Source organism: Viridibacillus arenosi, from assembly GCF_001955655.1.
GTDB classification, from domain to species: Bacteria; Bacillota; Bacilli; order Bacillales_A; family Planococcaceae; genus Viridibacillus; species Viridibacillus arenosi.
Genome location: NZ_MSPW01000004.1, coordinates 57672 through 426475, shown reverse-complemented (window position 1 = coordinate 426475; position 368804 = coordinate 57672). Strand labels below are relative to the sequence as shown.

Genomic DNA, 368804 nt, shown 5'->3' with positions numbered 1-368804 from the left:
GGGTGGCGCTACTCGGGTGGGGTTTAGCGCTACTCGGGCGGGCTTTGGCGCTACTCACGGTCTTTGGCGCTGCTCGGGCGGGCTTTGGCGCTGCTCACTCGGGCTTTGGCGCTACTCACATGGGATTTAGCGCTGCTCGGGCGGGTTTTGGCGCTACTCGCGCAGGATTTAGCGCTACTCGGGCGGGCTTTGGCGCTGCTCACGGGCTTTGGCGCTACTCACGCAGAATTTAGCGCTACTCGCTCGGGCTTTGGCGCTGCTCGCGCAGGATTTAGCGCTACTCGCTCGGACTTTGGCGCTGCTCGCACAGAATTTAGCGCTACTCGCGGGCTTTGGCGCTACTCGCTCGGGTTTTGGCTCTACTCGCGCAGGATTTAGCGCTACTCGCGGGCTTTGGCGCTGCTCAGGTTCTTTTTTGCCAAATGAAAAAAGCGAGGAGAAAATATTGTATTTTCTCCTCGCTTTTTATTTGTTTGGTGTTATTTTTTGAATACTTCTTTGACTACGCGTTCTGAGGCTTTGCCGTCTTCCCATTCGCAGAAGCGTTCTGCGAAGCGGTCGAATTGTTCTTTTGAGTGGTGGCCTTCAGTTAGGGCACGACCGATTTCAGTAAATAGCTCGTCCTGTTCTTTGACGATTAGTCCTGGTGCATCTGCTTCGATGTCGATGTAGAAGCCACGTAAGCGGTCGCGATAATCTTCAAGATCGTACATGTAGAAGATAATTGGGCGATCTAGGATAGCATAGTCAAAGAATACAGATGAGTAGTCAGTGATTAAAAGGTCGCTCACTAAGTATAAATCTGCAATGTCATAGTAGTTGGAAACATCTTTGATGAAATCGCCGTACTGTGCGAAGTCAAAGCTTTCTGATACTAAGTAGTGCATGCGAGCAAGTAGGACGAAATCGTCTCCGTATTGCTCTTTTAGTTTTTGAATGTCGAATTGGAATTCAAATTTGTATTTCCCTTTTTTGAAGAATTGGTCATCACGCCATGTTGGTGCGTATAGGACGATTTTCTTACCTTCAGGGATGTTTAATGACTTACGGATTTTCTCAATCTTGTTTGGATCTGTGTTTTGTAATGCATCATTTCGTGGATATCCTGACTCAATTACTTTGCCTTTAAAGTGGAATGCACGTGCTAAAATTTCTCCTGAGTATGCATTTGGCGCTATTAAGTAGTTCCAATTTTTTGACTCAGCAATAATGTTTTTACGATATTTGTTTGTTTTTGTGCCCGGCATATATACTTCTTCAATGTCCGTACCTAGTTTTTTCAGCGGTGTACCATGCCAAGTTTGTAGATACGCCGTTTCTTTCGGTCTTGGCATCCACTTTGGTAAGCGAACGTTATTGACCCAGTATTCGGCGCGCGGGAAATTCAGTAACCATCTTAATGAAAAGCGTCTCATGTACGGAACGCCCATTTCTTCAAATAGAGGTATGCTTTCCTTAGCTACACTCCAGATCAGTGTGTATTCTGGATTATTTTCTTTCATGTATTCATAAATGGCACGCGGATTATCGCTATAACGTTTTCCGTGGAAACTTTCAAATACGACTAAATTTTTCTTTCTAGGTGTTCTAGATAATAACCTGAATGTTTTTGTAATGAGCTTTTTAGTGTATTTACTTTTCTTTATCTTCTTTAACAACTGAATCCACTCTTTCTATTCAAATTTATATTCGTGTTTTTTAAGTTCATTTGGCCCATTTTATATTTTAGCATTAAGCATTACAAGAAAAAAACATTAAAGTTTTTATTTTTTGCTATAAAAAAAAAAGCGTTCTTCCCGCACATTGTACATCGGTAGAAACGCTTTTCATCAATTTAATGGTTCTTGAATACTTTTTTTACGATTTTCTCTGTTGCTTTTCCGGATTCCCAGCTACAAATTTTATCATAGAAAACGTCGTATTTTTCTTTATATTCAATTGTTACTTTATCAATATTAAGTACGGCATCAATGATTTCATCAGTTGTTTTGACTAGTGGCCCTGGTACTTCGTTTTCGATATCGATATAGAAGCCTCTCAGTTGATCACGATACTTTTCGAGATCATAAGTGTAGAACAAAATCGGTCTTCGTAAGTTCGAGTAATCAAAGAATACAGATGAGTAATCTGTAATAAGAATGTCTGAGATCAGATATAGTTCCGCGATGTCGTCATATTTGGACATATTATAGACAAAACCTTCGTAACCATTAATATTGAGATCATCTGCTATGAAGTAGTGCATTCTTAGTAAGATGACATATTCTTCACCAAATTTTTCTTGCATTTTTTGCAAATCGAATTTTAGATTAAACTTGTATTTTCCAGGTTCATAAAATTCGTCATCACGCCATGTAGGAGCGTAAAGAATGACTTTTTTATCTAACGGGATGTTTAATTTAGTTTTCATCTTCGTAATGTAATCTGAATTGTTGTTAATGTACAACGTATCATTACGTGGGTAGCCATCTTCCAGCATGACTTTATCAAATTTAAATGCGCTTTTGAAAATATCCGATGAGTACGAATTTGCTGCAATTAAATAATCCCATAATCGTGATTGCTCATAAAATTGTTGTTTGTATTTAGGATTGGCTGAATAGACTTCATCCATATCGAATACTAGTTTTTTCAGCGGTGTACCATGCCAAGTTTGTAAAAATACATTCCCTTCACGTTTTTGAAGGTGAAGTGGTTGACGCATGTTACTTACCCAATACTTTGCCGTTGCCATGTGATAGTAATACGCAAGGCTTAGACGCTTCACTTGCTTCGCATTTCCTGGAATATCATGGTTTGTTTCATTAAACGACCAGACAAATTCGTACTCTGGGTAGTGTTTAACCATATATTCATAAATATACTTCGGACTATCCGCGTAGTTTTTTCCAAGGAAACTTTCGAAAACTATTTTTTTCTCATTAAGAGGTCGTTTTTGGAGTATATCTTTATAAATTTGTCGAGTCAGTTTTGTTTTGCTTGTAAAATTTTGTTTTGATTCTCTTCCAAAATGGTGAATGCTAACTGCTCTTTTGTAACTTTTCAATTTGTGATTACGTAGTGCTTTCAGTTCACCACGAACTAATAAGTTTTGATTTTTATATTGCGCTGGAGAAACTTTTTCCATTGCAGTTGCTAGTTGTTCAAAGTTTCGATCGATTTGAGTTGCATCTCTCATTATTAGGATAAATTTTGAGCGATAAAAATGAATAAGTAATTTATCTAGGAGTTTTTGTTCTTTGTTATTTCCCTTTAGCTCTGCTTTAAGCTGATTATAAACTGTTAAGAAATCCTTTAATATCTTCTCTCTATCTTGCTGCATTAGCGATGGGTTAGTAATCGGATCATTTCGAAGGCGACGGAAATATACGCTTTCTTTTACTTGATAAATTACTGAACGATTTTTATATAAAGGCAGTAAGAATGCTATTTCGGTGTAACAATCTGTTTCTTCTGAGAAACGAAGATTGTATTTACGAATGATTTCCATAGAAAACAAACTATTGAGCACACTTAAATTTTGTAGCACTTTAAATACCTTGTTACGTTTTCTTATTGTCACTTCATGTTCATCAATATCGATATTGCTATCTTCTTTATTCGTTAGTTTCTTAGTGCGGCCCATAATATAAGTTTTGTTACCAAGACCTTGTACTAATTTATCAAGCGCATGTTCATTGATAAAATCGTCACTATCTACAAAATATACAAAATCCCCAGAAGCTTGTTCGATTCCAAGATTTCTTGCAAAACCTACACCTTTATTTTCAGTTAAATTGATACTATGGCAACGAGAATCTGCAGTTGTATACTGCTCAATAATCTCTGATGAATTATCTGTCGAGCCGTCGTTTACTATAATTATTTCTATATTTTTGTATACTTGGTTCGTTATAGATGTTAAACATTCTTCTAAAAATTCAGCTGTATTATATACAGTTACGATAATTGTTACTAATTTATCCATTCTTACACCTCTTTATTAAGTTCATGCATTATCATAAAATCATTAATTGTTATGTATTCTATATTCCTCTTAATGATGATTTTTGTAAATATTCCATCTTATTTTATTATTTTTTTGATTTATATGCCTCATCGATAATACCACAAGACAATATTAATCAGTATAATTATTCTTAAAATTTTCTTTGTTATATAACTATTATTTCAGTTATACTAATAGCAGTTATTGTATGTAATTCCTAAATTACAATACCTCTCACAATGTGGTAATTAAACATAAAATTGAATTTTTTTCGAATATTTCGATTTTTTTAGCGATTATCCAACGAAATGTAGAAAAATAGGTGAATGAATGTTAAAGGAATTTATAATATATATTTATTTGTCGGTAAATAGGTTGGTATTTGGGCTTTTTAAGTTTTTGCCACAAAAGAATAAAATCGTTTTTTTATGTGACTTTGGGGATAATGCGAAGTTTGTTATACGAGAGTTGCAATCACGCGGGTTTGAAGAGATTTATGTTCTGAAGACTAGCAAATGCAAAGATGATTTTTCTGATTTAGGCTTAAATGCTAAACATATAGTGGATTTTCGCGCATCCAATATTGGTGGCTATTTGAAAGGTTTATATCATTTGGCAACGGGTAGTAAGGTATTGATCGACAATTATTTTGCCATTTTAAGTGCAACGTCGTTTCGCGAGGGTGTCGAGTGTATACAGTTATGGCATGCAGCTGGCGCGATTAAGAAGTTTGCATTGCAAGATCCAAGTATCATGTTCCGTTCTCCTTCTGCTGTTAAGCGATTTGAGAAGGTTTATGGACGGATGACGAAAGTAATCATTGGCTCTGATGAGATGGTACCGATTTTCATGTCAGCATTTGGCATGCGCAAAGATCAATTTTTGCGTTTTGGGATTCCACGTACTGACTTTTACTTTCGACAAAAAGAAGAAGTTAATGCTCGTAGTGAAATTCTCGAGTTGTATCCTCAATTAGCTGGGAAAAAGGTAATTTTATATGCACCAACTTTCCGCGATCAGCAACTGTTAGAACAGAAGATTCCTTTGAATTTTGTAGAAATCATGGATTCACTTGGAGAAGATTTTGCAATGGTGATCAAGTTACACCCTGCTGTGGCTCATAATGCTGAGTTGATTGCTCATCCTGCAATTGTTTCCGTTGCAAATGATGTACCTGTTTCCAAATTACTGTTTGTAACGGATTATTTAATCAGTGATTATTCTTCGATTCCATTTGAATTTGCACTACTTGGAAAACCGCAGATTTTTTATCCTTATGATTTAGAAGCATATGAGATGGAGCGAGGTTTTTGGAAGGGTTATGAACAGTTAGTTCCCGGTCCGGTTGTTTCAAATGATGAAGAACTAGTTTATGTTCTGTTGCATCATGAATTTAATCAGGAGCAAATGGAGACTTTTTCTAAAGATTGGAATACCTATTCTGATGGGCATGCTAGTGAAAGATTGGCAGCGTATTTGATGGATTAGATAAATGGTTCAGAGCTTGATCTTGGGAACCTTGCATGAGTTCTCGGCGTTCCTTATTCTATTAAGACCTTTTATAGAGATTATCTACAGAAATGAATTTGGCATTTCTAGTTAAATATAATATAATACCATTTAGTATTATGTATGGAGGCACACTATGAAAAAAGTAATTACGTATGGTACATTTGATTTACTTCATGTGGGACATGTTAATATTCTTCGACGTGCAAAAGCTTTAGGCGATTACCTTGTTGTTGCTATTTCCTCTGATGAATTTAATGCTTTAAAAGGGAAAAAAGCTTACTATAGTTTTGAAGACCGTAAGACAATTCTTGAAGCAATCAAGTATGTAGACGAAGTAATACCGGAAGATAATTGGGAACAAAAAGTTCTAGACGTGAAAGAACATAATATCGACACATTTGTTATGGGCCACGACTGGGAAGGTAAATTCGATTTCCTAAATGATCATTGCGAAGTAATTTACTTACCTCGTACTGAAGGTATTTCTACAACAAAGATTAAAAAAGATTTAAATACCCAAGTATCTAAATAAGCGTTTCGCTTTAACTAACCACCTGCTCCTATATTGGAGAGGTGGTTTTTTATTTTGTTTAGAAATGACAAACAAAAAAAAGGTCGCCTAAGCGACCTTTTAATCTTGTGATGTGACTTTATTCAAAAGACTGTTCCATAATTCGTATTGAAGTTCAGGAGAGTATTTCTTTTGTGCGGTACGGTATGCATTTTCTCCCATTCTTTTTGCCTCGTCTTCATTTTCTAGCATGTAGATGATCTTTTCTGCTAATTGCTCACGATCCTTATTTGGAACAGCATAACCATTCTGTCCTGCTGGTTCAAATTCGTCTATATAGTAGTTGTTGTCGTATAAAATGACCGGTGTTTTATTAGCAAATGATTCTAACGCTATTAAGCTAAAGCCTTCGTATTTTGATGTTAGGACTGTTACGGTAGCTTTTGCTAATACTTCGTCTACTTTGTTTGTGTAGCCTTTTAATTCGACATTTTTTCTCAATTTTAATTTCCGAATAAGCGATGTTAGCGCACGTTTTCTAGGCCCTGCACCGTAAATGTGAAGTTTAGCATCAGGAACGTCTTGAATAACTTTAGCAAATGCACGAACAGCTTCACCAATTGCTTTACCTTCATCTAATCTTGCTACAACTGTAACAAGAAGTGGATCTTTTTTAGTCATATCCACATTATTCACTTCGATTGTATTTGGAATGACATAAATGTTGTCGTGATCACCAAATTGCTTGATGATATCCTCTTTTTGCTTTTCTGTTAGGACAATAATAGGGTCGCCATTCTCTAAATTTTCTAGCATGCCTCTGTGATGTTCTTTGAGCTCACTACCGTAAGTGTAAGGTGCTTCAAAATGATTTGTATGAATAGTATAGATACGGTGTGCCAAGCCGGATTCCATACTCCGAACTTTACTTGCTGTACCTGCTCCGTCGCAGATGATAATTGGCTTTTCCGGCTCGTTTTTGCATAATTCGTTAAACCAATTGACATGAAATTCTTTGTTATTAGCAAAACTTAAGACTTTTTTTGACTCGGGATGAAATAGATAAATTTTCTGTTGCTTCCCCGTTTTATGGTTGTACCATTTCGAAAGATAACAAAAGCCGTCTGGTGTATAGTGTAGCTCTTGGTTTAGCTCATTGTTAGACAAATGATAATAAAGCGTACGATTAATATAACCATCGTTATGGAATTCTTCACGTTTAATGAGAATTTGTTCGGGTGTGTAATAGTCGATATATCTCAATTTTTGATGCTTGTCCCAAGCTTTGCATTTTACATATGTACCATTTTGGAAGTAGTGCGTTTGTTCTCCGCTTTCTTCTACTTGATATTCGGGTTCAAATTTTTCGCTGGCTAATCGGTAGCTTTCAATACTTTCAGCTGTTGGTTCACTTTTTGTGTAGCTTTTTTTATAGTAGTCATAAATGTTCGTGATTTTGACGTTTTCGGAAAGTCTACCTTCTTTTTTTAACTTTAATTCTATTTCAGAATAATTATCTTTATAGTCTAGTGTGATTAGTTCAGTGCAATAATTAGCGTTATTTAATAAGCCTGCCCTCTTATACATGACACTATTAACGCCATATTTATCTACGTCAATGTCCCAAACGACCATGAATATTTTTTTCATTATTTCACTACTTTCTTTTTGGGTGTGTTTGTTAAGGTCTACTATACTCTGTTTTCAACTCTGAATTCAATTATTTTCAAGTTAGCCGTATATTTTGCATGACTCATGATAAATGCCAAGTGAGATAGTTTCACTTGGCATTTTGGGTATATTTTTTAATTTATAGTGTTTGAATAAAGGCTTCAAGACGATCAAGGCCTTCTTTTAATGTTGCTGGTGCATACGCGTAAGTAATGCGAATATAGCCTTCACCATATGGAGTGAAAACAGATCCTGGGATAGCACCAACGCCTCCCTCTTTCATAAGACGGATTGCAAATTCTTGAGATGATAATCCAAACTTTTTGATAGATGGGAAAATGTAAAATGCACCATTTGGTCTTTGAACTTCAATACCCATTGCAACAAGGCGATCGAAAACATAATCACGACGGACAATATATTGTTTGTTCATCTCAGATGGAATGTCTTTACAGTTTGTAAGTGCTTCGATAGCAGCATATTGGCTAGGAAGTGCAGCACATATTGCATTGTACGCGTGAATTTTCACGACTTCTGCCAAAAGCTTAGCAGATGACATAAGAAACCCTATACGCCAGCCTGTCATTGAGTGTGATTTTGATAAACCGTGAATTAAGAACAATTTATCTTTTAGCTCAGGATACGCACCGAATGAGCGATGTTCACCTTCGAATGTGTTTTCACTATAGATTTCGTCTGAAATGATATAGACATCTTGTTTTGTTAGTACTTTTGCTAACGCGTCCATTTGTTCATGGGAGATTGTAGCTCCTGTTGGATTAGATGGGAAGTTAAATAGTACGGCTTTCGTTTTAGGTGTGATTAGTTGTTCTAGACGTTCCGCTGAAGGTTGGAAGTTTGTATCTGTCGTATCTAAGTAAACTACTTTTGCACCGCAAAATTGGATAATTGGTTCGTATCCTGAGTAAATTGGTGCTGGGAGGATGATTTCATCCCCTTCTTCGAAGATTGTACGGAATACAGAATCAATAGCCTGACTTGCTCCGTTTGTGACGATAATTTCGTCTACAGCATTATAATGGCAATCATATTTTTCTTTAAAGAACGCTACAGCCGCTTCTCGAAGTTCGATGAGACCAGCGTTATGAGAGTATGTTGTAAGGTTTTGTTCGATTGAACGGATACCTGCTTGTTTGATTGGTTCAGGAGTTGGGAAGTCTGGTTGGCCAATCGTTAAGTTGATGGCATCAGGGTAGTTGATCAGTTGATTTGCGAATTGGCGTATACCAGGTAAACCACCCTTTAGAGCTTTCGGGTTAAGGGATAAAGACATTTGGTGTTCCTTCTTTCATTTGATTAGCATTTTTGTTTCTTGCTATTTATTATACCCTCATATTCTGAAAACTTAAATATTTTATTTCATATTTTGGAGATTTTTTGATTTTATGGTGAGGTTGCTCGGGTGGGGCTTGGCGATGCTCCCTTCGGCTTTAGCTCTTTTTTCTGGATTTAGCGTTGCTCGCTCTGGCTTTGGCTCTACTCGCTCAGGGTTTAGCGCTTCTCACTCTGGCTTTGGCTCTACTCGCTGGCTTTAGCGCTACTCACTTCAGCTTTGGCTCTACTCGGCCAGGCTTTGGCGCTGCTCGCTCCGGCTTTGGCTCTACTCGCTGGCTTTAGCGCTTCTCACTTCGGCTTTGGCTCTACTCGCTCAGCATTTGGCGCTTCTCATTCTGGCTTTGGCTCTACTCACTTCAGCTTTGGCTCTACTCGCTCAGCATTTAGCGCTTCTCACTCCGGCTTTGGCTCTACTCACTGGCTTTAGCGCTTCTCACTTCAGCTTTGGCTCTACTCGCTCAGCATTTAGCGCTTCTCACTCTGGCTTTAGCGCTTCTCGCTTCAGCTTTGGCGCTACTCACTTCGGCTTTGGCTCTACTCGCTCAGCATTTAGCGCTTCTCACTCTGGCTTTGGCTCTACTCGCTGGCTTTAGCGCTTCTCACTTCGGCTTTGGCTCTACTCGCTCAGCGTTTAGCGCTTCTCATTCTGACTTTGGCTCTACTCGCTGGCTTTGGCGATGCTCGCTTGGGCTTCGGCTCTTCTCGCTCAGGGTTTAGCGCTTCTCATTCCGGCTTTGGCTCTACTCAAAATCTATCTTTATTTAAAAACTATTCTTGATTGTTACTTAGACAGATTCTCTTTAAACAATGGCTTTCTATAATCATAGTGGTATGTTCGTGATCTAGTATGGCCGGTGGGGGTTAGGGTCATTTGTTTTAGTAGTTTTGTTATTCGGTTTTTGTTGTTAATTTGTAGGTATTGACTACATTCTTTATGGGTTATGGTTGATTTGAAGAGCCAGAACCAGTCTAGCATTGCTAGTTTGATTGCGTTGTCGATATTTTTCCCACAGGTTTGGCATGTCCATGTACGTTGGGAGTAACGTCTGCCTTGTCCCCCACAGCAACAGATGATGCCAGTTTTAAGTTGTTCTAAAGGAATACTGTGTTTTTTTGTTAATGGAAAGACGTTGTATGGTATGTTGCTATTTTTTATTTTATTAATAATATGTTGAAATTGATTTGTTGTGATAATGGCTGGGTATTTATTTAATTCTTGTAGATATAGTGGTACTTCTTTTGATCCTAGTAATTTAATTTGTGTTGGTGGGATCTCGATGTGTGTGCGTTTGTTTGGCAATACGATTGCTTTGAAAATTGGTAATTGCATGCCGACTTCGTGTTGCAACCAGTATTCTAAACTGTCGACTGTTCGTAAAATTTGTTGTTGAGGACATACGTATGTTGTGTTGGTGCCATCAATTGATTGGATTAGTTGGTAGGGGTTTTCTAAGAATTTTAATGTTCCTCTTAGATGTTTTACTTCAAGAATGCAAATATAGCTTGGTGTGATTATTAATGAATCGATTTGAATGAGTCTGTTTGGGGATGCTTGAATTTCAACATTTGGGAGAGTTTGAAATGGGAGAGTAAAATGCGTTTCTTGAATTAATTGATCGACTCTACATTCTCCATTGTATCCTGCTTGAATGTTGATCAATTCTTTTTGCAATTCAATGTTTTTTGAGAATGTTGGGGAGAGCCTCATTAGTAGTCTTGGATATGCTGACAATATTATTGGTTTTGGTCTTGGTTCGAAAATTATTATTACTCCTTTCCATCATAATTTTACATACTATTATATCTTTTTTTGTAATTTATTACAATTATATAATGAGCACAAAAAAGCCAGCTGCTTATGCGGCTGGCTCTTTTTTAGTGATTTAAGACAACAGATAGGAAGTCTTGTGCACGTTTTGAGTCTGGATTTGTGAAGAATTTTTCTGGTGGTGCGACTTCGACGATTTTACCATCGGCCATGAAGACAATTTGGTCGCAGATTTCTTTAGCGAAGCCCATTTCATGGGTAACGACTACCATTGTCATGCCGTCGTTCGCAAGCTTACGGATGGCGTCGAGTACTTCTTTAACCATTTCTGGGTCTAGGGCTGATGTTGGTTCGTCAAAAAGCATGACTTGAGGATCCATTGCAAGCGCGCGTGCGATCGCTACACGTTGTTGTTGACCACCCGATAGGCGCCCTGGATATGCATCGAATTTGTCACCTAAACCTAGAGATGTCAGTAGTTCTTTGCCTCGTTTTTCTGCCTCAGCTTTCGATAGACCTTTTACTTTAATTGGGGCGATTGTGACATTTTCAAGTGCTGATAAGAACGGATATAGGTTAAAGCTTTGGAATACGAAGCCGATGTTCGTGCGAGCTTTGTTAATATCCGTTTTTTTGTCATGAATAGAAATACCGTCCACGACTATTTCACCCTTGTCGATTTCTTCTAGTGCATTTATGGTACGGATTAGAGTTGATTTACCTGCTCCACTCGGTCCGATTAGTGCGACAACATTTGATTTTGGTACTTCTAGGTCTATGTCAGTTAATACATGATGATTACCGAAACTTTTATTAACATTTTTGATAGAAATCATAATTCGCATTCCCCTTCTTATTGTTCATTTTTCAGCATACGTTTTTCGATTTGACGAATGATTAAAGATAAGCTGAATGTCATGATGAAATAAACGAGCGCAACGAATGTCCAAATTTCTATATAACGGAATGATGTTGCTGCTAAATTTTTTGCTTTTAACGTTAAATCTACACCTGCGATAACCGAAATTAACGATGAATCTTTGATAAGAATGATAAATTGTGATGCCATTGGCGGTAAGATTCTTCTGAATGCTTGAGGTAATATGATGTAGCGCATTGCTTGGAAATTTGACATACCTGCTGAACGCGCTGCTTCCATTTGACCTTTAGGAACAGCTTGGATACCAGAGCGAACAATTTCTGCAAGGAATGCCCCTGAGAATGTTGCTAGACCAACGATTGAACCCCAATAAGATCCTAATGAGAAAAATTGACCTAATCCGAAGTAAATCCACATTAACAATACTAGTAATGGTACGCCACGCATGATTTCTACGTAAGCACTTGATATAAATCGAATAATAGGGTTACCTGAAATACGCCCGATTCCGAAAATGACTCCTAATGGAATACTTAATAATAGTGAGATCGCTGAAATTTCTAATGTTAGTAAGGCGCCTTGGATAAAGACGTCCATATTATTTGGAATGACGCTCCAGTCTAGTTGAATGTCCATGTAAATGTCCTCCTCGATCATTTCTGTGATCGGTTTTTATTCGATGAAAGACTACAACGACGTCAGCAAACATAGTGGAGTAGTCCTCCCTTTATGTTTAGCTACGCCGTTTGTAATGTTTCAAAGTACAGCTTGTTCTATTATTCTTTAACTGTTTTTAACCAATCGCTATTTTCGAACCATTTTGCACGTGATTGTAATTCAGCCGGGCTATCGATATATGAGTGTAAAAATGAGTTTAACCATTGTACTGATTCGAAATCATTCTTCTGTACTGCAAGACCTAAGTTATCTGCAGAGATGACACCTTCAAGTTTCTTCACTTTTCCTACATGTTGTAGGTTGTAAACTTGGATAGCTGGTTCGTCATAGATTACTGCATCAACTTGTCCAGATTGTAGTGCTAATGCTGCTGCTGGGAAGTCTTCATAATCTTTAATTTCTGCATTTTTGAACATGTCTTTTGAAATTAATGAACCTGTTGTTGCAATTTGAGCTGCAATTTTAGTGCCTTTTTTATCTAGGTCTTCATATGATTTTATAGTGTTGTTTTTTGATTGAAGCATGATACCTTGTCCTGTTTTGTAGTAAGGATTTGCAAAACTGACTGCTAATGCACGTTCACCTGTGATAGACATACCTGCGAAGATCATGTCGATTTCACCCGTTTGTAGAGCCGGAACCAGTCCGTCAAATCCGTATTGTTTTACTTCTAATTTAACACCTAAGTTATCTGCAATTGCTTGTGCAACATCGATATCATAACCGATGAATTTTCCTTTTGAATCTACCATTTCAAACGGGAAGTAACCAGGGTTTGTACCAATTACTAGTTTTTTTGCTTTGATTACTTTTTGGATAGTTGAGTTACTATTGCTCTTTCCTGCAGATGAATTTGAATCTCCACCATTGCCGCATCCAGCAACTACTAGCATGGTAATCATTAATAATGCCGCTAACCATTTCTTCATAATATATACCTCACTTCATTTAATTTTTAGAATAAGTTGATAAATTGAAGTATAGTTTATTTTTATTCATATGTCTACATAAAAATTAATATATTATAAGTTTTTCAGAGATTTTATACATATATTAATAGGTTTTTCGTGTTTTTATTCATTTTTATGCAAAGTGTATGTATATTAATTTATACAATAATTACTGGGGATTGTGATAACTTTGACGCTGCTGGAGGTGTTTTAGCGCTACTCGGGCTTCCTTTAGCGTTACTCGACTCCCTTTGGCTCTACTCACGCTTCATTTATCACTACTCGAGCTCTCTTTAGCGCTACTCGAGCCACTTTTGGCCCTACTCAGGCTTTCTTTGGCGCTACTCGACTCCCTTTGGCTCTACTCACGACTCCTTTTGCGCTACTCAAGACTCCTCTATCACTACTCACCGCCATTCTCCCTAAAATAAAAAAGCCCGCTGTTTTGGCGGGCTTTAGCGTTTTGGATTTGGTGGGCGTAGAAGCTCTAAGATGGATTGGGCTCGTTGGTTGTGTAGGCTTAAGGCATATTGGGCTGCTTGTTGAAGTATGTTAGCTTTGACAAAGTTCATCATTTCTTTGGCCATGTCTGTATCACGGATGCGGGATTCGGCAGCGGTTAAGTTCTCTGCCATGTTGACTGAGTTGTTGTAGGCATGTTCGAGACGATTTTGGTAAGCTCCTAGGCGCGAGCGTTCGCTGGAGACTTTATTGATAGCTGCGTCAAGTTTTGAGAGGGCTGATTCGGCATTCTCTCTGGTATCAATAGATAGTCCGTCGATGTCGAGGCTTGCGCCGCTCATATCATTAATGGATACGTCGATCGTCTGACCTGCGTTTGCACCTGCTTGAATTTTCAAAGGATCTTTTGATGCACTGCCGTTGAGAAGTTTTTTTGTATTGAATTCGGTGTCTGTTGATGTTCTTGTAATTTCTTTTTTTAGTTCTTGGAATTCTAGGTTTAGTTGACGACGATCTTCGTCAGTTAATGTATCATTTGATGCTTGAGTCGAGAGTTCTCGCATACGCTGAAGCATGGCATGTGTTTCATTGAGTGCCCCTTCAGCTGTTTGGATCATTCCGATACCGTCTTGAATATTCTTGCTGGCCATATTGAGTCCCCGAATTTGTGCACGCATTTTCTCTGAAATGGCTAGCCCTGCAGGATCGTCACCAGCTCGGTTAATACGATAGCCCGTTGAGAGGCGTTCTAGTGCTTTACTCGCCATATTCCAGTTGTTATTCATACTTTTTAATATAGAGAGTCCTTGTGAATACCAATCTCCTATCCTCATACCCTCAGTCCTTTTGTGTTTTTCATTTATATCGGCCTTTACATTAATTCCTTTATTAGGAAAATCATATTCTAGTTCATGTGTTTAAAGTTTAAGTGATTTGTCAAAGCTTTATATAAATATTCTCGGTATTCATCGAAAGGGGCTATATTGAAATGGAATCAAAAAAAAATGTAAAATTGGATTTCTATGATTTTGTAATTAATGCATTTGGAGTTTTTATAGCACTTTTAATTATTTTTGTATATGTGTTAACACATTGAGGGCATGTTAAAAGCACCTATCGTTTTATAAATGATAGGTGCTTTCTATGTGGTTTGGTTATTCAATTGAAAATCCTCCGTTAGTACGATGCTATAGTTTGTTTGTTAGTGTGAAAAATAGATGCTCATCTCGAACCGCGAGTGCTTGATCGATAAGGCGAAGTTTGTTGTTCTTTTCAAGTTGAGTGATTAGGTCTACTACTTCCTTGTTTGTACTAATGAATTGCACTGTTTTGCCTTTTTCCTTCCCAAGCTCTAAGGAGTCATAAATTAGTTGCAGATGATCATGGATGTTAGATATAGTTAGCAATTGATACAACGGTAAGCGTATGAAACGACTACCTTTTTGGAAAACAAATACTTCAGATAAGTTTTCAATTTGTAGATTATTGAGATTGATAATGATTTCCTTGCCCTCTACTGGGACAAAATGATATAGCTCATCTTCTTTTGTAATGGAAAAATATTGATAAGCAAATACTAGCTTTAGTCGATTACCCTCTTTCTTAGTATAAAAAGGTTCCATTCTTCGTACATGTAACATGCAAGTCACTCCTTTTTATAGAATTTTCAGATTATTTATATGGTACCATTATATGCTCATTTAGTGCAGATAAAAAGCAAAAGAACAAATTTCTTTTGCTTTCTAGAATTTATCTCTTTTTCTTCCTTCCATATGTAAAAAAATAAAAAGTATTCGGCTCAGCGATTACATAAATAGTGGTTAATAAAGCTTTTAAATTTTCCTCGCTTTGCTCGTATGGCATTCTTCGTTGATGTAAAAAAATATGATTCCGGGTTAAGTCTACACTGACTGTATCGAAAAAGTGATTATCAATATAAACGTCGTGGCGTTCTTCATAACTTCCCTCAGAAGAAATGATGACCTTTTTGGAACGGTTTTTAGGCGCATAAACTAAATACCATTTAAAGGATTTAACTGAATGTATGGATGATCTAAAATCAGGAATTCGAATCATATAGCGTGCCAATCAATCACCACCCTAATATTATTATTTATTCCAATATTTAGTTATATACATTCTCACATTATTCTCTTAAGAATTCAATAACATAATGAAAAAGTACCCTGTTTTATTGATTTTCTTCATGTTTTAGATGTGCTTTTGTAATAAAATCAGACTTTCTTCACTATTTATCAATTCATACTGTATGCTTATAGCCGCTTATTTTCAGTAAAAATAATATTATTCTTGTTTGATTGCAAATATAATAAAATAAAGACTGTCCTTATGCATTTACGGATGACCTGAAATAGCCGTATAATGAAAGGAACGACTTTTTTCAGGAGCGGAATGTATGAATACAAATATTTCAGAAATTGCCAAAAAGTATGAAGATGCTATTCGCAATAATATGGCTGCAATTGAATTAGAGCTGAATTCATCAGTTCCCGAGGATGAAGAGCTTGTCAGAAGAGCAGCTTTTTTAGCACGCCATAACTATGTGAAAATTTCTTCATATAGTGAAGTACTTAATATACTTCATTTTGTTGTGCAGGATGCTACTCCTGCTACGGCAACGTTATATATAAACGATGATTTATTTACATGTGATTGTCGTAATAAAAAATGGTGCCGCCATAAATTAGCGGCGATGTTCGTGTTATATCAATATGTTGATTCACTGTCTGGTTGGCTCGAGAATTTCCGTTCTCAGAAGTTAAATCAGCTTTCTTTATTTAAAGATGAGCGTACGCCTGAAAGTTGGCTAAAGCTTGTGGAGAATATTTATAAAGTAAATTTATATAATCAACAATCATTAAACCCTTATTTAATAGAGAGCATTTTCGCTGATATGCAGTCTCAGATTGCAAAACATACGCCTTTAGAACGTGAATGGCGCAGTTTATATCAATTATTTACGCATATGGCACTTCTATCTCATACTTGGAAGCACCTCCATCCAGCTAATGAGTCGGCGCGCTCCTATATGATCAATTTTATCGAGCAAGAGAGCCAGGCATTAAAAGATTATATTCGCTTAACAGCTAGTAAATCTCGTCTTTTTGCGACGGATCCGTTTTATGATACATTGCAACAAATGACGCATTATTTCCTTGTAAAACAGGAAGGTTATTTTGAAGAGCGATTGTACATTTATACATTGTTTTGGGAGTCTATGTTTAATGAGAAAAAACGACGTGAGCTTGAACTTGATATGCTTCGTGCAGAAAAAGACTTTTCGAGTGATGTAAATATAGAAAGCATCCGAGCTATGTTCTTCCTTATGCTTAAAAAGTATGATGATTTACAACAATCATTGACACAGATTAAAGTCGATGAGTTATTAGTATGGCTCGACCTAGCTCATTTTGCGGACCGTAACGAAGATTCAGAAGCGCTACAAATGATTTTGCGTTCTATGCTTCCACTGTTAGATGAATTCATCAATAGTTGGTTAGCAACGAGGTATCGTTCAAATTTCGTCAATACTTTCAATCGTCTTTGTTCAAAAATAGATTTAACTGATGAAGAGGCAGAGTTACTCTTTACAGCTTCCGGTATGTATGGCATGCAACCTTTTTCACATTATTTAATTGAAAAGGAACGTTATTTGGAATGGGCTGCTCTGCATCATCGCTTCCCTTCTTCACTAGCTTATTTGGAGTTATGTGGTGTGAAGGATGTGTTGGAGTATAAACCTGAAGTTCTACTTCCTCTGTATCATGCACTTGCATTAGAAGAAGTGTCTCAAAAATCGAGACAGCATTATAAACAAGCAGTCCGAGTTTGGAAAAAAATGAAAGCTGCAGCGAAGAAAAGTGCAAAAAACGAATATTGGAATCAATATGTCGAAACACTTCGCCAACAATATAAACGATTACGAGCTTTACAAGAAGAAATCGAGAAAGGAAACCTGAAGCTATGACAACTATTTCAAACGTGCCATCTACTTTCATGAAATCCATCACGCTTGGCATTCAAACCGAGTCCAATCAATCGTTCACGTTGCAAGCTTTTAAATCCGATGGACAACCAATGTATACACATGAATGGCTTCCTTTTCTCTTCTTCCACTACGAGGCTACTTTTTATGGTTTAACGGCTAATCATTCGGAGGAATTTGTTACGTTAACTCCCCTTGAAATGGTTGAATTATTTTCTCAAAAAGAGCAACATCCTTTTGTTCAATACGAAGGTATCGACATGGCATCAGCCAAGTGGCTGACTGCGGCAAATGAAGCCTCTAGCTTCTGGTATTCTCCTCGTCTATGGGATTCTATTTCACTTGACGAAGAACAACAAAAGTTGGATCTAAAGGTTCCATTAGATGAAACAGCTGCAAATTTACTAGAAAATGCATTAATGCAAAAAATGGTGGAGGCTGGTTTGCTTTTTTCAGATTTACCGCCATTATTACCTTTCTTCCGAAATGGTGGATGGCCAATTACAACCAAAAATGTTCATGATGAAATTTTCGTTGCATTGAGGTTGCGTGAACCAGAGGAATTGTCTGAGGATTGGTTATTAGAGACCGTTATTCGTGGGAAAAAAAGTGCGACTTATTGGGCTCCACCTATGCGCAAGCGCGCTTTGAAAATCGAAAACGCGCTGCCTGATAAGTGGAAGCAACATGCTGACGGAATAGAAAAGCTACAAGGTCAAATGTCTAATTTATTGCATATGCATGATTACATGGATAATGCTGATACCAGTTTATTCTTGTCATTAACTTTATCGGATGCAGATGTTAGACAGTTTTTACGTGCAGATTTTATCCGTCTACAAGCACTAGGATTTGAAATTATTTTACCAGCTTGGTTAAAAGACATAAAAGATTCTCGTGTGAAAGTACGAGCTAGTGCTAGCACTGCTTCAAATTATAAATCAGCTGCTGGTTTACAAGAGATTCTAACGTTTAATTGGAAATTATCCTTAAACGGTCAAGAACTAACCATGGAGCAATTTCAACAAATGGTCAATGATAATCGTGAATTTATACGTGCTGGTACAGAATGGGTACGGGTGGATGCGGCTTGGATGCAAGAGATCCGTAAACTAATGGATAAAGCCGAAAATGAAAATTGGACCGTTCGTGATCTGCTATTCCAGGAGTTGCCTGAAGAACTTGTTGTACCAGTGGAAGAGGATGAGGATGATTCTGCGGATGATCCATTCTTCCAATTTGAAATTCAGAAGTCATTGAAGGACTATGTGAAAAAGCTACAAGATAAAAAAGGTTTGCCATCTGTACCTGTATCAGACAAGCTACAGGCTTCTTTACGTCCTTATCAGCAGGAAGGTTATGAATGGCTGACATTCATGCGTGACCAGCAGTTTGGAGCTTGTTTGGCTGATGATATGGGACTTGGCAAAACAGTTCAGCTTATCTCTTATTTATGTCATGTCTATGAAGAAGAAAAGCCACCGACTCTAATTATTTGCCCAACTTCTGTTTTAGGCAACTGGCAAAAAGAACTTGAACGATTTGCCCCTTCTTTAGAGGTTTACTTACATTATGGCGCAGGTCGTTTGAAAGAAGAATCTTTAGTTAGTTACTTAAAAGAGCAATCCCCTCAAGTTGTGTTGACAACGTACGGAACTGTTACACAAGATGCAGATAGCCTTGAAAAGTTAAATTGGGCTTGTATTGCGCTTGATGAAGCTCAAAATATAAAAAATATGCAAACAAAGCAATCTAGAGCGATTCGTAAGTTGCATGGCGAGCATCATATTGCATTAACAGGGACACCTGTTGAAAACCGCTTGTCCGAACTATGGGCTATTTTCGACTTTATATACAAAGGTTACTTAGGAAGCATTCGTCGCTTCCAAGAAGATTATATCGCTCCGATTGAGCGTGATGATTCTGAAGCTCATAAGCAAAAATTACGAAAAAAAATTCAACCATTCCTATTACGTAGAACGAAGCAGGATCCTGCACTTATGCTGAACTTACCTGATAAACTTGAACAGCTTGAATACTGTCCATTAACACAAGAACAAGCTGTACTTTACGAGAGCTTTATCCAAGAAACTATGCATAAGCTCGAAACATTAACTGGCTTTGAACGTAAAGGTTTGATTTTGAAAATGCTTAGTAAGTTAAAGCAACTATGTAATCACCCCGCTCTGTATTTAAAAGAACCCTTTGATAATGCAGCCGATATGCTACCGCGTTCAGAAAAGTTAGATCGCCTTGTAACACTTGGATCTGAAATTGCCAGTAATAATGAACAATGCTTAATTTTCACTCAGTATATTGGTATGGGCCACTTACTACAACATTGTTTCTCCGAACTTTATGATATCGATGTGCCGTTTTTAACAGGTAGTATGCCTAAGCAACAACGTGATCATTTCGTTGAATCTTTCCAAAAAGGTGATTTCCCTATTTTCATCTTGTCTTTAAAAGCAGGTGGAACCGGACTAAACTTAACAGCAGCCAATCACGTTCTACATGCTGACCGCTGGTGGAATCCTGCGGTGGAAAACCAAGCGACAGACCGTGCATACCGTATTGGTCAAACTCAATTTGTACATGTTCATAAGTTCATCACGACAGGAACTATTGAAGAGAAAATCGATACACTATTAACTGAAAAACAAGCATTATCAGAGGATCTCATCCAATCAAGTCAGTGGATTACTGAACTAAAAGACGAAGAAATCCTTGATCTATTATCTTTCAATTTTAACTAAATGATTATCGATAAAATCCGGCTATCATGATAGCCGGATTTTTTTGATCTCTCCCGTTAGATCTTATTCACATACAATCGTTATTTCTACTTCTTACTTCCCCTACTCAGATAGACAAAATTTCAAGAAATGATTTATCATTACTTTTACTGCTTCATCCATGTTTGAGTCTAATTGCTTGGTCCGATGTTAATACCATAATCTATGAAACATTCTCCATGTAAAGTGGTAGATTATTTGGTAATTCTTTAAAGGAAATTATGTGCCTATTGGTGCGGTCTTCCAATAGCGATATGGATTAAACAATCGGTAATTTTTCTTTTTCAGTATTTGGCAGATGGAATTCTTTTGTGAATTCTGCTGCTACAGATGCTTGTTGTTTCGTTAGTCTTGCATCTGTAGCGACTTTTTCATGTATACCTTCCCTGTCTTTCAAAACGAGAAAACGGACGTCCTCTCCAATGACTTCCGTTATATAGATTCGTTTGCCATCCTCCTTTTGATAAGAGCGTGATTGTAAGCGGCCACTAACCCCTATTAGTGATCCTTTGCCACAATACTTCACAACATTATCAGCCAGCCTTCCCCATGCTGTACAGAAGACGAAATCAGCTTCTATTTCTCCGTTTTGATTTTTATAGTTTCGATTTACAGCTAGTATAAAGTTAGTTTGAACCCTCCCTTCTTGTAACTTTCGTAGTTCAGGATCCTTTGTAATCCTTCCTACTAAAGAAACTTGATTCAATGTATCACCTCCTTTTGCTTGAATGTAAGTCCATCATATTCGGGAAAGAATATTTGTGCAAAGTCTTAAAAATAGATTTTGGTCTATTTCTGATATGTATAATTAGCTTTTTTAACGTGTCAATTTAAGTTCTTTCCTGTAAACTGTTGTCTTATATAGGTTTTCTTTTTTAGATTGACTGTCCAAATGTTAAATTTGGAACATTTAGGAATATGTTATAATGGACATAATACATTACATAAAGGATGGTGGTTGGTTTTAGTGAAAACGTTTAAAATGCTCTCTTTGGAATTGTTACAGGATAATCAGTTAAAATCTTACCCTTTAATAGATGGCATCATTATCAATCAAGAGAATAGCCATAAATCATGGGTTTTGGAAATGTATATGGATCACCAATATAAAACTGTATTTGAACCTTATTTAGGAACCGACGAAATTTTAGAAGTGCGAGCAGTTATTTCTTATCCAGACAATGAACCAGCAGCCTTTAGGGTTGTAGTAAATGCTGTGAAGGAAATAGACAATCAAGTTTCCGTATTGCTGAAGGGAACACTTAAAACGATACGTCGGCAATATGCAGAGCAATTACTGTCTAAGTTAATTGAAGAAGGTCTTGAAGGTGAAGATCTTTTAACTCAATTTAAAACAGATATGAAAAATAGACCTCGATTAAGTCCTTAGTAAACGATAAAAACTCGGCATATTAATCTTATGCCGAGTTTTTTGATAATCATTTTTATTTATTGTCTTTATTATCTTTATTAAGGTTATCCTCGACGACATCATCATTCGTTGTTGTGTTTTCGTCTATGATTTCCTTCTCTGTTGTTGTGTTTTCATCTATGACTTCATTGTCACCAGGTACTGTTTGATCCACCTTTTCATCATGCACGTCTGGTGTCATATCATCCACCCCTTCACGCACATCATCCTCAACACGTTCCATCGGTGTTTCATCTTTTGCTGGCTCGTTTGCTTTATCATTATTACAGCCTACGAGTAGAAGTGATCCTAGCATAAGTACTGCGGCAGGTTTAATCCACATAAAAAAGTTCCCTCCTTTCTGCAATGTCATATCCATCACACACTATCCGTGCGATATAACATATCTTGCCCCGAAAGAAGGAAACTATCCTTAAAAACTCTTTGTTTTATTTATGCATTTTGTACTGGTCCAATTGCAAATAAAATGTCTGCTTCGCAAACTAGCTCACCATCAACTGTTGCTTTGGCATGTCCCTTACCCATTACACCACGTAATTTAGTAAACTCTACTTCTAGACGAAGTTGATCGCCAGGAATTACTTGACGTTTGAAACGCGCATTATCAATTCCTGTTAAGAAAGCTAATCTTCCTTTAAACTCTTCAGATTTCAATAGTGCTACTCCACCAACTTGTGCAAGTGCTTCAATAATTAAAACACCTGGCATCACAGGATATCCTGGGAAATGCCCATTGAAAAATTGTTCATTAATTGAAACGTTTTTTAAACCTACCGCTCTTTTTCCTTCTTCAAGTTCAAGAATACGGTCTACAAGTAAAAATGGATAACGATGAGGTAAAATCGCTTGAATTTGATCTGCAGTTAACATTTTAGTCCTCCTAATATGAAAGGTTCTGTAGAAATAATGATTATTTGTCCACTACGCCGTTCATAATATCAAATATATGGCGCCATGTAGAGACTTTCAGTGTATCTAATGCATCGCCTTCACCAATAACACTATAACCAATCATTGCACCTGACACAGCCGCTATGACAAGCAAAATGAGTACGACAAGGATTCGCATCCCGATTGGGAGGAGTCGTAAATTTGACCACCATTTCATATTAACTTCTTCTTTAACCTCTCTCTCGATTTTTGCTTCTTTACGAGTCATTGGCTTTGAAGTATTAGGCACAGTCACGTTTTTTTTCAAATTGTTTGTCATAACTTGTTTTTCTCCTCTGTTCAGATTGCTTTATCGAATGCCGTTAACAAGACCTAACATTTGATCTGATAAAGTAATCGTTCTAGCATTAAATTGATAAGATCTTTGCGTATTAATAAGCTCAGTCATCTCTTTAGACGTATCTACGTTCGACATTTCTAAAGAACCGTTTTGCAAACCTATCTCAGCTCGGTCTGCACCTTGTAAATTACGAAGGACATCAGCTTCTGTCACACCTAATTCATTTAAGTTTGTAGGAAGACCGATGTATGTACCCGAAATATGTTCCATTAGTTGGGGACGTTGAAGCTCCGTAACAGCAAGTTCTACTGTACGTTGTGAACCGTCATCAAAAGTAATATTCAGCTCACCATTGTCTTTCATACCAAATTCCTTTACGTTTTCAGGGAAAATAATTGGATTTCCATCAGCTCCAGCAACTGGATAACCATCTGCATTTACGAGCATGGCATTGTTATAATCATCGGTTGATATATATAAATCCCCTTGGCGTGTATAGACTGTACGGTCGCCATTTTCACCATCTGGCATGATGATATTCAAGTATTGCTTCGGCTTTGTGAATGAAAAGTCGAGAGAACGTTCTGTCGTTTGAATATTCCCCTGCTTCCAAACCGTTTGTGCTTGGGCCAGTTGTGCCCCAACACCAATACGAATTCCTATTGGAGATTGGCGCTCTGTCTTATCAGACTTGTCATTGTTAAATTGTTGATATAATAATTCGCCAAACTTTGCTTCCTTAGCTTTGAAACCATGCGTATTACTATTCGCTAAGTTATTTCCAATCGTATCAAGCTGTTGTTGCAATTGAGTCATCGTGTTGGAAGCGGAAATCATTGTACGTAGCATATCATAGCCCTCCTATGTATTTCAAAAATACTGTTTCTGTTACACTTTTCCAATTTCGTTAACGGCTTTATCCATACTACGGTCATAGGCTTGTAATACCTTTTGATTTGCTTCGAATGCACGGTAAGCTGTCAGCATTTCTGTCATCGTTTTACTAGCATCAACATTTGAGCGTTCAATATAACCTTGTTTTAAATTAAAGCTGACACCATTTACAGTGTATGCAGATGGTAAATCTTCACCGTTGTATGTACGATATAGTCCGTTATCTTGCTTTTGAAGTGTATCTGGCTGTGCTGCGTATGATACGCCGATACGTGCTACTTCTTGCTCTCCAGCGCCGATAATACGACCATCATCCATAATTTGATAATCATCATTTTGTAACTGTATACGTCGACCACTATCTGATAACACATAAAGACCTTGTGCGTTTGTTAAGTAACCTTGTGGATCTAAAGTGAAATTACCGTTACGTGTATACGTTTCGCCTTCTGTAGGATGTTCTAAACGGAAGAATATTGCACCTTTAGCGCCAGTTTCTGCATCCGTCGGTAATTGGTTATCAACTAAAGCAACATCAGTTGTTAAATCAGTAGCTGTAATTTGACCTTGTGAGTAGTCTGGTAATGTTTCTTGCATGTATACACCTGCATTTAATGCACCAATCTGATTGTTGGCTGTTGTGTTTAATCCACTCTCTAAATTCGTACCTGACTTCGTCATACGCGACATAAGCATATCTGGGAATGAACGAATTGTAGATTGGTCTGCTTTATAACCTGGTGTGTTGGCATTGGTAATATTATTTGACAGTAATTCAGTACGTCGCTGTTGTGCAATCATACCTGTAGCTACTGTATAAAACCCACGAAACATTGCAATCACCCTTTCATCAATAAATTAAAGTATATGCGATTTCTATACTTTCCTTATTTCGGCTACAAATCAAATATGTTTTGATACTTTGTCCATATTGTTGAGCATAATGCCTGTTCCTTCAGCAACGCAGTTCATCGGATTCTCTGCAGAGATTACTGGTACTTTTAACTCGTCCGTTAATAATTGGTCAAGTCCATGCAATAATGCCCCACCACCAGTAATTATAATACCGCGGTCAATAATATCTGCTGATAGTTCAGGAGGTGTTTTTTCTAATACATTTTTAGCTGCTTGTACAATCATTGAAATGGATTCTCGTAAAGACTTTTCAATTTCAGCAGAACCAATTGTAATTGTTCTTGGTAAGCCTGTCACCATGTCTCGTCCTCGAATGTCCATCTCATCTTCTCGGCTACCAGCATACACAGTACCGATTGTCATTTTGATTGATTCGGCTGTACGTTCCCCAATTAGTAATTTATATTCTTTTTTAATATATTGTAAGATATCATTATCGAATACATCTCCTGCAACCTTAATGGATTCAGAAGTAACGATATCTCCCATTGATAGTACGGCAACATCTGTAGTGCCTCCACCAATATCAACAACCATATTCCCACTTGGTTGGAAAATATCCATTCCTGCTCCAATAGCAGCTACTTTGGGTTCTTCTTCTAAGTAGACATTACGACCACCAGATTTCTCTGCTGCTTCACGAATAGCCTTTTGTTCTACACTTGTAATATTTGTTGGACAACAAACTAAAATACGAGGCTTTGAGAGAAACCCTTTAACGTCTAATTTACTTATAAAGTGTCTTAACATCGCTTCTGTTATATCAAAATCAGCAATTACACCGTCTTTTAATGGTCGAATCGCAATAATATTGCCTGGTGTTCTTCCTACCATCTTACGTGCTTCTTCTCCAACAGCAAGCACTCTATTTGTATTTTTATCTATCGCAACAACGGATGGTTCATTTAAAACGATTCCTTTACCTTTAACATGGATTAATACATTAGCAGTTCCTAAATCAATCCCAATATCCTTAGAAAACATGGAACTTTCCCCTTCCTTCACATAACAGCATTTATCGTACGTTTTATATATGTAATTATCTAGAATATTTTATCATATCAAGGTGGAAATTACATCTACATATTTTATGGAGATAGCTTATATGAACGGCTTGTTAAAGGTTTTCTTTCAATCTAAATCCGCGTTTTCATTTTCCTAATAACGTAAAAAGACATCGAAGCAGATTGCCTACTTCGATGCCTTCTCCATAGTCGATTGTCGGGCTAACCATTTTTTCCTTGTAGCCTCTCCACCTCGTATGTGACGTACCGATTTATGGTACGCAAGAATTTCACTAACTTCCTTGGCCAACTCTTCATTTACTTCATTGAGACGTTCTGTTAAGTCTTTATGAATAGTGCTTTTTGAATAGCCTGTAATTTGTGCCATCGCTCTTACGGTTTGCCTCGTTTCTTTCAACATAAACCCAAGTTTCAAACAGCGGTTGCGAATATGTTCGTGCACATTCTCTTCCTTTCCACAATGTACGAACGTTTCTTCAACTTATGTTTGCTTGGAGCTTTTAAGAACTAAGCATTCCTTATTTCGTTGATAAATGACATTATTCAGCTAAATTTAAAAAGCTAAGAGTTTTTTAGGGTTAACATTAACCCCTTCTTCCATAACTTCGAAGTATAAGTGGTTACCCGCTGTTGGATTCCACTCGTTTTCGATTGTTTTACCAAGTACTTGTCCTTGTGAAACTTTGTCACCTTTTTTAACTTTGATATCGCCTACTGAGCTATATTTCGTCGTTGTACCGTTTGGATGTGCAATAACGATTTCGTTACCGATGAATGGATCCATCTTCACTTCCTCAACATTACCGCTCATCACTGACAATACTTCAAATGGTTTCCCATCAACTGAAAGTGAAATACCGTTGCTCGTTGTGAAAGTTTGATTGAACACAAGCAATGCGCCTTCTCTCGTTTTTTCATCTGCTTCGACATCGTAAAAGTCTTGTACGATTGCTACTTCATCTAAAAGATCCTGTTGGAATGGGTATTTCATAGACTCTGCCTTAGCATTTGTTTCAACTGATGCGCCTGTCTCGCCTTTACTTGCTAAATTCGTAGCGTTGTTATTGTCTGAGTTTGTATAAGCACTATATCCCCAAACAAGTCCTACTAACAGAATTGAAAAGCTTGCATAAATAGTAGGCCAAAACCAACGCTTTGTTGTGACACTACCTTTTTTCGGAGAAGGGTTTGGTCTGTTTTCTTCCCTCATTGTCATCACCTCAACGTCATTCTAGACAATAACGCTTCAGTTTAAACATATGTTTTTATTATTTTTTATGGAGGTAATAGAAGCTTTCTTATAAAAGTGCTTTAAGATGTCCTTTGCATGGACCCCCTCCCTCGCTAAAGCCTCCGCACCGTATTGGCTCATGCCTACTCCGTGGCCGTACCCTACTGTTGTGACAGTGACTTTATTTTGAGCTGGTTTCCAATTGATTGTGAAGTCCGTAGAAGGGATATTAAGCTTTTCTCGGATTTCCCTGCCTGTCCAACTATAACTCCCCACTTGCATCGTTTGAACACGATTAGAGCTGTTTCTAGTTAGGTTAATAGCGTTTAGTTGTTCAGCTGACCATTGGAAATTGAAGATGGTATTCCACTGTGTTAATGCGAAATCTGTGTTTTGAATGTAATTTGGAGACAATTCCTTTTCGCCTTCTACAGTAACTGTTTGTAAATACGGAATATCTTGTCCACTGTATTCTTCTGCGCTTTCTGTTTTTCCATTGCTTGTAGAAAAGAACATAGCCGTGATTAATTCACCGTTATAAGTGAGAATTTCACCTGCTGTAGTAGCTACAGCTTTTTGTAATTTTTTCTCGTTCTTATTGAAATTCGCTCCCCATTTTTTCTTTCTTTGTTGTTTTGACTCAAAGACTTGATGGAGGACACTCGGTTTTATCGCTTTCTGGCCATTCTCCGTGACTTTAAGGGCAAATGTGCGTGAAGCTACAGCTTGTGCTTTAAGCGCCTCTACATGAAAGCTAGAGGGCATTTCAGCTGCAATTACTCCAGCGATATATTGTTCTAGAGGTAGGGGGTCTTTAATTCCTTCCACAGTAATGTAAACTTCACAAGGTGGCTCAGTTTCTTGTTGTTTCTTCTGAGTCTGTTGCGTAGTAGATACGTTTGTGAAATTTTTAGGATAAAAATGCATACTAACAATTGGTAGCACAAACAAAAGGATGACGATAAAAAGGCTGATAGGTATTAGTAGAATTTTTTTCATATGCCATACTATGCTGGAGCATTCGTCGTTATACGAAAAAAACGTTCAAGAGCAACTAAGCTCTTAAACGTTTTAGTATTATGCTAGATTAATTTGTTTGAAATTCTACAGATGCTTTTTCAATCGTCGATACTCTTTCAATATCAGCGCCTAAAGCAGCTAGTTTTTTATGGAAGTTAACATATCCACGATCTAAGTGATGCAATTCAGAAACACGCGTAATTCCTTCAGCTACTAATCCTGCAAGAATTAGTGCTGCTGCTGCTCGCAAATCTGTCGCTGCAACTTCAGCACCTTGTAAATCACATGGGCCATCAATAATAACAGAACGACCATCAATTTTCGCAGAAGCATTCATACGTCTGAACTCTTCAACGTGCATAAAGCGATTTTCAAATACTGTTTCAGTAATAACACCAGTACCAGTTGTTTTCAACATTAAAGCCATCAATTGAGATTGCATATCTGTTGGGAACCCTGGATGTGGCATTGTTTTAATATCTACAGCTTTTAAAGATCCGTTTGAACGAATACGTAAACCTTCGCCTTCTTCTGTAATTTCAACACCCATTTCACGCATTTTCGCGACAAGTGCTGTCATATGTTCAGCAATGGCATTTTCAATTAGTACATCTCCACCTGTAATCGCCGCTGCTACCATAAATGTACCAGCTTCAATACGATCAGGAATAATATAATGAGTTGTACCATATAGTTCTTTAACGCCCTCTACACGGATTGTGTCAGTACCAGCGCCAACAACTTTACCACCCATCTCATTAATAAAGTTAGCTAAGTCTACTATTTCTGGCTCTTTAGCAGCATTTTCGATAAATGTAGTACCATCTGCTAAAGCTGCAGCAGTTAAGATATTCTCAGTTGCACCTACACTTGGGAAGTCTAAGTAAATTTTAGCTCCGTGTAAGCGTCCTTCAGTTGTTGCTTCGACATAGCCGTGTCCCATTGAAATCTTCGCACCCATTAGTTCAAAGCCTTTTAGATGTTGATCAATTGGACGTGATCCGATTGCACAACCACCCGGCATAGCTACGCGTGCAAAACCATTACGTGCTAATAATGGTCCCATTACTAATATTGAAGCTCTCATTTTACGTACATATTCAAATTGTGCTTCAGATGATAATTGTTTAGTTGCATCAATTTCTACTGTATTTGTTTCAGGTGAAAATGATAATTCCACATTTAAACTTTTTAATACTTCATCAATTGTATACACATCGGCCAAATTTGGCACATTTTTAATAATATTTTTTCCTTTTGACGCAAGTAATGTAGCCGCCAATATAGGTAATACGGCATTTTTTGCCCCTTCAACTCTAACGTTACCAGTTAAGGTATTACCGCCTTTAACAATGATTTTCTCCACCATTTGTCCCTCCGAACCCATGTATCCATTTATTATATATTTCAGTCGATAAATTTCTATTGTATGATGTCAATAATTAGTAAACAAAGCATTTAACATGTTACCTTTTTTTTTGCCTAATGGCAAGTATCCAACAAACTATTTAATTAAGTGATAACAATTAACTATAGACATTATACTTTACGCAAAGTTTGCGCAAATGGTGTCTGATTTTAGAAAACTGGACGCCCATTTTATATACCCAATTACTATTAAAATAAAACAAATTTCCACAAAATATTTCCTGGGTAATTATTATTCTATATGGAAAAATAATAATATGCTCTCACAAATTCAACCATAACAAATATCTAGCAATAATGAAAGCGTTCCCTCTGTAAGAGTTCAAAAATTTTAGCTAATCTTGTCAAAATGACGGATAAACTAAAAAATATTATATTATAATTGGTTTTTACATATAAAACAAGTTACTCAAAGAGATATGGAAGCTGACTTGACCATCCAGAAAATGTTAGGAAAAAATTCGAAACAGTTGACCCAATTGCGATACTTAATAAAATAAATAGCAACTGTATTTGAAAAACATGATTTTTTTTAAATACTTTTTCAAACATAATTGCTTGTAAAGCATAGAATGAGATCCCTATAAAAAATATATGTGAAATAATGCTAATTAGTGCATTTTGACCAATTGATGCTGTTATATCCACATTTCTCATCTCCTTTTAAATAAATCTTAAAAAAGCGGGCAGAAAAATTCTGCCCGCAATTCTATTTATAAAGCTTAGATGTTACCCTCTTTAACGTTGATACGGTTCATAGCGCGTTTAAGTGCAAGTTCAGCGCGCTTGAAATCAATGCCGTCTTGTTTACTTTGTAGTCGCTGTTCAGCACGATTTAACGCTTCTTTTGCACGAGCAAGATCGATTGAGCTTGCTGTTTCAGCTGAAGGAGTTAAAATCGTTACTTTATCAGGACGAATTTCAACAAAACCGCCGCTAACTGCTACTAATTCAGTATGCTTGTCTGAGTCCAGACGTACAGCACCTACTACTAGTGGCGCAACTGTAGGGATGTGACCAGGCAAAATACCCATCTCACCCGTTACAGTTTTAGCAATCACCATGTTGACTTCTGAATCGTATACTGGGCCGTCGGGAGTGACAATGTTGACTGTTATGGTCTTCATATTTTTTCCTCCTCGTCCCTAGTATTAAAGTTCAATACCCATACTTTTCGCTTTTTCGATAACTTCTTCAATACGACCAACTAGACGGAATGCATCTTCTGGTAATTTGTCATATTTACCTTCAAGAATTTCACGGAAACCTTTAACAGTTTCTTTAACAGGTACATAAGAACCCTTTTGACCAGTGAATTGTTCCGCTACGTGGAAGTTTTGAGATAAGAAGAATTGAATACGACGAGCGCGGTCAACTGTTAATTTATCTTCATCAGATAATTCATCCATACCTAGGATAGCGATGATATCTTGTAATTCGTTGTAACGTTGTAAAGTTTGTTGAACTTGACGAGCAACTTCATAGTGTTCAACACCTACGATATCTGGTGATAGTGCACGAGAAGTTGAAGCCAATGGATCAACCGCTGGGTAGATACCCATTTCAGAAAGTTTACGCTCAAGGTTAGTAGTTGCATCTAAGTGGGCGAAAGTTGTAGCCGGAGCCGGGTCAGTATAGTCATCGGCTGGTACATAGATCGCTTGGATAGAAGTTACAGAACCTTTGTTTGTTGACGTAATACGTTCTTGTAAACGACCCATTTCAGTAGCAAGAGTTGGTTGGTAACCTACGGCAGAAGGCATACGACCTAATAGCGCAGAAACCTCAGAACCTGCTTGAGTGAAACGGAAAATGTTATCGATGAATAGAAGTACGTCTTGACCTTGTTCATCACGGAAATATTCAGCCATAGTAAGACCAGATAAAGCTACACGCATACGTGCGCCTGGTGGCTCGTTCATTTGACCGAATACCATTGCTGTTTTCTTAATAACGCCTGAGTCGCTCATTTCGAAGAATAAATCGTTACCCTCACGAGTACGTTCACCTACACCGGCGAATACAGAGATACCACCGTGTCCTTGAGCGATGTTGTTAATAAGTTCTTGGATTAGTACCGTTTTACCTACACCGGCACCACCGAACAGACCGATTTTACCACCTTTAATATATGGTGCTAATAAGTCTACTACTTTGATACCTGTTTCAAGGATTTCAACTTGAGTTGAAAGGTTTTCAAATGTTGGTGCTTCGCGGTGAATTGGGTCACGGCGTTCAGTTGTTGGAATTTCTTCCGCTAAATCGATTGTTTCACCAAGTACGTTGAATACACGTCCAAGAGTGATGTCACCAACTGGAACTGAGATTGGAGCACCAAGGTCTGTTACTACTGCGCCACGTTGTAAGCCATCTGAAGATGACATAGCAATCGTGCGGACAGCATTGTCTCCTAGGTGAAGTGCTACTTCAAGAGTAAGTGTTTGAGGCTCTTCACCAGGGCGTTTAATTTCTACAGTAAGCGCGTTGTAAATTTCTGGTAATGATGAGTTGTCGAATTGAACGTCAACAACGGCACCCATTACTTGAAGAACGTGTCCTGTTTTCATACTTTTCCCCTCCTATCGTACTTGCATTACAGAAGCTGGAGAGCGCCTATTCTAAGGCTGCAGCTCCACCAACGATTTCTGTAATTTCTTGTGTAATTGCCGCTTGTCGTGCACGGTTATATACAAGTGTTAATGAACTAATAAGTTCGTTTGCATTATCGGTTGCGCTCTTCATTGCTGTCATACGTGAAGCATGTTCACTAGCTTTACCGTCGAGCAACGCACCATATATTAAGCTCTCTGCGTATTGTGGTAACAATACTTCAAGAATTGCTTCACCAGATGGATCGAATTCATAAGATGCAGTTGTGCTTGATGCTGCGATGTCTGTAATTGGCAGTACCTTTTTCTCAGTTGGTTCATGTTGAATGGCACTGACAAAGTGGCTGTAGTACATATAAAGTTCATCATATGTACCATCAGTGAACATACCAACAGCCTTACGAGCGATTTGTTTAATGTCAGCAAATAAAGGTTGGTCAGGTAGACCAATTTCTTCATCTACTACGTTATATCCACGTTTCGCAAAGAATTCACTTGCCATACGGCCGATAGCGATGATAACAAACTCATCTTTAGAGTTGTGTCGTTCATCCATAGCGTTTTTAGCAGTACGAATTACGTTACTGTTATAACCACCTGCAAGACCACGGTCAGAAGTAATAACTAAATAAGCCGTTTTCTTAACTGGACGAGATACTAACATCGGGTGTGACCCGTCTGGAGTACCTGCTGCAATTGCAGCTACAACATCCTGAATTTTCTCCATATATGGAACGTAAGCTTTAGCGTTTGCTTCAGCACGTGTCATTTTAGAAGAAGAAACCATCTGCATCGCTTTCGTGATTTGACTTGTGCTTTTAGTCGATGTGATACGTTTTTTTATGTCGCGTAATGATGCCACTGGTATTTCACCACCTTACCGTTTATTTTATATTGACGTAAAACTATCAGATCTTATTCTGATTTAGCAAAAGTTTTTTTGAAAGCATTTAAAGTTTCTGCCATGTCTTCATCAGATGGAAGTCCTTGAGTAGTACGGATATGATTTAAAACGTTTTTGTGGCTTTCGTCATTTGCATCTAACCAAGCGTATAATTCGTTTTCGAAACGAACGATATCTTGTACAGGAATATCATCTAAGAATCCTTTTGTTAGTGCATATAGAATTGTAACTTGTTTTTCAACTTTAATAGGTTTGTGAAGATCTTGTTTTAGAACTTCTACAGTACGTTTACCACGTTCTAATTTAGCTGAAGTAGCTTTATCTAGGTCAGAACCAAATTGAGCGAATGATTCAAGCTCACGGAATGCAGCTAAGTCAAGACGTAGTGTACCCGCAACTTTTTTCATTGCTTTAATTTGAGCTGAACCACCTACACGTGATACAGAAAGACCTGCGTTAATCGCTGGACGTACACCTGAGTGGAATAGGTCAGATTGTAAGAAAATTTGTCCATCCGTAATAGAAATTACGTTTGTTGGAATATAAGCTGAGATATCCCCTGCTTGTGTTTCAACGAATGGAAGTGCTGTGATTGAACCACAGTCATATTTTTCGTTCAACTTAGCAGCACGTTCTAATAAGCGGCTGTGTAAGTAGAATACATCCCCTGGATATGCTTCACGACCTGGCGGACGGCGAAGAAGTAATGAAAGTTCACGATAAGCAGATGCTTGCTTAGATAAATCATCATATACGATTAATACATGTTTACCTTGTAACATGAACTCTTCTGCCATTGAGATACCAGCATAAGGAGCTAGGTATAATAATGGTGATGGTTGAGATGCAGATGCAGTTACAACGATTGAGTAATCTAGTGCACCGTGTTGACGAAGTGTTTCAACTACGCCACGTACAGTAGATTCTTTTTGACCGATAGCAACATAGATACAAATCATATCTTGGTCTGCTTGGTTTAAAATTGTATCGATTGCAACAGCAGTTTTACCAGTTTGACGGTCACCGATGATTAACTCACGTTGACCACGACCGATTGGAACTAATGCGTCAATCGCTTTAATACCTGTTTGTAATGGTTCATGTACTGATTTACGATCCATTACTCCGAAAGCAGGGCTTTCGATTGGACGAGATTTTGTAGTGTTGATTGGTCCTAAACCATCAACAGGAAGACCTAGTGAATTGACAACACGACCGATCAATTCTTCACCAACTGGTACTTCCATAATACGGCCAGTACGACGCACTTCATCGCCTTCATTGATGCCTTTAGTTGGTCCAAGGATAACGATACCTACGTTGTTCGCTTCCAAGTTTTGTGCCATACCAAGTACACCAGTAGAGAACTCAAGCAATTCTCCAGCCATGACGTTGTCGAGGCCATGAGCACGAGCGATACCGTCACCAACTGTGATAACTGTACCTACCTCGCTAACTTCCATTGCAGATTGGTAATTCTCCATCTGCTGCTTAATAAGTCCACTGATTTCTTCAGCTTTGATGCCCATGTTTCTCACCTCTCAAATTCTTTATAATTAACCGATTAACGCACGTTTTAAGCCAGCTAGTTTGTGTGAAATACTACTGTCAAAAATTTGGTTACCGATTTGAAGTCGAACCCCACCAATTAAAGATGGATCGATTTCGTTTGTAATATTAAGTGTATTTTTACCCACTTTACGAGCGAATGCCGTAGAAATGCGTTGTGTTTCATCTTCTGTAAGAGGCTGAGTAGTGTATACGATTGCATCTGCTACGCCTTGCGTATCATTAGCAAAACGGATGAACTCTTCAATCACACTTACTACTTCATGAATACGTTTTTTATCAATTAAGACTTTAATTGCATTCACAATGATTGGTTGAACAGAAGCAAATACTTTAGAAACAAGTTCTTTCTTTTCTTTGTCTTCTAATTTTGGAGAATCTAAAAGTTGGAATAACTCTTTGTTCTCCTCGAAAACAACTTTCACTTCACGTAAGTCAGAACTTACTTCAGTTAGTAATTGTTTTTCTTGTGCCAATTGGAACAATGCTTTGGCATAGCGACTCGCTGCAGTCGATTGACTCATAGAGTTTCCCCTGCCTTCGCAATCGTTTCTTCAATTAGAGCACGATTCTCTTCTACTGAGACTTGTTTTTCAAGAACTTTAGATGCAGCAAGTACAGATAGTGAAACCACTTCTCCACGAACAGCAGCAATAGCTTTCTCTTTTTCAGTCTCGATATCACGCACAGCTGATTCTTTCAAACGCAATGCTTCAGCGCGAGCAGCAGAAATAATTTCTTCTTTTTGCAAGTCGCCTTGTTTCTTCGCGTTTTCAACAATCGTTTGTGCTTCTACACGCGCTTCTTTAAGAAGGCTACGTTGATCTTCTAAAAGTTGTTGTGATTCTTGACGGCTCTTTTCAGCTGACTCGATTTCACTAGCAACTAATTCTTCACGTTGTTGCATGATTCCCATCAATGGACCCCACGCCACTTTTTTCAAAGCGAACATTAGGATAATGAAAACTGCTAACGTTACAAGGATATCTCCACCATTAATAAATTCAGCAGAATTTCCTAGTACTAGATAGTCTAAAAACACGATTGTTTCACTCCCTTCAAGAGCTTAGAGTTCAAATCTTATATGATTGAATCTTAGTAAGATGTATTGTCTAAAGGAATATTATGCCTTAAAGACATAAAGGAATGGCGAAGTTTTCCTTTATCGAAAAGTCTCTTCGCCATTTTTTTATAAAACAATTAAAGACGATTATTTGTTCATTACGATGAAAGCTACTACTACAGCGATGATCGGTAGGGCCTCAACTAATGCTACCCCGATGAACATTGTTGTTTGAAGAACGCCACGTGCTTCTGGTTGGCGAGCGATACCTTCTACTGTTTTTGAAACGATCATACCATTACCAATACCTGCACCAAGTGCACCTAAACCGATTGCGATTGCTGCTGCTAATAAACCAACTGAACCTACCATTGAAATTTTTCCTCCTTGGAAATATAAAGTTTTTTGTGTGTCAGCTACTTAACTTATTAAATTAAGTATTTTATACTTAATGGTCTTCGCTCACTTTGTGAGACATGTAAACCATTGTTAACATAACGAAAATAAATGATTGGATTGCACCGATAAAGATCGAGAAACCTTGCCAAATCATTGTTGGAACTACTGCTGCGAAGAAACCTAATCCTCCCCAAAGCGTCCCCATACTTGCAAGTAATCCTAAAAGGATCTCACCTGCGTAGATGTTACCGTAAAGACGTAGACCAAGAGTTAACGTATTTGCGAACTCTTCAATAATCTTCAATGGGAATAAGAAAGCCATCGGTTGAGCGAAACTTCCAAGATACCCTTTGAATCCTTTCGCTTTAACACCATAGTAGTTAGATAATACAATTATCATAACGGCAAGTGTCATAGTAACGATTGGATCTGCTGTTGGTGATTTCCACCATAATTCTCCATGAATTATGACTGAGAACGGAAGACCAAGCATATTCGCAACGAAGATGAACATAATCAGCGTGATTCCAAGTATATGGAACTTACCACCTGTTTTCCAGTCCATGTTGCTGCCAATAATATTCTTTACGAAGTCCATAACCCACTCCATAAAGTTTTGCATGCCTGTTGGTTTCAATTTTAAGTTTCGTGTCGAAATGAAAGCTATTAAGAAAACTATTAACGCTGCTACCACTAACATTAAAATATTACCTGGGTTAAATCCTAGTCCCCACAATTCAAAATGTGGATTTTCATGTTGCACTTTGCATTCACCTCTCTTTCAAATGCGCTTATTGGTATTTTACATGAAATACGATCCTGTCTACTAAAAGCAGAACGTACGGAATCATTAGCCCAATGACCGTGCTAATTAAATGAAAATACTTTGGCAACATGGTAGCAACCGCTACTGCAGCAATACCTGATGCAAAGCGAAAAGCCGAACCTAGTGATGCCACTTTCTTTCCTTCGCTAATAGAGCGATCAAATCGTTCCATTCTTCGGACTAGAATCCAAAAGTTATAATGACCAAAAAGCGCACCTAATGCGAGACCAGCGAATACTGTTTGATATGGCGTAAAAGCCCATCCTAACGCACAAAATGCGAGCAAAAAAAATAGCATTCTTTTCTGCTTAGCAAAAATCTGATGCAATTCTAGCATTGGTCTTTGATCTCCTGAATCTTATTTTCGAATGACGGAAGTAATAGCTGACCACCGGTTGGATGCCGGATAAGTAGTCATTTAAAACTACTTGCGGGGCGGAAGCCGTAATCTACTCTCATAAAGAGATGAATCGGAATCCATATTAAATGTGAGAGATAAGCTTTTAATGGAGAACCACCGCATATAAGGACACCAAAATTGATGCACAATACCGTACAAATTTACAAATTATGCCCAAACTGTAAATCTAGTAGAAACTTGATAACTCAAGTAATTGTAGATTGTTTACAGTTAAGGAACCCTTATCATTCTTACCCTTAGTTAGCATACAATAGTGAATATTTCATGTCAATTGGTTAGAGTGAAAAACTTCACAAAGGTGGTAACCTTGTCAAATTGTCGACAAATTTACAACAATATTGCCTTAAGTTAGTTTTTCATCTATTTATAGACAGAAATAGAACTACCTTACAAATTACTTATAACAAATCATAAGGTAGTTTCTATTCATTAAATTATTGATTTCACTTTTCCAAATAGGTCAGTAAAGCTTCGACAATTCTTTTTGAGGCAAATCCGTCACCATATGGATTTGAAGCTTGAGCCATAGCATTATACGTATTCTCTTCTATTAAAAGCTCTTTTGCTAAGCTATAAATAGTTTCCTCTTCCGTACCTGCTAATTTCAAAGTACCTGCTTCAATTCCTTCGGGACGTTCTGTCGTATTACGAAGAACCAGAACTGGCTTCCCTAGAGAAGGCGCTTCTTCTTGTACGCCACCTGAGTCTGTTAAAATCATGTATGATTTAGCAGCAAAATTATGGAAATCAAAAACCTCAAGTGGTTCGATCAAATGAACTTTCGCTTCGTCTCCAAGTATTTCATTGGCAATTTCGCGTACAGCTGGGTTCATATGAACGGGGTAAACAACCTGTATATCACTATGCTCTACTAAAAGTCTTTTTATAGCCTTAAACATATGGCGCATTGGTTCGCCTAAATTTTCTCTGCGATGTGCAGTTAGTAAAATCATACGATCTTGTCCAATTTGTTCAAGCACTGGATGACTGTAAGATGTGTTAACAGTTGTTTTTAATGCATCAATTGCAGTATTACCTGTAACTACAATCGTGCTATTCGCTTTATTTTCTTTCAATAGGTTTTGTTTAGACTGCTCTGTTGGTGCAAAATGAATATCTGCCATAATACCAGTAAGCTGACGATTCATTTCTTCTGGATATGGGGAATATTTGTCACCTGTTCGTAGTCCAGCTTCAACGTGACCTATTGCAATCTGGTTATAAAAGGCTGCGAGGCTTGCGATAAATGTTGTGGTCGTATCCCCATGAACTAATACGATGTCCGGTTTAGCTTGTTTCATCACTCGGTCTAAACCTTCTAACCCTCTAGTTGTGACATCGACAAGTGTCTGGCGATCTTTCATGATGTTCAAATCATAATCTGGCGTAATTTTGAATGTATCCAGCACTTGATCGAGCATTTGTCGATGTTGAGCTGTCACTGTCACAATTGTTTCGATTTGATCTGAATGTTTTTGTAATTCTAAAACTAGGGGAGCCATTTTAATGGCCTCTGGTCTTGTTCCAAAAATAGTCATCACTTTCCATTTTTTACGCAATGACCTTGCACCACCTTCGCATTATTTTGTACCGAATAAACGGTCTCCAGCATCACCTAAACCAGGAATAATATAACCATGGTCATTTAACTTTTCGTCAAGTGCAGCGATATAAATATCGATTTCTGGATGCTCATCATGAATCGCTTTCACACCTTCTGGAGCTGCGATTAGGCACATGAATTTAATACTTTTAGCACCACGTTTTTTCAAAGAGTTAATTGCTTCAATTGCAGAACCACCTGTTGCTAACATCGGATCTACGATGATGAAGTCCCGTTCTTCTACATCAGCAGGAAGTTTCGCATAATACTCGACTGGCTTTAAAGTTTGTGGATCACGATATAATCCGATATGACCTACTTTTGCAGCAGGGATTAGTTTTAATACTCCGTCTACCATACCGATACCAGCACGTAAGATTGGAACAATAGCTATCTTCTTACCTGATAATACTTTTGTTTTAGCTGTTGTTACTGGTGTATCAATTTCAATTTCTTCTAATGGTAAATCACGAGTGATTTCAAATGCCATAAGAGTTGCCACTTCGTCTACAAGCTCACGGAATTCTTTCGTTCCTGTATTTTTGTCGCGAATGTATGTTAGCTTATGTTGAATTAATGGATGGTCAAATACGTATACTTTACCCAAAGTGTTCCTCTCCCTACTTTTATTTATCTTGACTATTATACCAGAAAAACGCAGTTTGACTATGAGTCCGTTGCGTTTTTTTAATTTGTTATATTTTGCCGAGTAATTCGTCAACTTGTTCTAGTGTTAATGGCTTATTAAAATAGTAACCCTGTCCAATTATACAACCTAAACTAATAAAACCACTATTCTTTGAAATGTTTCAACCCCTTCTGATACCGATAACATGAGGAGATTATTAGCTAATTAAATAATCATACGGATAATTGCAAAAGTACTAGGTACATATATTATCAATAATGCTTCAACATATTTCACTTTTCTTGAATGTCGAATTCTTTAAATAGTTTCATGATCAAAAGCCAACTAAATAATCATCAAGGATGTTTCAAAGCTGTATGATTTTAGCTCTATCATAATTGCTTAAACTATTTTAAAATCTTCTCATCTTAAAAAAGTGATTTCTACTTTTTTAAGATCGAATATTAAAAAAGCTACTTTTGAATGAACAAAAGTAGCTTCGACTATTATTATAGTTTATTAAACTATTAAATTATGCGTATAGTGGGTGTTTAGTAGTTAATGCCGCAACACGCTTTTGTGCTTCTGCTTTAATCGCTACATCTTCTGGGTTTTTAAGAACAGATGCAATGATTGAAGCAACTTCTTTCATATCATCTTCTTTGAAACCACGAGAAGTAACTGCAGCTGTACCAACACGAACTCCTGAAGTTACGAATGGGCTTTCTGTTTCGAAAGGAATTGTATTTTTGTTTGCTGTAATTTGTACTTCATCAAGTAATGCTTCTGCAACTTTACCAGTTAACCCCATAGAACGAACATCTAATAATAGTAAATGGTTATCTGTTCCACCTGATACTAAATTAATGCCTTCAGCTTGAAGTGCTTCACCGAATACTTTTGCGTTTTTCACAACTTGTCCAATGTATTCTTTGAATTCTGGTTGTTGTGCTTCACCGAACGCTACCGCTTTACCAGCGATGACATGCATTAATGGACCACCTTGGATTCCTGGGAAGATCGATTTGTCGATTTTTTTGCCAAACTCTTCTTTACAAAGAATAAGTCCCCCACGAGGTCCACGCAAAGTTTTGTGTGTTGTAGACGTTACGAAATCAGCATATGGTACTGGGTTTGGATGTTCACCAGCAGCAACTAGACCTGCGATGTGCGCCATGTCTACCATGAAGTATGCACCTACTTCGTCAGCGATTTCACGGAATTTAGCAAAGTCTATTTGACGAGGGTATGCAGATGCACCTGCAACGATTAATTTTGGTTTATGCTCAAGCGCTTTTTGACGAACATCTTCATAGTCAATTACATTTGTATCTTCTGTTACGCCATACTCTACGAAGTTGTATTGTACGCCTGAGAAGTTTACAGGGCTACCATGAGTTAAATGACCACCATGAGATAAGTTCATACCTAATACGGTATCGCCTTGTTCAAGGATTGTGAAATATACGGCCATGTTCGCTTGTGCACCTGAGTGTGGTTGAACGTTAGCATATTCTGCGCCAAAAATTTCTTTTAGACGGTCACGTGCGATGTTTTCAACAACATCCACGTGTTCACATCCACCGTAATAACGTTTGCCAGGATAGCCTTCAGCGTATTTGTTTGTTAATACTGAACCTTGTGCTTCCATCACTGCTTCTGAAACGATGTTTTCTGATGCAATCAATTCAATATTGGCTTGTTGACGTGCTTTTTCCGCTTCCATTGCTTCAAATACCGCTGTGTCTAGTGCTGCAAGTTTGATCATTATACATATTCCCCCTGTAATCTAGTCTTTTTTATAAACTGCTCTTTCGCCACCAATTAATTTGGGGCGTGTTATCGCAACTGTCACAACTGCCTCACCTATATGGGTTATGGAAGTACGAACAGGAACTGCCACTCTTTTTAAATGCATGCCAATTAATGTTTGACCGATATCTATACCAGCATGTGCTTGTATCTCTTCTACAACGACAGGATCTGTAAGCTGATTATATACGTAAGTCGACATAGAGCCCCCTGCTGTTTGGGCAGGAATAACTGAAACCGGCTCAAGTCGGTAGTCTTCCGCTACTTTACGTTCTAAAGTTAAAGCACGGTTGAGGTGCTCGCAACCTTGGAATGCTAAAGATAATTCGTGATTTTCTGCAAATGCATGTAATGGTTTGTACAGTGCTTCTGCTATTTCTAAACCACCAGATGTACCGATTTTTTGTCCTTTGACTTCTGAAGTTGAACAACCAACAACAAAGAGTTGCCCTTTACGGAACGTTGCTTGTTGCTCTAACTCAGTTAGAAGCTGTTGTAGTTGATCTGTTATTTGTTGTAAGTTCATAATTTATGACCTTCTTAGTCGTTTTCAATCTCTGCAAGTTTTTCAACGCGTCGTTCGTGACGTCCGCCTTCAAATTCTGTAGATAACCAAGTTCGCACAATTTCAAGTGCAAGTCCTGGGCCAATTACACGTTCTCCCATTGCTAACACGTTTGAATTGTTATGGCATCTAGTTGCTTTTGCACTGAATAAATCATGAACTAATGCACATCGAATACCTTTCACTTTGTTAGCTGCGATAGACATACCTATGCCTGTTCCACAAATTAAAATACCTCGATCATACTTTCCACTTGCTACACCTTCTGCAACTGGTAGTGCATAGTCAGGATAATCAACTGAATCAGAGGATTGTGGTCCAAAATCGTCGTAGTTTATGCCTAGCTCTTCTAGCAGTGTCATAATCTCTTTTCGTAAATTGTTGCCACCATGGTCTGATGAAATCGCAATTTTCAATGGGTTCCCTCTTTTCGATAATTTTATTCAACAATAGTTTACCACTTCTAGCTATAGAAAGACATATTTTTCACAGTATTTAAATAAAAGTTTTAAATAAAAACACGAATATTATTCTTTCAACAGTGTATATCACAGATATTAATGTTCAATTACCGAATATAAATCATCATTTCTAAGTATTTAATTCGGATTTCAATGAATTTCTCATTGAAATCATTTTGTTATACAATTATCTGCAAATTCGTGCAAGCTATTATTGAGCTTTAAGATAGTAAGTGTTATTTCTAACTAAAATATACCTTCTTTAAAAGTAAAAAAACTATCACAATAGCCACATAAGGGCTTTCATGATAGTCATTATGTACAGATTATTGATTAGGAGCGGTCAAATTGCAGTATCATTTTATACAACTCTTCTGATTGCATTTTCAAATGCTTCGATAATTGATCAATTTCTTCGATTGACCTAGCTTGCTCCTCCGTTACACTTCGAACTTCTTGTGCACCAGCAGATGTTTGTTGAGCTATGGCAGCTACTTCTTGAGATTGATGAGCAGTTGTTTCAATATTATGCAATTGTTTTTCCACGAATTGGGATATTTCAACAACGGAATCTGCCATTTCATGAACGATTGAAGTCATTCCTTCTACTGCGTTTGTTGTTTCTGATACTCTCTCTACCTCTTTGACTGCAAAAGCTACTTGAGAAGTCATTTGCTCTACAACATTATGCACATCTGATTGCATCGTTTGGATTAATCCTGTAATACCTTGTACAGCTTCTGCACTTTGGTCTGCTAATTGCCGTACTTCTTCAGCAACAACCGCAAAGCCTTTACCATGCTCTCCAGCACGGGCAGCTTCAATTGACGCATTTAATGCTAATAAATTTGTTTGTGCAGCAATATCTCCAACCAATTGGATAATGCGTTCAACTTGTTTCGCATTACTTTCGAGTTGATGGATATTTCCAAGTGCATCTTTGTTACCTGAGACAATTTGTTTTATGCCTGTTACAAGATCTTCAATTTTTTTTGTTGTAAATGTTAGTTCTCTCATCATGCGCTCAGAATGTTTCGAGGATAATTCTGCACGCCCGTTAACTTCCTTAGCTATCACTTGAATATCTTCAAGTGCCTCTGCTGTTTGCTGAATAGATACTGCTGAGCTTTCAGCGCCTTCAGAAATATGTGCAATTGTAAGAGAGACTGCCTCTGCTTGACTAGCTGCATTTTCAGTTTCCTTTGATAAACTTAACACCGTTTCGTTAGTCGATTGGAAATTTTGTTCAATACTATCTACCATTTTGCGGAGATTTTCGAGCATAGACTGAAATGCTACTGCCAGCGCTCTTATCTCGTCATTTGATCTTGGTAAATCTACATCTTCTCCTATGTAGCCTTCTGCTGCACGATTTGTAGCAGCCTCTAGATTTTGCAATGGCTTAATAATAAATGAGCTAAATGCTGCTGCTAAAATACCAGACCATATAATACCTAATGCATAAGTAATAATTTCAAATATTACTCGATTAATATTTGGGAAAAATTGTGGTTGAATATATTCGATAAAAATCAAACTGGTTGAATAAGTGATGATTGCTAAAATTGATACAAATAATACGAGTTGCTTTCTCAATCCAAAAGAATGCTTCACACTTCGTTTATTCATCGTTAGCCCTCCGATAATTTCGTTTCGAGTGCATCAATTAATTTATTTAACTCCTGGAACGTTTGACGATACAAATGGACATCTCCTCCAAATGGATCTGAAACATCATAAGAGCCATATGGCGCAATGTATTCCTTCAATGTAAATGTTTTATCAGAGATAGATGGGTAAGCCTGCAAAATCATTTCTTTATGAGCTGATGTCATCGTCAAAATAAGATTAGCCCACTGTAAATCCTCTGCTTCAATTTGTTTTGAAACATGTTCTGTAAAAATATTCGCCTCTGATAACACCACTTTAGCATTCTCTGAAATTTCACCACCAGGCATTGCGAAAATACCTGCTGAACGAACTTCCAAATCATCTAATTTCTTTGCTTTTAAAATAGCTTCTGCCATTGGACTTCTACAAGTGTTTCCAGTACATATAAAATAAATATTCATTACACACCCTCATTCCTCATTATATATCATAGTAGTAATAATGTTCCATATAATTATTAAATAATAGATAATATCCCCATTAAAAGTAATGCAACACCCGCTATCACCTGTAACATTATACCTAAATTAACTGGTGTTTTTCTTTTTATTGATAAAGCGATGTAAGAAAAGATAAAAGTTGTTATACCCGTACTCATAATAAATAAACTCTTCTGTAGTTGAAGCATACCAAAAGATACACTAACTGAAAAGGTATCAAGACTTGCAGTAACAGCTAATAATATAGGAGAGAGATTGGGTGGCTCTTTAACTCTAGCTGATAATAGGAGTTGTAGACCTATCAAACTGAGTAATGCACCGGAGAGCATCTTGGCAATTGTAATTAAATATTGGGCAGCCCATTCCCCTACATAAAAACCGATTAGTGGAAATATAACATGGAGACCGGCTGTCCAACAGGAAAGGGCAAATCGAAAACGAACTTTCGGTAAAATAAGAAATAGGGCGAGTACATCTAACGCTGTAATAACACCTGCTATTATTTCCTGCACGCTGTTCCCCCTTGCTTTTGGATATCTCTTTACGATATGCAAGGGATGTTCGGCTTTATGCTAGCTTTCTAATGTGTTGCTTCACGTTTAAAGTGTAATTATGTCCCAAGATGAAATTACGTATATCTCTTTTTCTCTTTAATCTATATACAAAAAAACTGTTCTCTCTTTTATATAGAAAGAACAGCTTAGTATCAGAAATTAATTAATGGCTTCCACTAGATAAATTCACCCTCAGTTAAAGCTGAATATCTGCTGAATACCATTTACCACCTGCGGACTTCTCGAGGCGATTCATAATTGCTGCACCGACACCTTCTGTTGAAGTAGTTGTAGCAAGAACAAGATCTGCTGTCGTTGCATTGCACGAACGTAAAGCATGATATAGATTAACTGCCATCTCTTCATTTGTATCCTTTTGACCAAAAGTAAAAAACCAATCAGCTTCTAGATGGCTTAAATTTTCTGGTGCTAGTAACGCCACTTTAAGCCCTTTTTCATGTAAAGTCTCAAGAGCATTAGCAATTGTTTTTTCTTCTTTTTCTATCAAATAAACGGGAGCATTTGGGGCGTAGTGAGTATACTTCATACCTGGTGCTTTTGGCGCCTGGCCACTATTTTGTTCTGTATGTGACGGTTGAGAAACAGGGCCAATAACAACTTCTAGCATTTCTTTTGTGACACCACCTGGACGTAAGATAACAGGTGTGTCCAATGTTAGATCTAGTACAGTGGACTCAACACCAATACCTGTAGTGCCTCCATCCAAAATCATGGGGATACTTCCATTTAAATCTTCTTCAACATGGATACCTTCTGTCGGACTAGGCTTACCACTTCTATTCGCGCTTGGAGCGGCTACTGGTTTCCCTAATTGTCGGAGTAAATGTAATGCAACTGCATGATTAGGCATACGAATCCCCACTGTATCCAAGTTAGCTGTAACACTAGTAGCAAGTACATTTGGTTTCGCTTTGAAAATCATTGTTAGAGGGCCTGGCCAAAACGCTTCCATACAAAGTTTTGCTTTTTGCGAAATATGGTCGACGTAATTTTCTAGTTCTTCGAAAGTACCTATATGAACGATAAGTGGATTGTCGGAAGGACGACCTTTTGCTGCAAAGATTTTCTTTACAGCTGCTTCATCCGTAGCAACTGCACCTAAACCATATACAGTTTCCGTGGGGAAAGCGACTACCTCTCCATTATTTAACAAATCCACAGCTTGTGCATAACTTTTTCCATTATCCACATTCATGTCCACATTTAGACGTTTAGTTTCCATCTCTGTATCTCCCTTCACTCAAGAGTTTTCAGAAAGTTATACACAATTTGTTGATAACTTTGTGTATATTGTGGACAATTTTACAAATATTGTGCATAACCTATTATGAGAAGATATCTTTTAACCATTCCCATATGAAAAACTTCTGAGTTTCCTCTTTTGTTTCTTCTGGTTTTTTTGGTTCTTCTTCGCGATAACATACTTTTGGGAATAACGCGCACCACCAATTATCCCCCTTACCACTACCAATTGTCACGACAAGTGCATCATAGTAGTTTTGTGGATATAAAAATCCTTCATACCTTTTAGCCGGGAATAATTCTTGTTTCCTAGAAACCTGTATCGATTGCTGACTGAATTTTGTGGATAATTTATTTTGAATTTCGTGTTCCACAACTGCTAGATTCTGTTCCATTCCCGTTCCATTTGTTTGGAAAGCTAGCTGTTTAATAATAGGTTCTATTTCTTTTAACATATCTTGTTTAATAAGCTGATCTTGTGTTGAGTTGCTATTTGCAACAATACGGAATCTCATTTGATCAGCATCTGCAATTGGTGAAGTATCCTGCGTAAACCACTGTGGTAGTAAAAATAAAAGTGTTTGTATAAAAAGCAGGGCTGCAATAAATTGTAGCACTGGCATCATTTTTGTTTTTGTTATTGTTTTTGTTTCTTGTTTTGGCATTTCGATATTCTTGTAATCTGGTATCATCTTAATCCCTCCCTGTCACAAGGATAGACAGGGTTCAGATGTTTTATTCACTAATCTCGCAAAAAATCATTCTATCTTTTTGATTAATATCTTTTACTATTTCTACTTTGGCCTGTGGAAATTTTTCTTTGAAAAACCCCGCTACTGCTTTCCCTTGTTTATAACCAATCTCTACGCCAATAAAACTTGGTGTTTTCATAAGAGGTGGCAAATCTTCAGCAAGCTTCCGATATAAAGCTAGTCCACTTTCTTCTGCAAATAATGCACTATGCGGCTCATGTTCTAAAACGATATCAGACATTTCCTTTGCTTCATCAAAAGCTATATAAGGGGGATTAGATAACACAACATCCCATTGTTCATGTACTAGAGGTGCTGTTAAATCTCCCTCTCTGAAAGTTATTTTCGCATCTAATTGATTAGCGTTATTCTCGGCTGTGGTAAGTGCTGCTAGAGAAATATCTGTTGCGATTACAGTCGCTTGAGGTACTTCTTTTTTCATCGTTATTGCAATTGCGCCACTACCTGTTCCGATATCTGCTATTTGAATGGATGATGTAGGTGAAAATAGTTTCTTAATGCGTTTTAGTGCTTCTACGATTAACTCTTCTGTTTCTGGACGAGGAATTAGGACTGATTCATCTACTTTAAAAGTTCGACCGTAAAACTCTTCTGAGCCCGTAATATACTGAATAGGGCGACCACTCTTATGTTCCTCAATCATGTTAAAATAGTTTTCCCACTGTGCCTCCGTCATTTCATCTCGCATGATGATCATTAATCCTGTATAGGATGTATTTAATGCATGCTGTAAAAGTAATCGTGCAGCTCCTTCTTCTCGACCGTTTTCTTGTAAAAAAGAAGAAGCCCGGTTGAGGGCCTCAAATACTTGTCTCGTCATATTAATCGTTTAGGCTTTCAAGTTTGTTTGCTTGTTCTTCTAAGATTAATGCATCGAAGATTTCATCTATCTTACCTTCAATAATTTGATCAAGCTTTTGAATTGTTAAACCGATACGGTGATCAGTAACTCGGTTTTGTGGGAAATTATAAGTACGGATACGCTCTGAACGGTCACCTGTACCAACTGCAGATTTACGTTCTGCATTATATTCATCTTGTGCTTCTTGTTGTAATTTATCATATACACGCGCACGTAATACTTTCATCGCTTTATCACGGTTTTTTAATTGAGAACGCTCATCTTGCATTGCAACAACTACGCCTGTTGGAATATGTGTCATACGAACAGCAGATGCCGTTTTATTGACGTGCTGTCCACCCGCACCACTTGCGTGATAAATATCTACTCGGATATCTTTATCAGCTATGTCTAACTCTACTTCTTCGGCTTCTGGCATTACTACTACAGTTGATGTTGAAGTATGCACACGACCTTGTGATTCTGTTTCTGGTACACGTTGTACACGATGTGCGCCACTTTCGAATTTGAATTTTGAGTATGCGCCTTGTCCGTTAATCATGAAGACAATTTCTTTATAGCCACCAAGTTCTGTTGGGTTGGCGTTCATGACTTCAATTTTCCAACCTTGTGCTTCAGCATATCGACTATACATACGGAATAATGTATTGGCGAATAGAGCGGCTTCATCACCGCCAGCAGCACCGCGGATTTCCATAATAACGTTTTTATTGTCATTAGGATCTTTCGGAATTAATAAAAGACGTAGGTGGTCTTCTAATTTTGTAATTTGCTCTTCTAATTCATTTACTTCTTCTTTTACTAGCTCACGCATTTCAGGGTCTAGTTTATCCTCAAACATTTCTTTTGCTTCTTGATACTGTTGTTTCACTTCTTTATATTCTCGATAAACTTCTACTGTTTCACTGATATCAGACTGTTCTTTTGAAAACTTCGCTAGTTTTTTTGAGTCGTTGACTATCTCAGGGTCGCTAAGTAATTCATTTAATCGATCGTAACGATCTTCAACGGCTTGTAGGCGATCAAACATTTTTTCACCTTGACCTTTCTTTTGGAAATTTATTTAAATCAACTTGTGATTAGCTATTTGCCGAAATATGCTCCTTCAATAGTATAATGAAAAAGAGCTGCTATCGCTACTCTTTTGAGAATTGATCGTTATTTTTTCTTTATATATTGATCAATACCATCAGCTATACTATTAGTCAGGCTTTTTATATATAATGGATCTGCTAACTTTTTGTCCTCCTCCTTATTTGTCATGTAACCCAATTCAATCAACACTCCAGGTACCTTCGACCAATTTGCTCCTGATAGGTTATCCCGATAAATAATTCCTTTTATATCTTTAATTTTTTTATTTTTTTCTATCTTTTGTATAATTTCATTTGAAATTACTAGACTCTTTTTATTAATACTTTTTGATATGTATGGATTTTTTGATGATGGCGTTAAAATCGAAAAACCTTTTTCTTTTTTATCAATGGACCCATCTGCATGTATACGTAAAAAGATGTCCGCTTTGCTTTTATTAGCAATATTGGCACGTTCACGATTACTTATGTTCACATTTTGTTTTGTACGTGTATAAATTACTTTATAGCCACGCTTTTTTAATGTATTGCCTAGCATTTTAGATGCTTCTAAAGTAAGGTTGGATTCTTTTTTGTTTGTATAGGGACTATGCGTACCATCTGTCACTTTATACTTCGTTTTAAGTGCACCCGGCCCAATTTGTTCAACATCAATATTGGCATATTGCTGATGGCCAGGGTCGATAACTATTATTTTCTTGCTAGATTTCTTTATTGCCGATTTTGCAGTTACTGGAACTGTTGAGAAAATAGCGATTAAAGCGATAAACGAAAACAATATTAGTATAACATTCTTCATATGTTCCCCTTTTAAAAATAGATTTACTATATTTAATACTAGCATACCTCAATATAACAAAATCCAATTTAGGGTAAAATGATTATTTATGTAAATTAAAACCTCCATTTTAAACGTAAAAAAAGAGCAGCCTTCAAGCTACTCTTACTGAGAAATTGATTTTCCTACTGGCACTACATGGTGATGTCTACAGCGAGGTTCATACGCCTCCGAAGCACCTACTAATATAACCGGGTCATCGATTCCTGCAGGTTGTCCATTAATTAAGCGCTGTGTACGACTCGATGGTGATCCACATACACTACATACTGCTTGTAATTTTGTTACTAACTCTGCGATTGCCATTAACTTAGGCATCGGACCGAACGGAACTCCTTTGAAATCCTGATCAAGTCCAGCTAATATTACACGGAAACCGTGATTAGCTAATTGTTGAACGATTTCTACAATATCATCTTCAAAAAATTGTGCTTCATCAATTGCAATTACATCGAAATCATCTGAAATGTGATCCCATATATCTTTGGGAGATTTGATAGGTCTTGCTAATACTGTTGTGCCATTATGACTTACAACTGCCTCTTCACTATAACGATTATCAATTTCAGGTTTAAAAACTGCAATTTTCTGCTTTGCAAATTGAGATCTACGAACACGGCGAATTAGTTCTTCCGATTTCCCTGAAAACATACTTCCGCATATTACTTCAATCCAACCATTTTGAGTCATTACGTACATGAATTAGACTCCTTTCAACACTTATATCCAACATCATAACGAAAAAATAGAGAGAATACTTCTCTTTTTTTTATATAAAAACTATGTTATGTAATCCACTTACACAGCTTTTTATTTTAAACGAACGAGCTTTATACTACACGAAAAAGCATTTTGGCGCAAGAAAAATACCTGCCTAGCAATTACTTGCCGGGCAGGTATTTTGTATATACGGGTTAAATTATTTAATACCGTATTTTTTGTTGAAACGATCAACACGTCCGTCAGCAGACGCGAATTTTTGACGGCCAGTATAGAATGGGTGACATTCGTTGCAGAATTCTACTACGATTTTTTCTTTTACTGAACCAGTTTTGAAAGTGTTACCACAAGAGCAGATTACTGTTGCTTCTTTATGGTCTGGATGAATACCTTGTTTCATGTGTATGATCTCCTTTCGCCCTGAACCATCTGGAACAGAGTTTATCGAACTGTTGCCTTACACGACCCAGATTAGTTTGCCGCATATGCAACACGTTTATTGCAATACTGTATGAATTATATCAAAAACTATACAGTGTTGCAAGCAAATAAATTATATGAATTTATAATTTAGTAGAAAATAACTTTGTTTTTACAGTAATCCTTTACCGTTTCGAGCAGCCTTCATGTCTGAATTTAGCTGTTCAAAAAACTCATCATTCGTTTTTGTTTGACGTAATTTTTTTAGGAATCGCTCCGCAAAATCTGATGAATCTGAGAATGTTTTACGAATCGCCCACAGTTTATCTAGTTGGTCTTTTGGAATTAGTAGTTCTTCTTTACGAGTTCCTGAACGGCGAATATCAATAGCTGGGAAGATTCGACGTTCTGCTAGACTACGATCTAAATGAAGCTCTAAGTTACCTGTCCCTTTGAACTCTTCGTAAATTACTTCATCCATACGAGAGCCTGTATCGATTAATGCAGTAGCTAATATTGTTAAACTACCACCTTCTTCAATATTACGTGCAGCACCGAAGAAGCGTTTCGGACGATGGAATGCAGCAGGGTCAATACCACCAGATAAAGTTCGTCCACTTGGAGGAATAACAAGGTTATATGCACGCGCAAGTCGAGTAATAGAGTCCATTAAGATAATAACATCTCGCTTATGTTCTACTAATCGCATAGCTCGTTCTAACACTAACTCTGCTACTTTAACGTGATTTTCTGGCAATTCATCGAATGTTGAGCTAACTACGTCCGCTGCTACTGAGCGCTCAATATCCGTTACTTCCTCAGGCCGTTCATCTATTAATAGTACAATAAGTTCAGATTCAGGATATTTCTCTGTAATTGCATTTGCAATTTCTTTTAAAAGTAATGTTTTACCCGCTTTTGGAGGAGCCACAATAAGTCCACGTTGACCAAAACCTACTGGTGCTACTAAATCCATAATACGTGTAGATAACTTTGCAGGAGTTGTTTCAAGTTTAATATGACGATCCGGGTATAGCGGTGTCAATGCTGGGAAATGTACTCGTTCTTTTGCAGTTTCAGGGTCTTCCCCATTTACCGCTTCTACATGTAACAAACCATAATAGCGCTCATTTTCTTTTGGCGGGCGCACTTTCCCCGTTACTTTATCACCATTACGTAAACTAAATCGACGGATTTGAGATGCTGAGATATAAATATCCTCAGAGCTTGGTGAATAATTTATAGGTCTTAAGAAACCAAAGCCCTCTTGTTGAATAATCTCAAGGACACCTTCCATGAAGAAGTAGCCTTCTTGTTCTGCTCTTGATTTTAAAATCGCAAAAATTAATTCTTTTTTTGTCAGCTTACTATAGTATGAAATTTTATAATCTCTCGCAAGCGCATACAAATCTTTCAGTTTCATATCTTCAAGCTGAGAAATTGTCATTGTCGTCATAGACATAGCACCACTCTTATATAAGTTTTTTGTATAGATGAATTTGGTCAACATAGATGTGTGAGAATTGCGAGTAAATGAATGAAATGTACTTTAAGAAGATGCCCGGCAAATGCCGGGCAATTAATATTGAAGTTTAATATTCCATAAATAGATTTGGTTTTTTAGTTAGGCTATGGCGTCCTTCGATGAAACGAACAGTACCAGATTTAGCACGCATAACAACTGATTCAGTTGTACAGTGCCCACCTTTAAATTGAACACCTTTTAGTAACTCTCCATCTGTAACACCTGTTGCGGCGAAGATTGCATCGTCACCTTTAACAAGGTCATCCATATATAATACTTTATTAACTTCGATACCCATCTTTTTGCAACGTTCAATCTCTTCATCATTCGACGGAATTAATTTACCTTGGAATTCTCCACCAAGACATTTTAATGCTACTGCGGCAATTACACCTTCAGGAGCTCCACCCATTCCGAATAGAATATCTACGCCTGTTTCATCAAAAGCTGTGTTAATTGCTGCTGCTACATCTCCATCAGAGATAAATTTAATACGAGCACCAGCATCACGAATTTGATCAACAATATGTTGGTGACGATCACGATTTAATAGAGTCGCTACTACGTCTTCAATATCTTTGTTTTTTGCTTTAGCTACTGCACGTAAGTTATCAATTACTGGTGCATTAATATCAATTTTCCCTGCTGCTTCTGGACCTACTGCAATCTTTTCCATGTACATATCAGGTGCATGAAGTAAGTTTCCGCGATCAGCGATTGCTAATACAGTTAGTGCGTTACCACTACCAGCTGCTACGATATTCGTCCCTTCTAGAGGATCTACGGCGATATCGACATGAGGTCCATTTTCATCATGACCTAATTGTTCACCAATATATAACATTGGTGCTTCGTCCATTTCACCTTCACCGATTACGACTGTTCCTTGCATAGGAATAGAATCAAATACTTGACGCATGGCTGTTGTTGCTGCGTCATCTGCTTCCATTTTCAATCCTCGGCCCATCCATCTTGCTGAGGCAATTGCTGCTGCTTCTGTAACACGTACTACTTCCATTGATAAACTGCGTTTCATTTTTAACTTATCCTCCCGCTTTCCAACTCATTAAATGGTTGGAATCCTTTAAAACTAAATCTATTGTAGCACACAGATAATTCTGTGCGACTTTTTTTCAGTTTTATCTATTTGTGGCTTTGTTTTCTTGTTCTGAAGGTAGCGATTCACGGCGAATATCTGCACCAAGCGCACGTAGCTTCGGAACCAATGAACTATAGCCTCTTTCTATGTGGAAAATGTCATGGATTTCTGTTTCGCCCTTAGCTAATAAGCCTGCAATAACCAGTGCTGCACCTGCTCTTAAATCTGTAGCAGTAACTGTAGCAGCTTCTAGCTTAGTCGAACCATTAATAATGGCTGTACGTCCTTCTACTTTACCATTTGCTCCCATGCGGGCTATTTCATCAATATGTTTAAAACGGGCAGAATAGATTGTATCTGTCACGACTGATGAACCTTGAGATTGTGTTAATAATACAGTAAAGGGTTGTTGTAAATCCGTAGGGAAACCTGGATATACAAGAGTTTTCACATCAACAGCCTGAAGTTTTTCAACTTTAGGAATGATGATTCTCTCTTCTTCCTCAATGATTTTGACGCCCATTTCTCGTAGTTTCGCTGTAACAGCTTCTACGTGTAAAGGAATTACATTATCGATTATAATACCATCACCAATTGCTGCGGCCATTATCATAAATGTACCAGCTTCTATTCTGTCTGGAATAATTGTATGATTTGTACCGTGTAACTCTTCAACGCCATCAATACGAATAACGTTCGTACCTGCACCTTTAATCTTAGCTCCCATATTCGTTAGTAACGTGGCAACATCAATAATCTCGGGTTCTTTTGCAGCATTTTCAATGACTGTGCGTCCTTTTGCTTTAACTGCAGCAAGCATGATGTTAATAGTGGCCCCTACACTGCTAACATCTAAATAGATTTTAGCACCTACTAATTCATCAGCTCGTAAATAGATTGCACCATGCTCATTTGTTACTTTAGCGCCTAATGCTTCAAAGCCTTTAATATGTTGATCAATCGGGCGTGGTCCTAAATGACAACCACCAGGTAATCCAATAACAGCCTTTTTAAATCGTCCTAACATCGCTCCCATCATATAGTACGAAGCGCGAAGTTTTTTGACATTGCCATTTGGTAAAGGCATATCAACCATTCCTCGAGGATCAATAACCATATGACCGTCAGAAAATTGTACTTCTCCACCAATTTCTTCAAGTAAGGCTTTCAATGTTGTAACGTCTAGAATTTCTGGTAAGCCTTCGATCGTGACGGGTGAATTAGCCAATATGGATGCTGGAATTAAGGCCACAGCACTATTTTTAGCGCCGTTTACTTTGATTGTACCTTGCAAACGCTTGTCGCCGTTAATTTTATAAACGTCCATGTAAATCTCCTTCATCTTCGGATATTTCTATTATTATTAACCGTTTTTCTTATTCCAATCCGCTAAGAAACCTTCAATTCCTTTATCAGTTAAAGGATGTTTGAATAATTGAGCTAAAACTTTAAATGGAGTTGTGGAAATATGTGCACCAGCAAGAGCCGCTTCTGTAATATGTTGTGGGTGACGAATAGAAGCTGCAATAATTTGCGTAGGGATTTCATGAATAGCGAAGATTTCAGCGATTTGGCGTACTAACTCAATGCCATCTTGGCCAAGATCATCTAAACGACCTAAGAATGGAGATACGTAAGTTGCTCCCGCACGAGCTGCTAATAGTGCTTGGTTTGCACTAAAGATTAATGTAACGTTTGTCTTAATGCCTTTTTTTGATAGTGTAGAACAAGCTGTTAAACCAGCTGGTGTCATTGGTAGTTTCACAGTAATATTCGGTGCAATTGCAGCAAGTTCAAGACCTTCTTTAATCATGCCTTCTGCATCTAGTGAAATTACTTCTCCACTAATAGAACCATCTACTAATTCCGCAATTTCACGTAGACGATCGTGGAATGAGATATTTTGTTCTTTTGCTACTAATGATGGATTTGTTGTTACACCTGAGATAATTCCCCAAGAATGCGCTTCTTTGATTTCTTCAAAGTTAGCTGTATCGATAAAAAATTTCATTATAATATCCCCCTGGATGATGGAAAATAGGAGAAGGGCCGATTAATTTAACCGAACACTTCTCCTCATTTCACCTAATTAATTATGCTTTTTGAGCACTTCCGAATTCGCGTATTTTGCCAATAACTGTCGCTTTAATAGCATCACGAGCTGGAATTAAATATTTACGTGGATCATAAACTTTAGTGTCATTTGCTAATACTTCACGAACTGCTTTTGTAGCAGCAATTTGGTTTTCAGTATTAACGTTTATTTTAGCTGTTCCTAAAGAGATTGAACGTTGAATATCTTTTAAAGGAATACCAGTACCACCATGTAATACTAATGGTAAGTCAGCTAAGTTTGAGATTTCTTCCATTTCTTTAAAACCTAAGTTTGGCTCACCTTGATAAGGACCATGAACTGAACCTAATGCAGGTGCAAGGCAATCAATATTTGTAGCTTCTACAAGTTTTTTACATTCTTGTGGATCTGCATACATGATGCCACCAATTACTCCATCTTCATCGCCACCAACTGTGCCGAGTTCTGCTTCCACAGAAACACCTCTAGCGTGTGCATATTCAACCACCTTAGAAGTGATTTCAACATTCTCTTCGAACGAATGGTGTGAAGCATCAATCATAACTGATGTAAAACCAGCATCAATTGCTTCTTTACATTTTTCGAAGCTTGAACCGTGGTCTAAGTGAATTGCTACTGGAACTGTAATCTTGTAGCTTTCGATCAGGCCTTTTACCATGTGGACTACGGCAATAAATCCTCCCATGTATTTCCCCGCACCTTCAGAAACACCTAAAATTACTGGTGATTTTTCTTCTTCTGCAGCAAGTAAAATAGCTTGAGTGAATTCAAGGTTATTGATGTTGAATTGACCAACTGCATAACCTTCTTTTTTACCTTTAATCAACATTTCTTTCATGGAAACCAAAGCCATTACAAATTCCTCCTCTAGTATGAATCGTGGTATTAAGGTTACTTAATATCATAACTCATAATATCAAAAACATACGTCGTTGACCACTGCTCACCATCAATCTTTCAATATTTTATTGACCACGTCTCGCACTTCGTAGATGTCGAATGGTTTTGTAAAGTAATGCTTAGCACCAAGCGCCTCTGCTTCTTTAATCAAATCCAATTCGCCATAAGCTGTCATCATAAGTACAGGCAGGTCAGGCAATTGTTTATTTATACGTTTTAGTATTTCAATTCCATCCATACCAGGAATTTTCATATCTAACAAGACACAATCCATCATTATTTTATCTATATATTGCAAAGCTTCAAGACCGTTAGCCGCTAGATATGTTTCATAGCCTTCTTTCTTGAACACCTCATTGAGTAGTAAGCGAATTCCTTGTTGATCATCTACTATAAGTATTTTTTTCACCTTTACCATACTCCCTTTTTTTATTCCCCCGTACGTATTATTCGATAATATACCTCATTTTCCCTTTTAATACATTAAAATAATTCATTTTGCATTTAAAATGAACAATTATTATAATAAAAGCCGTGAGGTGAATATTATGTTGAAAATGTTGTCGACACAGCTTGGCGGTCTCTTACAAAGAATTTCGACTAGTCAAGAAGAAGCAATAGAAGAAACTGCTCGATTATTAGCGCAAGCCGGTATCGCTGAAGGAACTGTATATTTTGCTTGTTTTGATGAAATGCAAGCAATTGAAGATAATGCTTTGCACAGTGCAGAACCTTTTACAAAATTAAACCCTTGGTCTAAAAATACAAAATTAGTATCAACAGACCGTGTATGTATTTTCACTCGTCACGCAAACGATCCACAGGCTCTCGAATTGGCACATTCATTATACGATTTATTTATTCCATTTGCTGTAGTTGCAAGTGAAAAAGCTGAAGATAGTGGCGAGATGGCTGATTTAGCTTATACCTATGTATCATTAGGCATCAAAAAAGGGTTATTGCCAAATGATACCGGTGAACGAATTGTACTGCCATATAGTTTCGCTGCACTGTTTGTATACGAAGCTGTTAAAATGTCTTATGACGAAATGCTATCTAATGATTAGTAATAATCCAACTTTTTCTGGCCACTCTATAAATTCTTGGAGTGGTTTTTTTGTGTTTTTTAGTTATTTGAATGATTATGATTACTGTTATAGTATGGTCTAATTTATTTATTTTCCACAAAAAAAGAGACTACTCTTCATTTAAACATGTGGAGTAGTCTCTTTGTATAAATCTTTTGTTTTTCTAGCTAACAAACTTTGTATGCCCTTTGTATGCTAGTTACTCAATTGAATCTGAAAAACCATTTTGAACTCGAGCCATATAAAGATATTCAAGTCTTGTAACGCAAAAACAGAATTTATTTAACTGCTGCTGCGATGAATTCTCTAAATAATGGTTGTGGACGGTTCGGACGTGAGATAAATTCTGGGTGGAATTGAGATGCCACGAAGAATTTGTTCTCTGGTAATTCAACAATTTCAACTAAACGGCCGTCTGGGCTTGTACCTGAGAAGACGAATCCTGCTGCTTCAAATGCTTCACGGTACTCGTTATTAAACTCATAACGATGACGGTGACGTTCATAGACTATTTCTTCACCATATGCTTCCATAGCTTTAGAATCTGATTTTAATTTACATGGATAAAGACCTAGACGAAGTGTTCCACCTAAATCCTCCACGTCTTTTTGTTCTGGTAAAAGATCGATGATAGGGTATTTAGTGTCCGCATCTAGTTCTGATGAGTGCGCGCCTTCTAAGTTTAGAACATTACGTGCAAATTCAACAGTTGCTAATTGCATACCTAGGCAAATACCTAAGAACGGCACGTCATTTTCACGTGCATATTGAGTTGCAATGATTTTACCTTCAACACCACGGTCACCAAAGCCACCTGGTACAAGGATACCATCTGCATTTTTCAATAATTCTTCAACATTTTCAGCTGTAACATCTTCAGAATTGATCCAGTCTACATCAATATCTGCATCTACTGGATATCCAGCGTGTTTTAACGCTTCAACTACTGATAGATAAGCATCTTGTAATTCAACGTATTTACCAACAAGTGCAATTTTCACTGTTTTAGATAAGTTTAATACGCGATCTACTAATGACGTCCATTCAACCATGTCTGCTTGTGGTGCAGAGATACCAAAGTGTTCAAGAACGATATCATCCATACCTTGTGCTTGTAGGTTTAATGGTACTTCATATAAATGTTTTGCATCTTGACATTCGATAACGTTACTTGCTTTTACGTCACAGAATAGTGCTAATTTTTCTTTCATTTCTTGTGGTACTTCTTGTTCTGTACGTACTACAAGAAGAGTTGGTTGAATACCTAAAGAACGTAATTCTTTTACAGAGTGTTGTGTTGGTTTTGTTTTTAATTCACCAGCTGCTTTGATGTAAGGGATTAAAGTACAGTGAATGTACATTACGTTTTCCCCACCAAGGTCTGATTTCATTTGACGAATAGCTTCTAGGAATGGTAGTGATTCGATATCACCTACTGTACCACCTACTTCTGTAATAACCACATCTGCGCTTGTTTCACGACCTGCACGTTGGATACGTTCTTTAATTTCGTTTGTAATATGTGGAATAACTTGTACAGTTCCACCGTTATAATCTCCACGACGTTCTTTTCTCAAAACAGAAGAGTAAACACGTCCAGAAGTTACTGTACTGTGTTTCCCTAAGTTAATATCGATGAAACGTTCATAGTGACCTAAATCTAAGTCTGCCTCTGCGCCATCATCTGTTACGAAAACTTCCCCGTGTTGGTACGGACTCATTGTACCTGGGTCAAGATTGATGTATGGGTCAAATTTTTGGATTGTTACTTCTAATCCTCGGTTCTTCAGTAAACGTCCAAGTGATGCAGCTGTAATACCTTTACCAAGTGATGATACAACCCCACCTGTTACGAAAATATATTTAGTCAAAGCCAATTCCTCCTTTAAATTAAACACTAAAAAAATAAAAAACGCTCCTCCCGCATAATATGCAGGGGGAGCGTATAAATTATACGGTCATTCTCCTTTTAAGGAGCCCAAGTAAAAGATTATATGGAACTCAGCTAGAAGTCAAGAAATTATTCTTCTTCCTCTTCTTCTAACTCATCATCTTCTTCATCAATTTCGAATTCATCTTCTTCTTCAAGCAAGTCTTCATCAAGGTCTTCATCGATATCATCGATTGTAACATCTTCGAATTCTTCCTCTTCTTCTTCTTCATCTTCTTCGGTTGGATCTTCAACGAATTCATCGAAGTTTTCATCGAAGTCTAATTCTTCTTCTTCAAGTTCAAGTTCATCTTCATCGTCAATTACTGCTTTAGCTTTTTTCTTGCGGACTTTTACTGTTGGCGCTGTTTCTTCTTCGATTTGTTCAATTGCATACCACTCGCGAAGTCCCCAACGGTTTTCACCTAGTACAATAAAACGACCCTCAATGTTAAGATCTGTATAAAATTGTTGCAAGCGCTCTTTTACTTCTGCATCATCACAACCTTTTATTGCTTGGATTTCTTTCATCAGTTCTGGGAAAGTTAATGGTTGTTTTTTTGAATCTAAAATTCCGTATGCTAAATCGATAAACGATTCTTCTGATAGTTGTTCTTTTGTCATTTCACGAAAGTTCAAATCGTGCACGTCCCTTCTTAATACATAAACATAATATCCATTATATACAATCTTTCTTTGATTACGCCACAATCAATTATTCTTTTTTTGATTTCTCAATTGTCGAAACCCATAAACAAAAAGATATATGGAAAAAATAAGGATGGGGATGGCCCCTAATTGCTTGTTATACAAAAAGAATATAAGTACCAGGCAAATTATGATAAATAGACAATGTAGTAAGCTTTTCATATAAACAAGAACTCCTTAAAATTTGTTTTACTCCCTATTATACAAAAAATAAAAATGAAGGGGCTAATGAAATGATTAGTTCCTTCATTTTTTATTTTCCACTAATTTTTATCTCTTGATAGTATTGTACATTTCCATTACTTTTATGGGCATCGAAAGTGGCGTTTTAGCTAGTGTTTATTTGTACAATTCTTGTGAATGTCCTGGAGCAACAGGATGTGGATCAGTTAGCTATCACTATAGGAAACGGCTAATTTAGGTTATCTTCCACTAAACGAGTGCATTCAGCATTTAGTTACATATTCAGCTTCTGGCGCTAGCTACTCAGGTCGTTTCGGTCGGGCACTCAAAGTCAAAAAGCGACTTTGGCTTCCGCCCTCCAACGTCCTCATAGCTTAACGAGCGCCTTGGGCTAACAGGATGTTAGTCATGCAACCGTTGCGACAGGACGTCGCGTACTTAGGTTGCCTTCCTAAAGTGATGTATCCAGCTTCAGCGGCCAGCCCCTCGAGGTCACTTCAGTCTCTCGGACAAAAGCTTAAGTAATGCTTTTGTTTCGAGCCTTCCAGTGCTTGTCGGAGGCCCACAGGATGTGGGTCAGATAGCCGTTGCCACAGGACGTGGCGTACTTAGGCTATCTTCCTCTCAACGAGGGCCGTTTCAGCATTTAGTTACATATTCCGTCTGTATTGCCCTCCTACTTGGTATAGGGCATTGGTGATTTGACCTAGACTTGCGTATTTTACGGTTTCCATTAGTTCTGCAAAGATGTTGCCTCCTGTTACCGCTACTTCTTTTAGTTTTTGAATAGCGACTTCAACTTCATTGGCATGTTTTGTTTGGAATTTTTGTAGATTTTGAATTTGTGTTTCCTTTTCTTCTTGTGATGCTCTGGCAATTTCCATACTATCGATTGCTTCTGATGAAGGTGGATTTGGATTCAAGTATGTGTTAACACCGATGATTGGTAGTTCACCTGAGTGTTTCAGCATTTCATAGTACATTGATTCCTCTTGAATCTTGCCACGTTGGTATTGGGTTTCCATCGCTCCAAGAACTCCACCTCTATCATTAATACGATCGAACTCTTCCAATACTGCATTTTCTACAAGATCAGTTAGTTCTTCGATTATGAATGCACCTTGTAATGGGTTTTCATTTTTTGTTAACCCGTGTTCTTTTGTAATGATCATTTGGATAGCCATTGCGCGTCGAACAGATTCTTCTGTTGGTGTTGTAATCGCTTCGTCATATGCATTCGTGTGTAATGAATTACAGTTATCATGCAATGCCATCAATGCTTGTAATGTTGTACGAATATCATTGAAGTCGATTTCTTGTGCATGTAAGCTACGACCAGAAGTTTGGATATGGTATTTTAGCTTCTGACTACGTTCATTTGCACCGTATTTGTCACGCATAACAATCGACCAAATACGACGAGCTACTCGACCGATTACTGTATATTCTGGATCTAAGCCATTGGAGAAGAAGAAAGATAGGTTTGGTGCGAAATCATCAATATTCATGCCACGACTTAAATAGTATTCCACATAAGTGAAACCATTAGCCAAAGTAAATGCTAGCTGTGAAATTGGGTTCGCACCTGCTTCTGCAATATGATATCCAGAAATTGATACAGAATAATAGTTACGTACTTTTTGGTCGATGAAATATTGTTGAATGTCCCCCATCATACGTAATGCGAATTCTGTAGAGAAAATACATGTATTCTGTCCTTGATCTTCTTTTAAAATGTCAGCCTGCACTGTCCCCCGCACAACTTGAAGCGTTTTTTCACGAACGTCAGTGAATTCTTCAACAGTTAAGCATCGTCCTAATTTACTTTCTTTTATTTTCACTTGTTGATCGACAGCTGTGTTCATGAACATTGCTAAAATAATTGGAGCTGGTCCATTGATTGTCATGGACACAGATGTAGACGGTGCACATAGATCAAAGCCATCATAAAGCTTCTTCATATCTTCTAGTGTACAAATGCTAACCCCTGATTCGCCAACTTTACCGTAAATATCCGGACGGTAATCTGGATCTTCACCGTACAACGTTACAGAGTCAAATGCTGTTGATAAGCGTTTTGCATCATCATCTTTAGATAAGTAATGGAAGCGTCTATTTGTACGTTCTGGTGTCCCTTCACCTGCAAATTGACGTTTCGGATCTTCTCCTTCACGTTTAAAAGGGAAAACTCCAGCTGTATAAGGGAATGAGCCCGGTACATTTTCTTTATATACCCAACGTAATATTTCTCCGTAATCTACGAATTTTGGTAACACAACTTTTGGGATTTTTAAACCTGCTAGACTAGTAGTTGTCAATATTGTACGGATTTCTTTGTCACGCACTTTTGTAACAAATTCATCTCCCGAGTATGCTTCCTTAAGCATTTTCCAATTCGCTAAAATGTTCTTGGATTCTGCTGTTAATTGATTTTTGATATCCTCAGCTAATGAAATGAGTGATGCAATTAATGCATCATCTGGCGCTTTCTCTTGAACAGTTGTAATTGCCCCTTCTAATTGGAATAGCTTTCGGGCAAATTCAACTTGCTGTTCGGATTTTTTATGATAGTTACGAATTGCGTCTGTAATTTCACGTAAGTAGTAACGGCGATCATTTGGAATGATGACATCTTGCTTTTGCGTTTTCACAAAATGCTCGTAAGATGTTACCCAATCAAGACCACATTTTTCGTTAATAACCTGAACAAGCTCTGCAAATAAAGAATTTGTCCCTTTATCATTAAACTGGCTAGCAATTGTACCAAATACCGGCATTTCATCTAGGTTTTTTGTCCATAGCTCATGGCTACGTTGATATTGCTTCTGTACTTGTCTAAGCGCATCTTCTGACCCTTTACGTTCGAATTTGTTAATGACAATTAGATCAGCAAAATCAATCATATCAATTTTTTCTAGCTGTGTCGGTGCACCAAATTCACTTGTCATAACGTACATGGACAAATCAGAAATTTTTGTAATAGCAGCATCACCTTGACCAATACCGCTTGTTTCAACAACGATTAGATCATATCCTGCTACCTTCACAACATCTAATACGTCAGCAATTGCATCCGAAAGCTCAGAGTGCGATCCCCGTGTTGCAAGACTACGCATATAAACACGATTATTAAAGATAGCATTCATACGAATACGGTCTCCAAGTAGTGCCCCACCAGTCTTTTGCTTCGTCGGATCAATTGATAGGATAGCAACTTTTTTATCCGGGAATTCCTGTAAAAATCGACGAATCAATTCATCAGTTAAAGAACTTTTCCCTGCCCCTCCTGTACCAGTAATACCAAGTACAGGTGTGTTTTTTGATAAACTCCGTGCTTTTTCTAGGAAGTCTGTTAACTCACCATCTTTTGCTTCTTCGGCTGCAGTGATAAGTTGCGCTAGTACTTCAGGTTGTTCCGTTGATAATGTATCTAACTTACTAATTAAGTTCTCTTTAATCGTAGTGAAGTCACTTTTTTCAATCATTTTATTAATCATGCCTTGTAATCCCAGTTCACGACCATCTTCAGGCGAAAATAACCCCGCAATACCATATTCATGTAGTTCCTTAATTTCACGAGGTAAGATTACACCACCTCCACCGCCGAAAATACCTATGTGTGGAGCTCCTTTTTCTCTAAATAAATCTTGCATATATTTAAAATACTCAACGTGACCACCTTGATAAGAAGAAATTGCTACCCCTTGTGCATCTTCTTGGATTGCTGCGTTGACTACTTCTTCAACTGAGCGGTTATGTCCGAGATGAATTACTTCGACGCCACTCGATTGCAAAATACGACGCATAATATTAACCGATGCATCATGGCCATCAAAAAGACTAGAAGCCGTGACAAATCTTACGTGATTTTTTGGACGATACACTGTTGCTTGAACCATATATAAGCTCCCCCTTGTTATGAACAAAAAACTAAGTTGTTTTTCTTACCATTCCCCTGAAATCATTGGAACAAAAAATGTGCAAGGTTATAGAAACTAAAACTATATGAAAAGTTTGAGTTTTCCTACCTTGCACAAAGCGAAGAGTTACTTCTTCAAAATACCATTTAAGAAAATAGTCGTTTGCATATCGATATAATCATCAATTGTATAATTTCTTTTGAAAGCCCATCGTCTAAATGCCCACGTTTGACCTTGCACCACGATATCATTTGCGATAAGATTGATTTCTTTTTCTGATAGAGACAGTTCCCCAGACTGTACGCAACCAGCTAATAGATTTTCAAATAACCCAACCATCTCAAGTTCCTTTGTTAAAACGTAACGCAATGCATCTTTTGGTAAAGATTTAGACTCCTGGTACATGACTAGAATTTCATCTGACATGGAATCTATAAGCAAAAAATACTGGCGTATAGATGCCTTTAATCCTGCTATTGTACCTTCTTCCGTCGGTAAATTGGCTAACCTTAAACTTACTTCACGATAAATATTGTCACAAACTAGATACAGAACATCTTCTTTCGTTCGAATATATTCATAAAGCGTTCCTATACTAAAGCCAGCTTCTTTAGCGATTTCTCGAGTCGTCGTACGGTGAAAGCCCTTTTGTTTAAATAATTTAACCGCTCCATGAATCATCTCATTCCTACGCTTTTCTATCAGGCTTTCATCTTTAACAGACGATTCTACTTGTCTCTTATTTTGTCTTTTTACCATATATTATTTCGTTAACATACGAGAAATCACTAGACGTTGAATCTCTTGTGTTCCTTCGTATATTTGAGTGATTTTCGCATCACGCATATATCGTTCAACTGGATAATCTTTTGTATAGCCATAGCCTCCAAATACTTGCACCGCCTCAGTTGTTACATTCATCGCTGTATCTCCAGCCATCAATTTCGCCATAGCCGATGCTTTACCGTAAGGAAGATTGTTCGACTCTAACCATGCAGCTTGATATGTCAATAATCTTGAAGCTTCAATTGATGTAGCCATATCTGCTAGTTTAAAAGATACACCTTGATTTGCTGTAATTGGTTTGCCAAATTGAACGCGCTCTTTTGCATATGCAACAGACGCATCCAATGCACCTTGTGCAATACCAACTGCTTGAGCAGCAATACCATTCCGACCACCATCTAATGTTTTCATGGCAATTTTAAAACCATCGCCTTCCGCACCTAACAAGTTTTCTTTTGGTACACGGCAATTATCAAAAATAATTTCAGTTGTTGGTGATGAGCGAATTCCTAGTTTCTTTTCTTTTTTACCAACCGAAAAACCTTCAAAATCAGATTCTACTATGAATGCACTTGTTCCGTTCTTAACTGTTGGATCTGTAACAGCAAATACAACATAAATTTCAGCAATACCACCGTTTGTGATGAAGATTTTTGAGCCATTTAAAATGTAATCATCACCATCTAATTTTGCTGTAGTTTTCATACCACCTGCATCTGAGCCTGAGCTCGGCTCCGTTAAGCCATATCCGCCAATTTTTGTACCTTCAGCCATTGGTCGTAAGTATTTTTGTTTTTGTTCTTCATTACCAAATTTATAAATCGGCCATCCTGCTAAAGATGTATGTGCTGAAAGAGTTACTCCAGTCGAAGCACAAACACGAGATAATTCTTCAACTGCAATACAATAAGCTAAAAAGTCAGAACCGATACCACCATATTCTTCTGGCCACGGAATACCTGTTAAGCCCAACTCTGCCATTTTATTGAATATTGCACGATCGAAAGTTTCTGTTTCGTCGCGTTCTGCAGCTGTTGGCGCTACTTCATTTTCAGCGAAATCACGTACCATTTTACGAATCATTTCATGTTCTTCTGATAATTGAAAGTTCATCTCTTTTTCCACCTTTGTTTTAGTTTTTTTACCCCTATTTGTTTAAGTGTTTGCTTATAACAAGTCGTTGAATTTCGCTAGTACCCTCGTAAATTTCCGTTACTTTGGCATCTCGGAAAAAACGTTCAACCGGATAGTCCATCGTATAGCCATATCCTCCAAATACCTGAATTGCCTCTGTTGTTACTTCTACAGCAGTTTTAGAAGCGAAAAGTTTTGCCATAGATGCTTCCTTACCACAAGCTAATCCTTTGGCACGTAAATCTGCTGCACGGTAAACGAGTAACCTAGTAGCTTCGACCGATGTTGCCATATCAGCTAATTTAAAACCTACACCCTGATTACTAGAGATAGGTTTCCCAAATTGGTGACGTTGTTGCGCATAGATAATTGATTCTTCTAAAGCGGCTTCAGCAATACCAAGAGCCTGTGAAGCTATGCCTATTCGACCGACATCTAAGTTCGCCATAGCTATTTTAAAGCCTTCCCCCACTTGGCCAAGTAGATTTTCTGCAGGGACAATCATATTATCGAAATTTAGTTGAACTGTACGTGAGCCATGTAAACCCATTTTATGTTCATCCTTACCAATCACTAAGCCTTCAGTTCCTTTTTCGACAAGAAAGGCGGAAATTCCTTTTGAACCGAGCGATGGATCTGTTGAAGCAAAAACGATATATACATCTGCCTCTCCACCATTAGTGATAAATACCTTTGAACCATTGATAATGTAATTATTGCCGTCCTTCACTGCTTTAGATTTTAATGAACCTGCGTCAGATCCTGCGGACGGTTCTGTTAAACAAAAAGCACCTAAATATTCTCCCGATGCGAGCATTGGCACATACTTTTGTTTTTGTTCTTCATTACCAAAATAAAGAATAAGATTTGTCACAACCGACGTATGGACAGATAAAATCACGCCTATTGTCGCGCTTACTCTCGATAACTCATTTATTGCTATGATGTAGGATGTAAAATCCATATTTGCTCCACCGTACTGTTCTGGTGTTGTAATGCCCATTAGTCCTAGCTCTCCCATTTTAGCTAGTATGTCGCGTGGAAATTCCCCATTTTCCATACTCTCAACTTTTGGTGCAATTTCTGTTTGCGCAAAATCTCGTACCATTTTGCGCATCATTAGTTGTTCTTCTGTGAACATCAATTCCATAGTGGAACACCCCTTTTAAGATTCGTAAATGTAGAAGCCACGTCCCGATTTCTTACCTAACCAACCTGCTTTCACGTATTTACGTAATAGTGGGCATGGTCGGTACTTGCTATCGCCAAAGCCTTCATATAATGTTTCCATAATATAGAGACAAGTATCTAAACCGATAAAATCTGCTAATGTTAACGGTCCCATTGGATGATTCATACCAAGTTTCATGACATCGTCAATAGCTTCCTTCGTCGCTACACCTTCATAAAGTGTATAGATGGCTTCGTTGATCATCGGCATTAATATACGATTTGCAACAAACCCCGGGAAATCATTTACTTCTACTGGTACTTTTTCAAGTTTTTTCGTCATGTCTTCGATTGTTTGATAGACATCATCTGCAGTAGCTAAGCCGCGAATAATTTCAACGAGCTTCATCACTGGTACAGGATTCATAAAATGCATCCCAATAACTTGCTCTGGACGATTAGTCACAGCTGCTAACTCTGTAATTGGTAATGATGAAGTGTTAGTAGCTAAAATAGCATGTGCTGGTGCAATAGTATCCAGCTGTTTGAAAATAGATTGTTTAATTTCCATATTTTCAACAGCTGCTTCAATGACTAAATCAACATCATTTGCATCATTAATATCGAGCGATTTTGTTAGACGACCTAGAATGGCTTCTTTTTCACTCTCCGTCATGCGCCCTTTATCAACATTACGAGAAAGATTTTTTGTAATCGTTCCTAAACCTCTTGCAAAAAACTCTTCTTTCATATCATTTAGTTTGACGTCGAATCCTGCTTGTGCGCATACTTGTGCGATACCAGAGCCCATTTGGCCAGCTCCAATAACCATTATTTTTTGAATACTCATTACTCGAATCCCCCCGTTTTTGGTACTTCAATCATGATGGCATCTCCTTGGCCTCCGCCAGAACAAATAGCCGCAATACCAATACCTCCGCCACGACGTTTTAATTCATAAGCTAACGTCAGAATAATTCGTGCACCTGATGCCCCAATTGGATGCCCTAATGCTACTGCCCCACCATTGACATTAACTTTCTCTGCATCTAGGTCTGCAATTTGATTACTTGCTAGCGCAACAGCTGCAAATGCTTCGTTAATTTCAAACAAATCGATTTCTTGTAACGCTTTCCCTGTCTTTTCTAAAATTTTGTTGATGACTAAACCTGGTGTTTGTGGGAAGTGCTGCGGTTCAACACCAATTTCTGCATGCCCTAAAATGTATGCAAGTGGTGTATGGTTTTCTGCTTTAGCACGTTCTTCATTCATAAGAACTACTGCACAAGCACCATCATTAATACCAGGTGCATTTCCCGCTGTAATCGTACCCTCAGTCGTAAACGCTGCTCTAAGCTTTGCTAAAGATTGAAGTGATGTATCTCTTCTTGGTGCTTCATCCGTATCTATTTCTAACGGACTCCCTTTACGCTGTGGAATCGTCACGGACACAATTTCTTTTGCAAATTTACCAGTGTCTATCGCATCTAGTGCTCTTTTGTGACTTCGATACGCCCATTCGTCTTGTACTTCTCTTGAGAATGAAAATTCTTTTGCTGTGCTGTCTCCGTATGTCCCCATATGTACATGTTGTGGATCGAATGCACAAGATAAGCCGTCATATACCATGCCGTCTACCATAGTTGCATCTCCCATGCGTAAGCCAAATCTACCTTTTGGTAAATAGTAAGGTGCATTTGACATTGACTCCATGCCACCTGCTACGATAACTTCCTCGTCCCCTAAACGAATCAGTTGATCAGCTAATGTCACACTGCGTAATCCCGAAGCGCAAACCTTATTTACCGTTTCTGTTTTCACTGACCACGGAATTCCAGCTTTTGAAGCAGCTTGGCGAGATGGTATTTGCCCTTGCCCCGCTTGTAATACACTCCCCATAATAACTTCATCTACTTGATGTGGTAGGACGTTTGCTCTTTGCAAAGCTGCTTGAATAGCAACTCCTCCTAGATCGCTGGCAGTAAGAGTACTCAATGCTCCTCCAAATTTCCCAAATGCTGTTCGCGCACCATCTAAAATCACTGTTTTCGCCAAATCAGACACCCCTTGTCTTTATTTTGCATACGCTTACATTATTCTTTTTAAAGTAAACGAGAATTCATTTATTTTCTCGACTGAACGCTCGCTCAACAAAATTTTAGAAAAAAAGAGAGCGTCTAGCACTCTCTTTTCACTTAGTAATATTGTACATAATTACCAATTTCAATGCAATTAATTACTGAGTAATTGGTTCTTCAACAACTTCTTCTACAGGTGGTTTATATTCTCCACATACTGATTTCTCTAGTAATTCAGCAATATCATATGTGCCTACCTGTTCTTCAACTTCTTTAGCTTTTGTACCATCTGAAAGCATCGTTAAGCAATACGGACAACCTGATGAAATCATCGTCGGATTCACTGCAAGTGCTTGCTCAGTTCTAGCTACATTCACTCGGTTCCCAACATGCTCTTCCATCCACATTAAGCCTCCACCAGCTCCACAACACATACCTGTTTCACGATTACGCTCCATTTCAACTAACTTCACACCTGGAATGGCTTTTAAGATTTCACGCGGTGGATCATAAACATCGTTGTATCGGCCTAAGTAGCATGAATCATGGAACGTTATAGTTTCTTCAATTGCAAATTGCGGTTTAAGACGCCCTTGTTTTACTAAGTCATAAAGTAATTCTGTATGGTGATACACTTCACCCGTCCATCCAAAGTCACTATATTCATTTTTAAAAATATTATATGCATGAGGATCAATCGTTACTAATTTTGTAACATCTGTTTTTTCAAATTCACTAATATTAGCTGTTGCTAACTCTTGGAATAAAAATTCATTCCCTAGACGACGCGGTGTATCTCCTGAATTCTTTTCTTTGTTACCTAAAATCGCAAATTTCACACCCGCTTCGTTCATCAACTTAGCAAAAGATAATGCAATTTTTTGTGAACGGTTATCAAATGACCCCATTGAACCAACCCAGAATAAGTACTCGAACTCTTCGCCAGCTTTTGATACTTCTTTCACAGTTGGAATATGAACATCCGGGCGAGCATCGCGCCAGTTTTCTTTTTCTTTACGATTAATTCCCCACGGATTTCCTTGTCTTTCAATGTTAGTCATTGCGCGTTGTGCGTCTGGATTTACACGTCCTTCTGTCATTGTTAAATATCGACGAAGGTCAATAATTTTATCAACGTGCTCATTCATTACTGGACATTGGTCTTCACAGTTACGGCAAGTTGTACAAGCCCAGATTTCCTCTTCCGTGATGACATCTCCGATTAATGATGGACTATAGATATCTTCAATAACAGCACCTTCTGCTCCAGCTGCAAGTGCTAATTGATTTCCTTTTGCATTGTTGAACATGAATGATGGTACCCATGGTTGTTGACGTGTTGCAACGGCACCTGTAAACGTTAAGTGATCACGTAGTTTAGTAATTAAGTCCATTGGAGACAACATTTTTCCTGTACCACTTGCTGGACACATATTCGTACAACGGCCACATTCTACACAAGCATATAAATCAATTAGTTGTAGTTGTGTAAAATCCGTAATTTTCCCCACACCGAACGATGGAATTTCTTCTTCTCCATCTTCCCCTTCTTCTTCCATCTCTTCAAAGTTAATAGGCGTTAGCTTACCAACATGATCTAAACGGTTGAAGTAAACATTTACTGGTCCAGCAATTAGATGCGCGTGCTTTGATTGTGGTACATACACTAAGAAAGTTAAAAGAATTAATAAATGAATCCACCACATAACAAAGAACACTACAGTTGCAGCTGTAGGTGGCAAAAATCCAAATACTGTAGCAATAGATGATGCAATTGGCTCTGACCAAGTAGCAGCATGATCATGCCAAATCATCCCCATACCATTACCTGCTAGAACTGTAACCATCAAGCCACCGATGAAAATCAATACTAGTCCTGATTTAAAGCCACGCTTTAAGCGGACAAGCTTCTCAATATAGCGGCGGTAAAACGCCCAAACAACAGCGACTAAAATTACTAACGACACAATTTCCTGCATGAATGTGAAATACGGATATACGGGTCCTAAAGGTAAATGAGATCCCGGTTTTAATCCTTTCCAGATGAAGTCAATTGCGCCTAATTGGACTAGTATGAAGCCATAGAAAAACATAACGTGGATAATTCCACTTTTTTTATCTTTTAATAACTTCTTCTGTCCAAATACATACACCCAAATTTTGTGTAAACGTGCTTTAACATCATTGTCAAATTCTACTTGTTTCCCCATTTTGACGAATTCATAACGCGTCTTTAACAAGTAACCGAATAAAAATAAACCATAAGTCACTACTACTAAAAATAGTATCCAGTTTGCAATTAACAATGGATTCATAACATTTCCCCCTCTGTGATGCTCGATATACGATTGTGACATTTCGCTAAAACGTACGCTTAGTGTTTTACCATGAAATGTGTATGTTGTAATCATTGTAAAATATGAATGAGCATTCAGTCAACAATATTTGTAGAATTCATAATTTTAAGTTTCTCAATGATTTCGTATAAAATTACCGATGTCTTGTTGTTTATACATATTTCTCAAAGTTTATTAAAAATTCTAGCATATTTTCGAATGAATTACATGTGAATTCAGAATTTTCCTTTAGATGACTTTTATATTATTTAATTTACTAATAATTTTATAGATAAACTCACCACCTATTTCTTCTAAAATGCTCTAAAAAAAAGACTAACCAATTACTAAATTAGTAATTGGTTAGTCTTCGATTTATTTAAAAACTATAGGTTCTAATAATGTACCAAAATGTTGTTCTGCAGATTTTACTTGTTCTTCAGCAATACCTAGTAAAATTACCGTCGCTGGACCAGCCGTTTTTTTACAGTCTAATGAGTTTGAAAAAGAAACGTCTCCGAGCATGCTTCTAATTTCAGAGTCGATTCCCTTTGACCCGACAGGCCAAATACGCCCTATAATATTAGAATCGAGCGCTTTTTTCACTAATAATAGATTTGCAATATATTCGGGATGCTTTAGTAATTCAATCCCTACTAACGGTTTACCATATGTAAACCAATGAAGCTTTTTGACATCCGTTAAAGGTCGAACCGGAGCTCCTATCATTGTGATGGCAACACCAGATTGTAAAGTAGGCATATTCGTTTCAGAACTACCTTTAATCGGTGGCACTGGTAGACTTAACTCATCAAATAATTGCTTAATACCTTTCACATAACGTCCCCAGCTCGCTTCACTACTGAAATTATGCATAACTATTGCTTCAGGTTCTGCACCCGCAGCCCATTGTTCTAGTAAAGTCACTCTAGCAGAATAATAACTTGTTACATCATCTGGCACTTGAACAACATCTCGCTCTTTTTCTCCAATTGCTCCAGAATTATCTGTTGTAACGATAAAGCCATTCGATAATTGCATAGCATTTCTCATTTTTTAATGCGCCTCTTTTCGTTGAAAGGCACGAGATAATACGGGAATTACAACAGCTGCAATTACTACGTTTAAAAGCGTTGTCATTAATAGTACCGGTACCATCGAAAAGAAAAACTCTGGTGAATTCAGCCAATAGAATGGTAGCGGAGCTAAAATCCCGTTAGCGATAATAGCAAAAATCCATTTCGAATATTTTTTTCCCGCATTATGAAACTTAGCAAAGCCCCATAATATGATGAACATCTCTACAGCAATAAAGATATGCAATGGACCAAGGAAAGAACCACCCGTCATTGCCGATATAAGATGACCAATCGCTGCTGCTGCACCTGCGGCTACTGGTGGTAAAAAGACTGCACCTAGAAAAGCAGGAGCCGAATCGAGTGCCATAGAACCCAAACCACCCGGCACTTTAATCATTGCCCCTACTGCACATAGAGCTGCAATCATAGCTGTTAAAGTTAAGGTTTTAAGTTTCATAATTAATCATTCATTCCTTTGCTTTTTTTGAACGTCCACCATCTTTAAATACCTTGGCACTTCGAACGTATTCAGTATCTGGCACATTTAAGCGAGCGTTTACTACGCGTGCTGCTGCAAATAAATAATCAGATAAACGGTTTAAATAACGTTGTACAACTAATGGTACATCACCCTCTTCGGATTCTTTTAGTAATGTGACCATTTGGCGCTCTGCTCGACGTGTAATTGTACGTGCAATGTGTAAAGTAGCAGCTGCTGGTGAGCCCCCAGGTAAGATAAATCTTTCAAGTAATGGTGGTTCATCCATTAGTACATCAATTCGTTTTTCCATAATTTCTATCGGCCCATCTGTCATTTTGTAATGACGTTCTTTCATGACATTAGCAAGATCCCCACCACAATCGAATAATTCGTTTTGCATTGCTTCTAAGTCTTCTAATATATCTTTAAAAATAGCAGGATCTAGTTCCGTCATTGCTTTACCGATAAATGAATTTAATTCATCGATTGTGCCATAAGTTTCAACGCGTTGACTATCTTTATCAACTCGCGCTCCGATAATACTTGTTTTCCCTTTATCACCTGTACGTGTATATAGGTTCATCTCTCATCCTTCTTTCCTGATTCATTTTATTGTTTCAGCTATACCATACCAAATACGCGTTATTTGTGGGCTAATTTTAAATAATTGCTGATAAAATCTTCCACAAATGTCACGGAGCTTGCGCGTATTAGCATCAATTGGGACAACACCTCTACCCATCTCTGTCACAATAACAATAAGTTCTCTTTCTTTATCTAATGCTTGAAGTTGCTGTAGTAGTTGAGAAGCTAACGTATCCTCATCTTTATCTAAATATTCTGCCACTACATTTTCAAGACCTGAGACAACAATTGTCGAAGCTTCAGGTACAGTCATTGGTAACTCACTTTCTAGCCAAGCAACATCTTTTTTCCTTTGCTCTTCTAGCCAGTATCTTACATAGTCCCTTTTACCATTATAGGCTCCACCGATAAAAACGTGCATCGTTGTCCCTCCTCGAACTGTTTCTTCGTTGACCAGTGTAATAGATAACGCTCATTATGAGAAACTTGCCACTCCCAAAAAGTTTTTTCCTCTGGTGCGAATTGCATTAACAACGCTCTAATTGAACCTCCATGCGCGACTATCCTGTAATTCAGCATATCTTTTGGCAAAGATTTAACCACTTCTGTAACGCGAAACATAACTTGTTGTAATGTCTCGCCATTCGGTGGTGCAATTTCATATGGATCGTCTATCCAATTACGATACGCTTGTATATCTTTTAACTGTTCATAGGTTTTGCATTCAAAATCACCGAAATGACTTTCGCGTAATCCTTTTATATTCATGTATGTAGCATTCGGAAAATAATAAGCAGCCGTTTCCTTACAACGTATTAAATCACTTCCGAAAACGACAGTAGCTAACTCATCGATAGTCGGCAAACTTTGATTAGGAATAATAGACTCATCAGTCCAGCCAAGATACTTCCTTTCAACATTACTTTTAGTTTTAGCATGGCGTATTAACTCAATAGTAATAGCGTAATCCATAAAATGGCCTCCATTCCTTCAATAAAAGCACCGAGTAAATCACCTGAGCTACCGTGAAAATTACGTACAGTCCAAATCTTATACAGACCTGATGCAACAACTACAATCACTAGTAATATAAGAGGTACGATGAAATCTCCATTCCACCAAATTATAAGAATCAAGCCAATAAGCATTGATACACATGTCACGACAAGAAATTGTGGTACATATAGTTTTTCTTTAAAAAAGTATGCTAGCCCTTTTTCTTTTGAGCATTTTGTCTGGATAAAATATAAGGACATTCCTAGCCGAGCTAAAAATGGTACCGCGACAATCCACATAATCGACAGTTCGCCTTTTTCAATCAATTCAGCTAGAAAGAAAATCTTCGTTAGTACTAAGAACAATAAAGACATCGCACCAAAAGCACCAATACGGGGGTCATCTAAAATCTCTAGTCGCTTCTCGGTATCACGATATGAAAAAAATGCATCTCCCATGTCAACCCAGCCATCTAAATGCAAACCACCTGTACAAATGATAAATCCAACAACAAGTAAAAAGGCCGTTAATAATGAACTGATATCCGTCCACTGTTGCAAACTATAAAAAACAGTAGCCATTACTGCACCCATACATGCACCTAGCCAAGGTAGAAACGAGAACATTCCCGTTATTGTCGGCTTTGTAAGTGGTAATTCTCTTTGAACTGGCACGACGGTAAAAAATTGAAATGCAAGTAAAATACTATGAACAATCGTACGCAAAAGAATACCCCCCTTCTAAAACTGAATTATTTCCATTGATGCATCTGTCCATATTCCATTTCAATTGCAGTAGTTGCTTCAGCTACAAACCATTGATGAATACGACCTAACCATTTTTGATAAAGTCTTACTTCAAAACTAGTAGAAAGCGGCTCATCTAGCACTTCGTTGGAAACGACAACAATCGGTATATTTCTATCACGTAATGCATAAATCGTATTTTGCATCGCTATAAATTTCCGTTCAATACAGCCTTCTTTTTGAAAACAGCTCACACCAGTTTCATAACCATCATAAAATTCATTCGTTAGCCAAGTGGTCACGCAATCCCATAATATCGCGTCACCTTCTTTTATTTTTGAGAGGAGCTTAGAAAAGTCAGTTGGTTGCTCAATTGTCGTCCACTTTTGCCCTGCTCGATCGTTTTGATGTCGGATGATTCTTTGCTTCATTTCTTCATCAAACGGTACACCTGTCGCAACATAAACAAGTCGCTTCATAGGCGATGTCGCTGCTAAATTTACAAGGCACTTTTCTGCAAATGCACTTTTTCCACTCCGCACTCCACCTGTTATAAAGACGAGTTCGCTTGAAACCAATGCATCATCTCCTCTTCTAAACGATTCATCGCTTCAGGTGCCTTCATACCAACTCGGAACCATGCACCTTCCATTCCAATGAAATTTTCTGTATGTCGAAGCACCATACCCTTCTCAAGCATATAAGTAAAGAAATTCTGTGACTGTTCAGTATTTGGTAATTGAAAGCTCACATAATTTGTGACACTGTTCGTAACAAGACAATGATTTTGTCGTAAAAATACTTGAAAACGCGTACGCATTTGCCCAGCATAATCACAAGCCTTTTGACGGAAAGCATCTACTTCCTTACTTAAACAACGTGCTCCGATTACTGCTGCTATTCCATTAATATGCCAATGAGGGGTAAGCTTCCGTATTGCACTTGCTACCTCAGGTGCGGCTACCATATAACCGAGCCTTATACCTGCAATTGCGTACATTTTCGTCATTGATCGTACAATAATCACTTGATGATTTTCTTTTACTGATTTTATAAATGATGCACTTTCATCAACAAAATCTATAAAAGCTTCGTCTAAAACAATACTGCAATTCGATTCTTTTGCAGATTCAATAAGCTGTTTAAGTTCTTCTTTCGAAGGTAATACACCTGTCGGATTATTAGGGGTACATAGATATAGGACATCTGCATTTTGCATTGCTTGTTGAAGTTCGTCTAATGGTAACTTCCAATTAACGATATCTTCACATACTACACGCTGTATTTCTACATCATTTTCTCTTAATGTCGCTTCATACTCTGAAAAAGTCGGATGTAAAATAATTGCATTATTTCCCCGGAAATATGTCGCAAGTAATGAGAAAATTTCCGCCGCACCATTTCCTAATACGATGTTTTCTGTAGAAATGTCGTGATATTTAGCGACAGCAGATAGAAATGGCTCACCTTCTGGGTCCGGATAATGTTGCAATAATTGCAAATAATCTTTCCAATCATTTTTGATAAAATCTGGTGCACCTGCTGGATTTACATTTTCGCTAAAGTCTAATATATCAGCTGGTAGTTGGATGCCCAGCTGTGTATATAAACGATATGGATTTGCCCCGTGATTAGGTAATGACAACGAAAAACCCTCCTAAAATGACCATTAGTAGCCAAAATAATATGGTTACAATTTGCATCTGTTTAATAGAACGTATAATATGCTGAGGCCCTAGCTCATAATGGCACTCACCCATTTTCGCACGATTCGAGATAATCCCCTTATACCTATTCACACCACCAAGCTGAATGCCTAATTGATATGCTGTAGCCGCTTCAAGCCATCCACTATTTGGACTTGGATGTTTTTTTGCATCACGCAGCCACCCTTTCATGCGATAGGCGACTGGTTTTCCACTTTCATTTTTTGTACCTAGCATAAGTAATAAACCTGTCATTCTACTTGGCACATAATTTAATACATCATCCACATGTGCAGCAACGTATCCAAAATCTACGAAGCGATCATTTTTGTAAGCGACCATTGAATCAAGCGTATTAACTGCCTTATACATCCATAGACCAGCGCCGCCAAATAAAAACGCCCAAAAGAGTGGAGCTGTTACACCATCACTCGTATTTTCAGACACGGTTTCAACTACACCTCGCGTCACTTCAGGTACCGATAAATAATCTGTATCACGCCCTACAATCCAAGATAACTTCACACGAGCTTCCTGCAAATCTCCTGATACAAGTGGATTGTAAACTTCAAGTGCTGCTTGTTTTAGACTTTTCCCTGCTAAACCTACAGCTATTAATATTGATTCTACAAAAATACCTAGAATAACATTGATAGAATATGCAAAATAAATTACTGCAAAAGTAATTGTAGTTGTTAAACCAACAACAATTAGGACAAGTAAAAGTCCTTTTAATTTACGATGCTTACCTTTATTCAAACGCTCTGTTAGTTTGGCAATCAATGTGCCAATCCAACGTACGGGATGCGGCATTTTGGGCGGGTCACCTATTAACCAATCTAAAGCTACCCCAATGGTACAAGCAATTATATGTGCTAACATTTTATAACCTTCCCTTGGCACGTTTGTAATCTTGTAGTGCTGTTACTGTCGTTTCATACACCCCGTAACCAATCAATTTCCCAATATCTGTTATAGGTCCGGCGTATTCCATAAATGTCCCATTTTGTGTCGCGGCAATTAATAGGCTATCTGTTGATGTACCTGTTGCAATCGTATTGGATATTGGATCCATGATTTCTTCTTGGTGCATTGCTTTTACTTTAGCTTCAGTTGCCGTTATCATGGCTTGCATAAAGGATTCTTCCGTTAGTTTCCCGTTAATAATGACCCAAGTATTAATCGTTCCTATATACGGTTTACTGACTCTTTCATGTGCCCTTGAAACATCTACTGCATTTCCAACACCAGCTGTAACTGCAACAATAATACTTCCGTTTGCATTTGAAAATTCCCTTATAACAACATGCTTCGCTGCAACTGCAGTCATCATGGCCACCGTATTAGATGGCATAAAGTCATGTTTTTTAAGATAACCTTTTAATTCCTCATGTGCATCTTCGCACATATAATTCAAATCAACTGCACGATTGACAAATGACTGGAACCACCCAAAACCAGCATTGTGAACAGCTGAGGAAACGGTTTTCAAAGGAATTTCCGTACGAAGCTCAACAAATTCATCTCTTATATTGAATTGTTCTTTTGTCACTACATATGATTCACGTTCATCAATAGCTGTTGGCATCAGTGTTACTTGTGGCTTTGGCAATTCAGGATGCGGATAACTTGAAACGCGCGTATTATATACCTCTAAAATTTGCTGTTCTTTCAACACTTCATGCGGTTCTCCAATAGCTTTTACATGTCCCATTTCCATTAACAATAGGCGATCACAATAAAGTGAAGCTAAATTCATATCGTGAAAAACAGAAATAACTGTTAAACCATTTTGCACTGCTTCTAGACGAATCATATCTAGCAGTTGTCGTTGATGTGCAATATCTAAATGATTCGTAGGTTCATCTAAAAGTAAGATATCAGCTTGCTGAGCAAGTGCTTGTGCTACAAATGTTCGTTGTTGCTCCCCACCTGATAAAAATTCGAGGTTTGTATGTTCATAGCTATCTACACCCGTTTGCTTCATAGCTTTTTTCACTGCATTTTCATCTTGTTCTGACCATGTCGAAAACCAACTATTTTGATGTGGGTAGCGACCTAAGGCTACCGTCTCACGTACTGAATGCGAAAAGGCATGGGCATGAAGCTGTGGTAAAACAGCCATTTTGCGCGCAAATTCCTTCGGTGAGAAATGTTTTATATTTTGTTCTTCGATAAGTACTTGACCAGTTGTTGATGGCAGGATACCACTAATCACTTTTAATAATGTGGATTTGCCGCTACCATTTGGTCCTAAAACGCCAAGAATTTCGCCTTTTTTCACTGTAAACGAAACATCTTGTACTATTGGCCTGGTGGCATCATAGCCACCAGTAATATTTTCTACAGTAAGCATACTTACGCACCTTTCGTTCTTCTTTGTCGGAAAAAGATATATGAAAATACTGGCGCCCCAATAAGTGCAGTAATGACACCGATTGGTAACTCTGTTGGGGAAATTATCGTACGAGCAAATAAATCACAAACAATTAGTAATGATGCTCCATTTAAAAACGATAAAGGCAGCAAGTGACGATGATCTGCCCCAAATAAAAGTCGTGTCATATGCGGTACAACAAGTCCCACAAAGCCAATTGTTCCAGACACTGCAACTGCAGCACCTGTTAACATAGATCCGCCTATTAATATCAGAATTTTACTTTTCTTCACGTCAACGCCAAGATACTTGGCACGCTCTTCTCCAAATAACATCGCATTTAATTCACGACGGTTTAACCATAATAAAAATGAACCGATGAGTACAAAAGGCCACACCATCTTGACATATGGCCATCCACGCATTGAAACGCTCCCCATCAGCCACCCAATGATTTGCCTTAACTCATCACCTGTTAACGCAATTAACAATGAAATTAATGCACCTAAAAATGAACTAACGATAATCCCTGTTAAAATCAGCGTTTCCATTTTCATAGTTCGATCAACTAATCGTGCAAAAGCCATTACACCCATCATCGCCAATAAGGCCCCTAGCATGCTGAAGGCTGGTAATGTGTATATACCAAAAATAGGGGTCGAAATGCCGAAAAAGAGCGTCACCACAGCACCTACCGAGGCACCAGATGACACTCCTAACGTATACGGATCGGCGAGAGGATTTTTCAGCAATCCTTGGAAAGCAGCGCCCGCAATGGCCAGTGAGGCTCCTACTAACCCTGCAAGCACAACACGCGGCATGCGTATTTTCCACAATATATTCGTCGCTGTTGGATCCGCTGCCGTATTCCATAACGTACTAATTGGTACTTTTACAGATCCAATTGATACACCTAGCCAAATGCTAACAATTAAAATCACAAAGGCTATGGTGTACCCTAAAATGGTTTTCCTCACTCAAAAGCCTCTGGATATACTGCTTTTGCAATGACCTCTAATCCTTCAGCAAGACGAGGACCTGTACGGCTTGTTAAGTTCGCATCAACTTGAACAACTGCATCATTTTTAACAGCTGTGATACTATCAAATCCTTGGCGTTTTTTCACCTTCTCGACAATATTTTTCACATGGTTGTATTTCACAATAATTGTATCTGGATTACGTTTCACAATTTCCTCAGAGTCAATTTGGAACCAGCCTGTTTGATCTGCTGTGACGTTTTTAATATTAGCTAGATCAAACATTTCTTGCATAAATGTATCTTTACCCGCAGTGTAAATATTAGGTTCGTCTGTTGTTTCGACGAATGCTGATTTTTGTTTTACATCTTTCACTTTAACTTGTACTTCTTTTACTTTTGCTTTCATATCATCAGTAATCTTCTTAGCCTCATCTGCTTTACCTGTAATGTGGCCTATTTGTTCAATTGTTTTATACGTTTCATCAAAATTCTCAGCATTTTTTACAACGAAAACTTTCAATCCTGCATCACGTAATTGTTGGAGACCTGCTTCAGAAGTACCTAAAAGTGTTTCGTGTGCAAAAACAACTTCTGGATTTAAGCTAATAATTTTCTCGGCGTTAAATTCCATCCCACCGATTTTTTCTTTTTTCGTTGCCGCTTTAGGATAATCATCATTATCCGATACAGCAATAATTTCTTTTTCTAATCCTAACGCGAAAAGAATTTCTGTGTTACTTGGTACCAATGTAATAATGCTCTTTGGTGCTTCTGTAAATTTCACATCATTGCCAAGTGCATCAGTCTCTGTTAATGGATACCCTGCTACCTGTTGCTCTGTCGCTGATTCACTATTTTCCTTTTTCTTCGTATCTTCCGTTTGGCCACAGCCTACTAATACGCCTAGTGCTAAAACAAACACTAAACAAAATTGCCATATTTTCTTCATTTACATTTCCTCCTTGTTCATAAAAAAATCTCTCGTTTTACGACGAGAGATACGATGACAGTGAATATATACATAGCTGTACTAAAATGCACTTTTACTGACACCATTTCTATCCGCGTAGTTCTAATTGGTGGTCTCCATGTTGGTAGGTCTCCTGGCTCGTGATCACAGCTTGCCGCGCCTTCCCAAAGTGTTATACTTTAGTGACAAATTACGACTTACTCACACATACAGTGGCGGGACCGCGTCGGATTTACACCGACTTCCCTTTTCTCTTTACTGAATCAAAGTAAAGAACCATCATGTTTCACAATATACAATTGTTATTACATCGTGTTCAATTATACAGAAAATTAAATACTTGTCCAAGTTGTTACTAGGCTTGGTGGAACTATTAGCAATAACACATTGTGACATGAATCGATGAAGTCTAGCTATTTTATCTTTAACTAGCGCAATTTTTTTCTTTCATTTGTTCTTTATAAAAACCAAAAGACTATTCCACACTTATTCAGTGAGAAATAGTCTTTTTATAAGTACCTCTTAGATTCACAAGCTTATTCAACCTCAGTAGCTAAAAGGGTATTTCTGTCATTACATTTTCTCAGGTGCTGATACGCCAATAAGTTTTAGTGCGTTGGCGATTGTAGTACGAACTGCTGTAATTAGAGATAAACGTGCTTCTGAGCGATCTTTGTTATCAGCATCTAATACTTTTTCAGCATTGTAGAAGCTGTGGAAAGTTGCTGCTAGTTCTTGAATGTAGTTAGTAATACGGTGTGGTGTGCGATTCTTCGCAGCATCCGCAACAACTTGTGGGAAGTCCCCTACTTTTTTCAAGACATCAATTTCTTTCTCTGCATTAAGAAGATTTAAATGTTCTTCAGATGCTGCTAATCCTTGTTCTTTTGCTTGGCGCAAGATTGAAGAAATACGAGCATGTGCATATTGTGCATAGTAAACAGGGTTTTCATTTGATTGCTTAACAGCTAGGTCAAGGTCAAAGTCCATATGTGAATCACCTGCACGCATTGCAAAGTTATAACGTACTGCGTCTAAGCCAACTTCTTCAACAAGTTCGCGTAAAGTAACCGCGTTACCTGTACGTTTACTCATTTTCACTTTTTCGCCGTCTTTCATTAAGTTCACCATTTGAATGATTTCAACTTCTAATGTGTCACGATCATAACCAAGTGCTTCGATTGCTGCTTTCATACGCGGGATATAGCCATGGTGGTCAGCTCCCCAAATGTTGATAAGTTTAGTGAATCCACGTTGAATTTTATCTTCATGGTATGAAATATCTGGTGTTAAATATGTGTAAGAGCCATCATTTTTTATAAGTACGCGATCTTTATCGTCGCCAAATGTTGTCGAGCGGAACCAAGTAGCGCCTTCTTCTTCAAATACATGACCATTCGCACGAAGTTTTTCTAGAGCCGTTTCAACTTTACCTGATTTATAAAGTGATGTCTCAGAATACCAAACGTCAAAGTCTACACGGAAGTTTGCTAAGTCTTTTTGTAATTTACCAAGCTCTAATTTCAAGCCATGCTCACGGAAAAATTCAAAGCGCTCTTCATCTGATTTACTTAGAATCGAATCACCAAACTCAGCAGCTAATTTACCTGCGATATCGATAATATCTTGACCATGATAACCGTCTTCAGGCATAGAAGCATCTAAGCCTAACGATTGTTTGTAGCGAGCTTCTAAAGATGCTGCTAAATTATTGATTTGATTACCTGCATCATTGATGTAGTATTCACGTGAGACATCATATCCTGCAAAGTCTAGAACGTTACATAATGAATCCCCTACAGATGCTCCTCGGGCATGTCCTAAATGAAGGTCACCAGTTGGGTTAGCTGATACAAATTCAACTTGTACTTTTTCATTAGCGCCAGCTTGTGAACGTCCATATTCTGTACCTTGCGCTAAAACAGTTGTGATTACTTCTGCCAAATAGTCTTTGCGTAGCACAATATTCATAAAACCAGGACCTGCGATGTCGATCTTCTCAATAGCAGTACCTGTAGTATCAAGGTTTTCAATAATAGATTCAGCGATTGCACGAGGTGGTTTTTTCGCTAATTTTGTAAGTTGCATAGCAATATTAGTTGCATAGTCGCCATTCGTCTTATCCTTTGGTGTTTCTAAGTGTATATTCAATGTTGATGTATCTTCTAAAAGACCTGCTTTTGATACTGCTGCAAGAAGCGCTTCTTTAATCGCGTGTTGCACTTGTTCTACTGCGTTCATTATTTTCCCTCCGAGTAATTAATTTCTAAAGTATAATCGCCTACTGATTGTCCACCAATGATTAAATCATAGTTTAAATAAAATCGTCCGCTCATTTTACTGTCATGCGGCTCGAATAGCATGTCCTTCGTATACGTCACGATTGGTAATGCACCGAATTCACTATCATAATGGCCGTTTTGTTCATGATTAAGTAAAAATGGCATACGCATTTTCACATCACCATTTCGAAGAATAACTGCCTCATTATTACCGAATTTTAAAGTTGAACGAATATGTTTATCTTCTTGAACTTCTTCATATTGTAAGTACGTTTGGTCCCTTTTTTGAACTATCGTACCTTCTGACCAAAGCTCATAAGTTTCAGCTGCTTCTGCTTCAGATTGTCGAATTGTCGTTTTTAACTTTAATTTTACGGGTGCTTTAAGTTCACTAGTCATACTTATGGGCCTCCGTTCCATTCTTTATATAACCTTCTTATTATAGGTTAGATTCGCTTGTTTTTTCAAGGTGTAAGTAAATTTAGGACAAACAGTGAATTCTTTAAAATCACACGCTCGAACTACCTTTTGTCGTTTTATAGCGAATGCATAATTATTTTCATTTTCCTTGTAAAATTGGATGTTATAATGGAGGGATAAAATGGTAGGAGAGAATCTATATGTTGCTCGAATTAGTCATTAATTTTTCGATATTATTTACTTTTGTTATATTTTCATATTGGTTATACGAGTCTTTAGAACCTTATCAAGATAGTTTTATTGAGCTGCAACCTTGGATTGTCGGTCTTGTAGCTGGACTTACCGGTTTACTTTTGATGGGCACGGCTGTACATTACCAAAATGATATTATTAGTGATGGTCGTTTTATTAGTATCTTACTCAGTGGATTGCTCGGAGGTCCAATTGCTATCGCTCTGTCCTCTCTCATCATTGGGATTTTTCGAATTTATGTGTTTGGATTGTCAGAAACATCTATTTTTGCAGGATTAAATATTTTAGTAATTGGTGGCGTTATCACATTTATTTCAATAAAAAAACCAATTACATTCCGCAATATCTATTTCTATTTCACTTATATCGTTTTCCAAGTTTGCATTGTTTTCTATATTCTTTCAGATACTTGGACACATGGCTTACAAAATGTTATTCAAACTGCACTTTTTTATATTTTGTCATTTTACATAACTTTACTTGTATTAAAATCAATTCGAAATCAATTTAATCGTATGCGAGAAACTGAAAAAATGGCAGAAACAGATTATTTAACTGGACTGCCGAATAACCGACGCTTCCAGCAAATAATAGATGATTTACTCTCTAATAATGTCCCCTTTTCATTGATATTAATTGATATTGACTCTTTTAAAAAAGTTAATAAAACGTATGGTCATCCTGTTGGTGATGAAATCTTACAACAAATTGGTACACAGTTAAAAAACTATGTGAAAACGATTGATGCAGAAGCTGCTAGAATTAGTGGTGAAGAATTTTATATTGTTTGCAAAGATGCTCCGCCTGCTTATGGAATACATTATGCAAATTTAATTCAATCACAAATTGCCAAAACGCCACTCGTTGTGTCCTCTGGTCATGTAATTCCTATTACGGTTTCCATCGGTATTTGTTCATATCCTGACAATGGTAATACGTCAAAGGATCTCGCATTTTCGGCAGATAAAGCCATCATGCAAGCTATAGAAAGAGGTTCAAATCAACTCGTTCACTTTAATCAATTAAATAATTAGAAATATTTTTAAAAAACGCTAAGAGAATTCACCATTATCTTAGCGTTTTTTGTTGCTGTCAAATAATTACCAAATTCATCCTTTTTAATTTTTTTCGTCCGTTTATTTTACATATAATCATCACATACTATCGCTAAATTGGTGGAACGGAGCTGTTCTTATGAATCGAGCAGACTATTGGCGAAAAAGAAGGGTGAATAAGCGATGGAAACGTACTCTTATGTGGAGTGTCGTAGGTATTTCAGCTGTTTTAACAGTATTGCTGTCACTCAGAATATACGCACAAATTGCGGGTGCGCCTTCTCTCGCTGTTCCGAAGGCAACCGTTTTTTTAGATACGGATGGACATCGAGCTGGCGATAAATTTTCTATGGAACGTCGCTACTGGGTAAACCTAGATGAAATTTCACCTTTTGTTGCACAAGCACTTATTGCAACGGAGGACAAAGATTTCTATTCGCATAACGGTTTTGATTACACCCGTATTGCAGGTGCATTATTGAAAGATGTTAAGGCAATGCGCAAAGTTGAAGGAGCGAGTACAATTACGCAGCAGTATGCTCGTAATTTGTATTTAACGCATGAGAAATCATGGTTAAGGAAAGCAAATGAGGCACTCTATGCATACCGTTTAGAAGTCTTTTATGATAAGGATAAGATTTTGGAAGGCTATTTAAATACTGTTTACTTTGGACATGGTATGTACGGTATAGAAGCTGCAAGTAGATTTTATTTTGGGAAATCAGCAAAAGATTTAACACTTTCTGAAGCTGCTTTACTAGTTGGAATTCCAAAAGGACCAGGCATTTATTCCCCTGCAGTAAATAAGGAAAAATCAATAGGTCGTCAACAATTAATATTAAGTTTGATGTCTAACCAAAATGTTATTTCTGAAGAACAATCAGAACGAGCTAAGAAGGAGACTCTTGATTTTAAATATGAGGAATGGGAAAATTCGAAATCACTAGCACCATACTTTTTAGATACAGCTTGGCAGGAAGCAAAAGATATACTGACTGAGAAAGGTCGTCGCTTTGAAGAAGGTGGTTGGGTAATCAAAACAACATTGAATACTTCCCATCAAAAAGCTGCTGAGGAAGCTGTTGAAAAATCGTTACCAAATAATGAACTAGAAGTTGGCTTCGTTAGTATGGATCCTTCTACAGGTTATGTTACTGCTCTAGTTGGAGGACGACATTATTTAACAAGTACATTCAATAGGGTAACACAAGCAAAAAGGCAACCTGGATCTGCTATTAAGCCATTTTTGTATAGTGCTGCACTAGAAAAAGGTTATACTCCTTTAACGTTTATGGATACTAGCCCTACCATTTTCACTTATGATGATGGACGCTCTAAGTACGAACCCAAAAATGTAAACGGCGAATTCGCGGATCATCCAATGTCATTGGCACAGGCAATTGCTATATCGGATAATATCTACGCAGTCAAGACGTTTGAAACAATCGGCTATAAGGCATTCAGCAGTGTACTGGAGCGATTTAATATTCAAAGTAAATTACAAAATTCACCAGCAGTAGCTCTTGGTACTTCTGAAGTAAGCTTAATGAATTTAACTTCCGCATATAATACATTAGCGGCAAAAGGTGTTCAAAAGAAACCAACGACTATTATTTCGATTACAGATGCAAACGGGAAAGTTATTTATAAAGCAGAAAAGAAACAAAAAAAGAAACAAGTAATTAATTCAGATGACGCATTTTTAATCACACAGTTGATGACTGGTATGTTCGATCCAGTCTTTAATGATTACGCACCGGCAACCGGGATTTCAATTCGCAACAAACAAACCAGACCTTATGCAGCAAAATCCGGTACAACTTTAACCGATCAAATGATGGTTGGTTTTACCCCTTCTTTAACTGCTGGTGTTTGGAACGGTTATGATAAAGGAAAACAAATGACAAGTGCAGAAGATTCACGTGCTACAAAACAAATTTGGATTGATTTTATGGAAAAAGTACATGAAGGACTTCCTAGTGAGCCATTTATGGCACCCGATAATATTGAAGGCGTAATTGTCGATGTTAAAACAGGCGGTATCGCAACATCAAGTTGTGATAAACAACGACTTGTCTATATGAAAAAGAAGGATGTTCCAAAAAAGCTATGTACTGATCCAAGCATTGTTAGTGATTTAACGAAAAAGGACGAAACATCTTGGAGTCTGTTTCCTTTTTCATTATTTGAATAAATAAAAAAGCTTCATCTTCTAAGGAGTCCGTTATCCTTAGGAAGATGAAGCTTTTTGGTTCTCGAAAATATGAGTTACATGGGGCATTCGGCTTGGGTTTGTCAAAATGCCACTTGTCACTCATTTGAAATCGGTTACCAGATGTCCTAGCTTACTTTCGTAAGTTGTAGTTAAAGTGTACTTCCTTTCAATGACAGTTTCAACCATGTATTGAAACCGCTTTACAAATGTCACATTTTGTTCAATTATTTTCAAAATTTTAGAAGGCCAATTCTTTACGTAATTGTTCTGAACTTAAAGACCACATTTTCTCGTTAAAGCCGTGTAAAAACTCACCTAGCACTCGTTTTGACTCTGCATCCATATGCTCTATAATGATATGACGCTTCATCGATTTATCCATTTTATTGACATGGTCTGCTAAAATTTTATAACCACGACGTTTTTCCCTATTGACAACCATTTCACAAGCCGTTATACCAGCGAAGTAAGCTCCGCCTTCTTTGTGATCGATAGTCACCCATACTAACCAATATGGCTTACCGCCTGCTGAATCTTCTCGATTCGTTGTAAATTTAATACCTCTTTCAACATCACTACGTGCATGCATAGCCCCTACTTCTACAGTGGCTTTTTTTTCTTCAATATCGATGATGACTGGTGATACATTCTCAAGCGTTAAAGAACCTACGCCAAATCCTTTATGTCCGTCTGTTGGATCGTTTTTAATAATCGTAAAGCCTAATTTTTGTTTTGGTTTTTCTTCATTATTCATTCGCAAAATCCCTCCGTTCTGTTATTATAACGAATATACACTATATTTTATATGAGGAGGACTCTTTATGCCTATAGTAACAATAAAAATGATTGAAGGTCGCACAGACGATCAAAAACGTGATTTGGTTGAAAAGGTAACAGCTGCAATTTCCGAATCTGTAGATGCACCAAAAGAAAACATTTCAATTATCATCGAAGAAATGCAAAAATCACACTTCGCTATTGGTGGCGTACGTAAGAGCGACCTTTAATAATATACTTTTTTCAAATAGAGCCGTCTCTTTCTAGGGATGGCTTTTTTATATAAAAAATCCCCACTATTGGGGATTTTCTTACTGAATCGATACTGTTGAAAGTTGTGCTATAAATTCAAAGGCATCTGTCAGCTCTTCTTCTGTAAAGTTCAACTTCCCTTTTACCACATGTACCTTTTCAATTTGCTCTTCTTTTGTGAGTTCATCAAAATATAGTAACGTTGAAACAAGCTCTAGAAAACGTGCACTTCTATCATTCATCATATTGATCACTTCTGGTAACTTGTCATGTTGCTTACCTAGCATGGTAGAAAAACTTGTCCCTTCAGCAGTAACCGCATATCGGTATTGTACATATGATCCCTTATCCTCTTTTTCTTCTGTTAAAAAACCCATATTACAAAGCTCTTCAATTCGTAAAGTTAGCTCTTCTGAGTAAGGGCCATATATATGAAATTGGTATTTTTCTTGGAATGGAAACCGCATTTTCTTTGCTATATAGACCATCTTTTGTAATTTTTTACGACCAGTGACTTGACCTGCTAATGACACAAATTGTACGACTTTTGCGTGTTCTTCTAGCACTTTTAAATCTCCTTCCGGGAGGTTATTAACCTTTTAATATTTCTAATATTTGTTTTCTGAGTATTTTTTTCTTACCGTTCTCTAGTAAAATATCTTCTGGAAAGTATAATTTATGATCCGTTCGGCGTTTTCCGGATATGGCATCTACAATATCAGATGATCTAGATAATTCACGGATTTCGTCATTTGGCATTAATAGATGAATCGGTAACCTTTCCTCTTCTTCACCCGGACGATAAAAATCATATGGTAAATCTGAAGATGAATCTAAAACTAAGTAGTACTGCGGATCAATACCAGCTTTGCGGAATAGATTCTCAAGTTCACGCAGTTTTTGATAATCTTTGGCAGGGTCAATCTCCACATAATTAAACAATTTTCGGTTCACAAAACGTCTGCTTAAATCGCTTAAAATAGGATCCGCCTCACGCATCCATAGTTGGAAATATGTCAACAAAATACTTTCATCCAAAGCTAGATAATCTTCAAGTTCAATATTTCTATCGAAAAATGCTTGAAAATGCGTAGGTTCATGTAAGAATGAATAACCTGTTTCACTTAATGCTTTCGCACGATGTAGAATTTTTGTCAAAATTACTTCCGCACTCCGTGATACAGGATGAAAATAAACCTGCCAATACATTTGATAACGACTCATAATATAATCTTCTACTGCATGCATACCACTTGATTTGATGACCACTTGATCCTCTCGTGGACGCATCACGCGCAATATACGTTCCATATCAAAGTGACCATAACTGACCCCAGTATAATAAGCATCTCGTTGTAAGTAATCCATACGATCAGCATCGATTTGACTTGAAATCATACTGACAACTTGTTTATTTCCATACGTTTTTGCAATAACATTCGATACTTTTAATGGGAAATCAGACGCAACGCGACTGAGTACTTGATTGACTTCAGTATCTCCCATAATAATATGGCGTGTGAATTCCTCATGGTCCAAGTCAAAAACATGTTCAAAAGCATGTGAAAAAGGTCCATGTCCCAAGTCGTGCAATAATGCAGCACAAAGTACGACAAGCCGTTCACTTTCATCCCATTCTGGTCTACCCTTGAACACATCATCGACCATCCGGCGGACAATTTCATAAACACCAAGCGAATGATTAAATCGACTATGCTCTGCACCATGGAACACTAAATAAGTCGTACCGAGTTGCTTAATACGGCGTAATCTCTGAAATTCTCTTGTTCCAATTAAATCCCAAATCACCTGATCTCGCACATGTACATAGCGATGGACTGGGTCCTTAAATACTTTTTCTTCTTCTAACTTTGCTGTTGCGTAACTCATAAGGCACCCCACTTCCGCTGTTTGTATTGATTTGTTGAAAATGTATAACGAATTATTAAAAACTAATTGAAATAATTACAGGAACTCTATTGATGACCATCAAACTTATTAATTAGCAGCTACTTGGGTTATAAAAACAAAGTATACTTGCTTATACATAAAATACTTGTAGTAAAGTACACTCAAATCATTATTGAATTCACCATTCTACTACAACTTTAATTACAAGTATAAATGAAAAAACCACCTTTCGGAAAGGCGGCTAAAGTCTGACTTCAAGCTAGGAACTTAGTAAGTTTATGAACTAACTTCTTCTTTAATCAGCCTAAAGTTTGTTGCTCTAATTACTATAATGATTGTCATATCAACATACTAATCGTCTTTTATAGACGATTTTGTGATTTTAATTTGGCGCGTACTTTTTCCATTAATTCCTCTTCCGTTAATGCAGCACAAGGACGATTATTTACGAATGCGAATGTTTTCTTTCGTCCAGGACCACAATATGACTGACATGCGATATCGACTGAAGCATCAGCATCGATTTCTTTTAATTTCGGGATTAATGTTTTTAAATTAACGGCCTGACATTCATCGCAAACTCGGAATTCGTTTGCCATCTGTCTACAACCCTTTCTATATTTGAATCTGAAGTCTAACAGTCATTGTATCGTATTTATAGCCGTTCCTTCAAGCTTATAATAGGCCATTGTCTCATAGCATTCTCTTTTCTTTTCGTTACAAAAGCCTTTATCACAACATCTAGCATAATATTTTGCAAGTTTGTGAATAAAAAATAGAGAAAGTGACCACGCTGAGACTATCAACATTATAGGAGGTTATAAAATGGTAAAAGTGAGACAAGATGCTTGGTTAAAAGAAAACGATGAATTATTAGCAGAAGCAGTTATTCGACATGTTAAAGAAGGAAGTACACAATTAAATGCCTTTGAAGAAGCGGGAGATGCCCTAAATCGTACTGCAGCAGCATGTGGATTCCGTTGGAATGCGGTCGTTCGCAAAATCTATGAAAATGAATTAGCAGGAGCTAAAAAGGAGCGCAAGGAGCGGATGCGTGTATTCGGACAAACCGTGCGTCGCCGAAATACAGGAATCTACGTCCTACCTACTAGTGGAAATAGTGAGAGTAATGGTGTCACTGAGCAACAACGTTCTATTCCACTATCATCGCTATCACTTGATGTTGTCATAGCTTATTTAATGCGCTTACAACATATGGGTAGTGGCAATGATTCTGAGACTACAAGATGGCGTCATTTGGCTAATGTGGCTAATGATAAGGTATCTCGCTTAGAAGCTGAACTTAACAAGCTAGAGAAGGAGAATCGCCACATGCGCAAAGATTATGAGCAATTTGCTCAAATTATGAATCGCGCTCGTCGAATGATAACACTAGATGAAGAGGAAGAGCATATCGCTCCCGTCTTCACTATGGAACGCAACGGGAATTTAGTTGTTAAAGAACCGCCTACAAATTAATAGGGTTAATGAGAGGGTAGTATTTCACTAAGAGATTTTATCGCTACTCTTCTACTTCCTATACTCATCTTTTTTAATCCAATACTAAAACCCGGCCCGCTTGCGAGTCGGGTTAATTTTTTCTCTGTTATTCACTTAACATCTTTTTATTACGTTCAAACACGCGATTCAAATAGAAACTATAAAGTTCCATTTCTTCTTGCTGTAATGAACCTATTTTTAGTTCATCACTAAGTTCCATTAATAATTTTTGTAAATCTATAACGGTTTGTTGAACTGTCAACTTTTCATTTAAAAGTTCGGATAAGGAAGCCATAACTTCTGGACGTATTTGTGGATATTCAAATTTTGTCTGCTCATCCTGCAGGCCTATTTTATAAAAATCTCTTATTAAACTGGCACGCTCTGCTCCATTGCCTTCTATGCATAGATAGATTTGGACGGCGATACCTTGACGCAATCTACGTTGTGAGATGCCTGCGAACTTCTTTCCACCTATACTTAAATCATAAGAACCTGGGCAGTATGAACCGATGATTTCATACGCTTCAATATGTTCTGCAGCTTTTGGAAATAATGCTTTGATGAGTTCTAACATCACTTCATAACCTGTATTAATATCGATTTTTGAATGCTGTTCAGACAGCACGATGGAAATATTCAAAACACCTGAATCTAACACAACTGCAAGCCCACCTGAGTTACGAACAATTGGTGTGAAACCTTTTACCTCCAAAAAATTCATACCTTCTGCAATATGTGGCAAACGATGGTCCTGAATGCCAAGTACAACTGAACGATCATGCACCCAGGTGCGGACTGTTGCTGGTGAGATGTCTTGGCCAACTAAATGGCACAATGTATCATCAGCGGCAAATGATTCTAATGGTGAGTGTCCAATACCACTCACGGATTGATCCCAAAAACGCCATGTTTTTTGCTGTAAGTATGTTAACATTTTTATTCTCCTGGACTATAATGTTTTCTTCACTAGCATACACGAATCGGTCAATTTTCTCATGTCAAATTCGTGACTTTCAAACAATAGAGAGACTTATTTTCTTTATTTATGCTAAACTAATGCAGAATGATTCTCACTAAAAGGAGTGTCCATACACAATGATTGAAGCAGCACAAACATTAGATGGTTGGTACGTATTACATGATTTCCGCTCAATTGACTGGGCTTCTTGGAAACTAGTTTCTGAAGAAGAGCGTCAAGCAGCGGTTGAAGAATTCATTAAATATCTAGAAAAAATTAACGAAGCTGACATTGCGAAAACAGGGAGCCATGCTTTCTACTCAATCGTAGGTCAAAAAGCAGATTTCGTACTTATGACATTACGCGAAACAATGGAAGAATTACAAGAGATTGAAACCGAATTCAACAAGTTAGCAATTGCTGATTTCACAATTCCTTCTTTCTCTTATGTTTCAGTAGTTGAGCTTTCAAACTACCTTGCTGGAAAAGACTCTGACGAAGATCCGTACCAAAATCCACATGTACGCTCTCGTTTATATCCTGAATTACCTCGTTGGAATCATATTTGTTTCTATCCAATGGATAAACGACGTCAAAAAGGCGCTAACTGGTATATGCTACCAATGGACGAGCGTAAAGAATTAATGCGCAGTCACGGTTTAATCGGCCGTAGCTATGCAGGTAAAGTTAAACAAATCATCTCAGGTTCTGTCGGTTTTGACGATCATGAATGGGGCGTTACTCTATTTGCTGAAGACGTATTGCAATTCAAAAAACTAATTTATGAGATGCGTTTTGATGAAGTAAGTGCTCGTTATGCAGAGTTCGGCGCATTCTTCGTTGGTAATATTTTGGACAACGAAAAATTAGTGAAATTCCTAACAGTTTAATTTTTTATCTTTAAATGAAAGCTCTTTATTTTATTGAGCTTTCTTTTTTTACGTTCATATGTGTCTTTTCACTTGAAACCTTTAAATGTACACTTTATTAAAACCTAAAATTTGGTGGATACGATATGCTGAGCTATAGATAATATGGATTGTTGAATTAACATAATTTGGCAGGAATGACTGGAGTATGCTTGTCATGTGAATTGCATTCTTATTCTAGTCATTGGACCAAAATGTCGAATGGCCAACAGTCTTCCACAGTAGAACAAATAAAACAGCAAGCTCTTTAAATTGAATCGAAAGAGTTTGCTGTTTTGTGTGTCTCTTTACTTAATAGACATTATTTTTTCAGAAAACGTTTTATGCATATCGAACATTAAATTCTGCTAATTTCTCAATAATTTGCTGTTCAACATTAACATCATTTGTAATAGCTTCATCAGAATATGGAGCGAGTATCTCATGATGGCCTATCATAACAGCATGATGGGCATGTTCGAACATAGAGATATCATTAGTATCATTCCCAAATGCAATATAACTACCAGAAGAAATATTCAGTTGCTTCAAGGCACTCCATTTATGAATACCTGTTGGACTAATATCCAATATCCCCTCATCTCTATGTAAATGAATGATAACATCTAGTTGTTTCAAATCTTCATGAAGGGCTTCCATATTACACGAGGTCAGAATAAGTATTTTAATAATCGAACTTAGTTTTTCAAGCGGTTTCTTTTCTGCTAAATTATGAGGATTAAGATTATTTAATATCGGGTGATCTGCAGGTCCTGTATAAGCATAATCCCAGTCGCCATCAATTAAATACGTAGCTTGATATTTTTCTAATAATGCCTTTAACTTAACTAATATTGTTGGGCTAAATCGAGCTACTTGTTTAATATTTCCATTCTGACATATAAGTGAGCCATTCCCACCTATCATTTTATACCCATGAAATCTTTTATGCAGTACAGGCAATAAATCGCGTATCGGGCGTGCGGATGCAAAAACGACTTCATGTCCACTTGCTGTAAGTTGCTCTAAGCTTTGAAGTATAGGTTCTGTGACTGGTTGGCCTTTAAAACAAATCGTCCCATCCAAATCGAAAACAAAATGCATGTATGACACTTCTTTCTGTGAGGTTTCGTGAGTTTTGCCCTCTTATTATTTAACTGCGACAATTTTGCCGCCGGTGAGCTGTAAGAGTTCATCTGCAGTTAGCTGGAACACAGCCTTTGGATGACCCGCTGCTGCCCAAATTGTATCATATTGAAAAAGGTCCTCATCAATTAAAGTTAGAATTTCTGATACATGTCCGATGGGAGATACTCCCCCTATTACAAATCCTGTATGTTCACGAACAAATTCTGCATCAGCTTTACCAAGCTTGTCTTCTACAACTTTGGCAATATGCTTCTCATTTATACGATTAATACCACTTGCTACAACTAAAAGTGGAGTATTAGTATTTTTCATACGAAAAATGATCGATTTAGCAATTTGCGCAACCTTACATCCAATGGCATCTGCCGCTTCTTGTGCTGTACGTGCGCTATCAGGTAACTCTACTACTTCATTATCGAAACCTAACGATTGTAATTTTGTCTGAATCGCAAGTGCACTTTCCTTCATGAAATACATCTCCTAAATAGATATTTTTTTCATTATACACGAATAGGCGGTCTTAATTTCTTAATATTGCATATATTTTAATGAGGAGGTTTTGCGATGCCTGTTATACAATCGACAGAAAAACAACTAGAGTTACTAGCAAGGTTGATGCGAGCCGAGGCAGAAGGTGACGGTGAACTTGGAATGCTAATGGTTGGCAATGTCGGTGTAAATAGGGTACTTGCTAGCTGTCTCGACTTTACTGATATTCGAACAATTGAACAAATGGTTTTTCAAAGTCCAGGTGGATTTGAAGCAACGCAGAAAGGGTATTTTTATCAACGGGCACGCGAACAAGATAAACGTTTAGCGCGTAGAGTAATTAACGGCGAAAGATTCCACCCAGCAACGCGCTCGCTATGGTTTTTCATGCCTGAGGGTGGCTGTCCTGCTCAATGGTATGGTCAATGGAATACTGGGCGTTTTAAGTCGCATTGCTTCTTCGCACCAAGTGAAAGTGATTGTCCGCAAATTTAACTGTTAGAAAGGATGAATGAATGGTCCAGTATTATTGGACACCTAGCTATCAACAACAAATGACTCCTCCCCCAGTGACAATTCCGAGTGGTAGACCACCAGGTTTTCCACAGCGTGAGGAATCTTATATTGAAAACATTTTACGACTAAATCGTGGGAAGCCGGGGAATTTTCACTTTTCGTTTGAGCATGCAGTAGAAGCTGGCAAAAATACGATTAACGTACGCGGTGTCGTGGAGGCGGCTGGGCGCGATCATGTCATTTTACGTGATCTCAGAACGAATCACCGATATCTCTTCCCAATGATCTACTTTGATTATGCAGAATTCGATGAGGAATTAGCTTATTTTAATCAATCTCAGTAAATAGCAAAACCCTTCCATATAAGTCGGAAGGGTTTTTGGCTTTTTATTCATTAATTAAACGCTGTTGCAATGCTTGTTTGAATGCTATTGGGTCATCAAGACGAATAGCGACTCGTGTATATTGCTTTTTAAAACCGATTAACAAAGATGCCGTACATGGTTTTTTTAATTCTAAAATCATATGTGGGTGCACTTCTTCAAAGTCTCTTGCAACAAATTCAATCGTTGTTTTAGCATTAAGCTTTTTCTCGAGTTCTTCTTGATCAGTTATGATTGACTTAATATCGTCTAATGAAAGTTCCATTTGTTTTACAAGACCTAATGACAAATATAATTTCTGCTCTTTTAGACGTACTGGATTCAAACGTACTGCTTGTATATCTCCAAGAAAGAAAATAACGCTATATACGTTCAATATGAGTAGGATAATGGAAAGAATCATTGATTTTTCATGAAGCCACCAATGGATGCCTAATGTTTCGATTACTATCGCATGTATTAGCATAATTTGAAAGGCAAGTAGACTAGATTTTTTGTGTAAAGTGAAGGTGTTAGATGTTACTGGAATAGGCTTTTTCCATGAAGCAAAGGCATAATAAAACATAAGTAAATCTGAGATAATCATTTGTACAATTCGTTGCTTAGATACCTTTTTTTGAACAGCTTTTGGAAAGGCAAACAATAAACTTTCATCATAGGTTCGTACTTCTCGAATGACAGCAGGCATGAGGAAAAATAGTAATCCAATCAAACTGAGCTCAAGTAAAATTATAGAGCCTTCTATTGCAAAACCTACATAAGAGAACCCGACAAATGGCGCAAGATGATGGGCTGGTATTAATAGCTTTGCGAAAATTAATCCGCCTGCCATTAACATTATGAAACGTTTAATAGTAAATTTATTTTTTCGATCGATTGCGATGATTAATAACGGTGTGACAATTGCAAAATCAAAAAGACTCCCTAGAATAACACTTTTTGTTTCCTCTGATAAAAAAATTTCTGACAATGGCGTCCGATATAATGCAAAGTTCGTTGCAAGAACAAGTAAAAGTAACGCCATCCAAATATAGCTTTTTATATCTCTTTGGCTTACTACCATTTCATCACCTCATCTTCTATATTTTATTAAAAAAATAATACGTATTTTTAATAAAGTACCGACCTTTACTAAAAAATCCTACCTGATAAATTAGCAAGTAGGATTTCTTTCAAAATTAAACATGTTTAAGAGTTGCTAGAATAACCATTACCCAAGCAGCTAAGAATAGAACTCCACCAATTGGTGTAATAGCCCCTAAAACGCCAACACCTGTTAAGCACAGAACATATAAGCTACCTGCAAAAAATACGATCCCTGCAAGCATTAAATAACCTGCACGTGAAAGTTGTGTAACTGGTCCTATTAATGACGAACTCATTAATATGCCGATTGCGATTAATCCTAATGCATGGAACATTTGATACTGTACAGCTGTATCCCATACGGCTGCATAATGATCGGATAATTTCCCCTCAAGTGCATGTGCTCCAAAAGCACCTAGTGCCACTGCGATGAATGCGTTCACAGCTCCTGAAATAATAAAAAATCTCATTTTCTTTTGACACTTCCTTTTCTAAAAATCAAAAATCGAGTCACCATTTGCATCCTCTTCATGAAGCTTGTTTGTAGTAATGGAAGCCGGTATCTGGGTCTGCATCATCTGTTGTGATGGTTGTATATTCTGTGATTGAATTACTTGGCTAGTTTGCATGTCAAGTGGTCTTGATGGTCTTGCTATAGTTTCTGAAGATTTAGCTAGCACTACATCGCATAACGCTCGAACCGCAGAAAGCGCTTCACGAATTTCCTGCTCATTTTGAGCATGCTTTGCCTGCAATAAATGTTTGTCAATTTCAGTAACAATTAATTCATGAGAAATCATTAGATGTTCCCTCCCTGCTTCAGCTCAAATTTCAAACACTCAAGACCCGAGGACCTTTTTACAATTACAGAAGGTAGCTCCTTACTTTTGAATTGGTATGCTCGACAACCTCTAGGACTTCTTTGATCCCAAGTCACATAGAAATGCCTACATTTAAAACAACTCTCTTGCATGACGCTCCCCCTCTTCATACTTCACTTTACCATGATTATATCAAACCATAAAGTGACGTGTTTTTGACTTTAATGCTGAAGACGTTCATTAAAAGTAGGAAGACAGTTAGTGAGGGTGATTGTTGCTCTAAGTTAGTTGTTTGTTGCAGTAACTCCGACCTTTGTTGCACTGACTCTGCTGTTTGTTGCGCTAACTAGCACCTTTGTTATTTAGCTGAATATTCACGTCTTCAAAACCTTAATTCTCCACTTTTTATATCAACTCTAGTACTAGTAATTCACCTGCATTTCTCAAACCCTATACTCAAAAATAAAAACCGTTCTCCACAAAAAGAACGGTTTTTCATATGGTTATTTCGTTAAATCAAAATCTATTGGTGATACTCCCCACTCTCGGAGCTGTGCATTGATTTTGGAATACGGTTTACTACCGAAAAATCCTCGATATGAACTAAGCGGACTTGGATGAGGTGCTTCGATAATAGCATGGCGGCTTGTATCAATCAGTCGTTTTTTTTGTTGTGCTGGTTTACCCCAAAGGACGAATATAATAGGTTGTTCACGGTCTGATAGTTTTTGAATAACTGTGTCTGTAAACTGCTCCCAGCCTTGCTTTTTATGTGAATGAGCTTGTCCTTCACGCACCGTTAAAACGGTGTTTAACATAAGCACGCCTTGCTCTGCCCATTTAGTTAATGTCCCGTCTAATGGAATCGGAAAGCCTAAATCCGACTCCATTTCCTTTAGCATATTTTTTAAACTTGGTGGATGCTTCACACCTCGTTTCACTGAAAAGCTCAATCCATGTGCTTGCCCTGCTCCGTGATAAGGATCTTGCCCTAATATGACAACTTTCACATCATTGTATGGTGTATAACGAAAAGCGTTCCATATCTCCGCTTTGGGAGGGTAATTCGTTCGTGTCGCATATTCATTTTCTAAAAAATCCTGAAGCTGTAAAAAATAAGGCTGATTAAATTCTGTACTGAGTACTCGCTGCCAATCGTTGTCTAAAATTTGCTTTGTCATCTTTTCTACTCCTTAAATTCCACTGTCACATCATATCCGACAAGTGCAAACATATCAGCGACAGAACTTTGCGCATTACTTTTTGCTGTATCAATAACCCCTTGAGTGGTTGCTTCTTCAATCATTAGTTTCTTTGCTTCTTTAGCAAGTTCATATGCTTCGCTAATATCTGCTTTTTCTCGGAACAGGCCTTCACTTGAAAAGACTTGAACATGATCAAAGTCTATTTGAGGCTCCCCTAGTATTTTTGCACTTGGCAATGTAATCGTAGCTATTTTCTTCTCTTCATTTAATTCAATATCTTTTTCGGTAATCTTTGAAAAGTCTACACCTGCTTTAACGCCACCAGGTATAACAACTAATAATTCTCTTTTAGTTCCAGGTAAGTTTAAGCCAATCTCTTTACCGAAAAGTTTATTGTCAGAACGTTCAATCATAATCTTTGTATATGCCTCTGCTGTTGTTAGTTCATTTAAATTTTGAATTCGTTCCATGATTGAACCTTTATTTTCTGTGAATGTACTTCCTTTAATAATGTTCATAGTTGCAATCGGAATGATAATTAATAGCGCTAGGACAATTATAGTTGCCCATACATACCATTGCATAAAGAACTTAGGTATAAAAAATTTCCGAATAAAACCCTTTTTTCTATCTTTCCTATAGTAAAGAGACTCTGAAGAATCAAGAATTGTGGCAGATTGTTCTTCTGACTTTAACTCTTTTAACATCTTCTCAAGCTCTCGTATTTTCTTATTTGAAGTCACCTTAATCCCTCTCTTCTATTAATCTAAAAAGGAATTTACTATTCCTGATATTCAATTCGACATTATTCTACTATGTTCACTCCTATTATAAAAGTTTCTGCGCTATTAATACAGTCGATTGAATTTGGTGATTAACGGAAATATTATTTAAAACCGTTTTAGAGTAATATAATGGAAAGGAGTTGGTGGAATGGCTGATTTACAATGGCGAGAAAAGGTGAAAAGAATTACGAATGTAGCTGAAAGTGGCCAGCACGTGCCGGAGCAGGCAAAATCGTTTGGCATGGGTTGTTTTTATATATTCTTTGCTATTATTATTTTACTTTTTATATTTTTATTAATTGGATTTATACAAAAGGGTCATTACATAGCAGCTACCATTGTAGGTTTACTTTGTTTAGGTGGGATTATTATTATACGAAGAATTATAAATGCAGATCGGTTACCTAAATAGAAATCCAAACTGACCTTATTAAAAAGTTGGTTTTTGACCATTTCATTCTAGCCAGTTAATTCGTTATAATAGGACTATTCAATTACATTTTTTATATTCGGAAAGTTTAATAAAATAAGTTTTTTCATAAAAGGAGTCTTTTTCTATGTCACTAAAAAAAACACTAACAATTGCCGGCACCGATGCTTCTGGTGGTGCAGGTTTACAAGCTGATTTAAAAACTTTCCAAGAGCATGGCACATACGGTATGTGTGCAGTGACTGTTGTTGCTACAATGGATCCAGACAATAACTGGTCTCATGGTGTATATACATTACCAATCGATGTTCTTAAGGCTCAGCTAAAAACAACTCTTTCTACAGGCGTTGATGCAGTAAAAACAGGGATGATTTCTACTGAAGAAGCTATTCAAGTAGCTGGTGAAGCAATTGCAAACTCTGGCACATCAAACGTTGTTATTGATCCAGTAATGGTATGTAAAGGTGAAGATGAGGTTTTAAATCCAGGAAACGTTGAAGCTATGATTAAATACCTTATTCCACAAGCACTTGTTACAACACCAAATCTTTTTGAAGCTGGACAATTGGCTGGAACAGGTACACCAAAAACAATTGAAGAAATGAAAGTCGCAGCACAAAAAATCCATGAACTTGGTGCTAAAAACGTTATCATCAAAGGCGGTAAAGCGTTGCAACATGAAAAAGCTATCGACCTATTCTCAGATGGTGAAAAATTCATCCTTCTTGAAGCCGATAAAGTAGATACTACTTATAACCATGGTGCTGGTTGTACTTTTGCTGCTGCTATTACAGCTAACCTAGCAAACGGTTTATCTGTAAAAGAAGCTGTTTTCGAATCAAAAGCTTTCGTTGCTGCTGCAATTGAACATGGCTGGAAATTAAATCAATTCGTTGGCCCTGTTATGCATGGTGCAAAAGGTGTTTACGGTACTCCGAAAATCACTACTACTGAAGTTTAATATCGAATAATAGATCCTTCGCAATTTCATTAATTGCGGAGGTTTTTTATGTATATCTTTTCAGATTTAAACGATGTCTAAGAATTTATGATGGGACAACAGTTCTTTATGCAAAAAAAGCAGTACTTTTTATATAAACAGGTTGTCCTTATTTAAAAGAACATAATAATAAACCATACACTTTTAGATAAAGAAACAATTTTTCCTTACCCTACTTCTATAGATACAACTTTCAGCTTAATTCTTACAAAGCATATAAAGAAAATATAATTTTTGAGCTTTCGAATCGCATTCGTAGGAATTTTTCTCTATACTAGAGAATAGATTGCTAGCTGTTGGAAGGAGAATTTAAATGGAAATAGTACAAATAGAAAAGCTTCAACAACTTCTTAATTCCTTTGCGAATAAAGATGTTTATATACATTTAGAGACAACCAACGGGGCTTATGCCTCTCATTTCAATGAAAAAGTATTCAACGCTGGTGCATTTATCCGTAACGTTAAACTTCAATATGAATTGGGTAAAGTTACAGCAGATGTTCCTCACCGTGTTGGTTTGAAAATGGCTCATGGCTGGGTTTATGCTCAAGGTATTACTCACTTTGAAATAGATGAACAAAATCGTCTGTTAATGGCTGGACATGACTATGACGGTAAATTAGCAGTAGCACTTGAAATTAGCGAAACACCATTTACTTATTAATTAAGGAGAGATTCAGATGACACTACAACCTGAGCGACACGTACTTGTCGTATTCCCCCATCCTGATGATGAAGCATTTGGTGTTTCTGGCACCATCTCAACTTATGTCAATCAAGGTACCCCTGTCACATATGCATGTTTAACACTTGGCGAAATGGGACGTAATCTTGGAAATCCCCCATTCGCGACACGTGAGACTTTACCTTTAGTCCGTAAAAAAGAATTAATCGCTTCATGCGAAGCAATGGGCGTTACAGATTTACGTATGATGGGCTTACGTGATAAAACAGTAGAATTTGAAGATGATGAAAAAATGGTACAAATGATGACTGGTTTAATCGATGAATTGAATCCATCATTAATTATCACATTCTATCCAAATTACGCTGTTCACCCTGATCATGAAGCAACTGCTCGTGCTGTTGTGCGAGCTGTACGTCGTATGCCTGTTGAACAACGTCCGAAGTTACATGCTGTAGCATTTGCAAATAATACCGGCGAAGGTCTTGGAGAACCGGATATTGTCAATAATATTCGTGACGTACGCGAGCAAAAACTTGGCTCAATGCGCGCTCATATTTCTCAAACTGCTTGGATGCTTGAAGAAAATGAAAAGCGTCTAGAAGCAGGTGAACCAGAAGCTGAGAACTGGTTAACTTATGAACGTTTCTTCAGCTATCGCTGGCATGAAGATTTTGAAGATCAATTTTAAACGAATAACTCCACCCCTGTCCGGCAAAAAATGGACAGGGGCTTTTTTATTTTTCATAAGTAAATAAAAGGATTCACATTTGTTATTGTCTGAAAAGTACGTCTTTTACCTAAACTATTTACATCTGAATGTAAACTCTTTATGATGAATAAATATTCAACTATAAAACGAGGTATTTAATATAAAATGAAAAAATTCCCTATATCTACTTGGCTATTATTTATAATCCCGTCACTGATTGGCGTATTCTTATTTATGACGCCACTTAAGACAGCTGACGGCTGGAAGGTTCCTATTGCGATTTTGGCCAATTTACTTGCTGGATCTTTAGTTTCATTCATTTCCTGGTTCACAGTTATCGTATTTTTCATCGCAGCATTAGGCTCAGTTGCATATCACTTTATTCCGCAAAAGAATCCTGAGAAACCTACAATGTTTGATGGAATATTCCGTGTAAATTGGTTTTGGACAATCGCACGTGTACTTGGTTTTGTCTTTGCATTAATGGTTGTACAAGATTTCGGTCCGAGCGCAATCCGTAATGAAAACACAGGTGGACTGTTAATGGATCCAGACGGTGGTCTTGTGACTTTCCTATTCACGATTTTCTTATTCGCAGGCCTACTGCTTCCATTTTTAACTGAATTCGGTTTACTTGAATTCTTCGGTACAATGATGGTTAAAATTATGCGACCATTATTCAAAATTCCTGGACGTTCTTCTATTGATGCATTAGCTTCTTGGATAGGCGATGGTACAATTGGTGTCCTTTTAACTAGTCGTCAATATGAAGAAGGCAACTATACACAAAAGGAATCAGCGATTATCGCGACTTCATTTTCAATTGTATCAATCACATTTTGTATAGTTGTAATTGATACCGTACATTTAGGTGAATACTTCATTCCATTTTACGGTGCGGTTGTTCTTTGTGGTTTAGTATTAGCATTAATCATGCCACGTATATACCCCCTTTCTAAGAAAAAGAACACGTATATCAATGGAAAACCACTTGACCTTGAGCGCGAGAAATTGCCAGAAGGTTATAATATGATTACACATGGTTTAGAAAATGCATTAAATACAGCTGAACGTAATCGTAATTTCAGTAAATTTTTCGTAGATGGTTTTAAAAACGTTTTAGATATGTGGTTTGGTGTTGCACCGATCGTTATGGCATTTGGTACTGTAGCGTTAATACTTGCCGAGTTCACTGGAATATTCACTTTCTTAGGGAAGCCATTCGAACCGATTTTAACAGTGCTAGGTTTACCTGAAGCTGCTGAAGCAGCACAAACTATGGTTGTTGGTTTTGCAGATATGTTTTTACCTACTATTCTTGGTTCTGGTATTGAGTCAGACTTAACACGCTTTGTCATAGCAGGTGTTTCTGTTTCACAGTTAATTTACATGTCAGAGGTTGGTGGCTTAATTCTTGGTACGAAGATTCCTCTTAACTTTTTCGAGTTAATGATTATTTTCTTATTACGTACTTTGATTTCTCTACCAATTATTGCTGGTATCGGACATTTAATTTTTTAATCATAAAAGCAGGACCATCTTATTTAAAAGACGGTCCTGCTTATTTATTTAACTACCGTTTTATATATTAAGTAACCGATAGTCAATCTTTTCCGCATTCGTAAAGCACTTTATTTTTAGATAATTTATTTTTAAAACCAATTACTAATTTTAAAAATAAGTTGATAAAATTTTCTATTTTGGAAGCCACAAATAGATACCTGTTATTCTATATTACAAAGAAACCCTTGTTTCAAGCATATATCGATCATAAATTTTTTATAACCTACAGATTCAAATTCAACACCAATAGCTTGTCCACTTAACTCTCGTATTTCTCCTTTACCAAAAACATGATGCTCTACATAACTATTCAATTGCAAATCTTCTTTTTTAGTAATGGCATTTACGGGAATATCTCTAGAAGGTTTACTTTTTAGATAACCAACCTCCTTTTTCACTAACTCTTTTCCTTTTACTAAACGCCGTACTTGTTTTAAAAACTGAGACTCCTCTACATGTTCGTCGTCTTTTAAATGATAAGTAAGCAATTCTAAATGCTTGCGTGCACGAGTCATCCCAACGTAGAAGAGACGGGCAGCTTCTTCTATTGGTTCGCTATTATCTTCGTCCTGTTGTTTTAAATCATCTTTTGAAGGAATAATACCATCAACTAGATCAATCATATACACGTTGTCATACTCAAGCCCCTTTGCACTATGCAAAGTAGATAAAGTAACTACATCACGCCCTTTGTTTGACCAAGACGTTTTCATAATTTCCTCTAACTCTTTTAAGCGTCTTGCGAATGCTTCAAGATTTGGTATACCTACCGCAATATGCTCTAGTTGATTTAGAATACCTAATAATCCTTCCTCATTGAAGCCAAGGTGCTCAGCCGTGTTACGAATCGATTTTTCATATCCTAGATTTTTACGGATGATTTTAATCGCTTCTTCTGGATCTAGTATATTTATCTTTTTAATTAACTTCTTCGTTTTATTCAATGCCTGCTCCTGATAATCTGCGTGTCGAACCGTTTGGAGCTGATCAAAAACTGAAGTTTTGTCATTATTATTTTTTAAATACATCATTTGTTTTTTCGTAATATATGCATTCATCTTCGTATGGACTTTCTCAAGAATGTCTACACGTGAATCATTATAGGAAAGGCGCATGAAATTGATAATATCTTCTACAATCCAATGTCGGAAAAATTTCAAATCTACGTCTTTCATATAGAATGGCAAACCTGCTTTATTTAACTTATCCACTAATCGGATGGCCGAAGAATTATTACGGTATAAGATGGCCGTTTCTTTCGGATTACTACTTTTCTCAATTTCTTGAATGATGTAGTTCAGTTGTAACTCATAGCGCTGCATATTGTGGATTTCAATTGATTCACCAGATGGATTTTCCGTGAACATTTCCTTCGTATAACGCTTTGGATTTCTTTTGATGAAGTCATTTGCTATTTTCACGATTTCTGGTGTGGAGCGATAGTTTTGAGTCATTGTTAAAATCTTTGCTTGAGGATAATTCTTTTCAAATTCTAATAACTTTTGGACATCCGATCCACGCCACATGAAAATAGATTGGTCATCATCAGCGACAACGCAAAGATTATTTTGTGGTTTTGCTAAAATCGTAATAATTTCATGCTGAATAACGGAATTATCCTGACTTTCATCCGTTAAAATATATTCAAAACGGCGCTGATATTTCGTTCGAATTTGCTCATCGTCTTGTAAAATACGTAAACAGTACGTGAGCATATCGTCAAAATCTAAGAGTGGATATTGCGGGTTTTGAGTTTTGAATTGTTCATACGCTTTATACATATCGGCTATGCCTGAGATGGAGGATTTTACGGTACTTAGCTGCTTACTTGAAAGCATACGATTCTTTACATAGCTGATATAAGTAAGGAGCTCATCCATTTCATCTTCAGTTGGATTTGTATCCTTTATCTCCGTAAATATATTTCGAAGAATTATTTTTTTATGAAGTGGGACGTCATTGCCCCCCTCCACTAGTTGAAAATTTATGCGTTGCTTTGCAAAGTATTCTCGTACTACTTGAAAAGCAAAGCTATGAATAGTAGAGAAATGAACCTTTTCATGCGTCAGTTTGCCAAAGAATTGGTCGAAGCGCTGTGCCATATCTTGTGCGGAGGCTTTACTAAACGTAATGGCTAAAATCGCACGTGCTGGTATTTTCTTTACTAATAATAGATAGCCAATTTTCATATTCAAAGTTGTCGTTTTTCCTGAACCGGGTGATGCTAACAATAGCAATGGACCATCAGAATATCGAACTGCCTGTTTTTGTACATCATTTAAAGAAACACCCGTATGTTGTTGCATTTTATCAAAGAAATTCATTTGTACTCGTAATCCTTTCCGTTCATTCATACTGTTCTTTCTATTATAACTGAAAGCTAGTTGGAAACGCTTTTTTGCCCGCTCAAACGATAAGTAACGAAACATTTAGAATTAACTTAATATTTAGTCCATTCAGCTTGAATAATATGTTAAAATGAATAAATGCATTTTAAGGAATCGGAGGTTAGACGAATAATTATGACAGTATCAGATGTGAAGACCGTTCAGGTGGAAAATGTACTAATTGCTTATCAATTTTTAAAAGATGTTGTTGCACACACACCATTACAAAAAAATGAATATTTATCTGAAAAGTATGGTTGTACCGTTTATTTAAAACGTGAAGACTTGCAACATGTACGTTCTTTTAAACTACGAGGTGCCTATTATAAAATTAAAAGTATCGAGAATGATGCAAGAGAAAAAGGTGTTGTTTGTGCAAGTGCAGGCAACCACGCGCAAGGCGTTGCATATGCGTGTGCAAATTTAGGAATCCGTGGGCACATTTTCATGCCAACAACTACTCCTTCTCAAAAAATAGAACAAGTGAAAATGTTTGGACGTGAATTTGTAGAGGTTATTTTGTCAGGCGATACTTTTGATGATTCTGCTAGAAGTGCGCAGGCATTTTCAAAGGCTGAAGAACATATTTTCATTCACCCATTCGATGATATAGATGTAATCTCGGGACAAGGCACCGTTGCCGTAGAAGTGATGAATGATATTGAAGAGCCGATTGACTATGTATTTGGTAGTATTGGTGGAGGCGGCTTAATTGCCGGTGTATCTGCCTATATTAAAAACCTTTCCCCTCAAACTAAAATTATCGGGGTTGAGCCCGGTGGTGCTGCGAGTATGAAAGCAGCTTTTGCTAACGGTGGTCCTGTTGCCTTAGATTATATCGAAAAATTTGTTGATGGTGCTGCTGTACAACGTGTTGGCGACACTACATATGCACTTTGCAAAAAGTATGTCGATGATATTATTGCCGTTCCTGAAGGTAAAGTGTGTACGACCATTTTAAGCTTGTACAATAAGCATGCAATTATTGCTGAACCAGCGGGCGCTTTACCAGTTGCGGCACTGGATGCTTATCAAAACCAGATTAAAGGGAAATCCGTAGTCTGTATTATTAGCGGTGGTAACAATGATATCGGTCGTATGCAAGAAATTAAAGAGAAATCCTTAATCCATGAAGGTCTGTTATACTATTTCATCGTCAATTTCCCACAACGTGCAGGTGCACTTCGTCAGTTCCTTGGTGAAGTACTTGGTCCAGATGATGATATTACAACATTTGAATATACGAAGAAAAACAATAAAGAAAGTGGTCCAGCACTTGTAGGCATCGAGTTAAAACGTCCTGAAGATTATGCTGGTTTACTTGGCCGTATGAAACTTAACGGTTTCTCATTTAAAGAAGTGAACAATGATAGTACGTTATTTGCTCTATTAGTTTAATATCCATAAAAAATGGAATCTTCTGAGTGTAGAAGACTCCATTTTTTTATTCTCTGCTTTCCAAGGAAGGCAATCATTAGTTCTTCATTTATAAATAAACCATACTGCTCTTACTTGAAGCTAAGAAACGGTTTTATACTATGGATTTATTTTATATATCAAGCTATCTATGCTATCAGATTTTACGATTTAGGTAAACAAAAAGCAGGCACCCTTAGACAGGGTTCCTGCTTTGCAATTTCTACTTACTATACACTTAGTAGAGTTCGGTCTGATACAAGCTTTTCACCGCGAATACGTTGGAATGCATCCATTAAATCGGCGATTGTTAAATCTTTTTTCGCTTCTGGGTCAACCTCTAAAATGATTTGGCCTTTATCCATCATTATGAGGCGGTTACCTAAATCAAGCGCTTGTTGCATATTGTGGGTAACCATTAATGTTGTCAGATTATCTTTTTCAACTAACTGCTTTGTTAAATTCGTAATAAGCTCTGCACGTGAAGGATCAAGTGCAGCTGTATGCTCATCTAATAATAAAATTGATGGCTTTGTAAATGTTGCCATTAGTAGAGATAATGCTTGTCGTTCTCCACCCGATAGTAAGCCTACTTTCGCTGTTAAACGGTTTTCCAAATTGAGATGTAATGCTTCCAATGATTCACGGAAAAACTCACGTCTCTTTTTATCGACTCCTATACGTAAGCCACGACGTTTATTGCGAGAATATGCAATCGCCAAGTTCTCTTCTACGGTCATTGTTGGTGCTGTACCTGCCATTGGGTCTTGGAAGACACGGCCAATTAAATGAGAGCGTTTATATTCGGGATATTTGGTTACGTTTTTTCCGTCTATTTCAACAGTACCAAAATCAGGTGATAAAGCTCCCGAAATCATATTCATCATTGTAGATTTCCCAGCACCGTTACTACCAATTACAGTGACAAAATCACCTGTTTTTAAATCTAGATTAATATTATCTAAGGCAATTTTTTCATCTGGCGTTGCTTCGTTGAAGATTTTGTTGATCCCCTCTAGTTTAAGCAAGATGTTTCGCCTCCTGTTCACTAGTAACCGTACGTTCTCCTCGACGTTTTGCTTTGCGTGCACGCTCTTTACGTTTTTCAAAGAATTTAGGCAATATCAACGCCACGACCACAATTAATGCTGTGATAAGCTTCATATCACCGGTATCTAAAAATTCAACGCGAAGGGCGATAGCAATTACAATTCGGTAGATAATCGCACCGACAATCACAGCTAAAGTTGTACGGACAATTGTTTTCGTCCCTAAAATCGCTTCCCCGATAATAACAGAAGCTAAACCGATAACAATCATCCCTATACCCATACTCACATCTGCAAATTTCGTATACTGCGCAATAAGGGCACCTGATAATGCAACCAAAGCATTTGAAATACCCAGCCCTAAAATGATTAATGTATCTGTATTCGCAGAAAAGCTACGAATCATTTTGTCGTTATCACCGGTTGCACGAATAGCTAAACCAACTTCGGTTTTTAAAAACCTATCGAAAATAATTTTAATCGCAAAAGTTACGATGATCATAATGAAAAATGTACCCCATGTTTTTGGAACATTTTCGATGCCGATGCTGCTTAAAGTGTTATTTATTGCTGTATCAATACCTAAATTACCCCACCAGCCAAAGAAAATGGTGAACAGTGAATCGACGTTCGAAAGCGGTACGTTTGGACGCCCAATTGCGGTTTCTGTAGTTGCCCCCATAATACGTAAATTGATGGAATAAAGAGCAATCATCATTAATATCCCAGATAACAAAGGATTGATTTTCGCCTTCGTATGAAGTATTCCTGTCATACATCCTGCTAAAAAACCTGCGACAATCGCCGCTGCTGTTGCCAATGCTGGGTGGTAACCAAGTACAATTAAAGTCGCTGCTGTTGCAGCACCTGTCACAAAACTACCATCCACTGTTAAATCAGGAAAATCTAAAACTCGGAATGTAAGATACACTCCGAGCGCCATAATTGCATAGATGATTCCTTGCTCAACAGAGCCAAAGATTGCTGTAAACATGTAGAATCATCTCCTATCTATTCGACTACTTCTGCTTTCCATTCGTCTTTAATGTCTAAGCCAAGTTGTTCAGCTGCTTTCTTGTTGATCTCGAATTTTAAGTTTTTAGGATATGCCACTGGGATATTTGCTGGTTTTACACCATCTTTTAAGATTTTCACTGCCATTTCACCAGCTTCATAACCAATATCCGAATACGCAAAGCCGTAAGCACCTAGACCTCCACGTTTAACTGAGTCTAATTCTCCAACCATTACAGGAATTTTCTTATCAGTTGCCACATCCAACACTGATTCAAGTGCTGTTACAACTGTGTTATCAGTAATGATATAGATTGAATCTACTTTTCCTACTAATGATTCAGTTGCCTGTTTTACTTCTGCAGATGTTGAAACAGATGCTTCTACAATTGTTACACCTAATTTTTTAGCTTCTTCTTTTACCATATCCACTTGTACACGCGAGTTTTGCTCTCCTGAGTTGAAAACCATTCCTATCTTTTTAGCTTTTAGTTCTTCAGCTAAAAACTTCACTGTACTTGGAATAGCTTCTGGATGTGTATCAAGAGTTCCTGTTACATTTCCACCTGGAGCTTCCATTGATTTTACAAGCTCTGCTCCTACTGCATCTGTTACAGATGTAAAAAGAACCGGAATATCAGATGTTGCAGCTGCAACTGCTTGAGCACTTGGCGTTGCATTAGCAAATATTAAATCCATACCGTCACCAACTAAATTATTTGCTGCAGTTGTATTAATACTCGAATCCCCTTGTGCGTTTTCAATTTTGAATTCTACTTTAAGACCGCTATCTTCAATTGCTTTTTTGAATCCTTCAGTAGCTTCATTTAAAGATGGATGTTCAACGTATTGAGAAATCCCGATTTTATATGTTTTCTCATCTGATTTTTCAGATCCTGAATCGCCTGATCCTCCAGAGTCAGATTTATCTTTGGTTCCACATGCTGCTAATACTAGCATTGCTGCAAATAATAAAAATGCTAACTTTTTGTAACCCTTCTTCATATGAAATCCCCCCTATTTGAATCGTAACCACTTCTATTAATCTAGCGTGACTATAATTAGTGTTATATTACAGGGGGAAAAGTCAATCGTCAACAACATTATGAATCTTTCGACAATTCAAAATATGACATCTTCGCCACTTTAACGCGTTGAATGGCTGAACATCAACGTTTTGATGTATCCCTTTAAAATGTGAACATTTTGTGAATTTTTATAACTAATGGAAATGAAATTAATTTTATCCTATTTCAAAATTAAGCCTCTCATAAATGCATTAAATTAGAATGAAAAAAAATACCTTTAAAATTAAAGAAACACTAGGCTCCAAAACAAAAAATTGTTTCAAAGTCTAGTGTTACTTAAATACATTGGTAAAAAACGCTTATATTTATAGTTAATTTTTCGCTAAGTATAAATGTTTCACTAATTCCTTATTCTTTTCTTTGAAAATATCATTATGAGATGACACCATTCCATACTCATATGCATCTGGTATTACGTATTGCTTTGCTTTATTTACTGCATTTGCTGCATCCTGAAATGCACCTGCAATTAAATGTAACTTTCCTTCATGATTCAAAATATCACCTGCAGCATATAGACCTTCTACAGACGTTTCACTTAAAGGACTTCCTGCAATACTATATTCATTTGCCATTTCAATATTTAATCCACTATTTGATGTCAGCTCTTTATCTCTATCATAACCGTGATTAATAATAACTTCATCAACAGGTAGTTGAATAATATTGCCATCTTCAATACTCAACAACTCGACTTTTTCAATACGTTCGTGATCATTTGAGGCAATTAGTTTTTCAATTGATGTATTTAGTAAACACTCAATTGAACTATTAAATAGACGTGATACCTCTGCCTCATGCCCTTTTAACATATCTTTTCGGTAGGTTAAGTAAACTTTTTTGGCAATGGGCTCCAATTCATTCGCCCAATCTATTGCAGCATTTCCGCCACCTGAAATCAATACAGTTTTGTTTTTAAAGCGTTCTAGAGATTTGACAGTATAATGTAAATTTGAAATTTCAAACCGTTCAGCGCCCTCGATATCTAGTTTTGTTGGATTTATAATACCGCCCCCAACAGCTAAAATAACTGTTTTTGAAAAGTGTTTATTGTTCGCTGATGTTGAAATAATAAAGTTCCCATCTTCGCCTTTATTAATTGACGTAACTTTTTCTCCTAATACTAACTTAGGATTGAAAGTCATTCCCTGCTGAATCAATTGTTCTATCAGTCGTTCACCTGTAACAGGTGTCAGTCCACCAATATCCCAGATCATTTTCTCTGGATACACATGCACTTTTCCTCCCAAAAAAGGTTGGAATTCGATAATTTTTGTTTTCATTTCTCTTAAGCCACTATAGAAAGCTGAAAAAAGTCCTGCTGGGCCACCGCCAATAATTGTTACATCATACAATTCTTCTGAATTCATCTTGAATCCTCCTATTAAACTTATTATTTTTTAATATTCAAAATTCACACTCTATGCTTTTGACCTTGCAAGTAGATATAAGAAATAGGGTGCTCCAATAACTGCAACGACAATACCAGCTGGAATTTCAGATGGTTGTAATATCCATCTACCTATCGTGTCCGCAGTTATTAACAAAAGGCTACCTATTAAAGCAGCTGTCGGTAAGAGATACTGATGTTTTGCACCCACTAGTTGTCGTGCTAAATGTGGTGCAATTAAACCAATAAAGCCAATTCCCCCACTTACAGATACGCTTGCACCAGCTAAGCCAACTGCAATTGCTAGTAAAATTAATCGCTCTTTTTCTATAGCTAGCCCAAGGCCCGTAGCAGGTATCTCTCCAAGATTAAATGTATTTAAGACACGAGCCTTCGAATAAGCGATTGGTAATAAAATAAGAATCCAAGGCAATAATGCCAATACAAAGCTCCAGTTAGAACCCCAAATACTACCTGCCATCCAAATAGCAACAAATTGGTAGTTTTCAGGTGATAATCTCAATGTCAATACAATCATTGCCGCACTAATACCCGCCGCTACTGCAACACCTGTTAGCAATAGCCTTGTAGGCGAAATTCCTTCACCACGTTTATATGCAAGTACATAGATCAGAATAGCTGTGGCTGCTGCACCTACAAACGCTAATATAGGAAGAAAAAAAACCGGTGCTGCTGTTGTAGTTGGAAAGAACGAAATAAATAACATGACTGCTAAACCTGCTCCTGAATTTATACCTAAAATTCCTGGATCAGCTAATGCGTTCCCTGAAACTCCTTGTAATATGCTCCCCGATACAGCTAATGCCATCCCTACTAAAATGGAGATAACGATTCGTGGTAATCTGAAATCAAACAAGATTATATTCTGTTTATCCGTCCCCATTCCAAATAATGTTCGAACTAATTCAATTGGGGTAAGCCTTATAAAACCTGTACCCATACTTATCATGAACATTATAATGATGAGTAGACAAATAGTGAGAATAAGCAAGATATTCTTCCGATGTTTTTTTTGTTGATAAGCAGATATGTAATTTTCCTCAGTCACAACTCTTTTCCTCCTTTACGAGCAAGGTAAAGAAAGAATGGAACGCCAATCAAAGCAATCAATGCTCCTATAGGTGTTTCATAAGGTGGATTTATCATCCTCGCAGCAAAATCAGCTAATATAACTAATAGACTACCTAAAATTGCTGAACAAGGTACAATCCAACGATAATCGCTTCCTACAAGAAAACGCGTTAAGTGAGGAACAATTAATCCAACAAATCCAACGGCACCTACAACTGAAACGGCTGCACCTGCCAACACTAATACGACAACTGATCCAAAGAATTTTATCCTCCCTGTTCGTTGTCCAAGTCCAATCGCCACTTCGTCTCCTAGACTAAGCAAAGTGATTGATTTTGACAGCATGATTGCACCAATAATTGCTGCTATTATCCAAGGAGACATAACTTTAAGATGCTCCCACTTTGTACCCGAAACACCACCTGCATACCAAAACGCCAAATCTTGACCAATGCGATAATAAATTGCAATTCCTTCACTAAGCGCTCCGAGCAAAGCACTGACTGCTGCTCCTGCTAATACAAGACGCATAGGTGTTAAACCACCCTTTGCTAAAGAACCCACTCCATAAACAATGCCAGCACCTAAAGCTGCTCCAAAAAATGAAAATAAAATAATATACATATAAGGTAAGCCAGGAAAGAAAGCAAAGCAGATAGCAAGCATGAAAGCAGCACCTGCATTTAATCCCAATAGACCTGAGTCAGCCAATGGGTTTCGTGTCATTCCTTGCATAATAGAACCTGCTACAGCAAAACACGCTCCTACTAAACCTGCCCCAAGAACTCTTGGTAGTCTTATATCTTGAATAATTTGGTGTGTAGTTAAATTGGGGTTAAATTGAAAAACAGCAGACCAAACAGTTCCAAAATCAATATCTGCTGCACCAAATGATACTGATAATCCTATAGCGAATAAAAGGCCTATCGTTCCACCCAGTAATATGACAGTTGCAATAATTGGACGTGAGCCCTTATATACTTTCTTTAAATCTATTGATTCTTCTACTGAATCTGACATCTTCTTTCTCCTTACTTTTATTCAACAGTTTGCAATAAGCATTCCGTTTCTTTATTCAATTGATAAGATAAGCAAATTGGATTCTGGCTAAAAGGACATGTCATTAATATTGCATTAATATCAAAAACTGCTTTTAAATTTTCACTTTTCATTACTTTTTCCGGTTTTCCCTCTGTAATAATCTTACCGTCCTTCATCGCAATCATATAATGCGAGAAACGTGATGCATGATTCAAATCATGCAGTACCATTACAATCGTTTTCCCTTCCTCTTCGTTTAACTTTTTAAGCAATAAGAGAATATCAAGTTGATGGGCTAAGTCCAAATACGTTGTTGGTTCATCCAATATTAAAATTTCCGTATCTTGTGCAAGGGCCATTGCAATCCATACGCGCTGTCGTTGTCCTCCTGATAACGCTTCTACGGGGCGATCTCTTAGCTCACCTAGTCCAGTGACCTCAATTGCCCAATGAATATGTTGTAAATCTTCTTTTCTTAATGTACCAAAGCCTCTTTGGTGTGGAAATCGGCCGTATGAGACTAATTCAAATATTGTAAGTCCTGATGGTGCTTCGGCGCTTTGTGGCAAGATTGCCATTTTCTTTGCAATTTCTTTTGTGGAAACTTGTTGAATTGCACGCCCATCTAGAAAAATTGCACCCTTTTGTGTCTTTAAAACCCTTGCAATTGCTTTTAAGAGCGTTGATTTACCACATCCATTTGGACCAATAATGGTCGTAATTTTTTTTTCAGGAATTGCGGCACTTAACTCTTCTATAATTACAGTGTTTGTATACCCAACTGCCACATGATCAACAGTAAGAACTGACATATTTTTTTATCATCCTTCCTTTGCCTTATGACAATTCAATTGATAATGATTATCATTGTCATTTATTTCAGTATAAAGTATGTTGAAAATATTTACAACATTTTTCCGTTAGCTTAAACATTCCTGTCGAACTACTACTGAATAATGATCAATTTAAAAGTTTTCTATAAAAAGAAAGATGTTCCCTCACCATTAAGTAGGCAGGGACCACCCTTTTCTATTGTTTAAGATTAGTAAGCCAATTAGTCAGTTCTTGAACTTGTGCAAGTGTTGCAATGGGATCATAATACCAAGAGCGTTCTTCTGGCCAAATATATAGACGGTCGTTCTTAACCGCTTCCAAACTGCCCCAAATTGGATCTTTCTTAAAATCTTCAACTGTTCGACCGTTGGAAGTCATGATAATATAGTCACCAGCGTATTCTGGTATCATTTCCTCTGAAAGCTCTGCCCATTGCTTCTTCATAATTTCTTCAGCAATACTCTTTGGAGGTTTCCTTCCAAAAGCTTGATAGACTGCCTGGCCGCCACGACCAAAATTGTCACCGTACACATATGTCACCTTTCCTGCGTCTTCCATAATTGAGAAGCTGCTATCTTCTTTAATAGCTGCGTCTACCTTGGCTTTAGCATCTGCAATCTGTTGGTCGTATTTTTCTAACCAAACTTTTGCTTCATCTTCCTTATTTAATAGCTCCCCAAAATAAGTTAACTCCTCGTGAGCATTTTTTAAATCACCATAAGGAATAACAATTGTAGGGGCAATTTTGCTTAAAATCTTGTAGCTTTCATTGTTCCCGGTAATAATTAGATCAGGATTCATTGCTAGTATGTTTTCTGCAGATGGTTTCCCATAAACTCCTGTATCAGAAACACCTTTTAATTTATCTTTGAAATAATAGTTTTTAAGTGTCAATTCGGGTGCTCCAACAGGAATAACATCTAGAGCGATTAAACTACCTAAATATTCTTCTGCCACAATGCGTTTTGGTTGTGTAGGAATCTCTATTTCTCCATTTATTGTACTTATTGTTTTTGTTGTTTTACTCTCTTTAACATCTGAACTCTTAGTTGTATCTTCTACTGTTTTATCATTATTTGTACTACTACAAGCAGATAGGGCTAAAACCATTAATACAAATAGGGTTACTACTATTCCTAATTTCCAATTTCGATTGCGGTATTGTTGTATATACAAATTAATATCCCCTTGTCTATTACATCCTGTTAGTTACTTAATAATGCAAACTCTATCAAACACTAAATTCTAGCGATATAAAATATAATTTTCTTTTTATAATTGAGATTATTTACTACTACACTATTTTTTTTCCTTAGTTAATTTCTCAATTTTAGTTGCTAAATCTTCAGCTTGGTGCAGTACTGAAACGGGATCAGAAGCGAAATAATATTCGGGCGCTAAACTAATTACTTCTCCCTTTTTAACTGCATCAAGATTTGTCCATGTCGCTGGTAATGAACCGCCCTTATTAAAGTAGTTCATCTCTATTACATAATCTCCTACATAGTCATTTACAACTTCATATGATATTTCGTAACGGCTGCCATCCGCTTCTTTCGTATCAAACAACTCTTTTACTTTTGGTGGAGGTGTCATTCCTAATGTTTCATATAATGCTCGTCCTCCAACAACACCGTTCGGAGCAATAACTGAAAGGTTCTTTTTCCCTAAATCGAAAATAGTAAAGGTAGAATCTTTGCTGATTACTTTGTTAATTTTTTCTTTAGCTACTGCAATACGTTTATCAAAATCTCCAAGAAATTGCTCCGCTTTATCTGTACGTCCAAGGTATTCCCCCATTGCTTTGATTTCTTCGTGAATAGATTTATAATTAGTATCTGAAAAAACAATTGTTGGAGCTATTTTTTCGTATTTTTCAACTGCTTCTTTATCCCATGTAATAATTAAATCAGGATTTAATTCCATAACTTTTTCTAAAGACGCTTCACCATCACCAATATTTTCAATTGCATCTTCTTTATAATAGTCTTTCAAATATGCTGCATAATCCAGGTTTGCCATAACAGCTCCTACTGGCATGACATCAAGTGCTAGCAATTGTCCTAAATACCAATCCGTCACTATTCGTTCAGGCTTATTTGGCACTTCAACTTTACGACCGATATCGTCAGTAATCGTACGAGTTCCCGTTTCAGCTTGTACGTTTTCATTTTTTTGTTCTTCTTGTGCTTTATTACTCTTAGTCGCTCCACATCCTGTTAAAATAAGCATCAAACTAAGTACCATCAGCAAAATTACCTTTAAGTTCAATTTATTGAACATTATAATATTCCCCTCTATCCGCGTAATTCTAAGTTTGTATTTACTATATCGCCTACATATTATTTCAATTTTAATAGCCAAATTGTGCTTCATGGAGTCTGCTGTATGCACCTTTCATCTCCAATAATTCACTATGATTCCCTTGTTCCTTGATACCCTCTTCCGTTACAACAATAATACGATCAGCATTTTTTATCGTTGCTAGACGATGGGCAATAACAAGCGTTGTACGTCCTTTCGATAGATTGGCTAGAGCTTTCTGAATAGCGATTTCTGTCTCTGTATCAAGTGCAGAAGTGGCTTCATCCAAAATAAGAATAGATGGATTTTTCAGAAACATACGAGCAATTGAAAGACGTTGCTTTTGCCCTCCAGATAGCTTGGCCCCTCTTTCACCAATCATTGTGTCTAGTCCATTTGATTGGGAAAGGATAATATCTTCAAGCTGTGCTTTTTTGGCCGCCTCCCAAATTTCCTCTTCTGAAGCTCCTAATTTACCATAGGCAATATTTTCACGAATCGTTCCATCAAAAAGGAAAACATCTTGCTGAACTACCCCTATATGCGATCGAAGAGATTCTAAAGTCATTTTCTTCGTATCAATGTCATCAATCGTAATTTTGCCGTTTTTGACATCGTAAAAACGAGGTAGTAAGCTACAAATCGTTGTTTTACCTGCACCAGATGGACCTACAAGTGCTACCGTTTCACCTGCACGGATTGATAAATTAATCTTCTCTAGCACATTTTCTTTATTTTCATAACCAAATGATACATTTTGATAGTTAATATTCCCTTGTAGTTGTGTGACATCTTCTGCTTCTGAAGCATCTGCAATCTCCGGTTCTGTTTCAAGTAAATCTAAGTAACGTCTAAAACCAGCAATACCCTTTGGATACATTTCAATTACTGAATTTATTTGTTGAATCGGCTGAAGAAATACATTTGACAGAAGTACAAAGGCGATAAACTCTCCATATGACATATTCCCTTGTATAACAAACCAAGTTCCACATAATAGAACAAAAATGGAAACAACTTTCATAAGAATGTAACTAATAGATGAATTCCAAGCCATTATTCTATAAGCAATCAATTTTGTATTACGAAAGCGACTGTTATTTTCTGTGAACTGAGCAATTTCATGATCTTCATTTGTAAAAGCCTGTACCACTCGCATACCACTCACATTATTTTCTACTCTTGCATTGAAGTCAGCTATATCAGCAAACATTCGATCGAATGCCCGAGACATTTTCCGGCTAAAGTACAATGATAAATAGATGATCAGTGGAATGATGATAAATGTCAGAATAGCTAATTTCCAATTAATTGATAGCATTAAACCAAACGCACCCGTTAATGTCATCAGTGCTATAAACAAATCTTCTGGCCCATGATGGGCAATTTCTCCGATATCCATTAAATCATTTGTCATCCGTGAAACTAAATGACCTGTTTTATTGTTATCAAAAAATCTAAATGGTTGCTTTTGAATATGTGTAAATAACTCCTTACGCATATCTGTTTCAATATTCACACCAAGCTTATGTCCCCAGTAAGTAACTACATAGTGAAGGGCTGAACTGACGATATAAATTGCAAATAATCCGACACACGCCCATAAGATAAACGCCAAATTTCCTGATGGCAATAAATCATCTACTACGCGATTTACGGCTAATGGAAAAGCAAGCTCCAATAACGCTGCAATGATTGCGCAAGAAAAATCCAATATAAACAAACCTTTATACGGTTTATAATAGGAAAAAAATCGCTTTAACATTGTTAAATACACCCCTACTCAGCAATATTTTTCTTTATGCCAAATCCATATATTGTTCAATGGATATGATAACGAACACGAAAATTCAAATGAACTCTTATTAGCTATTGAGATAAAAAGAGAGACTCCACTATATCAAACTGCTCCAGGCAAAGCCTCTCATCAATGGAAATAAAATTAATATTGTCTTACTTTTCCTGATTCTTCGATACTAGTAAATCAGCTATTTCTTCAGACTGAGCTAATACTGAGATAGGGTCATATGGCCAAAATCTCTTAGGATCAAGATCAAAAACTCGGTCGTTTTTTACTGCATCCATTGAATTCCACATACTATTTTTCTTGTCCAATTTGCCACCATATGATTGATCCAAAAAGATATAGTCACCTGCATAATCATTTAAAGCCTCAAACGATATTTGTTTAAATGTATCGCCTGTATCGATCAGTTCTTTTTTTATTTTTTCAGGTGGTGTGAGTTGAAGTTGCTTGTATATTGCCTGTCCACCCCTATAAATACCATCTCCGTATATGTAGAAGTCCTTATTATAAGCACCAAAGATTGAAACAGTTTCATTGGCACTTATTACTTTTTTAATTTTCTCTCGCTGTTCTTCAATTTTTGTATCAAATGAAGCAAGCCATTCTTGTGCTTGCTTTTCCTTTCCAAGCATTTCTCCAAATGCTGTTACTTCCTCATGAGCATCTTTGTAAGTTTCATAAGGAATTATTATTGTAGGTGCTATCTTCGAAAAATCTTCAAACGCGCTATTTTCAGAGTTGGCACTTATTATTAAATCTGGATTCAACTCTAATATTTTTTCTTTAGAGTTTTCCCCGATACTGTCAATTCCGGTGACTAAATTTTGAATATGGATATTTTCAAGATCCGAATCAGTTGCTCCTACTGGTTTTTCATCTAATAAAAGCAAGGTTGGTAAATAGCCATCTACAACGATTCTTTTTGGTTTGGATGGTATTTCAATATCTCCATGTATAGTTTTTACAACCCTTGTTACCTTTTCCTCTTTATTCTCATTATTTTGTTGTTTACTTGTACTATCTTCGGTTTTGTTACACGCAACCATAACAATTGAAAACATGATTAATAGTAAACAAAACAAGAAAATTGATTTATTTTTTAACATCTTTATCCTCCTGTTAATGATTATCATTCTCATTTAGGATATCAGTTTACATATTTATAGTCGATGTCAATAAGTCAGTATTTTCATATGTTAGATAGTCAGTCCTCTTTTTCCTTTAACAAGTGTCTCACTTGAATCTCTAATTGTTTTTCCAATGCATATGCTTCACAAAATCTAAATTCTTCTTGCTTCAAAAAATAAATCTGCTGTTTTTGAACAGCAGGGATTGAACTCCAAATGGGGTGATTTTCTATTGTTTTTTTCACTCTATGCAAATATCCACTTTTTTCACATGCAATGATAAACATATGATCTGCTGCATATTCTGGTAAACGATCCTCTGGAATCACTAAATGGTTTTGAGCATCCAACACTTCTCTCTGAACTCGTTCTGGTGCTGCTAATTCAAGCATGTCGTACAAATTATAGGCCGCTCTAGCTGTTCGATCCCATATTCTTATGTATTGATCGTCCCAAAACTCATATAATGCTACTGTTTCATTTTGTTTTTTTACCTGTTCAATTCTTCGTTTAGACTGCTGCACCTTTTCTTTAAATGCTATTATCCAATCCTCTGCCTGTTTCTCTCTCCCAAGAAGCTCTCCAAAAAAACGTAACTCCTTTAGTAAATCACTGTTTCCCCAATTAACCATCAAAACAGGTGCAATTTTCTCCATTTGCCCTATCCTTTCCGGGTTAGCATAATAGTAATAAGTTGGGACAATGATTAAATCTGCAGCGAGTTCATCTAAAGGGACTTTTCCTACATCAATAACACCGTTTAACTCAGCTTGTAGAAGTTGCGAATCATTTAAGACTTCAGCTGTAGATGCTATTGGTTTAATTCCTAACGCAAGCATATCTCCTAAAAATTGTAACGCTATAATTCTCTCTGGCTTACGTTTTAATCGAAAATCACTTGGTGACATGCCTACCAAACTTTTAAATTTTTTACTAAGCGAACTACCATCAGCATATCCAACTTTATAAGCAATATCGTTTAAGGGCGAATCGCTAGTAAGTAAATATTCCTTTGCTTTATTCACCCTTACGTATGCCAAATAATCAGAAAAATTCCAACCCATTTGTTTTTTGAAAAATGCCGAAAAATAGCGTGGATTATAACCAATCATTTCAGCTATAAAAGTACGCGTTATCTTTTCATGAAAATGCTCGTCTATATAAGCACAAGTAGAGCTAAATACTGTACTCGGATATCTAGTATCTGTAGAAAAGTAGAGCTCTAAGAATTCTTTTAATAAATAATGAATTCGATCATCCTCTTCCATTGACGAAAAACAATCCATTAATTCTTTCATAATCATAAAAGCTCTATGAGGGAGTTTTTCTGTTAGAAATCCATTTTGAGGTAGATTATTATATTGAAGATGATATTTTAATTCACTGTCCAAAATACTGGTCAATTCATATTGCTCTAGTGTCATTTGATAATATTCAAAAACATCATCAGATAAACTATTTTTTAAACGTAGAAGAGATCCAGGATGTATGCTAATAAGATTCCCCTCCACTATTGAAGACTGTAACTCATTTAAGTTTGCTTCAGCTTCTCCTTTTACTACTAAAATGAGAGTAGGTGACTTAATAGTATTAAATATCAATACATTCTTAGGCTTTATTTCTGTTATTTTTATATCTTTTAGAACATTGATTAACTTTATGTATTTTCCACTTTTGATCAACAAACTGTTCCTCCTATGCTTTACTAGTAAAAGAAAACTTACCTATTTCCTTCATTAACAACTTACATGACAATGATGATAATGATTATCAATATCACCACTACTATACTATAGAATAGTAGGATATAAAAGGAAGATACATCCACCCTTTTCATTCTTTCATCATAATTTTTGGGTATTATAGATGTTGAAGTGGCCAATAATAAGTAATGGCATAAAACTTAAAATACATAATAAACGACTTTGAATTTTCCATTTAGCCATGTCATTGTGGAGAACGTCTCTTTAAAATCCCCATTGTTTTTAGAGGGTTATAAACAATTTACATCTTGATTCATGAAAAAAATTCTACAATAGGTATCCGAAAAATATGGAATCTATTGTTTTTTTTATTGATTTACTTAGCTTAAATTTGAATATAAAAGTTGTAGTGAAAGGTTAATTTATACATGTACAATTTAAATTCGCTATGATAGGGTGTAGTGTAGACTTTTTATAACGTGGTTCGTAACCATCCCACGAAAAAAAACTAGGGGGAAATGAATAATGAAAGTAAAATCTTTGGCTACTAGCGGAATTATCGCAGCGCTTTATATAGCTGTGTCTATGCTAATTGCCCCACTCGCATTCGGTGCTATACAGTTCCGTATTGCTGAAGTGTTCAATCATCTTGTTGTCTTCAACAAGAAATTTTTTGTAGGTATCGTGATCGGTGTATTGATTACAAATCTATTTTCACCACTTGGTATGTATGATTTAATCTTTGGCCTTGGTCAATCTGTCTTAGCCTTAAGCATCACAATCTTTGCGAAACGTTTTATTAAAGGACATGTTAAGCAAATGATTTTCGGTACACTTGTATTTACATTTACGATGTTCTTAATTGCCATCGAATTGAATCTCGCATTCCAGCTACCGTTTCTATATACTTGGCTAACAGTTGCTGTCGGTGAATTAGTTGTGATGGGACTTGGTATTCCGATTATGCTAGCACTGAACAAGCGTATTAACTTTAGTAAGCTAATTGAAGATTAATATTATAACCACCTAGTCGCATTTTTGCGGATGGGTGGTTTTTTGTTTTACGCTCACAATAAAATTTTTCAGACCAAAACAAAGAGAGAGTCCCTAATGAAGACTCTCTCTTTGTTTTTATAATTGGTAATCCTTCACTTCATCACGCAATTTTGCCTTTAAGAATTTGCCGACGGATGTTTTTGGGATTTCTTTTAAAAAGACAACATGATCTGGTACCCACCACTTTGCAAATTGCCCTTCTAAATACGAAAGAAGCTCTTCCTTCGTTGCACTACTACCTTCTTTCAAGACAACACAAGCTAGTGGACGTTCTTGCCACTTTTCGTCTGGAACTGCGATTACAGCCGCTTCAAATACAGCCTCATGTGTCATGAGTGCATTTTCTAAATCTACAGATGAAATCCACTCTCCACCGCTCTTAATTAAATCTTTTGTTCGGTCTGTAATTTTGAGATACCCCTCTGGTGTTATGACAGCAATATCACCTGTGTATAGCCAACCGCCTTTAAACGCTTCTTCCGTGCGGTCATCCTTATAATATTCATCTGCAATCCAGGGGCCTCGAACAGTTAACTCACCCATAGTCTTACCATCCCAAGGCACTTCTCCATTTTCGTTGACAACACGTGTTTCAACAAGAGTTGTCGTCAATCCTTGTGTTGCACGAATATTAAGTTTCTCTTCTGCAGACCAGTTCTCCATTTCCTTTGTGTACGTGGAAAGACTTACAATCGGCGTAGTTTCAGTCATACCGTAACCAACGATAAATGGTACTTTGTATTTTTCTTCGAAAGCACGGATTAGACCTTTTGGTGAAGCTGATCCACCACAAACTATGGCACGTAATGACGATAAATCTCGTGGATTTTGCTCTTGTTCGTTTAACACACCAAGCCAAATTGTCGGTACACCTGCTGTTAATGTCACTTTTTCTTGTTCGATTAAATCGAGTAAGAGCTGTGGGTTGAACATTGGGCCTGGCAATACTTGTGTTGTGCCAAAATTTACTGCTGCAAATGGCATACCCCAGGCATTTACATGAAACATCGGTACGACTGGCATAGCTACATCGCTCTCGCGAATACCAAGTGAATCTGCTAAACCAAGTGCTAAGCTGTGTAGTACTAAACTACGGTGCGTGTAAACAACACCTTTTGGGAAGCCTGTTGTGGCACTTGTGTAACACATTCCGGCCGGCATATTTTCATCTAAATCATCAGGGAATTCATAGGAATCTGATGCCTCTTCTAGCAGTTTTTCATAAGAATGAACGTTTTCTAAGTTAGTTTCAGGTAAGTCTGTTCCATCTTGCATAACAACGAAATGTTTCACCGTTTTTAGTAAAGGTGCAGCTTGAGCAATTAACGGGAAAATATCGCTATCTACAAGTAAAATTTCATCTTCAGCATGGTTAATAATATATACTATATGCTCTGGTGATAGGCGAATATTGATCATATGGAGTACTGCTCCTGCACATGGTACACCGAAGTATGCTTCTAAATGGCGGTGATGATTCCACGCTAATGAGCCTACTTTTGTACCTTTTTTCATCCCCAATTTCGTTAATGCTTCAGATAATTTTCGTGTCCGCTGTCCAAACTCTTTATAAGTAATACGGTGAATCATCGTTTCACTCGTTCTAGAAATGATTAATTTTTTCGGAAAATATCTCTCTGCACGTTTCACAAAATCAGTTAGTACTAATGGCGTTTGCATCATACTCATCCAACTCCCCTTTAATTAAGTAATATGATTTTATTTAAAAACAAATGCTTATAAACCGAGATTCTTTGCAATAATCATTTTCATGACTTCATTTGTATCTGCGTAAATAGATGCTACTATGGCTGTCTCGGAAGCTTTTATCAACCTTATTACTTCCATATAACATAGCCACCTGTATCCTAGAAGCATTGCGGGGTAACACTTGTGTGTATAAAACTTTCTTCAGAACCTTATTTGCCGCTAACCTCTTACTATTGCTATTGAAGCTTTAATACATTTGCTCACTTAAAGTTCGATTATCCTTTGACTCGATAATACCTAAGGCGATTCCCTCATTTTTTATCTGACAAGTCAATTTTTGTAGCATCCAAAATTTCATGATGCTATTTAATACTAATAGAATAGTCAAATCTATAGATTATCTTTTCAAAACATAAATATTCAAACTTTTCCAATAAATACATTTTACACAATTATACATGTAAGCGCTATTATGAAACTATTAAAATGGAATATTTTTGAGAAAAATATTAATTAAAAGAGAATATTCTTAAATCTATCATCTCATTACAATATGCAGTTCTATCTATTAAAATACTTATCTTCTCCAATAAAAAAACCGTACCTTCAATTAAGAAGGTACGGCTCTATTAATGCCTATCCATTAAGCAGTTTTAGTTTCTTTCTCTTTTAACTTTTTTAACATATCTGCTGTCATTGCATCTAAGTCATATTTTGCTTTAAAGCCCCATTCTTCTTTTGCAGCACTTGCATCAATAGAATTTGGCCAACTATCTGCAATGGCTTGACGTACTGGGTCCACTTCATAAGCCATTTTAAAATTAGGGATATGTTTGCGGATTGATGCCGCAATTTCTTCAGGTTCAAAACTCATAGCTGTCACATTGAACGCATTGCGATGTATCAACTTCGTAGGATCTGCTTCCATCAAATCTACAATAGCTTGCAACGCGTCTGGCATATACATCATATCCATGTATGAGCCCTGTGCGATATATGAAGTATACTTCCCTTCAGAAATCGCTTTATAGTATATATCAACCGCATAATCTGTTGTACCACCACCAGGAGGAGTTGCGTAAGAAATTAATCCTGGGAAACGTACTCCACGAGTATCTACACCAAAGCGTTGGTAATAGTAATCACATAATAGTTCACCCGCTACTTTGTTTACACCATACATCGTAGTAGGGCGTTGCAACGTATCTTGTGGTGTATTATTTTTGGGCGTAGAAGGTCCAAATGCACCGATTGAACTCGGTGTGAAAAACTGCAGATTTTGTTCACGCGCAACTTCTAAAGCATTAACAAGTCCACCCATATTCAAATTCCAAGCAAATAACGGTTTAGATTCTGCAGTTGCTGATAATAATGCAGCCATGTGCATTAAAGTATCTGCTCCAAAATCCTTCGCCATATCATTCATGCGACCAGCATCCATAACATCCAGTGTTTCAAAAGGTCCCTTTTGTGTATCCGGTTTGCGAATATCTGTTGCTAAAACATTTTCCGTTCCATATGTTTCGCGCAGCTTAGATACTAACTCTGACCCTATTTGACCGCACGCACCGGTTATCATAATTTTTTTCATTTAAAAATCCTCCTCACCCAATAAACATTTGTATTTACAGAAAACACATTCTCCCGAGTGTTACAAATGTATTTCTAGAAAATACAAATAACAACAATAATACGTTGATTTATCAATGTTTTTAATAATTAGATTATACAATGTATGTTTCTAAAACACAATAATCGTTTTCACACAAAGGACAGTTTGTTTACAATACAATTATTCATTGTTTATTTTATAATAAACAAAAGGAGTGGAATCGATGCATTTATTTAAACTAACTTTTATTTATTTGGTCGCCATCATCAGCTGCACATTCCTACTTATAATGGACTTACCTATAGTCGTAGTATTTCTCTTACTATTTATGTATGTCTTCGCTCTCACAATGTTCCCATACCTCAACACTTTGTTTTGGTCTAACAACATTAGTAAAATGGATCGCTTTATAACAAAGCATAAAACAAAACCCGTATTTGCCTACCCATACGCGGTTGCACATGAAACAGTAACCGAGCAAAAAATAAGCGTACAAAAAATACTAAGCAGTTATAAAAAACAAGATGTTCAACACAACTACCGTTCTTTGCTAGCTACTCTGGACAAAGATTTCGAACTTGCTTTAGTAGAAGCGAAGCAACTTCAAAAAGAACCTATTCGTAGCTACACTATCGCACATATTGAAACTTTACTCGGCAACTTCGAGGCAGCAAAATCGCTCATCCCAAACCTAAAAAAAGAATGGATGCCACACGCCATTGAGGGTTTGATCGCCTATGAACAGCATGATTTCCAGACATTCGAAAAAGAAGCACATGCAGCCACCGCAAAAGTAAGAGGATTACAAAAACATTTATTGTTTTATTCTTTCAAAGAAATGAAGGCAAGATTAGAGGCAAAATAAAAAACCACCCGGGGGAGGGTGGTTTTTTAAGGATGGAATTTTTACATTCCAATGGGGAGTTGGTATAGTATTAGGCATTTCGGGTGGGTTTTATACATTACTTTAAAAATTCATTTATTTTAGTTAAGATTACCTCATTAATTAGTATAAACTTTATCTTTTTCTCACGACTTTAAGATTTCAAATCAGCTAGCTCTTACGTTTACCTGCCTAACAATTTTATAAAGTCACTCAATCCCACACCACTTTTCACCAACTAGTAGTAAATCTTCTGTTGTATTATTTATCAATCTTCCTAGCATCAATCACATAAGTGTTTGCAACCAAATCATGCAAGGCACGCTTTTGCGGGTGGAATGCGGCGATTATGTAACCAAGTCCGAGGAGAAGTCCACTAAAGATTCGAGCGACATTCCGAATGACGCTTCGGAAAATAGAGATTGTATCACCGTTCTTATCAACAATTTCTATGCCTAGCACTTTTTTCCCGACGGTACCTCTCCATGGCGTTGCCGGTAGTCCGATGAAATATAATATACCTACGATAATGAGAATCCAGCTATATAAAGGGTAAGTTGTTAGATATAGTTCATCACCAAATATCATTTCAGATATGACCCCTTTTGGAACTTTTAAAACGCCCCCAATTAGCGCTGTTGCCACAGCCACCACAGCAGCATCAATAATTGACGCTAAGAAACGGATCCAAAACCCTCCATAATTCACTTCTACTTTCTCCTTTCCCTTCTATTAATTTACGTCGTCATCATTAGTGTATGATACATAACTTTGCATTTTGAGCATTTGTTCTTCAATAGATAATACGTGAAATTTCAGTGTAATAAATTAATTCCCCTCGTTGCACAAAATACCTATTATAACTCTATATTTAGGTGATTTATACGAGCTCTAAAATAGAATCATTCGATGAATTAATGCCCCACCTGTAACGCTGTGAGGAGTGATAGTAGTTTATCCCTGTTCAATATTACACAGCAACGATTATTGTCGTAATTGTCACGAAAAGTGATTTTCAGAAAACATTATTGATTTCATTGTTTTTTATATAACAATAAAGACCTCTATACATTGGTATAGGGGCCATCTAATGTAATTGATTTTTATTTTAAAGATTAATCACAATAGTTATTTTCTAATTGCGCTCTATAAACAGCATCCAATGGTATACGCCGAATGATTGTATCCATTTCTAATGATAGCTCACGAGTGGATGCCTTAAGATCCGTAATAATACCTGTATAGTGACTTAAATTATGATCAACCATAATTTTAAGCGTAACAATTAACTTTTGGTCATACGCGAGTTGAATAACCTGTTGCAGTTCTTCTAATTCCCATTCAGTCAATTCATTCGGTAATTCTTCTTCTGATTCATGTTTCCACACTCTAATTTGCTGCACATGTTCTGGTAACATCATCGAAACCCATTTAACATTACCTCTGTCACGAATCATCTTAAAACACCTGCTTTTCCATTATATTTTGTATGACATGATATAAAAGAACATACTAAAACATACTTTAAATTAATTTCTTCGCATTCAATATTACGTCAGTCTTTTTATGCGAACTGCTTCAACCTGTGTATTTAGTGCATAAGTTGTGCATAACTAGACCTATTTGCAACTAACACTTAGTTATCCACATGTCCGCAAGACATTACCACCCTGCCGTGTCATACAACTATTATTCAAATAGTGTATATCAATTAAATGGATATTGAATAAATATACATTACTTTATTTTTTGTGACCTCCTAATAATTTTGAACGTGAGACAGCGGTGCCAGCTTCTGTATAAGAGACCGCACGTAAAAGTGCAGTAGGGCCGTAACGAGAGCGTAGTTGATCCATGGTAGCTCCGAGCTTACGACGACGAAAGCGGTCAGTATCGAACAAACTAAGCTGCATTGAACGTTCAGATTCAAGCTTTGTAATACTAATCGTCAGCTGGCGTACCGGTCTATCTTCTATATAGTGTTCATCAAGCAACTGCTGGCAGACCTGATAAATTTTCATCGTTTCATTTGTTGGCTCATCGATTGTGCGTGAACGATGAAAGCCTCCACCAAATGCATTTTTACTGTAGGAGAGTCCTAGTGAAATGGTACGCCCTACTTTAAATGCTTCACGCGCACGCCTTGCGATGTCTTCACACATCTCTAAAACAACTGCAAGCACTTCTTCTTTTTTGTTATAATCGCGCATTAAAATTTGTCCTTTACCATAACTGATTTGCCCTTCAATTATCGGTGAACCGAGCTCAGAAAGATCAATTCCCCACGCATGATGATAAAGCTGATTACCCATAATACCAAAACGAGCTTCTAGTGTTTTTAAATCTGCTTTCGCTAAATCTCCTACTGAAAAAATCCCCATATGATTAAGCGTGCGTTCTGTCCGACACCCAATACCCCACATCTTAGAGAGTGGTGATGTAGGCCATAACTTTTCTTCCACATCTTCATATACCCATTTAGCAAAGCCCGTTTTTTTCGCTTCTAAATCAAGCGCTAGCTTTGATAACAACATATTAGGCCCCATGCCGACGGCACTTGGAATTCCAAACTGATTGTAAATATCTCGTTGTATCTTCTTCGCGGTTTGTTCAACTGGTCCCCATAATTTTTCTGTTCCTGTTAAATCAACGAAACTTTCGTCAACACTATAAATATGGATAGCTTCCTTTGGGACATAACTGTTGAGTAAGCGTGTAATTTCCATTGAAACGCGGATGAAGAAGTCCATTTTAGGTTCAAATAGGCGAATATCCGGATGCTTCGGAATTTCATAGAGGCGTGTGCCCGTTTTTACTTGGAAACGTTTTTTCATCATCGGCGATGCCGCTAGCACGATACTTCCCTTTTGATTGAAGTTACCAACTACCGCAATCGGCGTTTTCATCACATCTAAATGCTCCAATGTTGCAATACAACTCGCATAGAAGCAACGCATATCGATACACATAATTGATCGCCTTGGCATGTTTTCGTACATACACCTATCCTCCAATAGAGAACGTTTGTTCTTATTTTAAATTGAGATGAGTGAGATGGCAAGTGGGAATATCAGGTATTGTGAATGAGTAGTGAGTATAAGTTTTACTAGGAGGACTTCATAATAAAAAGAGACTACTGCACACTTAAAAGTGTGCAGTAGTCTCTTTAGAAAAATGCTCGAAACATTTACTCGAGATATCCAGCTTCAGCAGTCAGACTCTCGAGATCACTTCCACCTTCTCGGTTGAAAACTGAAAGTACGTTTTCAATTCGAAGGTTCCAGCGCTTGTCGAGTCTAGGCGGACCGCTTCAGCATTTACTCGAGATATCCAGCTTCAGCGGTCAGACTCTCGAGGTCACTTCCACCTTCTCGGTTGAAAACTGAAAGTACGTTTTCAATTCGAAGGTTCCAGCGCTTGTCGAGTCTAGGCGGACCGCTTCAACATTTACTTCATCCAGTCAGGTTTGCCGAAACCTTTAAATTCTTCATCGATGATTTTTTCAAATTCTTCCGATTTAACGATTTCTAGTATATCTTTTGCTAGTTGTGAATCTTTGTTTTCTTCCTTAACCGCAATAACATTACGGAATTTATCAGGCATGTTTTCTAAGAAGAGTGCATCTTGTAGATTCAGTCCCGCCGCAAGTGCAAAGTTTCCTGGGACACCAACAAGGTCAGCGCTATCGATTGCACGAGGCAGCCCCGCCGCTTCTATTGGTTGGAACACTAAGTTTTTAGGATTTTCAACAACGTCTTTTTCAGATGCTTTTAGTTCTTCGATGTTCGGGTCAATTTTGATAAGACCTTGTTCTTGTAACGCTAATAATGTACGTGCCGCATTTGATGGATCATTAGCAATTGCTACTTTTGCGCCGTCTTTAATACCATCAATTGATTTAAAATCTTTTGCAAAGAAGCCCATTGGTGCAGTTGGTACGTTAATTAGACCAGTTAATTTCATTTTATTTTGTTCATTAAAGTTTTCAAGATAAATTGAATGTTGGAAAAGGTTTGCATCAATATCACCAGAATCTAATGCTTTGTTTGGTTGTACGTAGTCACTGAATTCAACTGTTTTTACTTTATACCCTTTTTTCTCTAATTGCGGGATGATTGCTTTATTTAACATGTCACTATACGGCCCTGCAGTTGCGCCAATTTTAATGTCTTTTGAATCTTTTGGTTTGCTTTCATCTTTGTTACCACATGCAACTAAAACTGTTGCTAATACGAATAATAACGCTGCTAGTAAAAACTTTTTCATTTTCAAATCTCCCCTTTATCGTTTATCAATTGCTTTTGAAATGGCATCGCCTGAAAGTTGAATAATTTGGACAATAACAATTAAAATGACAACTGTCGCAATCATAATTGTGTTGTCATAGCGGTAGTAACCAAAGCGAATAGCTAGGTCGCCAATTCCACCGCCGCCGACAATACCAGCCATTGCGGAATATGCGACTAAACTAATAATCGTCATTGTCACACCTTGGATAATACCCGATTTCGCTTCAGGTAATAGCACATCTCGTATAATCATCCACGGTGTTGCACCGACAGCTATTGATGCCTCGATGACACCTTTATCAACTTCACGCATAGACGTTTCTACAAGTCTCGCAAAGAACGGAATGGCTGCTACAGATAATGAAACACTTGCCGCTACGGGACCAATTGTATCTCCAACCAGTATTTTTGTTAGCGGGAACAACGCTACTAATAGAATGATATACGGAACGGAACGAACTAGATTGACGATAAACCCTAAAATTCCGTTAAAAAAACGATTACGTAAAAATAAACCTTTGCTTGTAACAAATAGTATAATTCCAAGTGGTAAACCAATAATTAGTGAAATGCTAAGTGAAATACCAATCATCAGTAACGTTTCACCAAATGCTTTCCAAATGTCTGGAAGCATACTAATAAAGTGCTCGAAATCAAATAGCATTGTTAATCACCTCCACAAACGCACCGCGTCCTTCCATATAAGAAATAGCTCTCCCTACATTATCCGGTTGACCTTGTAGCTCCATTAAGAAAATGCCAAGAGGTTTTTCTTGAATATATTCAATTGTGCCGTGCAAGAAATTACCACGTACTTCAAAGTTTTGAATCATATCTGAAATGACGCCCTCTCCAGCTACATCTCCTTTGAATAGTACTTTCACAATTTCCCCTGTCACACCTTTAAGAATCGTTGGTGGCAGTTCAAATGATACAACGCTGCTAATAAATTCTTGTGTTAATGGCTCAACCGGATTTGCAAAAACGTCGTAAACTGCCCCTTCTTCAATGACTCTTCCATCTTGCATAATAACCATTCGATCACAAATTTCTTTCACAACATCCATTTCGTGCGTGATAAGGATGATTGTAATATTTAGCTCACGATTGATCTTTTTTAGTAAGCGTAAAATGGAAACCGTTGTTTTTGGGTCAAGTGCTGATGTCGCTTCATCACAAAGTAGTACGGATGGATTATTTGCAAGTGCGCGGGCAATGCCGACACGTTGCTTTTGACCACCACTTAATTGTGCTGGGTAAACGTCTATTTTCTCAGATAAACCTACCATTTCAAGCAATTCTTTTACACGAGCATTAATCAGCTTCGGTGGTGTAGCCGCTGCTTTTAAAGCAAATTCAATATTTTCGCCAACCGTTTTTTGACTGATTAAGTAAAAATGTTGGAATATCATTCCGATTTTCAAACGCGCTTTACGAAGTTGTTCACCTTTTAATTTTGTTAAATCTTGACCATTTACTACGATACTGCCACTTGTTGGTCGCTCTAATAAATTGATACAACGTAGAAGCGAGCTTTTTCCTGCGCCAGAATAGCCAACAATACCGAAAACTTCACCTTCATCGATTGTCAACGATACGTTGTCTACACCCGTTACCGTACCCTTCTTGGTTTTATATACTTTTGTAAGATTCTGAATCTCGAGCATATTGTATCCCCTCAAATCTGTTTAAATTATGTAACTTCTATAGAAATACTTGGAATTTGCTGTATTAAAAAACGCTTCTTTCGGTTATCTGAAAGAAGCATCGTAAGTGTAAATTGGCGATTTATCTTCCAGAATGTACTCATTCTGTAGGAATTGGCACCTTCCCTTTGGCAGGGGGTTGCCGGACGTCATAGGGCCTATCCCTCGGTCTCTCTAGATAAAATTCAATATTCGTTTGTAAGTTATGAACTAAATATTACTGTGAAATAATGTAGATGTCAAACACTTTTTTGAAACTTTGAATTATTTCAAAATATCTTTATATAATTCAGGACGACGATCATCATATACCGGGATTCGTTGGCGAATTTCATCCACTATAGAGAAATCGACATCGATAATCGCCATTTCTTCATCTTCTCCACCAGTCCATAACACTTCACCCCAAGGTTCAATAACCATCGATTGACCGTTGAAATTTTGTTTTTTATGGCTAATTCTATTTACTGCAATAACAAAACACTGGCTTTCAATTGCACGTGCTTGTAATAACGTTTTCCAATGATCAATACGTGGCGTTGGCCATTGTGCAGAAACGAAAATTACTTTCGCTCCGTTCAATGCATGAAGACGTAACCACTCTGGAAAACGAATATCGTAGCAGATAACACCAGCTGCTGGAATATCACCCAGTTCAAAGTTATTTTGCTTATCGCCAGCTGATAAATACAAATGCTCGTCCATTAGACGGAAAAGATGCGCTTTATCATATTCGCTGACAAGCTCCCCTTTGTTGTTATATACGTACATCGTATTATAGAATTTACCATCTTTTTTCGTTGATACCGAGCCACCAACAATATGAATTTGTAATTCTTCTGAAAGCTTTTGTAGAAAATTCTTTGTGCGTTCCCCGTTCGGATCTGCAAGGTCTTCTAATTTCTCTAAAGCATAGCTAGAATTCCACATTTCGGGAAGAATTGCGAGTTCCGCCCCCTTATCAGCGGCCTCCCTGATAAACTTTTCGACGTTTGTAAAATTTTTTTCGATGTCCCCGAAGGCAACATTTAATTGTATACATGCAATTTTCATAACTCCACCACCTGTAGACATTTTCTTAAAAAGGTTATAATATTTCTCTTATTATTGCGACTATTTTATACATACGTCTATTTTATCCACAAAGTAGTTGTTGTGTATAGCGTTTTTATAAGAAAGATTTTGTGGATAACAAGTTATTAAAGAAAATAATTCAAGGGGGTTTGTTCGAAGATGGAATTTTCAACGAGATTACAACAGTTGCCGAAGCAGTTTTTCGCAACTTTAGTACAAAAAGTAGGTGCCGCAGTTGCGGAAGGTAGAGATGTCATCAATTTAGGCCAAGGAAATCCAGACCAACCAACGCCTCCTCATATTATAAAAGCTATGCAGGAAGCTGTTATTAATCCGCAAACTCATAAATACTCTCCATTCCGTGGCTTGCCAAAATTCAAGGAAGCCATTGCTGAATTTTATGCGCGAGAATACGGCGTTGAAATTGATACAGATACGGAAGTAGCCATACTTTTCGGCACAAAAATTGGTGTAGTTGAATTACCTTTAGCTATTATGAACCCTGGTGATTCAATGCTACTCCCAGACCCTGGTTATCCGGACTATTGGTCAGGCGTAGCACTAGCGGATGTCAAGTTCGATACACTTCCATTACTAGCGGAAAACAACTTCCTACCTGATTACACAACTGTGTCAGATGAGGTAAAAGCTCGTGCGAAATTAATGTATTTAAATTACCCAAACAACCCAACTGGTGCTGTTGCTAATTTATCATTTTTCGATGAAACTGTGCAGTTTGCGAAAGATCACGATATTGCAGTAATGCATGACTTTGCATATGGAGCAATTGGATTTGATAGTGAAAAACCAGTGAGCTTTTTACAAGCTGAAGGTGCTAAAGATGTCGGGGTTGAGTTGTATACTTTATCGAAAACGTATAATATGGCCGGTTGGCGGGTCGGCTTTGCCGTTGGTAACGCAAAGTTAATTGAAGCATTAAATTTAGTACAAGACCATTTATTTGTCAGCCTATTTCCTGCTGTGCAAGAGGCTGGTATTGCAGCACTTTCTAGTTCACAAGATTGTGTAACTGAGTTAGTGGCTATGTATGAAAGCCGCCGGAACGCATTAAAAGTCGCTTGCGATCGTATTGGCTGGGCAGTGACAGCTCCAAAAGGATCATTCTTTGCATGGCTTCCTGTACCAAAAGGATATACGAGTGAAACATTTGCTGATTTATTGCTAGAACAGGCTGATGTAGCAGTTGCTGCGGGTAATGGTTTTGGTGAATATGGAGAAGGGTACGTACGTGTTGGCTTACTTGTTGATGAGGACAGGCTTCATGAAGCAATAACTCGTATCTCAAAACTAAATTTATTTTAAGTATTTATAAACTGAAAAGCTAACTTATTTCATAAGTTAGCTTTTCAGTGCATGGGTTTAATAAATATATCAATAAAACAGTCACATAATCACAGATGGTTATAGATTTAACAAAGAAAATTTCCTAATAAAATGCCCAGCACACATAGCGCTGAGCATTTTTTATATTAAAAAATTACGCCTAGCTCTTTACCTACTTTTTCATAAGTCGCTAAAGCTTCGTCTAGCATTTCTTTTGTATGTGCGGCAGTTGGCATATTACGTACGCGTCCAGTGCCTTTTGGTACAGTTGGGAAGACGATTGATTTAGCGTATACGCCTTCTTCAAAGAGACGAGCAGAAAAGGCTTGAGTTAGTTTTTCGTCACCAATGATACACGGTGTAATCGGTGTTTCAGATGCGCCGATGTTAAAACCAAGTTTTTTCAGACCCGCTTTTAAATAATCGCCATTTTCCCACAGTTTATCGCAAAGTTCTGTTGAATCAATTAACATTTGAACAGCTGCAGTGATTGCAGCAACATCACCTGGTGGTAAAGCTGTTGAAAATAAAAATGGACGAGAACGTACTTTTAACCAATCAATTAAATTCTTCTTACCAGCTACGTAACCACCTACTACACCAATTGCTTTAGACAGTGTACCGATTTGGAAGTCGATCTCTTTTTCTAAACCGAAGTGCTTCACAGTACCTTTCCCTTTACCTGTTACACCTGATCCATGAGCATCATCCACATATGTAATAAGGTCAAATTCTTTCGCAATTTCTACGATTTCAGGAAGTTTTGCGATATCTCCATCCATTGAAAACACACCGTCAGTGATGACCATTACTTTATTGTATAAGCCTGATTCAGTTGCTGCTTTTGCTTTGGCACGTAAATCGTCCATGTCAGAGTGATTAAAAGCAATAATTTTTGCTTTTGATAAGCGACAACCATCTATAATAGATGCGTGATTTAGTTGATCAGAAAGGATAGCATCATTTTTATCCATAACAGCCGAAATGGCTGCCATATTACAGTTGAATCCTGATTGATATGAAATGGCTGCTTCTGTACCTTTAAATTCTGCTAGTTTCTCTTCTAATTTAACGTGAAGATCGAGTGTACCATTGATTGTGCGGACTGCTCCAGCACCTACGCCGTATTTTTCGATTGCTTCTTGAGCAATTTTCTTTAATTTATCATTTGTTGCTAAGCCAAGATAGTTATTTGAAGATAGGTTGACCAAATTTTTGCCACGCACTTGAATAACTGAACCGTTCGGGCCTTCTACTGGATCTATTTCGTTGTATAAGCCTTGGTCGCGCAGTTGTTGCAAGTTGTCGTCTACGAATGTGTTCAGTACGTTTGACAAGAATATCATCCTTTCAATTTTCGATAAAAATATTGTAGCATACTTTCATCGTTATTTGTACATCTGAAAAGAACTATTACCAACAGCGATATGAAATTCATTGCAATAACTAGACATACTGTCCTTACAAGAAACACAGTTGTACACTCAGAAAAATTAGAATACTTACTTTTCTAGATTATTTTGATGGAAACAGTACATTCTATTAAGTAATTCATCATTCATAACCTCTTCTAAATTTCTCTGTTATGACTCACTCATCTTATTCTAGAGTATTAAAAAAGTGAGTAGACAATTATCTACTCACTTTCTACTTATTTCGTTAACTCTGAAAATGTTACTTGTTCTTCGCCAATACATTTCAATAATAATTTGCGGCTATACGCAAGCGAAAATTGAACAATAGGACCAAGACCAAATGCCATAAGGACAGTACCAAGACCTACAGGACCACCAAGTAACCATCCTGCTACAGCAACTGCAATTTCCATAATTGTACGGGCTTTAGTAATACTTAAACCCAGCTTGTCTACAGCTAAAAGCATCAAGCTATCACGAGGACCTGCCCCAAGATTTGCTGAGATGTACATTCCGCCACCTAAACCTATTAAAATAATACCGATTACGAAGCTAAGAAATTGTAGTGCTAAATGATCAACATCAGGCAATAACCAATTGAAGAAATCAATAAAAATACCGATACACACCATATTGATAAAGGTCCCTATCTTAGGCAATTGACGAGTACCAATTGCTGTAATACCAATAATAATTATGCCAGTAATAATTGACCAACTACCAATGGAAAAACCGAAGTTTTTGAATAGACCTATATGCAGTACATCCCATGAGCCTACCCCAAAGGTTTGCCCTTTAATTGTTAACGAAACACCGAGCGCAATGACGATAAGTCCCGTCATAAAAAATCCCCAGCGCCAACTATTTATTTTATTCACTAGAATCCTTCTTTCTACAGAAAAATGAAAAGCCCTCTACGCAACAAGCATAAAGTGGCTTTTCAATGATAACTAAACTATTATAACAAAATTCGTTCCTATTTAAAATAATACTGTCCTAGATTTATATAATAGCTGCGAATTTCGCATCGATGATTTTTGCTAAAACGGCCGGTTGGATACATATTTGCATGCCTATTTTCCCTGCACTAACAAAGATACGGTCAATCGTTTTTGCTGATTCATCTATGAAGGTTGGGAATAACTTTTTCATACCAATAGGCGAACAGCCACCTCTAATATACCCTGTAGTTGGCAATAAATCTTTGACAGGTAGCATCTCTATCTTCTTTTCCCCAACAGCCTTTGCAGCAGCCTTTAGATTAAGCTCTGCTGCTACCGGAATGACGAAAACGTAAAATCTCCCTTTACTAGCTGTAGAAATGAGCGTTTTATAAACACTCTCGACAGGTTGCCCAATTTTACCTGCAACTGAAATACCATCGACTTGACCGTCTGTGATTTCATATTCTGTCAATGAGTATGGGACTTTTTTTTGGTCCAATAAGCGCACTGCATTTGTTTTTTGTACTTTTGCATTTTTAGCCAAAACATTCACTTCTCCTAAGCAATACGATAAAAGCTAGGCTGCGTCACTCTAAATCCTGATTTCGCCATCTGCACATGATATGAATAGCGAGAAATTGCTCGATCAAATAGACGCTGTTTAAGCTTTTGCTCTAAAGTTTGTGTTGAATTTGTTACTTGCCCAAATTGATTAGTAGAATCTTCTGTTGTAACTGGTTGTTTTACTTTGGTGATTTGATCACGAGTTTGCTGGATTATCTCATTTTCGTCTTCAGTACGTACATCTTGTCTCATTGGTTCTAATGCTGAATGGTGAACTCTCTCTAACACTCCAGTTGTTTTTTCGAGCGTAGCACTAGTAGAGGAACGCATTTTCTCAATAACCTGACTAACTGCAACTGAGGTCTCAACTAATGGTGATGTCTGTTCCATGTTATCTTTTGCTTTAGCACGGAATTCATGGTCCTTTTGTTGAAGCTCACGAATAGCAGCTTGGACTTGCGGCTGATGTTGTTTTTCCTTTTTACCCGTTAGCAAATCCATTAGCTCTTCCAAAGCTGGATTCGACTTTGGTTGAAAATACTGAGCTGTTTTACGATAAGCATCACCTGCATTCTTTTGCCTAAGAGCTCGCTTACGATTTTCAATGTCTGTATACTGATTGTTTAATCGAGCAGCTAATTTCATGCAAATCACCTCTTTTCTAATACCATTATAGTTAAAACCTATTTTAACACCGTTATCTGAAAATTCAAAAGGTCGTTGTTCTCAAATGTTCATAAAATTTTATTGGTAAAAAATACCCATTTATTCATCTTTTGTTCCTAAAAGTTTCTTCAGTGCCTCTGCCATTGCATTGTTTTGTGGTTGATCATCTTGTTTTTTCATATATTTTTGGACTTCTTTTTTAGAAACCTTTGTATTACCAGTTTCCTTCTTACGTTTCTCAAATACCGATAATTTTTCACGATGGCCACATGAGCAAACGAAAATGCGTCCTTCTCCTTCACCACGAAGTTCCAATTTCTTATGACAAACTGGACAGCGCGCATTCGTCACCATTGATACTTTTTTCTTGTGACCACAAGCTCGATCTTGGCAGACAAGCATTTTACCACGTTTACCATTCACCTCAAGTAATAATTTCCCACAATCTGGACATCTTTTCCCTGTAACATTATCATGCTTGAATTTTTGATCGCTCTTCTTAATATCACTAACAGCTTTTTCAGAAAAATTAACCATATCATTAATGAAATCCGATTTTTTTGCTGAACCTTTTGCAATTTTCGTTAATTGTTGTTCCCACTCTGCAGTTAAAGCAGGTGATTTTAAATCTGTCGGTACTAATTCTAAAAGCTGACGACCTTTAGAAGTAGCATGTAGGTCCTTACCTTTTTTCTCAATTAAAAATGAATTAAATAGCTTCTCAATAATATCTGCACGTGTTGCTACAGTGCCAATACCACCTGTTTCACTTAACGTTTTGATTAAGTCCTTCGACTCACCACTCATAAATTGTGCTGGATTTTCCATCGCAGCTAGTAATGTTCCTTCGTTGAAATAGGCTGGTGGCTTTGTATCACCTTGTGTCATTGCAATGGCGCGGATAGCGATTTTATCACCTTTATTGTAGCTCGGTAGTGAACGCTCATCTGTGTCGTCATCATCATCTTGTTGATATACACGTTTCCAGCCCTCATCACGAATTGTACGGCCTTTTACTTTAAATACTTCATTACCCACAGCTAACGTAACCGTTGTTTGATCATATTGGAACGGGCCAAAGAAAACAGCTAAAAACCGTTTGACAATTAAATCGTATAAGCGACGTTCTTTATCAGACAAATCTTGTAAAATAGCCACTTCTTCAGTTGGAATGATCGCATGGTGGTCAGATACTTTTGCATTATCAATAACACCCTTTTGTGGTTGTACTGAATTGTTACGAAGTAAAAGGTTCGCTGCAGCTCGATTATCCCCAACAGCCGATGCTTTAATACGTTCCTTTAATGTGCTCTTCATATCATCCGTTAAATGCTTTGAATCTGTACGCGGATAAGTAACTACTTTATGACGCTCATAAAGATTTTGAAGCGTTGAAAGTGTTTCTTTTGCAGACCAGCTCCAACGCTTATGTGCCTCTTTTTGTAGCTCAGTCAAATCAAATAATGCTGGGGCAGATTGACGTTTTGGGGACGTTTGAATATCTTGAATAACCCCTTCAGTTACAGAGTCTAATTTTTTTAATAACTGTTCAATTTTTTCCTTTTGGAAAGACTGAGATTGATTATTTTGACGGTCAAACCAAGTGAATTTTGTTTCGTTTGTATGTGCTTGTAAGCCATAATACGTTTTTGGTTTAAAGTTTTTAATTTGTTGTTCACGTTCTGCAATCATTGCAAGAGTAGGTGTTTGTACACGGCCAGTGGATAATTGCGCATTATATTTAACTGTCAAAGCACGTGTGGCATTAATGCCAACAACCCAGTCAGCTTCTGCACGTGCTACAGCTGCCTCATATAAATGTTCATAAGAACGGCCATCTTTTAAGTTTTTGAAGCCATCTTTAATAGCTTTATCCGTCACCGACGAAATCCATAAACGTTTAACAGGTTTACGGCATTTCGCTTTTTCTAATATCCAGCGAGCTACTAGCTCCCCTTCACGCCCTGCATCTGTTGCTATAATAATCTGATTGACGTCTTGACGTATTAATTGTGCTTTCACTGCATTGTATTGTTTTGTTGTTTGACGAATAGGTACTAGTTTGAAAGGATTCGGTAATATCGGTAAATCTTCCATCTTCCACTCTTTAAACTTCTGATCGTACTGTTCTGGATCAGCATGAGTAACTAAATGGCCGAGTGCCCAAGTAACAATATATTGAGGCCCCTCTAGAAAGCCATTACCTTTTTTTGTACACCCTAAAACACGTGCTATATCGCGTGCTACAGATGGTTTTTCTGCTAAAACTAAGCTTTTTCCCATATAAATTCTTATCTCCTTATTTTAACGTTTGTAAATGTTCATGTAATACATGCTTAATGATTTCAGGCGTAAATTTATCTGGCAGCATGATGCAATGATAGGACATCCCTTCAAGGAGGGCATATAATCGAATGACTTCTACATCAATATCCAAATCTTCTCTTGCCTCTTTTAAGAATATTAGTAATTCAAGTATCGTTCTCAAAATTTGATAGGAGTTTTCTAAAAGCTCCTGACATTTTGCCCGAATGGCTTCATCCACTAATGCTTTAGATGAAAACGATAGCCAAACCTCCATTTCTAATTTTCTTTCTAAATCTAACGGCAAAAACTGACGTAAGACTTCTAGTATATCTTCTATTGAAGGACCGTTGCCAAATAAACGCATCGCTTCAATTCGTTCATCCGATTTTTTTCGAATTAGTTCCATTGAATAAACTAGTAGATCACTTTGTGTTGAAAAATAGTGCCTTAAAGAGCCAACAGAAAGATTTGCTTCTTGTGCAACGTTGCGCACACTTGCATTTTCCAGTCCCTCTCTTCGAATAACTGCCCAAGTTGCTCGAACAATTTTTTCTCTTTGTACTTCAAATTTATTTATCTTTTCCATTACCCAATCATAACACATTGAACGTTTTTAATACAGTTGTGCTACTTTATTAGTACAGTTGTATTAATTTTGTGTGCAAGAAAATTTAAAAATACTTATTACAACAATTGAAGAAGTGATAACTGTAGTAGAGGGGGTAATTGTAACTTCCAAAAATATTGGTCGTGATATTCTTGGCTCTTTAAGAGGCACTATGAGTGGGGAAAATAAATCGTATACTGAAATGACAAAACAGCACTTGAAGATACAAAGAATCGAATGATTGTGGTGGCAAAAGAAAAAGAGGCAGATGCTGTCATAGGTGTTCTGTATACATCTGAGTTTATGAAAGATGCAACGGTTAATGTGTGTGCATATGGCACAGCAGTAAAATTTATACAAACTAAAAAGGAGTGGCAAAAGCCACTCCTTTTAATGTTGGTCGATTGGTTCCTTCGGAAGATCATTACTTAGTTCGCAGTACTTCCCGAATACTCGTACTAATTCTTGTAATCGTTCAAGAACATTTTCATCTATGATGTTGTTGTCTTTATCAAAGTGACTAGCATGTGTGTATACGTAGTTTGGAGTTACGAGTGCACGGAAGTAGTCGAGGATTGGTTTTAGTTGGTTTTCTACAACTAGGTGATGTTGTTGTGTACCACCATTAGCTACAATTGAAACCGGTTTGTAGCGCAAAGCTTTAGGGTGTAGGAAATCAAATGCATTTTTTAATACGCCTGGAATTGATCCTTGGAATATAGGTGTAGCTAAAATATAACCGTCTGCTTCCTCGAATTTTTTCACAAGTGTTTTCATATCAGTATTATATTGATCAAATGGACGACCATCGACAAATTGATGTTCGAAGTCTGCTAGATGTAATAATTCTAGTTCTAAGCTATCATCAAATTCTTTAATATATGTCTCTATTTGTTTTAAAATTGCACCAGTTTTTCTTCCGATAATTGTACCGTCTACAAGTAAGATCTTCATAGATGTTACCTCCAATTCAAAATTCCTATCGTTATTGTAACAAATGCAGATTCTTTATATAAGGTGACAAGCACAATTTCGACATAATTTCAGTCTTTAGACGGAACAGAAAACTACATTTTTCGCCAAACAAAGTAAACCACCCTACTTAAACAAGGTGGTTTACTTTGAAAATTATTTTTTGACAAAATTATTAACTATCTTCAACAGTTTTTGAATATTACTGTTTATCATTTAACGGTTTGTCTATTTTTTCTTCTTCAAGTATTTCCTTTTCAATGAAAATATCTTGACGTTTCTCCCAATTAAAGATAAGTTCTTCGTCAATTATTTCCTCATGATCATCAACTAATGGGTCTATCTTTCCAATCATTGAAATTTCTGCAGATTCTAATACCCTGACTTTTTGTTTTGTATTTTTTATAGCTACACTATACATAGCTTTTGCTAATGTATTGGCAGCGATAGCACGGTACTTTTTAAGTGGACCACTGAATATAGGATTCAAGATATTCATTACAGCTCCACTAATTTTCTCTGCTGGGCGTACTTCCTCACGATTTCCCAACAGTAACGATGGTCTAAAAATCGATAATTGAGGTAATTCCAGTGCCATTAAATTTTGTTCCATTTTCCCTTTTACTTGATTGTAATAGAAATTAGAATTTTTATTTGCACCCATAGCTGAAATAACAAGTATATGCGGGATACCACATTTTTTTGCTATCGATGCGATATTCACTGGATATTCAAGGTCAACTTTTTCAAACATAGCCTTTGAGCCTGCCTTTTTACGTGTAGTACCTAGGCAGCAATAAAGTTCATGGGAAAATTTGAAATCTATTTCTTCCAATTGATCGAACTGACGAATTTTCACAATAAGTTTTGGATGTTCAAAATTCAAGGCACGGCGAGCAATTACTGTAATCTCCGCGTACTCTTCACTCTCACAAAGGACTTTGACAAGCTCCTGTCCAGTCAAGCCAGTTGCTCCAACGACAATTGCTGAACGCATCAACATAACTGTTCACGCCCCTTCCTATTCTATATACCGTCCAAAATGAAGGATAGTTTAGCCTATGTATCTTACATTCTAGTGATTTTACAGACATAATCATTAATTTTCCACCATAAAGTAGATAGATAAGTTGAAAGGATGGGATTTAAATGACTAATAACCAAACAGAAAATCATTCTAAAAAAACGATTGCATTTGCGGTTGAAGTTTCATCACATAATGACCTATACCCTGTTGAAAGAATCGCAACACTTGTTAAGATGTTCAGCGATGAAAAAATTCTCATTTTCATTAAGCAACCTTCTGAGTTAGCCTTGAAAAAGCTAGCAGCGACAGGAATAGAGCCTATTTCTTACCGCGATCAAAAACAGTTGCTTCAATATATATCGAAACTAAAGCCTGATTTACTTGTACGTGATGGCATAAATACAGAACTCGAAGATACGGAGAAATTAAAAGAAATTGTCCCTGCTCTCGTTCATTTTGATGATTTTGGCGAGGGAGGTAAAGCAGCTGATTGCGTGTTGCATACACTTTATAGAGAAATTCGAGAAAAGGTAGACCCTCATTACTTAACTGGCCCATCTTCATTTGTTGTACCTGAAAAAATTGCAGCCATTACTTCTACTGAAGATGAAGGAGAAAGACCTCATATTGTCGTCGTATATGAAGGTAGTGATTCGGAAAATTTAACGTATCGAACAATGCGCCACTTAATGCAACTGCAAATTCCTGTACGTATCTCTGTATTAGTAGATCCTTCATACGCACATGATATAGATGAATTGAATATGATGGCTTTAAGTCGTAGGAATATTACTGTTATACAAGCTGCTGATATGCTTGAAACTCTACTTTCCCAAGCCCAAATCGTCATTTGTGCAGCAAGTTATACCCCTTACAAAGTTGCTGTTGTAGGCATCCCATGTATCGTCATCTCTCAAAATGAAACAGAAATCATGCACGCATTCCCTCGTGATCAAAATGGTTTTATTCAACTTGGAAGTGGTCGCAAATTAAAACAATCTCACTTGCAAAATGCTGTTATGGAACTACTTTTACACGAAGCACGTCGCGACCGCGCCATTCGAAACCAAAAAAAGCTCGATCTACAAAGTAACAACCATTACATCTATTCCATGCTCATTAATTTTGCGCACAGAACACCAAAAACACAGGCTTTTTTAGTACAAGATCACACCAAGAAAACGCCACGTATGATACAATAATAAAAAAGCTGTGTTGAAATTAGTCGCAGTTCCAGAATTAGACATTACAATAGTCGAAATCTATATAAAGGAGTATTTTCATGCCTACTAAAGCCGAAATAGAATACCAAATATTAGAACTAAAAAGCGACTACATCCGTCATCAAGGTGACATCGAAAAACTCGATTCAATAGGTAACGGATCAGCTGTCGAACAGGCCGAACAGCGCCTAAAAGACATGGAGCAACAACTAGCCGAATTGAACAAACAACTCGCAGCGTTGTCATAACTGCGGGTTTTTTTTATTGTAAAAGCTGATGGCGCTCGTTCAGCTGCGAGGTCGTTGGAAGACGGAAGCCAAAGTCGCTCTTTGACTTTGAGCGCCCGACTGAAACGACCCAAGCAGCTAGCGCCTGAAGCTGGATATCTCATCTAAATGCAAAACCGCCTTTTAAAGGAAAGCAACCTAAGTTTGCGACGTCCTGTCGCAACGGTTGCATGATCAACGTCATGTTGACCTAAAATCGAACTACTAACTATAACAAAAAATACGAATTGCTTCGTTTGCAATCATGCGTTTGGAAATGAATATTTTTTTATAAAGTGCAACTATCGTATTTTATATGGAGGACAAAATAATGAGTATCTTAACAGTTGAAAATCTTGGCCATACATTCGGCGACCGTACACTTTTTAAAGATGTATCGTTCCGTATCGTAGAAGGCGAACATGTTGGTCTTGTTGGGGCTAATGGTGTAGGAAAGTCCACATTAATGAGTATCATCACGGGACAATTAATCCATGACCAAGGCAAAGTTGAATGGTTACCGAACACACATTACGGTTACTTGGATCAGCATACTGTGTTAACACCAGGTAAAACGATGCGTGAAACTTTACGCGATGCCTTTTTACCGCTTTACCAAAAAGAATCTGAGATGAACGAAATTACAGGCAAAATGGCTGAAGCAACACCTGAAGAGCTAGAAGAATTATTAGAACAGATGGCTGAAATTCAAGATGCTTTAGATGCTGGAGATTTTTATACATTAGATATGAAAATTGAGGAAGTTGCACGTGGACTTGGTTTAGATGCAATCGGGCTTGAGCGTGATGTAACAGCACTTTCTGGTGGTCAACGTACAAAATTATTACTTGCGAAGCTTCTATTAGAAAAACCAAAAGTTTTATTACTTGATGAGCCTACCAACTACTTGGATGAAGAGCATGTAACTTGGCTTTCAAATTATTTAAAAGGTTACCCACATGCATTCTTCTTAATTTCACATGATACAGAATTTATGAATGGCGTTGTCGATGTTATTTTCCAATTAGAATTTTCAAAACTAACTCGCTACACTGCCACTTACGAAAAGTTTTTAGAACTAGCTGAAATTAACAAGCGTCAACATATCGATGCTTATGAAAAGCAACAAGAGTTTATTAAAAAACAAGAAGGCTTTATCGCAAAAAATAAAGCACGATATTCTACTACTGGACGAGCTAAGTCGCGCCAAAAACAATTGGATCGCATGGAACGTATTGACCGTCCAGAAACAGCAGCAAAACCTAAGTTTAACTTTAAAGAATCACGTAGCTCGGGTCGTTACGTCGTAGAAGCTGAAAATTTGTTAATTGGCTACGACAAGGACAAACCACTATTACCACCACTTACTTTCGAAATTGAACGTGGTGAAAAAATTGCCCTTGTAGGTATGAATGGTGTTGGTAAATCAACACTACTTAAAACAATGCTTGGCAAAGTTCAGCCTCTTGGTGGTAAAGTAACGCGTGGTGACTTCCTCTTCCCTTCTTATTTTGAACAAGAAGTTAAAGCCGGTAACATCACACCAATTGAAGACGTTTGGAATGCATATCCAAGTTTGGAGCAAAGCCAAGTACGTGCCATTCTAGCATCTACTGGTTTGAAAAACGAGCACATCTCACGTCCATTAAGCCAACTTAGCGGTGGAGAACAAGCAAAAGTTCGTATTTGTAAATTAATGATGGATGAAAGTAACTGGATGCTATTCGATGAACCGACAAACCACTTAGACGTTCATGCAAAAGAAGAATTAAAACGAGCTATGAGAGAATACAAAGGCACAATCATCCTAGTCAGCCATGAACCTGAATTTTACGAAGGTCTAGTTACAAAAGTATGGGACGTAGCAGAATGGTTCTCAACTGGACATCAATAACTAAATGCTGAAGCGGCCCGCTCAGCCCCGACAAGCACTGGAACTTTCGAATCGAAAATATCTTTTCAATTTTCGACCGAGAAAGTGGAAGTGACCTCGAGGGGTTGGCCCCTGAAGCTGGATATCTATCTAAATGCTGATGGTGCTCGTTCAGCTGCGAGGTCGTTGGAAGACGGAAGCCAAAGTCGCTCTTTGACTTTGAGTGCCCGACTGAAACGACCCGAGCCGCTAACGCCTGAAGCTGGATATCTATCTAAATGCTAAAGGCGCTCATTCAGCTGCGAGGTTGTTGGAAGGCGGAAGCCAAAGTCGCTCTTTGACTTTGAGTGCCCGACTGAAACGACCCGAGCCGCTAGCGCCTGAAGCTGGATATCTATCTAAATGCTGATGGCGCTCGTTTAGACTCGATTGGCGTTGGAGGGCTCGAACACAAGACGCTTTTTGTCTTGTGCCGAGAGACCGAAACGCTCTGAGAGTCTAGCGCCTGAAGCTAGATATCTATCTAAATGCTAAAGGCGCTCGTTCAGCTGCGAGGTCGTTGGAAGGCGGAAGCCAAAGTCGCTATTTGACTTTGAGCGCCCGACTGAAGTTGGAGAACGAATATCCGCAAGCTAATAGCATCTAAAGTTAATTATTTCTCTAAAAACTAAAACTCCGCTTTTGCGGAGTTTTTTCAAATCCTATACATTTACCATGGTTTCATAGATATCCCTTGAAATCAGCAACATATCGTGTAAAAATTATTATAAGGAAGGTGTTTTTATGGATTCAGACAAGAAAGCTAAAATAGTACAAAGAAAAAAAAATAAACTTAAGAAATATGCAATAAAACTCTTCTTCTTAACAATAGGAGCACTTATCATGGCTGTTGGGTTGGAAATGGTACTCATCCCAAACAACTTGATTGATGGTGGCGTTACCGGTATTGCCATTATGGCCTCTCACCTTACAAATCTTTCACTAGGGTTATTCCTATTCCTCTTTAACTTACCATTTCTATATTTAGGCTATAAACAAATTGGTCGAACATTTGCCTTTTCAGTCGCTTATGGTATCGTCGTTTTATCAATAGCGACTTCATTTATGCATAATTCATCAGCATTTACAAATGATACTCTATTAGCTACGGTTTTAGGCGGTATATTACTAGGTATTGGTGTTGGGATTGCAATTAGAGCTGGCGGTTGCTTAGATGGTAGTGAAACATTAGCCATTTTATTCAATAAAAAGTTGCCCTTCTCTGTAGGACAAATTATTTTATTCATGAACTTATTTATTTTAGGTAGTGCAGGATTCGTATTCGGTTTTGACCGCGCTATGTATTCGCTTATTTCATATTTCATTGCATTCAAAACAATTGACCTTGTTTCTGAAGGCTTGAATCAAACAAAATCCATCTGGATTATTAGTGATGAAGCAGATGAAATTGGAGATCAGATTATGTCTCGCTTAGGTCGCGGTATTACTTACTTAAATGGACAAGGCGGCTATTCAAAAGATGATAAACAAGTGATTTTCTGTGTTATCAGCCGTTTAGAAGAAGCTAAGTTAAAAAACATTGTAGAAGACGTCGATCCTTCTGCATTCCTTGCTTTCAGTAATATGACTGAAATTCAAGGCGGAAACTTTAAGAAAAAAGATGTTCACTAAATAACTCATACTTTCAAAATCCACTGGGCATAATTAGTACAGTGGATTTTTTTTATTTATCAGCTACTATTTTTGTCGAAAATTCAAACTTTCTGCTTTAGATGTTAATTTAACTTGTTTTTCATATCAAAACCATTGACTTATATATATCTTACTTGTAAGATATAAGTATAATAATCAGTAGAGAAAGCGGGATAAATAGATGGCTGTTACAATTTTTACTCAAACGAGCTGTACATCATCAAAAAAGGCTTTACAGTGGCTAAAGGAAAATAACATTTCTTTCACTGAAAAGAGAATTACCTCTGATCAGTTAACATTGTCTGAATTCAAATTGATTTTAAGCATGACTGAAGATGGTACAGACGAAATTATTTCTACAAACTCTAAAGACTTCAAAAACTTAAATTGCGATATAAATCAACTTTCTATTCAAGAACTATATGATATTGTAAAGGATCATCCAAAAATGCTACGTAGCCCGATTTTGGTCGATGAAAAACGCCTACAAGTTGGCTATAATGATATGGATATTCGTCGTTTCATCCCACGCAAGGTGCGTGCTTATGAGCTTTATGAAATGCAACGCCTTTCACTAGAAGGCTGAATGAAACATTTTGGAGATGAGTAATATGAATGATGCTAGAAGAGAAAGCATTTCTTCATTATTTGAAGTAGTTGCTACTTTAGAGCGCAAATGGGCAAATGAATGGAATAGCCAGAACAGTCTAGGCTTTTCTAAAACGCATATTTTAATACTAGATCTTCTAAATAACGAAGGTCCAAAACGTCCTTCAGCTATCGCTGAAAAACTTCAAGTGACAACAGGTGGAGTAACTGTTCTAACTAGCAAACTAATAAAAACTGGCCTTGTTAAAAAGACGCAAAATGAAACAGATCGTCGTGCATCACAACTTGAAATTACAGATACTGGTAGAGAACTCCTATCAAAGGCACATCGCCATGTAAATGAAATTATCGAAAAAATGTTTGGCATGCTCAGCGAAGAAGAAATTCATACGCTCAGTAAGATTTTCTCTAAATGCTTATTTGGTTCATAACAACCGCTAACATGAAATTATTGTGTTAGCGGTTTTATTTTGAACAAAATTTTGGCCAAATCCTATAGTTGGAATATCATACTTCCTACCATACCAAAATAGCTACCCACATTTGGGTAGCTATTTTCTTATATATTTACCGTTTTTCAAGGCGGCGATCTCTGTATAGATTGCCCGACTTTTGATTAACGGACAACTATAGATTAAGCAGGCATGATTGCCTCAACTGAAGATTGATCGGCCATCATCATTTCTTTTAGACGTTGTTTCGCACGGAATAAACGAGATTTAACTGTACCGATTGAAACATTCATTAATTCTGCAATCTCAACAAGTGAGTATTGATTTACATAGAAATATACTAATGTATTGCGATATATAGCATCTAATTTACCAATTTTATCTTGCACAATTTGAGCGATTGCATCTTGCTCAATAACTTCCTCAGTAGATAGTTCATTATTGGGAACCAAATCTAGTACAGGAACGTCTAAAGTATCAGGTTGGTTCATCATGTATTTACTACGACGAACATTTTTGCGATAACGGTCGCGGAAAGTGTTCATACAAATTGTAGTTAACCAAGCTTTGACGTGATCTACGTCTGCTACATAAGATTCATAACGTACAACTTTCACCCAAACTTCTTGCATTAAATCCTCTGCCTCTGCTTTATTGCGAGTTAGTTTTAGACATAAATGATATATATAACGATTATATTCCTCATAAACTGTTTCTAGTGTTGTATTTGTATTTGTATTTGTATTTGTTTTCATTTTCATTACCTCCGATTCGCGTCTTGCTTTGTTAACCCTATTGTCGCAAAAACAAACCTTTCACTCTATCGGATTCTCTTTCAATTTTATTACATTCATGTAAGGTTAATATATAAATCATGTAATCTAGATTCTAAAACGTTGGTATATCAACTATCTAAAGTGAAAGCTTACATTACAAAAGAAAAATCCTACCCAAAATTTTGGATAGGATTTTATTTATTTTCGATTACTCTTCCTCTTTATCAGATTCGATTGGCTTTTTTGTAATAGTTAACTTAGCAATACGGTTATCATCCATTTCATTTACTACTACATGAAGATTCTCAAAATCAAATGATTCATTTTCTTCTGGAACATGTACGCATTGTTCAAGGACAAAACCGCCTAACGTATCATGGAGCTGTGGAATATTTACTTCAAAAATGCGATTAGCTTCCACAATTTCAAGACGACCATGACAAACAAGTTTAGTTTCAGTCACTTCATAAATGAGCGACTCCTCTTCCTCATCCGATTCATCCTCGATTTCTTGTCCAATCATTTCTTCTATTATATCTTCATGAGAAATAATCCCAAGCGTCCCTCCATATTCATCTAAAACTATAGCTAAATGCTTTTTCTTAGCCAGCATTAATTTAAATACTTTTTCTACATTGATATTCGAAACTACAAAAAGTGGTTCGCGATCTATGAAATCACCTAGCGTTTTCGAAGGATCTAATGTCCATTCAATAAATTTCTTTGAATAGAACATACCGACAATATCATCCATACTTTCATCATAAACCGGATAACGGGTAAACGAGTATTCCAAAATGGTATCGCGCACCTCTTCAAACGTTGAATGAATAGATAGTCCAATAACCTCTGTTCTGTGCGTACCGAGAACATCTGATACATCTTTATTTGGAAAATCCATAACACCTTTAAGGCGTTCTGATTCATCAAAAGCAAATGTTCCTTCTGTTGATGCAATGTCCACCATAGTTCGAAGTTCTTCTTTCGTCAGTATTGCTTCTTTCACTGCTCCATTTGAAATGATTTGGATAAAAATATTGGTAAAACTTTGGATAATCCAAGTAATTGGGCGCAAAATTTGCACTAATAATGCAATGATTGGAGCGACCATATAAGCAATACGATCCGCAAAAGTTACAGCGATTGTTTTTGGAAGTACTTCTCCGAATATAATGATAATTACTGTCAAAATTGTAGTAGCTACCGAAAGTGGCCACCCATGTCTAAGTGCAATGATGGTTAAGAACGTTGGCAAAAGTATATTCGCAATATTATTTCCAATTAAAATTGTTGTAATCATGCGGTCCGGATGCGAAATGAGCAAAAACAATTTTTCAGACATGCGATCTCCTTGCTCAGCACGCAACTGGACCTTCATCCTATTGATAGCTGTTAAAGCTGTTTCACTGCCTGAAAAGAAAAATGACGCCACCAAACATATGATTAAACCTATAAACTCCAACTAAACTTCCTCCTGTTAATAAACGAATTCAGAACATTTTCATATAGACAATATACCATATTATTGATAATCCACCTCTTTTTCATGTGTACCTTTCAAATTATTTAAAGGGATATGCTATACTTATTTTATTATCGAATATTTCGAAATGGGGGATAATTATGAATAGTATAGACCAATATTTCACTACCAAACGTGAGGAACATTTGGAAGAATTAAAGCAGTTTTTATCTATTCCAAGTATCAGTTCTTTATCTGAACATAAAGAAGACATGAAAACTGCCGCTGCTTTTTTAGGCGATGCTATGAAAAAAGTCGGATTAGAAAACATCACAATTAATGAAACTGGGGGCCATCCCGCTGTTACTGCAGATTGGTTACACGCTGAAGGCAAACCAACCATTTTAGTATATGGTCACTATGATGTACAACCTGTTGATCCTTTAAACTTATGGGATAGCGAACCGTTTAAGCCTGAGATTCGTGACAATATTTTATATGCACGTGGTTCAAGTGACGATAAAGGTCAAGTGTTCATGCATATTAAAGTCATTGAAGCTTTAATGCAACTAAAAGGTGAGCTACCCGTTAACGTGAAATTTTTAATCGAAGGTGAAGAAGAAATCGGTAGTAAAAACTTACCGGCATTCGTTGAGGAACATAAAGACTATCTAGCTGCAGATTTAGTTTTAATTTCAGATACAGGTCTTTATGCACCTGGGAAACCTGCTGTTTGCTATGCTTTACGTGGTTTAACAGGCGTACAAATAGATATTCGTGGAGCGAAAGGTGACCTTCATTCAGGACTTTATGGTGGTGGTGTACAAAATCCAATACATGCTTTAGCTGATATTTTAACATCCTTCCATAATGAGCACGGCACTATCACAGTGGATGGCTTTTATGATAACGTTGTTCCTCTTACTGACGAAGAACGTTCAGCATTTCGCGCTTTAAACTTTGACGAGGAAGGTATCAAAGAGGAAATTGGTGTGAAAGAGTTATTCGGTGAAAAGGGTTACACTTACCTTGAACATACATGGGCGCGCCCAACACTTGAAGTAAACGGCGTATTCGGTGGTTTCTCTGGCGAAGGTATTAAAACAGTTTTACCTGCTGAAGCTGGTGCAAAAATAACTTGTCGCCTTGTTCCTAATCAAGATCCTGAAGAAATTGTAGAAAAGCTACGCGCACATATCGCAGCTCACAAGCCAACTGGCGTTGAAATTACAGTTACTGACTTTGATAAAGGTAAACCATTCATTACACCAATGAACCATCCACTAATCCAAGCTGCTGGACGTTCTTACGAAAAAATATATAACACTCCAACAGCATATATTCGTGGTGGTGGTTCAATTCCTATCGTCGCAGCATTTGATGAAATTCTAGGAACTCCAGTAATCTTAATGGGCTTCGGACTTTCAAGTGAAAACTTCCATGCACCAAACGAACACTTCCATCTAGAAAACTACGACAAAGGACTCCGTGTTATCAGCGACTACTACTACGAAGTAGCAGCAGTTGATAAGGATGCCCTATAAATAAAATACGCTCCTTTTAAAAAAGGAGCGTTTTTTATTTGCAAAATTAATTTAATCAGAGATTTAGTACTTTATTCATATTACTCGAACTCCTTTTTTTGCATTGCTTGAGGCCGCATTTAACCTACTCATCTTTTCTTTTGCTACTTAGGCTTCCATTTATCCTACTCGCCTACTCTTTTACTTCACTCAAGCTCTCTTTATCATCCCCTCCCCTCAAAATCAAAGAAATCCCGCATACGTTTGGTTAACGCATGCAGGATTTCTAATACCATAGAAGTACTATGGTTAGTGTATATTTCTATTCACCAAAAATCGTTACAATTTCACTTGCTGATTTACGTGGTTTTTCTTTTGGTACAAGATCATAGTAGCCGAATTGTAACATGCCGATAATGCGTTCACCTGATTTTACACCCATTGGTTCACGGAATTTTGGATTATCTAGCCAAGCAGGAGTTTTCCAGCATGCACCGATTCCTTTATCCCAAGCAAGCAGCTGCATATTTTGTATAAAGCTACTTGCTGCGGCGAAGTCTTCTAAACGTTCTTTTTGTCGAGCATCTTCTGGAATGACTACAAATGCATATGCACCTGGTAATGAGAATTTACTCATCTTGCTTTGAAGCTCATCTTCTGAAAGTTCTTTCCAATTTGGTACAGCAAATTCACGAATAAGGTCTTTTAATGGTTCTAATTCAGGACCGCATGCCACTACTAATCGCCAAGGTTGACGGTTACCGTGATTAGGTGCCCATACTGCATCGTCAATTATCGACATTAAATCTTCACGATCAATCGGCTGACCATTGAACATTTTAATGGAACGGCGTTGTTTAATTGCTTCTATTACTGTTAATGATTGTTCCTTCATTTCCATCACTCCTACTCTGCAAATTTTTACAATTTGGCAGTAAGTTTCATCATACGAGTTATGTATGCATCACTATCCACCATACCATATTCCTAAAAAAAAACAAAAAATGACGAAAGTAATCCTTATCATTTTTATTATAAAAAGTTTGTTTGATTGCGGCCGCTATTTTTTGACTGATAAAGTGCTTGATCAGCTGCTTCGATAAAATCACTTACTGATTCAAATGAATGCATAAATGTCGTAGTGCCACCAATGCTAATAGTTGCAAATTGTATATCACTTCTACCTTTATGTTCAAATTTAGCATTTTCAACTGAACTGCGTATTTTCTCAGCAAGTATCCTTGCCTCACCCTCGCCCATATCTCGAATAACGATTGCGAATTCTTCTCCACCATAACGAGAAATTACGCCTCGGTCAGCTACGATATCCTTCATTATATTCACAGTATGACAAATAAGATCGTCACCTTTTAGATGACCATATGTATCGTTATATTTTTTGAATTCATCAATATCAATCATGAGTATTGTTAGAGGCCACTTGTCTTTGTAACTTTTTCGGAAACAGATTGGTAGTCGATCTTCAAAATAGCGTCGATTATTAATGCCTGTTAAGCCATCTAATTCTGTCAGTTGCTTCAATCGCTCATTTTTCAACTGTAATTCATATGTTCTTTCATGAATCTTTTTGTCAAGTGATGTATTTAACGTCATTAATTCCTTGCTAAGTAATTCAGATTCATGGAAATTTTTTGCGTAATTGCGACTTAAATTGAATGCTTGCAAAATGACGTAGAAGAAAAATCCGTAAATTGAAAGCATGAGTGTATCTATTAAACCCTTTGCAAACAAATAATCGTTCACCACCGTTATAAAAAACAATAAATTCGCTATTAAGTTCATTAGAGCAGTAGGTCTTTTGTTAACAAAAGCCTTTACTAATATAATCGTTATGAAAATCATAAGTATAAAAGCAAGAGGAAAAATGTCAAAGAAAAGAGATTTAAAAAAGCTCGGTGGTGTTACCCACGTTAGCAATAATAGAGGCATAATTATTGCTATTACTATATAAACTATCTTCTTACCAGCTTCTCTAGGGAATAGTCGAGAAATAAAACCTATATATACTAAGACTGATCCGTAAATTAATGTGTGCTCTATTCGCTTTAGTAAAAACCAAGACAAATGTGAGAACTGCATTTGCAAAAGCATTGGCCCTACGAAAAGTGAGCGCACCGCTATGAATAGACTCAACAAGCCAAAATAAAGGAAAGGTCGTTCAGTTTTCCTATATAAAAAAATAATTATATGGTATATCCCTATAATAATTATACTGCCATTCATAAATAACAGAGCTGCTTGCCGATCTGAATGATAATTGACTATAGCATTTGCTCGTCCAAATAAAATCTCTTCACTTGGCCCACCAACGTTGTCTTCAAAATTAGACACTTGCAAAACGACTAAAATCTTATCAGAGTTAGGAACGAAATAGCCAATTTTAGGTGTCATTGAAGGAGCTGATGTATCTTTAGAAGTACCAACAGAACCACTCGTTGAAATGGGCATTCCATCAACAAGCAAGGTATAGGCGCTTGATTGGAAACGAGTAGAAAGCGCAAATGTATGACCAATTTGCTCTTTAGGAATTTTCAAATAGAGAGCAAATGTTGCATAGTCTGTTATATTCCTTAAAGAGTCATTCCAAGTTCTTGGCAAATATTCTTTATCAACATTAGATGTTATAATCCTCTTCTCTATCTCTCTATTAGATAGTAGTTCATGAGTAAAAAATAACCATTCACCTCGTAATGGAATGATAGAACTCTCTGCTATATCTGTTTGATTGATTACTAATAAGCCGTATTTGATTTGGGAATTAGTTTCATAATCGACTAATGTACAGCCACTGAGGATGAATACAAATAGTATTAATGCACTGATCTTTCTCAATTGTACTCCTCCAAATATTTGATAATCGATTAAAAAAGGGTTGTTTTCATAGTTGTTTTTCCTACATACTGTAAAAAAGAGTCTGGAGGATTTTGTATGTCTTATTTGACGATTTGTTATTGGCTAGTAAGTTACTTCGTCGGTACATTCATGACTGCATGGTGGGTTGGTAAATGGCGAAATATCGATTTACGTGAGCATCGCAGCGGGAATTTAGGCGCTAGAAATGCTGGAGCAGTTATTGGTAAATCCGCATTTTTCCTAACTTCAATTGGTGATGGTAGCAAAGGATTACTCATTGTTCTACTCGGCTACTTGCTGAACGAAACGGAATTTTCAATCGCAGTTGCTGGTGCCCTTGTCATTATCGGCCATTTATTTCCTTTTTGGTTAAAAGGCAAAGGTGGTAAAGGTATTGCAACCTTTGTCGGAGTTACACTTGCTTTTAATCCGTTATTATTTTTAGCTTTTGTCGTTGGTTTTTTAATTCCAATTCCTTTCCTGAAAAGCGCAACACTAAGTATGCTTTTTGGTTATGTATGTTATATAGGATCAATTATTTACAGCGGATGTTTACCAGTTGCGTGGCCAATCATTCTTATTATTTTAATCATTGTTTACAAACATCGCTTCGACATTATCGAGTCCTATCAAGAAAAAGCTTGGAAATCAAAAAAATAATGAAAAAACCAATATTATAATAGCCTACTTTTTTTGAAAACACAGCAAACCCGACCTATTATCCATTGAATAGGTCGGGTACTTTATTATATTGGTAATATAACATCTTCTATGTGAAAAAAGTAGTATTTCATATTCGGCGTATAAGCAGTTGAGTCTAAATATTCCCATGGTCGATGAAAGCTATTGGATGTGTGGGCATTCACAAGAGGTTCACCATCTTGAAAACTTGTAACGATGACAGAATGATCTATTCTTCCGTTATCTTGGAAATCGTAAAAAATAACATCTCCTAGTTCTAAGTCATAGGCAGATGCAACTCGCTTTCCCCTCAGTCCCTTCTTTGAAGTTTCTAAATACCAACGCAATGAATGCGGTGTACTCCAACTAAAACTCCAATTACCTCCTTTTAGCCACCATCCCCCCGATCGGTTTGGCGCTCCCCACATTGGTGCGCCTCCTGCAAAAAGACATTGCGATATATAATTCGTACAATCCACATCAAATCGCGGAAATGCTGGATTGTAGCTGTCCCACCATTTATCGGCGTAAGCGACAGCTGCTTGTCGATTGTAAACTGCTCCATCACACCTCCTTACTCATGTATATGTATTGCCCTGATTGAATATTTCTATTATTGTAAAGGATTTTTATAAAGTAGTTATTTTGTCATTAAAAGTCTTTTTAACGAAATTTATCTATTTATAAAGAACCTCAAACTATTACTCATGTTATTACATTTCCATGATATTTGTCAGTGTCTTTACATTTATACAACAATTTCAATATTCCTTATTTGAATTGCCCAATATAAGTCAAAAATTTGGTACAATAAAAACAACTAATTTGTTTCTCCTACTTTACGTTTGAAAGGGTGTTCGAAATTGACACAGCACGCAGAAAAAGAAATTGTTGAGTCGACATTATTATGTGACAAGAAGGGTAATCTAAATCCCGCTGCCATAGGATTCGCTCGAAAACCAATTATCAATAGTAATTTGAAAGGCCATTTCATGCGTAAAAAGAAATGGAATTATTGGTGTGTTTTCGGAGATGAAATTATGTTCTCTGCTACAATTAGCCATTTAGATTATGCTGCTGTTTGTTTCGTCTACTTCTTAGATTACGAAACTCAACGTTACTTTGAAAAAACAATCACTATTCCCTTGGGCAATAAAGTTAAAATGCCTACAAGCGTATTAGAAACTATAAGTTTCAATCACGATGATATGAAAATCCAACTGCTATATGCGCAAAATGAAACACAAATGACTGTCACTATCCCTGATTTTGATGGCGATTTACTGCATGCTGACTTAACAATCAAACACCCTGTAAACGACGACTCTCTCAATGTCGTCATCCCTTGGAATCGTCAAACCTTCCAATTTACTGGAAAACATCATTCATTACCAACTAACGGTTACGTTAAAATAGGAGAAAAACGTTATAATTTTCAAGAAGAAGAGTGCTACGCAGTGCTTGACTATGGTCGTGGCGTTTGGCCACGTGAAGCAACTTGGAACTGGGCTATGGCTTCCCAAAGATGTAGAGGACACCGAATCGGTCTAAACTTAGGTGGACAATGGACAGATGGTACCGGCATGACGGAAAATGCAATATTTCTAGATGGCAAGATGACTAAAATCCATGAAGATGTTATTTTCGAATACAATACAAAAGATTTTATGCAACCTTGGCATATTAAATCTAAATTCACGGATGATGTTCAACTTACATTCACACCTTTCTTTGAACGTATCGCTACTACAAACGCCAAAGTTATCAAATCCGAAGTACATCAAATGGTAGGCTATTTCAACGGCCGCGTCCGATTAGACAGCGGTTGTTACCTACCTATCCAACAACTACTCGGCACCGCCGAAGAACATTTAGCTAAATGGTAAAAAGGACAGCCTCTGATTTGATTGAGAGGCTGTCCTTTTATCTTGGCAGTTGTTAAAAATGCGTTCGTTGAGTAAGATTAGTTTTTTTGAGTAGCTATGGTCTCCTTGAGTAGTGATAATCTATTCTCCAGTAGTGATACTTCTCCCCTGAGTAGTGATACTTTCTTCTCGAGTAGCGCTAATCTCGCTCTGAGTATCGATAATTCCCTTCCCAGTAGCGATTATCTCTTCTCGACTAGCACTGATTCCTTCCCAATAGCGAGCACCAATCCTTTATTTATTCCCATGCATATAGAGTTTCTCCGGATAATCTGTAAACACAGCTTCGACTCCAAGCTTTTTCATCAAATCATAATCTTCTATTGTATTCACAGTATAGACGCGCACTATATTTCCTCGTTCAATCGCCGTTTTAACGGCTTCTCGTTTAGCCGCTACTAATGAAACATGCAGTGCATCCGTACCTATCATTACACCGTACTCATGTAGATTTACTAATATCTTCATGAATAATGCCCCTACTTCATTTTGCGGTGCTTTTTTTAATACTCGCTCCACCATTTCATGATCAAATGATGAAAAAACAACTCTGTCTAACATGTCATTTTCTACTAGCAAAGCTATTACTTCATCTTCTATCCCCTGATATGAAAAGACATCCGTTTTCAATTCAATATTAATCATATGATGAGTCGCTTTGAAAAGCTCTAATACCTCTTGCAGAGTTGGGATTTTCTCGCCTGCAAATTGTTCACCTTTCCATGACCCAAAATCATATGAACGTAATTCTTCAAACGTCATATCACGGATATAGCCTTCTCCGTTTGAAGTACGATTGATACGTTCATCATGGTTGATAACGAGAACACCATCTTTTGTACGTTGGACATCTAATTCAATACCGTAAATAGGTAATCTTGCGGCTTCACGAAAAGAACAAAGTGTATTTTCAGGGAAATCACCTGAAGCCCCACGATGTGCAAATATTTTCATTTATTATTTCCTCCAAAGGTTTATTCGTTAACTATATGCTACACTTTCTAGATTTTCCAGACAATTGAAAACTTTTACTTGTACTCTCTGAATTCATGTAGTAATATTTATCATTGCTATCAAAACCCCAACATCTTCAACAGGACGCAAAATTGCCAAATTGGAGGACTGTAAATGACACAGAAGCATCCCGATTTTGAACAAGAAGCTCAGCGCCTGGCTTACACAAAACATTATATGCGAAAACTCTTAGAAGAATCCAAACGTGACGTTCAATCAGCACAGGACAGTATTCGAAAATCGATGGCTGATTTAGAATACCTAGATTCAAGTTTAAGCTACCTCAATATTTTAACGAATGCTCGTTTTTTTGAAATGGCACGTGATCAAAAAGAAGGCCTTGAAGCAGTTCAACAAAAACCTTATTTTGCACGTATACATTTTCAAAAAGAAGGCGAACCAGCGGAAAAACTATATATTGGTAAGACCTCTCTATTTGACCGTGAAACACAAGAACCCATCATAGTTGACTGGCGCTCTCCTGTCGCTAACGTATACTACGACGGACGACTTGGAGATCTTACTTATAAAGTACATGACGAAGAATACAATGGGCACCTCTTTTCAAAACGGCAATATAAAATTGAAGAAGGCAAACTATTAGACGTCCAAGATATTGACCTGACAACAAATGATGAGCTATTACAAGATGCACTGGCAGGTAAAGCTGATGTACGACTTACTGAAATCGTCTCAACGATTCAAGCTGAACAAAACGATGTTATACGTGCTCACTTAAAACAACCGATACTCGTACAAGGTGCAGCTGGTTCAGGAAAGACAACTATTGCACTCCATAGAATCTCTTATTTCCTTTATACAATGGGCGAGCATTTCAACGCAAAAGAACTGATGATTTTAGCACCTAATCAGCTATTCATAGACTATATTGGCGACGTATTACCTGAGCTTGGTGTTGATCAAATTTGCCAAACAACTTACTCAGATTATGTGCAACACGCAACTGATATTAAGCTGAAAATCCAAAATCCAAATGAACAGCTTGAAAAACTCGTGAGCGAAGACACTACCGATGAAACAGTGCTTTGGCTGACCAAAATGAAAGGTTCATTAGAATACCGAGATGTTATGGATCGCTATTTAAAAAGGATTGAATCCCAAATAGCTGATCAATTCGAAGACGTTTATATCGAAAAATATCGCATTTTAACAGGCTCTCATTTAAGAAAACTCTTCTTAAAAGATTTTGCCTATATGCCCATTGAAAAGCGAATTGAACGAATTAAAGCTGTGCTACAAAATTATGTACGACAAAAGAAAAAGCAAATACTACTTTCTTTAAATAAAAGATATGATGAAATGTTGGATAAGGCATTGTTCGGTATTCAAGATGCAGCTAAGCGTAAACAAACAGTTACAAAATGGATTGATGAACGTGATGTTCGAATTCCAGCTGTTGAAAAGATGGCTAAATCTACCTGTTCAAGTTATATGAAGCGTTTTAAGAAGCATAAAATCAAATCCTTATATCGTGAGTTTTTGACGAATTATGATTTACAAAGAGAGTTATCTCCCAAATGGTCTGAAGAAGAGCATGCGCAATTTTTCAACGCTCATATAAAAGAAACTTGGGCCTTAGAAGATTTGGCTGCAATCTTCTATTTGCATGCCAAAATCAAAGGGGTCAACGAAGAATGGAAAATGCGCGTTGTTTTCATCGATGAGGTGCAAGATTATAGCTTATTCCAGTTAGCTGCTTTAAAAGAAGGTCTAGAAACTGATATGTTCACTATGGTAGGCGACTTGGCCCAAGGTATACATAGTTACCGCTCCTTAACGGACTGGACGCCCGTACGCGAGTTATTCCCTCGCGCTACTTATAAAACTTTACAAAAAAGCTATCGTACTACAATAGAAATTATGGCTGTTGCAAATGAAATCTTATCGAAAATGGGCGAAGATTTACCACTTGTAGAGCCAGTTGTCCGTCATGGAGATGAACCAACCTTCCATGAGATGGGAATAATTGACCCCACAGCGATTGAAGATATTCATCAACAAATTAGAGCAAAAGGGCACCGCTCCATCGCACTCATTTGTAAAACCTCTGATGAAGCAATGGACTATACGAAAGTATTACAAAATGCTGGTGTAATGGCACAGACTTTATCTGAATCATCCGAGATTGATCAGGGTGCACTTCTCGTCATACCAAGTCATTTAGCAAAGGGGCTTGAATTCGATGCAGTTATTGTAACAGCCATCGAAAAGCCTTTCCGTGATACAGCACTTGATCGAAAGCTTTTATATGTAGCTGTCACCCGTGCCATGCATGAGCTACATTTAGTAGGCTCTTCACGCAATGCGTTTTTATTAGCAGAATAAAAATAAAGAGGCATTCCAAAAGTCGTTTGCAAGCCGACAATTGGAAGCCTCTTTTTATTTCCTCGCAGAGAGAGGATAATAATTTTGTTTTTTAGAGAATATATTCATTATCTTTCGGCGGATGCCCTTTTTCTCTTTTACTAATTGCTTTTCGTTTTTTTCATCGACTTTTCCTAGTGCAGGTAATCTCATTGTAGATCTCCCCTTTGCGATGGTTTTTGTATTCCTTTAACATTACCATTAGTTTATGAATATTATCGACTAAATATGTATATTTTTAGTAAAAATTATTATTGATTTCAAATTTTTATTTTGAATTTTATAAAATAAATGATTTATGATATCCAGATTATTATCGCACTACAACTATCCTTAAATGACTTATGATTTTAAACACCTCTTAAAATGATTTAGTAAATTAAAAATACCAAGCAATTTATTATTTGCTTGGTATTCTTCGGATTATTTAAAGATGCTCCAAATTCTTTTGAAAAAACCCACTTTACTCACATCTTCCATTTTATTTAATTCTACTATTATCGCGTCTGATAACATTTCGTAACCAGCTTCTCCGAAGTGTAACCCATCGTTTTTTATACCGACCAAAAGCTCCTTGTAGTTTGCCCTACTGTAGAGAATGTCAAAAAAATCAATGACATGACATCCTGTTTCTTCCGCGACATCTTTGACTGCTTGGCCGTATTTCTTTAGCCTTTGATTTTTACGATTTGGTTGTAATGCTTCATCGACTGGCGGAGATGTAATAAGAATAGTTCGATCAGCTCCAATTTGCTGAACAAAGTAGCGAATATTAGATTTAAACGTGCCTATCGGTATTAATTTATGCTTTGCAGAATCGTTTCCACCAAATAATACTGTTACAACATCAGGATTTTTTGAAAGTACATCTTTCTGAAAACGAACTCTAGCTTGCTCCGTTGTATTACCAGATACTCCAGCATTAATAAATTGATGCTGTTTCATTTTCAACTTTAGCATGGATGTTAACACTGGTTTTGGATAGTTTTCTTTTCGTGCTGTAATACTATCTCCAAAACATATGATTTTCATCTAATAATCCCCTTCTGCTCTTTTCTTTTCTAGTGATTATTTTTTCGCAAAATAATCTACTTGCTGTATTTTCGAAAATCCAGCTCTTTCATAAACAGATAGCGCTTGTTCATTTTCAATCTCAACATCAAGTAATACTGTCGATTGCCCTTTTTTAGAAGCAACATTTTTGACCCATGCTAAAAGTGCAGCTCCTATTCCTTGACGTTGGAAATCAGGATGTACTGCTAAAGCAGTTACCCACTGGACATCATTCTCTTCAACTGAAGTCACAGTACCAACAACTACACCCGCTTTTTCCGCAACCCATAACACGCGTCCCTCTGTTGTCGTATTCGTAGAGATTAGATGATCTGTATCTTCTGGAGTATCATCAAATGCAGATCCAAAAATAGGAACAAGTGCATCGCGTTCTCCATTATATAAGCGAATTGTTAAGTCTCTAAGAACGTCTGTATATTCAGCAGCTGCCTGTAGTGTTGCTTCTGAAAAACTATATTCATAGCCTTGCTCTTCGATGAATTTACGACCTTCGTCACCGTTTAATGTAAGAGCTAATTCTCCAACAGTATTACGTTCATTAAATCCAGTTGCAATGCTCCCAACTAGTAGCTTACCAATTCCCATCCCACGATACATAGGAGCTACAACTGCGGACCATTCAAAAGTATTGAACCCCATCGTATCAACTGCACTAGCTACACCAACAAGTTCGTCCTTGTCATCATCATAAGCCAGCACTAGAAAGCCATATGCCTCTGGGTTGCACCAGCTACTTTCGTTCATCACCACTTTGTAATTTAGTTTATCTTCAAGTTCAGCTTTTCTCAATAATTGTAAAACTTCTTGATAAGTTTCACCATCAATAGGATATGTTGCTTTCATTATAAAAATATTCAAATTGAAACCACCTTGTTGTAATTGTTTTGTCATCTAAATGATAACAAATTATTAAATTAAGCGACTATCATTTGGCTTTTTAGGGGTATAGAATATCGAGATGGAGGTTTTACAATGACAAAACAACGCTTAACTTGGGTTGATGTGACAAAGGGATTTTTAATGATATTAGTAGTAATAGGTCATTTTCCTGGCGACTTGGATTACCCTCTTTTACAATATATTTATTGGTTCCACATGCCCGCTTTCTTTGTACTGAGTGGATTATTTTTCAAACCGTTATCAAAGGACGAGCCTATTCGTAAAGCTGTTAAAAAACGATTTATGCAATTGATGGTTCCCTATTTCTTTTTCCTATTGGTTATTACATGCATTCGTTATATATTGGCATTCGCTTATGGAAATACCGATATTTCATGGTATATGGAGGATTTAAGTACGCTCATTATTGGTGGACGTTATGCACGCGGATCTTACGGTGTATTTTGGTTTACAACAGTCTTATTCTTTACTTACTTATTATTCTTATTACTAACAAAATATTTAAACCGATTCTATCAATTTCTTGTACTTGCAATTTGCTATATTATCGCGCATATCCAAAGTTACTATGTAATAGATATTATTGGCGGCTCTTCAGCTGAAGCTGCACAAACAATTCCTATACTATGGAATTTAGATGTTACGCTCATAACTTTGGTCTACTTCGCCATTGGCTATTATGCAAAGGATTTGTTCTTACACATACGTTTGCCCTTATGGACAGTTTGTACAGTTAGTTCTCTCTTGGTAATGCGTCTAGCTTGGATAGATCAATTTGACTATCATTTAAGCTTGAAGTTTATTCGTTACAATCACGCCTTATTGGACCTTATCATCCCTTTCATCTTTATCATTACCATTTTCGGTATATTCCAATTTATTACGCGCTTCACACCATTGAAATCGTTGAATTTTATCGAAATGCAGTCAATCACTATCATGTATATGCATATTTCGGTAGATAAACAGATGAATAATTTCTTTGACTACGATCTCGTTGGATATACTGTTCTATGTCTGGGAGTATCTATTATAGGCTCTTTAGTTATAAAGAAATTCATCCCTTACGGATTATTCTTTATCGGAGATATTCGTGCAAAACGCCCACTTCTTTTTAAGGGCAAGCTATTTACCACATAAACAAAAAAGGCATTCGTCCATTTGAAATGGATGAATGCCTTTTCTATCTACCAAACAGTTATGCATTTGATTCTTCTAACATTTTATAATAAATCCCTTGTTTTTCAGTTAACTCTTGCTGGGTACCTGCTTCAACAAGCTCGCCTTGTTGCATGACAAAGACGATGTCAGCTTGGCGTACTGTATTCAATCGATGAGCAATTACAAAGCTTGTGCGCCCTTTCATTAAACGTTCTAGAGCTTCTTGAATTTTCAACTCTGTTACAGTATCAATGCTACTCGTTGCCTCATCTAACAATAGGATTACAGGGTCTGCAACAAGCGCTCTTGCTATAGACAATAACTGCTTTTGACCTTGGCTTATTTCAGCACCATCAGCAGTCAGAAATGTATCGTAACCATTCTTCAATTTCATAATGAAATCATGAGCATTAGCCTTACGTGCGGCTTCCTCCACTTCTTCATCTGTTGCATTTAATTGACCATATCGAATATTTTCTCTAACTGTTTCTTCAAATAAAAACGGATCTTGTAAAACAAATGCCATTTGACTGCGCAAATTTTGACGTGATATTGCTTGAATAGGTGTATCGTCAATAGTAATTTCACCATTATTTACTTCATAGTAACGTGCGAGTAACTGTAAAATAGTTGTTTTACCAGCCCCCGTAGCACCGACTAAAGCAGCTGTTTGTCCTGCCTCTACGTGAAAACTAACATTTTTTATCGTATGCGTTGCATCTGTTTGTTCATATTTGAAAGAGACGTTGTTGAACTTTACATCACCTTGTAGTTGATGGATTACTTTATCTGAGGCTAAATCCTTCTCTTCCTCTTCGTTCATAATCCCAAAAACGCGTTCTGCTCCTGCAATTGCAGACAAAACATTATTAAACTGATTCGCCAAATCGTTTAGAGGACGTGTAAACTGACGCGCATATTCTGAAAATATCACAATCGTCCCAATTGTAACTTGACCCTTCAACGCTAATAAACCACCGACTCCCGCAACAATGGCAAAGCTTGCATTATTTAATAGGTTCATGACCTTTGGAATGCCACCTGAGTATACGTTAGACCAAAAGCCAATTTGTCGTAACTTAGTGCTTTTCTCTGCAAACTCTTCAATCATACGCGGCTCTTGAGAAAAAGCCTTAACAATTCGTTGTCCTGAAATCGACTCCTCAATCATCCCATTTAATGCCCCTAATGCACGCTGCTGTTCTTTAAATAATTTGCCAGTACGGCGTGTAATCCATCTTGTAGCTACGAACATTACTGGAATAATGATCATCGTCAAAAGTGTTAATAATGGACTCATTGACAACATAACAACTAATGTCCCAACTAATGTTAAAACACTTGAAAATACTTGAATAAATGTACTATTCAAGGTCGAACTAACATTCTCAATATCATTTGTCATACGACTCATTAACTCGCCATGTTGGCGCTTATCAAAAAAGGAAATTGGTAACTTCTGCAGCTTAGTGAATAGACCTGTACGCATGCGATAAATCGTTTGTTGTGCAATACCAATCATCCAATAGTTTTGGAGAAACAATGATAATGACAAACCTATATAAATGGCTATCAAACCAAATATTAGCTTAGACAAACCTGCAAACTGAGCCTTCATAATGTGGTTATCAATAATTTTCCCAATCAAATAAGGACCTAGTAATGAGAATACCGAGCTCGCTACTACCATGAATAGAACAATAATTAATAGCGCACGTTGTTCATCCACAATACGCCAAATATGTCCTAGCGTTGAACCCCAATTTGTTGCACGATCCACCTTTTTATTGCGCTTCTTTTGTATATCTTCTTTCGTCAAAATATTTTTATAGCCAAAAGGTTCTCGAATTGCTTTAAGCATTATCATCCACCCCCTGCTCTTGTTGTGAAGTCGCAATTTTCCGATATAATATAGAACTTTCCATCAATTCTTCATGAGTACCAAATGCTGAAACTAATCCGTCTTCTAGAAGCAAAATTCGGTCTGCTCCTTTTGCTGTGCGAATTTTCTGTGTCACCACTAGCATTGTTGCATCTTCACCCTCTAGAGCACTCCATAATGCCGATTCTGTTTTGACATCTAGTGCACTCGTACTATCATCTAAAATCAAAAATTCTGGTTTACGTATTAATGCCCTAGCAATTGATAATCGTTGTTTTTGACCACCTGATAAGTTTACTCCCTTTTGACCAACTCTAGTTTCGTAGTCATTTGGAAAATGCTGAATTGAATCATGGATTTGTGCCTGTATTGTTGCCTCTTGCACTTGTTCAATTGAAGCAGCTGTATTGCCCCATGTTACGTTATCGTGGATAGAACCTGTGAATAACAATGCCCGCTGTGGTACATAACCAATCTCTTCACGCAACTTTTCTAAAGACCAGTTTTTCACATTCTCTCCATCCACAAAGATATCCCCAGACGTCGTATCGTAAAAACGAGGTAATAGCTGTAGCAATGTCGATTTACCTGAGCCAGTCGCACCCATAATAGCTAACTTTTCACCTTGCTCACATTTAAAAGAGATATTACGCAACACGAAATCATCTGTCTGTGGATATTTAAAAGAAACGTTGTCAAAACGTAGAGTCCCACGTTGTCGAACTTCCAGTAATCCTTTATCCATCTCATCATCTTCTAAGCCTTCTTCAATTAACAATACTTCCTCCATGCGATCCGCTGATGCTTTCGCTCGTGAAATAAATACGATAATAAATGAAAACATTGAAAATGCCCCTGTCATACGTAATGCATAGTTGACTATCGCTACAAGCTCACCGATCTGTGTTTCTCCTTGCTCAATTTTTCCCGCTCCAAACCAAAGAACCACAAGCAAGCTAACGTTCATAACAAACAGCAATATGGGCTGAATATACTCCATCGTTCGTAATGCTTTAGAGGTATCTACCTTCAAAGCATTCGCTACTTTTTCAAACCTACTCGCTTCGTACATACCACGCAAATAGGCTTTTACTAAACGCATCGCTTGTAAATTCTCTTGAATAACACGATTGACTCGGTCAACACGCTTTTGAACGGATGAGAAATATGTAATACCTTTCCGAACCATTAATAATAAGAAAATAGCTAAAAACGGTGCACCTATTACAAGATATACGGCTAATGATGGCTTCACATAAAACGCCATTATTAAACTACCAATCACAACAAGAGGCGTACGTAGCATGACTCTTAGACTCATAAATAAGACCTGTTGTACTTGAGATACATCACTTGTTAAGCGCGTAATAAGTCCAGCCGTTGGAAACCTCAAAAACGTCGTCATTGTAAATGATTGTACTTTTTTAAACAATGCATTTCGCAAATCAAAGGCAAAGCTTTGTGATGCATGTGCTGAAAAAAATGAATTCGTAATACCTGCAATAAAGCCAAGGAAAGCTATCAACATCATTATGCTACCCCATAACCAAACAGTTGCAGAATCTTGTAAAACGATTCCATCATCAATAATTTTCTTGATAATTAATGGTTGCATTAATTCAACAGCAAGCTCTACAAGCATGAGCGAAATAGCAATAACAGCGAACCATTTGTATGGTTTTATGTATGAAAACATTGTCTTCATGGTATAACCCCCACATTCATTTCGTCTCTCGAAATTTATTTAATTATTCCTTATTATGCCACAAAATAGACATAACTTGTGCTATAAAAACTCGAAATATTTTGAATGATAATATGATAAATTTTTTTTACTCATAAATATCTAAAAAAAACCCCTTCACTCCAAAAGTGAAAGAGGCAATTTATAAGTAATGAGCTTCGAAATAGATAATACAATTTTTCACACTAATTTAGTATCTAATAAAAAACCTCTTTAAAAACACAGTGGTATTTATTTTTTATCCAAATTTATTCATCTGCTTGTTGCTTATCCCCTTCAATGGAAAGCCATGTCACACAAACAAGCATAATTACGATTCCTACAATTTGCCATATTGCTAGTGTTCTTCCTAACCAAATAACAGAAATGATCATAGCTGTTAATGGTTCCATACTCGACAACACACTTGTTTCTACAGCTGTTATATATTTCATACTACTTAAAAACAATACAAAGGCAGCTGTTCCAAAGAAAATAATAGCAGTTAGCATTAATGCAATTTTCGGGTCTAACAATAGGCTCCATTCATCTGAACTCCAGACTCGCGAAATTACACCTAGTACAATACCACCGATTAGCATTCCCCATCCTACTACAATAAGTACACCCCATTCCTTCATAATAGCTGCAGGATATAAAGTATAAAAAGCAAATGTTAACCCAACCACAACTCCCCATAAAAGAGCTTCAGAACTTACGAGCAATGTCTCAAAGGAAGCATTCGTGAGTAATAAAAACAAACCAACAAGCGTCCCTAGAATACCTAATACTTGGTATTTTGGTGGCCATTTGCGATATGAGATTGAAACAAAAATAATAATGAAAATAGGTGCCAAAAATTGTAGTAATGTGGCTACAACTGCATTACTAGCATCAATAGCTGCTACGAATGAATATTGCACTCCAAGCATTCCTAAAACGCCAAATATGACTAATTTCCTCCACCAAACAGGATATCTCCAAATACTTGTTACATCTTTTTTAGTTATCAATAAAAAGGACAATAGTATTATACCTGCCAAAACGAGGCGGACTGTTAGCATAAACGGTACAGTTAACTCACTATTAGATAATACCCACTCCATAAGCGGCCCAGTAGCACCCCAAAGCATCGCTCCAGAAATAATCAGAATTATCCCTCTTAATCTATGTGACTGATGATTCATTACCAAACCCCTCAATAGTAATTATATTTTACTGTATTTTGAATATTTTTTTGCATATTTCTACCCATTTTATCCTTTATATATCACTAATATTAATATATAATTCTGAATTTCTTTTATATACATTACCTATTACTAATGACGGATGACAATCTTTTCACTATAATGATAGATATAGTAATTTCAAGGAGTCGTCGCATGCATGAATGAAACTCAAACAATTTTTAGTACAGCCAATTCAGTTTTGAACCAAATGCCATTTCCAATGATGATTGTTAATCATGAAGGAATCGTAGCAGCATGGAATCGCCAAGCCGAAAAAACTTTCGGCTATTCTGCGGATGAAGTCCTTGGTAAATTTACCCCCTTCATTGAAGCAGAGAAATCAGGCCTACATAAAGAAGGATGGACAAAGCTTTTACGTTCTCCTGAACCTTTCCATTTCGATAAAATGGCATTCATAGCAAAAAATAAAGAAGCTATCTTTTCGTCTGCTTTAGCAAAAGCATTTACTATCGAAAACGAGCGTTATGTATTTTTCCATTTTGAAATGACAGATGAGATTCAAAAAGACCCATCACCTTATCAAGAATTAATTAGCTTGAAATCAGGATTGGAATCCTCCTTTATGATGTTAACGATGGATCAAGAAGGTTTAATCAATTTCGCAAACAACAATTTCTTAAAACGGAGCAAATGGACACCAAAACGAATTATAGGCAAAACATTTTGGCAAATGTTCCCTCAAACAGATGACGGAACTGCTGATGCAAATAACATTTGGACATCCCTTAAAAACGGCAAGGCTTGGAAGGGCGAAGTTGAAAAAATGTCGAAAGACGGTTTATCCTATTGGGTCGATTTAACGGCTATCCCGATTTTCGTGACATGCAAAAACCCTTCCTACTTTATACTGCTCGAAAATGATATTACAGAAAAAAAATTGCTACAAAACCGCTTAGAAAAAATCGCTTATATCGATCAAGAAACTGGTTTAATGAATCGCTATCGTTTAGAACAAATTGTCACTGACATGATTCAAGAAAAGAATCACTTTACATTTGTTTACCTAAGCATTGATAAATTTTACTCTTTGAAGGAAATTTATGATGAACAAACAGAAATCGTCCTTTTACAGGAATTCACAAACCGTATGAAGATATATTTCCAAGATAGCACAATGGCTCGAGTCGGTATAGATGAATTTGTCGTATTAACTCCACTTGGTGAATGGTTTATCCAAGGTTTCCTTGCCTATCTAAAACAACACCCTATTTATGTAAACAATCGTGCACTACCACTTTCAATTAGCGGAGGTATTACAAAATACCCTGAAGATCAGTCATCATTCTCACATTTAGTGAAAGCTTCACATGCAGCAATTTCTAAAGTGCGTTCTGATGGTGGGGGCAATATTATTAGTTTAACAAAAGCTGATCATAAAGCACTTAGTACAAAGGCCATTATTGAAAAGCGCCTACTAATTGCTCTGGATAAAAAGAACTTAAAAGTACTCTATCAACCCCAGTTAAATTTAGAGACAGGTAATATTACTGGTGTAGAAGCCCTCGTACGTTGGGAAGACGAGGAAATTGGTATCGTTACACCAGATGTCTTAATCCCAATCGCCGAAGAAACTGGTTTGATTAATGATATTGGCGCTTTTATGCTTGAACAAGCTTGTTTACAAGCAGTAGCTTGGCACAAAAAAGGCTTAGATTTAAAAGTAAGTATTAACTCATCTGTACGAGAATTCCGTGATAAAAACATGGTACAACATATTAGAAAAGTATTAGAGAAAACAAATTGTCCTGCTAAACTATTGCAAATTGAAATTACAGAAAAATTTGCTTTAGAAGCTGAAGCCGAAACTTCTATAATTCAACAGATGAAGCAATTAGAAGCTGACGGTATTGTCTTCGTCCTTGATGACTTTGGTACAGGATATGCATCTTTCCGATTCATGCAACTCTTACCATTAGCTGAAATTAAAATTGACCAAACATTTATTTCAACACTTCAATATCAGAAGAAAGCGCAAAAATTAATACAAGGTATGATCCAATTTGGAAAATCTATCAATATGCGTGTTTTAGCTGAGGGGGTTGAAACAGCAGAGCAACTCGAATTACTTACATCATTTGGCTGTGATGCAGCACAAGGCTATCATATTAGCCATCCTATTACACCTAAAGAGGTTGAAAACCTTTTAAAATAATTTCTTATATTTATTTCAATAAATACAGTTCGTAAATAAAAGATGGCCATCGCTCAAATTAGCGATGGCCATTTATCTCTTTAAATTTCATTTTGTAACGCTTTTGCCTTACGTTTGCGTATTACATTGAAAATGAGTTGCATAAACACCTCTGCGAAGACAAGCCCCATAACAATGGCACCTGTAATAATGAATGCCCTTGCTGCATATTGAATGCTTTCAAGATATTCATTTTCAACGACATGTCTCATTGCATTGTAAGCCATTCCCCCAGGTACGAGAGGAATAATACCAGCAACGCTAAAGATAATCATCGGCATTTTAAAACGTCTTGCCAACATATGTGCCACAATCGAAATAACAAACGAACCCGCAAATGAAGCTAATACAGCATCCATACCATGCTTCAATAGAGAATAGTATATTAGCCATCCGATGGCTCCCACTAACCCACAATGGAATAGAGTTTTTTTAGGTGCATTAAAAATAATTCCAAAACCAGCTGTTGCTAAAAAACTAAGAACTCCTTGGGTGACCCAAAACATAGTATTCCTCCTAAAATGACAATACTAGTGCAACACCCGCACCGATCGCAAATGCCGTTAAAAAAGCTTCCGTTCCTTTAGCTACTCCGGATACAAAATGTCCTGCCATCAAGTCCCGCACTGCATTTGCAATAAGTAAGCCTGGTACTAACGGCATCACAGAAGCAATAATAATTTTATCTATTTGGATACCTATTCCCAATTTTACTGTTATAAACGCTGTAATACCTACAAACAATGCAGCTGTGAATTCTGCAAAAAACTTTACCTTTGTTAACTCATGCATTAAAACAAAAAGCAAAAAACCAATTCCGCCAGCTAAAATCGCTGCAGGAACATCCTTCCAAACACCTTCAAATAATATCAAAAAACATCCACTTGCAATAGCCGAAGCGACTATTTGAAGCCATGTCGGGAAATATAAATTTGAACGATCTATTCGTTGTAATTCCTCAAACGCCTCTGACAAAGTAATTTGCTCTGCAGTTAATCGACGTGATACACCATTTACAAGCGCAATTTTCTCTAAATCTGTCGAGCGTCTTGGTATTTGAACAATTCTTGTTGGCCTTTTATGACCAGCTGAAAATATTATTCCTGTAGGTGTCACAAAACTCTGCGCGGATGTTAATCCTTGGGAATTCGCCATACGTAACATCGTATCTTCAGCACGATACGTTTCTGCTCCACTTTGCATAAGTAATCTTCCAGCTAGAAGAAAACAATCTATCGCAAGTTCCTCTTCTTCCATTTCAATCACGGCTTTCTCCTGCCCTTCATAAACAAAATTCACCAAAAATACGTTATGTAAGACCAATTATTAGTAAAAAAATGTAATATCTTGCATGGCAAAATGCCTCTTTTGCGTCATTTTTACTTATTTTTCAACAAAAGATGATTTTTTAACATAAATTCAAAACTTTTCGCGCCACTTCGCCGTCTAATCGTATAGAATAGAACACATAATAGTTTTAAAGGAGGTCTTGGGGAAATGACCACATCACGCCCTAAAAAAAGAGGGCTTTGGATTGACACAATATTAATTTGTAGTGTTTTAGCACTATCTGCTGTTTTGCTTTTCTTTTTTTTAGTACCAAAAAACGACAAAGAATCTTCAGTAACAAATGGGGTCGCTTTAGCAGCACCACCTGAGCATCAAACAAAGGATTCGAAATATACCGGTATAAAAATTGCCTCTATTATTTCAGAAGACCATCGTATGCCCTATTCAATTGAATATCCTCAAACTGAAGATAAAGAATTCAACAAAGTTATGAAAGATGCCGTTTATAAGACGCGCGATACCTACTTAGCTAGCATGGAGGAAGTACTCCAAAATGATGCAAATAAAGTTGGTAAGTTAACAATAACATTTAAAACTTTGTATCATAAAAAGAATTACTACTCGTTTGTTTTAACTCAAAATACATATAAAGGCACAGGAAGTAAAGAAAAAACAATCCAAACCTTTATGTATGATAAAAAAAATAAGAAACAGTTGTTTTTAAACAACGTTATTAAAAACGAAAATAATCTGTCAAAACTTATACCTTTTGTTGAAAAACAGATAAAAAGTGATGACCAGTTTAAAACATATATCAATACAACAAAGTTAAAAAATGCTATAGCACCTACGTATTCAAATTATAAGCATTTTTCTTTAACTGATAGCTCTTTATACATTTATTTTGACGGAGCGAAACTGTCCGATAATAGTAATGCTATCTCTAAGATTAAGATACCACTTTCTTCTGTAAATAGTATACTGGCTAAACCGTTCAAAATGGCAGGAATAAATCCAGATGGTACAAGAAAGAAACAAATTGCATTAACATTTGATGATGGGCCTAACGCAAAAGTAACACCGAAAATCTTAAAAACGCTTAAGAAATACAATGCAAAGGCAACGTTCTTCATGCTTGGAAGCCAAGCAATGTACAATCAAAAGCTTGCTAAAAAAGTTGCGAGTGCTGGACATGAAATTGGCAATCACTCATTTTCACATACAAATTTAGTCACTCTTTCAAATAAGAAGATTAAAGCTGAAATCAACCGCACCAATGAGGAAATTAAAAGAGCTACGGGAGAAAAACCAACGTTATTCCGTCCACCTTATGGTTCAATCAACGAGAGAGTGCGTTCACAAAATAAACTACCAGTTATCTTATGGGATGTTGATACACTTGATTGGAAACATCGTAATCCTAAAACACTATTGACTATGGTCAAACAGTATAGTCATGATGGCGCTATTATTTTAATGCATGATATTCAACCTACAACAGCTCAAGGTTTAGACTCTGTTTTAGCTTACTTACAAAAACAAGGTTATGAATTTGTAACCATATCTGAGTTAAGAAGATAATTGTATAGCCCAAGACTAATGATTTTAGCCCTCGATTACATTATGTAATCAAGGGCTATTTTTATGCTCATTCTAATTCTTCCATCCATTGCTCCAATAAAACTTCTAGTTGCTGCTCTGCTCTTTCTTTCTCAGCTATTAGTTGTTCATATAAACTCCAATCCTGCTCTTGATGAATTTTCTGATTCAGTTGTTTTATAGTAGCTTCAATCTTTGCAATTTCTTGTTCTTTATTTGTATCATTTTTTATTACTTTTACTTTTGGAGATGTTTTTTTCTCTTGTTTTATAGACTGTGGTGAGTTAAGAGCTTGTTTCTCATTAAACTTTTGTCGTGCCCAGTCGTACGGACCCTCATATGTTATTAACTTCCGATTCTCAAGCCACACTGTTCTTGTAAACAATTTATTTAAAAAGAAGCGATCATGAGAAATAGCTAAAATAGTACCTTTAAAGTCTTCTAACGCGTCTTCTAGTACTTCCCTTGATTCTATATCTAAATGATTTGTCGGTTCATCTAAGATCAGTAAATTGACGTCTTGATGCATGAGCTGTGCCAATCTAAGTCGCATACGTTCACCACCACTTAAATCTGCAATTCTCTTAAAAACATCTGCTCCGTAAAACATAAATTTAGCTAAAATATGACGAGCATCAACTTCAGTGACAGAAACTTCATCACGGAAAACATCAATGAGACGCGCTTTAGGCTTATCAATTTGAAAATGCTGTGATAGATAGCCAATTTTCACTTGGCTACCTAACTTACATGTTCCCGTGTCTATCGTTGTCTTATTCAGTAACATATTCAAGATAGTAGATTTTCCTGTACCATTGCGCCCTACGATTGCCATATGTTCTTGCCATAGAAGTTGTAAATTTACATTTCTGAGTAATACTTTATCTCCAAAAGCTTTTGTGACATTTTCTAGTATGGCAACTTCCTTCCCACTGCGAGGCGCCGCTTCAAACGATAGATTCATTTTTTTAGGATCAATAATTGGCTTGCGAAGTTTTTCAATACGTTCTAGAGCTCGCTCCATATTACGCGCACGTCGATGCATTGCCTCATTCGGTGGAGTGGCTTCATTCGCCCATTGTCTCATACGTTTGATTGCTTCACGCATCTTCTTCATCTTCTTTTGTTGTTCTTCGTATTGTTGAAACTCCCGCATAAGACGCGCTTCCTTTTCAACACAAAAGTCTGAATAACTACAATGATAAACTTGCAGCTCACCTTGCTCTAAATCTACAATTTTCGTCACAACTTTATCTAAAAAATAGCGATCATGCGATATTATCACAACTGTCCCTGTGTAGTCGACTAAATATTGCTCTAACCATTCTACAGCAAACAAATCCAAATGATTCGTCGGTTCATCTAATAGTAGTAAATCTGGCTTCGTCAAAAGCAATTGACCAAGCATAATTTTCGTCTTTTCCCCACCACTAAGACTGTTAAAGGGCTGTTCTACAAAATCATTTAATTGAAGTCCATTAATGACCATCTCAATTTGTGCTTGCATACTATAACCATCTGCTAGTGTGAAGCGTTCTTGCACATCTCCATATTGAACTAAGCATCTTTCTAATTGCTCCGATGTTGCATTGGCCATACTATTTTCAAGCTCTTGCATTTGACTCTGTAAAACAAGTAAATGATTAAATGCTTGGGCTAATATGTCCTGACCTGTAATTTCTTCTGAAAATAATGGAATTTGAGCTAAATACCCAATTTTAGTCCCTTTCTTAAAATGAATTTTCCCTTGGTCTGGCGATTCTACTCCTGCAATCAGTTTAAATAAAGTTGTCTTTCCAGAACCATTACGTCCAACGATTCCTAAACGGTCTCCTGTTTTAATATCTAATACTAAGTCTTCAAAAATACTATTCCCACCGAGCATTTTGCTTATATGTTGAACTGTACAAATCATGATTGATTACTTCCTTCCGTTTGACACAGCTGAAAGCACCCGATTTTTGCCAAAACAAAAAGACTGCCTGATTAACAGACAGTCTTTTACGCCTTAAAATTCGGCTTGGAAAGAATGGCTAATCAGCTGTGGATCATTTGATTTTGTTGAAAAAAGGGCGCACTTATCCCGTTGACCGCAAAATCGAAAGAAATCGCACATGTAATTGGCAAAAATTCCAAAGTATAAACATATGCATCCACAGCATTTCTCATTCTTTCCTCACCTCCGTTTCAAATAATTATGAATAGTCTAACATAATTGATGGTCAATTTCAAATGGCCATTTAGGTAACATATGATTCAATGGTTTATCTTCACGTTCCCCCAATACATAATCTGCTTGCATTAACGTATGGATTTCACGTGTTCCTTCATAAATTACAGGTGCTTTTGAGTTGCGAAGGAAACGAGCTACTGGGTATTCATCTGAATATCCGTAAGCACCATGTATTTGCACTGCATCATCTGCTGCTTTGTTGGCGAAATCACATGCCTGCCACTTTGCTAATGACGTTTCGCGTGTATTACGTACGCCTTGATTTTTTAATTCTCCTACACGATAGACTAACAAACGACTCATCTGATAGCCTGCTTCCATTTTCGCAATCATTTGTTTTACAAGCTGGTGCTGTCCTATTGGTTTGCCGAATGTGTAACGTTGATGGCAGTATTTTACGCTTTCTTCAATACATGCCATTGATAAACCAACTGCTCCTGCTGCTACAGTAAAACGACCATTATCTAAAGCTGCCATCGCAATTTTAAATCCTTCGCCTTCTTCACCTAATAAATTTTCTTTTGGGACTTTGACATCTTCGAAGAAAAGTTCACCCGTATTACCAGCACGTATGCCATACTTCCCTTTTATTGCTTTCGAAGAAAAGCCTTCCCACGTACGATCTACTATAAAGGCGGAAATTCCTTTATGTTTTAATGAACGATCTCCTGTGTATGCAAATACGATGAAATAATCGGCAACATCACATAAAGAAATCCACGTTTTTTGACCATTTAAAATATAGTGATCACCATCAAGTACTGCATGTGTAGACATAGCGGCCACATCAGATCCTGCTCCAGGTTCAGTTAAGCCGAAAGCGCCTAACTTTGCCCCCTTAGCTTGAGGGATGAGGTACTTTTTCTTTTGTTCTTCATTGCCCCATTGCAATAGAGTCATACTATTTAGTCCCGTATGGACAGACACAGCTGTACGGAACGCTGTATCACCGCGCTCTAATTCCTCGCAAACAATGGCTAATGAATTATAGTCCATTCCACTACCACCATAAGCTTCTGGAATACACACACCCATTAAACCTACATCTGATAACTTAGAAAAAATTTCTGGATCGAACTTACCTTGACTATCCCATTCAGTAATATGAGGCATGATTTCTTTATCAACAAAAGCACGTACTGTATTTCTCAACATTTTTTGCTCTTCGGTAAATTCAAAATTCATATTAATTCTCTCCCTTATGTGTCATTTTTTCATACAAAGGCTGTAAAATTTCATCGTTGTGCTCTCCTATATTTGGTGGATGATGTCTGACTGTCACAGGTGTTCTTGATAATTTCAACGGGCTCCCGATCATTTTGATTGGACCTATTGTAGGGTGATCATAAGTGATGAACATATTACGTGCCTGTAACTGCTTATCTTGTTCAACCTCTTGTATATTTTGAATCGGACCAGCTGGTATGTTCTTTTTTCTGCATGCTTCATACCAATGTGCTGTAGACTCTTGTAAAAAAGCTGTTTGCAATAAAGGTATCAGCACATCACGTTTCTTTACGCGATCTGGATTAGTAAGAAAACGTGAATCCTGTGCATATTGAGGTACCTTCAACACTTCACAAAGCGTTGCAAACTGATGATCATTTCCAACTGCTATGACCATTTCACTATCGGCCGTTTTAAATGTCTGGTATGGTACGATATTGGCATGCGCATTTCCAAGTCCAGTTGGAATATTGCCTGACATTAAATAACTGCTTCCCACATTGACTAATGCGCTCACAGCCGCATCATATAATGCGATATCAACTTTTTGACCGATTCCTGAGCGACTACGTTCTAGTAATGCAGATTGAATACCAATACATGCGTACATTCCCGTAAGTACATCAGTGATTGCTACGCCCGTTTTTTGTGGGCCAGATTCTGCTGTCCCTGTAATGCTCATAAGGCCACTCATACCTTGAATAATAAAATCATATCCCGGTAAATAGCGATCTGGTCCTGTCTCACCAAAGCCAGTAATAGAGCAATAGACAATACCCGGGTTGATCTCAACTAATGTTTCGTACCCTAAACCAAAGCGCTCCATAGTACCGGTTTTAAAGTTATTAATGATGACATCGCTATCTTGTACTAACCTTTTAATAACTTCGCGTCCCTCATCTTCCTTCAAATTGAGAGTGATAGCTTTTTTATTACGATTTGCTGTTAAATAATAAGCACTTACATCATCTTGGAATGGAGGACCCCATTTTCGCGTCTCATCACCACTATCAAGGGCCTCTACTTTAATGACCTCAGCTCCTAAATCACCTAAAATCATTGTGCAGTATGGTCCTGCAAGTACTCGAGATAAATCGATTATACGAATATTTTCTAAAGCACCAGACATCCTGTCACCTCTTTTCATAGGTCAATAAAAAAGCCAATTCAAAAAGACTCCAGTGAATATACTGAGTGTCAAATTGAACTGGCTCTTATCTGTGTCATAAAACCCGGCTAGGCTTCAAACAGATTAGACAGTATTGGCTTACTATTACCCTTGTTACCTCATCACGCGTAATGAACGATTTGAACGTTTTTGCATGATTTATTATCTTTAACTTTACTTTACTATACTATTCTTTTTTTGTAAATTTATAACTACCTGAAAATTCTGAATTATTTTGACGATTTGTAAGATTCATATTGTTTATATAAATCTTTCAATGCCGACATTAATGCGTTTCCTGCTTTACCTAAGTAATGGACTTTCACGGCTTCGACCGGTTGTGTAATACCATCTTGCAAACTATGCCCTCTTAGCAATTGCTCAACAAATGATTTCCCATGCTGCGTTGCTAACGTACAACTTGCTGCAACGATTACCCCATATTTCTTATCAATTTCCGCAGTGATTGTTAGAGTCTCATAAATGTTTTGTGCGGCCATACCAGATGGCAGCCTCGCATGTCCTGCTATAAAAATTGTGTTCATAATGGTTCAACTCCTTCAGCACATTTATTTATAAAAATTTCCAATTTATATAAAAATCATACAATACTTATTGTTAATTTGAAAGTCTTTTCAATAAACGCAAATGCCCTATTACCAACAAAAATGGCAATTTTCCAGAGTAAAAAAAGAAGCACTATCCAATTTAGAACAGTGCCAATTCTATTAATAGATTAATCAATGCCAATTGATTAATATTAGGATTCTAATAATCCATTCATTTCCTTCACCTCCTACGTCATCATTCCAACCTACAATTCCGTAATCTTATTCTTCGATAAGTTTCCTTCATTATAAAAATGCCAAAAATCGTGATTTTATTTCATACCCGCGCCTTATAAAAGACTTTGGATATTACATAATTAGGCACTTGGATCGAAAAAAATATTTAAAAAATTCTTACTTTGATATACAATAACATTTAGTTTATATTATTGAAGAATAATTTAATAAGAAGAAAGGGGATATGTATGGTTCTAATTGGTGTTCTTTTAATCATGATTGGATTTGTACTTAGAATCAATTCAGCAGTTGTAGTAACTATTTCAGCACTCGTTACGGGGATGATTGCCGGTATTCCCATTACCAGTATTATTACGCAATTTGGAGAAGCATTTACAACTAACAGGTACATGTCTATTCTCATAGTCACGCTTCCTGTTATTGGGCTGCTTGAAAAAAATGGTCTACAGCAACAAGCTGCAAAGATTGTATCAAAAATTAAAGCCATCACTGTTGGTCGGGTATTGACTATGTATTTATTGATTAGGGAAGCCGGAGCTGCTCTTGGTTTAAACAGTCTTGGGGGACATCCGCAGACTGTACGTCCGCTGATTGCTCCAATGGCAGAAGGCGCTGCTCTATCGAAATATGGAAAACTACCTGAGAAAGAGCAACAGGAAATCCGTGCACACGCAGCTGCAACCGATAATATCGGTTTGTTTTTCGGTGAAGATATTTTCGTGGCGGTTGGTGCAATTCTTTTGATGAACGGATTTTTTGAACAGAATAATATACCTGCCGATCCAATATCAATGGCGTTATGGGGAATTCCTACTGCCATCTTTGCTTTTATCGTACACGCCATTCGTCTTCGTATGTTTGATAAAAGGCTGGATAAACGTTTGGGTAATAATGGTAAATAACGCAAAACAATCTAAAGAGAAAGTGAGAGTCTATTATGATATTCTCAGTTGAAATGATTTACGTATTAATGGGCATCATTGTTCTAGGCTGCTCCCTATATATTTTCACTGATCGGACAAACAGCCGGCGGTTATCTTCGGGATGCTTTTACTTGATTTATTCAGTTACATTAATGTTCGGCCAAATTATTCCTCCTTTTTACATTGGGCTTATGGTTATTCTTATGGTTTTAATCATTGCAAGTGGTGGGTTAAAGAAAGGTGAACATGTTGAAGAAAGCATTACTATTAAGGAAGAGCGAAGAAAACGCCTTGGCGGTCGCCTTTTCCTACCCGCTATCTTGATTCCTATTTTAACCTTGGCTGGTTCTAAGCTGCTAGATGGTGTTAAAATTGGAGGAAAGGCATTGCTTGATCCATCTAATGTAACGATGGTTGCTTTAGGTCTGGCGTGTTTGACTGCCATTATCGTTGCAATGTGGATGACACGCGGAACACCTACAGGAGCTGTGAAAGAATCACGTCGTCTGCTAGAATCTATTGGTTGGGCTGTATTGCTGCCACAGTTACTTGCAACATTAGGAACTATTTACACAAATGCAGGGGTTGGTACAGTCGTTTCCGACGCTGTAACAGCGATCATCCCAGAAGGTTCGCTATTTTGGATTGTGGTCATTTTCTGTCTTGGCATGGCTCTATTCACTATGATCATGGGGAATGCCTTTGCTGCTTTCCCGATTATGGCTGCAGGTATTGCCATTCCTTTTCTGATTAAACAATTTGACGCTAATCCAAATCATATAGCTGCCATATCTATGTTTGCTGGTTATTGTGGAACATTAATGACACCAATGGCCGCTAACTTTAATATTGTACCGGCAGCCTTGTTGGACTTGAAAGATAAAAACCATGTCATAAAAGTTCAAGTCCCAACAGCTTTAGCAGTATTAGTTTTCAATATCGTACTTATGTATTTTCTTGTCTCATTAGGAATATAGGAGGGATCGGCATGAAGAAAAAAGTGTTGTTAACCGGCTTTGAGCCTTTTGGGGGAGAAAGAATAAACCCTTCCTGGGAAGCAGTAAAACAGTTACATGGAGAAGTTATTGATGATGTGACTCTAGTTGCTGAACAAATTCCAACTGTGTTCGGGAAATCAGTTGCAGTTTTGGAGACTCTTGTTCAACAGCATAATCCTGACATCGTTATCTGTATAGGACAAGCCGGGGGTCGGCTTCACATCACACCTGAACGAGTGGCAATCAATTTGGATGATGCTAGAATCCCAGACAATCAGGGAAACCAGCCCATTGATGAGCCGATTGTAGACAAAGGTCCGGTAGCCTATTGGTCTACAATCCCCATCAAGAGAATCGTCGAAAACATGAAGGAGAGCAATATTCCTGCATCGGTATCCCATACCGCTGGAACATTTGTATGCAACCATATCTTTTATGGATTAATGGACTATATCGCCCGAACCTCATCAAGCATTCGGGGTGGATTTATCCATATTCCTTTCATTCCGGAGCAAACCATTAATAAAGAAGCACCTAGCTTAAGTCTTGAGACAATTGTTAATGGCGTAAAAATAGCAGCTGTCACAGCTGCTAAATACGATTCGGATATTCATATAGTAGGTGGGACGACCCATTAATTGTACCGTTTGATTTTAAAATATTGAGCGATTCCCTTGTTTTTCTTATAATTTATGATAGGCCTCCTGTTCATGATATAGCTATCCTTTTCACTGGCGTGCTTGGGATACTTCATAACAAGAGGTCTTTTTTATGCTCAAGTCTCATTTTTATTCATATGAATATTAAACTCTCTCCAAAACTCCATTCACATCTTTTCGTGATGAAGTTTCTTCAATATCTTCTTCGGATAACACACGTTCTATTTCCTGGTCCATTAGTTTGTTGGCATTTTTAGCGCCATATTTGGCCATAGAGATTTTGTATAACACTGTCCCAAACAGAGCCCAAGCTAATATGATTACCCACTCATACGGCCAAACTAACGCGGAAGGCATACCTGGTAGATATAAAATACATACGCCAATTGACATTAGAACAGCTAACCAACCAATTAATGTACCCCCTGGCAATATAAACGGTCTTTTTAAATCAGGCTCTCTTTTGCGCAAAATAATAAAGGCAATTGCTACTAAAACCCATGCAATAACAAGAGCAAACCCTCCTGCATCTACTAACCAGACAAGTGCTGGGCGACCGAATAATGGTGCTAAAGTAGTCAAAACTGCAATGAGTAAAATTGCTTTATGTGGCGTTCTATATTTAGGATGTAGCTCGCCTAATGCCTTAGGTAGCATTCCCGCTCTCGCCAATGCAAAAATGGCCCGACTACCGCCAACATAGAAGCCAATCCAGCTCGTTAATATCCCACCGATTCCACCTAGTACTAAAACATTCCCCATCATCTTACTACCACCAAATGCTTTTGCCATCGCATCTGCTGTGACAAGTGATGAACTAGCAATTTCTGATGGTGTCAACACGTATGAAACGCCGAAGATAATTGCTACATACCAAGTAATAGCTAAAAACACCGAAATGATTAGCAGTTGTCCAATTCGCTTACGTGGCAGATTAATTTCTTCTGCTGCTTGAGGTATCACATCGAATCCAACAAACATGAATGGCGTCATAATCAATACAGCCATGATGCCACCCCATCCTTTTTCAAATAAAGGTTGCATATGCTCTGGGCTTCCTGCAATAGAACTTCCCGTAACAAGCAATACACCTGAGATTAATATGAGTAATGTCAAAATTGACATCACAACACTTGTAATCTTCATTCCCCTATAGTTAATCCATGCAATAATAATCGACCCAAGAATTCCTACGGCTACCCATGTGAAATTTACATCCCAACCTGCAATTGTATACATGTAACCGACGCTATAGCCAGGAACGACATATTCAAAAACAGTCGGTAAAGCTACAGCTTCAAAAGCTACAACTGAAACATATCCAAGAATCATTGCCCATGTTGCTATAAACGAGGTGAGCCGTCCAGTCGCCCTATATGTGAAGAATAGTTCTCCACCAGATAACGGCATAGCCGAGGACAACTCTGCGTATGTTAAACCTATAAAAATAACAAGTAAACCGCCTATTAAAAATGCTATGATTGCACCTAGTGAACCTGCTTCTGTAATCCATAAACCAGCTGTTACCACCCAACCCCAACCAATCATTGCTCCAAAAGCAAGTGCCATAACGTCTCTATTCCCTAAAATTTTCAATAGCTTTTGATCTTCCATCTTACACCCCCGGATAAGAGTCTATTGAAATACAATAGACTCTATTAATGGAATTACTCTCGATCTATCTAGCCTTGAATAATTTTTCATTAGTTTTTAAAGTGCTGCTAGCTGCTCTTCAACCTCTTGTTGAACACTTAGTACAGCTTCACGTAGTATAGCAATTAGGTCATCTATCTGTGTTTTTGTAATAATCAATGGTGGTGAGAAACATACGATATCTGTATTGTCATAAGTAACTGCACGACATATAACACCACGTTCATGTAAGGCCGCAATAATTCTTGGAGCCACTTTCAACTCGGCAGGGAAGCGTTTATTCGTTAATGGATCTTGTACAAATTCCATCGCTCCGAGTAAACCTAACGTACGAATATCACCTACAATCGTTGATTCCCCTTTAATGGATTTAAATCCTTTTTGTAATTCTCCACCCATTTTAGAGGAGTTATCTACTAGATTTTCACGTTCTAAAATTTCAAGGTTTCTTAGTGCTACAGCCGCACCTGTTGGATGACCACTATAGGTAAAACCATGGAATAATACTCCTTCTGATTTTTCCTTCAGCACATTATGCACGTGGTCGGAAACAATGACACCACCTAGCGGAAAATAGCCACTTGTTACACCTTTTGCAAATGATAATACATCCGGCTCTACTCCATAATTTTCAACACCGAACATTTTCCCTGTGCGTCCAAATCCTGTAATAACCTCATCTGCTATATATAAAATGCCATATTCATTGCATATCTTACGTACTTCCTTGTAGTAATCCTTCGGTGGGATCAATACTCCACCTGCCCCTTGGACAGGTTCTGCCATGAATGCCGCAATCTTTTCTGGTCCTTCAGCTTCAATTACTTCGCGAATGGATTGAATCGATGACTCAGTACCAATTTCATATGGAGATTTTGCATGTATAAATCCTTGCATCAAACTTCCTGCCATGTCCCAAAACTCAGGTATACCTGTTGCACTTGTAGCGCCTGCTGAGACGCCATGATATCCTCGTCGTAATGCAACGATTTTATTTCGCTCGGGTTGACCTTGAATACGCCAATAATGACGTACAATTTTTATCGCTGAGTCATTTGACTCTGAACCACCTGATGTAAAGAACACCGCATTTAAACTAGGTGGAGCTAAATCAGCAATTTTCTTTGCTAGACGAATTGCTGGCTCATTACTAAAATTCGAAAAACATGAACTGTATGCTAATTGTTCCATCTGGTCTTTTGCCGCTTCTGCTATTTCTTTGCGACCGTGCCCAATGTTAACATTCCAAAGCGACGACATAGCATCTATATATCTCGTACCATCTTTACTTGTTAGATATATCCCTTCACCCTTATCGAAAATCACTTTTGGTCCATTCGCTTGTTGCTCTTGAATTGATGAGGTTGGATGAATAAAATGCTTTTTGTCCCATTCGTTTAAAGTTGTCATCTGTATTCCTCCTGTTTTTAAATATCTTTTATTGAAGTGATGGCATAACCGTAAACTACACATGATGTACTGAATGATGTCTTGTTTTTGCTAAAGGAATGTTAACCTCCCTTCTTAACTGCATAAAAAAAGCCAATTCAAAAAGACTACAGATAGATATCTGTGAGTCAAATTGAACTGGCTTATATCTGCGACGAAAAACCTGGTTTTGGCTTTTAACAGATTAGGCAGTCATATTTGTAAACTCAAGCACTTTACTATTTATATTTTAGGGCTACCTTCAACACTTACCCTTAATACATATTATCGTCTATGAATTACAAATATTCAAACTATTAATCATCGATTTTATAAATTACTTTACGAGATTACTCGTTAGACTTTGTTTATGTTATAAAAACCATCTCCATAGTCCTCTTCTATCCTTTTACAATATTAGTTGAACGATGCATAGTTTCTTTAATGGATACTCCACGTTTTTTCATTTCTTCCATGTATTTTTCACCTGGAACTACTTTCTCTGGTGGATATACTCCACGTTTTGAAATCGTACCATCGCCTACTAACTGAGCAACTACTGAAATTGTATTTGCAGTTGCTAGAGCCATTGCTGTTTCATTGGTTTCTTTGTCTTTCTTAATAATCAATTCGTATTCGTACGAAACTAGTTCCTCACTTTTTTCGCCTGAAACAATCACCCGTAATAATACCGCATCTGATTTATTACCAAGGGACATTTTAGTTTGTAGCACTTCACGTAAAACATCACGCGCTTTGATAACTTGACCATCTAGATTAACCGTTGTCTCTTTATTTGTTAAACCTAGATCTACAAGTAACTGGAATTTTTCTGCATGACCTTGATAGCGAATTGTTTTATATTCCAACGTGTTCACATTTGGGAAGGTCTGTGCTAAAGTAGATAATCCACCTGAAGTATGGAAAGCCTCTAGCCCGGTAAAGCCATCAAAATAAACCTTTTCAATCTCTGACAATGAAGCAATTTCCTGCAATTTCCCACCACGAATAACATGAGAAGAATCAGTATAGTGATCGAATACCCCTTCTAGAGAAAACACAATGTTATAATCCAACGGTGGTTCTTTTTCTACCGGAATTCCTCCAACAAAGATTTTAATCGATTTGACGCTATTTAATTTTGATGCACCATAGCCCGTTAAAATATTGATCATTCCAGGTGCAACACCTAGGTCAGGAATTAATGTAACGCCTTTTTCCTTAGCATCCTCAGATAGCTCTAAAACAGCATTTGTTGCACCGCCAATGTGACCACCAAGATCGACTGAATGCACACCCACTTCAATTGCCATACGTGCAACTTTTTCGTTAAATGTATAAAATAGAGCGTTAATCACAACATCTGCTTTTGCCATAATCCATTTTAACTCCGCATCATCGTTGGCATCTAGATGTAGCACTTCTAATTTATCTGACTTCAATAACTCAGCGAATAATGTTGTTTGACCGACATCTAAGTCTGCTAAGTACACTTTTTCAACTTTGTCACTTTTAACTAAATCACGCGCAACCTCTTTCCCCATTAAACCTGCACCTAATACTGCTACTTTCATCTGAATGTCCCCTTTCTTTGTTATTATTCCGTATCAATTTGTGCCCGTTGCAACTTGCCACTGTAATCAATGTAAATACTCTTCCATTCCGTATAGACATCCAGTGCTGCAACACCAGAATCACGATGACCATTTCCTGTTCCTTTTGTGCCACCAAACGGTAGATGAATTTCTGCTCCAGTTGTACCAGCATTGACGTATACAATACCCGTATCTAAATCACGCTGCGCTTGGAATGCTCGATTAATATCCTGTGTAAAGATAGAACTTGAAAGTCCAAACTGCACACTGTTATTAACTTCAATAGCTTCTTCTAAACTTTCTACTTCTATCAATGAGACAACTGGTCCGAAAATCTCTTCTTGTGCAATACGAGCATCCCATTTCACATCGGTAAATAATGTTGGTGCGTAATAAAAACCTTGATCGAAAGGAGATCCCGTTAGTATATTGCCTCCTGCAAGTAACTTCGCACCTTCCTGACGGCCTATTTCTACATAGCTATTAATCTTGTGTAATGCAGTTTTATTAATAACAGGACCAATTTTTACCGACTCATCTAAACCATCACCTATTGTTAATAGTTGCATAGCTGTTAGGAGGCGTTCTTCCAGCTCTGCTTTTACATCTTTATGCACAATTACTCGACTACATGCCGTACAACGTTGACCCGCTGTACCAAATGCACTCCACAAAATACCTTCAACAGCGAGTTCTAAATCAGCATCATCCATTACTATCACTGCATTTTTGCCACCCATTTCTAAAGAAACTTTCTTTAAATGACGGCCGCCCAACTCTGCTACCTTGCTACCTGTAGCAGTTGAACCTGTGAACGAAATGACTTTGACATCTGGATGCTCGATTAATGCTGTTCCTACTTCTGAACCTGAACCAAAGACAACATTAGCGACGCCTTCTGGTAAACCTACTTCTTCAAAAATTTTCGCCATTTCATAAGCCATCATCGGCGTTTCTGTAGCAGGTTTCCAAATGAATGTGTTCCCAGCAACAATTGCAGGGAAGGATTTCCAAGTTGCGATTGCTACAGGGAAATTCCAAGGTGTAATTAGTCCGACGACACCAATTGGAGCACGGACACTCATAGCAAATTTATTGGCTAACTCTGACGGAGTTGTTTCCCCAAACAAACGTCGCCCTTCTCCAGCCATATAAAATGCCATATCAATGCCCTCTTGTACCTCGCCTCGACCTTCTTCAATAACTTTTCCCATCTCTTTCGTAAGTACCTGAGCTAAATGTTCTTTCTTTTCTTTCATTCTTAAGCCAATTGCATACAAATAATCTGCGCGTTTTGGTGCTGGTACTAGTGCCCAACTTTTTTGTGCCTTTTTTGCAACAGCTACTGCTTGCTCCACAGCTCCTGTTGAAGACATAGGTACTTGAGCTAATTCCTCACCATTTGCAGGATTAATAACGGGTACGAATTTCAAATCTTCAGAGGTTCCCCATTGACCTCCGATAAAATTTTGCAACTTCACTGCTACTCCCCCTTTTAAATGAAAACGCTTTCTCTGTATATATTTTCTACAAAATACCTAAATATCCTTTATTTTTATTAAAATTGCAGTCAATTTATTTTTTCCTGAAAATTGACGAAACCTTTTAAAATCTCAAATCGTATTAATATTAAATACTAGGCTATAACAATTGGGAGGAAAAAAGATGAATAATCATGAAATTGATTACAAATTATTCGGCGATGACATGCAGTTTGTAGAGGTAGAATTAGATCCACAAGAAACAGTCATTGCAGAAGCTGGTGCATTAATGATGATGGAAGACGGCATTCGCATGGAAACTGTTTTTGGTGATACTTCAAGCGGCGGTGGCGGTTTCATGGGTAAATTAATGGGCGCTGGTAAAAGACTTGTAACAGGTGAAAGTTTATTCATCACAACATTCACAAATGAAGGTTATGGAAAAAAACATGTTTCTTTTGCTTCTCCCTACCCTGGGAAAATCATTCCTATGGATCTAAGTAGATATAACGGAAAAATCATTTGCCAAAAAGACGCATTCTTAGCAGCTGCTAAGGGGGTTTCGATCGGCATCGAATTCCAACGTAAATTAGGAACGGGATTTTTCGGTGGTGAAGGTTTCATCATGCAAAAACTAGAAGGTGATGGCATGGCGTTCGTTCACGCAGGCGGTACAATTATTCAAAAGAATCTACAAGTCGGTGAGACATTACGTGTAGATACAGGTTGTCTTGTAGCTATGACAGCAGACGTTGATTACAATATTGAAATGGTCAAAGGTGTAAAAACTGCCCTATTTGGTGGCGAAGGTCTATTCTTCGCTACTCTACGAGGACCAGGAACAGTATGGATCCAATCACTTCCATTCAGCCGTTTAGCGAGTCGTGTATTCGCAGCAGCGCCTCAAGTACCAGGTAACAAATCCGTAGGCGAAGGCGGAATCGGCGGCCTATTTGATATTTTCAACAAATAAGGACGGCAAACTAATTACGAAACACTTTGCAGGACAGAAGCTAGAGTCGACATTTTACTTTAAGCGCTCGTCCATCTTTATTACTCGTATCCAATTCTTATAACTCAACCTACTCTTTCTAAGAGTAGGTTTTTTCTTTAACGCAGTGTTTTTTACCATATTACAGCTCTCCATCAATACTGTACCTAATAATCTATTAGTCACTCTTCACTTCTATTACTCTATTTAAAAATTCTTCTTTTCCTCTTTCCCTTATGATAAACTTACAATAATTTCAAAAAAGGAGTGAACGAATATGAAAAGCACTTTAATGACTTTCAAAGACAACTCGGAGGGCATGCTGTCTTAATAACGAGAGTTTGGCCTCCGTTATTTTACTAACGCGGAGGGAAAAAAATGAAAATACAAAATACTTATTATGCAATCACTAGTTCACGCTCATTGCTTATACAAATGGTATTCACACTGAACGCAATTTATTACGTTATAAATGCAGGATTAAATCCATTACAGCTAGTACTTATTGGAACGATTATGGAGGTAGCTGTATTTCTTTGTGAAATGCCTACTGGTTTAGTTGCCGATCATTTTGGACGAAAACGTTCTCTATTCATCGGGACTTTTATAATTGGCATAGCACACTTACTTGAAGGAATTTTCCCAGCATTTTGGTCAATTGCCATCGCTTCGGGTTTGTGGGGGTTAGGCTGGACATTTATTAGCGGTGCTGAAGAGGCTTGGATTGCTGATGAATTAGAAGGTAGAAATTTAGATTCAGTATTTCTTAAGGGCGCTCAATTTAGATCTTTAGGTCGATTTTTTGGTATTTTGCTTAGTGTTTGTATTGCTACTTTATTTTCAGTGCAAGTAACAATAATTATTGCTGGAATTTTATTAGTACTACTAGCTTTTGGTGCATTATTCACAATGCCGGAGACAAAGTTCGTCAAAATCTCACGAAAAAAAGATATTTCCGCCATACATCATCTAATAACAACAATTCGACATGGTGCGCGTCAAATTAAAGGAAATACAATGCTCGTGAGTATCGCGATTATAACTATACTTTTGGGATTGGCGAGTGAAGGATTCGATCGACTATGGGGTGCTCATTTTATTGAAGACTTCCATATACCTGAGGCTGAATCTATCTACTGGTTTGGTGCTTTCTATGCAGTAGCATTTTTATTAAACATTGTTGTTTTAAGATTTGTAGAGCGTCGTTTTAATAAAAATTACCCTGTAATTCTTTTGATTAGCAATGGTTTATTAATTTTTGCAATGCTTGCATTTGCCTTTAGTTCAAACTTTTTGCTGGCTCTTATAACTTTCTGGATAGCAGGTACGCTACGTGATGTTAACTATCCGTTAATGAGTGTAATGACGAATGAAAGATTGGAAGCAAAGGGTCGAGCAACTGCTTTATCTATGTTCGGACAACTTGATGCTATTGGACAAATTGCTGGGGGACCTATTATTGGACTATTAGCACTTTATACAACAATCGCTAGTGGTATCGCATCTACTGTGGTATTTATTTTACCGATTTTATTCTTCTTAGTACTGATGCAAAGAAAGATTAACAATTTTAGTTAGATGTTTTTCGCAAAAAAATGTGCCGAGGATTCCAATATCCTTCTAGGCACATTTTTGCTTTATTTCACTGGATTCTTTATTTCTTTTCCTTGTAAACAGGCTGCAATTGACTCTGTATTTTTTGCCATCATATTATTTCTAGTACGAATTGAAGCACTACCTATATGAGGAAGCACTACAACATTTGGTAATGTTAATAAAGGATGATCAGTTGGGACAGGCTCTGTTTCAAAAACATCAAGTCCTGCTGCCCAAATTTCTTTATTTAATAACGCCTCATATAACGCTTGCTCATCTACAACTCCACCACGTGCAACATTAATAAGAATTGCGCTGTTTTTCATCAATGCTATTTCACTTTTACCGATTAAGCCCTTTGTTTCAGGTGTTAACGGAGTTAATAGCACAACAAAATCCGATTCTTTCAGTAATGTATCTAGCTCCGCATACTCAAAACCATACTTCTCTTCAGCTTCAGGCTTTCTTGTACGATTATGATATAAAATTCTCATATCAAAACCCATTCCGCGTCTTGCTACCGCCTCTCCGATACGCCCCATTCCTACGACACCTAAAGTTGCACCATGAATGTCCATCCCTGTTAATTGGTTAACAGACCAACCTGTCCATTTACCATTTCGTACTTCACGCTCTGCTTCTGGGATTCTACGAGCTGTTGCTAGCATTAGAGCAAATGCTAAATCCGCTGTAGTTCCTGTTAAGACATCGGGTGTATTCGTTACAATAACACCTTTTTCCTTTGCAGCTTTAATATCAATATTATTATAGCCAACTGCTAGGTTAGCGATTATTTTTAACTTTGGCGCCACTTCAATAACTTCACGCGTTATTTGATCAGATATCATGACCCACATTGCATCCGCTTCACCAGCTGCTTGTTTCAATTCTTCAGCGGGCATCGGTTGATCCGCAGATGACCACATCTTCACTTCAGCTATTTCACGGAGTGGTGATATGCTCTCCTCTGGTAATTGTCTAGTAATCCAAACTAACGGTTTCATCTAAATTGCCTCCTTTAAAGAACTTAGTGAAAGCTTATCATATTCTCAAAGTGCTCCGATTAAAAAGCATAAAAAAACTATCTTAATAGATAAATTTAACATTTCTATTAATACAGTAATATTCATTAAAACTTTCTCACCGTTGTTTCTAATTCTGTAGCAGCTTGTTTTAATTGTTCTGAAGTTTCACCTATAGTTGTTACGACATTCGATAGAATATCCATTCGTTGTTCTACCTCTTGAAAATCTTGGATGGTTATATTTACAGCCTTACCGATGTTCTCAAATTCTTGCATCGATCTTTCATTTTCTTCAATACCATTAGTTACAAGGTTTTGTATATCTTGAATAGCTGTAACTACTTGACTGGTTACACCACTGGATACACCGATTAAACTTGCAATTTGTTCGACAGATTTCTTCGTTTGATCTGCAAGTTTACGTACTTCATCAGCCACAACAGCAAATCCTTTACCATGCTCACCAGCTCTAGCAGCTTCAATAGCTGAATTTAATGCCAGCAAATTTGTTTGTCCTGCAATATTTTTTACAATCTCGATTACTGCTTGAATTTCAGATGAAGATGCGTCTAGCGCATGAATCATTTTTGACATTTCATTCGTTTTTTCATTAATTTCATTTGTATGTTTTTTTAGTAGAAGCATTTGCTCGTATCCTTTTTCGGATGCTTCTCGAGTACCTTTTGCATCTTGAATACTGCTCTTCACATGTTTATTCACTTCACTAGTACTTGCAATTAATGTCTCAACAGACTCTGAAGTATGTAAAGAATGCGATTCTAAGTTACTAGAAATACTACCCATAACATTTTTTACATACATACGCGTTTTTTCTTGTTGTTGTTCTAATAATTGATTTGAAAATTGATCGTATTCTTCAAGGACGATTTGTTGTTCAAAGCTAATTAATTTTTTCACAGAATCAATAACATTACGTTCTAAGGTAGTCTCCAACTCTAAGCCATATATTTTCTCGATTAAATTATGTTCTAATTTTTGGAATGCAGCTAAATACCATTTTGGATATAATCCAATTCGAACATGCACTTTCGCTACACGAGTGCGTTTTTCGATAAATGTATCATCAATAATCCCATCGAACATTTCAATTACATGTTGTCGTAATGTTTGACGTAACCTTTCACCAGAGCTATGTTGCTGAATAAGTTCCTTCATAGAAGCGACGGTTTCAATTGATGCATAGAATTGCTCTACAACTTCGACTATATGTTTCTCCACTGTAGGTTTCAATTGACGTGCGATACGTAAATCTTCATTTGTTAAGTTTAATAAATCTATTTGGTGTAGACGTTCCTGATCGCTTATAAAAACCCCAGTTTTCGTTATGTCCACTTCCGGAAGAATCATCTTATTTACCTTATTACGTTTGAACGACAACATAAACTTAGCCCACCCCTAAAATATCTATACTTTTTACTAAACTATATCAAAAAACACACCTTTATATCTATTATTACGATATTTATTTAATAAGTTTTTTCTATCATAATTATATATAGGTCTAAAGACTATGTGTACAACAAAAAAATGAGCGCTGTCTAAAGCGCCCATCTTCATATTATTATTTCACTTTTTATAGTTCATCAAAACCATTATCTTGAACATTTACCTTCACATATTGACGAGAACGTTGTTCGAAGAAGTCAGTTTTCCCTAAATCAACATCTTCATAAGCTTTGATCCATTTCATTGGATTTTTGCGGTAGCCTTCGAAAGGTCTTTCATAGCCTAATTGTGAACAGCGTACATTCGTATAAAAATAAATATAATCTTCTACATCATCTACATCTAAGCCATCAATTTTGTCTCCAATGACTTCATGTGCCCATTCAATTTCAAGTGCAGCTGCTTCACGGAAAATATCTTCCACTTGCTTAGCACGCTCTGGCGTATCGTATTCAGGATATTCTTCCAACAATTCTTTATAGATTTTAACGAATAGGTCAACATGAAGTTGTTCGTCACGGTTTATATAATTAATCATCGTACTCGTTGCTACCATCTTTTGGTTTCGTGCTAAATGATAGAAGAATGCAAAGCCAGAATAGAAGAATAAACCTTCTAAAATGACGTCATAGACGATGGAATTTAACATATGGTCGATATTAGGCTCTTCAGAAAATGTTTTATATCCTTTAATAACAAAGTCATTTCGTTTTTCAAGGACTGGTTCTGTACGCCAGAAATCAAATACTTTATCTTGCTCATCTTTTGATACTAAACTTGAAAGAATATATGAATAAGAATGATTATGAATTACTTCCTGCTGTGCAAGGATAATCATTAAAGCATTTAAGCTAGAATCTGTTAAATAATCTGCCACTTTTCCTGCATAGTCTGTTTGAACGCTGTCTAACATTGCAAGTAATCCAATTGTTTTCATAAATGCTTCTTTTTCATTCGCTGTTAATGTTGGGAACTCTTTAATGTCGTTCCCCATATTGATTTCGAAAGGAGTCCAAAAGTTACCTAGCATCTTTTTATATTTTGGATATGCCCAGCTAAAACGAACATCATCCCAGTTTAATATATTTGAAGAGCTCCCGTTTACAATACCTGTCGAACGGTTTGGAGCTGTTTTATCCATTAATTTTCGTTTTTCTAGTTTTGTCATCGTTAGTTCCTCCTAGCTTGCACATGATTCACATTCTAATAATTCAACCGACGTTGAGCGAACGTAGTATGTCGTTTTAATGCCTAGTTTCCAAGCATTTAAGTGCAATTCTAATAATTCTTTAGCCTTTACCGTGTTTTGTACATATATATTCAACGAAATACCTTGGTCAATATGACGAGCACGTGCTGCGTTTTGTTTTAAAGTCCAATTTTGATCAATAAAGTAAGCAGATTTGTAATACCAAGTTGTTTCTTGGTTCAAATCAGGAACAGTTACCGGGATCTTATAATCCTTTTTCTCTTCAGAATACGATTTTTGGAAAATTGGATCGATACTCGCCGTACTTCCTGCAATAATTGATGTTGATGAGTTCGGCGCAATAGCCATTACATAGCCGTTACGCATACCATTTTCAGCAACTGCTTGTTGTAATGTAGCCCACTTTTCGCCTTTATATTGGCGCTTTGTGAAGTATTCTCCTGTTTGCCAGTCCGAACCTTCAAATAATGGATATTGACCTTTTTCTTTTGCTAATTCCATTGATGCTTGTATTGTTAAATAAGCAATTTGCTCGTAAAGCTTGTCCGCAAATTCTACAGACTCTTCAGATTCCCATGCAATACTCTTCAGTGCCAATAAGTGATGCCAACCGAATGTACCAAGACCAATACCACGATAACGTGCATTTGTACGTTCTGCCTGAGGAACAGGAATACGATTTAAGTCGATAACATTATCTAACATACGCACTTGAATTGGGATTAATCTTTCTAAAGCTTCAGCAGGTACAGCTCGTCCAAGATTGATAGATGATAAGTTACATACAACGAAATCTCCAGGTTTGCGGCGCGTTACAATAACATCATCTTCTAATGTAATTGATTCGAACTTAGTAGCGCTCATGTTTTGGAAAATTTCCGTACATAAATTACTTGAGTAAATCATACCTTCATGCTTATTTGGGTTTTTACGGTTTACTTCATCACGGTAGAACATGAACGGCACACCAGTTTCTAATTGGCTACGCATAATACGTTTCATGATATCAATTGCTGGTACAGCTTCACGCGTTAATATTGGGTTCGCTAAGCAAGCTTCGTATTTCTCTCGGAATGATCCTTGTCCACGTTTTTCGTCATAGTAATCTTCTAGATTAAAGCCCATTACTTCGCGAATTTCATGCGGGTCAAATAAGTACCAATCTTCACGTGCTTCAACAGCCTCCATGAAAATATCAGGTAAACTAACGCCTGTGAAAATATCATGTGCGCGCATACGTTCATCACCGTTATTTAATTTCAAATCAAGGAATGGGAATATATCTTTATGCCAAATATCAAGATAAATAGCAATCGCGCCTTGGCGTTGACCTAATTGATCTACTGATACTGCTGTATTATTCAATTGTTTAATCCAAGGAACAACACCACTTGAAGCTCCTTTGAAGCCACGAATAGATGATCCACGACTACGTACTTTCCCCATATAGACACCGATACCACCGCCAAATTTCGAAAGTGTCGCAACATCAGTATTTGAATCATAAATACTTTGTAAACTGTCATCTACTGTATCGATAAAGCAACTTGATAATTGACCATGCGTTTTACCTGCATTTGATAATGTAGGAGTAGCAGTCGTCATATATAAATTACTCATTGCCCAGTAAGACTCTTTAATTTTCGCAAGGCGATCTGTTTTTTCATTTTGCATAAGTGTCATCGCTATAATCATCCAACGCTCTTGGGGCAATTCAATTGGTGTTTTGTCATAATCTCGCGTAACATAACGGTCCAATAATGTTTTCAATCCGATATATGTAAAGATTTCATCTCGTTTAGGTTCAAGCATTAGACCAATTTCTTCAAGTTCCTGTTTTGTATATGATTTTGTTAAAGCTGGATCATATAAACCTTTTTCGACAAGCTTCTCAACTTGTATAGCAAATGCTGTGTATACCTGTCCTACTTCTAATTGGCGTACTGTAGATGCTTCTCTATAAACACCCGCCAATAATAAGCGAGCTGCAACGAATGTCCAATATGTGTCTTCTTCATCTAAAAAGCTTAACGCTTCTAAGCTCATCGCCTTTGTCCATTCAGCGTCAGTTCCTTCTGGATTCTTATTTTCCCAGCGTTCAGACTTTCTAATAAGCTGGCTAATTTCTTCTCTACCAAACTCTTCCTCTAATTGAGATAATAATATTGCTCTTTCATATGTCATTAATTGGACCATATTGTCGTCTCCTTTTTTACAAATATAAAAAGCGATGAATCTGCCTTCTTCGGCAGAGCCATCGCTCTAGGTTTTAAAATTGGAAGCAGGCGAAATCACAACAAAAAAATACTTTTGTAATCAAAAGTAAATTGTTCAATGTAAAGTCTCTCGCTTCAACTCCTCAACCCCCGAAGAAAGTGTCGTCATGCGAAAAAGGCAGGTCTACTGGCTCATGCATCATCCAATTGTCATCCTTCCCAAGCATTGCTCAGTGGTTAATTGACAGTTGTCCGCATTCACAGTTGCGGGGACAGCTTCGGTTTCTCTTCCGAATTCCCTTTCAAACCGTATATGGTACCTTTTTTCGCTCACATACTATATATTGTGTTTTATTGATTAATCTAATCTAACATATTGTGTTCCTATCAGACAAGTAGAATCGTAAAATTAAAGTAAATGAAAGCAAAAGACCTACGAAAAATGTTTTATAATTTCCTATAAAGTCTATTTTATTTTTACAAAACAGTAGGTTAGGATTGTTTTTAAGTATGAAAATAATAAAAAACTACCCAAAATTATATTTTAGGTAGCCAAAGAACTATTTTATTAAAGATTAGTCGTCTTCATACTCTTTTTCGAAATCAAGAATGGCACCAGTCTTAGCGTCAATTTCTAATTCGTATTCATACATGCCATCTTTTACTTCAATTTCATAAACGCCATCTTCTTCATCTAATTCAATTTTAGTAATTGTTCCTTTTGCTTTTGTTAAAGCAATTTGAGAAGCTTTTTGCTCACCGATGAAAGTTGTTGTTGGATTTGGTACTTTTGTAATTCTTTCTTTATCTGTAATCATAGCTTTCCCAGTTACTGCATCGACATCGATATCATATTCATAATCAGCAGTTAAAATCTCAAATTCATATACGCCATCTTCACGGTCATATCCTGCTTTTTTTACTGTACCATTAACATTTTGTAAAGCAATTTCTTTGGCTTTTGTAATGCCTATTACTTTTGCAGGTGTTGAAGGATTTGCTGAATCGCCAGTGTTAGGAGTATTTGGTTTAGTAGTTGTGATTACATCGTCAGCTACTTCTGATTCTTTTTTAAGGATTTTCCCTGTTTTTGCATCGATTTCAAAATCATATTCTGTTGTACCATTAATAATTTCGATTTCGTATACGCCATCACTTTTATCTAGTTTGGCTTTTTGTACAGTACCACCAACATTATTTAAAGCTATTTGCTTCGCTTTCTCTAAACCAATCACTTTTCCAGTTACTACTTTTTTTGAAATTCTCTCTTTTTCTTTTTTCACAATTTTCCCTGTGTACGCATTGATATCAAAATCGTATTCATATCCAGCTCTAATGATTTCAATTTCGTAAATACCATCTTCACGATCTAACTTCGCTTTTTTTACAGAGCCCTTAACCGATTTCAATGCTATTTCTTTCGCTTTTGCTAAACCAATTACTTTTTTATTATTTACTGAATTAGAAACTTTTGTAGTCTCTGTTTTCTTCTCTAGTAACTTTCCCGTTTTAGCATCTAATGTTAATTCGTATTCTTTACTTTTGCCTCGCACATCAATTTCATATACTTGAACACCTTTTTCTTTGTCCAACTCTACTTTGTATACTGTACCTTTTACGTAGCTAAGTGCTTTTTTCGTAATTTCTTCTGACGATAAAATTTTACCTGAGTTAGTTTGAATGCCCGCTGCCGCAACTACTCCAGATACTGCAAGTGACCCCGTAATTGCTAATGCTGTAATCATTTTTTTCATAATTAAGTTCCTCCTCTTTGTTGATACTTATACTTTACACAATGAAAATGAAAGAATAAGGAGAATAAGATTAGAATTTGATGAGAAATTATTAATCCCACGTAATGGATAACACTTTGCCGGAAATAGCATGGATTTGAAATACTGCATCTTTGTCGTTACCTTCAATCTCCACTAAATAATATCCGCCATCACTCGTATCGTAAAAAGAAATTTCTTCTACAGTTCCATTCAGTTTTTTCTTAGCAATAGTAATCACTTGTTCCTTAGATAAAAGTGAAGAATCTTGCTCTGCATCTGCTTGAATTTCTGATAAAACTTCCCCATTAATTGCATCTATTAATAAGTTAATATGCTCTTTACCATTTACTACTTCTATTTGGAATACGGGGTCTTCCTTATTTGTATTGAGTGAGATTTTTTTTATATTCCCGTCATATTGTTCTTTTATAATTTTTCGTATTTCAGTTTCTGGTAGATATTTTATTTTTTCTTTAACAGCTGTTTTTTTCTGCTTCATCAATAAGATTTTGCCTGATTCAGCATCAACTTCGAGTTGATAAAGCTTGCTATTTCTTTGAAGCTGCACTCGATATTGATCGTTTATAGTAAGGAAAGAGATAATTTCCCCTCCATACATCGTTTCAATATTATTATAAATTTCCTCAGTTGTAAGAGGTGTTTCTTTCGTTAGTTTATTCCAAATCATGATACTAAGAATCGTCGCAATAATGATGAGTGTCACAATGAATAGTATTGATAGCTTTTCGCGAATGCGCATATCATCGTTCCCCCTCATTACTATTTTCAAATCGCAAGACGATTGTAGTTCCTTCACCTAGCGTACTTAATACAGTAATATTAATTGCTAAACGCTCAGCAAGCTCATGTGCAATAGCTAGTCCTAAACCCGTACCACCGGTTTTGCGATTGCGATCCTCACTAACACGATAAAAACGATCAAATAAATGTGGAATATTCTCTTGGGCAATGCCTTGACCAAAATCTTGAATGCGAACGACTAATTGCGATCCCTCTTTTGCTATGCTTACATTAATTTCACGTTCACTATAATGGCGTGCATTTTCTAAGAAAATAAAGAATAGCTGTTTAATTTTTTGTTCATCCGTTTTCGATATAACTGGACCTTTACCTAGTAAGTTAAATTCTCTGCCATAAGCTTGATGCATTTGATGTAATGTATCCTCTAATACTTTATAAATATCAACTGATTCAATGGATAATGGTGATTGTTCTTTATTTTTGGCTAATTCAAGCATTTGTTGAATCATTTCATTCATACGAATGGATTCACTTAAAATTGCTTGTACCGCTTCATTTGCAACTTCTTTATTATCAAAACCACGTCTCTTCAATAGACGAGCATAACTCTCAACTACAGTTAAAGGTGTCTTTAATTCATGAGATGCATTCGAAACGAAATGCTCTTGCTTACGAAAGTTTTGCTCCAACTGGCACATCATCTCATTAAATGTACGACTCATTTCAGCCATTTCATCTCTGCCTTCATTTTCTACATTTATTTTTTCGAAGGTTCCTGACTTTTGGCTTTCCTGCATCGTTGCAATTAGCCGATGAATTGGTTTAGTAACGATACGCCCTAGCGTCATACTTGAGAGCACAATAGGAATTGTCGCAATAATTGTTACACCAAGTAAGACAAGACGTAACAACTCTAAATTTCGCGCTACATCCTTCATGGACTGTAGCATTTGTATGTGTACAACAGAACCGTCAACCCAAATTGCAGGCATACTCATTGATAACACTGGGATACCTTCGTATTTTTCCACTGAATATCGTTTATGCCCATCAATATTGGGATGATAATCCTCAATACCTTCAGTAGATTGTACCGTAACGAGTGATTTACCATTATTATCAACGGCTCTTATTGCACCTCTTGGAGGGATATATGCGCGTAATATAGTAGCTGGGTCATTTACTTTACTTGTCTGGCTAATAGACGTTACAAGTTCTGTTGACTCAGATAATAGTTGATTATACTCTGTGTCATAGGCCATTTTTTCATATAAGAAGTAAATTCCAACCATCGTAAGTACAAGGATAATCAACATAACAAGCGACGAGAAAACATGAATTTTAGTCTTAAGCTTCATTCACCTGCTCCTTTAATACATAACCGACACCACGGACTGTTTGAATAAGTGGTTGTTTACTGCCTTTATCCACCTTCTGACGAATGTAACGAATATAAACATCTACGACATTCGTATCCCCGTAATAATCAAACCCCCATACAGCATCTAAAATTTGCTCTCGTGAAAGAACTTGTTTTGGATTTTTAATTAAATAGAGTAGTAATTCATACTCCCTGGGTGTTAAATCAATTAATTTCCCATTTCTTTTTACTTCACGCGTCTGTTCATGTATAGACAAGTCTGCATACTCATGGAAAAACTCATCTTGTTCTACAGTAACTTCCATTTGCTGAGGTTTAAAACGGAGTGCCGCTCGAATTCGTGCTAGTAATTCATCTATTTCAAAAGGTTTTGTCATGTAATCGTTAGCGCCAAGATCCAGTCCAGCCACTTTATCTTCAACATCACCTTTTGCAGTAAGCATAATAACAGGTGTATTAAATTCTGTTGCACGAATTCGCTTCAATACATCCAGCCCGTTCAAACCTGGAAGCATAATATCCAGTAGTAGGAGATCCCATTGCTGTTCACGGTATAAAATAAGTCCATCTGTTCCTGTATGGGCAATTCCCGTTTCATAACCTTCAAATTCTAATTCCAGTTGTAACACTCGTGCAATTTTTTCCTCATCTTCTATGATTAATATGCGCTCAGCCATTATTCTCACCAACCGTTTTTTATTTCCATAGTATCATGTCATTATGAAAATTCCATGAGAAGGACTATACGTTATACAAATTTCCCAAATAAAAAGAGCCTACCTTTTTTAAAAGGTAGACTCACTTTTCATTAAAACACGATAATTGCTAATACAATCGCTAAAATAATTCGATAGATGGCAAATGGTGTTAATTTTATTTTGTCGATAAGTTTTAAGAAGAATTTAATCGATAATAGTGCAAAAACAAAGGCACTAACGAATCCTACTGCGTAAAATCCAATATGGTCCATCGACATGTACTCCCAGTTTTTCAAAACAGATACTAAGCTAGCCCCTGCCATAATTGGCACTGCCATGATAAATGTAAAATCCGCTGCCGTTTTATGATCTAACCCTAATAATACCCCACCTGAAATGGTCGCACCTGAGCGTGAAAATCCTGGCCATAATGATAAACATTGTACTAAACCAATCTTTAATGCTTGACCATATGAAATTTTATCTAAAGTAGTAACTGTCGGTCTTTTCGGCCCGAATTTATCTGCAACAATCATTAAAATCGCGCCAGCTACTAAGCTGAAAATAACCGGTTTTACTCCAAATAGATAGTCATCGATATAATCTTTGAACGCAAATCCTAAAATAACTGCAGGTAACATTCCTACAATAACATGTATTAAGTTAAATTTACGATTTGCTGGTTGACCTTTAATTTTATAAAGTCCTACTAAACTTAATAATCGTTTCCACATGACTACGACGACCGCTAAAATAGAGCCTAACTGTACGACGATTTTAAATGTATTAGCAGAATACATTCCTAAAAATTCTTCGGTTTTTAACCACATATCATCTACAATGATCATATGTCCTGTAGATGACACTGGTGCAAACTCCGTCATACCTTCTACTAAGCCCAGTATAAGAGCCTTTAATAATTCAATAAAGTCCATAGTATCTCCTTATTCTTTTAATAATTGAAATGCCGAATCCTCACGCCATTTCTAGCTAAACTATCATACCACAATATACCTCGTTTAACTTTTACCATTATGTTAAAAATCACTTACAAAACTCTACGTCTACAACCCACATTTCTGAACGACTATTCGTCCGAATTGGTGGTCCCCAAAATCCGAACCCTGATGACACGATTGTATGCGTTGCTACCTTCAGTTTATAACCATAATCGTGTTCGAATGTTTTTCGTGTAATGTATTGATTCGGCCACATTTGTCCTAAATGTGTATGTCCAGATAAATGTACATCTACACCAAGCTTACTTGGTGTTTCAATATCCGTAGGCGTATGGTCCATTACAATCCAAGGTAACTTGTGATCAACGGTTGTTGCTAACGTTTCTAGCGAAGCTCGATCCGCATTAGTTTTGTCTTCTCTTCCTGTAACATAAAACGAATCTGCCACTAGAATTGTTTCATCTTGTAAAATGTTTACGCCAGATTCAGCCATTTCATGAACAAATAATGGAATTTTACGTCCATAATATTCATGATTACCTAAAACGCCATATACACCATATGTACTTTTCAATTGCTTCATCACTTCACTCATCCCATACTCCACATACCAAATGGGATCATCATCAACTAAATCTCCAACTAGAAAGACAACATCTGGTTTTGCTTCATTAGACAATTTCACAAAACGTTCTAAATGGGTTTTATTCGATAAAATGCCTAAGTGAAAGTCTGAGCCTATAACCATTCTTAATGGCTTTTGTACTGGATTAGCTTTTTGAATTTTAATCGTAAGATTTCTTACAACTGGTGAGTACGCCATATAGCTACCGAAAGCTACAATGATGAGTAATAATACGGCAACAACATAACCCACCCATTTTAGTGTGCCTGGCAAAAGCCATACAAGTAAATTCGCGATTGGGAATAACAACAAACCATACTGAATAACAATCATCCAATAGCTCCCAATAATTTTAAATATACGTAGTTTATGATGAATGCGTTCAATCATAATGCTATAAGCCATTATTGCCCAAATCACTCCAAAAACGACTGGTCCCTCAAAAGAAAAAGTCACATGGAGCCATGTATAGACATTCCAGCCTAAATAAAAAACTATTGAATTATATAGTAGAAACGCGATTAAGCCAAACCCAATTCTTTTACCCATAAAACCCCTCCTTATTCCTGTTAGTATAGCATTTCACTCTAGAAACGACTTGTTAGAAGCATAACTAGTAATTTCTACGTCTCTGGTCTTAGTTGAAAATGCATTTCAAGGCCGTTTGTCCAAAAACAATCCTAGCGTAATATAAAGGTACAAACGAAGGGAGGCACTAACTTATGAAAAAAGTCGGGTTATTTATCATCGGCGTCATCGCCGCTATCACCATTTTATGTTCACTTGGAGCTATGGCAGGATTGGCTATTTCAGCAGCCATCCTATATGCAGGTATTCACTTCTACTTAAAGAGTGAATCAACATTCGCAAAAATCATCTGGGCTCTTGTTGCAATCGCAGGTTTACTAACAGCTGTAGCGAATATCCCTAGCTTTATCGGTTTAATCGCAATCGTTGCACTTTGGTATATTATTCGAAAATGGGACGGTAAAGAAACAACACAAATCATCACTGCAAAAACAGATGATCCATTCACAAATTTTGAAAACCAATGGGATGAATTAACGAAATAAGGAGGAAATTAAAAATGGCAAACTTACTACAACGTTTAAAATATACTCTTGAGGCCGACTTACATTCAGTATTTGATAAAAAGGAAGCTAAAAACCCTATTGCTATGCTAAATCAGTATATCCGTGAAGCAGAAAAGCAAACAGAGCAAACTGGTAAATGGTTAGAACGCCAAGCATCTCTAAAAAAAGAACTTGAAAACGAACTAGCAGTAGCAATCGAAATGTTCAATAAGCGCCAAAAGCAAGCCGAACTGGCGAAGCTAAGTGGCGAAGAAGATTTAATCGGCTTTGCAGAACAAGAAATGTCTGCTTATGCAAACCGACAAATCGTATTAAAAGACAGCATTAACAAAGCAACTGAAGAATTATTTGGCTTGGAACGCAAATACGAAGAAATGAAACATAAAATTAAAGATATGAAAGTCCGTCAGCTCCAATTAATGGGGAAAGAAAATGTCACGCGTGCCCATAATCAGATGGATCGTGTTCTAAATCCAGAAACAAACGGTCAAGTCGGTAAACGTTTAGAAACTTTCGAATCTATGGAAGCTTATATTGAGCGTCTAGGGCAAAAAATTGATCAAGAGCACGAAATCTCATCTATGGAGCAACGACTAGCAATGTTAGAAAAAAATGCGCCACAACCGATTGCAATTAATGAAGAAAAATTAAGCTAATACTAGACTTCTTTGGAAGGCCAGTTATACTAAAAAGGAGAAAGGCAGATGCCCTTCTCCTTTGAGTTTTTCTATTAAATAAACATTATGATGCGAAGAAGGAGGAACAATATGAATCAAATTACAACAAATAAACTGACGATGTTACTTATCATTTCACTATTGCTTGTCTTTATCGAAGTGACGTTTTTCGGTAATGGCAGCATTATTTTCGCCCTTCTTGGCATCGTAATGATTTATATGAGTATTAGTAAACGTCGAAAATGGTTATTTTGGATGGGAACCATTATTAGTATCATTTCATTATTTTCTATGTGGAGTTTACGCTTACTTGTCGTAGCAACACTTATTTATATTTTATGGCAGCTAAAAAAAGGCTCTCCCATCACAATATCACTACCAAAGCAATTTGATTATAATTCAGTAGAAGCTCAACCGATAATTCAAAATAAAGCATTTTCCTTTCAAAAGACTCCAACAAATGCTTATGAATGGCAAGATATACACGTGCAAGGAATCGTTGGGGATTTAACAATTGATACAACACAAACACTTTTGCCGAAAGGTACTTCACTTATATCAGTCCGTCAAGGCTTTGGAAAAGTGAGAATTGCCGTACCATATGAAGTTCCCGTTCGAATTCATTTTAATACTATGGTTGGTGATGTTCAGCTTTTCGGAAACAGAATGCCACGTTTGTGGAATAAAACAATTTCGATGAAGGATGGCTATAATCAAGAGATTGAACATACTGTTGAGCTGATTATTACTGTATCCACTCTATTCGGTGATGTTGAGGTGATTCGTAAATGAGATCACTTTTCCCAAGATTTCTATCCATTTTCCTTATCGAAATTGCGATTGTTTTTTTTATTCTCTTCATTTTATGGGGGCTACCTGAAATAGATACTTGGTCCCCTCTATGGAAGTTATATTACTTGGAATTACCACTTGGTTTGTGGATTTTAACACTACTCGGTGCATTCAGTATTAGTGTTGCTATTTGGTCAATTTCATTGACTCAAAGTAAAGATAAAGAATTAGCAGATGTACTACAAACCTTAATACAAACGGAGAAGAAAACACCTGTCTCAACAAAATATTTATCTAAAATTATTCGTAAATCGATTGTGTCTGTTGAAGACCTAATTATTACACAACGAAAAAGTCTTCAGCGTATTACTAATGAACGTGCGGAGGCAGAAGATAAATTAATTCAAGAGCGGATCATCCAAGAAAGACAAAGACTTGCTCGGGAATTGCATGATTCTGTATCTCAACAATTATTTGCAGCCTCTATGTTGTTATCAACGGTCAATGAAACAGCACCTGAAGATTTACCATTACATTTCACAAAACCATTAAAACAAACAGAGACAATTGTACAACAAGCTCAACTTGAAATGCGCGCATTATTATTACATTTACGACCAGCCGCCCTGCATAACAAATCACTGGCTCAAGGTCTTGAAGATTTACTGTTTGAATTAAAACAAAAGGTTTTCTTTAACATACATCATCGTTTAGAAGAAGTTTCTTTACAAAAAGGTGCAGAAGACCATTTATTTAGAATTGCTCAAGAAACCCTATCCAACACTTTACGACATGCAAAAGCAACTGAAGTTGACATTCTACTAGTAGAACGTGATAATCTTGCTATTTTTCGTGTACAAGACAATGGGGTTGGCTTCCAAGAGTTTGATGAGAAAGCCGGCTCATACGGTTTAAAAAACATTGAAGAACGTGCCATCGAAATTGGTGGTACTTGTAAAATTGTTTCCGTTCCAAATCAAGGAACAGTAATAGAAGTTAAGATTCCAGTAGAGAAGGAGTATGAACCAGATGATTCGAATATTATTAGCGGATGACCACGAAATGGTACGGATTGGTGTATCAGCCTATCTTCAAGCACAACCTGATATGGAGGTAGTTGCAGAAGCTACAAATGGTCAAGAGGCGTTTGACCTGTCGTTAAAACATCGTCCTGATATTATTTTAATGGATATGGTCATGCCCATTATGACAGGTGCAGAAGCTACTGCTGCAATTATTAAAGAGTGGCCACAAGCCAAAATCATGATAGTGACAAGCTTCTTAGATGACGATAAAGTATACCCAGCTTTAGAAGCTGGTGCCATTAGCTACTTGCTCAAAACTACTAATGCAAAGCAAATCGCAGATGCCATCCGCCAAACTGCAAGTGGCACCCCTGTTTTAGAACCTGAAGTAACGAGCAAAATGATGAAGCGTTTACGTCAAACCGATCGTCCTCTTCATGAAGATTTAACAGAACGTGAGCGCGAAATCCTTCTGTTAATTGCTCAAGGAAAGGCAAATCAAGATATTGCAAATGAACTTTTCATTGCTATAAAAACAGTAAAAACACATGTCAGTAATATATTAGCTAAACTTGAAGTACAAGATCGTACTCAAGCAGTCGTATACGCGTTCCAACATCATTTAGTAAAGTAAATGATATTGGCCACAATAATCCATCTAATAAATACCCTGTTTTGTGAAAATAAGTAAGAATATGATATTTTAATACTATGTTTTTTATGGAATTATCTAAATTTTCCTACGCTTATGAATATAGTCTCTACAAGTCATAATTTTCGTCACACAAAATCACTCTTTTTACCGATTCTAAAATTATTTTATTAGTGTAATATCCAAAATAGTATAATTTATGGAAGGTATATATATGCAAAATATTGGGCGAATTATTAAATCCGAACGTATAAAACAAAACATGAAACAAAAAGTACTTGCTGAAGATATTTGTTCTACATCTTATTTAAGTAAGATTGAAAATGGTAACAAATCTCCCTCTCCCGAAGTAATGAATGGCTTAATTGAGCGCTTACAGCTCGATTTAAACTACTTTTCAGAAGAAAACGAAGAGCAAATTATGGATAATCTCTATGAAAATTATAAATCTATAGTACTAACTCGTAACGAGCAAGCTGCTAAGGAAAAAGTTAACCATTATATGAATTTTGAAATTAGGTTTGATGAACCAAAAAACTTTTACTACTACAATCTGTATTTGTTTAGACTTTTTTTAGTCTCTAAGCAACCTCTAAATGAAATAGAACACTTTTTAACAGCCTTTTATGCCATGGAAGAAAATTTAGATGAACGCCAAAGTTTTATCTATAACGTCAATGCCAATATTTATCATTTTAGAAAGAGCAATTATATAAAGGCACTTTCCTATTTGGAATCATCTATAAATTTACTACCTAATATCCAGTTAGAAGATTGGGAAAGAGCAGATTATTATTATACATTAGCTTTAAATTATTATTCCTTAAACCAAAACTTAAACGCGCTTAATTACGCAAAGAAGTCTAGTGCTATTTACGAATCACTAGGGTACTTTGCCCGCTCTGTCGATTGTAAAACATTAATTGCCGCAACATTCATTCAAAACGGTCACTATGCTAGTGCCGAGCAAATTTTAGAAGATACTTCTCTCTTCTGCCATAGGCACCAGCTTCACCAATTTGATAGTCTACTGTCGCAGAATATGGGCTTTATTTTTGCTCTACAAGGCCATGCAAAAAAAGCTATTACTTATTACAAGAAAAGTTATAAAGCTAAAACAGAGCCTAATAGTATTCTCATTACTATCCATTCAATTATTAAAGAATACTCAAAATTAAAACAAGAAGATTATGTGCGAATATGGTGCGAAAAAGGGCTAGACCTTATTAAAGAGAATGAATTAACCACTAGTACAACTACCTATTTGTATCACTTTGAAATTTTTAAAATGAAACATCAGTTAATTTCCTTTGACGAAAAGCTAATCGCCAATGCAATTGATCATTTCCAAAAAATCAATGACATTAAAAACGTCCAAAAATACGCCATTCTTTTAGGCGATATTCTCTATGAGCATCATGAATATAAAAAAGCTGCTTCCTACTTCCAAAGATCAACTGAAGCTATGTATCAATTAAAGTATATTAATAAGTGGGAAGACCTCACATAACAGTAAAAACCCAAATTGCGTCGTTGCAATCTGGGTTTTCTTATTAATAAACGGATACTACATTTACTGTAACTTTAAATAAGTCACCATCTACTTCAATTTTCATACGAGCTCCGTGTAAATCTACAATCGATTGTGCAATAGCTAAGCCAAGACCTGATCCATCTGTATGACGAGAAGCATCTGCTCGCTTGAATCGTTCATATAATTCCTCAACATTTTCACCAATCTCATATTTCGTTACATTTTTTATAACAAATTCTGCTTCTCCATTGTGCTGACGAAGTGTCACATAAACACGTGTACCTTCCAGTGCATATTTCAATGTGTTGACGATTAAATTATCCAGTACTCTCCACCACTTTTGACCATCAACGTACGCATGTAACGGCCCATCTGGCGTATTCACACGGAAATCTAACGCGGATTTTGTTATATCCTCTTCATGTTCAGCTAGAGCTTGTTGTAACAACTGATTCAAATCGACCCGTTGTTTATGAAGCTCAATGTTGCCTGAAGCCATTTTCGATACTTCAAACAAATCTTCGATAAGTGTTTTTAAACGCTGTGATTTTTTATCTAAAATTGCAATATATGAATTGCGTTCTTCTTCTGTGACATTTGGTTTTTTTAATAAATCAGTGTACGTAATAATCGATGTTAATGGTGTACGCAAATCATGACTAACATTAGTAATTAGTTCTGTTTTTAGACGCTCACTTTTTGCCTGCTCAGAAATCGACGTGCGAACACCATCACGTAAATCATTCAAATTTTTGGCATGTGAAGCAAGTGCTGACTTACCTTGTATTTTAATTTCATTGCTCAAGCGACCCGCAGCCATTTGCTCTGTTTCTTTCATAATACGATTTAAATAGCTCATTCGTGTTAAGAATAGAAGCGTCGCTGGTAGTAGGATGAATAGAAACAGCGGGATGTATATGAGGAATAGGTGCCACGCCACTAATGCTCCAGCAAGACCTAATCCCCCTAAGAAAATAATCCCTAGTAGAATAACTGATTGGAAACCGATGCTACGATTTAAAAATAAATCCTGTAACTTCTCAAAAGTTTTTCTTGCTAAACTATTCTGATATGCTTTCATAAGTTTCTCTTCGCTATTTAGATCTTCTAAAACAGATACTAACTGTGCAAGGAATATCCAAATAATTAAATATAAAATTACAAAAGCAAAGCCAAATCTGAGTAACTGATATACGCTAATACGATAATAACTATATTCAATCCCATCTTCTACTAATAACAAACCTATAAACAGAGCCCAAATCGTAACAAGTAGACTTATAATTCGTACATCAATCGACCATTTGTGAATCCAGTGAGTTGCATTATTACTTTCTAGAATAGCTTTCTTATGTGATTTCCAAGAAGCTATTAATAGTATTAAGCTTATTAAACCTAATCCCCAAATAATAGAGTACCAAATTTGATTTGTTTTAAATGCTTTATAGTCTGTAGCAAATTCTGCATATTGTAGTGCATTCTTTGGAATTGTGATTAGCCCTTCGTATTGGTACGTTTTATCAATAAGTGCTTGGTCGATATCACTTGGCTCTAGCCTTGTCGATACAATATCAGAATCATCATACCAAGGATTTCCATCATAATTTGAATAATTGCTATTGATACTATTCGACTTAAGTAATTCTCTTCCTTTTCCATATTTAATACTAAATGCAGCAGGACTATCTACATCACCAAATGTAGTTGTTTTCTGTGTATCCACATCAGTAAATTTAAAAGCAAAAAAGCGATAGTTATTCAATAAATCCCTTTTTTCATTACTTACATTTGCCACGTAATCATCTATGGCTCTTTTCTTACTGTCAATAATTTTAGCTTTAATATACTCATCGTCTTCAAAATTTTTCGTAATATCATCTATTTTAGCATCGCGTTCTTTAATCAAAGCTGTTTTCACTTTTGTTGACTTAGAATCGATTGCTGCAGAAATACGGTCTTCGTATTGGCTATTAATATTCTCAATTTGTTCGCTTAAACTACCATATCTTGTGCGATGTTCCTCGATTTCATTATCTGTCACAGTAATTGCCTTTTTCGCCTCATCAGCATCAATAGGGTTTAACAAAAGAGGGCCGATATTGTTTGTAAACTCATATAACTTAGATTGGAAAGTTTCAGAATCAAAATAATCCTTTCCTATATACTCCTGACCCTTCTGGACTAATGAATAAACACTGAACGCAACAATTGTTAGTAGAAACAAACTAAAAAGCCTTCTAGAATTGTTTTTCATTATTACTCCCCTCCCATCCATCTTGTTAGCTGAGCAAATGTTCTTGTCGTTCTTGCAAAGCTTAAATCTACTAAATCTAAAATAAATGATAAGCAATACGTCAAGCTAATGACTGCTATAAATATTGCAAGGATTGACCATAAAAACGCATTATTATTTCTCGATTTTGTAGCCAATGCCCCACACCACCTTTAAAAAACGCGGATTTTTTGGATCCACTTCAATTTTTTCTCTTATCTTCCGAATATGCACGGCCACTATGTTTTCCGCATTGTATGCAGGCTCGTTCCAAACGCGCTCGTAAATTTCCTGAATCGAAAATACACGACCGGCATTCGTCATTAATAGTTCAGTTATCTTAAACTCAATTGGGGTTAGTTTTACTGACTCCCCATCAAGTGTTACTTCTTTCGATTCCTGATCCAGCACTAAACCTTGCACAGCAATTTTCGATTGTTGCTCATTATACGTTCCAAGTTTCACATAACGACGCATTTGCGATTTCACACGCGCCACAAGCTCCATCGGATGAAATGGCTTCGTCACATAATCATCGGCCCCGACGGACAAACCATGTATTTTATCCGAATCCTCCACCTTTGCACTCAACATAATAATAGGAATGTTACGCTCCTCGCGAATTTTAAATGTCGCAGTTATCCCATCCATTTTAGGCATCATAATATCTAAAATTATTAAATGTACTTCATTTTCTGAAAGTATCTCCAACGCCTCAAGTCCGTCCGCTGCCTTTATTACGTTGTAGCCCTCATTTTTCAAATAAATCTCAATCCCATCACGAATATCCTGGTCATCATCCGTCACAAGTACCGTATACTCAGCCATCTCTCGCACCTCATCCCTCAACAAATTCAAAGATATATTTTACTCATTCATTAATCTCGTAGTTCTATAACATTTATAATACACATCAAATCTTAAGACCACCTTATCACAAAAATGAAGAAATTCTTAAGGTTTATATTAAATGCTGAAGGCGCTCGTTCAGCTGCGAGGTCGTTAGAAGGCGGAAGCCAAAGTCGCTCTTAGACTTTGAGCGCCCGACTGAAACGACCCGAGCAGCTAGCGCCTGAAGCTGGATATCTTGATAAACACTTGTTTGTTGCACTAACTCAGTTGTTTGTTGTACTATCTCGATTGTTTGTTGCACTAACTCGATTGTTTGTTGCACTAACTCAGCTGTTTGTTGCATTAACTCGATTGTTTGTTGCGCTAACTCGGCCCTTTGTTATTTAGCAGAATATTCACGTCCTAATCCGCTACCATAATACCGAAAATAGCTCATGCTACTCATATCTATACTTCATTTTCCCCACAAAAAAGCTACTTAGCCTTAACTAAGTAGCTAAAATTTTATTAACCTTTTTAACACGACCACCAAATGTAATAACTAAAATACCACCGAGTAGCATCGCAACACCAAACCATGACGTTACACTTAGATACTCACCTACTAGAAATACACCGAGTATAGTAGCCGTTAATGGTTCTCCAAGTGACAGTGTCACCGCTGAAGATGATGATATTTTTTGCAAGCCCGTTAAGAATAACAAATACGCGATACTAGTACCGAAAACGCCCATGAATGCTAATGGTAGCCAGTTTGCGCCTTGTCCGACCCATTCAATTCCATATATTAATGAGATTGGACACAATAATAACGCACTGATTGAGAATGTCATAGCCACTGCTGGCATCGCTTCTTCTTTTTCCATTAATGCCTTGCTCACATGTGTATAAATTGCAAAAGCTGTTCCTGCACATAGAGCCATGGCAATACCAATCGGATTGATAGTTGCCTCTCCTTTGTTCACAAACAATAATACACATCCAACTATAGCAAGTAATGTAGCTACTCCCCATGTGCGCGTCGGCTTATTTTTGAAATAAAGCCAATCAATTAAACCTGCAAATACTGGCGAACTTCCAATCGTTACGACAGTTCCAATGGCTACACCTGTCAAACGTACCGATGAAAAAAATAGCGGTTGAAATAGAGCCATCGATAGTGCTGCAAAAAAAGTATACTTCCAAGCCCAATGACGAAATTTTATCTTTCTCATTAAAGTAGCTATGATCAGTAAAGTGCCGCCACCAACTGCTGATCGCATCATAGCAACAGTAAGAGGATTAATACCATCTGTTAAAAATGTCTGTGTAGTACCAACTGTCCCCCATAAAACAGCTGCCAATAATACAAAAGCATAGGGTAATATACTCACTTAACTGCTCACTCCTTATGTATCTTTTCATAAATATACCATAAATTCTGAAAGTTGAGGCAGACGGTTTCTTCTATTATAATGAAGGCAAAAGGAGGCATTGATCTATGTACAAAACTGTTACAGATACAGCGAAAGATATCTCAATGCCAGAGCAACAAGTGATGCGTTACATCCTAGAAGGTCGCATTCATGCGGTTCACGATGGCGAACAATTTTTAATCAGCAGTGACCAATTTGAGCGTTTCCATGAACAACTTGAACGTATCAAAGAAGAAATTGAGATTTGGAAGAACACGCCGATTCCAGAAGACATTGATATTAAAGATGAGGACTAAAAGACAGCCAAGAGCTGTCTTTTTGTTTTGCATTATATTGAAAGAAAATTAAAACACCAATGGCTTTTACAATAGCCACTGGTGTTTGCGATATGTAGAAGCTAGCAACTGATTGCAGCTCCAATTTATATTTAGATTGTAACAGGTGCTGTTTGTTTAGCTAACATGTCTGCGTAATCTTCAACCATCACACTTGCAGTTGGGAACATTCCTGCTCCTGGCCCTACAAGAGTTAGGGTCCCAATGTAGTTTGTATCAAGAGCAACAGCATTATTAACACCCTCGATTGAGTAAAGTGGATGTTCTGGACCAACTAGTTCAGGTCCTACTTTAGCAATTAACTCTCCGTTTTCACCTAACTGTACATCTGCTACATGACGGTAACGTAAACCTTTAGCAGAAGCTTTATCTACTTGCTCAGATGTGATTTCTGTAATACCAATTACATCAACATCTTCCCACCTTGGCTGTTTACCAAATGCTAACGCACTAAGAATCATAAGTTTTCGGAATGCATCTTGACCAGAAATATCGTTATAAGGATCCGCTTCAGCGTAACCTAGGCTTTGTGCATCTTTTAATACATCATCGAACGCTAATCCTTCACTACGCATTTGAGTTAAGATGTAGTTTGATGTACCATTCAAGATTCCTTGAATATGGTGTACATCATTTACACGTAAGATATTTTGCATCGTTTTAATAACAGGAACGCCACCAGCAGTTGTTGCTTCGTAGCCCACTTGTACGCCATATTGCTTCGCTTTTTCTTGCAAAGCTAAACCATGTTTAGAGAACATTACTTTGTTAGCAGTAATTACGTTACAACCATTTTCGATTGCAAGTGCTGAATATTTAAATGCTGGTTCTTCCCCAACTATTGCTTCAAATACAACTTGTAAATCTGGAATAGCTAAAATATCTTCAAAGTTATCTGTTATTAAATCTTGTGGTGCATTTGAACGTGGTTTAGTTACGTCACGTACTAAAATTTTAGCGATTTCAATATCTACTCCTAATGTCTCTTTAAACTGTTCACGCTTTTCATTAATGATATGATAAATACCTTGCCCTACAGTACCAAATCCTAGAATCGCTACTTTTACTGCCGCCATACGATCGCCTCCAAAAATAAAATTGCAATCTTACATTCAATCTCCAAATTGTGTTCAAACTCCATCTAGTATTGATGACTTCAAAGCCAGATGTTAAACATCATTTTGTAGTTCCAATTCTGTTTGTTTTCTAGCACAACACCATATGATATTGACTTCCAAATAATTCAGAGAAAAGATATTTACTAATTATGTTGCTGTACAACTGTATTTAACCCCTTTACAGCGTATATCCCCCATAATCCCCTTACGAATAGTTTTTCAAATAGCGTTTAGCAATTTTATCAATTACTAATACACTGTACTTCAATTTTTTTACTTATTGATGATTCTAGACTATAAATGAACAGATTACAAGAAAAATCTTTCCCGAAAGGACAATTGTTTTTCTCAGAAGGTCATACAAGCCGAGAATAACCACACTTTAACTGTATTTTGGAATTTCAGATTAAATGTTACTAGTTTAAAAATAACGATTTGAAAAGAAAAAAGGACGACATAATGCCCCTCGTCATCCCTTGAACTAGCCTTTTCTTCATTAATAAATACTTACTTTGTTACAACAGCTTCTGTTACTTTTGCGAAGGCGTTATCTAGTGCTTCTATAATATCCTCAATTGCTTCTAAACCAATTGATAATCGTACAAGCTCTTCAGAAACACCCGCTAATACTAATTCTACTGCACTTAACTGTTGGTGTGTTGTAGATGCTGGATGGATAATTAATGAACGCGCATCACCTACATTTGCTACATGCGAGAATAACTCAATGTTATCAATTAACTGGCGACCAGCTTCACGGCCACCTTTAATACCGAATGTTAATACTGATCCGAAGCCATTTTTTAAATACTTTTTCGCATTTTCGTGAGTTGCACTGTCTTCAAATCCATTGAAACTAACCCACTCAACATTTTCATGACCACGCAAGTATTCAGCTACTTTTTTAGCATTCTCATTATGTCGTGGTACACGTAAATGTAATGTTTCAAGACCTTGAATTAACTGGAATGCATTGTCAGGACTTAATGTTGGACCAAAATCACGTAGCAATTGAACGCGTAATCGAGTTGCGAATGCAGCACTTGCAGCATCAACACCGTAGCGAATACCATGGTAAGATGCATCTGGTTCTGTATAGTCAGGGAATTTCCCTTGCGTCCAATCAAATTTACCAGCATCGACAGCGACACCACCGATTACTGTACCGTGGCCACCAATCCATTTTGTTGCAGAGTGCACTACAATATCAGCACCGAACTCTATTGGATTTGAACCATATGGTGATGGGAATGTATTATCAACAATTAGTGGAATCTCATTTTCATGTGCGATATTTGCCAAAGCTTCAATATCCACTACAGTTAAACTTGGATTACCTATTGTTTCCACATAAATCGCTTTTGTGTTTTCTTGAATCGCTGTACGGAAGTTTTCTGGATCTCTTTCATCTACAAATGAGGCTGTAATACCATAGCGTGGTAAAGTATTGGCTAACAAATTATATGTACCGCCATATAAACTACCTGAAGCAACAATATGATCGCCTGCGCGTGCAATATTTAAAATTGAAAATGAAATAGCAGCCATTCCTGAAGATAGTGCTACTGCCGCTGTTCCACCTTCTAATAGTGCAACACGTTTTTCAAATACATCGACAGTTGGGTTCATAATACGAGAATAAATATTACCGGGTTCTTCAAGTGCAAATAGTTTTTGAGCATGCTCCGTACTATTAAAAGCATAAGCAGTTGTACGATAAATTGGTACAGCACGAGCACCTGTTGTTGGATCTGCTACTTGGCCACCGTGTAATAATAAAGTTTCTGGACGTAAATTTGTCATCATTCATTCCTCCTAAATGTATTTTTGAGATGGCAAATCGGAGGTGTGAGGAGGATTTTTTGGAAAAATAAAAACCCTCTTCGCTAAGAAGAGGGTTGCATAAGCAATTTTTCCTCCCCTTATCTGTCAGATCCGATTAAAAATCTGTAGGAATTAGCACCATTGTGAGTTCGTCACTCACCGGTTGCTGGGCATCGCAGGGCCTATCCCTCCGCCGCTCTTGATAAGAGTATTTGATTCAGTTCCATCTTGTTGACAAGTATAGAAGATAAATCAAACTAATGTCAATACTTTTATTTGTTTTTTCTGAACATTAAATTTAATAGATACAATTTTTAGATAGATGAATTTAATTTAAGTAGACTTTAAAATATGTTAGCCTAAAGATAGTAAGTAAATATATATTATTTGGCAAAGGGGTTTCGGATAATGGCAAGAGAATTACTACGTAGTCACGCTTCTGTGCGTAAATATACAGGAGAACTTATTTCTAAAGAAGTAGTTGTCGATTTAATTGAAACAGCACAAATGGCAGCGAGCTCTCATTTTGTACAAGCATATAGTGTCATTTGGGTTACAGATGAAGATAAAAAGAAAAAACTTGGAGAACTTTCGAATAATGAATTCCAATTTGGAACAGCGGGTGCTTCGTTTTTATTTTGTGTAGATTTTAAACGACTGCAAGTTGCGGGCCAAAAAAATGGGGTAGAAATTATTGCTGATTCTGCAGAGAACGTACTTGTAGGTGTAGCAGATGTTGCTCTTTTCGCTCAAAACTTCGTTATTGCAGCTGAAGACCAAGGTTATGGTATCTGTTATATTGGTGGAGCGCGTAATAATCCAAAAGAAATTAGTGAATTATTTGGTCTTCCTGAATATGTATTCCCGTTATTTGCTATGACGATTGGTGTACCTACAAAGCGTAATGAAACAAAACCTCGATTACCAGTTCAAGCTATACTACATGAAAACAATTATGATGTAGATCAATATGATACATTGTTAGATGAATATGATGCAACAATGGAAGACTACTATGCAAGCCGCGGGTCTAATCGTAAAATGGCCAATTGGACAAAACAAATGGCGGATTTCTTAATAGAACAGCGTCGACCACATATCAATGAATTTTTAGCACAGAAAGGCTTCACTTGGAAGTAATAAAGAAAACTCTAAAATTAGGGATACCTAGTTTTAGAGTTTTTTTGCATGAGTTCAACCTATTATAAATTGTTTTACTACGCCTCTTCTCTTTCACTTTGTTAAATTACTATTCATAATCCCATTAAAAAACCTGCCACTATTTAGTGACAGGTAGGCATTTCATTTTATTCTTTGACTAAACCTTCGATTACTAGCTCTTTTACAGGTAGGAAAACTTCGCCTGAGTTGATATATTTCACTTCGACTGTGTCACCTTCTTGTAGATAAATAGCTAATGGTACAACTTCTGAGCTCACGCTATAGTTGTCTTTGTTATCTAACATAAACGATACTGTTGTGAAGTCGCCACTTTTCTCTTTATAAACGCGGACAATTTTCCCTTTAATGGTTGCTTGCTCTTGTTTAGAGCTACCATTTACAGAACTGCCTCCACGACTTAGGATAGCTTTATATTGTCTTAATGCCTCATTTGGAGTAGCTCCTGAAACTGAAAGCTCAGGATTAGCAGCTGAGACGATGAAATAATTTTGTAAGAAACCGTTTGAATCGAGCACTGGTGTTAACCAGCTTGCTTCACCATAGAAGTTGTAGATGATTGGCATTTGACCATGCCACTTTTTCTCGATAAATTTCTTTTCGATTATTTGTAATGCTCCTTGAGAATCCATGTACGCTTCCTCTTGGTTGCCCGTGTAATACGTTGCCTCTCCAGTGCGGCCATTTGTTAATGAATAACCGAGCATTGAATCGACACCTTCTTTAGGACTTGTAAAATCTGTGAAGTAGTACATATCACCATTTTCATCAAAGATTGGGCTAACATTAGCTTCCGTTCCTTCATCCGAAGGTAATTTCACATCTTTTTTTCCAAATTTACTATTCCAGAAACCGTGAACATAGTTACCAAAATAGCTATTTTGAAGGCTAACTGCTTCCGGTGAAACTGCACCGTCGATAAATGTTGGAACATCTTTTAAAGCAAATGTCTGAGATTTACCTGTTTTTGCATCGACCATAACAATACCTTCTGCATCAAAGCCGTTACGCGCTGTGATGAATTTCCCATATGAACGAATATAATATGGTTTACCATTATCATCAACTTCAAGTTGAGGCTCACCGTAGAAAATTTTCGTTGGATTTTCTAAACGAATATGACGCTCAACATTATTGTTTAAAAATGAAGAGGTTGTATATTTCATTTCTGATTTGATGAACTTTGGATTATCTGAAGAATCTGTAGCACTCATTTTAAAATAACCTGGTGTTACTTTCCCTTTCGTCCATTTAAAGAAGCCTGAGAATTCAACAGGCGCAATATACACAAATTCGCCGTTAACCTTCTGAATTTGCAAACTACCTAATTCATAGTAGCTTGTATTTGGTACTTGGCTAAAAGCCTTTTTCATTTTATTACGAGCAAATTTTGGCGGTACGCTTGCAGGTGTTTTTGTTTCATCAAATGCCTTCAGTTCCACTTTTTGTGTCATTTCAGCTGATGTGTATTTTTCATTCGCATTAAATAATGGCGCTGCTAAAATATATACACCAAAACCTAAGCTTCCTAAAAACAGAATACCTTTTAAATTACGTTCCATCCCACTTGCAGACCAAGCTCCAAGCGCTGTTAAAACAATTATCACTGGCCATAAAAGCGTCCAATTTTGATCAATTATTAGAACATAGTAAATTGTTGCTGTCGCTATAAATGCAACTATGAATACGGAAATAAAGAATTGGATTTTGAATTTAGCTTTCAAATCCCCATCTTTTGTTTTACTTGTTATCGGAACGATTAATAGTCCAGCTACTGCTGCAACTATCGCCGACATTATTAATGTAGCAATCATTTTGATCATCCTTTCACATATCTATTTTACGATACAATCTTCAGAAAGTTTCAGTTATATTTTATATTAGAAAGGTTTTATTTATTTTAAGCAAGAATACTCTTTAATGAAGGGAGGTGAGAATATGAAACAAAAAATTCTCATTAGCTTAATCATTCTATTAGGCATCATTTATATTTTCTTTATACCTGCTGAGCCTGTTACAGTGAAACTAAGCTTTAAAGTAGTTCCAATGCTTCTAATTATTTGGTTAGCTTCGTTTCAAAAAGCATCGCCTAATACAAGTTATAAAAAATGGTTACTACTTGGATTACTCTTTTGTATGATTGGTGACGCAACACTCCAATGGTTTTTATTTGGTTTAACTAGTTTTTTAATCGGTCACATTTGCTACATCGTTGCATTTGTACAACTTAAAGAAAAAATAATTGCTAGACCTGCAGCTACCCTTTTATTACTTTATGGAGGGTTTATGGTTATTTGGATTGCTGGGACTGTCTTTAAATCTGGAGACATCATATTAGGTGTTGCTGTTATCGCATATATCACTGTTATTTTAACAATGGGATGGACAGCTATTCAGACAAACTCGAAGCTTGCTACAATAGGGGCACTATCATTTATTTTCTCAGATTCAATATTATCGATTAATATGTTCATTACTGATGTACCTTTTTCTCATGCACTTATTATGGTGAGCTATTACGGTGCACAGCTATTGTTTGCTATTAGTATTTCTTATTATTCCGTCATCCGAAAGAAAGTGTTAGAATAGTGACAATGCTTTTACAATAAGGGGGATATTCCAATATGAAAGAAACAGTGATTGAAAGACTAGTACGTTATGCACAAATTGATACACAATCTGATGCTGAAAGCGAAACAACTCCATCAACTGAAAAACAATGGGATTTACTACATGTACTTGAGAAAGAATTAGCCGAAATCGGTATGACTGAAATCTCTCTTGATGAAAATGGCTACCTATTTGCTACACTACCAGCTAATTCAGATAAACAATTACCAACAATTGGTTTTCTAGCGCACGTTGATACTACTACAGACTATACTGGTACAAATGTTAAACCACAGCGTCATGACAATTACGATGGTGGAGATATTCAATTAAATGAAAATACAGTTCTATCTCCGAAAAATTCACCAGAGCTTGCCAATTATGTAGGGCAAACATTGATTACTACTGATGGTACTACTTTACTTGGTGCTGATGATAAAGCAGGTATTGTTGAAATCATGACAGCTATGGAATATTTAATTTCTAATCCAGATATTAAACACGGTAAAATCCGAGTTGCCTTCACACCTGATGAAGAAATCGGCCGTGGGCCACATAAATTTGATGTTGAAGCATTTAATGCTGATTTCGCTTATACAATGGATGGTGGTCCTTTAGGTGAATTACAATATGAGAGCTTCAACGCAGCTGGAGTAAAAGTTAAAACTTTCGGCGTAAGTGTACACCCAGGCTCTGCCAAAGATAAAATGGTCAACGCTATTACAATGGCTATTAAATTCCAATCTTATATGCCTGCAGATGAAGTACCCGAAAAAACATCTGGTCATGAAGGATTCATTCATCTAATGAACTTCAACGCCCATATCGAAGAAGCAAGACTTTCTTATATCATTCGATACTTTGACCGTGAAGAATTTGAATCAAGAAAACAATTATTTAAAGAAGTTGAAGCCAAAATTAAAGCTGAGTTCGGTGAAGATGCCATTACAGTTGAAATAGCAGATCAATACTATAATATGGCTGAAAAAATTGAACCACAAAAAGATATTGTTGATGTAGCCTTTAAAGCAATGGAAAACCTAAATATCAAACCTTTAATTTTGCCAGTTCGTGGTGGTACAGATGGGTCCCAACTCTCGTATATGGGAATGCCTACTCCGAATATCTTCGCTGGCGGCGAGAATATGCATGGACGATTCGAGTATGTTTCTGCTGAGACGATGGTTAAAGCTACTGAAGTTATCATCGAAATTGTCCAATTATTTGAGCAACGAGCATAAAGCGTATTTATAGGTAGGTGATATTTTGAAAGAAATTGCTTTAGGTGTTTTAGCGTCATTATTTTTTGCTGTAACTTTTATATTAAATCGAGTAATGGAGTTAGATGGCGGTAGCTGGCTATGGAGCTCATCATTACGTTACTTTTTCATGATTCCCTTTTTACTCGTTATTGTTATGTACCGTAAAGGCGTACAACCAATGACAAAGGAAATGAAAAAACGACCTAAAGTTTGGCTATTATGGAGCTTTGTTGGCTTTGTCCTATTTTATGCACCGTTAACATTCGCGGCTGCTTATGGACCTGGTTGGCTCGTATCGGGAACATGGCAATTTACAATTGTTGCAGGAGTATTATTAGCACCTCTTTTCTTCATACGACTTGGTGAGAAAACAATACGACAGAAGATTCCTATCGTGTCATTGCTTATATCGTGCATTATTTTAGTTGGGATTATATTAATTCAAATCCCTAGTGCTAAAACAGTTTCTATTGAAAGCTTAATGTTAGGCATCTTGCCGGTTATTGTTGCAGCGTTTGCTTATCCACTTGGAAATCGTAAGATGATGGATGTGTGTGATGGTCGTTTAGATACCTTCCAAAGGGTTCTCGGCATGACCATCGCTTCCCTTCCTGCTTGGATTATATTAGCTGTTATTGCTCTAATAACAGTCGGGTTGCCTTCTGCTAGCCAAGTAATTAATTCACTTCTTGTTGGGATTAGCTCAGGTGTTATTGCGACTATTCTTTTCTTTATCGCAACAGATCGCGTCCGTAATAACCAAGGAAAACTTGCAGCCGTTGAAGCAACACAATCGACTGAAATACTATTCGTTATTGTAGGAGAGATGATTATCTTAGGTATTCCTTTACCAGAGCCACTCGCCCTATTCGGCTTAGCTATTATCATCATTGGAATGTTCTTACATAGCTATTACACAATGTTGATGAAGAAAAAACAAATGCCCACTGTCCGAAATTATCAAGAACTAAATTAAAAAGATAAATAAAAGAGCGTTACATATTTTATATGACTAATATGTAACGCTCTTTCCTTTTTTAAACTAAAGCACCCCGTTAGTTTAATAATTTCGCTTTAATTTTATTTGTATATTTATATGAATTAATAATTTTTATTGTTAATCCTGCTAACAAAAGTCCAAGAATCCCTCCAAAAATATTAAGCCACAAATAAATAATTGTAAGAATATTAAAGCCTCCTATAACCAAACCAAGATCTTCAAATAAAAGGTGTAACATCTCAATCCCAATACAATTTAATATAACAATAGAAATTACTTTCTTAATACTTTTTAAATTGAAAAGAATTGATAAATAAATTCCTAAACTTACTAATAAAAGTGTAAATAATGCTTATAATCTCCATTTTACGATTATAAGCAGAATCATCCACAGTCAGATAGATAAATTATGGATGAAGTGCCCGTGCCATCGCGTCCAAATAGTTCTGACTGGCACGCTGACTCACTTCGGCTTCAGGCACAAATACCTCAAAGCAATGGAAGCAGCCAGGGTAGAGTTGAAATTCAACGTCTACTCCTGCTTGTGCTAGTCGTGTTACATATTCAATGGTTTCATCTCGGAATAAATCGAGTTGACCTACACATGTATAAGTTGGCGGTAGCCCCGCTAAGTTGTCTGCTCTCGAAGGTACAGCGTAGGGAGATACCTCGTTGGAATCGTTCTCCTTGCCCAAGTACATACTCCAAGCCGTTGAATTGTTTGCTCTATTCCATGTTGCGTGGTCTTCTGTAATCTCATAGCTTGATGGTGTTATGTTGCGGTTGTCAAGCATCGGATACAGCGGCATCTGGAATATAATGGATGGACCTCCTTTATCACGAGCCATTATCGCAAGCGCTGCTGTTAGTCCGCCTCCTCCACTTGCACCGGCGATCGCAACTCGATTCACATCAATGCCAAGCGAGTCTGCCTCATTTGTCATCCAAACCAATCCTGCATAACAATCTTCGATAGCCGCTGGATATTGATGTTCGGGAGCAAGTCGATAATCGACAGACACAACAACGCATTTAGCAGTCTGAACAAAGCGTTCACACAAAACATCGTCCATATCGGGGTGTCCCATTACGTATCCGCCACCGTGAATCCACAGCATAGCTGGAAGTTTATCAAGATTTTTCTCAACGGGTTCGTAAATTTTAACTAACATCTCGCCCGCAGCGCCAGGAATCGTTCGATTGGTCATGAGTACAAGTTTTGATTTTTCCAAATGTGGATTCGACAAGAAACTTCGACTCGACTCTAAATTCTCCGCTAATTGAAAGCCTGGAAATTGTGAGAAAGCCTGTTTTAATTCTGGTAATACTCTACTGTCAATTTTCATATAAATTCCTCCAGTTAGATAATGAGACTTCAATCATTCCTTATTGAATTATTCACGGACTGGATGTGTCTCCTGTTCTCCTTCAGCTTCCCATTTGGCAATTTCCTCCCGTACACGAGGGGCAACTTCTGTTCCAAGCAATTCTATGGCACGCATGACTTGATTATGTGGCATTGTACTTAACGGAACATACATCATAAAGCGTGTAATCCCTACATGCTTACGAAGATGGATGATTTTTTCGGCGACTGTATCTGGATCACCAACATACAATGCCCCTTCAAAACTGCGTGCAGCATCAAAGCTGGAACGATCATAATAAGGCCAGCCCCGCTCTTTGCCAAGTTTATTCATGCCTGCCTGAGTGGATGGGAAAAATGTATCTGCTGCCAATTCCGTATTCTCTCCAACAAATCCTATCGAATGAGATCCCACCTGAAGTTTTGATACATCATGACCAGCGTGAGCCGCCGCTTTCTTATATAGCTTTACGATTCGTGCAAATTGCATTGGGCTACCACCAATAATCGCCAGCATAAGTGGTAATCCCAGAAGACCGGCACGGATAGCAGACTCCTCATTTCCACCGCTACCAACCCAAATCGGTAGAGAATTTTGAACAGGTCTTGGATACACACCTAAATTATTGATTGCTGGTCGATGTCCGCCTTCCCAAGTCACTTTTTCGGACTGACGTATTTTGAGCAGTAATTCCAAATGTTCTTCAAACAGTTCATCATAGTCATTCAAGTTATAGCCAAACAATGGAAAGGATTCAATAAAGGAACCACGACCCGCCATAATCTCTGCGCGTCCATTTGAAATGCCATCCAGTGTAGAAAAATCCTGAAAAACGCGCACAGGATCTGCTGAAGAAAGCACGGTTACTGCACTCGTGAGCCGTATCTTTTCCGTTTGTGGTGCCGCCGCTGACAGAACCATCGCTGGAGAGGATGCTGCATAATCCTTCCTATGGTGCTCACCAACGCCAAACACATCAAGTCCTACTTGATCAGCAAGAACGATTTCTTCGACAACTTCACGCAATCGCTGTGCGTGACTTATCACTTCGCCACTATGAACATCTGGTTTCGTTTCTACAAAAGACGTAATACCTATTTCCATTTGTTATCTCTCCTAGTTTAATTAGATTTTAAGCCTAAAAAATTAGTCATTTCCTTTATGGTAGTAATGTGTTATTCATATTGGCTAACACATGTTTATTTCATGAAGTCTTAACTCGGCTGGTCATAGCCCAAAAAAGAAGAGCGAAAGCACTGACAGAGGCTCCGAGTAAGGAAACCCCTCCCCAGCCAAAGTGTGCGTATATTTGAGTCGAAGCAATGGAACCACCAGCACTGCCGATAGAATAAAACACCATATACCCAGCAGTAAGTCGACTCCGTGCTTCTGTACGCAATGGAAGGATCATGGTTTGATTTGTAACATGTATTGCCTGTACGGCCAAATCAAGTAGAACTATACCTATCACTAATGCGATTAATGACTGCTCTATATAACTGATGAACAACCATGAAATCAATAATAAAGCTAAAGCAATACCTGTCGTTCGTTGTCCGTAACCTTGATCGGCCAATTTCCCTGCTCGTGCCGCAGCCAATGCTCCAGCCACACCTACAAGACCGAATGCACCAATTGCACTATGAGATAGAGCAAATGGAGGTGTGCTTAGTGGCAGGACTAGTGAAGTCCATAAAATACTGAAATCAGCAAAAATCAGCATGGCTAGAACGGAGCGAACGCGTAATGTTCGTTCTTGAATAAACAAAACAAGCACCGATCTAATCAACTGAGAATAGGATAGTGATTTTACCTCGCGCTCAACATTGGGCAACAACTTTAAAAACATACAAACCATCAAAAGCATGAGCGCAGCAGAAACTAGATATACGGAACGCCAACCCGCAAGATCTGTTAATATACCAGCAAAAGTCCGTGCGAGAAGTATGCCAATGACTATCCCACTTGTTACAATGCCAACGACACGACCTCGTTCTATAGGGGAAGCGATGGTCGCTGCAAACGCCATGAGAGTCTGTGTCACAACTGCAAGCAGACCCACCAAAGCCATACCTGCGAAAAGTACCATGCTAGAGAAGGCAGTACCAACTATAACCAGAGCTGTTATAGATAATAGCATCTGGCCGACAATTAGACGTCGCTGGTTTAGTAAATCTCCAAGCGGTACGAGTAGTAGTAAGCCCAATCCATAAAAAATCTGTGTGATGGTAATAACGACACCAATAATGGAATGGTCAATACCAAACTCATTAGATAGTTGATCAAGCAACGGCTGTGCAAAATAAATATTGGCAACAGACATTCCACAGGCAATCGCAAACAATAATGCCAACGCGCGAGACATTGATGGCTGTTGATTCAAATTAGGTTTCGTTATGGAATATTTATCACTTATCTTGGTGTAGAGTGGATCATTTTCTAGATTCGTCTCTGTTTCGCACACACCTTAACCCCCAATCATATTGGATTTTTGATTATAACATACCGTTCGGTACAATATAATTACTGGTAAATATATCTTAACCACATTCATTATGTCAACAACTTATTTGCATTAAAGTTAATATTACATTAAATAAATGGGGAGTGGTTTGACATGTTGAATGGCTAATAATATAATAATTACATACTGATTGGTATTGAAAATAGCAATTGTAATTACCTACACATACATCCTAAGCAATTAATAAAATCAAAGCTTGAAGAGGTGAATTCTTAATGGCAAGAACCCGTGAATTTGATGAGGATCAAGTTTTAGATGCAGCAATGCAGTTATTTTGGGAGAAGGGATATGAGGCTACCTCATTAAGTGATCTTACTTCTAGAATGGGTATTCAACGCCCTAGTATTTATTCGACTTTTGGAGATAAGAAAGAATTATTTGAAGCCGCACTTCGCAGATATACAATGTCTCGGGCCTCTGATATACGAACTAGGCTTCAAAGTCACTCCTCTGTAAAAGAGGCATTTTCTATTTTCTTTGCAGATGTCGTCATTGAAGAATACGCAGAAGATCTTAGTAAAGGTTGTTTTTGTATCAATACAATGGTTGAACTAGCACCTCATGATGAGAAATTTGAAATCTTAACCAGAGAACATCAAATGTATCTAGCCGTCATTTTTCAGGAGACGATCGAGCGGGGAATCCAATCAGGTGAGCTGGAAGCCAACACAGATGCAAAGCCTTTGGCACAGGCACTGATTGTAGCGTTAATCGGTCTAACAGTTATGTTGAAATCTCGCCCACAACGTTCATTTGTCGACAATGCAATAGCAGCGACGCTCACATTACTTAAGTGATGATTGTATATTCAACTACGGAATTGTTTTAATTTAATGCTATTAATAATTTATTCAATAAAAAAAGTCCTCTATGATAATAACTGCAATTTGCAATTATTTCATAGAGGACTTTTTAATACTCAGACAAATAGACTATCATTAATCTACATTCTCTAAACTGGCTTTTAGAGCTTTTTTATCTTCGATTCTTTTTACTAAATGAATGCTGATTTCATAAAGTAAAATCATCGGTATGAGAACAAGTAATTGACTCATAAAATCTGGTGGTGTAATAAGTGCAGAAAATACTGCCATAAATACATATGACCATTTTCTAATACTTTTCATTGTATATGCAGTCAAAATACCAATCGTTGATAAAAACATAGCTATAATCGGCAGTTCAAATAGTAAACCTATTGGAACAGTCGTCATGATGAGATAGTGAATATATTCACTAGCTGATATCATCACATTAAAGTTTGATTCACCTATACCAATAAGAAATTGATAGCTAAGCGGGTTAATAATGAAATAACCAAATGAAACCCCTACTAAAAATAGTAACAACATTACAGGAGAATATAATCCTAAAAAGCGGCTTTCATTTTCTTTTAATCCTGGTTTAACAAACTGCCAAATAAAATGCATTAAGAATGGTAGTGAAAGACCAAGTGCAATTGTGGTAGAAACAGACATATAGAATTTAACCACTTCTAACGGACCTAAAATGACTAAATCATGTCCACGTGTTACATACGGAAGCCATTTATTCACCGTAGCAAATACAATGATGAAGAATATGACAAAAATAGTAACACCTTTTATGATTTGTTTTCGTAAGTCAGCTAAATGAGCAACAAGAGATTCGTTAACCAAACTTCCTTTTTCCTCCTCATTTTCCTCTGGTGGAGTAGGAGATGGCTCTCGATTTTCAACAGAAGCATCTTCTGTTGTTTCTGGAGTTTCATTTTCATCCGAACTGATTAAATCCAAAGGGCTAAGTACCTTTTTTCCATTTTCTTCATACGGATCCATACGAACACCCTCTACTTAAATTTCTTTTTTATCAGTTGTTGTTTTTTCTTTTTTAACATCTTCATCGTCATCCATTAAGCCTTTAGTAGACTTTTTGAACTCTGCAAAAGTTTTCCCTACTGCTGAACCGATTTCAGGTAATTTTTTTGGACCGAATACGATTAAAACGATAACTAAAATAATAATTAATCCTGGTACACCTATTGAACTAAATCCCATGCTTTATTCCTCCTTTATAATTAGACTAAAGAGCCGCCTTTTTTGCTGTATTTAATGACACCTTCTGCACAGCGGTAAGCTAGCGCACCTACTGTAGCAGTTGGGTTGTAACCACTGTTATTAGAGAAGCTACCTGCACCTACTGCAAATAGATTTTCACAATCCCAATGTTGTAAGTATTTATTAACAACACCTTCTTCAGGAGTTAAACTCATAACCGTACCACCTGTGTTATGTGTAGATTGGTAAGGTACGATGTTGTAGTGATCGATTGGAGCACGTGCTTCAACCTTTTTAGCGCCCATTTCTTTTAAAATACCTGCTGATTTATCAGAGATAAATTTGTGTAAAGCAATATCTTGTTTAGTGAAATCATAGTTTAATTGTAATAGTGGTTGTCCATATGCATCTTTATAAGTACTATCTAAAGTTAAGAAGTTTTCCTTATGTGGAATAGATGCACCTTGACCGCCAAGACTTAATGAACGCGTGTAGTTCATAATAGATTGTTTTTTAAACTCTGCTCCCCATGTTGGTGTATCAGATGGTACTGGGTTATTACCAATTGGACGGTTACCTAATTGCATAAGTGCAATGTTAGCACCATGGATAAAGTCTAAATCACTATGGTCAAAGCTATCACCATTAAAGTCATCGATACACATACCAAGAGCACCTGCACCCATAAATGTATTGAATTGTTCATCGAAGAAACCTGTTGCACCTGGCATGATTTGATAGCAATAGTTACGACCGAGTGTACCTTTACCAGTTGCAGGGTCATACATTTCACCTATGTTAGATACCATTAGTAATTTTGCGTTGTTCATCATGAAGCTTGTTAAAACAACTACATCAGCTGGTTGGATAAATTCTTCACCAGAAATTGTATCAATATATTTAACGCCAGTAGCTTTTCCACCTTTTGTTAATACTTCGATAACGTTTGAATTACAACGCACTTCATAGTTACCAGTCTTTTTAGCAGTTGGGATAACTGTTACTTCTGGAGAAGCTTTTGCACCGTATTCACAACCAAAACGTTCACAGAAGCCACAGTATTGACAAGCATTAATTTGTTCGCCATCTGGGTTTTTATAAGCTTCTGATAAGTTTGCAGAAGGAACCATGTATGGATGGTAGCCTAATTTATCAGCTGCTTTCTCGAATTTTTGCAGTAGTGGGGTTTTCTTCATTGGAGGTGTTGGATATTCGCTTGAACGTTTACCCCAGAATGGGTTTTTATCTTCACCTGATATACCAGCTGTTTTTTCATACTTATCAAAATAAGGTTCTAACTCATCATAAGTCATTCCCCAGTTTTGGATTAAATAATCTGAGCCTAATTTGTCTTTACCATATTTTTTTTCAGTCATTGTCTTCATTTCAAAGTCATATGGCAAGAAACGATATGTTTGACCGTTCCAGTGAGTACCAGAACCACCAAGACCTTCACCTAATAAAAATGAACCTAATTGGCGCATTGGTAGTGCTCTTTGTTTACGATTATTACGGAAAGTTACAGTTTCTTTTGATAGGTTTTGCATTAATTCATAACGTATTGCGTAACGATATTCATCATGTACGTTCATGAAATCTTCTGTTCCACGTTTAGCACCACGTTCCAAACCTACGACTTTCAAACCGGCTTTCGCGCTTTCAGCTGCGACGATACCGCCTGTCCAACCTACCCCTACTGTTACAACGTCTACTTTGGGCATAGTTTTAGTCATTTTTCTAACCTCCTGTATTAATGTTGACCTAATGGTTTAGGTGCAATTTTTTGGAATTTATCTTCTTCAATTACATTGATATATGACATTTGGTGACCTGGGAAGCCTTTCATTTTCCATCCTTCCATGTTCAAGTTACCGCCGTACATTGGATCAGCATATGCTCCTTCAATTGTTGCTGAACGCAGTAATGTAAAGAAAAATGCAGAAGTTACTCCAGACATTGCTACTTCACCTTTTTGGAAAGCAGTTAGAATTTCATCCATTTGCTTATCATCAAGTGATGAGAATCCATTTTTAAAGCGTTTTTGAGCTTCCGCTTCAAGTTTACCAACACCTTGTTTGAATATCTCTGCTCTTGTTAAACGTGATTGGTAACCTTGAGTAGCTTCACCAGCATAGAAAGGTCCTTGCATATACTCTCTAGAGTTACTGCCATAGTTACCTGCTAATTGATGATCGATAAAATATGGAACACCAAGATCAATCGCACCTGCACCTAAGTCATCTTTAGGGAAAATACGTTCTGTTGCATTTGATAAAATTTCGAATTCTTTATCAGTAGTAAAGAACATTTTACCTTTACTGTTCGTATTTGCAGCCTGATCTTTAGATGCGTTTTTATCGCTGTTTGATGAATTATTCTTGTTCGAACCAAATCCGATTAATCCACCAATTAAGCCGCCACCTACTAATGTTCCAGTTGCAATACCTGTTGTTTTTAAGAAATCACGTCTTGATAAATCTTTCTTACTCATATAGGAACCTCCCTTAATACTTTATTCGTACTAAATTTGTCATTAAGTACTCATAAAAAAGCAACCGTTACCCCAAGACTACTTTTTGAAAATAATATTTTCCTAACTTAATTAATAAAATACGTTATGTAAAAACAGTTGTCGATTATTCTTCAAACAGATTATTAAGAAACCATCTGTTTGGAGAGAAATCGATAAGTTCACAAAAATGTCTTAATAAAAAAGTTTCGAAAAATGTCACATATTCAATTCTAATCATCTCACTTCAGAAGAACAACAGAACTTATTAATCATAAATTTTACATTATAAGGGCTTTATTATAGGTTTATAGACTTTTTTAAATTGGTATATTTTATTTATTTTCATTAATTAGGAATTAATATGGAAAAATGAAGATATACAGTAAAAATAATTCATACACCGAAACTTTCGTTTATCAAAATTCATAATCATTACAATAATCAATATATTTATTTTGAATAAAAGTATTTCAATATAATTTTATAGTGTATTTTTCATATTAATAACATCTCAAAACACCTATAATAATTACTGTTTTTTACTTTTCAGAAAAATCTTTCGGAATGATTATTAGCTTGTTAAAGGAGGTTTTAATTTCATTTTAGAAATCATTTCTCACTCTTAATTACTTTCTACTTTTCTATACGAAAGTGTTAAGAAAAACAAAAAACGGTAAGCCATTAAAGGCTTACCGTTCCAGTTTTATCGATATATTCTTAAACTTTTGAGGGGGGTTTAAGAACACATTGTATTGTTTAGCTAAATTTTGGAGAAAAGTAGCTAATTAAAGTCCTTCTCTACTTGCTATGTTGTAAAGGAGGTTTTTCTTTATATGATAATGATAATCATTATCATATAAATAGTCAAGCATTTTATAGAAAATTCACTTATATTTTATTCTCTAGATTTTTTTACTTTCTTTTTCTACGAAAGTCTAAATATTTATCCAATAGGTCTTTAAAATTTTATTGTATAGTAGTTTGTAAGGGGTGATTAAATGGGTACTTTATCAAAGGATCAAAGACAACAACTAAATGCATACAGCGTATATACGGACGAGCCATCAACAGTTCTCTTCCGGCTAGATCAATTGCAAGACGATTCATTTCTTCCTGATTTTATGAATCTTATGTATGCCATAAGTGGTGTAACATCAGAAACTACTGCGATTTCATATTTCACAAAACGCTATGGCATGTTCATCGCTATGCAGTTTTACATGCTTAGTACATATGACGAAGTTTGGGATAGCGATGTTTCTTCAATCCATTTTGGAGCACGTGAAGAATTTGGGAGAACAGCGCTTTGCATTTTTATTAAAGAAAACGATTGGCGCATTGTTGATGATTCAGAACGCGAAGAAGTAATTGCACATATTTTGCTCACACAGTGTCAGGAAATTATTCAGCAATTACGAAAAATTACATCTGTTTCTCCATTAATGCTGTGGGAAAACATTTTCGGCTATATGTTATGGCATTTCCATACCCTACTGTCTAATCCTGCAACTGAAGATCAGGCACGTATTGATTTAGACATTTTAGAGGATGATAAAGTATGGTCTAAGTTCTTAAAGCGCTCTCAATTTGCAAAGTATACTGGTGGTCAACATCCATCTAAATTAGTCAATATCCCTGTTCGTAAAACATGTTGTTTCTCAAAAGACGTACCAGGATGGTTACAATGTGGCTTCTGCCCTTTAAAGTAAGTTTTCCCCATCTATAAGAAGACTGAAAATTTAATGATTTTTTTATTCGGATAATCGTAAATTTTTCTTTACAATTTCCAAATTGAGGATTATAATTTAAACACTTAAAGTTTCCTCCGGGAAACTTTATTGTTCATACAACATTTTTGGGAGTGTGGGAAACTATGACGAAGACTAGAGAGAAAAATGTCTACAAACGCTTCGAAGCACCTAGAGCAGAGGATGTATTAAGAGGCGATGTGAAAGGCTTCAGACGCATTTTACCTTTCCTTGGTCCAGCCTTTATCGCTGCTGTCGCTTATATAGATCCAGGAAATTTTGCAACAAATATCACTGCCGGCTCTGAATATGGCTATTTACTATTATGGGTAATCGCAGTTTCAAACTTAATGGCCGTCCTCATCCAATCTCTTTCTGCAAAATTAGGGATTGCTACAGGAAAAAACTTACCGGAAGTTGCTCGTGAAAACTTTTCTAAAAAAACATCAATATTTTTATGGATACAAGCTGAACTAGTCATTATGGCAACCGATTTAGCCGAATTTATAGGCGCTGCTCTAGGGTTATATTTAATATTCGGTATTCCTATGTTACCTGCAGCACTTATTACAGCAGCCGGTTCATTTGCTATATTAGAATTACAACGTCGTGGATATCGTGCATTTGAAGCAGGCATATCTGGAATGGTTTTAATAGTCGTTGCAGCATTTGCCTTTCAAACATTTATGGCGAAGCCAGATGTGGGTGGTGTCATTTCAGGTATTTTCACACCACGATTTGAGGGTGTAGATTCCATCTTACTTGCAACAGGTATTTTAGGAGCAACTGTAATGCCTCATGCAATTTATTTACATTCTTCATTAACACAAAGTCGTGTTATTGGCCGTACCAATGAAGAAAAACGAAAAATTTTCCATTTTGAATTAATTGATATTGTCATTGCTATGATAATTGCAGGAGCAATTAATATGAGTATGTTAATTGTTGCAGCTGCCGTGTTCTTTAACAAAGGTATTGCTGTTGAAGATTTAGATGTGGCATTTGAAGGTTTAACACAATATATAGGACCGATGGCTGGTATTTCTTTTGGACTCGGATTATTGATTGCTGGTCTAGCAAGTTCTTCAGTTGGTACGATGGCTGGAGATATCGTAATGCAAGGGTTTATACGAAGAAAAATCCCAATTTATTTACGACGAGCAATTACGATGTTGCCTCCTCTTGCTATTATTGCATTTGGTGTTAATGCAACTTATGCATTGGTATTAAGCCAAGTCATATTATCATTTGGTATCGCATTTGCACTCGTTCCCCTTATCATCTTTACAAGTAATAGAAGAATCATGGGCGAGCTTGTAAATTATAAAATTACTACAATTGTTGGCTGGATAGTTGCTGCAATCGTAATTTCCTTAAATTTATATTTACTTTATCAAATGGCATTCGGTGCATAATCATAAACAAGTTCGAGCACACTTCTATATACAAGGGAGTGTGACTAAATGGAGAGACCTGAAATTCCAGCTGATAAAAAGATTTTCACTGATTTGCCCTATCTAGATAATCCTGATGTTGTCGATACAGATTCCATTAGCTTGTTCGATTTGCATGAAGATATGCAAACAGTTGACGCCATTCCTGTTGAAGAATTGAATGATAAAGTGAAGGATGAAGACAATCATCATGGAACAAAATCAACCTCTTCTACTAAACGGAGATACGCACGCTCGAAAGAGGATATAGAAACGTAAGATCGAATATTTTATTAAAGTATTAAAAAGCCTTACTTAAAGTATTTATCTATACTTTAGGTAAGGCTTTTATCTTTAAAATTAATTATCTACATAAAGTACTTGGGATATCTGGTTGAGCACCCATTTCAGTAACTACAAATGCCGCTACTTTTGAAGCGTATGCAATAGCATCTGTAAGCAAATCTCCATGACATAATGCAACCGCTAAAGCTCCGTTAAAAGAATCCCCTGCTCCTGTTGTATCCACTGCTTTTGCCATTTCAGCTGCTATGAATCCACTTTCTTCGGAAGTCATATAAAACGCACCTTTACTTCCAAGCGTTACGACTACTGCTTGTACTCCTTTTCCTATCATTATAGAACATGCCTTTTGCAAGTTTTCTTCCGAATCTGCTGAAATTCCTGTTAACAATTCAAGTTCTGTTTCATTAGGTGTTAATATTGATACTTTCTGTAACAGTGAATCTGGAATATTTCGTGCAGGTGCTGGATTTAAGATGATTTTCGCCCCATTTGCATATGCAAGCTCTGCAGCCTTTTCTACTGCTTCAATAGGTATCTCCAACTGTAATAGCAATATATCACTTGTTTTAAAAGCAGCTTCTGATTCTTGGATCTGCTCAGGTGTTACAAGGAAATTGGCTCCTGGGAATAGAACAATCGAATTTTCACCAACATCAGAAAGCTGAATGATTGCTTGGCCTGTTGCGCCTTGAGAAGAAATCGCTTCAGTTTTAACACCTTTTCTCTCCATATTCTCTTTCGCACGAATGCCATGGTCATCGGCTCCAACACTCCCGATAAATTGGACGTCTGCACCTAGCTGCCCTGCAGTAACTGCCTGGTTAGCTCCTTTCCCCCCAAAATACAGATCATGTTTCGTACTGTGAATTGTTTCACCTTCTTTTACTATATGAGGTACTTCATATACAAGGTCAATATTAATACTACCTGCTACTATTATTTTTTTAGTCTTCATTTAACTTGCTCCTTTATGGCTTAACTTTTTCGGAAATGGCAGCTAGAAGCTGGGCCTGCGTAGTTATACCATCCGATAAGGATAATAATTTAGCCATTTTTGTTACGGCAGGAGGCTTTAACATACTCATTTCTAGAACATCAGGGTTATAAAAAATTTGATTTACATTATCGTCTACAACTATTTTACGATTCGCCATAACAACAATTCTATCAAAATATTCACTTACAAACTCCATATCATGTGTAATTGTAATAACCGTTTTTCCCTTTTCTTCAAGTACTTCTAAAATGTGTACCAAACGTTCTAAACCAACCTTATCTTGGCCTGCAGTGGGTTCATCTAAAATAATAACATCCGAATCCATTGCTAAAACAGATGCAATTGTTACAAACTTGCGGACAGAATAAGGTAAATTATATGGATTCTCATCATTAAATTTTTTCACACCGCATAAATCCATTGCCCAATCCGTTAGTTTGTCTACTTTCTCTTCAGGAAAGCCCATATTTTTAGGTCCAAAACGTACTTCTGATTCTATGTTATTATGAAAAATTTGATCATCAGGATTTTGAAAAACATAACCTACTTTTCTAGAAATTTGCGCTGTTTTGTATTCATTTGTATCCATATCGTCGACTAAAACATTTCCTTTAGTTGGCTTTAATAATCCATTCATTAATTTTACAGCTGTTGTTTTCCCTGCACCGTTTTGTCCAATAATAGCAATACGCTCTCCACTTAATATAGACAAATAAAAATCTTCTAAAGCTAGAGTTCCATCTGGATATGAATAACTTACATTACTTATTTTTATATTAGTCATTATTTTCCTCCCACTCTATCTCTAAAGATTTCGGTAGTTCTTCATTTTGAATAGGGATAAATTTTAATGGAACACCCATCTCTTTAAGATTTAAAGCCACTTCAGTAACGTATGGGTATTGAATATTATATGTTGAATACTTGGAATCTGAAAAAACCTCTCTTACAGGTCCCTGCATAACAAGTGATCCTTCATGGAGTACTAATATATTATCGGCATACTCTGCAATTAAATCCATTTTGTGCTCTACAAGTAATACCGTTTTACCTCGTTCTTTCATGATACGAATAACATTAAAAATGTCTTCAGTACCAATGGGATCTAACTGAGATGTCGGTTCATCGATTACCAAAATGTCTGGATCCATTACAATAATGGCGGCTAACGCAACACGTTGCCTTTGTCCTCCAGATAATTCAAATGGATTTTTTTCTCTTAAATGTTCAATGTTCACTAGTTTTAATACATCTTCAACTCTTTGTATTATTTCTTCTACTGGTACACCTAAGTTTTCTAAACCATATGCAACCTCATCAAAAACAGAATCTTTTACACCAGAAATTTGACTGAAAGGATTTTGAAATACATAGCCAATCTTTCCACCTAGTTGTCCAAGTTGATAATCTACAATTTGCTTGCCATCTACAATAACTTCTCCTGCTAATTCACCTTTATAAAAATGTGGAACAAAACCACGTATCGCATTGCACAGCGTTGTTTTTCCAGCTCCATTATTTCCAACAATGGCTGTAAATGCTCCTTTTTGAATTGAAAATGTAATATTTTTCAAACAAAAATCATCGCTAACAGGGTAACGATACGACATATTTTTTATTTCAATGATATTTTTCATAAGAAAAACCTCCAAACAATAAGACTAATCATCAAAATAAGTAATACAATTGGTATTGTCCTATCAGAGCTACTATTCTTTAACTTATGTAGGCTCGTTTTTTTAGTAGGCGCAGAAAATGCACGTGATTCAAGCGTGATAGCACGTTCCTCCGTACTTGCAATAGAAGATAAAATTAGAGGCGTTAATATTGGTATAAATGCCTTTGCACGTATCAAAAGTGATCCTTCCGTTTCCACTCCTCGAGTCTTTTGCGCTTCCATAATAGTATTTGCTTGGCGTTTCATTTCAGGAATTATTTGTAGCGTTGATAATACAATATACGCACCCATGGGTGGCATACCCAAATCCTCCAGCGCTTTTACGAAATCACGTATTTCTGTAATCCTGAAAAAAAGTATGAAAGCTGAACCCATTGCTAACACACGTGAAGTTAGTACGAGTCCGTACTGTAACCCTTCTTTAGTTATCTCAAATATCCACCATTCACCTATAACTTGGTCTCCTGGATAGAAAAAAAGTTGCATTATAAAAACGATTCCCAGTAAAAACACTAATGCTTTCACAACAATGTCTAAATATTGTTTTCCTACTCCCGCAATAATAGCTATCACAAGTAGTATAGGAAACCAAGTAAATGCAAATATATAACTAGGTATGATAATAACTGAGATTGTTACAAATAAAGTAAAATACAATTTTGTCAATGGATGCAATTTTAATATTGGATTTAGTTTCATTATTGGCATCTCCTTAAAAATATGTCTTAAAATCTAAATCATAGAGAAAAAAGCCCCTTCCTTTCCATTGATAAACCGACAACGAAAATAGAAAGAGCTTAGTAGTATTAACGTTGTTTACGTTTCATATAAAGTTCCCCATAATTCATTTTGGATAAATAACGATCTGACATACTTTTAACAATGAAGTATACAATTAATACTGAGACTACTTTATCAGCTACTTCTGTAATAAATGAAGAAGAGAATACTGCAGTCCATAACTCTTGGCCTGCTGCTAAAAATGTCGCCGTAATAATTGCTGATGTATTACCTGTAGCGCCACCAAAAACTAAAACGGTTATTGGTGCAGATACAATGACAGCAATAAATGTGATAATAATACCTGAAATAATCACTTTACCAATTTGTTTGAACATACCAAACTTAGATAAATAACCTGCACCAATCCCTATTGCTATAGATGTTAACGCATACGGTAAATAAATAGGATTAAAAATAGCATTAATTAAATTTGTAATAAGTCCTGCTAAAAGCGCTACCCAAGGCCCTGCCACTACACCGATTAAAATTGTGCCAATGGTATCTAAAAAGATAGGTAATTTTAATACATTAGCAACCTGGAACCCTACTAGATTAACCGCAACACCTATTGGAATTAAAAGCATTGCTAACATATTAAAATCGTCTTTAAAGCTACGTTTCATCTCATCTTCCTCCTTCGGCTATTTTTCTACCTCAAAGTAACTGTTCAATAAGTGCATCTCCATATACCTATCATATTGTTTTCACATAGAAGTCAACTCCCTCTATAATTCTGATTATCATACATATAAAGCCACACGACAGACGTGTAAGCGGATACATTTTTTTATTTCCTTCTTCATATAGAAAGCCTGTATTAATTGCATTGTCTTCTCCTACTTCATCTAATGATGGAAATATGGTTTTTGTGACATTAAACTCAATCAAAATTCTTAGGACACTTTGTATTTCATTCGAAACTACATCATCTAGAATGCTTTAGGCGATATGTTCCCACTAACAATTAAAATCCTTAATATTGGGGGCAAAACCTTTTTCTATTATCAATCTAGTTACAACATTTGATTATTATGTTTTTACTATTTTTTCAATCACTGTTTTACTTAATATATTTATGAGTGTTATCAAATACTACTATTAAAAACAAAAAAACTACTTGATATCTAAATAGATATCAAGTAGTTTTTAAATACTTATTCCTTAAGCTAATTGTTTACCAATCGTATTCACTGCATTAAAGAATAATTCGATAAATCCTTCACGATTAACTGTATGTAGTACTTTAACATTTGGCGCTTTACCTGTTTTACCTACATAATCAACAATTGTTGAACCAGCTGTTAAACGGCCTTCCAACTCCACTTCTACAAAGTAATCTCCACCCTGGAATAACTCTGGAGCAACAAGATATGCAACTGCACACACATCATGTACACGAATTTGTTTCTCGAAATTTGGAGCGTGAAATGGTGTTTGTGATTGTGTGAATGTATAAAATTTCATCATCTCTGCAACTTTTTCAGCAAACGGAGTTCCTGACTTGCTTAATCGTTCCATTTCATCAAGGGTAATATATGCTTTATGCGTTACATCTAAACCACTCATAACAATCGGTAAACCTGCACGGAAAACTAATTCTACCGCATGTGGATCAACATAAGCATTAAATTCAGCAGTTGTTGACACATTACCACCTACTGCTGCTCCACCCATCCATGAAATCATTTTTATTTTCGGTTTTACTTCTGGGTGTGCAAATAATAACGCTGCTACATTTGTTAATGGGCCAGTTGCTACAATAATCATAGGCTCATCACTAGCTAAAAGTGTTTCACGCATTGCATTTACAGCTGAGCGATCACTCGTTTGTAGAGTTGGCTCCGCCCATTTCACATTGCCTAATCCACCTTCACCATGAATCTCTTCAGCCACTTCTAATGTACGGAACATAGGAGCATCAAGACCTCTAGCTACTTCAACATCTTGTTTAATATACGTTAAGAAACTAAGTGCATTATACGTTGTTTTATCTTGCGATACGTTTCCAGCTTCAGTTGTTACTAAACGAATATCTAACTCAGGTCTTGCAAAAGCAAGTGTTAGCATCATTGTGTCGTCAATACCAGGATCACAGTCTAATATTACAGGGATTTTATTCAATAGATTCACTCCTCAATACAGTTAATTCTATATATTTACTTCAATAAGTATTGTAACCCTTTTTCAAGATTGTATCATCATAGTATATTCTTGTATTTATATTTAAAAGCCACTTCCCTTATCGGAAGTGGCAAATACTCATTTCATTCTTTTATATTCTACAATCCATTCGTCATTTTCTAGAAACATTTGTACACCAAGCCAGCCTTCTTTTAATAGACGTTGCTGCATAGGGGTATCACTCATTAATACTTTATATGATTCATTGAATGACAAAACCTCTTCAGTTATTTTTTTGAAAAATACATAACGAAGCTTTCCACCATATTTTAATTTTAAAGCTGCAACCATCATACCTTGAGAAAATTTGTCTTTTAGGCTTGGAATATTGAACGGCTTTACTGTCGCACAAATATAATCAAAACGTTCCACATCTACCTGGTCCATAATAACTTTAGCCAATGTCTTTTGAAGACCAAAGCCACGATAATCAGGCGAAACATTTGAAATTTCCTGGTATAAAACAAGTGGTAATAGAGATTCTTCTACTCCACAATCACGTCCAAGATGCTCATCATCAATTTCAGGCTCAAGAAGTGCACGGAATGCAATTAAATCTTCTCCTACAAATGCTCCAATCATTAAGCCGTTGCCATGAAGAATATATTCAAATTCTTCTTGTGATAGAGGCTGTAACACGGATTGATCTGGTAATGCATTATAAACAATAGTTTGTAATTGTTGTATGATCGCTAAATGTTCCATTGCTAATAAGCGTATATCAAATGGTGTTTCACCTAAATGACCTTTATATATACTGTTCATTCAAGCCCTCCTCCAATTGTTATTTCACTACATGCGAGTAGTGGCAAAGTTCTTGTAGGATAGCCTCATCTATATCAATGCCTAATCCTGGACGCTCATTTAAACAAATAAATGGTACATCATATTTTAAGTTACCCACATCTTTTGAAAATTTCAATGGACCTGTTAACTCGACACTTGTCATGATTTTTTTTGAGAATGCAACATGGAATCCAGCCGCAGAACCGACTGATGATTCTACCATCGATCCGATTTGACATTCAATTCCTGCCATTTCAGCCATTGTTGCTAATTTCATCGCTGGGTAAATACCTCCGCATTTCATCAGTTTAATATTGACCTTATCAGCAGCACGTTTAGCAATAATTTCACGCATTTCTTTTACACCATGTAAGCCTTCGTCAATCATTAAAGGAATATCTGTTTTAGATTTTATTTCTACCATCGCATCAATGTCGTCCGCAACAACAGGTTGCTCTAACCAATCTAAATCAACATCACGTAATGCTCTTAAACCGCGTAAAGTTGTGGAACTATTTTCCCATCCTTGATTGACATCTACTCGGATTGCGATATCAAACCCAACACGCTCACGTACCGCTTGAATACGTTCTACGTCTTTCAAGACTTCTGTTCCAACCTTCATTTTGAATGAGCGGTAGCCTTGTCTCACACGCTCTTCTGCTTCATTTGCCATCTTTTCAGGTGTACCAATACTTAGTACATGTGTTATTGGGAACTTCTCATGATAACGCCCACCAATTAGTTGGTAGACTGGTACATCTAATTTTTTACCAGCTATATCGAAACAAGCAATATCAATCGCTGCCTTTGCTGCAGGTACTTGATAAACTGCCTTGTCCATTAATGCATGAATCTTTTCGAAAGCCATTGGATCTTGACCAATCATTAATGGTGCAAGTTGGTTTTTTAATACAGCATAAGTGCTTTCCCAAGTCTCCCCTGTTACATGTTCATCGGGGACAGACTCACCGTAACCTATAATACCTTCATCCGTAGTCATTTTCACGATTATAGAGGGCATTGATGGATATGTGTCATAACTAATAATAAATGGTTCAATTAAAGGTAGCTCGATAGCAAAAATTTCAATTTCAGTAATTTTCATTTATATTCACTCTTTTCTTTTTATTTACGAGCTGTTATAGTTGTCGTTAAATAGTCGTTAATTAATAAAAAAATATAACAAAGGAGTCATATTCTATGTCAACAAAAATAGCAGTCATTTGTTCAAAAGCATTTATGAATCGTCTCAATATTATCTCACACGAAGTACCACATATACAATTAGATTTTTATATTTACAATTCACCAGAAGAAACACCTAATTTAATGAAACAAGTAAAACCTTGTGATGTTCTACTGTTGGCAGGGACATTGCCTTATTTATATGCTAAACACTTATTACATCAATGGCCAATACCTTGGACATATATAAAACAAGATGAAACGATGATATCAACAACTATTCTTTCTGCCATCGCAAAACATAATGTTACAATTGACCGATTATCTATTGATGTAATGAGCTCTACCTTTATACAAAATGTCTTGCATGATATCCAGTTTGAAGGGCAATTACCCTTCACGCAAGAAATTGAATTATCGACACCAACTAAGCATTTACTTACAAATCATATTGCTCTTTGGCAGTCAAGGCAAATTGACTTAGTCATAACGAGTATTCATGCTATTTATGATGAATTAACGGCATTGGGCATTCCTGTCATACGTATGCTTGATCCAAAAAGTTCAATTATTCGGCATCTAAATGAATCTATATCCTTATCACAATTAACAAAATTTGAATCTGCAAAAGCAGTTGCCGGAATTATAGAGTTCAATGAAGCTACACATAATCCACTACAAACGGTAGATCAATTAGCTACTATCATCCATGCTTCATATCAACAAGTAGATACATGCCGTTTTGAATTATTCACAACATATGGACATTTACAAAATGCACTTACCCAAAACAAACTTGAGTCTTTCTTTACTGTTTCAGAAAAGTCGGTAAAGCTCGTCTTTGGTTATGGTGAATCTATATTAGAAGCTCAAAGGAATGCACAACATGCTTTAAATTATGCATCTCCTAATGCTATTTATATCTTAACTGAAAACAAAGAACTACAAGGACCGTTTTCTAATAAAGCCTCAACATTATCATTACAAGCTAAAGATCCTTATATTGTCCTTATGGCGAAGGAAACAAAACTTAGCCCACTCAACATTTCTAAAATTATGGCCTTTAGTAAAGCGAGACAGTCGTTACAATTTACAGCTCATGATTTATCCGAGCATTTACAAGTAACACGGAGAACAACAGAGCGTATTCTAAAAAAACTTGTTGAACATAACTACGCTAAAATCGTTGGAGAAGAGATGACATATCAGCAAGGTCGACCACGCAGTTTATATGAGCTGAATTTTTCCACATACAATTAATAAAGCCTTCTAGACATCAAATATGCTAGAAGGCTTTTGCCTATTAATCTAGTGCAGGTACACTATTTAAATCTTCTTCCTTTTTTAACTTCGCTTCATTACTCTTTATTAATGCCTGTTCTTCCGGCGTTAATTTAACGATTGAAAACCCAATATATCCATAAATAATTGAAAGAATTGGTACTGTAAAATTCAATATCGCATAAGGCGCATATTCAAAAGCGCTTACACCTAGTGTCGCTAGTATAAATACACCACACGTATTCCATGGGAAAAACACAGAAGTCAATGTACCGCCATCCTCTAAAGTACGTGATAAGTTTTTAGAGTGCAGTCCTCTATCTTTATAAACCTTAACGAACATACGAGAAGGTACAACGATAGATATGTATTGTTCCGAACAAGTTGCATTTGTTGTAATACAAGAAGCAATTGTTGCAGCTACTAAGCTACCCGTTGATTTCGCAGCTTTCACAATAATATTCATCATTGATTGAAGCATACCAGAATACTCTAATACACCACCAAAAGTCATCGCAACAAGAGTCATAGAAACAGTGAACATCATTGAATCTAAGCCGCCACGATTAAACAACTCATAGACCATTTCATTGTCAGTTTCTAGTTTAAATCCTTCTTGTAAGGCATTTACTGCGTCTGCTGGTGCACCGCCTTGCACGAAAATTTGAGCTATAAATCCTAACAAAATACCAACAATTAAAGCAGGGATAGCAGGTACCTTTTTCGCTACCAATACAATTACAATAACCGGTACTAATAATAACCACGGAGAAATAACAAAGCTTTCTTGTAAAACGCTTAATGTTCCTTCAATTTTCCCAATATCCATTGTAGATGACGCAAATTGACGACCAAGTATGCCAAATACAACTAACGAAATAAGTAACGCAGGAATTGTTGTATAAAACATATGCTTAATGTGATCAAATAAATTTGTATCTGTTAAACCCGCAGCTAAATTCGTCGTATCAGAAAGCGGAGACATCTTATCACCAAAATAAGAGCCCGAAATAACCGCCCCTGCAATCATTGCTGCAGGAATACCCATACTTAAACCAATACCCATTCCAGCTACACCAATTGTAGCCATTGTCGACCATGAACTTCCGATAGCCAGTGACACAATTGAACAGATAAGCATAATCGTTACTAAAAACCATGCTGGTGAAATAATTTTCAAACCGTAGAAAATCATCGTCGCTACGACTCCTCCACCAATCCATGCACCAATCGTCAATCCGACTAACATAATTATCACAATTGCTGGTAACGCAAGTCGTATCCCCTTATACATCATGCCTTCAATCTCTGTCCATTTATAACCATGTTTCCAAGCAACAATCGCCGCTACAATTGTCCCCACAATTAGCGGCACATGTGGACTTTGATCTAACACCACGACTGTCACTAACATTGTGATAATCATAATCAAAAATGTTAAACCAGCCCAACCTGCACTTATCTCCTTTTTCATTTCTCACAACCCCTTTGCGAAAATATAAATAGTTTAGAATAGTCTATAAATAATCACTATTATAATAATAGTAATAGCCACTTCTTTTTGAGTCAAACCTTTTTTGAAAACGCTATCATTTATTATTCATAAACTAGCAAAATTCATCTAACAGATATTACTAAAAAATAAAAAACCTATGCAAAGAATTCCTTCGCATAGGTTTTTAAATTATTTTACTAGAGTTTTTGAAAGTACTTTCGATAAAACTTTAGCAGCATCAAGTAATGCTTCTTTTTCAAAAGTCATTTTAGGATGATGTAATCCTGGCGCTAAATTAGCGCCAATACCGATCATTGTCGCTTTTAATTCTGGTTTTAATACTGTGTAGAAGTGGAAATCATCACTACCTGGTGTTACAACTGGTGGAGTTAGATACTCTTTACCTAATACTTCAACAATCGCTTCTTCTGCCATTTTTGCAGCCTCTGAAGATACTTCAGCACCTGGTGTTAAATCCACCCAATTCCAAGTAATATCCACATTAAATTGTTGCTTAATTGCTTCTAATCCATGTTCAACTTTAGATTGCATATCTTTTAATACAACATTTTTCTGCGCGCGAACATCCATTGTGAAGTTTGCACTACCTGGAATTATGTTGATACTCCCACCATCTGCTACAATTTTCGTTAATTTCACTGAATTTGGCTCAAATGGAGATATATAAATATTCTTCACCATTTGTTGGATAGCTACTACAACATCAATAGCATTTTGTCCTTGATGTGGTCGTGCGCCATGGGCATCTGTTCCATGGATACTGCCCTCTAAGAATACTGCTGCTCCATGGTGGATAGCTGGAGATACTTGCCCTATTTTAAGTTCCTCAATAGGACGTAAATGCACACCAAATAAATGAGTTACATCTTCAACTGCCCCTCTTTCAAAGGTAGCAACAGCACCGTTTCCTTTTTCTTCAGCAGGTTGGAAGATAAAACGAACACGGTGATTTAACTTTTGCTTTTGCTCTTTTAAATGTAATAGTGCGCCTAACACCATCGATATATTTGCATCATGACCACATGAATGATTAGCACGCCATTCACCATCAACTTCTTGCCATAAAGCATCAATATCGGCACGTACCGCTACTACATCTTCCCCTTCACCGATTTCTGCTAGTAAACCTGGTACATCACCAAGAAGTTTATAAGAAATACTCAACTCATCTAATATAGACGCGATTTTTTTTGTTGTTTCATGTTCTTCCCAGCTAATTTCAGGGTTCGCATGAAAATACTCAAACCAATTTACTATTTGTTCATCAATTGTCATGTTATACACCTCATCTGAATCACATCATACTGCAAAAATGAATAGATTTCCAACTAAGCTTTTCTGTCCTATTATAATTTCCTGTAAATAATTTTACTAAGAAACGAATAAAAGTTTAGTGACTTAACATTGTTTATGGAGCTCTTAAAATTACTCGTATATTTTAAATCTCTTGAATTTGATGTAAATTAACTAAATTATGTAAAATCAATTCCCGTTTCATAAAAAAAACAGCCCTTAAATACGGCTGTTTAATAATTATAACTCCGTAAAAAAACCTTCAGGATATTGCTCACTATTATTCTCATGGCAAATCTCCTCACGTTTTTCCTCTTCTTTTTGAACCTCAAAATCCTGATCTACTAAGTACGTTTCAAATCTTGATGCTTTCATTAGCATCCCCCTTTTAAAAATATTTTTTATGGTTTTTTTATATTACAATTTTCTCCACATAAAATCAATGATTATAACCTAATTAATTTAAATTTTCTGTTATTTTATAAATATGAATCTAAATCCAACAATTTACAGTATAATAATGTAAACATTATACAACTGAAGGAGATTGCTCATGAGCCCTTATATAATTCCCATTTTCGCAATGTTAATCCCAATTGTCGCTATTTCATCGAAAGCTTTCAATGATCGCTTGAGAATTAAACATTCTATACTAAAAGATGAAATTGAGCTTGAAAAACTGAAACAACAAAGTTTTATAGCTGAAACTGAAAGGCTTCGTTTAGAAATTGAACAAGTTCGTTCATCATCTCCACTATCCAAAGATGCATTGTTAGAATTTAAGCCTATTCAACCAGACTTAAATATAGAACCTACTCCAATCTCTTTTAAAGAAACAAAATAAAATCACGGTCGCTCTAAGAGTGACCGTGATTTTTCTTTTCTCCAAAAACAAGACGCCATCCAATAACAACCGCAATTATTAATATCAGTATATATATCAACTTAGCATATGGAATCATATCGATTAAATAATGGACTAAAGCAAATGCACCAATGGCAAACATTGCTACAAAAATCTTTAACGTATTATTATCTTGTGTTAGTTCATGAGAATTTGAAAAAGGATATACTTCTCCATTCAAAAGTACATATGAAAGCAATGTCATCATAACTGCAACTAATAAAATTATAAGTAAATCCGGAATTATTGCCCATGAGAACATGGCAATAAATACAATGCTTAACAGAGTAAATGTCGGGAAGAACAACTTTACAATTGCTGCTTTTAGTGTACTACTATAAAACATTTTCGAATTGCTAATCGGTGTTGCTCTAAAAATCCAGTTACCTTTATATGCCCCTGAAAACTTCAACAAATGAACAACAGTCGGAATCATAAGCGCACTAAAATACAAAGGATACACATTTTCATTTGCCATGGCTTCTTTTAAAGAATAGATTCGTACTTCATTAAAAAACATGACAAATGGAATAACAATGGCAAAACCTATTTGTGGATATGCCTTCAATTTAAATTCTCGTTCCTGCCGAATCATTAGTGATGCAAATCGATAAAATGTACGCTCCTGAGAATTACGGCATAATACCTTCGAAGTCCATTCCTCAAATAGGTGGGATTTACCTTTTGTACGTACAGAATCACTCAACAATTTTGAGAGGCTTCGCTCAAATACTGGCATCAATTTAATATATAATTGCAGCATCAGCAAAGGAATAACAATACCACATGCCATTAATATAAGCATATTTATCGAGTAATCTTGGTTTAACATTACTTCAAAAAAGGCACTATACCAAAGAGGGGGTAAAAAAACATGCCACCATGTAAACATATACTGTAAATTCATTTGAGTTAACTCAAATGAATTTGCCATTACTTGATAGCTAAGCATAACTGCGACAGCTAAAAATATTTGCACATAATTGATAAGATCCTTCAGTTTTTCACCACTAAAGAAACGTAGAATAAATAAATATGTGAAGGCAGTAATGACAACGACAAAACAACTAATAAAAACAATACTAATGATGAAAATGAGCCCGTAAAAAATACCGAATCGATATATACCAACAGCAAGTGGAATAATGACAAATGCACCTTCCAACAATGCTAAATAAATTACAATATGCATTAATTTAGCCGCATTCAGTGTACGATTACTGACGGGTTTTGGCTGTAATATATTTTTGTCACGCACATCTAACAATACTGCTGAGAAATCAGACACCATCGTCGTAATTGTAATGAACATTAGCATAGTAAATAAAATGCTCGACGCAAACATATATTGATTTTCCAAAAATAAAAAAGGGGTTAACAATAAGAGTCCGTATAAAAGATATATCCAGAGTGATTTAATAAACTGATTACCCTCTTTTTTCTGCTTTTGTCCATTGAAAATAGCCGGTATTCGACGACTGTCCATCGTTAGTTTCAATTGAATCAGTTTCCTCATAATTGGATAATCGATATCGAATTTCTCAAAAATCCATCGGAACGCATCGAGTACTCTCAACGATTTAAAATCATTCATGTACTCGACCTTCTTTCACAATCTCGACAAAACGCTCAGCAATTTCAACCTGCTGATTAAATCCTGTCATTTGATTGAATATTTCTTCTAGAGTCCCCTCCTTGCCTTGCTGTTGTAACTCTTCGAAACTACCATCTGCTACTACTAAACCATTAACTAAAAGCACAATTCGATCACTAATCTTCTCAACAACTTCCATGATATGAGAAGAATAAAAAACAGTCTTCCCCTCCTCAGCAAGCTTTGCTAAAACCTCCTTCACAACGAGTACACTATTTGCGTCTAACCCACTTAAAGGTTCATCAAAAAATAATAGATCGGGATTATGCAATACGCTCGAAATAATCAGCACCTTCTGACGCATCCCCTTTGAAAAAGAGGTTAAGCGTTGATGAAAAGCATGCTCTAACCCAAATTGGAACATCAATTGATATGCTTTTTTCTCAGCTTCCTCTCGTCCTAAACCGTACATTTCTCCAGTAAAGGTCAAGTACTCTGCAGCCGTTAAATGATCATATAGCTCTGCCGTTTCAGGCACATAGCCAATCCGTTTTTTATATGTATAATCTCCATCAGCAATATCCTTACCGAAAATTTCAATTTTCCCTGAATAGCCTTCAATTAACCCAAGCATTAATTTTACCGTCGTACTTTTACCTGCTCCATTCGGACCTATATAACCAATAATTTGTCCCTTACCTACTTCTAGATTAATACCATTTAAGACTTGCTTATTACCAAAAGACATCTCAACGTTTTGTAATCGTAAAATGGATTCGCCTATCAACAAAATCACTCCTTTATAAGAATTTTCTTACTTCTTTAATTATAATAAAACCTTAGAATCGTATAAATGACTCTAAGGTTTTATGGTTATATTATCGTTTACGAGAGTTTTTAATTTCAGATACTTGCTCTCTCATTGTAGCGTATTTATTGTCGCCTATTAAAATCATAATTTGTAACATTGTAAAAGGTAAATAGGCTCGTTTTCGATAAGCCAAATATTTAGGCTTCCATGTATTTGCGAATTTCTCTTTAAAATGTTGCACGTCTTGGAAATTATAATATTCTTGCCCATTAAATATAATTTCTGCAGCAATTTTCTCTGTTAACGTCGCATACTTGGAAACCCCAATATGTGAAAGTGGTGTCATACCAACATTTAAATGTTTGAAATTCTCACTCTTTGCCCAGATGAAGATATTGAGGAATAAATAATCTATTATTCCTGTTGGAAGATCCGTCTTTTTCGAACGCATTAAGTCAATCGAAATAGTCTGTTCTTCGTCATATAACGGGATGATATTTGAAAATGCTACAACTTGCGCTTCACCATTTTTTACAACAGCGAGTGGTGCAAATTGTAAGTAATCTTCGTTAAAATAACCAAGTGAGAATCCCTTTTCCTTTCGATTATCCAGCCATTCATCTGATAAGGTGCGCAATTCTTTCAGCAAATTTTTTTGAAATGGAGGTTGTATGATTTCAAAAGAATAGCCTTCCTGCTCTAAACTATTTGTCAGCTTACTAACGGACTTTGCATCATCTTTTGAATATACAAGTTTCTCAACATCTATATAGCCCTCTTCTCCTAATTTAAAGAAATTGTAGCCATAGCCATGTAGATAAGGTACAAACTGATCGCTTACTTCATAAAAGACTGGCGTATAACCGTAGTAATCAGCATGCGCAACAAACTCTTCAATCGCTTCCGCAAAATCCGCCTTTTCTCCAACCAAGTCTCCAAGAACAACTAGTTTATCGGCACTTTCCTGATAAGGGAATAAAACAGTTTTCTTCTTATTCCAAAAAATATATTTATCATGTAAAAAAATAAGGTGTGATAGCTCTTTACCACCATATTTATTGAGATGTAAAAATATTTCTTTCTCATGCTGGAATGAAGATATTTTCTTAAATTGTGTCACTTTCCTTAACCAAACTTCTATTAATACAACAATGGTTACAACAATTAAAGCGATAAAAGCGCTACGAAATAGATCACCCGAATCCGTAATAAAGTATGGTCTCATGCTTTCCGGAATTGGATATTTTGCAGATGGCTTCGCCCAAATGCCAATACCAACATACAATGCTGTAATAACCAAAATAATAGATACATTTATAATTGAGCGACCCCATGTAACAATATAACTTTCACGATAGAAACGATCTCTCGATACAAATAATAGTCCAGCTACAAAAATCATAAATAGTGCCTGTTCATATTGAATACCTTTTAAAATAAATAATGCTGCAGCAAACAATAATACAAATAATGTTAATTGGTATGAACGTCGATCCTTGTATGAAATACCATTAGATAATGCTAGCAATATAAATCCTGTCGCTACAGCAACTTGATGAGATACGTTTACTATCGGCAAAGATAATACATCTTTTGCATACTTAATTCTTTCAATGGCTCCAGGAGCTGCAGAAGATAGTAAAAGCAACAAGCCTGATAAAAACACAAGAACAGTAGCTGTGATATGACTAGCACGTTCTAAAATAATATTAGGAACACTATTAAAACCGGCATTTAATTTCCCCCATAGCTCTCGAAGGAACAAAGCAAGCCCCGCTAAAAAAGGAATAATATAATAACCTACGCGGTAAAATAATAGCATTAATAATACAGACTCTTCAGGAACATTTAAACTTTGAGTTCCCCAGATGAACACTAAATCAAAAGATCCGAGACCACCAGGAATCATACTCACAATACCAGCACATGAAGCAACAATGAAAATCGGCAATAATTGTTCAAATCCAATTGGAACTTCTAGCATATAGCTGATTAAGTATATAAATGCAAATGCGCCTAACCATTCTAAGACTGATACACCTAGTAATCCCACATCACCTAATACATGGCGAGGTGTTGTTGTTTTTTTAACTAATTGAACAATAGCTTTGATAATTAAAAATGGCACATATAGACCAATAATTGATACAGCAACAACTAAAATCTTTCGTTCATTAAATAATGGGAAATCCCAATAGAAGATTGGTAATACCCAAGCAAATAATGAAAGACCAGCTAAATAAAATAAAGTTACTGAAGCAATTGTTTTGAAAAAGGCACCACTATCTATTTCTTTTTTCTTAAAATAATGTGTTCGTAACAACACACCAATTAAGCCGCCAAAACCAATTAGATTAGAGAACGAGTTAATAATTAACGATTCTTTCATCAAACGTCTTAAAGGTCTTTTAAGCTTTAGTTTTCTTACAATAAAATAGTCATAAAAAAACATTGGAAATACAAGTGCTAAAGGAACAGCTGCCATTAATACTAAAGTACGAACATCTAAATTCTCTAGCTCTCGAACAATTTCTTGCCCATTAACATTCCCAAGTATCTTACCTATTTCATGAATAGCAAAAATCATTAATAGTACCGGAAGAATGATTTTCAGCCATTGAAAAATTGTCGATCTGTTTAGTTTCATTCGCAACCACCCATTTTACGTCAACTTCTTATACTACTACTATACAGTTGTAACGCAAAAAATGCTGAATTCGTTGCTTAAATTCTTATTTTTTTCACAAATCGACTATTTTTTGATAACCCCGCACGCTATTCGCTTACCAGAATTCCCTGATGGATCTGTTTTATAATCGTCTGATGATTCATGTATAACAAAAGCACTACCATCTCCATCTAAAATAGAACGACTATCTCCTTGTTTTAAAGTAAATGCTTTAGTCGAAAATTCTAAATCAACTGTACCATCTTTATCTATTTGTAAATTTGGTAAATCACCTAAATGGTACCCTTTTGGATTTAGATATCCATGTTGCTTATCTGTTGGATTAAAGTGCATACCTGCCGACTCGAATGTAGGCGCTTCACATTTTCCGACTGCATGAATATGAATCGCTTTCTCACCAGGTTCTAACCCTTGTAAAGCAATTCCGATGTTAACACCTTCTTCTGTTTCAGTTAAAACTGCTTCACCAATAGATTTACCTTCACTATTAACGAACATTGCATGTGCAGATTCAGCTGGAATTGCGGTTACTTCCTTATAAACTTCTTTATTAGACGAACAAGCACCAAGCAATAATGTCATACTTAGTAACATCCATTGCGATTTTTTTACTCTCATTGAATACCACTCCTTTTATAAAAGGATGGCTAAAATGTTGAAAATTATGTATGAGGAATGCTAATGACTCTCTTTTTCAAGAAAAGCGAATAAAAAAGTACCTCTCACAACGAAATTTTTTCGACATGAGAGGTACATTTTATATAGCTTATCAGTTTAGTTTAAAACTTTGATTGTGACATTACGTACGCCCCACTGATAAACCTTGTTGTTATCTGGGATGAATACATCAATACGGTTTCCTTTAATAGCGCCACCCGTATCAGAAGCGATTGCCTCCCCATAACCTTCAACCCACACTCTTGAACCTAATGGGATAACAGAAGGGTCAACTGCAATAACTTTTGCTCCTGGATTTGCACGTAAATCATAACCAGTAGCTGTTACACCTGAACAACCAGTACAATATGCAGTGTACGCAGTCGCACGTACAGTCATTGTTTTACCACCTTGAGGAGGTGTTGCTGTTGCTGATTGTGTAGATGTTGATTGAGCTTGTTTTGTTTGTTTTGCTTGTGGTGCTTCTTGTGTTTGAGCAGGCGTTTGTTGAACTTTTGTAATATTTGAAGTTGCCTTAGCCGATAATGCGAGTGTATCTCCTGCAAAGATTAAATCGCTTGATAAATTATTCCAACTCATCAAATCCGCTATAGTAACCTCATTTTCTTCGGCGATTTTTGTAAGTGTATCACCTTTTTTAATAGTATATGTGTCATCTGATTTTTTATCAGATTTAGATTCTAATTCTAGTTGTTGCGCTGGGAAGATTAAAGAAGAATCTAGCAGGTTAGATGCTTGCAAGTCTTCGACTGAAATGTTGTTGGCCTGTGCAATAGCCCAAAGTGTATCACCTTTTTCAACAGTATAACTAACAGATGCAGCTTGCGCTGTCATTGTTGCAGATCCTAATATTAAAAAACCTGCTGCTAGTGCAATCAATTGTTTTCTCATCGTTAAAAACGACCTCCTTTTCACTAACACGGATAACTCTAACATCCCCACATTGCATGAATATTTCTAAACGATGTAGGGGGGGTATCAATCCTGTTACAATAGTTGGCAATATTCTGTCATTTTATACATTTTTCTGTAAAAATTTTTTTCAAAGTGTTCAAAAAGGTTGTCATGACTACTATCACAGGAATTGGAATATAACTCCAATCACTCATTTCTGAAGCGCTTCATGCTCAAAGAACATAAAGAAATTGTCTCCATTTTTTTTTATTTCCTTGCAAAAAGAGGTTATTTCACTAAATTTGAGGGTGAAAATAGAGGTTTGAGCGTTCAAATATTACAAATGTCCATACACATTTTTAGAAGAAATAAACAGTAAAAGAATGTTTTTCAATTTACTTTCTGGTAAAACATTCAACTAATATATACTTTAAAAACAAAATTTTATTTTAAAGCATATATTTTCTTAACAAAAAAACACCTTCCTTTATCATTTAGGAAGGTGTTAAGTAAATTTAATCTGACCATGCTTGATCACAAACATTTAATGAATTTAAGAAGTAACCTCTTTTTGCATCGCCTTTAATTCAGCCAAAGTATAAAGTTCTAATAAGTCCTGTTTGTTAAGTTCAGGCAATAATAAATGAATATCTCTAAGTAATACTTTACGTTTTTTAAATTTGTCTTTATCTTCTTTTTGCTCAGCTGATTCGTCCATTACATTCAATAGTAATTCATCGGCCGACACTTGTAGCACCCCGCTTAACTTTACAATCCAGCTTGCGGATGGAACACTTTCTCCCATCTCCCAACTTTTAATACGGCTTGCGGACGTGCCAATTTTTCTGCCTAATGACAACATTGAATAATCATTTAACTCTCGTAGTTCCTTCAACTTCATTCCAAAAGCTTGAGCGTCAAACATTTTTCTCACTCCTTTTAATGTATTTTCTTTTGTGGTTCTTGAATTACTTCTATTATTAAGTTTTCGTATTTGCACTATTGAAATTTAGTGTTGAAAACTAACTCTGATGACTAAATAAAATTGTTATTTAACAAAACTAGCTGGCATATAAGCAGCTACTACCTCTCCATTAACTACATGCTCATCCCCAGCATATAATTTCACGTGAACTTTGAATTTCTTTGGGTGAATTTCTTCTACCTTGCCAACAGCTTTTAGCTGTACCCCTTGTGGCGTCGGTTTCAGGTAATCCACATGTAATGACGCGGTAACGAATCTTGGCGGTTCCACACTATCACCTGGCTCATGGCCATTTTTTCTATGGAGTGCCAATGCTGCTGATCCGGTACCATGACAATCAACAAGTGAAGCTAAAAAGCCACCATATACGAATCCTGGTATAGCAGTGAATTTATCTCCTGATTCATAAAAAGTAACGGTTTCTTCGCCTTCCCAAACCGTGCGAATATGATGACCTTCAGTGTTCAATCTTCCACAACCGTAGCACCAAGCAAATTCATCCGGATATTCATCCTGAATAGCTATTTTTTCTACCTTATTCATGCACATTCATCCCCCTTATTGCAAAATAATCCATCTACTATACAATTCGACACCCTGCTTCTTAAACCTTTTCTTTTTAACAACTTTTCTGCTTTAAAGAGAAAATTTTAATGTTTATTAGAATAATAATTAGATTACAGAGCGAATTCACTTTAACTTAAAAGCAAAAAAGCCATTTCATCTAATCGATGAAATGGTTTTTTTAATTTAATTTACTATTACCCATGTAGCGCAAAAAATGATTATGATAACAATCAATTTGAATAACCTAGTAGTATTTTCATTTCCCTTTAAGACTCTTTGCTCTTCTTCATCTACGATTTTGCGATAATCAGGATTGCAACATCCCATTAAATATGGTCCTTTTTATAACCTGATTCATCTTTGTCCAATAAGATCAAATTTTCATTCCTTTGTTTGGCTGCAGCAAGAAAGAAGATAGAAATAATTCCCAAAACAATGACTATAGATCCTATATATGCCCCATTCATCGGAACTAAAACCAATCGTAGCATTTAAAATGTAGATCATTGTTATCATCGTCATAAACACACCTGAATAAGAGAAATCCAGTAGTTTTCCTCTGCTAATAATAAACACATTGTCTCAACCCATGATTTCCTTCTATTATAATTGTAGGTGTAGAAGGAAATTCTAAAAAATAAAAAAGCTATCTACTCATCAAATTTGATGAATAGATAGCTTTCATATTTTTATTACCATAATATCGGCTTTGCAACCATAAACCATAGCATAATTAACAACAGTACAATATAAATCCAAACAGATTTCACTAATTTATTGATAAACTGCTGCTGATCGAATTCTGGTGTATTAAATGTACGAATAGTTGGCTTAAAGGCACTTGCCAAAAAGACGATTGAGCTAATCATTACAGCAAATGTCATAACAATCCATGACGTCAGCATGTTCCAACCACCTAGCCACATAGCAAGCAATCCAGTAGTGACGAGAACATGGCCCGCATGCTTCACAATACGAATGGCAGTTGAAAATGTCCCCACATATGCTTCCAATGCATGGTGATTATCCGTCGTTCGCATCTTCTTCAGCATCGGTAACAATACAAAAAATGGCCCAATCGACAAAATGGCACTAATAACATGTATAAAAACGATTATTGAATATATCATTTGATCGAATCCTTTAAATGGTATTTACTTTTCGATATTCCTTCTATATTCACGATAATTGAAAAGGTAATAGAGTGCAATGTCTGAATTATGAACAAAAAACTATGTTGTTTTATTCCACAGTCATAAGCAAAAAAGTAGCATTTCCATGGTTTAATCATATACACTTAAACTAGTGTTAATCTAATGTAAATTACTTATTAAAAAATCGTAAATTGGACTGGTTTTTTAAATTTCTGTAGTACAATGCAGATATAGGTGAAACCATCACATAAAAGGTTGCACTTTAGCATATACTTAAGATAGAGGAGAGGATTTTTATAGGTATTCATAAATTTTTTACAAGCTTAAACGACTTAGAGCGAATTATTCGCTGTCCCGGACGCTTCAAATTCGAGGAGCATAATGTAGCAGCTCACTCTTGGAAAGTATCACAATACGCTATGTTCTTCGGCACCTTAGAGGAAATGAATGGCGCAACGATCAACTGGAAATCTTTATATGAAAAAACGATCAACCATGATTTCGCAGAAGTTTTCATTGGTGATATTAAAACACCAGTTAAACATGCATCACCTGAGCTCAAACAAATGCTGGCGCATGTGGAAGAGAAAATGATGGAAAAATTCATCGTCTCAGAAATTCCAGATGAGTTCCAAGCCATCTTCTTTGACCGTATGAAGGAAGGTAAAGATGCCACAACAGAAGGTCGTTTACTTGAATTCGCAGACAAACTCGACCAATTCTACGAAGCATTTGCAGAGCTAAAACGAGGGAATACTGATTTAGAATTTGTTTATATGTATCAAACGGCTTTAGAAAAGTTGTTGCGTATCCCACTGCCAACAAGTGTTGCATACTTCAAAGAAGTTATGTTAGCAGACGTTATTGCTGAAGAAACGCAAATCGATATTTACTCATTAACCCATGAAATTATCAATAAAGCCTAAGCCTTGGAAATAAAAAGGCGAAGAGCTTTTTTATTTTACCCCGATTTCATAAAAAAACTGAAAAACTGTAAATCCCCTAACACTTTAGGAATTCACAGTTTCCCCTTTACTTTGCTTCTATTTTATAAAACTCTTTAGGAATTGGCCCTACATTACGTCGATGATAGAGTAATGGCTCTTTTTCTGTATTTTCAATATTAATGACGTGCCCGATTAAAACAGTATGATCACCTGCATCAACTTGTTGGACTGTTTCACACTCTAGCACTGATAATGTATCATTCAAAATAGGTAATCTTTGTACAGACTCTTGCCATTTACATTGACTAAAACGATCTTCAATTTTACTTGAAAATAGGTTACACAGTTCTTGTTGATCATTTGCTAAAATATTTACGGCAAATTTTTTCGTTTTCATAAATTCATTATATGATTTTGATTTTTTATCGATCGACCATAAAATGAGTAACGGATCTAGAGAAACAGATGCAAAAGAATTCACCGTTAATCCAAGAGGTTCATGATTTCCATTGAATGTTGTTACCACTGTAACGCCTGTAGGGTAGTTACCTAAAGCTTTACGAAACGCTTGCTGTTGCTCTGACATATTATTCACTCCTATTTTTCAATTCCTTTTATTATGATATCTCTATCATATGTTTATTTTTAACGAAAGGGTTCGGTCAAGAGTATGACGAAGAATTTCTTATTTTATAAGTTATTTTACAATAATAATTCGCAGGTCGAGCGACTGTATTTCTTTCTCCCTGGGCGCAACAGTTGGCTTTCCAAATGGTAATTGCGCTATCAGTTTCCATCCTTTTTGAATTCCCCACTGCTGACAGATTTCAGATGAAAACGTTGGAATATAGTGCTGCAAACTAGCGCCAAACCCTTCGTACTCCAATGAAGTCCATACTAAGTATTGCAGTATTCCTGATGATTGATGCGACCATTCAGTAAATTGTTCATGAAATGATGGGAACTTCTCCTGCATTGATGCAACTACTTCATAATCCTCAAAAAACAATACTGTCCCATAGCCACTTGCAAATGCATTAAACTTTCTCTTGTTTTTTTCTATGTGTTCTTCCGCTAATCCTTCTTTGATTGATTCAAAAATCACTTGCCAAAAGTCTTTATTGCTATTTCCAAGCAATACAACTAATCGACCTGTTTGAGAATTAAAAGCCGATGGAGTATTTGCCACAGCTAATTGGACAATCTCCTCAATACGTTCATCAGAAATCACAAATTCATCCGTAATACCATAAATGGATCGTCTTTCTTCTATCGCAGAATAAAAATCACCTGACATTTTAAGAACCTCCTTCCTACTCTGCTATATCAAATCTGTAACATTTCACTAATGTATTAAATTTATAAAACTCTTTGGTTTGATCTCTTTGAAACCCAAGCCATTCATACAATCTAATTGCATCTGACATTTTATCTGTGGTATGCAAATAAAGAGACTCAGCTCCTTTTTGTTTAGCATACTCTATACTTACTTTTAACAGTTCTTTTGCCACACCTTTCCCTCTAGCAGAAGGATGCACTGCCAACAAACGTACAACAGGAGTATGGATTTCTAACTCAGGCAAACCATATGCTTCTTTAGATGAAGAAAAAATTTGTAATGTTCCTAAAATATTATCGTTGCTTTTCGCTACTAAAACGCGGTCCAAATTAGGGTTGTCTAATGAAGTTCTAATCTCCCCAATATACGTATTCCAAACTTCCTCATTTTCATAACTATCTTTATATTGTTCATAGCTTTTCACTAAAACTTCACGTGTTGCATCCTTTTCTTGTTCTAACAAGACATCTATTGCAATAATACTCCCCATTATTCCTGACCCCTTTCTAATTTCATTTAAATTGCACTATTATTATAGGATTTCGCCTTTTTCTCTACGGCATAAGATACCCATTCTATAATTGCTGTAATAATCCAGTATAAAAGACCAGCTGCTATGAAAGCCTCCAAAAACTTTAAATTTTTGGAAGCGATTATATTTGCAGCACCTGTAATTTCTTTTTGAGATACTAGAAAAGCAATTGATGTAGTATGTAAAAAGCCGATTATTAAGTTTGTAAAATTAGGAATAGACTGAGCTAATGCTTGAGGTAAAATAATTCTTTTCAGTACTTGAAATGTATTCATCCCTATTGCATACGCTGCCTCTATTTGCCCCTGAGATACACTAGATATCCCTGATCGAATAATCTCAGATAAATAGGATCCCGCTGTTAAAGATAAAGCGGTTATGACAAACAAAACAATAGGAATAGAGTTAGATTGTATAGGTAAATGTAAATATTTTATTAATATATCCAGTAATAGCGGTACACCAAAATAAATTAACATAATATGCATAATTGCAGGAGTTCCTCTAAAGAAAGAAACATAACCATTAGCTATTTGACTTAAAAACCTCAAATTATATGCTCTAATCATTGCAACAGATATTCCGATAAAAAAACCAATAATAATAGGTGTAAATGTAAGAATTAGAGTTAACGGGGCAGCTTTTAATAGTTCTTTGAATGCAATCCAGATAAAAGGAAAGTCAATTGTCATATTACTTTACACCCCTTCTCAAATAGTAGCTGTTTCACTTGGTTGATAACGATTTAAATATCTCTCCGAAATTTTAAATGCTTTCTCTAAAATCACTACAACAATGTAATAAACAATTGCTAATGAAATATACACTTCTAAAGCATGTGCAGTTGAAGCGATTAACGTCTCGCCCCTCCCCATCATATCCATTACACCAATTGTAAAAGCTAAAGAAGTATCTTTTAAAGAACCTATTATAGAATTTGAGATATTAGGAAATGCGATTCTAATTGCTTGTGGAAATATAATTCTATAGAAATTTTGAAAACGAGTCATTCCTATTGAATAAGCTGCTTCCGTTTGACCATAATTGATAGCTGAAATGGCACTGCGAAATATCTCTGCAAAAATTGCTCCATTGCTTAGTGAATAAGTAATAATAACGAAATAGAGTGCATCCATTCTTGTAATATCTATATTCCATATCATTAAAACTGCTGGTAGCCCATAGTAGACAAGGAATAACTGAATAAGTATAGGTGTACCTCTAATAAATGATATATATAAAGTAATCAATTGCTTTAATATTGGAATATGAAACAACTTTGGTATAGCCGCAACTATACCAATTAAAATTCCAAGTATTATAGAATAAATTAAAATTTCTAGAGTAATACCCAAGTATTTTATTAATGTAGGAATAAATTCAATAATTAATGCCGGATCAAATACTTTCCCCATCCACTCGCTTCCTTCCAAACTATTATTTAAAACTCAACAGAATAATCTGCTCCTAGCCATTTCTCGCTCAATTTGCTAACAACTCCCTCTTTCTTTAATTCTCTAAGTGCCTCATCCACTCTATTTGAAAGTGTTGTTTCATCCTTATTTAGCAAGAAATACACTTTAGAATTTAGTAATGTTTCCCCAACTACTTTTTGCTGTGCATCTGCTTGCTCATTATAAAATTCAGCTGCAAAAGGTGTTGAAATAATAGCATCTATACGTTTTGTTTTAAGTTGATTGATAATATCAGTTGTGTTAGTCCCGTAATTGATTTTTGCTCCTAAATTATGTTTTTTATTGTATTCTTCAATGAAAACGGCTGAATTACTAGTTGGAGTAACACTAATTTTTTTCCCTGCTAAATCATTAATTGATTTAATATCATTATTGCCTTGATGAATAGTCACCTTTAACGGAAAAACATTATAAGGTTCTTTATTGAATAAAAACTTTTCTTCTCTTTCTTTATTCACTTCCATTTGATGCGCGATAAGGTCAATTTTTTCAGTTTCTAAGCTTAATAATAAATTTGAAAACTCCATCGTCTTAAATTCAAATTCATATTCCGGTAGCTTTTCATCTATCGCTTTTACAATTTCGATATCATACCCCGTCAACTTTCCTTCATCATTTATAAAACAGATATTTGGAAACTGAGTACCCGTACCAACAATGATTTTCTGAACCTTTGTTGAACTTCCTTTATCATCCACTGACTCTGCCTTTGATGAGCAAGCACTCAATAAAGCTATTACAAATAAAAGACCCCATAACCATAGTTTCTTCATTATTTTCCCTCCCACTTAAATAACTAAATATCTATTTGTTTACTTGGTTTTAATCCAAAACAAATACTTCATCTAATGCTTCTTGCAAATGCTCTATTCCTACTTCCGTTACTCCACGATATACATTTCCTTGACCAATTTCTACAACAGGTACGTGACGTACACCGTATTTTACATCTAAAATATCTCTTAAATGATCATTATTAGTGACATCCACTGTTTTATAAGATAACTCTTTGTCAACTAAATATTTTTTTACATCATCACAATAACTACAGCCTTCTTTTGACCAAATTATAATAGATATATTTTCTGACATGCTATCTACCCCCGGAATATAATATTTTTTTTATAGCTATTATATTGATACTTCTTTGCGTACCATTGTTGCTAAGGATTTTGGACTTAATAATTCAAAGGACTTTAAACGCTCTTCACTTTTAGGTATAGGTGTATGTAAAATAAATTCATCTATACTGTATAACTGATGCAGTTGGTCTAGCGTACTCTTCACTTCAGTAGCTGTGCCAGCAATTATATTCGCTGCATATTCCTTCACCTCATAATCCTGACCGGACTCTTGGCCGAATTTGTCTGCTGCTTCATACGAATTTAAAGTCAAACTACGTCCACTCGCTAAATGTACTTTTACAATCTTTTGGTTCTCAGCTAAAATTCTTGCTTCTTGTGAAGTTGGTGCTGCAATTGTTGCTACAGCTACAATGAATTTTCCATTCGTATTATTTTCCTTATAGACTTTTGATGCCTCAGCAATAATACTGTCATCACTATTAATAAAGCGTGCAAATACAAATGTTATTCCTAATTCCCTAGCTAATTTTGCACTGTTTGGACTAGCACCTAACAAATATAATTCCTGTTTATTAGGTGGTATTGGAGTAGCTTGAATTCCTGCTAGTGGGTGCGTCGCGGGAATTTTGTCATCTATTAATTGCTGTAAGAATATTAAACGTTCCTCAAAATCTTCACCATTATTAACAGTTCCATATTGTAGAGCTTTCGTTGATAAAGGTAATCCACCTGGTGCTTTGCCAATCCCTAAATCTACACGTCCCGGTTCTAGAGTAGACAATACATGAAAGTTTTCTGCTACTTTATATGGACTATAATGTTGAAGCATCACACCTCCAGAACCAATTCTAATTCTTTTTGTTTTAGCTAATAAGTAAGATACCAATACTTCAGGGGATGAACCTGCAACATCAACTGAATTATGATGTTCTGATACCCAAAATCGCTCATACCCCCAATCTTCTGCAAGTTGTGCTAGTTTTACTGACTGTTGCAAAACGTCATGATTAGAAGATCCTTCAATGACTGGACTTTGATCAAGTATTCCAATTTTATATGCCATCGTTCCAACTCTCCTCTTTTCTCCTTAAATGGAATAATCCAACTCGGGAGTCATCCTTTTTAAGAATTGTCTTGTACGTTCTTCTTTCTGCTCAACAAATATATTGTTTGGTGTCCCTTCTTCTACTACAACACCATTATCCATAAAAATAATTCTGTCAGATATTTCTCTAGCGAAGTTCATTTCATGAGTCACGATAATCATTGTTTTTCCTTCTTTAGCAATTTTAGCGATTACTTCTAAAACCTCTCCGACTAATTCTGGGTCTAAGGCTGATGTAGGCTCATCAAATAAAATAACATCGGGATTTAAAGCAAGTGCCCTAGCAATTCCTACACGTTGTTGCTGTCCTCCTGATAATTGACTAGGATAGGAATCTATTTTATTTTTTAGCCCTACTTTTTGTAGCACTTCTAATGCGATTTCTTTCGATTCCTTTGCGTTTCTTTTTTGTACTACAATTAAACCTTCCATTACATTTTGCAGTACTGTTTTATGTTGAAATAAGTTATAGCTTTGAAAAACCATCGCAGATTTTTTACGCAAATTATTAATTTCTTTTTTATTTACCTTACCAGAATTAATAGAAATATCACCGAGTGTTATAGTGCCGCCATCTGGCCTTTCTAAATAATTTAAACACCTTAAAAGTGTTGTCTTTCCAGATCCACTTGGTCCTAAAATTGAAATAATCTCGCCCTTATCGACCTCGATATTAATTCCTTTTAGCACTTCATTATGCCCAAAACTTTTACGTAACTCTTTAATAACAATCATCTAATACCTCCTCTCAATACTTTTATTCAAAAATCATTACTATTCAAATTGAATAACTAGGTATTAATCTAAAAATTTTAAACAGTTTGCTTTATATAGCGGCTTTGTTTGAATGGCAATCCTAAATTCCCTCTTAAAGTATCAGCTTCATAGTCCTCTCGATAAATACCACGATGTTGTAAAATTGGTACAACTTTATCAACAAAATCATTCAATGCGTCTGGCAATGTAGCTGCTATAATAAAACCATCTGCTCCGCGCTCCTCAAACCATAGCTGTACTAAATCCGCAATTTTTTCAGGTGTACCGATAAATTGTGTACGTGGTGTTGCTTCTCGCAACGCAATTTGACGTAAAGTTAATTTTTGCTCTATTGCTTCTTTCTTTATACGGTCTGTATGACTACGAAAGCTATTTGCGCCTATATCACCTAAATCAGGGAATGTTTCATCTAGTGGATATTGAGAAAAGTCGTGATGATCAAAGTAGCGCCCCAAGTAGGCTAGTGCTCGTTCAATAGACACTAAATTTGCTAATTCCTCATATTTTGTTTCTGCTTCCTCTTCAGTATCACCAATAATCGGAGAGATCCCTGGCAAAATAACAACTTCATCAGGATTGCGACCAAAGGTTTTAACTTGATCTTTAACATCCTGGTAAAATTCTTGTGCTTCCTGCAAAGTTTTAACCATTGTAAAAATGGCATCGGCATCTTTAGCTGCTAAGCGTTTTCCTGCTTCTGATGAACCTGCTTGGAAAATGACTGGCTGCCCTTGCTTTGTGCGACCTATATTCAACGGTCCTTGTACAGAGAAGAATTCTCCTTGATGATTAAGTTGATGTAACTTAGATGGGTCAAAAAATTGATCATTTTCTTTATCCCCAACAAATGCATCATCATCCCAAGAATCCCAAAGACCTGTTGTAACCTCTAAATACTCTTCCGCAATGCGATAACGTTTTGCATGGTCAGGATGTTCATCAACAGTTTTATTGTAATTTAATGCTGTGTTCTCTAATGGGGTTGTTACGACATTCCAACCTGCACGACCATTGCTAATATGATCAAGTGAAGCAAATTGACGTGCAATAGTAAACGGTTCGCTATAAGAAGTCGAGACTGTACCAACAAGACCTATTTTTGAAGTAACCGCAGCTAACGCTGACAAAATAGTTATCGGCTCAAAACGATTCAAGAAATGTGGAATTGATTTCTCATTTATAAATAGACCATCTGCTATAAATACTAAATCAAATTTCCCTTTCTCTGCCTTCTGTGCTTGTTGCGTATAAAAATCTAAATTTACACTTGAATTTGTTAACACTTTTGGATGACGCCATCCTGAAATATTACCACCAACACCATGAATAATCGCACCGAATTTGATTTCTCGTTTTTCAGCCATACTAATACCTCCCATTTTCAATTCCGCATAATTTTTAATCACAAGTTAACTGATAAGAATTATACGTTTTCTAATTGTGGATAATACTAACATTTTTCATATAGAGCTGACAAGAGTAATAATGATAGGAAAAATTAATAATTGATTAAAAATTTCTATCAATCTATTTTCCATTATAGAAATGCATTTATAGAGCGATTTATATCCTTGCGTAGTAGTTCAACCGCTTCACTTTGAAAATATGTTAAATAGACATGTTGCTTAATCAACAACAAATGAGAAGTATCTATTTCTACTAATTCACCTCTTGCAAGCTCATCCTTCACACATAAATAAGGTAAGAACCCAATACAATGTTTATTTTTAATGAGTGATTTTGCTACTTCTAAATGATCTACTTTAAATTCAATAAGAGGTTCTACCTGCTCTACCTCAAACAATTTATAAATCAAATTCCAATCAAAAGCACCACACTCAAAAAACACCATTGGTTCCTCTGCTAGTACTTTTGCGGTGATTATTTTCTTACCTAATAAAGCATGTCCAGGACTAACGATCAATCTCACTGAATTATCAAGCATACTATCTTGTTGAATACCTTCACTTGTTAACTGTTTCATAAAAGCCATATCAATTTGCTTATTCAACAACTTTTCTAACAGCACATCATTTGTAGCAGATACAATTTTAAAGCGTAACTCAGGATTTTGCGTTTTCCAAAAAGACAAAGCAAATGGAATAAAGTATTGAGAAGTTATTATATTTGCCCCAATTACAATTTCATGCTGATTCTCCCGATGTTTCATCTGCTGTTTTCCATCATTAAATGTTTGGATTATTTGCTGAGCATATGGAATAAAATCCTTCCCCTGCTGAGTTAGTATTACTCCTCTTCCTTGCCTTTCAAATAATTCAGTATTCAATTCACGTTCCAATGTTTTAATCCGTGCTGTAACTGTAGGCTGTGATAAGAATAACGCCTTCGATGCTTTATGAAAACTCTGCAAATGCACGACATACATAAAGGCTTCTAAATGATCAATATTCATCTATTTACCTCCCTTTATTATTCCATTTTTCAGTCTTAGTGTACTCGAAAAAGAAAGTAAATACTATGTAATCATCATTCTTGCAGTTACAGCAATTTTGCAGTATTATATGAATACAGGCTGCATTGTTCGTAATCATATTAAGTTTTAACCTTTAAGCTGTAAAAGGGAGTTTTAATTGAGGAAGGATTGGCATGCCGCATTCCATTGTTAATGCGGACAAACATGAAACCCTCTGCGAACACCCACTTTGAGGAGTGGTGGTTTAAAACTTTCAATATTAAAAAATTACGGCATACGCGGCTTATTAAAATTAAATTATCAAACCAGTTTCCTTTAAGGAAACTGGTTTTTTCATTCTATTTCGACTTTCTATTCAAATCCTACTATTGCTAAAAAACGTTCACTTAGTACGGTGCGTACATTCATGAACGTTTTTTTCATTTTACTATCTCTTCAAACAATCTCTGTGAAATTATGCGCTTTTCCATCCAATGCTTTAGCAGAAGTTGATATTTCTACAAAGTCTTGTATTGCTACATTGATTTGATCATGCGTCTCCTCCACACTTTGAGACACTCGGTTTATACTTCCTGTTACTTTTTCAATTTCCAAAGTAATTCCTTCAACATTATCCCTCACTTCGGAAATTGAATGAGCTACCTTTTCAGACAGTTTTCTTACTTCCTTTGCAACAACATCAAAACCTCGACCATGCACTCCTGCCCTAGCAGCTTCAATTGCCGCATTTAATGCTAATAGATTTGTTTGGGAAGCAATTTCACGAATGGTTTTCACAATCCCTTTAATAGAATCAGCCTGACTTTGTAAACTCACTAAATTAACTGTATTTTCCTCTGATTCACTTGCTATACGATTAATCGTCTCACGCAATTCATGACTTCTCATTATTCCGGCTTCGGAACGATTATGTAGCTGTTTGGACATGCTCTTTAAATCGTCGGCTACTTCCACAATCATATTCTGACGCTCTGTTATATTAGTAGCTATTTTTGATACACCTACTATTTTATTACTATTTTCAGCAAAAATAGGCATATAGGTAGCTTCTAACCATACTCGATTTCCCGTTGCATCCATCCGTTCAATTTTATCTTGAAAGCTTCTCCCAGATAGTAGACTTCTCCAAAATCGTTCATAGGATACACTGTTTACGAAGGATGGAAAGCAAAATTCTTTATGATTCTTCCCGTACATTTCTTCTACACTATAACCTAATGTTTGTGCAAAAAGATTATTTACGTATGCCACTTTTCGATTCAAATCAAAACGTATTATTGCTAAATTATTTTCAATGGCTTTCACTACAAGTTCGTCTGTCACCTGATTCTCCAACACATTCATATTATTCAACCCCTTATATTTGAATATTCATGTCATTATTACTCAATGTATTTCACTTTAATTTAACTATGAAAAAGCCATCTAAGTTGATTGAATATATTTATTATCCTCGTTCCAACATACCAACTCTGCGATATATCTAAAAATTTTTAATGATTCTATTGCCTACTAAATAGTTCAATTATGTAAATCTTATATTCTATAAATATTTTAGAATTTCCCTTTCAAAACTATACGGCTTATCTTTTGAACCAAAACGTTGAACAATTTCTCCATTTTGATTCACTAAAAATTTCGTAAAATTCCATTTTACGCTTTTCCCTAAGAAACCTTTTGAATGAGAAGTAACATATTGAAATACTGGGTGTGCATCCTTACCATTTACATTGACAACTTCATGCATTGGAAATGTAACCCCATACGTAAGACGACAGTTGGCAGCTGCCTCTTCTGCAGATGCTACTTCTTGATGAAATTGATTAGACGGAAACCCCAACACAACAAAGCCATCTTTTTTATATTTCTTATATAGCGCCTCAAGTTCATCAAATTGTGGACTAAATCCGCATTTTGTTGCTGTATTAACTATTAACATAACCTTTTCTTTATAACGATCCAAGCTATATTTTGTCCCATCATCCAATCTCACTTCAATATCATAAATACTCACATTTATCCCTCATCTCATTTAATTGTGTTAATAACTTGTTTAATTCGTTTAACCGTGATTTCAATACCCCGTCTTGCACTATTAATGTTTCACATTCCGATACTTTATTGAGAATTTCTTCGGTTATTAAGGATTCTTGTATTTGTGCTTTTTCTGTAAGCGACACAATAATAGCTCGCTTATCTTGAATAGAAATTTCCTTTGTCACCCATCCTTTATCAACTAACTTATTAATTATCGGATTTAGTGTCCCTATGCCTAAACACACTTTTTCACTAAGCTGTTTCACTAATAATTGATCCTTCTCCCAAAGAGCTAAAAGTACCAAATATTGTGGATATGTTAAGTCAAAAGGTTCTAAAACTTGGCGATATAATTTTGTAAATTGATTTGCTGCTTTATAAACTTCAAAACAAAGCTGGTTGTCTAATTTAAATGATTTATTCACATTACTCTCTCCATAAATATATATCGTGTACGATATATATTTTATTTTATATTTCGTGAAATGTAAATTTTTAGTTAAAATATCTTTTCCAATTCTATAATAAGACTTTTTCTTTATGTAACTGCGGATGAAAGCGGACGTAGAACAAAAACAATTTACCTTCGTCTGAATCCATCTGTTTCGAGTACAACAGCAAACCTTCGCCTCCGTGTAGGTTCGGGAAATAATATATTAACCAAAGCCTTAGATTTGAACTAAACAAAAAAAGTTGTTCAATTTAGAAGCGATAACAATTAAAGAACCTATTTGGGAGGTTAACTTTCAAATAGGTTCTTTTTATCTCTACTATAATTGTTGCATATGCTTTTCCATTCCTTCACTAAGCATGTAAAATACTTTATAACATAATAAATCTATAGAGGAGGCACTTCATGCTTAAACGTTTAGTTATCACTGGATACAAAGCACATGAACTTGGTATTTTTAATGATCAACACCCCGGTATAACGATTATAAAGAAGGCATTACATAATCAATTGATTTCCTTAATTAACGATGGATTAGAATGGGTTATTTTAAGTGGACAACTCGGTGTAGAAACTTGGGCAGCAGAAGTTGTACAAGAACTACAAATAGAATATTCAGAGTTAAAATATGCGATTATCACACCTTTTCTGGATCAACAAAAGAATTGGAATGAACAAAAACAAGAAAAATACGATATGATTGCGGCAAAAGCAAACTTTGTGACGAGTTTAACGAAGCGACCATATGAAGCTCCTTGGCAATTTATCGAGAAAAATAAATTCCTTATAAAAAATTCAGATGGTATTCTCATTATTTATGATGAAGAAAACGATGGTTCTCCTAAATATATAAAAAAGCTTGCCGAACTGTATGCCGACAAGCATGATTACACGATCCTCAACATTAACGCCTATGATTTACAGATTGTTGCTGAAGAAGAACAGATGAAAGAATGGGACTAGTTTTTAGAGGAGAGTTTTTTTAGTTCTCAATGAAATAGTAACTCCACAAACAATTACAATTCCACCTAGTAACTGGACTATTTCAATTGGAGTTCCCAGTACGATTAAACCCACAACCATAGCAATAAATGGTTCCAAGTTCATCAATAACGAGGCATTAGATGCTCCTACTTTTTGAATCGAGTTATTCCAAAGATAAGTACATAGGCCGTGCATAATAATCGCTGTTACTATTAATAGTAACCAATATGATAATGATACAGTAAGGGCTTGCTCCATATACTTCCACTGCACAAATGGTAGCAACCCAATTAAACCAAAAATATTACTATAAAAAGTTATGACGCCAGTTGGCATCGATTTTGATAATTGTTGAACAAAAATGAGGAAAATAGAAAAGGATAGCATTGTTAATGTTATTAATAACTCACCTTTACCAAAGTGAATTGTCACAAAGGAACCATTCGTTATGACTAGCCAAACACCAAGTAGGGCAGCTAATGAGCCGAACCAAAATACTTTTTTCTTTCGCTCCTTAAAAAAGACTACAGATAAAATGGCCGTCATTATAGGGGATAACGCTAAAATAAGAGCAGCTTTTACTGGTTCTGAATATTGTAAACTGGCATAAAAACTCCATTGATTGAGGGTAATACCAATAAGCCCCGCAACAACTAATATTAGAAGCCCCTTTTTAGATAGCCTATAATTTCTTACTTCTCGGTAAGTAATGCTCCATAAAAATAGCACTATAAAAATTAATCGAATAAACGCAATAACACTTGGAGCAAATACATTTACTAATATTGCACCAAAAATAAAATTACTCCCCCAAGCAAAAACACAACAAAATAAAATAAAATACGTAAATAATTGGTTTTTCATAAAAATACCTTTCTATAATTTTTCAGCCTTCACAATAACTCTAGAAAGAGGATACCCCTAAGAGGATCAGTAAACACTGCTTCCTTTAGGGTTATCCTCTAATTATTTATACAAATTGACCATTCACCATGACTGTACGTTTAAGTGGTTTACGTGCAACTACTTCTGCAGATGAAGTGGCATCAAAGAAAATAAAATTTGCATCATCTTGAACATTCGGCCAAACCTTTTGACCTTCCTCATCTAGAGCTGTAAGTCCCCCTGTAATCCATTTCAATGCTTTTCTAAGTGATTTCTCATCAATTTTACCCGTTAATTCACAAAAACGAGTTACTTTTTCAAGAACATCACCAGAGCCATACGGACTCCAAGAATCAAAGAAACCATCACAACCAAAGTTCACATTTACTCCGTATCGATCAAGTAAATCGATTGGTGGGAGCACTCTCTTTAAATTAATAGGAACTGTAGACATAATTGCTACATTATTTTCTGCTAGGCGTGTAGCAATTTTTTCTTGTTCACGGCTAGAGACATCACCTAAGCAAAATGAATGGCTTAAAGCTGTACGTCCATGATAATTTACATCCTCAACAATGTCTACCCATTTATCCACTGTATAATAGCCTACATGCCCACCATCATGAAGGTGAATATCAACGTCTGCATCAAATTCTGTAGCTATATTCATAGTTTCATATAAAGATCTTTCTATTGCATTATCAATACCTGCTGGGTCTAATCCCCCAACCATTGTTGCCCCATTACGCATCGCCTCTCTAAGTAAAGTAGGAACATGATCTCTTAGCAAACCATGTTGTGGAAATGCAATAATGTCTGCTGTTACTTTACCTTTGAATGAATCCAATGCTGCAATAACACCCTCTAAATTCTTCAGTCCTATATAAGGATCAATATTAACGTGTGTACGGATATGTGTCGCACCATTAGCTAAAATTGTTTCAATCATTTGTGTCGCTCTTTGCTGAGTAGAATCCGCTAGTAATGGCAACTCACTTGCTTCATGAGCCAATCGTTCCTTTAGATTAGCTACGGGTGTACATGCTCTCCATCCTAATGACATATATGTTTTATCAAGATGATTATGCATTTCTTTAAATGTTGGAACGGCAAGTTTCTCTTTCATATCAATACTATCTTCGTTAAAAGGAATGTTTTCAGAAGTAGATATTAATTTTGTTATTTTACCCTCAGTTATTTGAATATGGAATAATGCTGTTTCAGTTTCAACTGTGCCATCTGCTAAGGTTCTTTCTCCTACTTCTAATTTTACATTCGAAAGCCATTGTACTTTACTCATTATTACCCCTCCTGTCCTACTAGTTCTTCATTTGTGAAAATCAGCTGACCTTGTGAAATAACATGCGTAATTGGTCTTCTTCTAGCAACAGCATGTGCAGAGCATTCTGCGTCAAGTAATACTATATTCGCTAAATCCCCCGCTTGAGGCCAAACTCTCGTACCTACATCATTTAGTGGGGTAATTCCACCTGAGGCATATTTCCAGCATCGACTAAGTGAGTATTCATCAATACATTTAAATCTTTCTGCAAATGTATTTAACTTTTCTACAGTATTCCCTGTCCCGAATGGTGACCAGTGATCTGTTAAACTATCGTGTCCAAGCGAAACTTTCACCCCATTATCATATAAGTATGGAATTGGAATAGTTGTTCGACCAATTGGCACCGTTGAAGTGACATCGATTTGAGCATCTGCTAAAGTCTCCGTTAATGCTTCTAACTCTTTACCTTCTAAGTCTCCTAAAGCCATTGCATGACTAATTGTTACTTGACCAACTTTGTTTGCCTGCTTTGTTAATTTCGCTAATTGATAGAACTCAAAAGCACCAAGTGTATTCGGATCATGAATGTGCATGTCGATGCCTGTGCCTGCTTCTACTGCAATATCCATAGTAATATGTAATGATTTATCAATATCACGGTCAATAACAGAGGGGTCTACTCCACCAACTAGTGTGGCACCCATTTTCATAGCTTCACGTATTAATGGTTCAACACCCGAACGTAATAATCCGTGCTGAGGAAACGCTACAATATCATAAGTAACTTGTCCTTCAAATTTTCGAAATGCCTCTTTCGTAATTTCTATATGCTTTGTACCGATTTTAGGATCCACATTACAATGTGATCTGATATGTGTATGCCCTTGAGAAAGTAGTAATTGAATTATATTTTCTGCACGCTGAAGTGCTATAGGAAGTTGAGCAGGTAATAATTCCTCCTCCTCTTCTATTCTAGTAAAAATACCTTTCATAGCTGGCTTACAAGCCTTCCAGGGACCACTAAAATATGTTTTATCAACGTGAATATGCATTTCTCTAAAGGCAGGCATTAATAAAGATTCTTGTGCATCTAAAATATCAATATTTGAAGCCAGTATACCTTTCCCTATTTCAGTTACTTGTCCATTCATAATTAATACATCAAATATCTCTGTTTTCGTACTTACAATATGACCATTTATATAGCTAAAACCTGTTTCTAACTTAGCGTTTTTTATCAATAGATTCTGCATTGCTTACTACCTCCTAATTCTATAATTGTAAGTTGGCTACAATGGGCATCGAATTGTATGCAACTTTCACCCATTCTGTAAATCATATACTATTGTCACTATATTCTCTATTTTCTGTAATCAATAGTTTCATAATTAATATGATATTGACGTATAGCCTATCTTAATTTTTAAATTTGGTATAGGTTTTTACTATCTACAACTAGCCTGATACTCATATTAGTGATGACAAAATAAAAAAGCTATTCCACCAAGTATTTAACACCTGTGGAATAGCCTTAAATTATTGTTCTTTGTTTCCTTCTAATACTTTTAACGTTTTTTTATTTGCCTTCCAGCTCCAATAAGTTGCGAGTAATGGACCCGAAATATTGTGCCAAACACTGAAAATCGCACTCGGCACTGCAGCTAATGGACTGAAATGGGCAACTGCTAATGCTGCTCCTAGACCGGAATTTTGCATTCCTACTTCTATAGATATTGCTTTTTGATCTTCATAATTCAATTTCAGTGCTTTTGCAATTAAGAATCCAAATAGTAACCCTAAACCATTGTGTAAAATAACAACAGCAAATATTAATAGCCCTGTTTCTAAAATTTTATCGCGACTACCACCTACAACAGCAGCTACAATCATTACTATCGCAATAACAGAAATGAAAGGCATCACACCAATTGCAGCATCCGTTTTATTTTTAAATATTAATTTTACAACAACGCCTAAAACAATAGGGATTAAAACAATTTTAACAACAGAGATGAACATATCACTTGCTGATACTTTTAACCACTCACTAGCTAATAAAAACACAATAGTTGGTGTCAAAAGCGGCGCAAGTAGAGTCGTAATAGATGTGACAGTTACAGATAACGCTGTATTCCCTTTCGCTAAAAAAGTCATAACATTTGAAGCTGTCCCCCCGGGGCATGCTCCAACTAAGATGACACCTATTGCGACTTCTGGAGATAAATTAAATACTTTTGCGAGTATGTATGCTAATGATGGCATGACTATAAATTGAGATAAAACACCAACTATAACCCCCTTAGGCTGCTTCAAAATTAATTTAAAGTCTCCTATAGATAGCGTCATCCCCATTCCAAACATAACAATCCCTAATAATAATGAAATATGAGGGGCAATCCACGTAAATTGCTCTGGTGCGTATAATGCTAGACCCGCAACTATCAAGACCCATATGGCAAATGTATCGCCAACAAATTTCCCGATCTTTTCTATCGTCTGCATGTTACTTACCTCCTTAACAATATTATTAGATTATATGCTTGAGGTTTTAAATTATCATACTAAACTAATGGTCTAGTTTATAAACGATGTATTTTAGTAATTTACGATAATAAAAAAAAGATACACCACTATAAAGAAATGATGTACCTTAAAATAATCTTAAGCTTTTAATCTATTAATTCTTTCTTTGATTCTTCTCTTCTCCATGGGATCATATTAAAAATAATATTTAATAGGATAGCAGTTACACTTCCTGCAACGATACCGTTACTTGTTAGGATTTGAACGCTAGAAGGTAAGACTTTGAAGATATCTGGAACAACTGTAACACCAAGGCCCATGCCGATTGCACAAGCGATAATCATTGAATTACCTTCAGATTGATTGATCGTTGTACTTAACATTTTAATGCCTTGTGCGATAACCATTCCGAACATTGCTATCATAGCTCCACCAAGTACTGGAGTTGGAATGATTGTCGTTAATGCTGCTACCTTAGGTAAGAAACCTAAAGTTACTAGGAAACCACCTGTGATGAAAATAACATTGCGTGTACGTACGCCTGTCATTTGTAATAACCCAACATTTTGAGAGAATGCTGTATACGGAAATGAGTTGAAAAGACCACCTATAATAGAAGCTAGACCTTCTGAACGATAACCACGAGCTAAATCCTTTTCTGTCACAGGTTGCTTACATATATCACTAAGTGCAAAGTAAGAACCTGTCGACTCTACTAAAGATACTAATGCTACAAGTGTCATCGTAACGATTGGTTCCCAATGGAATGTTGGTGTACCAAAATAGAATGGCTGAACCATTTGTAAAAAGTCAGCTTCTATTACCGGAGTAAAGTCAACTTTATCCATGAAGATTGCCGCAATTGTTCCGAGTACTAGTCCTATTAAAATAGAAATTGCACGAGCAAATCCTTTTGTAAATCGATAAATTAAAACAATAGTAATCAATGTACCAAATGCTAACGCGATGTTAGGAGCAGAACCGAAATCCTTAGCTCCTTGGCCACCACCCATATTGTTAATAGCAACTGGTATTAAAGTGATTCCTATAATTGTTACAACTGAACCAGTGACAACTGGTGGGAAAAAACGTACTAACTTTCCAAAAAAACTTGCAATTAATACTACAATTAGGCCTGAAGCAATGACAGAACCATAAATTGCGGATAAGCCATATCCTTTACCAATTGCAATAATTGGTGCTACTGCCGTAAAGGTACAGCCTAAAACGATTGGTAAACCTATACCAAAAAATTTACCACGTACCACTTGTAATAGTGTTGCAATACCGCACATCATAATATCAATGGAAACTAAATACGTTAATTGCGTTGAATCAAACCCTAAAGACTTACCAATGATTAAAGGAACTAGAATAGCCCCCGCATACATTGCTAATAAATGCTGAATCCCAAGTGTCACTAATTTCAGGTTTTTCATCGAGCTGAGTCTCCTTCGGCAAATGTAACTTTACCGTCTTCCAAAGATGAAATGATTGCTAGAGAATCAATACGAATACCTTTTTCACGAAGTAGCTTGCCACCATCTTGGAAACCCTTTTCAATGACAATACCTACGCCACTAGCAGTTGCGCCTGCTTGTCCAACGATATCAAGTAAGCCTTTCACAGCTTCTCCATTCGCTAAGAAATCATCGATAATTAGTACAACATCATCTGATTTCAAAAAATCTTTTGATACAGAAATTTCATTCGTTTCATTTTTTGTAAATGAATGAACTTTTGAAGAATATAAATTTCCTGCTAAAGTTAAAGATTTACGTTTACGAGCAAATACTACGGGTATACCTAAAATAAGGCCTGCCATAGTAGCTGGTGCAATACCTGAAGATTCGATTGTAACGATTTTTGTTAAACCTGCATCTTTATAGCGATTGGCAAACTCTTGACCGATTTCTTGCATAAGTTTCGGGTCGATTTGGTGATTCAAGAAAGAATCAACTTTTAATACTGTGTCTGATAATACTTTACCATCTTGTACGATTTTGTCCTGCAGTGCCTTCAAGTTTAGGCGCTCCCTTCTTTTCCTAGCGGTTTCTAAATTTTTACTATATTAATCATTAATAAGCCTTTGTATCAACTAGAATATAATAAAAAAACTCAGAAACCATGCATCCATTCATACTACGAGTGGAGCAAAGTCCCTAGAGCTAAAAGTTCTTTGGGTATAGAAAAATAATGTCTTTAGACATTTACTTTCTATATCATTGCCTCTCATAGTCAGTTTGTTTACGGCAAACCGGTAGAAACTTGCGAGCCTTATTCTCGCTTTTATATGAGTGAATGCTATTAAGATTTTCGTTATAGAATGTTCCTATTATAGCACTGAAATTTTGAATTTCAATCCTTACAAATAATGAAAGACTATTCAATCTTTTTCGCCCTTTTAAAGCACTAAACCAAAAGGAACTATGTGGTATTTAACTAGTTCCATCTATATAAGTATCTCATTCATTTCAACTCAGCAAATTGGAATTTATGCTATAATTCCCCTTAAGGTATTTTACAAAAAATACAATTTCAAGGAGTCGAAGATGTGGTATGAGTAAATGTCCTAAATGTGATGGAAACGTATTGAAAAAAGGGGTGCTTCACAGTGGTGCTGTAATACTTCAAATGGTGCCAGCAAGCAATACTAGAGGGAAATCTTCACCTGTATCAGCAGAGTATTGTAATGATTGTGGATACATTGAAGCTCTTTATGTCACTGAACTTAAGAATTTGCAATAACTCTTCTTATTCCATTATTGATTAAATGCCCTTCAGATAATTTATTGCTTTACTTCCCTTAAACACGTTCATGAATATGTTTAATAGTGCAAATGGGTATAAATTAATTAAACAAAAAACTACGCAGCCTAAAGGCTACGTAGTTTTTTAGGTTAACGGTGACTATCAAAGTCACAATCTTCTAGTTTTACGACTTTCGTTTTATGAACAATTTTATAGCCGAACCAAATGGCTAAGAAAATTGGTAATCCGATATATGAAACAAGCATACCGTACCAATCGATATGGTCACCTGTGAATGCTGTATAGTTTTGACCAACAACAACAATTGCACAAAGTACAAAGGCAAAAATCGGACCGAACGGGAACCATTTTGCTTTATAAGGTAATTCGTTTAAATCGCGACCTTGTATGATATATGCTTTACGGAATCGGTAATGACTTACTGCGATCCCTAGCCAAGCCACAAACCCACACATACCTGAGGCATTTAGCAACCAAATATAGACAACACCATCACCGAAGAATGATGCAATGAATGATACACAAGCAACTAAACAAGTTGCTACTAGTGCTGCCATCGGAATACCGCGTTTGTTTAGTTTGGTAAACATTTTTGGTGCTTTACCGTCTTTAGCAAGCTCCCAAAGCATACGTGAAGATGCATATAAACCAGAGTTTCCTGAAGATAATATCGCCGTTAAAATGATCGCATTCATAACTGAAGCTGCAAACGCGATACCTGCATTTTCAAATACTAATGTGAACGGACTAACTGTAATATCACTACTAGCTAAACGTTCATCAGTAAATGGAATTAATAAGCCAATCGCTAAAATTGCTAAAATGTAGAATAAAAGGATACGCCAGAAAACTTGACGAACAGCTTTCGGAATATTTTTTCCTGGATCATCTGTTTCACCCGCAGTAATCCCAAGTAGCTCAGTTCCTTGGAATGAGAAACCTGCTGCTAAGAAAATACCGAACATTGCGAAGAAACCACCATGGAATGGACCATCTTCAATGAAGAAATTTTTGAATCCAACTGGGTCTTGTCCACCCATCAAACCAAATACCATCAAGAAACTAACGATGATAAAGACAACAATTGTAACGACTTTAATTAGTGAAAACCAATATTCACTTTCACCAAAGCTTTTAATCGATAAGACATTCAAAGTGAAGATGATTACTAAAAATCCTGCTGTCCAGACAAATGATGATACGTCTGGGAACCAAAATTTCATAATTAATGATACCGCTGCAATTTCTGCTGCGATCGTAATTGCCCAGTTATACCAGTAGTTCCAACCAAGAGCAAAGCCAAGCGCTGGGTCAACGAATTTAGATGCGTAAGTACTAAATGAACCTGATACAGGCATAAATGCTGCCATTTCCCCTAAACTTGTCATTAAAAAGAACACCATAATACCAATTAAAGAATATGCTAATAACGCTCCACCTGGACCCGCTTCGTGGATAGCTCCACCACTTGCTAAGAACAGCCCTGTACCGATTGTTCCTCCAAGTGAAATCATCGTCACGTGACGACTTTTCAATCCTCTATTAAGACCTTGCGTTTCTACGCTTTGGCCATTATTTTTATTACTCATTAAGAATCTCCTCTTTCCATTTTTCATTGCAAGAAGGTTAACTTGATGTCATAAAAAATACCATCACAAGGAATATGCGATGGTATCGAAATATGCCCATCAACCTTGATAAAGATAGCTCAACACGCCTGCTAAGACGTGACAGTTCTGCACCTTTCGGCAACAGCCCCAATGATTATAAGAAAAAGCTTATAATCACTTCGGCGATATTCCCTTTCAAATAGAATCCCCGACGCTTTTCGTCTCATCCATTTTACTTTTTAATACCGCGACCTCTACCTCATCGAATGGATGAGGCATTGCAATATATTAATTTAATATGTCCCCATTATAATACAAGAGTGTTCTATATTCAAGATGTAAATTATCTTGAATATTAGAACAATTTAAGTTAATTTTTGTTAAGACTTCAGAATATAACTTTTGCATCACTCGGTAGCGTTTGAATATGTTTTAAGTAATTGAGCACTATCACACTTTCACCATAACCTTGGAATGAAAGCATGCTAGCAACATTTGTTGCTGTATTTTGGAATAAATCACACATAGTAAATAGTGCTTGCCATGCTGAATCATAGCTAGCATTATTATATGTTGCGAGTAACTGCTCCCACACCTTTTTTGGTAACAGGTACTCTAGGTCCTTGCCATTTTTACCAACGCTTTTAGAAAAGTCTGTTTGCACTCCGACTTGCCAAGAAAGCATTTGAATCAGCATTTCACGCGTATTATTAAAATGTGCTTGTGCATAGAGCATTTCTTTTCTCCATAAACCTTTCGCAATATATGTAGAAACCCACCAAAATTCATTACAACAATCCTTATAATGTTCTTCTGTCGGGCATTGCACCCAATAATTCACATCCGTTGGTGAAGGGAGTTTAGGAAGTGACCCATCTTTATCTAACAAGATTGTGGTTAAACTATCTTCCTTACAATATTCTTCTTGTTCTTCGACAGGGATAAGCATCAAATCAATTCGGTTTCCATCCGAAAATTGCATCAAGTATGTATAGCGCCCACCAAGTTCAGGAGGAAACAACACCATATCTTCTGGCGTTTGCATAATGATTCTCTCTCCAAAAATATTTACCCAATAAGGGGTGTTAGTAAATGATTTGATATCCGTCACAATATAAACGATATCAAAATCTTGAAAGGGATCCTTTTTCACATTCATATTTGTTCTTGAACCATTCATACAAACCGCGCGTACGCGATCATCATTTTTCGCTATATCTAGGATTAAATCCATCATTTGCTGCTCTGTTCTCATCATCAATACCCCCGTATTAAATTGGTGATTTTATTTTGAGCCACCTTATTATAATTATCAATTTTCTTTGATATAATTAACCTTTGTCAATTAGTAGGTTTAAAATATTATAAGATTCATAAATATATATAATAGGAGGAGTGACAATTGGCAACAAATAAAGCTGTTCAAAATGGCAACAAGCTAAAATGGAATCGTAAAGTTTGGCTACTTGTAATTGGGATTATTTTCATTGCTTCTACATTACGTGCTCCTTTAACTTCTGTAGGTCCAATTATCTCATTCATTCGTGATGGTCTTCATATTTCAAATGTATTAGCAGGATTTATCACAACGATCCCTTTGCTTGCTTTTGCTGCTATTTCACCATTAGCGCCAAAATTTTCAAAGCGCTTTGGCATAGAACGTACTTTACTATTCTCAACAGCATTACTTGCTGTAGGGATTCTTACTCGATCATTAGGTACCACACCCACACTGTTATTAGGTACTTCTCTAATCGGTGTAGCAATTGCTTTTGGAAATGTACTGTTACCAAGTTTGATTAAATTAAAATTCCCTTTACAAGTTGGGTTACTAACAGGAATTTTCACTGTTTCGATGAATCTATCTGCAAGTTTAGCAGCTGGTATTAGCTATCCACTTGCTAGCGGAGAACTCGGCTGGAGAATTGCGTTAGGTATCTGGTTCATTTTAGCAATAATCGCTATTATTGTTTGGCTCCCACAAATTCGTAAATCTAAGTCTGAATCTAATATTGGCTCTGAAACTAATAAAGAACACATCCCACTTTGGAAATCACCTCTAACTTGGACAGTTACATTAGCAATGGGCTTCCAATCTCTTATTTTCTATACAACTGCGGCTTGGATTCCTGAAATGTTGCAATCACAAGGTATGAGTGCTAATACAGCTGGGTGGATGTTCTCCTTTATGCAGTTCTCGCAATTACCTGCAACATTTATGATTCCCATTATTGCTGGCCGTAGAAAAGATCAACGCCCACTTGTTATTGTTTTCGGCGTTCTTTATCTAGTAGGATTCGGAGGTATTTTAGCTGGATGGACCTCTTTAACAGTGTTATGGATGATTTTACTTGGACTTGCAGGTGGTGCATCATTTAGTTTAGCTATGATGTATTTTTCACTGCGCACGCGTACTGCTCATGAAGCGGCAGAATTATCTGGTACTGCTCAATCACTTGGTTATTTATTAGCTGCTATCGGTCCTGTACTATTTGGCTATGTTCACGATATTACCAATAGCTGGACAACAGCTATCATTCTATTCATCTTTACAGTTCTGCTATTAGTAACTGTTAGTATGCATGCTGCAAAAGAAGGTTATGTTACCCCTGAAAAATAGAGTTGAATCCGAGCTTATAATGGTTAGGGTTTTTATATTACTAGGCGCAAGTTATCCACATAAAAAAGCTATTAGGTAGTTTAACCACTACCTAATAGCTTTTAATTTTTATTGTCTTTATAATTGCTGGCTTACTATTTCCCCTCCACTTTATGTCACACAATTATAATATTGCTATAAATTACTTCTCAAAATGATAGCGACCGTTAAATAATCCAATTGTGCCAGGTTCTTTAGCACCTGAAAAATTAACTTGGAATGGAAATTCGCCTTGTTCTGCTAATACTTTTGCAACAACTCCATCTCCAATAGGACTAGCAAAGTATAAGTCCCCTCCAGCTAATGTAAGAACCTGTACAATAGCATTCAACTCTGGATCGACATATGCTTCTGCAACCTCTAACCCTAAATAACGAGACCATTTTTCAGCAGTTTTTTCAGCATCTATTACAGCAAAAGTAACACCTGCAAATTCTAACTTTTCTGGTTGATTTCCAATGACACCTTTTTCAATTTGTTCCTGTCTACGGGCATCGTCATTATCGTCCCATTGAATAATAAATGGTAATTGAAGAGAGTCATTTCCTTCACCAGCATAAAGTAACTGCCAGCTAATAATACTGCCATCTGGTCGTTTTCTGTTCATTGGTACTGGCCCATTTACTGATAAACCTTGCTCTTTCAAACGCTCTGCTATACCTTCAATATCCGTTGTACGAGCTGCAAATCTTACGAAACCTTCTTTGAATTTATTATTTACTACTGTTTCAATAAGGCTGTGATGTAAATGTTTTGCCCCTGCTACTAATTCTCTGTCGTATGTACCAAGGTACTCTATATAACTTAGATCAAAGTAACTAAGTGCATTGTACGTTCCGCGCCCTTCATGAACGCCACCTTCAACAGCGTAAATTCCTTGATTTTGTAATGGCTTAATTACTTCTTTTGGCTCATCCACAAAATGTACTAAGTGATCAAAAGATAATGTCATGTTCCAGTCCCCCTTATTTAAATAAATAATGTGAAACGATTTTCACAAATGATTTCTCTATAGTTAATAACGCTCTTTCATCAAAATCAAATTTTGGATGATGATGTGCAAAATGAGTGCGTTCGTCGTCATTTCGTGAACCTGCTTTAAAATAAGTACCTGGCTTTTCATTTAAAAAGTACGCGAAATCCTCCCCACCCATTGACGGGTCAAAATCAATCACAGATTCTGTACCGAATTCTGCTTCAAATAATTCTTTCACAAGCTCTGTTTCAGTTGGATGATTGTAAAGGGCTGGGTAGCCATGCAAATAATCGATTTCACATGTGGCATGTGCTGATTCCGTTACTCCTTTGACAATTGAGTAGATTTCTTCTTTTACCTTACTCCGAACATCCTCTGTCATCGTCCGGACCGTTCCTTCAATAATTGCCGAATCTGCAATGATATTAAAGGCACTTCCAGCGTGGAACACACCAACTGTCACCACCGCTGCATCAAATGGATTTAAGCGACGACTGACAATTTTTTGCAACGCTCCAACGATTTCACTACCCACTATAATCGAATCGATGGATTGCTGTGGTTTCGCACCATGCCCTCCTAGTCCTTGGATTTTAATTGTGAATTTATCAACTGCAGCCATTTTGAAACCATCCCCAACAGATACCTTTCCAACTGGCGAACCCGAGTCTAAATCCGCACCAAATACATAATCTACATCCTTTAATACATCTTCAGCAATCATGAATTTCGCACCACCAGGAGGTTTTTCTTCCGCATGTTGGAAAACAAAAATGATGTTACCGTGCAGATGCTCTCTGTAATGGCTTAGCGTTTTCGCTGTTCCAAGTAATGAGGCTGTATGTCCATCATGACCACATGCATGCATAACACCATCTTTTTGAGATTTATAAGTAACTTCTTTTAAATCTGCGATTGGTAATGCATCAAAATCTGCTCTTAAAGCGATTGTTTGACCAGCTTGATCCCCCTTCAAAACACCGATTAAACCATTTCCGCCTATCCCTTTTTTCACCTCTAAACCGAAGCCCTCAAGTTTTTCTGCTATAAATTTTGCAGTTTCATATTCTTCAAAAGATAACTCTGGATGCTCATGCAAATATCTCCTCCATCCAACAATTTCATCAAAATCTTTATCTATTTCTTCATAAATTGTAGTTAAAAGTTCTTTTTGCGTTATCGCACTCATTCAATATTCCTCCCTCAATTTATACCTTTAATTCAAATAGGTTTACTTTGAATTTGAGTTAAATTTTTTTCTTAGAACTTTTCATTATATGCTCTGTAAATTTATTTCATGATAATAAAAAAGTCGATTTCTCTATTTCATTTAGAGAAATCAACTCGGTATGTAAGTCTCTCCTCATCTATCAAGTTTTTAATCAACTTGCTGGAAGTAGCACCTTACTTTAATAGCGGTTGCTGAGATATCACAGGGCCAGTCCCTCCACCTCTCTTGATAAGAAAACCTATTGAATTAGTAGTAATTAAAATCATGTTACGCCAATCCATTGAAAATTGCAATAAATTTCCTGCTATTTTCTAAATCAATACGGCGCTTTCTGATAAAAATAATTTGGTGTTTTACGTTCATCGTCATATGGTTTATGGAATATATGCGTTGTAGCCGGTGATAACGGTGGAATAAGCCATGTCCAATTCCCTGTTACGTCACGCCCTGCAGTTTGTTCATTGGATTCGAAGCGTTTAAATTGTTGTGCTGCTGTATGGTGATCTACAATACTCACTTCATCTTCTTTATACGAATATAAAACGGCCGCATTCAATTCAACTAATGCACGGTCTTTCCATAAGGAAGAATTTGAAGATGTATTTAAACCCATTTTTTCTGCGATTGTCGGTAACATATTATATCGATAATCATCTGCTAGGTTACGCGAACCAATTTCCGTTCCCATATACCAGCCATTAAACGGAGCAGCTGCATATGTAATACCACCAACTTCTAATTTCATATTCGAAATCATCGGTACCGCATACCACTTCAGACCAAGTTCCTTAAACCACTCAAATTCAGGGTGTCGGATTGGTACTTCTAATATATATTCAGCTGGAATATCGAATACTTGCGGTTCTCTTTCTCCAATTTGAATAACTAGTGGCAAAACATCGAAACGCCCACCTTTTCCTTGCCAGCCAAGTTGCTCACATTTCTTCGTAAACTCTACCGAATCTGGATCTCCAACAACGCCATTTGCTGTTTCATACCCAGCATAGCGGATTAATTGATGATTCCAAACACGTACGTTACGTTGAGAGAAAATTGTAATCGTCGGACGGATTCGACCACTATTTGTTGCAAAATCAATATGCTCTAGAAGTCCTTGAAAAATGTCGTGCTCGCTTGTCAATTCCCGCTTATCAAGCACTTGCAACGTTTGCCAAAACAAACGACCTATACATTTATTACTATTACGCCAACCTACTTGTGCACCAAATCTCAGTTCATCTATTGTATGTTCATAATATCCATTATCTTGGATATCATTCTCTACTTCAACTAAGCGTCTTACTAACTCCTCTTCAGATCGCTCCGTTTCCGAATAATACAACTTTATAAAATCAATAGCCTCATTCAACATCGCCATAGTTCCTCCTGTCACCACTCGACTTCCTATCTACCATCATAGAAGAATTGATTTCCATCAGACAAGGCATAAGACTTAAATAATGTGGTGATTTTGTGGCAACTTCCAATTTTGGCATAAACCGATTTGATTTGAATGAATTTTTAGAATAAAAAATAAAATAATATCTTCTTAAAATTCAGCTTAAAGTGTAAATAAAAAACGCCCCCGAAAGGATTTAGTTGAAAAATATATTCTAATTCCATTAGAAGTCTATTTATTAAATTTTTTTGGCATTGGTATCCCACTCTCCACAGAGAGTAAACACGATTCATTACTTATAATCAAGATTATATACTTATTACCGAATAATCATACAATCGAATAATTATTACGACCGCTTTTTTTTACTTTATATAATGCTTTATCGGCGCTTTTGATTACAGTTTCTACATCAGTTGAGTTAGAACAAGGCAATGTACAAGCGCCAATACTTACCGTCACAATGTTAGATACAGGTGAATTTTCGTGAAGAATAAACAATTTTGATATAGCCATTTCAATCAATTTGCATTGTGTGTGGACCTGTTCTTCCGTCAAATCCCTTCCAACTACGACAAATTCTTCCCCACCCCACCTTACTGGGATACAATCGTATTCTTGTACTGTATCGGCAATTGCTTGTGCGATAGAACGCAGTGTATTATCGCCACGATTGTGTCCATGATGGTCATTATAATTTTTGAAGTAATCGATATCAATTAAAATAATTGTCACATCTATAGATTGTTCAGCACGATTTCTGTATATATCTTGTATATCTCGTTGAAAGCCATGTCGATTATAGATACCCGTCAACTCATCATAATAGGCTTTTAATGACAATTGCCTATTTGCTTTTTGTAGCTGATCTGTCAATATCGCATTTCGTTTCAATTCTACAAGCCACTGTTCCTTCGTTTTATATGACTTCAAATAATCTCTGTAAACTACTCTTGAAAGTATAAAAGTTATGATAACAATAAGCGCTACAAAGTAAAGTTGTAGATAGAATAGATAGAAATCATGATGAGCTATTGGAATTCCTACCACTAAAATTGTAGTTGCAATTATGATAGGCAACAATATTTGGTTTATTGATGTATAAAATAGTACTGCACAAAGTAGCATACACAATGTATAGACCATAAAATCCTGATATTGTACTTGATCCATTACAGAAATAATCGCTCCATAAATCATTGAAATGGTAATATAGACAACAATAATTTTTTCCCATTTATCAATATGTTTAACAGAGTAATTGGATACCTTCATTTGTCTACTAACAATGTAAAAACAATATATATTAAACAAACAAAATGACGTATATACCGCCATATATTGAAATGGGAAATTCGGATGAAAACTTGAAAAAGACGTAATTCCAATATTAACAATACCAATTAAAACAATAACAACCACATACACTTTTGTTATCAACAACATGCGTGACATATTATCCAACAATCGTTCTTTTCGAAAAACAAGCTCTTGTTTAGAGTCTTGGTCCTTCCTCATAGGGGTCACTCCCATCAATCGGCTCGCATTATTCCCTTATGAAATCCTATTTTGTACAATACATTCCAACACTGCTATAAAAATATTTCACCTTCGATTGAACCTAATTCATAGTCCTAAACTTAACAATACACACGTTTCATAGTATTAATCCCCCTAAAATAACCATAGATAGATGCACACAATTATGTCAATGGTAACGGATTTGTTTAATAAATTATATAATATAAGTTCTTTACTTAGATTTAATACTAATTTAGAGCATTTATTTAGTAATACTAACCATCAGTTCTAAACAAATTCTGAACAAAATGTGATGTGCTGGACAATTATTATTTACATTATTAGTAATTAACAACTGTCTAAATATTAAATCAGAAATACTAAAAACCCTAACTTCTGTAGAAGTTAGGGTTTTTAACAGTATTTTATAGTTAACATTTTCATTTAGCATTAAAAGCTAATTGGCGCATCTTCCCTGATTCATTTTCTTTATAATAAAGTACTTTACTTTTTACATACAAGTCTACGACATGAGTGGATTTTATTTTAGTTTTATTTTGACCATTTAACTTCACTTTATATAAATAACCACCATCAGAATAATTACTATAGTAAATCCATTGGCCATATACGGCTAAGAAAGGTGCTCTGTCGTTGACAACTTTTAATTGCTTATTACTTTTTTTATCCATCTTAAATAACTGATCATTTTTGTTATTTGAAAAATAATATGTTCCACTTTTTTCAATCACGTTCCCCATGTTGTGGAAATATCTGTATTTTCCACTATTTGCGTTCGGAAACTCTTTTTCTTTCCAGCTATGATCTTTTTTCAATTGTGCATTACTTAGTAAAAAATAATGATAGTTGACAACTCCAGTTTTGTTTGGAATTGGATCATCCCAAGTCGTATCGATATGATAGTACTCACCATTAATCTTCACCATGTTCCAAGAGTGGCTCTCGCCTTTACTACTTCCCGTAACAACTATTGTTTCCACTCCTACATTATTTAAAAGTAGTTGCATTGACTTTGAATACCCATCACAAACGGCAACTTTATTCACTAAAGCACCAAAAACTTCATAAGAATCTCGGGAAACCTTATCTTTTCTATGGTTTTTGTAATCATATTTTACCGATAAAACTAGATAATCATGAATAGCCTTTATCTTTTCTATATCACTCATATTTTTTTTTATTTTTACATTTATTATACGCTTTACTTCAGCATCAATTTTGTTCTTCTTTTTAAGAATACTTTGTTTACTGCCATCATATTTAAATTTGATTGTTCCAGTTGAGAATGTAGTTGCTCCATTATAATAAAAAATTTCCGGATGATCCTCAACTACCTTATTTACGATTGCCCCAATTTCTTCAGGCCTTACTTCGCTAGAATTAAAATATGTACTTGCTTCTACATTTTGCAAGCTTTTGAGAATATTATTATATGTCTTTTGTTCTTCGTTACTAAAAGATTTTGTTGAGATAGTGCTCCTTGCAAAGGTTTGCATAGGAAAGATGCTTGCTATTAAAATAATTCCTAGAATCACCTTCATTAACTGTTTCATCTATACCATTCCTAACCTTTTCTTTTCTCTAATTATATTAAATATAGTTCTAAATAAGTATCCGACATTAGTTATATTGACTCCATCCTGAGTAATTCATCAGTGAATATATGTATCTATAATAATAATGCAAATGTTTAAATTCCGGACTAAATACCTATAAAATTACCTTATTATCTATTCGTTTCCTAAAATAAAAAGAGGACTATTAGTGGTGAATTCCCACTAAATAGTCCTCTTTCCCTATGCCTTTGTACTTCTTCTGTTATATAAAACCCATAAACCAAACAGGATAGCTAAAATCCCTGTAAATAAGGTACCTGCTGAATACTCTACACCTGTTTGTGGAAGTAATTCACTTTCTTTTACGCTTCCCAGATTATTTGGCTTATCCTCATTTTTATTATACCCAGAATTATTCGCCTTACCTGTATCACTCGGTTTTCCTGGTGTGTTAGGATTACCCGAATTGTTTGGTCCTCCAGGATTATTTGGATTTCCTGGTTTGCTCGGTTTGCCTGGTTCTCCTGGTTTGCCTGGTTCTCCTGGTTTGCCTGGATCAACTGGTTTGCCTGGTTCTCCTGGTTTGCCTGGGTCAACTGGTTTGCCTGGGTCAACTGGTTTACCTGGGTCAACTGGTTTACCTGGGTCAACTGGTTTACCTGGGTCAACTGGTTTACCTGGGTCAACCGGTTTGCCTGGATCAACTGGTTTGCCTGGATCAACTGGATGTTTGTATTCATTTGTTTTTGTTAAGTCCAGTATTTCAATTTGTTCTTTTTGAATAGCAAATTCTATCGGCTTGCTATCTAGTATATAACCAGCTGGAGCTTTTGTTTCAATAAGTTGATAGAATCCTTCATCAAGATTCTCTTCATAAATTTCACCATTTTTATCTGTTATTAGTTTCTCTTTTCCACTAACAACGGTATACTCATCTGTCTCTAGCTTTTTATACATCAATTTGAATTCTGCATCTTTTAATACGATTTTAGAATTATTTGCATCTACTTTTTTCAGTTTAAATGCTCGGATAATTTTGTTGTTTTTAATTGTTATTTCTTTATCTGATTTGTCTAGAGTAACAACCACATTACTATCCTTCGAATCAATTGCGTAACCATTTGGAGCAGTGATTTCTTTTAATGTGTAATTATCATAAGGTAAGTTTTCAAATACTATCTTACCTTTTGCATTTGTTGTTTTTGTATCGACTAAAGAATTTTTACTGTCGTAAAGTTCAAAGATTGCACCTTCTAATACTTTACTAGCATCTGCCGCGTCCACTTTAATGACTGAAAGGTTTCCTTTGCCTCTAACATTTTCTTTTTTCACTACTTCTACTTTAGTTTGATCCTTCTCAATTGTGAATCCAACTGGTTCTCCGTCTAATAAATAATGTTTAGGTGCTTGTGTTTCAACAAACTGATACTTACCAGGTTCAAGATTATTTACAATAATTTTGCCGTCTTCATCTGTTGTTAGTGCTGTTTTAATTGTCTTATATTCAGTACCTTGCTTTTGTTGAAGGTCAAATATCGCGCCTTGCAGTGTCGTAGCGGAATTATCCTTATCAACTTTTATTAGCTCAACAGCTTGAATGATTCTATTATTGTAAATAGTTTCTTCGTTAGCGCCACTAATCTCTATTTTTTTTGTATCATTAATACCTACAACATATCCTTTAGGGGCATGATCCTCTTTTAATAAATAGTTTCCGTAAAGCAATTTTTCAAACTTCACAGTACCATCTTCACCTGTAGTCAACGTTTTGATGACCACACCACTGTCCTCATCGATTAGTGAGAATACAGCTCCTGGAAGAGGTTTTGTTTTATCATCAGCAGCAAATTTCTTTACTTCTAGACTTCCAACTTTACCTTCCCCTGTTCCTGAACCTGTTGTTTTTTTAACTTCAACAACGGCTTTAGATTCAGTTGTTTCCTCTGAAATTTGGTCGCCTGTCAATGTAATATCGTTATTAATCTTAGCTCCCACTTTATCTAAAATAAGTGACTGATATTCTAGAATATAAGGAGTGTCAATTGAATTCTTAAAGGTAAGCTCAAAGAAATCCTTATCGCCCTCTCCCTTTTTAAATTCAATTTTATATTGGTCGTGTTCTAATTCTTTTCCTTTTGTAACGTTCCCTTTTTCATCAACTGTAGTAGCGTATAGATGGAAGGAGTTTTCGAGTATAGATTGGTTACCACTTGGATTATCTGTTAATTTTACATTCGATACGCTTGATTGCCCGAAGTTAATATTAACCTTCCAATTAATAATCTTACCTTTCTGTACTCCTGATTTTTTAGTATATTCGCCTCCATGTTGCACGGATACACTTGCAGTAAGATCAGTTACTTTATTCCCGTCATTATATAGTGTCGCAGTGTTACTATATTTATTTTTAATAAGTGAATCTTTCAAACTTGTTTTATATGAAATTAAATAAGGTTCATTAATTTCATTATTGAAAATCACTTTAAAACCTGGTTTACTACCAGGATTCCACTCAACTGTATAATCTTGACCTTCTACTAACTCTTCTTTATTTGTGCCGTTTGCTCCACCCGTTAAAGACATTTTATATACTTTTAATGAATCCTCAACAAGTTTTTGATTGTCTAAAATGAAATCTTCTACATAGGCATTTGATAGTGTTTTAAGGTTGTAATTTACACCGATATTCCATGTTATTTCTTTTTCTACAGCATTGTACGAGCCGTTTTTAAAACCGTTTGATTGTGTATATTCATCTGGCGTAAATTTTGCCGTTGCTTCTTTTGATTTATCTTTACCATCTTTATCAGTCCATGTAAGACTGACATTATTTTCTAAATAATTTAAAGATTTATCATCACGATTTTCATAATTAAATTTTGTTTTATATTCAATTACATGTGGTTTATTAATTTCTTTTGTAAATTCAATTGTGAATCCATTACCATCTTTATCTTCTTTTAATGTGTAATCTTCACCTTTTTTAAGTTCATTTCCAGGTGTTGTAATTTTAAGTGTGTCCGGAAGTAATGTTAGCCCTTTATTTGTAAATGAGTCTACAAGTTTAACGTTTTTCATTGAATGACTATCTTGGTTTATGGAAATCATCCATGTTGCTGTTTTGTCTTTATAATCTGAGCTTACATAATATTTTTCTAGTATTTGTTGGTAAATGGTCTCTTTTCCTGTTCCTTGTCCACCATTACCAGATGTCACTTCATTTATGATTTCCTCGCCATCATAAACACGATTATTCGCTTTTGTTTTATAGACAATTTTATATGCAGCATTTATTTCTTGTTTAAACTTTAATTCAAACCCATTTTTACCTTCTGTTGATTTTGGAGTGAATGTATAACCAGTTGATACTGCTTCTGATCCATTTTCATTACCATCTTCACCAATTTTCACTTTTTCAACTTTAAGAGAAGCATCTACAAACTCCTGTGTATTGTTAAAAAAGTCTGTTAGAATCGCTTTCTCTGCAGGAATTGTTTTTTCATTGTAGTTGTACTTGATTTCCCACGTAATTGTTTGTGTTGCTGGGTCGTACCCTATTGATTTTTTTTCTAACGTTTTCCCTCTTCCAACGCTTACTGTTGCACTAGCCGATTGCTCATTAAAGTCTGTACCTGATAATGTTGCTTCGTTTTGATACTTCGTTCCATCAGAATCTATGATATCCGTTGTGTATTCTACACGATAAGCTGATTTGATGTCCCCTAAATCTATTTGGAAATCTTTATCTCCTGTTATTTTCCCAACGTTAAATCCGGTTGTAACTTCTTCCCCTTGCTCAACGCTACCATCTAAATGTGTTATTAGTTTATACACCTTTATAGAATTAGCTTGTAATAATTGCCCTTCTTGGATAGGATCACTAAGCTTAGCATTTTTAATAGAATCAAGGTTTTTATTAAAATCAATCGTCCAATTAATAGTTTTTGCATTGTAGTTTTTATCTGGTGTTCCTTTTTTATCAATTGCAGTACCATTCGGATTGTAATTAATAGGAATATCAATAGAATCTTTACCAGTAATAGGTGTTACTGTAACTATTTTTTCATCAGTAACCACTACTTTTTCACTTATTTTTGATAAAACTTGTAGTGTCCCTTTAATATCTGAATGGTTTTCTATGAATTTATTAAAAGTAACAGTAGCTACCCCGTCCATACCAACCGAAAAGACCCCAATGTCTTCTCCATCGAACCTAAGTGGTGCATTTTTCACTTCTTCATAAACAATTAGTTCTTTTGGCAAATTAAATTTGAATATCGCACCGTCTGTGTAGCCATGATTATTTGGAAGTACATATTCGTAATCTACCGTAATAATCGATTCACGATCGACACTTTCTATTTCCTGGCCTTCCTTGTTTTCAAAGGTTAATTTTGCACTCGTTAAGATATTGTCTTTTATATCTGTGTTTGTCGTTTTATTATTTTCTTCTTTTCCTTTTGAATCATCTGTACCATTTTCTTCTGTTGTTGATTTTCCATCTTCTTCAGAAGTGATTCCGTCAACTTCTTTAAGTAATTCTACCTTTTTTCCATTTTCAACTTTTGTATTCTCTACTGCCTCTTCTGTAGAATCGCCAGTAACTGTTGAATCAGCTTCAGGTTGGTTAACAGTGATTTCCTGTTCCCCAACGATTTCTATCGTACCAGAACCACTTTTCGTCTGATTCTGTAAGATTTTCACTTGAATTTGGTTACCCGAAACTGTGTATGAGCCGATTTCTGTCCCATCAATTAGTAATTTATTTGTTTGAGATGTACCTACCTTAACCCCTTCAGGTAATTGAAAATCGAATACTGCTGCCTCTTTCTTATCACCAGCATTAAAATGCCAATTATACTTAACCGTCGCTGTCGATTCTTCTTCCGAACCTTTGATTATTTCTGGGGTTCCTAAAATAAATAATTGCTCGTTATTACTATTTGCATTTGCAGCAATTGGAGTTAAAAAACTATTCACGAGTAATAGAATCATCATTGTTATAAAACCAATCTTTTTCATACTTACCTCCCTATTATTTAACCTCATCATTTTTCTGCACCATTTCAATTCTCCCGATATCACCTTATAATCTTAATGTTTCAATTAACTTTTTGCTCGGGTTTAACATTCCTTTTTCACTAAATAAGAACGAGTCAGGGGTACACCTGATAATACAATGGCATTTAACTTAGCTTATTTTTTTAAGCTATTTATACTATCTATTTCCCGATTAATCCACCTTTCTCCTTTTCTATTTATTATTAGCTACTTCTTTTCGGGACTAATTCGTAAAACTTTTCTAATTTAGGAATGGTCTATGCCATTATAACCTCTTGTTCTGAACAAATTCTGAACTTGAAAGATAAATGAGACTAAAACCCTATAATAAATATTAGATATAATATATTATTGATTAAACGAAAAAATTTTAATATTTTATCAAATTTAACTAAGCAAAAAAAAGGTATATATTTAGTTATAAATTATGAATTCACAGATTTTTAACAACTAAGAAAATAAAATCCAACTAATTCTTCACAATATTAAAAGAGCTGTCTCTAAGTCAAAAAATGACTTGTGAGACAGCCCCTATTAATGAGAAAAACATTCATTATATAAATCTACAATTTCTCTAGGTATTTTAATGCCTAATTCATCTACGAGATTATTCGTAATTGTTTCGTAAAGCGCTTTTATCTTTTGTGTATTATTTAATTGTTGATAATGTTTCATCAACTGGTGCATGATCGTTTCATTATACATATCTAAAATCAGCATTTTTTCCAGACACTTTTCCACTAATGCGTTTTGATCTATTTTACTTTCTGTACTCGTTATAAATTTTTCGAGATATAGTAGAACATCCTGTTTTATCCATTGTTGGTATTGAATTGACCATGGGTAGACGTCCCCTTCCAAATAATCTCCACTATAAAGTTCGAGTAACCTTTCTACCTTTAAAGGATGCATGTCCTCTGTTTGTACAATTTGCATTAGTTCAAGCACATCACTTGTGAGGGGCACAGACAGTTTATAATGATCATTTACTAATGTAATGGAATTTTCCACACCAATATCTTTTATAGCTTTTCTCAATTGGTAAACAGTTGTATGTAATAATGTCACAGCTTTTGTAGCGTCCATTTCTGGCCATAATGCCTCAACAACATTCGCCTTATGAATCGGATTTTCTCTATTGTGCCATAAGAAAATGAATAATTCCTTTACTTTTCTTGTACGCCATTTCACTTCATTTTGTTGATAATCTTGTAGTGCAAAGCTACTCATGAAGCGAGCATACAAAACTTTGTGTGTTTGCTCAGAAAGACCTTCCCTAGATTTATATAAAGTAATTCTTTCTTCAACTTTTTTAATTGCCTTTCTTAACCGCGTCATATTTACAGGTTTTAACAAATAATCAGACGCGTTCACTTCAAATGCCTCTATTGCAAATTGAGGATGCGCCGTTACAAAAAGCACGTCTATATTACTGTACCTTTCCATTACTTTCTCAGCAAATTCAATTCCGTGCATTCCCGGCATTTCCATATCTATAAAAATAACATCCACCTGTATGTTAGCTAATTCTTGCAAGGCAAGAACCGGATTTGTATATTTCCCGACAATTTCAATTCCTTCTATATTACTAGTCATAATCTCAAGCACTTCTAAAGCAATTTCTTCATCATCGATTAATAGAACTCTCATCATTTTCACCCCCAGGTACAATTATAGTTATTTTCGTTCCTTCACTTTCTTTACTTTCTAATAAGAATGATGATTTTTCAATAAGTTTTAGCTTTCTATATGGGTTTAAAAAGCCTAATCGTGTACTCCGCTCATTCATTAACTCATATTGCTTTTGAATAGGGATTCCTACGCCATCATCTTCAATCACTATTTTGACACCTACAGTAGTTTTCTCTATCGTTACTTTTACTGTCCCGCCATTAGACTTTTTGGCGATGCCGTGCTGAACTGCATTTTCAACAAGTGGCTGAATGGTCATTGAGGGGATAAGTGCTTCTATCGTTTCGTCGATCTCATATTCAATATTTAATCTATTACCAAAACGCATCTTTTCAATGGATAGATAAGCTTTCACTAATTCTATTTCATTTTCTAATGGGATTAAGCAATCTTGACCATTAAAATCTAATTTTGCACGGAAATACGTAGACAAATATTGTAGCGCCTCCCGCGTTTTCTCTTCATCCTTATAACTCAATCCTATAATCGTATTAAATGTATTGTATAAAAAATGTGGTGTAATTTGTGCAGATAAGAAATCTAATTCATTTTTCACTGCTTCCCTTGAAGATTCTTTCATTGATAACAATGATTCTATACGGACTTTTAATTCTTCAAGATTAATTGGCTTTTGTAAAAAGTCATTTGCCCCTCCTTGCAAGGAAATTATCAAATCTGATAATTGACCAGCTGCCGTTAAGATGACAATTGGAAGCTCGAGTAAACCATGTTCTTCCCTCACAATTTTACAAACTTCAAAACCTGACATATTTGGCATCATTAAATCTAATAACATTAAATCCACGGATTCATTTCCCATTATTTCAAGGGCGTCTACACCGCTTTCAACTGCAATCACGGTATAGTCTAAAGATCGTATAGAATTTACCAATATCTTTAAATTATCATGATCATCATCTACTACTAAAATGGTATAACCCTTTTTCCCTTCAATTTTCACCGGTACATCCAAGAATGCTTTTGAAGCCTCTTTATCTTTTATTGCCAGAAGCATACTATTTTTTTCAGTTGGAAAATATGCTGGTTTCTCCACCGCTTTAAGCTGTGATTCGTTCGCTAAAGGAATCGTAAAAGTAAAACACGAGCCTTTTCCGATTTCTGAAGTAACCCAAATGCGCCCACCAGACACTTCCACTAGTTGCTTAGTAATACTTAACCCTAGACCAAGACCTTCAGATTCAATTCCTTTTACTTGATATAATGAGTCGAAAATTTGATTAATATGATCTTCCTCAATGCCTATGCCTGTATCTGTAATTGAGATGAACATTTCTCCATTCTGCACTTTTGCAGAAAGTGTAATCTCGCCATATTTCGTGTACTTAATAGCATTGTAAATAAGATTAAAGAAAATCTGTTTTAACTTGTATTCGTCTACATAGATTAATGGTAGATTAGATGGAAACATATTAACTAATTTTAACTTATTCGAAGTCGGTATTAGATAAAATACCTCAGCTATAATCTCTTCAACAATATGAACATTGACCGGAGTAGGTGAAATATTTACTTCCCCACGCTTGATCTTTCCAGCATATAATAAATCCTCTACTAACTTCGCTAACCGTTTACCAACGGTGTGAATTAAAACAGCGACTTCTTGTTGTTCTTTTTTTAGTGCCCCTTTATTACCTTCCATTAATGATTTAGAGAGATTAATAATACCGTGTAATGGTGTCCGTAATTCGTGAGAGCTTTTCACTAAAAAATCATCCTTAAATTCATCAAAACGAAGTAATTCCTTAGATAAACGATCTACTTCTATAAAAGCACGCTGGTGACGAAAACCAATTAAAGAAGATAAGCCAATTACCATTGTTAAAAACAGAAACACGGGCTCATATTTAACTTTTATTTCAAATAAAAAGTTTAATGCAATTAAAGTTCCATAACATGCAAAAGATGTAACTATCATTAATATATACTCAGAACCTTCTGCTTTTTTTATTAAAGCCGCCTTCAGTAATATATATACGATGTATCCATAGCTTAACCCTAAAATGAAAACCATTACTATTTTCTCGACCATAATAGGAGGAGTTACTAACAACAATATAGGATTTGGTATTCCCTCTATAAACACCTCAACAATTAATAAGCTACATAAAAATATGACAACTTTTTTATTTGTATATTGTTTAAAAAATTCATATATAAATAACAGAAAGAATAGAATTGCTAGATGAAAAAATGTGAATTGGAAATACGACCTATCAAGCAAAGATAAATTCGACATTTTTATAAAAAATAATTGCTCATTTAACGTAGTAATATAAAATCCTTGAAAGAGGCAAAACAAACTAAAGTATAATTCATATAAAATTCTTTTTCGTTGTAAGTAGGTTACTAAATACATAATAAACAATAAGAAATAACCTGCAAAAAGAGCCGTTTCCAACATTACATCCATTGTTTTTGATATTTCAATGTCCTTTGAAGTCCCAAATTTTATTGGAGAAATAATGCCAGCAACATGGTAATTTAGATTGGCCACTTGAATAACAACCTCTATTTCTAGGCCTTCACCAGTTCCATACGCCACATACTTCTCATTACTAAACTGATGTATTTTCATATTTTTTGAAGGGTCGCCTTTTGCACCGGCCTCTACGCCATTTATAAACAATCGGCTAGAAGATCGAATCGTATCCATTTTGAATCCGTACTTCTCGTTATTTGGCAACTTAATAAGTAAACGGTATGTACCATATTGTTCTGTATATTGGTTATTCCAATTTCCTGGAACATTAATAGTTGTCAGATTTTGAGTATATTCATCATAAGTATGCGGGTTATTGTCAGGCGTTATTAAATCTCCGGCGTAAAATTGCCATTCACCATTTAAATTTATATTTCCATCTCTTTCAAAATCCCAATTACTCAAATCTAATACACCATTTTTTGCATCAGGCCCATTCGGTTGGAAAATATTAAAGTAGTTAAAACTACTTATAATTGTGAACAAAAAAATACCGATACAAATAGCGATGAACAGCTTTCTTTTCATAACACACCTCTTTGCTAGATCAAATATGTAAGTTTGTTTCTTTTATGAATCAATTTCTATTTTTCAATTCGTATAAACCTATTGTAAATGAATAATCCATAAGATGCTTAAATTGTTAAATCATTTCAAAGAATATTCACTTTAGAATACATTTGAATATAAAAAAACTGCGCAAAGTTTAAACTCTCAACATGCCTTTCTTATAGCCAATCTACTGATCATAAAAAAAGAAATAAAGATTCAACTATCATTAAAACATTATCAATTACTCTTATCTTTACTACCAAAATGATAATAATAATTATTATTATATAAAATTTATTCTTGACTTTAATTGATGAGTAAGTTGTTTAAAAGATCTTTATTTTGTCTAACTCATATTCTCAATGATTTTTTAATACACTTATCACTATTCAAGCTATTTCATTACACTTTTTGTTCCTTTTATAATTTATTTAGTAAGTGAATTGCACTTTTTGAAACACTATATATACATAATTAACCTCCCATTATTTATAGAACATACTTAAAGATATAAATTCCTTAAAGATAATCATTATAATTTACTTTCATCTAGCAATCTGTTATATTAGTTTTGAAGAGTTCAATTGAGTTCAAAATAGGAGGCACAACATTATGACAAATGATAATAATAAAAAGTTAACAACTGCTGCTGGCGCACCAGTCGTTAGTAATACTAACTCTATGTCTGCAGGTAAACGTGGACCCCTTTTACTGCAAGACGTATGGTTGATTGAAAAATTAGCTAATTTTAACCGTGAAGTTATTCCGGAGCGTCGTATGCATGCTAAAGGTTCAGGTGCATTTGGTACTTTCACAGTAACTCACGATATTACTAAATATACAAAAGCTGCAATCTTCTCTGAAGTAGGTAAAAAAACAGAAATGTTCGCTCGTTTTTCTACTGTAGCTGGTGAACGTGGTGCAGCTGATGCTGAACGTGATATCCGCGGATTCGCATTAAAATTCTACACAGAACAAGGTAACTGGGATTTAGTTGGTAACAACACTCCAGTATTCTTCTTCCGTGATGCAATGCACTTCCCTGACTTGAACCACGCTGTTAAACGTGACCCGCATACTAACATGCGCTCAGCTAATAACAACTGGGATTTTTGGACAAACTTACCGGAAGCATTGCACCAAGTAACTTATGTTATGGGTGACCGTGGTATCCCAACTGATTACCGTCATATGCACGGATTCGGTTCACATACGTATTCAATGATCAATGCTGATAATGAACGTGTATATGTGAAATTCCACTTCGCTTCACAACAAGGTATTAATAACTACACAGACCAAGAAGCTGCTGAAGTAGTTGCACACGACCGTGAATCTTCACAACGTGACCTATTTGAATCAATCAAAAAAGGCGACTTCCCTAAATGGAAAATGTCTATCCAAGTGATGACAGAAGAACAAGCTCGTAACCACCGTTACAACCCATTTGATTTAACAAAAGTATGGTACAAATCTGAATTCCCATTAATCCCTGTTGGTGAATTCGAATTGAACCGTAACCCAGCTAACTACTTTGCTGAAGTTGAACAAGCTTCATTTGCGCCATCTAACGTTGTTCCTGGTATTAGCTTCTCACCAGACCGTATGCTACAAGCTCGTTTATTCGCTTATGCAGATGCTGCTCGTTACCGTTTAGGTGTAAACAATACATCTATCCCTGTTAATGCACCAAAATGCCCAGTACACAACTTCCACCGCGATGGACAAATGCGTGTAGATGGAAACTTAGGAAGCACATTGCATTATGAGCCAAATAGCTACGGTGAATGGCAAGAACAACCATCATATAAAGACCCTGCATTAGCACTTGATGGACCAGCAGATATCTATGACTTCCGCGAAGATGATGACAATTACTTCGAACAACCAGGTAAATTGTTCAACATCATGAGCCAAGAAGAGCAACAACGTTTATTCGAAAATACTGCTCGTAACATGGAAGGTGTTGAGTTCTTTATTAAAGAACGCCATATCATTCACTGCTACAAAGCAGATCCAGCTTATGGTACAGGTGTTGCCAAAGCAATGGGTATCGATATCAAAGAAATTGACCTTAAAAAAGAAATTCAATATCGCTAATATAACAAAGCCTCGTTTAGCTACTCATGCTAAACGAGGCTTTGTTACTTTTTAACTACTTATCCACAATTTACTTAATTATTTTGAATATTCTATGCACTTATTCACAGAATTGGTGTATAACTTTGTGTAGATTGTGGATAGTATCATTTTTCCACCAAAAAGTTATCCACAAAAAAACAACTCTTCGCGTTGAAGAGCTGCTTTTTAAACTCAAATAAATAATTTAACTTCATATTTCATCTGTAGTACCTATGTATAAAGTATGACTGATATGTATATTACAATCGTTACTGTAATACAACTTGTGAGTGTTGTTACTAAAACAGTTTGACAATCTACTACAAATATATACTCAATCCCTAACTCATGATTGCATTTATTCACTTGTTTATTATGTAACATAAATAAAGGCATCCACATATTACATGGATGCCAAATACTTAATTAAAGTGATTTTCTTCTATAATACGGGTAAATTCTTCTAACGCGGCCACTTCATTCATCGTACTAAACCAACGATATGATTCAGAATCTAAAATTCGATAATGGTTGCTTAAAATATTTTGTTGCAAACGATATCCCTTATCCTCTTGTACTGTTCGCCACCATACATGTCCGCCCATAGTTTTTTCTTTTGGGCGTGCAATCACGTCATGCGCTGTTAGTTCCACTACTTCCATAGGATCGCCACCCATTGCATTTTGCAAAATTGAACTTTCTCTAAATAGGGCACATAGTGCAACTGTTGTTGTCCAGCCACATGGTGTTCGTTGTTTTTCGATTTGAACAAGTGTTTTTTTTGAAATACCTAGTACCTCAGCCATTTTATCCTGAGTATAATTATTTTCTGTACGCACTAACTTAAATTTCTCAGTAGCGATACTAATGATTTTTTCTTTATCCATATTTATCACCCTTAATTGTTTCTTTTAGTGTAATTTTATACTATTGAATGCAAAAAGGGAATTTTCTATTATAAAGTGGATTACAGTACAATAAATATTTCTTTTGCCATTACAACGCGATTTCTACCTTGTTCCTTCGCCTCATATAAGCATTGATCTGCTAATCCAATCATTGTTGCAGGCTCACTTGCCATTGAAGGATATTCTGCGATTCCTGCTGAAATTGTAATATTTTCCCCAGTTGGACTTATTGTTCGCTCGATATCCGTACGTAGCTGCTCTGCTACTAAATAAGCGTCAGTTGCAGATGTATTTGGCAATAAGATAATAAACTCTTCTCCACCATAACGGCAACATAAATCATTTGCTCTTGTTGCTTTTTTCATTTTCAAAGCTAAGAATTTTAATACTTCATCTCCAACACCGTGACCGTATGTATCATTCACCGACTTAAAATGATCTATATCGATTAAAATAATTGAGTAAGGTGTATTCCCACTTGTCCATTTTTGCATTCGTTCATTTAATGTTCGGCGATTCGTCAATCCTGTAAGTGGATCTGTTGTTGATTGGTCCATAAAGAAACTTACTTGTCCATGGAGAAAAGATAGGCTCTGAATTAATGCTTTTTTTAGTTGTATAACTTCATAATACCAGCCGGGTACTTGAGCGAGATTCTTTTCTTCGTTTGCTTTCATACTACTTTCCGTTAATGTTGCTAGTTGCTGTAATGGACGTGCAATTTTAAGTGAAGCCCATAAGATGATAACTAGTGAAACGAGCAATAGTGGTAATGCAACGTACAGCATCTGCTTTACCATATTTGTTGCCGGTTTCAAAGCAATTTCAGTTGAGCGTTGTGCCACAACTCCCCAATTGGCAATTGAAATATACGAATATCCTGCCAGCATATCTTTACCTTTAGAATTAATCAAACGAGATGCACCTGTACTATGGTTTTCAAGCATTTCACTTACAATCTTATTATCAGATACTACATCATTAATGCGTGATTTATCTTGATGATAAATTATGCGGCCATCGTTATCTACTACATACACGTAAGAACCGTCTTTATAAAAATGCTCACCGAGAACCTCATTCAATACATTATCTTCTTTCAAATAAATAGTTCCACCTATTAGCCCTAGGTATAGGCCCTCTTTTGCGAAAACTGGAACTGAAATGAAGATGAGCAAACGATTTGTAATTCCTTTATACGGCTTTGATATTAATGGTTTCTTTTGCGTTATCGCTTCTTTTATAGCATTAGAAGTAAGAGTCTTTCCTTTTAAATCTAATGATTGAGGGGAAGTTGCAAGTACTTCTCCCTTTGAGTCGACAATAGCTACAGAATTAAAAGTATTTGTTTGATTTTTCACACGATCTGCTTCATGTAACAATTTATCCTCATCATCAAAAATAGCTGTGATTTCTTCTGCACTTATATTAAGTGTTTGTAATGTTTCTTTCATATAATCATTTGCTGTCATTGCTAGTTTTTGAGCATACGCATGATTCGTTTCAAGAGTACTTTCTTGTAAGGATTGCGTATTCGTACGATAACTACTCCACAAACTACTCGCAATTGTTAAAAGGAATGCCAAAACAGCTACACTGATAATTAAATGGTGTAATTTTAGATTGATTTTTTTCATATGCCCCTACCTATTTCCTTATATAGCTCGATATAATACATCAAGTAAAATAGTAACATACCACAAGTGTTAAAATACAATAATTTACTATTTTATAAGTAATTTATTCTCTTTTTAAAATAAAAAAATCGCTATTAAGCCATCCAGCTTAATAGCGATTTATCCAAATTAATTAATTATTAATGTTAATTACTCGTAAGGCAATTTCCTTACTATTCTTTGTCTCTAGAGTGGTTGAAAATAGAATCTGCATTGTCGAAACAGTGTATAGTATCGTCAAAATCTTCTTCTACATCATCTATTTTAATACCTAAAAACCTCAATAACCTGTCCAACATACGATCAACCCCTTAATCTTCGTACTGACATTCTTGAAATTCCTATACTTATTTCGATGATTTACTTTCGTTCCTACTATTATTATACATAAAAATTGATAGAAATTCTAATAAGACGCTAACCATGCACGATTACTGTCATATTAAGGTTACTTATTCTATACAAAAAACCTCCTCATAGTTATATCTATCCAACAATGAGGAGGCTTTCAATTATAGTATCCATTAACAACATAAGAAATAGCAAAATGCTTATTTTTCAAATGAAATGAAAAGGATCATTAAGTAAAAACTAAATTTATATCTAGAACTCATCAAACCTCTATGCTAACTTTTTTAGCAAAAATTCCACTACAAATGAGTTTTTTTATGTAAAATAACCACGATTCCTGTTTAACTCCATCACTATTTGGAGTAGCGACACTATGGAGAATAAACTTTAATATAATTTCATTTGGCATTTCTTTATCCAGAAAATTCTCTTTTTTGCCTTGATCTATTATTGTTTGTAATATGCTATACATACCTATTTGTAATTGCTGTATTGCCGCTTTTTTATGTATAAGTACTTCAGAATCGTTTTCCTGAATTTCCTTTGCTTTCACTAAAATTTGTTGTAAATCTTTATATTTATACATTTTCGTCACTAATTCATCTAACTGTGCCGTAAAGGGCAGTTCTTGATCTATTAACTTTAAGTCTATATGTATTTTTTTTAAGGCTGAAACTAAATAATCAAAAATAAGTTCCTCTTTATTAACATAGTATTTATAAATTGCTGCTCTTGAGACATTCAAAGTATCAGCCAGTAGACTAAATGTATAACCTTCATATCCATACTTTAATAAAAGTATTTTGGTAGTATTAAATATTTCATCGGATGAAAATTTTCTCTCCCGCGCCATTTTAATCACCTCTATTTTTAAAGTAGTGGTACTATCCTATAATATCGACAAGGTATATTATACCATTATCACCCAATAATAGCATTACCATAGTGCAAATTATATATTTATCTCAATATATTGAATAATTTTATGTAAAACCAAGAAATTCTTTCACATTAAAAACGCTAGAAGTTTTTAGGACTCCTAGCGCTTTTTATTACTTCTTTTTAATAAGAATTTTCTTATCAAACAATACTTTTTTAGAAAGTGAGCAAAATAGGCATTGATATCTTCCTTGAAAAGTCCAACTGTACCACTATATTGCCAGTTGTAACTATCTTCAAACATTGTATTAAGAGTGATCAACATCTAAAACAAAGGCTGGTTTCGCTTCACGCACAAAGGAAGGGAGCCACTGTATTCTTTGTATCATCGCATAAGTATAGCTCTCAATTTATACAAGATTTATACAACTCTTATTATCAGCACAAACAATTCCATTTGAAATTGTTTGATTATTAAATCTTAGGGTATTTATATTATTAAGTACTTACTATAAAAGAGATATAATTAAATTGTCCTTTCTAATAAACATATGGGAACACATTTTTTAAGCGTTTTCAACTGAAATATAGGTTCTCATTTGCATTGGGGTTTCAACATGGTATACGATTTCTTAAAAGGCATAGGTTTCTAGTATGCCAATGTTTTAAAAAAAGGAGAGATTGTTTATGTTCGTAGTAACTAACCGTATTAAAACGAAAAAAGGCTTTGCTGAAAAAATGGCTCCTAACTTCACTCGTCCAGGTGCACTTCAATCATTTGAAGGCTTTGTCAAAGTTGAAGTAGCTGTATGCAAAGATTTTGAAGAATACGATGAAATGAGCGTTAATATGTACTGGGAAACACTTGATGGCTTCAAAGCGTGGCGCGAAAGTGACGCATTCAAAGCATCTCACAAACGTCCAGAAGCAAAACCAGGTGAAGCTCCAAAAGAATCTCCAATGCTTGGTAGTCAAATCGTTATAGCTGAAATTGTTTCACGTATTGAAGCAGCACAAGCTTAAGCTTTTATTCAATAAGAAAGGCTCTAAACTGAAGTTTTTATTCTCCAGTTAGAGCCTTTTTAAATTTATACTATTAATTTAATGATCCGTAGCTTACGATACGTGGTTCCCAGTAACTACCTTTTGCAACACTTTGATACTGTACTTTGTCCCCTGCTGCGTGTAAAACTTTGTTGTTTCCTGCATATAGACCAACATGCGTAATCGTGCTACCTCCTGGTGTAGCAGTGAAGAAGATTAAATCGCCTACTTCTGGACTACTTACTTTTTTAGTAACAGCACGTTGAGAACGACTATTATGTGGAAGTGTACCGTATCCAGCTTTTTTATATGCATAAGCTGTAAAACCTGAGCAATCAAAACCTGATGTCGACATGCCACCCCATACATAAGGAACGCCTAAATATTGACTACCTACACTTATCACTTTGTTACGAAGTGCTGAGTTTGAGCTAGAAACTTTTGTTGTTTTTTTGTATTTTTTTAAGTATGAGCTTGATACCCAACCTTTCTTGCTACTATGTTTGACTTTATACCACGTTGTTCCGCCTACTGTCTTTTTATATGAAGCTGTCACGACAGCTCCCTTTTTTAGTGTTGTTATTTTCCCACTTTTTAGTGATGCACTTTTACGCATATTTAATATTGATTTTGTTTTATATTTACCACTAATTTTTGTTGCTTTAGCAGTAGATGATGTTGATTTTTTATATTTTTTTAAGTATGAACCAGATACCCAACCAGTTTTTCCACCGTGTTTTACTTTGTACCATGTTGTACCACTTACTTTCTTTTTATATGTAGCTGTTACGACTGCACCTTTTTTTAGTGTTGTTATTTTCTTGCTGCTTGTAGATGGACCTTTACGCATATTCAATGCTGCTGTTGTTTTATATTTACCTGAAATTTTAGTTGCTTTTGAACTTGAAACCATCGTAATTCCGTTAGCAGAATCTTGTAAAACATTTGTTGCATTCGTTTGTGTTGGTTGTTGAGGTTGATTATTTACTAATGCTCCAAGTCCAAGTGTTATTGTCAAAGTAGTTGCTGTGATTGCCTTAAATACTGTTTGCTTGTTCATATTAATAATGTTCCTCCAATTTTTTCTTTTATAGTAGATAATAATATTTCGATGTTTATGGATGTAAATAACGTTTTTTTATTAATTCCACTATTAATACTAAGGAAAGTCAGATGGAGAAACAACGGCATTTCATTTACAATGTCATTACACTTTATTACAAATAACTCAAAATCCTCATACTATATCCAGTTTTTAATAAAACGGAAATATAAACGGATTAATTTTCCATTTAATACTACTTTTCTTTGTTATTTTATTTAATTGATGAATTCCATAATTTTTTTACTGAAAATGGTAACTACTTGATAAAAACATAATTATTCAATGCAAAAAACTCCCTTCTGCTTAAAAAGCTAAGGGAGTTTACTTATATAGTGAAAGAACTGATTATGGTTCTTATTGATAAATTTCTAAACTGAGAGCTGTCATTGACATTGGAATTTGAAATCCCTGAAATGACTCAATATTTCTATAGAAATCTTCTACTTGTATTTTCTGCAATTTTGTTTTTTATAGATCATGCTCTGGATTTTTTACTGTAATCATATTTTCCCTACGTTACTAAACCGTTTAATAGAAAACGGTGTGATATCTAAATCTGTAAATCCTTTTGTAATCAAGTCACTTAGGACTTCTCCAACAGCGCTAGCAAATTTGAAACCATGTCCTGAGAAACCAGCTGCGATGGCGATGTTATTGTGTTTTGGATGGACATCTATGATGAAATCTTCATCTGGCGTCATTGTGTACATACATGTTTTTCCGAATTTCAACTCATGCTCACGTGGCATAAATTCATCTAGGAATCCATTCAGATTTTCTACATCACCGACGACATCACCAAATGCAAGTTTGTCCTCATCTGGATTAATATTATCTCCTCCATCATGCCGTCCCACTTTTAATCCTGCGCCATCAATACTTGGAAAACCGTAGTATATACTTTCCGCAAGCTCGAATGTGAAAGCTGGAAAATCGTTTTGATTATAGTATTTTTCATCTACATCGTACCAAGCGAATGTTTTGCGAATTGGGTTTAGTGGAAGTTTTAAATCCAATTGTTTTAGTATTTCTCCAGCCCAAGCACCCGCAGAAATAATTACGGAGTCTGCTGTAAATATTGCACCATCTTCTGTATAAATCGTAACTTTGTCTGTCTGTGGATCGACTTTAATAACACGACTATTTGTACGAATAGTTGCTCCTGCATTTATGGCCAATTCTCTATAAGCTTCAATGCATGATTCTACTCTTAACACGCCCGAAGTAGGTTCGAAACAACCGAGGTAGTTATCTGGTAATTGCATACCTTCCCATTTTTCGTTTACCTCAGTTGCCGTCATAACCTCTAATGGTAGATCAAATTTCTCTGCACTCTTAATCACGTTTTTTATGAACGGAATATTTTTATCACCAACATTAATGACACCAGTTTGGAGAAAAATTTCCTTACCTGTTTGTTGTGCAAGTTCTTGCCATAAATCACGTGCACGTAAAGCGAGTGGAACATACTCTACCCCTTCACCATATGCATAACGAATTATGCGTGTCTCACCATGGTGACTTCCTTTATCATGTGGTGGATTAAAGGCATCTAATAGTAAAGTCTTTTTTCCACTTTGTGAAAGGAAATATCCCGCAGCCATTCCCATTGAACCTGCTCCTATAACTATCACATCATAATGCATTTTCATTGCCTCCTTGATACTCATTATTATTATTTTACTATGAATTTTTAGAATATTGGGGAGTGATAAGGATTATTGCTGAAATGTACAAGGCTGTTGTTCAACTTCTCATCTTGGAAGCGATACCTTTAATGGCTGCAATTCATATATTCCATTATTTTATTATTTAATCAACCTTAAACTTCCTCATTAGTTTCGCATTTTATGGCGAAAAATGCGATAATGAGGAAAACGAATATTAAGGATGACATGATGACAAAAATGATAACACTTAGAGTGGATCAAAGCTTTCTTGCAGATTTAAAAAGAGGCTATCCATTAATTTTAAAAGAGGCTGTAGTTAATACAGATATGCTACGTGAAGAAGGCGAACTTATTCGTCTTGTAGACCGCGCTAATCGCTATTTAGCAACTGGATATTATGGTAATCAAAATAAAGGAATTGGTTGGGTCCTAACGACAAAAGAACATGAAGAGATTGATGGGGCATTTTTCAAGACTAAATTGAAAACTGCACTAGATCACCGTGCTGACTTTTTCGAGGATAGCCAAACAACAGCATTCCGTGTATTTAACGGCGAAGGGGACGGCATTGGCGGTCTAACAATCGATTATTTTGATGGTTATTACATGGTTAGTTGGTATAGTGATGGAATATATAGCTTCAAACAATATATCTATGATGCACTTGCTGAGTTAGTTGAGTTCAAAGCTATTTATGAGAAAAAACGTTTTGATACGAAGGGACAATATATCGAGCAAGATGATTTCGTAATGGGTGAACCTGGAGATTTCCCTATCATTATTAAAGAGAATGGTATGAATTTTGCAGTGAACCTAAATGATGGTGCAATGACTGGGATTTTCCTTGACCAACGCGATGTACGTCGTACAATTCGTGATTATTATGCAGAAGATACGAATATGCTGAATACTTTCTCTTACACTGGTGCATTTTCAGTTGCTGCTGCTCTTGGCGGCGCAAAAGAAACAACGAGTGTTGATCTTGCAAAACGTAGCTTAGCAAAAACGATTGAACAATTTAGTGTCAATGGTATCGATTATGAAGCGCAAAATATTAAAGTAATGGATGTATTTGATTACTTCAAATATGCCGTTCGTCACAACATGAAATATGATTTAGTTGTACTTGATCCTCCTAGCTTTGCACGTTCGAAAAAAATGACATTTAGTACTGCAAAAGACTATCCGAAATTGCTAATGGACGCAATTTCTATTACGGAAAAAAACGGTATTATTGTTGCTTCTACAAACAATGCAAGCTTCGGTATGAAAAAGTTCAAGACGTTCATTGATAAGGCGTTTAAAGATTCAAACACTCGCTATAAAATAGTTGAACAATCTTCACTACCAAAAGATTTCCGCGCAAACCGCGACTTCCCTGAGTTCAACTATTTAAAAGTTGTGTTCATTAAAAAGCTGAATAAATAAGAGATTAAACCGCAACCAGAAATGGTCGCGGTTTTTATATTTTAGGTTAATCACTAATCTATACTAAGTACCATTTCAATAAAAACAACCGAATCCTTATCACTTTTATTGATTTGCTGTAATAGTAGTAGTTTCCATAGTTATCTGTATAAACAATTACTAGATTAATGCTTTAATTTTGCAAATATTTTCAGCTTTGCTCATAAAAAATTACTATTGCAAGAATTTGAATCCTAAGAACAAACCCCAAAAAAGAAATATCTGGCCTAAATAAAGAACTGATACTTCTTTTTAAGAATAGTTGATTCTCCGTTTCCCAACTTTTTCATGTAATGTTTTAATTACTGTTCTCGTTTTATCCAAATACTCTATTGTCTCTTCATATGTACTAGTTGCCACGCACATAAATAATATATCTAACACATGTAGCTGTGCTAATCGCGAAGAAGTTGCACCGCTTCTAAAAGTAGCTTCTAATTTAGGTGAAGTATATAAACAAATGTCTGCTAAGCTGGCAACAAGTGAATTCCCGTATCTGGTAAGACTAATTGTTGTAGCATTTACACCATTTGCTATCTCTAACACCTTAGCTACCTCATGTGTTTCTCCTGAAAATGAAATGCCAACAATTACATCTCCCTCTTCCGCGTTTACAACGGCGGTGCCGCCTAAATGTGTATCCGTGAAATACATACAGTATTTATTAATACGCACAAATTTTTGATACGCATCCATTGCAGCTATTGCTGATGCACCAACACCAAAGAAGAAAATTCTCTTAGCATTTAATATTGCATCCACAGCATGCATAAGCGCTTTTTGATCGATTAAATCTGCAGTTTCACGTAAAATTTGCATACTATGATTTGTAATCTTATCAATAGTTAACTCTAACGGCTCATTCGGTTCGATATCACGTACATCAACCTTCTCGCTTTGTAAATCTCCAGCAATTCTAAGCTTCAATTCTTGTATGCCACTTAAATTCAATGATTTACAAAGGCGAATGACAGCCGCACTACTTGTATGACTATGTTTGCCAATATCGATTGCTGTCATTTTAATTGCTTCAGCAGGATGTTTTAAAATATATTGAGCAATTTTCCTCTCAGAAGGTGGCAAGCTAGCTTCCATTTCGGAAAGTATTAGCAATCCCGAATTCATCTTTTCTATACTTATAACCCCCTGCTTCCTTATTTAATATTGAAGCAATATTACTATATTCTCTCTTAATTAGAGATTCTTCAGTTGTATTGCTGCACGAACGTGACCTTTTGAATTTGCTAAAAGTTGTTTTGACTCATCCAAAGTTGACTGTGTTAAAAGCATAACTATCGCTGGTTTCACTTCATAACCTGTTTTAGCTAATACCTGCTCTGCTTGTTCGTAAGTAACTTCTGTTGCCTCACAAACAATTCTTTTTGCACGTTCTTTTAATTTATTATTACTAGCATGTACATCAACCATTAGATTTTTATAGACTTTACCTAATTGAACCATAGTAGCTGTAGAGATCATGTTTAATACCATTTTATGTGCTGTAGCTGCCTTTAATCGTGTAGACCCTGTTAAGATTTCTGGACCTGTATCTACCTCAAGCGCAATATCAGCACATTCGCTAATAATTGAGTTTGGATTACTTGTTAAACTCATTGTTTTAGCTCCGACAGAACGAGCATAAACTAAAGCCCCTTTTACGAAAGGGGTACTTCCGCTTGCCGCAATACCGATCACCACATCATGTTCTGTTAAACCATGTTCTTTTAGGCTCGATTGACCCCATTGTTCATCATCTTCCGCTCCTTCAATGGCTAAGACAACTGCATCGATTCCACCTGCTAATATTGCCTGTACTACTTCTGGTGATGTACTAAATGTAGGAGGACATTCCACTGCGTCTAACAAACCAATTCTCCCGCTTGTTCCAGCACCTACATAGAATAATCTTCCCCCTGTCTCAAGCGAATGATATACTACCTTAATCGTTTTTTCTATTTTTGGTAGTACCTTTTCAATAGCTAGTGGAATTTTGAGGTCATCCTGATTCATTAATTTTATAATTTCAGCTACAGACATTAAATCTAAATTGGTTGTTTCCCTATGATGCGCTTCTGTTTTCAGTTTTAGCTCTCGCTCCATAGATTTTCAATTCCTCCTAATCTTATTTTCAAGATCAACTTTCATCCATGTCTGTAACAGATCAACTTTCATTTTCTTTGTGATTGGAATGTACATTTCAAGTAGTGCTAAAGTAAATGCACCAACTACTGGTGATACAGATGGTTTAATCAATTCATTGTCACTTAAGACTAAGCTTAGAGAATTCTCAAATTGACTTAAGAAATACTCATTTTCAAATAAGCCACCACATACAACTATTGGTAATGACTTTGCACTTTCCTCTCTTGAATATATAATTTCCAATAGGTGCACTAGTTGAGCCACCGCATCAAATACAATTCGACACGCTACATCGTTACCTCGCTCTGCTAATTTCAAAACAATCATCGCAATAGATGACACGATCAAACGTGGTTGCTCCTGTTCATAAACTTTCGTGATGATGCCTACGGTATTATTCAGTTGAAGATATTTGAGAACTTCTTCCGTAAATTCATCAAGCTGCTCTTGTAAATCGTATAGTTGTGAGATATGACTTAATGCCTGTGTCCCAATATAATAACCACTACCTTCATCGCCAAATAAATAGCCCCATCCACCTGCTCGACTAATTTTGCGACCATCTTCTTGTACTAAATAAGCAATAGAACCGGTACCAGCTATTAAAACCAATCCATCCAATTTAAATGTGCCACTTACCAAGGCTGCTACTGCATCATTAGTAACTCGAATTGTACAATGATACGATTGAAAATACTCTTGTATCCATTCATTCCAGCAGACTAAATCTTCCTCACGATCACCACCAGCTGCACATACAAATACAGCCTTGACCTCCGCTTTTTGAATAGCGGACTTTACTAACAACTTATCTAATAAATGGACTAATTGGATTTTAACTTTTTCCTTTGGAGTGGCTTTTATATTCGAGCCTTCACCAGTTACAAGAGCTAGAATCTCTCCATCGCTATTGCCAATCACCGCTTGAGTTTTAGTTCCGCCACCATCTATTCCAATAAAATATCGTTTATTTAACTGCACCTGCCGTCAGTCCTTCCATAAACTGCTTTGAAGCGATGAAAAATAGTAAAATCATTGGTAATGAAGCTAAAGTTAAGCCTGCGAATAGTGAACCCCAATCTGCCGAATGTTCACCAAATAATGACATCATTCCTACAGGGATCGTCATTTTCGCCTTTTCCGTAATAAAAATTAATGGGAAGAAAAAATCATTCCATGCAGATATAAAATTAATAATAACTACAGTTCCTAAAGCAGGTCGCATAATTGGTAAGAGCACATGCCAGAGTATGCGTATATTTCCTGCACCATCCATTCGAGCTGCTTCCTCTAATTCAACAGGCATTGTACGGAAAAAGCCTGTCAAAATAAGCATCGTTAACGGGATCCCTGTTGCAACATTCATAAAAATTAATGACCAAAGTGAATTAATTAATCCTAAATCTCTCATCAAAATAAATAATGGTACAATCCCTAACTTAATCGGTATCATCATTCCTAATAAAAAAATAAAGAAAATGGCATTAGTCCACGAAAATTTAAAACGAGCAATATAAAAAGCTGCTAAAGAACACACAATAATAATTAAAGATACTGACACAACGCTTACTATGACACTATTCATAAAGTAAGTAGTAAAAGGAACTTTTGATAATAACGTCCGATAAGTATCTAAGCTAATACTTGTCGGCAGACCTAAAGGGTTTTTAAAAATTTCTGCACTCGTTTTGAATGAAGAAAGAATCATTAACAAGATCGGATACAAACTAATTGTCGCTGCAACAAAAACAACAATATAATAGAAAGGTTTAGTCCAAATAGTACCTTGCTTCATACCTTCACCTCTCACATCTCAACGTCTTTTTTATTCATCACTCGTAAGAAAACCGAAGTACATATTAAAATAAAGCAGAATAAGCATGTCGCTAAAGCCGAGCCTAATCCTATAGAAGTAGATCCCGCAGCAGTTGAACTGCCAAATGCTAACCTATAGAAAAACACTGCTAATGTATCTGTAGAATAATAGGGTTCGCCCATCGATCCCTGCATAGCATAAATAAGTTCGAAAGCTTCAAACGATTGAATGAACGTCAATACGCCCATAATCATAATGGAGGGAATCATTAATGGTAAATAGATTCTAGACAACATTTTAAAGCCCTTTGCTCCATCTAATCTGGCTGCTTCAATAAGTTCACTTGAAATCCCTTGAAAACCGGCCAAAAAAATAAGAACACCAAATCCAATACCAAACCAACAATTCACTAGAATAATAACAATAAGAGCTGTATCCGGATCACCTAACCATGCTCTTTGCAAACTTTCTAGGCCTAGCTTTTCAAGTAAAACATTCACTGTACCATAGTTTGGATTTAAGATGAGTTTCCATAAAAAGCCGACTACAATAACAGAGAGTACCCTTGGTAAAAAGAAAGCAGCTTTGAAAAACTCTGAACCTCTGATTCTTTTATAGATGATAAAGGCTAAAAAGAAAGCCAGACCATTCATCACAACCATCTGTATAATAAAATAAATTCCATTATGCTTAAAAGCATTCCAAAACATAGACCCATAAGGTTCTTTTGTAAAGAGCGTAAGGAAGTTTTGAAGCCCTACAAAATTGCCTCTGCTCATTCCATTAAATTCAAAAAAACTATAGGATAGGGCAGCCATTATTGGATATAACACGAACATTCCATAAATGATTAATGCCGGTATAGGAAATAAGTGAATTGTCCACTTTGACCAACTCCGTTTCTTTTTTATCGATGGAGCTGTCCCATTTGTCATATACCATAGCCTCCTTTATGTAAATTGAAACAATAGGCCCTCACCTCTTTTCAGTGAGGGCAATTATTATTTATTGAAACGGCTTAAACCATGTTTTTGCATTTTCTTGCACTTTTTTTGCTACACCATCAACTTTCACATCACCTAAATACATTCCTTGTAGTTCAGTTTCAAGTACTGTTTTCGTTGTTGGGTCTCCACCTGTAAAATTAGTAACCCACATATAAGGTGTCGCGTTAGATTCTACTGCTTTACTAAGATCACTTAATAGTGCCTGATCAGAAGAAATGCCAGGCATTGCACTAATCATTGAGAACTCTTTTACAAATAGTTCACCAAATTCTTTTGTAGTTAAAAATTCTAAAAACACCTTTGCTGCCTCTTTATTTTTTGAGTTGGCATTCATAGCAAATGAGCCATCAACCCATGTTGTAACAGTTTTATTGCCTGCTTTAGATGGCATGGGGAAAAAGCCAAAATCTAAATCTGGATTCATTTCCGAAACAACGGGGATTTCCCAACTACCTAATGGGAACATGGCTGCTTTTTCTAATGCAAACTCAGTTCGAATATCATCCATTCCTAGACCCTCTGAGTTTTTAGGAAAGTATTTCTTCAAATCATTCATCACTTGAATAGATTCTTTAAACTTTGCATCTGTGAAATCTTTTTCACCAGCTAAAACTGACTTGTAGAAATCATTACCCTCATAAACACCTGGCCCCACAATGCCGTGGAGCAAAGATAATAGCCAACTTTCCTTTGTACCCATCGCAATAGGTGTGATACCTTTTGCTAGAAGTTTGTCATTTAATTGAATGAATTCATCCCATGTATTTGGAACATCTAAACCTTGCTCTTTGAAAATCTTCTTATTATAGAAGAATTGAGTAGAACTCAAATTAATTGGTACCCCATACTGATTTCCTTCTGCATCTCGAGAAGCTTGTAGCGCTTCTTCCGAGAATACATTCATTCCATTTAAATCGTTAATTTTTTCTATGAATCCTGATTCTGCTAGTTTTAAACCAGCAGCATATGGACGTAAATGAATAATATCCGGACCTTCTCCCGCTTGTAATGCTGTGTTTAATACCGTATTATATTCTGTGTTTTTTGTAGGACTGAAAGTGACTTTAATATCTGGATGTTCCTCGTTGAATAATGCGATTACTTTTTCATATTTTGCTACATCTTCTGTACGCCAGCTACCAATTGTCAGTGACACTTCCTTTGAAGATTCGGATTCTTTATCTCCCTTGCTCGTGTCATCAGATTTGTCTTTTGAGCCACAGCCAGCTAATACGATTGTCAACAAAAGTACAAACAAAAAGAACCACCTATTCAATACCTTCATGTCTGTTCCTCCACCCCAAAATTAGTTAAGCAATTCCTCATACACCAGGTCGTGAATCTGCCTTCTGATTTCTCGAATCGAATTGTTTCTTCCAAAATGCACGGCATTAGTTAATAATATGATAGAAGATTTTTTTACAGGATCCATGCAAATACTAGTTCCTGTAAATCCTGTATGTCCAAAAGCTCCTACGCTCACCTTCTTTCCAAAGGATACTGATGGTTCTTCACCAGTCAGCACTTCAAACCCAAGACCCCTTCCTAAAAACGTATTCATATATGCTGACTCCATCCAATTGAATGGAATAACCGACTGTTGTCTAATACCTAACCAATACTCTGAAAACAAGAGTAAATCCTTTGCACTTGAAAATAAGCCCGCACTACCAGATACACCGCCTAATAAAAGCGCTTTCTCATCATGTACATCTCCTTGGACATATTGTCCTTTAACTAGTTCAGTAGAAGCCACCTTATACTTTTGGTTATCCGGCAATAAAAATTGTGTATTATGCATATTCCACGGATTAAAAAAATGTCGTTTCACAAATTGATCTAACAATTCCCCTGTCACTTTTTCTACTATCTTGCCTAATAAGATCATCCCTAGATCACTATAAGCGACAAATCGACCTGGATTATAGACTAAATTACATGCTAATATTTCACTCATTATATCCCTGTTATGATGTCTCTCTACTTTTGGTACTAACCCTGCTGGTAATCCTGATCTATGCTGTAACAAATGTCGAATCGTCACCTTTGGAAAACGAAATGCTGGTATAATTTCCGACACACTTCTATCAAGTTGAAGTTCATTTCTACTTAGTAAATATAAGGTAGCTGGTAATGTAGCGACGACCTTTGTTAAAGAAGCCAAATCAAAAAGGGTATTTTCTGTGATTGCATGCAATTGCAAATCCTGTCCTTTGAAATGCCCGTAGCTCTTGGTTATTAAATGCCTCGAATCCTGTTGCGCACTAATAACTACACCCGGTAGCAATTTTTTTTGAATTATTTGTTTGATATACTCGTCTATCATGACAACACCCTTGTTATTTTTTAGATTTTCCATGTTATTACGATATGAAATTAAATAACAAAAAATAAGCGGATTTCTGAAATTTTTTTTTAAACCATATACACATAAAAAAAGAGCTATCCGTCATATTAGCGGATAACTCTTTTTCTATGTGTTCTATTGAATAACTTAGTCAATTTTTACAAAAAACTGCACTTGATTATAATGTCAATTCTTGCAACGCCTTTTTCAATTCCTGAACCTCTTCCGAACTTAACGTTACGCCCTTACCCATCTTCGTATGATCCTCAGACCAATCTCTTAGATCATACTTAGGGGCACGATCATTCCAACTGATTAAATTTAATTCTTTCTGCCAACCTTTAGCACCTTCAGAAAGTACTGCAATGTTTTCTACGATTTCGTATTTTAGTTCTGCCATTTACTCTTACTCCTTTGTTCTTTAATAACTTCATCATTTGGGCTAACTAGCTTAAATGTATGATGTTACAGTACTATTTTCCCTAAGCACCATCAGCCTCGTAATAATCCATTATATCAGAACTTTCTATTTCTTATTTGCAAAGCGAATTGCTCTACTCATGACTGTAGGCACGACAGATGCATGATTTTCTTCTGGAGCACAGTAAAATTCACATTCCACATACTTTTGTTGATCTGCACTTAATCGGCTGAACACTTGTTTTGCATCGTCAACCATAAAGCCCTCACATTCACCTACTGCAATGTAAAGGTTCTTCTTCCCATACGCTTCCGATTGTCTCAGAAATCCATCCATGTATGTTAAAATTTCATGATCATTCCACCAGATTGATGGACTTAAAGCTAGATAAGTTTGAAAGGCTTTTGGTTTTGTGAAAAGTGTCCATAATGTAAAAAGGCCGCTGAGAGAATGTCCGAACAGAGCTTGTTTTCCCTTATTAATAGAATAGCGTCTTTCTATTTTCGGTTTTAACTCTAACTCAATAAAATCAAGAAATTTCTGTGCTCCTCCGTGGACACCAACATCAAAACCCTTTAGCCGATCTGGATAAACATACTTATTTGCAGGTGCAGTAAAATCATAGAATCTTCGTTTGGAAGCATCCTTTCCCTCACCTTGATGCCCAATACCTACAATAATCGCCTCATTCACCAATGTTTTCGGTGCATTTCTAGATTGCAAACTTACGATGCCTTGAGCAAATTGAAAGTATGAATTTCCATCTAATATATAAATAACAGGATAGCCATCTACAGGTGGGGGTGAACTAGGTAATGATACTTTTATATCATATGAATAATCCATTTCATCAGAATAGTATAGCCATTGTTCTGTATTGTCTTGAGTGACTTTATTTATTGCTTTCACTACTTTTCCCCCGATTCCTGCTCTAGGAAAGTATCATATCCAAAACACACTGGTGCCCCATTATCTGGGTCAATCATTATGCGTGCATCGATATTGAACACTTGCTTTAGAGTTCCTTTTTCTAAAATTTCATTAGGTGTACCGACAGTAATAATTTCTCCTTCTTTCATTGCAATGATTTCATGCGAAAAACGTGCAGCATGATTGATATCATGTAATACCATTATTATTGTGCAATGATGCTCTCTATTTAGACGCTCTACAATCTTCAGTACTTCAAGTTGGTGAGCAAGATCTAAATAAGTCGTCGGTTCATCCAACAGTAAAATACTTGTCTCTTGTGCAAGAGCCATTGCTAGCCATACTTTTTGACGTTGACCACCTGAAAGTTGAGCGATTTCTCGATCACGAAAAGCAGTCGTTTTCGTTATATCCATAGCCCATTCAATCACTTCAATATCTTTATTTGATAAAGTACCTACATTTTTCCGATGCGGGAAGCGACCGTAAGAAATAAGCTCCTCTACTTTTAATTGTAAAGGTGCTTCGGGATTTTGAGATAAGAGTGCCAGTTGCTTTGCAATCTCCTTCGTCGAAATTGTCTTCATGTCTTGTTCCTGCAAAAATACATTACCACTTTGTTGTTTTAGGATTCGTCCAATTGTTTTTAATAAGGTTGATTTACCACATCCATTTGGACCGATAATTGTTGTTATTTTTCCTTCTTTAATTGTCGTATTCAAATCTGAAAAAACTGTGACTTTTTCATATCCTGCCGTCAATTGTTTCGCTCTAATAACACTAGTCACCATTTATCGGTTCTCCTTTTACGCTTTTGATTTAACTAATAAATATAGAAAATAAGGTACACCTAAAATTGCTACTATGATGCCTACGGGAATTTCCGCAGGGGCGAATACTGTTTTTGCAACATAATCAGAGAAGATGACTAATAGCATTCCTACTACACCACTCATAGGAATGACATACCGATGTTGTATACCTACAAGTTGTCTTGCGATATGAGGAGCCATTAATCCAATGAAGGATATACTACCTGATACTGCTACACATGCACTTATCACACCGATGCTACATAAAAGCAGTATCGATTTCTCTTTTTCAATTTCAATTCCAAGACTTTTAACGCTTGCCTCTTCAAGTTGTAAATAATCTAATAAATATGCTTTTCTGTAGATTATAGGTATCAAAATCAAAAGCCAAGGTAACATGGCAACGATGAAAATCCAGTTTGCATTATAGATACTTCCAGTCATCCAAACAGTCGCCATCTCAAAGTCACTTTCACGCATTTTAAGAGAAATAAACATTGAAAGCGCACCAAATCCTGAACTAATGGCAATACCTGTTAAAATCAGACGCTGCGTATCTAGTTTGCCATTACGCCAGGAAAAGCTATATATAATAATTGCAGCAGCTAATCCACCTATAAATCCAAATAAAGGCATTATTAATATCGAAATCCAGTTAGAGCTACCAGATGCAACTAACTGCATCTGAAAAAGAAACATGAATACTACAATAGAAGTACCTGCACCAGCGTTGATACCTAATATTCCTGGATCAGCTAAGCCATTTCTTGTGATTCCTTGAATAACCGTACCCGCTATACCTAGCCCTAGACCTACAAGAGCCGCAATAACAATTCGCGGAAGCCGGAATTGAAAGATAACTAGATCAAAATCTTCATTTGGATTAATTCGTAACAGCGTTGTGACGACATCTTTAATCGACATATCGAAAGTGCCATTGGTGATATGAATGTACATAGCTATAAAAATAAGCAAAAAAGCGGCTGTAATTTTCATCATAAAATGTTGTTTATGCACGTCGTTCTCCCCCTCTCGTACGAATTAAATAGAGGAAGAAAGGTACACCAATTAACGATGTAACTACACCTACTGGCGTTTCAAACGGAAAGTTAATAAATCGACTACCAACGTCACATAATGCTAAAAAGACCCCACCAATAATCGCTGAACATGGGATGACAAATCGGTAATCGACTCCTACAAGAAATCTCGTAATGTGAGGAATAATTAATCCTACGAAACCGATTTTCCCAACAAGAGCCACAGCAGTACCGGTTAAACAAACGACTATTAATATACTAATAGCCTTAACCCATTTTGTACGTTGACCAAGACTTATCGAAATATCCTCGCCAATTGATAAAATAGTAATTGATTTAGCAATGTATAAAGCAAGTAAAAGACCAACTAAACCAAATGGTAAAGCAAGTAAAAGAACTTCAGGATCAACCTTATGAATTTTAGCGTTATACCAAAAACTCATATCTTGTGAAATTTGAAAGTATGTAGAAAGTGCTGCTGATATACTGCTTAAAAAAGTTCCAATAACTGTGCCAATAATGGCTAATCTTACAGGAGATAGGCCATTTCTCATTAATGAACCAAAACCAAATACAATCCCCGCTCCAAAAGCAGAGCCAATCATAGAGAAAATGATTAGATTAAAGTTAGACATTCCAGGGTAAAAAATCATACAAATCGTGATCACAAATGCTGAACCATCGGTTACTCCCATAATAGAAGGGGAAGCAAGATAGTTTCTTGTCATCCCCTGCATAATAGCTCCTGATATTGCTAGAAATGCTCCTACTAGCAGAGCAGCCAAAACACGTGGCAAACGAGATTGCATGATAATATTATGATCAACATTTCCCGAATCAAATTGTGTAATCGCCAACCAAATTGTAGTAACATCAATATCCTTTGTACCGTATAAGATCGATAACGCAATTGTAAATATGATGAAGAGAGGTGCGGCACCAATAATTAGGATTGGCACAAATTTAGGTTTCATCATTTTATTTATCATAGGTTCACACATTATTTCGAAAGGTTTTCAACAGCTGCATTTAAGAATTTTTCTTTACTCCAAGCTGTACCACCTTGAGCCATAGGTTCTACTACGTTCACAAATACTTTGTCGTTTTTAGCAGCGTTAATGCTCTTGAAGATAGGATTTTTTAATACATCATCTAGTGCAGCAGTTTTCTTATCATTCTCGCTTTCCTCGAATTGCAAGAAAATAATATCTGGATTTACATCTGCCAAAGTTTCAATTGAGATTTCTTCTTGAGCAGCAGTTTTAGTAATTAATTCAGGAACTTTTATTCCCAAATCTTCATATATAACGGGATTTAAATACACACTAGCTGGATAAACGAACATGCTATTAGCACGGATACGTATTACAAAAACACTTTTGTCTTTCACTTTTTCAGCTACCTTAGTTTTTGCAGCTTCTGCTTCTGTTTTGTAATCACTAATAATTTTTTCCGCTTCAGATTCTTTACCTGTCAACTTACCCATTAAAAGTAGATTATCTTCCCAATCCGTAGAAATATGTGATACCGGGATCATCGTTCCAATTTTATTTAATTGCTCAACCACTTCATCCGGATATTTTGATGAACCTAAAATAACATCTGGCTTTAATTTTAAAATAGTTTCATAGTTCGGTTGCATTTTTTCTCCTATAGAAGTTGCACCTTCCAAATCACTAGCAAGGTATTCTGGGAGTTTACCAGCAGTTGTTACAGCTCCTAGTGGTTTCACATTAAGCATTGCTGCGTCTTCCATAGATTCTAAACTTGCAGCGATAATATTATTTACTTTAGATGGTAAAGTATATGATTTATCTAGATATGTGATTGTTTGTTCTTTTGAAGCTGTTTCTTCGGTTTCTACAGCTTTATTGTCCTCTTTTTTTGGAGTTGTTTCATTCCCTCCACAAGCTACTAAAAATACCGCTAATCCAAATATCCAAAATCTATTCATTTTCATCTGTTAAATCTCCTTTATGTATTAGTTAATATAAGCAGGCCTACTTATTTACCGTTAAACAACTGATAATGATTATCAATATCAATAACTTTTACCAATATAACCCTTAATATACAAAGTGTCAACACCCATTATAAGTTCTATTAAATTTCGTTTAACACGCTCAAATTATTGAACATTGTTATGTTAAATGCCCTATATCATAGAATCCCTCACTAACAGATTCTAAAGGCCGAATCTACATTTCTGCATTATTTTGTATAGTAATGGAAAAATTTGTTTCTATTAAAGCAGGATTTTCATCTTATGTTATTGAATTATTAGGAATTGTTATTACTTTTACATAAAAGAGGGATCAACAAATATGAGAGTAGAGAAGGTTCATGTAGAAAAAGAAAAGCGAGTCATTATTGTTTCAGATATTCATGCAAGCTTGGATTTATTTAAAAAATTGCTTCATAAAGTTACTTACACAACAAATGATTATTTAATTATTAATGGTGATATGTGTGAGAAAGGTGAGAATAGTTTAGAAGTCGTAGAATACATTAGAACACTATGTAATCACTCTAGTAATGTGTATGTCACTAAAGGCAATTGTGATGTATTGTTTCGCTATGTAGAAAATGGTGACCAGGGTATTCTCTCTTATATTGAAAAAAGAAAGAATTCCATTTTAAACGACATGCTAGCTGTCTATCATAAATCCTTGAATGATTTTGGAAATTTAGAGCAACTAACGCAATATTATCGTCAACATTTTGAAGATATATTAACTTGGCTTGAACAATTACCTCATGCAATCGAAACAGAGGAATTCATAGTTATTCATGCAGGAATTGAAAATAAAGAGGATTGGCAACAAACACAGGAGACATTTGCTTTGCAAGCAGATGCATTTTATGAAAAAAATCATCAAGCCGACAAGATGGTGATTGTTGGACATTGGCCAGTGGTAAATTATAGATTTAATCATACAACTTCACATCTCCCATTAATCGATTGGGATAAGAAAATAACGGCGATAGATGGAGGAAATCGAATCAAAGAAGACGGTCAATTAAATGCTTTAATCATTCAAGATAATCAATATACATCATGTTATGTTGACGATTTAACAAATGAAGTCATTATCAAAAAAGACCATTTCGACACAACAAGCCGAGTAGGGACCGTTACTTATCCATATTATGAAATGCAAATCATTCAACAAGAACAATATTTCACGCTTTGTGAAAATATCAATCTCCAGCAACAACAATGGATCAAAAACGAATATTTACAAATTGTTGATGGAAAAGCAACATGTACCCGAGGGATTAGTACAACATTTCTTTCAGTACAAGAATCAGAAAAAGTATGGCTGATAAATGATTCTACAGATGGGTATATCCTGATTAAAAATTCAATTGGTGAGATTGGTTGGATCCCTAAAGCATGTGTATTTTAAGATAAATTCATGTTATAGAAAAACATTAAACACAAATACCCTGTCGTAATAATCTACGACAGGGTATTTTTTAATTAACTTTTAATTCACGTTGTAAAGGCTCCAAATCCACTTCAAACCCTAAATCTTCAAGCATTTGGCGATCTTTTTCTCCTGCTTGTCCTTCCGTTGTTAAGTAATCACCTAGGAAAATAGAGTTTGCCGGGTATAAGCTGAGTGGTTGAAGTGTACCCAGATTCACTTCACGGCCCCCAGATACTCGAATTTCTTTAGTTGGATTGATGAAACGGAATAGGCATAATACCTTTAGACAATAACGAGGGTTGAGATCATGTGTACCCTCTAGCGGTGTACCATCTACTGCATTTAAAAAGTTTACTGGAATAGAATCTGCATCCAAGGCATGTAGGCTACGTGCCATTGCAATCACATCTTGTTGTGTCTCTCTCATACCGACGATAACACCTGAGCAAGGTGAAATACCCGCTTCTTTAGCTAGTTCAACAGTTCTTACACGATCATCATATGTATGTGATGTCGTAATGTTCTCGTGATGGTTAGCAGACGTATTTATATTGTGATTATAACGATCAACGCCCGCTTCCTTTAACTTCTGGGCTTGTTCCGGTTTTAGAATACCTAAGCACGCACAGATGGTCATATCATTATGTTTTTCTTTTATAGCCTTTACAGAATCTACTACAATATCAATTTCTCTATTAACAGGACCACGCCCGCTCGCAACGATACAATATGTCCCTACATTTAGTGATGCTGCTCGTTCTGCTCCTGCAACGATTTCATCTTGTTTCATCATCGCATATTTTTCAATCGGTGCTTTTGAAATAATGGACTGTGAGCAGTATCCGCAATTTTCTGGGCATAAACCTGATTTCGTATTAATAATCATATTTAATTTCACTTTATTACCATAATAATGATTGCGAATTTTATAAGCTGAGTGTAATAAAGGTAATAAATCTTCATCTGGACTTTTCAATATTGCGAATGCTTCGGTATCTGTCAGTTGATATCCATCTAGGACCTTCTGTGCTAACACTTCATAATTCATCGTGATTGCCTCACCTTCAACACTTTTTGTAATCGATGACCAAATATGCCTGCAAATACGGCTAATATTAAATCTTTCGGTAATGGTGGCATCATCCAAAGCCATGCCATTTTATAGGTGAAACCTTCAGGTGCGCTAAACCATAACATATATGCAGCATACATCCAGTTAGTACCGATCAAATAGCTCACGATTGCCCCTACTACCGCTGCTGTGATGTACATTCTTTTCGAACTATGATTTTCTACAATTTTACCGACAATAAATGCAACTAGTATAAATGCAACTATAAAACCAAATGTTGGACTCAATATTTGGGCAAAGCCTCCACCGAAACGTGCGAAAACAGGTGCACCCGCTAAACCGATTAACATATAAACCGTAATTGAGAGGGCACCTAGTCGACTTCCCAATACAAGACCAGCCAATACAGCAAAGAATAGCTGCAATGTAATCGGTACGCCACCTACTACCATAAACGGCGCGAAAGAAGTAATATTCGCTCCAATCATCATAAGTGTTGCGAATAATGCACAATAGACTAAATCGACTGTTCTCCATTTACTTTTAGAATTCACTGTACTTGTTGTCATTTTACACCCCTGTATGTTTATGTATTTATAAATATAGTAAAAAAAAAAACAATTTGTGTCAACCTATAAATTCACAATGGTTAACACAAGTCACTAGAACATATTACAATGCATTGCATTGTCGACTAATGTACTTCATTGTGTTACAATAGGTACATTAGCAGCTACTTAAAATTGCTTCTACTAACTAAGGGGGCTTTACATTATGTCAAATGTCAACGTTGTAACTCCAGAGGTCAGCTTACCGGAGCGTAAAATTATTACAAATCGTCTTTTCGAATTTCTTTATTTAAAAGAAAGACAGGTACCTATTCAAGATGTTTATAAAGCCATGGCCAATGTTTTTCAACTGACTATTGCACAACAAAAACTAACCCTAAAAAGCGGGGCAAGCCTTTTCGAAAATGAAGTAAGAAATGCTCATACTGAATTAAAGAAAAAGGAATATACTACGAGTACTGCAAAACGAGGATTTTGGAGCATTAGCGAAAAAGGCAAAAAAGTTTATCTCCATTCTCGTCTAAAAAAATTCAATTAATAAATCGATATAATCGGCTTCCAGGGGGATAACATATGTCAAAGGAGCAATATCATGCCGGAAACTCATTAACTTTGCGATTACGAAAAAGTGATGAGGGCATTATGAAATGGGCCGGTGCTCAATCTGAAATCGGAGATTCTATACGGTTCCTAATCGAGCAAGAGATACAGAGAAACGGGTTTAAGGATTTGTCTTTGGAGATTAAAAACAAACGTCCTATCCTTCCTACCTCTACAGACATAGAGCCAAATTTACTAGCTTATTTATACAATCGCAATGAACCCGTAGCAATTAATGATGCATATGAGGAAATGCGCGAGATGTTCGAAATCACTGAGGATGAAGCACGTATTACAGTACGTGATGGTCAAGAGCCTCAATGGAAAAACAATGTTCGTTGGGCTAGTCAACAGCTGAATATTAAAAACTTTATCCGCAAAGATTCTCAGTATGGTTATTGGGAGATTTCAGAAGATGGCAAAGTTTATTACGAAAAAACTCAAAATAATATTACTATGCAAAAAGAGGTTGCTCATAAGCCAATTTAATTGACTATGAGCAACCTCTTTTTTATAAAAATGTTATTAGTTTTTAGCAGATTCAAATGCTTGAACATATTCACGAGCTGCTGCTGTAATTTCAGCTGCTGTGTTGAATTTATAAATTGCACTGCCTACACCTACGCAAATTGCGCCATTTTTGAAATACGATTGAATATTACTTAAATCGATACCACCAGTTGGCATTAACGGAATTTGTGGAAGTGGACCTTTAACATTTTTTAAATAATCAGCCCCAAGTGTGTTTGCCGGGAATACTTTTACGATATCTGCGCCTAATGAATACGCTGTGGCAATTTCAGTTGGTGAGAATGCTCCAATTGCGACAAAGCAGTCATTTTCCTTTGCTACTGTAATAGCATCTGCCACAACGATTGGTGTAACGATAAAATCTGCTCCTGCATCGATTGAAGCTTGTGCATCTGCTCCACTTAAAATTGTGCCTGCACCGACAAATAGTTTGTCCTGGAAATGCTCCTTTGCAACTTTAATAGAATCTAAACCTTCGTCGCCCTCGATTGTAATTTCAACTGCCTTTAAACCACCCTCATATAATGCTTGCAGTAAATCAATAACTGTAGCTGTTTCCATACCGCGCATAACAGGGATGACACCTGCTTCTTTCATACGTAAAAGTGCTTGTTCTTTATTCATTTGAATTCCCCTTACCTCTCTAAAGTGATTTGTGCTTTATTTGTTCGGAAATCACCTTGTTGGAAGTATTCAGGTGTTTGCTCGAATGTAATTTTCTTTGTAACATAGCCCCCTTTAACCGATCCGTTTTGCATAGAATCAATGACATATTGGAAATCTTCTAAAGTAGCATTTCTACTTCCTAGTAATGTCATTTCTTTTGCATGAAAATCTGGATCGAAGAAGCTTATTGTACCTTTCACTAAACCAACATAGACTACTTTTCTTCCATGCTCTGCATATTCAAACGCTTTCATCATCGAATGCTTATTGCCAGTAGCATCAAAAACAATAGTTGGCAATTGGCCATTATTTTTTTCTCTTAATTCATCTAATACTTGCTCACTTGGCTGAAATACTGCATCTGCATCTGTCCAGTCTTTACTATAGTTAAGGCGTTCTTCGCTTAAATCCATTAGGAAAGTTGTAGCACCTTGTAACTTGGCAAATCAGTGATTTTTCTATCTTGTAATTTAATCACATAGCCCTTTTCTAAATCTTCCAATGCAATGGCTACATTATCAGCTATATTGATTTGAATAGTTTTTTGAGACACCAATTAGTAACAACCCCTTCTTGAAAGATTAAATAGTCCACTAAAATAAAAGATGCATGTATTATTTCAATATACAATTAAGTTAATGAAAAATATTACATGCATTTTTTTGTCCTATTCGATTTGCGTCTATACTATCTTTGTATATCTTTCTTTAAACCTAGGAATTTTTCTAGATCCTCTATATAAGGTAAACCTTCATTATCTCCTGGTACTGTTAATACGAATGCTGCTACAGAGTTTGCAAAGCTTAATCGTTTTTCCATTGTCCAGCCGTTAATAATTCCGTAAATGTAACCAGATGCAAAGGCATCTCCTGCACCAATTTCGTCGACAATTTCTAAATTTTCTAAGGCTGATGATGAAGTGATTTGGTCGTCTTCGTAACCAACTGCACCTTTCGATCCGCGCTTTAAGACAAAATTCTTGATGCTATAGGTTTCTTGCAAAAGTTGAGTAAGTTCATCCATTTTACTTGTCGAAAATAATATTTCTGCTTCTTCTTCACCCATCATAATCATGTCTACATATGGTAAATAAGAACATAATGTATTACGAGCTTCTTCAGCACTCCATAACTTCAGGCGAATATTAGGATCAAGAGTAACATAAACATTATTTTTTTTAGCTATTTTTAATAATGCTAAAATAATTTCTCGGTTGTTTTTATGAATGGCTGAAAATACGCCACTAATGTGAAGAATTTTGAATTGCCTTACGTATTCTTCATCTATATCCGTAGTTTCAAATGTTTCTGTAGGAGAATTCCCTCTATAGTAATATGAGTTGATACGATTGGCGTTTAAAATTTCTTTAAAATATACTGACGTTGGATAACCTTCCACTAGCTTCACATGCTCAACATCAATACCTTCTCCTCGAGCAAATGAATAAATATGCCTGCCGAATTCATCCTGTCCTAAACGACTAATCCAACCTGATTTCAATCCTAATCTTGAACAGCCAATAGCTACATTAAGCTCTGCGCCTCCTACTTTTCTTTCAAAGGAATTTACAAATCTTAATGGCCCATTAGACATAGGATTCATTGTGATGAGTGCGTCACCTATTGTTAGTACATCCAATATATTCGCTCCCATTCTTTTTGTTTTTAAGTTGAAGAACGTTCTACTAATTGTGGTTCAAAACGGATAATAGTTTCTTCCGTTTTTTCATGATCATCTGCTTTTTTTAATAACTGCTTTGCTGCATAAGTACCAATCTCATAAGATGGCTGTGTTACAACTGTGATTGGAGGATTGTATATCTCTGAAAAGCTAACTTCATCTATACTTACCAAAGCGATATCTGTTGGAATTATTAACGATTTTTTTCGGCAAAACTTCAAAACTTCAAGTAATGTCAGGTCATTCCCACAAATAATTGCATCTGGCACTTCATCTTGTGAAAACATAAAATGTATTTTCTCCTGCATTTTATGAATTTGCTCACCTGCACAAAACTGTTCTAAAAGTGGCAAATTGTGCTTTTGCAACGCTTTTTTAAATCCGTTCATCCGCTCTATACGAGGGGTAATATTCATTTCAATAGAAGTTGTTAAAAATGCTATATTTCGATATCCTTTTTTCACTAAATGATCAACAGCAAGAAAAGAGGCTTTCTCGTTATCTAATAACACCGAAGTTATGTCCGTATTTTCTACAGATCTATCTACAAAAACGAGGGGATAACCACTTTTCTCTAACTTCTTATATAAGTCTAAGTTGCCGCCTGTCGGGAAAATTATTAATCCATCCACTTGTTTCGCTCTTAGTGTTTCAATATACTTTCTTTCTTTTGAAGGTTGATCATCTGCATTACAAACTATGACATTTACATTTTTGAGCTGGCATTCATCTTCAATTGCACGAATAACTTGTGTTGAAAATGTGTGCAAGATGTTCGCAACAATGACACCGATTGTATATGTCTTTTTCTGTTTTAAACTCCGTGCGATTATGTTTGGTTGATAATTCAACTCATCAATGGCACATTCAATTCTTTTCTTTGTTTCCAAACTCATATATTCAAAACGGTTGTTAATATACTGTGATACCGTACTTTTCGAGACATTCGCTTTGTTGGCGACATCCGCCATTGTTACTCGTTCCATTTGTCATCTCTCCATTTTTAATAAATCGGTTTAGTTATTTATTAAAATTATAGGGCATTTTCACTTCTAGCACAATTTTTACAATTTATTGAAGACAAGAAGTGAAAAATAATTCCCTATGTATGAAGATATCTTATTTAACTTAAGCTACTGTCTCTTCATTTGGCTTAATAATAGGTTTGACGAAACGAATAACTGCTAGTGAAGCAACTATTGCTAAGCCCCCTGCTAATAGGAATGCTGCTGTATATGTTCCTGTAGTATCTACAAGATAACCTGTTAAAGTTGGTCCAATAATCCCTGCAGTATTTGCTAAGAAGTGCATGAAACCTCCTACTGAACCTACATTACTTTGATCTACTACATCATTGATAATTGCCCAATAAATTGCACCAGTTAAGTATAAGAAGAATACAGATGCTGCTACTAAAGCAACTGCACTTACAGTCGTTGTTACTAATCCAGCAAATCCAATACATAATGCCGAAAGGAATAAACATGACACAAGTATTAATTTACGAGAGAACAAAACACCTTTTTGTAAAAACTTTTTATAAATAAAGTCTGAAACAAAACCACCCATTGCAAGACCAATAAAACCTAAAACCCAAGGAATAACTGTAATAATACTCATATCCTTAACACTCAATCCACGTGCACTTACTAAATAGCTCGGGAACCATGTTAAGAAGAAAAATAAAATATAGTTATAAGCGAAAAATGCAAAGGCAGTAAATAAGACTGTTTTTTGTTTAATATAGAAGGTGAATTTTAATTTGCTTTCTTTTATTAAATTCATATCTTCTTTTTGATCTTTGTCACCAGCTTTTTCTGGTTTTTCCTTCACAAATTTCCACCAGAAAGCCGCCCAGATTAAACCAATGATCATAATTGCGATAAATGAAATTCTCCAACCATATGCTATTGCAATATAACCAACAATTGGTCCTGAAATTGCTCCGCCAAGTGGGGTACCACTATTTGTTAATCCGACAACGGAAGCACGTTGGTTCGGCGGAAACCAGTTATTGACCATCTTATTAATGGTGGCTGATAACGGACCTTCTCCCATACCAAACAACACGCGAATAACGATCATACTAACAAATCCAACTGCTAAAACTAACGCACCACTAAATAATGACCAAACAATCATTGCTACAAAAAGCGTCATTTTTGCCCCAAATTTATCTGAAGCCATACCCCCGAAAAAGTTGAATAACGCATATCCAACAGAGAAACTACTGAAAATAATCCCCATTTGCGTTGCAGTTAACGATAAATCATCTTTAATGAACGGTGCTGCAATTGATAGTGCAGAACGATCAAGATAGTTAATCACACCAGCTAAAAATAAAAATGCTATTACAACGCCTCTGCCTTGTGAAAACATAAAATCACCCCAATTGTCATTTTATTAAACGTAATAAACCGATTTAGTAATATCGCACAAAATTCACGTTTCCCTTAAACTCCTGAGTAAGCAATAAAACCACCATCTACCGGTACTGTTATTCCTGTTACAAAACCTGAATAAGCTTCATCAGAGAGCCATAATAATGTTCCAAGCAAATCTTCTGGCTGACCGAAACGTTTCATCGGAGTCGCCGTTAATATTTTTTTAGAGCGTGGTGTATAGCCGCCCTCTTCGTTGACCAATAAATTATGATTTTGTTTTGTTAGGAAAAAACCTGGGGCAATTGCATTTACACGTAATCCTGCTTCAGCGAAATGAACGGCCATCCATTGAGTAAAATTATTAATAGACGCTTTTGCAGCACTATAAGCTGGCACTTTAGTCATTGGAGAGTAAGCGCTCATAGACGAAATATTAATAATCGAAGGTGATTCACTTTTTAAAAGTACTTCCCCGAATACTTGACTAGCCAAAAAGCTTCCTGTGAAATTGCTAGAAAAGACTTTATAAAATCCTTCTTCTTTTAAATCAAAGAAACTTTTCCCCTCTGTTTCTTCTTCATAAATTTCAGTTGATGTTATAGCATCGGCATCATTTCCGCCTGCACCGTTAATCAACAAATCGATACGACCAAATTGCTTCAAAACTTGTTCTTTTGCTAGCACTAACTCATCGCGACTTAGGACATCTGTTACAACTGAAATAGCCGTTCCACCTGCTGATACAATTTCATCTACAATGACTTGTCCCTTTGCAGCTGTTCTATTCAAAATGGCTATTTTCATCCCATGACGAGCTAACTCTATTGCCATGCGGGAGCATAAAACACCGCTCCCACCCGTAATTACAGCAACTCTACCAGTTAGATTTTCATGAATTGGTATCATCTCGTATTACCTTCTTCAATTGTTTTGTACGCATCCCAAAGGCCAAGTAAATACATAATTCCTAATGCACGGTCATATAAACCGTAACCAGGTCTACATTTTTCTCCCCAAATATGACGGCCGTGGTCTGGTCTTACATAACCTGTATAATCTTGTTTATGTAATACATTTACAATACCTTTGACATCTATTGAACCATCTTGTGTATAGTGCGATGTTTCAACAAAGTCACCATTGTCATAGATTTTCACGTTACGAATATGAGCAAATGGGGAACGATATGCATATTTTTCTGCAATTTCCACCATATCATTTTCAGGACTAGCTCCCATTGAACCAGAGCAGAATGTAAAGGCATTTGAAGGTGAGTCTGAAATTTCGATTAATTTTTCATAGCTTTGGGCACCTGTGATAATACGAGGTAATCCAAAGATTGAATATGGTGGATCATCCGGATGAATTGCCATTTTAACATTGCACTCTTCGGCCACTGGTAAAATTGCTTCCAAGAAATATCCCAGATTTTCCCACAATCGTTGTTCGTCGATTTCTTTATACGCTTCGAATAGTTCAGAAATCTTCGCCATTTTTTCTGGCTCCCAACCTGGAAGTGTTAAATCTGACGCTGAAGCTACTGTATTAATAAGTTCTTTTGGATCTAAATTTTCCACTTTTGCTTTTTCAAAAAATAATGCTGTTGAGCCATCTTCTAAAGGATGGAACATTTCTGTACGTGTCCAGTCGAAAATCGGCATGAAGTTATAACAAATTGTATTAACTCCAACTGCTGCAAGATTACGTATTGTTTGTTTATAATTTTCGATATACTGATCGCGTTCAGCATTACCTAATTTAATTGATTCATGGACATTCACACTTTCCACTACAGCTGTGTGGAATCCAAAGCTTTGAATATAATCTACTTCACTCTGAATCTCTTCTTTTCCCCAAACTTCACCAACCGGTTTTTGATGTAATGCCCAAACAATTCCCTGTACACCTGGGATTTGCTTCACTTGCTCTAAAGTAACTGTGTCATTACCTCGTCCATACCATCTAAATGTAATATTCATATAGCACCTCCGACATTTTTTCTTTTTACTCAAATGTGATAATAGCTTTTCTAACTTGATCTGGATGTTTTTCGATAAAGTCAAAAGCCTCTTGAACTTGATCAACTGTAAATGTATGTGTAATTAACCCATCATGACGTAACTTTCCTTCATTCAATAATTGAACAATTTTAGGGAATTGGTAGGTTTGTAAACGTGATCCAGTTACTGTAATTTGCTTTTTCGTAATTGGTAATTGCGAAATAGCCGCTGGACGCTCATCAAATCCTAACACGACTATGTTACCTGCAGCAGACACTACTTCAAATGATAACTCGAAAGTTGAAGGTAAACATACTGCATCAATCACAATATTTGCTCCTTCACCGTCTGTTATTGCCATTACACGTTCCTTCACATCTTCTGAGCCTACTTGTATGACTTCATCTGCCCCTAATTGTTTTGCATAAGCAAGTCGTTCTTCACTTAAATCTGTAATGAAAACTTTAGCACCTTGAATTTTTGCTAGTTTCAAAATACAAATTCCAATTGGACCGGCTCCTTGGATTAAAACGGTATCTCCCTTTTCTACTCCGCCTCTCCAAACAGCTTGTGCACCAATTGTATATGGTTCCGCCAACACGACTTCTTCCCATGGTAATGCAGAATCTACTACATGAAGTTGCTTCTCCGGAAGTACGATCCACTCACGCATACCTCCGTCTTCATGAACACCGAAAACAGACAATTGCTCACATACATTAGGTTGACCTTTACGACACGCATAACATTTCCCACAGTAACTAATTGGTTCTACAACGACATGGTCTCCTACTTTTAAATTTGTTACTTCAGAAGCGATTTCTACTACTTCTCCTGTTACCTCATGACCAACAACTCTTGGTAAAGTAGCAAGTGGATTTGTCCCATGATAAATATGCATATCTGACCCGCATATCCCAACACGTTTAACTTTCACAAGTACATCTGTACCTTCGCTTACTTGTGGTTTTTCCATATCTTTCATAACCAGCTCATATGGCCCTAATACTTGAAGCGCTTTCATTTTTAACATCCTTTCTTTTAGAAACTTATAGTTTATAAGCAGTCTTTCTAATTTAGATGCAAATTCATAGATTACACATTACCTATTTAGATCAAAAATTTTTTCATTTGTAGAATTTTGTTGTCCTATGTAGCTAATTTAGGTATTTATAAACAATAAATCGGTTTAGTATTTATAAAATATAATTACTAAATCGGTTTAGTGAAATTATAAAGGATATATTTTTCAAAATCAATTATTAATTGAGACAATTTTGTTTATATTTTCACTATTTTAAATAGGGTAAATTTAACAATTTGATAAATAAATAGAGAGAATACTAATGTAGTATGTCAATGATCAACCCATCTTTTATGTAACAAAAATACTATTATTAACAATAAATGACACATAACAACTTCGAGTTTATAATTAAAATTAGTATATTTTTTATCCTTTATCTAAATAATATAAACAGTTCGTTTTTAGGAGGAAGTACATGAAACCGATTATTAAAGTTCTAGATGTTACATTAAACAACCTAAAAAACGTAAAATATGGAACATTCCACATCGATACAAATTTTGACAAATTAGAAGAGGCTAATGTTATTGGATTCTATGGTCAAAATGGTTCAGGTAAGACTGCAGTTGTACAGGCATTTCAAATTTTATCGGCACTCTTAGATGGTGGAATCTATAAAAAACTTCCTCATGTTCATCATCTACATATATACTACGGTGAATCATCTTTACAACTAAATTTCCAATTCATCATCAAAAATAAATTTGGCGAGTATTTCTTAAAATACGCTGTTTCTCTTGTGGTTGGTGAACAAAGGTTAAATGTGATGGCAGAAAGCTTAAGTTATCGAGAAAATAAACGAGGTAAACGCTTTAAAAATATACTCTCAAAAAACGGAGAAGAAGTTACTATCCGCACTACCAATCTCACCTCTTTAAACCAAAATGATCGAGTTAAAGTATTAGTAGCAAACCATCTTTCTAAAGAAAATCATTCTTCTTTCATTTTCAGAAAAGAAGTTAGAAATATTCTTCCCAATTATTTAGATGAAGTGGAAATGGCACTCATTCAAAATATTATTTTTGACTTCAAAAGAGATTTGCATATCATTGATAATACGCAGTTTGGCAATTTAATCTCTAATATTACGATGCCTTTTAATATACATCTCGAAAATAAACGTGGCGTGATTCCCTCCAAATTAGAAGATACTACTTTACTGCCAAAAGACATGTTCAATGCAATGAAAGAATTAATAGAACAAACGAACATTGTCCTTAAAATGCTTATTCCTGGTTTACAGATTAAAATTCATGTTCTTCATACACAAAAATTGAATGACGGATCTGATGGTGTGCTCGTTGAATTTCTTTCTCGAAAAGGCGACATCGAGCTACCTTTGAAATGTGAATCCGAGGGTACATTGAAAATAATTTCTATCTTAAGTACACTCATTGCTGTTTATAACAATCCTAATGCATGCGTTATTATTGATGAATTAGATGCTGGTGTATTTGAATACTTATTAGGTGAATTACTTGAAATTATCCATGAGAATGGAGCAGGCCAATTGATATTCACTTCTCATAACTTACGTATCCTTGAAGTACTACCAATTCATAATTTATGGTTCACTACTACCAATGAAGAGAATCGTTATATGCAATTAAAAGGTGTTAAAAAGCTTAATAATCCTAGGGATGTTTATTTACGTGCAATACAGTTAGGTGGTCAAGACGAAGCAATTTATAAAGAAACGAATGCCTATGATATGAAGAGAGCATTTAGAAAAGCGGCTATTATTAATGAGTAAAAAAGCGAAAAAAGTTGTCTTGTTACTAGTAGAAGGTGCCTGTGAAGAAGCTTTATTATACGATCGAATACGTACATTATTTAATAATAATGAAATTAGATTCGACATTATTAAAGGGGATATTTTGGGGGATTTAAATCAAAAGAACTCCAATATAAAAAACTTAATTGGAGATCGTGTTAAAAGCTATATTAATAAAATGAAATTAGGCCCTACAGATTTATTGGCAATTATCCAAATAGCCGATACAGACGGCTGCTTCATCGGCGAATCGGCCGTAATTATTGATGAAAACCAAGATAGATTAACACTTTATAACGCTACAACAATCAGCGTGCCAAATAGTAATCAACAAAGTAAAATTATTGAAAGAAACAAATTAAAAAGCAAAAACATTCATACCATGCGGACACTCAATACCATTTTATCTGGCAAGGTAAATTATCAAATTTATTATTTTTCAAGAGCACTTGAACATATTTTGTTTAACGAAGCCAATCCAGAAACACGTTATAAAGTACGTGAGGTTGAGGAGTTTTTAGAAAATGAACAAAAGCCAATAGAAGAGTTTCTTTCTAATTTTTTACCCATTTCAACTAGTATGACATTAGAAGAAAAGTATTTGGAAAGTTGGCAAAGCATATCTGCTGACCTTGCCTCTTTGGAAAGATTTACTAATGTATCTCTAATGTTCGATTATATGAAAATGATTAACGAGTAACAATAAAAGCCTTGAAACCGATTAATTTTGGTTTCAAGGCTTTTACTTTACTCATTCAAACTTTGTACTGTTGGTGTCGTCAAATTTTTATGACGCTTTACTGGATCCAATTTACGCTCTATGAAACCAAGTATCAAATCTGTAATGATAGCCATCAGTGCTGTTGGAATGGCACCTGCTAGAATAATCGCTGTACCATCCGTAGCATTTGTACCACGGATGATAATATCCCCAAGTCCACCTGCTCCAATGAAAGCACCAATTGCTGTAATACCGATAGCAACAACAAGGGCTATACGAATTCCTGCAATAATTACAGAGAGTGAGAGTGGTAACTCAATCATATACAGCACTTGAATGCGTGTCATTCCCATCCCTCTACCGGAATCGGTAAGATCCTTATTAATATTATTAATACCTGTATATGTGTTTTTAATAATCGGCAGTAATGAATATAGGAATACCGTGATAATTACTGTCGTTTTTCCAAGCCCCATACCTAGCATAAGAATCGCTAGTAATGCAAGCGCTGGTATAGTCTGTATAATATTCGCTATCGTAATGATAAACCCTGATAATTTAGCGTATTTCGAAATTAGTACGCCTAGTGGAATACCGACGATGGCTGCTAAGATTACACCGTAAATTGAGATAAGAAAATGTGTTATAAATTGCTCGAATACATAAGAACCATTTTCAGAGAAGTAGTAAAAGAATTGTTGGAATGTATTTAAATCAGTCATCCTTTTTCCCTCCTTCTGCATCTTCAAAATAATTATGTTCTTCTAAAAATTTTTCGGCCACAATAGCTGGTTCAACTAGATTGTTATCAGCTTCATAGTTAAGCTTTTGCATTTGCTCTGTTGAAATTTTACCTATTAATTTTTCAATCGCTTCTTTTACTTTTGGTTTTGCTTCTAATAATTCATTTACTGCAAGAGTACTCGCATCATACGGTGGGAAGAATTGTCGGTCATCCTCTAATACAACAAGATCATAACTTGCAATACGACCATCTGTTGTATAGCCAAGAATAACATCCATTTTGCCTGCTTCTACAGCATCGTAGACAAGCCCAATCTGCATAGGATAAACGTCTTTAAAATCAAAACCATACGTTTTCACAAAGTCTTTATAGCCATCCCCTACACGATTGACCCATGAGTTGTCGACGCCTGCCTGTAAATCTTTTGCGATGCCTTTTAAGTCACTCACTTTTTTCAAATGATGCTTTTCAGCCATTTCACGTGTGACCATAAATGCATACGTATTTGCAAAACCATATGTGTCGAAAAATGTTTGATCATAGCGCTCTTGGAATATTTTTTGTACAGTATCCATCGCTTTTTTAGGATCTTTAACAGGATCTTCTTTTAAAGCCCCAGTAAGGTCTGTTCCTGTATAACGTGTTGAAGAAATATTTGCATCGCCGTTAATCATTGCTTGATGCAGCACGACACTTGATCCTAAATTATTAATCAGTTCTACCTTTTCATCTGTTTCATGTTCAATCATTAATTTCAGCATATTAGCCATAATCTTACTTTCTGTCGTTGTCATTGAAGCAATTTTCACGTCATTATCATCACTTGAACCGGTTAGTGAACAAGCAGATAAAATTAACACCGTCATAATCAAGCCAATGGTAATTATTTTTTTATATTTCATAAGCATGTTCCCCTCCTAACGTTCAATTTTTAAACCTCTTGGTGTAGCCCACTTTTCTACTTTAGATAATATAAAGTCAGTAATTAAGGCCAAAATAGTTACTAATACAGCGCCGCCAATAATAAATTCAGGTTGATAAAGGTTCAGTCCATTAAAAATAAAATCACCTAAGCCACCTGCTCCTATGTAAGATGCTAACGTTGCCCATGAGATTGCGTACACTGCAGATAAGCGAATCCCAGACATAATGACAGGGATAGCTAATGGCAGTTCCACCATCCCGATGGATTGTATTTTTGTCATTCCCATACTAATTCCTGCTGATTTCAGACCTGAATTCACAGAATTCATACCAATATAAGTATTATTTAAAATAGGTAATAGTGTGTAGATAAATAGAGCAATAATTGCAGGGATTTTCCCGACTCCTAAGAATGGAATCATAATTGCTAAAATAGCTAATGACGGCAGTGTTTGTAAAACACTTGTAATACCTAAAACGATTTTAGCGGTTCTCTGTAGTTTTGATAATAAAATACCTAAAGGAACTGCAACGACTATACCTAAAATTAAAGCTATAGCAGATATATAAAAATGTTCCCATGTTTTTTGCACAATATCTCCGCCGTTTTGTGTTATAAAATCAATCATCTACTCACGTCCTTTCTATTTAGTTAATATTCAGTTAAGTTGTTTATTAGATTCACTTTGTTGCTCTGGATTAATACCATTTGCATCCTCATTTATTTCCTCATCACCCCAAATAGTGTCGTATACCATATCCACAATATTTGCACGAGTAACAAGTCCAATTAAACGATGCTCTTCATCTACAACAGGAATGTGTTTTAAATTCCGCTTTAAAATACGACGCACTGAATCTTGTAATTTTGTACCATTTCGTACATAAAAGACGTCTTTTTCTACTGCTTCAGAAATGCTAGAAGTGGTATGTCGTGCCGTAGTTAATCCCTCAACATCGATATAACCTTTCAAATGATTTTGTCCATCAACAACAAATAATGTGTCGACACGCTTTGTCACCATCAAACGAAAAGCATCATTAATACTTTTTTCTAACGTTATAGAGATTGGTTTAATCATTACATCATCAACAATTTTTGCACTTGGTTTTTCTTGCATTAAACGGTGAGAGCCAATAAATTCACGAACAAATTCGTTAGCAGGGTTAGATAGGATATTGTCAGGAGTATCAAATTGGATAACTTGGCCACTATGCATTATGCAAATACGATCTGCCAATTTAATCGCTTCGTCCATATCGTGCGTGACGAAAATTACTGTTTTACCAAGACGTTGCTGTAAATCTTTCATCAAGTCTTGTAGCGTGTCACGAGTAATAGGGTCTAATGCGCCGAATGGTTCGTCCATTAAGATAATGTCTTGGTCTGCGGCTAATGCCCGGAGCACGCCGATACGCTGTTGTTGACCACCAGATAATTGCGCGGGATATAGATCGAGATAGCTTTGAGGTAAATTAACAAGTTCAATGAGGCGTTCTGCTGTTTGATCTTTCTTTTCTTTTGTCCATTTTAACAATTTAGGTACAAGCGTAATATTTTCACGAATGGTCATATGTGGCATAAGACCGATTTGTTGAATAACATATCCAATACTCCTACGAAGTGCTACGGGGTTCTTTTTCGCTAAATCTTCCCCTTCTAAGTATATGGTGCCTTTGGTTGGTTCTATCATTCTATTAATCATACGCATGGCAGTCGTTTTCCCACTTCCACTTGTACCGATAAAGGCGACAAATTCACCGCGTTCTATTTCAATATTCATATCATCAACGGCTTTCTTTCCACCCCTATATACTTTCGATAAATTCTCTATCTTTAGCATAAGTATTCCCCCTCAAATTTTATAACCTAAGTTCTTTTACCCACTATCGATAGACATTAAACCTCAAAAAATAAAAATATTGAAAATATTTACTTGATTGTATAATTCATCACAATTTCCAACTGTATGAATGTGCTTGTTTCAATACGTCAAATGCTTTGATTCCTTGCAATCTACTGATCATTGATAATTAAAATCCTTCATTTATATCCAATAGAATTTATCTCATTTTAAATTGTAATCTTAGGTTCTTTTCTATAACTTTTAATCCCTACAAAAATACTTTGTTTTTCATATTGACTTTCATCTTTAGAAAAAGTAAGATAATTGAAACAATAGAATATTACTTATCATGAGAAGCTAAGGGACTGGTCCGATGAAGCTTCAGCAACCACTGTATAACAGAATGGTGCTACTTCCAGCAAGAGAAATCTTGACAGATAAGGGTGCATACACAACATTTAAGCTCCCTCTATTATAAATGGGGGATTTTTTATACCTTCAATACATAGTAATTCTATAAGAATTATAAACTTAGAAAAGACGAGGGGATTTATTATGAAAGAGATATTTATAAGAACAGAGCTACAACGACAATGGTTAGATAAGCTAGCGTTGCTTCAAGACCAAATTACAGGTAGCGCCGCAACTGTAGATGAATTATCTATCTTTCCTAAAGAGAGCTTTAGCCTGCTACGCGAAATTGGCTATCCTGCAATCACTTTGCCGAAAGAATTTGGTGGCGAAGGATTTTCAGTTTACGATATGGTCCTTCTACAAGAAACACTTGCAAGCTACGATGAGAATACTTCACTTTCAATGGGCTGGACTTTAGGAGTTGTGGGTGAATTGTATCAGGAGAAATTGTGGTCAGATGACAAGCTTAATTTTTTTGCAAACGAAGTACAAAATGGCGCCATTGTGAATCGTTCTGTAAGTGAGGCACGCACTGGCAGCCCCACTCGAGGCGGGCGTCCTGGAACAACTGCAGTTCGTTCTGAAATAGGGTGGCTTATAAATGGACGCAAAATTTTCACAACGGCTTCCCCTGTTTTAGATTATTTTTTAACTTCTGCTTGGATTGAAGAAAAACAACAAGTCGGGTTCTTTTTAATTCATAAAGATACAGCAGGGGTATCTATTGAAGAAACGTGGGATGTTATGTCGATGCGCGGCACATCAAGTCACGACTTAATATTACAAAATGTTAAAGTAAGTGACTCGGATTTAGTCGAATTACCAAATCATCCAAGCGGAGGTAAAATCAACGGCTGGTTGTTGCATATTCCTGCAACATATTTAGGCATAGCACAAGCAGCTCGTGATTATGCGGTTCACTTCGCAAATCATCATCAACCAAATAGCTTAAATTCACCGATCAGCTCATTACCAAATGTGCAGCATCAATTAGGTGAAATTGAGTTAAAACTTCAGCAATCTAGATTTGTCTTATATGGTACAGCAGAAGCTTATGACGACCCAAAACGAAGAGACTCATTGAGCAATGAAATTGCCGTTGCCAAACATACAGTGACTAATGCAGCCATTGATATCGTTGATAAAGCTATGAGAGTAGTAGGTGCAAAAAGTTTACAAAACGCTAATCCATTACAACGATATTACCGGAATGTCCGTGCGGGTCTACACAATCCTCCAATGGATGATATGACTATAACAAAATTAGCATTAACAGCTATTGAAGAAGAAAAGAAAAAGAATTCGATTGTGAATTAATAATAAAAAAATTAACTTAAAAGGGGTTTTAAGATATGTTCAGTAAAAAACTATTAAAATTTGCAGCAGTCGGTATTACTTCAATAGCAATTTTAGCTGGTTGCTCTACAAGTGAAGCATCTGATTCTAAAGATAAAGGAAATTCCTCTAAAGTACGTACCGTGAAAGTTGCCTTTGACCAAGCGAGTAAGCCAATTTCATATATTGACGACCAAGGTAATCCAACTGGATACGATGTAGAAGTGATGAAGCTAGTAGATGAATTATTACCAGACTATAAATTTGAATATGTAGGCACAACTAGTGACGACCTATTGATTGGTGTCGAACAAGGTAAATACCAAGTCGGTGTCAAAAATGCCTTCTTCACAGAAGAGCGTACAGAAAAATTCATCTACCCTAAAGAGTTCCTTGGCTTAAGTAGTGCAGGTTTAGTATTACGTAAAGAGGATGAAAATATTAAATCATTAAAAGACTTTGCATCAGCAGGTTACTCTCTAGCACCAATCGCTGCTAATAATGCTCAATATACAGTCATCGATGAATACAACAAAAAAAATCCAGATAACAAAGTAAAACTAAAAGCTGGAGATGCTTTCACTATCGATATTGTTCAATGGGTCAATGAAGGTCGAGTAGATGGTGGTGTAATGATTGAAGGTCCTTTTAACCAACAAGTTACAGCCAAAGACGGTGCTTATCATAAATTAGAAAATGACATTGTGTACAACGAATTTGCAGTAATTAAAACATGGCCACTATACAACAAAAAAGAACAGAAATTTGCAGATGCATACGACAAAGCTATAAAACAAATTAAAGAAGAACAAAAAACAAATGAACTAAGCAAAAAATTCTACGACCGTGATTTATTTGAAGTACTTGAGCAAGTGGAGCGTTAATTGCTTATGCATACGTAACGTCCTTAGGCTGTTGAGTCATTACACTCAACAGCCTTTCCAATACAAAACGAAAATGGTGAGCATATGGAAAAATATTTTGATGCATCTTACATCTGGGAGTCACTCCCTATTTTACTCCCCTTTCTAAAGGTGACATTTATGATAGCAGGTCTGTCCATTTTACTAGGTTCTTTTTTCGGTTTATTACTTGCGATAGCCAAACTGAGCAGCAGTAGAATTGCTCAAAAACTTGCAAACGGCTATACAACTATCATGCGTTGTACACCTTCAATCGTCTTACTATTTCTCGTTTATTATGGTGTACCTGCATTAGCTGAAAATTTCGGCCTCAATTTCCATGATATTGATACAGCCATATTTGTTATCGTAACTTTCACACTACAATTTGCAGCCATTATGTCAGAAGTAATTCGTTCTTCTTACGGTTCAATTGACAAGGGCCAATACGAAGCAGCTGTTAGTGTAGGCCTAACACCTTTTCAGGCCTATCGTCGTATTATTTTTCCACAAGCTTTAGTTGTAGCACTCCCCAATCTTGGTAACGGTATGATTGCCTTATTACAAGAAGGTGCACTTGCTTATACTATCGGGCTTATTGATGTCGTTGGAAAAGCTAATCTCATTATCGCCAGCAATATAAATGCACATGCTCTCGAAATTTTTATCGCTTTAGCAATCATCTACTGGGTATTGTCATTGATCATCGAAAAATTCTTCTCAATTCTAGAGAAATTCTTTAGTAAAGGTAAAAAAACTTTGGAGACAACATAAGGAGGTACGCCCATGTCTGAAGGATTAAATTATAAATTTTTGATTGATACATTTTTCGTCGCATTGTCTGGCGTACCAGTGGCCCTACTCGTGACTATTGTTTCTTTACTGATTGCTATACCTCTTGCGTTTTCACTCGCTTTAACACGTATTTATCGAATACCTTTTATACAACGTTTAACTCAAGTGTACGTATCTTTTGTACGAGGTACTCCTATTATTATTCAAATCTTCATCGTCTATAGTAGCGTTCCATTAATTTTAACCGCACTATTTAAAAAATATGATATTGCTATTGATGTCTATAAAATCCACCCAATTTGGTACGCCTTTATCGTCTTTTCATTTAGCACTACTGCCATTTTAATCGAGATTTTCCGTTCTGCACTGAGCACAGTCAACAAAGGACAGTTAGAAGCTGCATATTCGGTAGGCTTAACGACTTATCAAGCATACCGACGTATCATCATTCCACAAGCACTTGTGGTAGCACTACCGAATATTTGTACAGCAACCGTCAACCTTATCAAAGCTACTTCCCTTGGTTACGCAATGTCTTTACAGGAAATCACATTGAAAGCTAAGGTTGCTGCAAACGTAGGTTACAACTATGTTGAAGCATATATAGATATATTCATCGTGTACTTAATCTTATGTAGTGTTGTCGAATATGGATTTAAATTGTATGAAAAACACTTACGAAAATATAAATTAGCAAATGCTTAAAACTGGGGTGTGATAATATGTTAAATATTAAAAATGTGCATAAATCATTTGGCAATAATGAAATATTAAAAGGTGTCGACTTATCCATTGATAAGGGGGATGTTGTCGTCATCTTAGGTCCTAGTGGTTCTGGTAAAACGACTTTACTTCGTTGCCTTAACTTTTTAGAAAAGGCAGATCAAGGTCATGCTACTTTCGGAGAAATTGATGTAGATTTACATGATGCAAAGAAAAAAGATATTCATGCTATTCGCCAGAAAATTGCATTTGTCTTTCAAAACTACAACCTATTTAACAATAAAACTGCACTTGAAAACGTCATAGAAGGCCTTATTATTGGACGTAAAGTGCCAAAAAATGAAGCTATTGAAATCGGTAAAAAAGCTTTAAGTAAAGTTGGTCTTACCGACAAATATGATGCTTATCCAAGCCAACTATCAGGTGGACAACAACAACGAGTCGGTATTGCACGTGCAGTTGCTTTGAATCCTGATATTATTCTTTTTGATGAACCTACATCTGCTCTAGATCCAGAGCTTGTTGGTGAAGTACTTGCAGTTATGAAGAATATCGCCAATGAAGGCACAACAATGCTTGTAGTTACTCATGAGATGTCCTTTGCTAAAGATGTAGCTAACCGCGTTATCTTTATGGATGGTGGCGTTGTCGTTGAGGAAGGTAATCCTCATGAAATTTTCGTTAAACCTAAAGAAGAACGTACGAAGAAATTTTTAAAACGTGTGCTACCTGAAGATTATTCATTCTTTATTTAAATTAAAAAACGCCCACCTCTAAGTTTTATAAGAGGTGGGCGTTTTCTAATTTATTTACGTTTCCATAGTACTAACATCGAAATTGTAATCAATGTAAAACCGATAAAAGATAAAAATGGAATCGTTACAAAGCCAAACCAATTAATATATTGCCCTGAGCAAGGTACTCCATTTGTGCATGTACTGAACTCATGCATGGATGGTATCTTTTGTAATGCATAATGATAGCCAGAGAGAAGCATCCCAAAAGTCGACATTGGAAGCACATATTTATAAATCGCTTTATCATTCCTATAAAATGCCATCCCTAAGAAAAAGACAAGTGGGTACATTAATATCCGCTGATACCAACAAAGTGTACATGGGATAAAACCCATTTTTTCACTAAAAAACAAACTACCCATCATGGCTATAATCGACGTTATCCAGCCAAAGAGGAGTGCTTTATTTACCATTAGCAGTCGCCTCTTCTACCTTTCTCACAAAATCATCGTATGTTTTTCCAGTGAATTGTTTGCCATCAATATAGATAGTTGGTGTTGATTGGACACCGAGATTTTTTGCCATTTGCATATCTTTATCCCATGCTTCTTGTCCCGCATTTTCACCAAAAGCTTTCATTACCTTTTTAGTTTCTTTCTCAGTGGCTATTTCAGATAATGCTTCTTCTAAAAAGTCCTCAGTATATAAATCTACTTTTTCATAAGATAAATCTGTTGGTTGTTTACTGAACAGTAGCTCATGGAAAGCCCAAAACTTCTCATTTCCCAACTCTTTATAGACTGTTTCAGCAAATTGAGCAGATCGATTTGAATCAATATTTATAAAAGAATAATTCATAAAGTAAAACTTAGCTTTCCCTGTTTCAACAAAGTCTTTATAAATAACAGGGACCATTTGATCATTAAAATCTTTACAGTTTGGACATTTATAATCGCCGAATTCAATAATATCTACGGGTGCTGATGCTTCACCTAAAAACGGTTGCCCTTTATAATCAATTTCTGCCGATTTTTCTGCAGAATTCGTTAAAAAAATAATACCTACGATACAAACTACTACTATACCTACAAACCAAAATATTTTCTTAGACATTAATAAGCACTCCTAATCAAGACTACATTACGTAGTGTATTGGGGTAAAAAATTTACGCCAAGGCGTAAATAAATAAAGAACAAATAAAGCTAAAAACTACTAAAGAGATTACTAACATTTTCACTGGTAAATTCCATTGAATTTCTCTTAACGGATCTAAAATAAAGCCAATTCGATAGTTAACAGATGTATCTGCAAATGATGCATAAGAAAAAGGCATTTTTTCATACTTACTTACTTTTAACATCTTCAACAAGGCACTACCCAAGTGCACAGATGTCTGCTGTTTTTCAATAGCATATTCATCTGCTAGTAATTCTTTCATGATTTTATATTTCTGATTACACCAATCTAAAATCGGAATATACCACATTGTAGATGAACAGAGTTCCATTAAAAAGATTTTAAGTGGATCTCGATTTTCCTTATGGTACATCTCGTGTGAAATAACCGCTTCTAACTCTTCGTCAGATATAAGATTCATCAAACCTGTTGATAAGACGATCTTTGGTCTTATAAACCCAATAGTAAGTGCTAATGGTGTAGGATGAGAAATGACAAGCAATACCTCTTTACCTTGGCTATATATACAATTCATATTGAGTGTAAGCATATTCTCTCTATATTGCTTAAATCTCTTTTTCATACGAATAGCATGATAGAATTGAGATCCTATTTTCCATATAGTCAAAATCAGTGTATAGCCGACCAGTATATCAAGTATATAGTCCAGTGAAGACAATCCTGCTATCCTCATCCAGCTATGACAGACGGCTACAAGATTGTATTGAACAGTCCAACCAGCTATCTTTGCTACGAAATATAAACCCATTTCTAAAAAAATAATTCCCGAAATAATGAGTGATACGATGAGGGTGATAGACGAGTGACGTTTGTACATACGTTACATGTCCTTTTTCAGTTCTTTAATTTTTTTCTCAAGCATAGCTACAAGATCATCATCGACATCTTCTAATGCATCAAGCATATGGCTAACTACAACATTACCAAACTCGTCAATTAGCTCATTAGTCATTTCTTTAGATTGTGTATTCAAAAAGTCATCTCTCGAGAGAACTGGCTTATACAAAGACGATCTACCTTCTGTTCTCTTTTGAAGAATTCCCTTGTCTACTAATCGATTCATGACTGTCATGACTGTGTTAAAGTTCGTCAACTTTTCTTGATCAAGTGTTTGTTGAACATCTTTGATGGTCATTTCTACATCGTTCCATAAAATGTCCATAATCTTTGCTTCTAGAGGGCCAAAAAAACGATTTAACCCACTTTCGTTCATTTTGAATTTTCGAATCCTCACGACTTGTTCACCTCACATTACTCATTGTAGTGTTACGTCTATTTCCAGTCAAGAATTGTTAACCAAATACTATTTATTAACATCATTTATCATCTTTAATTATTAAATATATTATGAATTCATTAAATTTGAGGGTTCAAATAACATTCTTTAATTAGAAAACTGTTAAGATATGCGTATAGTTTTTCTATCATGGGCATCTTATGATTGGAGGTATCGTCATGACTCAACAAAATAACACAGCTATATGCGCCATCAAATATCATTTAGTAGAGCGGATTACAGGTTGGTTTGAACAAACAACACAACGTACTACTCACCACATACACTTGTATACCGATTCAGTTTCAACTGCCAAAAAAATCTTTAAGTTAGAACATGTTCATGACATGTCATATAAACCTTTCTCTAGTGGGTCCGGATTATTTTATTTGCATACAAACCAAGGAGTATTCATGTTCGAAATCGAAGTGGATCCAACTCAATTTATTCAAACGTACAAAAGAATACGTGGATGAAGATTTTTTTATAAGTAGCTAATAGTTCTTTTACCTCTGTGCTATTCCATCGCTCACTAGCCACTTTCTATTATCTTCTAATACTCTGATATAGCATTCAGGTGCATTGTAAGCATTCCTGATTTATAATGAAAGGTATGAAATGAATAGAGAGTATTAATTTGGGGTTAAAGAGAGGCGCATAAGTTGCGTCATGAGTAGGTGAAGAAGGGTTTTATGTTTAAAAATAAAAAAATAAAAATCCGTGTATCTGGATGGTCAGCACTTCTGATTTTGATATTTATATTAATTCTTGGACTTTTTTTAGTAGTGACTGTACCGCTCTTCGGATTTTTTGGTTTGTATAATTTATTGGCTAAGTATGATTTAGCATCTATACAAATTTACGAACAGTGGTATAGAAATGGATTATATTACGGATGGTTTTTAATATTGATTGCCGCAATGATGTTCTTGGTGGACTTCATAAATTTATTTGTCGTTGCGAGTTTTAATCTACTTTGGTCAAAACCGGTAGCAGTTATTAGTTATGCCATACAAACTACTGTTTGTGCTATCCTTTTTAAAAGTTTATTAGTAATGAGCTTTAGTCGAATTGATGTAACATGGACTGGTTCTATTATTATATTTGTACTTTTATATATTATTGTGGCCGTATTTAGTTATGAAAAACCAGAGCAAGCTAAAAAAAATGAGTGATGTAGTTAGAGCTTCTTTAATAGAAGCTCTTTTATTTTTAGAAACCTAACATATCCAAAGCTTGACTCAATCACTAAAATTTGATAAGATTTCAATCGTTCGGTAATTTTATCGTTTTTTAATTCGGTAAAGTTCGAACTTCATGTGAGTATAAACTTGTTTTTGAGCTTCTAACACTCGGTTAGGTGCTCTTTTTTTTCATTCATTTAAATAAAAAATCCGACAACCTGCCAATAACTTAGCGATGTCGGATTTTTCATATAAATACCTAAATAATTCACTAACTATAAAATGATTCACTGTGAACAATAATTTTATAAATTAAAACAGGCACTTCTAAGTTAGCTGTTTTAATCTAAAAATTATTAACCAATTTTGGGTAGATTTTGTCACCACCAGAAAGTTGGATATCTTCTTGTGCTTCTCATGTTATTTATTATGAGTGCGAAAATAACAATTATTAGTGAACCTATTAATACAGGAGTAATGATATAATGCCAGCTGTAGTTACCCAGCATTATTATAACTGGATTGGCTCCTGCTGGTGGATGTGTTGTCTTAGTAATCATAATAAGTGCTATAGCTAACGCTACTGCTAGAGCAATTGCCCAAGGCTCGTTACCAAAAAGGTTTAGTATAATGATACCAACTGCACTTGTTAATACATGACTTCCAATAATATTACGTGGCTGTGATAGTGGTCCGTTCCAAAAAGCAAAGGCTAATAAACAACTTGAACCAAAAGGTGCCATAAACCATAGCGTATTAGTCATTTTCGTTAGTTCAAGGAGAACAAAGATCGTGATATAACAACCAATTAAAGCTGTCAGTATATCTTTCCAATTTGTTTTCAGCGGTGAATTGCCTTTACCTCTCATTTTAGCGATGTACGATAGCGTTTTTGATTTTTGTTTTGGTGATGCATTTTGTGACACGTTGTTTCCCTCCTGATTTATTTACTTTACTACAACTAAGTGAATAATTAAGGAGTCTTAATATTTAAATTATATTGCTAGAAATGCTTTTACTAGTCACTAAAAAAGAAGTTATCCACTAAAGTGGATAACTTCTTTTTTATTAGTGATTAATATATAACTCAAATATTTCTCTGTAATCTTCTTTAACATATTGCTTTTTGTTTTGAAGAACCCAATCGTTAGCGAAGCGAGCAATTTGTTCAAATGATTGAGCCGGTGTTACTACATTACTCTCTACTTTGCCGATTGACTCTGCTGCATACGTTAAGCTGTTTTGAGCTATTTCAAAGTATTGTGTGTTGTTTTTCATTTCTACTGAAATTGCATGAAGTGCTTTATATAAATCTTTAATTTCTGTGTCGAATTTTTTGTGAATATCGATGGACATTGGAATATTGTTAATAGTGAATTTAATTTCGATATCTAGATCGATTGTGCCTGCAGTTTCTAACATAACATCTGTAATTGTGCTATGTTGATAGTCATAGCGCTTTAATAGACGCTTTTTACTAATCGCATTTTCACCGTCTACGTGTATCAGTGCTTTATTTGTGAAACAATATTCGTCTGCTTTCGTTTTGATTAGGAAGTAAACAACTTCACCTGATTCGTGTAGAACGAAATCGTCGGCTTCTGTTTTGTCGAAATTTTCTTTTGGTACGACAATCCCAATATCAGAAAGACCTAGTGCATCTGAGGCAAATTTTTTAAGCATATTTTGTTCCTCCACTAATGTTAAGATTTTATTCTATCTTCTCTATATACGAAGTAACATTAGGACAAGTTCCATTTCTGATCAAAAATTATTTAGAACGTTTCTTACGGCGATAAGATGGCCACTCATTCTCACTCGCTTTAAAGTTATAAACAGGCTTAATGATAGTTTTGACATCAACAGTATTACGGACATTTTCAAGAATTTCTTCCATTGGTTTATAAGCCATTGGCGCTTCATCAAGCGTTTCCTTATTAACTGATGATGTCCAAATACCAGCCATTGTTTTTTGATATTCTTCAAGATTTAAATTTTTATTCGCTTGAGTACGGCTCATAATACGCCCTGCACCGTGTGGGGCTGAATAGTTCCAATCTTCATTTCCCTGCCCATAGGCGATAATGGAGCCGTCACGCATATTAATAGGTATAATGAGCTGTTCCCCCTTTTGCGCAGAAATGGCACCTTTTCTTAAGATCATATTGTCAGTATCGATATAATTGTGAATAGAATCAAATTCTTCAACTAAATACTTTTCAAGATCTAAATGTTCAATAATAGAACGCGCAATTTGTCGACGATTTTCTTTTGCGTATTGCTGTGCAAGCTTCATATCATGGATATAATTTTGAAAATCTTCACCTTGTACATAAGCAAGTTCCTTTGGAATAAGTGGTGTTTCTTTTTGGTATTTCTTAAGGGCAGGTTGAATTTCTTGAAAGCGCCCTTGCTCTTTTAAAGCAGCTACTATTCCTGATACATCGCGGTGTTGTATTTTTTCATATGCTATCTTTTGATAATAAGTAGCTATTTTAGCACCTACTGAGCGGCTACCTGTATGAATGCATAGATACAGGTAGCCATCCTCATCTTGAGATACTTCGATAAAATGATTACCTCCACCTAATGTTCCGAGACTAAGCTTACTTCTTTCATCATTTAAAATATGAGAAGCTATAAATTGCTGTGCTTTAGGGAAGTTGCCTGTGACGTATCGAATACTGTCGTTATCATGTAAATTGGTGCCGGATGGAACATATTGTTTTACAGTATCATCAAGCTTTTGGAAGTCGATGTCGATTGGTGCAATCTTTGTCACATGTACTCCGCAGCCAACATCCACTCCTACTAGGTTTGGAACGACTTTATCTTTTAAGACGATAGTTGTACCAATGACACAACCTTTACCAGCATGATAATCAGGCATAATACGAATTTTCGCATCGTTTAAAAATTGTTGGTCGCATAATTCTTGAACTTGTTCTACTGCTTTGTCCTGTTTAATATGGGAAAATATTTTCGCATTTGTATACAAACCCTTTATTTCAATCAAATTAGTCATCTCCTTGTAATTTTTTCCGCCAGTGTAGTTTGGGCTATTTTAACATACTAGGTGAGTGTTTGAAATTATCATATGCAGTGAAAAATGAAAACGTATACTATACTTACGATATAACAATTAATACGGAGGAGGCTTTCTAATGAACACACAATGTATTTTATTAATAGATGATGAAGAGGATTTGGCAAATTTGCTACAAACAGTATTACATAAGGAAGGCTTTTCAAATGTGATAACGGCTGGAACAATTCGTGATGGCTGGGCTAAATTCCAGGAAGTAAAACCCGAATTAGTGCTACTAGATATTATGCTGCCTGACGGTGAAGGGTATGATTTATGCAAACAGATTCGTGAAATCTCAAATGTACCGATCTTATTTATGTCCGCGAAGGATGAAGAGATTGATAAGCTCTTAGGGCTCGCAATTGGTGGGGATGATTATATTACAAAACCATTTAGCCCTAAAGAAGTGGCTTATCGAGTGAAAGCACAACTACGACGAGCAAGCTTTTCGGAGGAAAAAACAGTTTTAAACAATATTACTGTAGGCCCTTTTGAAATGAATATGGACGGTACTGAATTGAAGAAAAATGGCACAATAATCGAGCTTACAGCAAAGGAGATTGGCTTAATGAATTGTTTTATCCATCATCCTAATCAAATCTTAAGTAAAGAAACACTTTTTGAAAGAGTTTGGGGAGAAGACTTTTTTGGTTCAGATAATACAGTCATGGTGCATATACGCCGGTTACGTGAAAAGATTGAGGATACTCCATCTAACCCAACATTTTTGATCACCGTTAAAGGTCTAGGCTATAAATTGAACAGTAAGGGGTGATGATAAAATGAAGTGGAGAATAACTGGACGTTTTTTATGGTCCGTTGTAATGATTGTTATTATTGTCGGTATCATCAATACTGTGCTATTAGTTGGACTACTCCTTTATCAAAGAAGTCATCTTGCTTTAAGCACTCCTGAAACCTCTTCTGAGGAATTCACACGTTCCTTCTCTCAATATGTCGAGATTAAAAATGGTTTACCTATTGTAAATGATGAAGGTGTAAAAGCATTGCAAGATAAGAATGCATGGGTTCAATTTTTAGATTCTAAAGGGAACCAAGTTGCTGCTTATGAGACACCAGATAATCTTGCCACGAGCTACTCCCCTGCTGAAGTCGTGCAAATGTATAAATATAAAGAAGTTGATAGCAATACGACTGTTTATATTAGTACAATGGACGATTTAGATTATTTTGTCGGTGTGAAGAATTACGGGGTTGGACGTTATGTTTTGAACTATGATTATAATCAATTTTTAAAATTTATTAACCTACTTTTAATAGCATTTTTAATAGTGGATGTGCTAGTCGCTTTGATCATCGGGTTGTTGTTCACACGACATTTAACGAAACCACTTCACATATTAATTGATTTTATCGGACAACTACGTAACCGCCAATTCAAAAAAATAAACGTACCAAATGGTGTGTATAAAGACGTTTTCCTCAATGTAAATGAACTCTCAATAAAATTAAGTGAACATGAGAAAGAGCGGAATCGCCTAGATCAAATGCGTGAAGAGTGGATTAGTAATGTATCACATGATATGAAAACTCCCCTTGCATCAATTCAAGGATATGCTGAACTGATGAAGGATGATGTTGATAATCTCACTGCTAGCGAAGTACAAGAATTCTCAACTATTATTGAGAAAAAATCTATTTATATGAAAGATCTACTTGATGATTTAAATTTAACGACTCGTTTACGTAATCAACAGCTACCTATGCACTTTGAAGATATTAATATAGTAAGCTTTATACGCGAACTGACGATTGAATTGTTGAATGACCCTCAATTTGGGGAACGTCAGGTAGAATTTGTTAGTAATGTGAATAAAATCGTGCATAAAGTGGATAAAAAATTACTAAAAAGGGCCATTTTGAACTTTATCTACAATGCACTTGTGCATAACGATGAAAATGTGTGTGTAACAATAAAAATTGATACCGATTATCCACAATGTGGACAAGTTGAAGATTCACAACCTACTCTTTATAAAACACGAATAATGATAACTGATAATGGTAGAGGTATTTCACCTGAAGATATTAAACAAGTATTTGATCGTTATTACCGGGGATCAAATACAAAAAACACACACGGTACCGGGCTAGGAATGGCAATTGCTCGTGATATTATTTTCGCTCACAACGGCGATCTGCGATTATCTAGTGTATTAAATGAAGGTACAACTATTACAATTTTACTTTAGAACCAGCGCATGCTGGTTTTTTATATTTCTTTTTTTCACATAACTAAATTATCATTTTTAAAACAATATTGGTATTTAAGGGAAATTAATATCAAATTAGTAATGTACCAAAAAACAGGACACGAGTTAATAATGCTAGTTTAAAAGATTCTTTTGTGGTGTAATAGCCACAACTCTAATCACTTCATCACTTGCAGCTTGAGCTCTGGCAGAAGAAAAGACAGAAGTAAAAGTAAGTGACGCTTAGCAGAATTGAAGCAATACTCCGATAATTTTTTTATGAAATAACATCTTACCAATATGACATAAAAAGCTAAGAGTAAATTTTAACTCTTAGCTTTTTCGTATTCCTAAGATTAATGTAAGTTTTATTAAAATTCCACCCCATCTTAATACATTAGTTGTTAGAGTCTATGAATCTAAATTACTATTTCAAATTAAATATATTGCCTTCCTTCTATTTGTCGAAAAATATTTTGTCTAACAATTCGAAAAAATATTGCTATTTTATTAAAACTATCGTTTAATTAGTTCTGCTTGAAAAAAATTATTGTAAAGGAATGTGGTTAATTGAACAGATTTTTTCGTGGTGCAATAGCAACAGCTCTAATTGCATCATCACTTGCGGCTTGTACACCAGCAGACAAAAAGACAGAGGTAAAAGAAAATGGGGATTTAGCAGCAGTAAAGCAATACTCCGATAATTATTTATCAAAAGTAAGTGCTGATTATTCATTTGATTTCGCCAAAAGTCTTGAAGAATTTAAAACAAATGAAAAGCTAGGATATCGTACTGCAGGCTCTGAAGCAGAACTAAAAACTGGCGAAAAAATTGCAGATGAAATGAAGAAAATTGGGCTTACCGACGTATCAAAAGATGAATTTACAGTTGATAGCTGGACATTCGAAAAAGCAGATATGACATTCAATACAGTTGATGGTAAAGAAAAATTAGCTGTTTTAGGGGCATATCAAACAAATTTTGATACAAAGGGGACGAAAGAATTTGATGTTGTTTATGCAAATCGTGGAACATCAGATGATTTGAAAAACCTTGATATTAAAGGCAAGCTCGTACTTATAGATGTAAACCAACGAGAAGATTGGTGGGTTAACTACCCAGCCTATCAAGCTCATTTAAAAGGGGCAGCTGCAGTTATAGCCGTGCAAAGTGAAGGTTATAGCGAAGTAGATGGCGACGCTTTAAATGCACAGGATATTTGTGGACCTGATGATGCGCCTGCATTTTCTATGTCTCAAAATGATGCGAAAGAGTTAAAAAAATCACTAAAAGCAAATAACAATAAACTTACTGTTAACTTTGATGCCAAATCTACAGTTAAATTCGATCAACCAACATACAATTACTATGGGAAAATCGAAGGTAAAGATCCAGAATCATATATCATCCTTTCAGCACATTATGATTCTTACTTTGACGGTTTCCAAGATGATAATGCTGCGATTGCCCTAATGATGGGCGTAGCGAAAGGTCTAGTAGACAGTGGCTATAAACCTGAGAAAACAATTATATTTAATGCATTGGCTGCCGAAGAATGGGGCGTTTCAAATACGCGTTATGACTGGTCTACTGGTGCTTACAATCAAATTTTCCGCATCCATCCAGAATGGGTTGGAAAAGCATTTGCAGACATGAACTTCGAGCTTCCAGCTTATGAGCATACAACGACAAATGAAATTCGAGCAGATTATGAGTTGAAAAACTTCTTAACTAAATTCACGAAGTCTGTACCATCAGTTGATGGTGTATATAAAGACGGTATTTCTGTTGTATCACCATTACGCACTTGGTCGGATGATTTTTCATTCTCTATTGCAGGTGTTCCATCATTACGAAATGATTTCCAAGATAGCGAATTCATGCATTCACATTATCATACACAGTACGATAATGAAGATACTTATAACGGTCAAGCTTTAGAATTCCATTTAAATTTATATGGTCTACTAGCTATGCATTATGACCAAACAGCTGTAACACCTCTTGATTTCACAACAAGATTAGATGCATTAGCTAAATCTGTTAAATCTGATGTCTTTAAATCTGCAAATGTTTCTTCAAACGAATTAACAGCAGCTATTGAAGAAACGGCTAAAACAGCTAAAGAGATTAATGCTCAAGTTGAAAAAATTAATGCTGATTATACAAAAGCATTAGTAGCTGGTGACGAAAAAGTAGTGAAAAAGCTTTATGATGACAGTCGCTCTTTAAATAGTAGTTTGTTAGCTACTTATAAATATGCTCAAGATCAATTCGTACGTTTAACTTGGGAAGACGAACCAATTTTCCCTCACGAACACGCACAAAATAATATCCCTAACTTACAAGGAGCAATCAAAGCACTTGAAAAAGGTGATGCGGGTAAAGCACTAGATGATTATTTATGGTTAATTGATAATAACTGGTACACTTATGATTTTGACAAAGAGGTATTCGATTACTTCACAGATTATGTATTGGATCAACCTGCAGATCGTTTAATGTGGGGTGCAGGTCGTATTATGGGTCACGAAGACTTATATGACACAGTAGCATCATTGAAAAAGAAACGTGACCAAAAGAATGCTGATGTTTCTAAAGAAATATCAACTCTAAATGCAGCTCTTGAAAGACAAGAAAAATTACTAAAGACATCTGTTCAAGATGAAGTGAAAAGTGTTAAAGAGTTAAATGCACAACTTGATAAAATGAAATAATGACAACAAAATAGCTCTCTAACAGCCTGTTATCTTTCAACAATAGGTTCTATGGAGCTAAAAATGAGTCATCTTTAAAACACCTTCCAGTTAGTTTGGTATATCTAAACCAAGCTTCTAACTAGAAGGTGTTTTATTTTGCCCGTTGAGGCTATTTATCAATAACATTTGTTTTTTGTTATCCATATTACCTTGTAATTTAAAAAAGTGTAGATACCATCCCATATATCAATGCAATACAAATAACAAAAGCCGGATGAATTTTAATCTTTTCAAGTAACAAGTAAGAGCCAATCATTATTATTAATGTTGATATCCAACCTATACTTAACCAAGCATCTTTTGCGAAATCGAAAGTCATCACTAATAATAATACGGCTATGATTGGGCGAATATATTTCGTTAAATTTTTAACGTATGGTGATTCTTTGTATTTCATTAAGACACTTAACAACGCTATCATGAGGAGCAAAGAAGGTGCAACTGTAGCAAAAACTGCAACAATAATGCCTAAAATACCTCCTTGGTCATATCCAACAAAGCCAGCCATTTTTGTTGCTATTGGCCCTGGTAATGCATTGCCCGCTGCGACCATTTCTGAAAATTCTTGATTGGTCATCCATTCATAGTGCTCAACTACCTCTTGCTGAACGAGCGGAATAGAAGAAGGACCCCCTCCATAACCTAAAATACCAGGAATAAAAAATGCCATAAAAATATTCCAATAAATCATTTATTATTCCTCCTTTTTACTAGAGGAGCAAAGACGATTATAAAGACCGACAAGATGACAAAAGCCGGGTGTATATTTAATAAAGACATTGCAATGAATGAAAGCAAAAGAATAATGAGTGTTTTCTTCCACCCCATAGATTCGCCAGACTTTTTAACGAAATCTAGAGCCAATATACCAAGCATTACAGCTACTACTGGTACAACCGCCGAAGCCATTGCCTGAACGGCAGGTATATCTTTATTCGTTTGTAATAAAAATAGCAATATAATCATTAATACAATTGTTGGGACTACGCTGACTAAAATTGCATTAATTGCACCTACCACTCCAGCTACTCTATATCCTATATAGCCAGCCATTTTTGTACCAATTGGACCCGGCATAGTGTTAGCAAGTGCTACTACGTCACTAAACTCATCATCTTCCATCCACTTATACTTTTTCACCACTTCTTGATGAACAAGAGGAATAGCAGATGGTCCACCGCCAAATCCTAGCATACCTACTCTAAAAAATGCGGATGCAATCTCTCCATGTAGTCGCAAAATAGGGCGTTCACTTTGGGACTTCACTTCATTTTTTTTTACCAAGTAGCAATAGCTCCATCTGTTCGTGATTCTGTTCCACCCTGTAATACGCCCGTTTCAGGATCCCTCCAAATAATTTGTCCACGGCCAAAACTTCCACCGTCTGACATCACTTGCACATTATGACCTTTTCGTATAAGTGATTGAGCAATGTAGTTCGGGAACTCTGGTTCAACATGCACAGTTTTCCCTCCAACCCACTGCCAACGTGGCATATCTAATGTGGCTTGTGGATTTAATTGATGATCAACTGTGTTAGCTACGACTTGGAAATGGCCCTGTGGTTGCATATATCCTCCCATCACGCCAAATGGTCCGATTGCTTGCCCTTCTTTTGTTAAAAATCCCGGAATAATTGTATGATATGTACGTTTTCCTGGCTTAAGAATATTTGGATGTTCTTTTTCCAATGAAAAATCATGCCCACGATTTTGTAATGCAATTCCCGTATCGGGAATCACAATTCCTGAACCAAAACCCATATAGTTACTTTGAATATATGAAATCATGTTTCCTTCTTCATCAGCTGCAGCTAGATAGACAGTCCCACCTTTAGGTAATTCATACGGTTCCGGATTAATGGCTTGCTTACCTATTAACGCCGCGCGTTTTGTAGCATATTCATCTGACAATAAATGCTGTACATCTATTGGCATTTCATCAACTTCTGTCACGAATGCCTTTCCATCAGTAAATGCTAGTTTCATAGCTTCAATTTGTCGATGAATCGTTTCAGCATCTTGCCACTTAGAATCTCCAGTCTGTTTGAAAATGTTTAAAGCCATTAGTGCAATTAATCCTTGACCATTCGGGGGAATTTCCCACACATCATACCCATTATAAGTAGTAGAAATTGGATCTACCCATTCCACTTTATAATCAGCTAAATCTTCTTTCGATAAATAGCCACCATGTTGTTTCATAAATGCATCCATTTTCTCTGCTAATTCTCCATGGTAAAAAGCATGTCCATCGGTTTCTGCTATTTGTCTTAAAGTTGAAGCATGGCCAGGAGATGACCACATCTCTCCGATGTGCGGTGCACGATCATTAGGAGCAAATGTATCAAACCAACTAGTAAACTCCTCGGATGTACATGTTTCCTTGAATTTACGATATGCAGAATCCCAAAACTTTCCTAATATCGGTGAAACAGGATATCCCTCTTCAGCATATCGGATAGCAGGTTCAAGTACTTCTTTAAACGATAGCTTACCAAATTTTTTAGAAAGCTCTACCCAACCGGCTGGTACACCAGGAACTGTAACTGGTAATACGCCATATGTAGGGATCTTTTCATACCCTTTTTCCCGTAATTTCTCAACTGAGATTGACTTTGGAGCAGGCCCCGATGCATTTAGACCATGTAGTTGATCCTTAGTCCAAACTAATGCGAAGGCATCTCCACCAATACCATTTGAAGTTGGTTCTACAACTGTTAATGCAGCCGCTGTTGCAATAGCAGCATCAATTGCATTCCCGCCTTTTTGTAAGATTTCTAGTCCTGCTTGAGCAGCTAATGGTTGTGAAGTTGCCACCATACCTTTTCTGCCAAATACAGTATGACGTTTTCCCGTGAACGGGTGAAATAAATGATCCATTTTTATACCTCTCCTGACACAATACTAGTCCCAGCATAATGACATGCTACGAAGTGACCGCTTGTATATTCTTCCCACTGTGGTTTTTCTGTTTTACAAATATCTTTTACTACCGGACATCTTGTATGGAATGGACAACCTGTCGGTGGATTTGCTGGATTTGGCAAATCTCCTTGAAGTCGTACCCGTTGAACTTTAGTGTTGACAGATGGTCTTGGAATCGCAGATAATAACGCCTGAGTATATGGATGAAGAGGTTCTTTAAAAAGTTCCTCAACTTCTGCCAACTCAACTGTATTCCCTAAATACATTACAAGTACACGATTGCAAAAGTATCGAACTACACCTAAATCATGTGAAATGAACATATAGGATAAGTGATATTTTTCTTGTAATGTCTTCAATAACTTTAGTACTTGCGCTTGTACTGATACATCTAAGGCTGATACCGCTTCATCACAAATAATAAAAGAGGGATTAAGAGCAATTGCCCTTGCAATGCCAATCCTTTGGCGCTGCCCGCCACTAAATTCATGTGGATATCTGTCATAGTGCTCTTCTTTTAAGCCTACTTCTCCTAATAACTTAAGAACTGCTTCTTTACGTTCTCTTGCCCCCATGTTTGTATGAATTGAAAATACTTCACTTAGTGCATCTCCAACTCGTTGTCTCGGGTCCAAAGAAGCAAAGGGATCTTGGAAAATCATTTGCATTTCCTTAACAAACCTTAGCTTTTCTTTTCTCTTGAGATCTTGTATCTCTTCATCGCGAAAACTAATTTTACCTTCAGTTAAAGGCTCTAAGCCTAGTATTGCTCTGCCTAATGTTGATTTTCCACATCCTGACTCGCCTACTACGCCTAAACTCTCGCCTTCATATAATTCTAAATTTACCGATTCTACAGCTTTGACATGATTTTGTACACGTCTTAATAATCCACTTTTAATAGGAAAATATTTTTTTACACCATTCAATTTAAGAATTATTTTACGCTTTTGCAACTCCAATTGCTCTACCATTATTACTCGCCTCCTCTTCGACCAACCAACAGCTTACATTATGATCATTTCCAATTTCAAATTCAGTAGGTGCTGTGATTCTACACTGCTCTGTAGCGAATTGACATCTTGGATGGAATCTACAACCTGAAATCTGCTCTGTTAAACTTGGTAACGATCCAGGTATTGGTTCTAACTCAAACTCAGGGTCATCAACATTGGGCACGGAGTTTAACAAGCCTATTGTATATGGATGACGAGGTTGATTAAATATTTCTTCTACTGATCCTTCTTCAATTTTCTTTCCTCCATACATAACCATCACTCGATCCGCAACTTCTGCCACAACACCCATATCATGGGTAATAAACATAACGCCCATATCTAATTTTTCTTTAAGCGAATTGATTAAATCGAGAATTTGAGCTTGTATAGTCACATCTAAGGCAGTAGTTGGCTCATCAGCAATGAGTAAACCAGGGTTTCCAGCTAAGGCAAGTGCAATCATGACACGTTGTCTCATTCCACCACTTAATTCATGTGGATATTGCTTCATCCGTTTTTCAGGGTATGGAATACCTACTTGTTTTAATAACTCTATTCCTTGTATATTAGCTTGCTTTTTATTTACTTTGTGATGCAACATGAAAGGTTCTCTTAATTGGTAACCTATTGTTAATACAGGATTCAATGCGGTCATAGGTTCTTGGAATATCATTGAAATTTTTGATCCACGCAATTTTCTCTTTTCTTCAGCATTTAATGCATGGATAGCTTGATTTTCATATTTAATCTCACCACCTGAAATTATACCGTTATTTGGAAGTAACCCCATGATAGATAAAGATGTTATACTTTTGCCACAACCTGATTCTCCTACAATACAAAGTGTTTCTCCCTTTTTAACAAAAAAGGAGACATCCCGCACAGCTTGAACATTCCCATCAGCTGTACGGAATTCAGTAATTAAGTTATTCACTTCCAACAATGTCTCCCTCATAAATTACCCTACTTTCTTTTCACATCTTTTAATAACCATTTTCCATTAGGTTCTAATATTAATCCCTCATATTTATTGTTCATTGCCGCTGTCACAACACCATGATACATAACGACTACAGCGTTATCCTCTAACAATAAACCATTTGCTTGATTAAGATATTCTAATCGCTTATCTTGGTCAATCGTTTCTCGAGAAGCATCTACAAGTTCATCGAATTTCTTATTACTATATTTTGTACGATTGGATTCTTTAATATTATCGCTATGCAGATTTGGATATAACATTTCAGACCCATCTTGTGTTAAGTTAGCCCAGCTTAAGAAAGTAATATCGTATTCTCCTGCTCTAGCAGTATCTAAGAAAGCTGCCCATTCCATAGTTTCTATTTGAACTTTAAAACCCGCTTCTGTTAATTGCGCTTGTACAATCTCAGCCATTAAAATAAAGTTTGCTCTGTTTGCTGTTAAAAGTTTAATTGGACGATTTGAATATCCATTTTTATCTACTAATGATTTTGCTAGCTCAGGGTCATAGGCTTGTCCAGCGGAATCCTTGTCCTTTTCATATCCAAAAATCTCTGGTCCTAAAACACTGTCACTGCGTACGCCTAGACCATTTAATTTTGATACAAACGCATCACGATCAATCGCGGCTGCTATTGCTTTTCGCAACTCAGGATCTTGATTTTCTTTAATAGAATGATTAACAGTTAGGTAATAAATTGAACTGCCATTTTTCTTTGTTACATCAATATTTTTTAGAGAATCAATACGACTAATTTGTTCACTTGGCAAATTATCAATAAAGTCAACTTCACCTGTTTGTAACATAGATATAGCTGTTGAGACCTCAGGCACTACCTTGAAAACTAGTTGTTGAATTGCTGGTGTACCATCACGGTATTCATCATTAGCCTCTAAAACTACTTCATCGCCTGGCGTATAACTTACAAACTTAAATGGCCCTGTACCTACAGGTTCTTTCATTAAATCTTGTTTTTTATCAGCGGTAGGGCTCACTATAGCAGCATTTGTATGAGCTAAAGAAGCTAAGAATGGGCCATATGGGTACTTCGTTTTAATTTTAATCTCATATTCATTAATTACATTAATTTCATCTACTGGTTCTAGTAGAGATGCACGAGGAGCAGCAGTTGCTGGATCACGCAATTTATCGAATGTATACTTTACTGCTTCTGCATTGAAAGGTGTACCATCATGAAACTTTACATCTTTTCGAAGTTTAATCATCCAAGTATTTTCATCTGTATTTTCATAAGACTCTGCTAATTTTGGTGTGATTTCTCCAGTTTCAGAATTGCGGTTAAATAACGTTTCATAAACATGCTCTTGCACGTTTGCTGATATAGAATCATTTGTTAAAATCGGAGATAGACCAGCGACATCAGCGGTAGAAGCGTACACAAACTTATCAATTGATCCATCTGCATTAGCCCCCCCTGATGGAGCTGAACTGGATTTTCCACATGCTGCTAAAATAATAGACATTAGTAGTAAAAGTAAAAACACTAGATTTTGTTTCATTTCTTTTCCTCCCCATAACTTAATGAATATCCATATTCGGATCAAGCGCATCACGCAATCCGTCACCAACAACATTAAATGCAAAAACGGTTAACATTATAGCTATTCCTGGGACAATAGTTAAATGTGGCGAAGTCCACATAAAAGCTTGTCCTTGAGCAATCATTGCCCCCCATTCAGGACTAGGTGGCTGAGCACCAAGACCTAAATAACTTAGTGAAGCGGTAGATAAAATGGCTGTAGCCATTCGCATTGTTGCAAATACAATAATTGGCGCGAATGAGTTCGGTAAAATATGTTTAAATATTATTCTAAAATCGGATGCTCCAAGAGACCGCATAGCCATAATATATTCTTTTTCTTTTATAGAAAGGGCAGACCCTCTGACAATACGCGCACATGCAGGAATAGACCAGACACTAATCGCAATCGTAACTGTCACTAGACTTGCTCCTAACATAGCAATAATTAACATTGCTAATAGTGTTCCGGGAAAAGCAAATAATAGGTCAACAATTCTCATAAGGAATCCATCTAACTTTTTGTAATATCCTGCCAATAAACCTAGTATCAATCCTCCTACCAAGCCTAGTGACACGGATGAAATAGCTACTAATAATGAAATTCGAACACCGTATACAATTCTTGACCAAACATCTCGACCATAGTTATCAGTTCCTAACCAATGACCTTCTGAAAAAATAGGTAATTCGCTTTGTGCAAGATTCTGCTTAATCGGATCATGCCATGTAACCATTGGAGCAAATATCGCCATTAAAATTTGTACTATAATAATTAGTAATCCTATAACTGCTAGTTTATTTTTCAATAATCTTTTAGTTAAAGAAATAAAATTACTTTCCATCTTTTTAGGCTTAGTTACTTGCTCTTCCATATTTGATAAAGTCGTCATTTCTGTCCTCCTCTCTTAATCGTAATTAATTCGTGGATCGATAAATGTATATACGATATCAACTACTAAGTTCACGACTACAAATAATGTCGCAACAAGCAACACTGAACCTTGTACTAAAGGAAAGTCTCGCATAGCTATAGCATCAATCATTAAACGCCCAACACCATTAATAGCAAATACTTTCTCTGTAATTATTGTTCCACCGAGTAAAAGTCCAAAATTCAGACCGATTACGGTAATAACCGGAATCATCGCGTTTTTTAACGTATGTATCCAGATAACTTTTCCTTCCTTCAATCCTTTTGCCCTAGCAGTTCTAATATAATCAGCTTTCGCGACTTCTAGAATAGAGGAGCGTGTCATACGGGCAATCATTGCAGCAGACCCTGTACCTAATGTAATAGCAGGCAATATCAACTGCTTAATTCCTTCCCATGTATACAACGGCTGATCCATTCCACCAACTGGCAACCACTGTAAATTCACAGCAAAAACTAAAATTAGTAACGCACCTAACCAAAAATTTGGAATTGAAATTCCTGCTAGCGCAAAAGTTGTAGATGTTGCATCTAGCCATGTATTATGGCGTAATGCAGATATTAATCCAGTGACAATACCAATAATTATCGCAACAATCATACTTGCTATGGCCAACTTTAAAGTATTCGGAAATCGGACAGCTATTGCCTCAGAAACTGATTGTTTTGTCTGATAAGAATATCCAAAATCCCCCTGTACTGCATTTTTTACGTAACGACCATATTGAACGAGGAATGGGTCATTCAACCCCAAGTTATCTCGTATATTTTCAAGGTCAGATTCAGTTGCAGTTGGTCCGCCTATCATTGTTGAAGGGTCACCTGGAGCAATATACATAGATGAAAACACAAGAAATGATATCCCCACTAATAACAATAAAAGTTCAACTATTCGTCGAGCAATTAGACTTATCAAATCAAAACCTCCTTAATCATTTGTTAATTAAAAACCCCATTTGGATTAACAAACGGATAGTTTTCACTGTTTTTGATTATAAAATATAAAATTATAAAAATCTATAGAATTTTCGAAATTTTTAAATTATATTGATTTTCATTACATTAATTAATCAATTTATATTTAATTATTAACAAATGAATGGAAATACAAAGTTATCGATCAGATGTTAATCTCGAGGGATTCACAAAAGTTCCGCTCTACAAATCAAAAAAAAGAGAACCGAATATCGATTCTCTTAGAGTTTTAATCCTAAACGACTTTTAAATCTTCTAAGTAATATATTACTTTCAACTCGCGTTATTCCTTCTAAAGCATATAACTCTTCATTAATAAACTTTTCTAAACTGGCGAAATCATCGACTAATACGTGCATGTGTAATGTTGATGGCCCTGTCATTTGATAACAACTTACTACACTATGATTAAAAGCTAATTTTTCTGCCACTTCAACTAATGATTTTGGTTCACAATCTACTTCAAAAAAAGCAGAAACATTTTTTCCT

346 protein-coding genes, 1 other RNA gene, 1 pseudogene and 9 riboswitches (1 of these 357 only partly in view) are annotated in these 368804 nt (G+C 36.2%); of the genes and pseudogenes, 84 read left to right on the top strand and 264 right to left on the bottom strand.

The window, feature by feature from the left end; genetic code table 11:
- Positions 1-479 precede the first annotated feature (479 nt).
- A complete protein-coding gene (locus BK137_RS10825; RefSeq protein WP_038179947.1) occupies positions 480-1658 on the bottom strand; it encodes a CDP-glycerol glycerophosphotransferase family protein in 1179 nt (392 codons plus the stop codon).
- A 176-nt stretch (positions 1659-1834) separates the two neighbouring features.
- Positions 1835-3967: a bifunctional glycosyltransferase/CDP-glycerol:glycerophosphate glycerophosphotransferase gene (locus BK137_RS10820; RefSeq protein WP_038179950.1), complete on the bottom strand. Its 2133-nt coding sequence runs from the start codon at positions 3965-3967 to the stop codon at positions 1835-1837.
- A gap of 420 nt (positions 3968-4387) precedes the next feature.
- On the opposite strand from BK137_RS10820, the gene BK137_RS10815 reads away from it, so the two are divergent.
- A complete protein-coding gene (locus tag BK137_RS10815) occupies positions 4388-5476 on the top strand; it encodes a CDP-glycerol glycerophosphotransferase family protein (RefSeq protein ID WP_235175679.1) in 1089 nt (362 codons plus the stop codon).
- Between the two features lie 157 nt (positions 5477-5633).
- Complete coding sequence (gene tagD, locus BK137_RS10810; RefSeq protein WP_038179955.1) at positions 5634-6032, top strand: glycerol-3-phosphate cytidylyltransferase; 399 nt, start codon at positions 5634-5636, stop codon at positions 6030-6032.
- 99 nt (positions 6033-6131) lie between these two features.
- Here the strand turns inward: tagD and BK137_RS10805 are convergent, their stop codons facing one another.
- Positions 6132-7661, bottom strand: a complete 1530-nt coding sequence (locus BK137_RS10805) for a glycosyltransferase (RefSeq protein ID WP_038179958.1) — start codon at positions 7659-7661, stop codon at positions 6132-6134.
- Between the two features lie 160 nt (positions 7662-7821).
- On the bottom strand, positions 7822-8976 hold the full coding sequence (locus BK137_RS10800) for an aminotransferase class I/II-fold pyridoxal phosphate-dependent enzyme (protein ID WP_038179961.1): 1155 nt from the start codon (positions 8974-8976) through the stop codon (positions 7822-7824).
- 112 nt (positions 8977-9088) lie between these two features.
- Here BK137_RS10800 and BK137_RS22280 point away from each other — a divergent pair, with 112 nt between their 5' ends.
- Positions 9089-9238, top strand: coding sequence for a hypothetical protein (locus BK137_RS22280; RefSeq protein ID WP_155981157.1), 150 nt, complete (start codon positions 9089-9091; stop codon positions 9236-9238).
- A 141-nt stretch (positions 9239-9379) separates the two neighbouring features.
- Positions 9380-9631 carry a hypothetical protein gene (locus tag BK137_RS21900; RefSeq protein WP_155981158.1) on the top strand — a complete coding sequence of 84 codons (252 nt, stop codon included), beginning with the start codon at positions 9380-9382 and terminating at the stop codon, positions 9629-9631.
- A gap of 188 nt (positions 9632-9819) precedes the next feature.
- Here BK137_RS21900 and BK137_RS10795 read toward each other — a convergent pair whose 3' ends face one another.
- The 7 genes from BK137_RS10795 to BK137_RS10765 form a co-directional block, all read right to left on the bottom strand.
- Positions 9820-10746 (bottom strand): nuclease-related domain-containing protein, encoded by a 927-nt coding sequence (locus BK137_RS10795; protein WP_081730017.1) that lies wholly within the window; start codon positions 10744-10746, stop codon positions 9820-9822.
- 167 nt (positions 10747-10913) lie between these two features.
- Positions 10914-11642, bottom strand: a complete 729-nt coding sequence (locus BK137_RS10790) for an amino acid ABC transporter ATP-binding protein (protein WP_038179967.1) — start codon at positions 11640-11642, stop codon at positions 10914-10916.
- A gap of 17 nt (positions 11643-11659) precedes the next feature.
- Positions 11660-12322, bottom strand: a complete 663-nt coding sequence (locus BK137_RS10785) for an amino acid ABC transporter permease (RefSeq protein ID WP_038179971.1) — start codon at positions 12320-12322, stop codon at positions 11660-11662.
- A 140-nt stretch (positions 12323-12462) separates the two neighbouring features.
- The gene (locus tag BK137_RS10780; protein ID WP_038179975.1) at positions 12463-13293 is read right to left on the bottom strand and encodes a transporter substrate-binding domain-containing protein; all 831 of its coding nucleotides are present in this window, start codon (positions 13291-13293) and stop codon (positions 12463-12465) included.
- A 476-nt stretch (positions 13294-13769) separates the two neighbouring features.
- The gene (locus BK137_RS10775; protein ID WP_038179977.1) at positions 13770-14609 is read right to left on the bottom strand and encodes a flagellin N-terminal helical domain-containing protein; all 840 of its coding nucleotides are present in this window, start codon (positions 14607-14609) and stop codon (positions 13770-13772) included.
- A gap of 354 nt (positions 14610-14963) precedes the next feature.
- Entirely contained in the window at positions 14964-15416 is a 453-nt protein-coding gene (locus BK137_RS10770; protein WP_038179980.1) for an IDEAL domain-containing protein, read from the bottom strand.
- 109 nt (positions 15417-15525) lie between these two features.
- Positions 15526-15864: a hypothetical protein gene (locus BK137_RS10765; RefSeq protein WP_038179982.1), complete on the bottom strand. Its 339-nt coding sequence runs from the start codon at positions 15862-15864 to the stop codon at positions 15526-15528.
- A gap of 328 nt (positions 15865-16192) precedes the next feature.
- On the opposite strand from BK137_RS10765, the gene BK137_RS10760 reads away from it, so the two are divergent.
- Positions 16193-17764 carry a hypothetical protein gene (locus tag BK137_RS10760; protein ID WP_038179983.1) on the top strand — a complete coding sequence of 524 codons (1572 nt, stop codon included), beginning with the start codon at positions 16193-16195 and terminating at the stop codon, positions 17762-17764.
- Positions 17761-20538: a DEAD/DEAH box helicase gene (locus BK137_RS10755; RefSeq protein ID WP_179078264.1), complete on the top strand. Its 2778-nt coding sequence runs from the start codon at positions 17761-17763 to the stop codon at positions 20536-20538. Before BK137_RS10760 ends, BK137_RS10755 begins: the two co-directional genes overlap by 4 nt.
- Positions 20539-20836: 298 nt before the next feature.
- On the opposite strand, the gene BK137_RS10750 is transcribed toward BK137_RS10755, so the two are convergent.
- The gene (locus BK137_RS10750; protein WP_076034294.1) at positions 20837-21283 is read right to left on the bottom strand and encodes a single-stranded DNA-binding protein; all 447 of its coding nucleotides are present in this window, start codon (positions 21281-21283) and stop codon (positions 20837-20839) included.
- A 261-nt stretch (positions 21284-21544) separates the two neighbouring features.
- Between BK137_RS10750 and BK137_RS10745 the strand changes: the two genes are divergently transcribed.
- Complete coding sequence (locus BK137_RS10745) at positions 21545-21967, top strand: YwpF family protein (RefSeq protein ID WP_038179985.1); 423 nt, start codon at positions 21545-21547, stop codon at positions 21965-21967.
- A 55-nt stretch (positions 21968-22022) separates the two neighbouring features.
- On the opposite strand, the gene BK137_RS10740 is transcribed toward BK137_RS10745, so the two are convergent.
- From BK137_RS10740 to BK137_RS10540, 41 genes are all read right to left on the bottom strand, one after another.
- A complete protein-coding gene (locus tag BK137_RS10740) occupies positions 22023-22331 on the bottom strand; it encodes a hypothetical protein (RefSeq protein ID WP_038179987.1) in 309 nt (102 codons plus the stop codon).
- Positions 22332-22441: 110 nt separating this feature from the next.
- Positions 22442-22879, bottom strand: a complete 438-nt coding sequence (gene fabZ / locus BK137_RS10735; protein WP_038179989.1) for a 3-hydroxyacyl-ACP dehydratase FabZ — start codon at positions 22877-22879, stop codon at positions 22442-22444.
- Between the two features lie 40 nt (positions 22880-22919).
- Positions 22920-23219: a DNA-directed RNA polymerase subunit beta gene (locus BK137_RS10730; protein WP_038179992.1), complete on the bottom strand. Its 300-nt coding sequence runs from the start codon at positions 23217-23219 to the stop codon at positions 22920-22922.
- A gap of 30 nt (positions 23220-23249) precedes the next feature.
- Positions 23250-24089 carry a flagellar hook-basal body protein gene (locus tag BK137_RS10725; protein ID WP_038179993.1) on the bottom strand — a complete coding sequence of 280 codons (840 nt, stop codon included), beginning with the start codon at positions 24087-24089 and terminating at the stop codon, positions 23250-23252.
- A gap of 39 nt (positions 24090-24128) precedes the next feature.
- Positions 24129-24968, bottom strand: a complete 840-nt coding sequence (locus BK137_RS10720; RefSeq protein ID WP_038179996.1) for a flagellar hook-basal body protein — start codon at positions 24966-24968, stop codon at positions 24129-24131.
- Positions 24969-25037: 69 nt separating this feature from the next.
- Entirely contained in the window at positions 25038-26033 is a 996-nt protein-coding gene (gene mreB, locus BK137_RS10715; protein ID WP_038180007.1) for a rod shape-determining protein, read from the bottom strand.
- Positions 26034-26240: 207 nt separating this feature from the next.
- On the bottom strand, positions 26241-26516 hold the full coding sequence (locus BK137_RS10710) for a sporulation transcriptional regulator SpoIIID (RefSeq protein ID WP_038180010.1): 276 nt from the start codon (positions 26514-26516) through the stop codon (positions 26241-26243).
- 111 nt (positions 26517-26627) lie between these two features.
- Entirely contained in the window at positions 26628-27284 is a 657-nt protein-coding gene (locus BK137_RS10705) for a M23 family metallopeptidase (protein ID WP_038180012.1), read from the bottom strand.
- 36 nt (positions 27285-27320) lie between these two features.
- Positions 27321-28304 (bottom strand): stage II sporulation protein D, encoded by a 984-nt coding sequence (spoIID, locus tag BK137_RS10700; RefSeq protein WP_038180022.1) that lies wholly within the window; start codon positions 28302-28304, stop codon positions 27321-27323.
- 88 nt (positions 28305-28392) lie between these two features.
- Entirely contained in the window at positions 28393-29691 is a 1299-nt protein-coding gene (gene murA, locus BK137_RS10695; RefSeq protein WP_038180867.1) for a UDP-N-acetylglucosamine 1-carboxyvinyltransferase, read from the bottom strand.
- 467 nt (positions 29692-30158) lie between these two features.
- Complete coding sequence (locus BK137_RS10690) at positions 30159-30395, bottom strand: DUF1146 family protein (RefSeq protein ID WP_412104676.1); 237 nt, start codon at positions 30393-30395, stop codon at positions 30159-30161.
- Positions 30396-30475: 80 nt separating this feature from the next.
- Positions 30476-30880 (bottom strand): F0F1 ATP synthase subunit epsilon, encoded by a 405-nt coding sequence (locus BK137_RS10685; protein ID WP_038180026.1) that lies wholly within the window; start codon positions 30878-30880, stop codon positions 30476-30478.
- A 24-nt stretch (positions 30881-30904) separates the two neighbouring features.
- Positions 30905-32320 (bottom strand): F0F1 ATP synthase subunit beta, encoded by a 1416-nt coding sequence (gene atpD, locus BK137_RS10680; protein WP_038180029.1) that lies wholly within the window; start codon positions 32318-32320, stop codon positions 30905-30907.
- A 46-nt stretch (positions 32321-32366) separates the two neighbouring features.
- On the bottom strand, positions 32367-33224 hold the full coding sequence (gene atpG / locus BK137_RS10675; RefSeq protein WP_038180030.1) for an ATP synthase F1 subunit gamma: 858 nt from the start codon (positions 33222-33224) through the stop codon (positions 32367-32369).
- Positions 33225-33277: 53 nt separating this feature from the next.
- Complete coding sequence (gene atpA / locus BK137_RS10670; protein ID WP_038180032.1) at positions 33278-34795, bottom strand: F0F1 ATP synthase subunit alpha; 1518 nt, start codon at positions 34793-34795, stop codon at positions 33278-33280.
- Between the two features lie 27 nt (positions 34796-34822).
- Positions 34823-35359 carry a F0F1 ATP synthase subunit delta gene (locus BK137_RS10665; RefSeq protein WP_038180033.1) on the bottom strand — a complete coding sequence of 179 codons (537 nt, stop codon included), beginning with the start codon at positions 35357-35359 and terminating at the stop codon, positions 34823-34825.
- On the bottom strand, positions 35356-35877 hold the full coding sequence (gene atpF / locus BK137_RS10660) for a F0F1 ATP synthase subunit B (protein WP_038180034.1): 522 nt from the start codon (positions 35875-35877) through the stop codon (positions 35356-35358). The genes BK137_RS10665 and atpF overlap by 4 nt, the downstream gene beginning before the upstream one ends.
- 168 nt (positions 35878-36045) lie before the next feature.
- Positions 36046-36270: a F0F1 ATP synthase subunit C gene (atpE, locus tag BK137_RS10655; RefSeq protein ID WP_038180035.1), complete on the bottom strand. Its 225-nt coding sequence runs from the start codon at positions 36268-36270 to the stop codon at positions 36046-36048.
- 76 nt (positions 36271-36346) lie between these two features.
- Positions 36347-37060, bottom strand: a complete 714-nt coding sequence (atpB, locus tag BK137_RS10650; RefSeq protein ID WP_038180036.1) for a F0F1 ATP synthase subunit A — start codon at positions 37058-37060, stop codon at positions 36347-36349.
- A gap of 28 nt (positions 37061-37088) precedes the next feature.
- A complete protein-coding gene (locus BK137_RS10645) occupies positions 37089-37460 on the bottom strand; it encodes an ATP synthase subunit I (RefSeq protein WP_038180038.1) in 372 nt (123 codons plus the stop codon).
- A gap of 527 nt (positions 37461-37987) precedes the next feature.
- Positions 37988-39103 (bottom strand): non-hydrolyzing UDP-N-acetylglucosamine 2-epimerase, encoded by a 1116-nt coding sequence (gene wecB / locus BK137_RS10640; RefSeq protein ID WP_038180040.1) that lies wholly within the window; start codon positions 39101-39103, stop codon positions 37988-37990.
- Positions 39104-39124: 21 nt separating this feature from the next.
- A complete protein-coding gene (gene upp, locus BK137_RS10635) occupies positions 39125-39754 on the bottom strand; it encodes a uracil phosphoribosyltransferase (protein ID WP_038180043.1) in 630 nt (209 codons plus the stop codon).
- 553 nt (positions 39755-40307) lie between these two features.
- Positions 40308-41543, bottom strand: a complete 1236-nt coding sequence (gene glyA / locus BK137_RS10630; RefSeq protein ID WP_038180046.1) for a serine hydroxymethyltransferase — start codon at positions 41541-41543, stop codon at positions 40308-40310.
- A 21-nt stretch (positions 41544-41564) separates the two neighbouring features.
- Positions 41565-42113 (bottom strand): TIGR01440 family protein, encoded by a 549-nt coding sequence (locus BK137_RS10625; protein WP_038180048.1) that lies wholly within the window; start codon positions 42111-42113, stop codon positions 41565-41567.
- Positions 42114-42127: 14 nt separating this feature from the next.
- Positions 42128-42568, bottom strand: coding sequence for a ribose 5-phosphate isomerase B (gene rpiB, locus BK137_RS10620; RefSeq protein WP_038180051.1), 441 nt, complete (start codon positions 42566-42568; stop codon positions 42128-42130).
- 378 nt (positions 42569-42946) lie between these two features.
- A complete protein-coding gene (locus tag BK137_RS10615; RefSeq protein ID WP_038180054.1) occupies positions 42947-44242 on the bottom strand; it encodes a methyl-accepting chemotaxis protein in 1296 nt (431 codons plus the stop codon).
- 2 nt (positions 44243-44244) lie between these two features.
- Positions 44245-44685, bottom strand: coding sequence for a low molecular weight protein arginine phosphatase (locus BK137_RS10610; RefSeq protein WP_038180057.1), 441 nt, complete (start codon positions 44683-44685; stop codon positions 44245-44247).
- Positions 44686-44741: 56 nt separating this feature from the next.
- Positions 44742-45236 carry a manganese efflux pump gene (locus tag BK137_RS10605; protein ID WP_038180060.1) on the bottom strand — a complete coding sequence of 165 codons (495 nt, stop codon included), beginning with the start codon at positions 45234-45236 and terminating at the stop codon, positions 44742-44744.
- 238 nt (positions 45237-45474) lie between these two features.
- The gene (locus BK137_RS10600) at positions 45475-46521 is read right to left on the bottom strand and encodes an L-threonylcarbamoyladenylate synthase (protein ID WP_038180062.1); all 1047 of its coding nucleotides are present in this window, start codon (positions 46519-46521) and stop codon (positions 45475-45477) included.
- Positions 46522-46624: 103 nt separating this feature from the next.
- Positions 46625-47233: a stage II sporulation protein R gene (locus BK137_RS10595; protein ID WP_038180064.1), complete on the bottom strand. Its 609-nt coding sequence runs from the start codon at positions 47231-47233 to the stop codon at positions 46625-46627.
- Between the two features lie 43 nt (positions 47234-47276).
- On the bottom strand, positions 47277-48134 hold the full coding sequence (prmC, locus tag BK137_RS10590) for a peptide chain release factor N(5)-glutamine methyltransferase (protein ID WP_038180065.1): 858 nt from the start codon (positions 48132-48134) through the stop codon (positions 47277-47279).
- A 1-nt stretch (position 48135) separates the two neighbouring features.
- Positions 48136-49206 (bottom strand): peptide chain release factor 1, encoded by a 1071-nt coding sequence (gene prfA / locus BK137_RS10585; protein ID WP_038180067.1) that lies wholly within the window; start codon positions 49204-49206, stop codon positions 48136-48138.
- A gap of 128 nt (positions 49207-49334) precedes the next feature.
- Entirely contained in the window at positions 49335-50069 is a 735-nt protein-coding gene (locus BK137_RS10580) for an N-acetylmuramoyl-L-alanine amidase family protein (protein ID WP_051448577.1), read from the bottom strand.
- A gap of 144 nt (positions 50070-50213) precedes the next feature.
- A complete protein-coding gene (locus BK137_RS10575) occupies positions 50214-50807 on the bottom strand; it encodes a thymidine kinase (RefSeq protein ID WP_038180071.1) in 594 nt (197 codons plus the stop codon).
- A 220-nt stretch (positions 50808-51027) separates the two neighbouring features.
- Complete coding sequence (gene rpmE / locus BK137_RS10570) at positions 51028-51228, bottom strand: 50S ribosomal protein L31 (protein ID WP_038180072.1); 201 nt, start codon at positions 51226-51228, stop codon at positions 51028-51030.
- Positions 51229-51420: 192 nt separating this feature from the next.
- Entirely contained in the window at positions 51421-52704 is a 1284-nt protein-coding gene (gene rho, locus BK137_RS10565; RefSeq protein WP_038180872.1) for a transcription termination factor Rho, read from the bottom strand.
- A 136-nt stretch (positions 52705-52840) separates the two neighbouring features.
- Positions 52841-53809 carry a class II fructose-bisphosphatase gene (gene glpX, locus BK137_RS10560; RefSeq protein WP_038180073.1) on the bottom strand — a complete coding sequence of 323 codons (969 nt, stop codon included), beginning with the start codon at positions 53807-53809 and terminating at the stop codon, positions 52841-52843.
- Between the two features lie 103 nt (positions 53810-53912).
- Positions 53913-55199, bottom strand: coding sequence for a UDP-N-acetylglucosamine 1-carboxyvinyltransferase (locus tag BK137_RS10555; RefSeq protein WP_038180075.1), 1287 nt, complete (start codon positions 55197-55199; stop codon positions 53913-53915).
- A 36-nt stretch (positions 55200-55235) separates the two neighbouring features.
- Positions 55236-55883, bottom strand: a complete 648-nt coding sequence (gene fsa, locus BK137_RS10550; protein ID WP_038180078.1) for a fructose-6-phosphate aldolase — start codon at positions 55881-55883, stop codon at positions 55236-55238.
- Between the two features lie 82 nt (positions 55884-55965).
- Positions 55966-56820, bottom strand: coding sequence for a class II fructose-bisphosphate aldolase (locus BK137_RS10545; protein WP_038180079.1), 855 nt, complete (start codon positions 56818-56820; stop codon positions 55966-55968).
- A 96-nt stretch (positions 56821-56916) separates the two neighbouring features.
- Positions 56917-57276 (bottom strand): response regulator, encoded by a 360-nt coding sequence (locus tag BK137_RS10540; RefSeq protein WP_038180081.1) that lies wholly within the window; start codon positions 57274-57276, stop codon positions 56917-56919.
- 139 nt (positions 57277-57415) lie between these two features.
- Between BK137_RS10540 and BK137_RS10535 the strand changes: the two genes are divergently transcribed.
- The gene (locus BK137_RS10535) at positions 57416-57934 is read left to right on the top strand and encodes a DUF2529 family protein (RefSeq protein ID WP_038180083.1); all 519 of its coding nucleotides are present in this window, start codon (positions 57416-57418) and stop codon (positions 57932-57934) included.
- 299 nt (positions 57935-58233) lie between these two features.
- Here BK137_RS10535 and BK137_RS10530 read toward each other — a convergent pair whose 3' ends face one another.
- The 23 genes from BK137_RS10530 to BK137_RS10420 form a co-directional block, all read right to left on the bottom strand.
- The gene (locus tag BK137_RS10530) at positions 58234-59826 is read right to left on the bottom strand and encodes a CTP synthase (protein ID WP_038180084.1); all 1593 of its coding nucleotides are present in this window, start codon (positions 59824-59826) and stop codon (positions 58234-58236) included.
- 149 nt (positions 59827-59975) lie between these two features.
- Entirely contained in the window at positions 59976-60533 is a 558-nt protein-coding gene (rpoE, locus tag BK137_RS10525; RefSeq protein WP_038180085.1) for a DNA-directed RNA polymerase subunit delta, read from the bottom strand.
- Between the two features lie 893 nt (positions 60534-61426).
- The gene (gene icmF / locus BK137_RS10520) at positions 61427-64675 is read right to left on the bottom strand and encodes a fused isobutyryl-CoA mutase/GTPase IcmF (RefSeq protein ID WP_038180086.1); all 3249 of its coding nucleotides are present in this window, start codon (positions 64673-64675) and stop codon (positions 61427-61429) included.
- Between the two features lie 147 nt (positions 64676-64822).
- Positions 64823-65455, bottom strand: coding sequence for a TetR/AcrR family transcriptional regulator (locus BK137_RS10515; RefSeq protein ID WP_038180088.1), 633 nt, complete (start codon positions 65453-65455; stop codon positions 64823-64825).
- Between the two features lie 3 nt (positions 65456-65458).
- The gene (locus BK137_RS10510; protein ID WP_038180090.1) at positions 65459-66595 is read right to left on the bottom strand and encodes an acyl-CoA dehydrogenase; all 1137 of its coding nucleotides are present in this window, start codon (positions 66593-66595) and stop codon (positions 65459-65461) included.
- A 34-nt stretch (positions 66596-66629) separates the two neighbouring features.
- Positions 66630-67766: an acyl-CoA dehydrogenase gene (locus BK137_RS10505; RefSeq protein WP_038180092.1), complete on the bottom strand. Its 1137-nt coding sequence runs from the start codon at positions 67764-67766 to the stop codon at positions 66630-66632.
- A gap of 15 nt (positions 67767-67781) precedes the next feature.
- Entirely contained in the window at positions 67782-68636 is an 855-nt protein-coding gene (locus tag BK137_RS10500) for a 3-hydroxybutyryl-CoA dehydrogenase (protein ID WP_038180094.1), read from the bottom strand.
- A complete protein-coding gene (locus BK137_RS10495; RefSeq protein ID WP_038180097.1) occupies positions 68636-69841 on the bottom strand; it encodes an acetyl-CoA C-acetyltransferase in 1206 nt (401 codons plus the stop codon). Before BK137_RS10495 ends, BK137_RS10500 begins: the two co-directional genes overlap by 1 nt.
- A 181-nt stretch (positions 69842-70022) precedes the next feature.
- Complete coding sequence (locus BK137_RS10490; RefSeq protein ID WP_038180099.1) at positions 70023-72179, bottom strand: (Fe-S)-binding protein; 2157 nt, start codon at positions 72177-72179, stop codon at positions 70023-70025.
- A gap of 396 nt (positions 72180-72575) precedes the next feature.
- Positions 72576-73253, bottom strand: coding sequence for a hypothetical protein (locus tag BK137_RS10485; RefSeq protein WP_038180102.1), 678 nt, complete (start codon positions 73251-73253; stop codon positions 72576-72578).
- A 3-nt stretch (positions 73254-73256) separates the two neighbouring features.
- Positions 73257-73736: an ECF transporter S component gene (locus tag BK137_RS10480; RefSeq protein WP_038180106.1), complete on the bottom strand. Its 480-nt coding sequence runs from the start codon at positions 73734-73736 to the stop codon at positions 73257-73259.
- Positions 73737-73746: 10 nt separating this feature from the next.
- Positions 73747-74343 carry a cob(I)yrinic acid a,c-diamide adenosyltransferase gene (locus BK137_RS10475; protein WP_038180107.1) on the bottom strand — a complete coding sequence of 199 codons (597 nt, stop codon included), beginning with the start codon at positions 74341-74343 and terminating at the stop codon, positions 73747-73749.
- 21 nt (positions 74344-74364) lie between these two features.
- Positions 74365-74766 carry a bifunctional adenosylcobinamide kinase/adenosylcobinamide-phosphate guanylyltransferase gene (locus tag BK137_RS10470; RefSeq protein WP_038180108.1) on the bottom strand — a complete coding sequence of 134 codons (402 nt, stop codon included), beginning with the start codon at positions 74764-74766 and terminating at the stop codon, positions 74365-74367.
- Positions 74718-75317: a histidine phosphatase family protein gene (locus tag BK137_RS10465; RefSeq protein WP_038180109.1), complete on the bottom strand. Its 600-nt coding sequence runs from the start codon at positions 75315-75317 to the stop codon at positions 74718-74720. Before BK137_RS10465 ends, BK137_RS10470 begins: the two co-directional genes overlap by 49 nt.
- A complete protein-coding gene (cobS, locus tag BK137_RS10460) occupies positions 75290-76066 on the bottom strand; it encodes an adenosylcobinamide-GDP ribazoletransferase (RefSeq protein ID WP_038180111.1) in 777 nt (258 codons plus the stop codon). Before cobS ends, BK137_RS10465 begins: the two co-directional genes overlap by 28 nt.
- 26 nt (positions 76067-76092) lie before the next feature.
- Positions 76093-76665 (bottom strand): bifunctional adenosylcobinamide kinase/adenosylcobinamide-phosphate guanylyltransferase, encoded by a 573-nt coding sequence (locus BK137_RS10455; protein ID WP_038180113.1) that lies wholly within the window; start codon positions 76663-76665, stop codon positions 76093-76095.
- Positions 76638-77732 carry a pyridoxal phosphate-dependent aminotransferase gene (locus BK137_RS10450; RefSeq protein ID WP_038180114.1) on the bottom strand — a complete coding sequence of 365 codons (1095 nt, stop codon included), beginning with the start codon at positions 77730-77732 and terminating at the stop codon, positions 76638-76640. The genes BK137_RS10455 and BK137_RS10450 overlap by 28 nt, the downstream gene beginning before the upstream one ends.
- Positions 77719-78675 carry an adenosylcobinamide-phosphate synthase CbiB gene (cbiB, locus tag BK137_RS10445; RefSeq protein WP_038180115.1) on the bottom strand — a complete coding sequence of 319 codons (957 nt, stop codon included), beginning with the start codon at positions 78673-78675 and terminating at the stop codon, positions 77719-77721. Before cbiB ends, BK137_RS10450 begins: the two co-directional genes overlap by 14 nt.
- Before the next feature lies 1 nt (position 78676).
- Positions 78677-80149 carry an adenosylcobinamide amidohydrolase gene (locus BK137_RS10440; protein WP_038180116.1) on the bottom strand — a complete coding sequence of 491 codons (1473 nt, stop codon included), beginning with the start codon at positions 80147-80149 and terminating at the stop codon, positions 78677-78679.
- A gap of 2 nt (positions 80150-80151) precedes the next feature.
- Positions 80152-81135: a FecCD family ABC transporter permease gene (locus tag BK137_RS10435; RefSeq protein ID WP_038180875.1), complete on the bottom strand. Its 984-nt coding sequence runs from the start codon at positions 81133-81135 to the stop codon at positions 80152-80154.
- Between the two features lie 8 nt (positions 81136-81143).
- Positions 81144-82100 carry a helical backbone metal receptor gene (locus BK137_RS10430; RefSeq protein ID WP_038180118.1) on the bottom strand — a complete coding sequence of 319 codons (957 nt, stop codon included), beginning with the start codon at positions 82098-82100 and terminating at the stop codon, positions 81144-81146.
- 127 nt (positions 82101-82227) lie between these two features.
- A riboswitch (cobalamin riboswitch) is annotated at positions 82228-82417 on the bottom strand.
- A gap of 277 nt (positions 82418-82694) precedes the next feature.
- Complete coding sequence (gene argS / locus BK137_RS10425; RefSeq protein WP_038180121.1) at positions 82695-84362, bottom strand: arginine--tRNA ligase; 1668 nt, start codon at positions 84360-84362, stop codon at positions 82695-82697.
- Positions 84362-84802, bottom strand: coding sequence for a YwiB family protein (locus tag BK137_RS10420; RefSeq protein ID WP_038180124.1), 441 nt, complete (start codon positions 84800-84802; stop codon positions 84362-84364). Before BK137_RS10420 ends, argS begins: the two co-directional genes overlap by 1 nt.
- A 221-nt stretch (positions 84803-85023) precedes the next feature.
- On the opposite strand from BK137_RS10420, the gene BK137_RS10415 reads away from it, so the two are divergent.
- Both BK137_RS10415 and BK137_RS10410 read left to right on the top strand, forming a co-directional pair.
- The gene (locus BK137_RS10415; protein WP_038180126.1) at positions 85024-86109 is read left to right on the top strand and encodes a GGDEF domain-containing protein; all 1086 of its coding nucleotides are present in this window, start codon (positions 85024-85026) and stop codon (positions 86107-86109) included.
- 160 nt (positions 86110-86269) lie between these two features.
- The gene (locus BK137_RS10410) at positions 86270-88324 is read left to right on the top strand and encodes a transglycosylase domain-containing protein (RefSeq protein WP_038180130.1); all 2055 of its coding nucleotides are present in this window, start codon (positions 86270-86272) and stop codon (positions 88322-88324) included.
- A gap of 259 nt (positions 88325-88583) precedes the next feature.
- On the opposite strand, the gene BK137_RS10405 is transcribed toward BK137_RS10410, so the two are convergent.
- Positions 88584-89099 carry a YwhD family protein gene (locus tag BK137_RS10405; protein WP_038180131.1) on the bottom strand — a complete coding sequence of 172 codons (516 nt, stop codon included), beginning with the start codon at positions 89097-89099 and terminating at the stop codon, positions 88584-88586.
- A gap of 67 nt (positions 89100-89166) precedes the next feature.
- On the opposite strand from BK137_RS10405, the gene BK137_RS10400 reads away from it, so the two are divergent.
- Positions 89167-89352, top strand: coding sequence for a 2-hydroxymuconate tautomerase (locus BK137_RS10400; protein WP_038180134.1), 186 nt, complete (start codon positions 89167-89169; stop codon positions 89350-89352).
- Between the two features lie 81 nt (positions 89353-89433).
- On the opposite strand, the gene BK137_RS10395 is transcribed toward BK137_RS10400, so the two are convergent.
- From BK137_RS10395 to BK137_RS10385, 3 genes are all read right to left on the bottom strand, one after another.
- On the bottom strand, positions 89434-89940 hold the full coding sequence (locus BK137_RS10395) for a YwgA family protein (RefSeq protein ID WP_038180136.1): 507 nt from the start codon (positions 89938-89940) through the stop codon (positions 89434-89436).
- Between the two features lie 25 nt (positions 89941-89965).
- Positions 89966-91264 (bottom strand): HD domain-containing protein, encoded by a 1299-nt coding sequence (locus BK137_RS10390; RefSeq protein WP_038180138.1) that lies wholly within the window; start codon positions 91262-91264, stop codon positions 89966-89968.
- Positions 91265-91647: 383 nt separating this feature from the next.
- Positions 91648-91884 carry a YuzB family protein gene (locus BK137_RS10385; protein WP_038180139.1) on the bottom strand — a complete coding sequence of 79 codons (237 nt, stop codon included), beginning with the start codon at positions 91882-91884 and terminating at the stop codon, positions 91648-91650.
- Positions 91885-92110: 226 nt separating this feature from the next.
- On the opposite strand from BK137_RS10385, the gene BK137_RS10380 reads away from it, so the two are divergent.
- Entirely contained in the window at positions 92111-92764 is a 654-nt protein-coding gene (locus tag BK137_RS10380) for an RsfA family transcriptional regulator (protein WP_038180141.1), read from the top strand.
- 127 nt (positions 92765-92891) lie between these two features.
- On the opposite strand, the gene lipL is transcribed toward BK137_RS10380, so the two are convergent.
- Entirely contained in the window at positions 92892-93722 is an 831-nt protein-coding gene (lipL, locus tag BK137_RS10375; protein WP_038180143.1) for an octanoyl-[GcvH]:protein N-octanoyltransferase, read from the bottom strand.
- A gap of 161 nt (positions 93723-93883) precedes the next feature.
- Between lipL and hemQ the strand changes: the two genes are divergently transcribed.
- On the top strand, positions 93884-94636 hold the full coding sequence (hemQ, locus tag BK137_RS10370; RefSeq protein WP_038180145.1) for a hydrogen peroxide-dependent heme synthase: 753 nt from the start codon (positions 93884-93886) through the stop codon (positions 94634-94636).
- Between the two features lie 360 nt (positions 94637-94996).
- Here the strand turns inward: hemQ and BK137_RS10365 are convergent, their stop codons facing one another.
- Together BK137_RS10365 and BK137_RS10360 are read right to left on the bottom strand one after the other, a co-directional pair.
- Entirely contained in the window at positions 94997-95758 is a 762-nt protein-coding gene (locus tag BK137_RS10365) for an HAD-IIB family hydrolase (RefSeq protein ID WP_038180154.1), read from the bottom strand.
- A 45-nt stretch (positions 95759-95803) separates the two neighbouring features.
- Entirely contained in the window at positions 95804-96271 is a 468-nt protein-coding gene (locus BK137_RS10360) for a YbaK/EbsC family protein (protein WP_235175680.1), read from the bottom strand.
- Between the two features lie 96 nt (positions 96272-96367).
- Between BK137_RS10360 and BK137_RS10355 the strand changes: the two genes are divergently transcribed.
- On the top strand, positions 96368-96787 hold the full coding sequence (locus BK137_RS10355) for a cell wall hydrolase (protein WP_038180160.1): 420 nt from the start codon (positions 96368-96370) through the stop codon (positions 96785-96787).
- A 20-nt stretch (positions 96788-96807) separates the two neighbouring features.
- On the top strand, positions 96808-97152 hold the full coding sequence (gene gerQ, locus BK137_RS10350; protein WP_038180162.1) for a spore coat protein GerQ: 345 nt from the start codon (positions 96808-96810) through the stop codon (positions 97150-97152).
- A gap of 43 nt (positions 97153-97195) precedes the next feature.
- On the opposite strand, the gene BK137_RS10345 is transcribed toward gerQ, so the two are convergent.
- The 5 genes from BK137_RS10345 to BK137_RS10320 all read right to left on the bottom strand — a co-directional run bounded on the left by BK137_RS10345 (position 97196) and on the right by BK137_RS10320 (position 101046).
- Positions 97196-98254 (bottom strand): hypothetical protein, encoded by a 1059-nt coding sequence (locus BK137_RS10345; RefSeq protein ID WP_038180163.1) that lies wholly within the window; start codon positions 98252-98254, stop codon positions 97196-97198.
- A 115-nt stretch (positions 98255-98369) separates the two neighbouring features.
- On the bottom strand, positions 98370-98747 hold the full coding sequence (locus tag BK137_RS10340) for a DUF423 domain-containing protein (protein ID WP_038180164.1): 378 nt from the start codon (positions 98745-98747) through the stop codon (positions 98370-98372).
- Between the two features lie 21 nt (positions 98748-98768).
- Positions 98769-99077: a YwdI family protein gene (locus BK137_RS10335; protein WP_038180173.1), complete on the bottom strand. Its 309-nt coding sequence runs from the start codon at positions 99075-99077 to the stop codon at positions 98769-98771.
- 524 nt (positions 99078-99601) lie between these two features.
- Positions 99602-100279, bottom strand: a complete 678-nt coding sequence (locus BK137_RS10325) for a uracil-DNA glycosylase (RefSeq protein WP_038180178.1) — start codon at positions 100277-100279, stop codon at positions 99602-99604.
- Positions 100280-100284: 5 nt separating this feature from the next.
- Positions 100285-101046: a DUF4230 domain-containing protein gene (locus BK137_RS10320; protein WP_038180181.1), complete on the bottom strand. Its 762-nt coding sequence runs from the start codon at positions 101044-101046 to the stop codon at positions 100285-100287.
- A 190-nt stretch (positions 101047-101236) separates the two neighbouring features.
- Between BK137_RS10320 and BK137_RS10315 the strand changes: the two genes are divergently transcribed.
- The 5 genes from BK137_RS10315 (at position 101237) to BK137_RS10295 (ending at position 105436) form a co-directional block, all read left to right on the top strand.
- Positions 101237-101500: a hypothetical protein gene (locus BK137_RS10315; RefSeq protein WP_038180183.1), complete on the top strand. Its 264-nt coding sequence runs from the start codon at positions 101237-101239 to the stop codon at positions 101498-101500.
- A 145-nt stretch (positions 101501-101645) separates the two neighbouring features.
- Positions 101646-102479: a bifunctional hydroxymethylpyrimidine kinase/phosphomethylpyrimidine kinase gene (gene thiD, locus BK137_RS10310; protein WP_038180185.1), complete on the top strand. Its 834-nt coding sequence runs from the start codon at positions 101646-101648 to the stop codon at positions 102477-102479.
- A gap of 352 nt (positions 102480-102831) precedes the next feature.
- Positions 102832-103182, top strand: a complete 351-nt coding sequence (locus BK137_RS10305; protein WP_038180187.1) for a YojF family protein — start codon at positions 102832-102834, stop codon at positions 103180-103182.
- Positions 103183-103198: 16 nt separating this feature from the next.
- Positions 103199-103894: a bacillithiol biosynthesis deacetylase BshB2 gene (gene bshB2, locus BK137_RS10300; protein ID WP_038180190.1), complete on the top strand. Its 696-nt coding sequence runs from the start codon at positions 103199-103201 to the stop codon at positions 103892-103894.
- A gap of 186 nt (positions 103895-104080) precedes the next feature.
- Positions 104081-105436 carry a YjiH family protein gene (locus BK137_RS10295; RefSeq protein WP_038180193.1) on the top strand — a complete coding sequence of 452 codons (1356 nt, stop codon included), beginning with the start codon at positions 104081-104083 and terminating at the stop codon, positions 105434-105436.
- Between the two features lie 203 nt (positions 105437-105639).
- Here the strand turns inward: BK137_RS10295 and BK137_RS10290 are convergent, their stop codons facing one another.
- Positions 105640-107832: an ATP-dependent helicase gene (locus tag BK137_RS10290; RefSeq protein ID WP_235175681.1), complete on the bottom strand. Its 2193-nt coding sequence runs from the start codon at positions 107830-107832 to the stop codon at positions 105640-105642.
- 168 nt (positions 107833-108000) lie between these two features.
- On the opposite strand from BK137_RS10290, the gene ilvA reads away from it, so the two are divergent.
- Positions 108001-109263, top strand: a complete 1263-nt coding sequence (gene ilvA / locus BK137_RS10285) for a threonine ammonia-lyase IlvA (RefSeq protein WP_038180194.1) — start codon at positions 108001-108003, stop codon at positions 109261-109263.
- A gap of 248 nt (positions 109264-109511) precedes the next feature.
- Here the strand turns inward: ilvA and BK137_RS10280 are convergent, their stop codons facing one another.
- The 12 genes from BK137_RS10280 to BK137_RS10225 form a co-directional block, all read right to left on the bottom strand.
- A complete protein-coding gene (locus BK137_RS10280; RefSeq protein WP_038180196.1) occupies positions 109512-110309 on the bottom strand; it encodes an ABC transporter ATP-binding protein in 798 nt (265 codons plus the stop codon).
- Entirely contained in the window at positions 110302-111324 is a 1023-nt protein-coding gene (locus tag BK137_RS10275; protein WP_038180198.1) for an ABC transporter permease, read from the bottom strand. The genes BK137_RS10280 and BK137_RS10275 overlap by 8 nt, the downstream gene beginning before the upstream one ends.
- Positions 111325-111341: 17 nt before the next feature.
- Entirely contained in the window at positions 111342-112349 is a 1008-nt protein-coding gene (locus BK137_RS10270) for an ABC transporter substrate-binding protein (protein ID WP_038180201.1), read from the bottom strand.
- A gap of 394 nt (positions 112350-112743) precedes the next feature.
- Positions 112744-113802, bottom strand: coding sequence for an NAD(P)/FAD-dependent oxidoreductase (locus tag BK137_RS10265; protein ID WP_038180203.1), 1059 nt, complete (start codon positions 113800-113802; stop codon positions 112744-112746).
- A gap of 51 nt (positions 113803-113853) precedes the next feature.
- Positions 113854-114837, bottom strand: a complete 984-nt coding sequence (locus tag BK137_RS10260; protein ID WP_412104677.1) for a FecCD family ABC transporter permease — start codon at positions 114835-114837, stop codon at positions 113854-113856.
- 50 nt (positions 114838-114887) lie between these two features.
- Positions 114888-115934: a FecCD family ABC transporter permease gene (locus BK137_RS10255; protein ID WP_038180208.1), complete on the bottom strand. Its 1047-nt coding sequence runs from the start codon at positions 115932-115934 to the stop codon at positions 114888-114890.
- A 17-nt stretch (positions 115935-115951) separates the two neighbouring features.
- Positions 115952-116767 (bottom strand): ABC transporter ATP-binding protein, encoded by an 816-nt coding sequence (locus tag BK137_RS10250; protein ID WP_038180211.1) that lies wholly within the window; start codon positions 116765-116767, stop codon positions 115952-115954.
- Between the two features lie 217 nt (positions 116768-116984).
- On the bottom strand, positions 116985-117965 hold the full coding sequence (locus BK137_RS10245; protein WP_327192109.1) for an ABC transporter substrate-binding protein: 981 nt from the start codon (positions 117963-117965) through the stop codon (positions 116985-116987).
- A 123-nt stretch (positions 117966-118088) separates the two neighbouring features.
- Positions 118089-119072, bottom strand: coding sequence for an ABC transporter substrate-binding protein (locus BK137_RS10240; protein WP_038180213.1), 984 nt, complete (start codon positions 119070-119072; stop codon positions 118089-118091).
- A gap of 70 nt (positions 119073-119142) precedes the next feature.
- Entirely contained in the window at positions 119143-120858 is a 1716-nt protein-coding gene (locus tag BK137_RS10235) for an ABC transporter ATP-binding protein (RefSeq protein WP_038180214.1), read from the bottom strand.
- A 188-nt stretch (positions 120859-121046) separates the two neighbouring features.
- Positions 121047-122006: an ABC transporter substrate-binding protein gene (locus BK137_RS10230; protein ID WP_038180216.1), complete on the bottom strand. Its 960-nt coding sequence runs from the start codon at positions 122004-122006 to the stop codon at positions 121047-121049.
- A 98-nt stretch (positions 122007-122104) separates the two neighbouring features.
- Complete coding sequence (locus tag BK137_RS10225; protein WP_051448579.1) at positions 122105-123709, bottom strand: helix-turn-helix domain-containing protein; 1605 nt, start codon at positions 123707-123709, stop codon at positions 122105-122107.
- A gap of 494 nt (positions 123710-124203) precedes the next feature.
- A riboswitch (PreQ1 riboswitch) is annotated at positions 124204-124248 on the top strand.
- 7 nt (positions 124249-124255) lie between these two features.
- Here BK137_RS10225 and BK137_RS10220 point away from each other — a divergent pair.
- Positions 124256-124744: a QueT transporter family protein gene (locus BK137_RS10220; RefSeq protein ID WP_038180218.1), complete on the top strand. Its 489-nt coding sequence runs from the start codon at positions 124256-124258 to the stop codon at positions 124742-124744.
- A gap of 117 nt (positions 124745-124861) precedes the next feature.
- On the opposite strand, the gene BK137_RS10215 is transcribed toward BK137_RS10220, so the two are convergent.
- The gene (locus tag BK137_RS10215) at positions 124862-126469 is read right to left on the bottom strand and encodes a long-chain fatty acid--CoA ligase (protein ID WP_038180885.1); all 1608 of its coding nucleotides are present in this window, start codon (positions 126467-126469) and stop codon (positions 124862-124864) included.
- 670 nt (positions 126470-127139) lie between these two features.
- Positions 127140-128087 carry an L-threonine 3-dehydrogenase gene (locus tag BK137_RS10210; RefSeq protein ID WP_038180220.1) on the bottom strand — a complete coding sequence of 316 codons (948 nt, stop codon included), beginning with the start codon at positions 128085-128087 and terminating at the stop codon, positions 127140-127142.
- Between the two features lie 244 nt (positions 128088-128331).
- On the opposite strand from BK137_RS10210, the gene BK137_RS10205 reads away from it, so the two are divergent.
- Positions 128332-128973, top strand: a complete 642-nt coding sequence (locus tag BK137_RS10205) for a hypothetical protein (RefSeq protein ID WP_038180221.1) — start codon at positions 128332-128334, stop codon at positions 128971-128973.
- A 279-nt stretch (positions 128974-129252) separates the two neighbouring features.
- On the opposite strand, the gene BK137_RS10200 is transcribed toward BK137_RS10205, so the two are convergent.
- The 7 genes from BK137_RS10200 to BK137_RS10170 form a co-directional block, all read right to left on the bottom strand.
- Positions 129253-129699, bottom strand: coding sequence for an RDD family protein (locus BK137_RS10200; protein ID WP_038180224.1), 447 nt, complete (start codon positions 129697-129699; stop codon positions 129253-129255).
- 407 nt (positions 129700-130106) lie between these two features.
- Positions 130107-130448 (bottom strand): YolD-like family protein, encoded by a 342-nt coding sequence (locus tag BK137_RS10195; RefSeq protein ID WP_038180226.1) that lies wholly within the window; start codon positions 130446-130448, stop codon positions 130107-130109.
- 285 nt (positions 130449-130733) lie between these two features.
- Positions 130734-131990 carry a Y-family DNA polymerase gene (locus BK137_RS10190; protein ID WP_038180230.1) on the bottom strand — a complete coding sequence of 419 codons (1257 nt, stop codon included), beginning with the start codon at positions 131988-131990 and terminating at the stop codon, positions 130734-130736.
- Between the two features lie 448 nt (positions 131991-132438).
- Positions 132439-133257 carry a MetQ/NlpA family ABC transporter substrate-binding protein gene (locus BK137_RS10185; protein ID WP_038180232.1) on the bottom strand — a complete coding sequence of 273 codons (819 nt, stop codon included), beginning with the start codon at positions 133255-133257 and terminating at the stop codon, positions 132439-132441.
- A gap of 15 nt (positions 133258-133272) precedes the next feature.
- Complete coding sequence (locus BK137_RS10180; protein ID WP_038180235.1) at positions 133273-133944, bottom strand: methionine ABC transporter permease; 672 nt, start codon at positions 133942-133944, stop codon at positions 133273-133275.
- The gene (locus tag BK137_RS10175) at positions 133934-134947 is read right to left on the bottom strand and encodes a methionine ABC transporter ATP-binding protein (RefSeq protein WP_038180237.1); all 1014 of its coding nucleotides are present in this window, start codon (positions 134945-134947) and stop codon (positions 133934-133936) included. Before BK137_RS10175 ends, BK137_RS10180 begins: the two co-directional genes overlap by 11 nt.
- 118 nt (positions 134948-135065) lie before the next feature.
- A riboswitch (SAM riboswitch) is annotated at positions 135066-135171 on the bottom strand.
- A gap of 79 nt (positions 135172-135250) precedes the next feature.
- Positions 135251-136039, bottom strand: a complete 789-nt coding sequence (locus BK137_RS10170) for a carbon-nitrogen family hydrolase (protein WP_038180240.1) — start codon at positions 136037-136039, stop codon at positions 135251-135253.
- Between the two features lie 180 nt (positions 136040-136219).
- Here BK137_RS10170 and BK137_RS10165 point away from each other — a divergent pair, with 180 nt between their 5' ends.
- A complete protein-coding gene (locus tag BK137_RS10165; protein WP_038180244.1) occupies positions 136220-137383 on the top strand; it encodes a pyridoxal phosphate-dependent aminotransferase in 1164 nt (387 codons plus the stop codon).
- Positions 137384-137550: 167 nt separating this feature from the next.
- Here the strand turns inward: BK137_RS10165 and BK137_RS10160 are convergent, their stop codons facing one another.
- The 6 genes from BK137_RS10160 to BK137_RS10135 form a co-directional block, all read right to left on the bottom strand.
- Positions 137551-138750 (bottom strand): glycine C-acetyltransferase, encoded by a 1200-nt coding sequence (locus BK137_RS10160; RefSeq protein ID WP_179078261.1) that lies wholly within the window; start codon positions 138748-138750, stop codon positions 137551-137553.
- Positions 138751-139055: 305 nt separating this feature from the next.
- Entirely contained in the window at positions 139056-139697 is a 642-nt protein-coding gene (locus tag BK137_RS10155; RefSeq protein WP_038180250.1) for a YczE/YyaS/YitT family protein, read from the bottom strand.
- Positions 139698-139821: 124 nt separating this feature from the next.
- Entirely contained in the window at positions 139822-140307 is a 486-nt protein-coding gene (ybaK, locus tag BK137_RS10150; protein WP_038180252.1) for a Cys-tRNA(Pro) deacylase, read from the bottom strand.
- Positions 140308-140321: 14 nt separating this feature from the next.
- Positions 140322-140972: a hypothetical protein gene (locus tag BK137_RS10145; RefSeq protein ID WP_038180254.1), complete on the bottom strand. Its 651-nt coding sequence runs from the start codon at positions 140970-140972 to the stop codon at positions 140322-140324.
- A gap of 120 nt (positions 140973-141092) precedes the next feature.
- Positions 141093-143276 (bottom strand): DNA topoisomerase III, encoded by a 2184-nt coding sequence (locus BK137_RS10140; RefSeq protein ID WP_038180256.1) that lies wholly within the window; start codon positions 143274-143276, stop codon positions 141093-141095.
- A 16-nt stretch (positions 143277-143292) separates the two neighbouring features.
- Positions 143293-143886 (bottom strand): TetR/AcrR family transcriptional regulator, encoded by a 594-nt coding sequence (locus BK137_RS10135; protein WP_038180258.1) that lies wholly within the window; start codon positions 143884-143886, stop codon positions 143293-143295.
- Between the two features lie 73 nt (positions 143887-143959).
- Between BK137_RS10135 and BK137_RS10130 the strand changes: the two genes are divergently transcribed.
- Both BK137_RS10130 and BK137_RS22985 read left to right on the top strand, forming a co-directional pair.
- A complete protein-coding gene (locus BK137_RS10130) occupies positions 143960-144148 on the top strand; it encodes a heavy metal-binding domain-containing protein (protein ID WP_051448581.1) in 189 nt (62 codons plus the stop codon).
- Complete coding sequence (locus BK137_RS22985; protein ID WP_051448582.1) at positions 144145-144339, top strand: heavy metal-binding domain-containing protein; 195 nt, start codon at positions 144145-144147, stop codon at positions 144337-144339. Before BK137_RS10130 ends, BK137_RS22985 begins: the two co-directional genes overlap by 4 nt.
- On the opposite strand, the gene BK137_RS10120 is transcribed toward BK137_RS22985, so the two are convergent.
- A complete protein-coding gene (locus BK137_RS10120) occupies positions 144298-144861 on the bottom strand; it encodes an NADPH-dependent FMN reductase (protein WP_038180259.1) in 564 nt (187 codons plus the stop codon). The genes BK137_RS22985 and BK137_RS10120 overlap by 42 nt on opposite strands.
- A 220-nt stretch (positions 144862-145081) precedes the next feature.
- Positions 145082-145882: an oxidoreductase gene (locus BK137_RS10115; protein ID WP_038180260.1), complete on the bottom strand. Its 801-nt coding sequence runs from the start codon at positions 145880-145882 to the stop codon at positions 145082-145084.
- A gap of 146 nt (positions 145883-146028) precedes the next feature.
- On the opposite strand from BK137_RS10115, the gene BK137_RS10110 reads away from it, so the two are divergent.
- The 6 genes from BK137_RS10110 to BK137_RS10085 all read left to right on the top strand — a co-directional run bounded on the left by BK137_RS10110 (position 146029) and on the right by BK137_RS10085 (position 152000).
- On the top strand, positions 146029-147108 hold the full coding sequence (locus BK137_RS10110) for a PseG/SpsG family protein (RefSeq protein ID WP_038180261.1): 1080 nt from the start codon (positions 146029-146031) through the stop codon (positions 147106-147108).
- Positions 147109-147188: 80 nt separating this feature from the next.
- Positions 147189-147377: an SE1832 family protein gene (locus BK137_RS10105; RefSeq protein WP_038180262.1), complete on the top strand. Its 189-nt coding sequence runs from the start codon at positions 147189-147191 to the stop codon at positions 147375-147377.
- A gap of 349 nt (positions 147378-147726) precedes the next feature.
- Positions 147727-149289, top strand: coding sequence for a ribosomal protection-like ABC-F family protein (gene abc-f, locus BK137_RS10100; RefSeq protein WP_038180267.1), 1563 nt, complete (start codon positions 147727-147729; stop codon positions 149287-149289).
- Positions 149290-150051: 762 nt separating this feature from the next.
- Positions 150052-150939 (top strand): YitT family protein, encoded by an 888-nt coding sequence (locus BK137_RS10095; protein WP_038180285.1) that lies wholly within the window; start codon positions 150052-150054, stop codon positions 150937-150939.
- A gap of 202 nt (positions 150940-151141) precedes the next feature.
- Entirely contained in the window at positions 151142-151546 is a 405-nt protein-coding gene (gene spx, locus BK137_RS10090; protein ID WP_038180286.1) for a transcriptional regulator Spx, read from the top strand.
- Between the two features lie 25 nt (positions 151547-151571).
- Positions 151572-152000 carry a MarR family winged helix-turn-helix transcriptional regulator gene (locus BK137_RS10085; RefSeq protein ID WP_038180287.1) on the top strand — a complete coding sequence of 143 codons (429 nt, stop codon included), beginning with the start codon at positions 151572-151574 and terminating at the stop codon, positions 151998-152000.
- Positions 152001-152203: 203 nt separating this feature from the next.
- Here the strand turns inward: BK137_RS10085 and BK137_RS10080 are convergent, their stop codons facing one another.
- Positions 152204-152776 (bottom strand): RNA polymerase sigma factor, encoded by a 573-nt coding sequence (locus BK137_RS10080; RefSeq protein ID WP_038180288.1) that lies wholly within the window; start codon positions 152774-152776, stop codon positions 152204-152206.
- A 229-nt stretch (positions 152777-153005) separates the two neighbouring features.
- A complete protein-coding gene (locus BK137_RS10075; protein ID WP_038180291.1) occupies positions 153006-154259 on the bottom strand; it encodes a hemolysin family protein in 1254 nt (417 codons plus the stop codon).
- A 161-nt stretch (positions 154260-154420) separates the two neighbouring features.
- Between BK137_RS10075 and BK137_RS10070 the strand changes: the two genes are divergently transcribed.
- Positions 154421-155803, top strand: coding sequence for a dipeptidase (locus BK137_RS10070; protein WP_038180292.1), 1383 nt, complete (start codon positions 154421-154423; stop codon positions 155801-155803).
- Between the two features lie 301 nt (positions 155804-156104).
- Here the strand turns inward: BK137_RS10070 and BK137_RS10065 are convergent, their stop codons facing one another.
- The gene (locus BK137_RS10065) at positions 156105-156677 is read right to left on the bottom strand and encodes a nitroreductase family protein (RefSeq protein WP_038180295.1); all 573 of its coding nucleotides are present in this window, start codon (positions 156675-156677) and stop codon (positions 156105-156107) included.
- Positions 156678-156814: 137 nt separating this feature from the next.
- On the bottom strand, positions 156815-158635 hold the full coding sequence (locus BK137_RS10060; RefSeq protein WP_038180297.1) for a sensor domain-containing diguanylate cyclase: 1821 nt from the start codon (positions 158633-158635) through the stop codon (positions 156815-156817).
- Between the two features lie 96 nt (positions 158636-158731).
- On the opposite strand from BK137_RS10060, the gene BK137_RS10055 reads away from it, so the two are divergent.
- Positions 158732-159316 carry a glycerol-3-phosphate acyltransferase gene (locus BK137_RS10055; protein ID WP_038180298.1) on the top strand — a complete coding sequence of 195 codons (585 nt, stop codon included), beginning with the start codon at positions 158732-158734 and terminating at the stop codon, positions 159314-159316.
- Positions 159317-159402: 86 nt separating this feature from the next.
- Here the strand turns inward: BK137_RS10055 and BK137_RS10050 are convergent.
- A pseudogene (locus BK137_RS10050) lies at positions 159403-159894 on the bottom strand (amidase domain-containing protein); the annotation flags it as partial.
- Between the two features lie 306 nt (positions 159895-160200).
- On the opposite strand from BK137_RS10050, the gene BK137_RS10045 reads away from it, so the two are divergent.
- Positions 160201-161223, top strand: a complete 1023-nt coding sequence (locus BK137_RS10045) for a DUF2804 domain-containing protein (RefSeq protein WP_038180301.1) — start codon at positions 160201-160203, stop codon at positions 161221-161223.
- 273 nt (positions 161224-161496) lie between these two features.
- On the opposite strand, the gene BK137_RS10040 is transcribed toward BK137_RS10045, so the two are convergent.
- A complete protein-coding gene (locus BK137_RS10040) occupies positions 161497-162216 on the bottom strand; it encodes a glycerophosphodiester phosphodiesterase (protein ID WP_038180305.1) in 720 nt (239 codons plus the stop codon).
- A gap of 174 nt (positions 162217-162390) precedes the next feature.
- Between BK137_RS10040 and helD the strand changes: the two genes are divergently transcribed.
- Positions 162391-164622, top strand: a complete 2232-nt coding sequence (gene helD / locus BK137_RS10035) for an RNA polymerase recycling motor HelD (protein ID WP_038180308.1) — start codon at positions 162391-162393, stop codon at positions 164620-164622.
- Between the two features lie 54 nt (positions 164623-164676).
- Here helD and BK137_RS22275 read toward each other — a convergent pair whose 3' ends face one another.
- The 3 genes from BK137_RS22275 to BK137_RS10025 form a co-directional block, all read right to left on the bottom strand.
- Positions 164677-164814 carry a hypothetical protein gene (locus tag BK137_RS22275; RefSeq protein WP_155981159.1) on the bottom strand — a complete coding sequence of 46 codons (138 nt, stop codon included), beginning with the start codon at positions 164812-164814 and terminating at the stop codon, positions 164677-164679.
- 270 nt (positions 164815-165084) lie between these two features.
- Positions 165085-165693 (bottom strand): GDSL-type esterase/lipase family protein, encoded by a 609-nt coding sequence (locus BK137_RS10030; RefSeq protein WP_038180311.1) that lies wholly within the window; start codon positions 165691-165693, stop codon positions 165085-165087.
- A 36-nt stretch (positions 165694-165729) separates the two neighbouring features.
- A complete protein-coding gene (locus BK137_RS10025) occupies positions 165730-166593 on the bottom strand; it encodes a GNAT family N-acetyltransferase (protein WP_038180313.1) in 864 nt (287 codons plus the stop codon).
- A 114-nt stretch (positions 166594-166707) separates the two neighbouring features.
- On the opposite strand from BK137_RS10025, the gene BK137_RS10020 reads away from it, so the two are divergent.
- Positions 166708-167775, top strand: coding sequence for an acyltransferase family protein (locus tag BK137_RS10020; protein WP_038180314.1), 1068 nt, complete (start codon positions 166708-166710; stop codon positions 167773-167775).
- Positions 167776-167833: 58 nt separating this feature from the next.
- Here BK137_RS10020 and BK137_RS10015 read toward each other — a convergent pair whose 3' ends face one another.
- The 3 genes from BK137_RS10015 to BK137_RS10005 form a co-directional block, all read right to left on the bottom strand.
- A complete protein-coding gene (locus BK137_RS10015; protein WP_038180330.1) occupies positions 167834-169657 on the bottom strand; it encodes an ABC transporter ATP-binding protein in 1824 nt (607 codons plus the stop codon).
- Entirely contained in the window at positions 169650-171383 is a 1734-nt protein-coding gene (locus tag BK137_RS10010; RefSeq protein WP_038180331.1) for an ABC transporter ATP-binding protein, read from the bottom strand. The genes BK137_RS10015 and BK137_RS10010 overlap by 8 nt, the downstream gene beginning before the upstream one ends.
- A gap of 287 nt (positions 171384-171670) precedes the next feature.
- Positions 171671-172588: a DMT family transporter gene (locus BK137_RS10005; RefSeq protein WP_038180334.1), complete on the bottom strand. Its 918-nt coding sequence runs from the start codon at positions 172586-172588 to the stop codon at positions 171671-171673.
- A 202-nt stretch (positions 172589-172790) separates the two neighbouring features.
- Here BK137_RS10005 and BK137_RS10000 point away from each other — a divergent pair, with 202 nt between their 5' ends.
- Entirely contained in the window at positions 172791-174806 is a 2016-nt protein-coding gene (locus BK137_RS10000; protein ID WP_038180336.1) for a sensor domain-containing protein, read from the top strand.
- Between the two features lie 80 nt (positions 174807-174886).
- Here BK137_RS10000 and BK137_RS09995 read toward each other — a convergent pair whose 3' ends face one another.
- Together BK137_RS09995 and BK137_RS09990 are read right to left on the bottom strand one after the other, a co-directional pair.
- The gene (locus tag BK137_RS09995; protein WP_038180337.1) at positions 174887-175351 is read right to left on the bottom strand and encodes a threonine/serine exporter family protein; all 465 of its coding nucleotides are present in this window, start codon (positions 175349-175351) and stop codon (positions 174887-174889) included.
- Positions 175352-175361: 10 nt separating this feature from the next.
- Positions 175362-176102: a threonine/serine exporter family protein gene (locus tag BK137_RS09990; RefSeq protein ID WP_038180892.1), complete on the bottom strand. Its 741-nt coding sequence runs from the start codon at positions 176100-176102 to the stop codon at positions 175362-175364.
- A gap of 240 nt (positions 176103-176342) precedes the next feature.
- Between BK137_RS09990 and BK137_RS09985 the strand changes: the two genes are divergently transcribed.
- Positions 176343-177716 carry a polysaccharide deacetylase family protein gene (locus BK137_RS09985; protein WP_038180338.1) on the top strand — a complete coding sequence of 458 codons (1374 nt, stop codon included), beginning with the start codon at positions 176343-176345 and terminating at the stop codon, positions 177714-177716.
- Between the two features lie 67 nt (positions 177717-177783).
- On the opposite strand, the gene abc-f (BK137_RS09980) is transcribed toward BK137_RS09985, so the two are convergent.
- The 5 genes from abc-f (BK137_RS09980) to BK137_RS09965 all read right to left on the bottom strand — a co-directional run bounded on the left by abc-f (BK137_RS09980) (position 177784) and on the right by BK137_RS09965 (position 182907).
- Entirely contained in the window at positions 177784-179649 is a 1866-nt protein-coding gene (gene abc-f / locus BK137_RS09980; protein ID WP_038180339.1) for a ribosomal protection-like ABC-F family protein, read from the bottom strand.
- Between the two features lie 122 nt (positions 179650-179771).
- A complete protein-coding gene (locus tag BK137_RS22980) occupies positions 179772-179903 on the bottom strand; it encodes an RAxF-45 family protein (protein ID WP_412104675.1) in 132 nt (43 codons plus the stop codon).
- Positions 179904-179940: 37 nt separating this feature from the next.
- Positions 179941-181152, bottom strand: coding sequence for an acyl-CoA dehydrogenase family protein (locus tag BK137_RS09975; protein ID WP_038180347.1), 1212 nt, complete (start codon positions 181150-181152; stop codon positions 179941-179943).
- 1 nt (position 181153) lies between these two features.
- Entirely contained in the window at positions 181154-182323 is a 1170-nt protein-coding gene (locus tag BK137_RS09970; RefSeq protein ID WP_038180348.1) for a CaiB/BaiF CoA transferase family protein, read from the bottom strand.
- 269 nt (positions 182324-182592) lie between these two features.
- A complete protein-coding gene (locus BK137_RS09965) occupies positions 182593-182907 on the bottom strand; it encodes a DUF3870 domain-containing protein (protein ID WP_038180349.1) in 315 nt (104 codons plus the stop codon).
- A gap of 488 nt (positions 182908-183395) precedes the next feature.
- Between BK137_RS09965 and BK137_RS09960 the strand changes: the two genes are divergently transcribed.
- The 3 genes from BK137_RS09960 to pcp are packed head-to-tail and all read left to right on the top strand — an operon-like array spanning position 183396 to position 185727.
- Positions 183396-184070 carry a DUF969 domain-containing protein gene (locus BK137_RS09960; protein WP_038180350.1) on the top strand — a complete coding sequence of 225 codons (675 nt, stop codon included), beginning with the start codon at positions 183396-183398 and terminating at the stop codon, positions 184068-184070.
- Between the two features lie 35 nt (positions 184071-184105).
- Complete coding sequence (locus BK137_RS09955) at positions 184106-185068, top strand: DUF979 domain-containing protein (RefSeq protein ID WP_038180351.1); 963 nt, start codon at positions 184106-184108, stop codon at positions 185066-185068.
- A gap of 11 nt (positions 185069-185079) precedes the next feature.
- Entirely contained in the window at positions 185080-185727 is a 648-nt protein-coding gene (gene pcp / locus BK137_RS09950) for a pyroglutamyl-peptidase I (RefSeq protein ID WP_038180352.1), read from the top strand.
- Positions 185728-185892: 165 nt separating this feature from the next.
- Here pcp and BK137_RS09945 read toward each other — a convergent pair whose 3' ends face one another.
- From BK137_RS09945 to BK137_RS09930, 4 genes are all read right to left on the bottom strand, one after another.
- On the bottom strand, positions 185893-187362 hold the full coding sequence (locus BK137_RS09945; protein ID WP_038180354.1) for an APC family permease: 1470 nt from the start codon (positions 187360-187362) through the stop codon (positions 185893-185895).
- Positions 187363-187458: 96 nt separating this feature from the next.
- Complete coding sequence (locus tag BK137_RS09940) at positions 187459-188811, bottom strand: aminotransferase family protein (RefSeq protein WP_038180357.1); 1353 nt, start codon at positions 188809-188811, stop codon at positions 187459-187461.
- A gap of 419 nt (positions 188812-189230) precedes the next feature.
- Positions 189231-190403 carry a saccharopine dehydrogenase family protein gene (locus BK137_RS09935; protein ID WP_038180358.1) on the bottom strand — a complete coding sequence of 391 codons (1173 nt, stop codon included), beginning with the start codon at positions 190401-190403 and terminating at the stop codon, positions 189231-189233.
- 23 nt (positions 190404-190426) lie between these two features.
- On the bottom strand, positions 190427-191905 hold the full coding sequence (locus BK137_RS09930; RefSeq protein ID WP_038180365.1) for an aldehyde dehydrogenase family protein: 1479 nt from the start codon (positions 191903-191905) through the stop codon (positions 190427-190429).
- A 184-nt stretch (positions 191906-192089) separates the two neighbouring features.
- Between BK137_RS09930 and BK137_RS09925 the strand changes: the two genes are divergently transcribed.
- Positions 192090-192878: a TIGR00266 family protein gene (locus tag BK137_RS09925; RefSeq protein ID WP_038180366.1), complete on the top strand. Its 789-nt coding sequence runs from the start codon at positions 192090-192092 to the stop codon at positions 192876-192878.
- 396 nt (positions 192879-193274) lie between these two features.
- A complete protein-coding gene (locus BK137_RS09920; protein WP_038180367.1) occupies positions 193275-194474 on the top strand; it encodes an MFS transporter in 1200 nt (399 codons plus the stop codon).
- 59 nt (positions 194475-194533) lie between these two features.
- Here BK137_RS09920 and BK137_RS09915 read toward each other — a convergent pair whose 3' ends face one another.
- The 10 genes from BK137_RS09915 to BK137_RS09870 all read right to left on the bottom strand — a co-directional run bounded on the left by BK137_RS09915 (position 194534) and on the right by BK137_RS09870 (position 207158).
- A complete protein-coding gene (locus BK137_RS09915; RefSeq protein ID WP_038180369.1) occupies positions 194534-195496 on the bottom strand; it encodes a 2-hydroxyacid dehydrogenase in 963 nt (320 codons plus the stop codon).
- Between the two features lie 125 nt (positions 195497-195621).
- On the bottom strand, positions 195622-196917 hold the full coding sequence (locus BK137_RS09910; RefSeq protein WP_143691039.1) for a globin-coupled sensor protein: 1296 nt from the start codon (positions 196915-196917) through the stop codon (positions 195622-195624).
- Between the two features lie 193 nt (positions 196918-197110).
- A complete protein-coding gene (locus tag BK137_RS09905) occupies positions 197111-198151 on the bottom strand; it encodes a ribonucleotide-diphosphate reductase subunit beta (protein ID WP_038180371.1) in 1041 nt (346 codons plus the stop codon).
- Positions 198152-198163: 12 nt separating this feature from the next.
- Entirely contained in the window at positions 198164-200389 is a 2226-nt protein-coding gene (locus tag BK137_RS09900; RefSeq protein ID WP_038180374.1) for a ribonucleoside-diphosphate reductase subunit alpha, read from the bottom strand.
- A 180-nt stretch (positions 200390-200569) separates the two neighbouring features.
- Positions 200570-200748, bottom strand: a riboswitch (cobalamin riboswitch).
- A 236-nt stretch (positions 200749-200984) separates the two neighbouring features.
- Complete coding sequence (locus tag BK137_RS09895; RefSeq protein WP_051448584.1) at positions 200985-202163, bottom strand: PepSY domain-containing protein; 1179 nt, start codon at positions 202161-202163, stop codon at positions 200985-200987.
- A 91-nt stretch (positions 202164-202254) separates the two neighbouring features.
- Entirely contained in the window at positions 202255-202944 is a 690-nt protein-coding gene (locus BK137_RS09890; protein ID WP_051448585.1) for a PepSY domain-containing protein, read from the bottom strand.
- A 1-nt stretch (position 202945) separates the two neighbouring features.
- Positions 202946-204304, bottom strand: coding sequence for an ATP-binding protein (locus BK137_RS09885; protein ID WP_038180375.1), 1359 nt, complete (start codon positions 204302-204304; stop codon positions 202946-202948).
- On the bottom strand, positions 204294-205004 hold the full coding sequence (locus BK137_RS09880) for a response regulator transcription factor (protein ID WP_038180378.1): 711 nt from the start codon (positions 205002-205004) through the stop codon (positions 204294-204296). Before BK137_RS09880 ends, BK137_RS09885 begins: the two co-directional genes overlap by 11 nt.
- 131 nt (positions 205005-205135) lie before the next feature.
- Entirely contained in the window at positions 205136-205960 is an 825-nt protein-coding gene (locus BK137_RS09875; protein WP_038180380.1) for an undecaprenyl-diphosphate phosphatase, read from the bottom strand.
- Between the two features lie 109 nt (positions 205961-206069).
- The gene (locus tag BK137_RS09870) at positions 206070-207158 is read right to left on the bottom strand and encodes a metallophosphoesterase (protein ID WP_038180383.1); all 1089 of its coding nucleotides are present in this window, start codon (positions 207156-207158) and stop codon (positions 206070-206072) included.
- Positions 207159-207331: 173 nt separating this feature from the next.
- Between BK137_RS09870 and BK137_RS09865 the strand changes: the two genes are divergently transcribed.
- The 6 genes from BK137_RS09865 (at position 207332) to BK137_RS09840 (ending at position 212359) form a co-directional block, all read left to right on the top strand.
- Positions 207332-207682 (top strand): lmo0954 family membrane protein, encoded by a 351-nt coding sequence (locus tag BK137_RS09865; protein WP_038180386.1) that lies wholly within the window; start codon positions 207332-207334, stop codon positions 207680-207682.
- 14 nt (positions 207683-207696) lie between these two features.
- A complete protein-coding gene (locus BK137_RS09860) occupies positions 207697-208359 on the top strand; it encodes a PspA/IM30 family protein (RefSeq protein ID WP_038180388.1) in 663 nt (220 codons plus the stop codon).
- Positions 208360-208470: 111 nt separating this feature from the next.
- Positions 208471-209172: a cell wall-active antibiotics response protein LiaF gene (gene liaF / locus BK137_RS09855; protein WP_038180390.1), complete on the top strand. Its 702-nt coding sequence runs from the start codon at positions 208471-208473 to the stop codon at positions 209170-209172.
- Positions 209169-210227 carry a sensor histidine kinase gene (locus BK137_RS09850; RefSeq protein WP_038180392.1) on the top strand — a complete coding sequence of 353 codons (1059 nt, stop codon included), beginning with the start codon at positions 209169-209171 and terminating at the stop codon, positions 210225-210227. The genes liaF and BK137_RS09850 overlap by 4 nt, the downstream gene beginning before the upstream one ends.
- Positions 210202-210831 (top strand): response regulator, encoded by a 630-nt coding sequence (locus BK137_RS09845; RefSeq protein ID WP_038180393.1) that lies wholly within the window; start codon positions 210202-210204, stop codon positions 210829-210831. Before BK137_RS09850 ends, BK137_RS09845 begins: the two co-directional genes overlap by 26 nt.
- 232 nt (positions 210832-211063) lie before the next feature.
- Complete coding sequence (locus BK137_RS09840; protein WP_038180396.1) at positions 211064-212359, top strand: helix-turn-helix domain-containing protein; 1296 nt, start codon at positions 211064-211066, stop codon at positions 212357-212359.
- 43 nt (positions 212360-212402) lie between these two features.
- Here BK137_RS09840 and BK137_RS09835 read toward each other — a convergent pair whose 3' ends face one another.
- From BK137_RS09835 to BK137_RS09820, 4 genes are all read right to left on the bottom strand, one after another.
- On the bottom strand, positions 212403-214637 hold the full coding sequence (locus BK137_RS09835; RefSeq protein WP_038180397.1) for a HAMP domain-containing sensor histidine kinase: 2235 nt from the start codon (positions 214635-214637) through the stop codon (positions 212403-212405).
- Positions 214638-214639: 2 nt separating this feature from the next.
- Entirely contained in the window at positions 214640-214813 is a 174-nt protein-coding gene (locus tag BK137_RS22270) for a hypothetical protein (RefSeq protein WP_155981161.1), read from the bottom strand.
- Positions 214791-215483: a response regulator transcription factor gene (locus tag BK137_RS09830; protein ID WP_038180399.1), complete on the bottom strand. Its 693-nt coding sequence runs from the start codon at positions 215481-215483 to the stop codon at positions 214791-214793. The genes BK137_RS22270 and BK137_RS09830 overlap by 23 nt, the downstream gene beginning before the upstream one ends.
- A gap of 512 nt (positions 215484-215995) precedes the next feature.
- The gene (locus tag BK137_RS09820) at positions 215996-216874 is read right to left on the bottom strand and encodes an EamA family transporter (RefSeq protein WP_179078265.1); all 879 of its coding nucleotides are present in this window, start codon (positions 216872-216874) and stop codon (positions 215996-215998) included.
- Positions 216875-216987: 113 nt separating this feature from the next.
- Between BK137_RS09820 and BK137_RS09815 the strand changes: the two genes are divergently transcribed.
- On the top strand, positions 216988-217218 hold the full coding sequence (locus tag BK137_RS09815; RefSeq protein ID WP_038180403.1) for a hypothetical protein: 231 nt from the start codon (positions 216988-216990) through the stop codon (positions 217216-217218).
- 131 nt (positions 217219-217349) lie between these two features.
- Here the strand turns inward: BK137_RS09815 and BK137_RS09810 are convergent, their stop codons facing one another.
- Both BK137_RS09810 and BK137_RS09805 read right to left on the bottom strand, forming a co-directional pair.
- The gene (locus tag BK137_RS09810; protein WP_038180406.1) at positions 217350-218333 is read right to left on the bottom strand and encodes a homoserine dehydrogenase; all 984 of its coding nucleotides are present in this window, start codon (positions 218331-218333) and stop codon (positions 217350-217352) included.
- 549 nt (positions 218334-218882) lie between these two features.
- The gene (locus tag BK137_RS09805) at positions 218883-220178 is read right to left on the bottom strand and encodes an O-acetylhomoserine aminocarboxypropyltransferase/cysteine synthase family protein (protein WP_038180408.1); all 1296 of its coding nucleotides are present in this window, start codon (positions 220176-220178) and stop codon (positions 218883-218885) included.
- Positions 220179-220294: 116 nt separating this feature from the next.
- A riboswitch (SAM riboswitch) is annotated at positions 220295-220408 on the bottom strand.
- 199 nt (positions 220409-220607) lie between these two features.
- On the opposite strand from BK137_RS09805, the gene BK137_RS09800 reads away from it, so the two are divergent.
- Positions 220608-221339: an NADPH-dependent oxidoreductase gene (locus BK137_RS09800; RefSeq protein ID WP_038180409.1), complete on the top strand. Its 732-nt coding sequence runs from the start codon at positions 220608-220610 to the stop codon at positions 221337-221339.
- A 167-nt stretch (positions 221340-221506) separates the two neighbouring features.
- Here the strand turns inward: BK137_RS09800 and BK137_RS09795 are convergent, their stop codons facing one another.
- The gene (locus tag BK137_RS09795) at positions 221507-223192 is read right to left on the bottom strand and encodes a hypothetical protein (RefSeq protein WP_038180411.1); all 1686 of its coding nucleotides are present in this window, start codon (positions 223190-223192) and stop codon (positions 221507-221509) included.
- Between the two features lie 124 nt (positions 223193-223316).
- On the opposite strand from BK137_RS09795, the gene BK137_RS09790 reads away from it, so the two are divergent.
- From BK137_RS09790 to BK137_RS09780, 3 genes are read left to right on the top strand one after another with little or no spacing between them, the layout of a single operon-like run.
- On the top strand, positions 223317-223967 hold the full coding sequence (locus BK137_RS09790; protein ID WP_038180413.1) for a lysoplasmalogenase: 651 nt from the start codon (positions 223317-223319) through the stop codon (positions 223965-223967).
- Positions 223968-224002: 35 nt separating this feature from the next.
- The gene (gene pepT, locus BK137_RS09785; RefSeq protein WP_038180415.1) at positions 224003-225229 is read left to right on the top strand and encodes a peptidase T; all 1227 of its coding nucleotides are present in this window, start codon (positions 224003-224005) and stop codon (positions 225227-225229) included.
- Between the two features lie 25 nt (positions 225230-225254).
- Positions 225255-226226, top strand: a complete 972-nt coding sequence (locus tag BK137_RS09780) for a DMT family transporter (RefSeq protein ID WP_038180417.1) — start codon at positions 225255-225257, stop codon at positions 226224-226226.
- A 431-nt stretch (positions 226227-226657) separates the two neighbouring features.
- Here BK137_RS09780 and BK137_RS09770 read toward each other — a convergent pair whose 3' ends face one another.
- From BK137_RS09770 to BK137_RS09760, 3 genes are all read right to left on the bottom strand, one after another.
- A complete protein-coding gene (locus BK137_RS09770) occupies positions 226658-227596 on the bottom strand; it encodes an alpha/beta hydrolase (protein WP_038180420.1) in 939 nt (312 codons plus the stop codon).
- Positions 227597-227644: 48 nt separating this feature from the next.
- On the bottom strand, positions 227645-228721 hold the full coding sequence (locus tag BK137_RS09765; RefSeq protein WP_038180422.1) for an LLM class flavin-dependent oxidoreductase: 1077 nt from the start codon (positions 228719-228721) through the stop codon (positions 227645-227647).
- 100 nt (positions 228722-228821) lie between these two features.
- Positions 228822-230081 carry an MFS transporter gene (locus tag BK137_RS09760; RefSeq protein WP_038180424.1) on the bottom strand — a complete coding sequence of 420 codons (1260 nt, stop codon included), beginning with the start codon at positions 230079-230081 and terminating at the stop codon, positions 228822-228824.
- 275 nt (positions 230082-230356) lie between these two features.
- Between BK137_RS09760 and BK137_RS09755 the strand changes: the two genes are divergently transcribed.
- Positions 230357-230938: a TetR/AcrR family transcriptional regulator gene (locus tag BK137_RS09755; protein ID WP_038180425.1), complete on the top strand. Its 582-nt coding sequence runs from the start codon at positions 230357-230359 to the stop codon at positions 230936-230938.
- A 141-nt stretch (positions 230939-231079) separates the two neighbouring features.
- Here the strand turns inward: BK137_RS09755 and tatC are convergent, their stop codons facing one another.
- Genes tatC through BK137_RS09735 form a run of 4 tightly spaced genes read right to left on the bottom strand, consistent with a single transcriptional unit; the run spans position 231080 to position 234668 of the window.
- Positions 231080-231958, bottom strand: a complete 879-nt coding sequence (gene tatC, locus BK137_RS09750) for a twin-arginine translocase subunit TatC (RefSeq protein ID WP_038180427.1) — start codon at positions 231956-231958, stop codon at positions 231080-231082.
- 15 nt (positions 231959-231973) lie between these two features.
- Positions 231974-232177: a twin-arginine translocase TatA/TatE family subunit gene (gene tatA, locus BK137_RS09745; protein WP_038180429.1), complete on the bottom strand. Its 204-nt coding sequence runs from the start codon at positions 232175-232177 to the stop codon at positions 231974-231976.
- Between the two features lie 20 nt (positions 232178-232197).
- A complete protein-coding gene (locus tag BK137_RS09740; RefSeq protein ID WP_038180436.1) occupies positions 232198-233910 on the bottom strand; it encodes a GMC family oxidoreductase in 1713 nt (570 codons plus the stop codon).
- Positions 233911-233927: 17 nt separating this feature from the next.
- Positions 233928-234668 carry a gluconate 2-dehydrogenase subunit 3 family protein gene (locus tag BK137_RS09735; protein ID WP_038180437.1) on the bottom strand — a complete coding sequence of 247 codons (741 nt, stop codon included), beginning with the start codon at positions 234666-234668 and terminating at the stop codon, positions 233928-233930.
- Between the two features lie 1019 nt (positions 234669-235687).
- Between BK137_RS09735 and BK137_RS09730 the strand changes: the two genes are divergently transcribed.
- From BK137_RS09730 to BK137_RS09720, 3 genes are all read left to right on the top strand, one after another.
- A complete protein-coding gene (locus tag BK137_RS09730) occupies positions 235688-236398 on the top strand; it encodes a Fe-S oxidoreductase (RefSeq protein ID WP_038180440.1) in 711 nt (236 codons plus the stop codon).
- A gap of 164 nt (positions 236399-236562) precedes the next feature.
- Positions 236563-237852 carry an Nramp family divalent metal transporter gene (locus tag BK137_RS09725; RefSeq protein WP_038180443.1) on the top strand — a complete coding sequence of 430 codons (1290 nt, stop codon included), beginning with the start codon at positions 236563-236565 and terminating at the stop codon, positions 237850-237852.
- Positions 237853-237900: 48 nt separating this feature from the next.
- Positions 237901-238149, top strand: a complete 249-nt coding sequence (locus tag BK137_RS09720; protein ID WP_038180446.1) for a hypothetical protein — start codon at positions 237901-237903, stop codon at positions 238147-238149.
- Between the two features lie 85 nt (positions 238150-238234).
- Here the strand turns inward: BK137_RS09720 and rbsK are convergent, their stop codons facing one another.
- From rbsK to BK137_RS09675, 8 genes are all read right to left on the bottom strand, one after another.
- A complete protein-coding gene (rbsK, locus tag BK137_RS09715) occupies positions 238235-239131 on the bottom strand; it encodes a ribokinase (protein ID WP_038180448.1) in 897 nt (298 codons plus the stop codon).
- Positions 239132-239144: 13 nt separating this feature from the next.
- On the bottom strand, positions 239145-239957 hold the full coding sequence (locus BK137_RS09710) for an energy-coupling factor ABC transporter ATP-binding protein (RefSeq protein WP_038180451.1): 813 nt from the start codon (positions 239955-239957) through the stop codon (positions 239145-239147).
- Positions 239950-240810 carry an energy-coupling factor ABC transporter ATP-binding protein gene (locus BK137_RS09705; protein ID WP_038180454.1) on the bottom strand — a complete coding sequence of 287 codons (861 nt, stop codon included), beginning with the start codon at positions 240808-240810 and terminating at the stop codon, positions 239950-239952. The genes BK137_RS09710 and BK137_RS09705 overlap by 8 nt, the downstream gene beginning before the upstream one ends.
- Positions 240807-241550, bottom strand: a complete 744-nt coding sequence (locus tag BK137_RS09700) for an energy-coupling factor transporter transmembrane component T (protein ID WP_038180459.1) — start codon at positions 241548-241550, stop codon at positions 240807-240809. Before BK137_RS09700 ends, BK137_RS09705 begins: the two co-directional genes overlap by 4 nt.
- A 107-nt stretch (positions 241551-241657) precedes the next feature.
- Positions 241658-242257, bottom strand: coding sequence for an ECF transporter S component (locus tag BK137_RS09695; protein ID WP_038180462.1), 600 nt, complete (start codon positions 242255-242257; stop codon positions 241658-241660).
- Between the two features lie 538 nt (positions 242258-242795).
- Entirely contained in the window at positions 242796-243755 is a 960-nt protein-coding gene (locus tag BK137_RS09685) for a nucleoside hydrolase (protein WP_038180464.1), read from the bottom strand.
- Between the two features lie 138 nt (positions 243756-243893).
- Positions 243894-244580 (bottom strand): hypothetical protein, encoded by a 687-nt coding sequence (locus BK137_RS09680; protein ID WP_038180467.1) that lies wholly within the window; start codon positions 244578-244580, stop codon positions 243894-243896.
- 19 nt (positions 244581-244599) lie between these two features.
- Positions 244600-245709 carry a mandelate racemase/muconate lactonizing enzyme family protein gene (locus tag BK137_RS09675; protein WP_038180468.1) on the bottom strand — a complete coding sequence of 370 codons (1110 nt, stop codon included), beginning with the start codon at positions 245707-245709 and terminating at the stop codon, positions 244600-244602.
- A 95-nt stretch (positions 245710-245804) separates the two neighbouring features.
- Here BK137_RS09675 and BK137_RS09670 point away from each other — a divergent pair, with 95 nt between their 5' ends.
- Entirely contained in the window at positions 245805-247049 is a 1245-nt protein-coding gene (locus BK137_RS09670; RefSeq protein WP_038180471.1) for a hypothetical protein, read from the top strand.
- A gap of 43 nt (positions 247050-247092) precedes the next feature.
- Here the strand turns inward: BK137_RS09670 and nhaC are convergent, their stop codons facing one another.
- From nhaC to BK137_RS22810, 3 genes are all read right to left on the bottom strand, one after another.
- Positions 247093-248544 (bottom strand): Na+/H+ antiporter NhaC, encoded by a 1452-nt coding sequence (nhaC, locus tag BK137_RS09665; RefSeq protein ID WP_038180472.1) that lies wholly within the window; start codon positions 248542-248544, stop codon positions 247093-247095.
- Positions 248545-248754: 210 nt separating this feature from the next.
- A complete protein-coding gene (locus BK137_RS09660; RefSeq protein ID WP_038180474.1) occupies positions 248755-249861 on the bottom strand; it encodes an amidohydrolase in 1107 nt (368 codons plus the stop codon).
- A gap of 258 nt (positions 249862-250119) precedes the next feature.
- Positions 250120-250254, bottom strand: a complete 135-nt coding sequence (locus tag BK137_RS22810) for a hypothetical protein (protein ID WP_268746455.1) — start codon at positions 250252-250254, stop codon at positions 250120-250122.
- Positions 250255-250432: 178 nt separating this feature from the next.
- Between BK137_RS22810 and BK137_RS09655 the strand changes: the two genes are divergently transcribed.
- The gene (locus BK137_RS09655) at positions 250433-250723 is read left to right on the top strand and encodes a hypothetical protein (protein WP_051448586.1); all 291 of its coding nucleotides are present in this window, start codon (positions 250433-250435) and stop codon (positions 250721-250723) included.
- A 13-nt stretch (positions 250724-250736) separates the two neighbouring features.
- On the opposite strand, the gene BK137_RS09650 is transcribed toward BK137_RS09655, so the two are convergent.
- The 8 genes from BK137_RS09650 to BK137_RS09615 all read right to left on the bottom strand — a co-directional run bounded on the left by BK137_RS09650 (position 250737) and on the right by BK137_RS09615 (position 260131).
- The gene (locus tag BK137_RS09650; protein ID WP_038180477.1) at positions 250737-252377 is read right to left on the bottom strand and encodes a hypothetical protein; all 1641 of its coding nucleotides are present in this window, start codon (positions 252375-252377) and stop codon (positions 250737-250739) included.
- Positions 252370-253125 (bottom strand): ABC transporter ATP-binding protein, encoded by a 756-nt coding sequence (locus BK137_RS09645; protein ID WP_051448602.1) that lies wholly within the window; start codon positions 253123-253125, stop codon positions 252370-252372. The genes BK137_RS09650 and BK137_RS09645 overlap by 8 nt, the downstream gene beginning before the upstream one ends.
- 130 nt (positions 253126-253255) lie before the next feature.
- Positions 253256-255835 carry a bifunctional lysylphosphatidylglycerol flippase/synthetase MprF gene (mprF, locus tag BK137_RS09640; protein ID WP_051448587.1) on the bottom strand — a complete coding sequence of 860 codons (2580 nt, stop codon included), beginning with the start codon at positions 255833-255835 and terminating at the stop codon, positions 253256-253258.
- A 105-nt stretch (positions 255836-255940) separates the two neighbouring features.
- The gene (locus tag BK137_RS09635; protein ID WP_038180482.1) at positions 255941-256495 is read right to left on the bottom strand and encodes a superoxide dismutase family protein; all 555 of its coding nucleotides are present in this window, start codon (positions 256493-256495) and stop codon (positions 255941-255943) included.
- Between the two features lie 156 nt (positions 256496-256651).
- Complete coding sequence (locus BK137_RS09630) at positions 256652-257446, bottom strand: LysM peptidoglycan-binding and 3D domain-containing protein (protein WP_038180484.1); 795 nt, start codon at positions 257444-257446, stop codon at positions 256652-256654.
- A 556-nt stretch (positions 257447-258002) separates the two neighbouring features.
- A complete protein-coding gene (locus BK137_RS09625; RefSeq protein WP_038180486.1) occupies positions 258003-258374 on the bottom strand; it encodes a helix-turn-helix domain-containing protein in 372 nt (123 codons plus the stop codon).
- A gap of 123 nt (positions 258375-258497) precedes the next feature.
- Entirely contained in the window at positions 258498-258977 is a 480-nt protein-coding gene (locus BK137_RS09620; protein WP_038180489.1) for a PaaI family thioesterase, read from the bottom strand.
- A 716-nt stretch (positions 258978-259693) separates the two neighbouring features.
- Positions 259694-260131 carry a hypothetical protein gene (locus tag BK137_RS09615; protein ID WP_038180492.1) on the bottom strand — a complete coding sequence of 146 codons (438 nt, stop codon included), beginning with the start codon at positions 260129-260131 and terminating at the stop codon, positions 259694-259696.
- A 320-nt stretch (positions 260132-260451) separates the two neighbouring features.
- Between BK137_RS09615 and BK137_RS09610 the strand changes: the two genes are divergently transcribed.
- The gene (locus BK137_RS09610) at positions 260452-261081 is read left to right on the top strand and encodes a YfbR-like 5'-deoxynucleotidase (protein WP_038180495.1); all 630 of its coding nucleotides are present in this window, start codon (positions 260452-260454) and stop codon (positions 261079-261081) included.
- Positions 261082-261187: 106 nt separating this feature from the next.
- Here the strand turns inward: BK137_RS09610 and BK137_RS09605 are convergent, their stop codons facing one another.
- The 11 genes from BK137_RS09605 to BK137_RS09555 all read right to left on the bottom strand — a co-directional run bounded on the left by BK137_RS09605 (position 261188) and on the right by BK137_RS09555 (position 269828).
- A complete protein-coding gene (locus tag BK137_RS09605) occupies positions 261188-261688 on the bottom strand; it encodes a flavin reductase family protein (protein ID WP_038180497.1) in 501 nt (166 codons plus the stop codon).
- A 111-nt stretch (positions 261689-261799) separates the two neighbouring features.
- The gene (locus BK137_RS09600) at positions 261800-262399 is read right to left on the bottom strand and encodes a nitroreductase family protein (protein WP_038180500.1); all 600 of its coding nucleotides are present in this window, start codon (positions 262397-262399) and stop codon (positions 261800-261802) included.
- A 16-nt stretch (positions 262400-262415) separates the two neighbouring features.
- Positions 262416-262931, bottom strand: coding sequence for a GNAT family N-acetyltransferase (locus tag BK137_RS09595; protein WP_038180503.1), 516 nt, complete (start codon positions 262929-262931; stop codon positions 262416-262418).
- A 26-nt stretch (positions 262932-262957) separates the two neighbouring features.
- A complete protein-coding gene (locus BK137_RS09590) occupies positions 262958-263665 on the bottom strand; it encodes an amino acid ABC transporter permease (RefSeq protein WP_038180506.1) in 708 nt (235 codons plus the stop codon).
- An 18-nt stretch (positions 263666-263683) separates the two neighbouring features.
- Positions 263684-264388 carry an amino acid ABC transporter permease gene (locus tag BK137_RS09585; protein WP_038180508.1) on the bottom strand — a complete coding sequence of 235 codons (705 nt, stop codon included), beginning with the start codon at positions 264386-264388 and terminating at the stop codon, positions 263684-263686.
- 26 nt (positions 264389-264414) lie between these two features.
- Positions 264415-265221, bottom strand: a complete 807-nt coding sequence (locus BK137_RS09580; protein WP_038180511.1) for a transporter substrate-binding domain-containing protein — start codon at positions 265219-265221, stop codon at positions 264415-264417.
- A 49-nt stretch (positions 265222-265270) separates the two neighbouring features.
- Positions 265271-265540 (bottom strand): glutaredoxin family protein, encoded by a 270-nt coding sequence (locus tag BK137_RS09575; RefSeq protein WP_038180513.1) that lies wholly within the window; start codon positions 265538-265540, stop codon positions 265271-265273.
- A 39-nt stretch (positions 265541-265579) separates the two neighbouring features.
- On the bottom strand, positions 265580-266596 hold the full coding sequence (locus tag BK137_RS09570) for an LLM class flavin-dependent oxidoreductase (protein ID WP_038180515.1): 1017 nt from the start codon (positions 266594-266596) through the stop codon (positions 265580-265582).
- Positions 266597-266620: 24 nt separating this feature from the next.
- Positions 266621-267373 carry an amino acid ABC transporter ATP-binding protein gene (locus BK137_RS09565; RefSeq protein WP_038180518.1) on the bottom strand — a complete coding sequence of 251 codons (753 nt, stop codon included), beginning with the start codon at positions 267371-267373 and terminating at the stop codon, positions 266621-266623.
- Positions 267374-267450: 77 nt separating this feature from the next.
- A complete protein-coding gene (locus BK137_RS09560) occupies positions 267451-268779 on the bottom strand; it encodes an LLM class flavin-dependent oxidoreductase (RefSeq protein ID WP_038180520.1) in 1329 nt (442 codons plus the stop codon).
- A gap of 173 nt (positions 268780-268952) precedes the next feature.
- Positions 268953-269828, bottom strand: a complete 876-nt coding sequence (locus tag BK137_RS09555) for a LysR family transcriptional regulator (RefSeq protein WP_038180523.1) — start codon at positions 269826-269828, stop codon at positions 268953-268955.
- Between the two features lie 114 nt (positions 269829-269942).
- On the opposite strand from BK137_RS09555, the gene ssrS reads away from it, so the two are divergent.
- A non-coding RNA gene (ssrS, locus tag BK137_RS09550) (6S RNA) lies at positions 269943-270138 on the top strand.
- Positions 270139-270284: 146 nt separating this feature from the next.
- Here ssrS and BK137_RS09545 read toward each other — a convergent pair.
- The 3 genes from BK137_RS09545 to BK137_RS09535 form a co-directional block, all read right to left on the bottom strand.
- Positions 270285-271193, bottom strand: coding sequence for a methyl-accepting chemotaxis protein (locus tag BK137_RS09545; RefSeq protein ID WP_038180526.1), 909 nt, complete (start codon positions 271191-271193; stop codon positions 270285-270287).
- Positions 271194-271392: 199 nt separating this feature from the next.
- Positions 271393-271863: a glutathione peroxidase gene (locus BK137_RS09540; RefSeq protein WP_038180530.1), complete on the bottom strand. Its 471-nt coding sequence runs from the start codon at positions 271861-271863 to the stop codon at positions 271393-271395.
- Complete coding sequence (locus BK137_RS09535; protein WP_038180533.1) at positions 271850-272311, bottom strand: MarR family winged helix-turn-helix transcriptional regulator; 462 nt, start codon at positions 272309-272311, stop codon at positions 271850-271852. Before BK137_RS09535 ends, BK137_RS09540 begins: the two co-directional genes overlap by 14 nt.
- A 431-nt stretch (positions 272312-272742) precedes the next feature.
- Here BK137_RS09535 and BK137_RS09530 point away from each other — a divergent pair, with 431 nt between their 5' ends.
- A complete protein-coding gene (locus BK137_RS09530; protein ID WP_038180536.1) occupies positions 272743-273300 on the top strand; it encodes an SLOG family protein in 558 nt (185 codons plus the stop codon).
- A 3-nt stretch (positions 273301-273303) separates the two neighbouring features.
- Here BK137_RS09530 and BK137_RS09525 read toward each other — a convergent pair whose 3' ends face one another.
- The 6 genes from BK137_RS09525 to BK137_RS09500 all read right to left on the bottom strand — a co-directional run bounded on the left by BK137_RS09525 (position 273304) and on the right by BK137_RS09500 (position 280037).
- Entirely contained in the window at positions 273304-274185 is an 882-nt protein-coding gene (locus BK137_RS09525) for a DMT family transporter (RefSeq protein ID WP_038180537.1), read from the bottom strand.
- 106 nt (positions 274186-274291) lie between these two features.
- Positions 274292-275506: an amidohydrolase gene (locus BK137_RS09520; RefSeq protein ID WP_038180539.1), complete on the bottom strand. Its 1215-nt coding sequence runs from the start codon at positions 275504-275506 to the stop codon at positions 274292-274294.
- A gap of 2 nt (positions 275507-275508) precedes the next feature.
- Entirely contained in the window at positions 275509-276744 is a 1236-nt protein-coding gene (locus BK137_RS09515; RefSeq protein WP_038180541.1) for an amidohydrolase, read from the bottom strand.
- Positions 276745-277027: 283 nt separating this feature from the next.
- The gene (locus BK137_RS09510; RefSeq protein WP_038180545.1) at positions 277028-277993 is read right to left on the bottom strand and encodes a bile acid:sodium symporter family protein; all 966 of its coding nucleotides are present in this window, start codon (positions 277991-277993) and stop codon (positions 277028-277030) included.
- A 167-nt stretch (positions 277994-278160) separates the two neighbouring features.
- Positions 278161-279453: a nucleobase:cation symporter-2 family protein gene (locus BK137_RS09505; protein ID WP_143691037.1), complete on the bottom strand. Its 1293-nt coding sequence runs from the start codon at positions 279451-279453 to the stop codon at positions 278161-278163.
- Positions 279450-280037 carry a xanthine phosphoribosyltransferase gene (locus BK137_RS09500; RefSeq protein WP_038180547.1) on the bottom strand — a complete coding sequence of 196 codons (588 nt, stop codon included), beginning with the start codon at positions 280035-280037 and terminating at the stop codon, positions 279450-279452. Before BK137_RS09500 ends, BK137_RS09505 begins: the two co-directional genes overlap by 4 nt.
- A gap of 192 nt (positions 280038-280229) precedes the next feature.
- A riboswitch (purine riboswitch) is annotated at positions 280230-280331 on the bottom strand.
- Between the two features lie 242 nt (positions 280332-280573).
- On the opposite strand from BK137_RS09500, the gene BK137_RS09495 reads away from it, so the two are divergent.
- A complete protein-coding gene (locus BK137_RS09495; RefSeq protein WP_038180550.1) occupies positions 280574-280762 on the top strand; it encodes a hypothetical protein in 189 nt (62 codons plus the stop codon).
- Positions 280763-280914: 152 nt separating this feature from the next.
- On the opposite strand, the gene BK137_RS09490 is transcribed toward BK137_RS09495, so the two are convergent.
- Together BK137_RS09490 and BK137_RS09485 are read right to left on the bottom strand one after the other, a co-directional pair.
- Positions 280915-282375 (bottom strand): amino acid permease, encoded by a 1461-nt coding sequence (locus tag BK137_RS09490; protein WP_038180553.1) that lies wholly within the window; start codon positions 282373-282375, stop codon positions 280915-280917.
- 107 nt (positions 282376-282482) lie between these two features.
- Positions 282483-282661, bottom strand: a riboswitch (Lysine riboswitch).
- 123 nt (positions 282662-282784) lie between these two features.
- Complete coding sequence (locus BK137_RS09485) at positions 282785-283651, bottom strand: aminoglycoside 6-adenylyltransferase (RefSeq protein ID WP_038180555.1); 867 nt, start codon at positions 283649-283651, stop codon at positions 282785-282787.
- Positions 283652-283798: 147 nt separating this feature from the next.
- Between BK137_RS09485 and BK137_RS09480 the strand changes: the two genes are divergently transcribed.
- Complete coding sequence (locus tag BK137_RS09480) at positions 283799-285016, top strand: CynX/NimT family MFS transporter (protein WP_038180556.1); 1218 nt, start codon at positions 283799-283801, stop codon at positions 285014-285016.
- Positions 285017-285197: 181 nt separating this feature from the next.
- Here the strand turns inward: BK137_RS09480 and BK137_RS09475 are convergent, their stop codons facing one another.
- From BK137_RS09475 to BK137_RS09440, 8 genes are all read right to left on the bottom strand, one after another.
- Positions 285198-286007 (bottom strand): VOC family protein, encoded by an 810-nt coding sequence (locus tag BK137_RS09475; protein WP_051448588.1) that lies wholly within the window; start codon positions 286005-286007, stop codon positions 285198-285200.
- 13 nt (positions 286008-286020) lie between these two features.
- Complete coding sequence (locus BK137_RS09470) at positions 286021-287220, bottom strand: M20 metallopeptidase family protein (RefSeq protein ID WP_081730024.1); 1200 nt, start codon at positions 287218-287220, stop codon at positions 286021-286023.
- Between the two features lie 171 nt (positions 287221-287391).
- A riboswitch (SAM riboswitch) is annotated at positions 287392-287497 on the bottom strand.
- Between the two features lie 81 nt (positions 287498-287578).
- Positions 287579-288640 (bottom strand): nitric oxide synthase oxygenase, encoded by a 1062-nt coding sequence (locus BK137_RS09465; protein ID WP_038180559.1) that lies wholly within the window; start codon positions 288638-288640, stop codon positions 287579-287581.
- A gap of 351 nt (positions 288641-288991) precedes the next feature.
- Positions 288992-290179: a GGDEF domain-containing protein gene (locus BK137_RS09460; RefSeq protein WP_038180563.1), complete on the bottom strand. Its 1188-nt coding sequence runs from the start codon at positions 290177-290179 to the stop codon at positions 288992-288994.
- Between the two features lie 443 nt (positions 290180-290622).
- The gene (locus BK137_RS09455; RefSeq protein ID WP_038180571.1) at positions 290623-291756 is read right to left on the bottom strand and encodes a DUF5050 domain-containing protein; all 1134 of its coding nucleotides are present in this window, start codon (positions 291754-291756) and stop codon (positions 290623-290625) included.
- A gap of 243 nt (positions 291757-291999) precedes the next feature.
- Entirely contained in the window at positions 292000-296781 is a 4782-nt protein-coding gene (locus BK137_RS09450; RefSeq protein ID WP_051448589.1) for a collagen binding domain-containing protein, read from the bottom strand.
- A gap of 573 nt (positions 296782-297354) precedes the next feature.
- Positions 297355-298473, bottom strand: a complete 1119-nt coding sequence (locus BK137_RS09445) for a response regulator (RefSeq protein WP_081730027.1) — start codon at positions 298471-298473, stop codon at positions 297355-297357.
- Complete coding sequence (locus tag BK137_RS09440) at positions 298448-301540, bottom strand: ATP-binding protein (protein ID WP_038180575.1); 3093 nt, start codon at positions 301538-301540, stop codon at positions 298448-298450. The genes BK137_RS09445 and BK137_RS09440 overlap by 26 nt, the downstream gene beginning before the upstream one ends.
- Before the next feature lie 636 nt (positions 301541-302176).
- Between BK137_RS09440 and BK137_RS09435 the strand changes: the two genes are divergently transcribed.
- Positions 302177-303664 (top strand): catalase, encoded by a 1488-nt coding sequence (locus BK137_RS09435; protein WP_038180577.1) that lies wholly within the window; start codon positions 302177-302179, stop codon positions 303662-303664.
- Positions 303665-304107: 443 nt separating this feature from the next.
- Here BK137_RS09435 and BK137_RS09430 read toward each other — a convergent pair whose 3' ends face one another.
- The 4 genes from BK137_RS09430 to BK137_RS09420 all read right to left on the bottom strand — a co-directional run bounded on the left by BK137_RS09430 (position 304108) and on the right by BK137_RS09420 (position 307473).
- The gene (locus BK137_RS09430; RefSeq protein ID WP_038180580.1) at positions 304108-304572 is read right to left on the bottom strand and encodes a helix-turn-helix transcriptional regulator; all 465 of its coding nucleotides are present in this window, start codon (positions 304570-304572) and stop codon (positions 304108-304110) included.
- Between the two features lie 80 nt (positions 304573-304652).
- Positions 304653-306230, bottom strand: a complete 1578-nt coding sequence (locus BK137_RS09425) for a sensor domain-containing diguanylate cyclase (RefSeq protein ID WP_038180582.1) — start codon at positions 306228-306230, stop codon at positions 304653-304655.
- A gap of 212 nt (positions 306231-306442) precedes the next feature.
- On the bottom strand, positions 306443-306568 hold the full coding sequence (locus BK137_RS22805) for a hypothetical protein (protein ID WP_268746456.1): 126 nt from the start codon (positions 306566-306568) through the stop codon (positions 306443-306445).
- 314 nt (positions 306569-306882) lie between these two features.
- Complete coding sequence (locus tag BK137_RS09420) at positions 306883-307473, bottom strand: TetR/AcrR family transcriptional regulator (RefSeq protein ID WP_038180585.1); 591 nt, start codon at positions 307471-307473, stop codon at positions 306883-306885.
- Positions 307474-308186: 713 nt separating this feature from the next.
- Here BK137_RS09420 and BK137_RS09415 point away from each other — a divergent pair.
- Positions 308187-308522, top strand: a complete 336-nt coding sequence (locus tag BK137_RS09415; protein ID WP_038180587.1) for a heme oxygenase — start codon at positions 308187-308189, stop codon at positions 308520-308522.
- Positions 308523-308595: 73 nt separating this feature from the next.
- Here the strand turns inward: BK137_RS09415 and BK137_RS09410 are convergent, their stop codons facing one another.
- Together BK137_RS09410 and solA are read right to left on the bottom strand one after the other, a co-directional pair.
- Positions 308596-309603 carry a C40 family peptidase gene (locus BK137_RS09410; protein ID WP_051448590.1) on the bottom strand — a complete coding sequence of 336 codons (1008 nt, stop codon included), beginning with the start codon at positions 309601-309603 and terminating at the stop codon, positions 308596-308598.
- Positions 309604-310148: 545 nt separating this feature from the next.
- On the bottom strand, positions 310149-311294 hold the full coding sequence (solA, locus tag BK137_RS09405) for an N-methyl-L-tryptophan oxidase (protein WP_038180590.1): 1146 nt from the start codon (positions 311292-311294) through the stop codon (positions 310149-310151).
- A gap of 252 nt (positions 311295-311546) precedes the next feature.
- Here solA and BK137_RS09400 point away from each other — a divergent pair, with 252 nt between their 5' ends.
- A complete protein-coding gene (locus BK137_RS09400; RefSeq protein ID WP_038180594.1) occupies positions 311547-312746 on the top strand; it encodes a class I SAM-dependent rRNA methyltransferase in 1200 nt (399 codons plus the stop codon).
- A gap of 291 nt (positions 312747-313037) precedes the next feature.
- Here the strand turns inward: BK137_RS09400 and BK137_RS09395 are convergent, their stop codons facing one another.
- The 13 genes from BK137_RS09395 to BK137_RS09335 all read right to left on the bottom strand — a co-directional run bounded on the left by BK137_RS09395 (position 313038) and on the right by BK137_RS09335 (position 325260).
- A complete protein-coding gene (locus BK137_RS09395) occupies positions 313038-313919 on the bottom strand; it encodes a MurR/RpiR family transcriptional regulator (RefSeq protein ID WP_038180596.1) in 882 nt (293 codons plus the stop codon).
- Positions 313920-313979: 60 nt separating this feature from the next.
- The gene (gene murQ / locus BK137_RS09390) at positions 313980-314885 is read right to left on the bottom strand and encodes an N-acetylmuramic acid 6-phosphate etherase (protein ID WP_038180598.1); all 906 of its coding nucleotides are present in this window, start codon (positions 314883-314885) and stop codon (positions 313980-313982) included.
- Between the two features lie 6 nt (positions 314886-314891).
- On the bottom strand, positions 314892-315908 hold the full coding sequence (locus BK137_RS09385) for an N-acetylglucosamine kinase (RefSeq protein WP_038180600.1): 1017 nt from the start codon (positions 315906-315908) through the stop codon (positions 314892-314894).
- On the bottom strand, positions 315895-316722 hold the full coding sequence (locus BK137_RS09380) for a carbohydrate ABC transporter permease (RefSeq protein ID WP_038180602.1): 828 nt from the start codon (positions 316720-316722) through the stop codon (positions 315895-315897). Before BK137_RS09380 ends, BK137_RS09385 begins: the two co-directional genes overlap by 14 nt.
- A gap of 11 nt (positions 316723-316733) precedes the next feature.
- Positions 316734-317678 carry a carbohydrate ABC transporter permease gene (locus BK137_RS09375; RefSeq protein WP_038180605.1) on the bottom strand — a complete coding sequence of 315 codons (945 nt, stop codon included), beginning with the start codon at positions 317676-317678 and terminating at the stop codon, positions 316734-316736.
- A 70-nt stretch (positions 317679-317748) separates the two neighbouring features.
- Positions 317749-319035 carry an ABC transporter substrate-binding protein gene (locus tag BK137_RS09370; RefSeq protein ID WP_038180607.1) on the bottom strand — a complete coding sequence of 429 codons (1287 nt, stop codon included), beginning with the start codon at positions 319033-319035 and terminating at the stop codon, positions 317749-317751.
- Between the two features lie 21 nt (positions 319036-319056).
- Positions 319057-320076 carry a serine hydrolase domain-containing protein gene (locus tag BK137_RS09365; RefSeq protein ID WP_038180608.1) on the bottom strand — a complete coding sequence of 340 codons (1020 nt, stop codon included), beginning with the start codon at positions 320074-320076 and terminating at the stop codon, positions 319057-319059.
- Between the two features lie 199 nt (positions 320077-320275).
- Positions 320276-320497: a YdbC family protein gene (locus tag BK137_RS09360; protein ID WP_038180610.1), complete on the bottom strand. Its 222-nt coding sequence runs from the start codon at positions 320495-320497 to the stop codon at positions 320276-320278.
- A 126-nt stretch (positions 320498-320623) separates the two neighbouring features.
- Positions 320624-321427, bottom strand: a complete 804-nt coding sequence (locus BK137_RS09355) for an alpha/beta hydrolase (RefSeq protein WP_235175682.1) — start codon at positions 321425-321427, stop codon at positions 320624-320626.
- Complete coding sequence (locus BK137_RS09350; RefSeq protein ID WP_038180611.1) at positions 321427-322239, bottom strand: ABC transporter ATP-binding protein; 813 nt, start codon at positions 322237-322239, stop codon at positions 321427-321429. Before BK137_RS09350 ends, BK137_RS09355 begins: the two co-directional genes overlap by 1 nt.
- 15 nt (positions 322240-322254) lie before the next feature.
- Positions 322255-323259 carry a FecCD family ABC transporter permease gene (locus tag BK137_RS09345; RefSeq protein WP_143691043.1) on the bottom strand — a complete coding sequence of 335 codons (1005 nt, stop codon included), beginning with the start codon at positions 323257-323259 and terminating at the stop codon, positions 322255-322257.
- A 10-nt stretch (positions 323260-323269) separates the two neighbouring features.
- On the bottom strand, positions 323270-324277 hold the full coding sequence (locus BK137_RS09340; RefSeq protein WP_038180925.1) for a FecCD family ABC transporter permease: 1008 nt from the start codon (positions 324275-324277) through the stop codon (positions 323270-323272).
- Between the two features lie 23 nt (positions 324278-324300).
- Positions 324301-325260 carry an ABC transporter substrate-binding protein gene (locus BK137_RS09335; protein ID WP_143691036.1) on the bottom strand — a complete coding sequence of 320 codons (960 nt, stop codon included), beginning with the start codon at positions 325258-325260 and terminating at the stop codon, positions 324301-324303.
- A 364-nt stretch (positions 325261-325624) separates the two neighbouring features.
- Here BK137_RS09335 and BK137_RS09330 point away from each other — a divergent pair, with 364 nt between their 5' ends.
- Entirely contained in the window at positions 325625-326710 is a 1086-nt protein-coding gene (locus tag BK137_RS09330) for a metallophosphoesterase (protein ID WP_038180614.1), read from the top strand.
- 70 nt (positions 326711-326780) lie between these two features.
- Here BK137_RS09330 and bioB read toward each other — a convergent pair whose 3' ends face one another.
- Together bioB and BK137_RS09320 are read right to left on the bottom strand one after the other, a co-directional pair.
- A complete protein-coding gene (gene bioB, locus BK137_RS09325) occupies positions 326781-327782 on the bottom strand; it encodes a biotin synthase BioB (RefSeq protein WP_038180616.1) in 1002 nt (333 codons plus the stop codon).
- Positions 327779-328375: a biotin transporter BioY gene (locus BK137_RS09320; protein WP_038180617.1), complete on the bottom strand. Its 597-nt coding sequence runs from the start codon at positions 328373-328375 to the stop codon at positions 327779-327781. The genes bioB and BK137_RS09320 overlap by 4 nt, the downstream gene beginning before the upstream one ends.
- A gap of 205 nt (positions 328376-328580) precedes the next feature.
- Here BK137_RS09320 and BK137_RS09315 point away from each other — a divergent pair, with 205 nt between their 5' ends.
- Together BK137_RS09315 and BK137_RS09310 are read left to right on the top strand one after the other, a co-directional pair.
- Complete coding sequence (locus BK137_RS09315; RefSeq protein WP_038180619.1) at positions 328581-328913, top strand: winged helix-turn-helix domain-containing protein; 333 nt, start codon at positions 328581-328583, stop codon at positions 328911-328913.
- Positions 328914-328948: 35 nt separating this feature from the next.
- Positions 328949-329464: a winged helix-turn-helix domain-containing protein gene (locus tag BK137_RS09310; RefSeq protein WP_038180621.1), complete on the top strand. Its 516-nt coding sequence runs from the start codon at positions 328949-328951 to the stop codon at positions 329462-329464.
- Between the two features lie 36 nt (positions 329465-329500).
- Here the strand turns inward: BK137_RS09310 and BK137_RS09305 are convergent, their stop codons facing one another.
- The 9 genes from BK137_RS09305 to BK137_RS09270 form a co-directional block, all read right to left on the bottom strand.
- Complete coding sequence (locus BK137_RS09305; protein ID WP_038180624.1) at positions 329501-330130, bottom strand: bifunctional 4-hydroxy-2-oxoglutarate aldolase/2-dehydro-3-deoxy-phosphogluconate aldolase; 630 nt, start codon at positions 330128-330130, stop codon at positions 329501-329503.
- 11 nt (positions 330131-330141) lie between these two features.
- Entirely contained in the window at positions 330142-330585 is a 444-nt protein-coding gene (locus BK137_RS09300; protein WP_051448592.1) for a zinc-binding dehydrogenase, read from the bottom strand.
- On the bottom strand, positions 330585-330728 hold the full coding sequence (locus tag BK137_RS22265) for a hypothetical protein (RefSeq protein ID WP_155981162.1): 144 nt from the start codon (positions 330726-330728) through the stop codon (positions 330585-330587). The genes BK137_RS09300 and BK137_RS22265 overlap by 1 nt, the downstream gene beginning before the upstream one ends.
- 131 nt (positions 330729-330859) lie before the next feature.
- A complete protein-coding gene (locus BK137_RS09295; protein WP_038180627.1) occupies positions 330860-331810 on the bottom strand; it encodes a sugar kinase in 951 nt (316 codons plus the stop codon).
- Positions 331811-331836: 26 nt separating this feature from the next.
- Positions 331837-332838 (bottom strand): substrate-binding domain-containing protein, encoded by a 1002-nt coding sequence (locus tag BK137_RS09290; protein ID WP_038180630.1) that lies wholly within the window; start codon positions 332836-332838, stop codon positions 331837-331839.
- A 142-nt stretch (positions 332839-332980) separates the two neighbouring features.
- Entirely contained in the window at positions 332981-334231 is a 1251-nt protein-coding gene (locus tag BK137_RS09285) for an MFS transporter (RefSeq protein WP_038180633.1), read from the bottom strand.
- Positions 334232-334305: 74 nt separating this feature from the next.
- Positions 334306-335142: an SDR family oxidoreductase gene (locus BK137_RS09280; protein WP_038180636.1), complete on the bottom strand. Its 837-nt coding sequence runs from the start codon at positions 335140-335142 to the stop codon at positions 334306-334308.
- Positions 335139-336215, bottom strand: a complete 1077-nt coding sequence (gene uxuA, locus BK137_RS09275; protein ID WP_038180638.1) for a mannonate dehydratase — start codon at positions 336213-336215, stop codon at positions 335139-335141. Before uxuA ends, BK137_RS09280 begins: the two co-directional genes overlap by 4 nt.
- 25 nt (positions 336216-336240) lie before the next feature.
- Positions 336241-337260, bottom strand: coding sequence for a zinc-binding alcohol dehydrogenase family protein (locus BK137_RS09270; protein WP_038180641.1), 1020 nt, complete (start codon positions 337258-337260; stop codon positions 336241-336243).
- 478 nt (positions 337261-337738) lie between these two features.
- On the opposite strand from BK137_RS09270, the gene BK137_RS09265 reads away from it, so the two are divergent.
- The gene (locus BK137_RS09265) at positions 337739-339076 is read left to right on the top strand and encodes an AAA family ATPase (protein ID WP_038180643.1); all 1338 of its coding nucleotides are present in this window, start codon (positions 337739-337741) and stop codon (positions 339074-339076) included.
- On the top strand, positions 339069-339797 hold the full coding sequence (locus BK137_RS09260; RefSeq protein ID WP_038180645.1) for a hypothetical protein: 729 nt from the start codon (positions 339069-339071) through the stop codon (positions 339795-339797). The genes BK137_RS09265 and BK137_RS09260 overlap by 8 nt, the downstream gene beginning before the upstream one ends.
- A gap of 47 nt (positions 339798-339844) precedes the next feature.
- Here the strand turns inward: BK137_RS09260 and BK137_RS09255 are convergent, their stop codons facing one another.
- The 4 genes from BK137_RS09255 to BK137_RS09240 are packed head-to-tail and all read right to left on the bottom strand — an operon-like array spanning position 339845 to position 343331.
- A complete protein-coding gene (locus tag BK137_RS09255) occupies positions 339845-340540 on the bottom strand; it encodes an ABC transporter permease (RefSeq protein ID WP_038180648.1) in 696 nt (231 codons plus the stop codon).
- Complete coding sequence (locus tag BK137_RS09250) at positions 340533-341465, bottom strand: osmoprotectant ABC transporter substrate-binding protein (protein ID WP_038180933.1); 933 nt, start codon at positions 341463-341465, stop codon at positions 340533-340535. Before BK137_RS09250 ends, BK137_RS09255 begins: the two co-directional genes overlap by 8 nt.
- 15 nt (positions 341466-341480) lie before the next feature.
- Positions 341481-342116, bottom strand: a complete 636-nt coding sequence (locus BK137_RS09245) for an ABC transporter permease (protein WP_038180651.1) — start codon at positions 342114-342116, stop codon at positions 341481-341483.
- A 30-nt stretch (positions 342117-342146) separates the two neighbouring features.
- The gene (locus BK137_RS09240; protein WP_038180654.1) at positions 342147-343331 is read right to left on the bottom strand and encodes a betaine/proline/choline family ABC transporter ATP-binding protein; all 1185 of its coding nucleotides are present in this window, start codon (positions 343329-343331) and stop codon (positions 342147-342149) included.
- A gap of 344 nt (positions 343332-343675) precedes the next feature.
- Positions 343676-343778, top strand: a riboswitch (SAM riboswitch).
- 111 nt (positions 343779-343889) lie between these two features.
- Here BK137_RS09240 and BK137_RS09235 point away from each other — a divergent pair.
- The 5 genes from BK137_RS09235 to BK137_RS09215 all read left to right on the top strand — a co-directional run bounded on the left by BK137_RS09235 (position 343890) and on the right by BK137_RS09215 (position 348258).
- On the top strand, positions 343890-345065 hold the full coding sequence (locus BK137_RS09235) for an acyl-CoA dehydrogenase family protein (protein ID WP_038180656.1): 1176 nt from the start codon (positions 343890-343892) through the stop codon (positions 345063-345065).
- 35 nt (positions 345066-345100) lie between these two features.
- The gene (locus BK137_RS09230) at positions 345101-345967 is read left to right on the top strand and encodes a transporter substrate-binding domain-containing protein (RefSeq protein WP_038180659.1); all 867 of its coding nucleotides are present in this window, start codon (positions 345101-345103) and stop codon (positions 345965-345967) included.
- A gap of 84 nt (positions 345968-346051) precedes the next feature.
- Positions 346052-346759, top strand: a complete 708-nt coding sequence (locus BK137_RS09225; RefSeq protein ID WP_038180661.1) for an amino acid ABC transporter permease — start codon at positions 346052-346054, stop codon at positions 346757-346759.
- A gap of 12 nt (positions 346760-346771) precedes the next feature.
- Entirely contained in the window at positions 346772-347485 is a 714-nt protein-coding gene (locus tag BK137_RS09220; RefSeq protein ID WP_038180664.1) for an amino acid ABC transporter permease, read from the top strand.
- A 17-nt stretch (positions 347486-347502) separates the two neighbouring features.
- Positions 347503-348258 carry an amino acid ABC transporter ATP-binding protein gene (locus tag BK137_RS09215; RefSeq protein WP_038180666.1) on the top strand — a complete coding sequence of 252 codons (756 nt, stop codon included), beginning with the start codon at positions 347503-347505 and terminating at the stop codon, positions 348256-348258.
- Positions 348259-348308: 50 nt separating this feature from the next.
- On the opposite strand, the gene BK137_RS09210 is transcribed toward BK137_RS09215, so the two are convergent.
- The 4 genes from BK137_RS09210 to BK137_RS09195 are packed head-to-tail and all read right to left on the bottom strand — an operon-like array spanning position 348309 to position 350672.
- Positions 348309-348713: a disulfide oxidoreductase gene (locus BK137_RS09210; protein ID WP_038180669.1), complete on the bottom strand. Its 405-nt coding sequence runs from the start codon at positions 348711-348713 to the stop codon at positions 348309-348311.
- Positions 348703-349353, bottom strand: a complete 651-nt coding sequence (locus tag BK137_RS09205) for a DsbA family protein (protein WP_038180672.1) — start codon at positions 349351-349353, stop codon at positions 348703-348705. The genes BK137_RS09210 and BK137_RS09205 overlap by 11 nt, the downstream gene beginning before the upstream one ends.
- A 53-nt stretch (positions 349354-349406) precedes the next feature.
- On the bottom strand, positions 349407-350255 hold the full coding sequence (locus tag BK137_RS09200) for a M56 family metallopeptidase (RefSeq protein WP_038180674.1): 849 nt from the start codon (positions 350253-350255) through the stop codon (positions 349407-349409).
- 3 nt (positions 350256-350258) lie between these two features.
- Positions 350259-350672 (bottom strand): BlaI/MecI/CopY family transcriptional regulator, encoded by a 414-nt coding sequence (locus BK137_RS09195; RefSeq protein WP_038180676.1) that lies wholly within the window; start codon positions 350670-350672, stop codon positions 350259-350261.
- Between the two features lie 221 nt (positions 350673-350893).
- On the opposite strand from BK137_RS09195, the gene BK137_RS09190 reads away from it, so the two are divergent.
- Entirely contained in the window at positions 350894-351190 is a 297-nt protein-coding gene (locus tag BK137_RS09190; RefSeq protein ID WP_038180679.1) for a hypothetical protein, read from the top strand.
- Positions 351191-351406: 216 nt separating this feature from the next.
- Positions 351407-351889 carry a SepA family multidrug efflux transporter gene (locus tag BK137_RS09185; RefSeq protein ID WP_038180682.1) on the top strand — a complete coding sequence of 161 codons (483 nt, stop codon included), beginning with the start codon at positions 351407-351409 and terminating at the stop codon, positions 351887-351889.
- A 389-nt stretch (positions 351890-352278) separates the two neighbouring features.
- Here BK137_RS09185 and BK137_RS09180 read toward each other — a convergent pair whose 3' ends face one another.
- From BK137_RS09180 to BK137_RS09170, 3 genes are all read right to left on the bottom strand, one after another.
- Positions 352279-352824 (bottom strand): HPP family protein, encoded by a 546-nt coding sequence (locus BK137_RS09180; RefSeq protein WP_038180684.1) that lies wholly within the window; start codon positions 352822-352824, stop codon positions 352279-352281.
- Positions 352825-352966: 142 nt separating this feature from the next.
- Positions 352967-353581, bottom strand: a complete 615-nt coding sequence (locus BK137_RS09175) for a PH domain-containing protein (RefSeq protein ID WP_038180686.1) — start codon at positions 353579-353581, stop codon at positions 352967-352969.
- Positions 353582-353669: 88 nt separating this feature from the next.
- Positions 353670-354914: an RNA-splicing ligase RtcB gene (locus BK137_RS09170; RefSeq protein WP_038180688.1), complete on the bottom strand. Its 1245-nt coding sequence runs from the start codon at positions 354912-354914 to the stop codon at positions 353670-353672.
- A 148-nt stretch (positions 354915-355062) separates the two neighbouring features.
- On the opposite strand from BK137_RS09170, the gene BK137_RS09165 reads away from it, so the two are divergent.
- The 3 genes from BK137_RS09165 (at position 355063) to BK137_RS09155 (ending at position 359917) form a co-directional block, all read left to right on the top strand.
- Positions 355063-355761, top strand: a complete 699-nt coding sequence (locus BK137_RS09165; protein ID WP_038180691.1) for a response regulator transcription factor — start codon at positions 355063-355065, stop codon at positions 355759-355761.
- A gap of 7 nt (positions 355762-355768) precedes the next feature.
- Positions 355769-357199: a sensor histidine kinase gene (locus BK137_RS09160; RefSeq protein ID WP_038180693.1), complete on the top strand. Its 1431-nt coding sequence runs from the start codon at positions 355769-355771 to the stop codon at positions 357197-357199.
- A gap of 570 nt (positions 357200-357769) precedes the next feature.
- A complete protein-coding gene (locus tag BK137_RS09155) occupies positions 357770-359917 on the top strand; it encodes a M28 family peptidase (protein WP_051448593.1) in 2148 nt (715 codons plus the stop codon).
- A 199-nt stretch (positions 359918-360116) separates the two neighbouring features.
- On the opposite strand, the gene BK137_RS09150 is transcribed toward BK137_RS09155, so the two are convergent.
- From BK137_RS09150 to BK137_RS09110, 9 genes are all read right to left on the bottom strand, one after another.
- A complete protein-coding gene (locus BK137_RS09150) occupies positions 360117-360650 on the bottom strand; it encodes a chromate transporter (RefSeq protein ID WP_038180695.1) in 534 nt (177 codons plus the stop codon).
- Positions 360647-361243, bottom strand: a complete 597-nt coding sequence (locus BK137_RS09145; protein WP_076034216.1) for a chromate transporter — start codon at positions 361241-361243, stop codon at positions 360647-360649. The genes BK137_RS09150 and BK137_RS09145 overlap by 4 nt, the downstream gene beginning before the upstream one ends.
- The gene (locus BK137_RS09140) at positions 361237-362841 is read right to left on the bottom strand and encodes a gamma-glutamyltransferase family protein (RefSeq protein WP_038180698.1); all 1605 of its coding nucleotides are present in this window, start codon (positions 362839-362841) and stop codon (positions 361237-361239) included. The genes BK137_RS09145 and BK137_RS09140 overlap by 7 nt, the downstream gene beginning before the upstream one ends.
- 2 nt (positions 362842-362843) lie before the next feature.
- On the bottom strand, positions 362844-363860 hold the full coding sequence (locus BK137_RS09135) for an ABC transporter ATP-binding protein (protein ID WP_038180709.1): 1017 nt from the start codon (positions 363858-363860) through the stop codon (positions 362844-362846).
- Positions 363829-364839, bottom strand: a complete 1011-nt coding sequence (locus tag BK137_RS09130) for an ABC transporter ATP-binding protein (RefSeq protein WP_038180712.1) — start codon at positions 364837-364839, stop codon at positions 363829-363831. Before BK137_RS09130 ends, BK137_RS09135 begins: the two co-directional genes overlap by 32 nt.
- A gap of 8 nt (positions 364840-364847) precedes the next feature.
- A complete protein-coding gene (locus BK137_RS09125; protein ID WP_038180715.1) occupies positions 364848-366386 on the bottom strand; it encodes an ABC transporter substrate-binding protein in 1539 nt (512 codons plus the stop codon).
- A gap of 19 nt (positions 366387-366405) precedes the next feature.
- Positions 366406-367281 (bottom strand): ABC transporter permease, encoded by an 876-nt coding sequence (locus BK137_RS09120; protein ID WP_412104678.1) that lies wholly within the window; start codon positions 367279-367281, stop codon positions 366406-366408.
- A 33-nt stretch (positions 367282-367314) separates the two neighbouring features.
- On the bottom strand, positions 367315-368256 hold the full coding sequence (nikB, locus tag BK137_RS09115) for a nickel ABC transporter permease (protein ID WP_038180721.1): 942 nt from the start codon (positions 368254-368256) through the stop codon (positions 367315-367317).
- A gap of 280 nt (positions 368257-368536) precedes the next feature.
- On the bottom strand, positions 368537-368804 hold the 3' portion of the coding sequence (locus tag BK137_RS09110; RefSeq protein WP_038180723.1) for an Lrp/AsnC family transcriptional regulator. The gene runs 185 nt beyond the window's last position; 268 of the gene's 453 nt are visible here — the last part of the coding sequence; the start codon falls outside the window, past its right edge; its stop codon occupies positions 368537-368539.

Excerpts from the sequence above, each read along its gene's own strand:
- icmF (WP_038180086.1), bottom strand. The coding sequence starts at position 64,675 with ATGGTTCAAGCAACAGTGTATCGTCCAAAAAATCACGTAAGATTTGTC.
- BK137_RS09300 (WP_051448592.1), bottom strand. The coding sequence starts at position 330,585 with ATGGATTTAAGCGAAGAACGCCTTAACTATAGTAAAGACTGGACAGAT.
- BK137_RS10420 (WP_038180124.1), bottom strand. The coding sequence starts at position 84,802 with ATGACTAGTGAACTTAAAGCACCCGTAAAATTAAAGTTAAAAACGACA.
- fsa (WP_038180078.1), bottom strand. The coding sequence starts at position 55,883 with ATGAAATTTTTTATCGATACAGCTAACTTTGAAGAAATCAAAGAAGCG.
- BK137_RS09670 (WP_038180471.1), top strand. The coding sequence starts at position 245,805 with ATGTCAACAAAAATAGCAGTCATTTGTTCAAAAGCATTTATGAATCGT.
- BK137_RS09935 (WP_038180358.1), bottom strand. The coding sequence starts at position 190,403 with ATGAAAGTAGCAGTATTAGGTGCAGGTTTAATGGGGAAAGAGGTTGCG.
- BK137_RS10360 (WP_235175680.1), bottom strand. The coding sequence starts at position 96,271 with ATGAAGGAAAGTGCACTTGCGATTCAGACAAAATTACAATCGTTAGGT.
- spx (WP_038180286.1), top strand. The coding sequence starts at position 151,142 with ATGGCTGTTACAATTTTTACTCAAACGAGCTGTACATCATCAAAAAAG.
- BK137_RS09860 (WP_038180388.1), top strand. The coding sequence starts at position 207,697 with ATGGCAAACTTACTACAACGTTTAAAATATACTCTTGAGGCCGACTTA.
- BK137_RS09765 (WP_038180422.1), bottom strand. The coding sequence starts at position 228,721 with ATGGAAATAGGTATTACGTCTTTTGTAGAAACGAAACCAGATGTTCAT.
- gerQ (WP_038180162.1), top strand. The coding sequence starts at position 96,808 with ATGGTCCAGTATTATTGGACACCTAGCTATCAACAACAAATGACTCCT.
- BK137_RS09705 (WP_038180454.1), bottom strand. The coding sequence starts at position 240,810 with ATGAAAAATATCATTGAAATAAAAAATATGTCGTATCGTTACCCTGTT.
- BK137_RS09675 (WP_038180468.1), bottom strand. The coding sequence starts at position 245,709 with ATGAAAATTACTGAAATTGAAATTTTTGCTATCGAGCTACCTTTAATT.
- BK137_RS10220 (WP_038180218.1), top strand. The coding sequence starts at position 124,256 with ATGAAAGTAAAATCTTTGGCTACTAGCGGAATTATCGCAGCGCTTTAT.
- BK137_RS09630 (WP_038180484.1), bottom strand. The coding sequence starts at position 257,446 with ATGAGAAAACAATTGATTGCACTAGCAGCAGGTTTTTTAATATTAGGA.
- BK137_RS09960 (WP_038180350.1), top strand. The coding sequence starts at position 183,396 with ATGGTTCTAATTGGTGTTCTTTTAATCATGATTGGATTTGTACTTAGA.
- liaF (WP_038180390.1), top strand. The coding sequence starts at position 208,471 with ATGAATCAAATTACAACAAATAAACTGACGATGTTACTTATCATTTCA.
- solA (WP_038180590.1), bottom strand. The coding sequence starts at position 311,294 with ATGCATTATGATGTGATAGTTATAGGAGCAGGTTCAATGGGAATGGCT.
- BK137_RS10020 (WP_038180314.1), top strand. The coding sequence starts at position 166,708 with ATGACAAAACAACGCTTAACTTGGGTTGATGTGACAAAGGGATTTTTA.
- BK137_RS09210 (WP_038180669.1), bottom strand. The coding sequence starts at position 348,713 with ATGGTAAATAAAGCACTCCTCTTTGGCTGGATAACGTCGATTATAGCC.
- BK137_RS09655 (WP_051448586.1), top strand. The coding sequence starts at position 250,433 with ATGAGCCCTTATATAATTCCCATTTTCGCAATGTTAATCCCAATTGTC.
- BK137_RS09160 (WP_038180693.1), top strand. The coding sequence starts at position 355,769 with ATGAAGTGGAGAATAACTGGACGTTTTTTATGGTCCGTTGTAATGATT.
- BK137_RS10485 (WP_038180102.1), bottom strand. The coding sequence starts at position 73,253 with ATGAGAAATGCTATGCAATTATCGAATGGCTTTATCGTTACAACAGAT.
- cbiB (WP_038180115.1), bottom strand. The coding sequence starts at position 78,675 with ATGTTAGCACATATAATTGCTTGTACCATTGGGGTAGCTTTAGATTGG.
- BK137_RS10215 (WP_038180885.1), bottom strand. The coding sequence starts at position 126,469 with ATGATGCAAACGCCATTAGTACTAACTGATTTTGTGAAACGTGCAGAG.
- BK137_RS09625 (WP_038180486.1), bottom strand. The coding sequence starts at position 258,374 with ATGTTTGACGCTCAAGCTTTTGGAATGAAGTTGAAGGAACTACGAGAG.
- BK137_RS09260 (WP_038180645.1), top strand. The coding sequence starts at position 339,069 with ATGAGTAAAAAAGCGAAAAAAGTTGTCTTGTTACTAGTAGAAGGTGCC.
- lipL (WP_038180143.1), bottom strand. The coding sequence starts at position 93,722 with ATGTTAACATACTTACAGCAAAAAACATGGCGTTTTTGGGATCAATCC.
- BK137_RS10505 (WP_038180092.1), bottom strand. The coding sequence starts at position 67,766 with ATGGAATTGATGTTCACAGAAGAACAACTAATGATGCGCAAAATGGTA.
- BK137_RS10065 (WP_038180295.1), bottom strand. The coding sequence starts at position 156,677 with ATGAAGGAACAATCATTAACAGTAATAGAAGCAATTAAACAACGCCGT.
- BK137_RS10265 (WP_038180203.1), bottom strand. The coding sequence starts at position 113,802 with ATGAATTCAGAAGAATTGTATGATGTAACAATTATTGGCGGTGGCCCA.
- BK137_RS09600 (WP_038180500.1), bottom strand. The coding sequence starts at position 262,399 with ATGTCAGGTGATTTTTATTCTGCGATAGAAGAAAGACGATCCATTTAT.
- BK137_RS10470 (WP_038180108.1), bottom strand. The coding sequence starts at position 74,766 with ATGCACGTTTTTATCGGTGGAGCCTATAATGGTAAAAGGGACTATGTA.
- BK137_RS10430 (WP_038180118.1), bottom strand. The coding sequence starts at position 82,100 with ATGAAGAAAATATGGCAATTTTGTTTAGTGTTTGTTTTAGCACTAGGC.
- BK137_RS09400 (WP_038180594.1), top strand. The coding sequence starts at position 311,547 with ATGACAAAAATGATAACACTTAGAGTGGATCAAAGCTTTCTTGCAGAT.
- BK137_RS10270 (WP_038180201.1), bottom strand. The coding sequence starts at position 112,349 with ATGAAGAAGGGTTACAAAAAGTTAGCATTTTTATTATTTGCAGCAATG.
- BK137_RS09305 (WP_038180624.1), bottom strand. The coding sequence starts at position 330,130 with ATGAATAAAGAACAAGCACTTTTACGTATGAAAGAAGCAGGTGTCATC.
- BK137_RS10095 (WP_038180285.1), top strand. The coding sequence starts at position 150,052 with ATGGATTCAGACAAGAAAGCTAAAATAGTACAAAGAAAAAAAAATAAA.
- BK137_RS10475 (WP_038180107.1), bottom strand. The coding sequence starts at position 74,343 with ATGAACCTATATACACGTACAGGTGATAAAGGGAAAACAAGTATTATC.
- BK137_RS09990 (WP_038180892.1), bottom strand. The coding sequence starts at position 176,102 with ATGGAAGAAGAGGAACTTGCGATAGATTGTTTTCTTCTAGCTGGAAGA.
- BK137_RS09920 (WP_038180367.1), top strand. The coding sequence starts at position 193,275 with ATGAAAATACAAAATACTTATTATGCAATCACTAGTTCACGCTCATTG.
- BK137_RS10145 (WP_038180254.1), bottom strand. The coding sequence starts at position 140,972 with ATGAAATTAGCTGCTCGATTAAACAATCAGTATACAGACATTGAAAAT.
- murQ (WP_038180598.1), bottom strand. The coding sequence starts at position 314,885 with ATGGAGCGAGAGCTAAAACTGAAAACAGAAGCGCATCATAGGGAAACA.
- BK137_RS09520 (WP_038180539.1), bottom strand. The coding sequence starts at position 275,506 with ATGAGTAAAGTACAATGGCTTTCGAATGTAAAATTAGAAGTAGGAGAA.
- BK137_RS09510 (WP_038180545.1), bottom strand. The coding sequence starts at position 277,993 with ATGCAGACGATAGAAAAGATCGGGAAATTTGTTGGCGATACATTTGCC.
- BK137_RS09965 (WP_038180349.1), bottom strand. The coding sequence starts at position 182,907 with ATGAACACAATTTTTATAGCAGGACATGCGAGGCTGCCATCTGGTATG.
- BK137_RS09280 (WP_038180636.1), bottom strand. The coding sequence starts at position 335,142 with ATGATACCAATTCATGAAAATCTAACTGGTAGAGTTGCTGTAATTACG.
- BK137_RS10805 (WP_038179958.1), bottom strand. The coding sequence starts at position 7,661 with ATGAAAAAAATATTCATGGTCGTTTGGGACATTGACGTAGATAAATAT.
- BK137_RS10575 (WP_038180071.1), bottom strand. The coding sequence starts at position 50,807 with ATGTACGTAATGACTCAAAATGGTTGGATTGAAGTAATATGCGGAAGT.
- BK137_RS10135 (WP_038180258.1), bottom strand. The coding sequence starts at position 143,886 with ATGGAAAAGATAAATAAATTTGAAGTACAAAGAGAAAAAATTGTTCGA.
- BK137_RS09205 (WP_038180672.1), bottom strand. The coding sequence starts at position 349,353 with ATGTCTAAGAAAATATTTTGGTTTGTAGGTATAGTAGTAGTTTGTATC.
- BK137_RS10410 (WP_038180130.1), top strand. The coding sequence starts at position 86,270 with ATGAATCGAGCAGACTATTGGCGAAAAAGAAGGGTGAATAAGCGATGG.
- BK137_RS10800 (WP_038179961.1), bottom strand. The coding sequence starts at position 8,976 with ATGTCTTTATCCCTTAACCCGAAAGCTCTAAAGGGTGGTTTACCTGGT.
- atpE (WP_038180035.1), bottom strand. The coding sequence starts at position 36,270 with ATGGTAGGTTCAGTTGGTTTATTAGCAGCAGCAATCGCAATCGGTTTA.
- BK137_RS10465 (WP_038180109.1), bottom strand. The coding sequence starts at position 75,317 with ATGGATTACGCTATTACTATTGAGTTAATACGCCATGCTAAAACTAAA.
- BK137_RS10040 (WP_038180305.1), bottom strand. The coding sequence starts at position 162,216 with ATGAAAATATTTGCACATCGTGGGGCTTCAGGTGATTTCCCTGAAAAT.
- BK137_RS09345 (WP_143691043.1), bottom strand. The coding sequence starts at position 323,259 with ATGATGAAAATTACAGCCGCTTTTTTGCTTATTTTTATAGCTATGTAC.
- BK137_RS09165 (WP_038180691.1), top strand. The coding sequence starts at position 355,063 with ATGAACACACAATGTATTTTATTAATAGATGATGAAGAGGATTTGGCA.
- glpX (WP_038180073.1), bottom strand. The coding sequence starts at position 53,809 with ATGAAACGCAGTTTATCAATGGAAGTAGTACGTGTTACAGAAGCAGCA.
- BK137_RS09645 (WP_051448602.1), bottom strand. The coding sequence starts at position 253,125 with ATGTCTTTTGGTAATAAGCAAGTCTTAAATGGTATTAATCTAGAAGTA.
- helD (WP_038180308.1), top strand. The coding sequence starts at position 162,391 with ATGACACAGAAGCATCCCGATTTTGAACAAGAAGCTCAGCGCCTGGCT.
- BK137_RS10105 (WP_038180262.1), top strand. The coding sequence starts at position 147,189 with ATGCCTACTAAAGCCGAAATAGAATACCAAATATTAGAACTAAAAAGC.
- BK137_RS10480 (WP_038180106.1), bottom strand. The coding sequence starts at position 73,736 with ATGAAACTTAAAACCTTAACTTTAACAGCTATGATTGCAGCTCTATGT.
- BK137_RS10235 (WP_038180214.1), bottom strand. The coding sequence starts at position 120,858 with ATGTTAAAGCGATTTTTTTCCTATTATAAACCGTATAAAGGTTTGTTT.
- BK137_RS09800 (WP_038180409.1), top strand. The coding sequence starts at position 220,608 with ATGGCAAGAGAATTACTACGTAGTCACGCTTCTGTGCGTAAATATACA.
- BK137_RS09135 (WP_038180709.1), bottom strand. The coding sequence starts at position 363,860 with ATGGTAGAGCAATTGGAGTTGCAAAAGCGTAAAATAATTCTTAAATTG.
- hemQ (WP_038180145.1), top strand. The coding sequence starts at position 93,884 with ATGATTGAAGCAGCACAAACATTAGATGGTTGGTACGTATTACATGAT.
- BK137_RS09315 (WP_038180619.1), top strand. The coding sequence starts at position 328,581 with ATGTCAAATGTCAACGTTGTAACTCCAGAGGTCAGCTTACCGGAGCGT.
- BK137_RS09235 (WP_038180656.1), top strand. The coding sequence starts at position 343,890 with ATGAAAGAGATATTTATAAGAACAGAGCTACAACGACAATGGTTAGAT.
- BK137_RS09140 (WP_038180698.1), bottom strand. The coding sequence starts at position 362,841 with ATGGATCATTTATTTCACCCGTTCACGGGAAAACGTCATACTGTATTT.
- BK137_RS10730 (WP_038179992.1), bottom strand. The coding sequence starts at position 23,219 with ATGACAAACAATTTGAAAAAAAACGTGACTGTGCCTAATACTTCAAAG.
- BK137_RS10335 (WP_038180173.1), bottom strand. The coding sequence starts at position 99,077 with ATGATTTCTCATGAATTAATTGTTACTGAAATTGACAAACATTTATTG.
- rbsK (WP_038180448.1), bottom strand. The coding sequence starts at position 239,131 with ATGAAGACTAAAAAAATAATAGTAGCAGGTAGTATTAATATTGACCTT.
- fabZ (WP_038179989.1), bottom strand. The coding sequence starts at position 22,879 with ATGTTAACTGCAGATCAAATTCAAGCGATTTTACCTCATCGTTATCCA.
- BK137_RS09735 (WP_038180437.1), bottom strand. The coding sequence starts at position 234,668 with ATGAGTAAGAAAGATTTATCAAGACGTGATTTCTTAAAAACAACAGGT.
- BK137_RS10785 (WP_038179971.1), bottom strand. The coding sequence starts at position 12,322 with ATGGACATTCAACTAGACTGGAGCGTCATTCCAAATAATATGGACGTC.
- tatA (WP_038180429.1), bottom strand. The coding sequence starts at position 232,177 with ATGGGATTTAGTTCAATAGGTGTACCAGGATTAATTATTATTTTAGTT.
- BK137_RS10795 (WP_081730017.1), bottom strand. The coding sequence starts at position 10,746 with ATGAGGCTCTCCCCAACATTCTCAAAAAACATTGAATTGCAAAAAGAA.
- BK137_RS09230 (WP_038180659.1), top strand. The coding sequence starts at position 345,101 with ATGTTCAGTAAAAAACTATTAAAATTTGCAGCAGTCGGTATTACTTCA.
- BK137_RS09790 (WP_038180413.1), top strand. The coding sequence starts at position 223,317 with ATGAAACAAAAAATTCTCATTAGCTTAATCATTCTATTAGGCATCATT.
- BK137_RS10500 (WP_038180094.1), bottom strand. The coding sequence starts at position 68,636 with ATGAGTATTCAAAAAATAATGGTTATTGGAGCTGGCCAAATGGGCTCT.
- BK137_RS09370 (WP_038180607.1), bottom strand. The coding sequence starts at position 319,035 with ATGAAGGTATTGAATAGGTGGTTCTTTTTGTTTGTACTTTTGTTGACA.
- BK137_RS10780 (WP_038179975.1), bottom strand. The coding sequence starts at position 13,293 with ATGAAGAAATGGTTAGCGGCATTATTAATGATTACCATGCTAGTAGTT.
- BK137_RS10010 (WP_038180331.1), bottom strand. The coding sequence starts at position 171,383 with ATGAAGACAATGTTTTCATACATAAAACCATACAAATGGTTCGCTGTT.
- BK137_RS09445 (WP_081730027.1), bottom strand. The coding sequence starts at position 298,473 with ATGATGAGAGTTCTATTAATCGATGATGAAGAAATTGCTTTAGAAGTG.
- BK137_RS10295 (WP_038180193.1), top strand. The coding sequence starts at position 104,081 with ATGAAAAAATTCCCTATATCTACTTGGCTATTATTTATAATCCCGTCA.
- BK137_RS09840 (WP_038180396.1), top strand. The coding sequence starts at position 211,064 with ATGCAAAATATTGGGCGAATTATTAAATCCGAACGTATAAAACAAAAC.
- BK137_RS09310 (WP_038180621.1), top strand. The coding sequence starts at position 328,949 with ATGTCAAAGGAGCAATATCATGCCGGAAACTCATTAACTTTGCGATTA.
- BK137_RS10205 (WP_038180221.1), top strand. The coding sequence starts at position 128,332 with ATGCATTTATTTAAACTAACTTTTATTTATTTGGTCGCCATCATCAGC.
- BK137_RS09150 (WP_038180695.1), bottom strand. The coding sequence starts at position 360,650 with ATGATTTATTGGAATATTTTTATGGCATTTTTTATTCCTGGTATTTTA.
- BK137_RS10170 (WP_038180240.1), bottom strand. The coding sequence starts at position 136,039 with ATGAAAATTGCATGTATACAATTAAATGTTGCCTTCGGGGACATCGAA.
- BK137_RS10055 (WP_038180298.1), top strand. The coding sequence starts at position 158,732 with ATGTCTTATTTGACGATTTGTTATTGGCTAGTAAGTTACTTCGTCGGT.
- BK137_RS10005 (WP_038180334.1), bottom strand. The coding sequence starts at position 172,588 with ATGAATCATCAGTCACATAGATTAAGAGGGATAATTCTGATTATTTCT.
- BK137_RS09905 (WP_038180371.1), bottom strand. The coding sequence starts at position 198,151 with ATGACAAAACTAGAAAAACGAAAATTAATGGATAAAACAGCTCCAAAC.
- BK137_RS09900 (WP_038180374.1), bottom strand. The coding sequence starts at position 200,389 with ATGGTCCAATTAATGACATATGAAAGAGCAATATTATTATCTCAATTA.
- mprF (WP_051448587.1), bottom strand. The coding sequence starts at position 255,835 with ATGAAACTAAACAGATCGACAATTTTTCAATGGCTGAAAATCATTCTT.
- BK137_RS09580 (WP_038180511.1), bottom strand. The coding sequence starts at position 265,221 with ATGAAGAAACTATGGTTATGGGGTCTTTTATTTGTAATAGCTTTATTG.
- ilvA (WP_038180194.1), top strand. The coding sequence starts at position 108,001 with ATGACAGTATCAGATGTGAAGACCGTTCAGGTGGAAAATGTACTAATT.
- BK137_RS09485 (WP_038180555.1), bottom strand. The coding sequence starts at position 283,651 with ATGAGAACAGAGCAGCAAATGATGGATTTAATCCTAGATATAGCGAAA.
- BK137_RS10240 (WP_038180213.1), bottom strand. The coding sequence starts at position 119,072 with ATGTTCAATAAATTGAACTTAAAGGTAATTTTGCTGATGGTACTTAGT.
- BK137_RS09650 (WP_038180477.1), bottom strand. The coding sequence starts at position 252,377 with ATGAATGATTTTAAATCGTTGAGAGTACTCGATGCGTTCCGATGGATT.
- tatC (WP_038180427.1), bottom strand. The coding sequence starts at position 231,958 with ATGGATCCGTATGAAGAAAATGGAAAAAAGGTACTTAGCCCTTTGGAT.
- BK137_RS09970 (WP_038180348.1), bottom strand. The coding sequence starts at position 182,323 with ATGTCTGGTGCTTTAGAAAATATTCGTATAATCGATTTATCTCGAGTA.
- BK137_RS09875 (WP_038180380.1), bottom strand. The coding sequence starts at position 205,960 with ATGGACTTTATTGAATTATTAAAGGCTCTTATACTGGGCTTAGTAGAA.
- BK137_RS09605 (WP_038180497.1), bottom strand. The coding sequence starts at position 261,688 with ATGTCAGAGCAACAGCAAGCGTTTCGTAAAGCTTTAGGTAACTACCCT.
- rpmE (WP_038180072.1), bottom strand. The coding sequence starts at position 51,228 with ATGAAACAAGGTATTCATCCAGACCATAAAGAAGCAACAGTAATCTGC.
- BK137_RS10030 (WP_038180311.1), bottom strand. The coding sequence starts at position 165,693 with ATGAAAATCATATGTTTTGGAGATAGTATTACAGCACGAAAAGAAAAC.
- BK137_RS09620 (WP_038180489.1), bottom strand. The coding sequence starts at position 258,977 with ATGAATAAGGTAGAAAAAATAGCTATTCAGGATGAATATCCGGATGAA.
- BK137_RS09130 (WP_038180712.1), bottom strand. The coding sequence starts at position 364,839 with ATGAGGGAGACATTGTTGGAAGTGAATAACTTAATTACTGAATTCCGT.
- BK137_RS09455 (WP_038180571.1), bottom strand. The coding sequence starts at position 291,756 with ATGAAACAGTTAATGAAGGTGATTCTAGGAATTATTTTAATAGCAAGC.
- BK137_RS09185 (WP_038180682.1), top strand. The coding sequence starts at position 351,407 with ATGTTTAAAAATAAAAAAATAAAAATCCGTGTATCTGGATGGTCAGCA.
- BK137_RS09215 (WP_038180666.1), top strand. The coding sequence starts at position 347,503 with ATGTTAAATATTAAAAATGTGCATAAATCATTTGGCAATAATGAAATA.
- BK137_RS10685 (WP_038180026.1), bottom strand. The coding sequence starts at position 30,880 with ATGAAGACCATAACAGTCAACATTGTCACTCCCGACGGCCCAGTATAC.
- BK137_RS09530 (WP_038180536.1), top strand. The coding sequence starts at position 272,743 with ATGCTTAAACGTTTAGTTATCACTGGATACAAAGCACATGAACTTGGT.
- BK137_RS09810 (WP_038180406.1), bottom strand. The coding sequence starts at position 218,333 with ATGGCGGCAGTAAAAGTAGCGATTCTAGGATTTGGTACTGTAGGGCAA.
- BK137_RS10755 (WP_179078264.1), top strand. The coding sequence starts at position 17,761 with ATGACAACTATTTCAAACGTGCCATCTACTTTCATGAAATCCATCACG.
- bshB2 (WP_038180190.1), top strand. The coding sequence starts at position 103,199 with ATGACACTACAACCTGAGCGACACGTACTTGTCGTATTCCCCCATCCT.
- BK137_RS10740 (WP_038179987.1), bottom strand. The coding sequence starts at position 22,331 with ATGTGGATTAAACCTGCCGCAGTACTTATGCTAGGATCACTTCTACTC.
- BK137_RS09570 (WP_038180515.1), bottom strand. The coding sequence starts at position 266,596 with ATGGCATATAAAATTGGAATACTTGATCAAAGTCCAGTCATTGAAGGA.
- BK137_RS09435 (WP_038180577.1), top strand. The coding sequence starts at position 302,177 with ATGACAAATGATAATAATAAAAAGTTAACAACTGCTGCTGGCGCACCA.
- abc-f (WP_038180267.1), top strand. The coding sequence starts at position 147,727 with ATGAGTATCTTAACAGTTGAAAATCTTGGCCATACATTCGGCGACCGT.
- BK137_RS10770 (WP_038179980.1), bottom strand. The coding sequence starts at position 15,416 with ATGTTACATGTACGAAGAATGGAACCTTTTTATACTAAGAAAGAGGGT.
- BK137_RS10355 (WP_038180160.1), top strand. The coding sequence starts at position 96,368 with ATGCCTGTTATACAATCGACAGAAAAACAACTAGAGTTACTAGCAAGG.
- BK137_RS10625 (WP_038180048.1), bottom strand. The coding sequence starts at position 42,113 with ATGAACTTACAACAAATAACAGATCAACTACAACAGCTTCTAACTGAG.
- BK137_RS09815 (WP_038180403.1), top strand. The coding sequence starts at position 216,988 with ATGTACAAAACTGTTACAGATACAGCGAAAGATATCTCAATGCCAGAG.
- pepT (WP_038180415.1), top strand. The coding sequence starts at position 224,003 with ATGAAAGAAACAGTGATTGAAAGACTAGTACGTTATGCACAAATTGAT.
- BK137_RS10510 (WP_038180090.1), bottom strand. The coding sequence starts at position 66,595 with ATGAACTTTCAATTATCAGAAGAACATGAAATGATTCGTAAAATGGTA.
- BK137_RS10615 (WP_038180054.1), bottom strand. The coding sequence starts at position 44,242 with ATGAATAAACGAAGTGTGAAGCATTCTTTTGGATTGAGAAAGCAACTC.
- BK137_RS09245 (WP_038180651.1), bottom strand. The coding sequence starts at position 342,116 with ATGATTGATTTTATAACACAAAACGGCGGAGATATTGTGCAAAAAACA.
- mreB (WP_038180007.1), bottom strand. The coding sequence starts at position 26,033 with ATGTTTTCTAAGGATATTGGGATTGATTTAGGAACTGCTAATGTATTA.
- BK137_RS09895 (WP_051448584.1), bottom strand. The coding sequence starts at position 202,163 with ATGAAAAAAATGATTACAGCATTAGCAATTACGGGGTCACTTGCAGTA.
- BK137_RS10775 (WP_038179977.1), bottom strand. The coding sequence starts at position 14,609 with ATGAGGATAGGAGATTGGTATTCACAAGGACTCTCTATATTAAAAAGT.
- BK137_RS09555 (WP_038180523.1), bottom strand. The coding sequence starts at position 269,828 with ATGAATATTGATCATTTAGAAGCCTTTATGTATGTCGTGCATTTGCAG.
- BK137_RS09545 (WP_038180526.1), bottom strand. The coding sequence starts at position 271,193 with ATGAATGTGTTGGAGAATCAGGTGACAGACGAACTTGTAGTGAAAGCC.
- BK137_RS09220 (WP_038180664.1), top strand. The coding sequence starts at position 346,772 with ATGTCTGAAGGATTAAATTATAAATTTTTGATTGATACATTTTTCGTC.
- BK137_RS10490 (WP_038180099.1), bottom strand. The coding sequence starts at position 72,179 with ATGAATCCATTGTTAATTGCAAACTGGATACTATTTTTAGTAGTAGTG.
- BK137_RS09410 (WP_051448590.1), bottom strand. The coding sequence starts at position 309,603 with ATGAACAAGCAAACAGTATTTAAGGCAATCACAGCAACTACTTTGACA.
- BK137_RS09835 (WP_038180397.1), bottom strand. The coding sequence starts at position 214,637 with ATGAAAAACAATTCTAGAAGGCTTTTTAGTTTGTTTCTACTAACAATT.
- BK137_RS09795 (WP_038180411.1), bottom strand. The coding sequence starts at position 223,192 with ATGATTGCTACATTAATAATGTCGGCGATAGTTGCAGCAGTAGCTGGA.
- BK137_RS10380 (WP_038180141.1), top strand. The coding sequence starts at position 92,111 with ATGGTAAAAGTGAGACAAGATGCTTGGTTAAAAGAAAACGATGAATTA.
- BK137_RS09120 (WP_412104678.1), bottom strand. The coding sequence starts at position 367,281 with ATGGAAGAGCAAGTAACTAAGCCTAAAAAGATGGAAAGTAATTTTATT.
- BK137_RS09420 (WP_038180585.1), bottom strand. The coding sequence starts at position 307,473 with ATGGCGCGGGAGAGAAAATTTTCATCCGATGAAATATTTAATACTACC.
- BK137_RS09885 (WP_038180375.1), bottom strand. The coding sequence starts at position 204,304 with ATGAAGCTTAAGACTAAAATTCATGTTTTCTCGTCGCTTGTTATGTTG.
- uxuA (WP_038180638.1), bottom strand. The coding sequence starts at position 336,215 with ATGAATATTACATTTAGATGGTATGGACGAGGTAATGACACAGTTACT.
- BK137_RS09585 (WP_038180508.1), bottom strand. The coding sequence starts at position 264,388 with ATGGGGAAAGTATTTGATCCGGCATTAATTATTGAATTTATTCCTACA.
- BK137_RS09200 (WP_038180674.1), bottom strand. The coding sequence starts at position 350,255 with ATGTACAAACGTCACTCGTCTATCACCCTCATCGTATCACTCATTATT.
- BK137_RS10790 (WP_038179967.1), bottom strand. The coding sequence starts at position 11,642 with ATGATTTCTATCAAAAATGTTAATAAAAGTTTCGGTAATCATCATGTA.
- BK137_RS22805 (WP_268746456.1), bottom strand. The coding sequence starts at position 306,568 with ATGTTGGACAGGTTATTGAGGTTTTTAGGTATTAAAATAGATGATGTA.
- BK137_RS09575 (WP_038180513.1), bottom strand. The coding sequence starts at position 265,540 with ATGTCAGAAAATATATCTATTATAATTTGGTCAAAAGAAGGCTGTAGT.
- BK137_RS10165 (WP_038180244.1), top strand. The coding sequence starts at position 136,220 with ATGGAATTTTCAACGAGATTACAACAGTTGCCGAAGCAGTTTTTCGCA.
- atpA (WP_038180032.1), bottom strand. The coding sequence starts at position 34,795 with ATGGGCATCAAAGCTGAAGAAATCAGTGGACTTATTAAGCAGCAGATG.
- BK137_RS09915 (WP_038180369.1), bottom strand. The coding sequence starts at position 195,496 with ATGAAACCGTTAGTTTGGATTACTAGACAATTACCAGAGGAGAGCATA.
- BK137_RS09465 (WP_038180559.1), bottom strand. The coding sequence starts at position 288,640 with ATGGCGATGTTGAATGAGGCTATTGATTTTATAAAGTTGTATTATTCG.
- BK137_RS10580 (WP_051448577.1), bottom strand. The coding sequence starts at position 50,069 with ATGAAGAATGTTATACTAATATTGTTTTCGTTTATCGCTTTAATCGCT.
- BK137_RS10230 (WP_038180216.1), bottom strand. The coding sequence starts at position 122,006 with ATGTTAAAAAATAAATCAATTTTCTTGTTTTGTTTACTATTAATCATG.
- BK137_RS09590 (WP_038180506.1), bottom strand. The coding sequence starts at position 263,665 with ATGACAATTGACTTTCCTTTTATCTGGATTGCATTCAAAGAACTATTA.
- BK137_RS09755 (WP_038180425.1), top strand. The coding sequence starts at position 230,357 with ATGGCAAGAACCCGTGAATTTGATGAGGATCAAGTTTTAGATGCAGCA.
- BK137_RS10115 (WP_038180260.1), bottom strand. The coding sequence starts at position 145,882 with ATGTTGATGCGTTCAGCAATTGTCGTTGGAGCAACTGGCTTGACTGGA.
- BK137_RS09350 (WP_038180611.1), bottom strand. The coding sequence starts at position 322,239 with ATGGTGACTAGTGTTATTAGAGCGAAACAATTGACGGCAGGATATGAA.
- BK137_RS10515 (WP_038180088.1), bottom strand. The coding sequence starts at position 65,455 with ATGGTAAAAAGACAAAATAAGAGACAAGTAGAATCGTCTGTTAAAGAT.
- spoIID (WP_038180022.1), bottom strand. The coding sequence starts at position 28,304 with ATGAAAAAAATTCTACTAATACCTATCAGCCTTTTTATCGTCATCCTT.
- BK137_RS09225 (WP_038180661.1), top strand. The coding sequence starts at position 346,052 with ATGGAAAAATATTTTGATGCATCTTACATCTGGGAGTCACTCCCTATT.
- BK137_RS09330 (WP_038180614.1), top strand. The coding sequence starts at position 325,625 with ATGAGAGTAGAGAAGGTTCATGTAGAAAAAGAAAAGCGAGTCATTATT.
- BK137_RS10290 (WP_235175681.1), bottom strand. The coding sequence starts at position 107,832 with ATGAATGAACGGAAAGGATTACGAGTACAAATGAATTTCTTTGATAAA.
- prfA (WP_038180067.1), bottom strand. The coding sequence starts at position 49,206 with ATGTTTGATCGCCTACAAGCCGTTGAAGATCGTTACGATCGATTAAAT.
- BK137_RS10110 (WP_038180261.1), top strand. The coding sequence starts at position 146,029 with ATGACTAATAACCAAACAGAAAATCATTCTAAAAAAACGATTGCATTT.
- BK137_RS10195 (WP_038180226.1), bottom strand. The coding sequence starts at position 130,448 with ATGATTCGTGACAGAGGTAATGTTAAATGGGTTTCGATGATGTTACCA.
- BK137_RS10315 (WP_038180183.1), top strand. The coding sequence starts at position 101,237 with ATGGCTGATTTACAATGGCGAGAAAAGGTGAAAAGAATTACGAATGTA.
- BK137_RS09975 (WP_038180347.1), bottom strand. The coding sequence starts at position 181,152 with ATGAATTTTGAATTTACCGAAGAGCAAAAAATGTTGAGAAATACAGTA.
- BK137_RS09430 (WP_038180580.1), bottom strand. The coding sequence starts at position 304,572 with ATGGATAAAGAAAAAATCATTAGTATCGCTACTGAGAAATTTAAGTTA.
- BK137_RS10140 (WP_038180256.1), bottom strand. The coding sequence starts at position 143,276 with ATGGGAAAAAGCTTAGTTTTAGCAGAAAAACCATCTGTAGCACGCGAT.
- BK137_RS09125 (WP_038180715.1), bottom strand. The coding sequence starts at position 366,386 with ATGAAACAAAATCTAGTGTTTTTACTTTTACTACTAATGTCTATTATT.
- BK137_RS10085 (WP_038180287.1), top strand. The coding sequence starts at position 151,572 with ATGAATGATGCTAGAAGAGAAAGCATTTCTTCATTATTTGAAGTAGTT.
- BK137_RS09380 (WP_038180602.1), bottom strand. The coding sequence starts at position 316,722 with ATGAAGCAAGGTACTATTTGGACTAAACCTTTCTATTATATTGTTGTT.
- BK137_RS09470 (WP_081730024.1), bottom strand. The coding sequence starts at position 287,220 with ATGAGTGCGATAACGCAAAAAGAACTTTTAACTACAATTTATGAAGAA.
- BK137_RS09365 (WP_038180608.1), bottom strand. The coding sequence starts at position 320,076 with ATGATAGACGAGTATATCAAACAAATAATTCAAAAAAAATTGCTACCG.
- BK137_RS09360 (WP_038180610.1), bottom strand. The coding sequence starts at position 320,497 with ATGGCAGAACTAAAATACGAAATCGTAGAAAACATTGCAGTACTTTCT.
- BK137_RS10120 (WP_038180259.1), bottom strand. The coding sequence starts at position 144,861 with ATGAAGATCTTACTTGTAGACGGTACAATTATCGGAAGAAAAACTGGT.
- BK137_RS09805 (WP_038180408.1), bottom strand. The coding sequence starts at position 220,178 with ATGACAAATTTACGTCCAGAAACTTTATTATTACACGGTGGCCAAGTA.
- BK137_RS22280 (WP_155981157.1), top strand. The coding sequence starts at position 9,089 with ATGGTGAGGTTGCTCGGGTGGGGCTTGGCGATGCTCCCTTCGGCTTTA.
- BK137_RS09730 (WP_038180440.1), top strand. The coding sequence starts at position 235,688 with ATGGGTACTTTATCAAAGGATCAAAGACAACAACTAAATGCATACAGC.
- BK137_RS10365 (WP_038180154.1), bottom strand. The coding sequence starts at position 95,758 with ATGCATTTTGTTTTCGATTTGGATGGGACGATTTGTTTTAAAGGCCAA.
- BK137_RS10600 (WP_038180062.1), bottom strand. The coding sequence starts at position 46,521 with ATGGAAACTAAACGTCTAAATGTGGACATGAATGTGGATAATGGAAAA.
- tagD (WP_038179955.1), top strand. The coding sequence starts at position 5,634 with ATGAAAAAAGTAATTACGTATGGTACATTTGATTTACTTCATGTGGGA.
- BK137_RS10080 (WP_038180288.1), bottom strand. The coding sequence starts at position 152,776 with ATGAAAACAAATACAAATACAAATACAAATACAACACTAGAAACAGTT.
- BK137_RS10185 (WP_038180232.1), bottom strand. The coding sequence starts at position 133,257 with ATGAAAAAGTTTTTACTAGCAGCGTTATTATTCGTATTAGCAACAGTT.
- BK137_RS10595 (WP_038180064.1), bottom strand. The coding sequence starts at position 47,233 with ATGATACCAGATTACAAGAATATCGAAATGCCAAAACAAGAAACAAAA.
- BK137_RS09710 (WP_038180451.1), bottom strand. The coding sequence starts at position 239,957 with ATGACTAATATAAAAATAAGTAATGTAAGTTATTCATATCCAGATGGA.
- glyA (WP_038180046.1), bottom strand. The coding sequence starts at position 41,543 with ATGATCAAACTTGCAGCACTAGACACAGCGGTATTTGAAGCAATGGAA.
- BK137_RS09910 (WP_143691039.1), bottom strand. The coding sequence starts at position 196,917 with ATGTTGTCGTTCAAACGTAATAAGGTAAATAAGATGATTCTTCCGGAA.
- BK137_RS09870 (WP_038180383.1), bottom strand. The coding sequence starts at position 207,158 with ATGGGTAAAAGAATTGGGTTTGGCTTAATCGCGTTTCTACTATATAAT.
- BK137_RS09525 (WP_038180537.1), bottom strand. The coding sequence starts at position 274,185 with ATGAAAAACCAATTATTTACGTATTTTATTTTATTTTGTTGTGTTTTT.
- BK137_RS09925 (WP_038180366.1), top strand. The coding sequence starts at position 192,090 with ATGAATAATCATGAAATTGATTACAAATTATTCGGCGATGACATGCAG.
- BK137_RS10725 (WP_038179993.1), bottom strand. The coding sequence starts at position 24,089 with ATGCTACGTACAATGATTTCCGCTTCCAACACGATGACTCAATTGCAA.
- BK137_RS10705 (WP_038180012.1), bottom strand. The coding sequence starts at position 27,284 with ATGAGGGAAGAAAACAGACCAAACCCTTCTCCGAAAAAAGGTAGTGTC.
- BK137_RS10415 (WP_038180126.1), top strand. The coding sequence starts at position 85,024 with ATGTTGCTCGAATTAGTCATTAATTTTTCGATATTATTTACTTTTGTT.
- BK137_RS10345 (WP_038180163.1), bottom strand. The coding sequence starts at position 98,254 with ATGGTAGTAAGCCAAAGAGATATAAAAAGCTATATTTGGATGGCGTTA.
- BK137_RS09175 (WP_038180686.1), bottom strand. The coding sequence starts at position 353,581 with ATGCTTAAAAAATTTGCCTCAGATGCACTAGGTCTTTCTGATATTGGG.
- BK137_RS09945 (WP_038180354.1), bottom strand. The coding sequence starts at position 187,362 with ATGGAAGATCAAAAGCTATTGAAAATTTTAGGGAATAGAGACGTTATG.
- BK137_RS09285 (WP_038180633.1), bottom strand. The coding sequence starts at position 334,231 with ATGTTTTCACAAGGCAGAGGCGTTGTAATAGCATTTTTATTTTTAGCT.
- argS (WP_038180121.1), bottom strand. The coding sequence starts at position 84,362 with ATGAACGCAGTAGAACAAGTGCAACACGCGATTAAAGAAGCGCTTCTT.
- BK137_RS10405 (WP_038180131.1), bottom strand. The coding sequence starts at position 89,099 with ATGAATAATGAAGAAAAACCAAAACAAAAATTAGGCTTTACGATTATT.
- BK137_RS22810 (WP_268746455.1), bottom strand. The coding sequence starts at position 250,254 with ATGAAAGCATCAAGATTTGAAACGTACTTAGTAGATCAGGATTTTGAG.
- BK137_RS09695 (WP_038180462.1), bottom strand. The coding sequence starts at position 242,257 with ATGAAACGTAGCTTTAAAGACGATTTTAATATGTTAGCAATGCTTTTA.
- BK137_RS09375 (WP_038180605.1), bottom strand. The coding sequence starts at position 317,678 with ATGACAAATGGGACAGCTCCATCGATAAAAAAGAAACGGAGTTGGTCA.
- BK137_RS10440 (WP_038180116.1), bottom strand. The coding sequence starts at position 80,149 with ATGCTTACTGTAGAAAATATTACTGGTGGCTATGATGCCACCAGGCCA.
- thiD (WP_038180185.1), top strand. The coding sequence starts at position 101,646 with ATGTCACTAAAAAAAACACTAACAATTGCCGGCACCGATGCTTCTGGT.
- BK137_RS09985 (WP_038180338.1), top strand. The coding sequence starts at position 176,343 with ATGACCACATCACGCCCTAAAAAAAGAGGGCTTTGGATTGACACAATA.
- BK137_RS09320 (WP_038180617.1), bottom strand. The coding sequence starts at position 328,375 with ATGACAACAAGTACAGTGAATTCTAAAAGTAAATGGAGAACAGTCGAT.
- BK137_RS22985 (WP_051448582.1), top strand. The coding sequence starts at position 144,145 with ATGATTGTGGTGGCAAAAGAAAAAGAGGCAGATGCTGTCATAGGTGTT.
- BK137_RS09955 (WP_038180351.1), top strand. The coding sequence starts at position 184,106 with ATGATATTCTCAGTTGAAATGATTTACGTATTAATGGGCATCATTGTT.
- BK137_RS10400 (WP_038180134.1), top strand. The coding sequence starts at position 89,167 with ATGCCTATAGTAACAATAAAAATGATTGAAGGTCGCACAGACGATCAA.
- abc-f (WP_038180339.1), bottom strand. The coding sequence starts at position 179,649 with ATGATTTGTACAGTTCAACATATAAGCAAAATGCTCGGTGGGAATAGT.
- bioB (WP_038180616.1), bottom strand. The coding sequence starts at position 327,782 with ATGAATTATGAAGTGTTAGCACAGAAGGTCCTAGATGGATATCAACTG.
- BK137_RS09865 (WP_038180386.1), top strand. The coding sequence starts at position 207,332 with ATGAAAAAAGTCGGGTTATTTATCATCGGCGTCATCGCCGCTATCACC.
- BK137_RS09635 (WP_038180482.1), bottom strand. The coding sequence starts at position 256,495 with ATGAGAGTAAAAAAATCGCAATGGATGTTACTAAGTATGACATTATTG.
- nhaC (WP_038180472.1), bottom strand. The coding sequence starts at position 248,544 with ATGAAAAAGGAGATAAGTGCAGGTTGGGCTGGTTTAACATTTTTGATT.
- BK137_RS09890 (WP_051448585.1), bottom strand. The coding sequence starts at position 202,944 with ATGCGCATTCGCGAAAAGCTATCAATACTATTCATTGTGACACTCATC.
- BK137_RS10210 (WP_038180220.1), bottom strand. The coding sequence starts at position 128,087 with ATGAAAAAAATTATGATAACCGGTGCGTGCGGTCAAATAGGGTCAGAG.
- BK137_RS09340 (WP_038180925.1), bottom strand. The coding sequence starts at position 324,277 with ATGATGAAACCTAAATTTGTGCCAATCCTAATTATTGGTGCCGCACCT.
- BK137_RS10275 (WP_038180198.1), bottom strand. The coding sequence starts at position 111,324 with ATGTTTACAGCAATCTTTGGCTCTGTTGAGCAAGGAATCATCTATGCA.
- BK137_RS09740 (WP_038180436.1), bottom strand. The coding sequence starts at position 233,910 with ATGACTAAAACTATGCCCAAAGTAGACGTTGTAACAGTAGGGGTAGGT.
- BK137_RS09515 (WP_038180541.1), bottom strand. The coding sequence starts at position 276,744 with ATGCAGAATCTATTGATAAAAAACGCTAAGTTAGAAACAGGTTTTAGC.
- BK137_RS10305 (WP_038180187.1), top strand. The coding sequence starts at position 102,832 with ATGGAAATAGTACAAATAGAAAAGCTTCAACAACTTCTTAATTCCTTT.
- BK137_RS09595 (WP_038180503.1), bottom strand. The coding sequence starts at position 262,931 with ATGGGGAGTATTATTGCAATAGATGTCTTGTTAGAACAAGAAAAGGAT.
- BK137_RS09270 (WP_038180641.1), bottom strand. The coding sequence starts at position 337,260 with ATGAAAGCGCTTCAAGTATTAGGGCCATATGAGCTGGTTATGAAAGAT.
- BK137_RS22275 (WP_155981159.1), bottom strand. The coding sequence starts at position 164,814 with ATGAGATTACCTGCACTAGGAAAAGTCGATGAAAAAAACGAAAAGCAA.
- BK137_RS09490 (WP_038180553.1), bottom strand. The coding sequence starts at position 282,375 with ATGAGTAATAAAAATAATGGCCAAAGCGTAGAAACGCAAGGTCTTAAT.
- BK137_RS09940 (WP_038180357.1), bottom strand. The coding sequence starts at position 188,811 with ATGACAACTTTAAACGAATGGGACAAAAAGCATTTTATTCATCCAACC.
- BK137_RS09450 (WP_051448589.1), bottom strand. The coding sequence starts at position 296,781 with ATGAAAAAGATTGGTTTTATAACAATGATGATTCTATTACTCGTGAAT.
- BK137_RS09725 (WP_038180443.1), top strand. The coding sequence starts at position 236,563 with ATGACGAAGACTAGAGAGAAAAATGTCTACAAACGCTTCGAAGCACCT.
- BK137_RS09850 (WP_038180392.1), top strand. The coding sequence starts at position 209,169 with ATGAGATCACTTTTCCCAAGATTTCTATCCATTTTCCTTATCGAAATT.
- BK137_RS10760 (WP_038179983.1), top strand. The coding sequence starts at position 16,193 with ATGAATACAAATATTTCAGAAATTGCCAAAAAGTATGAAGATGCTATT.
- BK137_RS10325 (WP_038180178.1), bottom strand. The coding sequence starts at position 100,279 with ATGACAAAGCAAATTTTAGACAACGATTGGCAGCGAGTACTCAGTACA.
- BK137_RS10820 (WP_038179950.1), bottom strand. The coding sequence starts at position 3,967 with ATGGATAAATTAGTAACAATTATCGTAACTGTATATAATACAGCTGAA.
- BK137_RS09700 (WP_038180459.1), bottom strand. The coding sequence starts at position 241,550 with ATGAAACTAAATCCAATATTAAAATTGCATCCATTGACAAAATTGTAT.
- BK137_RS10190 (WP_038180230.1), bottom strand. The coding sequence starts at position 131,990 with ATGTACGAAAACATGCCAAGGCGATCAATTATGTGTATCGATATGCGT.
- pcp (WP_038180352.1), top strand. The coding sequence starts at position 185,080 with ATGAAGAAAAAAGTGTTGTTAACCGGCTTTGAGCCTTTTGGGGGAGAA.
- BK137_RS09265 (WP_038180643.1), top strand. The coding sequence starts at position 337,739 with ATGAAACCGATTATTAAAGTTCTAGATGTTACATTAAACAACCTAAAA.
- BK137_RS09560 (WP_038180520.1), bottom strand. The coding sequence starts at position 268,779 with ATGGCTGAAAAACGAGAAATCAAATTCGGTGCGATTATTCATGGTGTT.
- BK137_RS10070 (WP_038180292.1), top strand. The coding sequence starts at position 154,421 with ATGAATAGTATAGACCAATATTTCACTACCAAACGTGAGGAACATTTG.
- rho (WP_038180872.1), bottom strand. The coding sequence starts at position 52,704 with ATGACGACAATGACAATTTCTCAGCTTGAAGATATGAAACTGAAAGAT.
- BK137_RS09190 (WP_038180679.1), top strand. The coding sequence starts at position 350,894 with ATGACTCAACAAAATAACACAGCTATATGCGCCATCAAATATCATTTA.
- BK137_RS10000 (WP_038180336.1), top strand. The coding sequence starts at position 172,791 with ATGAATGAAACTCAAACAATTTTTAGTACAGCCAATTCAGTTTTGAAC.
- BK137_RS09240 (WP_038180654.1), bottom strand. The coding sequence starts at position 343,331 with ATGCTAAAGATAGAGAATTTATCGAAAGTATATAGGGGTGGAAAGAAA.
- BK137_RS09495 (WP_038180550.1), top strand. The coding sequence starts at position 280,574 with ATGAGTAAATGTCCTAAATGTGATGGAAACGTATTGAAAAAAGGGGTG.
- BK137_RS09415 (WP_038180587.1), top strand. The coding sequence starts at position 308,187 with ATGTTCGTAGTAACTAACCGTATTAAAACGAAAAAAGGCTTTGCTGAA.
- BK137_RS09995 (WP_038180337.1), bottom strand. The coding sequence starts at position 175,351 with ATGTTTTGGGTCACCCAAGGAGTTCTTAGTTTTTTAGCAACAGCTGGT.
- BK137_RS09615 (WP_038180492.1), bottom strand. The coding sequence starts at position 260,131 with ATGATATATTCAATAATCGTTTTTATACATGTTATTAGTGCCATTTTG.
- BK137_RS10610 (WP_038180057.1), bottom strand. The coding sequence starts at position 44,685 with ATGAATATTTATTTTATATGTACTGGAAACACTTGTAGAAGTCCAATG.
- BK137_RS09680 (WP_038180467.1), bottom strand. The coding sequence starts at position 244,580 with ATGAACAGTATATATAAAGGTCATTTAGGTGAAACACCATTTGATATA.
- BK137_RS10015 (WP_038180330.1), bottom strand. The coding sequence starts at position 169,657 with ATGCTTAAAGCAATTCGAGAACCTTTTGGCTATAAAAATATTTTGACG.
- BK137_RS09475 (WP_051448588.1), bottom strand. The coding sequence starts at position 286,007 with ATGACATTATCTTTTGATCACTTAGTACATTTTGTGGATGAGCCAAAA.
- BK137_RS10180 (WP_038180235.1), bottom strand. The coding sequence starts at position 133,944 with ATGCTATTTGATTTCGAGCACTTTATTAGTATGCTTCCAGACATTTGG.
- BK137_RS09505 (WP_143691037.1), bottom strand. The coding sequence starts at position 279,453 with ATGAAAAACCTGAAATTAGTGACACTTGGGATTCAGCATTTATTAGCA.
- BK137_RS09565 (WP_038180518.1), bottom strand. The coding sequence starts at position 267,373 with ATGATTGTTATTAAAGAGTTACGTAAAAGTTTTGGGCATAATGAAGTG.
- BK137_RS22980 (WP_412104675.1), bottom strand. The coding sequence starts at position 179,903 with ATGAGAAATGCTGTGGATGCATATGTTTATACTTTGGAATTTTTGCCA.
- BK137_RS09425 (WP_038180582.1), bottom strand. The coding sequence starts at position 306,230 with ATGAAAAAAATCAATCTAAAATTACACCATTTAATTATCAGTGTAGCT.
- BK137_RS10340 (WP_038180164.1), bottom strand. The coding sequence starts at position 98,747 with ATGAGATTTTTTATTATTTCAGGAGCTGTGAACGCATTCATCGCAGTG.
- BK137_RS09335 (WP_143691036.1), bottom strand. The coding sequence starts at position 325,260 with ATGAAAATGAATAGATTTTGGATATTTGGATTAGCGGTATTTTTAGTA.
- BK137_RS09770 (WP_038180420.1), bottom strand. The coding sequence starts at position 227,596 with ATGAAAATTGACAGTAGAGTATTACCAGAATTAAAACAGGCTTTCTCA.
- BK137_RS10665 (WP_038180033.1), bottom strand. The coding sequence starts at position 35,359 with ATGAGTCAATCGACTGCAGCGAGTCGCTATGCCAAAGCATTGTTCCAA.
- BK137_RS09880 (WP_038180378.1), bottom strand. The coding sequence starts at position 205,004 with ATGGCTGAGCGCATATTAATCATAGAAGATGAGGAAAAAATTGCACGA.
- BK137_RS10255 (WP_038180208.1), bottom strand. The coding sequence starts at position 115,934 with ATGTCAGATTCAGTAGAAGAATCAATAGATTTAAAGAAAGTATATAAG.
- BK137_RS09460 (WP_038180563.1), bottom strand. The coding sequence starts at position 290,179 with ATGAGGAAGGACCAAGACTCTAAACAAGAGCTTGTTTTTCGAAAAGAA.
- BK137_RS09845 (WP_038180393.1), top strand. The coding sequence starts at position 210,202 with ATGATTCGAATATTATTAGCGGATGACCACGAAATGGTACGGATTGGT.
- BK137_RS10385 (WP_038180139.1), bottom strand. The coding sequence starts at position 91,884 with ATGGCAAACGAATTCCGAGTTTGCGATGAATGTCAGGCCGTTAATTTA.
- BK137_RS10250 (WP_038180211.1), bottom strand. The coding sequence starts at position 116,767 with ATGTCAGTTCTTACTGTTGATCATGTGGCAGTTGGGTATACAAACACT.
- BK137_RS10535 (WP_038180083.1), top strand. The coding sequence starts at position 57,416 with ATGTTGAAAATGTTGTCGACACAGCTTGGCGGTCTCTTACAAAGAATT.
- BK137_RS09660 (WP_038180474.1), bottom strand. The coding sequence starts at position 249,861 with ATGACAATTGATGAACAAATAGTAAATTGGTTTGAGTATTTTCATGCG.
- BK137_RS10645 (WP_038180038.1), bottom strand. The coding sequence starts at position 37,460 with ATGCTAGAATTGCATCAGATTTTTGCTAAGCAGAAAAGAATGCTATTT.
- BK137_RS09830 (WP_038180399.1), bottom strand. The coding sequence starts at position 215,483 with ATGGCTGAGTATACGGTACTTGTGACGGATGATGACCAGGATATTCGT.
- BK137_RS10555 (WP_038180075.1), bottom strand. The coding sequence starts at position 55,199 with ATGGACGTTTATAAAATTAACGGCGACAAGCGTTTGCAAGGTACAATC.
- BK137_RS10390 (WP_038180138.1), bottom strand. The coding sequence starts at position 91,264 with ATGAGTTACGCAACAGCAAAGTTAGAAGAAGAAAAAGTATTTAAGGAC.
- BK137_RS09255 (WP_038180648.1), bottom strand. The coding sequence starts at position 340,540 with ATGACTGATTTAAATACATTCCAACAATTCTTTTACTACTTCTCTGAA.
- BK137_RS09250 (WP_038180933.1), bottom strand. The coding sequence starts at position 341,465 with ATGAAATATAAAAAAATAATTACCATTGGCTTGATTATGACGGTGTTA.
- BK137_RS09290 (WP_038180630.1), bottom strand. The coding sequence starts at position 332,838 with ATGGAACGAGTAACAATGGCGGATGTCGCCAACAAAGCGAATGTCTCG.
- BK137_RS09440 (WP_038180575.1), bottom strand. The coding sequence starts at position 301,540 with ATGAAAAGAAAGCTGTTCATCGCTATTTGTATCGGTATTTTTTTGTTC.
- BK137_RS10175 (WP_038180237.1), bottom strand. The coding sequence starts at position 134,947 with ATGCTCGAGATTCAGAATCTTACAAAAGTATATAAAACCAAGAAGGGT.
- BK137_RS10545 (WP_038180079.1), bottom strand. The coding sequence starts at position 56,820 with ATGGCTTTGGTTTCCATGAAAGAAATGTTGATTAAAGGTAAAAAAGAA.
- BK137_RS09720 (WP_038180446.1), top strand. The coding sequence starts at position 237,901 with ATGGAGAGACCTGAAATTCCAGCTGATAAAAAGATTTTCACTGATTTG.
- BK137_RS10160 (WP_179078261.1), bottom strand. The coding sequence starts at position 138,750 with ATGATATTCTTGTCAAACGTACTGAACACATTCGTAGACGACAACTTG.
- BK137_RS10720 (WP_038179996.1), bottom strand. The coding sequence starts at position 24,968 with ATGTTTCGTGGGTTTTATACAGTAGCTACAGGTATGATTGCACAACAG.
- atpD (WP_038180029.1), bottom strand. The coding sequence starts at position 32,320 with ATGAAAACAGGACACGTTCTTCAAGTAATGGGTGCCGTTGTTGACGTT.
- prmC (WP_038180065.1), bottom strand. The coding sequence starts at position 48,134 with ATGACGAGACAAGTATTTGAGGCCCTCAACCGGGCTTCTTCTTTTTTA.